This is a genomic window from Sorangium sp. So ce406, from assembly GCF_051474675.1.
Classification (GTDB): Bacteria; Myxococcota_A; Polyangia; order Polyangiales; family Polyangiaceae; genus Sorangium; species Sorangium cellulosum_G.
In genome coordinates this window covers 1-461,373 of sequence record NZ_CP150340.1, presented here as the reverse complement: position 1 = coordinate 461,373, position 461,373 = coordinate 1, and the positions used below count along the sequence as shown (strand labels likewise).

Here is a 461,373-nt window from a genome sequence, read left to right as displayed (position 1 = left end):
CGTCCGCTCCAGGCGCGCGATCGTGTGCAGGGCGTCGAGCCGGTCCTCGTCCTTCCGGTAGTCGAGCGCCGCGCGGTAGAGCTCGATGCGCTCGGCGTGGCGGCCCTCCTTGATGAGGAGCCGGTCGATCGCGTCGAACAGCTCGCGCGAGTCCGGCTCGAACTCGTGCGCGCGCCGGTACCACTTCAGCGCGTCGGTCACGTCGCCGAGCTCGGCGTAGAGCTCGCCGGTGCGCCGGCTGAGCTTCGCGCTCGACGCGTCGTCCGAGGTGAGCTCGCCGAGCTCCGCCGCGTAGATCTCCGCGAGCCGGCGCTCGGCGCTCGCGACCTTCGCGAGCCGCTCGAGCTCCGCCCAGACGCCCTCGTCCGTGAGGTCCTCGTGGAGGAGCTTCGCCACGGTCTCCAGGGCGGCGCGGTAGTCCTCGAGCTGCTCCTCGTGCAGCGTCGCGAGGCGCTGCAGGAGGTCGCGGCGCTCGACCGGGTCCTGGCTCGCGGCGAGGCGCGCCTCGAGCGCGATCTTCACCCGGTTCCAGTCCGCCCGGCGCAGGTACACCGGCTCGAGCATCTCGCCCGCGCGCGCCCGGTGCTCGGCCTCGGCCGAGCCCTCGAGGATCGCCTCGAGCAGCGAGACGGCGCCCTCGTGCGCCGGATCGATGAGCAGCGCCTCGGAGAGCTCGTCGAACGCCCTCTGCAGGTCGCCCGTGTGCCGGTGCGCGACCAGCGCGATCTTGACGTGCAGCTCGGCGAGGTCGCCGGCGCGCACGTCGAGCTGCCGCTCGTAGAGCCGGATGAGGTCCTCGAAGCGCCCGGCCTCGCGGTAGAGGCTGTCCAGCGCCGCGATGGCGTCCGGGTGGAGCGCGATGTCGAGGATCGTCTCGTACGTCGCGATCGCCGCGGCCGGGTCCGCGAGCGGGCCCCGCTCGAGCTCGGCGATCCGGAACAGGAGCCCCGTCTTCTCCTCGTCGCCCTCGGCGTTCTCGACCCGGAGCTTCAGGATCTCGAGCAGCCGGCCCGCGTCGTTCGCCTCGCCGTAGAGCTCCTCGAGGGCGATCATCGCCCGCCGGTCATCGCCGCGGGCCTCGAGCGCCTTCTTGTACTGCTCGACCGCGAGCTCGCGGTCGCCGAGCTTGTGCCGCGCGAGCTCGCCGACCCGGAGCCGGACGTTCTGCTGCACGTCGCCGTCGAGGATGTCCGGCGCGATGCGCTGGAACAGCTCGCACACCTCGGACCACCGCCCGGTGGCCTCGCCGAGCCGCTCGACCGTCGAGATCCAGGTGGTCACGTCGGGCTCGCCGGCCGCCTCGCGCACGCCGCGGAGCGCGTAGCCGAACGCCCGCGACGTGTCGCCGAGCGGCCCCTCCGCGGTGCGGAGCGCCTTCTGCAGCGTGTCGAGCCGCTCGCTCGGGAGGTCCGACGTCTCGACCTTGATCTCGAGCACCCGGAGGAGGCGCTCGGCGTCGCCGTCCGCCTCGTAGAGCGGCTCGAGCGTCTCGGCCGCGTCGCGCCGCGCGTCCTCGCGCTCGAGCATCGCCTCGAGGGCCGCGCGGCAGCGCGCGTTCGACGGGTCGAGCGAGAGCGCCTGGCGGTACGCCTCCAGCGCCCCCGTCGCGTCGGCCTGGTGCAGCCGCCGCACGTCGCCGAGCCGCGCCAGGAGGTCGAGCCGGGCGGGCGTCTCCACCGCGAGGGAGAGGTCCGTCTCCAGCGTCTCGGCGAGGTCGACCCAGCGCTCGTCGAGCTCGTAGAGCTCCTCGAGGGCCGCGAGGGTCGGGCGCTCCGGGCCGAACTCGTCGAGCACCGCGCGCCAGGCGTTGATCGCCTCGGGCACGTCCGCGAGCTTCTGCGCGAGCGTCTCGGCCGCCTTCGTCATGGCGCGCCGCCGCTCCTCCCCGTCCGCGGTCGACTGCTCCCGCGCCCGGAGCACGCCGACGAGCTCGCGCCACTGCGACGTCCGCTCGTAGAGCCGCTCGAGCGCCGCGAGCGCCGCCACGTCGGCGCTGTCGTCGCCGAGCCGCGCCTGCCACGCCTCGATCGCCTTGGCCGGGTCGTCGAGCACCGTCTCGTACAGGGTGCCGATGCGCTCGTAGAGCGACCGCCGCGTCTCGGCGTCCTCCTCGAGGCGCACCTCGATCGCGAGCACGCCCGCGAGCGCCTGGTGCTGCTCCTTCGCCGCGTAGATCCGGCCGAGCGCCTGCGCCGCCGGGATGACCAGCGCCGGATCGGTCGGGTCGATGGCGAGCACGCGCCGGTAGACCTTCTCGGCCCGGTCGGCGTCGCCGAGCAGGTCCTCGCAGATCCTCGCGACTTCCATCAGGATTTCGCCGCGGATCGAGGGCGTCCCGCACGCGTCCGCGGCCGCCGTGAGCACCTCGGCGACCTGCTCGTGCTCGCCGAGGCGGCGGCCGATCTCGATGAGCCGCTCGCGCGCCGCGAGGTCCTCCGGCTCGAGCGGCAGGAGCTCCGACAGGCTGGCGAACGCGCCGGCGTCGTCCTTGAGCCGCTCGTCCTGGAGCACGCTGACCCGGCGGAGCAGCTCGCGCCGCTCCGACTCGGTCTCCGCCCCCTCGCGCCGGATCTCGAGGACCCGCACGAGCTGCCGGATCTCATCGCGCGCCTCGTACACCGCCTCGAGCACGCGCGCCGCCCGGAGCCGGAGCGCCCCGATGTCGAGCAGCCGCTCGACCAGCTCGCGCGCCTTCGGGTCGTTCTGCCGGATCCGGAGCACGTCCTCGAGGTGGCCGAGCGCCCCCTCGGGCTCGTGGAGCCGGTCGAGGTAGATGCTGCCGAGCGACAGCTTCATCTCCACGCTCTCCGACTCGGTCGCCGTCTTCAGGCGCTGCTCGAGGAGCGCCGCGAGGTCGCGGAAGCGCCCCTCGCGCTCGTAGAGCTTCTCGAGCGAGTCGAGCGCCGCCGTGTAGAACGGGTCGAGCTCGAGGATGCGCTCGTAGTAGCCGATGGCCTTGGCCGCGTCGCCGATGATCTCCTCGGCGATCAGCGCCACCTCGTTGAGCAGCTCGATGCGCTCGGCCTGGTCGGTCGTGCCCTTCGCGGCGCGGTCGTAGAGCTCCTCGAGCTCGCCCCAGCGCTCCGCCGCGGTCAGGATCTGCTTCAGCCGCTCGAAGGCGCGGTGGTTGTTCGGGTCGAGGTTCAGCACCCGCTCGAGGTACGGCCGCGCGCCCTCGGGGTCGCCGAGCTGCTCGTCGTGCAGGCTCGCCGCGCGCTCGCAGAGCTCGACCTCCACGGCGCTCCCGAGCACCTTGTCGCCCTCGGTGCGCCCCGCGACGAGGTGCACCCGGTAGGCCTCCGCCAGATCGGTCGGCCGGCCCGCGCGCCGCGACAGCTCCGCGGCGCGGTCCCAGAGCTCGAGGTCGTCCGAGAACTCGTGCAGCGCCCGGAGCAGCGCGTCGAACGCCGTCCCTGCCGCGTGCAGCTTCGTCTCCTCGACGTTCGCGAGCGTGACGTAGAGCTCGCGCCGCCGCGCCGGATCGCGCTCCGCCTCGAGGATCACCCGCAGGGCCATGGCCTCGCGCCGGTGGTTGCCGGTCTCGGCGTACTCGATCGCGAGCACCCGGGCCGCGCGCACGCGGGTCTCCGGGCGCTCGACGAGCCGCGAGAGGACGGCGATCGCGTCCGGGTCGTGCGCCGTCAGGTCGAGCGCGCGCACCGCGGCCTCGAAGGCGTCCGCCGGCCGGTCCAGCCGGTCCAGGTAGAGCCCCGCGAGCTCGATCTCGCGCCGCGCCCGCTCGTCGCCGTCGCTGACGTCGCGGTGCGTGGCCACGATCTCGGCCGCCGCCTCGTACTCGCCCGCGGCGATGAGCAGGCGCGAGAGCACCCGCAGCGCGTCGACGCGCCCGGGCGTGAGCGCGATGACCTTGCGCAGCAGCTCGATCGCCTTCGCCGGGTCGCCGAAGACCTCCTCCTCGAGCGTCGCCCACTCCTCGAGGATCTCGGCGCGCTCCTCGCCCTCGACCTGGCTCGCCCGGAGGTCGAAGAGCCACCGCAGGTCCTCCTGCCGCTCGTTCGCGCGGAGGAGCGCGTCGAGCGCCCGCACCGTGCTGTCGTCGGACGGGTCGTCCTGGACGAGGCCGCGGTAGACGGTCACCGCCTCGTCGAGCTTGCCCATCTCGCGCGCGTACACCTCGGCGAGCTTCAGCCGGAGCGTGCGCTGCACGTCGGTCGGGAGGAACGTCGCCGTCCGGAGCCGGCCCTCGACCGCCTCGACGAACGGCGCCCAGGAGCCCGCCGCCCGCGACCAGGCCTCGAGCAGGTCGAGCCCCTCCTCGTCCGGCCTGAGCTCGTAGGCGCGGCGCGCGTACCCGAGCGCGCTCGGCTTGTCCGAGAGCGGGCCGCCCGTCACCGCCGCGAGCTTGCGCAGCATGCCGACCTGCGCCTCGGCGTCGTCCGTCGCGTCGAGGAGGATCTCGTAGAGCGCCGGCAGCCGGGCCCACTTCTCCTCCTCCTCGTAGATCGGCACGAGCGCCGCCGCGGCGCGCGAGTCCTTCGGCGACACGCTGAGCACGCGCTCGTACGAGCGCGCCGCGCGCTCGGGCGCCTTGAGCTGCTCCTCGAAGATCCGCGCCGCGCGGAACGAGATGTCGAGCTTCGTGGCCGGATCGGTCGCCTTGTCCGCCGCGCCCGAGAGGAAGTCGACGAGGCCCTCCCAGTCGTTCTGCGAGGCGTAGAGCTCCTCGAGCCCGTCCCAGTCGCCCGCGGCGAAGTACGCGTCGCGCAGGACGCGGAGCGCGCGCGCGTGCCCCGGCGAGAGCGTGAGCACGCGCCGCCACGTCCGCGCCGCCGCGGCCGGATCCTTGAGGCGCTCGGCGTACACCGCCCCGAGCTTCTGCAGCGAGACGAGCCGCGCCGCGTCGTCGGCCGCGAGGTCGACGCGCCGCTCCAGCACCTCGGCGACCGTGGCGAAGTCCTTCTCGCGCTCGGCCTGCTTCTCCAGCGCGTCGAGCACGCCGGGGGCGCTCGGATCGAGCTCGAGGATCCGCTTCTGCAGCGCGATCGCGTCCGCGCCGCGGTCGAGCCGCTCGGCGGCGAGCTTGGCCATCTCGCCGAGCAGCTCGATCTTGGCGGCGCCCTCGGCGCTCTCGAGCTTGCGCTCGTAGAGCGAGTAGAGCTGCGGCCAGGCGCGCCGCTTGAGGTAGAGCTCGCGGAGCTTCTGCTGCGCCTCCTCGTCGATCGGCTCGACCGTGAGCAGCGCCTCGTACGCGGCGATGGCGTTCTGCACGTTCGAGAACTGGTCGAACCAGCGCCGCGCGACCGCGCGGTAGAGCCCCGCCTTCTCGGCGCGGCTCTCGGTCAGCTCGGCGAGGCGCTGCTGGTACGAGAGCAGGTCGCGCCAGCGCCCGAGCGCCTCGTAGATGCGGGTGAGCTCCCGCACGGCGTCGACGTCCTTGTCGTCGAGCTGGACGATCTGGGTGAGCACCGTGACGAGCGCCGCGTCGTTCTTGGCGCGGTCGCGGTAGATCCCGGCGATGTCGCGGAGCACCGCGACCCGGCCGGCGACGTCGTCGGCCGGCGTGCGCTCGAGGTCCTGCCGGTGGAGCTCGACGAGGGCGTTGTACCCCTCGGTCTGGAGGTAGAGGCGCTTCAGGGCGTCGCGCGCCTGGCGGTTCTCCGGGTCGGTCCGGAGCACCGACTTGTACTGCTCGATCGCCTTGGCGGCGTTCTCCTGCGACTCGGCGAGGCGCGCGAGCTCGGTGGCGATGGCGCGCTTCTCGGCGCCGTCGGGCAGGGCGCGCTGCGCGTCGGTCAGGATCGTCGTGAGCCGCGGCTTGTCGCCGCGCTGCTCCAGGACCTCGCGGTAGAAGTTGAGCATGCCGGCGTGCGCGGGCTCGGCGCGGCGCACGCGGTCGAAGTACGGCTCCGCCGCCTGAGGCTGGCCGCGCATGCGCCAGTGGACCATGGCGATCTGCACGAGCATGCCGAGCTCCTCGCCGGGCTTGACGCCGCCGCTGCGGAGCTGGTCCTCGTAGAGGGCGACGAGGCGATCCCAGTCGCCCGCGGCGGAGTACGCCTCGGCGAGGAACGAGAGCGCCTCGGGCTGGCCGGGCGAGAGGTCGAGCACCTCCTCGTAGGCCGCGACCGAGCGCGCCGGGTCGCTCAGGTGGGTCCGGATGGTGCGCGCCGCGCGGAGGCCCGCGGCGATGCGGTCCTCCTTGAGCTGGGCCTCGGCCTTGACGAGCGTCTGGACGCGGACCACCGCCTCGTAGTCGCCCGCGGCGGAGAAGGCGATCTCCGCGAGGCTCGCGGCGCGGCGGTTCCTGGGGTCGAGCTCGAGGGCGAGCTGGAGGAGCTCGGCGATCCTCTCGCCGAGCTCGGCGCGGCCGTAGCGGTAGCCGATGTCGGCGGCGCTCGTGAACAGCGCGCTCTTGAAGGCGCCGTCGGTCGCGCCCTCGGCCTCGGCCACGTACCGGTCGACGAGGTCGCGCCACCGCTCGCGCTTCGAGGCGTCGGTCTCGAGCGCCTCGGCGGCGGCGTCGTCGTCGGGGCGCAGCTCGAGCAGCCGCTTGTAGGCGGCCGCGGCGCGGTCCACGTCGATGAGCTCCTCGTGGTAGACGCGGGCGAGCTCCGCCTGCATCGCGCCCTCGACGGCGCTCCCGGCGGCGAGGGCGATCTCCAGCTCGAGGAGCCGGGCGACGGCTTGCCACTCGTGCCGCTGCTCGTGCCGCGCGCGCGCCGCGCCGAGCAGGCGCTCGACGTCCCCGGCGCCCGCGCCGTTGCTCGGAGCGGTCACGGCCTCCGCGAGCTCGTTCCAGGCCGCCTCGTTTTCAGGCTCATCCTGCAGGCGCCCAAGGGCCATCCGAATCGTCTCAACGCTCATCGTCTCTCCGCGGACCTCGCGAATTCGGTCCGGTCCGTTCACGGGCCGGCCGAAGATAGCCGGGCGGACGACACGGTTTCAAGGATCCTCGCCCCCGCGGGTCGGGAAGCGCGGGCGAAGCTTTCGCGCGCTTCTGCGCCGGGGACGTCCGCCGGCCGCGGGGCGCCGGATCGGCGGGATCGGCGGTTCACCGCGCTCGCGGCTTCGGCTATCAACCGCGGCCATGGAAGCTACGACGATCAAGCGCTTCGGGGTGATCGGCGCGGGCCAGATGGGGCGAGGCATCGCCCAGGTCGCCGCGGCCGCGGGCCTCGAGGTGGTCCTGTGCGACGTCTCTAGGTCGCTGGCCGAGTCGGGCAAGGCCCAGATCGCCGCGATCCTCGCGAAGCAGGTGGAGAAGGGCAAGATGGCCGCGGAGGCGCGGGAGGCGCTCCTCGGCCGCGTCGCGGTGGCCGACGGCATCGCGGGGCTGTCGGAGGTCGACCTGGCGGTCGAGGCGGTGACCGAGAGCTTCGACGTCAAGAGCGGCATTTTCAAGCTCGCCGACGCGGCGATGCCGAAGGGGGCGATCCTGGCGTCGAACACGTCGTCGATCTCGATCACGCGGCTCGCGGCGGTGACCAGCCGGCCTGAGCTGGTCATCGGCATGCACTTCATGAACCCGGTGCCCCTGATGAAGCTGGTCGAGCTCGTCCGCGGGGTGCAGACGTCGGACGCGACGTACGAGGCCGTCCGGGCGCTCGCGGTGGGGCTCGGCAAGACGGTGATCACGTCGAAGGACCAGCCGGGGTTCATCGTGAACCGGATGCTGATCCCGTTCCTCAACGAGGCGTGCTTCGCGCTCCAGGAGGGGCTGTCGACGCCGGAGGACATCGACGCGGGGGCGCGGCTCGGGCTGAACCACCCGATGGGGCCGCTCGAGCTGGCGGACCTGATCGGGCTCGACACGGTGCTGTCGATCGCGGAGGTGCTGCACCGGGAGTTCGGGGACTCGAAGTACCGGGCGCCCACGCTGCTGCGGAACCTGGTGGCGGCGGGGTGGTACGGGAAGAAGAGCGGGCGGGGGTTCTACGTGTACGACGACAAGGGGCAGAAGACGGGGCGGGCGGTGTAGGATCCTGCAGCGGAGCCAGCGGGGGAGGGGGTGCCGCGCGGGGGGCCGGCGGGGGCCCCTCCCACAAACTCGCGCCTTTTGGGGGGCTATTGCCGTGGGAAAGGGTGGGTCGGTCCGGGAGGGCGTCGCACGGAGCGGGCCGGCGCTCGGGTTTGTGGGGCCCTACCCCGCCGGCCCCCCGCGCGGCACCCCCTCCCCCGCTGGCTCTCTCTGAGGAGCGGTGGGGGGTTGGGGGTTGGCAATAACTGCCTCGGCCACCCCAGATCAGCGGATGACGCGGTCGGGGAAGATCTGTGGCCGAGATTCGAGCGATCCCAGCAGAGATGGCAGTACCGCAGAATGGTTGACGGGCCCCCTCCTGCCAAAAAACAAGGGCCTTCCGCGCGCCAGGACTCGTGTCCTCGGAGCGATGAGCAGCGGTACCAGGCCCGCCGGCTCGCTCGCTCGTCGCGTCAGCCACGGTCCTCAGCATAGCAGCCCCGGGCGGGCACATCACGGCGCCTCCCGCGGCGCTCGGCCGCGCTTCCCCCCGGCGCGGCGCGCTGCTAACCACCGGTCATGACCGCTCAAGAACAGCAGCCGGGGGTCCCTGCTCGCGGTGCCCTCCAGTTCGTCGCCGTCGAGCGCGCGGGGCACGTCGCCACCGTGACGATCCAGCGGCCCGACAAGCTCAACGCCCTGAACCCCGCCGTGCTCGGCGACCTCACCGCCGCCTTCCAGGAGCTCCTCGCGCCCGCCGAGGGCGGCGAGGTCCGCGCGGCCGTGCTCACCGGCGCCGGCAAGGCGTTCGTCGCGGGCGCCGATATCGCCGAGATGGCGTCCATGAACAGCATCGCCGCGAAGCGGTTCGCCGACGCGGGACACCGGCTCGCCGACCTCATCGAAACGGCGCCGTTCCCGGTGATCGCCGCCGTGAACGGCTTCGCGCTGGGCGGCGGGTGCGAGCTCGCCCTCGCGTGCGACTTCATCTACGCGGCGGAAGGCGCCAGGCTCGGGCAGCCCGAGGTGAACCTGGGCGTCATCCCGGGGTTCGGCGGGACCCAGCGATTGCTGCGCCGGGTCGGCGTCGGCCGCGCCCGCGAGCTCGTCTATTCAGGAGACATGATCACCGCCGAACAGGGGCTCGCCATCGGGCTCGTCAACGCCGTCTTCCCGGCCGCCGAGCTCCTCGCGCGCGCCCGCGAGACCGCCCTCAAGATCGCCTCGCGCGGGCCGCTCGCCGTCGCCGCCGCCAAGCGCGTCCTCCTGCGCGGCGAGAGCCTCGACCTGGCCGCCGCCAACGAGCTGGAAGCCCAGGCGTTCGCCGCCCTCTTCGGCAGCGAGGACCAGAAAATCGGAATGAAAGCGTTCCTGTCGAAATCGCAGGCCGCATTCACCGGGAAGTGATGAACAGCGCATAAAAAAAGACCGCGCATCATGCCGGAGGGGGGAACCCAACATGAGCGCGGCGGGTAACCGCGCCGGGACACCAACCGTCCGCCGCGGTGCGCAAGAAAGACCGCATGCGCTCCGGGCTGGGGGGCTGCGCCGGCGCGCATGCGGTGATCGGAGTGTGGCACCCGAGAGCCCGCTGTCGATAACAAAGTGCAAGGCGTGCGCGCCGATGCGCGAATCGCTCACGCCACGAAGGCAGCCAGGCGACCGCGCCGACGCGCTCACGCCCGAATTCATGGAATGCACGTCCGAGCCGGGCATACCCATCCACACGAGACAGCATTCGACGTGACGAGCTCTTCGGGTCCCGAGAAAAGAGGACACCAAAGCCCGCTCGCCTCGTCAATCCGTGCTCAGCACGACGCAGCACGGCAGGCGCTGGACGTCGGCTCATGTAAGTAAAGAGCCAGGACGAACCAAGCGCGCTGCGACGAGAAACGTACCGGCGGCCACGACCGAACCCGCAAGAAACCGCCTGTGAACGCATTCCCAGGCGGGCGCCGGGCGAGCAGCGTCCAGGCGCGGCGAAAGTAAAGTGTGTTTACCACGGAAGCACGAAGGCCAGAAACTGACCAATCGGGCTCCGGTCGTGCGTCTCGGTCAATTTCGCGGCCTCCAGCAATGCGTCGATGGTTAAGGAGAAGCTCGCTCCCTGATGCCGCCTGGCCGCTCGGCGGGCGGAACATCGCGCGCGCGGCGCACGACGGCGGCACCGGACCGTCCGCTCGCGGGCGCGTGAGGCGCGACGCGGGAGGCGAGCGCGGCGAGCGCGGCGAGCACGGCGAAGCGCGCCGGCCCCTCGGACGAGGGCGCGGACGGCACAGGGCGGGCTGGACGGCGAGGGCGCGGCGCGACCTCCTTGACGCCGGGCGCGAAACGGGACTACCGAGCATCCATCTGACAATCTGTTTCCTCGGGTGCCCTCAGGGGCATAACAGGGAAGCCGGTGCGAATCCGGCGCGGTCCCGCCACCGTGAATGGGGAGCTGCATCCGAAGACCACTGGGCCTCCTGAAGAGACCCGGGAAGGTGGACGCAGCGCCGGGAGCTCGAACAGCTCCCCGAACCCATGAGCCGGGAGACCTACCCGAGTCCCACGAGGTGCAGCTTGCGCACGTCTTCGTGGCGTCCGGGTGCGGACTTCACCCGGAGCGCCAACATCGGTCTTCCCGGCCGCCCCGCCGTCATCTTTACCGCGTTCCTGGCCGCATCGCTCGCCGCGAGGCCCGCGGCCGCGATGCACCTCGCGGAGGGCGTCCTGCCGCTCGGGTGGTGCGCGGTCTGGAACGCGCTCGCCCTGCCCTTCGTCGCGATCGCCCTCCACCTGCTCCGGCAGCGCACCCAGCAGGACGCCTTCTACAAGCCGTTCGTCGGCCTCGTCGCCGCCGCCGTCTTCGCGATCTCGTGCATGCCCGTGCCGGTGCCGACCGCGGGGACGTGCTCCCACCCGTGCGGCACCGGGCTCGCCGCGGTGCTCATCGGGCCCTGGATGACTGTCCTCGTCACCGTGGTGGCGCTCCTCATCCAGGCCCTCTTCCTCGCGCACGGCGGGCTCACCACGCTCGGCGCCGACGTCGCGTCGATGGGCATCGCGGGCGCCTTCACCGGGTACCTCGCCTTCCGGCTCGCGCGGCGCTGCGGCGCGAACCTGTGGGTCGCGGGGTTCCTCGCCGGCGTGACGTCGGACTGGGCGACGTACGCGACGACGGCGCTCGAGCTCGCCCTCGGGCTCGCCGGCGAGGGGTCGGTGACGTCCATGTTCACGGCCGTCGCGCTCGCCTTCGTCCCCACCCAGCTCCCGCTCGGCCTCCTCGAGGGCGCCATGACCGCCGGGGCCCTCGTCTTCCTGCGCTCCCGGCGGCCCGACATCCTGGAGCGGCTCCGGGTCGTCCCGCTCGCCGCGGGGGCGTCGTGACCCGGCCGCCGATGCCGCGCCGGTCGGCCGCGGCGCCCTGGCGCGCCGCGCTGCCGCTCGCCGCGGCGCTCCGGCTCACCGCCGCGCTGCCGCTCGCCGCGCTGCCGCTCGCCGCGGCGCTCTGGCTCACCGGGTGCGGCAACGCATCCTGGGACGGCGTCGACGAGGCCGTCGTCCGCCGCGTCGCCGAGGACGCGGGGCGCCACGACACGGGGCCGCTCTTCGCTGGCCTGGAGGGCGACCTCCTCCTCTTCGCGTTCCTCTGGGCAGGGCTCCTCGCCGGCTTCGCCCTCGGCTACTTCTCGCGCGTGCTCTTCGTGGAGCGCGCCGACCAGCCCGCCGCCAGGGCCGGCGGCGACGAGCTCCGTGCGGAGTGACCTGCCCGCGCCGCCCCGCGGCCGGCTCCGCGACGTGGACGCCCGGCTCCGCCTCGGGGCCGCCGTGGCGGCGTGCTGCGTCGCCGCGGGCGCGCGCTCGCCCTGGACGCCGGCCGCGCTGCTCGTCCTCGCGTGCACGGCCCTCCGGCTCCAGGGCCTGACCGCGGGCGCCATCCTCCGCGCCTTCGCGCCCGCCGCGTGGATCGGCGGCGTCGCGGCGGCGCTCGCGCTCGCGCTCACCCCGGGCGAGCCGCTGCTCGCCGGCGCGGCGTTCCCGCTCGACGCGGTCACGCGCGAGGGCGCCCGCCGCGCCGCGGCGATCGGCGCGCGCGTCCTCGCGGCGGCCGCGGTGCTCAAGTGGCTCTCCCGCGCGGCCGCCCCCGCCGAGATCGACGCGGCCCTGGCCGGGCTCGGCGCGCCCGCGGCGCTCGTCGAGCTGCTCGCGCTGGCGCGGCGCTTCGCCGGCGTGCTGCAGCGCGCCGCCGACAGCGCGTGGAGCGCCGCCGGCCTCCGCGGCGGGTTCACGCGGCCGGCCGCCGCCGCGCGCTCGGCCGGCGCGGTCGCGGGTGTCGTGGCGCTCCGGACGCTGGAGCGCTCCGAGCACGCCGCCGTCGCGATGCAGCTCCGCGGCTACCGGGGGAAGCTCCCGGTCGCCGACCGCCGCGCGAGCGCGCCCGCAGCGAACCTCGCGTTCGCCGCCGCCGCCGCCCTGGCGCTGACGCTCTGCGTGGCCGCGGGAGGCGCGGGGTGAGCGCGATCGCGCTGCGCGCCCCGGCGATCGGCTACCGCGGCGGCGCGGCCGTGCTGCGCGACGTGCGCCTCGACGTCGCCGAGGGCGAGTCCGTGGCGGTGCTCGGCGGCAACGGCGCCGGCAAGACCGCGCTGCTCCGCGCGCTCGTCGGGCTCCTCCCCGCGCCCGGCGGCGGCGTCGAGATCGCGGGCCGCCGCGTGGGCTCGCCGTCGGACGCTGTCGCCGCGGGCGCCGCGCTCGTGCTCCAGGACCCGGACGACCAGCTGCTCGGCGCGACGCTCCTCGACGACGTCCTGTTCGGCCCGCGGAACCTCGGCCTGCCCGCGCCCGAGGCGCGGCGCCGCGCGGAGGCGGCGCTCTCCGCCGTGCAGATCGCGCACCTCGCCGATCGCGCGATCGAGGCGCTGAGCTTCGGCGAGCGCAAGCGCGCGTGCATCGCCGGGATGCTCGCGATGCAGCCGCGCGTGCTGCTGCTCGACGAGCCGACAGCGGGGCTCGACCCCGAGGGCGAGCTCGCCCTGTGCCGGACGCTGCGCGCGCTCTCGGAGCAGCAAGGGACCACGCTCGTGACCGCGACGCACGCGGTCGACCTCGTGCCGCTCTTCGCCACGCGCGCGGTCCTGCTCGGCGACGGGCAGGTGCTCGCGGACGGGCCGCCGCGGGAGGTGTTCGCGCGGGGGGAGCTCCTCGCGCGCGCGCGGCTCAGGCGGCCGTGGGTCGCGGAGCTCTGGACCCGGATGACCCCGGCCGAGCCGCGCGGCCGCGAAGGACTCCCACTCACCCTGGAGGAGGCGCTCGCATGCATGACGAAGGGCTCCTGCTGATCGGCCACGGCAGCCGCGACGCCGCGTCGAACGCCGAGTTCGAGGCGCTCGTGGCCGAGCACCGCGCGGCGCGGCCCGGCATCGTCGTGCAGCACGGGTACATCGAGCTCGCGACGCCGCACCTCGCCGACGCGCTCGCGGCGCTCGCGGCGCAGGTGTCCCGGGTGGCCGTCGTGCCGCTCTTCCTGTTCGCGGCGGGGCACGTGAAGAACGACATCCCGATCGCGCTCGAGCAGGCGCGGACCGCCTTCCCGGGCGTGCGCTTCTCCGCGGCGCGGCCCCTCGGCGTGCACCCGGCGCTCGCGGAGATCGCCTTCGAGCGGGCGGCGTCCGTGCTGCCGGAGGATCCGGCGGCGCGCGCCCGCACGGCGCTCGTCGTGGTGGGGCGCGGGGCCAGCGACCCGGACGCGAACGGCGACTTCTGCAAGATGGCGCGGCTCATCGGCGAGGGCCGGGGGCTCCAGCTCGTCGAGCCGACCTTCATCGGCATCACCCGGCCCTCGGTCGAGGAGACGCTGGAGCGCGTCGCGCGCCAGCGGCCCGAGCGCGTCGTGGTCGTCCCCTACTTCCTCTTCGCCGGGCGGCTGATGACCAAGCTCGCCGAGCAGGTCGATCGCTTCTCGGCGACGTACCCGTGGATCCGCGCGTCGCTCGCGCCGCACCTCGGCCGGTCGAGCGCGCTGTCCGGGCTCATCGACGAGCGCGCGCGCCAGGCGCTCGCCGGCGAGGCGCCCCTGCCCTGCGACACCTGCATGTACCGCACCGCCCTGCCGGGGCTCGCGCGGGAGGTCGGCGGGCTGAAGGCGATGCTCTACAGCGTGCGCCACACGCTGACGCACACGCAGGCGTCGAACCACCCGCACGCGCACCGCTCGCTGCGCAAGCACGTGCTCGTCTGCGGCAACGCCGACTGCGTGGACCGCGGCAGCCTGGCGCTGCTCGAGGCGCTGCGCCGGCGCCTGAAGCAGGCGGGCCAGCAGCAGCAGATCCGCGTGACGAGGACGTCGTGCATGGGGCGCTGCGGCGAGGGGCCGACGGTGGCCGTCTACCCGGATGGCGTCTGGTACCGGGGCGTCCGCGAGGAGGACGCGAAGGACCTCGTGGAAGAACACCTGCTCGGCGACCGGCTGGTGGCGCGGCTCGTCGACGACATCATGCAGTGAGGCGCGGCGGCCTGGAGCCGCGCTCGAGCAAGGATCTCTGACGCCAGGAGCTGGTCCTCGACGTCGCTGTCGACGAGGGCCCCCGGAGCGGCTCGCCCGCGGCGTCGACGCATGGCGCGCCACGTCTCACGCCAGGGTCGACCGATTTGACTCATTTGGCCATTCGAGTCATATGAGTTCTGTGCCCGTTCGTCGCCCCGACAAACCCCGCGACCCCGCGCGGCGCGCCCGGATCCTCGAGGCCGCCAAGCGCCAGTTCGTCGAACGCGGCTTCAAGGGCACCAACCTCGACGCCGTCGCCGCCGAGGCCGGCTGCGCTAAGGGGGCCCTCTACCTCGAGTTCGCCGACAAGGAGGCCCTCCTGCGCGAGGTGGTCGAGCAATCGTTCGCCACCATCCGCGCGCGCTTCGCCGCCGAGGTGCTCGGCCTGGAATCCCCGCTCGATCGGCTCGTCGCCACCCTCCGCTTCGCCCACCGCCAGCAGGCCGCCGAGCCGCTCTTCGGCAAGCTCCTCCGCGAGGACCCTGACCTCCGCGCGCTCCGCCTGCTCGACGACGCCGCGAGCGCCGCCGCCGCGAAGGCGCAGATCGCCCAGATCAACGGCTGGGTCGACGAGGGCATCGCGCGCGGCGAGATCCGGCCCGACGTCGATCGCGGCGCGATCCCCTTCGTCCTCGGCGTGCTGCGCTTCGCGCCCCAGCACCTCGGGCTGATCACGTCGTTCGGCGCCTTCGCCGGCGAGCGCACGCTCGACGCGATCGCCGACATCTTCCGCGCCGGCCTGGCCGCGCGCCCCGCGGCGACCTCCACGGAGACGACCTCCACGAACACGAATCCCACGGACACGAATCCCACGGACACGACCCCCCCGGACACGAATCCCACGAAGCAGCGCGCGACCGCGTCGCGCGCGAGGAGCAAGCGATGAACCAGGCGATCGAGGTGAACGCGCTCGGCAAGCGCTTCGGGAAGGTCACGGCCGTCGACGGCGTGAGCTTCACCGTGGCGGCCGGCGAGATCTTCGGCTTCATGGGGCATAACGGCGCCGGCAAGACCACGACGTTGCGCATGCTCCTCGGCCTGACCCGGCCCACCGCGGGCGCCGCGCGCGTGCTCGGGCGCGACGTCGTCCACGAGACGCTCGAGGTCCGTCGGAACGCGGGTTACCTGCCCGCGTCGTACTCGCTGCCCCCCGACATGACGGCGCGCGGCTTCCTCCACTACATCGCCGCGATGTTCGCGCTGCCCCGCGACGTCGCGACCGCGCGCGCCGACGCCCTCCTGCGCCGCTTCGGGCTCGAGCGCGAGGCCGACCGCCCGCTGCGCGGCTTCTCCACCGGCATGGCCCAGAAGGTCGGCATCGCCCAGGCGCTGATCAACGAGCCCGCGGTGCTCCTGCTCGACGAGCCGACCTCGGGCCTCGATCCCCTCGGCCGCCACGAGCTCCTCGAGGTGCTCCGCGCGCTCGCGCGCGAGCGCGGCGTCACCATCGTGTTCTCGTCGCACATCCTCTCCGACGTCGAGGCCCTCTGCCGGCGCGTCGCGGTGATGCACCGCTCGCGCCTCGTCGCCTGCGATGAAGTCGAGCGCCTCAAGGACGCGCACGGCGCGCGCACCATGGACGATCTCTACCTCGCGCTCGTGCGCAAGGAGGCCGCGTGATCCGCCTCCTCTGGCTCGACTACCTCACGACGCTCCGCGAGCGGAAGACGTGGCTCTGCGCCGCGATGCTCGCCTACGCCCTGGTCGCGATCCCCGTCGTGCTCGCGCGGCCGCCCGATCACGTGCGCGCCGCGATCGCCGCCTGGTTCGGCGACGCCGCGCCGTTCCAGGTCTTCATGTACGTGTGGATCGACCTGACGATGAACAAGGCGATCGCGTTCCTCCCCGTGGTGCTCGCCAGCGGCGTCGTGCTCCGCGAGCGCGACACCGGCGTGCTGCCGCTCCTCGCCAGCAAGCCGCTCTCGATCCCTCGCTACTTCGTGCTCCGCGCGCTGAGCGCGTGCGCGGTGATGGTGACCCTGCACGTCGCGACCCAGCTCGCCGGCGCCGCCTACTTCGCGGCGCGCGTCCCCGGCTTCCGCCCCGGCCCCTTCCTCGGCGCGATGTCGCTCCACGCCTTCGCGGCGCTCTTCGCGACCGCGCTCTGCGCCGCGATCGCCGCGTGGGTGAGCCACCGCGCCGCCTCGGCGCTGATCGGGTTCGCCACGCTCGGGGGCCTCGTGGGCCTCTCGCTCATCGGCTTCTACCAGCCCGCCTGGCGGAGCCTCACCCTCGCGAACCCGATCACCCTCGGCGCGCTCGGCCTCGGGAGCCTCGACCACCTCGGCCCCGCCGTTCTCGGCCCCCCGATGCTCGCGCTCGCCGCGCTCACCGCCCTCACCATCGCGGTGGGCGCCGCGGGCGTCCGGAGGATGGAAGCATGACCTCCACGACCGCCCCCGCCGCGGGCTCCCTCCGCGGCTACTTCGCCCTCGAAGCTCGCCACGCCCCGCTCCGCACCTCGCTCGTCGCGGCGATCGCCGGCGTGCTCGTGGTGCTCGGCAGCCACGCGCTCATCGTGCGGCTGCCGGCGCAGGTCATCCGCTTCATGGAGCAGGCCTTCCGCGTCGAGGGGATGGCCGCCGTGCTCCTGCTCAACGATCTGCTCGCCACGTATTTCACCGCGTACTTCGTCGCCCTGGCGGGCATCGTCGACGCGACGGTCACGGCGCGAGAGGAGCACCGGCTCGAGCTCCTGCTCGCCAAGCCGATCCGCGCGCGCGTCCTCCTCGCCGCGCGCACGGCGCCCTCGCTGCTCGCCGGGGCCGGGGCGGGCGTGGTGGTCGCGGTCGCCACCGCGGTCGCCGTCGCGCCGTACGTCGAGGCGCGCGACAAGATCAGCGCGGCGGGCGCGCTCGGCGCGGGCCTCTTCCTCGTCGCGATCGCGATCGCGATCCTCTCGGCGCTCCTGCCGCTCCTCGTGCGGATGCGAGACGGCTTCCTCGCGCTCCTGGTCGCGTCGGGCGCGTGGATCGCGCCGCTGATGCCCACGGCGGCGTTCATCTACCGGCCCGACGCGTTCGAGGCGCACGAGGGGCTCAGGGGGGCGATCGTGCTCGCGTCGCTGCTCTGGAGCGACGCGACCTCGGCCTGGCTCGGCCCGGCCGCGCTGGCGATCGCGATCCCGCTCGCCGCGATCTCCATCGCCGCTTCTGGCGTGCTCCTCGAGCGCACCGACGCGCGCTGAGCCCGCCTCGCTACTGCTCGGCCAGGACGATGATCCTGTCGCCTTTCGCGAGCGTCAGCTTCGCGCGCTTCCTCGGGTTCACCTTCACGCCGTAGGCCTGCGCCGCGTCGTCGGCCTGCGCCGCGAGCCGGACGCCGACCGCGACCTCGCCGCGCCGCCGCGCCGCCTCGACGACCGTGGCGAAGCTCACCGGGCGGGCGAGGCGCACGTAGTCGCCCGCGGGCTTCAGGTAGAGCTCGGACCCCTCCGGATCGAACAGGTCCTCGAAGACCGCGGCGAGATCCCGGTTCTCGGAGATCTGCGCGAGCATCAGGCTGATCAGCTTGTCGCTCACGATGAAGTCGTCCGCCTGCGCGACCTCGGCGAGCTCGCGGTTCCTGACGTCGAGCATCTCGCTCACGATGCTGAAGCTCTGGCCGCGCTTCGCCTCGATGTCGCGCAGGTGGAGCAGCGTGACCAGGGTGCGCGCGTCGGCCTCCTGCGGATCGAGCGCGTCGGAGTAGCTCAGCGTCACGACGTGATCGAAGGCGCCGACGACGCGATCGAGCGTGCGCCGGTCGGTCGTGTCGCCCGGCTCGAACGTGACGGTGAGGTTCTCGAGCTCGCCGCGCTCGGCCTCGAGCTGCGCCGCGGCGTCGGGGACGTCGGCCACGACGGTGACCGAGGAGCCCTCCGCGACGTAGTGATCGAGCTCGTGGATGAACGCCGCCGCGCGGCGGTTCCAGCCGAGCAGGAGCGTGCGCTCGGGCCTCGGCGCGGCCGGCTTGCCGTCGCGGATCGCCCGCTCGTCGACGGACGGCGCGCGCTTCAAGGGCGCGCCGATCGCGCTGTCGTCCTCGGCGATGAGGATGACGGCGTCGCCACGCTCGATCCGCGCGTCCATCGGCGGGTTGAGGCGCACCTCGCCAGAGCGGAGCCGCAGCCCGATGACCGCGCAGTCGTCGTACGCGAACAGGGCCTCGCCGAACGACCGGCCCGCGAGCGCGGGCTCCTCGCGGGTGTAGATCTCGTGGCCCTTGAAGTCGAGCAGCTCGCTGTAGACCACGCTGAGGCCCTCGCTGCGGCAGGTCTGCACGGTGATGCGCGTGAGCACGTCCTCCGTGGGGATGAGCGCCGCCTCGTCGCGCGCCACGAGCCGCGCGGCGTCGAGGTTCCGCCGGTCGCGGATCTGCGTGACGATGGGGTAGCGGCCCTCCTTACGCCCCGCCTTGTTGGTGAGCGCCAGGATCGACTTGATCACCTGCGAGTCCGGGTTCCCCGCCTCGGGGGAGAGGAGGATGATCGACCGCGCGGCGTCCGGGTTCACGATGGCGATGTCCGCGGGATCGCTCGGGTTTCCGGTGCGGCAGACGACGCGCGTCCTGCCCGTCGACCCGACGCGCGCGCGGATCTCGTCCTCCATCTCGACCTTGTCCTTGTCGGCGAGCACGGCGATCGCCGCGCGGGGGCGGCTCTCGTTCGCGATCGCGAGCTCCTGGATCATCGAGAAGATCTGCGGCGACCAGCCGAGGATGACGGTGTGCCCCTCCTCGCACACGAGCGAGCGGCCCTTGCGGAGCTCGCCGACGCGGGCCTCGATCCCGCTCGTGATGATGCCGATGAGGATGCTCACCATGAAGATGCCGCCGAGCGTGACCGCGAACATCGCGGCGAGGTAGCCGCGGCTGCCGGTGTCGCCGGCGACGGTGCCGGCGTCGAGCGCGCGCATCAGCGTGATCCAGAGGGCGGACGGGAACGACACCGGCGAGCCGTCCTCCGCGGCCGGGGCGAGCCCGAGGGCCACGACGACCGCCGCGAACACGACGACCATCGCGGTCGAGAGCGCGAACAGCCACGCGATGAGCGCGGGCGCGCCCTTCGCCATGGTGAGATCGAAGCGATAGTGGAGGCGATCGACGAGGGTGATCTTCTGCATGGGGCGCGCGGGCGCCGCGCGCTCCGGGGGCGCGGCGGGGGGCCCACCTAGCATGGACCGAGCGCCCGTCGAACCGCGCGCTCGGGCCCGCGCGCCGCTCCTCCCGCCTGCGCCTTCCCGCCCTCTGCTCTAGCTGGTAGGGAGCCCCCCATGGCCTGTCACGAGATCGCCGCGCTCCGCCTTGGGCTCATGAACATCCTCGGCATCGACGACCCCGGCGAGCGCGCGCACGAGCTCGCCGAGCTCGGCCCCGCGGCGGCCGAGCCGGGGCCGGTCTCGGCGATGCTGCGCGCCGGAGATCTGAGGAACCTCGCGCGCCTGTTCGAGGGGTCGCTCGCCGAGCTCCAGGAGAAGGTCGCGAAGACCCCGGCGGGGGACGCGAAGCTGCCTTACCTGCGCTCGCTGCTCATCCTCACGAAGCAGGTCGAGCTCGACCTGCGCGCCCAGGTCGACGGGCTCGGCCGGCTCTACCGGGAGCTCGAGGAGATGCACGACTTCGTTCACGAGATCTACCCGGCAGAGCAATCCGAGGAAGCAGAGCAGGCCAAGCAGGCCGAGTGAGCCGAGGAGACGGAGTCGACCCATGGCCCAGGGCAGCGCGAAGATCAGGATCGCCCACGCAGAGCCGATCGGGCAGGGCGCCCGGCTGCTGCGCGTCGAGCGCGTCGACGGCGCGGAGCTCGGCTTCGCCGGCGGGCAGTACGTGATCATCAACACCGGGGTCACCCTGCCCGGCGGCAAGCTCGCGAAGCGCGCCTACTCGATGCTCTCGAGCGACGCCGAGCAGCGCGCCGTCGAGATCGCGGTCAAGCGCATCGGCGCCGGGCCGGGGTCGAACGTGCTCAACGACATCGCCGTCGGCGCGGAGCTCGAGTGGAGCGGCCCCTGGGGCAAGCTGCGGCTCCCGCCCGGCTTCTCCGGCCGAGCGCTCGTGGTCGCCACCGACACCGGGATCACCGCGGCGCTCGGGATCGCGCGGAGCGCGGCCGCCGCCGGCGCCGCGCAGCTCGACCTGCTCTGGCTCCTCGAGGACGGCGACTATTTCGTCTCCGAGGCGTTCGTCCGCGAGCGCCTCCCCGCCGCCGTCCGCCTGACGGTCGCCGGCGGCTTCCCCCCTGTCGGCCACCCCGAGCGGCCGGCGCGCGCGTGCGCGCTCGTCGGCGACCACGTCGCCGACGGGCCCCGCGACGCCGTGCTCTGCGCGGGCGACGGCGCCGTCATCTACCCGATCCGCGACCGGCTCGCCTCGCTCGGCGCGCCGGAGGGCAGCGTGCTCCTCGAGAGCTTCTTCAACAACCCGCTGAAGAAGTCGTCGTAATCGTTCAGGATTCTGGATGGCAGAGCTCCGGCCGAGGGACCCGAAAGGGCAGCGCGAGGGGTTCACGACGGGCGCGTGCGCGGCCGCCGCGGCCAAGGCGGCGGCGCGCGTGCTCGCGCGCGGCGCGGCGGTCGACGCCATCGAGACGACGCTGCCGAACGGGCAGCGGGTGACCTTCCCGCTGAAGCGCTGCGACCGCGACGGGCCGCGCGCCACGTGCAGCGTCATCAAGGACGCCGGCGACGACCCGGACTGCACCCACGGCGCCGAGCTCGTCGCCGAGGTCGAGCTGCGCCGCGAGCCGGGCGTCGAGATCCGCGGCGGCGACGGGGTCGCCGTGGTCACCAAGCCGGGGCTCGGGCTGCCTGTCGGCGCGCCGGCCGTGAACCCCGTGCCGCGCCGGAACATCACCGAGATGGTCCTCGAGGAGCTCGAGGGCTCGGGCTTCGCCGGGGCCACGGTCACGATCAGCGTCCCCCAGGGCGAGGAGATGGCGAAGCAGACCATCAACGCGCGCCTCGGGCTGATCGGCGGGATCTCGATCCTCGGGACGAGCGGGATCGTGAAGCCGTACTCGACCGCCGCCTTCCGCGCGAGCGTGGTGCAGGCGATCGACGTCGCCGCCGAGCGCGGCATCGCGACGCTGGCGCTGACCACCGGCGGCAAGTCCGAGGCGTACGCGATGAAGCTCTACCCGGAGCTTCCGGAGGAGGCGTTCATCCAGGTGGGCGACTTCATCGGCACCGGGGTGCGCCACGCCGCGCGGCGGCGGATCGCCCGCGCGATCATCGTCGGCATGATCGGCAAGCTCTCGAAGATGGCCGACGGCAAGATGATGACGCACGCCGCCGGCTCGGAGGTGAGCATGGAGCTGCTCGCGCAGATCGCCGAGGAGCTCGGCGCGCGGCCCGAGATCGCGGCGGAGATCCGGCAGGCGAACACCGCGCGGCACGTGCTCGAGCTGTGCCAGCGCGAGGGGCTCACCGGCGTGCCCGGGGGGATCTGCCGGCGCGTCGTCGAGCACACCTCGCGGCACGCGGGCGGCGCCCTCGAGGTGCACGCGTGCCTCGTCGATTTCAACGGGGCGCTGCTCGGCCGGTACCCGGCCGTCGGCGCCAGCGAAGACAGAGCGGAGGATCCATGAGCGGTGCCACGATCGGTGAGGACGGGCGCGCGGCGAACGACATGCGGCAGATGACCGCGCTCGGCCGGCGCATCGAGGACAGGAGCTTCGCGATCATCGACGAGGAGGTCGGCGACCACGGGTTCCCGGACGCGGAGTGGCAGGTCGTCCGCCGCGTGATCCACGCGACGGCGGACTTCGAGTTCTCGTCGCTCATGCGGCTCCACCCCGAGGCGATCGCGCGGGGCATCGCGGCGCTCAAGGGCGGCGCGCCGGTCCTCGTCGACGTGAAGATGATCGGCGTCGGCCTGAACGAGCAGCGGCTCGCCTCCTACGGCTGCAAGATCCACTGCTTCATCTCGGACGACGACGTCATCCAGGCCGCGTCGGCGGCCGGCTCGACCCGCGCGATCGAGTCGATGCGCAAGGCGCACCGGCTCGGGCTGCTCGACGGGGCGATCGTGGCGATCGGCAACGCGCCGACGGCGCTGCTCGAGGTCGTGCGCCTCGCCCGCGAGGAGGGCGCGCGGCCGGCGCTCGTGATCGGCGTGCCGGTCGGGTTCGTGTCGGCGGCGGAGTCGAAGGAGGCGCTGATCGAGTCGGGGCTCCCCTCCATCGTGGCGCGCGGGCGCAAGGGCGGGAGCCCGATCGCCGTCGCGATCGTCCACGCGCTGCTGCTCCTCTCGGCGGAATCGACGCAACCGGCGCAGGCGGCGCAGGCGACTGGCGCCCCGGGGCCGGCGCAGGTGGCGCGATGAGCGCGCGCCGCGCCGTGACCGTCGTCGGCATCGGCGACGACGGGTGCGCGAGCCTGTCGAGCCGCGCCGCGAACGCCGTCGCGCGGGCCGAGGTGCTCGTGGGGGGCGAGCGGCACCTCGAGTTCTTCCCGCAGTTCCGCGGCGAGAAGATCGCCCTCAAGGGCGGGCTGTCCGCGGCGCTCGAGCGGGTCGAGGCGCTGTCGGCCGAGCAGAACGTGTGCATCCTCGCCTCGGGCGATCCGCTGTTCTTCGGGATCGGCGCGCTCGTCGTCCGGAAGCTCGGCGGCGAGCACGTCGAGATCATCCCGAGCCTGAGCTCGGTCCAGTGGGCGTTCGCGCGCACCGGCATCGCCTGGGACGACGCGGCGTTCGTCTCGGTCCACGGGCGCTCGCCCGAGGGGTTCGCGACGCGCCTGCGCCGGCTCTCGAAGGTCGCGGTGCTGACCGACGGCGAGAGCTCCCCGGCCCGCCTCGCGGCGCGGCTGATCGAGCACGGCGACACGGGCTGGAAGGCGTGGGTCTGCGAGAGCCTCGCGGGCGCGGGCGAGCGCGTGCGCGCGTTCGAGCTCGCCGCGCTCGCGTCGTGCGAGGACATCGGGCCGCTCAACGTGCTCCTGCTCCTCCGGAGCGATCCGGCGTGGCGGCCGCCGCCGGCCGTCCCGTACCTGCACGAGGACGCGTTCGCGAAGCGGATGCCGAAGAACGGCCTGATCACGAAGCGCGAGGTGCGCCTGCTCTCGATCGCGTCGATGGCGATCCGCCCCGACGCGGTGGTCTGGGACATCGGCGCCGGCTCGGGGTCGGTCTCGATCGAGGCGGCGATGCTCTGCCCCCTCGGGCGCGTCTACGCGATCGAGGTCGACCCGGAGGGCGTGGAGATCTGCCGGGACAACGTCCGCACGCACGGGGTCGACAACGTGCGGGTCATCGCGGGCCGCGCGCCCGAGGCGCTCGGGGCGCTCGAGGACCCGGACGCGGTGTTCGTCGGCGGGAGCAAGGGGAGCATGGAGGAGATCATCACGGCGGCGCTCGATCGGCTGCGGCCCGGCGGCCGGCTCGTGGTCAACGCGATCACGATGGAGAACGTGGCCGAGGCGTACCGCGCGCTGCGGGCGCGGGGGCTCGACCCCGAGGTCACGCTGCTCTCGGTCTCGCGCGGCGTCCCGCTCGCGCGCTACATGCGCTACGAGGCGCTGAACCCGATCCACGTCTTCGCCGCGACCAAGCCGGCGAAGGCGCAGGGAGCGGCGCCGCTGTCCCCCGCGGAGGCGTCATGAGCGCCCTCGGCAAGCTCCACGGCGTGGGCGTCGGCCCGGGCGCGCCGGATCTGCTCACGCTGCGGGCCGTGCGCGTGCTGGAGGGCGCGGACGTGCTCGCGCTCCCCCGCAGCTCGGATTTCGGCGCCTCGATGGCCTACCGGATCCTCGCGCCGGTCGTCGGCAAGCGGCAGGACCAGGAGCGGCTGCTCCTCACCTTCCCGATGAGCAAGGACCCGGATCGCGTCCGCCCGTACGTCGACGCGGCGGTCGAGAAGATCTGCGACCGGCTCTCGCGCGGCCTCTCCGTCGCGTTCGCGACCGAGGGGGATCCGTCGCTCTTCAGCACGTTCGTCTATGTCCGCCGCGAGGCGCTCCGCCGCCTCCCCGGGCTCGAGGTCGAGGTCGTCCCCGGCGTCACCTCGGTCACCGCGGTCCCGGCCGTGAGCGGGCTCTCGCTCGCCGACGGGCAGGAGCGGATCGCCATCCTCCCCGCCACGTACGGCGTCGACGACCTCACCGACGTCCTCCAGCGCTTCGACACCGTGGTCCTCATGAAGATCGGCTCGGAGATGCCGAAGGTGACCGAGGCGCTCACGCGGGCGGGCCTGCTCGATCGGGCCGTGTTCGTGTCCAAGGCGACGATGCCCGAGCAGCGGATCGTCCGCGACCTCCGCGCCGCGGAGGGCGAGCGGGGCGACTGCTTCGCCATGATCGTCGTCACGCGCGGCGAGCGCAGCGGGCTGCTCGTCGGGGAGTCCGAGGCGTCGCTTCCGGGCAGCTTCGACAAGGCTCTTCACGAACCGGAGGCGTCATGATCGCCGCGCGCAAGCCGTACGCCGTCTATGCGATCACCCGCCACGGGATCGAGATCGCGAAGAAGCTCGCCCCGGGGCTCCCGGGCGCGGATCTCTACGTGTCGCAGAAGCTCTTCGACGGGGCGCCGGAGGGCGCGAAGCCGCTCCCGCTGCCGATGGGGCCGCTGCTCAACGAGGCGTTCACCGCCTACGACTGCCACGTGTTCGTGATCAGCGTGGGCGCCGTGGTGCGGATGATCGCGCCGCTGCTCAAGAACAAGAAGGTCGATCCGGCGGTCGTGTGCGTCGACGACACGGCGCGGTTCTCGATCTGCGTGCTCTCCGGGCACGTCGGGCGGGGCAACGCGTTCACCGAGAAGGTGGCGGCGCTGCTCGGCGCGCAGCCGGTGGTGACCACGGCGTCCGACGCGCTCGGAACGCTGACGGTCGACATCCTCGGCCGGGAGCTCGGCTGGACGCTCGACGACCCCGACCGCAACGTGACGCGCGGCTGCGCCGCCGTCGTGAACGCCGCGCCCGTGCTGTTCGTCCAGGAGGCGGGCGAGCCCTCGTTCTGGCCCGAGGACAGGCCGCTCCCGCCCGGCGTGCGCTACGCGACGTCGCTCGACGGCGTGGACCCCGACGCGTGGGAGATCCTCCTCGTCGCGAGCGACCGCGACCTCGCCCGCTCGCACCCCGCGATCGTCGAGCGCGCCGTGATCTACCGCCCGAAGAGCCTCGTGCTCGGCGTCGGCTGCGACCGCGGCGCGCCGCTCGACATGGTGGAGCGCGGGGTCGACCGGCTGCTCGAGGAGCAGGGGCTCTCGGCGGCGTCGGTGAAGGCGCTCGCGACGATCGACAAGAAGGCCGACGAGGAGGCGCTGCTCGCGCTGTCCGCGCGGCGGGGGTGGCCGCTCGTCACGTTCACGGCCGAGGAGCTCGACGCGACCGAGGGCATCGAGAACCCGTCGGAGACCGTGAAGAAGCACGTCGGCGCCCGAGGCGTCGCCGAGCCGGCCGCCCTGCGCGCGGCCGGGGCGGCGCGGCTGCTCGTGCCGAAGCGCGCGTACACCGAGCCCGGCGTGGGCCGGTCCATGACGCTCGCGGTGGCGCGCGTCCCCTTCCCCAAGCGCAATGTCGAGGAGAGCCATGGGTGACAGAGGAGTCCTGTCGATCGTCGGGATCGGCCCCGGGGCCGAGGAGCACGCGTCGCGCGCCGCCCTCGAGGCGATCGCCGCGTCGGACCTCATCGTGGGGTACACGACCTACATCCGGCTGGTGAAGCACCTCATCGAGGGCAAGGAGATCATCAAGACCGGCATGACCGAGGAGATCGGCCGGGCGCGCGCCGCGGTGGAGCGGGCGCGGGACGGCGCGCGGGTCGCGATCATCTCGTCGGGCGACGCGGGCGTGTACGGCATGGCCGGGCTCGTCTTCCAGGTGCTGGAGGAGATCGGCTGGAAGCGGGGCGAGTCGCCGGAGCTCCGCATCGTCCCCGGGATGACGGCGCTCAACGCGTGCGCGTCGCTCGTCGGCGCGCCGCTCGGACACGACTTCTGCGCCATCTCCCTGTCCGACCTCCTGACGCCGTGGCCGGTCATCGAGCGGCGGCTCGAGGCGGCCGCCGCGGCCGACTTCGTCATCGGCCTTTACAATCCGGCGAGCGGGCGGCGCACGCGCCAGATCGTGCGGGCGCAGGAGATCATCCGTCAGCACCGCGCGGGCACGACGCCTGTCGCGCTGGTGAAGAGCGCTTACCGCAAGCTGGAGAGCGCCGTGCTCACCGACGTCGATCACTTCCTCGACTACGAGATCGGGATGCTGACCACGGTGCTCGTCGGCTCGACCAACACCTTCATGTTCGAGGGATACATGGTCACGCCGCGCGGATATACCAACAAGTACACATGGGATGGGGCGGCGATCCCGGGCCAGACGCCGGGGCGCTCGCTCGTGCTCTCGGACGAGAGCCTCACGTCGGAGGAGGTCTAGATGGCACGCGTAGGAAGGCTGGGCGGCGCGATCCTCGCCGAGACCCAGGGAGCGTATTACCTCGTCGGCAACACCAAGGCCCCTGTCGACTTCCGCGAGGCGGGCTTCGAGCCGCCGGACGAGGTCGATCTCGTGAAGGGGGCCTATCTCCGGCTCAAGCCGCTGCGCGCGGTCAAGGTGGCGGCGCCGGTGCTGCTGCTCGACGTCGAGGGCGAGGAGCTCGCGAAGAAGCTGGTGCAGCGCTTCGTGATCGACCGGAACGGCTCGGTGAGCGAGCGGCTCTGGCGGCTCGTCTACAGCCCCGACGACCCGCTCGACGACGCCGAGGCGCCCGTGGAGCGGGACGCGCGCTGGCTGGGGGACATCCCGGAGACGATCTGGCAGCTCGTGCGCGACAACGTGCTGCGCTGCCTGTAGGCGCGGCTTCGGATCTTCAAGAACAACCGGGCGGGGGCGGGAACCAGCAGGGTCCACGTCGCGGGCGCCACGTGCGCGGGGTGCCTTCCCCTCACGGTGCTAGAGTCAGGCCATGCCCGCCGCGACCGAGAAGGACAGACGAGACGATCTGCACCGCCTGGTGGACGAGCTACCGGAGGACGAGGTTCAGGCTGCGCGCCGGTTCCTCGTCTACCTGCGGGACGTAGGACGGGGCGAGCCCGTCCGAAACGACAGCGGGCCCCCGAAGGGAAAGCTGCTCGACCTCAAAGGGCTCGGCCGAGAAATCTGGCACGGGGAGGACGCTCAAACGTACGTGGACGCGATGCGGGACGAGTGGGATCGATGATTGCCAAGCTCGCCGGTGCCTCGCGCATCGCCATCGATACCGCCACGTTCATCTATTTCCTCGAAGAGCACCCCACATTCGGGCCGATCGTGGAGCCTCTGTTCGTGTCCCTCGATGAAGGGCGCATGGAGGGCGTCTCGTCCGAGCTCACCTCGCTTGAAGTATTGGTGCGCCCCCTGGCCGAAGGGCGTGAGGATCTCGCGAGCGCCTACCGCCGCCTGCTGCTTGGCAGCGAATCGTTGCGCCTCCACCCCATCGACCGAGCGGTGCTCGAAGAGGCCGCTCGGATCCGGGCGCGCTACCGGTTCCGTTCCCCCGATGCTATCCAGCTCGCAACGGCCCGCCTCGCCGGCGCGGACGCGTTCGTCACGAACGACGCTCGGCTGCGTTCGTTCGCGGATGTTCCGGTGATCGTCTTGGCCGACGCCGTACAGACATCTGGCACGTAGACTCCGGTTCATTGCGCGGCCGGGCGGCACCGGGACGTGCGGCTGCATGTGCCGCGGCCAGCGTACAAGAGGCCTCGATCCGCCCCGCCCCTGGAGCGCTCAGAGGTTCTCGCGATCGGGCGCTCGTGCGACCGGCTCCGCTGCGCTGAAGGCCGCGACCGCCTGGAGGCTCGGCGCCGGCTCGGCGGCTCCCGCGGAGGCGCGCCGGGTGCGCCGCTTCTCCTGCACCATGTGCACGATCTGGTCGAGGATGACGGCGACGAGGATCACGGCGCCGATGATGATGAACGTCCAGTTCGGGTCCAGGCGCCAGATGCGTTGTATGCGGTCAGCGTCCTCGTACGGCAGCTGGAACATGTTGATGCCGTTGTCGATGACGCGCATCACCGCGGAGCCGATGATGATGCCGAGCACCGTGCCTTCACCGCCGCGAAGCGAGCAGCCACCGAGCACGGCCGCGGCGATCGCGTACATCTCGTACGCGATGCCGACCTGCTGCGACATCTGCCCGATATACGACGCGTAACAGACGCCAGCCACGCCGCCGAGGCCCGCCGAGATCACGTAGGTGGACGCCTCCACCCGCTTCACGCTGATGCCGGAGTACTCCGCTGCGTCGCGATTGCCGCCGATCGCATAGACGTAACGCCCGAACACCGTGAAGTGAAGCGCGTACGTCGAAAGGCCGATCACCGCGAGGAAGATCAGGAACGGATACGGGATGAGCGCGTCGCCGCCGACGTCGAGCAGCCCGCCGTTGGCGAGGCGGAGCAGCGGTGAGCCCCCGAGGCTCAGGGTGCCGCCCTCGGCGATGGTCTGCGAGACCCCGCGCAAGAACAACATGCCGCCGAGCGTCACGATGAACGGCTGCAGCTTGAGCCGCGTGATCAAGAGCCCCTGGGCGAGGCCGATCAGCAGCGCCACGCCGAGCGCCACCGGAATGCCGATCCACAACGAGTAGCCCAGGCCGCCGACCTGGGTCGACGAGAGCTTCGCGATCAGGACGCCCGTCAGGCCGATCACGGAGCCGATCGACAGGTCGATGCCGCCGGTGATGATGACGAAGCCGATGCCGATCGCGAAGATCCCGAGCATCGAGATCTGCCGCAGGGTGTTGATCGAGTTCGACTGCCCGAGGAAATCGGGGTTCGAGAGGTAGAGACCCAGACACATCACGAAGAGCGCGATGGTCATGCCAAGCTCGCGCCTCACGACAGAGCCTCCTCGTCGGCGCGGCCCGTCATCAACGTCGCGATCCGCTCCTGGCTGAGCCGCTCCCGCGGCAATACCCCCTTGATGCGCCTCTCGTGCATGACGGCAACGCGATCGCTCATTCCGATGATCTCTCCCATGTCCGAGCTGACCATCAAGATCGTGATGCCTCCCTCCGCGAGGGAGGCCATGTGGCGGTAGATCTCGGCCTTGGCGCCGACGTCGATCCCGCGCGTCGGCTCGTCCACGATGAGCACGCGCGGGTTCATGGCCAGCCACTTTCCGAGCACCACCTTCTGCTGGTTTCCGCCGGAGAGGTTCACGACGCGCTGGAGAACGCCAGGCGTCTTCGTCCGCAAGCGCTTCACCTCCGACTCGGCGACGCGGCGCTCCCTCTTCCTGTCCAGGAAACCCCAGCGATTGTAGTTGCCGATGTCAGGCAGGGAGGTGTTCTCCGCGACGCTGAGCGGCAGCACGAGGCCGTGCCGCTTGCGATCCTCCGGCGCCAGGTAGACGCCGCGGTCGATGGCGTCCCTCGGTCTCCGCGGAGCGAACGCCTTGCCCTCGAGCGTCATGCGTCCGCCGAGCGCAGGAGTGACCCCGAAGATCGTCTGCATGAGCTCCGTGCGGCCCGAGCCGACCAGGCCGGCGAAGCCGAGGATCTCCCCGCGCTCGGCGGAGAAGGAGACCGGCGCGGGCGCGCCGGGCACGACGATGCCCTCGACCACCAGCACGGGGTCGGCCGACCTCCGCGGCCGTTTCTCCGGGAAATAATGCGCGCTCAGCTCGCGACCCACCATCATGGAGACGATCTTCTCGTGCGTCGCCTCGGCGCGCGTGAGGTCCCCGACGTAGCGGCCGTCGCGCAGGACCGTCACCCGGTCCGCCAGCGCCATGACCTCTTCCATCCGGTGCGAGATGTAGACGATGCCGATGCCGTCCGACCGGAGCTTGCGGATGATCTGGAAGAGGTGCTCCGACTCCCCGCTCGTGAGCGAGGAGGTCGGCTCGTCCATGATGAGGATACGCGCGTTGAGAGAGAGCGCCTTGGCGATCTCGACCATCTGCATCTGACCGGCCGTCAAGGAGGACACCGGGGTCGAGGGCGAGAGCGTCAAGCCCACGCGCTGGAGCAGCTCCCTGGCGCGGGCGTACAGGTCACCCTTCGGCAGCGGGCGGAGGAGCGCCCCGGTCCCGCCGCCTTCGTTACCGAGGAAGATGTTGGCCGCGATGTCCAGGTTCGGGGCCAGCATCAGCTCCTGGTGGATGAGCGCGATGCCGAGGCGCTTGGCCGCGCGCACGCTCTCGAGGGTGACCTTCTTCCCGTCGATCCGGATCTCGCCCTCGTCGGGCTGCTGGGCGCCCCCGAGGATCTTCATCAGCGTGCTCTTACCGGCGCCGTTCTCGCCCATCAGGGCGAGCACCTCCCCCGGCTTCAGCGAGAGAGAGACGCCCTGCAGCGCGACAACGCCGGGAAACCGCTTGTTGATCGCGCTCATCGCGAGCAGGCTCGGCAGAGACGCTGTCACGCTCACTTCTTCATCTCGGCGAGCTTCTGCTTGAACTCGGCCACATTGGCCTTCTCGATCACCTCGATACCGGTGTCGATGCCCTTGCTCGCCGGGATCTGCGCCATCGCCGCGTCGGGCTTCGTCGCGAGCTCGTGCGCCCACTTGCTCGACAGGTAGCCGAACTGGAACGGCTTCTGGACGACCGTGGCCGAGATCGTGCCGTTCTCGATCGCCGTGAGCGTCCCCTCCTCCTCGTCGAACACGGCCGCGAGGACCTTGCCCTTCTTCCCGAGCGCCTCGATGGCCGCCGCGATGGCAGGACCGTTGTAGGACCACAGGCCCGCGACGAGCTTCAGGTCCGGGTGCGCGTTGATGATGTCCTCCACGTTGGAGCGCGCCTTCGCGCGGTCCGTGTTGTCCTCGCGCTTGTCGACGATCTCGATGTTCTTGCCGGCGATCGCGTCCTCGATGCCCTGGAGCCGCTGCTTCGCGTTGTCCGCGGACAGCATACCGACGAACACGGCCATCTTGCCGCCGCTCGGGAGGAGCTTCACGATCTGGGCGCCGAGCGCCTTGCCGGCCTCGTGGTTGTTGGTGCCAATGTAGAGCAGTCGGTTCGACTTCGGCGCGTCCGAGTCGAACGTGATGAGCTTGCTCTTCTCGGCCGTCTTGTTGAGCACCGGGACCTGATCGCCCGGCGCGATGGCGCTCACCGCGATCGCGTCGTAGCCCTGACTCGCGAGGTTCTCGAGGATCTGGTTCTGCTCCTCCGTGGTGCCGTTGGGCGGCATCTTCACGTCGACCTGGACCTTGCTCTCTTGCTCGTATTTCTTGACGCCCGCCTGGGCGATCTTCCAGAACTCGCTCGCGTTGTTGGTGACGAACGCGAGCTTCACCATCTTCGGCTTCGGGTCGTTCCCCGCGGCGGGCGCGGCGCCCGTCCCCTCGCTCTTCTTGTCGCACCCCGTGATCGCGAGCAGCGCCAGCAGGAAAAGCGCTGCGACCCCCCGACCGTTGCCCCAGGACTTCGTCTCTTTCACGGCAGATCTCCTTGCTGATTCACTTTTGAGCGCGTGGACGCCATGCGCGGCGTCCACGACCCGACAACGCCGATTGCCCTGGAGCGCGCGCGTGACGTCACGCGCAACCCCGCCCGTACCGGTGACAGCGAAGCAGAGCATGGCCGCCTCCCTCACTCCGCCGTGAACCGGTGAACCATCGTGTGTTTGTAGACCTGTCCCGGCTTGAGGATCGGCTGCTCTCGCCAGGCCGGCACGTTGATCGCGTTCGGAAACTTCTGGGTCTCCAGGCAAAGCGCCGCGTGCTGCACGTACGTGGCGCCCTTCCCCTGCTTCGAGCCGTCCATGAAATTCCCGGTGTAGAACTGCACGCCGGGCTGATCCCCCTCCAGCGTCATCACGCGGCCGGACTTCGGATCCTTGAGCCGCGCCACCGGCCGCAGGGCGGCCGGGTCCCCGTTGACGACGAAGTTGTGATCGTACCCGACAGGATCTCCGCCCGTGGCCTTCAAGTCCCTGCCGATGGGCTTGGGCGTCGTGAAGTCGAACGGCGTACCTTTGACGGGCTTCACGGCGCCGGTCGGGATGCCCGGATCACCGGGCGTGTAGCTGTCCGCATGGAGCGTGAGCTCGTGATCGAGGACCGTGCCGGAGCCGTGGCCGCCGAGGTTCCAGTACGAGTGGTGCGCCATGCTGACGAGCGTCGCCTTGTCCGTGACCGCCTCCATCTCGACGCGGAGCTCGTTCCGGTTCGTGAGCGTATAGACGGTCTTCGCAGACACGGTGCCCGGATACCCCTCTTCTCCGTCCTTCGACACGTACGTGAGGCGGATGCTCGGACCGTCGGGCGTCTCGGCGGCGGAGGCGCTCCACACCACCTTGTCCCAGCCCTTGACGCCGCCGTGCAGGTGGTGCGGCTTGGCGTTCGGGGCCAGGGTGTACTCCTTGCCCTCGAGCTTGAACTTCGCGTTGCGGATGCGGTTGGCGACGCGGCCGACCGTCGCGCCGAAGAACTGGTTGCCGGTGAGATAGCCGTCCAGGTTCTCGAAACCGACGACGACGTCGGCGAGCTTCCCGGCCCTGTCAGGCACGTGCAGCTCGGTGATGATCGCGCCGTACGTCATCACCTTGAGCACGAGGCCGTTCGCGTTCGTGAGAGTGTAAATGTCCACGGCTTGTGCGTCGATCTCCCCGTGACGTGCCTTGGTGATGGCGGGCGGCTTCGCGGGCGCGGGCGCCACCTCGGGCACGGGCGGCGGCACGCTCGGGGTCGCCGCCGGCGCGGCGGCAGGCGCCGAGGGCTCCGCGACGGGAGGAGGCTGCGTCCCCGAGCAGCCGAGCGTGAGCAGCAACACCAGGGCGGTGCTCGCCCGGCGTTGGCTGACCCAGGCCCGGATGGCTCGTCCAGATCTGCTGCACCGATCTCGCCGTTCGAGAAAACTCGCATTCCGCATGGAACATCTCCTCCGTTCCGGTGCTCTCCTGCACGCCAGCGGCGCGCTCGTACCGCGTTGCGCCCCCGCGGCGGCGCCGCAAACCCACAGCCGTGACGACCGAACGAGCGGAATCGGCGCCGAGATCCCTCGGGACGACGAAGGTCTCGGTGCGCAGGGAAGCACAAGGATGCCCGCCCGAGAACACTGTGAACGTTCACAATTTCTGTGTCAACTCCCATCTCGACGCTGGAGGCGGCCGGCGCCGAGATACCGCCTCTTGTGCGCGGCGACTCGAGCCATGCGATCCGATCCCCCTGGAAACCGACGCTGCACCAGCAATTTACGGGATCAACGGGCCGCCTTCGGCCTGCCCGAAGCGGAGGTGGAGGCGGGCCCGTCGATCGAGTTGACACCGGGTCATGTGACCGTTCACAATCCGCGCCCCGCAGACCTGCACCGGGCCGCTCACCCACCTTGACGTGGGCAGCTCGGAGGCGGGATACCGGCTGGCGAACAGCACGAGGCGGCGAGCGAGGGGCGACGAGATGAGTGATGCAAAGTGTGTTCTGGTCACCGGGGCGGCGGGGAAAGTCGGCCAGGCCTTCATCCGCAGGTTCCTCTCGGACCCCAGGTTCGAGGGATGGAAGGTTCGTGCGCTGTGCCACAACCGCATGCTGACGCCGACGGCGCGCCTCGACGTGGTGCGTGGGTCGATCGAGCACAGCACCGTGGCCCGCGAGGCGGTGGAGGGCGTGAGCCACGTGCTGCACCTCGCGACCAGCAAAGAGACGCCCGAGAGCATCATGGACGTGGCCATCAAGGGCATGTTCTGGCTGCTCGAGGCCTGCCGCGTCAGCCCTGCGTTCGAGCAGTTCATCCTCGTCGGGGGCGACGCCGGGATGGGCCACTTCTTCTATCCTCACCCCGTCCCCGTCACGGAGGCGCAGAAGCACAGCGCCTACCCGGGTTGTTACGCGCTGTCCAAGGTGCTCGAGGAGGTCATGCTCGAGCAGTACTACATCCAGTATGATCTGAACGGCTGCTGCCTGCGCGCGCCGTGGATCATGGAGAAGGACGACTTCAAGGCCCAGCTGTCGTTCGGCGACGACGTGTTCGGAGGGCCGAGGTGGCGCGATCTGGTCGGAGCCGAGGCGGCAGAGAAGTACGTCCGCTCGGGCGCCGTCCCGGTGATGCTCGATCCTGACGGCAAGCCGGTGAAGCGGAACTTCGTGCATGTGGAGGATCTCGTCAGCGCGATCCTCCTGGCGATCGGCCATGAGAAAGCCCGCCAGCAGACCTTCAACGTCTGCATGGATGAGCCGGTGGACTACGGCGAGCTGGCGTCTTACCTGGAGACGACCCGTGGCCTGCCGAGCGTGAGGGTGAAGACGCCCTACCGTTCGACGTGGCTGGACAACACGAAGGCCAAGTTCCTGCTCGGCTGGCGGCCGCAGTACAACCTGGCGCGACTCGCGGATGCCGCCTTCGACCACGTGCGCGCGCCCGATGATCCGCGCATCACGTGGTACCCCGGTTGACGAGCGTCCCCCTCGACCGAGGCCGACTCCCGTGAGACGGCCGGCGGCGCCGCCCGCGAGCGCGACGCCGCCGCTACAGCGACGGTCAGCGCGCGGCTGCCGAGCGTGCGGGGGCCTCCGCTCGCCCCAGGGGCGCCGCACTTCCCGGAGAGGCCGGGCCGCGCCGGCGCGACCCGAGGCTCCACGATGCACCCTGGCGTTCGCCTCGCGTTCGCTCTAGCTTCGCGCGCCCGTCGCCCCCGGCGGGATTCGTCGGCGCACGAAACGAGGAGAGAACCCCCATGCGCGTCTACATCATCGGCGCGGGCCCGGGCGACCCCGGGCTCATCACGGTCCGCGGCGCCGAGCTCGTCGCCCGCTGCCCCGTCGTCATGTACACGGGCTCCCTCGTCCCGCGGGAGATCGTCGCCTCCGCGCGGCCGGACGCCCGCGTCATCGACTCGTCCGGCATGACCCTCGATCAGATCGTGGAGGTCTTCGTCGAGGCCAGGGAGGCGGGGCACGACGTGGCGCGCGTGCACACGGGCGATCCGGTCCTGTTCGGGTCGACCGCCGAGCAGATGCGCCGGATGGATGAGCTCGGGATCGCCTACGAGATCATCCCCGGCGTCTCGTCGTTCACCGCGGCGGCGGCGGCGCTCGGGCGCGAGCTCACGCTGCCCGAGCTCTCGCAGACCGTGATCCTGACGCGCGCCGAGGGGCGCACGCCGGTGCCGCCGGCCGAGCGGCTCGAGGAGCTCGCGCGCCACCAGGCCACGCTCTGCCTGTTCCTGAGCATCACCCTGCTCAAGGACGTGACCGCGGCGCTCATCCCGGCCTACGGCGCCGACTGCCCCGTCGCGGTGGTGCACAAGGCGAGCTGCCCGGATCAGAAGATCGTGACTGGCACGCTCGCCGACATCCGGGAGAAGGTGCGGGCCGAGGGGATCAAGAGCCAGTCGATGATCCTCGTCGGCCGGGTGCTCACGTCCACGGATTTCGCCGACTCGCGGCTCTATGATCCGGAGTTCAGCCACCGGTTCCGCAAGGCCGAGAAGAAGCCCCGCGATCCGCGCCCGGCGGAGGAGGGCTCGTGAGCGCGGAGGCGACGGCAGGTCGAAAGGGGCTCGTCATCGTCTATACGGGCCACGGCAAGGGCAAGACGACGGCGGCGCTCGGGATGGTGTTCCGGGCGCTCGGCCGGGGCATGCGCGTCGCCGTGGTGCAGTTCATCAAGGGGAAGTGGAAGACGGGAGAGCGCCTGTTCGCCGAGACGCTCCCCGGCCTCACGTTCCTCGTGATGGGGCGCGGCTTCACCTGGGAGAGCGACGACCTCTCGCGCGACAAGGCGGCGGCGCGCGCGGCGTTCCAGGAGGCCGCGGCGCTCATGGGGAGCGGCGAGCAGGACATCGTGGTGCTCGACGAGATCACGTATGCGCTGCATTACGGCTTCGTCGCGGAGGAAGAGCTCCTCGACGCGCTGCGCGCGAGGCCCGCGCACGTTCATGTGGTGATCACCGGCAGGAACGCCCCGGACGCGCTCGTCGCGCTCGCCGATCTGGTGACGGAGATGAAGTCGGTGAAGCACCCGTTCGAGCAGGGCGCGAAGGCGCAGATCGGGGTCGATTTCTGATGGGCCCCGCCATCCCCCGGCTCGTCGTCGCCGGCACGGCGAGCGGCGTCGGGAAGACGACCACCACGGTGGCGATCGCGCGCGCGCTCCGCGCCCGCGGGCTGCGGGTCGCGCTGTTCAAGTGCGGGCCCGACTACCTGGATCCGACGTACCACGGGCGCGCCGTCGCCGGGACGTCGCACAACCTCGACGGCTGGATGATGGGCCGGGACGCGGTGCTGTCGACGTTCGCGGCGGAGGCCGCGGGCGCCGACGTGGCGCTGATCGAGGGGGTGATGGGGCTGTTCGACGGCGCGAGCCCCACCGGAGAAGAGGGCTCGACGGCCGAGATCGCGAAGTGGCTCGAGGCGCCGGTCGCGCTCGTCGTCGACGCGTCCGGGATGGCCCGCAGCGTCGCGGCGCTGGTGCAGGGGTTCGCGGGCTTCGATCCGGGGGTGCGCGTGGCCGCGGTGGTCTGCAACCAGGTCGGCAGCCGGGGGCACCTCGACATCCTCCGCCAGGCCCAGGCGCAGGCGAACCGGTCGACGCCGGTGATCGGCGGGCTGCCGCGGGACGAGGCGCAGAGCTTCCCCGAGCGCCACCTCGGCCTGCGCACGGCCGACGAGGCCGCGCTCCCGGAGGCGCGCTTCGACCACTGGGGCGCGCAGGCCGAGGCGTGGATCGGGCTCGACGCGCTGCTCGAGATCGCGCGCAGCGCGCCGGCGTTGCCGCAGGCGGCGGAGGCGACCGCGCCGGCGGCGGGCGGCGCCGTGATCGCGGCGAGCGGCGGGGCGCAGCAGCGCCGGGCGCGCCTCGGCGTGGCGTTCGACGAGGCCTTCCACTTCTACTACGCGGACAACCTGCGCCGCCTCGAGGCCGCGGGGGCCGAGCTCGTGCGGTTCTCGCCGATCCGCGACGCGCGCCTGCCCGAGGTCGACGCGCTCTACCTCGGCGGCGGCTACCCCGAGGCGCACGCGGAGCGGCTGGCCGAGAACGCCGGCCTGCGCGCGGAGATCCGCGCGTTCGCCGGCCGCGGGGGGCCGATCTACGCCGAGTGCGGCGGGCTCATGTACCTGACCGAGGCGATCCGCACGCTCGACGGGCGCGCGCACCCCATGGTCGGGCTCGTGCCCGCGGAGGCCGTGATGTGCGAGAAGCTGCAGGCGCTCGGCTACGTGGAGGTCGAGACGCAGGCGCGCACGATCCTGGGCGGCGCCGGGCTCCGCTTCCGCGGGCACCAGTTCCGCTACTCCGAGCTCCGCCCCGCGCAGCCGGCCTCGCCGGAGCCGCCGCCCGCGCAGGCGCCGCCGCCATCGCCGGCCGCGCAGGCGCCCCTGCCGATCGAGCACGCCTACTCGGTGCGCCGCCGGCGCGGCGGCCAGGTCGCGCGCGAGGGGTACTGGGCGCAGCGCGTCCTCGCCTCCTACGTGCACGCGCACTGGGCCTCGAACCCGCTCGTCCCCGAGGGGCTCGTGGCGAGCGCCGCCGCGCACCGGAAGGAGCTGGGGCGATGAGCGGCGAGCGCGCGGCGCCGCGGCGGATCGCCCTCGTGGGCGGCGGGGTGCGCTCCGGCAAGAGCGCCTTCGCGCTCGCGCTCGGGCGCTCGCTGGGGGCGCGCCGCGCGTTCATCGCGACCGCCGAGCCGTTCGACGACGAGATGCGGGCGCGCATCGCCGCGCACGCCCGCGAGCGGGGCGACGAGTTCGCCACCGTCGAGGAGCCGGTCGCGCTCCCCGAGCGCATCGCCGCGCTCTCCGGCGTCGACGTCGTCGTCGTCGACTGCCTCACCCTCTGGCTGTCGAACCTGCTGCTCCGCGACCAGACCGAGGGCCGCGAGCTCGATCGCATCGAGGCGCGCATCGAGGATCTCGCCGCCGCCGTGGAGTCCGCGGCGCCCCACGTCGTCCTCGTCTCGAACGAGGTGGGCATGGGCGTCGTGCCCGAGAGCCGGCTCGGCCGGGCCTTCCGCGACCTCGCCGGGCGCGCGCACCAGCGGCTCAACCGGTCGGCCAGCGAGCTCTACGTGGCCGTGATGGGCGCCGTCCTGCGCCTGCGCCCCGGCCCTGTCGCGCTCGTCGGTGACGAGGACGCGCGATGACCGCCGCCGCCGCGCTGCTCGTCGCTGTCGCGCTCGACCTCGCCTGCGGCGAGCCCCCGGCCGCCGTCCACCCGGTCGTGTGGATGGGCTCCGCGATCCAGGCGCTGAAGCGCCGCGCGCCGCGGTCCGGCCGCGTGGCCGAGCTCCTCTTCGGCGCGCTCATGGCCCTCGCCGTCCCCTGCCTGTTCGCGGCCCTGGGCGCCGGGCTCGCCGCGCTGATCGCCCCGCACCCGGTGGTCTGCTTCGCTTTGTCAGCTCTCTTTCTGAAGCCGACCTTCGCGCTGCGCGCGCTCCGCGACGCGGCCTTCGGCGTGCGCGACGCGCTCGCGGCCGGCGACGTCCCCGCGGCGCGCGGCGCCCTGCGGAGCCTCTGCAGCCGCGACCCGTCGGAGCTCGACGAGCCCGCGCTCGTGGCCGCGTCGATCGAGTCGGTCGCGGAGAACGCGTCGGACAGCTTCGTCGCGCCGCTCTTCTACTTCGCCCTGTTCGGGCTGCCGGGCGCGCTCTTCTACCGGGCGGTGAACACCCTCGACGCCATGGTGGGCTACCACGGCCGCTACGAGTACCTCGGCAAGGCGTCGGCGCGGCTCGACGACGCGCTGAACTTCGTGCCAGCGCGGCTCACGGCGCTGCTGCTGATCGCCGCCGGGTGGCTGCGCGGCGCCGACGCCCGCCGCGGCCTCGCCGTGCTCCTCCGCGACGGCGGGCGCACCGAGAGCCCGAACGCGGGGCGGCCGATGGCGGCGATGGCCGGGCTGCTCCGCGTCGAGCTCGAGAAGCGCGGCCACTACCGCCTCGGCGACCCGATCGAGCCGCTCCGGCGGGGGCTCATCGACGAGGCGTGCCGGATCGTGGTGCTCGCGGCGCTGATCTTCGCCGCGCTCGCGGCGGCCGCGCTCGCGGCGCGTTCCCTGGGAGAGGGCCTCGTTCGATGACAGCGCTCACGGTGATGGTGCAGGGCACCGCGTCCTCGGTCGGCAAGAGCCTGCTCTGCACGGCGCTCTGCCGGATGTTCCAGCGGCGGGGCCTCCGGGTCGCGCCGTTCAAGTCGCAGAACATGGCGCTGAACTCGTTCGCGACCCCGGACGGCGGCGAGATCGGCCGGGCGCAGGCGGTGCAGGCCGAGGCGGCGCGGGTCGCGCCGACCGTCGACATGAACCCGATCCTGCTCAAGCCGGAGGGCGACTCGCGCTCTCAGGTGGTCGTCCTCGGCAAGCCGATCGGGAGCCTCCACGCGCGCGACTACTTCGCCTACCGCGGCGAGCTGAAGGACATCATCGCCCGCTCGCTCGGGCGGCTCCGCGAGGCGCACGACGTCGTGGTGATCGAGGGGGCGGGCAGCCCCGCGGAGATCAACCTGAAGGACCGCGACATCGTGAACATGCACGTCGCGCGCGTCGCCGACGCGCCGGTGCTCCTCGCCGGCGACATCGACCGCGGCGGGGTGTTCGCGGCGCTGGTCGGGACGATGACGCTGCTCGATCCCGACGAGCGGGCGCGCGTGGCCGCGTTCGTGATCAACAAGTTCCGCGGCGACATCAAGCTGCTCGAGCCGGGGCTCGAGATGCTGACGGCGCGGACGGGCGTGCCGGTGCTCGGCGTGGTGCCGTACGTGAAGCAGCTCCGGATCGCGGACGAGGACTCGGTGGCCCTCGAGAACCGGCGGCGGCGGGGGCCGGCGGGGCCCGGGGAGCTCGACATCGCAGTGGTGAGGCTGCCGCGGATATCCAACTACGACGACGTGGAGCCGCTGGAGCACGAGCGGGGCGTGGCGGTGCGGTTCATCGAGCGGCCGGACGAGATCGGCGGGGCCGACCTCGTGGTGCTCCCCGGGACGAAGAGCACGATGGCCGACCTCGCGTGGCTGCGCGCGAGCGGCCTCGCCGAGGCGGTGGCGGCGCGCGCCCGGCAGGGCGGGTGGACGCTCGGGATCTGCGGCGGCTGCCAGATGCTCGGCGGGGCGATCGAGGATCCGGAGGGCGTCGAGTCGGCCGAGCCGTCGGCGCGGGGGCTCGGGCTACTCGACGTGTGGACGCGGTTCGAGCGGACCAAGACGACGGCGCAGGTGCGGGCGCGGATCGCCGGCGACTCGTTCCTGGGGGCGGCGGGCGCGGCGGGCGCGGGGGAAGCAGAGCTGACCGGCTACGAGATCCACATGGGCCAGGTCGAGCGGGCGAGCGGCGCGCGCGCGGCGTTCGCGATCGCGTCGAGGAGCGGACGGGCCGAGGCGGCGCTCGACGGGGCGGTGTCGGCGGACGGCGTCGTGGTGGGGACGATGATCCACGGGATCTTCGAGAACGACGGGCTCCGGCGCGCGCTGCTCGCGGCCCTGCGCGCGCGGCGAGGGCTCGCCGCGCCCGCGGGCGAGCCGGCGATCCCGAGCCGGCACGACGAGTACGACCGGCTCGCCACCGCGGTGGAGGCGAGCCTCGATCGGGCGCTGCTCGACCGCATCGTGGGGCTGGACGCGCGGGTCCAGGGCGCCGCCGAGGCGCGATGAGCCGCGCGGCGGGCTGACCGCAGGCCCGCTCGAGCCCCCGGCGAGCCGAGGAGGCTCGTCTGGAGCGCGCGGCGAGCGCGGCGCGCACTCCGCACCTCCGGCGCGGGGCCATTCACCCGAGGACGAACTCCGCACCTCGCGCGCGCCCTTCACCCGACGAGACAGGTGACGTGATGTCAAGCCCGGCCTCTCGCCGGGATCGACGTCAACCGGGCGTCTTCCGCGATGGCCCAGCGCTGCGGGATTCGTGCTTCCCCGCGGAGGTGCTTCACGTCACATGCGGCCCGTGCATACTACATGTGCGGGGGTTGGAGAGCGCATCAACGGCTTGCGCGTCCCCCTGCCGGGAGGAAGAGGACACATGAGAGCACTGAAGTGCGGCGCGCTGGTTCTTGGGCTGCTTGCCGGGGCATGCAACGGATCGCCTGCGCCCGAGTCCGGTGAAGAGGGCGAGGTCGGACGGATCCGCGTGGCGCTCTCCACGCCAGGGCCCACGTACGACGTCTCCGCGATCAACATCAGGGTCGTGAACGCATACGATAGCTGTTATTACGGGGAGGCTGTCGCCGAGGCGACGGTGCGCCTGGAAGAGGAAGCGCTCCCGGCGGATCTGAGCCCGTCCGGCGGCGAGAATCACCCCTTCGCGGATGCGTTGTTCGTGCTCCCGCCCGGAGACTACTGGGTCTGCGCCGCGCCAGAGGCCGAGCCCGGCGTCCCCTCGTCGTATTGCTCCACGGCCGAGGGCTATGCCTCGGTGTTCGGCGGCGCGACCGTCGAAACGACGCTCGTGTCATACTGCACCGGCCAGCCCAACGGCGGTCTGGACGTGATCGCGGCGCTCAACTCTCCGCCGCAGATCACCGATCTCGACATCGCAGAGAGCAAGTTCATCACCACGTGCGAGGAGGCGACCATCACGGTCAGCGCCAGCGATCCGGACGGGGACGAGGTGAGCTACTTCTGGTACCAGGTCTCCGGGCCGGCCTATGCGGCGCTCTCGCCGAGCGGCGCGACGGCGACGTTCAGCACGACCGTGGCCGGCAACTACGAGCTGGGTGTCATCGCCTACGATCCGTGGGGCTACGGCACCTCGCTCAACTTCCCGATCCACGTCTCGCAGGAGGAGGATTGTGACGGCGGCGGCGGCGGCGGCGGCGGCGGGGAGGTCTGTCGGACAGGGGAAGATATCGGGACGGGCTCGCCCTGGGTGGTGTGCGCCGCGGACGAGGACACCGCGTGGGTCTCGGCCAACGCCGAGGGGTATTTCCACCTCGATCTCATCTGCCAGGAGCTCGGCTACGCGGCCGCCGGGGCCATCGGCGGTACCTGCGGCAACGTGTGCGGCTACTGCGAAGATCCCACCTCGTGCGATAACCCGGGACAGCGGTTCTTCGACGGCGGCGGGGAGTGCGGCACCGACGAGCTCGGGCGGCTGATCTGCTTCACGGTCCAGTGGGAGTGCGTGAACTGACCAGCGCCCGACGCGCGGCCGCCTCCTCCGGCAGTCACGTACCTGTCGCACACGCGGAACGTGGGCGGGCCGCGCCCGCTTCCGTGTTTCTCACTACACGATTGTGCGGGTGTCTATTCTGATCCTCGCTGTCCATCACCATCCCTCGTTGACACGTTCGTCCTGGATGTGATGTCGTCTCCAGGGTTGAGTATGCGCCCTGGAATCCTCGCCACGCCGCGTCGCCTTCATCGAACCGGCATGGGGTCCGGCCCTCGCGGACGACGCACGCGGCGCCTGCGGACCGGGGCGCTCCTCGGGCTTGCGTCCCTGCTCTCGGCTTCCTGCGCGTCGACGGCGCCCGGTCCCCCGGAGGACGCGATCATCGTCGGGGGCGTCCTCCCCTTCTCCGGCAACGAGGCGGCCATCGGCCGCAACCTCGAGCAAGCGATGCTGCTCGCGGTCGAGGATCTGAACGCGGCGGGCGGGCTCGACGGGAGGCAGTTCGACATCCTGACCCGAGATAGCCACTCGGACCCGGAGCGTGGGTTCGACGCGCTGCTCGAGCTGCTCTACGTGGATCAGGTCCATTACCTCGTCGGTCCCGAAGAGAACGATCTCGGCCGTGATATCGCGCCGGACGTGAAGGCGCGCGACGTGCTCCACATGTTGCCGGGGTATGCGGCGCCCTCCATCGCGCGCAGCGAGGCGAAGGGAGGCTGGCTGCGGCTCGCGCCCTCCTCGTTTGCCGTCGGCTGCGCGCTGGCGAAATATGCCCTCGGCGAGGGCATCAAGACAGTGAACACCCTCGCCGGACGGGACGACTACAACGCCAACGTCGGCAGCCAGTTCACGAGCAACTTCGCGGCGCTCGGGGGCAGGATCCTCCCCTCGGTGACGTTCACGTCGGGCGAGCAGACGTACACGAACAAGATCGCGTCTGCCTTCGCGTCGAACGCCGGCCGCACGCTCCTGGCCGCCTACCCCGCCACCGCCTCGACCATCGTCACCGAGTGGACCCTCTCCGGGCGCCCCGGCACCTGGCTCCTCGGCCCGGCGCTGCACACCGATGTGTTCCTCGCCAACATCCCGACAGGATCTCTCGACGGGTACATCGGGGTATCGCCGTCGCTCAGCCTGCGGAGCGAGTGCCATGTCACGGACGACGCCGAGGGGTCGGTCGACTGCACGACCGGGAACGCCGCCGCCTTCGCCGAGCGCTTCTCCCGCCGGTGGAACGGCGAAGCGCCGTTCCCCGCAGCCCATTTTTACTACGATGGCATCGTCCTCATCGCGATGGGCCTCGCGTACGCCCAGGCGACGACCGGGGCGATCCCGGAATCCGGGCGCGCGCTGCAGAGGATCATCCGCCAGCTCAACCGCCCGGAGAACGAAGCGGCCTCGTGGCGGGATCTGAGGGCGGCGATGACCGGGGTTCGTGCGGGGATGCCTCTCCGGTACGTCGGGGCAGCCGCCGAGTACGAGTTCGACGGCTACGGGGAGAACAAGCAGCATGTCATGCAGCGGTGGACCGTCGAGGGCAACGCCTTCGTCGATCTCGCCCCCGTCTCCGTCACGTGCGAGGTCGCGAACTGAAACCGCGGTGAGCGCGATGAGACGAGGGATCGGGGGGCGCGCCGCGCCCTACCAGCGGGCGCTGTAGCAGGCGCCGCTCGCGGCCGCCGCGTCGCTGGCGCCGTCGCCGTCGACGCCCGTGGCGCTGCTGTCCTCTGCGGCCGCGCCGACGACGAGCGTGGTGGCCGAGAGGGCGAGCCGCGCCCCGAACGCGTCCGACGCGCCCGTGTTCGACGCCTTGATGTACGAGGCCTGCACCCAGGCGCCGCCGGAGCGCTCGAACAGGTACGCTGCCCCGCTCTCGGGAGCGCCGTTATCGGACTCGACGCCGCCCCACCCCGCGGCGCTGCTGTCCTCGCCGGACGCGCCCACGGCGAGGAAGTCCTCGTCGATAGAGACAGCGGCCCCGAACACGTCGCCGGTCTCGGCGTTCGACGCCTTGAGGTAGGCCTGCTGCGTCCACGCGGCCCCGCTGCGCGTGAACACGTACGCGGCGCCGCTCCCGGGAGCCGCGTTGTCGTCCTGCGCGCCGTTCACGCCCGTGGCGCTGCTCGCCTCGCCCGTCGCCCCCACGACCAGGGTGTCTCGATCGATCGCGACGCTCGCGCCGAACACGTCGTTCGCGCCGGTGTTCGACGCCTTGAGGTAGGCCTGCTGGGTCCACGCGGCCCCGCTGCGCGTGAACACGTACACGGCGCCGCTGCCGGCAGCGCCGTTGTCCGCCTGGGCGCCGTTCACGCCCGTGGCGCTGCTCGCCTCGCCCGTCGCGCCCACGGCGAGGGTGTCCCGGTAAAGCGCGACGCTCGCGCCGAACCGGTCGCCCGATCCGGTGTTCGACGCCTTGAGGTACGCCTGCTGGGTCCACGCCGTGCCGCTGCGCGTGAACACGTAGGCGGCGCCCGCCTGCGACGCCCCGTTGTTGGCCTGCGCGCCGTTCACGCCGGTGGCGGAGCTGTCCTCGTTGGGCGCGCCCACGACGAGCGTGTCGCCGTCGAGCGTCACCGCGTTGCCGAACTGGTCCTGCGCGTCCGTGTTGGACGCCTTGAGGTAGGCCTGCTGGGACCATGTCGCGCCGCTGCGCGTGAAGATATAGACAGCGCCGGCGTTCGGCGCGGTGTTGCTCGCCTGGTCGCCGTTCACGCCGACGGCGCTGCTGTCCTCCCCCGGCGCGGCGACCGCCAGGGTGTCGCCCGAGAGCGCGAGGCCATGACCGAAGTTGTCGCTCCGATCCGAGGTGGAGGGCTTCAGGTACGCCTGCTGGACCCAGTCGACGCCGTGGCGCGCGAACACGTACACGGCGCCGCAGCTCTTCGAGTTGTCGGTCTGGTCTCCGTCGACCCCCGTCGCGGCGCTGGCCTCGAGGAGCGCGGACACGGCGAGCGTGTCGCCGTCGAGCGCGACCGCGTAGCCGAACTGGTCGCCGGCGTCCGTGTTGGAGGCCTTGAGGTACGAAGAGGCGATCCCGCCGCGGAGGACGACCACGCCATAGGTCGTCGCGTCCCCGCTCGGCGCGGTGACCTCGACGGTGATCGCCGTGGCGCCGCCCTCGGTGAGCGTGATCGGCGGCGAGGCGCTCCCCGAGGCGACAGCGGCCCCGTTGACCGTGATGGAGGCGCCCGGGGCCGACGCGGTCGGCGTGACGGTGATCGACGCGATGTGATCCTCGACGGACACGACATACAGCGCCGCGGCAGGGTCGAAGTCCGGGCTCAGGGTCCCGCTCGAGACCGAGAGGCCGGAGAGGCTCGCGTCCGTGCTCGCGCAGGCGCCGGCCACGCACGCCTCGCCCGCGCTGCAGGTCGCGCCGGCGCTGGCCCCGGCGCAGTCGCCGGTCGCGCCGCAGTAGGTCTCGTCGGTCGAGGGGTCGACGCAGGCGCCGCCGCAGGCGACGAGGGGCAGCGCGCACGAGGCCTCGCACGCGCCCTCGCGGCAGATCTCGCCCGCGCCGCAGGCCGCGCCCGCGTCGCTGCCGCGGCAGTCGCCTGTCGCGCCGCAATGGTCGCGGTCGGTGTCGGGGTCGACGCACGTACCGTCGCACGCCACGAGCCCGCGCTGGCACGACAGCTCGCACTGGCCGGCGCCGTTGCAGATCTCCCCAGCCGGGCACGCGACGCCAGCGCTGTCTCCGCGGCAGTCGCCTGTCGCGCCGCAATGGTCGCGGTCGGTGTCGGGGTCGATGCAGGTGCCGTCGCACGCCACGAGCCCGCTCTGGCACGACAGCTCGCACGCCCCCGCACCGTTGCAGATCTCCCCGGCCGAGCACGCGACGCCAGCGCTGTCCCCGCGGCAATCACCTGTCGCGCCGCAGTGGTCGCGGTCGGTGTCGGGGTCGATGCAGGTGCCGCCGCACGCCACGAGCCCGCGCTGGCACGACAGCTCGCACTCGCCGGCGCCATTGCAGATCTCTCCAGCCGAGCATGCGACGCCAACGCTGTCCCCGCGGCAATCGCCGGTCGCGCCGCAGTGGTCGCGGTCGGTGTCGGGGTCGATGCAGGTGCCGCCGCACGCCACGAGCCCGCTCTGGCACGACAGCTCGCACGCCCCGGCGCCATTGCAGATCTCTCCCGCCGGGCACGCGACGCCGGCGCTGTCTCCGCGGCAGTCGCCGGTCGCGCCGCAGTGGTCGCGGTCGGTGTCGGGGTCGATGCAGGTGCCGCCGCACGCCACGAGCCCGCTCTGGCACGACAGCTCGCACTCCCCTGCCCCGTTGCAGATCTGCCCGGCCGCGCACGCGACCCCCGCGTCGTCCCCGCGGCAATCGCCTGTCGCGCCGCAGTGGTCGCGGTCGGTGTCGGGATCGATGCACGTGCCGTCGCACGCCACGAGCCCGCTCTGGCACGACAGCTCGCACGCCCCTGCCCCGTTGCAGATCTCTCCCGACGGGCACGCGACGCCGGCGCTGTCCCCGCGGCAATCGCCCGTCGCGCCGCAGTGGTGGCGGTCGGTGTCGGGGTCGACGCACGTGCCGTCGCACGCGATCAGCCCGCTCTGGCACGACAGCTCGCACGCCCCGGACCCATTGCAGATCTCCCCGGCCGCGCACGCGACCCCCGCGTTGTCGCCGCGGCAATCGTCCGTCGCGCCGCAGTGGTGGCGATCGGTGTCGGGGTCGATGCACGTGCCGTCGCACGCGACCAGCCCGCTCTGGCACGACAGCGCGCACTCCCCGGAGCCATCGCAGATCTCTCCGGCCGGACACGCGACGCCGGCGCTGTCCCCGCGGCAATCGCCCGTCGCGCCGCAATGGTCGCGATCCGTCCCCGGATCGACGCACGTGCCGTCGCAGGCGAGCCGCCCCGCCGCGCACGTCACCGCGCACTCGCCCGCCCCGTTGCAGAGCTCACCCGCGGCGCAGGCGACGTCGCAGGCCCCGCAATGCGCTGCATCCGTGGCGAGATCCACGCACACATCGCCGCACAGGACCTGGGCTGCCCCGCACTGAGGTGCCCCGCCGCTCGTCGCGCCGGGGGAATCGCTCGAGCAGGCCGCGATCAGCAAGGCGAAGCCGAGGAGAAAGAAGAAGCGCAGGTGGGGCATGGTCAACCTCGATGTAGGGCCATGGGGCGGACGACGACGGGTGACTGCAGGGATGGCTGGCGATGCGCTCCGGGCTGCGAGCGAACATCGGGCGAGGCGCGGCCGCGTCGCGCAGCGCGCGCGCCACGGGAGATCGGCTGTCGAGCGTAAACGATCCGCGCGCCGCGGGGTCAACAGGAACGACACCAGGTCGCCCGGAACACCTACCGGGCCTGGCCGGCGGCCTTGTCAGCCGTGGGCCGGATCCGCGGGCGCGGCCCGCGCAACCTGGGACCGCGCCCGGAGCTGCGTGGCTCGCCGGCGGTCCGGGTGAAGCACGATGTCAGGCGCGCCCGCGTCGCCGGGTCGCTCCTGCGGAGCGGCGCGGCCGCGGCGCGCGCAGTTCCCGGCGAGGGCATGAGCGCTTCGCGAACGGCGTGCCGGAGCACGGCGATCACCACCGAGGGCGCAAAGCAGGTGATGAGCCCTCGCATGAGGTGCATGACGAGCAGCCACCTCCCGTAAACCGCCGTGTCGTACGCGGATACCTCCGCGAGCTTTCTGTTGTACCACCGCATCGCCCCGAACCAGAACGGCCGCTCTCCCTCCGCCTCCGGGAACAGCAGGTCCTCCGTCGTGGCCAGCCGCCACGGTAGATCCGTCGACGAGGAGAGCGCGCGCTGGAAACGCCTGGCGAGCCCGCGCACATCTCCGCTCGGCTGGTCGCAGAGGCAGCGCGCCAGCACGCCCGCTCCGAGGCACGCCACGGTCATTCCCTGCCCGAAGAGCGGGTCGAACGCGCAGGCGGCGTCGCCGAGGACCACGAAGCCGTCCGGCTGGCGTTGCATGCGCTCGAAATGGCGCCTGCGATCCGCAGGGAACCGGTAGAGCGTCGGGGAGGTCAACGGCTCGGCGTCCTTGATGAGCTCGTGAATCTCGGGCCGCGCGATGGTCCGCGAGAACTCGACAAACCCCGCGTCGTCGAGCGGCGGATGCTCGCCGAAATAGCCGCAGAGGGACACGTACCACCGGTCCCCTTCGACGCTGCACATGAAACCCGCGCGCTTCCCCGCCGGCGGACGCGGGGCGATGAGGATGAGCACCGGCCTGTGCCGGTAGCGCTCGGGGGGCCTGTAGACCCTCGACACATAGGCGATGTCAATCTCGACCTCGCTCTCCGGCGGCCTCGCGTAGCCGGCGGCCTCCAGCCACTGCGGCGCCCGCGAGCCGCGCCCGCTGGCGTCCGCGACGAGCTCCGCGGTGAGCTCGTCGGGCCCGCCCCCCGGCCGCTCGATGGTCACGCCGGTGACCCGGGCGCGGTCCGCGCTCAGGCGCAGGCCGGACACGGTCGTCTCGTCCAGGATCTCGACGTTCGGGAGCGAGCGCACGCGCTGGCGGACGTGGTGCTCGAGGAACGCGCGGCTGCACTGGAGGAGCGGGATGCCGCTCGCGAACTGCACCTTCCAGACGCCGCCATGGTACCAGGCGATCCGCTCGCCGAAGTCGCCCACGAGGGCGCCGTCGGCGGTCAGCTCCTCCAGGATGCCCGGGAACATGCCGCCGAGGGTGTCGAGGCCGGCGCCGAGCAGGACGTGAACGTGGCGCCCCTGCGGCACGCACCTGCGGACGTCCGGCGAGCCGGGGAGACGGTCGCGGTCCACGAGGGTGACCCGCGCGAAATGCTCCGACAGGACGCGGGCCGTGACGAGCCCGGCCATGCTGGCCCCGATCACGACGGCATGCGCGCCCCTGGAGCCGCCCGCGCCGCGCTGGCGGCCCGCGCTCGGTACCTCGATCATGACTGCCCCCCCTTCCAGCCATCATGGCTGGCTCCGCGCGACCGCTCCGCCGCCGCCCGTTGGGGGAGCGCCAGGCTGGCGCTCTCCTGTCCGAGCCAAGGAGGATCATGGGACACGCCGCGCGCCGCGTCAGGTCAGCGATCGGGATCCTCACCGCGTTCCGCGCGAGCGACCTGGGCAGCATGGAGTAAAATCGCTTGAGGCCCGATGCCTGCGGGTCGAGGACGACACACCCTGTCGACATGATTCGACTCGGCCACGTCTGTCAGTCGCTCGGGATGCCGGAGCCCTCGCTGAAGACCGCCCAGCTCGGTCGCTACCTCAAGGGCCTGGTCGATCTCACGCCGATCTACAGGTACAACGCCGAGTACGTCCGGCGATCTCTCGTGTACTCGACCGGCCTCGGCCTGGCGGCGCACCGCATCTCCAGCGACCTCTTCCCGCTGCTCGATATCGCGCCGGGCGCGCGCATGCTGGTGCCGGACCTGCGATCCGTCCGCCGCGCAGCGGAGCGGGGCGATGTGCACCTGTCGAATCATCCGAGCCAGTTCGTTGTGCTCTCCTCGCCGCGCGAGGAGGTGCTGATCAACTCGCTTGCGGTCATGAACGATCAGGGCTGGGTGATGGATCTCATCGGCGCGCGGGGCTCGATCACCCTGCACGGCGGCGGTGTTCACGGCGATCGCGAGAGCACCGCCTCGCGGCTCCGCGAGGGGATCGCGCGGCTCGCGCCGCCGGCGCGGGATCGGCTCGCGCTGGAGAACGACGAGCGCTGCTGGACGGTGCCGGAGCTGCTCGAGGCCACCGGGGGTGAGGTGCCCATCGTGTTCGACAACCTGCACTGGTCGGCGAACCCGCGGAGCGCGCCGTACGAGGTGGAGCTCGAGGCCGCGCTCCGCTCCTGGCCGGCGGACCGGCTACCCGAGCTCCATTACAGCGAGCAGTGGAAAGGCAAGCCGGCGGGGGCGCACGCCGAACACATCACCGGCCGCGGGCTGCTCCGCTACTGCGAGCAGGTCGAGGAGGTTTCGGGGGGCCGCGAGGTGGTGGTGATCGTGGAGGCGAAGCAGAAGGATCTCGCGATCGTCCGCGCCCTCGGCGAGCTGACGGGCCGGCAGCGCGCGCGGTTCGAGGCGCTCGTCCCGGGCCTCGCCGCGGCCTCGCCCCGTGGCCGCGCGATGAGCGCCCCGCGCCTCGGCTCCCCCGCGTGAAGGCCGCCGGCGCACGGAGACCCGGAGAGCACAGACCGGCAGTCCTCGTCCCCTGAGGGCTTCGCCGTGGCCCCGGCGATCGACGTACCCGGCATTCCGTTCGTGATCACCGCCCTGGCGGGAGGGCAAGCAGCCGGCCGCCCCTTTCCTTCTTCTCCCCACCGCCTTTTGGCTCCATCGTGCTCCGCGAGGATGAACAGCACCCGAGCGAGCCACGGCCGCCCCGCGCGGCGTCTCCCCTCCGCGATCGCGGCGCTCCCGGCGCTGCTCGCCGCCCTCGCGGGCTGCGGGGACCGGCAGCGCCCCCCGGACGGCCTCGCGGGCAGCGCCACCGCCGCGCAGCCGCCGCTCGACGCGACACCGCCGACGCCGCCCGCGCCCCCGGCCGCGACCGCCGCGGCCTCGACGACCGCCTCCTCGTTCGCCGCCGCCTCCGCGCACCCGGCCGTGCCCACCGCGCTGCCGAGCGCGTCGAGCGACGTCGTCGCGGGCGCCTCGCAGCGTTACGAGGCCGGCCCCTCGGTGATCGCGTCCGACAGCATCGACGGCGCCGCCCTCCGGAAGCGGCACGTCGCGCGGATCAAGGCCGACGACTCGCCGGTCACCGTGCTGCGCGGCCAGGGCCCCCTGGAGCTCGGCAAGCGCCTCTGCGAGGCGGTCGTGCCGCGGCGGCCCGAGGCGACTCCCGTGCTCCTCAAGCCGAACGTCTGCGGGTTCGACAGCGTGAAGGACCCGGCGAAGCACAAGGGCGACGACGGCGTGACCGGCCGGATCACTCAGCCTGAGTTCGTACGCGGCGTCGTGCAATGCCTCAAGGGGCGCGGGCACACGAAGATCACGATCGCCGAGGGGTGCGGACACTCGCACAAGTTCTGGAAGGACCTCGTGCAGCGGACCGGCTACGAGGCGATGGCCGCGGAGGAGGGCGTCGCGCTCGTCGCCATGGACGACGACGGGGTCTACGACGTCGCCGGGGACAGGCCCGGACAGCCGCTCGCCATCCGCGGAATCCAGGCGAGCCACGTGCCGACGCTGCTCATGCCCAGGGTGCTCGCCGAGCACCTCGATCGCGGGCTGTTCCTGTCGCTCCCCCGGATCAAGATGCACCGGTATTCGGTCATCTCGGCCGGCATCAAGGGCATGCAGGGGACGGTGATGCTGTCGGACAGCGCGCCCGCCTACAAGCAGAAGTGGCGGATGCACCGGGAGCTCAAGCCCTACCTCGACACGAAGTCCGCCGGGCAGGAGGACCGCGCGCTGTACCTCTCGTCGCTCCGCGTCTTCGCCGAGCGCATGGTCGACGTGCTCGAGATCTCGACGCCGGACGCGGTGCTCGGCGACGGCGCGCCGGGGATGGGCGGAGACGGCTTCCAGGTCCTGCGCCCCACCGCGGAGATGGTGGCGATCGGCGGCACGAACCCGGTGCGCGTCGACCGCGTGGTGGCGGAGTTCATGGGGGTCTGGAACAGCCCCGCGCTCGCGCGCGAGCTCGGCGGCCACCGGACATCGCCGCTCATCGAGGCCGCGGCGAAGCGCTTCGGGCTGGACCTCAAGGCGACGGCGATCACGGGAGACGGCGCAGACCTGCTGAAGAGCCCGAGGCCCGTGCACTACAAGGCGATGGCGCCCTTCCGGCTCGACTGGGATCCCGGCCAGGCGCCCCCGCCCGGGGGGCCCGCGAAGGAGCCCGATCCCGCGCCGCCGCCCGCGCCGGAGGCGCCCGCCGGCCCGCAGGACGCCGGGGCGGGCGCGGCGCCCGCGAAGCCGGAGGCGCGCGCGTCGCGGCTCTTGCCGGGCGAGGAGATCGCGGTCGACGGGAAGGCCGACGACGCGGCCTGGAGCCGCGCGAAGGCCGTGCAGTGGGACACCGATTACGCCGGCAAGAGCACCGGGATCCTGACGCGGGCGCGGTTCCTCTGGTCGAAGGACGGGCTCTATGCGCTCTTCGAGCTCTCGGGCGCCGGGCTCAACACCGATCGATCGAAGCCGGTCGGCGTGGAGCGGAAGGGGCTTTACACGGAGGACTGCGTCGAGCTCTTCCTGACGCCGGCGCCCGCCTCGCCGGAGCGGTACTTCGAGGTGGAGATCGGGCCTTTCGGGCATTTCTTCGACATCGCGGTCGATCGCGGCGCGCGCCAGGAAGACACGGCGTGGTCGAGCGGCGCCACGATCGCGACGAGCCGGCGCGCCGCGGCGCGCACGGCCGTGATCGAGGTGCTGCTCACGGCGCCGGGCATCGTGCAGGCGCTCGCCCCGAAGGAGCGGCTGCCCATGAACCTGTACCGCATGGAGGGGAAGGCCCCGCGCAACTACCTCGCGTGGAGCCCACCGAGGACGAAGAAGCCGAACTTCCACCTGCCCGAGGCGTTCGGCGCGCTCGTCATCGAGCCCTGAGCCGGGCAGGCAGCGCACGCGGTCTCACGGGGTCGTTCCACGTCCTCGCGCGTCCTCGCCACGTCCTCGCCCGGACGCCGCGCGACCCGGAGCGCGCGATGGCGTAGGATGGCGCGCGTTGGCCCGCCCGAGACGCCCGCAGTCAAGCCCGCACCCGCTCGAGCTGCCGGGCGACGTCATGCGCGAGATGGTCGAGCTCGCGATGGACCGCATCGTGCCGCACATCGAGAGCCTGCCGGAGCAGCCGATGCACGCGACGCGGGGAGGCAAGCGGCTTGCGCGCTCGCTCCGCGAGCCGCTGCCCGAGCGCGGCGTGCCTTACGAGAAGCTCCTCCGGAGGCTCTTCGGCAAGCTCATCCCGATGAGCCTGAACACCGCGTCACCCGGTTACATGGGGTATATCCCGGGCGGCGGGCTCTTTCACGCGGCGGTGGCCGATCTGATCGCCGACGCGGTGAACCGGTATGTGGGCGTCTTCCAGGCCGCCCCCCTGCTCGTGCAGATCGAGGTCAATGTGATCGCCTGGTTCTGCGCCATGCTCGGCCTGCCCGAGGGCTCCGGGGGGATCCTCACGACGGGCGGCTCGCTCGCGAACCTCGTCGCGGTGATCACCGCGCGCCGCGAGCGCCTCCCGCCGGACTTCCTGCGGGGGACCCTCTATGCCTCGGAGGAAGCGCACCACTCGGTGAAGAAGGCCGCGCTCCTCGCCGGCTTTCCGCCGGAGGCCGTGCGCGAGATCCCGGTGGACGGGCGCTTCCGCATGCGCCCCGACGCGGCGGCGGAGGCGGTGGCGCGCGACAGGGCGCGCGGCCTCTCGCCGTTCCTGCTCGTCGCCTCTGCGGGCACCACGAGCACCGGCGCCGTGGACGATCTGCCCGCCCTCGCCGACCTCGCCGAGGCCGAGCGCCTCTGGCTGCACGTCGACGCGGCGTACGGCGGCTTCTTCGCGCTCACCGAGCGAGGGCGCGCGGCGATGCGAGGCATCGAGCGCGCCGATTCGGTGACGCTGGACCCGCACAAGAGCCTCTTCTTGCCGTACGGGACGGGCTGCCTCGCGGTGCGCGATCGCGAGGCGCTGCGGCGCGCGCACGCGCTCTCCGCGTCGTACATGCCGCCGATGCAGGCAGAGGACGATCTCGTGGATTTCTGCGAGATCAGCCCCGAGCTGTCGCGCGACGCGCGCGGGCTGCGGGTGTGGCTGCCGCTGAAGATGCACGGGGCCTCCGTCTTCCGGGCCGAGCTCGACGAGAAGCTCACGCTCGCGCGCGGCGCGGCCGACGCGCTCCGGCGGATGGCGCACATCGAGGTCGTGGCGGAGCCCGAGCTGTCGCTCCTCGCGTTCAGGGCGCGCCCGCCCGGCGTCGACGACGGGCCGGCGCTCGACGCGTTGAATCGGCGCCTCCTCGCGCGGGTGAACGCGAAGCAGCGGGTGCTGCTCACGGGGGTGGTGGCCGGGGGGCGGTTCCTGCTGCGGATGTGTATCCTGAGCTTCCGGACGCACGCGAACCGGGTGGACGCGGCGCTCGCCGACGTCGCGTCGAGCCTCGCGGAGGTGCTGGAAGAGCTCCGCGACAGCTAGGCCAGGACGCCGAACAGGTTGAAACCCCCGAGAAAACGAACCACAGAGGCACAGAGGGCACAGAGGAAGAGAAAAGAAAGACAATTTATTTTCTCTTCTTCCTCTGTGCCCTCTGTGCCTCTGTGGTTCAAATCTCTTCATTCCTGGGTGTTTCAAGCTGATCGGCGCTCTGGTCTAGGCGAGCGCGGCGCCGAGGCCCGACGCGACGTGGTGCGGCGCGGGCGGCGCGGACAGGAGCGCCTCGGCGCACGGCCCGATGACCTCGCGGATGGCGTCGAGATGGCAGCGCGCCCGCTCCGCCTCGGTGAGGCGGCCGTGGTCGCGCCACGAGGCGGCGTCGACCCCGGCGCGCTCCAGGCCGCGCGCGGCGCGCGCCCCGGCGAGCGCCTCGTCGAACGCGCGCGCGACCGCCGCGCGCACCGGCTCGCCGCCGCGCGCGATGGCCCAGCGCACGAACGCCCAGGCGAGCTCGGCGTGGGCGGCCTCGTCGGCGGCGATCCGGTCGAGGGCGCGCCGGACCTCGGGGTCGCGCGCGCGGTCCCGCTGCGCGGCGGCCTGCAGCGCGGCGAGCGTCTCCCCCACGCAGCCCTCGCGCACCGCGCTGGCGGCGGCGCTGGCGAGCGTTGGCGCGTCGATCGCGCCGTCCATGGCGAGCGCCCCCGGGCCGAGCGGCCGGCCGGCGTAGCGGCTCGCGAGCGTGAAGCAGTCCCGCGCGTGCTGGAGCTCGTCGGCGAGGGCGCGCTGCGCGGCGTCGATCAGGCCGGGCGGCGCGCCGAGCGCGAGCAGGTCGAGCGCGAAGCGCGCGAAGGAGGCGATCGACGCGTGCTCGAGGCGCGCGTCGGCGAGCCACGCCTCCGCGAGGGCGGCGCGCGTCACGGGATCGAGCGCGAGCGGCCCGTCCGCCGCTGCGTCGAGCGCCCAGTCGGCCCGCGCCTCGACGCCGGCCAGGCGCGGCGCGCCGCCAACGAGGAAGGGGCGGCCACACCCGCCGACGCCTGTATCGAAGTTGTCGTAGCAGCACTGGCCGTCCTCCAGCACGCCGTTCTCGTAATGCATGCAGTACTCCGGCGGCTGCAGGAACTCGCTCGGGCACGCCTCGGCGGGCCTGTCCTCCCCGCCGACTCCGAGGGTCCCACCGCCCCCTTCGCTCACCGGGCTCCGACCGGCGTACTCCCAGGCATCTTCAGGCGAGAAGCACCGCCGCTCGTAGAGGCTACCGCCGGCGCCGCCTTGACCGCCGGCGCCGCCCTGGCCGCCGGCGCCGCCCTGACCGCCGGCGCCGCCTTGGCCGCCGGCGCCGCCGGCTCCTCCTGTGCCTGTTGCCGTGCCGCCGCCGCTATTGCTCTGGCAGCCGACCGCCACTGACAGACCGGCGAACATGCCGGCCCCCAGAATCCTCATGATGCGCGCGCGCAATTCCCTGCTCATGATCGTCATCGCCCTCCGAGCGGTGCGTCGCGGTTCAGCAGCGAGCATGCCAGTTCGCGCTCCGGCGCTACGGCTCCTCCCACGCGCGCAAACGGTCGAGGTGTCTCGCCGTCTCGATTCCTCTCTGATCTCGCAGACATCATCGGCCGAGCGCCGGCCGGCAACCCCCCCTCGAGCACCCACCGGCGCCCCCCGTCGCCCGCGGGACCGTTCCCCGACCGCGAGGCGCTCGCTTGCCGTCCTGCGCCGCATTGCGCCAGAATGTCCAGCGCTCTCGCCTGCGCTCGTCCCCTGTCCTGGCGCACGACCGCGGCGGCGCCTCTTCCGCTGGCTCCCACCGCCCGGTGCTTGCGGCGCGCGCGGTCCGCGCCATCGTGCCCCCCGCATGCCGATCATCACGGGGATCGTCCCCTCGCCCGACAGGCCCGGCCACGTCGTCATCCTCGTCGACGGGGTGCCCTTTGCCACCGTCCCCGAGGAGCGCGCCGCGGGCCTCGCGCCGGGGCAGACCAGCCCGGGGATCCCGGCGGAGCCGCTCCGGTCGCCCGGCGAGGGCGCGCAGAAGACGTACGAGCGGGCGCTGCGGCTGCTGTCGTTCCGGGCGCGATCGGCCAGAGAGCTCGAGAAGCGCCTGATCGAGAAGGGCGAGCCCCGCGAGCACGTGACGACCGTGATCGAGCGGCTCTGCGCGAACGGGCTCCTCGACGACGCGCGCTTCGCCGAGGCGAAGGCGCGCGCCGGCATCGTGGGCAGGCCGCGCTCGCGCCGCCGCATCGAGCAGGATCTCGCCCGCAAGGGCGTCGCCCGCGACGTGGCCGACGCGGCGATCCGGCAGGTGATGGCCGACGAGGGTACCGACGAGCTCGCCGTGGCCGAGCGGGCGGCGCGCAAGAAGCTACGCTCCCTGGCGCGCCTCGTGCCCATGGAGCGACGGCAGAAGCTCTATGCCTTCCTCGCGCGGCAGGGCTACGCGCCCGACGTGGTGCGCCGGGCGATGCGCGCGGTGAGCGACGCGCTCGACGCGACCGACGCGACCGACATCATCGAGGCGACGGACCCGCCGCCAGACGACGACGGGGCATAACGCCACACCCCGTTTGCGCCCCGCCGGGGCCGGCGATTCACCCGAGGCGCACCGGCGTTGGGCGCTTCTCCGGCCCTCTTCACCACGGTACAAGGAGCCATGTCGTTCACGTCGAAGGGTACGCCGTCGGACCGCGCGGACGCTCGGGCCGTCCTCGCCGGAGGGGGCGAGATGGGCGAGCGCATGCGCGCGCTCGACTGGTCGAAGACCCCGCTCGGCCCGGTCTCGTCCTGGCCGCAGAGCCTCAAGACGTGCCTGCGCATCATCCTGACCTCGCGCCAGCCGATGTTCGTCTGGTGGGGTGACGCGCTCATCAACCTCTACAACGACGCGTACAAGTCGATTGTCGGCGGCAAGCACCCCGAGGCGCTCGGGCAGCCCGCGTCCGTCGTCTGGCGCGAGATCTGGGATCAGGTCGGGCCGCGCGCGGCGTCGGCGATGCGCCGCGACGAGGGCACCTACGACGAGGCGCTCCTCCTCATCATGGAGCGGCACGGCTACGAGGAGGAGACGTATTATACGTTCTCCTACAGCCCGGTGCCGAACGATCAGGGCGGGACAGGCGGGATCATCTGCGCCAACACCGATGACACGCGGCGCATCATCGGAGAGCGGCAGCTCGCGCTCCTGCGCGATCTCGCGGCGCGGACAGCGAACGCGCGCACGTTGGAGGAAGTCTGCACCCAGAGCACGCTCGCGCTCGAGACCAACCCGAAGGATCTCCCGTTCGCGCTCCTCTACGTCCTCGACGCGGACCGGCGGCGCATGCAGCTCGCCGGGACCACGGGCATCGCGCGCGGGCACGCCGCGGCCCCGGAGACGATCGAGATCACGGACGAGCCTCCCTGGCCGGTCGCCGAGATCGCGCGCGGGCACGAGCCCTCCCGCGTGATCGAGCTGTCACCCGAGCTGCGCGACCTCCCGACCGGCGCGTGGCCAAAGCCGCCTTCGCGGGCCGCCGCGCTCTCGATCGCCCCCTCGGGCGAGACGGGGCGCGCGGGGGTCCTGATCGTCGGGCTGAATCCATTCCGCCTCTTCGACGAAGACTACCGCGGCTTCCTGCACCTCGCCGCCGGGCAGATCGCGGCGAGCATCGCCAACGCGCAGGCCTACGAGGAAGAGAGGCGGAGGGCGGAGGCGCTCGCCGAGCTCGATCGCGCGAAGACCCACTTCTTCAGCAACGTGAGCCACGAGTTCCGCACGCCGCTCACGCTGATGCTCGGGCCGCTCGAGGACGCGCTCGCGTCGTCGAAGCGGAGCCTGTCCGGCGCCGATCTCGAAACCGCCTACCGCAACGCGATCCGCCTGCTCAAGCTGGTCAACGCCCTGCTCGATTTCTCGCGCATCGAGGCGGGCCGGATCCAGTCGTCCTACGAGCCGACCGATCTCTCCGCGCTCACCGCGGACCTCGCGAGCGCCTTCCGCTCCGCGATGGAGCGCGCCGGCCTCACGTTCGAGGTCGATTGCCCGCCGCTGCCCGAGCCCACCTACGTCGATCACGACATGTGGGAGAAGATCGTCCTCAATCTCCTCTCGAACGCGCTCAAGTTCACGTTCGAGGGGACGATCGCGGTCGCGCTCCGCCCGCACGACGATCGCGTCGAGCTCACCGTGCGGGACACGGGGACGGGCATCCCGGAGCACGAGCTCGCGCACCTGTTCCGGCGGTTCCACCGCGTCCAGGGCGCGCGGTCCCGCACCCACGAGGGGTCCGGGATCGGGCTCGCGCTGGTCCACGAGCTCGTCCGGCTCCACGGCGGGACAATCCACGTCGCGAGCAAGGTCTCCGAGGGGACGACGTTCACGATCTCCATCCCCCGCGGGACAGCGCACCTCCCCCAGGACCGCGTGAACGCCAGACGGGCGCTGGTGTCGACGGCGACAGGCGCGACGCCCTACGTGCAGGAGGCGCTCCGCTGGTTGCCCGGGTCGGAGCCCGGCGAGCACGTCGGCCAGCTCGCGCCGGCGCTGACCTCGCCCGCGGACGCCCCGATCGAGGCGGGGCCGTCGGCGCGCATCCTCCTCGCGGACGACAACGCCGACATGCGCGAGTACGTCGGCCGCGTGCTCCGCGAGCGCTGGACGGTCGAGGCGGTCGCCGACGGCGCCGCAGCGCTCGAGTCCGCGCGCGCGCGCCCGCCGGATCTCGTGCTCACCGACGTGATGATGCCGAACCTCGACGGCTTCGGCCTGCTCCGCGCCCTGCGCGACGACGAGCGCACGAGAGGCCTCCCGATCATCATGCTCTCCGCGCGCGCGGGCGATGAGTCGCGCGTCGAGGGGCTCGAGGCGGGCGCGGACGATTACCTCGCGAAGCCGTTCTCCGCGCGCGAGCTCGTCGCCCGGGTCGCCACCCACCTCCAGATCGCGCGCCTGCGCGCGGCGGCCGAGCGGGAGCGCGAGAAGCTGTACGACCTCTTCATGCAGGCGCCGGTCCCCATCGCTGTGTTCGCCGGCCCCGAGCACCGCTACGAGGTCGCGAACCCGCCGTACTGCGAGATGGTCGGCCGGCCGGTGCTCGTCGGGAAGAACGTGCGCGAGGCGTTCCCGGAGCTCGGCGAGCACGAGGTGATCGCGACCCTCGACCGCGCGCTGACGAGCGGCCGGCCGCTGCACGTGACCGAGCTGAACGTCCCGATCGAGCGCGGCGGCGTGGCGAGCGACGCCTTCTTCAACTACGTCGCGCAGCCCATCCGCGACCCGTCCGGCGCCGTCACGGGCGTCATGGTGGTCGCGTTCGAGATCACCGCGCAGGTGCTCGCGCGGCGCCACATCGAGCAGCTCAGCCAGCACCGCGAGGAGCTCATCGAGGCGCTCGCGAAGACGAACCAGGAGCTCGACCAGTTCGCCTACGTGGCCTCGCACGACCTCAAGGCGCCCCTCCGGGGGATCGCGAACCTGTCGGAGTGGATCGAGGAGTCGCTCACGGGGAAGATGGACGGCGAGACGCAGGAGCACCTCCACCTCCTGCGCGGGCGCGTGCGCCGCCTCGAGACGCTCATCGACGGCATCCTCCACTACTCGCGGGCGGGGCGCGTGCGCGGCGACGTGGTCAGCGTCGACACAGGCCAGCTGCTCGCCGAGGTCGTCGAGCTGCTCTCGCCGCCCCCCGAGGCCCGGGTCGAGATCGCGCCCGGGATGCCGACGCTCGTCACGGAGCGCGTCCCGCTGCAGCAGGTGTTCCAGAACCTCATCAGCAACGCCCTGAAGCACGCGCGCCGCAGCGACCCGCGCGTCGAGGTGACCTGCACGGACGCCGGCGACTTCCACGAGTTCGCCGTCAGGGACAACGGGCCTGGCATCGCGCCCGAGTACCACGATCGCATCTGGGGGCTCTTCCAGACCCTCGAGTCGCGCGACAAGGTGGAGGGCACCGGGATCGGGCTGTCCGTCGTGAAGAAGATCGTGCAGAGCCGCGGCGGCAGCGTGTGGGTCACGTCGCACCCCGGCGCAGGCGCGACGTTCTTCGTGCGCTGGCCGAAGCGTGTGAAAGAGGAGGCGTGAGTGCGCTAGAGCTCGCGTGAGGACGCACACGTCCGGACACCTTCTCCTCGAAAGTTTGCGAGTTCATTTTTCTCCTTGGCGTGAAGCCACGCTGTCCGCATACTCGCGATCTATCTCTCAGGGTGGCAGCACACTCGTTCACTCCATGACGAGCGTGCTCCGCCCGACACAGCGGCATCTCGGCAGCAGCGCTCATCGCGCGGGCCGCGGACGCGCCGGAGCCAGGGGGACACAGCGCCTCGCGGGGATCGAGAGGCGACCTACCCCGGCTCGGGGGCGCGGCGCGCTCATCGGCTGCGTCCCACGCCAGCGCTGCGGCGAGGGACGGCGCGCGTGACGCGCCGCGCCTCGGCGCGACAGCGCGGCTCGCCGGCGGATTCACCACATCAGGAGGGAACATGCTCAAACGGCTCGCTCGGATCTCTCGTCTTCTGGCGCTACCCCTCACCGCGGCCTCGCTGGCCGCCGTCGGCCTCGCGGGCTGTAGCACCGCCGGCCCCGCCGACGCGGCGATCGAGGAGGCGGACGCCTCGAACGTGCTCATCGACGCCCGGAGCGTCGGGCGCCTCGCCCCCGGCGAGCGGCTGTCGGTCGACCTGCGCGCGCGCGACGTGGTGGCGCACGTCGCGTTCGATGGACTCGACTTCAGCCGGGTCGATCTCGCCTTTGGCGACGAGGGCAAGGCGCCGCTGGCAGAGGTGATGGCGCCCCTGTTCTCCCACCCGTACAGCCCCCTCGAGGCCGCGGACGGGCGCTTCGTGATCACCGCGGATCCCGCGAACATCCCCGAGCTCACCGCGGACGACATCGCGGCCCTCGAGGCGGAGCGGATGATCGCGCGCGAGCACGGGAGCCGCGCGCCCACGGCGCAGCCTCAGTCGATCGACGACTGCGTCGAGCAGACGATCTACTTCTATGTGGACATCGTGATCAACGACACGGTGCAATCGGTCCTGTGCGCGCACACCATCGTCGTCTGCGGCTCGACGACGTGCGACATGCAGACGCACAACGGGCACAATTACCTGTTCTGTGACGGACAGGAGTCGTGGACCGACGCCAAGGCGAGCTGCGCGAGCCAGGGCATGAGCCTGGTCACGCTCAACGACGCGGAGGAGGAGGCCTGGGTCAACCGCCTCGCCTCGACGTACTCGACGCAGAAGTGGTGGATGGGCATGAACGACAGGGCCTCCGAGGGCACGTTCGCCTGGGACAGCGGCGACGCCGTGTCGTACACGAACTGGTACCCTGGCGAGCCGAACAACGTCGGCAACGAGGACTGCGGCCAGCTCAACCGGTTCTACCCGGAGCCCGGCTGGAACGACGAGCCCTGCTCTCTTCACCTGCGCTACATCTGCGAGTCCGACTGACGACCCCGCCGGGGCCTCGCGGTTGACGCGGGCGCCGCGCCGGTCGAGGGTGCGGGCCCATGAACGCGCGCCGAGAGTCGCTGGAGCCGTGGCTGCGGAGCTTCGTCGCTGACAACGGGGGCATCGCCGGCACCGTGCACCTCGTCGAGGGGGACGCGCTCGCGCTGGCCGCGGCCGTGAACATCCCCGAGAAGGTGCAGGAGATCACGCGCCGCGTCCCGCGCGGCAAGGGCATGGCCGGGCTCGCCTGGGAGCGCGGCCAGCCCGTCCAGACGTGCAACCTGCAGACGGACACGTCCGGCGACGTCCGCCCGGGGGCCAGGGCGGTCGCGGCGCAGGCCGCCGTCGCCCTGCCGGTGCGCGACGCCTCGGCCAGCGTGCGCGCGGTCGTGGGGATCGCCTTCGCCGGCGAGCGCGAGCTCGGCGAGGGAGAGCTCGCCAGGCTCGCCGAGGGCGCGGGCGCGCTGCCGGCCTGACACCGTCGCTCGGGCGCCGGCCCTTGTCTTTCGCGGCGCCGATGCGACGATGGGCGCCCTCCATGGAGACGAACGGCGGCAGCGCGCCGCAAGCATCCCCCGACGATCCGCTGGAGCCGGGCGCCCGGCCGCACGTCCGCCTCGAGGACCTCGTGCGGGCGGGCGAGCCGCTCACGGCGAAGCTCGCCCGCCGCACCGTGCCCGGCGCGCTCTACGAGCGAGGGCCGGAGGAGGGGTATCTCCGGTGCACCGCGTGCGCGCACCGGTGCGTCCTCGCGCCGGGGCGCGCGGGCGCGTGCGGGATCCGCTTCGAGCAGGACGGCGAGCTCCGCGTCCCGTTCGGGTACGTGGCGCGCCATTACGTGCGATCGGTCGAGACCAATACGATCTTCCACGTGCGCCCCGGCGCTCGGTCGCTCACGTTCGGGATGTTCGGGTGCGATCTGCGCTGTCCTTATTGCCAGAACTGGAAGGTCTCACAGGCCCTGCGCGAGCCCGGGAGCGACGGTGAGCCGATCGATATCAGCGCCGCGGACCTTGTCGAGGTGGCCGTCCAGGCGGGCTGCGAGGTGCTCGCGAGCGCCTACAACGAGCCGATGATCACGGCGGAGTGGGCGCGCGCGGTCTTCACCGAGGCGCGGCGGAGGGGGCTCGTGACGGCGCTGATCTCGGACGGCAACACCACGCCCGAGGCGCTCGAGTACATGCGCCCGGTCGCGGACGTGTTCCGCGTCGACCTGAAGGGGTGGAGCGCCGACCAGTACCGGACCCTCGGCGGCCGCGTGGAGCCCGTCCTCGCCGCGATCGGCGAGGCCCGGCGCCTCGGTTACTGGGTCGAGGTCGTGACGCTGGTCGTCCCCGGCTTCAACGACAAGCCAGACGGCCTCCGCGCCCTCGGCGCCGAGATCGCCCGGGTCGACCCGGACATCCCCTGGCACCTCAACGCCTTCTACCCGCGTTACAAGATGAGCGACCGCGCGACGACCGACCCGGCGTTCCTCGTGGACGTCGCCGGCGTCGCCTATGCCCGCGGAATGAAATACGTCTACGTCAGCAACGTGGCCGACCGGGTGCGCGAGCTCTCGCATACCCGCTGCCCGGCTTGCTACGAGGTCGTGGTGCGGCGGTTCAACTACGAGACGCAGGAGGTCCTCCTCTCCGGCGGTGCGTGCCCCTCGTGCGGGACGCGCGTGCCCGGCCTGTGGGGACCGTCCGCCGCATAACGTCACCCGGCCGAGCGGCCCTCACCTGCCGAGTGCGCGCTCTCCGCGCCGCCCAGGACGTGTTTCCGCGAGGCATCTGCCTCATTTCAACGAGATACGCGCGCGCCGGTCCCACGGACCGACTGGCCGGCTGACCGACTGGCAGGTGGCGACCAGTCAACTGGCCTGCTGGCCTGCTGGCCGGCCACCTCAACTGGCCTGCTGGCCGGCCAGGCCGGCCATTTCAGCCCGCCATTGGCTCGGCAGAAATTCGACCATGGATGCTCGCCCCGGAGCCGCATGTGGTAATTTGGGGGCATGTCGCCGTCGGAACGTCTTGCTCAGGTTCTCACGGAAGGCCGGTTCGTCGCGATTCGCGAGCTCGGCGAAGAGAGCGCGGCCGAGCTCCACACGCACGCCAAGGAGAGGTATCTCGCGCTCGAGGAGTCGATACCCCGGTTCCGGAGCAGCATGGATCGCAAGCTCTTCGAGCTCGGCCCGCCCGCGCTCGCGATCTACCTGGCGCTCCACCACGACCTCGGCGTCGACCGGGGGCCGGCGCTGCGCATGACCGAGGACATGCTGCTCGCGTTTCATCGCAAGCAGCGGAGCCGGAACCCGCTCCTCGGCGCCGCCAGAGACATCGTGCTCCGGCTGAGCCCCGCGCGGAGCCCGCTCCTGAAGAGCATGCTCACGCGCGAGCCGGGCGGCTTCCGCTTCGACAGGGCCCGCGACGCCGGCGCCCTCCGCGACGTCGACGTGCGCGCGTGCCCGCTCGTGGCGTTCGCGCGGCGACACGGCGCGCCGGAGGTCGTCCCGATGATCTGCCGGCTCGACGACCTCCAGGCGCAAGAGCTCCGCGACGCCGAGCTCCAGCGCGCGGGCGCCCTCGGCATGGGCGCCGAGCGGCGCGACCTCCGCTACGTGACGGCGAAGAAGTAAGCCTCGCGCCGGGAGGCCGGCGGCGCGTCCGCGGGACGGCGCGGTGACGTGGTCGGCTCCTCGACATGGGCGCTGATTCGACGATCGAAGAGAGCGTGATCGTGTTAATTGGTCGATCATCGGCCGATCCCCGGCTCGCTCCCTGACATCGCACCTCGACGAGGCCCCATGAAACCACCGTTCGCCCTGCGGAGGGTTGCCGCAGGACTCCTGTTCGCCGCGGTGTCCGCTGCTGTCCTCGCGGGCACCGCCCCGGCGCTGGCCGGCTCTTCTTACACGCTCTTCGAGAGCGGGCAGGTCCGCCCGCTCGCGCTCTCTCCCAGCGGGAACCTGCTGTTCGCGCTCAACACGCCGGATGGCCGCCTCGAGGTCTTCCGCGTCCGCGACGGCGCGCTCGTCCACCGGGGCTCGATCCCGGTCGGGCTCGAGCCCGTCGCCGTGGCGGCGCGGAGCGAGACCGAGGTGTGGGTCGTCAACCACCTGTCCGACAGCGTGAGCGTCGTCCGCGTCTCGGCGGGCGGCGCCGGCGGCCACGTCGAGCGCACGCTGCTCGTCGGCGACGAGCCGCGAGACATCGTGTTCGCGGGCCCCGGGCGGCGCCGCGCCTTCATCACGGCCGCGCACCGCGGCCAGAACAACCCGAACGATCCGCAGCTCACCACGCCGGGCGTGGGCCGGGCCGACGTCTGGGTGTTCGACGCGAACCACCTGGGCGCGACGCTCGGCGGCGCCCCGCTCACGATCCTCACCCTCTTCACGGACACGCCGCGCGCGCTCGCCGCCACGCCCGACGGCACCCGCGTTTACGCCGCCGGCTTCCACTCCGGCAACCAGACCACCGTCGTGACCGAGCTGCTCGTGCCCGACGGCGGCGAGGCGAACGGCGGCTCGCCGGGCCCGACCACCAACGCGGACGGCGATCCGGCGCCCGAGGTCAGCCTCATCGTCAAGTTCGACGGCGCGCACTGGGTGGACGAGCTAGGCCGGTGGTGGGACAGCCAGGTGAAGCTCTCGCTGCCCGACAAGGACGTGTTCGCCATCGACGCGATGGCGACCCCGCCCAAGCCCGTCGCCGGGCCGTCAGGCCACTTCGCCGGCGTCGGGACGATCCTCTTCAACATGGTCGTCAACCCGGTGAACGGGAAGGTCTACGTCTCCAACACCGACGCGCGGAACGAGCGGCGGTTCGAGGGCCCCGGCATCTTCGCCGGGCAGAGCGTGCGGGGCCACCTGCACGAGAGCCGCGTGACGGTGCTCGGCGCGGGCAACGCGGCGCCGCGCGTCGCCCCGCGGCACCTCAACAAGCACATCGACTACGCGACCTGCTGCGCCCCGACGCCGAACGCGGAGAGCGAGGCCAGCCTGGCCCAGCCGGTCGACATGGCGGTGACGAGCGACGGAGCGACGCTCTATGTCGCCGCGCTCGGCTCGAGCAAGGTCGGCGTGTTCAGCACGGCCGCGCTCGAGGACGACACGTTCGTCCCCGACGCGGCCGACCACATCGAGGTGAGCGGCGGCGGCCCGTCGGGGCTCGCGCTCGACGAGGCGCGAGGCCAGCTCTTCGTGCTGACCCGCTTCGACAACGCGATCTCGATCATCGACACAGCGACCGGGGTCGAGGCGGCGCACGTCCCGATGTACAACCCCGAGCCGCCGAGCGTCACGGCCGGGCGGAGCTTCCTCTACGACGCGCGGTCGAGCTCGGCGCACGGCGACTCGTCGTGCGCGAGCTGCCATATCTTCGGCGACTTCGACAGCCTCGGGTGGGACCTCGGCAATCCGGACGCACAGGTCCTGAACAACCCGGGCCCGTTCGTCGGCCCGCTGCTCAACCTGTTCACGCAGCAGCCGATGGCGCAGGAGTTCCACCCGATGAAGGGCCCGACCACGACCCAGAGCCTGCGGGGCATGGCGAACCACGGCCCCATGCACTGGCGCGGCGACCGCACCGGCGGCAACGACGCGCCGAACGCGCAGCCGGACAGCGGCTCGCTCGATGAGCGCGCCGGCTTCATGAAGTTCCAGGACGGCTTCACCGACCTCCTCGGCCGGAGCAGCCAACTCGCCCCCGCCGACATGGAGGCGTTCGCGGACTTCATCCTCCAGGTGACCTATCCGCCCAACCCGATCCGCAGCCTGGACAGCTCGCTCACGCCGGATCAGCAGGCCGGGCGCGACACCTTCTTCAACAGCAACCTGGACGGGACGGCCATCTGCAACGGGTGCCACGTCCTCGACCCGGACAGCAACCCTGGCACCGACAAGCCCGGCTTCTTCGGCACGAACGGCAACATGACGTTCGACTTCCAGCCGCAGCTCATCAAGACGCCGCACCTGCGCAACATGTACCAGAAGGTCGGGATGTTCGGGATGGCCGCCCCGATGTTCGGCATCCTGCCGGGCGACAACGATCACAAGGGAGATCAGGTGCGCGGGTTCGGCTTCCTGCACGACGGGAGCTTCGACACGCTGTTCCGGTTCTTCCGCGGGATGGGCTTCTCGCCGTTCACCGGCTTCACCAACCAGTTCGGCACGTTCCCCGACAACCCGGACGGCCTCCCGGACTCGTCGGCGGGCGACCTTGTCCGCCGCCAGCTCGAGGCGTTCGTCCTCGCCTTCGACTCGAACGTCGCGCCGATCGTCGGCCAGCAGGTGACGCTGCGCTCTGGGAACCAGGCCGTCGCGGGCCCGCGCGTCGATCTGCTGATCGCCCGGGCCGAGGCGGGCGAGTGCGACCTCGTCGCCAAGAGCCACCTGGGCTCTCGGGAGCTCGGCTTCCTCTACACCGGAGGAGGGCACTTCGCCGTCGACCGGATGGCGATCCCGCCCGTCTCCGACGCGCTCCTCCGCCAGGCCGCCGTCACGACGGGGCGCGCGCTGACCTACACGTGCGCGCCGCCCGGCTCGGGCTACCGCGTCGGCGTCGACCGCGACGAGGACGGCTTCCTCGACGGCGACGAGCGGGCCGCCGGCAGCGACCCGGCGGACGGCTCCGACACGCCCTGATCTCCGTCGCGCGAGCAGCCCCGCGGGGCCGCGCCCGCGGGCCGTCACCGCGCCGTCTTCACCTCTCCTTCGCCGTTCACCCGCCCTTCACCCTCACCCCTCCTTCACCGGTACGACCACCACTCCGGCGCGTCGTCGTCGAGCGCGCAGTCCGGGTCGGCCGGCTGCACGCAGGCCAGCGCGCACACGCCGTCTGCGGCGCAGTGGTGCTCGGCGCAATCCGGGTCGACGACGTCGGGGCCGACATCGCACGACGCGTCGCAGAGGCCATCCGCGCGGCACGGGTTGTCCGCCTCGAACTCGTCGATGGTCGGCTGGATGAACCGGGCGAGCTGGAGGTGATCCGTGCGCGCCTGCACCCCGTCGAGCGTGCAGGGGTCGTCGCCGAACGATGTCACGCCGGCGTGGCGCTCGACGCCCCACCGCACGAGGAACGCCGGACCTCCGGAGTCGCCGGCGCACGTGTTCATGGCCGGGACCTGGTAATAGAACTGGGTCTCGGTGATCGTCCCCGGCGTGCCGCCCACCTGGGCGGGCCCGACCGCCAGGATGGGGAACGTCGCGACGCGGCGCGTGCCGAACCCCGTCCCGGCGACGCCGTCGGATACCCCATAACCGACGAAGGTGTAGTCCGGCCCGACGTACCAGCGGTTGTTCTCCATCGACTCGCGCAGGAGCGGCGCGGGCTGCACGGGCGCGTCGCTCTCCAGCTTGAGGAGGGTGATGTCGTTCTCGAGGGTGCCCGGGTCAAACCCGGGGTGCCTCCTCGACTCCTCGACCCGCACTCTCGCCGAGCGCCGCCCGAGGCTCGTGCCGAAATAGACCCGCGTGGCCCCGCCGTAGCAGTGCCCCGCCGTGATCACGGTGCGCCGCGAGATGACCGTGCCGGTGCAGTACGCCCGGACCCGGTTGCCCACGCCCACGACATAGGCGTGCGCTGTATCCACGGCGCCGCCGACGATGCGCTGTCGGGACGTGAGCACGGGTTGCTCGCCGTCGTCCCCGGCCACCGTATCCGCGCAGCCGGGCGCGCCGAGGCAGAGGAGTGCGATCAGGAGAGCATTCTTCATACTGCCACCTTTCCGTCTAGAAATGATGTCTAGAGCGGCCATTGCGTGAGGGTGCGCACACCGTTGCGCGACTCGGGTCCTCCGCTGGGCGGAGGGCATATCAAGCGTGGTGCCAGCGCCCTGCTCGGCGAGACCGCGAGTCGACTCCGGCGCGGAGCGGGGGTCCTGGAAGGGCGCGCGAGCGGGAGTCCTGGAATCGGGCGCGAGCGGGGTGGATCTCGCCGGGCCGCAGGAAAGCCCGCCGGGACGGCGGGGACGTTCACGAGGGGCGCGGGCGCGGCGCCGCGCGAGGCGTCAGGACGTCGGCGTCGCTCGCTCGACCAGGGCGCTGCGCTCGGCCATGGTCTCGATGTAGGCGCGGTTGAGCTCGCGGCATGCGGGCTCGCGGACGCCGATCGCGACCTCGATCCCGCCGCTCTGGAGCAGGGCGACGCCCCTGCCGGAGACGAGGGGGTTCGGGTCGATCATCCCGATCACGACGCGACGGACGCCGGAGCGGAGGAGCGCGTCGGTGCAGGGGGGCGTGCGGCCGTGGTGGCAGCACGGCTCGAGGTTGACGTAGAGCGTGGCCCCCTCGGCGCGGCCGGCGAGCTTGCGGAGCGCGTCGACCTCGGCGTGGGCCAGCCCGGCTCGCTCGTGGAACCCCTCGGCGAGGAGCTCGTCGCCGCGCACGATGACCGAGCCGACCATCGGGTTCGGCGCGGTGCGCCCGGCGGCGAGCGCCGCCAGCTCCAGGCAGCGCTCCATCCAGCGAAGGTCGACGTCGTTCATGCGAGCCTCGGGCCGCGGCGGTCCAGGTAGGGGCGGCTGGCCTGTCTCGCCGCAACGTCGCACAGCATGCCGCGCCAGTATAGCGGAGGACCGTCGGGAGGCAGCGGCCGAGCGGCGCGGCTCCCGCTCGCCAGCGCGGCGCCTCGCACGCCCCTCCCTCGCGGCACCTCGCCAGCCCGCCGCCAGGCGCCGCGCCTCGCCTCGCCCGCCCGGCGCCGCGCCTCAGGCTTCTCCGGCGGCCGCGAGGACGTGCTGTTTCAGCGCGGCTGATGTGGAAACCTTGACGACTGAGCGCGTCCATCCACGATCGGACCTCGCCAAGGTGCCCTGACGTTTCCCCTCGAGCAGGACGACGAGGGTCCCCGTCATCCGCAGCCCGGGTCGCCGGCCCACCTTTCTGCCGTCAACCTCGTCGATGAGCAACAGCGACGCGCTCCTCTCGATCGCCAGCGCGATGGCCGCAGCCTCTCCGGGGTCGAGCTGAACGAGGAGCTGCCGCAGAAACGGCCCATCGAGTGGCGCGGCCACGACCAACGCATTGGCACCTGGCACCTGGCGCCTCACGCCAAGCGCCGAGGACTTGCTGGCCGAGATCGAGTTCGTCGACCACCTGGGCTGGAACGAGCACGCGCCCGAACAGAAGCCCGAGCAACGGAAGCTGTCCGATCCGGAGGAGATGCGACACGGGCGCGTTGTTCGTCAGCACCAGCGGCGTCGTCATGGGGGCCCGCCACTGCCCGCGGCTCGCCGGGACGCAGCGAGGTCGGCGAGATCCTCATCGAAGTCCTCGACCGTGAGCCGTGACGGGACCCCGCGCTGCCCGAGGAGCTCGTCGAAGGCAACCCGATCCATCCCCGACAGCCGTCGAGCAGCAGCCTTGGGCAAGAGCTCGCGAGCGTACAGTTGCACGGCCAGCTCCCGCTTGAGCACGGCCTCCCGCTCGGCTGGCGGAATGCGTGCCTCGTCGAGGATGTCGTCCGAGATTTCGAGGTTGAACGATCCCATGCTGCGTCACGCCCTGCCGGTGCACCCCGAGGATCCCACCGACGCCGCGGCCCGCAAGACCGAGATGCTCCGCGCCCTACACTGCCCGCGGTGGACGGCCGGACGAACGCTCACGTGATCCGGGGTCCACTCCACGCGAACCTCGCGTCGACGCAGCTCACTCATCGTCGGTGGGATCGTCGTTGGGCGCGATGTGCGTCGGGATGGCGCGCTCGCCCGCATTCTTCAGAGCGGACCACGTGGGCGGCTTCTCGATGGCCGCACCGAGGCGGAGCATGTCCTCCTCGAAGCAGGGCACCTTACAGGCACAGCGGCTGGTCCAGCTTGGCGACGAAGGCGTCGTGCCAGCCGTAGCGGGCCGGCGCGACGGAGTAGCCTCCGGCGCCGTCGAGGGTCAAGGCGATCGAGCCCGCGCAGGGCACCTCGAGCGTGCCTGCAGAGCGCTTCACGTGATGACGGTACGCGTAGGTCACCTCTCCCGTGCGCGCCAGGCCTTGCGCCAGGCGCTCTTCAGGCCGCTCGTGGCACCTCGGCGTGAGCTGGGTGCAGAGGACGCGGCACGATCCAGCGCGATGCGCTGCGCGGGCGTGGTCCTCGAACGGATGGCCCCATCGGTTGTTCGTCCCCACCGAGAAGACGGAGAGCTCGGCCTCCACGCGCTCGTACAGGTCGCTGAAATCGTCATCTCCGCTGCGGATCTCGCCGCCGTGATGGGGCGTGCGGACGACTCTGGCCTTCACCAGCCCATCGTCCAGCCGCGACCAGGACGAGAGCGGCGCGTCGCCCCCGATGAGAACCGCGATCCCTCCGCAGGTCACGCGCAGCACGGCGGAGCACTCGTTGGGCTGCTCGCCGTCGACGATCGCCTTGAGCTGCTTCCCATAGTACGGGAGCACCACGTCCACGCTCCAGCCGGCGCCGCTGCATACGATCTTGGGCTTCGATTCGCGGGTGGGCGAGCAGAGCACGAGCTTATCGTCTCTCTCCCACGCGAACGCCTTGTCGAGGAGGGCCGTGCACGTCTCCTTCAGTCGTTCGTCCGGGTCGCCGTCCATGCCGATGTAGAGCTCATCGACCTTGCCCCCGCGGGCCAAAAACCCTTCCAGGAAGGGGAGAACGCCGCGGATGTGATCGATGTCGAGGTGGGAGACAACGGCTGCGGAGAGGTGGGTGATGCCGTGATCGACGACGAAGCGCTCCGCGACATGGGCGTCGTTGCAGTCGAAGAGGACAGCGCTGCCGCCGCCCGGGGGCACGACGAACGAGCAGTCGCCCTGTCCGACGTCCAGGAAGTAGACGCCGAGCGAGCTACTCATGAGAAGGCTCGGCCTCGCCGAGTCGCTTGCGCCACTCGGCCCAGAGCCGGTCCGGATCGCGACCCAGCGGCTTGTCGAGCTCGACGACGGGGCCGACGGGCTCGCCGGCGGGGCCCGTGCGGACACAGACGAGCCGGGGATGGGTGTCGGGCACGAGCGACGGATCGAGGGCGTCAGCAACGCCGAGCGCGAAGGTGCGGGCGCTCGATCCCACCTCGCGGACGATCATCGATCCGTCCTGATCGGCGATGACTTTCCCGAGAATCCAGGTGGTCTCCGGGACCTCTCCGAGGAGCCGCGAGGCCACGATGTCGACGCTGCCAAGGAGGCGTTGCTTCTGGGCGCGGGCGGCGGGATCCAGCGTATGGGTCAGCGCGCGACGGAAGCGATCGGTCTCCTCGCGCAGCTTCCTGACGGCGGCGGCGAGGGCGGCGAGGGGGGTATCGGCGCGGGCGGAGACGTAGAGCTCCTCCAGCGTGCAAGAAAATCCCTTGCCTGTACGGGCAATGGTGACCTTGATCTCGCGATGGAGGTGCACGACAGGGACGTCCGGCGCTTCCAGCAGGGCGGCGACGAATCCCCGGGAGAGAGCGTCATAGAGCTCCTCCTCGGCCTCCTCCTCGCTGTGGTCCCTCGCTTCGTAGTGCTCCCAGACGTGGAGCGCGTCGACGACGTGCGGCGGGTCGAATCGCAAGAGGTGCTGCACGGTGCGGCAGCGGAGGTACCACTCCTTGCGCCTGTGCGCCGGCACCTTCTCCCTCGCCTCTTTCAGGGTCGACAGGGCGCGGCCGCGCTCCCCCTGGAGGAACTGCGTGAGCGCGAGCCGGGACCAGAAGAGCGCGTTTTCGGGCCACCGCTCGACGGAGGCGCGATACCCCACCTCCGTCTTGGAGACGGGCTCCACCAGGGCCGGTTTGGCCTTGTAGCGGTTATAGTGGAGGTAGTGCTTGGCATAGGCCCACGCCCGGGGACCGATCCGGTGCTCGGGCAGGTTGAGGATGCTCTCGTAGATGGCCGCGGCGGCACCATATTCGCTTTGCTGGAAGCGGCCCATGCGGGAGCGCTGGCGGGCGAGGTCGAGCAGGAGCGCCACGCCGTAGCGTGCGAAGACGAGGGCTCGGTCGGGCTGCCCAGCGGCAGCGTAGTGCCGCTCGGCTTCGATGAAGGACGCGGCCTTCGACCAACCATTGGGCTCGTCGCCCCGCAGCTCGCCGGCGAACGCGGCGGCGAGGCAGAGGTGGGCGTGGACCCGCTCCTCGGGAGAGAGGCGCGCCTCTGCGAAGCGCCGCGCCGGCCCCTCGATCCAGAGAGAGCGTCCGTCACTGCCGATGATTGCCGTCAGGGAGCGGACCTGGGAGATCACCGACGGGGAGAGCGGGGAAGGGAGGGCCTGCCAGACTTCGTCCGGCAGCGGACGGCCATGGATTGCGAGGAGCCCGAGTACCTCGCGCTGCGAGCCGGGCAAGGCCGCCCAGATGGCTTCGAGGAGTCGGTCCTCGCGACCGAGCCGAGCGTCGGGCGGCGATTGTTCGATCTGCGCCAGGGCCATCGCCAGGCGGAAGCGACCGAGATCCCCTCCGACGCTCTTCCAGACGGGCATGACGTCGTGCTCGACGTCGTTCACGAGCCGGAGGGGCGGGGCCTCGGGCGGCGGGAGCGCCAAGGTCCGAAGGCCCAGCCGATCGAAGCCGGCCTCGCTCGAACAGAGGGAGGCGCGCTCGACGAGCCAGGCGTCGAGGGCCTCGCGGCGCTCCCTGACGACCCCGTCGAGGTCCATGTCTCCAGCGCTCGGCGCCAGGCAGTCGATGTCGTCGACGACGAGCAACCGCCCTCGGGAGTGCCGGTGAAGCACGTTCAGCGCCGGATCGAGCCGGTCCACGTGATCGTGCAGCGCGGCGTCGACCTCGCGCAGCGCCTGGTCTCCCAGGCCGGTCGCCGCCTGGATGACGACGGCCTCGACCTGGTCGAGCCCAGACGGCACCCTGACGAGCAGGGCCTGCTCGCCGAGGCGCCTCGTCACGTCCAGGAGGACGTCGGTCTTCCCGCGCCCGTCCGGGCCGGTCACGACCACCCTGCGTCCCTCCTGGACCTCCTTCGTCAGGCGGTCCACCTGCTCCGCGCGAACCTCGGTTTTCTCGACTCTCCAGACCACGGCTGGCTCCTCAAGGCGGCGGGCGGGACACCTCCGGGCATTTGCTCGCACTCGGGCCGGGCCGTCAAGTCGTCCAGCCCGGCCGAACCTCCGCGTGCGTGACCGGCACGATGCGCCGCGCCCGTGCCAGGCGGCGCCTTCTCTCCTGCCTGGCGCTCCTTGACACAGCTCCCGCCTTATCCAATGTCCTGCCGTTCTGTCGCGGGTGCGTAGCGACCGCCGGCAGCGAAGGCTGGTTCGACGGGTCTCTCAAGTTTCATCGGCTTCGTAGCTCGGCCGAGAAGAAGCGTTCCGCCATTGCCATTACGTCTTTTGAGCCTGTCGCGCGACATGCTCCGGCGATGGCAGTGATCGTCGGCCAGCCGTACTTGGGCGTATCGGCGACCCATGCAGCTGTACGCCCTGCCCAGGCAGCCTCCCTGGGTGAGCTATAGATTCGCCGATCATTCCTGCCTTGCGAGAAGCCCGCGCACCCGCCTAGACGTTATCATCCTCGAGCGGGAAGATTGCATACACGAGATGAAGGCGACCGCGCCGGTCAGGGTGCCAGCCGTGGTTGCAAAGCGGCCTCGTGCGCCACCGAACATGGTTGGGGAGTGCTTCAAGAAGCTCGCGTATCGCCACGCGTCCCCCGAGGACGTCCCGCTCACACAGCTGTTTGTATCGGTCGTCCTCCTCGGAGAACGCTCCGACCAGCCCGATGCGTGCCGCTCCTTCAGCAGCAGCTGCGGTTCGGACGACAGGCTTGAATCCCCGCAGACGCTCGATGTCGGCCTTCATCTCAATAGCCTTAGTGTCCTTCCAGAGGAGCTTGAACTCTGCGGCGACGAAGAGCTTACGATCCGGCGAGCATGCGAGCACATCGTAGCGCTGTCCAGCTCGGCCCTCGGTGTGGACCTCGCCGAAGACAGCAAACCCGGAATTTATGAAGGCGCAGGCGACGTGCAAAGACAGGTTTCGCTCGTGCGCGCCCGTATTCCCGTAGGTAGGCCAATAGATCCCGAACGCTCCCTGCAACGATTTGGCTGCCTGGGCCATTATGTCATCAACACGGCCGACCACCTCTTCCATGCATCGCAGCCTACCACAAGTCGCCCGCAGTGTATTGCTGCGCGCACCTGCGTCACGTCGCTCTGAAGTTCGCGTGGCATTCACGCTCACCTGCACGCCCAACGCCGCAATCATCTATGACGCACCGCCTGTCTGCACATCCCGGCATGTAGGCCGCGAGCCACCGCGGCCTGCGATCCGTATTCCCACGGATGGGGCGGAGCTCCCCGCGGCTCACGTCCGTATTCCCGTGGATAGGCCGTGACCTGCTGCGTCCTGTCAGCGCATCTCCATGGATAGGCTGCGGCATGAGCACGTACTCCGGCCGTTCGGCCGCCGGCGCCCCGGTCCGTCGAGCCGCACGGATTGCACCCAGAACACGGCGCCCGTGCGGCCGGAACCAGGGCGAAGCTTGCGTGAGCATGCTCAAGCGACGAGGTGGCGGGGATCTCGCGCGTGCTAGCGTACGCAGCGTAACCGTTGAAGCCAAGCAGCTCGCGGGCCTCCGCCTGGTAGCTTCGAGTGGTCCAATGCCGGCGGCCTCGACCGTCCCCGCGCCAGCGCCGTCCCGCCCGGCGCGGCGGCGGGTTTCCTCCCCCTCCGTTCTGCTTCACACTCCCCCTCCGCCGGCCTGCACCGCCGTGCAGCGGCCTCCCCCGGCCCCTCCGGCCTCTGCCCCTTCCGCCTCCGCGACCTCGTGCCCCACGCCCTCATCACCTCACCCAGCGCCGCCGCCCGCCTCGATCGGGCCGTGGGCTGGCTGCGCCGCCGGCGCCCCGCCGATCGCGTGCTCCTCGTCGGCGCCTCGGTCGAGGCCGTGAGCGAGCTCGCCCGCGCGTCGATCCGCGGCCACCGCGCCACCTTCGGCTGGCACCGGCTCACGCTGGGGCGCCTCGCGGCCGCGCTCGCGATGCCGGCGCTCGCCGCGCGCGGCCTCGTCCCCGCCAGCCCGCTCGCGATCGAGGCCCTGTGCGCGCGCGCGATCGACGGGCTCGCCCAGGACGGGCTGCTCGGGCGCTTCGCCCGCGTCGCGGATCGGCCCGGGCTGCCGCGCGCCGTGGCCCGGACGCTCGACGAGGCGCGGCTCGCCGGCGTCGCGCCGGACGCGCTCGCGCCGGCCGACCTCGACCGCATCGCCCGCGCCTTCGACGCCGCCCTCGACGAGGCGGGCCTCGCCGATCGCGCGCTCGTCCTGCGCCTCGCGGCCGAGCGCGCGCGGGCCGACGACGGCGGCGACCCGCGCGTGAGGCACCCGCTGCTCGGGCTGCCGATGCTCCTGCTCGACCTGCCGGTGCGGTTCGCGCTCGAGCGCGAGCTCCTCGAGGCCGTGGCCGCGCGCTCGCCCGACGCGCTCGCCACCGTGCCCGCGGGCGACGCCGCGTCGCTGCGCCACCTCGAGGCGGCGCTCCGGTCGCCGCCGCGCCGCGTCTCGCTGACCGCGGTCTCGGCCGCGCACGACGGCGCCGGCGCGGGCGACGGCGCTGCCGACGGCGCCGCCGACGACAACGGCGACGGCGCGGGTTACGAGCCGCCGGGCGCGCCCAGCACCTCGCTGGCACGCCTGCAGGAGCACCTGTTCGACCCGCTCACCGACGACGCCCCCGGGCTCGGCGACGAGGTCGAGATCCTCTCCGCGCCCGGAGAGAGCCGCGAGTGCGTGGAGATCGCGCGCATCGCGCTGCGCGAGGCCGGCGCCGGCGTGCCGTTCGAGCGGATGGCGATCCTCCTGCGCGCGCCCGATCAGTACCGCGCGCACCTCGTCGAGGCGCTGCGCCGGGCCGGGATCCCCGCGTACTTCGCGCAGGGCTCGGTCCAGCCCGATCCCGCGGGGCGCGCGCTCCTCGCGCTGCTCGCGTGCGCGGCCGAGCACCTCTCGGCGTCGCGCTTCGCCGAGTACCTCTCGCTCGGGCAGGTGCCCGACCCGACCCCCGCGGGCGAGCCGCCGCCGGCCGCGTCCGAGGCCGACCGCTGGGTGCCGCCGGACGACGACCTCTTCCCCGAGCTGCTGCGCGGCGGGCTCGACGACGGGGCGCCGGCGGACGACGACGAGGCACCGGCGGACGCGCCCTCCTCGGCGGGCGCGCTGGCCACCCCTGCGGGCGCGCTGGCCACCGCTGCGGGCGCGCTGGCCACCGCTGCGGGCGCGCTGGCCACCCCTGCGGGGGCGCCGGCGCCGCGGGGCGCAGACCCCGACGCGCCGGTGCAGGACGGCACCCTGCGCGCCCCGCGGCGCTGGGAGCGGATCCTCGTCGACGCGGCGGTGATCGGCGGGCTCGATCGGTGGAAGGCGCGGCTCTCGGGGTTCGAGCGGGAGCTCCGGCTCGAGCTCGCGCGCGCGTCCGAAGAGCGCGACACCGCGCGCGTCTCGCGGACGCTCGCGGACCTCGCGGCGCTCCGCGACTTCGCGCTGCCGCTGCTCGCGGCGCTGCCGAGCCCGGGCGAGCGCATGACCTGGGGCGCGTGGCGCGACCGGCTCTCCGCGCTCGCGACGCGCGCGCTCCGGCGGCCCGAGCGGGTGCTCGCCGTCCTCGCGGAGCTCGCGCCGATGGCCGACGTCGGCCCGGTGGACCTCGGCGAGGTGCGCCTCTGCCTCGCGCACCGCCTCACCGATCTCGTGCTGCCCCCGGCCGCCCGCCGCGACGGGCGCCTGTTCGTGGCGCCCATCGAGGCCGCCCGCGGGCGCTCGTTCGACGTGGTCTTCGTGCCCGGCCTCGCCGAGCGGATCTTCCCGCAGAAGGTCACCGAGGACCCGATCCTCCGCGACGCGCTCCGCCGGGCGGTCGCCGGGGGCGCCTCGGGACTCGACACGAGCGACGACCGCGTGGCGCGCGAGCGCCTCGCGCTCCGGCTCGCGGTCGGCGCGGCCCGGCGCAAGCTCGTCGTGTCGTACCCGCGCGTCGACATGGACCAGTCGCGGCCGCGGGTGCCGTCGTTCTACGGGCTCGAGCTCCTGCGCGCCGCCGAGGGCCGGCTGCCCGGCTTCGGCGAGCTCGAGCGCCGCGCCGAGCAGGGCGGCGCCGCGCGTATCGGCTGGCCCGCGCCCGCGCGGCCCGAGGACGCCATCGACGCGGCCGAGCACGACCTCGCGCTCCTGGAGACGCTCTTCAGCCTGCCGGAGGAGCAGACCATCGGCACCGCGCGCTACCTGCTCGGCGCGAACCCGCACCTGGCGCGGGCGCTCCGCTTCCGGGCGCGGCGCTGGATCCCGGCCTGGACGAGCGCCGACGGGCTGTACAAGCCTGTCGCGGAGGCGCGCGAGGCGCTCGCGAAGCACGCGTTCGCGCGCCGCTCGTTCTCCCCGACAGCGCTCCAGCACTTCGCCGCGTGCCCCTACCGGTTCTTCCTCTACGCCGTGCACAAGCTCGCGCCGCGCCCGGCCCCGGAGGCGATCGAGGAGCTCGACCCGCTCCAGCGCGGCCGGCTCGTGCACGACGTGCTCTACGAGGTGCTCGTCGCCCTGCGCGACGCGGGCAAGCTGCCGGTGAGCGCGCCTTCGCTCGACGACGCGCGGGCCGAGCTCGACCGTACGCTCGACCGCGTGGCCGCGCGCTACGCGGACGAGCTCGCGCCGGCGATCCAGCGCGTGTGGGACGACGGCATCGCGTCGGTGCGGGCCGATCTCCGGGAGTGGCTGCGGCGCGCCGCGGAGGACCGCGACTGGGAGCCGATCCACTTCGAGCTGTCGTTCGGGCTGCCGCGCCGCCTCGCGACCCGCGACCCGGGGAGCTCGGACCAGCCGGTGGAGCTCGACTGCGGCGTGCGGCTCCGCGGGTCGATCGACCTCGTCGAGCGGAGCGTGTGGGGCGCGATGCGCGCGACCGACTACAAGACGGGCAAGGCCCGGGCGCCGCGCGACGCGGTCGTGAGCGGCGGCGGGACGCTCCAGCCGGTGCTCTACGCGCTCGCGCTGGAGAAGCTGATGCCCCCCGGGACGCAGGTCGAGTCGGGGCGGCTCTATTACTGCACCTCCGCCGGCGGGTTCACGGAGGTGCCGATCTACCTGGACGCGCGGGCGCGCGAGGCGGCCGCGCAGGTGTCGGGGATCATCGGCGACGCGATCGACAGGGCGGCGCTCCTGCCGATGCCCGCCGAGGGCGCGTGCGCGCAGTGCGATTACCGGCCGGTGTGCGGGCCCTACGAGGAGCTCAGGACCGGCAAGATCAAGCGGCGCGACATCGATCAACGGCGGCGGCTGGAGCAGCTCCGCAGGCTGGCGTGAGCGCGGGCGGCGCGTCCAGGGGGGCGCGGGCGCGCGCGGCGCGGGTGCCAGTCACCCGGGATCGACGGGATTCGCTGGCGCGCTCGCTCCGCCGGTCACCCACGGCGGGTCTTCCACGTGCTGCGCCGTGCCCGCGAGGGCGGGCAGCCAGCGCTCGCGGCGCTTGATCCAGAGCTCGTAGGTCGGCGCGAGATCCATGGGCGCCTCGTCCAGACATCCCAGCTTGATCTCGGCCTCACCCTCCTCTTCGCGCAGCGAGAACAGCCGTGATCCGCACGTCGGGCAGAAGCTGCGCCCTTCCCAGCACCTCGTCTCGCCCGTGAACTCGAAGCTCGCCCACGGCCATATCGCGAACGCCAGGAAGACGCTGCCCGTCACCTTCCTGCAGTCCGCGCAGTGGCACAGCCCCACGCGGATCGGCTCGCCCCGAAGGCGAAAGCGCACCGCGCCGCAGGAGCATCCGCCGCTCCGGACGCGCTCGGATCCAGCTTGCATATCACCTCCACGAAAAGGTCTGGGCCCATCGTAGCCGGCGCTGCGCGCGCGTTCTATACACTCCCTCATGTACAGCAAGTTCGCTTTGCCCTGCGCCCTGATCGCGCTCGCGACGGCGGGCACCGGATGCAATCTCATCTTCGGCATCGAGCCTGGCACCGAGGCGACCACCTCCCCGTCCTCGACGACGGCGAGCACGGCGTCGGGCGACGGAGGCTCGACCATGGTGACGTCGGGCTCCGGCGGCCCCGGCGGTGAGGGCGGCGCGGGCGGCGCGGGCGGCGCGGGCGGCGGCCCCCCCTCGTGTGCCCCGTCGCGCTGCACCGCGGGCCAGTGCCCGGTGACGCAGATGGCAGCAGGGTTCGGGATGAACCCGAAGGGCATGGTCGTCACCGAGGACGCCGTGCTCATGGCGAACGGCGAGGCCATCGCCACCATCCCGAAGGACGGCGGGGCGGCGCGCACGCTCCCCGGCACCCTCGGGTTCGGGGACGCGTCCTGGGTCACCTACTCGGGGGGACAGCTCTCGTGGCTCAACTGGAGCAACGGGGACGTGCTCGGGATCTCCATCGATCCGCCGAGCACGAGCCCGATCCAGATCGCGGAGGTCCCCCCGCCGGAGGAGGGGGCGGTAAACCCCGCCTACGGCCGGATCGCCTCGTTCGGTGACAGCGTCTACTGGGTGACCCAGGTGCCTCAAGCCGTCTGGCGGGCCAAGGCCGACGGCAGCCAGAGGTTCGCCGAGCAGGTCGCCTCCGGCGGCACCCCGATCGGCATCGCCGTCGACGCGACGCACGTCTACTGGTCGGACATCCTCGGGCGCCAGATCCTGCGCACGACGACAGACCCGCTCGGCACCACCGCCGAGGTGTTCGCAGAGACGAACGGCGGACCGACCGAGGTCCTCCTCGCCAACGGGGTCGTCTACTGGGTGACGGAAGACAACGGCGCGGTCCAGTCCAAGGCGACGGACGCCCCGCTCGACGCCCCGCCCTTCACGTACACGGTCGACAGTCGGGCCATCTCCAAGTCGATCGCGGTGGACGACGAGTTCGTCTACTGGACCGTTTACACGAACAGCGAGGGTCAAGGCGAGGTGCGGAGGGCGCGCATCGGCATGGGCAACCCGATCACCCTCGCGACGGGGCAGCCGTACTTCTTCGAGATCGGCGTCGACTGCGGGTCGATCTACTGGAACGTCAACAACCTCGAGGGGGACGAGGAAGCGATGGTGCTCACGATGCCGAAGCCCTCGAACTGAGCGCAGCGACGGCGCGCCGCCGCGATCCGCGGTCCTGATACGAGGACCGGAGCCCCGCCACGCGCCGACCGCGCTCGCTGCGCGGCCCCGCGCGGACGAGCAACGCTCGCCGCAGCGCCTGCACGACGCCACGCGTACGCCCCGGGCAACCGACAGCGCTGACGGAAACGTACAGGTTCTCGTGGAGCGCCCCGCGGGAGCCCGCACGACTACATTTGTAGTTGACAGCCTGTGGCCGTTGAACGACACTTGTAGTCGTGGGAACGGGAACTCTGACGGATCTGCAGCTCGCGGTGATGAAGGCGCTCTGGGAGATCGGTGAAGGCACCGTCAGCGACGTCCTCTCGGCGATGACGAAGGACGGGAGGGCGCTCGCGCCCACGACGGTGGCGACCTTGCTGCAGCGGCTCAGCAAGCAGGGCTGGGTCGAGCATCGCCGGCGCGGCAGGCAGCTCGTGTACCGCGCGCTGGTGAGCCAGAAGGAGGCCGCCAGGGGTGTGCTCCACCGCGTGGTGTCTTCCTTCTTTGGCGGCAAGGTCTCCGCCGTCGCGGCGCAGCTCCTGGAGTCGGAGCAGCTCAGCCCCGAAGAGATCGAGGAGATGCGGCGGCTGCTCGAGGAGAAAGGGGCCTGATCGTGGCGCTCCACCTGCTGATAGGGCCGGGCAGCGAGCCCGGCATGGCGTCCTCCCTTCTCGCGCTGCTGCTCACCTGCTCGCTCCACGCCGTGGTGTGGGCCGGGGCGGCGGCGCTGCTGGCTCGCCGGATATCCCTCTCGTCCTCGACGCGCCATCTGCTCTGGAAGATGGCGCTGTTCGGCCCGCTCGCGACCACGTTGCTCGGGGCAACGGCGCCATGGGGACCCGAGCGCGCGCCCGGGGAGCCGTCGTATTTCCAGGAGCTCTCCGTTCTGTCATTCGGTGACGCGCCCGAGCCCGCGGCCCCTGTCGCGGCGCCGCGAGGCGGGCCGTCGAACCGCGCGAGCGCTGGCGCCGAGGTACCGGCGTCCGGCGTGCGGGCGAGCCTGTGGTGGACCTTGCTCACCGCGTGCGGAGCCGGGGCGGCGGCGCTGGGGGCGCTGCGGTTCGCCGGCTCGGCGCTGCTGCTGTGGCGCAGCCTTCGCGGTCGCACAGAGGTGCACGACGCGCGGTTGCTCCAGCGCCTGGAGCGGATGCGCAGCCGGATCGGGCTGCGTCGGGTCGCGCTGACGGAGAGCGCCAGCGTGGGCAGCCCCCTGGTCATCGGGGCCTCCGAGGTGTGCATCCCGCAGGCGAAGCTCTCCGCCCTCACCGACGCAGAGGTCGACGCCGTGTTCGCTCACGAGCTCGCCCATATCGAGCGTCGCGATGGACTCTGGTTTCCTGTCGTCGGCCTCGTGCAGTCGGTCCTGTGGGTGCAGCCGGTCACCCGCTGGGTCTCGTCTCGCTTTCGTCAGACCGCCGAGCTGGCCTGCGACGATCGGGCCGTCGAGCTCACGGGCGATCCTCGGGGCCTGGCGCGCGCGCTGGTCCAGGTGGCCGAAGGCGCGCGGCTCACCCCCCGGCGAGCGATGGTCCCGACGATGGCACGCTCGACGAGCGCGCTCCTCCCGCGCGTGAGGCGCCTCGTGGACGCGTCGCGTCGAGCGGAGCTCCGGGCGAGCCCGCGGGGACGGCGGTGGGCGATCGCCGGCCTCGCGGCGTCCGGGATCGCCGCGGCTGGCCTGAGCGTCCAGGTGGCGCGAGCACGGCCGTCGCAGCCCGCAGCCGACGCGGGCGCCGCGATGGCGCGGAGCCCCGATGCTGCGCCCGACGCGACGGCAGCATCGCCCCCCGACGCAGCGGCGATGAGTGAACAGGTGGCCGAGCTCGCGCGGCGTGAGCAAGAGCTCGAGACACGGCTCGAAGACGCGCTGAGCCTGCCCGGCGCGCACCAGGAGGACACACCAGCCTCGGTGCTGGTGCTCGAGCTGCGCCAGGAGCTGAGGCACGCGCGCGCCGCGAAGGCATGGACCGAGGAGCGCTTCGTCGACGAATCGGCAGCGTGGGAGAGGCGCCGGGGCGCCTCCAGCAGCGCGCCTCGATAGCGCGCGTCGCCCGCAGGGCGAATCCACCCAGAACAGGAGCAGAGATGTCGTTCATGAACAGGCTAGCGAGCGCGCGACACACCAGAGCGAACGGGCCGCGGGCCGGAGCGACCGCCCTGGCGGGCATCGGCGCGCTGTGCGCAGCTGCGATGATCGGGCCGACGTCCGTGGGCTGCGCGCGCGCAGAGGTCGTCACGCTCGAGCGCCAGGGCGAGTCCCTGACCGTCCGCAGGCCGGCGCTGTATCCGGAGACCATCGAGTACGACAGCAGGAGCGACAGATTCCTGGTGAGCTCGTTCAGGGAAGGCGCGATCTACGAGGTCGACGGTGAGGGCGGCGTCTCGCTCGTCGTCGACGACGAGCGTCTCTGCTCGGTGCTCGGCATCGCCGTGGACGCCGAGCGGGGCCGGCTCTGGGCGGTGAACTCCGACCTCGGCGCGAGCGTCAAGCCGTCTGCCCAGGGCCCCAGGCACCTGGCTGCCGTGGGCCTCTACGACCTCGCGACGGGCGCGGCCCTCCACTACGTGGACCTCGCGCCCCTGTCCCCGGGCGATCACCTGCTGAACGGCATCGCCCTGGACTCGGCCGGCAACGCTTACGTCACCGACAGCTTTTCTCCCGCCATCTACAAGGTCGATCCGCAGGGAAACGCGGCCGTGTTCCTGCAAGACGATCGATTCGCCGGTGACGGGATCAACCTGAACGGGGTGGTCGTTCACCCCGATGGCTACCTGCTGGTCGTCAAGAAGAGCGATGGCAGCTTGTTCAAGGTGCCCCTCGCGAGCCCTTCTCGGTTCTCGCGGGTCGACATCGCCAGGACGTTTGTGGGCGGCGACGGGTTGATCCTGGTGGGGAAGAAGGACCTGGTGCTCATCGCGAACCAGGCAGCCGGCGTCGCGTCGAACGCCGCGTTCTCGCTGTCGAGCGAGGACGGCTGGGTCACCGCGGAGCTGCGCGCGGTTCAGCAGCTCGGCGACGTCTATCCGACGACAGGCGTGCTCCGGGACGGGAAGATCTACGTCATCTCCAGCAAGCTGAACGAGCTGCTCCAGTCGGCGCCAGAGCAGCAAGACCGGCTGCGGGAGCAGGCGACCATCCAGCAGATCGGAAGAGCCGCGCTCTGATGCCGAGACCCGCGTCATGAGCGCTGGCGAGCCAGGCGCTCGCGGCGGCTCCCCGCGCCCCCCGACGCCTCAAGCCGCCCCCTGCGCCCCTTCCCGCTTCGGCCACGTGAACCGGAACGTCGCGCCGCTCTTGCCGTCCGACTCCACCCACGCCCGCCCGCCGCGGCTCTCCACGATCTTGCGCACGATGGCGAGCCCGATCCCGGTGCTCTCCACCTTGTCCCGCGCCTGCAGCGTCTGGAACATCCCCCACACCTTCTCGTGGAACGCGGGCGCGATGCCAGGACCGTTGTCCGACACCGAGAACTCGACCCTGTCGCCCTCCTCGCGGGCGACGACGGACACCCGCGCGTCCTCGCGACCCGCGTGCTTCAGCGCGTTCGTGATCAGGTTCATCAGCACCTGCTGGAGCGGCACCTTGTACGTCCGCAGGATGGCGGGCGGCACGTCGAGCGTGACCTGCGCAGGCGGCTTCGGCGCGATGAGCTCGACGGCATCCTTCGCGAGCTTCTCGATGTTCACGCTCTCCGGCTTCTCGCGGAACCTCGTCGCGCGCGAGTAGGCCAGGATCCCCTCGATCAGCGCCTCCATGCGCTGCACGCGCCCGCGCAGCAGCTCCATCTGGTGGCGCGTGTCGGCGGTGAGCTTGTCCGACAGGTCCTCCTCGATCCACTGGGCCAGGCTCGCGATGCCGCGGAGCGGCGCCTTCAGGTCGTGGCTCGTCACGTACGCGAACTGGTCGAGCTCGGCGTTGGTCCGCTCCAGCGCCCGGATGAGCACCTGCGCCTCCCGGAACAGCCGGGCGTTGTCCATCGCCACCGCGGCCTGCGCGGCGAGGCCTACCGCGATGCGCTCGGAGCGCTCGGTGAACACCCCCGGCTCCGGGTGGCCGAAGAACATGCCGCCGATGACCTTGCCGCTCCGGGAGACGACCGGAACGGCCATGTAGCTCGCGACCGGGAGGTGGCCTTCCGGCGTACCCTGGTACGGAGTGTTCTTGCCATAGCGCGGATCCCTGGTCACGTCGTCGAGGCGAATCACGCCCTCGCCGCTGAACGTCGGCGCGAACACCGCCGTGTTCCGCGGCATCGGGAAGCGCGAGAACTCCTCTCTCGGCACCCCCGAGAGCGAATAGAGCATGTAACTGCCGCCCTGCGGGTCGTTCACGTTGTAGAAGAACGCGCCGAACGCCGCGCCGGAGAGCTTCGTCCCGGCGTCGGTGACCGACTGGACGAGCGCGTCGAGCTCGAGCTCCGCCGAAAGCGCCTGCCCGACCTCGTGGAGCGTCTCGAGCACCTCGGCGTGCTCCCGCGTGAGCCGCTCGGCCTCGCGTTGCTGGCTGATATCGATGTTGCAGCCCACGTACTCGCGGACGCTGCCGTCCGTCGCGCGGACGGGCACCGCGCGCGCCGCGGTGACGGCGTACGTGCCGTTCCTGCGGCGGAGCCTGTACTCGGCCTCGTACATGGCCCCGCGCGCCACGGCGTCCGCCCAGGCCCGCATCACCGCCCCCCGATCGTCGGGGTGGATCGCCTCCAGGAAGCCGCCGTTCAGGTACTCGGCCTCCGTCTGGCCGGTGAACTCGAGCCAGCTCGGCGAGATCTCGACGACCTCTCCCTTGTCCGTGGCCGTCCACACGATGGCCGTCGTCGCCTGCACCAGCGTGCGCAGGCGCGCCTCGCTCGTGGCGAGCTCGATCGCGAGCTGCTCGACGTGGCGGCGCGCCTGCACCTGATCGGTCACCTCGAAGGCGAACGCCATCACGCCCTCGGTGCTGCCGTCGGGCGCGCGCATCGCCTGGTACACGAAGTTGAAGAACCGCTCCTCCTCCGGGCCGGCGGCGCCGCGCCGGAGGCGGAGGGGCACGGACGTGCCGACGTAGGGCTGCCCGCTCCGGTAGACCGCATCCAGGAGCTCGAAGATGCCCTGGCCCTGCAGCTCGGGCAGCGCCTCGCGGATGGGCCTGCCCATCACCTCGCGACCGCCGAGGATGTCCGCGTACGCCGGGTTCACCAGCTCGAAGACGTGCCCGGGGCCGCGCATGATGCAGATGCCGGCGGGCGCCTGGTTGAACAGGCCCGCGAGGCGCTCGCGCGACGCGTCGACCTGCTGGAACAGCCGCGCGTTGTCGATCAGCAGCGCCACGCGGTTCGCGAGCTCCTCGGCGAGCGCGACGTCCGCCTCGCTGAAGCGGCGGCCCGACTCCGCGTGGACGAGCGTGAGCGCGCCGATGGTCCGCTCGCGCCCCCGGAGCGGGACGACGACGTAGGACCTCAGCCCGAGCGACCGGATCAGGCGCAGGTGTTCGGGGTCCATCGCGGCGGCCTCGAGGACCGCGTCCGGGATGTCCAGCACCCACTCGGGGCGGCCGGTGCGGATGACCGCGGGCACGCCCGTCGGGGCGTCGAGCCGGGGCGGCGACATCGCCCGCAGGCGCTCGGACAGCTCGAGCTTCGCCGGATCCATGTGGTGAACGGCCACGCGCTCGATGGTGTCGCCGTTCACCATGTCGACCGCGCACCAGTCCGCCAGCGTGGGGACCGCCAGGTGCGTCAGGTGCGCGAGCCGCGACGCGTAGTCGAGCGAGTTGGAGAGCACGGCGCCCGCCTCGCTCAGGAGGCGCAGCGTCGCCTGCTGCCGCGCGAGCTCGGCCGCGAGCGTCTCCGCGCGCGCCCGGGCGCTGCGCTCCTGCTCGAGCAGGCGCGCCCTGTCCAGCGCCGACGCGCACTGCGCCGCCACGCTGAGCAAGAACTCGCGATCTTCGGCGCTCCACGACCGCTCCCGCGCGAACGAGAACGAGAGCCCGCCGAGCAGCGTGCCGTGGGCGACGATCGGCAGGACGGCGAGCGCCTGGATGTCGTCGCGCGCCGGCCTGAGCGCCGCGAGCTCCGGATACGCATCATGCAAGTCCTGCATCGTCGCCACCCAGCACGGGCGGCGCTCCCGGAGCGCCTCGGAGAGCGGCAGTCGGGCGTCGAGGCGCACGGTCGCGTAACGGCTCGTGCGCTGCTCCTCCAGCCCGCTGTGGCCGACGAGCGTCGCGACCCCGGCCGCCTCGTCCGCCGTGTACATCATCGTCGTCGACGCCCCGATCACGCGGTGGATGTCGCGGACGACGGCCGTGGCCATCTCGTCGAGCGTCACCGCGCCGCTCAGCGCCGCGCTGACCGCGAGCAGCGCCTGCGTGAGCTGCGCGCTGCGATGGAGCTCCTCGACGCGCTTCTCGAGCTGCGCCGCGAGCTCCACGCGCTCCGCCTCGACCTGCTTGAGGTGCGAGATGTCGGCGAACACCGAGATCCCGCCCTCGATCTCGCCGTCGGGCCCGAGGATGGGCGCGGCGCTCCCGAGGACCATGGCGCGCGTCCCGTCGAAGCGCTGGATCGGGGTCTCCTCGCTCTCGATGACCTGCCGCTGGGCCATCGCGCGCGCCATCGCCCAGTCCGCGGCCTCGTACGGGCGGCCGTCGTGGTGGAAGGCGCGATAGAGCGTCCAGTCGCGCATCGACTCGGTCGAGGCGCTGCCGGCCCAGATGCGCTCCGCCGCCCGGTTGTGCAGGATGAGCTTCCCGGACGCGTCGCAGAGGATGACGCCGTGCGGGCTGTGCTCGAGCACCGCGTTGAGCCACCCGCGATCGCGGGAGGCAACGACGCGGAGCCGCTCGATCTCGCGCTTCAGGGCCTCGATATCCATCGCGTCAGCGCGGACCGGGGCCCGGCGCCGCGAGGCGGGCGATCGGGCCCGGGAGCTCCCATGAAGTGATCTCGGCCAGGAGGTCGGAGCAGGGCCGAAGCGTCGCTCGTCCGGACATCGCGCGGAGCTTACGCTCATCGGCGGCGCAGCGAAAGGCGGCGCGGTGCGCCGCGCCGCGGCCTCGTCTCGCCGATCGCCGCGCTCGCGGCGGCGACGCTCAGGCAGCGCCCGCGGCGGCCGTGACGGCGGCGGCCGGCTCCCACGCCCGCATGCGCCGCGCCGCGATCGCGGCGGCCGCGACCGCGACGATCGTCGTGACGAGGAGCGGCGCGGCGCCGTCGCCGGACAGGTGCGCGCGGGAGACGTTGTCGAGGTGGATGCCGAGGTGCGCCGCGATCGCCACCAGCACGCTGCCGCCAGACCGGATGTGCAGCGCCGTCATCAGCACGCTGAGCGACGTGATGAACAGCGGGCCGAGCACCCACGACCACCACGGGACGCCCGGCAGGCACATCGTGGGGAGATGCCAGAGGGTCCACCCGGCGCCGACGAGGAGGCTGGCGGGGACGGGCCCGCGCGCCAGAAGGAGGCGCCGGAGCGCGTATCCGCGAAAGCCGAGCTCCTCGCCGAGCGGCGCGAGAAAGGCGATGCCGCGCTGCTCCGGGGTGACGGGGGCGTAGAGGAGCGTCGCGGGCATGCTCCCGCCCGCGAGCGCCAGCAGCGCCAGGCCGGCGAGGTGCAGCATCGCCGGCATGCACAGCGCGAGCGGCGCCCAGGCCCAGCCGGAGGGGGCGCGGCGCGGCGAGAGGAGCCCCGAAAGCCCGCCGCGGCCGCCTTCCTTCCAGGCGCACACCGCCGCGGCCACCGAGGGTCCGATGGCGCCGAGCACGAGCGGCGCCGTCGCGACGTCGACCGGAATGGGCGCGCCCCACTGCTGCAGCACGAACGGGAGCTGAAAGGGCCAGGTGATGGCGCAGGCGAGGACGAAGAACCGGGCGACGGAAGGGGGCATGGTCGATTGCGACAGCCGCGCTCGCGGGATGGTTCCCGCCGGCGTGACGCGGGCCCGGCGCGCAGGTCCTCGGCGCCAGGACGGCTGCCCGGCTGTCCGAGCAGACGCGTGCCCGGGCGAGGCGGGCGGGCGCGAACGCGCGAGGAGGTCGACCGATGGCGCCGCTCCCCGGGCAGGCGGGTGCGCGAGCAGGTCAATTGCGAGGGGGCGTCGCCGCGCCGGCCGCCGCGCGACGGCCAGGGTCGACGCTGCGCGCGACATCGATTCTCGCGCCGATCCCGGCCCGGCCGCGGGGCGCTCGGGGAAATGACGATGCAGGCTTCGGGCTCTACCTCGCTCACCAACCCCGAAGCGGGAACCCAGATGTTGGGGGCCCGATAACCGGCAGGTGAGCGCGACAGCGCGCCGATATCGAGCAAGGAGCAAGCAAGATGTTGCGCAATCGTTCAGGTCGCCTCGTGGCGATCATGTTCGCAGGGAGCATTGTACTCGCGGGGGCTAGCGGGTGCATCGCCGGCGCCGACGAGGCCGAGGCGGACCGCGAGGCGACGGCCGGCGGGGATCGCGGCGGCCGTGACAACACGGGCGCCGACGGCCAGAGCGGCGCGCGGAGAGGCGAAGATCGCCAGAGCCGCGCCGGCGGCAGGGGGCGCGGCGGCGAGCAGGCCGGCCGCCAGGGCGGCCAGCAGGGCGGCCACCGGGGCGGCGGACAGGCCGGCTACCAGGGCGGCCACCGGGGCGGCGGCGGACAGCGAGCGGGCGCGGAGCAACGGTGCGGCGAGCAAGCCGGCTACCAGGGGGGCCACCAGCAGGGGGGCCACCAGGGCGGCCGCGGACAGCCCGGCGGCCACAGCGCGATGCGGCAGGTGTCGGATCAGGAGCTCGCGACGCTGGTCTCGCTCATCAACCAGCAGGAGGTAAAGCTGTCGGAGATCGCGCTGAGAAAGGCCGAGTCCCCGGAGGTGCAGCGCTACGCCGAGGAGATGATCGACGAGCACTCTCGGGCTGAGCAGCACGGGGTCCGGCTGTCGAGGGGCGCCACCACCAGCATCGAGGCCTGCCCGCAGTGCCAGCAGCTCCAGGCGGACGAGGTCGTGACCAGCGAGTCGCTGCAAGAGCAGGAAGGCGCAGAGTTCGACGTCGCGTTCATCTGGGCCCAGGTCTCCCTGCACCGCCGCGCCCTCGAGATCCTCGACCAGCCGATCGCCGAGCACACGAAGAGCGCGAGCCTCCGGTCCCACGTCGTGAAGATGCGCTCGGACATCGAGCAGCACCTCAGAAAGGCGGAGCAGCTCTTCTGCACGCTGCTGCAGGCGCGACAGCAGCAATCCGGCCAGCAGCAGGGCGCCCAGCAGTCGCGCCCGCAGAAGGGCTACCACCAGCAAGGTCCGCAGTCCGCCCAGCAGCAAGGCCCGCAGTCCGCCCAGCAGCAAGGCCCGCAGTCCGCCCAGCAGCAGCGCGGTCAGCAGCAAGGCGACAGGTTCCAGGGCCAGCAGCAGCGCGGTCAGCAGCAAGGCGCCCAGTTCCAGGGCCAGCAACAGCGCGGTCAGCAGCAAGGCGCCCGGTTCGGCCAGCAGTCCGCCCAGCAGCAAGGCCCGCAGTCCGCCCAGCAGCAAGGCCCGCAGTCCGCCCAGCAGCAGCGCGGCCAGCACCAGTTGCAAGGCTAGCAGTCCGCCGCCCAGCAGGGCCCGCAGCGCTGAGCGCAGCGGCACGGGGCACCGCAGAAGCCGCGGCGAGCGGCGCCGCGCCCTCACCTACCGACGAACGGATCATCGATCCGCGGCCGCCCTCCTCGCCCGCCACGCGCATGCGCCTCGACGTGGCGCTCGCGCGCGCTCGAGCTGTATCCTCGCCCGCATGCCGCTGACGCCTCCGTCCGACCCTTCCCCGTCCTTCCCCGGCCGCGGCGGGGGTCGAGCGCGAGGAGCCCGCATGATCCCCCGCCGCCGCCTGCACCGCGCCGTCTTCGCCCTCGCCGCCCTCTACAACGCGTGCTGGGGCCTCTACGCGGCGCTCGACCCGCAATGGCTCTTTCGCTTCGCGGGCATGCCGCCCCTCAACCACCCTGCGATCTTCGCCTGTCTCGGGATGGTGGTCGGCGTCTACGCCATTCTTTATGCGGAGGTCGCGCGCGCCCCCGAGCGCGGCTTTCTCCTCGCGGCGGTCGGCCTGCTCGGCAAGGTCCTCGGGCCGATCGGCCTCGCGGCGCTGCTCGTGACCGGGGAGTGGCCGCCGCGCTCCGCCGTGCTCTGCTTGACGAACGATCTCGTCTGGTGGATCCCCTTCGGCCTGTATCTCCGCGACGCGTGGCCCTTCCATGTGCGTGCGTGGAGGGCTCCAGCGGGAGACGAGCGCTCGCCTGAGGTGCTGGCGAAGGCCGCGGGCCCCGGAGGAGGGTAACCTGCCGGCGCTCGCCGGGCGCGAGGCCTGGCAGGAGGAGATCGATTCATGAGCTCGAAGAGGGTAGCGGTCGTCGTCGGCGTCGGTCCCGGCCTCGGCGCGGCGGTGTCCAGGCGCTTCGCGCGCGAGGGGTTCTCCGTCGGGCTCGTCGCCCGCACGGCCGCCACGTGCGAGGCCGTGCAGCGGGAGATCGAGCAGGACGGGGGACGCGCCCTGAGCGCCCCCGCGGACGCCACCGACCCGGCCTCGGTCGCGGCCGCCTTCGCGCGGGTGAAGGAGTCGCTCGGCCCGGCGGAGGTGCTGATCTACAACGCCAGCGACTTCCGGGTGGCCGGCGCCCTGGAGCTCACGCCGCGGGAGCTCGAGGCGTCCTGGAAGGTCAACTGCCTCGGCGGCTTGCTGTGCGCGCAGGCCGCGCTGCCCGACATGCTCGAGCGCGGTCGGGGCACGCTCCTCTTCACCGGCGCGACGGCGTCGCTCCGCGGCGGCCCGCGCTTCGCGGCCCTGGCCGTGGGCAAGTTCGGCCTCCGGGCCCTCGCCCAGTCGCTCGCGCGCGAGCTCGGCCCGCGCGGCATCCACGTGGCCCACGTGATCATCGACGGGCTGATCGACACCCCGCGCGTGCGCGCCATGGTGCCCGGGCGGGGCGCCGCCACGCTGCTCGCGCCGGAGGCGCTCGCGGAGACCTACTACCAGCTCCACGCCCAGCCGCCGAGCGCCTGGACCCACGAGATCGACGTGCGCCCGTCGGTAGAGAGGTTCTGAGCCGGCGCGCGGCGCCCTGGGCGCGGTTGGCGCGCAGGAGCAAAACTTTGGCTTCCAGGGGAAAGCGCGCCAGCGCCGATCACCGCATCTTCTCCCTCGTCTTCGGGGCCCAGCGCCCCGCAACGAAGCCGAGAGAGGAGATCCCCATGTCGAAGCTCATCCGCGCCGCCGCCGTCGCCTCGCTCGCGGCCCTCGCCGCCGCCTGCACCCCGGAAGAGACCGCAGAGCACCCCGCCGAGGCGCCGGCGAGGCTCGGCACCTTCACGTCGGACACCGCCGGGTTCGACACCCACTCGTTCTATTACGACACCGGGCGCGAGGTCGTCGTGTTCGACGCCCAGTTCACCGGGGCGCACGCGCGGAGCGCCATCGCGCAGATCCGCGGCGAGACGCAGAGCCCGATAACGTACGTGGTGATCACGCACCCGAACCCGGACAAGTTCAACGGCGCCTCCGAGTTCCAGAAGATCGGCGCGAAGGTCGTCGCGAGCCGCGCCACCGCGAGCGCGATCGGCGCGGTGCACGCCTACAAGAAGCCGTATTTCATCGGCGTGGGCATGTTCACCGAGGAGACCTACCCGCCAGAGGCCACCGTCGACGTGACGTTCGAGGGCGCGTACGACCTCCCGCTCGAGGCCGGCGCGGTCGCGCTGCGCGAGCTCGATCACGCCGGCGTGACGACCACGCAGACCGTCGCGATCGTCCCCTCGGCCGGGGCGCTCGTCGTCGGCGATCTCGTGCATTACAGGGCGCACGCGTGGCTCGAGGGCGGCCTCCGCGACGGCCAGCCCTCGCCGGACCTCGCCTCGTGGCGCGCGGCGCTCGACGAGCTCCTCGAGTTCGACGGGCTCACCGTTCACGGCGGCCGGGGCGCGGCTGCCCCGGTGCGCGCCGCCGTCGAGGAGCAGAAGGCCTATCTCACCGGGATGGAAGCCCTCGTCGAGCGCTACGTCGCGTCGCTCGGCGAGCGGAAGAGCGAGCTCGCGGGGCCCGAGGCACCGAGCCACCACAAGAAGCTCGCGGAGCTCGCGAGCGCCGAGTTCCCCGACCACGAGCTCGCGTACCTCGTCGAGTACGGCGTCTACGGCCTCGCGAACGCGGTCGCGAACAGGTAGGGGCCCGGCGCTCAGGCGCGCCGCGCGTCACGGATCGATCCAGTTCCAGGGAAAGTCGACCTCGACGAGCGTGTCCGCGTCGCCGTACACGTCGACGGACTCGACGCGCACGATGTCGCTCCTCTGGAAGCCGTCGAAGTCCACGAGCCAGGTCTCGACGTCGTAGTAGCCCCCGGGGAGATCGAAGATGGTGAGGCCGAGCTCATCGCAGTCCGCGGACGCCTCGGTCACGAAGCCCGCCTCGTCCTCGACGCTGACGACGATCCCATCCACGTCGTGGTCGAAGCACTGGAATGGATCAGCGCGCCCCTCGATCGTCAGCGCCACCGTGAGCGAGCCGTACCCGGAGTGGGAATGGTCGTCGTTGTCGACGATGATGCACCCCGCGAGCGAGGCCGAGGCGAGAATGCAGCTGGCGAGACCGGAGAGCACCTTCGAGAGTTTCATGGGTCGTCTTCCTTGATTGGAGTCTGGCGCTGTCGCGCCGATGACCCACGATTCAGCAAGGGCCATACCACCAGCAGCCGCGCTGCCTGGCGCTGATGGCGGCGCCCCGGCGCCGCCGGCTGGCATCGCGATTGCTCTCCTGAGGCCCCATGAAACACAACTCGCCTGACCTCCAGAGCTCATCCCCCAGAACCACGGCGGTTTCCCCGCACCGCAGCAGGCTCGCCGCGCTCGCGGTCCTCGGCGCGCTCGCGGTCCTCGGCGCGACCGGGTGCGCCGCCGAGGTCCACACGAGGACCGTCGCCCCCGCGCCCGTGGTCGTCACGCACCGGGAGTTCGCGGTGGTCGAGGAGCCGGTCGTTCACATCGCGGCGGCGCCGGCCTACGTCGAGACCTACCCCCGCGTCTACTACCGGGGGACCTACGTCTATTACGTGGACGGCCGCTGGTACTATCCGACGCGCCACGGCTGGGTCTACTACCGCGAGGAGCCGCGCGCCCTGGTCAGCTACCGCGTCGAGTTCGACAGGACCCGCGTCCACCACCACCATCAGCCTCACCACCACCACGGCTACCGCACCACGACGCGCAGGCCGGCGGCGGAGCCGCGCGTGGAGCACCGCCAGCACCGCGTCGAGCACACGCGGCCCAGGCGAGCCCCCTGACCGAGCGATCACGGCGGGCGTGACGTCCCGGGGACGCTCCCGCCCGCCCGCGCCCGCGCCCGGTAGTCCTTCGGCCGCTCGCCCGTGAACGCGGCGAACGCCCGGGTGAACGCGCCGAGGCTGTCGAACCCGACGGCGACCGCGACGTCGGTGACGCGGGCGCCCCCTCCAGCGAGCAGCTCCATCGCGCGCAGCATCCGGGCGGTGCTCAGGTACTCGCTCCACGTCGTCCGGGCCTCCTCGGCGAACCGCCGCGAGAGCGTGCGCACCGAGGTGCGCGCCGCGCGCGCGGCGTCGTCGAGCCCGGGGCGCTCGCCGAGGCGCTCGTGCGCGAACCGCATTGCGCGCTCGAGCTCGACGGAGCGCGCGACCGGCAGCCTGAACGGCAGCGGCTCGGCGGCCCACTCCCGGCACAGCGCGCCGAGCGTCCTGAAGAAGATCGACGCCACGGCGTCGCGGCCGCCGTGGTCCGGCCCCCACCGCATGGCGTGGAGGATCATCTCGCGCGCGAGCGGCGTCACCGCGAATACGCGGCAGTCGACCCGCGCCTCGCCCGGCGCGTCGCCGCCGGGCAGCGGGGCGCGGGTGAGCCGCGGCGACAGGTACACGGTGCGCAGCGCGACCGGCCCCGTGGCGTACGCGCGGTGCGCGGCGCGGGCCGCGATGAACGCCGCGCGCTGCGGCGGCAACACCCAGTGCGCGCCGCCGACCTCGAGGTGCAGCACGCCCGCGTCCGCGTAGAGGATCTGGTGCTTGCGGTGCGCGTGGACGTCGCCGCGGAACGGCGTCACGTCGTCGGCGAGGCCGAACGCGGGCACGTCGAGGGCGTCGACGTCGACCCGCGCGCGAGGCGGGGGGCGCGGGACCATGGGCGCGCCGATGCTACCGCGCTGGCCGTCGCGCCGCGCGGCCTACAGCGCGCCGCGGAGCTGGAGCAGCGCGCCGCGGGCCACCGGCGCGACGTCGACCGACGGCGCGGCGGGCGGGCCCGGCGCGACGTTGACCGACGCTGCGGGGCGGAGCCAGAAGAGGATCCCCGCGGAGAGCGCGGCCCCGACGCCGGCCGCGAGCGCGAGGTCGGCGACGAGGAGCCGGGTCCGCACGGGCTGCACCTGCGCGTCGTCGCAGAACGGCGCGCAGCTCGCCTGGAGCGACGCGCGCTCGGCCAGGCCGGCCGCGCCGAACCCGGCGAACAGCCCGGTGGCCACGAGCGCCGATCCGCCGAGCACGTAGACGGCGAGCGGCACGGGGCGCGGCCCCTCCGGCGGCGGGGGCGCGGGGAGCGCGGGGGGCGCAGGGCGCGCCGCGCGCTCGCCGAAGAACACGGACACCGGCCTGCCCCGCTCGCGCTCGCGGATGAGGAGCGTCCTCTCGATCGGCGCGTGCGGCGGCAGCTCGAACCGGAACACGCGCTTGCCGGGGTCGACCTCGATCTCCTTGCCGTCGAGCGCCTCCGCCGCGAGCTGGCCGTCGATCAGCACGCGGGCGTCCGGCTCGTCGCCGCGCTGCGACTCCGCGGAGAGCACGACCGACGGGATCTCCTGGATCAGCGCGGACAGCCAGCCCGCGCAGTCGGAGCGGAGGAGCGACGGGCATGTCGAACGCGCGCACGCGAGCAGCGCGCCGCGCGCGTCCCGGAGCCTGCCCTGCTGCCGCGCGACCTGCGCCTCCTCGTGCTTCGCGAGGCACGCGGCCTTCTCGTCGGCCTGCTGGCCCAGCGCGGGCGCGCCGGCGAGGAGCGCGGCGGCGGTCAAGAACGCTCCCGCCCCGAGGCGCGCCCTGCTCAGGCCGGGCGCGCGGCGCTCACAGGCACGCCGGCTTGAACTTCTTGATCCCATGCTCGTTGAAGTAATAGGGCGGGTTGCAGTCCGCCTCGGGCGGCGGCGCCGCGGGCTCCGCCGTGGGGGCGCGCTTCACGACGCGCGCCGGCGCCGGCGCCGTCGGCGCGTCCCGCTTCTCCTGCTCGAGGACGAGATCGAGGTCCACGTTCCTGTCGAGGACGATCTCCGCGCGCGCGCTCGCGTAGCCCGGGGCCTCTGCGCGGACCTCGTGCGCCGCGCCGCTCTTCTCCATCCGCGCCTTGAAGGGGTTCGTCGCGAGCGGCTCGCCGTCGAGGAACAGCGCCGCGTGGCGGGGCGAGGCCGCGATGCGGACGCGGACGGTCGCCGGGCGGGCAGGCTGCTCCATCGCGGGGCCGGGGGCGGCCTGCGCGGCGCTCGCCCCGGAGGCGGCGGGCGCGGGCGTGGCCGGGTCGCCGCGCGGGCCCGGCGCGAGCCTCCACGCGAGGAGCGGGACCGCCACGGCGACGCACGCGACGCCGACGAGCGCGGCGCGCCGCCTCCGGCCCGGGGCCGGCACCTCGGTGGTGCTGTTGCGGACCGCGCGGATCCCCGTCTCGGAGCGCGCCTCTCGGTCCGTCCCCTCCGCCTCGGCCCACGACAGCGACGCCACCTTCACGAGCTGCGCCTCGACCGACTTCTTCATCGCGGCGCGCTCGTTCTCGAACAGCGTCGAGACGAACTTGCCGATCGCGCCGTTGGTCACGCGCGTGCCGAGCGCATCGATGACGGCCTCGAGGTCGGCCGCGAGCTGCGCCGCGGTCGCGTACCGGTCGTCGCGCTCCGGGGCCAGCGCCTTCATGATCACGCGCTCGAGGTCGACGGGGACGCTCGGATTGACGCTCCGCGGGGCGGCGACCTCTCCGTTGAGCACGAGGTTCATGAGCAGCGGATCGGGCGTCTCCTTCCACATCCGCTCGCCCGTGGCCGCTTCCCACAGCATGACCCCGACGGCGTAGAGATCCGCGCGGCGGTCGATCTTCTCGCCCATCATCTGCTCCGGCGACATGTACCGGATCTTGCCCTTGATGACGCCGGTCTCGGTCTGGTAGTCGGACCCTCGATCGAGCTTCGCGATGCCGAAGTCGAGGATCTTCACCTGCCCGTCGTAGGTGACGAAGATGTTGTGCGGCGTCATGTCGCGGTGCACGACGTTGAGCTTCTGGCCGTCGAAATCCTCCAGCTCGTGGGCGTGGTGGAGGCCGCACAGGGCGTGGACGATGATCTGGAGGTGCATGGCGAGCGGCAGGGCGCCGCGGCCGATCGTGAGCACGCTCGAGAGGGGCTGCCCGTCGAGGAACTCCATCACGAGGACGGGGCTCCCGTCCTCCTCGATCACCTCGTTGGTCTGGACGATGTTGGCGTGGTTGAGCCGCGCGGAGAGGCGCGCCTCGTTCAGGAACATCCGCCGGAACTCGGGATCGAGCGCGTGCGCCTTCTTCGGCGTCTTGAGCACGACGAGCTTGCTGAAGCCGCTCGGGCCGTGGGCGACAGCGAGCAGCGCGCGGGCGGTCCCCCCCTGCCCGAGCTCGAGCAGGACACGGTACTTTCCGTGCGTCTCGCTCGCGCTGTCCACGATCCGCTCGACCAGCCCCGCCACGGGATCCGAGAGTACACGGCGCCCTGGTGAAGAGAAAGCGCACGCGCGGGAGAGGCGGTGCGCGCCTGGCACGATGGAGGTCGACGTGGCGCGCTGTGGGCGTTGACCGGTCGTATGGCGACACGCACCCTGGGAGCTCGAACAGCGGTCCTGCGTGGGGCCCCCCACGAACGAGAGCGAGAGCGAGAACGAGAGCGAGAGCGAGAGCGGCCCACGCCGCGGCCATGATACGGCGCATCAAAGCGCGTCATGGAAGCACGGGACTCGACGGAAGCGTGCTGATTCCTGCGGCCGGCGAGGCCGCGCGACCGTGGGTCTCGTCGAGATCGATCTTGGCGCGAGAGGAGTCCTCCGTTACACTTGAGGATGTTCGATTCCAGGCGCCCAGCGGACAGGTGAGGCGACACGCTCAGTGGACATTCAGCGTACATCCTGAGGTTCAGATGTCGGCTACCAGACGCGATTCGCTCTACCCGGAAATGCTCGACGGTCCCAGGAGCGCGCCTTCTACCCCCGCAGGGCACACGATCCCACCGGAGAGCGAGCAGCGTGTATCCCACCGGTGCGTCGATTGCAGTACGCCGGCGCCGAAGACGGAGACGAACTACACGCTGATCAGCTCGCGGTACGGGTGGAGGCTGACGCGGACCGTCGACGCGAACGGGCGCCGGATGATGGAGTGGCGCTGCCCGAGCTGCTACACGCGGCACCGGGCGAAGCGGCCGCTCTGAGCGCGATCCTGAGGGCGCCGGCCCCCGGCGAGGGGCCATGGCAGGAGCGTCGCTCTTTGTTGTGACATCGGATGGGGGGACATCACGCGGGCGGCGGTCACGAGGAGCATCGGCACGAGCCGCGGATGCACGTGGGGAAGCCGACCTCGCAGGTGCACGGGGTGTTGCAGAAGCCGCAGTGATCAAGGCTGGTGTTCGTGTTGGTCTCGCACCCGTTCCTCAGGTCGCCATCACAGCTCTCGTACTCGGTGCCCGGGATGCACCTGCTCAGGACACACTGGCCTTCCGCGCTCGATGGGTCGCAGACCGCGTCCGCCTGCATCAGGGTGCACGGCGCGCACCGGTCCGGGGTACACCCGTAGTCAGGATCCATGATCGACACGCAGCTTCCGTAACAGGATTTCTGTCCGCTCGGGCACGAGACGCCGTCCTGGAGCGGATCGAGGTCGACGGTCACGCTGCACGACGCCGCGGCGGCGAAGGACAGGATCGCCGCGATCGACGCGGCAAGATCGCGCCGGCGAGCGCCCCGCAGCGCGCGCCACAGCCGAGAGACGGAGGGACCTCGCGCACACCCCCTCTGCCCGACATCGAGTAAGGAATCGCTCATTTCACACCGTACTTTCCGCATGTTCCCGGCGCGCGGATCGTACACGGAGCGGCGCCTGACCGGAAGTTGGACCAGCGGCCGTGACTCGCCCCATGAGCTCATGCGCGGCGGCTCCTGAGAGGCTCACCCCGGGGCGCTCGAGCTTGACGCCGCACGCGGGTCGAGAGAATGTAATATCACGCCGCGCTCTGGTCCTCGACGGACATGGGCTCACAGCACGCTGGTGGCGAGCGGCGGGGCGACAGGAGAGGACGGGAGGCTGACATGAAGGGTACCTTCGTGACGGTGCTGCGTTGTGCCGGGGTCCTGACGCTCGCCGCGCTCGGCGCGACGGGGTGCGGGGGCGGCGACCCGGAGGGCGGCGACGCGACGGTCGAGGTCTTCAGCTGGTGGGCGAGCCCGAGCGAGACCAGGGCGCTCCAGGCGCTCATCGACGTCCACAAGCGCGCTCACCCGGAGGTGGAGGTCATCAACAACAGCGCCGGGGTCGAGCGCGCCGTCCTGGAGCGACGCCTGGACGAGCGCATGGCCGAGGGGCTGCCCCCGGACGTGTTCCAGGTCCACGGCGGGGTCCGGTTGATGGACTGGGTCAAGTACAACGGCCTGGAGGGCGAGAACAAGCTGGAGCCGCTCGACGACATCGCAGCGTCGAGCCGGTGGCGCTCCACCGTGCCTGCATCCGTCGTCGAGACGGTGACGCACAGGGGCCACGTGTACGCCGTGCCGGTGAACGTCCACCGCGTGAACTGCCTGTTCTACAACAAGCGGCTCTTCGCCGAGAACGAGCTCACGCCGCCGACGACGCTCGACGAGCTCTACGCCGTCAACGAGGCGCTCGCCGCGAAGGGCATCACGCCGCTGGCCCTGGCCGCGAAGGACCCGGGGACGCCGGCCGGCCTCATGTGGGAGCACATCTTCGTCATGTCCGCCGGGGCGCAGTACTATGACGACCTGTTCAAGGGTCGCCTGAAGAGCCCCGATACGCCCGAGGTGAGGGCCGCCCTGGAAGCGGCGCTGGAGGCCCTGAAGTACGTCGACGCGGACGCCGCCGAGGAGCTCCTCTGGGTGGATGGCGTCGAGCTCGTCGGGCAAGGCAAGGCCGCGATGGTCATGGACGGGGACTGGGTCAAGGCCGAGTTCCAGGCGCGCGGGTACGCGCTCGACGAGGATTTCGGCATGGTCACCGTGGGCGAGGACGCCTTCGTCTACGTGGTCGACACCTTCGCCCTCCCGAGAGGGGCGCTCCACCGAGGCGCCGCCCTCGACCTGCTCGCGACCATGGGATCGGTGGAGGGGCAGGACGCGCTCAACCCGCTCAAGGGGTCGATCCCGTCGAGGACCGACACCGACCTCGGCATCTACGACCCCCTGTCGCGGAAGGCGATGGAGGACGCGAGGAGCCCGGAGACCCGCTTCGTCCCGGCGCGCAACCTCAGCGTCCCCCGCCCCTTCTTCGACCCCATCGACAGGGCCTTCTGGGAGTTCGTGAAGGACAGGAACACCGACAAGATGATCCTGGCGATGGAGGCGCATTACTACATCATCCAGGACCACCACGATCAGCCATGAGCTTCGCTCGTCCGGCGGCGTTCTTCGTGAAGGTGCTGCGCCTCGCCGGCGCCGTGACGCTGGCGACGTCCGGCGCGGCGGGGTGCGGGGGCGTCGGAGAGATCGGCCCGAGCGGCGGAGACGCGAGGATCGAGCTCTTCAGCTGGTGGAGCAGCCCGAGCGAGAGCAGGGCGCTTCAGGCGCTCATCGACGTCCACCGGCGCGATCACCCAGGCGTGGAGGTCATCAACGCCGCCGCGGCTGCGGCGAACGCCTCGGAGAGGCGCCTGGATGAGCGCATGGTCGAGGGCCTCCCGCCGGACTTGTTCCAGTCCTACAGCGGCGCCCGGATGATGAGCTGGGTCAGGTACAACGGCCGGGAGGGGGCGAACAAGCTGGAGGCGATCGACGACGTCGTGGCGTCGAGCGGTTGGCTCTCCAGCGCGCCCGCGTCGATCGTCGAGTCCGTGTCGTACGACGGTCATGTCTACGCCGTGCCGGTGAACATCCACCGCACGAACTGCCTCTTCTACAACAGGAAGATCTTCGCGGAGAACGACCTGCTTCCCCCGACGACGCTCGACGAGCTCCTCGCCGTCAACGAGGCGCTCGCCGCGAAGAGCGTCGTGCCGCTGGCGGTGGCGGCGAGGGATCCGTCGATGCCGGCCAGCCTCATGTGGGAGCACATCTTCATCCTGTCGGCCGGCGCGACGTACTACGACGACCTGTTCAAGGGTCGCCTGAAGAGCCCCGACACGCGGAAGGTGAGGGCCGCGCTGACGGCGGGCCTCAAGGCCATGAAGTACATGAACGCGAACGCCGAGGAGCTGCGCTGGTACGATGCCGTCGAGCTCGTCGGGCGAGGCGAGGCCGCGATGCTCATGGACGGGGACTGGGCCAAGGCCGAGTTCCAGGCGCGCGGGTACGCGCTCGGCGAGGATTTCGGCATGGTGACGGTGGGCGAGGGCGCGTTCGTCTACGTGGTCGACAGCTTCGTCGTCCCGAGAGGGGCAGCGCACCGGGACGCCGCGCTCGACCTGCTCGCGACCATGGGCTCGGTGGAGGGGCAGGACGCGCTGAACCCGCTCAAGGGGTCGATCCCGTCGAGGACCGACATCGACATCAGCCTCTACGATTCGCTGTCGCAGAGGGCGATGGAGGACGCGAACGACCCGGAGACGCTCTTCATCCCCTCGCGCCACCTCAGCGTCCCCCGCCCCTTCTTGGACCCTGTCGACAAGGCCTTCTGGGAGTTCGTGAAGGACAGGAACGTCGACAGGATGATCTCGGCGATGGAGGCGCATTACTACATCCTCCAGGACTACCACGCTGGACTACCACGCTGACCGAGCGCTGAGGTGCCCCCGCCGGGGCGCCTCGCGCGCGCTCGCTGGACGCTCGCGGGCTCACCACCGCACGAGGAAGGTGCACGACTCCCCACCCCGCCTGCGGGTGGGCTGGGTCTCATCGAGAGTGACCTCGGCGGCCGGCTTGAACCGGCGGGCCATGCCGGTGATGAGCCCGCGCTCGAGCTCGGAGGAATAGGGCGTGGCGCAGACGACGGCGATGCTCTGGTCGCCGCCGGGGCGACAGCGGTAGTGGCCGATCCCCTCCTTCATCGCGCCGGTCCGCAGATCGAACATCGGCTCGCCGTCCATGCGGTGATTGAGGTGATAGGCGACGTCGATCGACGCGAGCGCCGCCTCGACGGTGTCGATGCCCGTCGGCCAGGCGACCACCTCGGGAGCCTTCTTGCCCAGCGCGAAGAGCGTGTGCTCTCCGATCGTGTCCGCGATCTCCCGCTGGGCGTCGAGCCAGAGCTGCATGGGGAGCCAGTCGATGGCCATGAGCTGGTGGAGGCCGTGCTTGATCATGATCTTCATGATCATCGGGGCATAGGCGCGCCCCGGCGCCTCGAAGAAGCTCTGGAGGTTGGCCGCGCGCACCTCGATGCCAGCCCGGAACGCGACGTACTGTGCCACCTTCGCCCCTCTCTGTTCTTGAGCGCGCATGTACGGCGCTCGTTCGAGCCCGACCCGCTCGGCGCTCTCGATCGCCTCTACTTCCCCTTCGCGGCGTCGGCGAACGATTTCCACGTCGCCTCGGCCGCGCCCACGCAGGCGCGCTGGCCGTCGCGCACGATCGGCGTGCGGAGCAGGAGCGGATCCTCCGCGAGGAGCTCGGCGATGCGCGCGTCGCTCGGGCCGAGGTGCTGCAGGCCGCGCTCCTTCACCCGCGCGCCCTCGGCGTCGTAGAGCGCGCGCACGCCGCCCACCGCGCGCGCCACGCTCGCGAGCTCCCCCTTCGAGAGGCCCTTCTCGCGCACCTCGACGAACTGGACCTTGATGCCGCGGTCCGCGAAGAACCGCTGCGCCGCCCGCGTCGCCTTGCATTTGGCCGTGCCGAAGACCTGGATCATGCGCGTCGTCGCTCCCCGGTGGAGTGGCTCACGGCGCCCCCCGTGGGGCGCGCGGGGGTGAAGCATAGGTGCGGGCGCGGCGGTCTACCAGGCCGGCGGCAGGCCGAGCGCTGCGCGCCCGGGTGGCCGGCGCGCCGGAGGAGGAGTCCACCGCGGCCCGCGGAGCGAGCGGCGCGGCCCGCGGAGCGAGCGGGCGCGGGCGCGGGCGGCCATCACCCGCCGGGCGCGGTCTCGAGCGCTGCGCCGCAGCGCTGAACCGTGTAATCGCCGCTCGCCCGACCTTCCATGCCGGTGTCACGCAGCTTCACGAAGAGGGAGGTCTCGTCGGTGCTGATGATCTCGAGCGTGCCTCTGTAGCCGAGGAAGCCTTCCCCGCCGAACAAACCGCAACCGTTGGCGTTCTCGGACAGCGCTTCTTGAAAACGGATCCGGTCATCCGACAGGTCGATCAGCCCGGGTGTGTCGAGCTCGGGCGGCAGGGCGAGGATGAGCTGCCAGATGGGTGCATTGTCGCACGTCGGCTCGATCACGGTCGGAGGGCACTCCTGGACATCGCTGTTGAAAACCAGGATGAACGTGTCGGGATCCTCCCCCTTCCGGAAGTTGAAATCGGGCGGCAGATCGCCGGCCCTCATCGCGATGGCGCTCGGCACCGGAGGGTCGTCGTCGGGAGGCGGGGGGGAGTCCGGATCGGACGGGTGCTCCCCGCCCAGAACGGGTATGAACACGATCTCTTCGCACCCGGTGCTCACGATCGCCATCACGCCGATGGCCATGAGGAAGCTCTTCATTGGATTGACCTCCAGAACAGGTTCTCGGGTGAAGTCCCCCGAGGGCGCGAGGACGGCTCATCAGAACCAGCCGAGATCGATGCCGGCAGAAGAGAGCAGGATCGGTCGACCCCATGTCGCGATCTCGCGCCCGGCGATCTGGATCGAGACCCCCTCGACGACCACGCTGACGAGGACGTCGGCGCGGAGGCGGAACGTGGGTGTCACGGCGAAGGCGAGGCCGAGGCGCGTGAAGGGAGCGACTGTCATCGTGGAGGGCTCGCCGTTGCTGAAGCTCGAGCTGACGACCATGCGCGTGCTCTGGAGCGAGACCACCGCCAGGCCGAGATCCGCCGAGGGAGCCCACCGGCCCGCGCGGGTGGTGAAGCGGGCGCCGCCGCCGGTGAGCTGGACCGAGAGGTCGACGTCGAGGTTCGCTCGCTCGATCCGCGCGCTGGTCAACGGGATCGCCGCGAACGCGACGGCGCCGACGTGCTCGCTCGGCATCCAGACGACGCCGAGGTCGACGCTGGCCGCCGCGCCGAGGCCGCCGGGGCTCAGCAGCGCGCCGGGAGCGAGCGCGACGCGGAGCGCGGGCGACGGCGGCGGCGAGGGCGACGGCGGCGGCGAGGGCGGGTCGGCGAGCGCGGCCGGCGCGGGGACGCGCAGCTTCTCGCGGATCTCGGGGGTCGCGGGCAGCTCTCCGGGCGGCGGCGCGGGCAGGGCGGCCTCGAGGAGGCTGGCGCGCAGGAGCTCGACGACGCGGAGCGCGAGCGCGGCGTCGCTGTCGGGCGCGCCGGCGTCGCCCGCCATCTCGCGGAGGACGGTCTTGCCGGTGACCCGATCGGCGATCCACACCTCGACGCCGCGGCCGGAGGGGACGGCGCGGATCGCGGCGATCGCGCCGGCGTCGCGCGCGGAGGCCTCGAGGGAGGCGCGCGACGCCGGCGCGTCGGCCGCGGGGTCGAGGATCGCCGCCCGGAAGCCGAGCGACTCGAGCTCGGCGACGACCCGCAGGCCGAAGCGATCGCCGGGGGCGCACACGACGGCGATGGTCGAGGAGGCGTCCTCGCGGGCCTCGTCGGCGCGCGCGCTCGCGGCGAGCGAGGACCCCGCCGCGAGCGCGGCGAGGGCGAGGAGGAGGGGCGCCGGGGAGCGGCGTGTCACGGCGCGGGAGGGTCGCCGGGGGCGGCGTCCGGCGTGGCGGACCCGGGCGCGGAGGGGGTCGGGGCCGGCGCGCGCGCGAGCAGGCGCCGCGCGTAGGGGGCATGGGAGCCGTTCGGGTACGCGGCGAGGTAGCGCTCGGCCGCGCGGCGGGCGCCCGCCTCGTCGCCGCGCCTGTCCTCCGCCTCGACGAGGCGCCCCGCAGCGTCGGCGGCAAAGGCGCCCCCCGGAAGCTCGCTCAGGTACCGGGTGAACCAGCGCGCGGCGCCCGCGGGGTCGTTGCTCTGGTCCTGAGCGTTCCGTCCGAGGAGAAACGCTGCGGACGCGGCCTCGGGCGTGCCGGGGAACCGCCGGCGGAGGGCGGTGAAGGCCTGGATGGCGCGGGCCGAGCTGCCGCCGAGCCGGGCCGCGTCGCCGAGGGCGTGGAGGTCGCCGGCGCTCGCGGCGGCGCAGAGGGCGTCGAAGCCTTCGCGCTCGGCGGCGGCGAGGGCATCCTTGTACCGCGCATCGAGGGCGAGGGCCCGCCAGCGAGGCGTCTCCGGGGCGGTCGGCAGGGGGGTCTCGGCGCCAGCGTGGCCGGGCGGGTGGGTGGACCCGACCGAGGTTGACCCGACCGGGGTTGAGCCCGAGGCCGGGGTTGAGCCTGGCCCGACCGAGGTTGAGCCCGGCCCGACCGAGGTTGAGCCTGGCCCGACCGAGGTTGAGGTTGACCCGACCGAGCCTGGCCCGACCGAGGTTGAGCCTGGCCCGACCGGGGTTGAGCCCGAGGCCGGGGTTGAGCCTGGCCCGACCGAGGTTGAGCCTGGCCCTACCGAGGTTGAGCCTGGCCCGACCGAGGTTGAGCCTGGCCCGACGGGGGTTGAGCCCGCCCCCAACGTGGTTGCGCCGGTTGCGCCGGTTGCACCGATCGGCGCCACCTCGATCGTATTCGTCCCGGGCGAAACCGTCACCCGCTCCCCGGCGCGCACCGCCCGCGCCTCCCCCACGACCGGCCCCGACACGGTGATCGCCCCCTCGATCAGAGCCACCTCGAACCGCTCGGTCACCGGGTCCCACCGGGTCTCGAAGCGCGTCCCGGTCACGTGCACCTGGAACGGCCCCACCCGCACCCGCCAGCGCGTCCCCCCGCGGTGGACCACCGCGACATCCAGCGCGCCCCGCTCCAGCGCGATCTCCGCGCCGTTCGCGTCCACCGACGCCACGCGCGCGCGCCCGCCCGGCGCCAGGCGGAGCAGCGACCCGTCCGAGAACCGGATCGGCAGCTCCGCCCCCGCCGGCGCGGCGATCCACGCCCCGACGACCCCCACCTCGGTCGTCCCGAGCTCGAACCGCATCGGCGCTCCCGGTCGCGCCACGATCACCACCGCGACCGCCGACAGCACCAGCGCCGCCGCCGCCATCCAGGCGGCGACCCGCCCCCCGCCCCACCTCCCCGGCGCCCGCAGCCGCGCCCCGCTCACCGTCCCCTCCCCGCCTCCCCTGCCGCCCCCCCGCCGGCCCGGCAGCTCCGCCGCCATCAGCCGCGCGCGCCCCCGCTCCAGGTCGAGCCGCGCCCCGGGCGCCCGGTCCTGCAGCGCGGCCACGCGCCGCCCGAGGGCGGTCAGCGATCGCTCGGATTGCCCCACCGGGTACCTCCCTCGAGCCACGCCTCGAGCACGGGTTGCTTGCGCGCCTCGGCCCCGAAGCGGGCCGAGGCGCGCGCGAGCCGCCGCTTGATGGTCGCGAGCGACGTCTCGCACGCCGCGGCCACCTCGGTCAGCTCCATGCCGTCGATGAACCGCAGGGCGAACGCGATGCGCTCGTCCACCGGGAGCGCGTCGAGCACCGCGTAGGTCGCCCGCAGCGCGTCCAGCACCTCGCCCGACGCCGCGCCGGACTCGACCTCGGGCAGCTCCTCGCTCGGCAAGAACCAGAGCCAGCGCCGCCGCCGCGCGCGGGTGATCGACGAGCGCGCCACGTGCACCGCGATCATCGTGAGCCACCCCTTGAGCGCGCTCGGGTCCTCGAGGTTCGGCAGCGATCCGAGCGCGCGCACGAAGACGTCGTGGTGCAGGTCCGCGAGGTCGGGGTGGAAGCCGAGCAGCCGGTAGAGCACCCGGTGGACGTGCACGGCGTACCGGTCGTACAGGGCGGCGCGCGCCCTGCGGTCGCCCCGCCGGAACCCGGCCACGAGCGCCGCGTCATCCCCGGAAAAAGCGTCCTTCGCGAGCGGCGGCAGCGGTCGGACGAGCGTCAGGGGGCGGGACAAGCGAGGCTCCTCCCCCTCAAGTCCCCGGAGGTCCGCCCCGCGGCTCAGGCGGGCGCACGATCGTCGCCGCCCGCCGCCCGCCGCCCGCCGCGGGCGCGGGGCGAGCTCCGCGGCGCCCGAGATCGCCGCTCCCATCTGGCCTCCCATCTGGCGGTGCGCGGCCTCCCGCCCGAGGCTGCCGCGCGGGAGGCAGCGTTCGGAAGGGCCGCGATGAACCAGGGGATCCTCGCTCCGAGGACGGTGTTCCAGGGTCGTTACGAAATCCTGTCCCTGCTCCGGGAGAGCAGGCGCGCGGCCGTCTACGAGGGGCGGCTGCTCGCGAGCGGGCAGCCGATCGTCCTCAAGCTCCTGCGCCTCGCCAGGGACGAGGCCCCCGCCGACCCGACGCGAGGGCGCCGGGCGCGGTCCCTGCAGCGGTTCCTCCAGGAGATGCGCCGCTGCGCGCGGCTCGACCACCCCTGCATCGTCCGGCCCATCGAGGCGGGGCAAGCGGGCGACGGGCAGGTCTTCGCCGTCTTCGCGCGCGTGCCCGGCCAGAGCCTGGCCGAGCTGCTGTCGACCCGCGGCGCGCTCGATCCCCCGGAGGCGCGGCACCTCCTCCGGCAGGTCCTCGACGCGCTCGGCTTCGCGCACCGGCACGGCGTCGTCCACGGCGACCTCAGGCCGGCCCAGGTGCTGGTCACACCCTCGGGCGCCCTGGTGCTCGGCTTCGGCTTCGGCGCCGACGCCGCCGCCGCGCGGGCGGAGCAGGAGGAAGCGCCCGTCTCCGGCCGCGAGATCGTGGGCTCGCAGGCCTACGCGGCGCCCGAGCTGCGCCGGGGGTTCTCGCCGACCGCGCGCTCGGACCTGTACGCCTGGGGCCTCGTCTTCCTCGAGTGCCTCACCGGCCGGCGCGCGGGCCGCGGCGAGCCGACCGGCGGGTCCGCTCTCCCGGGCGCCGGCCGCGAGCCGGCGCGGCTCCCTCCCGCGCTCCTCGCGCACCCGCTCGGCGCCCTCCTGCGCCAGGCCACGCTCGAGGACGTCGCGGCGCGGACCGCCACGGCCGACGGCCTGCTCCGCGAGCTCGACGCCTGCGCGCTCGACGGGCTCCGCCGGGAAGACCTCATGACGCCCGACCCGCCCGCGGCCGGGCCAGCGGCGGCGCCGGGAGAGCGCACCGAGCGCGCCGCGCCCCCCGGGGACGAGGCGGCCGCGGCGCCCGCGAGGGACGTCACGCTCCTCGAATCCAGCGATTTCGTCAACGATTACGAGATCATCCGCAAGCTGGGCCAGGGCGGCATGGGCATCGTGTACCTGGCGCGCGACACGAAGCTCGGCCGCCTCGTCGCGATCAAGTTCCTCCTCAGCTACACCGGCCGCGGGATCGAGCGCATCCTCGACGAGGCGCGGGCCACAGCGCGCTGCAGGCACGAGAACATCGTCGTCATCCACGAGGTCGACGAGATCCATGGATGTCCCTACCTCGTGCTCGAGTACATCAAGGGTCGCTCGCTGCGCGAGTGGCTGACCCAGCGCGAGCGCCCCGGCGCGTCCGGGTGGCCGCCCCTCGCCGCGCCGCCCGGCTCGATGTCGCCCCGCCACGCCATCGAGCTCATGATCCCGGTGGTCCGCGCGCTGCTCTGCGCGCACGAGGTCGGGATCGTGCACCGCGATCTCAAGCCGGAGAACATCCGCCTCGACGACGCCGGACGCATCAAGGTGCTCGATTTCGGCCTCGCCAAGCGGATCGACGCGGGCCTGGCCTCGGCGATCACGGGCGCCGGGGCGGCGCTCGCCGGGGACGCCGACGCGCGCCGCAAGAGCGCGATCGCCGGCACGCCTCACTACATGGCGCCCGAGCAATTGCTGGGCAGCGACATGGACGGCCGCACCGACCTCTGGGCCGTGGGCATCATCCTGCACGAGCTGCTCACGGGGGCGCACCCGCTCGATCCGTTCTCGCGCGCGCGCCTCTCGGAGGTCGTGGACCTCGACGTCCCGATGCCCAGCCTGTGCGCGCGCCGCCCGGAGCTGGGCGCGCTCGGCGCCCTCGTCGATCGCTGCCTCGAGAAGCGCAAGGCCGCGCGCGTCGGCTCGGCCGGCGAGCTCCTCGCCGAGCTCGAGGCGCTCCTGCCCGATCGGAGGTCGCTCGACCTGAGCGAGGGCGAGAGCCCCTTCGCGGGCCTGTTCTCGTTCCAGGAGGCGGACGCCGCGCGCTTCTTCGGCCGCGATCGCGACATCACCGCCATCGCGGTGAGGCTGCGCAGCCAGCAGCTCCTCGTCATCGCCGGCCCCTCCGGGGCGGGCAAGTCGTCGCTCGGGCGCGCGGGGATCATCCCGGCCTTGAAGCGCTCCAACGACCGCTGGGAGTCCTTCGTCCTGCGGCCGGGGCGCCGCCCGCTGTCCGCGCTCGCCGACGTGCTCGCGCAGGTCGTCGAGGCGCCGCCCGCGAGGGCGTCGGAGGGCGCGGCGGCGAGCTCGCCCGAGCCCGCCGATCACGACGGGCTGGTCGCCACCTTGCGCACCCAGCCGGGCTGCCTCGGGGCGCGGCTGCGCGCGCGCTGCCGCCGCGACGGGCCGAGGCGCCGCGCGCTGCTCTTCGTCGACCAGCTCGAGGAGCTGTACACGCTCGGCGCCGCCCCCGAGGAGCGCGCGGCGTTCATCGCCTGCCTGGAGGGCGTGGCCGACGACGCCTCGTCCCCCCTGCGCGTCCTGCTCGCCGTCCGCTCCGACTTCCTCGATCGCCTCGCCGAGCACCGCGACTTCATGATCGGCGTGACCCGAGGGCTCTGGTTCTTGCCGCCGATGGGCCGCGACGACCTGCGCGAGGCCCTGACGCGGCCGCTCGGGGCCGCCGGCTACCGCTTCGAGACGGCGGAGATGGTCGAGCACATGCTGGGCACGCTCGAGAGCACGCGGAGCCCCCTGCCGCTCCTGCAATTCACGGCCGGCAAGCTCTGGGACGCGCGGGATCGCGCGCGCCGGCTCCTCACGCAGGCCAGCTACGAGCAGCTCGGCGGCGTCGCCGGCGCCCTGTCGGCCCACGCGGACGCGGTGCTCTCCGCGCTCCCGCCGCGCGAGCAGCGGCTGGTCCGGGCGGTGCTCCTGCGCCTCGTCACGCCCGAGCGCACGCGCGCGGTGGTGAGCCTGGACGAGCTCCAGGAGCTCGCGCCGGGCGGCGAGGGCGACGGCGCCGAGGCGATCGCGCAGGTGGTCCAGCACCTGGCCGGCGCGCGGCTCCTGCTCCTCGGCGCCGGCGGCGAGGCCGGCGGCGAGTTCGGCGGGCCGACCGTGGAGCTGGTCCACGAGTCCCTGATCGAGCGGTGGCCGAAGCTCGGGCAGTGGCTCGCCGAGAGCGAGCGCGACGCGCAGCTCGTGGCCCGGCTCCGCGTCGCCGCGCAGCAGTGGGCGGCGAGCGGCGAGGACGAGGGGCTGCTCTGGCGCGACCGCGCCGCGGGCGAGGCCAGGGCGTGGTACGAGCGCCGCCGCGCCGAGCAGGGCGCCGCCTCCCGCGTCGAGCTGGGCAAGCGCGAGGAGCGCTACCTCCGGGCCGTCGCGGCGCTCGCCGAGCGCGCGCGGCGCCTGCGCCTGCGCCAGCGGTTCGGGACGGCCGTGCTCGTCGCGATCGGCGCGGTCGCGACCGTCGTGCTGCTGCTCGCGATGAAGGCCCATCAGGAGAAGGCGCGCGCCAATCAGGAAGCGACGCGCGCCAATCAGGAAGCAGCGCGCGCCAATCAGGAAGCGGCGCACGCCAACCGGCAAGCCGCGCGCGTGCAGGACGAAGCCCGGCAGGCGCGCAACGCGACCCGCATGGTCGCGGCGCGCAAGCTGCAAGCCGATCCCACGACGGTGCTGGCGATCTTGCGCGAGCTCGAGCCGCCCCACGTACCGCGTGGGTGGGACGACCTCGCGCGGAGGGCGCTGCACAGCTTCGTTGCGCGCGCGGTTCTCAGCCATCCGGATCTCGTCCTGCATGCGAGCCATGACCGTGACGGGACGCGCATCGTCACGGCCTGCGCGGACAAGGTCGTGCGGGTGTGGAACGCCGACGGCTCCGGCGAGCCGGTGGAGCTTCGCGGTCACCAGGATTATGTCTCCTCGGCGGCGTTCAGCCGTGACGGCAAGCGCATCGTCACCGCATCCAACGACCAGACCGTGCGCGTCTGGAACGCCGACGGCACGGGCCAGGCCGTGGAGCTCCGCGGCCACAAGGGTGGAGTCACCTCGGCGGCCTTCAGCCCCGACGGCAAGCGCGTCGTCTCCGCGTCCCGTGACGGGACGGTGCGGGTCTGGAACGCCGATGGCACCGGCAAGCCCATGCTCCTCGAGAGGAATGGGGGCGTGGTCTACTCGGCGGCGTTCAGCCCTGACGGGAGGCGCATCGTCACCGCGTCCAGCGACGGGATCGCGCGCGTCTGGAACGCCGATGGCTCGGGCAGGCCCCTGCTCCTTCGAGGCCACAAGGCCAGACTCTATTCAGCGGCCTTCAGCCCCGATGGCCAGCGCATCGTCACGGCGTCCCAGGACAGGACCGCGCGGGTCTGGAGCGCGAACGGCACCGGCAAGCCCATCACCCTTCTCGGTCACAAGGGAGAGCTCTACTCGGCGGCGTTCAGCCCGGATGGCCAGCGCATCGTCACGGCGTCCCAGGACAGGACCGCACGGGTCTGGAACGCGAACGGCACCGGCGAGCCCATCACCCTTCTCGGTCATGAGATCTGGGTCACCTCGGCGGCGTTCAGCCCCGATGGCAAGCATGTCGTCACCGGGTCCTACGACAGGACCGCGCGGGTCTGGAGCGTCGACAGCGCGAACGAGTTCAGCATCCTCCGCGGCCACGAGGATCGGGTCTGCTCGGCGGCGTTCAGCCCCGACGGCAAGCGCATCGTCACCGGGTCCTACGACAGGACTGCGCGGGTCTGGAACGCCGACGGCACCGGCAAGCCCACCTTCCTTCGCGGCCACGGGAATTCGGTCTGTTCGGCGGCGTTCAGCCCCGACGGCGAGCGCATCGTCACCGCGTCCCATGACGGGACGGCGCGGGTCTGGAGCGCCACCGGCACGGGCAAGCCCATCACCCTTCGCGGTCACGGGGATGCAGTCCATTCCGCGGCGTTCAGCCCGGATGGCACGCGCATCGTCACCGCGTCAGGAGACAGGACCGCGCGGGTCTGGAACGCCGACGGCTCCGGCGAGCCCATCGTCCTTCGTGGTCACGAGGACGGGGTGTCTTCAGCGGCGTTCAGCCCGGATGGCAAGCGCATCGTCACCGCATCAGGGGACAGGACTGCGCGGGTCTGGAACGCCGACGGCTCCGGCGAGCCCATCGTCCTTCGCGGTCATGCGATCTGGGTCACCTCAGCGGCGTTCAGCCCCGACGGCAAGAGCATCGTCACCGCGTCCTGGGACAGGACCGCGTGCGTGTGGAGCGCCGACGGCTCCGGCGAGCCCATCGTCCTTCGCGGTCACGAGAACTGGGTCAGCTCGGCGGCGTTCAGCCGGGATGGCAAGCGCGTCGTCACCGCGTCCCAGGACATGACGACGCGGGTCTGGAATGCGGATGGCACGGGAGAGCCCATGATCCTCCGGGCCTCCGACGCCGCGGTCAACGCGGCGGCGTTCAGCGCGGATGGCAGGAGCATCGTCACCGCGTGCGACGACAAGATCGCGCGGGTGTGGACCGATCTCGAGCCGCTCCGGGGCGTCGGCGACGCGAAGCTGTGGGCCGCGACCACCTACTGCATGCCCGTCGAGCAGAGGAGGGAGCTCTTTGGCGTGTCCGAAGCCACCGCCTGGAACAACCTGGAGGCCTGCCAGCGCCGCGTCGACGAGGCCCGCGCAGCGTCCCGGGAGCAGCGGTGAGCTGAAGGGTGAAGGCGCGCTCGACCCCGGCGAGGCGTGCGACGACGGCGACCTCGATTCCGCGGCGCTCTGGCACGCCGATCCAGCGAGCCCGCGCGCGACCGGGGCAATCAACATCCTCGGTCCAGCTCCGCAGCCGCCAGCGCCGCCACGTGCAGGTCGATGGCGGGTGAGTCGCCGTCCTCCAGGAACCAGGCCGCCGAGAGGCCGGTCCACGCGAGGATCCAGCGCAGCAGGCGCGTCCGTTCGAGGCCGGCCGCGTCGACCACGATCTCCAGCCGTCGGGAGAAGCGGCCGGGCTCGGTCGCGACCGGACGGCTGGGTTCGGCCAGGTCCGGGTTGGTGAAGAGGTTGGCAAAGTCGAAGCTGCGCTCGCGGCGCCGTCGCCGCCCCACCAGTCCATCAGCGCGCCGCCGAGGCGCTCCTCCTCGTGCAGGGCCAGCTTGAGCATGGCGGGCTCGCCGGCGCGCCGGACCGGCAGCAGGCGCCCGCTCCTCGTGACGATCGGCTCGCCGTCGGGGAGGAGGCCCCATCGGCGCACGTGCGTGTCGAACATGCTCCTCCGCGTGCGTCGGGTCGGGCCACCTCTGTATCCCGTTCTTCCAGGCAAGGCACGGGCGGACCTGGTGAACATCACATCGGGTGTGCGGTCGACCGAAGCTGGCGGATTCTTCTGATGGTGGTCACGCCGGGTCGCCCGCAGGTTGCCCGGACGGGCGCGATGCCGAAGGTCCCCTCCGGGCTCGGCGCCACACGAAGGAGAGAGGACCGTGAAGAACGAGATCGCTGGCATCCGCATCCCTGACAGCCACCTGGCCGTGGAAGCGACCGAGCTCGCGCGGGAGGCGTCGGCGCCCTTCCTCTTCAACCACGTCATGCGCACGTACCTCTTCGGCGCGCTGCTCGCGAAGCGGCGCGGGCTCGAGCTCGATCTCGAGCTGTTCTACCTCGGGGCGGCGCTCCATGACCTCGGCCTGGCCGAGAGGTTCCGGGGCACGGAGCGGTACGAGATCGAAGGCGCCAACGCGGCGAGCGAGTTCCTGAACCAGCGCGGCGTGCCCGAGGAGGAGATCGGCGTCGTGTGGGACGCAATTGCGCTGCACACCGTGAGGGGGATACCGCCATACAAGCGGCCCGAGATCGCGCTGCTTCACGTCGGAACCATCATGGACATCGTTGGCATGGACTTGAAGGAGCTCTCTGCGGACGAGGTGGATGAGGTGCTCCAGGCGTACCCGCGTCTCGACTTCAAGCGCGCGTTTCCGCGGGCGATCGCTGACATGCTCACCAGCAAGCCGGAGACCGCCTTCTACAACTTCACGGCCGACATCGCCGAGCGCCTGATCCCGGGCTTCCATGCCCCCAATTTCCACGACGTCATCCTGGCGGCGCCGTTCAAGGAGTGACCGCCCCCACGCGTCGAGAGCGGTGGCCAGCCAATCACAGCGAGGCTCGCCGCGGGACAGGGCTGCTGCCGGTGCTCGGGCAGGCCGTGATCGCTGTCGCTTCGCTCACCGAGACGCTCCCCCTCGTCGTCGCCCTCGGGGATAACGCGGCGGCCCGTCCCTGGTACCGGAACGGAACCGCCAGAGGATGGGCGAGGCGAAGCGGGCAGCCCGCCCCGGGTACACCGCGCGCGCCGGAGGTCGTCAGAATTCTGACGGGCTCGTGATCAAGGCGCCGCCGCGCGGGAATTCAAGGGGTCGCTGTCCGACGTTCGGCGCTGCTGGCCCGGAGAGACACAATGCTTCCGGCGTGGGTACAGTTTTCGAGGCGTGAGTCGCCCCACAGGCTGTGGAGTGAAGGCGGCCCCTTCGATGCATGGATGAATTGAGCGGTGCGCGCAGCGCGCGGACGCCACGAAATAGGACAAAATCGACTTGAAGACGACCGACAAAGTGGGGAATAACCGCGGCGGCCCGCGCGGGCCGGCCCCTCGGCGGCCATCCCATCGCCCGACCCCGGCGGGCTCCTGCCTCACGACCCCCTCACGAGGAACGCTCGACATGCGCCTACGCACTGCACGTCCCACGATCTCTTTGGCCTTGTTCGCAGCGCTGCCCTTGGCGCTCGCCGCCTGCGGCACCGAAGGCGAACCGGATCCTGGCGGTTCAGGAGGAAGCCTTCCAGTCGGCACGGGGAGCGTCAGCGGCAGCGGCACCGGAGGGGCGCCGGCGGTCACTGGTGGAGCGTCCTCTTCGGGCGGTACCCCGACCGGGACGGGCGGCGACCTGGCGACGAGCGTGGCCAGCACCGGTGGTGGGGGCCCGGACGGAACGGGCGGAGCGACGGGGACCGGTGGTACCGACGGCAGCGGCGCCGGCGGCAACGCCGCGAGCGCCGAGTGGGGCCAGGTGGAAGACCCTGGAGCCGGGTGCACCGTCGGACCGATGCCGAGCGCCGCTTCGCTCACGGCGAGCGCGAAGCTGCCGGACCCCTTCAAGAAGATGGACGGCAACCGCATCACCGACAAGGGCGAGTGGGCCTGCCGGCGCGAAGAGATCCTCCAGCAAGCCTACAAGTTCATCTACGGCGACAAGCCCGTCCCGGGAGAGGGAGCCGTGTCCGGTACCGTGAGCGACAGCAGGATCACGGTCCAGGTCAACGATGGCGGCGGCAGCGCCTCGTTCAACCTCACCGTGAACATGAACGGGGCGACGGCGCCCGCGCCGGCGATCATCGGTTACGGCGGCCTGAGCGGCATGCCAGTTCCGAGAGGCGTCGCGACGATCACCTTCACCGCGGTCGAGTCGACGGGCGGCAGCGGCGCGAAGAACGGGCCGTTCTACAGCGCGTACGGGTCGGACCATCCCGCGGGTTACCTCACGGCACAGGCCTGGCAGATCAGCCGCGTCCTCGACGTTCTGGAGCAGAACCCCGGCGTCATCGATCCGCGCCGGGTGGGTGTGACGGGGTGCTCGCGCTGGGGCAAGGGGGCCTTCGTCGCCGGCGCGCTCGACAACCGCATCGCCTTGACCATCCCGGTGGAGTCGGGTCTCGGGGGCACGGTCGGCCTGCGCCTCGTCGAGGTGCTCGATAGCTACAGCGGCGCGGAATGGCCCTATCATAGCATCAGCTACGTCCGCTGGCTCTCGGAGGTGGCGCTCGGTCAGTTCACCACGGGCAACAACGCCGGGGCCGACAACACGAACAAGCTGCCCGTCGACATGCACGAGATGATGGGCCTCATCGCTCCACGCGGCCTCTATATCGTGGACAACCCGAGCACCATGTACAACGGGCTCGATCGGAACTCGGCGTGGGTCACCGCCAACGTCGGCAAGATGATCTTCGAGGCGCTCGGCGTCGGAGACCACATGGCCTACACGGGCGCAGGTGGGGGCCACTGCAGCTGGCGCTCGCAGTACACGGCATCCCTCAACGCCATGGTCGACAAGTTCCTGCTGGGCAACGACGCCACGGCGACGGGCACTTTCGCCACGGACCTGCCCAACAAGCCCAACCACCTGGACCACATCGACTGGGCACCGCCGACGCTCACCGGCGAGCTTTGATCCAGCGCGGAGGTAGCACATGAATCATCACTCGTTCCGCTCTCTCGGGCTCGCCCTAGCCCTGACGCTGGGCGCTTGCGGCCCTGGCGAAGACGGTGACGCCACGGGCGGCGCCGGAAGTGGTGGCGCCACGGGCGGCGCGGTGGGCTCGGGCGGCCAGAGCCCCGCGGGAGGCGGCGGCGCGCCGCAAGAGACCGGCAGCGCCTCATCGGGCGGCGCCAGCGGCGGCGCGACGTCGACCGGCGGGGCGGGGCCGAGCGGCGGCACCGGCGGCGGCACCGGAGCGGCCACCGGCGGAGCGTCGGGGTCGGGCGGCGCTCCGGGTGGCGCCTGCACGCGCGAGCTCCTGGATGGCCTCCTGGACGACTACTTCGCCGCCCTCGCCGCCGGGGATCCTTCCAGCCTACCCCTGGCAGAAGGCGTGAAGTTCACCGAGAACGCCGTGCAGGCCGAGATCGGCACGACGGACTTCTGGAGGAACGCTGGCGAGGTGAAGCATTCGCAGCGTGCCCTGGATACCGAGGCGTGCAGCGCGGGCGCTCAGGCGGTGATTTCGGAAGGCGGGAGGGATCTCCCCGTCGCCCTCCGCATCAAGGTGGAAGGCTCGGAGATGACGGAGATCGAGACGATCGTCGTCCGCCCGGGCGACTACACGGCATCGTTCGCGGTCGACTCGGATCCTGCCGCGATCATCGCCATCTCGGACGACATCGGTTGGCACGACGAGGTCCCGGAGGCCGAGCGGGCCACCCGGGAAGAGCTGACGAGCTGGATCGACAAGTACTTCCGCGCGTTCCCCTCCGGCGTCTGCAACGTCACGGGAGCCTGCAAGCGCCTGGAGAACGGGGGCGGCAACTTCTCTTGCCGCACCGGAGCATCCTGCAGCGCCGGCGATCCTGGGTCAGGCGGCACCTTCATCCCGCGCGTCATCCTGGCCGACGAGATGCGCGGCATCGCCATCGGTCTCACCCTGTTCGACTTCATGACGGACGGGCATCTGGACATGCATATGATCAAGATGTCTGGCGGTGAGGTGCACGCCGTCCACGCCATCCTGCGCGACACGAACGGCGTCTCCGGCTGGGAGTGACGGCGACCTCCCTCGCCGCTCGCGTCGAACCCCCGCCCAGCTGACGCTCAGCAGAATACAGCGATACGGTAGGACGCCCTCCGCTTGGCGCTATGCCGCGGAAATGTCAGGCGTTTCAGGCGCGGAAGGCCTCCCCCGCCCCGTCGAGAGACCGCGCATCGTCTTGACACTAGCATGCTAGCATCCTAGCGTGGTTGCACATGGCGGACGACGTGAAGCAGTTCAACGTGTATCTGCCGACCGAGCTGATTCGCGAGGTCAAGCATCACGCGGTCGAGGCCGAGCAGTCGCTGTCGGCGATCGTGGCCGCCGCGCTGCGCGCGTACCTCGACGAGCACCGACGCAAGCGGAGGAACCATGGAGACTGACGGCATCGAGGGCCTGCTCATCGAGACGCACAACTGGGGCAAGACCGTCGCGTTCTGGCAGGGCCTTGGCTACAAGCTCGAGTTCGAGACCGATCACCACTCGGGCCGCCTGCGCCATCCCCGCGGCGGGCCCTACCTCTTCGTCGCCGAGCGGCCGCACGACCGCGCGCTGCAGCTCGTGCCGGTGATCGCCGCCGGCGACGCCGCGCGGTTCTCGCCGCCGGGCGCCGGCACCGTCCTTCGCCCGTTCGAACCGCAGCACTGGCCCGTGCTCGAGATGCTGCTCGCCGATCCCGACGGTCGGCCCCTCAGCGTGCAAGCGCCGCTGCGAGCGACGGAGTCGACGAAAGGAACGCCATGACGGAGAAGCGAATGACGGAGGCAGATCCCACGGCGGTGCGTGTGGCCCTGTGGCGAGCCATGCACGTCGAGCTCGACGCGCCGCCGCACGTCCTCGAAGACGACGTCGGCCTGAGGTTGGCGGCCCCGGACGACGGCTGGCGCCAGCGTCCGGACATGGACCCGCACGCCACGCGCCGCTTCCGGGCATCCATCGTGGCCCGCGCTCGGTTCATCGAGGATCTCGTCGCGGAGCAGGCTGGCCACGGCGTCCGCCAGTACGTCATCCTCGGAGCCGGTCTGGACACGTTCGCCCAGCGCCGGCCGGAGATCGCCGCTCGCCTCCGGGTCTTCGAGGTCGACCGGCCTGGCCCTCAGGACTGGAAGCGGAGGCGCCTTGTCGAGCTCGGCTTCGACATCCCGGACTGGCTGCGGCTCGTGCCGGTCGACTTCGAGGCGGGCGCCTCCCTGTGGGAGCAGCTGACGGGCGCAGGCTTCGACGCGACCCAGCCGGCGGTCGTGGCGTCCACGGGCGTCAGCATGTACCTCACCAGGGAGGCGAACCTCGCCACGCTGCACCCGATCGCGGCGCTCGCGCCGGGCTCCACGCTGGCCATGACGTTCATGCTGCCCATCGAGCTCGTCGAGCCCGAGGTGCGCCCCGCGACCGAGTGGGCGCACAAGGGAGCGCGCGCAGCCGGCACGCCCTTTCTCAGCCTCTTCACGCCGCCGGAGATCCTGGCGCTCGCGCGCGGCGCTGGCTTCAAGGACGCGCAGCACGTATCGGCTGCCGCCCTCGCCCAGCGCTACTTCGCGGGAAGGACCGACGGCCTTCGGCCCGTGAACGGGGAAGAGCTGCTCGTCGCGACAACGTAGGATCGGATCCCCCGGCCGAGCTCTCGCCCCCCAGGGTCGTCGAGATGGGCGTCGCGCCGTCGACGCCGTCAGCGCCGGCCGCGGGCTCGCCGCCCCGCGCGCTCCGCCTCTTCCTCGCCGAGCGCCTCGGACTCGGCGTCGTCCGCGTCGAGCGGCGCGATCCGCTGCCTGCGCGCCGCGTCTTCCGACGGCGCCGGCCCCGGCGGAACGCTGCCGCGGATCTCCTGCGCGATCCGCGAGAGCACCGTCGCCACGCCCTCCTCGACGGCGTGCCCGAAGTCCTCGGCGCTCCGCTCGAGGCGCTGCTTGCGCTCGATGCTCTCGGCCCTGCGCTGCTCCTTGAGCCGCCGGAGCTCCTCCCGACGCGCCCGCTCGGCGCTGCGCTCGATCTCCCGCCGGATCCGCCGCGGGGACACGTCGCTGGAGAGCGCGGCGCGCGCGTGGAAGGCGAGCCCCAGCCCCCACCCGAGCAGCGGCCAGAAGAACCACCACGGCCCGGGCGTGAGCGCGTTGATCGCGAAGAGGAACGCGTTCACCGCGACGAACGAGAACAGGTGCGACCGGAAGCCCTTGCGCCGGCGCGCGACGATCGCCGCGCGCGCGTCTTCCTCGCCCCGGACCAGCTCGATGTCGCGCGACGCGGCCTCGATCGCGGCCCGCGAGATGCCGATCTCCTCGGCCGCCGCGACCAGCTCGTCGTGGCCGACGTCACGCGTCTGCGCGCCCCGGAGGGCGCGCTCCAGGATGGCCCGCACCTCGGCCTCGGTGTACTGGCGCCCGCTCTGCTTGTCCGGCTTCGCCATCGCTCTCCTGCTCCTCGCGTGCGCGGAGCATACGCCCGAGCGCGCGCGGGCGCCGCTTCCATGAGCGCGAGGCCCCCCACGAGCCGCGACAGCGCTGCGCGCGGTGCCTGCACACGAGCGCGCATCGACGGCGGAGGGGCGCTCTGCTGAGGGCTCGAGCTCGGGGCAGGAGGGAGGAGCTCACGAGACCACGCATCTCGATCGGCCAGCGCCCCGCGCGATCTGCCCTGCAGCGAGCGACCACGCTGACCCATGACGGCACGCCCGCGGGTCGACGAGGCCCTACATGCAGATGCGGGTGACGGAGACGGTGCCCGACGCGCGAAATGACTGGAACCCGCTCTCGTCCTTGCCGACCCAGAAGGTCTTGGCTTCGCCGAGCCCCCACGCTCCGTCGTAGGGGTTCATCGTCAGATCGATGGTCTGCTCCCTCTGCCCGATCACGACGGCGTTGGTACGCTTGACAACATTCGCTGGACCGGGGCACGTCGGGCCGTTACCCACGTAAAGGCTGAGCGTGGCGGCCGAGGTGAACGCCGAGTTGTCCGCCTTGCGGACATGCACCCGCAGCGACGTCGGGGACAACATCTCCGCCGACGCCTGGAGCATCATCGTCCCGTCGCCCGAGCAGCCCGGCGGTCCCCAGCTCGGGTACACGTGGTCGGAGATGGTGAACTGACCTTCGTTGCCCGGGTCGCACCCGCACGTCCCGCCATTGCATCGATACGGGCCATCGCAGCGATCTCCAGCGCAGCATGCCTGGCCGGAGCCCCCGCATGCGCAGGCGCCGCAGTCCTGCGGGCAGGTGGAGCACGCCTCGCCTCCGTCGCACCGTCCATCAGGGCACGTCGACGGACAGCCGCCGCAGTCCTGCGGGCAGGTGGAGCACGTCTCGTCCTCGTCGCACCGCCCGTCGGGGCATCCAGATGGCTCATCGCACGCGCCACAATCCGCCGGGCACGTCGCGCAGGACTCTGTGCGCGTCCTGTCCTCACACACGCCGTCGCCGCAGCAATGGTCGTTCACGCCCTGCGTCTCCACCACGCAAGCGGCGGGACAGCTCGGCTCGGCGGCGATCTCGCCGTCGCGGCAGAGGACGATGTCCCCCCGCCCGGCATAGCTCCCCAGCGCCTGGTTCTCCGCGCAGTAATACCCGCTGGCGAGCCCCTGACAGGGCGACGCTGGCGTGCGCGGCACGCACACGCCGGAGACGCACGTCAGGCCAGGATCAGAGCACCAGGACCAGGCACGATCGAGCGAAGAGCAGCAGCTATCCCCTTCGAGATAGCATCCGTGACACCAATCCGCGGTCGGGAAGAACACGAGGAGGTCGTCCAGGTCGAGCCCGGGCACGCCGCAGTCTGCGACCTTCAGCGTCGCCATCTCCTCCGCGGAGACGCCGGCGGGAAGGCGGAGCTGATCGATCTCGTAGAGCGTCTGGTTGTTGCAAACCCCCTCGGCGATATAGCCCTCCGGCACCCCCGGAAGCACGTTCGGCGTCTCGTGGCGCCCATCCGGGAAGCAGGTGTCGATGACGCCGCTATACGTCCGCTCCGGGACAACACCGGTGCAGACATGACGGGCCTCGGCATCGTCGATGAACTGGGAGACGCGGGTCCCGAACGGTTGCGGCAGGTCGATCGCAGATTCCGTGATCGCGACCACGAAGGCGCCGCCGTCGCGCATGATGTAACCGTTCGCGACGACGCCGGCGCTGTGCTCTGCGTCGCTGAGCTCAGGCAAGCTGTCGAATTGCTCCACGTAATTGCCGATCCATTGAGCCAGGTCGCCGGCCCTCTGGGCCCATCCGACCGGGTTCGCATACACCTGATAGGAGAGGAACGACATGCCCGTTCGGTCGTGGTCGGTCAGGTACGTTCCGAGCCTGACGCGCTCGCTGTCCGGTAGCCACGAAGCGCGCTGAAGCGCCTCGCTGGACTTCCCAGGCGGGGACGCCGGCTCGACGTACCGCCCGGCGAGCCGGGCGAGGGCGACGAGGCGCCGATGCTCCTCCTCGCGCCCCGACCACTCTCCAGCGGCGGCCTCGAGGGCCCCCACGGACGCGGCGAAGAGCCGGAGCGCGTCGTTCATCGCGGCAGCCTCGATCTCCGTGCCCGGCGACGTGGCGGGCCACGCTCCCGCCGCGTCCGTCTCTGCAAGAGACGCAGCGATGCGCCTTCCGGTCGAGTCGAAGGCCGCGGCGGAGACCATCGGGCCCGACGTCGCCGGTCTGGCCCACGTCACCGCCGTCACCGAGACATCGCCGAGCGCCAGCTCCGCTTCGGACCCATCGGGCGTCAGATGAACCGCGACCGAGGGCCGGGCCGGACCAGGGTCGGGCGAGCACCCGCCGAGAACCGCCCCGATCAGCAGGGAGCTGTGAATCATCCTGCTCATGGAATCCATCGTATCCTCCGCGTGACGCATTCCGTCCTCCTTGACTCTCCAGACCTCGTCGATGGAGGTCCAGCTCCTCCTGAACGCACGTCCGCAGGCGTGGCCGGCGGTCGTGAACATGTAGGACGTGGCCCGCTGCTCACCGTTATCTTTCAATGAAGGGCGCTGGCCGGCGCCTGCCGCGTCGCGGCGCGCATGGTAAGAGGCGCCCATGGAAGCGATGCTGGAGCAGGCGCCGACGACCAAGTACCAGGCCATGACCTCGCTCTTCTGGATGCTCGCGCGTCACGCTTGCGTCGACCCGCCGCTCACCCAGCTATCGAGAGCGCTCCAGCGAGCCGATTCGTTCGCGCACGGGGTGCTGCTTCAGCTCACCGACCGCCGCGCCCACCCCCACGGCCGCAGGTCGGCGCAGGGCGTCGACTTCCGCCCGGTGCTGCAGTGGTTCCACCCTGGCGGCCCCGGCAGAGCGCGTGACGCGCTCGACCGCTTCCGGCAGCGCTCCTCGACGCTCTCGACGCCTGTCGAGGCGTTCGAGGGATTCGTGTGCTTCCATATCGCGATGGCGTCGAGCGACGCGCCTGGCCGGATGTCCCTCGTCGAGGAGGTGTTCGCGCGCGTGGCCGAAGCGCCGGAGGGGTCGGACAGACGACGATGGCTGAAGGCGCTCCTCCAGCACGCGATGACGGACTTCTCGCTGAGCCTCCACGAGGAGCTGCTCTCACCGGCCGTGGCGGCGTGTTACGAGCCGGCGGACTACCTGTTCACGGTGGCCACGGGGCTCGTGGCTTCGCGTGCGCCGCTCGACCCGCTCCGGCCTCGCCTCCGCTCATTGCGAGAGGCGTCCGTCGCGCAGTTCGTCCTCGCCGTGTTCCAGCTCGTCGTCAGGCTCGGCGCGCTGCCCGGACTGGCCCATGACGCCCGATGGCTGCTCGACCTGGCGGAGCGAGAGCACGCGGACGTGCTGCGCCGCATCCCGGCGCAAGCATGCGCCGAGTACGCCATGCCGTGGGACTATGGGGCCGATCTGGCCGAGCGTCTGCGCTTGCGCGGCGAGGAGCACCTCGACGTGCTCCCTCTCTTCAGGTGGGCGCTGAGCCTGGTCAGCGGGGGCAAGGTGCGGCGGCGCCGCGGCGCCGAGATGGGCGTCTGGACGGTGGACGACGCGCGCGCCGCGTCGAGGCGATTCACCGCCTGGGGTCTGGCCCATGAGTGCTGTCGGCTGATGGCGCCGACGTTCGACGTGCGCAACGAGCGATGCGAGCTGGCCAGCGACATCGCGAAGCTCGCGCAGGTGATGTCGCGCACGCCGCTCACGTACGCCATCGGGGACGTCGTGCTGAATGAGCTCTTCCCGATGCCCCTCGCCTTTCAGCATCGCTGAGCCGAGCATCGCGACCTCCCCGCGCCCCCTCCGAGGCCGCCCGGCTCGGCCTCGACCCAGCTCGCCCCCTGGCGAGGGTGCTCCGCCACGTCGCGCCCCCCTCCGTTCCCGCCTCGCCTCTCGCAACCCCGACGCCTGGGCGCTCCCCGCGCCCACGCGCCTGTCAGGCTGGCCGCGCCGCCATGCGTCCGTCACACGGCGCGCAGCAGGCGCGCCGACACCGGACGAGGCGCGGAGATCGCTCTACAGAAGAAGCAATGAGGCAGCGAGGCTGGCTGCCCGAGCGCCGGGCCGGCCACCTCGTCGAGCTCTCCTGCAGGCGCGGGGCGGGCTCGACCGACGGGATCGCCAGGTGGACGGCGTCGAGCCGTGATGCGGGCGTTCCGGCGGAAGCTGCCGCGCGAGCCGGCTGCGACCGGAGGGGCCATGACGAAACAGGAGACCCTCGCTCCAAGGACGGTGTTCCAGGGCCGCTACGAGATCCTCTCTTCGCCCGAGGAGACCGCCCTCGCCGCGGTCTACCACGGGCGGCAGATCGCGAGCGGGCAGCCGGTCGTCCTCGAGGTCGTGCGCCTCCTGCCAGAGGGGGTCTCCGAGGACGTCGCGCGACGCCGCCGCGCGCACTTCCTGCGGGAGATGCGCCGCTATGCGCGGCTCGGCCACCCCTGCATCGCCCGGTTGATCGACGCGGGGCAGACGGACGAGGGGCAGCTCTATGCGATCTTCGAGCACGTCCCCGGGCAGAGCCTGGCCGAGCTGCTGTCGGCGCAGGGCGCGCTCGAGCCGCAGGAGGCGCGGCGCCTGATGAGGCAGGTCCTCGACGCGCTCGCCTGCGCTCATCGGCAAGGCATGGTCCACGGGGACGTCAGGCCGGCCCACGTGATGGTCGTGCCCTCTCGGGCAGAGCGGAGCGCGATGCTGTTCGGCTTCGGCTTCGGCCTGGTCGCCGCCTCGGGAGCGCGCGTCGGCGAGGGCGGCACGCACGTCTCCGGCACCGGGATCGTCGGCTCGCAGGCGTACGCGGCGCCCGAGCAGCGCCGGGGATTCCCGCCCACCGCGCGCTCGGACCTGTACGCCTGGGGCCTCGTGTTCCTCGAGTGCCTCACGGGCAGCCGGCGCGGCTGCGGCATGTCCCCGGAGAGAGACGCTCTCCATCCGGAGAGCGATGAGCCGGTCCGGATCCCTCGCGCGCTCCTCGATCACCCCCTCGGCGCCATCTTGCGGTCGGCGACGACCGAGGACTTCGCGGCGCGGGACGTCACGGCCGACGGCCTGCTGTGCGAGCTCGACGCGTGCTCGGTCGACGGGCTCCGCCGGGAGGATCTGATCCTGAAGGACGCCCCGGTCGGCGCCGAAGGGACGAGAAGAGAGGAGGCCGCGGGCGGCGCCCTGACCGCCCCGACGCGAGGCGCGGCGACCCGTCCTGGCGAACCGGGCGCGCCCGAGATCTCCAGCGAGGAGGCCCCGCTCACGCTCACGCTGCCGGAGGTCCCGGCCAGCCCGGCCCCCGGCGGGCGAACGCACGGTACCGCGGCTCCCCGGACGGGTGATGCGCGGACGCCAGCGGAGCCCGTTGCAGCCCCCGTGCACCCGAGGGCCGGCGACGTCATCAAGCATTACGAGATCATCCGCAAGCTGGGCCAGGGCGGCATGGGGGTCGTGTACCTGGCGCGCGACACGACGCTCGGCCGCCTGGTCGCGATCAAGTTCCTCCTCGGCTACGCCGGGCAGAACGCCGAGCGCTCGCTGGACGAGGCGCAGGCCACGGCGCGCTGCAGGCACGAGAACATCGTGGTCATCCACGAGATCGACGAGATCCATGGATGTCCCTACCTCGTGCTCGAGTACATCAAGGGTCGCTCGCTGCGCGAATGGATGGCCCAGGGCGAGCGCCCCAGCGCGTCCGGGTCGCCGTCCGCCCCCGCGCCGCCTGGCCCGAGGCCGGCCGGCGTCGTCATCGAGATCATGATCCCTGTCGTTCGCGCGCTGGTCTGCGCGCACGATCTCGGGATCGTGCACCGCGATCTCAAGCCGGAGAACGTCCGCGTGGACGACGCCGGATGCGTCAAGGTGCTCGATTTCGGCCTCGCCAAGCGGATCGACCCGAGCATCGTCCCGTCGAGCGCGAGCGCGCGGGCGGCGCTCGCCGGAGGCGCCGGCCGGCGCCGGAGGAGCACGCTCACCGGCACGCCGGCCTACATGGCGCCCGAGCAGCTGCTGGGCAGCGACGTCGATGGTCGCACCGACCTCTGGGCCGTGGGCATCCTCCTGCACGAGATGCTGACGGGCGAGCATCCGCTGTGCCCGTTCTCGCTCGCGCGGCTCTCGGAGGTCGTGAACCTCAAGCTCCCCATGCCCAGCGTGAGCGAGCGGCATCCGGAGCTGGGCGCGCTCGGCGCCCTCGTCGATCGCTGCCTCAAGAAGCGCAAGGCCGAGCGCATCGGCTCGGCCAGGGAGCTCCTCGCCGAGCTCGAGGCGCTCGTGCCTGGCCGGAGGGCGCTCCGGCTGGACGAGGACGAGAGCCCGTTCCCCGGCCTGTCCGCCTTCCAGGAGGCGGACGCCGCGCGCTTCTTCGGCCGCGATCGCGAGATCACCGCTGCGGCGGCGCGGCTGCGCGGCGAGCAGCTCCTGGTCATCGCCGGGCCCTCGGGGGCGGGCAAGTCGTCGTTCGTGCGCGCGGGCGTGCTCCCCGCCTTGAAGGGGGCCGGGGACCGCTGGGAGGCGTTCGTCCTGCGGCCCGGGCGCCGGCCGCTGTCTGCCCTCGCCGATGTGCTCACGCAGGTCGCCGAGGCGGAGCGCGCGAGCGGGGCGACGGCGCGCAGCGACGCGACGGCGGGCTCGCCCGAGCTCCTCGATCACGACGAGCTGGTCGCCACCTTGCGCGCCCAGCCGGGATACCTGGGCGCACGGCTGCGCGCGCGCTGTCGGCGTGAGGGGGCGGGTCGCCGTATCCTGCTCTTCGTCGACCAGTTCGAGGAGCTCTATACCCTCGGCGCCCCCGAGGAGCTGGCGGTGTTCATCTCCTGTCTGGAGGGCGCGGCCGACGACGCCTCGTCGCCCCTGCGCGTCCTGCTCGCCGTCCGCTCGGACTTCCTCGAGCGTATCGCCGAGGATCACGGCTTCATCGGCGACGTGACCCGTGGGCTCTGGTTCCTGCCGCCGATGGGGCGCGCTGGCCTGCGCGAAGCCTTGATGACGCCGCTCGAGGCGGCCGGGGTTCGCTTCGAGACCGCCGAGATGGTCGAGCACATGCTGGGCACGCTCGAAGGCACGCGGAGCCCGCTGCCGCTCTTGCAATTCACGGCGGCGAAGCTCTGGGAGCGGCGCGATCGCGCGCGCCGGCTGCTGACGCGAGACAGCTACGAGCAGCTCGGCGGCGTCGCCGGTGCCCTCTCCGCCCATGCGGACGCGGTGCTCCTGGCGATGTCCTTGCGCGAGCAGCGGCTGGCCCGGGCCGTGCTCCTGCGCCTTGTCACGCCCGAGCGGACGCGCGCGGTGGTGAGCCTGGGCGAGCTCCGCGAAGCGGCGCAGGGCGGCGAAGGGAGCGCCGGCGACGCGGTCGCGCAGGTGATCCAGCGCCTGGCCGGCGCGCGGCTCCTGCTCATCGAAGCGGGCGACGAGGAGATCGCCTGCGCGCGCGATCGCACGAAGGTGGAGCTGGTCCACGAGTCGCTGATCGACAGGTGGCCCAGGCTCGGGCAGTGGCTCGCCGAGAGCGAGCGAGACGCGCAGTTCCTGGCCCGGCTGCGGGCGGCGGCCCAGCAATGGGAGGCGAGCGGCGAGGCCGCGGGTCTGCTCTGGCGCGATCGCGCCGCGGAGGATGCCCGGCAATGGCGTGAGCGCCGGCGCGCCGAGCACGGCGCCGCCTTTCGTGTCGGGCTCGGCGACCGCGAGGAGCGGTACATGCTGGCCGTCGTGGCCCTCCACGAGCGAGCGCGGCGCCTGCGGCGGCGGCTCACCGCGGGCGTCATCGCCGCGCTCTGCGCTGTGGCGCTCGTCGTGTCGGGTCTGGGGGTCCGCGCCAGCCAGCAGGCCACGCGCGCCGGTCAGCAGGCCACGCGCGCCGACGAGCAAGCGACGCGCGCCCAGGCCGAGGCCCGGGAGGCGCGCAACGCCACCCGCATGGCCACGGCCCGCGAGATGCAAGCCGATCCCACGACCGTGCTGGCGATCGTGCGCGAGGTCGAGCCGCCCAACCTGCCGCGAGGGTGGGCTCCCCTGGCGCGGTCGGCGCTGAACAGCGGTGTTTCGCGCGCTGTGCTCAGCCATCCCGATGTCGTCATGCAGGCGGGCTATGGCCCCGACGGCAAGCGCATCGTCACGGCGTGCGCGGACGCGACCGCGCGGGTGTGGAACGCCGACGGCACGGGCGAGCCGGTGGTCCTTCGCGGCCATGAAAATCGGGTCACTTCAGCCGCCTTCAGCCCTGACGGAAAGCGCATCGTCACCGCGTCCCACGACATGACCGCGCGGGTGTGGAACGCCGATGGCACCGGCCAGCCCGTGGTCCTCCGCGGCCACGAGGGCGCGGTCCGCTGGGCGGCGTTCAGCCCGGATGGCAAGCGCATCGTCACGGCGTCCAATGACAGGACCGCGCGGGTCTGGAACGCCGATGGCACCGGCCAGCCCGTGGTCCTCCGCGGCCACAAGGAGGCGCCCTACTCGGCGGCGTTCAGCCCGGATGGCAAGCACATCGTCACCGCGTCCTGGGACAAGACCGCGCGGATCTGGAACGCCGACGGCACGGGTGAGCCCATGATCCTTCGCGGTCATGAGCAGGGCGTGAGCTCGGCGGCGTTCAGCCCGGATGGCAAGCACATCGTCACCGCGTCCTGGGACAAGACCGCCCGCATCTGGGACGCCGACGGTGCCGGCAAGCCCGTGGTCCTCCGCGGCCACGAGGAGGGGCTGACCTGGGCAGCGTTCAGCCCGGATGGCCAGCGCGTCGCCACGGCGTCATGGGACCGGACCGCGCGGGTCTGGAACGCCGACGGCACGGGTGAGCCGCTGATCCTCCGCGGTCACGAGGACGGCGTGCATGCGTCGGGGTTCAGCCCGGATGGCAAGCACATCGTCACCGCGTCCTGGGACAAGACCGCGCGGACCTGGGACCTCGATGTCTCGGACGAGCCCATGAGGCTTCGAGGTCACAAGGACATGGTGTATTCGGCGGCGTTCAGCCCCGATGGCACGCGTATCGTCTCCGCGTCACCCGACAGGACGGCGCGCATCTGGAGCGCCGACGGCGCGGGTGAGCCCCTGGTCCTCCGCGGTCATGGGGATGGGGTCCCTTCAGCGGAGTTCAGCCCGGATGGCCAGCGCATCGTCACCGCGTCCTGGGACCGGACCGCGCGCGTATGGAACGCCGATGGCAAGGGCAGGCCACTGGTCCTCCGCGGTCACGAGGAGGGTCTCTACTCGGCGGCGTTCAGCCCGGATGGCCAGCGCATCGCCACGGCGTCCGTGGACAAGACCGTGCGGGTCTGGAACGCCAATGGCAAGGGCAAGCCCCTCGTCCTTCGCGGTCACGAGAATGGGGTCGAGTCAGCGGCGTTCAGCCCCGACGGCAAGCGCATCGTCACCGCGTCACGGGACAATACGGCGCGGGTCTGGAACGCCGACGGCACCGGCGAGCCCCTGGTCCTCCGGGGTCACCAGCTCGGCGTGAGTTCGGCGGCGTTCAGCCCCGACGGCAAGCGCATCGTCACTGCATCCCAGGACATGACGGCGCGGGTCTGGAACGCCGACGGCACCGGCGAGCCCCTGGTCCTCCGGGGTCACCAGCACGGCGTGAATTCGGCGGCGTTCAGCCCCGACGGCAAGCACATCGTCACCGCGTCCAAGGACAAGACGATACGGGTATGGAACGCCGATGGTACGGGGGAGCCCCTGGTGCTCCGCGGCTCCGATTCCCCGGTCAATGACGCGGCGTTCAGCCCCGATGGCAAGCGCATCGTCACCGCTTCCGACGACAAGGTCGTGCGGGTGTGGTCCGACCTCGAACCGCTCCACGGCGCCGACGACCCGAAGCTGTGGACCGCGACCACCTACTGCATGCCCATCGATCAAAGGATCGACCTGTTCCGCGTGCCCGACGCCATGGCCCGCGCGAACCGGGAAGCCTGCCTGCGCCACGTCGAGGCGGCCCGCGCGGCTGCCCGGGAGCAGCGGTGAGCTGAAGGACGGGAGAGGGCACAAGACGAGACCAGCGCCACGCTCCGCCGTGTGCGGCCGGCTGTGTCCAAGGCGCCCTCTGCCCACGTGCGCCAGTCAGGCCGGTCATGCCGCCAGGCTCGTCCAGAAGCAGCGCGCCACGCCGTGCATGAACAGCGCTCCACATGGGGCTCTGCGGGCGCGCCGGTGCCAGACGAGGAGCGGAGATCGCTCTATAGAAGCAGCGACGGGACAGCGAGGCTCGCTGCCCGACGACGGACCAGTCACATCGTCGAGCTCTCCCCGGGGCGCGGGACGGACTCGACCGGCAGGATCGCCGCGCGGACGGTGTCAAGCCATGATGCGGGCGTTCCGGCAGAAGCTGCCGCGCGAGCCGGCTGCGACCGGAGGGGCCATGACGAAACAGGAGACCCTCGCTCCAAGGACGGTGTTCCAGGGCCGCTACGAGATCCTCTCTTCGCCCCAGGAGACCGCCCTGGCTGCGGTCTACCACGGGCGGCAGATCCCGAGCGGGCAGCCGGTCGTCCTCGAGGTCGTGCGCCTCCTGCCAGAGGGGGTCTCCGAGGACGTCGCGCGACGCCGCCGCGCGCACTTCCTGCGGGAGATGCGCCGCTATGCGCGGCTCTCCCATCCCAGCATCGCCCGGCTGATCGACGCGGGGCAGACGGACGAGGGGCAGCTCTATGCGATCTTCGAGCGCGTCCCCGGGCAGAGCCTGGCCGAGCTGCTGTCGGCGCAGGGCGCGCTCGAGCCGCAGGAGGCGCGGCGCCTGATGAGGCAGGTCCTCGACGCGCTCGCCTGCGCGCACCGGCAGGGCATGGTCCACGGGGACGTCAGGCCGGCCCACGTGATGATCGTGCCCTCGCCGGAAGGGCGGAGCGCGCTGCTGTTCGGCTTCGGCTTCGGGAAGGTCGACGCGGGAGCGCGCCTCGGCGAGGGCGAGGCGCACGTCTCCGGCACCGGGATCGTCGGCTCGCAGGCCTACGCGGCGCCCGAGCAGCGCCGGGGATTCCCGCCGACCGCGCGCTCGGACCTGTACGCCTGGGGCCTCGTGTTCCTCGAGTGCCTCACGGGCAGCCGGCGCGGCTGCGGCATGTCCCCGGAGAGAGACGCTCTCCCTCCGGAGAGCGACGAGCCCGTCCGGATCCCCCGCGCGCTCCTCGCCCACCCGCTCGGCGCCCTCTTGCGACGGGCGACCACCCTGGACGTCGCGGCGCGGGACGTCACGGCCGACGGCCTGCTGTGTGAGCTCGATGACTGCGGGGTCGACGGGCTCCGCCGGGAGGACTTGATCCTGAAAGACGCCCCGAGCGGCGACGAAGCGAAGGCACGAGAGGAGGCCGCCGGCCGCGCCCTGGCGGGCTCGGGGCGAGACGCGGCGACCGGTCATGACGAGCCGAGCGCGCCCGAGCCCTCCAGCGCGGAGCGCTCGCTCACGCTCGCCGAGGTCCCGGCCAGCCTGCCCTCCGGCGGGCGAGCGCGTGGCGCCGTCTCTCGCCGGACCGGTGCGGGGGTGCCAGCGGAGCCCGCCGCGATCCGCGTGCACTGGAAGCCCGGCGACGTGATCAAGCATTACGAGATCATCCGCAAGCTGGGCCAGGGCGGCATGGGGGTCGTGTACCTGGCGCGCGACATGAGGCTAGGCCGTCTCGTCGCGATCAAGTTCCTCCTCAGCTACACCGGGCAGAAGGGCGAGCGCTTCCTGGACGAGGCGCGGGCCACGGCGCGCTGCGGGCACGAGAACATCGTCGTCATCCACGAGGTCGACGAGATCCATGGATGTCCCTACCTCGTGCTCGAGTACATCAAGGGTCGCTCGCTGCGCGAATGGATGGTCCAGGGCGAGCGAGCCAGCACGCCCGGGCCGCCGGCCGCCCCTGCGCCGCCGGCCGCCCCTGCGCCGCCGGGTCCGAGGGCGGCCGGCGCCGTCATCGAGCTCATCATCCCCGTCGTTCGCGCCCTGGTGTGCACGCACGAGCTCGGGATCGTGCACCGCGATCTCAAGCCGGAGAACATCCGGCTGGACGACGCCGGATGCATCAAGGTGCTCGATTTCGGCCTCGCCAAGCGGATCGACGCGGGCGTGCTCCCGTCGAGCACGAGCGCGCAGGCGGCGCGCGCCGGAGCCGCCGGCCGGCGTCGGACGAGCGCGCTCACCGGCACGCCTGCCTACATGGCGCCCGAGCAATTGCTGGGCAGCGACATCGACGGTCGCACCGACCTCTGGGCCGTCGGCATCGTCCTGTACGAGCTGCTCACAGGCGACCACCCGCTGCGCCCGTTCTCGCTCGCGCGGCTCTCGGAGGTCGTGAACCTCGATCTCCCGATGCCCAGCCTGAGCGAGCGGCAGCCGGAGCTGGGCGCGCTCGGCGCCCTCGTCGACCGCTGCCTCAAGAAGCGCAGGGCCGAGCGCATCGGCTCCGCCAGCGAGCTCCTCGCCGAGCTCGAGGCGCTCGTGCCCGGCCGAAGGCCCCTGCGGCTGGGCGAGGACGAGAGCCCGTTCGCCGGCCTGTCCGCCTTCCAGGAGCCGGACGCCGCGCGCTTCTTCGGCCGCGATCGCGAGATCACCGCTGCGGCGGCGCGGCTGCGCAAGGAGCAGCTCCTGGTCGTCGCCGGGCCCTCGGGGGCGGGCAAGTCGTCGTTCGTGCGCGCTGGCGTGATCCCCGCCCTGAAACGGTCGGCAGACCGCTGGGAGGCGTTCGTGCTGCGGCCCGGACGCCGGCCGCTGTCCGCCCTCGCCGATGTGCTCACGCAGGTGGCCGAGGCGGACCACGCGAGCGGGGCGACGGCGCGAAGCGACGCGATGGCGAGCTCGCCCGAGCTCCCCGATCACGACGGCCTGGTCGCCACCTTGCGCGCCCAGCCCGGGTACCTGGGCGCACGGCTGCGGGCGCGCTGCCGGCGAGACGGGTCACGTCGCCATATCCTGCTCTTCGTCGACCAGTTCGAGGAGCTCTATACGCTCGGCGCCTCCACCGAGGAGCTGGCGGTGTTCATCTCCTGCCTGGAGGGCGCGGCCGACGACGCCTCGTCGCCCCTGCGCGTCCTGCTCGCCGTCCGCTCGGACTTCCTCGAGCGTATCGCCGAGGATCACGGCTTCATCAGCGACGTGACCCGCGGGCTCTGGTTCCTGCCGCCGATGGGGCGCGCTGGCCTGCGCGAAGCCTTGATGACGCCGCTCGAGGCGGCCGGGGTTCGCTTCGAGACCGCCGAGATGGTCGAGCACATGCTGGGCACGCTCGAAGGCACGCGGAGCCCGCTGCCGCTCTTGCAATTCACGGCAGCGAAGCTCTGGGAGCGGCGCGATCGCGCGCGCCGGCTGCTGACGCGAGACAGCTACGAGCAGCTCGGCGGCGTCGCCGGTGCCCTCTCCGCCCACGCGGACGCGGTGCTCCTGGCGATGTCCTTGCGCGAGCAGCGGCTGGCCCGGGCGGTGCTCCTGCGCCTCGTCACGCCCGAGCGCACGCGCGCGGTGGTGAGCCTGGGCGAGCTCCGCGAGGCCGCGCAGGGCGGCGAAGGGAGCGCCGGCGACGCGGTCGCGCAGGTGATCCAGCGCCTGGCCGGCGCGCGGCTCCTGCTCCTCGAAGCGGGCGACGAGGAGGCCGGCTGCGCGCGCGATCGCACGAAGGTGGAGCTGGTCCACGAATCGTTGATCGACAGGTGGCCCAGGCTCGGGCAGTGGATCGCGGAGAGCGAGCGAGACGCGCAGTTCCTGGCCCGGCTGCGGGCCGCAGCCCTGCAATGGGAGGCGAGCGGCGAGGCCGCGGGTCTGCTCTGGCGCGATCGCGCCGCGGAGGATGCCCGGCAATGGCGTGAGCGCCGGCGCGCCGAGCACGGCGCCGACTGGCGAGTCGGGCTCGGCGACCGCGAGGAGCGGTACATGCTGGCCGTCGTGGCGCTCCACGAGCGAGCGCGGCGCCTGCGGCGGCGCCTCACGGCGGGCGTCATCGCCGCGCTCGGCGCGGTCGCGCTCGTCGTGTCGTACTCGGCAGCCCGCGCGCACGACGAGGCGACGCGCGCGCAGGCCGAAGCCCGGGAGGCGCGCAACGCCACGCGCATGGCCACGGCCCGCGAGATGGAGGCCGATCCCACGGCCGCGCTGGCGATCGTGCGCGAGGTCGAGCCGCCCAACCTGCCGCGAGGGTGGGCCAGCCTCGCGCGGTCGGCGCTGAACAGCAGGGTCTCGCGCGCCGTGCTCAGCCATCCGGATCTCGTCGTCCAGGCGAGCTATAGCCCGGACGGCAAGCGCATCGTCACGGCGTGCGCGGACGCGACCGCGCGGGTCTGGAACGCCGATGGCACGGGCGAGCCCGTGGTCCTTCGTGGCCCCGGGAGTCGGGTCAACACAGCGTCCTTCAGCCCTGACGGCAAGCACATCGTCGCCGCGTCCCAGGACGGGACCGCGCGGATCTGGAACGCCGATGGCACGGGTGAGCCCATCATCCTTCGCGGTCACGAGGACGCGGTCCGCGGGGCGGCGTTCAGCCCCGACGGCAAGCGCGTCGTCACGGCGTCCAACGACAGGACCGCCCGGGTCTGGAGCGCCGATGGCACCGGCCGGCCCGTGGTCCTCCGCGGCCACAAGGACGTGGCTTACAGCGCGGCGTTCAGCCCCGATGGCAAGCGCATCGTCACGGGATCCTATGACAGGACCGCGCGGGTCTGGAACGCCGACGGCACGGGCGAGCCCATCATCCTTCGCGGTCACAAGGAAGCGATCCATTCAGCGGCGTTCAGCCCCGATGGCAAGCGCGTCGTCACCGCGTCCTGGGACAAGACCGCGCGCGTCTGGAACGCCGACGGCGTCGGCAAGCCCGTGGTCCTCCGTGGCCACGAGGAGGGGCTCACCTGGGCGGCGTTCAGCCCCGATGGCAAGCGCGTCGTCACCGCGTCCTGGGACAAGACCGCGCGCGTCTGGAACGCCGACGGCGTCGGCAAGCCCGTGGTCCTCCGTGGCCACGAGGAGGGGCTCACCTGGGCGGCGTTCAGCCCCGATGGCAAGCGCGTCGTCACCGCGTCCTGGGACAAGACCGCGCGGACCTGGGACATCGATGACGCGGAGGACCTCCTGAGCCTTCGAGGTCACAAGGATATCGTGTATTCGGCAGCGTTCAGCCCCGATGGCAAGCGCATCGTCACGGCGTCGCGGGACCATACGGCGCGCATCTGGAATGCCGATGGCACGGGTGAGCCCTTGGTCCTCCTCGGTCATGCGGATACGGTCCCTTCCGCGGAGTTCAGCCCCGATGGCAAGCGCGTCGTCACCGCGTCCTTTGACGGGACCGCGCGCGTATGGAACGCCGATGGCAAGGGCGCGCCCCTGATCTTCCGCGGTCACGAGGAGGAGCTCTCTTCGGCGGCGTTCAGCCCGGATGGCCAGCGCATCGTCACCGCGTCCCAGGACAGGACCGTCCGGGTCTGGAACATCGATGGCAAGGGCACGCCCCTGGTCCTTCGGGGTCACGAGGACAAGGTCAACTCGGCGGCATTCAGCCCCGACGGCAAGCGCATCGTCACCGCGTCACCCGACCAGACGGCGCGGGTCTGGAACGCCGATGGAACCGGCGAGCCCCTGGTCCTCCGTGGACACGAGAGCTGGGTATCTTCGGCGGCGTTCAGTCCCGATGGCAAGCGCATCGTCACCGCGTCCTTTGACAGGACCGCCCGGGTCTGGAACGCCGACGGAACCGGCGAGCCCCTGGTCCTCCGGGGGCACGCGTACGGCGTCGTGGCGGCCGTGTTCAGCCCCGACGGCAAGCGCATCGTCACCGCGTCCCAGGACAAGACGATACGGGTATGGAACGCCGATGGGACGGGAGAGCCCCTGGTCCTCCGCGTCTCCGACTCCCCGGTCAGCGATGCGGCGTTCAGCCCCGATGGCAAGCGCATCGTCACCGCGTCCGACGACAAGGTCGTGCGGGTGTGGTCCGACCTCGAACCGCTCCGCGGCGCCGACGATCCGAAGCTGTGGACCGCGACCACCTACTGCATGCCCATCGCTCAAAGGATCGACCTGTTCCGCGTGCCCGAAGCCATGGCCCGCGCGAACCGGGAATCCTGCCTGCGCCATGTCGAGCTGTCGGCCGTCAGCCCGCCCGGAGCGCCTCGTCGAGGTCGGCCCAGAGGTCGTCGACCGACTCGAGGCCGATCGAGAGCCGCAGCAGGTTCGGCGGCGCCAGCGTCCCCGGGCCCTCGACGGTCGCCCGGTGCTCGATCAGGCTCTCGACGCCGCCGAGCGACGTCGCGCGGAGGAAGACCTTCACGCGGCCCGCGACGCGGAGCGCGTCCTCGGCGCCGCCCTGCACGAGCAGCGAGAGCATCGACCCGAAGCCGCCCTTCATCTGCCGCGCCGCGATCGGGTGACCGGGATGCGACTCGAGCCCCGGATACAGCACCCGCTCGACGCGCGCGTGGCCCGCGAGGCGCCGGGCCAGCTCCAGCGCGGTGGCGCTCGCCCGCTCCACGCGCACGAAGAGCGTCCGCATGCCGCGCAGCAGGAGCCACGCCTCGAACGGGCCGGGGACGGCGCCCTGCATACGGCGGACGCGGCGGACGCGCTGCCACGCCTCGTCGTCGCGCGCGGTCGCGAGCGCGCCGGCGAGCACGTCGCTGTGGCCGTTCAGCGCCTTGGTCGCCGCGTGCATCACCAGGTCGGCGCCGAGGGCGAGCGGCCGCGTGTGCACGGGCGTGGCGACGGTCGAGTCGACGGCGAGCCGCGCGCCGCCCGCGCGCGCGATCTCCGCCGCGGCCGCGATGTCGACCACGTCCCACGTGGGGTTCGCGGGCGTCTCGATCCAGACGAGGGACGTCGGGCCGCGCTGGACGGCCGCGCGGAGCGCGTCGAGGTCCGTCGCGTCGACGAGCTCGAGGTCGACATTCCACGTCGCGCACCACTCGGTCATCCAGAGGCGGAGGCCGCTGTACATCGCCCGCGAGGCGACGAGCCGCGCGCCCGGCCGCGCGAGCGCCTGCACCGCGGCGGTCGCGGCCGCCATGCCCGACGCGAACAGGCGCGCGTCGGCGCCGCCCTCGAGGGCCGCGAGGAGCTCCTCGGGCGCGCGGAACGTCGGGTTGTCGTCGCGCGCGTACTCGTGCGCTGCGGGCAGGCGGTACCCCTCGTCGCGCGCGTACGTCGTGCTCGCGTGGAGCGGCGGCACGACCGCGCCGGTCGCGTCGTCGATGGAGTGGCGTGCCTGCGCGGCGATCGTCTCGGGAGAGGTCATGGACGCGATGCTAGCGCGGACCCCGGCGCGCGCCGTCGCCGGCGATGCGCGGCGTCATCCGCCGCGCCGCGCTCGTCCGGGTGCGCTCGGGGCGCCCTCGTCGTCCCGGCCCCTCATTTGGCCAGCATGCGCACCGAGGGCGGCGACCCCTCGGCGCGGGCCGTCGTCCAGTAGATGGCGCGGCAGTCCTGCGCGACGCCCAGCGCGTACGTGCTGTCGGCGAGCAGCTCCGGCGCGCCGCCCGAGAGGCGCACGCGCCGGAGCTGCTCGCCGCCGGCGCCGAAGTAGTAAACGAAGGCCGAGTCGGCCAGGATCCTGCTGGGGTAACCCGCCGCGGCGAGCACCCCTGCGCCGGATCCGTCCTTGTTCGCGGCGTAGATATCGCCGGCGGCGACCCAGTAGACGCGATCGCCCACCGTGATGTCCCCCGGCCTCTCGTCGCTGCCGACGCGGATCGACGCGACGAGCTCGGGCGCGCTGGGCTCGCCGAGCGCCATGCGCTGCACGGAGATCTGCGTCGCGCCGAGCTCCATCTCACTCCAGTAGAGATGGGTGGAGTCCAGCGCGAGGCCTCCCACGTAGGCGTCCTTGTCGAGCACCGGCAGGCCATTCTGGTCGGCCTGATCGGCCCGCGCCGCCCAGATACGGTGTGGGGCGTCCGGCGCGTCGGGCGCCTCGTCCTCGTGGGGTGCCTCGGTGACCCAGTAGACCCACCCGTCGCTGGCCACGGGCTGCCAGCCGCGCGCGGCCCCTTCCGCGCTCGCGACCGTCGGGACCGTGATGTTCCCTTGAAGCGGCACCCGACGCACGTCCGACAAGCCCCAGTCGGTGATGAACAGCGAGCTCCCGTCGCGCGCGAGCATGGTGACCGAGGAGTCCAGGACCACCAGCGGCTCGGTCAAGCCGCTGGCCGCCTTCTCGGTCGCGAAGACCGTGCCTCCATAGCCGCTGCCCCAGAGCACGCGCGCGCCGTCCCCTTCCCCCTCGACGGCGATGCCGATCGTCTCGTGCTCCTCGGGGACCGTTGTCGTGAGGATGACTTGCGCGCACTTACCCCCATCGCACTTGCCGCCGAGGCAGCTCCTGCCGGGGACACAGCAGTTCTCCCCATCGGAGAGGTAATCGTGGTCGCCGTCGGCCGCATGGCACCCTTCCGGCGCGCGCGCGGTGAACGGCTCCGGCGGGCACCACGCCGACGGGTCTCCCCCGCCCTCGCCATTCCCGGCGGCGCCACCGGTACCCCCGGCGGCCCCGCTGCCGCCGGCCCCTCCGGCGCCGGTCAGCGCGGGGTCCACGGAGGGTTTTCCGTCGGGGATCCCCCAGATCGCGTTGCAGCCCAGCGCTGTGCTCAAGGCAGCGCACACCGCGAGGATCATCGGGTCGCTCGATCGCATCGCGGTACTCTACCGCCGCGCGCCTCCGGACAGACGAGCCGGTAGCACGCCGCTGGATTTCGCTGGCACGAGAATCATCCACTGCGACGCGACCCATCACCCGACCCGGGTTGGCCCCCGACGCGACCCATCACCCGACCCGGGTTGGCATCGACAGGCAACGGGGTTCGTCTGCCGGTGTGGCGCTCTGGGTACGGCGCTCTGGTGGAGGCTTGCAAAAAGGACGTGCCAGCGACGTCTCGCCTGTCAAGAAGCGTGGATGCTCCAGCCAGCCCTTGACGGACATCGCTTGCCGGTCCGCCATTCCTCCTGGAGAGCAGCGTGAGCTCAAGAATCGATCGGCGATCTGAAGAGCTCGCCCTCACACATCGCCCCTGCGGGAGCTCATCCGGACCGGGCGCGCGGATTGCTACCCTCCTGGCGCTCGTGATGGCGATCTCGTGCAACAGCGTGCGACCCCAGGAAGGCCGACGCGGCGAGCCCGCGGCGGCCGCGAGCAGCCAGCCTGCGCCGGCCGAGCTGGCCGCCGAGCGCGGCGCTCCGCCAGCGCCATCGGCACCTGGCGGGCCTCCGGGCCTCGCGTCTCCCCCGGGCGCCGCTGCGGGGCGCGCCACGGCCGAGGCGATCGCGGCGTCCGCGGGCGCCTTCCTGGAGGGTCTCGATCAAGGGTCGCGCGGCCTCGCGCAGCTCGCGTTCGAGAGCAGCGAGCGCGAGGACTGGCACTACGTCCCGCGCCGCCGCGCCGGCCTGGCGCTCGGGGACATGGACGACCGCGAGCGCGGCGCCGCGCACGCGCTGCTCCGGGCGGGGCTGAGCCCGGAGGGGTATCGCAAGCTGGAGGGCGTCCTGTTGCTCGAGGGCATCCTCGGCGGCATCGAGGGCAACCCGGCGTTCCGCGACCCGGGTCGCTATCACGTCGCCGTCTTCGGTCAGCCCGGGCGCCAGGACCCCTGGGGTCTTCGCTTCGAGGGTCATCACATCTCGCTCAACTTCACGTCTGCGGGACATGCCGTGGCCACGACACCGGCGTTCCTGGGCGCCAACCCGGCCGAGGTGCCCTCGGGTCCCCGGAAGGGCCTGCGTGTGCTCGCGGTCGAGGAGGATCTCGGCCGCGCCTTCCTGGCCTCGCTCACCCCCGCGCAGCGTCAGCGCGCCGTGATCGCCCCGACGGCGCCGCTCGACCTCGTCACCGAGGCCTCCCGCCGCGCCGCGCTGCCGGGCTTCGACGGCCTGCCCGCCGCCGAGATGACCCCGGCCCAGCGCGCCGCGCTGATACGCCTCCTGGAGGTCTACGCCCGCAACTTCCCGGCCGACGTCGCCCAGGGGCACCTCCACCGCATCGAGCGCGCCGGCGTGGAGCGGCTGCACTTCGCCTGGGCGGGCAGCGCCGCGCCGAAGCAGTCGCACTACTACCGGATCCACGGCCCCACGCACCTGATCGAGTATGACAACCGCGGCGGCGATCACATCCACACGGTGTTCCGCGATCTGCAGGACGACTTCGGCGACAGCCTCCTCGCGCGGCACCTCCAGGAGGGCCACGGCGCTCCCGCCGGCCGGCGGCCCTGATACGGCGCCCTCGCGGTGCGTCGCTGGTTCCGTGATGGGGGAGAGATTGAACCACAGAGGCACAGAGGGCACAGAGGGCACAGAGGAGAGAGGGAGAGATAGAGAGGGAGATGAGAAATCCCACTCTCTTTCTCTCCTCTGTGCCCTCTGTGCCTCTGTGGTTCAAATTCTCATGAACCAGGAACGAGCGTGAGCAACCCGGAGCTAGGCCGCGCGAGCGCCAGCAGATCAGCTTCCTCGCCGCGCGAGCGCTGCCGTGTCAGCGCTCGGTCAGGCAGTCGTCGAGCGTGGGCGACGTGAGGACGCGCTCGGTCCACCCTTCGATCTGGCCTGCATCGGCGGTGCGGACGCGCGTCACGACCGGCTCGGGCAGTTCGCCGAAGCGCATCCGGAGCTGCTTGAGCAGCGTGCTTCGCTGCCCTTCCAGGCGGCCCTCCCGCTCGCCCGCCAGCCGGCCCTCCCGCTCGCCCGCCAGCCGGCCTTCCCGCTCGCCCGCCAGCCGGCCCTGCTCGCGAAGGTAGTCTGCGATGGTCACGATCTCCTCCTCGGCTTCCGGCCCGGCCGCCACGAGCAGCCGCTGCAGCAGCTCCCTTGGCTGGGCCGGGTCCGCGATGTTCAAGATATACCGCCACACGCGCGACAGCGCAGCCCCACCGCCGGGCGCGCCGCGCACCTCCCGGACCAGCTCGTACCAGCCGGACAGGCGCGCCACCAGCTCGTCCGGGCGGCGGGCATGCCGGAAGCACCAGAGCACCAGCCGCCCCAGCGCCGTCATCGCCCGCGCCCGCAGCGCCTCGTCCGTCTCCTTGCTGATGTCGTCCAGCACGAACCGGAAGTGCGGCACATGCTCGGCCATCAGCCGCAGCACCTCCGGCGGCAGGTCGATCACGTCCTGGAACGCGACCGCCGCGGTCCAGCCGGTATCGCTGTGGTGCAGCACCACCGGCAAGATCGCCGGAAGGCGCGTCGACCTGGGGTGGCGCCCGAGGTGGCCCTTCCAGATGCGGACCATGTACTCGAGCAGCCGGAAGGCCATGAGCGGGTGCGTCGTGCTCTGGTGCTCGAAGAGCACGTAGATGAATAGCGGCGCTTCCGCGAGCCTGGCGGAGAAGAGCAGGTCGCTCTGGCTGGCGGCGAGCTCTTCGTCGATGAAGCTGCCGGACTGCAGCGCCAGCGACGCGAAGTCGATGCGGGCGGCCAGGGCAGCGGGCAGCACCTGACGGAGCGCCGCGGCGGCGTGCTCCGGCTGGCTGAAGGTGGCCTTGAACAGGGCGTCATGAGGGGTCGGCGTCATGGGGATGGCACGCAGCGGGCGCCGCGCGCGCCGCGCGGCGGCGGGGCTCCACATAGGAGTTACGGGGAGGGCTGCCGCGTGATTTGGGTTTCAGGCGCCCCGCATCCCCCTGTCTCGCTGCCCGCGCTCCAGGGCCGAACCTCCGCTGCGCGCGTCCGCACCGCCGCCGCCCTCCGACAGCGGTATCCGCCTGCGCTTCAGTCCACGCGGACGACGGCGACCTGCGAGATCCGGCCGGGAGGCTCGACGTCGACGGTGACGAAATGGCGCCCGATGCCGTCGAGCCGCTCGGGGATGGCGCCGCCGCCGCCCGAGATGTACGCGGGGATCCCCGCGTTCTCGAACGCGTAGAACGAGTGGATGTGGCCGTAGAACGTGAGATCCACGCGCCCGTCAGCGAGCATCGTGAGCAGCTTGTTCGCCTCGGCCCGGCTCGCGAAGGCGCCGTTGCGGGAGCCCACCGGATCGAGCGGCGCGAGGTGCATCGTGACCACGTGCAATAGATCCCGCCCCTCGGTGAGCCAGCCGGAGAGCCACCCGTAGGCGAGCGGATCGATCGTCGCGCTCGCCGAGTCCAGCATCGTGAAGTGCACGCCCCGGAACACGAAGCGGAAGTTCCCGCGGCCAAACCACTCGTGATACAGATCGTCCCGCGTGCCGAGCTCGTGGTTGCCGAGCGTCGCATAGCAGGGGAACGCGAGGGTCTTCATCTCGCGCTGGAACCGCTCGAGCTGCTCGGGCGAGCCCCGCGAGGTGAGATCGCCGCTGATGAGCGCGAAGCGCACCCCCTCCGTCTCGTTCATCTTCGCGTAGATGTCCTGCACGCGGTCGATGTCCTCCTGGACATCGGCGAAGACCGCGAACCGCCACGGCTCGAGCCGCGCCGCGTCCGGCGGGCGCAGCGAGAGCGTGGCCTCGGCGCCCTGCGGCAGGGCGAACCGGAACGTGCGCTGGGTCGGAAAGGGCGCCTCGACGAGCTCCACGGGCACGCGCTCGCCGCCGACGTCGGCCGAGAGCTCCGCGTCGGCGAGCATGTTCTCGATCGTGACCGTCCACGGCCCGCCCGCAGCGTCGGCGAGGCGGACCGAGAGCACAGGCGCGCTCGCCCAGAGCGAGAGCTCGCCCGGCGCGAGGCGGCGGATCGCCGCGAGCCCCTCGTCCACGACGATGCGCGCCTCGCCCAGGGAGGCCTTCCCCACCTCCAGATCGCGCCGCGCGCGGCCCTCGGCCACGTCGAGGCAGGAGAGCGCGAGCGGCGCGGCGAGGGCGAGGAGCACGAGGAGCGGGCCTCTCATGATCATGGCGATCCTCCGGGGCGCAGGAGCAGCGACAGGCGCCCGACGTACGCGGAGCCCGCCTGGACCTCGGCGAGCACGCCCCAGCGGGGCGAGGCATAGACCCGGCCGTGAAGGCCGAGGTGACCCGGCACGCCGCTGCCGAGGCCGGTGATCTTGGCGCCGGCCGCATACCCGTCGTGCCGGTGCTCGTAAACCACCTTGGCCTCGCCGCGAGGATACCCCTCGTGCCCAAGGTACATCCCGAAGGCGAAATGCGGGGTCAAGAGCTCGTTCCCCTCGAGCGGCCGGCGGCCGTTGCGATAGGCCTCCCCCCCGATCCCCCAGCCCATCTCCGCGAACGAGCCCCGCAGCGTCGGGCCGATGTGGGCGAGATCGAGCCGGCCCTGGAGCGTGACCTCGCCGGTCGTGATCGAGAAGCCGTCGGAGGTGTAGCGGTGGTGTGTGAGCGCGGCCTCGAGCTCGAGGAACGAGCCGTCCGCCGCGCGCGGGCCGTCCGGCGTGCCGGGGCCGAGGAAGCGATAGGCGGTCTCGACGCGCAGGCGCGCGTTGTCGTCGTTCAGGGCAAACCAGCCGGCGCCGGAGAGCCGGAGTGAGCGCAGGCGCAGATCCATGCCCGGCACCACGAAGGTTCGGTAAGCGAACGTGGGGTCGTCGACGTAGGCCAGGCCGAGCTGCGTCTCGACCCAGGGCAGCGCGGAAGGAGCGCTGCCCGTGCCGCCCTCCGGGGCGAGCACGCCATAGAGGTCCGCGAGGAGCGTGATCCCGAACAGGCCCGCGCCCGTCACCGTGGTGAGCACGATCGGAGCGATGACGCGCCGCGAAGCCCCGGTGACGGCCGCGCCCGCGAGCCCACCGATCATGAGCCCGGTCCCCGCGCCGCCGAGCGCCAGGAGGGACAGGCCCGTGCGCCCCTCGCCCAGGAGAAAGTGCCCGCTGCCGTGCACGAGGAGCCCGGGGATCACCGCGCCGGTCGCGGCGAGGGCGCGCCGCCCGGGGGAGATCGCTCGCCCCTCCGGCGCCACGCTCGCCGGCGCCACGCTCGCCGTCGCCGCGCTCGCCGTCGCCACGCTCGACGCGACAGCGGGCGCGGCCATGGCTGGCGAGACCGGGGCGTCGTTGCCTTCGTCGGCCTGGGCCGGCGCGGCCGAGAGGAGCGCGAGCAGGGCGATAACGTGGCCTGTCGTACGCGGGGGCCTCAGCATCGAGCTCTTCGTGGAAGGCGCCTACCGTGGCACGGCCGTGCGGACTTTGCACGCCTCGCGTGGGCCTCTCGCGCGACGCGACCAGCGCACGCCGGGCCGATCCCGCGCTCTTGTGGGGCAGACACCTCGCGACAGGAGGCGCCGCTCAGGCGCTGGTTCCGATCACTGCTCCGAGGGCGACGGGGCCTTCACCGGCTCCGGCGGGTCGATTGGAGGCTTCTTGATGCTCTGGCTCATCCCGGGCCGCTGGTCCCGCTGGAAGGGGGGAATCGCCTCGGCCCTCCCGCTCGCGGCCGAGTCCTGGATCGCGAGCATCACCCGCACGTCCGCGAACCCTTCGAGCCCCGAGGGCTCAGGCTCCCTGTCCTCGAGGATGCACCGCGAGAAATAGACGAGCTCCGGGGCGAACTGGTCGCGGCCCTTGAAGGTCTTCTCCTCGGTCTTCCCCCCGACCGTCAGGTAGTGCTTGATATCGGACGAGTAATCGAAGGCCGGCTCCACGCGGAGCTCGCCCTCGGTGCCCGCGATGCGGAACGACGACACGCTCGCGAGCCCCTGGCTCACGGTGAACTGGGCGACGGCGCCGCTCGGGAAGCGCAGGATGGCCGAGGTGGTCTCGTCGACGTCCTCGGCGCGCCGCGCGTCGAGCCGCAGGCTGACGGCGAGCGCCTCGCTCGGCTCCTCGCGGAAGAGGTAGCGGGCGGCGTTGACGCAGTAGACACCCAGGTCGAACAGCGCGCCGCCTCCCTGCGCGCTCCGGGTGCGGATGTCGCCGGGGCGCACCACGTGCGCGAACAGGGAGGTGAAGGCGCGCACCTCGCCGAGCTTGCCCGAGCGGGCGATCTCGACGGCCTTCAGGTTCCCCTCCTCGAAGTGCAGGCGGTAGGCGATCATCAGCTTCACGCCGCGGTCCTTCGTGGCGCGGATCATCGCCTCGCAGTCCTCCTCGGTCATGGCCATGGGCTTCTCGCAGAGCACGTGGACCCCCATCGCCGCGGCGCGCTCGGTGTACTCGCGGTGCATCGTGTTCGGCAGGGCGATGTACACCGCGTCGACCCGCGCGCGCTTCAGGACGTCCTCGAGCTCGTCGTAGCCGCCGAGCTCCGCGACGCCGTAGCGCTCGCCGAGCGCCGCGCGCTTCTCGGCGTCGCCCGAGACGATCGCGACGAGCTCGGAGTTCTCGGCGGCGTTCTTGAAGGCCGGCAGCACGGCGACCTGCGCGATGTTGCCCGCCCCCACGACGGCATAGCGGATCTTCCTGGTCTCGTTCGACGCTGTCCTGGCCATGGCTCCTCCGTACGCGGGCAACCCACGTTCCCGGGAAGCATGGAGAGATGCCCCCTCGCGTCAACCGGCGCGGCCGCCGTACCGCCACGCGCCCCCGCGCGCTGGTCACCGCGTCCCCTCACGCTCCGCCAGCCCCAGTACGCGCTCGCCGTGCGACCAGGACCATGGCCGTCGGGTCGCCGAGGGGCTCGGCATCGGGGCCGGCCCAGGGGCAGCTGCGCGCTGGCCCCGGGCCGGCCTCCGGCATCGGACCTAGGCCCGCCGGCGCCGCCGCGCGAGCGCGAGGCCGGCGATCGCCGCGAACGCGGCGACGCCGCCGCCCGGGCCCGCCGAGCCGCCGGCGCTGCACCCGGCCGCAGCCGACGCGCCGCCGCCGGCGAGGTCGGTCGTCTCGTCGAGGCCCGACAGGTCCGGCAGCGCGTCGGGCTCGAGGCGATCCGGCCGCGCCGGGCCCTCGAGCTCCTCCCCGGCGATCGGCGCGATCACGACCTCCTGAACCTCGCCCAGGCTCGTCGGGCCGGCGCGCAGCGCCTCGCCGGGAAGATCGATGACCTCGGCCCCCTCGCGCGCGACCCGGAACAGCGTGTCGCCGATCGTCACATGCCAGCCGTCCTCGAACCAGCGCGCGTGCCCGAGATCGCTGCCGACCTCCGCGGGCGCCTCGCCCGGGACGCCGATGTAGCGCCTGCCGCCGTGGAGGAACACCACCTCGCCGCTGTCGCTGATGCCGTCGTGGCCGATCCGGAGCTTCTGCTGGTCGAACTGGCTCGACGTCTCGAAGCTGCTGATCTGGTGCTGCTCGCCGTCCGAGGTCCGCAGCCACACCTGGTTGACCTCTCCGTCGCTCCTCAGGAACGCGGCGTGCCCCGCGTGCAGGAGCAGCCCGGCGGAGTTGCCCGAGATCGAGTCGCCGAGGAACACCTCCTCGCCGTCCGCTGTGTACAGGTAGCTGGAGCTCGTTCTCCCGTTCCACCACCGCCCGGCGATGTTCGTCCCGTCGGTGATCGGCCGCTGGAGGTTGCCGGGGTGATTGCCGATCCGCCTCACGAGCAGCTGGCGAATCCACGGCTCCTCGTACGTGGCGTAGTACACGTCGCCGGAGGCCGTGATGTCGGCCTGGAACGGCGTCTTGCCGCCCGGCCTGTTCCAGAGGCTCTGGTTGAGCCCCGTCGACAGCGTGTGCAGGTACGCCCTGTCCTCGGCCTGCGCGGTCCACACGAGCAGATCGCCGTTCACCGCGTCGAGCCGCCCCCGCGTGATCCTGGTCACCACGCCGTCGACCCACGTGAAGATGCGGGTCGTCGCCGACTGGACCACGAAGCCCGAGGGCGTGAGCGCGCCGTAGCTCGGGCTGCTCCCGGCCGGATCCGGCGGGAGCGGCATGATCAAGCTCGCCTCTTCCGTGGCGCGGTCGACGATGCCGACCCGATGATACCGATCGAGGAAGAGGATCCGCGTGGCGTCGACATCGAGAATGGCGCCCGGGGCACGCTGAACCGCGGCCAGCCTCGGGCTCCGCTCGATGTAAATGGGCCCGGAGGTCGTCGTGAAATCAGCGCCGACACCGGTGTTGCCCGTGAGCGTGACGGTGAGCTCCTCCCCGGACTCGAACGCCGGGAACGGGCGTGTCTTGAGCATCAACGTCCCCGGCGGCGAGCTCTCCGTGCGATGGCTGCAGGCGCTCGCCGTGTGCGTCCGGCCCCGGACCTCGACGCAGAGGCGCTGGCACTCGAGGGGCGGCGTCGCGAAGCACCTCGCGTCGAGCGGCACGTTCCCGGAGACGACGCTGTACGGCCGCGGGGTCGATAGCCAGGGGATCGGCGTCACCGGGTCGCCGGACCGCTCCATGGTCCGCTCCACCGTCGAGCCGTCGCCGAACAGGTCGTACGCGCGGATCGTGAGCACGTGAGGACCGTAGGCGAGCTCGCTGATGTCGAACCTCCCCTCGTAGCGGTCGTCGCCCATCGGCAATAACTGCACCGTCACCCCCTCGAGCTCCGCGTCGACCCGGTAGACGCCCTCGTTCGAGGTCGCGTGGACGCGCACGACCAGCCTGTCGCCCGCCACGATCAGATCGCCCCGGGGCACGCTCGCGCCGTCCGACGCCTGGACATCTTCGATCGTCACCTCTGCCTGGGCCACCGCGGCCGAGAGGGACACCAGCGATGCGAGCGCAATGCTGATCAACGTACGAGAATCACGCATGAGTCCTCCAGTGGTGGCAGCTTGGAAGCGGCGACAGGCCGCCGTATTCACGTCGACCCCGGCCACGGCTCTGCGCGATGTCCTGGAGCAACGCGAGCACAACCGGAAGCCGGGCCCGCCGTACAATCGCGAACCCCGCAATCACGTTATCCCGCTTACCACAGACCCGAACCCGACGGCTCCCCGTGCGCGCCGCGAACTCCGGGTTCAGCGACGGATAACGCGGCTCCTGCCGCGCTGCCGCAGCGCGAACCGTCGACGTGGATTAACGCTCTCACTGTAAAAGCCGCATTTTTCCTTCTGCATGAATGTCGTGCAGTCGTGTGGCACCGCTGGGTCGGGAAGACCCTTCAAGGGTGGGGGAGCACGGATTCGACAGGGAACGCGGCGGGCCGGCGCCGGACGCGGGCAGCCGAGCGAACCGACGTACGGCGCGAAGGGCCGTGTTACGCTCGCCCCGCGCTCACCCGGATCGGGTCGAGCAGCGCGAGGGGCCGAGTGAACAGCGACGACAGACGGCGTGGAGCCGGACGGGGCGGACCGTCCATGCGCGGGCGGCGCGGCGCTGCGCCGGGCGACGCGCTGGCCCGCGCCGTGGCCGACGCGTCGCTGGCCCTCTCGCGCGCCGGCGAGGACGCGGGCGCGCTGCGGAGGGCGATCGCGGCGGCGGCGGCGCGCGCCCTCCGCGTCGAGATCGCGTGTCTCTTCGACGTCTTGCAGGAGCCGCGCGCGCTCGCGCTCGTCGCCGCCGAGGGCGACCAGGGCGCCGCGATGAGCGCGCTCCAGCGCCTGCCGCTGGACGCCGAGTGCCTCGCGGCGGCGGCCGCGCGCAGGGGGGCCGTGCAGGTCGCGCCCGAGGGCGACGGCGCCGCGGCGCTCCTCGACGTGGCTCACCTCCGCGCGCACCGCGGCTGCTCGCACGCGCTCGCGATCCCGCTCGCCTTCGCGGGCGACCTGCGCGCGGTGCTGCTCTGCGCCGCGGCGCAGCCGGCCCTGCCGCAGGCCGAGGCGCTCGAGATCGCCGGCGCCCTGTCGGTCCTCTTCGGCATGGCGCTCGCCGCCGCCGCGGCGCGCGCGCTGGGCGCGCGGGTCGGGGAGCTCGAGCGGGAGACGACGGCGCTCGAGCGCTCGCGCGAGCAGCTCGACGCGACGCTCGCGGAGGCCCGACGGACCGAGGAGGCGCTCCGGCTCAGGGGGGAGAGCTTCGCCCGCGCGCAGAAGATCGCCAGGCTGGCCAACTGGGACTGGCGCATCGTGAGGAACGAGCTGGTCTGGTCGGAAGAGAGCTATCGCATGCTGGGGCTAGCCGGCGACTCCGGCCCGATCACGTACGAGGCGTTCCTCGAGCGCGTCCACCCGGACGACCGCGCCGGGCTCATGCGCGCCGTCGATCTCACGCTGCACGGGGCCGAGCCGTACCGCGTCGATTACCGGATCATCCGCCCGGACGGCGAGGAGCGCTTCATCCACACCGTGGCCGACGTGCAGCGCGACGAGGACGGAACCCCGATCCGGATGATCGGCACGGCCCTCGACGTGACCGAGCAGCGGCGGGCGGAGGACGCCCTCCGGCTCAGCGAGGCGCGCCTGCGGCTCATCGCGGAGCACGCGAGCGACGTCATCTTCCGCATGCGGCTCGGCCCCGAGGGAGGCTACGAGTACATCAACCCCGCCGTCGTCGAGCACACCGGCTATCCGCCCGAGGCCTGGTACGAGGACCCCCGGCTCTTCCTCTCGCTGGTCCACCCCGAGGACACCGGGCTTTATCACGACTTCGTCGAGCGCATGGCCGCCGCCGGCGGGCGGATCACGTTCCGGATCATCGACCGGAGCGGCCGGGTCCGATGGGTCGCGACCCACGTCACGATCGAGCGCGACGAGAGCGGAAAGCCGCTCACCGCGATCGGGATCTCGCGCGACGTCACCGCGGAGAAGCTCGCCGACGAGGAGCGAGAGCGGCTCCTCGAGCAGCTCGCGGCCGAGCGGACGTGGCTCAACACGGTCATCGAGCGCACGCCGGTCGGCATCGTCCTGCTCGACCCGACCGGCCAGCAGATCACCTGGAACCACCGCGCCCAGGAGCTCGCCCGGGCGACCTCGCCGGACGAGCTGGGCGGCGCGTCGTGCCTGTGCCTCTCGGACGGACAGCCGCTCTCCCCCGAGGAGTGCCCGGCGATGCGCGCGCTGCGGGGCGAGGTCACGACCGCGAGGGAGCTCTCGCTGCGGCGCGCCCACGGCAGCGCCCTGGCGGTGCTCATGAGCGCCGGGCCGATCGTCGACGCCAACGGGAGGCTGCTCGGCGCCGTCCTCGCGTTCGAGGACATCACGCGGCAGAAGGAGCTCGAGCGGCTCAAGGAGGAGTGGACGTCGGTCGTCGCGCACGATCTGAAGCAGCCCGTGACCACGATCATCGGCTATGCGGCGCAGATCGAGCGGAGGCCCCAGCTCGCCGACGCGGCGAAGGTCAGGGCAGGCCACATCCTGGCGAGCGCGAGGCGGCTCGGGCGGATGGTCTCCGATCTCACGGACATCTCCCGCATCGAGTCGCGGCGGCTCGCGATCGAGCGCGGCCCCGTCGACCTGCCGGCGCTCGTGCAGGCCGTCGTGGAGCGGACGGCGAGCGAGACCGACGGGCACCCGGTCGACATCGAGGTCCGGGGCGAGATCCCGGTCGTGGCCGCGGACGCGGGGCGCATGGAGCAGGTCCTCAGCAACCTCCTCTCGAACGCGGCGAAGTACGGAGATCCGGAGACGCCGATCCAGGTGCGGCTGGAGCGGCGCGGCGACGCGGTGGTCACGTCGATCTGGAACAGGGGCCGCGGGATCCCGCCCGACGAGCTGCCGTTCCTGTTCGAGCGGTTCTTCCGGGGCAAGGCGAGGGAGGCGCGCGTCATCGGCCTCGGCCTCGGCCTGTACATCGCGAAGGGCCTCATCGAGGCGCACGGCGGCCAGATCTGGGCCGAGAGCCCTGGCGACGGCCACACCGCGTTCCATTTCACGCTGCCGCTCGTGGGGGGTGCCGCGGACAGCGCGTGATCGAGGGCTGCCCGGCCCCCGGAGAGCGGAGCGTCATGCGCGGGATGGGCTCGGGACGCCTCCCGGGACGGGGTAGGACGGCTCGGGCACGTTCTCCCGGTCGCCCGCGGGCACGGCGTGGCTCCGGCCGGTGATGCGCTCGAACTCCACGACATCGTGGGAGCACACGAGGGTCACGTCGTGGCCGCTCTCCTGTCGCAGCGCGCGCAGCCGGCGCTGGTTCTCGAGCCGCGCGGCGCGGTCCTTCTCCATCATGACTTGATAGAAGCGCAGGCCCGGCGTGCAGCGCGGGCGCACCGGGTCCATCTCGCGATGATAGAAGTAGGCGTCGCCGGCGAGGAGCAGCCAGCCGCCGTCGCGCCGGACGGCCACGCCGGCGTGTCCGAGGGTGTGACCGACGAGCGGGACGAACAGCACCTCTTCCTTCAGGCCGCCCACCGCGCGCGCGCCCTCGAAGCCGAACCATCGCTCACCGCCGCCCGAGGGATAGGCGATCCAGCTCGCCTGCGTCGACCACTGGGCGGGCCGGTAACGCATGCGGTCGAGGAGCGTCCGCCGCGCGAACGCGGCGTCGCGCTCGTCCGCGAGCAGGTGGACCTCGGCCGAGGGGAAGTCGTCGAGGCCGCCGGCGTGGTCGAAATCGAGGTGGGTGAGCACGATGTGGCGGACGTCCTCGGGTCGGAAGCCGAGCCGCTGGATCTGGCGGTACGCCGTCATCTCGGCCCGGAACTCCGGCCGTACGAGGAACAGGAAGAACCGGCTCAACCGCTTTCTGGCCATCGAGACGTCCAGCAAGCCGAGCCCGGTGTCCACGAGGACGAGGCCGCTGTCCGTCTCGAGGAGCAGGCAGTGGCACGTCAGCCTCCCTCGGAGTCCGAGCGTCTGCCCATCCATCAGCGCGCCGCCGATCGGGCAGGTCGAGATGCAGTTGAGATGATGGATTCGCATGCGCTCCTCTCGTGCCGCCCGGCCTGGGGCAGCCGCTGGACGGACTCGCGCCGGGACGGGCGCACCGCGTATCCCGCGCTCCCCGGCCTCGGGGATCGCAGGGAGTGCACATCGCATGCCTGTTGTGGGGCCACGCCCGCTGAGCAGCGGGTCGAAGAGCGCCACGAGCGAAGACGACGCTCCTGCCACACCGAGGCGCTTTGCGACACGGCGAGCGGAAGGCGAGCTGTTCTGTTCCCGGCGTCCTGGCGGCTTCTACTGCCCTGTTCCGTCTCTAGGGGTGGAGCCCTGCCGCCGTCGGCCTGGCCGCGCGGGGCACGGAGTAGATCGGCGCCGCAGCGAACGTCACCGGTAGCCTCGTGAGCCCGCGCAGGATCGACGACGGCTTCCACGTCAGGGACGCACGCGGCACGGCGAGCCGCAGGCCCGGAAGATCCCGGACGATCGCGGCGAACGCGACCTGCGCCTCGAGCCGCGCGAGCGGGGCGCCGAGGCAATAGTGCACGCCGCTGCCGAAGGCGAGGTGCCGGTTGGGCTCCCGATCGAGCGTCAGCCGCTCGGGGCTCTCGAAGACCTGCTCGTCGTGGTTGGCCGAGCCGAGCACCGGGAACACCCGCTGTCCCCGCGGGATCACGTGCTCGCCGAACGCGACATCCTCCGTCGTGTACCGCTCGGTCGCGAGGTCGACCGGGGTCGTGAAGCGCAGGAGCTCCTCGACCGCCGGCTTGATCAGCTCGGGCTCGCGCCGCAGGCGGTCGAGCGACCCCGGATCGTCGAGCAGGGCCAGCGTCCCGCTGGCGATCAGGTTCACCGTCGTCTCGTGCCCCGCCGCGACGAGGAGCAGGATCATCGCGAGCAGCTCCTCCTCGTTGAGCCGACTGCCCTCCTCCTCGGCCCGGACGAGCGCCGCGACGAGGTCATCCCCCCCCGTGCGGCGGCGCTCCTCGACGAGCGCGCGCAGGTAGCGCATCATCATGTAAAGCGACGGTATCGCGCGGACCATGTCGAGCGGCGTGCGGAGCTCGACCAGGCGGTTCGTCCAGGCGCGGAAGCGCGGCCAGTCGGCCTCCGGGATCCCGAGCAGCTCGCAGATCACCGTGATCGGCAACGGCAGCGCGACCTCCTCCAGGAGGTCGATCGCGCCGCGCGCCCGGGCCCGCGCCACGAGGCCCTCGGTGATCGTCGCGATGCGCCCGCGCAGGTCCTCCACCCGCCGGGGCGTGAAGACCTGGTGTACCAGGGCGCGAAGCCGGGTGTGATCCGGAGGGTCCTTGTCGAGCATGCTGTTCGTGAGCGGGCGGAGGAACGACGGCATCCACGGCGTCTGTTCGGCCCGCTCCTTCGCGCTCAGGGCGCGGAACGGGTCCTTGCCGAGGCGCGGATCCTTGAGCGCGGGGGCCACGTCGGCGTAGCGCGTCAAGAGCCACGCGGGCTTCCGGTCGCTGTACACGACGCGCACGACCGGCGCCTCGGCGCGCAGCCGCGCGTACAGCGGATGGGGGTTCGCCTTGTGCTGAGCGCTGGAGATGTCGGGAATGGACTTCATGTTCGACCGCCTTTCCTGGGAGCGCGCGGCCGCGCGGGCCCGCGCCCCGCGCCCGCTTCCGGCTGCGCGAGCGCGAGGAGCGCGTCGCGCAGCGCCTGCGACTGCCCCTCCGTGAGCGCCGCCGTCCCGAGCGCCTCGGAGAGCCAGAAACCGTCGAGGGCGAACTGGATCGCGATGGCGCGCCCCTCGGAGATGTCCTCGGCCACGTCGCGCGCGAAGGCCTCGGCGTTCAGCTTGCCGATGTGGCGCGCCATCTCGGGCTGGGCGCCGACCGCCTCGATGAGCGCCAGGAGCAAGGCGCGCGGCGCGGCGGTCTCGCCCTTCTCAGCATCGAAGGCGAGCGCGATCTGCGCCCGCAGCCGGGCGCCGCGGGGCTCCGGGTCCCGCGCGGCGCGCTCTTCGGCGTCGGCGGTCATGCGCTTGCTCAGCCGGTCGATGATCGCCGTCAGGAGCGCGTCCTTCGTCGCGAAGTGGTGAAAGAAGCCCCCTTTGCTGATCTGCGCCTCGGTGATCACCGCCTCGATGGTCAGCGAGTTCACCCCGCGCGAGACGACGAGCCGCTCGGCCGCGTCGAGGATGCGATCGCGCGCGCTGGGATAGGTCCGGGCCGGCATGAGCAAACCATACCGACCGGTCGGTCTGTATGCAAGGCGTTCCGAGGTTCAGGGCAGGATCGGGGCTCCGGGGGTGGGCGCCTTGACTTTCGGATCGCGCCTGGACAGTTCCTACGCCCCCCGAGCGCCCGCATGTCCCTCTCCGCCTCCGTCCGCGCCACCGCGCTCCACCCCGAGTTCCGCCGCGGCGCGCGCGACATGCTGCAGGTGTCGTTCGGCGTCGCCGCCTGGGGCCTCGTGACCGGCGTCGCGATGGTCAAGAGCGGGCTCGCGCCGCCGCTCGCTGCGCTGATGTCGCTCCTGGTCTTCGCCGGCAGCGCGCAGCTCGCGACGATGCCGCTGATCGCGTCGGGCGCGCCCATGTGGGTCATCTGGGCCACCGCCACGTGCGTGAACCTGCGCTTCGTGATCTTCAGCGCGATGTGGCGGCCCTATTTCGCGCGCCTCCCGCGCTGGCGCCGGTGCCTGATCGGCTACTTCAGCGGCGACCTCAACTACGTGATCTTCATGAAGCGCTTCCCCGACCCCACCCCGTCGCCCGCGCACGAGCCGTACTACTGGGGCGGCGTCGCGACGAACTGGTCCTCGTGGCACGGCTCGTCGCTCGGCGGCATCGCGCTGGCCAACGTGATCCCGGTCGAGTGGGGGCTCGGCTTCGCCGGCGTGCTCGCGCTGCTGGGCATCGCGTGCTCGCTGCTGCAGGACAGGGCCACCTGGCTCGCGGGCGGCACCGCCGCCTCGGCCGCGGTGGCGGCCTACGCGCTCCCGCTGAAGCTCAACATCCTTGTCGCGATCGCCGCCGCCGTCGCGGTCGGCCTCGGGATCGAGGCCGCCGAGGGGGCGCAGCGACGCGCCCGCGAGCGCGCCGAGGAGGCCCGGCGATGAGCGCCTGGGAGACCGTCGTCATCATCGTCGGCCTGGCGCTGATCACGCTGTTCACCCGCAGCTTCTTCCTGTTCCCCGACGAGGACCTGCCGATGCCCGGCTGGCTCAGGCGCGGGCTGCGCTACGCGCCGCTGGCGGCGCTGGCCGCGGTGATCGTGCCCGAGGTCCTGATGACGCAGGGGCACCTGACCGCGACCTTCCAGGACGCGCGGCTGCCCGCGAGCGTCGCGGCCAGCGTCTACTACTTCTCGCGCCGCGATATCCTGGGCACCATCGTGACCGGAATGGCGGTGTTCCTGCCGCTGCGCATCGGGCTCGGCTGGTAGGCGCGCGCACCGCAGGTTCTCCTGGCGGACCGGGGCTGGTACTCTGACGACATGTCGGATGAGGGTGCCCACCGACCGGCCGATCCCACGGTGTCATGCGCCGCCGGGAGCGGCCCGTCCGAGGCCGTGAGCCGCCTCGGCCCGGGGGATGTGGTCGGCGAGCGCTGGCGGATCGAGGAGCTCCTCCGGAAAGGCGGCATGGGCCGGGTCTTCCGGGCGACCGACCTTCGCCTCGGCGGGCCGGCGGCGCTCAAGCTGATCAACCCGGCGATCGTCGGGACCGAGCGGGCGCGCGCCCGCTTCCTCCTCGAGGCGCAGACCGCGGCGGCGCTGCGGGGCACGAACGTGGTGCAGGTCCTCGACTTCAACGTCGATGCGGCCACGCAGGTGCCTTACATCGCCATGGAGCTCCTCCGCGGCGAGGACCTGGCCGAGCGGCTGTCCCGAGGGCCCCTGTCGTACGACGAGACGGCGGCGGTCCTCGCCGACGTCTGCAGCGCGATCGGCAAGGCGCACCGCATGGGCATCGTCCACCGCGACCTCAAGCCGGCCAACATCTTCCTCGTCGAGGACGACGATCGCCCGCTCTGCAAGGTCCTCGACTTCGGCATCGTCAAGCTCGAGGACCTCGGGCTCGACCGCCGGGGGGCGCCGCAGACCGACGCGGGCTCCACGCTGGGCACGGTGAGCTACATGAGCCCGGAGCAGATCGCCAACGCCACCGGGGTCGATCACCGCGCGGACCTCTGGTCGATCGGCGTGATCGCCTACGAGTGCATGACCGGACGCCGGCCCTTCCGCGGCGATTCGCTCTTCGAGCTGGTCCACAAGATCTGCTTCGACGTCCCGGTCGCGCCGTCACGGCTCGCCGACGTTCCGGGCGGCTTCGACGGCTGGTTCGCCCGGGCGACGCACCGCGACCGCGACCGCCGGTTCGCCTCCGCCCGCGACCTCCTCGACGCGCTCCGCGCCCTGCCCGGCCGCCCTCCGGAGCCGGCGGCAAAGCGGCGCCCCGAGGGCGAGCGCGACGCCGGGCACCAGCAGAGCTGGGCCTCGGACGCCAACCAGATCGACATCGGCGCTCTCAAGGAGCTGACCTTCAAGAACGCCGTGGTCCGCGAGTTCCTCGACAGCGCGAACAAGCACTTCGTCTCGGGGAGCAAGGGGCTCGGCAAGACCCTCCTGCTCACCTACAAGCGGTCGGTCCTCAGCGAGATCTACCTGGCGACCGGCCGCGAGCGCCGTCAGTCGGCCGTACAGTTCATCCCGGAAGGGCGGCCGTACCTCGACCTGATGGGCGACCTGCCCAGCGTCGACCAGACCCGGATCGACCTCATGTCCGGGCTCCACGAGTGCAAGCGGCTCTGGAGCTTCAGCTTCCGCCTGTCGATCGTCTCGTGTCAGTCCGCCCTCGCCGGCGCCGGCGATCCCGAGGACCTGGACCCGCTCCCCCGGAGCCTGCGCGGACTGCTCACGGGCCGTCCTGTCGAGCCGACGGTGGTGGTGAAGGAGCTCCTGTCGCTGACCGTCCGCCAGATCAACCAGGTGATCGACGCGATGGAGGGCCCGCTCGAGCGGCGGCTCCGCTCGCTCCACAGCGGCGTCTACCTCTTCATCGACAAGCTCGATCAGGCGCTCCGGCGGCTGCCCCGGGCGGCCTGGATCCACATGCAGGCGGGGATGATCGAGGCCGCGTGGGACCTGATGAACGCCAACCGGCACGTGAAGATCTTCGCCACGATCCGCGAGGAGGCGTTCTCCGCCTACGAGTCCGACATCAAGACCAACCTCTACGGCGCGACCTCGACGCTCCGCTACGCAAAGCACGAGCTCTTCGAGCTGCTCGAGAAGCTCACCTATTATTACGAGCGGCTGCCGCTCCGCGAGTTCATCCACCTCGACATGGTGAGCACGGGGCGCTCGGCTCGCGGCGAGGGGACGTTCGACTTCCTCTATCGCCACACCCTCGGGCGGCCGCGCGATCTCGTGATCCTCGCCTCGGAGATCTCGCGCAACCGCCGGGCCCTCGACGAGCAGACCTTCACGCAGATCGTGCAGGACAAGAGCGCCGGCCTCCTGGTCGCCAACATCTTCGACGAGATGCGGGTGTTCCTCGAGGTGCTCTGTCACCGCGACAAGCGGGCCGAGTTCCTCGGCCTGCTCCCCTGCGACGTCCTCACCCACGACGAGATGGTCGATGTCTGGTGCCGCTTTCACGGGGTCGATCGCGCGTATTTCGACGCCCACGGCCGGACCGCCGACGACGTCTATCACCCGTTCCGCGAGCTCTTCGAGTGCGGCGTCCTCGGGGTCCTCGTCGCCGATCCCGCGTCCGAGCGCCAGGCACAGCGCTTCCGCCAGCCGCACGACGCCGTGGTCGGCTCGCGCCACGAGCTGCCGCGTTCGCGGTATTACCTCCTCCACCCCTCGCTCCGCGCGCTGATCGAGTCGCTCCCCGGGGGCGGCCGGTTCCACGCGGTCCGCAACGTCGTCATCGGCCACGGGGAGCCCTGGCCCCGCCACTGGGACCTCGTGGTCGACGTCCAGCGCGAGCTCTTCCGCCGCCCGGACGCCCCCGAGGAGATCGGCGAGGCGGTGTTCGCGCTGCTCGATCGCCTCACGGCCGACGTCGCGGGCGGCGAGACCGCCGACGCCGCGCGGCGGGCGATCGCCGCCTCCCCCACCTTCGCCCGCCTCAGCGCCCGCCTCGATCGGATCCACTGGGACGATCTGCACCTCGCGCTCGTCGAGCTCTTCCCGGCCGAGCGGCGGGAGGAGGCGGAGCCGACCGACAGGGTCGAGGTGGCGATGCTCCTCATCGATATCGTCCGCTCAACCCACATGCTCCAGGACATCGGCGACACCCGCTTCGTCGACCACCTCAACCAGCTCCGCCGGGCGCTCCGCGGGTCGACGAGCCCCCGCCTCCTGAAGGGGACCGGCGACGGGTACCTGGCGGTCTATTCCACGATGACCGGCGCCCTCGAGGCGGCCAGCGTGCTCCGTCGCGCGGTCGACGATCCTGCCCAGCTCCGCCTCGTCGCGCACTGGGGCCCGGTGCGGATGAGCGATCATGACGTCATCGGCGCGGAGGTCCACCGGCTCTTCCGGATCGAGGCGATCACCGAGGAGGATCGCGCGGAGGAGCCGGGCGCCGATCGCGAGCGCGTCGCCCTGCCGCGCCCCGGCCGGGTGACCCTCTCGCGATCGGCGGTCGCCGCGCTCCCCGAGGCCGCGCGCGCGGGCTTCCGCCGTGCGGGCGCCTTCCGGCTCAAGGGGTTCGACGAGCCCGAGCCGATCTGGGTGGAGGCCGGCGCGGGCCCGTGAGCGCGCTCGCGCCCGGGAAGCGGGCGCGCGGCTGCGTATGGTAGGCTGCCGGCGCCATGACCGAGCTGCTGGGCCTGATATTCTCGCCGTGGACCGAGAAGGCGCGCTGGGCGCTCGACGTCCGGCGCGTTCCGTACACGTTCCGGCACTACCAGCCGCTGATCGGCGAGCCGGCGCTCCGCGCGAAGCTCCGCCGGCTCACCGGCCGGGTCAGCGTGCCGGTGCTGACCACCGACGATGGGCGCGTGATCGCCGACTCGGCCGACATCGCGCGCTGGGCCGACGGGCGGGGCGACGGTCCGACGCTGTTCCCGGCCGAGCACCAGGCCGAGATCGCGCGGTTCATCGATCTCTCGGAGCGCGCGCTCGACGCCGGGCGGGCCCTCTCGCTGGCTCGCATGCTGGCCGACGACGAGGCGCTCGCCGACATGACGCCCGGGCCGATCCGCCGCGCGCTCGGTCCCCTCGCCTCGCGGATCGGGGCGCTGGGCGTCCGCCGCACCCTCCGTAAGTACGACGGCCACACGGCCGACGGCGCGGCGCACCGGCGCGCGCTGGTCGACGCGCTCGACGAGATCCGCGCGACGCTCGCGCGCAAGACGCTGCCCGCGACGGCGCCGAAGACGCTGCTGGACCGCTTCACGTTCGCCGACATCACGGTGAGCCAGGCGCTCGTGAGCGTGATGCCGCCGGCCCAGCTGAAGCTCAGCCCCGCCGGCCGGCGGTGCTTCGCCGACCCCGAGCTGCGCGACCGCTACGCCGACCTGATCGCGTGGCGCGACGAGCTGTACCGCGCCTTCCGGACGAGCTGACCGACCGCGCCGTCGCGCCACCCTCACCAGCGCGCGCTCACCAGCGCGCCTGGGCCTGCTCCGCTGCCCGCATGGCCTCGGCGACGGCCGGCGCGGCCATGCCGCGCATCTGCTCGACCAGCGCCGCGGGCGCGGACTCGGGCGTGCCCGCCTGGAACGGCGGGTCGGGGGCGTACTCCATGATGAGCTGCGCCCTCTGCGCCACCTCGTCTCCCTGCATCCTGGCGGCGATCCGGAGGCCGAAATCGATGCCTGACGTCACGCCGCCCCCCGTGATGCGGTTCTTGTCCTCGACATAGCGCGCGTCGACGCGCTCGGCCCCGAGGAGCGGCAGCACCTCGCGGAAGGCCCAGTGCGTCGTCGCGCGGTGACCGCGGAGCAGCCCGGCCGCGCCGAGCACGAGCGCCCCCGTGCAGACGCTCGTCACGTAGCCCGCCTGCCCCGCCCTCGACGCGAGGAAGTCGAGGACCTCGGCGTCTTTCATCACGGCGATCGTGCCGTCCACGCCGCCTGGAACGAAGAGGACCGCGACCTCTTCAGGGCACGTCGCGAAGCTCGCGGTCGGAAGGAGCGTGATGCCCATGTCCGTCGTCACGGGGTCGAGCGTCTTCCACACGAGGTGTATCTGCACGTCGTCGAGGAAGCCGAAGGCGGTCTGGGGACCGATGAGGTCGAGCGCGGTGAAGCCGGGGTAAACGAGCATGGCGATGTGCTGCATCGTGGAGTCCTCTCCTCGAGGTGTCGTGGGGGATGGCCCGGGCTCGCCGTCGTCCTGCGCGCACCCGCCGAGCGTTTGCAGGGCGGCGACCGCGGCGCTCACGGCGGCGAGATCCAGTATCTGTCGTCGTCTCATGACGCGGGATCTAGACGCTGCAACGCCGCGCGACGATGTGACACGTTGTCCTGCGTCGCGATGTCGCATCGGGCGCTCCGCCACCCCGGAGGCGCCTCCGAGGATGCTCGGTTGGGGACGAGGAGAGCTATCGGCGCACGATCGCGACGCGCGGTCGCTTCACGCGCGGCGGCGCGGCCGCGCGGCTGGCGCGGCGGACGGCGCGGCGGCGAGCCATCGATCGAGCTCGCCGGCGACATGGTGGAAGTCGAACCCTCCGGCGTGGACCCCGAGCTGGGTCATCGCGCCGATGACGAAGGACGTGACCACGCGGGCGGCGGCGCGCGGGTCCAGATCGGAGCGGAGCTGTCCGCCGCGGACGCCGTGCCGCACGATCTGCTCCACCGCGAGGTTCCACGCCTCGTGGACCTCGCGCAGCGCGGTCTGCGCCGCCGGATCGCGCTGCGCGCGCGCGGAGAGCTCTTGCAGGACGGCCGCGAGGTGCGGGTTGTCCTGGAAGGTGCGCCATGCGCCCTCGAGGTGCGCTCTCAGGGTCGCGCGCGCGTCCATCGGGCCTGCGGCGCCCGCGCCTTCCGGCCGGCGCTGCGCCTCGACGAATTTGCCCGTCACATGCGCGACGATGGCGGCGAGGAGCGCGTCCTTCGTCCCGAAGTAGTAGTGCAGCGTCGAGATGTTGACGCCCGCGCGCGCCGCGATGTCGCGCGTCCTCAGCCCCTCGAGCCCCTTCTCGGCGATGAGCGAATACGCCGCCTCGAGCAGGTCGCGCCGCCGCGCTGCACCGAGCTCCGTGGCCGAGGTCATGCCGGCCGCCGCGACGCCTCTCGTCTTCGCCAAGCCCGCGGAACGCTACTGATTTTCTCCCCTTCCAGCAAGCGCCCGCCGCGCTCGCCTTGACCGCCCGCCCGCCGTCGCGTACGTTTCAATCAACTGATTGATTGAACCTCATGGCAGGGAGAAAACGCATGATGTCGATGATGTCTCCGGAGCTCACCGCTGTTCCGTTCTCCGCCCTTCCGTTCTCCGCGCGTGTCCAGCGGAGGGCGATCGGCGCGGGGATGCGCCTGTTCTTCGCCTGGTCGCACCTCGTGTACCGCCTGAGCCCCCCGTGGGGCGGCAAGCTGCGCGCGGTCGATCACATCACGGTGCCGTGCTCGGATCTGCGGGTGGCCGAGCGGTTCTACGTCGGGCTGCTCGGCGCGCGCGTGATGATGCGAGTCGACGCCGAGTTCCTCGCGCGGATGGGGCGCCCTGCGGACGAGATCGCGCGCGGCGTTCACCTGTCGATCGTGTTCGCTGGCGGGCCGCGACTCGACCTCTTCGAGTCGTCGATCGGTCAGCCGCCCCGCGCGGCGTCGCACCCGCACTGCGCGCTCGGGGTCGCGCCGGGCAAGCTCCTCGCCTGGAAGAAGCGCCTGAACGACGCCGGCGTGCCGACGTACGGCCCCACGCGGCTCGGACCGCCGGGCCACGCGTCGCTCTACTTCAACGATCCGTTCGGAAACCGGCTCGAGCTCGTCACGCTCGGCTTCACCGCGGAGATACCGGTCGGGGCGCCGGACGTCGCCGCGCTCGAGTACACCTGGTCGGGCGCGTGAGAGAGCGCGTCCGGGGGAGCACGGGTCCGCTCGCCGGAGCCTCGCGATCCGGCCGCGTCACGCCGTCGTCACGTTATCAGAGGCGAGCGTCGCGTCCTGCGGCCTCTCGTCCCTGATTGCGGACGATGGACTTGGGCAGTATGGGTGCGTATCCGAACGGCTGCCCGGCCGGGCCCTGCCCAGCCTGGCTCTCTGCCACGAAAGGAGCTCTCCGATGCCTGTCGACGTGAAGTACACGACCCAAGCCACTGCCAATGGAGGCCGGGATGGCCGCGCCACCACCGCGGACGGCACCCTCGACGTGAAGCTCTCGACGCCGAAGGAGCTCGGCGGCGCCGGCGGTGACGGGAACAACCCCGAGCAGCTCTTCGCCGCGGGTTATGCGGCCTGCTTCCTGGGTGCCCTGAAGTTCGTGGCCGGGCAGGAGAAGGCCCGGATCCCCGCCGACAGCACCGTGACCGCGTCCGTCGGCATCGGCCCCCGCTCCGAGGGTGGTTTCGGCATCGACGTCGGCCTCCGGATCTCGCTTCCGGGCCTGGAGCGCGCGCAGGCCGAGCAGCTCGTCGAGAAGGCGCACCAGGTTTGCCCGTACTCCAACGCCACGCGCAACAACGTCCCCGTCCGCCTCGAGGTCGTCTGACCTCCTGATCCCCCCTCGCGCCGCCTCCGACCGCGGCGCGCTCTCCCCCGCTCGCGATCGACCGCAGGCCCCCGGCGGGGGCCGATCCATCAAGCCTCCGCGAGGCTCTCCCCGTCCCCCGCGAGCTCCCGATGGAGCGCCGCGAACACCCCCCCGCGCGCGAGCAGCTCCGCGTGCGTCCCCTGCTCGACGACCCGCCCGTGGTCGAGCACGACGACCCGATCCGCGTGCCGGATCGTGCTCAGCCGGTGGGCCACCACGAAGCTCGTGCGCCCCTCCAGGAGCCTCCCGAGCGCCGCCTGCAGCCGGGCCTCCGTGAGCGCGTCCACCGAGCTCGTCGCCTCGTCGAGCAGCACGATCCGCGGCCGGGCGACCACGGCGCGCAGGAAACACACGATCTGCCGCTGCCCCAGCGACAGCCCCGTCCCTCGCTCGCCGACCTCGGTGCGCAGGCCGTCCGGGAGCGCCTCGAGCACGTCGAGCACATCCAGGCTCCGCGCCGCCTCGCGGATCTCCTCGTCCGTCGCCGCCGGGTTCCCCAGGCGCACGTTGTCGAGCACCGTCCCGCTGAACAGGAAGTTGCTCTGCAGCACCAGCCCGAGCTGCGCGCGCAGCGACGCGGACGACGTCCGCGCGAGATCGTGCCCGTCGATCGTGATGACCCCCGCCGTCGGCCGGTAGAGCTTCGCGAGCAGGTTCAGGATCGACGTCTTGCCGCTGCCCGTGTGCCCGACGAGCGCGATCATCTGGCCCGGCTCGGCGACGAGATCCACCCCGTGGAGCACCGGCTTGCCCGGCTCGTACGCGAAGTGCACCCCCTCGAAGACCACCCGCCCGCGCGCCGGGGGCAGCGCCGGATAGCCGCGCTCGTCGGGCCAGTCGGGCTCCGTGTCGAGCACGCGAAACAGCCGCTCCGCGCCCGCCATCGCCGTGAGCGCCTGGTTGTACTGATTGCCGAGCACGGGGATCGGGTTGAACAGGAGGTTCGTCAGGAAGAAGAACTGCACGAGCACGCTCAGCTCGATCGCGCCGCCCAGCGCCTGATAGCCGCCGATCACGACGAGGACCGCCAGGAAGAGCTGCCCGTTGAACTCGAGCAGCGGCAGGAAGACCGCCGAGTGGCGCGCCGCATCCATGTTGTAGCGGGAATGGTCGAAGATCAGCGCGCGGAAGAGCCCTCCGTTGATGTCCTGCCGCACGAACCCCTGCGTCACGCGGACCCCGGTGACCGACTCGGCGAGCGTGGCCGTGACGCGGCTGAAGCTCTCCTGCGCGCGCTGGTGCGCGGCGCCGAGGCGCTTGTGGAAATAGACGATCAGCCCCCAGAAGACGGGGACCATCGCCAGGACCACGAGGAAGAGGGTGAAATGGGAGTACGCCATCAGCCCCATGGCGACGGCCATCGTGCCGAGCTGCACGGTGCTCACGAACACAACGTCCTGCACGGCCACCCGGATCGCGTCGATATCGGACGTCATGCGGCCGATGAGGCGCCCCACCTTCGTCTTCACGAAGAAGCTCATGGGCATGCGCAGCAGGTGCCGCTCCAGCCGGTCGCGCAGGTCGAACACCACCGCTTCCCCGAGCTCGAGGGCGAAGCGCGCCCGGAAGTGGAAGACGAGCGCGGTGACCAGGGCGAACAGCGCGAAGCCGAGGACGGAGAGCAGCGTCGCGCGCGCGTCGCGGCCGGCGACCGGGCCGCTGATGATCGCGCCGACCGCCCACGTCAGGAGCGGGAGCTGGATCGACCGCACGACGACCAGCAGAAAGAGCAGGTCGCGCTTCCTCGCGTACGGGCGGGTGAAGCCGAACAGCCGCCGCACGAGCCCGAGGTCGAGCCGCCGGTGGTCGGGCTCCCGCTCGTCGTCGAGCGCGGCGCGCGCGAGCCCGAGCCGCACGTCGATGGCCGGCGCCCCGGCGGCGGGGCGCGCCTCCCCCGGCGCGTCCGCGGCGCGGCGCGGCGAATCGGACGTCTGACGCGTCTCACGCGTCTGGCGCGTCTCGCGCCCCTCGCGCGCGCCGCTCACGCCGGGTCCTCCGCCGGGGCCGGCCGCGCCGGGCGGCCACCCGGCCGGCTCGCGGGGGCGGCCTCGGCGCGCGCGGCGCCGACGTGGGCGTCGTGCAGCGCGAGCGCGCTCGCGTAGTGGCCGCGCCGGCCGAGGAGCTCCTCGTGGGTCCCCCGCTCGGCGATGCGGCCGCGGTCGAGCACGATCACCTGGTGCGCGCGGCGGAGCAGGTGGGCCCGGTGCGTGGCCATGATCGTCGTCCGCCCCCGGGTGGCGCTGAGGATGGCGTCGAGGATCTCGCGCTCGGTGCTCGCGTCCACCGCGGCGGTCGGGTCGTCGAGCAGGAGCAGCGGCGGGTCGAGCAGCACGGCGCGGGCGATGGCGAGCCGCTGCCGCTGCCCGCCCGAGAGGTTGACCGCCGACTCGCCGAGCTCGGTGTCGTAGCCCTCGGGCAGCTCCCGGATGAACTCGTGCGCGCACGCGATCACCGCGGCGCGCTCGATCTGCTCCCGCGTCGCGTGCGGCGCGCCGAACGCGATGTTCGCCGCCACCGTGTTGCTGAAGAGGAAGTTGTCCTGGAAGACGACCCCCATCCGCCGGCGGATGAAGTCCAGGTCGTGGCGCCGGAGGTCGACGCCGTCGAGCACGACGCGCCCGGCGGTCGGATCGTAGAAGCGCGGGATCAGGCTGAGCAGGGTGCTCTTGCCCGCGCCGGTGGGGCCGACCACGGCGACGAACTGCCCGGGCGCGATGTCGAGCTCGATGTCGTGCAGGACGGGCCTCGCCGCGTCGTAGCCGAACGTGACGCGCTCGAACACGAGGCGCCCCGCCACCTCGGCGGGCCGCGCGGGCGCCTCGGGGCTCGTGATCTCCACGGGGGTGTCGAGCACCTCGAACACGCGCCGCGCGCCGATGAAGCTCTGCTGCGCCGTGTTGACGATCGTGGCCATGCTCGCGATCTGCCCGGAGAACTGCTGCAGGATGCCGGCGAACACCACGAGCTGCCCGAGCGTCATCCGGTCGCGCGCCACGAGCAGCCCGCCCATGCCGAGCAGGACGACCTGGTTCACCTGCCCGAGCAGCTCGATGGTCGGGCTGAGCACGCTGACCTTCCGGAACGTGTCCTGCTGCTGCTCGCGCACCTCGCGGTTGCGCTCGTCGAAGCGGCGGTGGGCCTCGCGCTCCCGCCCGAGCCCCTTGATGACCTGGATCCCCTGCAGCCCCTCGGTGAAGCTCAGCACCATCCGGTCCACGAGCTCCCGGTTGCGCAGGTAGGCGGGCCGCGCCCACCGGGCGAAGAGCGTGCTCGCGATCCAGATGAGCGGCGTCGGCGCGAGGCACGCGATCGTCAGGAGGACGTGCGCGCGCAGCATGTACGCGACGTACACGCCGAGCGACAGGACCATGATGACGCTCTGGAGCAGCACGCCGTCGACGAACGAGCGCACGAGCTGCACGTCGCTGGTGATGCGGTTGATCAGCGAGCCGCTCTTGTTCGCGTCGAAGAACCGGAAGCTCAGCCGCTGGAGCTTGTCGTACACCCTCGCCCGGAGATCCGGGACGATCTCCATGTGGACGAGGTGGCCCACGGAGAGCGCGTACCCGTAGTTGAGCACCGCGCGCGCCGCCGCCATGGCGAGGATGGCGCCGCCGATCGCGCCGACCGCGACCATCGGCTCCCGCTCGACGTCGACCAGCCGGCCGAGGCCGAGCGGCAGCGCGGGCGCGCGGACCGATGGATCGAGCCGGTGGCGGAGGATGTCGATGGCGAGCCCCGTCAGGCCGAGCCCCGCGAGCCCCAGCGAGAGCAGGACGATCTGGTAGCCGAGGACGCGGGTGACGCGCCCGCGGTACGCCCACGCCAGCTCGAGCAGCCGCGCGAGGAGCGAGCGCCCGGCGCGGGGGCGCGCGGTCGTGGGGGCCGAGGGGGAGCCGAGGCCGAGACGTGAACCGGACAACATCGAAGCGAGGAACCTGGCAGGCCGGCCACGCCGGGGGGCCGTAACCTACCGGTTCGCGCGGCGTTGGCCAGCGGCCGTGACGCGCTCGCCGCTCCAGCGCTGGCGCACCCCGCGCGACCGCGCTCCTCGCTAGTACATCAGGTTACCCTTGCCGAGCCGGTACGTGATGTTCGAGCCGAACTGATCGCGCGCGTTCTGGACGCGCGCGATCGCCGCCGAGAGGCGGGCCAGGCGCAGCGACCAGCGCGTCGCCTCGACGCCCGCCGCGATCTCGGCCTTCGCCAGGCGGAGGCGATCGATCGCGACCGGGTGCAGCGGCGCGGTGGGGATGGACATGACCTTCACCGCGTCGTCGATCTCGACCTCGGCCAGCTCCATCAGGCGCCGCTGGACGTCGGCCTGCGTGTCGCGGAACCGGAGGGCGAGCACCTGGGCGGCGTCCAGGCGCTGCCGCGCGAGGTCGAGGTTGAACGCGGCGTTCAGGACGCGGAGGAAGCGCCCGATCTTGATGATGTCGGAGTCGGGGAACGCGATCGGGCTGCCGAACCGCTTCTCCAGCTCCTTGCCGGCCGGCGAGTTCTTGAAGAAGCTCAGGGTGTAGTAATGGACCGCGCCCTCGATGTCGGGCCCGAACGCGTTCGAGTGGAAGAACGGCGGCGTGTCCACGGCCTCGATGATGGGCGGGACGTTGAACGTGCCGTCGCCGTACCCGTTCAGGAACTTGAGGTCGAGGACGTCGAAGTCGGGCTCGGCCTTCCCCTTGCCGCCGTACCCGCCGTCGAACACCCCGAAGGCGTCGTTGGTCCCCGGGGCCGTCCGGGTCCCCGTGTCCAGGTTGCGGTTGCGCCCCGTGTCCATGTGGTTCGCGCCGGCGTTGCTGTGGCACACGTTGCAGCGGCCGCGGTTCGGGTCGAGGAACGCGAGCCGCCCCTCGTTCGCCTCGGGGTCGGCCAGCTTGATCTTCGTCAGGTCGAGCTCGTTCGTCCTCCCCAGGCTCATCTGGTAGGCCAGCACGAGGTCGAGCTCCTGCTCGGTCGGGAGCCGGAACGCGACCCCGGGCTCGCGCCCGAGATCCTTCGGGAGGTGCTGCGTGATCCCGCCGGTGAGGAACTGGCGCAGCGAGCCGTCGCCCGGGGCGCCGTCGCCCGACCAGCCCGTGCGCTGCCGCGGCACGTCCGTCGTCCCGTTCGCCGGGTCCGGCGCGATGGTCGTCGCCAGCGACAGCGTGTGCTGGACTCCGCGCATCACGTACTTGCGATCGAGATCCTCGAAGCCGTCGACGTTCTCGCGGACAAGGGCGTTCGCCTTCAGCTCGAACGTCTCGAGATCGGTCAGCTCCGGTTCCTGCTCGAAGATGAAGAGCGGGTCGAGAGGGTTGCTGTCGAGGAGAGCGTCGATGAACGGGACGTCAAGCGTGAAGTTGTTTTCGACAGGATGGCAGGACCCGCAGGTCCGGCCATTGCCCTCGAACGTCTCGCGAAAGAAGATATCAGCACCTGCGCAAATTTCCCTCGTGACGAGCCCGGCGACCACCCGGGGATCCCGTTCGCACGCCTTGAGCCGATCCCGGACGGAGAGCGCGCTCGACGCGGCGTTGTGGTGTTCGCCCTCCGGCGACGGCGCGCAGGAGGCGAGGAGGGCGACAGCGGTGAGCGGAGCGAGGATCAACGAACTCAATTTGCGACTTGGCATGGCGCTCTCATTCCTGTGACCGTTGTTCCGTACAGTTGCCGAAGCGCGCCGCTCATGGACGCGGCGCGCGCGCTCCGCGGGCATCACCCGCCGAAACGCGGAGGAAACGGGCCCGCGGCAGGCGAACCAGCTCGAACCGAGCTCAGCAGCCGCCCCCTGGGGGCGAGATGGCGAGTTCAGGCCATCCGGCATCCAGGCGCTCCGAAGGCCCACGTTCCGCGCCCGTGCGAGCTCATGTGAGCTCGTGTGAGCTGGGGCTCTCTGGCCGCTCCGCCCTGAAGCGGGCCGCGCGGGGGCTCGCTTTCAGGGCGATCTCAGGAGGCGGACTACTTAGCGGACCAGACCAGGAGCATCAATCTTCACCGGGCTCACAGCACAATTCCGACTGCTGCATGGTTCTTTACCTGAAGACGACCACGTGACGACATGCACCGCCTGCACGCGCCACACCCTGGTGCGATCGCGGGCGGCGCGGCCGCCAGGAGGAGCCGCAAGCGCGGCTCCGCGGGCGTGCTCTGACGATCGAAGCGAGACATGGGCGCGGCGGCCGGCGGCATCCCTCGCCTCCCCAGGCGGTCCATCCTGCCGGCTCAGTGAGGATCCTCTAGGGCGTCCCATGGCGCGCCTCCAACTCATTAGTAGCATGGGCCACATGCATCCCGTGCATCTTGCCTCGATTGACCTGAACCTGCTCGTCGTGTTCGACGCCCTGCTGGCGGAGGGGAGCGTCACGCGCGCGGCGGCCCGCGTCGGGCTGAGCCAGTCGGCGATGAGCCACGCGCTCGGGCGCCTCCGCGCCCTGATCGACGACCCCGTCCTGGTGCGCACGCCGAGGGGGATGATCCCGACCCCGCGCGCCCAGGAGCTCGCCGGCCCCATCCGCGAGGCCCTCGCCAAGATCGAGACGACGGTCGCGCGCAGCCCGCGCTTCGATCCCGCGACGGCGCGCCGCTCGTTCTCCGTCGCCACCGTGGATTACGTCGAGCTCATCCTGCTGCCGCGCCTCGTGCACAAGCTCTTCGCCGAGGCGCCCTTCGTCGACCTGATCGCGCGGCCCTACGACAGCGACATGTGGAGCTCCATGGAGACCGGCAAGGTCGATCTGGCGATCGGCCTGCTCCCGACCGTGCCCGCGGGGTTTTACCGGCAGAGGCTCATCGAGGAGCACTACATGTGCGTCGTGCGGAGGGACCACCCCGTGGTGCGCAGCAAGCTCACGCTCAAGATGTACGCGAGCCTGCCGCACGCGCTCATCAGCCCGCGCGGCGACGGCGGCGGCCGGGTGGACGAGGTCCTGGCCCAGCAGGGGCTCTCGCGCCGCGTGGCGCTGCAGATCCCGCACTTCCTCGTGGCGGCCCACATCGTCGCGCAGACCGATCTCGTGCTCACCGTGCCGGCGCGCATCGCGCGCGTGTTCGCCGACATGGAAGCGCTGCGCGTCATGAGGCCGCCCGTGGAGCTCGGCGGGTTCTCCCTGGACCAGGTGTGGCACGAGCGGCAGGCGAAGGACCCGGCGCACATGTGGCTGCGCGGCATCTTCGCGGAGATCGCCCGCGACTCCTGACCTGCCCCGCGGCGCCGCGTCGCTCGACCGGCGCCCGCGGGACGACGCGATGGTGAACCGGTTGGTATCGCCTCACCTCGCCGGGTCCGCGGCCCTCCCCCTGGCCTACCGATCAGCCTGGAAGCCCGGAGATCAACGCAAAGGCGCAAAGGCGCAAAGACGCAAAGACGCAACTAAATCTTCTCTCTTGCGCCTTTGCGCCTTTGCGCCTTTGCGTTGAATTCTCGCTCTTTCTCCGCCTTCTCAACCCGTTTGTCGCTCTAGCCCTGACCGCCGCCCGGCGCGATGATCTCGACGCCCTCGCTCTCGGCGAGCCGCCGGTGCAGCGCGGTCAGGCGGGCGGTGACCGGGCCGCGCTCCCCGCCGCCGATCGTGCGCCCGTCGAGGCTCCGCATCGCGATCACGCCGGCGCCGGTGCCCGTCAGGAACGCCTCGTCGGCGGCGAAGAAGTCGAGCCGCCCGAGCGAGCGCTCGACGACGGTGAGCCCGATGCTGCGCGCGATGTCCATCACGGCCGCGCGGTTGATGCCCTCGAGGCACCCGTCGGTGGGCGGCGGCGTCGCGAGCACGTCGCCCCGGAGCGCGAACACGTTGGCCACCGAGGCCTCGGCGACGTGGCCGCGCGTGTTCAGCAGGAGCGCGTCGTCGGCGCCGCGCTGCCTGGCCTCGAGCTTCGCGAGCGCGGAGCCCAGGTAGTTCAGGCTCTTGATCCGCATGTCGAGCGCGTCCGCGTCCGGACGCCGGTGGCTCGACGTGATGAGATCGAGGCCCCGCCGCCGCTGCTCCTCGCTGAAGAGGCGGATCGACCCCACGATGCAGAACAGCCCGGGCCGCTCGCAGGTCGTCGGGTCGACGCCGAGCGGGCCGACGCCGCGCGTCACCACGAGGCGGACGTAGGCCTCGCGATCGCCGTGCGCGCGCGCCGTCTCCTCGACGATCGCGCGGAGCTCGTCGGTCGAGCGCGGCAGCGCGACGCCGAGCGCCTTCGCGCCGACCGCGAGCCGCGCGAGGTGGCGGTCGATCCGGAAGACCCGGCCCGCCGCGACGCGCATGCCCTCGAAGACGCCGTCGCCGTAGAGCAGCCCGTGGTCGGTCACGTTCACGGTCGCCTCTGTCACGTCGACGACCCGCCCATCGATCCATGTCTTCATGCCGTTCACCTCCTGCCTTCACCCTGGAGCGCGCGCGCGACGCGCTCCGCGACCTCGCGCGTGTGGCGCACCGCGGCGTCGTGCCGATCGCCGCGCAGGCTCTGGGCCGCGGCGGCGCAGGCGATGCAGCCGTGCAGGCTGCCGCGCGCGAGCACCGGGGCCGCGATGACCGTGAGCCCGTCGATCCACTCCCCCTCGTTGACGTCGTAGCCGCGCCGCGCGGCGCGCTGCGCGGCGGGGCCCGCGGCCGGGGCGCCCACGAGCTCGGGCGCGAGCGCGAGGTAGAGCCGGCCGCTCGCGGTGACGTCGACAGGGACCTCGGCCCCGACGGTGGGCGCCGCGCGCAGCAGCCCGGTGCCCTCCGCCTTGTCGAGCACGACGAGCCGCCCCGCGCGCGCCGCGACGAGGAAGAACGTCTCGCCGAACGCGCGCGCCGCCCGCTCCAGCTCCGGCCTGGCCACGCGCGCGACGGGGTCGAGCCCCTGCGCCCCGAGCCCGAGGCGGATGAGGCCGACGCCGAGCCGGTAGCGCCCCTCGCCGTCCTGCTCGACCAGCGCGTGCGCCGCGAGCGACGCGAGCAGCCGGTGCAGGGTCGCCTTCGGCATGCCGAGGCGCGCCGCGAGCTCCGCGAGCGACGCGCTGCCGCCGCTCTCCCGCAGCGCCTCGAGGGCGCGCACCGCCTTGTCGACCGTTCCCGAGCGTTCCATTATTCGGAATTACGTTCCGATATATGGTGTACCCCGGCGTCGGGCTGCCGTCCAGGGCGCGCCCGGATCGCGACGTCGTTCCCGCGCGTTTCGATGCGCGCGCCGCGGTCCGAGGTGCGCGGGCGCGGGCCCGGAGCGCCGGCGAAGCGCGCGCTGGTGCCGATCGAGGGGGTCGGTTAGCGTCGCGGTCGTCCCACGCGCGCCGCAGATCGCGCGCGCGCCGCGAAGGCGAGGAGCCCATGAGCGCAATCCCCTCGGTCGTACTCGTCCATGGCGCCTGGCACCGGCCGGCGTGCTGGTCTCAGGTCGCGTGCAGGCTGCTCGGCAGCGGGATCGACGTGCGCGTGCCGGAGCTGCCGAGCGCCGGGGCGGAGCCGGGCCGGCGCGGGGACCTCGCGGCGGACGCGGCCGCGGTCCGCGCGGCGATCGCCGAGGTGCCCGGCGAGGCGATCGTCGTCGCGCACTCCTACGGGGGGCTGCCGGTGACCGAGGTGGCGGCCCGGACGGGCAAGGTCGCCCACATCGTCTACCTGTGCGCGTTCATGCTCGGCCCGGGGGACTCGCTGCTCTCGGCGATCGGCGGACAGCCCCCGCCGTGGTGGATCACCTCCGCCGACGGCGCGGCGGTGACGCCCGCCGATCCGCGCAGCGTCTTCTACAACGACTGCGCCGAGGAGGTGGCGGCCGCCGCCGAGGCGGCCCTGGTGCCCCAGGCCATGGCGGCGTTCACGCAGCCGCTGAGCGCCGCCGCCTGGCAGGAGCTGCCGTCGACGTACGTGATCTGCGAGCGCGACAACGCGATCCCGGTGTTCGCGCAGGAGGCGATGTCGCAGCGCGCGCGGAAGGTCCTGCGCCTCGACGCGAGCCACTCTCCGTTCCTGTCGCGGCCGGACGAGGTGGCCGCGATCGTACGCGGCGTCCTCGCGGCGCCCCTCGGCGACGCCGGCTGAGCCGTCGTGGCGCCGCCCGGCCCCGGCGCGAACGGGTGATGCCCTCGCCGGACCTCGCGACGACCTCCGGGGCGTCGACGTTTCTGGACACCGTCCGAGTGAACCAGGCATTACAGCCCTTGTTCACCATTCCACATCCCTCTTGACAGCTCGAACCTGCGTGTGGTCCGTTTATCGTGGACGACGCGTGTGCTGCATGGAAGCTGGACCGGTTGTGGGACTCGCGTACCTGCTCTCGGTATCGTGCTCACCTACAGCGCCGGTCACCCCGACGCTGCGATCGTCCTCGGGCGCCTCTTGCCCTTCGAGGAGCAGAGTCTTCCCCGGTGACGTTCACGTCGGGCGCACAGACGAGGAGGGCTCTCATGCTGACGATCGGACGATGGGGGATCACGGCTCTCGGGCTCACGCTGATGACGGCGGCATGCGGTTCGAGCGGTTCCCCCGGCGAGGGTGAGCGAGTCGCGCCCATCCAGCGAGCGCCGACCCTCGCGAGCGAGTTCACGCCCGCCGAGCTCGAGGAGACGGTCGACAACCTCGTCGCCGAGATCAACAAGAACGCGACCCAGCCGATGCAGATGGCGGTCCTGCTGAAGGAAGCCAGCGGCTTCTGGTCGACGGTGTTCAGGGCCGCGAACCGGGCCATGGGTGAGCTCGACGTCACGGGGAGCGTGCTCGGGCCCATCGAGCCGAAGGGCGATGACGCGGAAAAGGTCGAGTTCCAGAATCTACAGCTCGAGCAGGTGGTGGCGGACGGCGCGGAGGGGATCGGCATCGCTCCCTTTGGCAACGACCAGACAACCGCCGTCGACGAGGCTGTCGCGAACGGCGTCGCCGTGGTGACGCTCGACACCGACGTGCCGACCACGAAGCGCTCGCTCCATGTCGGGACGCTCGACAGGGCTGCCGGCGCCACGGCCGCGAAGACCTTGCTCGCGATGCTCCCCCCGGGGCCGGGTACGGTGGTCATCCACGGCTACGAGGACACGGGCTGGGTCAACGGAGTCGAGCGGACGCAGAGCGCTGCGGACGTGTTCGAGGCCGCCGGTTACGAGGTCGTGGTGCGCGAGGCCAGCTGGGAGGAGGCGGGCGAGACCGAGGACGTCGACTGGATGAAGACCCAGATCGAGACCGCGGATCCGCCCGTCGTGGGGATGATGGGCCTGTTCAACATCTCGTACCGGTGCGCCATGGCCGCGGAGGCCGCGGGCGAAGACGACATCCCCATCGTCGCCTTCGACTTCGACCCGAAGACCGTCGACTACATGCGCGAGGGGCGCATCAAGGCCACCCACATCCAGCGGCAGTACTACCAGGGTTACCTGGTGCCCTACATCCTCTACGGCATCAAGAGCATCGGCCTCGACGCAACCAGGGAGATCCTCGCCCCGCAGATGGTCGATGACAGCCGGGTCAACACCGGCCTCGACGTGGTTCGAGCGGACAAGATCGACGCCTACAACGACTTCCTCGACCTGATCGGCTCGAACCAGTAGCGGCGTCGGGCGCGCCGGCGATGCGCCGGAGCGGCGAGGGCTATCCGTCGTCCGGCAGGTACAGCTTCACGTCGTCGAACTCGGCGGTGCCCTCGTAGTAGTTGATGTGCGGATCGCCGAAGAAGAAGTGATCCGGATACGCCGACCCCGCCGGCCAGGTCTCGAACGTCCCGCCGTGGTCGACCGTCTCGTTGTGCACGGGAGGCTCGTACTCCTCGGGGCGCTGGTTGTAATGCCACGTCACCGGCGGCTCCCGGAAGCCCCTCCGGGCCGCGTACGTCGCGCGGCCGCCGTGATGGAACCTGCCCGCCGCGGACATCGCGTAACCCTCGCCGTCGCGCTCGACGGTGAACACGTACGCCTCCCTGTCGAGGTACTTGTCCGCGAAGACCGGGCCGTCCTTCCACCCGCCCGGCGTGTACGACGTGAAGCCGTTGCCGTTCCAGGGGCTCCCGAACGCGTCGCCGCGGAGCCACAGCAGGCTCACGTAGCGCGAGCCGTCCTGCTCGGCCCGGCCGGTCAACGGGTTCCAGACCGACGACCAGGGGCCGCCCTCGCCGAAGTTGTTGTCGGTGTCCATCACGACCTTCCGGTGATGATGGATGAAGACGTTGTTGTGCGGCGCCGGACGCGCGTAATCGGTGATGCAGAGAAAGTAAACACCGTTACCGAAGGTCGCCGACAGCGGTGTCGTGCTCCGATCGCTGAACCGCCAGGGGTCGGCCGCCTCGTCGCCGTCATAGCCGTTGACCTTGCCCCCGTGCGTCCAGCTCCCCTCGTTCATGCCGCCGAAGGCGATGTTCGAGACGGTCACCTCGACGCGGTACCGCGCCGGCAAGGGCGCGGTCGAGCGGAGGATCGCGCCGTCGTAATGGCGGGTCGAGACGAGCCGCGCCCGGCCGCCCACCGCCTCGAAGCGGCCGCCCGTCTCGGGGACGCCGTCGCGGTCGCTGTCGCGGCCGTACAGCTCGACCGTGAGCCAGCCCCCTTCCCCGTACGTGAAGGACTTCCGGAACGAGCGGAACTTCCTCAGCCCCTCGCGGAACACCTCACCGCCGCGCGCGAGGAAGAACGCGCCGTCTTCATCGAAGGAATCGACGTGATAGGGGCTCCCGTCACCATAGGAGTCCTCGGTCCACGCCGCGGGCTCCCGGAACGGCGCGTCGAAGGTCTCGTGGTGCACGAGCCTCCACCGCGTGTCGACGTCCCGCGCGTCCCGCGCGACATGCGCGTCCCGCGCCGCCGGCGCCGCCGGCTGCGGCGCGCCGGCGCTCGTCCCGGGTGCCTCGCGCGCCGGCGCGCGGGAGCACGCCGGGAGCGACAGGGCGAGCAGGACGAGCAGCCGGGTCATGCGTCTCGCGCGGGTGGGTCTCACGCCATGAGCAGCGCGCGGGCGGCGCGGCCGCCCCTCAGCGGTTCGGCTGGGGGGTGAGGCGCAGGTACGGACGAACGGCGTTGTAGCCCTTCGGGAACTTCTGCGCGAGGACCGCGGGATCCTGGAGCGAAGGGACGATCACGACGTCGTCGCCGTCCTTCCAGTTGGCCGGCGTCGCCACGGAGTGGCTGTCCGTGAGCTGGAGCGAGTCGATGAGGCGCAGGAGCTCGTCGAAGTTGCGCCCCGTGCTCGCCGGGTACGTGAACGTCGCGCGGACCTTCTTGTTCGGGTCGATGACGAACACCGAGCGGACCGTGAGCGTGTCGTTCGCCTGCGGGTGGATCATCCCGTAGAGGCTCGACACCTTGCGGTCGACGTCGGCCAGGATCGGGTAGTTCAGCTTCGTGCGCTGCGTCTCCTCGATATCCACGGTCCAGCGCTTGTGCGAGTCGACGTCGTCGACGCTGAGGGCGATCGGCTTGACGCCGCGCTTGTCGAACTCCGCCTTGAGGTTCGCGACCGCGCCGAGCTCGGTCGTGCAGACCGGGGTGAAGTCCTTCGGGTGCGAGAACAGGATCACCCATGAATTCCCGGCCCACTCGTGGAACCGGATGGTCCCGTGCGTGGACTCTTGCTCGAAATCGGGCGCGATGCTTCCGAGTTGTAGGCTCATGACAGTCCCTCCTGGCCGCGGCCAAATGTCCGCTATGGCGGAGGAATGTCTGCCAAGCTGCTCATGGTGTCAAGCCGGTCGCTGCGGTCTTTGTTCACCCGGCGCCGCTCCCCCGGCGTCGCTCACCCGGCGCCGCGCCGGCCCGCCGGGCAGCGCGGGACCGGCGGCCCTCCGGCGCCCGCGGCAGGCCCGCGGTCGCCTCAGAGGGCGCCGATCTCGCGCCGGAGGCCGTCCCAGCGGATCTCGCGCGGCGGCGCCGGGCGCCGCTCGCCCGCCCCGACCCGCTGCGCGGGGCTCGAGCACTCCCCGCGCTCCAGGAGGTGCAGCGCCTCCGCGAGGCCCGTCTCGTCCGGGTCGCCCAGCTCCGCGTCGAGCGTGTCGTCGGCGGGGCAGTCCGGGGCGAAGCCGTCGAAGTAATCGCCCTCTTCCTTGGCGTTGAGCACCCGGAACGAGATCGGGTTGAGGAGCTTGTCGCAGTAGTCCCAGCCGTGCATGCCGACGGGCTTGCCGTGCGTTGTCGAGCCGACGAGCTTGACGTCGATGTACGGACGGAGGCTGTTGATCAGCGTCTCGCTGGCGGAGGCCGTGCTGCTGGAGGTGATGACGACGACACGCGACAGGGGCAGCGCCGGCTCGTCGAGCTCCTCGAACGAGGCGCGCTTGTCCCAGTCGCCGTGCCTGTCGTTGTGCGCGGTGATGTCGAGCAGCGCGCCGGCCGTCGCCGGCCGGTGGATCAGGCTCGCGAGGTGCCGCTCGACGGCGAGGCGCCCCCCGCCGTTGTAGCGAAGGTCGAGGACCAGCTCGTTCACCTGGCTCTCCCGGAACGTCGCGAACGCGCGATCGAGCTCTCCCGCCGAGGGCTCGATGAAGGTGGTGAGCATGAGGTAACCGACCGTCGACGAGCCGACCTGGAGGACGCGCGGGTTCAGCACCGTGGAGACGGCATACCAGGCCTTCCGGACGGTGACCGTGGAGACCTCCTCGCCCGGGCGCTCGATCGTCAGCGAGATCTCGTGTCCTTCCTCGTCGGGACCCGTCACCTCGGCCCAGCGGTCGTCGCGGGTGATCTCCTCGACGTCGATGTCGTTGACGGCCAGCACCCGATCGCCCCGGCGGAGGCCCGCGGCGCCCGCGGGCGAGGCGGGGTGGACCAGGGCGAACCGGAGGCTGCCCTCCTCGTCGAAGCTCCACCGGAAGCCGAGCCCCAGGGTCTGTCCTTCACGGAAGTACGCCTCGTAGTCGCTCTTGAGCGTGACATAGCTCCAGCGGTCCCGGGTCTTGTCGACGAGGTCCTCGAGCAGCGCCTCGGGCGACGGGTAGCTCCGGTAGTCCACGTCGGGCACGCCGTCGTACCAGAGATAGACATCCTTCATCAGGTTGAACAGAAACTCGTTCTGCCCGGCCGTGGAGCAGTCCGCCGCCTGCGCCACCGTCTCGTCGGACGGGGTACAGCCTGTTGTGACGGCGACGGCCAGCGCGAGGGCACACGGGGAGAGGACCGCGACAAGCTTCGAAGCGACCATGGCCTCAGCTCACCACGAAACGGAAACCGCGAGCAACGCCGATCTGGGGCGGGGTCGTGCCCGACGCCGCCCCGGGCGCCGGCGGGGGATGAAGGGAGCGGGGGGCACGGGGTGCGCTCGAGGCCGCGGGGGTCGCGACAGAAAGCCCCGCCAACCGGATCGAAACCCCCGCCCTGCCGAGGCTGCACGGAGGGTGATACGCCTCTGCTGAAGGCGGTCCGGGCGACCGTCCGCCAAGGAGAAGGCGTGATGAAGACGGACGAGCACGGGAAACACACAGCGAACTTCGGGCGCGAGCGAGCATTGGTCTACGACGACCAGGTGCGCCGCTTCTGGCCGGGTTACGGCGTCATGCAGCAGGTCATCGCCGAGGTGATGGTCGCTGCGCTCCCCGACAAGGAGGCCGCGTCGCTGCTGATCGTCGGCGTCGGGACCGGGAGCGAGGTGACGCCGTTCGCGCGCTACGCGGGGGCCGGCGTTCGTTTCACGGGCGTCGACCCGTCGCCGGAGATGCTCGCCGTCGCGAGGGAGAGGCTCGCGGCGGAAGGCCTCCTCGAGCGGACGAGCCTGCATGCCTGCGAGCTGCGCGATCTCGCGCGCGGGCCCTTGTTCGACGGCGCCCAGATGATCGGCGTCCTGCACCACGTCCCGGGGGATGAGGCGCGCCTCGCGCTTTTGCGGGAGATCGCCGGGCGCCTGAAGCCGGGGGCGCCCTTCGTGATCGGCTGTCGGACCGGAGACGATCCGCTGCTGAGGGCCGTCGAGGACCGGCGGGCCCTCGCGGAGGGGATGCCGCCCGAGGCGGCGGAGCAACGACGGAAGGCCCTGGCGTCGTTGAAGATGCCGGCCTCGGAAGCCGAGGTCCTCGCGCTCCTGGCCCAGGCAGGCTTCATCGCGCCTCGCCTGATCTTCTGCGAGCTGCAAATCAAGACCTGGGTGACGCGCTACGAGCCCTCCACGCTCGGCGCGTGACGCGGCGACGCGCGGGGCCGCGGCTCCGCCCGCCGGTGGGCGCCGCCGGCGCGACGCGAGGGCGACGTGCGTCGCGGGGTGACCGAGCACACCTCAGCAGTACTTGCCGACCCCGAGCAGAACTTGCTTTCGCGCCGCGATCCGGCCGAGCAAAGCTTGCGTTGATCGATCCGTGACGCCCTGAGCGCGCGCCGTCCAGCGCAGCCGGCGCCGTGGCGCGGCGCTTGCTCTTGCTGTCATCGAGCGTCGCTCGTCACAGAGGCTGTGACGGCCCGACGCTCGACGGCCGACCGTCGACGCCAGCCGGGGGGGTCTTCATGAACCTCCCTGGATCAGGCGCGATCTGCGTGAGCGCTCACGCGGGTCGGGGCATTCACATCAACAACCTATCAGGAGGAACACATGGGTTCTCGCAGGACTGAGCTCCGCCGCGCGGAGGGCGCCCTCATGGGCATCGATCTCGACGCGGCCGGGGATATGGAGCTGGCGCAGCCGGACGCCACGTCCGACCGCATCAAGCAGTTCCTGAACACGTGCTCGGAGGCGGAGATCGCGCAGCTGCTCGATCTGAACGCCTAGCCGGGTGATCCGGCGGAGGAGGTCGACGCGCGCGCCGGCCTCCTCCGCCGCTCTCTCGTCGCTCGCCGCCGGCTCGCGCGCATCGAGCAGACCGGATGGCGTCCTGCCGCCTGGAACGACAGGCGAGCTCAACGTCAGCTCTCTGCGAGGCATTCCCATGGACGTACTCACGCGCAGCGCCACACCTCGGACCGCCGTCTCCCCCGCGCCCGCGGACACGGCGCTGATCAGCATGCCGTTCGGTCCCATCTCGATGCCGTCGATCGGGCTCGGGCTCCTCTCGGCCGGGCTCGCGAGCAAGGAGATCAGGTCGAGGACGCTGTACTTCAACCTGAAGTTCGCCGGTCGCCTGGGCACCGAGCGCTACATCAGGATCTCCCGCTATCACCCGCCGTACGACCAGATCGGGGACTGGATCTTCAGCGCGGCGCTCTTCGGGGACGACGCCGAGGCGACGCAGCGTTACATCGACGAGATCCTCAAGGGGCGCACGACGGCGTTCCGCGAGGGCCACTACACGAACCGGCCTTACCCCGACGAGCACATCGAGATGCTCCTGGAGGCGCGGCGCCAGGCGCCGGCGTTCCTCGAGGAGTGCGCGGCCGAGGTGCTGGCCACGAGGCCCCGCATCGTCGGCTTCACGACGACGTTCGAGCAGAACGTCGCGTCGCTCAGCCTGGCCCGGCTCATCAAGGAGGCGGCGCCAGAGACCCTGATCGTCTTCGGCGGCGCGAACTGCGAAGGATCGATGGGTCAGGCGCTGGTCCGGCACTTCCCGTTCGTCGACGTCGCGGTGTCCGGCGAGGGCGACACGGCGTTTCCGCTCCTCGCCGAGCAGTTCCTGCGCGACGGGACGATCCCCCTGCTCAAGAGCGTGTCGTGTCAGGAGGCCCGTCGGAGGCGCTCGCGCCAGCTCATGGCGCAGCCGGCGCCGCCGGTCGTGATGGACTCGCTGCCGTTCTGCGATTACGACGATTTCTTCGAGCAGGTCGAGCGGTACGGCGTCGACGCCGGGGAGGTGCACTGGATCCCCTTCGAGACGTCGCGCGGCTGCTGGTGGGGCGAGAAGCACCATTGCACCTTCTGCGGGCTCAACGGCGCGGTCATGACCTACCGCAGCAAGTCGGATCAGCGCGCATTCGACGAGCTACTCTACCTCACGGATCGCTACCCGAACCGGGCGGTCCAGGTGGTCGACAACATCCTCGACACCCGGTACTTCAAGACGCTGCTGCCCAGGCTCGCGGAGCTGGATCAGGAGTTCGAGCTCTTCTACGAGGTGAAGGCGAACCTCAAGAAGGAGCAGCTCCGGCTCATGAAGCGGGTCGGGATCACGTCGATCCAGCCTGGCATCGAGAGCCTGAGCTCCGAGGTCCTGGCGCTCATGCGCAAGGGCATCTCGGGGATCCAGAACGTCCAGCTGCTCAAGTGGTCGAAGGAGCTCGGCATCGACGTGCAGTGGAACATCCTGTGGGGCTTCCCCGGCGAGACGGCCGAGGAGTACGCGGAGACGGCGAGGCTGATGCCCCTCCTGGTCCACCTCCAGCCGCCGGCCTCGGTCCCGCCGATCCGCCTGGATCGGTTCAGCCCCAACTTCGATCAGGCCGAGCAGATGGGGTTCCGCGACGTCGCGCCCTACCCGGCGGCGCTGCTGACCTATCACGCGCTGCCGCCCGAGGCCGTGTTCGATCTCTCCTACTACTTCATCTATGATCAGGCGCACTGGGACACGGCGCTCGGGTACACCCGCCCCGTCGCGGAGCAATGGAGCCGCTGGCAGCGGCTCCACCCCGCTGCCGACCTGTTCTTCGTCGACAAGGGCTCGTCCTTGCTGCTCTGGGATCTGCGCGACGACGCGCCGGATCATCGGCCGGTGACGGTGCTCGACGGCGCGCGGCGCCTGGTCTACCTCGGGTGCGACGCGATCCGGACCGCGGCGAGCCTCTCGCGCGACCTCGGGCTCGAGGAGGGGGCGGTGCAGGCCGCGCTGGACGACCTGACCCGCCGCGGGCTGATGATGCGCGAGGGGAGCTCGTACCTGAGCCTGGCCATCCCCACGGGCGTTTACCAGCCGAACGCGCGCGTGCTCCGCCGGGTGGAGCAGCACCTGCAGCGGGTCGGCGTGGCGGCGTGACGCGCGGCGCGCGCCCCCGGAGGCGCCATTGAGGAGGCAAGTCATGGATGGAACAAGGGACGTCACGGGCGCCGCGCCGGCGCTCCTCGATGACTGGGACCGCTTCATCGAGACCACCTGGGAGCGCCGCCCTGCTGTGCTGCGCATGCCGGAGGGGAGGCCCTTGATCGAGCTGCCCGAGCTCCTCGAGGCGATGCGCGCCGCCGCGGACGAGTGGCGCGCGGGCGGCCGGCGCACGTTCAGCATGTGGGCGGATGGGACGCTGCTGCGCTCGTACGACGCGTGCCTCCCGCTGGCGTCCGACGCGACGCTGCCCGGCTATCTCGAGCGGGTGATGGGCAGTTCGGCGGGGATGAAGGAGTTCGCGTTCTCGCAGAACAACCTGCACCTGCACCACCCCGCCATCTGGCGGAAGGCGCGCGCCTTCGTCCGCGGCCTGATCGAGCGCGTGGGCGTGCCCACCGATGGGGTGGACTGCGACACCTTCCTCGGCGCTTACCGCGCGACGCCGCTCGGGGTCCACTCCGACGGCGCGAGCACCTTCATGATGGTCCTGCACGGGCGAAAGACGATGGCCGTCTGGCCCGGCCATCACTTCATCGACAAGGGGGTGCGGATCGTCGGCTCGGGCCTGCGGCGGACGATCGTCGAGCACGACCCCACGGACGCGCTGCGCGACGCGGTGATCCTCAGCGGCGAGCCGGGGGACGTGCTGTACTGGCCGTCGACCTACTGGCACACGGCGATCTCCGGCGACCCGCCGCCGGCGACGGCCGTGTTCAACATCGGGCTCTTCTTCGGCGCGCCGGAGTCGTCGCTCCTCAGCGAGGTCGTCGGGAAGGCGCTGAAGCGCGCGCTGGCTGGGTTCGAGGACCTCCACACGTACCCTCTCGACCTCGCCGGGGCGGACGCGCCGCCCGCGCCGGAGCGCGAGCGCGACGCGCTCCGGCTGTTCCGCGGCATCGTGCTCAGCGAGCACGTCGACGCGGCGTTGCAGGAGTGGTGGTGCAAGCGGGTGAGCGCCGTCGGCTTCCGCGAGGTGCCGCCGCCGCGCGCCGCGACGCTCGCCGACGGGGCGGCGCGGCTCGACCCGGGCTGCGTGCTGCTCTGGCGGGCCGCGGGGCAGCACGTCAAGGTGTTCGCCAACGGCCACGCGCTCAGCGTGCCGCGCACACCCGCGCTCCTGGAGCTCTTGCCGGCGCTCCGGGCGGGCGTGAGCGTCCCCCTCGGGGCGGGCGCCGCGGCCGGGTCGAGCCTCGCGCGCCTGGTCGACGACGCGTCGGCGCGCGCCGCGCTGGAGCACCTCCACGCGCTGGACGCGCTGATCGCGGGCGAGGAGCGCTGAGGCAAAGGTCACCGCCGCCCTGGCTGCCCGTCGGGTCGCGGCGCTCACTTCCGGAGGAGGTCTCGAATCATGCCGTATCACACGCTCGAACGCAGCGCGACGACCGCCGAGGCGATAGACAGGGTGCAGCAGGAGATCTCCCGTCTCGGGCTCCGGCCGCGCGTCACCTGGTATGGCGACGGACTGCGCACGTACGAATGCTCCCTGCGCGATGACGAGGGGCGCGAGGTCGCCGTCGGGAACGGCAAGGGGACAGGCGAGCAATCGCTCGCCAGCGCCCTGTTCGAGGCGGTCGAGCACTACTTCACCGATCCGCGCCGCATCGCCGGGCCGTGCGAGCCTGTCGCGGTCGCCGAGCTGTCGGCGTGCCCGCGGCTCGCGTCCGAGCCCGTCTTCGAGCAGCTGGCGCGGACCCAGCCCGGGGCGCGGCTGCCGTGCCGCACCTACACGACGCGGAGCGGAGACGACGCGCTCCGCTACCCGCTGGTGCTCTCCATGCCCGATTACATCGACGCGCGCTTCGCGGGCGACACGTTCGATTACGCGCTCCTGATCAAGTACGCGACCAACAATGGAACGGCGATCGGCCTGACGCAGGAGGAGGCGCTGATCCACGGCGTGTGCGAGCTCCTGGAGCGCGACGCTGTCTCGACCTTCCTGCTGGAGACGTTCGTGGCGCCCGCGGGCGCGCCGCTCCGGATCATCGCGCGGCGGAGCCTGCCCGCCGGGCTGCGCGAGCTGCTCGCGGCCAGCGAGGCGCTGATCGGGCGCCCGATCACGCTCCTCGACATCCGCAACGACTTCGGCCTGCCGGCGTGCATGGCGCTCGCCGCCGGGAGCGCGCAGGACGTCCCGCTCGCCGGCTCGGGGGCGTCGCTCTCGTGGCCTTACGCGATCGAGCGGGCGGTGCTCGAGACCGTGCAGCTATGGCACCTGTGCGACGCGGCGACGGCGGCGGAGCACCGCGCGATCGTGCGGCGCTTCGCGGGGTTGCCGCGCTACCAGCGCTGCGTGGAGCTCGACATCGGCGCGCACCTCGCGGAGGGCAACCTCCGTGACGTGGCCGTGGCCGAGCCGCCGGAAGAGCCGGTCGCGCAGGGCGACCTCGGCGGCTACCTCGACCGCCTGGAGGCGATGGTCGCGGCCCGCGGCCACCGGATCTACTTCGCGCAGAACCGTGTCACGGCGGGCGGCATCGCCTGCGTTCACTGCCTGATCCCGGGGCTGGAGCGCTTTCACCTCGTGCGCAGCGGCCAGGCCGTCTTGCCGTCGCCGCGGGGCCTCGGGCTCATCGGCCGCGCGCTGTCTGACGAGAACGACAGAACGGGAGGAGCTGAATGACCATGATCGCACTCCACGACATCGGCCATGACTACGTCACCTACCGCAAGATGCAGGGGCTGCGCGGGTCGCTCCGGGACTTCTTCCGGCGCGAGGCCGAGCGCGCCGTCGCGCTCGCGGAGGTGACGCTCCGCGTGGGCGCGGGCGAGATCGTCGGCCTGCTGGGGCCGAACGGGGCCGGCAAGACGACGCTGATGAAGATCCTCTCCGGCCTGGTCCACCCGTCGCGCGGCCAGGTCGAGGTCCTCGGCGAGGCGCCGTACCGGAAGTCTGCGCGGTTCCTGCGCCAGATCGGCCTGGTGCTGGGCCAGAAGAGCCAGCTCACGTGGGATCTGCCGCCGACCGAGACGCTGGCGGTGCTGCAGGCCATCTACCGCATCGAGGACAGCGAGTACCGGCGCCGGCTCGGCGCGCTGGTGGAGATGCTCGACGTCGGGGCCCAGCTCCACACGCCGGTGCGCAAGCTCTCGCTCGGCGAGCGGATGAAGTTCGAGCTGATCGCGGCGCTGATCCACCAGCCGCGCCTGCTCTTGCTCGATGAGCCCACCATCGGCCTCGACATCGCGAGCCAGCGGGCGATCCGCGCGTTCCTGCGGGACGCGCGCGAGCGCTTCCGGACCACGATCGTGGTGACCAGCCACTACGCGCGCGACATCGAGGTGCTGGCGGACCGGCTCGTGATCCTGAAGCACGGCCGCGTCCACTACGACGGCTCGCTCGCCGATCTCCTGACGTCCCACCGCGCGACGAGGACCCTGCGGATCGAGGCCGACTCCGTGCCTGCCGGCTACCCGCTCGCGCTCTCGCCCGTGTCGAGGGGCGTGTGGGAGTGCGAGGTGGCCGAGGGCGAGCTCTGCCAGGCGCTCGCGATGGTGGCGCGGGATCTCGCCGTCCGCCAGATCTCGACGCAGGACAGGCCGCTCGAGGACGTGCTTTACGCGCTGTTCGCCCAGCCATCGACCGAGGAGCAGAGGGAGGAGCCATGTGGCCGTACTATCGAGTCTTCGCCAACCGGGTTGCCGTCGGGCTCGCCTATCGCTGGAGCGTCGTGACGGGGGTCATCACCCGCCTCCTGCAGCTCGCCGTGACCCTCTTCGTCTGGCGCAGCATCTTCGCGACGAGCCCGGAGATCCAGGGCTACACGGTCGACGAGATGTCGGCGTACCTGGTGCTGACGGCGCTGATGTCGATCCTGTTCTCGTCGTCGCACTTCTTCCGCCTCTCGGACCTGGTGCGCAAGGGCACCTTGAGCGCCTACCTCGTCCGCCCGTACAGCTTCCTCGGCGACAGCCTCGCTGTCTTCCTCGGCAGCAAGGTGGTCGAGGTGTTCGTGATCGCCGGCGCGCTCCTCTTGCTCCGCGCCTCCGGGGCGCCGGTCCTGGAGCACGCCTCGCCGGCCGTGCTGGCGCTCCTCTGCAGCAACCTGCTGCTCAGCTTCCTTGTCGGCTCCGTCGTCGGCGCGCTCAGCTTCTGGCTCGTCGAGATGTGGCCGATCAAGCCGCTGTACGCCTCGCTCATGGCGCTCCTCGGCGGCACCACGTTCCCGCTGGACCTGCTGCCGCCGGCCATCGGCCACGTCGTCCAGGCCACCCCCTTCGCGCTGTTCGGCTTCGTCAACACGCGGGCGCTGCAGGGGGCGCTCTCGTCGCGCGAGATCGCCGCGTACCTCGCCGTGTCGGTCCTCTGGAACGCCGCGTGCGCGGCCCTGTATCAGCTTCTGTGGCGGCGCGGCCTGAAGCGCTACGAGGCCGTCAATGGATGACGCGATGTCGTCCTGGCCGAGGCTCTTCCGGCTGCTCGGACAGCATAGCCTGGCGCAGATGCTGAGCTACCGCCTGTCGGCGGCGTTCGTGGTGGTGTTCGGGACGCTCTTCGCTGTCGGCGAGCTGGCGAGCCTCCTGATCTACTACCAGTTCACCGACTCGATCGCCGGCTGGGGGCTGCACGCGTCCCTGGCGCTCGTCGCCACGTTCGGCCTGATCCAGCACACGTACCAGTTCTTCTTCGTCGTCTCGCACGAGGCATTGATGGACAAGATCATCCATGGCGAGCTGGACTATGACCTCGTTCGCCCGGTGGACTCGCAGCTGCTCTGCAGCCTGAAGAGCCTGGATTTCCCCAGCCTGATCAACATGATCATCCCGGCGGGGATCCTGGTCTATGCGTGGCCCCACCTCGACGCGCCGGCGAGCGTGACCACCCTGGGCGCCTATCTCCTGCTGGTCCTGTGCGGCGTGGTGTTTTATTACCTGCTGAACCAGCTGTTCGTCGGGCTGAGCTTCTGGATCGAGCGGCCGCAGCAGCTGGCCGGGGTGCCCGAGTACCTGCTGGAGTTCGCGACCCGCCCGCGGACGATCTACCCGCGCTGGATCCAGTTCGCGCTGGCGGTCGTGCTCCCCGTGCTGACGGCCACGAACACGCCGGTGGATCTGCTGCGCGGCGAGCTCGAGCTCTCCGCGGTCCTGCCGCTGCTCGCGGCGATCGCGCTCCTGGCCGTCGCCGCGCGCTGGCAGTGGCGGCGCGGCGTCCGGCGCTATGTCAGCGCGAGCTAGTCGCGCATCATCCAGCGGCGGCCACGGAGCAGGGGGCGCAGCGCGGCCTCGGGGGGACGGGTCGGCGTGACGCCCGTCCAGGCAGCGAGGACGTCGAGGGCCAGCGCCTGATCGGCGGGGGCGAGCGCGAGGATGACGGCGCCGTGGGTGCCGCCGGGCGCGATGAAACGGTGGGAGTCCCGGGCAGCCCCGACGTCGAAGGCAGCGGCGGTGTACGGGTCGTTCTCGCCGTAGATGAACAGGAAACGCTCGCCCTCGGCGGTGAGCCAGCCGGAGACGTCCTGCATCGCCCCGGGATCGAAGACAGGCGTCTTGTCGGGACCGAGCTCGACGAACGTGGTGGGCACGTTCGCGCCAGGATACAGGAGGAGATCGGCGAGGTGCGCCTCCGCGAAGCCGGGATAGCCGAGCTCTGCCGCAGCCTGCCAGTGGTACGGCTCGACGCCCAGGAGATAGGAGTCGGACCAAAGATAAGGAGCGTTCGCCTCGTCGAGGAAGGCCCAGACGTCGCCGTCGTCCGACGCCGCGGTCGGGACGCGCTGGCAAAAGCTCGAGTCCCGGTACTGCCAGAGCGAGAAGACAGACTCGATGACGGCGACGTCCAGCGCCCGGTCCACGCCGAGGTGGTCATAGGTGACGCCGCGCTCCTGCGCGTCGGCCTCCATCGCTTCCACCATGGCAGGGCGACGCAGCAGCACCTCGCGCTGGAAGCGCTGGAGGGCCTCGCGGCACGCGGCGTCGCCGCGCTCGGCCACGAAGTCGATGTAGCGCGGGTCGGAGACGCCAGCGCTGTGCGGCGCCACGTACGCCACGGTGCCGTCCACGTCGGCGGGATAGAAGCGGCGATGATAGACCGAGGTCATGCCGCCCTTGCTGGTGCCGGTGGAGATCCATCGTCCCTCGTAGAGCGGCCGGATCGCCGCGATCACGCGGTGAACGTCCTCGGCGGCCTGCTCGATGGTGAGCAGCGACCAGTCCCCGGGCTCAGGGCGGGAGGGGGTGAAGAAGCGATGCTCGACCCGGATCTGGTTGGCGGCGAGCAGCTCGGTCGGCTCCTCGAGCCACTGAACCTCAGGGTAGATCGCGTACCCCTCGGTGACGAGCACCACGGGCGCCGCGCGATCCCGGTGGTGCAGCACCACGCGCTGCTGGAAGCGCACGCCGTCGGGATCGGCGTGATCCGCGGGCTGGTCGAGCTCCATGACGAAGTAGCGATATCCAGGAATGCTCGACTCCTCCTCCGAGACCGTGAAGCCTTCGAGGTCCTCGAGCTGCTCGAGGACCTCGCGCGGGCCCGCGCCGCCGCCGCCGCCCGCGCTTCCGCCTGCATCGCCGCCGCCGCCGCCGCCGTCGCTCGCGCCGGCGCCGCCGGCCCCCGCGCCGCCCTCGCCGCCGGTGCCCCCGGAGGGCAGGCCGCTGCCGGCGTCGTCGCCACAGGCGACGGCCGCCAGGGCGAACAGGGTGAAGGCGAACCAGGAGACGGAACGAGTGCGCATGTCGGACGCACGTACAGGAGCCGCAGCTCGGCTGATCCGGAATCGACCAGGAAAAACCCGCGGCTGTGCGCTGCCGAACGCGATCTTTCGTTGATGGCGAAAGGGGGGAATGTCCACCAACCGGTATGACATTGCTTCGCGCCAGGTCTGTCTTCACGGCAACGCTCGTCGCGCTCTTGCTCGCGGCTTGCGGCGGACGCAGCGAGGATCCGGGTCGCGCCGTCGGCGAGCGCGACGCGCGCGGCACCTTCGACGGCCACCCTGCCGCGCTGTCCGCCGAGGCCGGGTTCATCGAGGTCCCGGGATCGAAGACGCTCGGCCCGGGCTGGCCATCACAGATGTTCTATTCCTTCCTGCCCGCCGAGGAGCGCCCGGAGCGCGCGCCGCTCATCCTGTTCTTCAACGGCGGCCCCGGCGCCGCGACGACCAGCATCCTGCTGCCCTACGGGACCGGACCCCACACGCTGGATCCGACGGCGCCCCCGGGCGCCCCGCCGATCGTGAACCAGGCGTCGTATACGCGCTTCGCGAACCTGCTGTACGTGGACGCGCGCAGCACGGGGTTCTCGTACGAGCGCGCGAGCCCCCGCCCGTCGGACTGCCACGGTCGAGAGCAGCTCTACATCGCCGACGCCGCCGACTTCATCCACGTGCTGCTCGAGTTCCTCGACGCGCACGAGGCGCTCCGCGACAACCCGGTCGTCGTCGCCGGAGAGAGCTATGGCGGCACGCGCGCGGCGGTGATGCTCTACATGATGCAGCACTACGCGCTCCGCCGGGACGGGCTCGAGGTGATGGGGCTCGCGCCTCCCTGGCTGAAGGACAGGATGCAGGCGCACCTCGACGCGGCCTTCCCGGCGCGCGCCGGGGTCCGCCACGAGCCGTCGCAGGTGGCCGAGCAGTTCGGGTGGCAGGTGCTGATCCAGCCCAACCTCTTCGGGCTGCAGCAGGCGATGTACGAGGAGCCGCTCGCGCGGACAGACCCGGACCTCGCCGAGCACTTCGCGGCGCCGGGGGCGCGGGACCGCTTCGACGTGCGCAGGACGGTCGAGGAAGGCGAGCGCGTCGCGGAGCACGCCGCCAGGTCGATGCGCAACCCGGAGCACCTCGAGACGCTCCTCGGCGTGGACCTGGCCGGGATCGCCGGGCTCACGCCGCCGGAGCGGTGGCCCTCCTCGCGGTACTTCTGGAGCGGCGGCGAGGCGGTGGGGGCGGCGGCGAGCGAGGGCGCGCTCCGCGCGGAGCTCGGCAGGCTCGGCGCGGACGACGCGTACTGGCTGCCCGAGGGGCTACCGTGCCAGGGCTACCTCGGCGACCACGGCTCGCTGCGCGCGTTCGGCGAGATCCTGCCGCACACGGCGACGTTCATCACCAACGCCCGGTACGACGCGGCCGTCTACACGGAGGCCTTGCCGGTCTTCTTCGCGGAGCGCTCGAGCTACGAGGTCGAGATCGACATGTCGCTGCCCGCGGGCGCCGCCCGGCCCGGCGTCGTTCGCCTCACGAGCGACGACGCCGTCATCGCGCTCCGGTTCCCGACGTACGCGTCGGGGCACGCCGTCTCGGTGAGCGCCCCGCGCGAGCTCGCCGAGGACGTCGCGGCGTGGCTCGCCGAGACCGGCGCGTCGGATCGGAGGTGAGCCACGCCGGCAGCCGAGGGCTCGGCCGTTATTTGTGATACAAATTACTTTTCTGCCTCAACCAGATCCCGACCGTGGTTGAGGTTCGCCGCCGACCAGATCCCGACCGTGGTTGAGGTTCGCCGACCGTGGTTGAGGTCCGCCGCCGTCATTTGTGATGCGAATTACTCTGCCGCCTCGACCAGATCCCGACCGTGGTTGAGGTTCGCCGGCCGCGGCAGGCCGTAGCGGTCGCGCAGCGTCCTGCCCTCGTACTGTGTACGGAACAGGCCACGCTTTTGCAGGATCGGCACCACGTGGTCGACGAACGCCGCGAGGCCTGACGGCAGCACCGGCGGCATCACGTTGAAGCCGTCGGCGGCGCCCTGCTCCCACCAGTGCTGGATCGCGTCCGCCACCTGCTCGGGCGTGCCCGCGAACGTCCGGTGCCCGCGGCCGCCGCCGAGGCGGCCGATGAGCTGGCGCACCGTCAGCCGCTCCCGCCGGGCCAGCGTCACGATCAGCGTGTAGCGGCTCTTCGCGCCCTCGATCTGGTCCTCGCTCGGCAGGTCCTTCGGCAGCTCGGCGTCGAGGTCGAGGTCCTCCGGCTTCACGCGCAGCGTCTGCGCGAGCTGCCGCTTCGCGTACTCCGGCTTGATGAGCCGGTCGAGCTCCGCGTCGAGCGCCTGCGCCTCGGCCTCCGTCGCCCCGATGACGGGCACGATCCCCGGCAGGATCTTGATCCCCTCCGGATCGCGCCCCAGCGCGCGCACCCGCGCCTTCAGGTCGCCGTAGAACTGCTGCGCGTCCGCCAGCGTCTGCTGCGCCGTGAACACGGCCTCGGCGTAGCGCGCCGCCAGCTCCTTGCCGTCCTCCGACGAGCCGGCCTGCACGAGCAGCGGGTAGCCCTGCGGCGGGCGCGGCACGTTGAGCGCCCCCTCGACCTTGAAGTACCGGCCCACGTGCCGCGGCGGGTGGATCTTGCGATCGTCGCCCCAGACGCCGCTCTCCTTGTCGCCGAGCGCGGCGTCGTCGTCCCAGCTATCCCAGAGCTTCAGCGACACGTCGATGAACTCGGCCGCCCGCGCGTACCGGTCGCTGTGCACCGGCAGCTCGTCGAGGTTGAAGTTGCGCGCCGCGTCCACGCCGGCCGTCGTGACGATGTTCCAGCCGGCCCGGCCCCCGCTGATGTGATCCAGCGACGCGAACCTCCGCGCCAGGTTGAACGGCTCGTTGTACGTGGTCGAGGCCGTGGCGATCAGCCCGATGTGCTCGGTCACCCCGGCCAGCGCCGCCAGCAGCACCGTCGGCTCGAGCGTCCCGGCGGGCCGGCGGCCCACGTTGTTCCAGAGCACCGGGCTGTCGGCCAGAAACAGCGAGTCGAGCTTCCCCCGCTCCGCGATGCGCGCCAGGTTCTTGAAATGCTCGACGCTCGTGTTCGCGAACGGATCGCTCTCGGGCAAGCGCCACGAGGCCTCGTGGTGGCCGACGCTCATGAGAAACGCGTTGAGATGCAGTTGTCCAGGCCGATGGGTCACAAGGCACTTCCTTCCACGTCAGATTCCACGTCAGTTTCCACGTCAGTTTCCACGCGAGGTTCCACGTCAGCTTCCAGCTCAGGATTCCAGCTCAGGGCCCGACGCGACGTCCCCGGCGACGGCGGCGCCCGGCGCGACGCCGAGCGCGGCCAGCAGCGACTCGCGGTGCGCGAGGAAGCGGGGGTGGCGCAGCGGGCGCGGCGCCGGCAGATCGATCCGCCGCTCCTCGGCGATGCGGCCCTCGACGAGCACGAGCACCCGGTCGGCGAGCGTGATCGCCTCGTCCACGTCGTGGGTGACCAGCAGCACGGCGGGGCGGTGCCGCGCGCACAGCTCGCGCAAAAGGTCGTGCATGCGCATGCGGGTCAGGGCGTCGAGCGCGCCGAACGGCTCGTCGGCCAGCACGAGCTCCGGCTCGCGCACCAGCGATCGCGCCAGCGCGACCCGCTGCTGCTCGCCGCCCGACAGCTCGACAGGCCACGCGCGCTCGCGCCCGGCCAGCCCGACCTCCGCGAGCGCGGCCAGGCCGCGCGCCCGCGCCGAGGGCTCGTCGAGCCCCAGGATCACGTTGTCGAGCACCCGCGCCCACGGCAAAAGCCGCGTGTCCTGGAACACGACCGCGCGGTTCTCCGGCGCCTTCAGCTCGCCCGAGCCGGTCACGTCGTGATCGAGCTCGGCGATCGCCCGCAGCAGGGTGCTCTTGCCCGAGCCGCTGCGGCCGAGCAGCGCGACGAACTCGCCCTTCTGGATGTCGAGGTCGACGCTGTCGAGGATCGTGCGGGCGCCGAAGCGGCGGACGAGGCCGCGGATCCGCACCGTGGGCGGGGCCGCGGTCAGCCGGCCAGGATGCGTCGCCATGACAGGGTCTTTCTCTCGATGAGCCGGACGGCCGAGTCCGAGGCCAGGCCGAACAGCCCATACACGACGAGGCCGAGGAGGATGATCTCCGTCTGGCCGTACGAGCGCGCCAGCGACATCATGTGACCGATGCCGCTCGTGGCGTTGATCTGCTCGACCACGACGAGCGCAAGCCACGCGCCGGTGACCGCCAGCCGGACGCCCATCAGGAAGCCCGGCAGCGCCCCCGGCAAGGCCACCTTCCGGACGAACTGCCACCGCGACAGCCGCACCGTCTCGGCCAGCTCCACGTAGCGCGCGTCGATGGTGCGCAGCGCGGCGTGGGTGTGGACGTAGACCGGGATGACGACGCCGAGGGCGATCGTGAGCACCTTCATCTGCTCGCCGATGCCGAACCAGAGGATCAGCAGCGGGATGAGCGCGAGCGTCGGGATCGCGCGCTTGATCTGCACCGGCCCGTCGACGAGCGCCTCGCCGACGCGGGTCAGCCCGGAGAGCAGGGCCAAGACGGTGCCGAGCCCCACCCCGAGCGCGAGCCCGAGGAAGGCCCGCTGCGCCGACGTGAGCAGGTTCGACAGGAGCCGCCCGTCGGCGATCAGGTCGCGGGCCGTGGCGACCACGGTCCACGGCGCGGAGAGCACGCGCGCGTCGAGCGCGCCGGTCGCCGACGCGACCACCCAGCCGGCGAGCAGCAGCGCCGGGCCGATCGCCATGCCGTACGGGAGGCGCCGGCCCGGGCCCAGGCGGCGCCGCGGGCGGCGGCCGGACAGGGCGCGGGCGGGCGGGCCGCTCGCCGACGCCGCGCGCGCGGGCGCGAGCGCGCGCGCGGCGTCGGCGAGCGGCGCGGGGATGTCGGCCGTCGCGGAGAGGGCCGGGAGGCTGGCGAGCCGCGGCGAGGCGGCCCTCGTGGGCAGTGCGGTCGTCATGGCGTGCTCCTTTCGGCCGTCGCCGGCCGGTCCGTCGGCGCGGCGCCCTGCGCGGCGCCGGCCACCTCCGCTCCGATCGTCTGGAATCGAAGGTCGAAGATCGTCCTGGCCTCGAAGCGCTTCTGGCCGGAGGCCTCGGCGAGCAGGTCGACGGTCTCCTGGGTCAGCGCGATCGCCTCGGCCCAGTCGCCCGGGTACAGCGGCTTGCCGGCGCTCTCGATGAGGAAGCGCCCCTCCGTGGCCGTCAGGCCCTGGTCCTTCACGTAGTACGCCTCGATCCACGCGTCCGGGTGCGCGTGGGCCCAGAGCTGGGCCCGGGTCCGCCATTTCACGTACTCGCGCAGCGCCGCCGCCTTGTGGGCGTCCTCGAGCACCGACGCGCGCACGTGGAGGAAGCCGAGGTTGTCGCGGACCCCGTGCGCGAACGACGAGGCGCCCTCGGCGCCGTACTCGTTGAGGTAGCGCCGCAGGATGGTGCCGGACAGCGGCGCGACGTCGACCTGGCGGCTGGTGAGCGCCTCCTTGAACTCGGGGCTGGCGAGCTGGACGAGCGTGACGTCCTGCGGCGACAGCCGCGCCGCCCTGAGCGCGCGCTGGACGAGCGCGCCCTGCGCCTGCCCCGGCGAATAGGCGATCTTCTTGCCGCGGAGATCGTGAATCGACGACAGGCGCACGCCCGGCGCCGTGGCCAGCTCGTAGATCGGCTTTTCCCGGACGTACACCGTGACGATCTTCACGTCGAGCCCGGTGAAGGTGGCGTGGATGGGCGGCGTGTCGCCGACCGCGCCAGCGTCGAGGACGCCGGCGCGGAACGCCTCGATGGTCTGCGGTCCGCCGCTGATGTTCTGCCAGTCCACGACGAACGGCAGCCTGTCGATGTCGCCGGAGAGCTGGAGTTGCTTCTGCACGGTCGGATCACCGATGCTGAGCCGCGTCTCGCGCGGGAACGCGTCCGGGATCGGGGCGTCCGGGGCGAGCCGGGGGGCGGCGCTCGCCGCGTCCTCGCGCTTGCAGCCGGTCAGGGCGACGAGCGCCGCGAGCACCAGAAGAAAGCGTTTCCTGTCGATGAACGTGCGCAGATGGACCTCGGTGCGCGGCTGGAAGCGGGGCTGTTGCTCGGACCCGAGGCGCCGCCCCGCCGCCGGGCCGGCGACGGAGAGGAGCCCTGGAGACGCGGAGATGGGCTTGGGCAAGTCGGCGTTCGCGACCGGCTTTGCCGGTGGCGCCGCGCCTTGAGCCGCAGATTCAGCAACACCCATGCCGCCGCGCGACTCGCCTCTTGGCGGCGTCCGTCCATGGGCCCGCGCCCGCCGCCGCGCGGCGCCCGGCAGCGACGTCGCCGCCGGGCGCCGCGCGACGGCGGGCGACCCTGCGGGCGCGCTGCTTCCCCAGAAGCAGCCGGTGGTGATCCGCTGCTCCGGCGCGAGCACGGCCGGCTCCGTCCGGAGGGCGAAGCGCCGGCCCGCGGCTACGCGCGGCGCCCGCGCACGCCGAAGCTGTCGAGCAGGTAGTCGCGGAAGGCGCGGATCTTCGGCGGCAGGAAGCGCGTCCCGGGGTGGACGAGGTAGAGGGGGGCGCCGCCGTCGATCGTGTGGTCCTTCAGCACGGGGACGAGCCGCTTCGCCTCGACGTCGCCCCGCACGTTGACCTCGGGGACGAGCGCGATCCCGGCCCCGGCGAGGGCGACCTCGCGGCAGAACGAGTAATCCGAGGCCGAGACCGCCGCGCGCACGCGGAGCTCCGCGCGGTCGCCGCCGTCGCGCGGCTGCAGGGCGATCGTCGCGTGGCCGCGCGTGGTCTGGGCCATCAGCAGCCGGTGCCCCTTCAGGTCCTCGGGCCTGCGCACGGGCCGGTGCTTGCGGAGGTAGGCCGGCGCGGCGAAGAGGCCGACCTCGAGGTGCAGCAGCTTGTGGGCGATGAGCGACGAGTCCGGCAGGCTCGAGGTCGCGCGCAGGGCGACGTCGATCTGGTGGGCGTCGAAGTCGAGGAGCGCCTCCGTGAGCAGCATCTCCAGCGAGATCTCGGGGAAGCGCTCCGCGAAGCCCGCCGAGAGCGGCGCGAGGATGCTCAGGCCGAGATCGAACGGCGCCGTCACGCGCAGGTGCCCGCTCGGCTTCGCGCGCGCCTGCTGCACCGCCACGTTCGCGTCCTCCAGCAGCTCGAGCGCCCGGCCGACCCGCATCCGGTAGGCGAGGCCGTCGTCGGTGGCCTGCACGCGCCGCGGGCTTCGCCGGAGCAGCTCCACCCCGAGCGCCTGCTCGAGCCGGGTGATGCGCCGGCTGACGCTGCCCTTCGTCTCGCCCAGCGTCTTCGCCGCCGCCGTGATCGATCCGAGATCGACGACCAGGCAGAAGGCCCGCAGATCGGCCAGATCGGCGTCGATGGTTTCCCGTTTCGCAACCTCACGTTTCATTTTGCGGAGATTGTACCATTCCTGGAAACATCCTAGGGTCGGAATCATGGATCGCCGCGCTGCTCTCAGGTTCCTGCTCGCCGCGGGCGGGGCCGTGCCCTTCGCGGGCGCATGCCGGCCTTCGACGTCCACCGAGAGAGGCACCATGTCCGATACCCAGCAACAGGCGCGCGAGGGGCGCATGCCGGCCATCTTCCTCGCGCACGGCTCTCCCTTCCTGCTCGACGACCGCGCGTGGGTGGCCGAGCTCGGCGCGTGGGCGCAGGCGATGCCGCGCCCGCGATCCATCCTGATGCTCTCGGCCCACTGGGTCGACGCGCCGGTCACGGTCGGCGCCACCGAGACCGTGCCGCTCGTCTATGACTTCTACAACTTCCCCGAGAAGTACTACCAGGTGACGTACCCCGCGCCGGGCGCCCCCGCGCTCGCGCGGCGCGTGCGGGAGCTGCTCGGTCCCCTCGGGCCGGTCGCGGAGGCGCCGCGCCGCGGCCTCGATCACGGCGCCTACGTTCCGCTGATCTGCATGTACCCGGGCGCGGACATTCCTGTGCTCCAGGTCTCGTTGCCCACTCTCTCTCCAGGTCCGCTCCTCGAGATGGGGAGAGCGCTCGCGCCGCTGCGCGACGAGGGGGTGCTCGTCGTGGGCAGCGGTTTCTTGACCCATAACCTCCGCGCGGCAGACTGGCGCGGCGATGCGGTCACGCAGCCCTGGGCCACCGAGTTCGATGCCTGGTGCGCCGATGTCCTGGCGCGCCGGGACGTGGACGCGCTGCTCGATTACCGCGCGCGCGCGCCGGGGGTGCGGATGGCGCTCCCGACGCATGAGCATTTCGTGCCGGTCGTCGCCGCCGTCGGCGCGTCGGTCGACGTGGGCGAGCCCGTGGCGTTCCCCATCACGGGGCTCACCTACGGCTCGTTCACGAAGCGCTCTGTGCAGTTTGGCTGACCAAGAAGGAGAATGTCTCTCATGATCATGTCCCGCATCGCTCGCATCGCGCTCCCCGCGGCTCTCCTGCTCTCGCTCGCGGGCTGCGAGGATCCGACCAAGGACAAGCCGAAGGCGACCATCTCGTCCGCCGCGCCGGCGCAGCCGCAGGCGGCCGCGCCGTCGGCCCCCACCGAGGCGCTCCCCATCGACGCGACGGCCTCCACGATCGGCTTCGTCGGCTCCAAGGTCACGGGCAAGCACGAGGGGAAATTCGAGAAGATCTCGGGCTCCATCACGCTCGCCGGCGGCAAGGCCGAGGGCGGCAAGCTCAGCATCGAGGCCGACACCTCGTCGGTGAAGACGGACGCGGAGAAGCTCGACGGTCACCTCAAGTCGAAGGACTTCTTCGACGTGGAGCAGTTCCCGAAGGCGACGTTCACCTCGACGCAGATCAAGGCCGGCGGCGAGAACGGCGCGACGCACACCGTCACGGGCGAGCTCGATCTGCACGGGGTGAAGAAGACCATCTCCTTCCCCGCGACGATCACCGAGGGCGCCGACAGCGTGTCGGGCAACGCCGAGTTCGTGATCAACCGGAAGGATTTCGGGATCGTCTACCCGGGCAAGCAGGACGACCTGATCCGCGACGACGTGCTGCTCAAGCTGTCGCTCAAGGCGCCGCGCAAGCAGGGCTGAGCGCCGGCCGATCCGCGAGCTCCGCGCGGATCCGGGCTCGCAGCCGGAGGAAGTCGCGCCGCAGCTCTGCCGTCGCGAGCTCGCAGCCCAGCACCGCGAGCGCCCGGGAGCAGGGCGGAAGCGGCGCATCGGGAGCGGGGACGAGGGCCGCTGCGCGCGCGACGATCTCCGGGCGGAGCTCGGGGTGCGCGCCCGCGAGCGCGCGGAGGCCGAGCAGCGCGGCGCCCGCGCTCCAGTCGTCCACCCCGGCGAGGAGCGAGCCGAGGCGCGCCATGCGCTCGTCGCGCGGCGCGGCGCCGTGGGCCGCGAGGAGCGCGGCGGCGACCTGGAAGCCGTGGACCCAGAGCACCGGATCGGCGTCGCGCGACGGGGGCTCGGGCGGGTGCGCCATCGCGTCGAGCAGCCGCGCGGCCTCGCACGGGTCGAGCGTCGTGCAGAGCGCTGCGGCCCGCGCGCACCACGCATCCCACCGGAACGGGACCGACGACAGCGCGCGGACACACCCCAGCACAGCGTCCGGAGGCCGGGGGACCGCCGGGAGCGGCTCGCCGGCGTCCGCCGTCCAGAGCGGGCCCCGCCTCGGCGCGCCGCCCTCGTGCTCCACCACGAGCGCGCCCTTGCCGCCGCCGAGGGAGAGGATGAGCCGGAAAGCAGCGTGCGCGGACGGCGCGAGCGGTCGGTCTGCCCGCACGCGGAGGCGGAGCGCCGCGGACGACCTCGCCGCCTGGGCGGCGGCGCTCCGCAGGACGCCCGCGATCGGGTCGATCGGGTCGCCGAGGCGCGTCGTCCAGGCCGAGAGGTCCGCGTCCAGCGAGCGCGCCAGGGCCAGCTCGGGCGGCGACTGCGCGTGCGCCGCGAGGTCGTCGCAGGCGAGCGCGCCCGGCAGCAGCGAGCGCGCGTAGGCGGCTGTGATCGCGGCCCACCGGGACGCTGGCTCGAGCTCCAGGGCGCGCTCATGGGCCCTCACCGCCTCGTCGACGCGGCCGCTGGTCAGGTAGGCCTCGCCGAGGTCGAGCCAGGTGGCCGGCTCCGTGCGCCGCAGGTCGCAGGCCCGCTCGAGCCACCGCGCCCGGGCGTCGAGGTCCCCGCGCTCCTCGTGGAGAGAGGCCCACTCGACGGCGACCTCCCAGCCCGGGCTCTCCCCCGCGGCGGCGAGGCGCGCCGCCGCGTCCTCGCCGCGGCCGAGCGCGCGCAGCACGCGCGACTGCGCGACGAGCAGGCCCTCGCTCGCGCCGTGCGCCGCCTGGATCCGCTCTGCGATGACGAGCGCGGCGTCGAGGTTCGACCGCGCCCCCTCGGAGAGCGGCCGGCCTCGCAGCGACTCGACGAGCGCGAGGACGGCGCTCGCGGCCGTGGCGGGCGCGACGCGGCGAGCCTGCCTCGTCGTCGCGACCCAGGACAGCGCCCAGGGAGCGAAGGGCGTATCCGGGCTGAACGCCACCGCCTGAAACAGGGTGTGGACGGCCTGGTCGAGGCGCTGGAGCCGCGCGAGCGCCCTCGCGCGCGCGGCGACGAGGCCGAAGAAGGCGCCCTCCGCGGGCAGCGCGAGCAGCTCGAGCGGCGCCCGCGCCTTCGCGATCACCTGATCGAGCAGCCGGAGATGAGGCTCGTGGAGCGGGCGCACCGCCACCGCCGCGGACGCTTGCTGGAGGGCGAGCCGGAAGTCCTTGTTCTGGAGGGCCCAGCGCGCCGCGACGGCGTAATCGGCGTCCGTCGGGTCCTCGATGAACCCCTCGGGCTCGAGGTGCTTGATCGGGGGCAACAGGCCACCATGGATACCACGGGCGAGCTCGGTGTCGGAGGCAGCGGCGCCCCCGGCGCGCAGGCGGCCCTGCGCGGGCGCGGGCGTCGGTGCAGGCGCGGGCGCGCTCGCCACCAGAGGGTCTCCGATTGGCTGTTCGCTGTCCGGGCGTCCGGCCCTACCATCGGCGCATGCACGAGCTCGTCGCCAGCCTCGAGGAGCTGGAGCGCTTCCTCGCCCTCCCGCGCGAGGATCGCCTGCGGCTCGGCCCCGCCGTCGCCGAGGCCCTCGGCGACGCGTGGGAGGCGGCGCCCCGCCTCGCCGGCGACAAGGGTCTCTGCGTCATGCGACATCGGCCGACCGGGATCGAGCTCGTCGCGGTGCCGGGCGGCTCGTTCGAGATGGGCCTCCGCGACGACGATCTCGAGGAGCTCTCGGAGCACGTGGACTGGACCTCGCACGTCGCGCGCGCGGTGCGCGAGCTCGAGGCGCGGTGCCGGCCGGTCCACGCGGTGCGCGTGCGCCCCTTTCTCTGCGCGGAGCGGCCGCTGTCGTCGGAGCAAGCCCGGCGGCTGAGCCACGGCCGCGAGGTCTCGGACACGCTGCCCGCCGGCCGCGCCGCGCGCTTCGTCGAGGACCTGGGTTTCCGGCTGCCGTCGGAGGCCGAGCTGGAGTGGCTCGCCCGCGAGGGCGGAGGCCTGCACTTCACGTGCGACATCGCGGCGGCGACGGGCGGCCGGCGCGGCGCGGTCGACGTCAACGGCTTCGGGGTGGTCGACCTCCTCGGGGGAGAGTGGGCCGCGGATGGCTGGCACCCGAGCTACGACGGCGCGCCCGCCACCTCCGCGCCCTGGAGCGGCGGCGACCCGCGCGGCGTCTTCCGCGGCGGGCTCCCGCTCGGCCTCGAGGAGCGCAGCGAGCTGCTCCTCGGGCTCGCCGCGTTCCGCTCGCCGGGCGCGTCCCCCGGCGAGCCGGACGACGACGAGCGGTTCATGCTCGTGCGCCCGGCCACCTGGCTCAGGCTCTGACGACGGCTGCCTTCGCGTCCGCGATGCCCAGCGCGACCTCCGGGTGAGCCCGGCCGATCTCCTCCAGGGAGGCGAGGCACGCGTCGGCCGTCTCCTTGCCGAAGGTGCGCCGCAGCTCCGCCCCGAGCGCGCGCCGCGCGAGCTCGGCGGCGAGGCGCCGCGCCGGGATCTGGGGGAGGATCTCGATGCCCCACTGCAAGGCGTCGCGGCTGTCTTCCGGATCCCGGCTCAGCGCCTTCAGGACCAGGGGCTCCGAGCGTTCTGCCGGGAGCCGGCTGTAGACCTCGTCGAACAGCGGGAGGACGTCGTCCCACCGCGGGTCGAGCTCGACGTTCGCGTTGAGCAGCGGATCGAAGACGACGACCTGCACCTCGTAGGGCGGCGCGTCCCCCTTGCGCTCCGGCTCGCTCCCCCGCGCGTACAGCGCGGCGATCTCGTCCGCTTTGGCCTTCGCCCAGGGGACCGCGCGCTCGCCGGCCTCGGCGACCGCGGGGCCGAGGTACTGCTCGTAGAACCACCGGTTGGCGTGCTCGCAGATCCGGTAGCCGCCCAGCCAGCACTCCACGATGACGTCCAGCCGCTCCACGGGCGACAGCGCGCCCCAGACGAGCGCAGGCGGCCAGTCGCCCTCGGGCTGGGTGATCTTCCGCCACCCGTACCAGAGGGGGACGCTGCCCACGCCGGGGACCTCCAGCGCCTTCTCCAGCGGGCCCGGCGGGCTCACGCCGAGCCACCGGCGCCGATCGCGCGCCGACGGGGGCACGCCCCACCCGAGGCCCTTCAGCCCGTCGCGCTGCGCGAGCGCCTGCGCGATCGCGCGCTGGGGACCGGACAGCTCCTCCGGCAGGGCGACGTCCTTCTCGCCCCAGCGCTCGGTGAACCCGGCGACGCCCAGCAGCGCGACGGCCGCGCGCCCGGCGCCCGTCGCGCCCGCCGATCCGACGGCGGCGAGCAGCGCTTCGCGCACGAGCTCTTCGCCGGCGCGCGCGCCGCGCGCCAGCGCGGGGACCAGGGCTTCCAGCTTCCCGCCGGCCCACGGGAACGTCTCGACGTCGACGTCCGCGCCGAGCCCCTCCTCGAGGACGCCCGCGAGCCCGGCGCCCGCAGGCCGCCCCGCGAGCATCGCCCCGAGGGCCGCCGTGAGGCGCACCAGCGGGCTCGCCTCGCCCTGGAGCGACGCCTCGATCGCCTCCGCGCGGCCCGCGCCCTGGCGCGCGAGGCACGCGAGCGCGAGGGCCATCCCCGCCCTCACCGGCGGCTCGGGCTCGGACCCGAGCCGCCGCTGCAGCGCGGCCAGGGCGGCGTCGCCCGGGATGAACGCCAGCGCCAGCGCCGCGGCCGCGCGGACCGCCGGATCGGCCGCGTCGAGGTGGGGCGTCACCGCCTCGACGCCGTCCTGCGCCGCGCGCCGGGTGGCCGCCGCGAGGTCGTTCGCCGGCGCGGGCAGCCCCGCCGAGAGCGCCGCGACGTGCTCGCCCGCGATCACGTCCGCGAGCAGCCGCAGCAGGATCGCGGTCTGCGCCGTGCCCCGCGCCGCCGCCTCGATGAGCAGCGCGACGAGCGGCGCGCTGACCTCGAACCAGGCGCCCGGCTGCACGCACGTGTCGCGCAGCGCCTCCTGCGCCTCGAACCGCGCGTTCTCTCCGCCGGTGGCCAGGGCCTCCACCTGGGCGGGCACGCGCGTCGCCGGCCCATGGGCGTGGCGTACCTTCTTCCAGTTCACATCCTTCATCGGCCGATCACCCTCATTCCAGCTCGCCAACCTCGCCCGTGAGATCTCGATACGCCTGTCGGGCGGCGTTGGAGTCTTCGTAAACGTACCCCAGCGGCCGGGTCTCTCGGTTGACTTCCCGGCGGCCGCTCACCATGGCCGGATTGTCGGAGCGCTCGTCCTGGCGCATGCGGTACGCGTCGCGGAGCCGCTCCCCTTGCGGACCGCTGAACTGCGGCTCGGACGAGCCGCTGTAGCGGGCGCTGTTCGTGGTGCCCGCCGGGTGCTCCCAGTCGTACTGGATGTTCATGTTGTGCTGCTGCGCGAACGCCCGCATGGCCCGATGGCAGTTCGGGCATGGCGGGTACTGACCTCGCACGCGGACGTTTGCCCCCTCCAGGCTCTGTCCGCTGTTCGCGATCTGCTGCAGGTCGTGGAGCATCCTGCGCTCGCTGTGCGCGCGAGCCTGGCTCCTCAGGTAGTCCGGCATGCCCGCGTAGCCCGACGGGTAGTTCTGCCCCATGCCCGGCAGCGGTCGGCGTTGACCGCCACGGCGAGCCGGCGGCAGCGTGGCCTCCACCACCGTGAGGTGGTGGGTCCAGCCCATCGGATCGAACCATCCGATCGGGTTCGGGCCGTACTGGTAGAGGTTCAGCCCCCCTTCCACGCCGATCGGATCGGGGCTGATGTAACGGCCCGTCATGGGGTCGTAATACCGGCAGCGGTTGTAGTGGAGCCCGGTCTCCTCGTCCGCGTACTGTCCGGGGAAGCGAAACGGCGTGGAGGCGCGCGATCCCTGGGCAGGGATCGCCGCGCCGAACGTCCATCGCCGCATCCGGCCGACCCGGCGGCCTGCGCCGTCGACGAGATCCTCGGGCGTCTCGTTGATGTCGCCCACGTAATACGTCCAGCCCGGCGGGCTCGTCGTCTCCCGCTGCGCGATCGGCAGGTCGCGATCGTGATCCTCGTAGAGGTACGTGACCGTCTGCGGCTCCTCGGCGCCAGGCCTCCTGTGGATCTCGTGCACAGGGCCGAGCCGGTCCCAGACCCAGTGCGTCACCGAGCTCACCTTGCCCTGCTCGACGACGCGCTTGGCGACCCGGCGCGCGAACGCGTCATACGTGAACTCGACCCGGCGCCCGTCCGGCAGCTCGACGGCCGTGAGCATCCGCCACGGACCCCACGTGTATCTCCAGCGCTGGACGGCGCCGTGAACGTGCCGGCGCTTCTCGATCAGGAAACCCTGGCTGTCGTACACGAACTCCATGTCGCCGCGGCGCGCGATCCGATCTCCGGACTCGTACGCGCGGACCGGGGCGTCCGGCCCGCTCTCATGATAGTTCGACGTCGCGTCCACCGCCCAGCGCTCCTCGCGCCCCTGGGCGTCTCTCTTGCTCACGAGCCGCCGCCGCACGTCATAAGAGAACTCGACCGTGCCATCCTCCGGCGACGTGACGGCGGCGATCTCGTCGACCGCCGTGTACTCGTACAGGCGCTCGACGTTCGCCTTCGGCGGCGCTCCCACCCAGGGGGCTCGCGGGTCCTCTTGCTGGGATCCCGGCCCGAGCACCCTTCGCTGGCGCAGCCGCCCGAGCGGATCGAGCGCGTCGACGATGGCTCCGCCCTCCGGCAGCCTCCTCGCGGTCACGCGGCCCATCGCGTCCCGATCGAAGGCGACCGCTGGCTCGCCGCCCGCGCGCAGCTCGCGCACGGCGCCCGCCGCGTCGCGGCGGACCTCCACCTTGTGGCCGAGCGACGTCTCGTACGCGACGCGCGCGCCGCTCGCGTCGCGCACCGAGCTCACCGAGTACGTGGCGCCGTCGAACCGCAGCGCCTCGCCGCGCACGTTGCCAGCGGCGTCGAGGCTCCACTCCATCTCGACCTCGGGGGATCGGACCGCGACGAGCTCGCCGCGCACGTCGTATTCGTACTCGCGCGCCGATCCGTCGGGCGCGATGTCCTTGATCACCTGGCCCACCTGGTTGCGCAGGATCTCGCGCTTCCCGTCGCCCTCGTCGACCCAGGCGAGGCGCCCCATGGGGTCGTATCCGAAGCGGAGCGTGCGCCCGTTGAACGTGCGCTCCTCCGTGAGCTGCCCCGCGCCGTTGTACGCCCAGGTATGGAGTTCCCCGCGCTCGTTGCGGAGCTCGAGGGGCCAGCCCTCGCGGTTGTAGCGCCGGGTCGTGGAGGTGCCGTCGGGGTGCACGATCCCGCACAGCCACCCGAGCCCACCCCAGACGTACCGGGTCGTGCCGCCGTCCGGGCCCGTCATCGCGACAATGTTCTTCAGCCCATCGTACTGGTACGTCCGCGTGCGGCCGCTCGGATCGGTGACCGACGTCACGAGCCCCGAGTTCGCCGTCCTGAAGACCGTGACCTCGCCGTTCGCGCCGATCGTGCGGACCCGGCGCCCCCAGAAATCGTACTCGGTGCGGATCGTCGCGCCGCCGGGGAGCGTCTGCGCGACGAGGTTGCCGTGGCCGTCGTACTCGAAGCGGGTCACCCCGCCGTTCGGCGCGATGTACTCGACCGGGAGCCCGCGCTGGTTGGAGCGATACTGATGGGTGCTCCCGCGCTGATCGGTCATCCACGCGAGGTTGCCGAACGGGTCGCGCTGCATGACGATCCGGCCCCCGGCCGGGTCGATCACCTCGACGGGGCGCCCCTCGCCGTCTCGCTTCCACTCGACCGTGCGCCCCTCCGCGTCGGTCTCCCGCGCGACGTGACCGGCGTCATCGTATTCCCACCGCGTCGTCGCCTGGAGCGCGTCGGTGTGGGACGTGACCCGCCCGTGATCGTCGAAGGTGCGGCTCGTGACGCCGCCGGTACCGCTCACCGTCCTGGCGAGCGCCCCGCCCGGTCCGGCGAAGAAGCGCTGCAGCCGCGTCGAGTCGACCACCTCGGCGTATCCGTTCCCGTCGCGCTCCATCGCGCAGTGGAGGATCCCCTTCGCCCTGGTGCGGCCGTCGGCGAGCGTGTCGGCGAGACCGTCGGCGAGCGCGGGATCGACCTGCCCCGGGTACTCTCCCCAGGTCTCGACGCAGCGGCCCTGCTCGTCATACCGGTAGAAGAACGTCAGCCCGGTGGGGAGCTGGAGGCGCGTCAGCCGGTGCTCGTCGTCGTAAGCGTAGTGCCAGGCGTGGCCGTCCGCGTCGCGCGCCTCGACGAGGTGTCCTGCCGCGTCGTACGCGTACGTCGCGAACACGCGCGCGTGGCCGCGTAGGTCGGGCACGAGGAGCGAGCTGATCCGGCCAGCGGCGCCCCGCCGCAGGAGGATGACACGCCCGGCCGTGTCGACGATCCGCGCGAGCTTGCCTTGCTCGTACTGGAACGAGAGGTGCCCGCGGTTGCGGTAGGCGACGCGCGAGAGGACGTAGTCACCGCGACGCGTGGGCCGGAAGTAGTGGAAGAACTCGTTTCCTGGGCGCAGGACGAACCCGTCCTGCACCCGCAAGAGGGCCCAGTGGCCCCACGCGGCCTGATCTCCGTCCTTGGCCAGGTACGGGAACGTCATGCCGTGACCGGAGCCGCTCTGCACCTCGATCGCGCCGCGCCTCACCTCGAACTGCCAGTCGATGTTGAACGACCAGCCCAGCCCGAGCCCCGTATCTCGCTCGCGCTGGCTCGTGCTGTAGCTCCGGAAGATCTCGAGATCGAAGAAGCCCGGCAGATAGAGATCGGTCTTCGGTGTCGTGAAGACTTCGCCCGTGATGACGTCCACGGGATCTCCCGCGGAGAACGTGTTGGAGCAGTTCGTGCACGAGCCCGTGCTGCCCTGACCGCAGGCCCCGGACCCGTTGCCGCCGCCCTGCGCGTCGTTGCCCCCGTTCTGCCCGTCCCCGCCCTGGCCGTCGCCGCGGCCGTTGCCGCCCTTGCCGCCCTTGCCCCCTCCCGCGCCTCCACCCCCCATGACGAAGACGCCGGGGTTCATTCCGGGGATGGCAGGGATATTCGGAACAGGGGCTGTACGTGCCATACGAAGTACTCCCTGTCCGCATACTAGACGACATGGATCGCGAGAGTCAACGGCGCGCCGCCGCGCTCCGGAGCGACCGGCGCTCGCCCGCGCGGGGGCGCCCGGCGCTGAGCTCCCGCCGAAGCCGCCCCGCCTCATCTCGCGATCATCGCTGGAACAGGCACACGACAACTGTGCAGCTTCGCGAGCGCCGGCGGCCGCCCATTCCACGACGAATCATGGCAATGAAAGGATGCGCGGCGGCGGCGCCCTCGAGTGAGGCGCTTTTGCGCCGAGCAGCGCTCACTGAGGCGCTTTTGCGCCACACGACGCTCGTCGGCCAGGCGCGGCGGCGCGCAGGAGCGCTGGTACGCTGACTGCACCGACATTCAATCGATTCTTCCGCTGGCGACGCGCTTATCCAGACATACCGGCGCAAGATCTCTCGAAAATTTTCCTTCACACGATCATGCAATGAAATGCGTTGCGCCGCGGGTCGAGCATGATAGGAAGCAGGCTCACCGGCGTAGCCGCGCGATCACCGTCGATCGTCGAGATCCGTCGCGAGCCAGATCGGACGAGATCTATGCCGACATGGCGCCTCAGCCGCGCCTGGGGCTTGCCGTTCGGCGAGCACAACGGGTTACGAACATGGATGGAGCGATATGAAGACAGCTCGGAGACAACGGTACTGGATGACCGGAGCGGCCACGCTGGCGCTCTTCCCTGCCGGCTGCATCGATGAATCCGGCGGGGATACCGAGGCGATCAGCGCCGACGACGCGCCGCTCGTGGCGACCGGCACGGTGAGGGGCGTCGGGTCCGGGCGATGCCTGGACGTGAAAGGGAGGAGCACCGCGACCGGCACCGCGGTGCAAATCTACGACTGTAATGGAGGGGAGAACCAGTCCTTCACGTTCACGGAAGCCGGCGAGATCAGGGTCTATGGCGGCACCAGGTGCGTCGAGGCGGCGGGCCGCGGGACCACCAACGGGACCAAGCTCGTGATCGGCAATTGCACCGGACAGCCTCACCAGAAATGGCGGACGAACGCGGACGGTTCCATCGTCGGCCAGCAGTCCGGGCTGTGCATGGACGTCGAGGGGCGGCGGACGGCCAACAGCACCCCCGTCCAGCTCTATGGCTGTCACGGCGGGACGAACCAGCGATGGTCGTTGCCCGCGGAAGAAGAGACAGACACCGCGCCGCCGACGCCCCCTTCCAACCTGAGCGCCAGCAATGTGACGTGCAGCTCGGCGACGCTGTCCTGGTCGGCGTCGACCGACGACTCGGGCGTCGCGTCCTATGACATCTACCACGACGGCCAGCTCATGACGTCGGTCAGCGGCTCCACGCTGTCGACGAGCATCACCGTGTCGCCGGGGGTGAGCTGGGGGGTCTACGTCAATGCGGTCGACGCCGCGGGGAACGTCTCCCAGGCGAGCGAGACGCTGCGGCTCAGCACGCCGCACTGCGAGGTCGATGAGCAGGCTCCGACGGCGCCGACCAACCTGACCGGCAGCGCGTCCGGGACCAGCGTGACGCTCCGGTGGAGCGCGTCGACCGACAACATCGCGGTCGCGGCGTACGACGTGTACCGCAATGGCGCGAGGGTCGGCACGGTCACCGGCTCTGGCGCGACCCCGCCTGCGACGTCCTTCGTCGACAGCGGCCTGACAGCGGCGACGGCCTACACGTACCACGTGATCGCGCGCGACGCGCAGAACAACGCGTCGCCCGCGAGCGGCACCACCTCGGTGACCACGGGGAGCGCCTGCAGCTCGGCGATCTGCGAGGTCGTCCAGGTCGCCACCGACAACGATCTCCCGTGGGGCCTTGTCTCGCTGCCGGACGGCACGATCCTCTACAGCCGGAGGGACGCGGACGATATCGTCCACCTCGACCCGAGCACCGGCGCGAAGACCTCGATCGGCACGGTGCCGAACGTCGCGGGCACGGACGGCGAAGGCGGCCTGATGGGGCTGGCCATCGCGCCGACGTTCACGACCGACCGATGGCTGTACATCATGCACACGTCGCCCTCGGACAACCGGATCGTGCGGATCAAGGTCATCGGAGACGGGTCCGCCGCCAGGCTCGACACGTCCACCGAGCAGGTGCTCGTCTCGGGGATCGCCCGCAACAAGTACCACAACGGCGGCCGGCTGCGGTGGGGGCCGGACGGCAAGCTCTACGCCTCCACGGGTGACGCGCAGAACGCGAGCTCCGCGCAGGACACCAGCAGCTTGAGCGGCAAGATCCTGCGGATGGAGCCTGACGGCAGGGTCCCGTCGGACAACCCGTTCGGGAACCACGTGTGGAGCTATGGACATCGGAATCCGCAGGGGCTGGCGTTCGATTCCGAGGGCCGGCTCTGGGAGCAGGAGTTCGGCAATACCGTGATGGACGAGACCAACCTCATCCAGAAGGGCGGGAACTACGGCTGGCCGAACTGCGAGGGCACCGTCTCGCAAGGCGGCAGCGGCTGCAGCACGGCGGGCTACATCGCGCCCAAGCGCACGTACCCGACCTCCGAGGGGTCGTGCAGCGGGATCGCGATCGTGAACAACGTCTTTTACACCGCATGCCAGCGGGGGACGCGGATGTACCGCGCGGTCATCAGCGGGAGCAGCCTGACGAACGTTCAGCAGCTCCTGGTGGGTACCTACGGTCGCCTCCGCACCGTCGAGCCCACCCTCGACGGCAACCTCTGGCTGACCACGACCAACACCGGGGGCACGGACAGCGTCCCCAACAACAGCAACGAGAAGATCTTCCGCGTCATCCTGGGCAGGTGAGCGCGAAGTCCACCCCGACAGGCGTTCGCTCCAGCGACGAGCAGCCCTCTGCGCTCGAGCGAACGCCCTGCTCACGTGCGGTCGTACTCACGACGATGGACTTCATGGGTGCGCGGATCAGAACGGCGCGTCGCCGTCCTCCGGCACGATGATCGACTTCAGCGCCCCGTCCTGGCAGTCCGCCTGCAGGCGGAAGCCCTCGGCGGCGTCCGACAGGTCGAAGCGGTGGGTGACGATCGAATCGACGTCCACCGCCCCCTCGGAGACCAGGCGGATGGCCCGCGGGTACACGTGGCCCATGCGCCGGGAGAACTTGACCTTCAGCCCCTTGCGGCGGCACAGCGCCGCCGGCAGCGCGTAGCCGTCGCCCTCGGGGATGCCCGCCAGCAGGACGCGCCCGCCGATGCGCGCGGCCTCGGCGGCGTGGTGGAAGCCCACGGGCGCGTTGGTCGCCTCGAGAACGAGGTCGACGCCCCGGCCGCCCGTCCACTCGGCGACGGCCGCGAACGTCGGCGCGGCGTCGTGCGCGCCCAGCCGGCGCGCGGCCTCCGCCCGGTACGCGACCGGGTCGACCGCGAAGACGCGGTCGGCGCCGGCCAGGCGCGCGAGCTGGACGAGGCACAGGCCGATCGGCCCGCAGCCCAGCACCACCACCGTCTCCTGCAGGCGCGGCCGCGCCAGGTCGACGGCGTGGACCGCGACGCCGAGCGGCTCGAGCATCACCGCCCGGCGCACCGAGAAGTCGCGGGGCACCGGCACGATCTGATCGGGGTGCACGGCCATCTGCTCCACCATGCCGCCGTGGAGCGGCGGCGCGCCCAGGAACGCCACGAAGGGGCACAGGTTCACGTGGCCGCGGTGGCACCACTCGCAGCGGCCGCAGGCGCGCGCGGGGTCGACGGCGACGAGCTGCCCCCGGGACAGGCCCAGCTCCGGGTAGTCCTGGGCGACCCAGCCGGCGAGCTCGTGCCCCGGCACGAAGGGGCTGTGGATCTGCGCGGCGCCGATCCCGCCCTCCAGGTAGTAGTGCAGGTCGCTGCCGCAGATCCCGCAGCCCGCGACCCGGATCATCACCATGCCGTCGCGCGGCTGCGGGGGCTCGACGTCGCCGAGCCGGACGTCGCGGATGCCGTGGATGATGGTTGCTCGCACCGCTTCACGCTCCTCTTTCGCCGCCGGGCGGGTAGCCCGGCCGCGCCGTGGTGAATTGTGTCGGCGCGACGCGCACTGTAGTCTGCCCCGGTGATCGCCTGTCAACCTCACCTTCCGGGCTGCTGACAGGCGCGATGCGGGCCGACCTCGTCCTCGGCATCGACCTGAGCACCACGGCCGCGAAGGCGGCCGCCTTCGACGCGCAGGGCCGCTTGCTGGCCCTCGGCCGGGCGCCGCTCTCGCTGGCGCGGCCGGCGCCCGACCGGTTCGAGCAGGATCCGCGGGACTGGTGGGGCGCCCTGCGCCAGGCGGTCGCGGAGGTCACCGCCGCGGTCGACCCGGGCCGCGTCGCGGGCCTCGCGATCGCGCACCAGCGCGAGACCTTCGCCTGCCTCGACGCGGACGGTGAGCCGCTGCGCCCTGCCATGCTGTGGCTGGACGGGCGCGCGCGCGGGCACCTCGGCGCCCTGGTCCGCCGCATCGGGGAAGGCCGGCTCAGGGCGCTGTCCGGGAAGGCCCCGGACTTCGGCCCGGCGCTGCCGAAGATCGCCTGGCTGGCCGAGGAGGAGCCGGAGACCCACCGCCGCACCGCCCTCTTCTGCGACGTGCAGGGCTACCTCGTGCGGGCGCTGACCGGGCGCGCCCGCACGAGCTGGGCGAGCGCCGATCCGCTCGCGCTCTTCGACATCGGCGCGCGCCGCTGGTCGGAGGAGCTCTGCGGCGCGGTCGGCGTCACGCCCGACCGGCTGCCGGAGGCGCTGCCCCCGGGCGCGCCGCTCGGCGTGGTGTCGGAGACCGCGGCGGCGGCCACCGGGCTGCGCGCGGGCACGCCGGTGCTGGCCGGCGGCGGCGACGGCCAGGTGGCCGGGCTCGGCGTCGACGCGCTGGACCCGCGGCGCGCGTACCTGAACCTCGGTACGGCGGTGGTGTTCGGCGTCTTTTGCCCGGAGGCGCGGCAGGACCCTGCCTGGCGCACGATGACCAGCGCCTCCGGCCGCGGCTACGTGCTGGAGAGCAGCCTGCGCAGCGGGGCGTTGCTCTCGGACTGGTTCCTGCGCCGCCTGCTGGGCGTCGATCCGCGCGACGGGGCCGCGATGGCCGCGATCGAGGCGGAGGCGGCGTCGCTGCCGCCCGGCAGCGACGGCCTGCTGCTCTTGCCCTACTGGGAGGGCGCCATGAACCCCCACTGGGACGTCGACGCCCGCGGCGCGATCCTGGGCCTGACGGACGCGCACGGGCGCGGGCACGTGTACCGCGCGCTGATCGAGGGCGTGGCGCTGGAGCAGGCGCTGGTGCTGGACCTGATGCGCGGCGCGGCGGGGATCGAGGTCGCGGAGTTCGCCGCGGTCGGCGGCGTCGCCGCCAGCGACCTCTGGTGTGGCGTCATGGCCGACGCGACGGGCGTGGCCCTGGAGCGATCCGAGACGGTCGAGGCGGCGTGCCTGGGCGCCGCCATGTGCGCGGCCGCCGGGGCCGGGCTGGCCGGGAGCATCGAGGCGGCCGCGAAGACGATGCGCGGGAGGGCCATCGCGACGTTCCAGCCCGATGCGGAGCGCCGGCGGCGGTATGCGGCGCTGCTGGGGATCTACAGGGACATGTATCCGCAGCTCTCCGGGCTGCTGCGCCGCCTGTCGGCGTTCGCCAGGTAGCGGGCGCGGCCCTCGCCGCAGCATGCTTCAGCCAGTTTCGAGATCGCGAGATCGACGGAGAGGATGTCTCAGACGCCGTCCTGACTATCCAGGGAACTGCAACGAGCAGGGGGCCGCAGGCCACGGCGGCGAGCCGGCGCTACCGAGAGACTTCTCCTGGCCGGGGTCGCTCAGCTCAGCGGGTCGAGGACCTCGGCGAGTGACGTGGCGACGATGGCCCGCTCGAGCCACCGTTCCAGGGTCTCGGGATCCTTCTCGGCCAGGATGCGCTCCCGCGCGGCGTCGGGCACGGCGATGCCGCGAACCCGGAGCGTGGTCAGCACGGCACGAGCCCCCTCCTCGGCGCGGCCCTCCTTGAGCCCCTCCTTGAGCCCCTCCTTGAGCCCCTCGCTGAGGCCCTCCTTGCGGCCCTCGCTGAGGCCCTCCTTGCGGCCCTCGCTGAGGCCCTCCTTGCGCCCTTCGTCGCGGCCTTCCCTGAGGCCCTCCTTCCGCGCCTCGGCCCGAAGCTTCTGCTGACACTCCTCGAACCACGCCCGGATCTCTGCACTCACGTCGTCCTCCTCGTCGGTCGTCGGCTCCTGCCTTGCGAGCCGGAAGTGTACCAGCAGCGGCGTGGCGATGCTCCTCTCCCAGGCATCGTCCGGCAGCGCCACCAGATCCGCCACCGCCTCGCGCAGGAGGCGGCCTGAGCCGAGCAGCCGCAGCATCAGCGTCGCACGCGTCCGGGGCAGCTCCGCGAGCACCACCACGCGCATCGCCAGGCCCGGCACGGCATGGTAGACGCCTGCTTGCACTGGTTCGCAGCGGTAGGCGCCAAGCACCGTCTCAGGACGCCCCGGGCTGATGACGACCAGCGCAGGGAAGTCCACCGCCTGCTGCGGCGGCGCGTCAGCGTCCTCGTCCGGCACGACGGCGCCGGCTGCAGCGCGGGCGCGGCGTTCGAGCTCGTGATGCCAGGTGAGCTGCTTGCGCAAGCACTGCCGGACCTGACGAAGGCTCGGCGTGCTGTGGAATGGCTCGAACAGGCTCGGCTCCGCCGCGAGCTCGCCGAGCAGACCCATGGCGGCGCGCTCGGCCTCCCGTGCGGGATCAGGCACGCTGTAGACGTCGATCTTCTGTGTCGCCGCCAGCACCTCGACCTCGGTCTCCGCCGCCGAGACGAGGCTCAGGCCGTCGCGCAGCAAGTTCTTCGCGAACTGGTCAGAGCGGTTGTGCATCGGTGCGCGACTCTAATGCATCAGGACGATATGGGCCACCATGGTTTGACACATAAAATCGAATTCTAAATCCGTAAATCAGCCACGATCATCGAGCTGTGCCCGTAACGCCTCATCGGACCCAAAGCACTTACGGACCGGGGTCGCCAGTCGTGCGGGAATCGTTGTCGATGGTCGACGGCGGCGGTCGTCGACATCGGTCGAGCACCGCCCTCCCCTGCTCCGCCGGCCGCGCGTCGGATCCGGGCTGCGGCGTTGCTCTCCCCCTCGACCCGGGTTCTCTTCCGCCGGATGAGCTCAATTCGAACGGGAGGGTGGCCTGGGGTGGCTGCGGTGGTGGGGCTTGGCCGCGGAGTGCGGCTCTTCCTCGCCGCCGTGCTCGGTGCGTTTGTGTTCCTGTTCACAGCATCGAGCGCGCTCGCGGCGCCGGCTGTGACGATCGAGGCCGCGGTGAACGACCACGCGGGCGTGCTCACGCAGGCGGAGCGCGACGAACTCACACGGAAGCTCCTCGCGCACCGCGAGAGGACCGGCGTGCAGATCGCCGTGCTGCTCGTGAGGACCACGGGCGGCGTGCCCATCGAGGAGTACTCGCTGGAGATCGCCGAGGCCTGGGGCGGGGGCACGAAGAAGCAAGACAACGGGGTCCTGTACACGCTCGCCATCGACGATCGGCGGATGCGCATCGAGGTGGGCTATGGCCTGGAGGACATCCTGACCGACGGCGTCTGCCGGACGGTCCTCGACGACTCCCGCGACGACCTCCGGCGCTCGCAATATGGCAGCGCCGCGCTCTTCGTGGTGGGCAGGTTGGTCGCCATCACGGCGGAAGAGAAGATGGGGCCGGGTGGGGCGATGGCGGTGCTCGGGTCGCCGTCGGACCACGTCCTGGGGCGTTACGTCGCCCATTATACGCTGGGTGTGCTGTCCGGCCTCCTGCTCGGCTTCGTGGTCCGTCGCGCGCCGCGCTCCCCTGCGCGGCTTGGCGATCTCCTGCAGCACATGGCGGCCCAGCGAGGGAAGCTGCTCAGCGCCACCACGGCCATCCTCACCTTCCTCATCATCCCAGGGCTCGCGGCGTTCGCGTCGGCCTGGGCTTACCGGGCGCGCTCCGAGGCTGCCGCCTCGACCTACCTGAGGACGCAGGCAGGCCCCCTCCTCGGCGTGATGCTCATCGCGACGCTGATGGGCCTGGTCGCCGGACGGAGCCTCTTCCTGAAGAGAGCCTCGGAGGAACCCGAGATACGCCGCCTGAGGTTCTTCGGCATCGCGATCGCCATTGTCGTCCCGTTCGCCGCTGGTCTGTTCGGGTTCACCGCCACCGACCCGTCGCTCTTCATGGCGCTCTTCATGTGCTTCCTGTTCGGCATGATCCCGGCCATGACCCTCCTGCCCGCCAGCGGCTCGGCAGCGTCCTCGGGCTCGTCCTCCGCCTCGAGCTCGACCTCCTCGTCGTCGTCCTCGTACTCCTCGCCCTCGTACTCCTCGTCGTCCTCCTCATCGTCCTCGAGCAGCGGTTACGGCGGCGGTGGCGGCTCGTTCGGGGGCGGCGGGGCGAGCTCGAGCTGGTAGGAGGAACGTCGATGAAGCAGCGCAAGTGTCGGTCGTGACGCGCGGCCTCCGTCGTTGTATGGAGGCCACATGGAACGTGGCGAGACCCCTGAGACACGGCGCCTGCGCACATGCGGTGGCACATTCAATCGCTTCGTCGCCCTGGGGCCGCTCGCGGTTGCCCTTGTTTCGGGCGCGCTGGCGTGTAGCTCCGGGAGACCTGTCCCCCCGCCGGAGTTGCCGAAGCCGTCGACTGCCGCGCCGGACCAGACAGCCAGCAGCACCATCGCGGAACCTGGCCCGGCCCCGGCCCCCAGCGCTGGCGCGCCCGTATCCTCGGCGACGGCGGCCCAACCTCCGCTCCGCGGGCGCCTCCCGCCGGAGACGATTCGAGCCGTGGTTCGCGATAACTTCACGTCGTTCCGCGCGTGCTACGAGAAGGCTCTGGCCAAGGACCCGAAGCTCGAGGGCCGCGTCGCCGTCCGCTTCCTGATCGACCGCGACGGCTCGGTTGCGTACGCTGGAGACGCCGACGCTCCGATCCAGCTCGCGCCTGGAACGGACGTGTCAATCGACGAGAAGTTACGTCAAGACCAGGAGTTCGAGCGCTTCGCGCGCGACACGGCGGCGAGTCCGCCGGGCAAGCCAATGCCCAACAAGGATGTCGTGCGCTGCGTGGTCGCCGGCTTCAGAGAGCTCAAATTTCCAGTACCCGAGGGCGGGCGCGTCACTGTCGTGTATCCGATCGTGTTCGCGCCGAGCGACTGAGCGCGGCCCCGCCGGGTTGCGCAAGCCAGGGCCTCCCGGGTGCGCGTCGCGTCGGCAGGGTCCGCGCCGCGAGAGCCATACCCCGCTCAGCGGGCGGCGCCCTCATCGAGCGCCGCGGCGAGGGCCGCGAACTCTTCCTGGCACTCGCCGCAGATGGCCAGGTGCTCCTCGACCAGGCGCAGCGCTTCGGGCGTGGGCAGCCCTGCCAGATGCACCTCGGCATAGGCAGCCACCCGATCGAGACAGGTGTCGCAGCCGATTTCCTGCTCACGCGTGACGAGCGTGGCCTGCACGAGCATTTTCAGTTCTGACGGCTTCAAGAGCATGAGACTTTCCCCTCGACCGATCATTCGAAGGCCCAACGCACGGTCTCTGCGGAGTAGCCCGCCTGCTCGAGCGCTCGTTGCAAGCTACGACGTGCGTCGTGGCACAGCTTGTAAATGGCGTTGCGATTGCTTCCGAGCTGGGCTGCGATCTCTTCCTGCGGCATGCCCCGCAGCTCGGCCAGCACGACCTGACGCTGCCGGTCGGTGAGCGTCTCTGCCACGCAGCGCTGCAACAGCGTCACGATCTCGCGCCTCGCGATCGCCTGCTCCGGCGTCGGGGCGCTGTCTTCGAAGGGCTCCGACATGCCGGATGTGCTGGGAGCTTCGATGGGGGACCCGGCGGTGAGCGCATCGAGCGGCACGTCCCGCCAGTACCGGCGTCGCAAGGCGCTGAAGGAGACCCGTAAGGCGATCGCGATGGCCCAGGTCGAAAAGCGGCTCTCTTCTCGAAATGAATCGAGCTTGGCCAGGATGCGCAACATGCTCTCTTGCGCGAGGTCCTCGATCAGAGCGCTGGCCTCCGGCCGCCGCGCGAGCCCCCGGTGCAGCGCCCGCACGATGAGCTCGCGCAGCTCGCGCTGGGCCAGCGCACCCTTGGGCCCTGGATCCCGCAGATCGAGCAGCCACGCGGCGTCAGTTCTTTCGAGAGCGGTCATGCAGTCTCCCGGGTGAGTCTAGCGGATCGTGACCGAGCCTTTCGCCTTTTCGCTCGAGGCGGTTTGTGCGCCGCGGCGGTCCGGTAGCTCGCCGCCGGCGTTCAGGATGCAGCTCGGGCCTGCCGATACGCCGCCAGGGCTTCGGCAGCGCTGAGCAGGGCTGCGCCGAGCAAGAACACATCCTTCAGCACGAAGGCGCCGAGCTCGTTCGGCACGCGCAGCGCAAAGCCAGGCACGTCCACCCAGATGCCCGGCGTGGTGAACAGAAAGCTCAACGTCATGACGAATGTCGGCACCGCCGCCAGACTGCCGATCGCGCAGGCTCTGGCCGACCAGGGGCGCAGCGCGATCGACGACGCGATGAGGATCTCGGTCACACCTATCACGCTGGAGACCCCTTGCACACCCATGAACGCATAGGTCCAGCCGAGCAGCGGGCTCGGCGCGATTAAGGGTTCGATGGCGCGGGCCTCGGCCTCCGTGAACTTGAAGGCGCCGTAATACAGCAGGATCAGGATGAGCCCGTACCGGAGCGTCAAGAGCGCCGCGCGGCCGAGCCACGCGTCGATCGCCGTTCGTTCCTCGGAACCCAGAGCTCGCAGCAGCGACGCTGCGGCCGTGGAATGGTTGCCGTTCATGCTGGCCTCCTCGACAGGTCGAAAGCGGCACTGGCGCCGCGTCCATGAGACGCCGCCAGGTCCTCGGCTCTTACCCTCGACGTGAAGCCGTGGGATCGCTGGGGCGGGATCCGTCCCGCACGTACCTGCGCGCTACCTCGGCGCGTGACGCTGCGGAGCCAGGGATGACGTCGTGCGCGACAGCGCGCCCGCAGACGGCGCCACACGGGCGCAGAGGAGGTCAGCTTCGATGCTGAACGTCGAGATGTCCCCCGGATGTCTTGTGAGCCTGAACGTCGAGATGTCCCGATGTTTTGATAGAAATTTGGATCGTCGAACGCCACAAAATGAGATCGCCTCCGGGAGACGGCATTGCCGTTCATCATGCCGACATGAGATGATGATTGACGCGAGGAGCAGCGGCTCGATCGGCCTTCCCGTGCTGGTCGCAAAAACCGCCCTCGCTGCTTCTTGTCTAGGTTCTCTGAGCTGGACACAACACCTGAGGTGAGCGCCATGTACACCTGGAGGAGCGGCGTCATCGCCGCCGCGACGTTCGCGGCTGGCTGTGTGGGTTCGGTCGGGGACGACCACGGCCCGGCCGACACGGGGCCGGGCGGGGAGAGTCCCGCCGGAGGCGCGGACGGCAAGCCGGGATCGCCGGGCTCTCCGAACGGGGGCACGGAGTGCAAGCCCGGAATCGCGCCGACCTCTCAGATCCGGCGCCTGACGAACGCGCAGTACGACAGGACGGTCCGCGATCTCCTGGGCGTCACGGCGCTCGCCGCGTCGGGCAACGTGGCGCCGTCGACGCTGCTGGCGACGGACCAGGCAGGCAGCCTCACGGATCTGGGCTGGAGCGCCTACATGTCCGTGGCCGAGATGATCGCCGCGCAGGTGATGGCCGACCCCGCGCTCAAGAAAAACTTCCTGAAGTGCACGCCCAGCGGCGACGGCGCGGCGTGCTTGCACGACACGATCGTCGAGTTCGGGCGGCGCGCTTTCCGCCGGCCGCTGACGCAGGCGGAGGTGGCGAGGTTCGACGCGATCGCGGCGAAAGGCCCCCAGATCACCGAGAACGGGACCCCGGAGGAGGTCGCCGAGGCGCTGCTGTACATGTTCCTGATCTCCCCCTCGTTCATCCAGCGCGCGGAGATCACGGAGGCGCCCGGCGACGCCGGGAGCTTCGCGCTGTCGAGCCACGAGGTCGCGTCCCGTCTCTCGTACATGCTCTGGGGGACGATCCCGGACGACGCGCTGAACCAGGCCGCCGATCAGGGACAGCTATCGACCCCGGCGCAGATCCTGGCGCAGGCCCAGCGGATGCTGCAAGACCCCAGGGCCCGGCAGATGGTGGCCAGCTTCCATCGATACTACCTCGAGCTCGGGCCGAACACGCGCTGGGACTCGGCGCAGCGCGACACGACGATGTTCCCCGCGTTCGATCGCTCGCTCATCCCGATCATGGCGGAAGAGACGGAGCGTTTCTTCGATCATGTGGCCTTCACGCGCGGCGAAGGGTTCCAGGAGCTCTTCCTCAGCCCGATCGCCTTCGTGAACGCGGCGACGGCGCCGCTCTACGAGCTCGACCCCGCCAATTTCGGGCCCGAGCTCCAGGAGGTCACGCTCGACCCGATCCAGCGGCCGGGGTTCCTGACGCGCGTCGGCTTTCTCAATGCGTACTCGTCGTACAACCGCACCTCGCCGATCCTCCGCGGCGTGTTCATCACCAAGGACGTGCTCGGCATCGACCCGGGCACCCCGCCCCCCGGCGCGCTCGAGACGCCGCTGCCGGAAGGGGCCGATCTCGACACGAACCGCAAGCGCGTGGACGCGCAGACGGCGGGCGCCGCGTGCGCCGCGTGCCATCACAGCTTCATCAACCCGCCGGGCTTCGTGATGGAGGCGTACAACGCCGTCGGGGCGTGGCAGACGCATGAAGCGCTCACCGGCGCGCCCATCGACACGGTCGCGGACGTGCGCATCGACGGGGAGCCCGTCGAGGTCGCGAGCCCGGCCGATCTGATGGCGAAGCTCGCGGCCTCCCGGAACGCGCAGCGCCAGTACGCGCAGAAGTGGGTCTCGTATGCCTACGAGCGCGATGGTCACCCGCTGGACGAGTGCACGGTGAACGATCTGACCGCGAAGATCACCGCCGGAGGCTACACGATCCTCGATCTCGTGACGGACCTCACGCAGTCTCCGTCGTTCCGGACCCGAGCCATTGAGCTGGAGTAGGCCCATGAAGCGCAGAGTCTTTCTGAAGGGTGTTGCAGGCGCCGCGCTCGCGGCGCCGTTCCTGAGCTCGCTCCACGAGAAGGAGGTCAAGGCGCAGCCCGCCGCGTCGTCGGCGCCCAGGCGCATGGTGATTTTCTACACCCACAATGGATGTCTCACCAACCGCTGGTTCCCGACCATCGAGAACGGCCCCCTCACGGCCGAGCACCTCGCGGGCACCACGCTGGCCGGGCTGACGCCGTTCGCGTCGAAGCTGCTGTTCCCGCGCGGCCTGAAGATGTTCAACTCCTACGCGGAGATCCAGACCATCGACCCGCACGATCAGGCGATGGGCTCGAAGCTCACCTGCGCGCTCATCAACGACGACAAGACGCGGTATGCGACGTCCCACTCGCTGGACCACGAGATCGCCAGGCAGATCAACCCGGGCGGGGCGAGCCCGCTGGTGCTGTCGGTGGGGCCGTCGAGCACCAGCATCAAGGAGGTGCTGTCCTTCTCGGCGCCGAACACCGCCTTCCCGGCCGTGGTCAACCCCAAGACGGTGTACAACCAGCTCACCGGGCTGTTCGGAGGCGGGGCGATGACCGAGGGCGACTACCGCGTGCGGCGCGGGGAGAGCGCCATCGATCTCGTCCGCGAAGACCTCCGGAGCTACCAGTCGCTCAACATGAGCAAGGCCGACCAGCGCCGGGTCAGCGACTGGCTCGATCTGCTCCGCAGCACGGAGCAGCAGCTCACCCCCGCGGCGTGCACCGACGCGACCGCGACCACGATCGGCGTCACGGCCAGCGCGGTCAACGACGCCAGCTCGGGCGGCGGGTTCGGCGGCGGCCTCACGACCTCGTTCACGGCCGGCGGGGACATGATGATGAACCTCATCGCCCTGAGCATGATCTGCGACATGAACCGGTCGATCATCCTCGTGTATCCCGGCTACGTGACCTTCGGCTGGGACGGCATCCAGCACGACGCCGACCACCACGGCCTCTCGCACCGGAACGGTTCGTTCCAGGTGGGCGGGACCTGCAAGAACGGCGTGCTCGACATGATCGCGGAGATCGACGCCTGGTACGCGAAGAAGTATGTGCGGCTCGTCACCCTGCTCGACAGCATCGTGGAGGGCGACGGCAAGCTGCTCGACAACACCGCCACGATGTGGCTCCCGGAGCTGGCCGACGGAAACGCCCACAACACGAACAACCTGCCGATCGTGATCGCCGGCAGCGCGGGGGGTTATCTCAAGCAGGGCCAGGTCGTGAACCTCGAGGGCAGGACGCTCGGCACCGGCAACAGCGAGGCGGACTGCACGGGCGACGACACCAGCGTCGGCTTCGGTACGGGCTCGAACACCGGCAACGTCCCCATCAACAGGCTCTATGTGACGCTGATGAACGCCGTCGGGTGCAAGGCCCCGGGCGGCGGGCCCGTCGAGACATGGGGGCAGTTCGACAGCAGGAACGCGGACGCCGGCATCACGAAGCCGGGGGAGTTCACCGAGCTGAAGGCCTGAGCGCGCTCACGGATCCCGGCGAGACGCGCGGCCCAGCGCGTCGAGGGGCCCGCTCAGGCCGGGATCCTTCCCCTGGTCGGCGCCGCGCGCCGGCTCGAGCGGCCGCTGCCCGCGGATCCACTGGGCGGCGAGCGATTCCGGCCCGGTCAGGAGCAGGTGCACGGCCGCGGTCAACTCGAGAGGGCGCATGTCGAGGCGGAAGAGCTCGGAGAGGCCGAGCTGCAGACCGGCGCTGATGGCCTGGAAGGCGCGGATCGGCTCCATGAACGAGCGGCCGCCCTGCCCGCTCGCCAGGAACGCGGCGCGCGCCTCCGGGTCCCGCAGCCGGGTCGCGCACTCTCCCGCATCGAGCGAGTTCATTCCTCGGCAAGAGAGCGGTCGAACCTCGTAGATCGAGCACCGGCCCGACTCCAGGAAAGGGCACGGGTGGTCCGGCGAGAACCGCTCCGACGACGGCAGTTCGCGCGTCCTCTCGTGACAGTCGGACACGCGCCGCGCCACGCGCTCGAGGGCTGCGTCCGACAGGGCCCTCTTCAGGTGGTCGACGATCGCGAGCGCCTCCGGCGGCGTGACCCCGACCGCCTGATGGCAGCAGTGATCGCAGCCCGCCCTGCACGCCACCGCGCCGCCGGGCGCGCGCGCCAGGAGCCCCGCCGCGAGCCGCGACGTGGCCGCCATCGCGTTCCGCGCCAGCTCGATCGCGCCGTCCACGCTCGGATCCCCGCGCAGGACGGCATAGGCCGTGTTCGCCGCGGCCGTCGCGACGTCGTTCTGCCACGCCTCCTGGAACACCGGGCTCCTGAGCGCAACGCGCTCCTGCCCGCTCGCGGGGTCGCGATGGACCGTGAGGTGCACGCGGCCCGCGGCGTCCTTGTGGGCGTCGCGCCGGCCCTTCTTTGCGGCCTCGGGGCGGGCGGGGCGCGCCTTGCTGTTCCTCTGCTTCATGGTCGCCGGCTCCTGGAGAGTGGCTGCGGCCCGACCGATCGACGAGGCGACAGCGTATCAGAAGGGCGAACCGTCCACCATACCTCGAGGGCCGCGCGCGGTCTCCAGCCTGGAGGAAGCGGGAGAGCATCCATGACGGGATACGCTGTCGCTCTGTCGAGCACCGCCCTCACCTCCCCGCCGGCCGCGCGTCGGATCCGGGCTGCGGAGTTGCTCTCCCCCTCGACCCGGGTTCTCTTCCGCCGGATGAGCTCAATTCGAACGGGAGGGTGGCCTGGGGTGGTGGCGGTGGTGGGGCTTGGCCGCGGAGTGCGGCTCTTCCTCGCCGCCGCGTTCGGTATGCTCGTGATGCTGTTCACAGCATCACCCGCGCTCGCGGCGCCGGCTGTGACGATCGAGGCCGCGGTGAACGACCACGCCGGCGTGCTGACGCGGGAGGAGCGCGACGACCTCACCCGGAAGCTCCTCGCGCACCGCGAGAGGACCGGAGTGCAGATCGCCGTGCTGCTCGTGAGGACCACGGGCGGCGTACCCATCGAGGATTACTCGCTGGAGATCGCCGAGGCCTGGGGCGGGGGCACGAAGAAGCAGGACAACGGGGTCCTGTACACGCTCGCCATCGACGATCGGCGGATGCGCATCGAGGTGGGCTATGGCCTGGAGGACATCCTGACCGACGGCGTCTGCCGGACGGTCCTCGACGACTCCCGCGACGACCTCCGGCGCTCGCAATATGGCAGCGCCGCGCGCCTGGTGGTGGGCAGGCTGGTCGCCCTCACGGCGACCCACAGAGCGGGGGCCGGGGGGGCGCTGGCGGTGCTCGGGTCGCCGTCGGAGCATGTCCTGGGGCGTTACGTCGCTCATCACATGCTGGGTGCGCTGTTCGGCCTCTTGCTCGGCCTCGTGGTCCGGCGCGCGCCGCGCGCTCCTGCCACGCTGGACGACCTCGAGGGGCACATGGCCGCCCGGCGCGGGAAATGGCGCGTGGCCGGCATGGCCCTCGTCGCCATCATCGTCGTTCCGGGGCTCGCGACGCTCGCGCCGGCATGGGCCTACGGGGCGCGCTCCGAGGCCGCCGCCTCGACCTACCTCGCGAAGCAGGCAGGCTCGTTCCTCGGCGTGACGCTCCTCGCGACGCTTGTCGGATTGCTCGGCGGACTGAGCCTCTTTCGAAAGAGAGAGGCGGAGGAGCTCTGGATAGGGTTCCTGAGGGCCATCGGCGTCGCGATCGCCGTCGCCCTGCCCCTCGCCGGTGGCATGATCGCGCTGGACGCCATGAACGCGTCGCTCTCCGATGCGCTCTTCATGGGCCTCATCGGCGGCTCGATGGCCGTGGGAGGGTTCCTCGGCCCCTACAACTCGGCCACGTCGTCTGGTTCGTCGTGGAGCTCGTCCTCCGCGTCGAGCTCAACCTCGTCCTCGTCCTACTCGTCCTCGTCGTACTCCTCCTCGTCCTCCTCAGGCAGCGATTACAGCGGTGGCGGCGGCTCCTTCGGGGGCGGCGGGGCGAGCTCGAGCTGGTAGGAGGAACGTCGATGAAGACGCGCGCGACGGAGCGGGAAGCAGAGCCGTCCGAGAAGATCGATTACGAGGACGTCGACGAGGTGATCGCGCTCGCCGCGCGCCTCGCCGAGGCGGACAAGGATCGGCTCCGCATCGAGGATCTCGAGCGCGTCGGCGCCGAGCTCGAGATACCGCCGCACCACGTGCGCCGGGCGGTGGAGGAGCTCGCGGCGCGGCGGCAGCGCGAGGCGGCGCAGCAGCTCGCGGCGCGGCGGCGGCTCCGCTGGGCGGGCGCTGCCCTCGCGGGGATCGTCCTCGTGCTCGGCGGCATCACCCTCTCGGCGCGCGCCTCGCTGGCGCAGGCGCGCGCCGAGGTGCAGCGCAGGAGGGCGCAGGTCGAGAACGTGGTCGAGCGGCGGGAGCGCACCCGCGCGCGCCACGAGGGCGCGGCGCCCTCGCCCGAGCGCGACGCGGAGCTCGCCGGCGCGGACAACCGGGTGAGCATCGAGCGGCGGCGCTACGACGAGGACGCCAGCGCGTACAACGCGCTCGCCTCGGGGCTCTCCGAGCAGCTCGCCGCGCGCCTCTTCCGCCTGCCGGCGCGCGTGCCGCTCTCGAACGAGATCGACGCCTGGTAAACGCCAGGCAGCGCCGGTCGGGTCAACGCACCGACCGCGCCGGCGCTGCCGTCGATCGACGACGCCCCTTTGCACCGGGTGCTCGCTCCAGCCCGGCCCCTCGACGAGGCGTACTACCAGGATGGCGGTCGCACGGCGGCAGGGGGCGCGGCGCGCGCGGTCGCCCGTCAGGGAATGAGGCCGTTCGCGCGGAACATCCGCTCGTAGATCGCGCGAATTACCGGCTCCTTGTGTCTGTTGTAGTCCATCACCGAGCCGCTCCCTGCCGAGATCTCGGATGCGGCCGCGAGCTTCGCCCGGCGGTAGAGCTCGAGGTCCTCCGGATGATCGAGGAGCCACCGGCGGAACATCCGGTGGCGAATCACCTCCGGACAGTCGGGGCCGAAGACATGTACGTTGCTGTCCGGATCGGCGAGCTTGAGGCACCGATGCTCGTGCCACTCTGGTTCGCGAATGACCAGCGTGAATCCAGCGAGAGAAAGAGCGGGGACGTACGAGAGCTCGTCGGCGGGATCGGCGACCGTGAGGTCGACGTCGATCGTCGGCTTGGCGGCCAGCCCCCGCACCGAGGTCGATCCGACGTGCTCGACCGCGAGCGCGGCGTCGCCGAGGGCGGCGCGGATCTTCTGCGCGACCACATCGAAAAACCGCGGCCAGCGCTCGTCGTGGTCGACGACGACGATCGGCGCCGGCTCCGGTGGGCCGTTCACCCACGGGCTCCGATCGGGCGCCGGCTCGTGGTGCTTCGTGATCTCCTCGGCGGTGGGCACGACGCAAGTATAGGCAGGCCGCGCGCTGCGTCGCGCGGAAAGAGGTGCGACGCCGAGACAGCGATCAGCGGCGGCGCGGCACGGCGGTGAGGTAGGCGAGCAGCTCGTCCTCGCTGTCGCTGATCATGCGATCGATGCCATCCTCGCGGGAATGGCGCCGGACCTGGAGCGCCCCGGCGGAGGTCCCCACGAGGACGGCCACGCGGCGGAAGCCGCGCACCGCGGCGGTCCGCAGCCGCAGCGTCGCTTCCTCGAACGTCGGATCGTTTCGCCCCGGGGCCGCCCGGATGTCGAGGAACAGCGACATCGCGCTCCGGTCCACCATGGCGAGCGCGTCGGTGACCGCCAGGCACTGCTGCTGGATCTGCTCGATGGAATCGAACGGCTCGGCGCTGCGCGTGACCCTCACGATCTTCGTCGTGCGATCGACGATCACGATGAAATGAGCGTTGCGCAGGAGCTCGACCATGAGCGCTCCGCCAGTCTAGCGTGGAACCCCTCCCGGGCCGAGCGGCGGCGCGCGGCCGAACGCGCCACCGCGCCGGCGCAACCCGGCCCGCAAGGCTGGCGGCTGTAGCCTCCAGCACACGGAGGCCAGCGCCGGCACCGCGCACCGCAGGGCCCCGGAGAAAAGCGCCTTTCGCGGGTGGCACACAGGGTGCTCGGACCCCGGCGCGGGCGCGACGGCGCCCTGCGTCCGAGGAGACATCCAATGCAGCAGAAATCAGTCGACGTGGTACGAAAGCTGGGTCAGGCGTGGAACCAGCACGACCTGGACACTGTATATGGCCTCTTGCACGAGGACTATCGCGAGCACTGGAACGGGAAGCTGGTCAAGGAGGGCCGCGACGCCACGAGGAAGGCGGATCAAGCGATCTACGACCTCGTGCCCGACTACCGGCGCGAGGTGGACCAGCTCTTCGGAGAGGGAGAGTCGGCGGCGTCGCTCTGGCGGTTCCTCGGCACGGGACCCGCTGGGCCCTTCGAGCTGCCCCTCGCGTGCTTCTACAAGGTCCGTGACGGCCTCATCGTGGAGTGCTGGATCCAGGTTGATGCGGGGGATGTGGCCCGGGCGCTGGGCCCGACGGGGTAGAGTCGGGGCTACTACTCGGTGTGCAGTCGGGCGCCGAGCTCGGATCGGCCACCCACGCCGCGAGGCGCTGCGTTCCGGCGTCGCCCCACGCGTCGCGGGCGAGCTGATTCAGCCGGCACCACTCGTGACGCGTCTGTTGGGTCGCGAGCGACTTCGCGGCCAGGTGCTGCGCCGTGCGACCAGCCAATGAGGTCTTGTCCTTGCTGAGCTCGTCGTGGGTCATCGCGACCGGGCGCGGACAGTAGTCGCCCGCCTCGTAGTCCACCGTACCCGAGACGAGCCCAGGGGCGGTCGTCCGCCGGTCGCGGACCGTCACGACCGCGTACTCCGGGTACGGGGCGTCGTCGTCGCGAACCAAGGCCATTCCCTTCGGCTTGGCGCCCTGCACGACGACGAAGCCTGTCGACGGGATCACGGAGTACGGCCTGAGCGCAGGGAACGCGGTGAGCGACTGGTCCACGAGGACGTCGCCGCCGAGCTCGACCCAGTTCGTGTGCGCGTAGAAGTCCTGTACCGCGTGAAGCGAATTGGAGAAGGCCAGCATGGCCAGCGCATCTCCGTCCAGCAGCGCTATGCCCGGGCCCAGCGCCCGCACGGCCTCGGCTTGCTTCGCGGCGACGAAGGCGGCACCTCCGCTGAAGTTGCAGTCATCGAAGTGGGCAGTGTTGGCGAAGTGGAACTCGACGTCTGTGGCCACATTGCCGATCGTCAAGGCGTCGAGCACGGCAGGCTTCAGGAATGCCAGCGCGGTGCGGGTGATCTCCTCGTGATTCGGCTCGCCCGGCGTGGTCGAGAATTCATGGGCGCTCTCCTCGAGCGCCTCGGCGGTTCCAGCTTCGCCGACGCAGCCGAGCGTCAGCGCGAGACCCATGATCCCCAATCCGAGCATCGCTTGTTGTTGGTGCATGTTCCGCCTGACTGCAAAGCGTGATCCAGGCGCACGAGCTCAACGTTGGTTGGAAGGATAACAATCAAAGAGCTCGCGTGAATGCGCTGGAGTCCGATGACGGCACCTCATCAGCCGTCGACACCACCCACGCGCGGGCTGCACATCTGCCCCATTGCGGCATTTCGCCACGCGCTCGCGCAGGAAGCGCGTCGCCCAAGCCGCCATCCAGCGCAGTCCGGCCGACGCTCCGGCGTGATGGCGAGCGAGATTTCCCCGGATCGAGGCTTGATGTCAGTGCGCACTCGCGCGCACCTGGGGAGTCGATGTCCGATCCGGTGCTCGCCGGTCGCGCAGCGGCGAGGCCTTCCGCTCGACCTCGGCGCCGGACCGCGGAGCCGCGCCGGGAGCTTCATGTGCTCACAGGGTGGGATGCGCACCGTCAAGCACGCGCACGTCGGGAACAGTGGCGCAGCAGGTCGCCCTGCCTTACCATCGAGGTCGTGCCCACCCGTTTGCGGCAGCGAGAGCGTCGATGATCGAAATTGGGTATGCCACCAGCGCGGAGCAGATAGCGCAGGTCCGCGCGTTGTTCCTCGAGTACCAGGCCTCGCTCGATGTCGACCTGTGCTTCCAGGGCTTCGCCGGCGAGCTCGCGCGCCTGCCCGGGTCCTACGCCCCGCCGTCGGGTCGACTCCTGCTCTGTACCGTCGAGCAGGTCCCGCGCGGCTGCGTCGCGCTGCAGGCCATCACCGCCGAGGACTGCGAGATGAAGCGGCTGTATGTACAGCCGGGGCAGCGCGGCCTCGGACTCGGTCAGCGGCTCGTCGCTCGGGTGCTCGACGAGGCGCGCGCGATCGGGTACCGGCGTATCTACCTCGACACGCTCCCGTCGATGGCTCGAGCGATGGCGATGTACGAGGCGCTCGGGTTCAAGGACGTCGCTCCCTACCGGCACAACCCGGTGGCCGGCACGCGCTACATGGCCCTTACCTTGTGAAGCCGACGCTCGCGACGGCATGTCCGTGGATCGATCGTGGGGTGGGCGGCGCATGAACACGACCTTCCGGCCCGCCAATTACCGCGATGTGGGCGAAGCCCTCGGGCTCTGGTTCGACGTTTCGCCGATCCCTGCTGGCCGGCTGCTCCGCGGCGGGCGACTCGACCTCATGACGACCGCCGGCGATCTCGGTTCACCCGGTACGATACTGAACCTGCGGCGCGGCCCCGACCCTGGTCATCTCACCGGAGTCACGTATGTACATGTCGCCGCGGACGATGACGTCGAGAACTACGACACGCGGCAGCGCCGGGTGAGGAGCTGGCTCGGCAAGGCCCTCTCCGTGCTCGTGGCCCCCGGGCTCGCCTGGCCGGTTTACGTGCACTGCACGTCGGGGAGAGACCGCACCGGGGTTGTCATTGCGGCGGCTCTGCTCGCGATCGACGTTCCACGGCAGGTCGTCGCGGAGGAGTACATGCTCAGCGACGGCGCCGACCCCAGCGCAATCGAGCGGGCCATCGACGGCGTCCTGGAGTGGCTCCCGACCGCCGGTGTCGACGTGACAAGGTTGCGGGCAGCGCTCACCTGCGAATGCTAGACCCCGCCCCGTGACCTCACCGCTGCTCTCTCCCTTTTCCTTCCCGAACGGCCTCACCGCCAGGAACCGCGTCTGGCTCGCCCCGCTCACGAACCGGCAAAGCCACGACGACGGTTCGCTGGGCGACGACGAGCTGCGCTGGCTCTCCTGCCGCGCGCAGGGCGGCTTCGGCGTCGTCGAGACCTGCGCCGCCCACGTCGCCGAGGACGGCCAGGCCTGGCAAGGCGAGCTCGGCATCTCCTCCGACCGGCTGCTGCCCGGCCTGCGCCGGCTCGCGACCGCGATCGCCGCCCCGGGCGCCCTGGGGCTCGTCCAGCTCTTCCACGGCGGCCTCCGGGCCGATCCCAGGCTCTCCGGCGTGCCCACGTGGAGCGCCAGCGCCGTCGCCGAGCCGGACCTGCCCGTCCCCCGCGCCGCCACCGAGCAGGACATCCTCCTCGCCATCGACCGCTTCCGCGACGCCGCGGCGCGCGCGCTCGCCGCCGGCTTCGCGGGCGTCGAGCTGCACGGCGCCCACGGCTACCTCCTCGGCCAGTTCCTGTCCGCCACCCAGAACCAGCGCGCCGATCGCTGGGGCGGCGCGTGGGAGAACCGGGCTCGCCTCCTGCGCGAGACCCTCCGGGCGGTCCGCGCCGCCGTGCCTGCGTCCTTCGTGGTCGGCGTGCGCCTGTCGCCCGAGGACTGGGGCCAGGCCAAGGGGCTCGATCTCGACGAGAACCTGACGCTCGCCCGCTGGCTGGCCGAGGACGGCGCCGACTTCCTCCACCTCTCGCTGTGGGACTCGAGCAAGCCCTCGCAGAAGCGCCCGGACGCGCACCCGCTGCCGCTGTTCCGCGAGGCGGTGGGGCCGAGCCTGCCGCTCGTCGTCGCCGGCGGCGTCTGGACGCGCGCCGAGGCCGAGGCGCTCCTCGACAGGGGCGCCACCGCGGTCGCGCTCGGGCGCGCCGCCATCACCAACCCCGACTGGCCGGAGCGGATCGCCGACCCCGCGTGGCAACCGCGGCGGCCGCCGCTCACGCGCGCCGAGCTGTACGAGCGGGGCGTCTCCGAGACGTTCGCCGGCTACCTGCGGAGATGGAAAGGATTCGTGGCCGACTGACGGCCACCCTTGGCGGAGCGTGAGCATCGCTGGACACGCCGTCACGGCGGCGAGCGGTGCTGCCTGAAATGGCCCCCTGCGGAGGGCGCACCGCCGCGCGGAGCGGCGGTGTCCACCGTCCGGCAGCGGGGCAGCGCTACGGCAAGCCGAACGCGAACAGCGTATTGCCCGGCGTGCCGATGCCGAAGCTCTCGTAGCCGCTCCCCCAGTACACCGTGCCGTCCACCACCGCCGGCCCGGCGGTGACGGAGCCGTCGGCCGGATGGCTCCAGAGAACGGCGCCCGTCGCGGCGTTCAGCGCGTGCACGTTGCCGCTCATCGAGCCGGCGTAGAGCACGCCGTTCGCGACCGTCAGCGGCCCCCTGTCCTGCGCGCCCGGCGTGGGATCGGGCGTCTGCCACAGGATGTCGCCCGTCGCCTTGTCGAGCGCGCTCCACGATCCCCACGAGACGACCTGCCCGGAGGGCTCCAGCGTGTACTCGACCTGGCCGTTGTTGCCGATCGGCACGTAGATCCTGCTCTCGTCCACGGCGACTCCCCACATGATGCCGCCGAGCTCCCCGCCGGGGCCGACCAGCGTGCTCCACACCACGCTCCCGTCGTCCCTGTCGAGCGCCCAGAAGATACCGCTCTTCTGGCCGGCGCCGACCAGATCGCGGCGCTCCGCCCCCGCGCCGGCCGAGAACAGCGTGGCGCCCGTGCCGAAGTCGTAATCCGGGCCCGCCGGATCAGGGCACCAGTCGCCGCCGAAGAAGCACGCGCCGGTCCAGGCGTCGAAGCCCTGGAGCCGCCGCGCCCACTTCAGCGCGCCGGTGTCGAGGTCGAGCGCGAGGACGGCATCGATGTAGTTGTCCTCCGGGAGGCAGGCCTCGACGGCGAGGGCGTCGTCGCCGGCGGCCTCCACGCACGCGGAGACGTCCGGCGGCACGGTGTAGTTGTTGCCGGTGGTCACGTACAGCGTGCGGCGCCCGAGGTCGATCGCGGGCGCGCCGCCCCAGACGGCGCCGCCGGTGTAGCCGGCGGGGACCAGGTAGCGCTGCCAGAGCAGCTCTCCGGTCACCGCGTCGAGCGCGACCACGCTGCCGCGGAACGAGCAGCACGGGTACGCGTTGTCCGCCGCGAAGAGCTCCTCGCGCGAGGAGACGCCCACGTACACGCGGCCGCCGTGCACGACGGGAGACTGCGTGATGATCGCCGCGGGGTGCGCGTCGAGCTGCGTCTTCCACAGGAGATCGCCGGTGCGGCTGTCCACCGCCATCATGTGGGCGCCGGCCTGGGTGCCGACGTACAGCATGTGGCCGTGGAGCGCGGGGCTCGTGCGCGAGACGGCGCCGGCCGTGCCGGAGAGGTCGGCGATCGCGCGCGTCCAGATCGGGACCCCCGTGTCGGCGTCGAGCTTGTACAGGTTGCCGCCCCCGTCCGGAAAGTAGACCGCGTGGCCGTCGACGACGGGCGTCGCGGGGACGTTGCCGGTCGTGGTGAAGGCCCACTTCACGGAGAGCGACGAGACGTTCGCTGGCCCGATGTCGTTCTCGGCGGGCGCGTTGTGCGTGTTGGCGAGGTCCTTGCCGTAGACGGTCCAGCGCGCGGACCCCGTGCCCGGGGCCGCACGGCCCTGGACGACTTGAAAGACGGCGAGACAGGCCGCGGCCACGATCGCGGGCCGCACCCAGAAGATGCGCTTCATGATGATCCTCCTGGGGCACCGCGATCAGCGGCCCGACACGTCAGTTCTGTCGCCTCTGCTGCACGAGACCCCGAGAATAGATCGCGCGAAACCGAGCTGCGCGTCAACGGGATAGAGGAACCGTCGAAGCGCTCTCCGCCGGCTTCACGGGCGTCGCGCTACACGGCGCCCGCGGCTACCGCCTCGGCCAGCTCCTCACCCAGAGTCACCTACCTGCGGAGACAGAAGGCCTTCGTGGGCGACGGATGGCCCGCCCGGACGAGCTCTGCCGTGATAAAGTCGTTCGGCGCATGGATGGGTGAGGCGCGATGGGCTGTGACATCCACATGTTCGCCGAGTTCGGGGAAGGTCGCGGGCCGTTCACGGCGCCGGCCACCCATGGGTACATCGCCCACCCTGACTGGCACTCCGCGAGCTGGCTCGCTGTCCACGAGCTCCGGCTGGCGCTCGAGCATGCGCAGTTCAGCCTCGATGCGGCGTCGGACGAATTCGTGCTTCTGTTTCAGTACGTCAGCGCGGTCGCGGCGAAGAAGGGACCGTCGACACGTGTGGTCTTCTGGTTCGACAACTGACGCCTGCCGGGCGGCGGGTGAAGCGCCTCTCCGTCACTCCCGCGGCTTCTGCCCGCGCCCGGTCTTCGCCTGCAGCTCGTCGATGCGCTTCGACGCCTCCGCCTTGGTCAGGCTCGCGTCGAAGTCCACGCCCGCCTCCTGGGAGAGCGTCTGGAGATACGAGGCCTGCGCGCCCGTCATCGGCTCGTCGCCCGTCTTCCACTGCTCGGGGTCCTTGCGCGTGTTCTCGACGCCGGCAGCTCCCCCCGCGCCGCCGGAGACGCCCGCGGCGCCCCGCAGCTCGTCGATCTTCTCGGACGCCTCCGCCTTGGTCAGGTCGTCGGGGACCTCTTCGCCCTGCTGCTCCGCGAGCGTGTGCAGGTAGGAGGCCTGCGCGCCCGTCATCGGCTCGTCGCCCGTCTTCCAGTCGCGCGGATCCTTCTGGACGTTCGACGGCCGCTGTTCCCCTGCTTGCCCCGCGGCCCTGGGATCGGCGGTCTGCTGGTCTTTTTTCGTGCTCATCTCCCGTTTCCTAATCCCGGGAGACCACGTGGCAAGCCCGCGAGGGCGCCGCGCGACCCGCCGTCACGTCCCGCAGAACGTGTGCTGCACGCGCTCTTCCACCTGCGGGGGCTCGCTCAGATACGCGAGCTCCGGCTGATCCTCGTACGGTCGCTCGAGCACCCGCACGAGCGCCTCGAAGGGCTCGAAGTCGTCACGGAGGACGGCCGCCTGGATGAGCGCCTCGATCCGGTGATTGCGCGGGATGAACGCCGGGTTGACGAGCCGCATCGCGCTCGCGCGCGCGCTGTCGTCGACGCCCGCGACGTCCTCCCTGGCGAGCCGCTGGCGCCACGCCTCCGCCCAGGGGCGGAAGGCGCCGGGGTCCGCGAACAGCGAGGCCACCTGCGCGTCGGCGGCCGGGTCGGCCGCGGCAGCGCAGAGCCGGCGAAAGAAGACCGTGTAGTCGACGCCGTTCGACGCGAGCAGATCCAGCAGATCGGCGGCGAGCGCCAGGTCCTCGTCCTCCTCGCGCGCGAGGCCCAGCTTGGCGCGCAAGACGCGCTCGTGCGCCGCGATGAACAGGCCGGTGAAGCCCTGCACGCGCTCGGTCGCCACGCGGACGGCCTCCTCCTTGTCGTCGGCCAGCAGCGGCAACAGCGCCTCGGCGAGCCGCGCCATGTTCCACTGGGCGATGCGCGGCTGGTTCCCGAAGGCGTAGCGGCCGCCCCGATCGATCGAGCTGAACTTCTTCTCGGGGTTGTACTCGTCGAGGAACGCGCACGGCCCGTAGTCGATCGTCTCGCCGGCGATCGACGTGTTGTCGGTGTTCATCACGCCGTGGATGAAGCCGACGCCGAGCCAGCGCGCGACCAGGTTCGCCTGCGCCTCGATGACGCGGTCGAGCAGCGCGAGCGCGTCGTTGCCGCTGCCCGCCGCGTCGGGGTAGTGCCGGGAGAGCGCGTACGAGGCGAGCGTGGCCAGCGCCTCCCGGTCGCCCCGCGCGGCGAAGAACTGGAACGTGCCCACGCGGATGTGGCTCGCCGCCACGCGCGTGAGCACCGCGCCGGGGAGCACCTCCTCGCGATAGACCGGCTCGCCCGTCGTCACGGCGGCGAGCGTGCGCGTCGTCGGCACGCCGAGCGCCGCCATCGCCTCGCTCACGACGTACTCGCGCAGCACGGGCCCGAGCGCGGCGCGCCCGTCGCCGCCGCGCGAGAACGGCGTCCGCCCTGCGCCCTTGAGCTGGAGGTCGCGCCGCTTGCCGTCCTTGCCGACGACCTCGCCGAGCAGGATCGCACGGCCGTCCCCGAGCTGCCCCACGAAGCTGCCGAACTGGTGCCCCGCGTACGCGAGCGCGATCGGCTCCGCGCCCTCGGGCAGCGCGTTGCCCGCGAGCACCTGGGCTCCCTCGGCCGAGGCGAGCTCGTCCGCGTCGAGCCCGAGCACCTCCGCGAGCGCGCGGTTGACCTTCACGACGCGCGGCTCGCGGACCTTGGCCGGGGAGACGCGCGCGTAAAAGCGGTCCGGGAGACGGGCGTAGGTGTTGTCGAACGCGACCTTCATCAGCGAACCTCGTGGCGCGTGGGGTCCTGCAGCGTCATGTGGGCCGTCGTTCTACCTCAATCCGCGCGCCCGCGCCGCTCGGGGGACGAGCCCGGCAGCTCCCCACCGTCGCGCCTGCCCATGCGCCCCGATCACTCGTACCAGGTCGGCACGATCGCCCTCACCTCGGGCAGCGCGGCGATGCGGCACAGCGTGTCCCACGCCGCGTCCTCGAGCGCGCCGTGGGGCGCGACGCACTCGGCGTCTCCCGTGGGGAAGAAGTACAGCGTCTCCGCGGGCACATCGCAGCTGGCGCGCCCTCTCGACGAGCCCGCCTGGATCGTGGGCGCGATGCCCCGCACGCGGGCGAGGAGCGCCTCGTCGCCCGTCGGCAGGCAGAACTCCACGGATCCATCGTTCAAGCACCCGGTGTCCTTGGTGAACGCGAGCTCATGGCTTGGACACGAGGTCGCGGGGGACAGCGGCCCCTCGACGTCGCCCTCCCCCGGCGTGGACGGCGGCGCGGCCGTACAGCTCGACAGGCACGCACTCAGCAAGCTGGAGATGGCGAATCGTCGCATGGAGCTCCCTCGGAAGCTCGAGCATGCCACGCCCGCGCGCGCGGCGCCCGCGGCCCCCGCGGCGTGTCTCCTTGCCTGCCATGAGCGCGCGGCGCGGGCGGCCCCTGAACCACCTCGCGCGCGCGCCGCCTCGGGCCGCGCGCAGGACGCGCCCGGCGGGCGGCTCGGAGGGGCTCGCCGGCGCGTCGGTCGTCACCCGTCGCCGGCTCTGATAGGGTGCGCGCAGAGGTACACGTGCTCAAGCTGCCGAAAGATCTCGTCGCCGATCCGCGCCATGACGCGGTGTCCGCTCTCCTCACGAAGCACGCAGGGCTGCTGTGGGAGAGCGGTAGAAACCAGGTGGCGACTCTCCCGATGACCGAGGCGCTGGCCGCCGAGCTCCGCGGCGCGCTCGCGGCCGAGCATGCCTGCCACGGCCTCGAGCTCATCACCGACAGGCTCGCCGGCGAGCAAAAGGGGCTGGACGCCATGGCCCGCAAGGCCCCGGAGAGCCCGCAGAACGCCCGCGCGTCTCGCCTCCTTTTCCTCGCGAACGACGGCAGCACCCGCTTCTATCGCGACTGCGACGCGCTCCTCTCCCGCTACCCGCAGCGCCTGCTGGCGTGCCGTCTCGAGATCACGGGCGACGCGCTGGGCGAGAAGCTCACGGGAAAGGCGAAGCTGATCCGGAGCGTGCTTGTCTTCGACAAGAAGGTCGCTGCCAGAGCGCTGCTCGCCCTGCTGCCGCCCGACTGAGCGCCAGCGTCGTCGCTCGGCCGCGTCGGCGGCCGGCCCTTCTCCTGTCGCGCGCGGACATCGAGCCGGTAATTGCCTTCTCCTGTCGACCGCGCTGAGGTAGATCCCCTGCTCGAGGAGCAGCAGGCCCCAGGTGTTCTCGATCCTTTCATGGCCGACGTGGGCGCGCCGGGCGCCGGCGGTGCTCTTCACGATCGCGCTCTTCTATTTCGGCTGCGCGAACATCGGCCTGCCGAGGACGCCGGAGGTGCCGCTCGACAAGATCACCCATTTCGCGGCCTTCCTGGGGCTCGAATGGCTGATCGAGCTCGCGCTCGTCGGGACGGCGGCCGCGGCGCGGCGCCGGGCGGCGGTCGCGATGAGCGCCGGCGCCGGCGGGCTGCTCGAGCTGGTGCAGGCCGCGCTGCCCTACCGCTCGGCGGAATGGCTGGATCTGCTGGCCGACGCCCTGGGCGCGCTGGCGGGCGCGGGGCTCTTGATGCTGCTCGCCCGCCCCCGCTCGCCGCGCGCCGCCGACGCCTCGCGGCAGGCGCCGTGAAAGAGGCGGAGGTCAGAGCAGCTTTTCCAGACAGACGCTCAGGGGGGAGTCGACGTACTCGCCGAACGGAGGGATCCGGCGGAAGCCCGCCCGCGTATACAGCGCCAGCGCCTCCGGCTGGCGCTCGCCTGTCTCGAGCACCAGGCGCGTGACGCCAAGGCGGCGCGCCTCCGCCTCCAGCGCGGCCAGCACGGCGCGGGCGACGCCGCGCCCTCGCGCCTCGGGCGGGACGTACATCCGCTTGATCTCGGCCGTCTCTGCGTCGAGCCGGCGGAGGGCGCCGCACCCGAGAGGCCGCCCATCCCCGTCGCGCGCCACGAGGAACGCCCCGCGGTCCTCCGCGACCTCGCCTTCCTCCAGCGCGAAGTGGTTGGCGCCCTCCTCCGGATAACGACTCGAGAGCTCCGCGTTCAGCGCCTCGATCAGCGCCTGGGCGGCGGGAGAGGCGATGCTCGCCCGCCGGATCTCGATGTTCGCGGTCGGCTCGCGGTCGTCCACGGCTCCTCCTTCGCGGCGCTGCGCCCGGGCGCGAGCGGCGATGTTGGCCACGTGCCGCCTCAGCACCTCCACGCTGATGGGCTTGACCAGGTGCTCGTCGAACCCGGCCTCCTGCGTCGAGCGCCGATCTGCCTCCTGGCCGTAGCCGGTCATCGCGAACAGCGATAGCCCGGCGAGGCCTGGAATGCCCCGCAGCGCGCGCGCGACCTCATGGCCTGTCATGCCGGGCATGCCGATGTCGAGCAGCACGAGATCCGGCTTTAGCCGCGTCGCGAGCTCGAGCGCTGAGGGACCGTCGAACACGGCATGCGCCTCGTGGCCCATGCGCTGCAGCAGCATGGCCATGCTCTCGGCCGAGTCCTGGTTGTCGTCGACGACGAGGACGCGCAGCCTGTCCGCGGTCCGCTCCGGGATCCGCCCCGCGGGCGCGCCCCGCGCGGCCTGCGCGACAGGGCGCGCCGCCCGCGGGAGCTGCACGACGAGCTCGCTGCCGCGACCGGGGCCCTCGCTGAGCGCGCGGACCGTCCCGCCGTGCAGCTCGATGATCCGGCGCACGACCGTCAAGCCGATGCCCAGCCCGCCCTCCGCGCGGTCGAGGCTGCGATCCCCCTGCGTGAACAGATCGAACACCTGCGGCAGCAGCCGCGGCGAGATGCCGACGCCGTTGTCGCGGACGCGGAGCGTCGCGCGCGCGTCGTCCCCCTCGAGCGCGACCAGGATCGAGCCGCGCACCGGCGTGAACTTCGCGGCGTTGTGCAGCAGGTTGGTGACCACCTGCGTGAGCCGCGCCAGGTCCCCCTCGACGGAGAGCGGCCCTTCGGGCAGCCGCACCTCCAGGACCTGCTCGCGCGCGTCGATCCAGGCCCGGGACGCCTCGACCGCGCGCTTCACGATGTCGGCGAGGTCGACGCTCTTGCGCTCCAGGGCGATCTTGCCTCGCGTGATGCGGCTCACGTCGAGCAGATCGTCGACGAGCCGCACGAGCAGGCCGACCTGCCGCTCCATCACGCCGACCGCCCAGGCGATCTCGGGGCAGGCCTTGCTCTCGCTCTCGAGGACGATGGTCGCGTTGGATATCGACGCCAGCGGATTGCGCAGCTCGTGCGCCAGCATCGCCACGAACTCCTCCATCTGACGCGCGTTGGATTCGATCTGCTCGAAGCGCTTGCGCTCGGTCAGATCGCGCGTGATCTTCGAGAAGCCGCGCAGCTCGCCCCGGGGGCCGCGAATGGCCGTGACGACGACGCTCGCCCAGAACGTCGAGCCGTCCTTGCGCACGCGCCAGCCTTCGTCCTCGAAGCGGCCGTCGCGCCGCGCGGCGGCGAGCACCGCCGCTGGCCACCCGCGCTCGCGCGCGTCGGCCGGATAGAAGCGCGAGAAGTGCGTGCCGATCACCTCTTCCGCGGAATATCCCTTGATCTGCTGCGCGCCGGCGTTCCACGTGGCCACGTGGCCGTCGGGGTCGAGCATGAAGATGGCGTAGTCCTTCACGCCCTCGACCAGCGTGCGGAAGCGCTCCTCGCTCTGCCGCAGCGACTCCTCCTGGCGCTTGCGCTCGGTCAGGTCGCGCGTGATCTTCGAGAAGCCGCGCAGCTCGCCATCCGGGTCGCGGAGCGCCGTGATGATGACGTTCGCCCAGAACATCGAGCCGTCCTTGCGCACGCGCCAGCCTTCGTCCTCGAAGCGGCCCAGGCGCCGCGCCTCGACGAGCTCTGTCTGTGGCCACTCGCGCGCGAGCGCCTCGGCCGGATAGAAGCGCGAGAAGTGCGTGCCGATCACCTCGTCCGCGGAATATCCGTTGATATGCTCCGCGCCGGCGTTCCACGTGATCACGCGGCCCTCGGTGTCGAGCATGAAGATGGCGTAATCCTTCACGCCGTCGATCAGCATGCGGAAATGTACGTCGGCCCCTAGCTCGGTTGGACCCATGCCACGGAGCTTACCGCAGAACGCGCGTCGATCCCGGCTCGGTCGTGGCCCATCGCGGGCCGTATGGCACGGGCCTCGCGCTCGCTTCGTTTCAGCACCAACGAGCGACCCTTCCAGCGCATGAGGCCGCCACGGGGGCGCGGCGGGGCGGTCGGCGAGACGCGCAGCGCGCTCGCCGTCGCGGGGGCGGCCCCGTCAGGAGGAAGGCGATGAGCGCCGCGGTCCCTGGTCTGATCTTCCAGCCTTGCCGGCCTCGACGGAAGCTTCGACCGTCGCCCGGTCGCGCCCCGCGCCTCCGCCCGCGCGGAGCCGGTGTCAAACCTGTCCTTCGGGGGTATGCCCGCGGGGCCAGCGCTGTAGAGTCCGGCCCCGGAGATCACCGCCGTGCTCAACACCTGGAGAGGATCATGCTGACGAAGCTCAACGAGAACGAGGCCGTCGCGTCCTGCGAGCGCTGCTGGGAGAAGGAGATCGTCCCCGCGCTGCACGAGTACATCCGCATCCCCAACAAGTCGCCCGCCTTCGACCCTGCCTGGCGCGAGAACGGCCACATGGACAAGGCAGCGGCGCTCATCGAGGCCTGGTGCAAGGAGCAGCCGATCCCCGGGCTCAAGGTCGAGGTGGTGCGCATCGGGAGCCGCACGCCGGTCCTCCTGATGGAGGTGCCGGGCAGGACCGACGACACGGTGCTGCTCTACGGGCACCTCGACAAGCAGCCCGAGATGGTGGGCTGGCGCCAGGGGCTCGGCCCGTGGGAGCCGGTGCGGGAGGGCGATCGGCTGTACGGCCGCGGCGGCGCCGACGACGGCTACTCGGCGTTCGCGTCGCTCGCCGCCCTGCGCCTGCTGCACGAGCAAGGGGTCCCGCACGCGCGCTGCGTCGTGCTCATCGAGGGCTGCGAGGAGAGCGGCAGCCCGGACCTGCCGGCCTACATCGACGCGCTCGAGGCCCGCATCGGCAAGCCGAGCCTCGTCGTGTGCCTCGACTCCGGCTGCGGCAACTACGACCAGCTCTGGACCACGACGTCGCTGCGCGGGCTGCTCCAGGGCACGCTCGAGGTGAGCATCCTGCGCGAGGGCGTGCACTCGGGCGTGGGCAGCGGCGTGGTGCCGTCGAGCTTCCGGATCCTGCGGCAGCTCCTGTCGCGCATCGAGGACGAGCGCACCGGGCGCGTCCTCGTGGACGCGCTGCACGTGGACATCCCGAAGGAGCGCGTGGCGCAGGCGCGGGCGGCCGCCGAGGTGCTCGGGAACACGGTCGTGAGCGAGCTGCCGTGGGTGCAGGGCGCGCGCCCGGTGACGGGCGAGGTGGCCGAGCTCCTGCTGAACCGCACCTGGCGGCCCGCGCTCTCGGTGACCGGCGCCGAGGGCCTCCCGCCCATCGCCAGCGCGGGCAACGTGCTGCGGCCGTTCACGAGGGCGAAGCTGTCGATGCGCATCCCGCCGCGCGTCGACCCGAAGGCCGCGGCGGCGGCCCTGAAGGAGGCGCTGGAGAAGGACCCGCCGTACGGCGCGGAGGTCCGCTTCCACGTGAGCGAGCCGTCGCCCGGGTGGGACGCGCCCCCGACGGCGCCGTGGCTGCAGGAGGCGGCGAACAAGGCGTCGCAGGCGTTCTTCGGCCGGCCGGCGATGGGGATCGGCGAGGGCGGGACGATCCCGTTCATGGCGATGCTGGGGCAGAAGTTCCCGGAGGCGCAGTTCCTCATCACCGGCGTGCTCGGGCCGCAGTCGAACGCGCACGGGCCGAACGAGTTCCTGCACCTCGGCATGGGGAAGAAGCTGACCTGCTGCGTGGCGAGCGTGATCGCGGACCACGCCGCGCGGGCGCGCTGAGCGGGGCCGCGCGCGGCGGCGCGCTCAGCGGGCGGGGGCTGCCCCGTCGAGGGCCGCGGCGGCCGGGCCCGCCCCGTCGAGGGCCGCCGCAGCCGGGCCCGCCCCGTCGAGGGCCGCCGCCGACGCTGCCGCGAACGTGAGGACGACCCGGGCCCCGCGCTCGCGCCCGTCCTCGATCCGGATGGATCCGCCGAAGGTCTTCATCCGGTTCGCGGAGAAATGCAGGCCGATGCCGCTCGCGCCCTCCCGGGTCGTGAACCCGTACTGAAACACCTGCACCCGCGCAGCCTCGGGGACGCCGGGCCCGTTGTCCTCCACGGCGCAGCACACCCCTGCCCCGTCCTGCCATGTCGCGATCGCGATCCAGGGCTCGCGCGGGCCGTCGTCGACCGCGGCGCGCGCGTTGTCGAGCAGGTTGTAGAGGATCGTCAGCAGGTCGTGGCGGTTCGCCACGATGTCGTCGATCGGCCGCAGATCGAGCCGGACGGCGACGCGCGCGTTCGCGAGCGCCGCGCCGTGCACGCGCAGCGACTCCTGGATGACCTCGTTCACCGAGAGCCGCTCCGTGCGGTACGCGTTCCTGTACGCGTACCTCTCCTGCGCGCGGAGGGCGTCGCGGAGGACGTCGAGCTGCGCGCGCATGCGCTCGAGGTCGTCCGCCGTCTCCTGCTGCTCCTGCTCCACGGCGACGAGCGCCAGCTCGACGTAACGGCGCAGGCTCTCGCCGCGCGACGCGTCGGCCGGCTCGACGGCGCCCGCATCGCCCCCCACGAGCTCGGCGAGCGCCCGCTTCAGGCGCGGGAGCCGCGACCGCGCGATCCGATCGCGCGCCAGATCGACCGCGATCCCGGCGCTGTTCAGCGTGTTGCCCGCGCTGTGGAGGACGTCCATCGCGACCTGGGCCATCCCCGAGTGGCGCGCGATCTCGGCCTGCTCCGCGCCGAGCTGCCGGTAGGACTCGTGGAGCCGCACCATCGATCGCACGCGCGCCAGGAGCTCCCTCGGGGAGAACGGCTTCACCAGGTACTCGTCGGCGCCCCCGTCGAGCCCCGACGCGACCGCCTCGTCGTCGGCGCGGGCGGTGACGAGGACGATCGGGATGTGGCGCAGCACGGGGTGGGCCTTCAGCCAGGCGGTGAGCTCGATGCCCGACATCTGCGGCATCATCACGTCCGACACGACGACGTGCGGCGGGGACCGCTCGATCAGCCGCTGCGCCTCGAGGCCGTTCGCCGCCTCCATCAGGCGGTAGCCCGGGGACAGCAGCGAGCGCATGAACTGCCGCATGTCGGGGTTGTCGTCGACGAGGAGCAGCAGCGGCCTGTCCGCGCGCGCGGGCGGCGCGGCGCCCGGCGGCCCGGGCGGGCGGCTCGACAGCGCCCCGGCGCCCCGGCCGCCGGCGTCGGGCTCGATCTGCTGGGCCGCGAGGCCGTCGGGCGACGCCTCCGAGGGGGGCAGCGAGCTGAGCCAGCGCCGCGTCTGCGCCGTGCTGGGCGCGCTGGTCAGGTCCGGGCCGGCGTGGCGCTCCGCGGGGTCTCCCGCGCTCGCCGCGTGCTCCCGCGCGGCGCCCGGGGCCGACCGCGGCAGGCGCACGCGGACGGCCGTGCCCTCTCCGAGCTCGCTCTCGATCGAGACCGAGCCGCGCAGGAGCTCCGCGAACTGCTTGACCAGCGAGAGCCCGAGCCCCGTGCCCTCGTACCGCCGCTTCACCGAGCCGTCGACCTGGGTGAACTTCGAGAACAGCTTGCCGAGGTCGTCCCCGGAGATGCCGATGCCCTCGTCGCGCACGCACAGCTCGAACGAGGCGTCGTCGAGCGCGCGAAGCGCGACCTCGATGCGCCCCCCCGGGTGGGAGAACTTCAGCGCATTGCTGATGAGGTTGAGCAGGATGCGCTCGTATTTGTAGCGATCCAGCGAGACGGCGCCGAGCGCATCGCCGGTCATGGCGAGGGTGCGGCCCCGGGCCGTCGCGCTCGGCCGGATGTCGTCGAGCATCTGCGCGGTGAACCGGTTAACTTCGACGGGCTCCCAGTCGACCTCCATCCGCGCCGCCTCGGCCTTGGAGAAGTGGAGGAGGTCGCTCACGACGTTGAGGAGGCGCGCCGTGTTGCGGCGGATGAGCTCGAGCTCGTCGCGCACGTCGCGCGGCAGCGCGCCGTGCTGCGCGTCGAGGAGGCGCTCGAGGGGCGACAGGATGAGGGTGAGGGGCGTGCGCAGCTCGTGGCTCACCGTGGCGAGGAAGTCGCTCTTGGCGCGGTTGGCGCGCTCCGCCTCGTCCTTGGCGCGCTCGAGCGCGAGCTCGGTGAGCTTGCGGTCGGTGATGTCGGTCCACGCGCCGAGGATGCCGAACACCTCGCCGTCCTCGTCCTTGAGCGGCACCTTGCACGTGAGCAGGTACCGCTGGCTGCCGTCGGCCTGGCGCTGCGTCTCCTCGATGTTCAGCAGCGGCTCGCCCGAGGCCATGACGGCCTTGTCGACGCGGATGTAGTGCTCCGCCTCCTCCGCCGTCCAGGGCAGGTCGTGGTCGGTGAGGCCGATGATGTCCTCCGGGCGGCTCAGCCCCGCGCCGCGGGCGTTCAGCTCGTTCGTGCCGATGTAGACGCAGTCTCGGTCCTTCCACCAGATGCTGTAAGGAAACGTCGAGACGATGTAGCGTAAGAGCTGCTCTTTCTGGGACTCTCTCAGCTTCGGCGGAGTGCGCTTTCGCGTTTTCAAGTCCGACATAAGCAAGCCACGACGCGAGCGAATCCTGACGTGACGGCCAGCACGACGTTCCTGGCCAGCGACCCCAGCACGCCCCCCGTGCAGTCCGGCGCCGCGGAGGGCCGCGGGCGCACCTGGGATGCATCGGGCATCGTATCGCACCGGGCGGCTCGCGCGCAACCTGCCGAGGCCGCGGCCCCGCCGCGCGCGTGGTGAGGCGGGCGCGCGGCGGGGCCGGTGTCGCGGAGCGCCCGCCGGGTGGTCGGCGCGCCGTGCGGTGCGGGGCGTGTGATGGGTCGGTCCGCGAGATCGGGTCGGCGGGCCGCGATGAACGCCGGGCGGAGTGGGCCAGGGTCAAAGCTGGGATCGTTCAGCCGGGACAACCCGAGCTGCCGTGAGGCTCCCCGGTGCTCGACACCGGGAAAGGTCGATTCACACCGTGACGCGCGTGCCGTCGAACCGGGTAAACGTGAATCCCTCGAACGGCTCGCGGAAGGTCCGGCGCTCGTCCCGGAGCAGGCTGATCGCGACCTCCTCGCCGAGCGCCAGCGACGCCGCGGCGTCGGTGCGCCAGTGGATGCCCGCCCAGTTGCGTCCGAAGGCGTAGTTGGTCGCCAGCTTGTTCAGCTCACCGCCGACGGTGAGGGGCGGACCGCTGTAGGGGACCAGCCGGGTGGGATCGGCCGGATCGGGGACGAACGGGTCCTCGATCACGTGGTCCTCGTCGAAGAACGCCTTCAGGAGCGTCGTGTTGACGCCCGCGATGGCGGCCGCCCCGCCCGGATAGGACCCGTGGAGCGGAGCGCCCTCGGGGAAGGCCTGCGGCAGCAGGTAGCTGCCGAACACGTCGAACGTCAGCTCGACCGCCCGTGAGCTCAGGATGTCGCGGTGCAGCGGGTACTCCCGCGCATCGTTCGCGAGGCGGTGGTGGACCAGCCCGCCATACGCCTCGGGGCGGATGCTGCGGTGCACGAACCACTTCTGCCAGTAGGCCGCGCGGATCGCACGCGAGGTGCCGAAGGGGAGCAGGCCTTGCAGGTACGCGAGCGCGAAGGTCGCCGCCGCGGAGGCCTGCGTCTCCGACGTGAGGTAGGGGTTCGTGGGGCTCAGCGGGGCCGCGACGCCCCCCGGAACGCCCGCGTTCGCGCTGCGCGCCGCGCCGAGGAGCAGCGCCGCGCCCCAGAAGAGCGCCCCGCCGCCGTGCACGTACTCCGCCAGATCGCGGCCTGTCGAGATGTAGCGGCGGACCGGGTCGTACGCGATGGACCGGGTCGGCGCGAGCCCGTTCTGCACGGCGAGCCACTCGTCGTACTCGGTCTGGAAATCGTTGCCCGGCAGCGCGGTGCGGATCGCGCCGCCGAGGAGCTGCGGGCCATACGGGATGTCTCGCAGGAGGAACTGCGAGATGTAAGGGCCGTCGAGCACGCCGGGAGGGACCACGTGTCTGGCCGTCTTGCCCGAGCGGTCCCGGGTGTCGGCGTAGGTGACGCTGCCGCGGAACAGCGTCTCCAGCGTCACGCGGCCGCCGGCGCGCGGGCCCGTGTAGCCCGAGAGGCGGTCGATGTCGTCGATCGCGTCCGCGACATCGCTGCTGTCCGCGTAGCTCTCGAACGGGATGTCCCGCAGCAGCGCCTTCCAGTAGACCTCGACCGCCTCGGCGGCCTTCTGGGCGCTCGCCAGCGCGGGCGCCGGGGGCACGCCGATCTGGGGCGGGGTGGTGCCGATCAGGCTGACGGCGAGCGTGCCGACCGGATTGACCAGCTTGCGCGTCCCGCCGAGCGGGATGGCCTCGAAATCGTCCCATTCGCGCGAGGCGTGGGCCCTCGAGGCGATGCGGTAGGCGGCGAGGTCGACCTCGCCGCGGTCGTCGTGCGGCAGGCCGCGCGTGTCGGTCCCGATCTTGTTCCGATAGCGCTCCTCGTCGCCGTTGTCCGGGTGCGGCGCGATGGGCGCCTCGAAGTTGTCGACCGCCGCCTCCACGCGCACCCGCAGGGCGCGCAGGCGGAGCTCGTGGTCGAGCGGCGAGGCGCGCGGGTCGCGGCGCAGCGACTCGAGGCCGCTGAGCAGATCCTCGGCGCTCGGGCCCCGCGCCGCGCTCGCGACGCCGGGGCTGCCGGCGACGAGGCCTCCCGCCGCGAGCGAGCCCGCCACGCCCAGAAAGGCGCGCCGGCCTGTCGCCTTGTCGGCCCCCGGTCGCTTCGAGGCAGCCTCGGGGCTCGCGGGCTCCTGGACGCCAGGGGTCGATGCAGCGCTCCGGCGATCGATGTCGTGAGAATCGATGGTCATGGCGTAGAACTCCGTGGTTGCGTGGACCTTCGCGTCCGCCCGGCCGCCGCGTTCGCGGTCGAGCACCGATGAAAGCTCGGCCCATGAGCTCAGGCGGCGGCGTCCCATCCCGGAAGCGGACGGCGGTGACGACGCGCTTCCGGCGGCGCGCGCTACAGGCGGTGACGGGTCCGAGAGAACGACAGAACGATGAAGACGAGCACACCGGGCATTCCCGGGCGCATCCGTTTTATAGGATGAACGTCTACTATAACGGATAGACACAAGCAAGGACTTTGTTTTGCGGCCCACGGGCGGCGCTTCTGTCGTCCGCGGCCCGGTGGTATCGGGCGACAGGTGCGACAGAGAGGTGATGAGCAGGCGGGCGCCGTGATGGCGGACGGGATCCTCCGCGAAGCGCGGGCCGAAGACCTCGTAGGGATCCTGGAGCTCTATCGCGACCTCCACCCCGCGGACGCGCCGTTCCCTCCCGAGCCCGAGCTGTCGGCGCTCTGGGCGCGCATGCTCGCGCAGCCTGGGCTTCGCCTCTTCGTGCTGGAGGGCGGAGCGGCCCTCGTGGCCAGCTGCACGCTCGTCGTCGTCCCGAACCTCACGCGCGGGGGCCGGCCGTATGCGCTGGTCGAGAACGTCGTGACCCACCGCGAGCACCGGCGGAGGGGGTTCGGGGCGCGCGTCGTGCGCCATGCGCTGGCGGAGGCCTGGGAGGCGGGGTGTTACAAGGCCATGCTGCTGACGGGCTCGCAGCGGCCCGAGGTGCACCGCTTCTACGAGGCGTGCGGCTTCCGCGCGGGCGACAAGACCGGCTTCGTGGCGCGCCCCGGAGCGGCCGGCTAGCTCCGCCCGCCAGCAGTCCGGCCCGGCGGGCAGCAGTCCGGCCCCGGCGGGCCGAGCTTCTGGACGGCGGTCCTCCTCGTCGTCGCGCGTGCGCCCGAGCGCCTCGGGGCCTCGAGTGTGCTGCCTCTGCATTTCTATCACGGCCTGATACTAAACCACTTTTACTAATCAACCCTTACTAACTAAACCGGTCTACCTAACGCTTCCCGCCTATTTACAGCCACATTTGTGCCGTTCCTGGATTTATATCGACATTATGTCGCTCACATTTCGTTGATTAACTGAACCGGTTCATTTAGACTTCTGTTTGCAACGACCGCGCGGCGAACCGCAGCCATCCCGCCGTCGCTTCCGCCCACACGTCGTGATGGAGGACAGCGTGGCCTTTGCGCTTGGCGTCAATGTCTTGTGCCGCACAAGGAGTCGACATGAACTTGGGAGTGAGCCGACCGAGACAGAAGCCATGGGTCGGAATCGCGAGCCTGTGGGTCGCAATGCTGCTTCCTGGATGTATGGGACAGCTTGGTGGCGGGGACGGCGGCGGCGGCCAGGACTCCGAGGTCCCGCCGCTCTCGAACGACCCGTCCGTGATCGCCGCCGCCTGTGAGGCGGATAACGGTGCTCTTCACGTGGGCCTGACCAGGCTCCGCCGCCTCACGCGCGAACAGCTGAACAACGCCCTTCGCGATCTGCTCGGCGTCGAGGGGCGCCCCGCCGACGCGCTCGCGCCGGACGAGCGCATGGGGCCGTTTCACAGCAACGCCATCGCTCCGATCACGGATCTCCTCGTCCAGCAGGCCGCGGAGCTCGCGGCACAGGTGGCCTCGGAGGCCGAGGGGCGCATGGACCAGATCGCGCCGTGCAGCCTCGCGGACGACGATGGTACCTCGTGCGCGACCGAGCTCGTCGAGCGGCTCGGGCAGCGCGCGTACCGCCGCCCGCTGGAAGGGGACGAGATCCAGGGGCTCGTCTCGCTGTACGAGCTCGGCCGACGGTCGGGCGGGCCGGCGCGCGGCTTTCGCCTGGTGATCGAGGGACTGCTGCAGTCGCCGTCGTTCCTGTACCACGCCGATGTCGGCGAGTCCGGCCTCCCCTCTGCGGCCCCCGAGCCGATGGATGGCCACGGCCTCGCCTCGCGGCTCTCGTTCTTCCTGTGGAACTCGATACCCGACGACGAGCTGGTCGATCTCGCCACCGACAGCAGCCTGCTCGAGCGCGACGTGCTCGAGGGGCAGGTCGACCGCATGCTGCAGGACCCGAGGGCGGGCGCCACGATCGCGCTGTTCCACCGCCAGTGGCTCGGGCTCTCGGAGCTGCCCAGCGCGCAGAAGGACCACGAGCTGTTCCCGGCGTTCAACGAGGAGATGGCGAACGCCATGCTGAACGAGAGCGCCCGCTTCACGGATCACGTCGTGCGGCGGGGCGATGGCCTGCTCCGCACGCTGCTCAGCGCGGACTACACGTTCCCGGAGGGCCCCCTGTTCGACGTGTACGATATCGAGCCGCCGGACGGGTTCACGCCGGGAGACAAGGTGTCGCTCGATCCGGGCCGCCGCGCCGGGATCCTGACGCAGGCGGCGTTCCTCGCGCGCTGGTCTCACCACAACCAGACCTCCCCCATCCACCGCGGCATCGTCGTCCGTGAGAATCTCATGTGCCAGCCGCTCAGTCCCCCGCCGGCGAACGTCAACAACGTCCCCCCGCCGGTGGACGACGTGACCTCCACGCGCGAGCGCTTCGCCCAGCACGTGGCCGACCCCGGCTGCGCGGGCTGCCACCAGTTCATCGATCCGATCGGCCTCGGCTTCGAGCATTACGACGCCATCGGCAAGTACCGCGCTACCGACGGCCTCGGCGAGGTGAACGCGGCGGGCGAGATCACGAGCGCACGCGAGGACCTCGCCGGCCCGTACTACGGCGGCGTGGAGCTCGCGAAGAAGCTCGCGGGGAGCTCGGAGGTGGCCGACTGCGTCGCGAATCAGTGGTTTCGCTTCGCCCTGGGCCGGATCGAGAGCACGGACGACGCTTGCTCGATCCAGACCATCCACGAGGAGTTCAAGGCGTCGGGTGGGAACATCCGGACCCTGTTGTCTCAGGTGGCGCTGAGCGACGCCTTCCGCCACGTGCGGCTCACCGCCAGCGAGGAGTGACCGTCATGAACCGTCGAATGCACATCGGAACGTCACGCCGCCGCATGCTGCAGGCCCTCGGCCTCGGCGCCGGGGCGGCGGCGATGGGATCGCTGCTTCCGCTGATGAACGCCTCCGGGCAGGAGAACGTGCGCCCCAGGCGCCTCCTGCTCATCTTCGAGCCCGACGGCGCGCCGGCGCGGGACTGGAACAACGTGATCGACTGGAGGCCGCAGGGGTCGGAGCGCAGCTTCTCGCTGCACGCCATTCACGCGCCGCTCGAACCCTGGAAGTCGAAGCTGGTGATCCCGTGGGGGCTCAAGATGACGGCCGGCGGGGCCGGCGAGGCCCACGCCTTCGGCATGGCGGGGCTCTGGACGGCATCGACGCTGAACGGTCCGTCCTCCGGCGCGAACTTCGACGGCGGCAACGGAAACCGCACGGGCTGGGGGAGCGGCGCGTCCATCGACCAGATCATCGCCGGCGCCCACGGCAGCGGCCTGCCGTACGAGCGCGCTCCGGACGACCCGATGCAGGAGACGCCGTACCGCACCGTCGAGCTCGGTGTGCAGTGCCAGAGTCCGAACAGCCTGAACCGCATGATCTACGCCGGAGAGAACTCTCCGATTCACCCCGAGACGAACCCCAGGGCCGCGTTCAATCGGCTGTTCGCCGGGGTGACGTCGACGGGCGAGGCGCCCGCGAGCGATGAGGGGGCGGAGCGGGAGCGGACGGAGCGCAAGGCGATCGTCGACCTGCTCAAGAACGACCTCACCAGGATCCGCAGGCGGGTGGGCAAGGAGGACTACCACAAGCTCGACGCGCACCTCGAGGGACTCCTGGCCATGGAGCGCAGGCTGAACCAGACGGCGGGGCCCGCCGACCCGGCGCTGAGCTGCACGGTCCCGGAGGAGCCGGCGGAGACCCGCGGCCGCGGCTCGGAGTATCCGGCGGAGGTCAAGAGCATGATGGACATCGCGGTGGCCGCGTTCTCCTGCGACATCACGCGCGTCATGAGCCTCCAGCTCAGCTACGCCTTCAGCCATATCCTGCACTCGTGGCTCGGACACACCAGCGATCACCACACCATGTCCCACGACGGGCAGGACCGACGCCGGGAGCTCCAGGAGATCGACGCCTGGTACTCGGAGCAGATCGCGTACCTGCTCGGGAGGCTCGACGCCGTGAGCGAGGGCGACGGCACGCTGCTCGACAACACGCTCGTCGTGGTGGGCAGGGAGCTCGGCAGCACGGCGCACCGCATGGAGCGCGTCCCTTTCGTGATGGCGGGAGGCGCGCGCGGCGCCCTGAAGACAGGACGCTACCTCGATCACGACGGGGAGGACCACGCCAAGCTCCTGGTCTCGATCGCCCATCTCATGGGCCTCGAGACCAACAGCATCGGGAACCGCAAGCGCGATTCCGGCCCGCTCTCCGGCCTCCTGTGATCCGCCGGACGCGCGCCCGCACAGGTCCTCTGCTGTCGGCAGCATCGCTGCTCTCGGCAGCGGCGCTCGCCCTGGTCTTCCTGACTCGCCGGTCGCGCTCGTGACCTGACGTGGCCAATCACGGCACCGCGTGGCCGTCGACCCGGAGCTGGAACAGGAAATACGGCGGGATGCAGGCGCCCTCGCCCGAGCTCGTCCTGGCGCACACGTAGTCCTCGCGACAGGGATCCTCGGTCGAGCAGCGGCGCAGGCCGGCGGGCGCCACGTGGCGGCTCAGGCACTCGGTGAACAGCGTCCCGCGGGCGAGGCAGCGGTTGAACGGGTCGAGCACGGCGATGGCGCCGCAGACGCCCTCCTCCGGGAGCGCGCCGCAGCTCCCGGTGCACATGCCGCCCGGGAACCCGACAGGGCTCGTGTTGCACACCGCGGCCGGCGGGCACGCCCCCGCCCGCGCCGCCGCAGCGCGATCGCGGTGCGGATCGGCGTGCGGGACGACGGCGCCCACCTGGCAGGGATCGCCGATCTCCGGCGCCGCCGGCAAGCAGACGCCGACCGAGGTCCGGTCCTCCTGCGGCGCGTCGTACGCGGAGCACACGAGCCCTTCGGCGCAGGTCCAGCCCGCGAAGCTCGGATCGCCGAGCCCGCAGCGAGCGCCGTACCCGCCCCGCGCGCCGTCGCCCCGCTCGGGATACGGCACCTCGTCGTCCGGCGCGGCGCCGCGCGCGATCGCCTCGACCACCGCCCGCCGGCGCGGGAGATCGCCTGTCAGGTGCGCGGACTCGAAGGTGTGGAGCGCGTCGTGGGCCCGGGCAGGGTCCTCCTCGCCGAGCAGGTGGAAGCCGGCCACGGACCCGCTCTGGTGGCACCCGGGGCAGGTCATCTGGTCGAGCCGCCTGATCAGCCCCTCCGGCGAGCGGACGCGCGAGAGCCCGCCGAAGTCGACGCCGCCGAAGTCGCGGGGCTCGAACAGGACGCGGAAAGGCCGGTTGACCCGGCGCGCGAGCCCGTGCGGCGTCGCCGACAGCGCCTTCGTGGCGAGGAACTCGTCGGGCAGGAGCGCCGTCCCGCGGTCGAGGCGCGCGAGGTTCTCGGGGGCTGACAGCCATGCGCGCAGCCGCTCGCGCTGCCTCGGGTCGCGCGAGAGGCGGGCGACGTCGGGGGTGTTCTCGAGGGCGAGCGGCGCGTAGCGCCCCGCGCGGCCGTCCCAGCGGAAGGCGCGGAGCACGTACTCGGCGTGGCCGCCGAGGTCCGGGCGCACGGTGGACGGCCAGCGGACGCTCTGCAGGTTCACCACGAGCCGCGAGAGGTTTGCGCGGTCGACGGCGGGGCGGGCGAGCGGGCCCTCGGGCGAGGTGAGAGAGCGGGCGAGATCCGGCCCGGAGAGCGCGCCGGCGCGCGACCAGGCCTCGGCGAGCCGGCGGCACGAGCGCGCGTCATCTGCGGGCGCGGGCGCGAGCAGCTCGAACGCCGCGGTCATCGGCAAGCGCGAGCGCGCGCCGGCCGGGGACTTCGCGGCGTAGGCGAGCCGGTACACGAGGCGGGTCTCGCCGCAGCCGGAGGCGTGGAACGGACGCCTGTCCATGCGGTTCATGACGCCGATGAGCTCGAAGCGCGCGCTCTCCGCGGAGAGCCAGCGCTCGTCGAAGAGGCGGTGGGCGTGGCGGGCGACGCTGGTCCCGCTCCTCGGATCGGCGCGCTGGACCTGCCGCAGATCCTCCGAGAGCACGCGGGCCACCGAGGCGAGCTCCGCGGTGCGCGACAGCGCGGCGAGGGAGGCTGGCGCGCGCGGCGCCCCCGTGAGCACCGAGCCGAAGTCGAGCCCCGCGGCCTCGAGCGCGGCGAGCGCCGCGCGGTCCGTGATCCGCAGCAGGGGCTGCGCCGGAGGCGCGGGCTCCTGCGGCGCCGCGCCGGCCGCGGGTGCGCCCGCGGCCGCGCTGGAGGCGGGGGGCGGGCGGAACGGGCCGGAGGGCCGCTGCGCGGCGTCCCCTGCCCCGGCGACGTCCTGGCGCGGCGCGGAGGGGCGCTCGGAGGGCCACCGCGAGCACCCGGCGAGGCCGGCGCCGGCGAGCGCGGCGAGGACGAGGGCGAGGCGGAGCCGGCGGGGAGGCATGATGTCGACGCTACACCGGGCTGCGCGGCCGCGCGCAGCGTCTTCGCCGCCGCGCTGCGAGCGGGGCGGCTCGCGCGGTGCGGGCGGCCCGCAGCGGTCCTCGCCGGGAGTTTGCCGCAAGGCCGCCGAGGTGAATGTCCACCCGATCGCGGGCAACACACCGCGGCGGAGGCAAGGAGGATGAAACGTTCGATGGGGAGGCTCGGGACCGCCGTCTTCTGCGGGCTCATCATGCTGCGCGCGGGCGCCGCCTGGGCGGCCGGCGCGCCGTCCTGGGAGAGCTTGCCGCCGATGATCACCCCGCGCGGCGAGCACACGGCCACGGTGCTCCAGGACGGCCGGGTGCTCGTCGCCGGTGGGTATCCGGAGCTGGACGCGTTTCCGTACACGGACACCGAGGCGCTGAGCCTCCAGCAGGTCGAGATCTACGACCCGGCGACAAGGACCTGGTCGCCCGCGGCGCCGCTCGGTCGGCGGCGCGCCGGACACGCGGCCATCCTCCTGCCGAACGGCCACGTCCTCGTGGCAGGCGGCAGGCAGATCAACAAGCAGTACCCCGGGTCAGAGCTGTCCTCGGCGGAGACCTACGACCCGGCGAGCAACACCTGGACGGCTGCGGGGCCGTTGCCGCTGCCCCACCCCGAACCCTCGATGATGCTGGTAGGCGGCAGACCGCTGCTGATCGGCCTGGCCTGGAACGCGGCCCTGGTGCTCGACATGCTCAACGCGGCCGATTACGACCCGGACACGCGCACCTGGACGGCCCTGCCCACCTGCGACAACGGGCCCAGGCTCTTTCCCGTGAGCGCGACGCTGCTGCACGACGGCCGCGCGATGACGGTCGGACCCGGCTGCAGCCTCTATGACCCGGAGGCCCGGCTCTGGACCTGGGAGCACGGGGCCGTGCTCTCGACGGACCTGTACAGGTATCCTGTCGCCACGACGCTGCCGGGTGGCAGTGTGCTGGTCGTGGGAGGCACGCACGCCGGCCCGGACCCGGAGGTCCGCGCCTTCGCGCAGGTCTACCTGCCCGAAGAAGGGCGCTGGGAGCCCACGTCCGGGCCGTATGCGCCGGCCTCGTCGCCGTGCTCGCCGACGAGCGAGTCGCACATCAGCGGCATGCGCACATCGCTGCTCCCGAGCGGAAAGGCGCTGTTGACCGGAGGCGTGCAGCCCTGTTGGCACAGGGACAGGACGGGACAAGTCGCTCCCTTTCATGCGACCATCGCGCTCTTCGACGAGGCGACCCGCTCCTTTTCGCCCCTCGATCTGGAGCCGCCGGTCACCATGGCGCGCGCGTACCATTCCGTGACGCCGCTCCGGGACGGCAGCGTGCTGATCGCGGGGGGGTACGTCGATGGCAAGACCGCGACGGCCTCCGCCGTGCTCTTCCACGAGCGTTCGCCACGCGGCGTGGGCTGCGCGGCGGACAGCGATTGCGGGAGCGGCTTCTGCGCGGATTCGGTCTGCTGCGATTCAGCCTGCGCCGGCCCTTGCGACGCGTGCGCGGCCGCCGCCGGAGCGTCGCAGGACGGCGTCTGTACGCCGCTCGACGGCGGCGCCTGCGACGACGCGGATGCGTGCATCGCCGGGGGCGTCTGCGAGGCGGGCGCGTGCGTCGGCGGCGAGGCGGCGCCGGACGGGACGCCGTGCAGCGCCGGCGACGTGTGCTCGACGGCGAGCGTCTGCGAGGCGGGCGCCTGCGTGGGTTCGAGCATCGCCGTGTGCTTGCCGGCGGATGCGTGCCACGAGGCGCCGGCGTGCGACCCCGCCGCCGGCTGCGCGGCGCCCGGGCCCGCGAAGCCTGACGGCGCGCCTTGCGACTTCCCGGGCACCGAAGAGGGGTGGCGCGCGACGGGGCGGATAGGCAGGTCCCTCGACAACTACGCTCCGCACACCACCGTACTCCTGGACGGCACGGTCCTCGTGATCGGCCGCGGCGTGCTCGACAATCCGAGCAAGAGCGAGGCGTTCTGGGTTCGCTATGATCCGAGCACGGGCGCATGGCAGCCCGCCGCGGCGATCGGCGACCCGTCGGAGGCGCACACACACACGTTGCTCCAGGACGGGACGGTCCTGGGGATCGGCGCGGGCTCTCGTGCGACGGGGTTCTCGTCGACGAAGCGGTTCGATCCGGCGACGGGCGTGTGGACGCCGGCCGCGCCCACGACCGCGCCGCGCTCGAGGCACACCGCCACGCGGCTCGCGGACGGCCGGGTGCTCGTCGCCGGCGCCGACGGAAGCTCCAGCGATGGCGGGAACAGCGCCGAGATCTACGATCCGGTCGCCGACGCGTGGACCGCGGCAGCGCCCATGAACGCTCCGCGACGGAACCACACGGCGACGCTGCTGCAGGACGGCTCGGTCCTCGTGGCGGGCGGAGTCGATCGGTCCTCCCCCCTGACGAGCGCGGAGGTGTACGATCCGGCGACCGACACGTGGACGCCCGTCGGCTCGATGGGCTGGGCTCGCAGGGACCACACGGCGACGCTGCTCGCGGACGGCCGGGTGTTCGTCGTCGGGAGCTCGAACGACGAGAGCGTCAAGGCAGCCGAGATCTACGATCCTGCGACGGGCACGTGGAGCTCGACGGGGGACATGGCCGCGGCGCGAAGGTCCCCTGGTGCGGCGCTCCTCGAGGACGGCAGGGTCCTGGTGACGGGCGAGGCGTTCGGCTCCGACGACGGAGCATTGGCCGCCGAGCTCTATGATCCGGGTAGCGGCACATGGGCGCTCGCGCCGGCGCTGGACGTCATGATCGGCCGTCACGCGGCGGCGCGGCTCCACGACGGCCGTGTCCTGATCGCCGGCGGCCGCATCGGTATGGCGAATGTGTATCAGACGATCGACAATGCGTGGCTGTACGAGCCGGCGCAGCCCGCGTCGCGCGGGAGTTGCCAGACGGGCGCGTGCGTGCCGGGGGGCGGCGGAAGCGGCGGAGACGGAGGAGGTGGGAGCGGAGAAGGCGGCGCCGGCGGAAGCAGCGGCAGCGTTGGCGGCGGCACGGGCGGAGACGGAGGGGGCGACGACGGCGGCGGTGCGAGCGGCGGCGGCGGTGCGGGCGGCATGGCGACGGGCGGCCATGGCGGAGACGCGAGCGGCGGCGGAGGCGGCAACGCGAGCAGCGGCGGTGACGCGAGCAGCGGCGGTGACGCCGGCAGCGGCGGCGACGCGGGCAGCGGCGGCAACGCGGGCAGCGGCGGCAACGCAAGTGCGAGCGGCGGCGGGGGCGCTGACGGCGAAGGCGGCACGGGCGGCGCTGGCACAGGCGGCCACGGCGGCGTTGCCACAGGCGGCCACGGCGGTGATGCCACAGACGGCCACGGCGGTGATGCCACAGGCGGCCACGGCGGTGATGCCGGCGCCACGGGCGACGCCACATCCAGCGCGACCGGCGCTGGCAACGATGCCACCTCGAGCAACAGCGCCGGCGCGACCAGCGCACAGAGCAGCGGCGGCGGCGATCTCCCGCTCCCCAGCGCAGGAGGGGGCGGCGGATGCAGCATGACGCCGCGCAACCAGGGCGAGCCGGCCTGGCTGTTCGCCCTCGGGGCGCTCGCCAGCACGCGCCTTCGCCGGCGCCGCGCGAGGAACAGCCGGCGAACGTGAACAAAACGCCTGCCCCGGACAGGGACGGCACACGGCCCTGCTGACATCCCGATCAGCGAGGGGAGCATTGAAATTGGCATCTCGGGTGGTCGCCATCCTGGGTCGGATCGGCCCGCCCGGGTCGCCCGCGCTCGATAGCGCTTCTGCGCCCGTCGCCGCGCGCCACCCCCCCATGGTATGACCCCGTCCCCATGGCGAGCCGCTTCTACGTCACGACGCCCATCTACTACATCAACGACGTCCCGCACCTCGGCACCGCCTACACGACGATCGCCGCGGACGTGCTCTGCCGCTACCACCGGCTGCGCGGCCACGAGAGCCGCATGCTCACCGGCACGGACGAGCACGGCCTCAAGATCCAGCGCGCCGCCGAGGCGCGCGGCATCGCCCCGGGCGCCCACGCCGACGAGATCGCCGCCGCCTTCCGGGCCACGTGGCCGAAGCTCGGCTGCGCTCCGGACGACTTCATTCGCACCAGCGAGGCCCGCCACAAGAAGGGCGTGCAGGAGCTCTGGCGCCGCATCCAGGCGCGCGGGGACATCTACCTCGGCCATTACGAGGGGCTCTACTGCGTCGGGTGCGAGGCCTACTACACCGAGAAGGACCTCCAGCAGCCCGGCAACATCTGCCCGCTGCACAACAGGCCCGCCGAGAGCGTCAAGGAAGAGAGCTACTTCTTCCGCCTCTCCCGCTACGCAGACGCGCTGCTCGACTTCTACAAGCGCAACCCCACCTTCGTGCAGCCTGCCAGCCGCCTCAACGAGGTAACGAGCTTCGTGCGCGAGGGGCTCCAGGATCTCTCCGTCTCCCGCACCACGTTCCAGTGGGGAATCCCCGTCCCCGACGACCCGAAGCACGTCATGTACGTCTGGTTCGACGCGCTGGCGAACTACATGACCGCCCTCAGGGAGCCGGAGGACAACACGCGCTTCTGGCCCGCGAACGTTCACCTCGTGGGCAAGGACATCCTCCGCTTCCACGCCGTCTACTGGCCCGCGTTCCTGCTCTCCGCCGGTCACAGCGAGGCGGAGCTCCCGCGGCAGGTCTTCGCCCACGGGTTCCTCACCTACAGCGGCCAGAAGATGTCGAAGACGCTCCGCAACACCATCAGCCCCGTCGAGGTCGCGGACGCCATCTCCGAGGCGGCCGCGGCGGCCCTGCCCGGCGGCCCGGCCGCGGCCGCCGGCGCGCCGCCCGTCGGGGTGGACGTGGTGCGCTATTGCCTCATGCGCGCGATCTCCTTCGGTCAGGACGGCGACTTCGGCCTCCAGGACGTCCTTTCGCGGTACGCCTCGGAGCTCGGCAATGCGCTCGGCAACCTGCTGAACCGGGTGCTGCCGTTCGCCGAGGAGGTCCCCGAGAAGGGGGAGCCCGGCCCGCTCGAGGCGGAGCTCGCCGGCGCGCATCGACAGGCCTCGTCGGCCGCGACCGCCGCGTTCGACGCGAACCAGCCGACGCGCGCGCTCGACGCGATCTGGGCGGCGATCGCCGCGGCGAACCTCTATGTCGACAAGGCCGCTCCGTGGGCGGCCAAGAAGACGGACCCGCGCCGCCTCGGCACCATCATCGCGACCTTGATCGAGCAGCTCGAGGCGATCAGCGTGATGATCTCCCCCGTGCTGCCGGTCGTGGCCGACAGGATGCGCGATCAGCTCGGGCTGCCGCCGATCGCGCCCGCGGTGGGCCACGATCAGTGGCCGCTCGACCCTCCTGCCCGGAAGCCTGGCGGGAAGCTCCGCCGGGGCTCGCCTATCTTCCCGCGCTTCGAGAAGGCGAAAGAGGCCGAGCTGCTCGCCCGGTTCGCCCCGCCCCCGGCCGACGCCGCCCCGCCGCAGCCCGACGCCGGCGCGAAGGCGGCTCCCGCCGCAAACGCTGCTCCCGCCGCAAACGCTGCTCCGGCGGCGGGGGGCGGCGCCGGAGCGCCCGCCCCTCCGGCGGGGCAGAGCAAGGCCCCCGTGGCGTTCGACGACTTCGCCAAGCTGGACCTCCGGATCGGCCTGGTCACGAGCGCCGAGCGCGTGAAGAAGAAGGACCGGCTGCTCGATCTGCGGGTCGACACCGGCGACGGCGCGCCCCGGCGCATCATCTCGGGGATCGCGGCGAGCTACGCCCCGGAAGAGCTGGTCGGCAAGCGGGTCGTCGTCATCTGCAACCTGCTGCCGCGCGACTTCGGCAAAGGGCTCGTGTCCGAGGGCATGTTGCTGACCGCAGAGGTCGAAGGGCGCGTCCGCACCATCACGGTCGAGGACGCCGCGCCGGGCACCCCCGTTCTCTGATGATACCCGTCTTCATGTAACAAAAATTACGATTGCGCGACATCGAAGCTCAAGGACGCCCCGAGCAAGCTCGAGTCTTCGAACGGCGACGTGAAGCTCCGATACCCGGGGTGAGGGGAGATCGCGGGCAGCACCCTCGCTGAGGGCGCGGCGGGCGCCGATGGCGCGGTGAGCGCCGAAAGACAGCGCACATCGGCGCCGGCCTGGCGAGGGCGCGGCGTCGCGATCGTGCTCCACGCGGAGTGGACGACGGCCCTCCCGGGTCGGGCGGCGCGCGTGCCCGGGGGCGTGCTAGAAATCTTCAATGCGCAATCGCCTTGGATCGAGGAGGCGGTGAGCATCTCGCTGAGGAAACGCGATGCCGTGGCGCTGTCCATGGCGATCGCGGCGCACCTCGCGCTCCTCGCGGCGCCGACGCGCGAGCGGCTCCCCGACCCACCTGCCGGGCCCCCCGCGCTCGTCGACGGCATCGACGTCGAGCTCGAGGAGCCGGGCTCGCAGGCCGCGGCGCAGCCGGCCGGAGCCGCGCCGGGCGCGAGCGAGCCCGAGCGCGCGGACGAGATCGGCAAGGCCGCCCCGGTGGAGAAGACGCAGGCGCCCGCGCCCGGCGCAGCGGCCGCCAAGGTGGCCTCCGTCGAGCGCGCGAGGCCCGCGCCGGCCGCCCCCGAGGCGCCCGCCGCCGAGCCGAGGAGCGCGCCGGAGCCCGCGCCGCCGGAGGCACCTGCCCCCGCGGCCGAAGCACCCCCGCCCGCCGTCGAGACGCCCCCTTCCGGGGCCGAGCCCCCCGCGCCCGTCGCCGAGGCGCCCGGACCCGCGCCGACAGCGCCGCCCGGCGACGAGTACGGCGGGCCGCCGTCTGCGGCGCCCCCCGCGGCGGGCGAGGCGATCGCGCTCGCGCCCGGGCTCGGGGCACCGCTCTGGACCGTGCCCGGCGCGCTCGCCGCCCCCGAGGCGCCGCGGGCCGCCCCGACCGCCGCCCCGCTCGCTCGCCCCGTCGATCCGGCCATCGCGGGCAAGGTCCTGAGCGACACGCTGCACAGCAAGGACAAGAGCGTGGGCATCAGCGTCCCGGCCGCCGGCGTGGTGGCGAGCACGCTGGCGGACACGGTGCGCTCCTCGGCCGCGCCCCTCGACGCCCGCGCGACGTTCGAGGTCAAGCTCGGCGCCGACGGCAAGGTCCTCGGCGTCCGGCTGGTGAGCGCGACGGCCGGCGACGGCCCCACGTGGGAGCGCATCGTGGGCGAGGCGAAGGGCGCGCTCGCCGGCAGCGCGCTTCAGATGGGGCCTGACCGGGCGCCGGTGACCGTGACCGTCAAGGTCCAGTCCAAGGTGCAATATCCCTCCGGCAGCAAGAAGAAGCCCAAGGCGGAGCTCGTGTGCGCCGAGGAGGTGCTCGAGAAGCTGCAGCAGGCCGTGGAGAACCCGAACCAGCTCGGCGAGGTGCGCGGGCGCGGCGACGGGCCGCCGCCGGCGGCCGATATGGATGATGAAGAGCGAAAGAGGGTCTTCTGCATCCCCGTCGGCCTCCGCGCCAAGGGCGATCTGTCCGACGTCGGGGCGCACAGGGTCAACGTGGTCTCGGCGTCCTTCGCGGTGAAGCGCGAGGGCGAGCGCGCGCTGCCGCACGAGGACATCCTGCCGGTCGACACGCGCGTGCCGTGGGCGCCCAAGGACCCGAAGAAGATGAAGCTTCCGCCGCGCCCCAAGAAGAAGTGGAAGAAGAAGCAGCAGCAGCCCTGAGGCCGCGTCTACCGACAACGGGGCGGCAGCTCCGGCGACGCCGGACGCGCGCGAGCGTCGGAGCGCCGGCGCGGGTCGCGCGCCTCTGCCGCGAGCCGTTCCAGCTTGGTATGCTCGGCGCATGCGCGCGGCGTCCCTTGCTCTGAGCTCCGGCCCGTCCGACCGTGCCACCGTCGAGGACTGGCTCGCCATTGCGGAGAGCGAGCGCGCCGAGCTGATCCACGGCGCGCTCGTCTACCACGCCTTCCCCGGCCCGCAGCACGGCTTCACCCAGGGAGGCATCTTCGTGAAGCTGTGGCCCTACAACCGGAAGGGGTCCGGAGGGGGCGGCCCTGGAGGCTGGTGGATCTCGCAGGAAGTCGACATGCTGCTCGGCGGCATCGGCTGCCGTCCGGACGTGGTCGGCTGGCGGAGGGACAAGCACGAGCGGGCGCCCGCGCCGGACGACCGAGGCGTCGTCACCGCTGTGCCCGACTTCATCTGCGAGGTGCTCTCTTCCTCGACGGCCCGCTACGACCAAGGTCCGAAGCGCGACGCCTATTTCCAGGCGGGCGTGCCGCACTACTGGCTGGTGGACCCGACCTACGAGACGCTGACCGTCCTTGAGCGGGCAGAGCGTGGTTATGTGATCCTGCTCGTCGCGAGCCCCGGTGATACGGTGCGCGCCGCGCCGTTCGACGACGTCGAGATCCCCGCGGCAGAGCTGTTTCTCGACCGCGGTGAGCCCGGGGCGTGACGGGCCGCTCCCCGCGACGCCGATCCCGGCCCCATCGCCCGGTCCCGCGTCCCTCGCCCATCGCGCGCCGCTCCTGTGTCACCCCGCGGCGGCGCTGCGCCTGCCCGGCTCGAAGCAGATCGGCAGGCGCGCGGGGCCAAGCACGTTGAGCGCCCTGCGCGGCTCCCACGGCTCCTCGCTCGCGAGCTCGAGGCCCCGCAGCCGCGAGAGGAGATCCGACAGCGCGATCCTCGCCTCCAGGCGCGCGAGCGGCGCCCCGAGGCAGAAGTGGATACCCTGCCCGAACGCGACGTGCGGGTTGGGATCGCGCCCGATGTCGAAGCGGCCAGAGTCGCGAAATTGCTGGGGATCTCGGTTCGCGGAGCCGATCACCGGCACGACCAGCTTCCCGGCCGGGATCACCTGGCCGTGCACCTCGACGTCGCGCCGCGCCTCGCGGAAGATCATCTGCACCGGCGAGCGGTAGCGCAGGACCTCCTCGATCGCCGACGGCAGGAGGTCGGGCGACCCGCGCAAGCGCGCGAGATCCGCCGGGCGCTCGACGAGGCACAGGATCGCGTTGTCGATCAGGTTCGTCGTCGTCTCGGTGCCCGCCGCGAGCAGGACCTGGAAGAAGCCCAGGATCTCGTCGTCGGTCAGCCGCTCGCCGTCCACCTCGGCCTCGACGAGGCGGGTCAAGAGGTCGTCCTTCGGCGCCCTCCGCCGCGCCCCGAGCACCTCCGCGAGGTAGCCCTCCATCTCCGCCTTCGCCGCGGCGTGCTCGCGCATCATCCGCTCCGCCTCGGCGCCGCCCGAGATCGCGTAGCTGAGGTTCACGATCGCCTCGCTCCAGCGCATGAAACGCGCCCGGTCCTCGAGCGGAATGCCGAGCATCTCCGCGATCACCATCATGGGCAGCGGGGCGGCGTAGTCCGCCGCGAGGTCCATCGCCCCCCGCTCGATCTGCTGATCCAGGAGCTCGCGCGACAGCTCCCGGATCCGCGGCTCGAGGCCCGCGACCGATCGCGCGGTGAAGGCCCGCAGGATGATGGCGCGGAGCTTCGTGTGGCGCGGCGGGTCCGCGAAGAGGAGCCAGTCAGGGGCCTTGCCGGTCACGGGCGTCACGACCGAGCTGAACGCCTCGTGATCGGTCAACGCCCGTTTCACGCCCTCGTAATCGAGGATCATCCAGAGATCGAGCGGCGCGACGTGGAGCACGGGAGAGCTGCTCCGCAGCTGCTCGTACATGGGATAGGGATCGCGCCGCGCCTCGTCCGGTAAAAGGTTCATCGCCAGGACCTCCGTCGTCGTGAACGGCCGGGAGCCGCCTCCGGCAGGAAGACGATGCTAGGCCATGCGGCAGGGGAAGGCACCGGCTCGCGCGCGCCGCGCCTCACCCGGTCCAGGCCGCCCAGACGTCGTCGCGCTCCACGCGCGGCGCGCGCTCGGTGACCAGCCTGGCGAACACCGTCGGGTGCGGGACGCTATCGAGGCCCACCGTCTTCCAGGGAAACACGGTCTGGCCCCGGAAGAAGGCGACTCGGCCCGACTGCAAGCGCACGAGAGACAGAGCGCTCCAGGCCACGTGGTGTCCGCGGATCGCGATCCCCTGCCCGTCGAGGCGCACCGGACCGAACGTCAGGGCCTCGCCCTCCGTGATCGCGCGCCGCGCGTCGTCCATCAGGGGACGAGAGCAGCACAGGAGTATCCGGCGGGCCACCTCCTGGCCGTCCGCGACCTCGACAGGCACGGAGCGCTGCGCGCCGGAGTGCTCCACGAGGCGGACGCCGCGGAGGAACACGAAGCTCCCGAACGGCGTCGAGCTGCGGTCGAGGTCGAACCATACCTCGTCCACGTCGTCGAACACCACGACCTCGCGCCCATCCCGGCGCGCCACGACGACGCCGTGATCGTGGAGCTCGATCCGCAGCCCGCGGTGGCGCAGCGCAGCGGACGCGAGCACGGCGAAGCCCGCGAGCCCGAACGGAAGCGAAAGGAAGAAGCCCTGCCAGCCGGCGATGACGGCGCCGATCACGCTCGTGAACACGAGGAGCAGCGCGCCCCGCGCGACCTGGAACAGCGCGAAGTTCCGGCGCTGCGCGTGAACCGAGCGGAGCTCGCCGAGGCGCTGATCCTCGGGAGGCGCCGTCGGGCGCTCCGCCGGCTGGCGGAAGGGGTGCGGCTGCACAGAGACGCCGTAGCACGGGCCCGGCCGCGGCCGCGAGTTCTGCGCGGGAGCGCCATTGCGGCATCTCCTCGATCGCGTCGCCGTCGCGCCATGACGCTCGCGGCGCGGCCGGCTGCGCCATGACGCTCGATGAAGACGAGGACCCACAGAGGGCCCGATGCTCCCGCGCCGCAGCGCTGATGTCTGCAGACCTCAATCGACCCGCCGCGGAGCCGCGCTGAACGGCAAAGTCGCCGCGCGCGCCGGCGTCGACGCCGCGCGCGTGCGTGCACACGGCTTGCATGGGCAGCGCTGCGAAGCCCGGATCGCAGCGCGCGCCGTCTGTCGAGGCCGCCTGGATTTCGGTCGACCGCCGTTCGAAAAGTCCACCGGCGGCATCCAGCGACGTCCTATAAGACGGCCGGGATTCGAGGCAGCGTGCCGTTCCTCCGCCGGAGGGAGCGGCGTTTCCCACAACTCGCCTGCGCGCCGGAGCAGTCCACGGCCGCTCGCCCCCATGCACTCAAAAGGTGATTCTGCGCATGAGAGCCCATTCTCCCCCTCGATGGATCTGCGGCGCCGCCGCGCTAGCCGCGGCGGCGTGGGCCGCGCCAGCGTCCGCTCAGGAGGCGGACGCGGAGCGCGGCCTCGCCCTCGACCGCTTCAGCCCAGCGCCCGCCGGCGATCGGATGTTCAGCGTGCCGTCGCCCTACGCGGCCTCGCCCAGGCAGGACGGCAGCCCGGCGCTCCACCTGATGCTGCTCGGCGACTACGCGCACAACCCGCTCGTGCTCACGCGCCTGGGGCAGGATGAGCCGATCGACTCCATCGTGGAGCACCAGCTCTTCCTGCACCTGAACGGCTCGCTCACGCTCTGGGACCGGCTCCACGTCAACGTCGACGTGCCGCTCGCCGTGCTGCAGGAGGGCGGAAACCCGAGCGCGGAGGGGCTCTCCTTCCCGTCGCCGAGCGGCGCGGAGATCGGCGATCTCCGGCTCGGGCTGCGGCTGCGGCTGCTGGGCGAGTACTTCGACCCGTTCCAGCTCGCCGTCGGCGGGTACATGTGGCTGCCGACCGGCAACGGCGAGCGCGGCTCGTACGTCGGCGAGGGGACGGTGCGCGGCATGCCCCAGATCATCGCCGGCGGCAGGGTCCCGCACCTCACGTGGTCGGTCGCGGCCGGCGTCGACCTGCGCCCCGCGCAGACGTTCGCGCAGGTGCGGCAAGGGCTGATGTTCAACGGCGGCGCGGGCGTCGGCCTGCTGCTGCTGCCCGAGGAGCAGCTCCAGATCGGGCCCGAGGTGACCGTGTCGACGGTGCTGGAGGATCCGGACGCGCGCAACACGAACGTCGAGGCGCTGCTCGGCGTGCGCTACCGCTTCGCGCCCGCGGTCCGCGACTTCGAGATCGGCGTCGCCGCCGGCCCTGGCTTCACCTCGGGCATCGGCACCCCGGACTTCCGCGCGGTCGCGATGCTCGCGTACTCGCCCGAGGTCCGGCGCGCCGACCCCGACCGCGACAAGGACGGCATCCCCAACGAGCAGGACGCCTGCCCGGACACGCCCGGCGTGGGCGACGCCGATCCGAAGAAGAACGGCTGCCCGCCCTCCGATCGCGACGAGGACGGCATCCTCGACCGCATCGACGCGTGCCCGGACACGCCCGGCATCGCGAACGACGATCCGAAGAAGCACGGCTGCCCGCCGCCCGGGGACCGCGACAAGGACGGCATCACCGACGACGTCGACGCGTGCCCGGACGAGGCCGGCCCGAGCAACGAGGACCCGAAGAAGCACGGCTGCCCGCCGCCGCCGGACAAGGACGGCGACGGCGTGATCGACGCGGAGGACGCCTGCCCCGATATCCCCGGTCTCCGCACCTCGGATCCGGCGACGAACGGCTGCCCCGGCGATCGCGACGGCGACACGGTGCGCGACGACAAGGACGCCTGCCCCGACGAGAAGGGCAAGCCCGATCCGGATCCGGGCAAGAACGGCTGCCCCGTCGCGGTGCGCGTGACCGAGCAGGAGATCGTCATCCTCCAGCAGGTGCAGTTCGACACCGGCAAGGCGACGATCAAGAAGGCGAGCGACGAGCTCCTCGACGAGGTCGCGGGTGTGCTGAAGGAGCACCCGGAGATCACCAAGATCGAGGTGCAGGGGCACACCGATCCGCGCGGCGGACGCGCGTACAATGTCAAGCTCAGCCAGGCGAGGGCGGAGTCGGTCACGAAGGCGCTGGTCCAGCGCGGCGTCGAGGCCGAGCGGCTCGCGTCGAAGGGCTACGGGCCTGACGTCCCGATCGCGGAGAACGACACCGACGAGGGACGCCAGAAGAACCGCCGCGTGCAGTTCAAGATCCTCGAGAAGAAGCCGAAGCAGCAGCAGGAGGCGCCGTGAAGAGACGTTGGGTCATAGGTAGTCTTGTCGGGCTCGCCTGCGTGGGCGGGCAGAGCGGCACCGCGCACGCCGCGCCCGCGCTGCGCGTGCAGGTCGATCAGCGGGGAGACTTCCTCCTCATCGGCAACACGCTCGGCCACGAGTGCGGCAGGGACGACATCGAGTCGCCCGTGCTGGGCGACATCGGCCCGTGCGGGACCAACACCGGCGACAGCGCGCCCGACATCTTCTGGCGCGCCGACTCGCCCGCGGAGGGCGGGGCGGAGGCGAGCGCCAGCATCACCGCGGCGCAGGCGCGCACCACCGCGGTGCTAGCGGTGCCGGCCGGCGCGAGGGTCACCCACGCGTACCTGTACTGGGGTGCGCACCTCGGCACCACCGGGAGCGCGGACGAGGCCGTCACCCTGGAGCGGCCCGGCGCGAGCGGCTTCTCCGAGGAGGTGACCGCCATCGACAGCGTCGAGAAGATCAGCTCGGGGCGCGTCTACTACCAGTCGGTCGCGGACATCACCGCCGTCGTGCAGGCGCAAGGGTCCGGCGCGTACCGGGTGAGCGGCGTCAACACCGCGAGCTTCACGAACAACAACTTCGACAACCACTTCGCCGGGTGGTGGCTGGTCGTCTTCTACGAGCTCGCCTCCGAGCCGCCGCGCAACCTCGCGCTCTTCGACGGGCTCGACACGGTGGCCAGCGGGTCGACCCAGAGCGCCACCCTGTCGGGGTTCGTGGTGCCGAACGCGGGTTACGACGCGAAGCTCGGCATCGTCGCGTTCGAGGGCGACGTGGCCTTTGATGGAGATCAGTTCTTCTTCAACGGAGGGGCCGCGCTCGGCGACGCTCTGAACCCGGCCGGCAACTTCTTCAACGGCACGCGGTCCTATCTCAGCATGCCGGTGTCGAACGTCGGGGACCTGCCGCAGCTCGCAGGGACCGCGGGGAGCATGGCCGGCATGGACATCGACGTCCTCGACATCACCACCAAGGTGACCCCTGGGCAGACCTCGGCGCCCATCCAGGCATCGAGCAACAACGACCTGTACTTCCTCGCCGGCTTCATCACGTCGATCTCGACCTTCAAGCCGGACTTCACGTCCTCCACGAAGACGGTCGAAGACGTGAACGGCGGGCTGCTGCTCCCGGGCGACGTGCTCCAGTACACGATCGCCGTCACCAACACCGGCAACGACGCGTCGACCAACACCGTGCTTACCGATCCGCTGCCCCCGGGCGTAACGTACGTGCCGGGCTCGCTCTCGGTCACAGCCGGCGCCAACATGGGCGCGAAGACGGACGCGGCCGGCGACGACCAGGGCGAGTACGACGCCGGGTCGCGCACGGTCCGCGTGCGGCTCGGCACCGGCGCGAACGCGACGGCGGGGGGCTCGCTCCCCGCTGCCACCGGCTCGTCGAGCGTCACCTTCCGGGTGACGGTCGACGCCGGCGCCTCGGGCCTCATCGCCAACCAGGCGGTCGTCAACGCCGCCGGACAGCAGGGCGCGCCGGCCGAGGACACGCCGACCGACGGCAACGGCCCGGCGGGCGGCGTGCCGCCGACGGAGGTCGTCGTCGACGCGTGCGAGACCGACGCGCAGTGCGCCGCGCCGACGCCGCACTGCGAGACGGCGGGGACGCCCAACACGTGCGTCGAGTGCCTCACCGACGCGCACTGCGGGCCGCTCACCCCGACGTGCGATCCCGACGGCAACACCTGCGAGTGCGTGCCCGCGGCGGCCGAGGTCTGCGGCGACGCGATCGACAACGACTGCGACGGGATCATCGGCAACGGCTGCGACTCGGACGGCGACGGCATCGACGATCCCACCGAGATCGCCGCCGGCACCGACCCGAACGACGCGGACAGCGACGACGACGGGGTGACCGACGGCGAGGAGCCGAGCTTCAGCGTGGACTCGGATGGGGACGGCCTCATCAACGCGCTCGACCCCGACAGCGACAACGACGGGCTCTACGACGGCACCGAGCTCGGCTCGCTCTGCGACAACCCGGCGACCGCGATCGGCGCGGGCCACTGCCGGGTCGACGGCGACGCCGGGGCGACGAAGACCGACCCGCTCGACGCCGACTCCGACGACGGCGGCGTGCCGGACGGGCAGGAGGACGTGGACCTCGACGGCGTCGTCGACGAGGGCGAGACCGATCCGAACGACGGCGACGACGACGTGCCGCCGGTGGACACCGACGGTGACGGGCTGAGCGACGACTTCGAGGAGACGATCGGGAGCGATCCGAACGACGCCGACACCGACGACGACGGGGCGCTCGACGGGCAGGAGCCGAACCCGGCCGACGACACCGACGGCGACGGGCTCATCAATGTGCGCGACGTCGACAGCGACAACGACGGGCTCTTCGACGGCACCGAGCTCGGCCTGGGCTGCGACAACGAGGCGACCGACGCCGACGCGGGCCACTGCCGCGCCGACGCGGACGCGGGGGCGACCAAGACCTCGCCGGTCGACGCGGACACCGACGACGGCGGCGTGCCCGACGGCCAGGAGGACATCAACCTCGACGGCGCGATCGACGAGGGCGAGCTCGATCCGAACGACGGCTCCGACGACGCGCCGATCGTCGACACGGACGGCGACGGGCTGGCCGACGAGCTCGAGGAGCTGATCGGCACCGACCCGAACGACGCGGACAGCGACGACGACGGCGTGATCGACGGGCGGGAGCCGAACTTCAGCGACGATCACGACGGCGACGGCCTCATCAACGCGCTCGACCCCGACAGCGACGACGACGGGCTGTTCGACGGCACCGAGCTCGGGCTGCCCTGCAGCAACGAGGCCACGGACGCGGGCGCCGGCACCTGCATCCCCGATGCAGATAACGGCGAGACGGTCACCTCGCCGCTCGATCCGGACACGGACGACGGCAGCGTGAGCGACGGCGTCGAGGACGCGAACCACAACGGCAGGGTCGACGAGGGCGAGACCGATCCGAACAACGCCGCCGACGACGCGGTGCCGGACGATCGCGACGGCGACGGGCTGAGCGACGCGGTCGAGGAGATGATCGGGAGCGATCCGGACGACGCCGACTCCGACGACGACGGCGCGCTCGACGGGCAGGAGGTGAACCCGGGCGACGACACCGACGGCGATGGGCTGATCAACGTGCTCGACGTCGACAGCGACAACGACGGGCTCTACGACGGCACCGAGCTCGGGCTGCCCTGCGACCAGGAGGGCACCGACGCTGAGGCGGGCCACTGCCGCGCCGACGCCGACGAGGGGGCGACCAAGACCTCGCCGGTGGACGCGGACACCGACGACGGCGGCGTGAGCGACGGCGACGAGGACATCAACCTCGACGGCGCCATCAACGCGGACGAGACCGACCCGAACAACGGCGAGGACGACGTGACGCCGGAGGACACCGACGGCGACGGGCTGAGCGACGCGCTCGAGGGCGAGATCGGCACGGATCCGGAGGACGGCGACAGCGACGACGACGGCGTGCTCGACGGGCGGGAGCCGAACTTCAGCGACGATCACGACGGCGACGGCCTCATCAACGCGCTCGATCCCGACAGCGACGGGGACGGGCTGTTCGACGGGACCGAGCTCGGCCAGGGCTGCGATCTCGAGGCCACCGACGCGGCGGCGGGCACCTGCATCGCGGACGCGGACCCCGAGACGACCACGAACCCGCTCGATGCGGACACGGACGACGGCAGCGTGAGCGACGGCGCCGAGGACGCGAACCACAACGGCAGGGTCGACGAGGGCGAGACCGATCCGAACAACGCCGCCGACGATGTGCCCACCGGCGAGACGTGCCGGCAGGACAGCGACTGCGGCGATGCGTCGAGCGGGATGATCTGCGTCGACGAGCAGTGCGAGGAAGGTTGCCGCGGTGAAAGCGGCAACGGCTGCCCGTCGGGCGAGGTGTGCAGCTCGACCGACAGCACGCCGGGCACCTGCGGGCCCGACTCCGGCGAGCCGAACGATCCGACCGGCATCTTCGCCGAGGGCAACGGCCTCTGCGCCGCGCGGCCCACGCCGGCCGGCAGCGGTCCGGGCGCGGCTGCGCTGCTGCCCCTGCTCGGCGCCCTCGCCGGCCTCGCGCTGCGCCGGCGGCGCCGCGCCTAGCGCAAGACAGCGGACCCACGGCCGCGCGTCCCCCGCCTGAGCTGGCGGGGCGACGCTCCCACGAGCGGCCGTGGGCGCCCCGCCTGCGCATCCTCCCCTGAAGATCATCACATCACCGGCGCGATCCGCTCGTCACAGCGGCTCGCCGCGAGCCAGCGGCTCACCGCCAGAGAGCGGCAGTGAGCGCCGCGGGTGGGGCGCTCCCACGACAGCCACGGTGGCTTGACAGCGGCGTCGGCGAGGGGCTCTCATCGATCGCGGACTCATGGCGACGAGCAGCCCGCCGCGTGCCAGCGTGACGCCCCTCGGAGCTGCGACCGCCGCCGCCGTGACATGGCGGTTCAAGGGCGAGCTCCGGGTGACCGCGATCGTGAAGGCCACGTTCGCGTTCGCCAGCGACACGGTGATGCCGCGCGTCGCGCCGCAGGAGATCATCCGGGCGGAGGTCCATCACGGCGCCAGGCCGTCGCGGAGCGTCCGGTTCACGACCGACCTGGTCCCTCGCCTGCTCCAGGCCGATGTGCTCTGGACCGGCCACGCGCACGCGCCGCAAGGCCGCCCTGTCGAGACGTTGCCTGTCCGGCTCGGGCTCTTCTCGTCGACCGGATGGACGCTGCTGGACAAGACGCTGATGGTCCGGAAGCGGGGCGGCTTCGTGCGGCTCCCTGTCGATCTCGAGCACGCGTACGGCGGGATCGGCTTCCCGGGGAACCCGTTCGGGGTCGGCTACGCGGAGGGCTCGGGCGAGCCGAACATCCTCGATCCGCGCGACGCGAGGCGCGTGGCCGGCTTCGGCCCGATCTCCCAGGCCATGCCTGTCCGCAGGCGGCTCCTCGGCGCGACCCCGCGCGCCCTGCTCGAGCGCGAGATCGCCGAGATCCCCGACGATCTCTCCTGGGAGTACTTCCAGGCGGCGCCGCCCGACCAGCGCGCGCCCTTGCTGCGCGGCGACGAGTGGATCGTGATGGACGGCCTGCACCCGAGCGCCCCGCGCGTGAGCATGCGCCTGCCCGGCGCGCGCGGCTTCGCGCGCGTTCACGGCCTCTCGGACCTCGGCGTGGAGGAGCGCGAGGCGCTCCCGCTCAGCGCCGACGTGCTGCGCATCGACGGCGACGAGCAGCGCTGCACGGTGACGTGGCGCGGCAGCTTTCCCGTGCCCGCCGAGGGCGCGCTCTCGCGGATGCGCATCCTGGCCGGCGTCGAGCTCCCGGGCGAGCCGATCGCGTGGCCCGCCCCGGGCGCCGCGATCCACAGCGCCGCGGCGGCGGGCCCGGGGCTCGCGCCCCGATCCGGCGCGGACGACGGGGACGACGCCGCCCTGGAGTCGACCCTCGCGATTTCCCCCGAGGCGAGCCAGACGGCGAGCGCGCGGCTCGACGGGACGGTCGACCTCCCGGAGAGGGCGGTCGCGCTGCTGCCGGCAGCGTCGACGCTGCCGTTTCGACCGGCGCCCGCCGGCGCCTCGCCGCAGGCGCAGCCCGCGCCGCTGCCGCTCGAGGCGCCGGTCGGCAGGTCGGGGACGGTGTCTCTGCCGAAGGAAGTCCTCGACTTCGCAGCGAGCCTGCCGGCGACCCCCTTCACGGCCGCGCCGCCCCCGGCCCTGCCGGCCGCGCCGCCCCCGGCCCCGCCGGCCGCGCCGCCCCCGGCCCTGCCGGCCGCGCCGCCCCCGGCCCTGCCGGCCGCGCCGCCCCCCGCCCCGCCGGCCGCGGCCGCGCCGCCCCCCGCCCTGCCGGCCGCGCCGGCCGCGGCCGCGCCGGCCGCGGGGCGCGCCTTCACCTGGTCCACACCGCCTCCCGAGCCGCCGCCCCCCGGGCCGTCCGCCGGGCCGCCGAAGCCCCCCGCGAAGCTCGACGTGAACGCCCTCCTGTACGGCATCGGCAAGAAGCGGAGTTGACGCACCGATGCGCGCGAGGACCGGGAATGGACCCCAGCAGAGCAGGAGCCCCTCGCGGGTGTGGAGGTTGACCCCGCGCCCTCGGCGCCAACTCACACCGCCGCCTGCGCGGCGCTTGTACCGGATCGGCCCTCCAGGCCCGACCTGCAGTGAAACGGAGGACGAGCGATGAACGAAGCCTCGGGGACGCTGGACGTTCGCATCGAGTCGGAGCGGGGGTCGTGGGACCACGTCCGGGTCCGCGAGCTCTCCGGGCGAGAGGCGATCTCGCAGCTCTTCTCGTTCGATCTCGACATCGTGATCGACGAGGGCCACGAGCTCCCGGCCGACGCCGCGCCCGGCGCCGAGGTCAGCCTCGTCTTCGAGTCCGAAGGCGAGGAGATCCGCCGCGTCTCGGGCATGCTCGGCCCCATCCGGGACCGCCTCGAGCCGCTGGCCGAGCGCCCCACCTGTCGCCTGCGGCTCGTGCCGCGCGCGTTCCGGCTCACCCTCGTCGAGACGCAGGAGATCTTCATGGACCGCAGCGTTCCGGACATCCTCCGGAGCAAGCTCGAGCGGCACGGCCTCGGCGCCGAGGACGTCGAGCTGCGGCTGCTCGAGAGCTACCCGGAGCGCGAGTTCGTCGTGCAGTACGGCGAGAGCGACCTCGCGTTCATCAGCCGCCTGGCCGAGCACGTCGGGATCAGCTTCTTCTTCGAGCACGAGGACGGCCGCGACAGGCTGGTCTTCACCGATCATCCGTCCGGCTTCCGCCCCGCCGCGGGCGCGGCGACGGTGCCGTTCCGCGCCCGCGGCGAGGCCGCGGGCGTCTTCGCCCTCGAGGTGACGACCGATCTGGTGCCCACCAACTACGTCGTGCAGGACTACAACTACCGCGCTCCGCAGCTCGACCTGACGGCCTACGCCGGCCTGGACTCGGGCGACGGCGGCGGCGTCGTCGAGTACGGCAGCCACGTCAAGACGCCCGAGGAGGCCCGGAGGCTCGCGCAGATCCGGGCCGAGGAGCGGCTCTCGCGGCAGCGCGTGTACGAGGGCAAGGCCAGCCGCGCGGCGCTGTCCGCCGGGCGGCGCATGACGCTGATCGAACACCCGCGCCTCCCGGGGCCCGAGGAGCTGCTGCTCGTCGAGGTGGAGCACGAGGCGCGCCTCCCCGCGTTCAAGGACGCCGGCGAGCAGAGCCCCTTTTACAGGAACGCCTTCCGCGCGATCCCGGCCAGCGTCGCCTACCGGCCGCCGCGACGGACGCCGAGGCCGCGCATCTCCGGCGTTGTCACCGGGGTCGTGCAGCCGGGGCCCGGGGGAAAGACGAACGGGATCGCGCAGCTCGACGCCGAGGGGCGCTACACGGTCCAGATCCATTTCGACACGGCGCAGCCGGGCGAGCAGAAGGCCTCGCGCCCGATCCGGATGGCGCAGCCCTTCAGCGGCATGGGGCACGGGATGCACTTCCCCCTGCGGCCGGGCACCGAGGTCCTCGTGGGGTTCGCCAACGGCGACCCGGATCGCCCGGTGATCCTCGGGGCCATGTTCCACCCGCTCGCGCCCTCGCCCGTGGCGGCGCGCAACGCCAACCAGAACCGCATCACCACGGCCTCGGGCGCCATGCTCGAGATCTCGGAGAAGCAATGACGAAGCCCACGACGGTCGGGGTTCACTTCCGCTCCGAGGCCGCCCCGGCCGGGGGGTTCACCGTGCTGGGGCTCCGCGGCGAGGAGGCGCTGTCGCGCCCGTACCGCTTCGAGATCGATCTCGCGTCGCCCGATCCCGCGCTGCCGCTCGACGACATGGCCGGCGCGGCCGGCGAGCTCGACCTCGCCGGCCGCGCGATCCCGGGGGTCGTGGCCGAGGTGGAGCAAGGCGGCGCGCTCGGCGCCGGCCGGTACGCCTACCGGGTCGCGCTCGTGCCGCGCCTCGCGCTGCTCGGCCTCGCGCGGCAGACGCGGATCTACCAGCGGCTCAGCGTGCCCGACCTGGTGGAGGCGGTGATCGCCGAGAGCGGCCTCGCGATCGAGGTGGAGCGGCGGCTCGAGGGCGCGTACCCGCCGCGCGAGCACGCCGTGCAGTATCAGGAGAGCGCGCTCGACTTCGTCTCGCGCCAGCTCGAGCAGGCGGGCATCAGCTATTTCATCGAGCCGCGAGGCGGGGCGGAGCGGCTCGTCCTCTGCGACCACCCGGGCGGCTTCCGGGGCGCGGTCGAGGCCTCCATGGGCGAGGGGGAGGCCGCCCAGGTGCGCGCGCTGCGCTGCCGGCGCCGGCTGTCGCCGCGCGCGCTCGTGCTGCTCGACTACAACGAGCGCACGCCGGAGGTGCCGCTCCAGGCCGAGGCCGAGGTCGACGGCCGCGGCTTCGGGCTGCTCATCGACGAGGGCGGCCCGTTCGCGACGCCCGAGGAGGGCGCCGCGCTCGCCGCCGCGCGCGCCGAGGAGCTGCGCTGCCGCGCGGCCGTGTACGACGGCGCGATCGGCGCGCCGCTCGCCGCGGGCGCGCGCCTCGGGCTCTCCGGCCACTTCCGGGCCGACTGGAACCGCGATTACCTGGTGACGCGCGCCGTGCACCACGCCGAGGCGGGCGACGGGCCGCGCTACGCCTGCGAGTTCGAGGCCATCCCGGCCTCGACGCGCTATCGCCCGCCGCGCACCACGCCGAGGCCGCGCCTCGAGGGCGCGATGGTCGCGCACGTCGACGCGCGCGGCCCGGAGGGCACCGCGGCGGTCGACGCCGAGGGCCGCTACCGCGTGGTGATGCCGTTCGACCTGAGCGGCGCGGCCGAGGCGCAGGCCTCGGTGCCGATGCGCCTGGCGACGCCCTACGGCGGCGCCGACGAGGGCATGCACTTCACGCTGCGCAAGGGCGCCGAGGTGCTGTGGACCGGCGTCGGCGGGGACCCCGAGCGGCCGGTGATCACCGGGGTCGTGCCCAACGCGAAGAGCCGCGTGGTGACGAGCGCCGACGAGGGACGCGGCCGCATCCGGATGCCGAACGGGGCCATGGTCGAGATGGGCGGCGGCTCCGGGCGCCCGCGCGCCCGAGGCGCCGACGGCGCGCCGGCGGCCTCGCGGGCCGGCGCCGACGACGCGCCGGCGGCCTCGCGGGCCGGCGCCGACGACGCGCCGGCGGCCTCTCGGAGCGGCGCCGACGGCGCGCTGCCGCTGGAGCAGCAGCTCGGCCAGGACGACATCACGACGACCGCGAGCGCCGCGGAGGACTGGATCCGCATCGCGGTACCGCACAGCAACGGGAAGTACAGCTACCTGCGGTACGGCGAGCACGCGACCGCGGCGGCCGGCAATTTCACCGAGTCCACGCGGCTCGATCCGGCGGACGGGTTCGGCGACGGCGGCTGGACGTGGTCGAGCCTCGATACCGGCTACGACATCAGCTCGGCCGAGCGCGACAAGGGGAGCGCCGCGCACTTCGGCTGGGCCGCGAGCGACGGGGTCTACGATCACACGGACATGAACCGCACGGTGGTGACCGAGGGGGACTACCAGTCCGTCACCGTGGGCAACCGCACCGACGTCGTCCTCGGGAACTACCGGCTCGTGATCCCCAGCCGGACGTTCGGCATGTACGACGCCGACTTCTACTCGATGACGTTCAGCAACGACTGGCAGGGCTGGCGCAAGACCCAGCGCAGCCACGTCTCGTCGGTCAACCTCACGTACGGCGACAACTCGAGCTTCTTCACCGGCATCAACTTCGGGATGAGCCTCGGCGGGAGCTACAACATCGCGGCGGGCGTGAACGGCAACGTCTTCCTCGGGCTCAACACCGGGATCACGGCCGGGATGACCTGCAACATCGCGTACGGCCCGGTGCTGGAGTTCGGCAGCACGAAGAAGCTCACCACGGCCGACGAGCAGGACATCAAGGCGCGCTCCAAGGTGCACCTGCGCGTGCGGGCCACCGACCAGCCGGCGATCGAGGCCGCGAAGCCGTGGGTGGCCGCGGTCGCGGCGGGCGCCGCGGGCGCGGTGTTCGGCGCGGGCGGCGCGGCCGCGGGCAAGGACGACCTCGACAAGGGCGGCGGGCTCACGGGCATGACGTGGGGCATCGCGACGCTCGGGGCGCTCGTCGGGTCGTACCTGGTCCACAAGCTCGCGCACGCGAACCCGCTGAACGACGCCGAGCTGATCATCGAGCCGACCCAGATCCTGCTGCGCTGCGGCGGACTGGCCGGCGCGACGATCAAGATCGAGCCCGCCGCGATCGAGCTCGCCTGTGGCCCCACCAAGCTCAAGCTCGACGCCCTCACCGGCATCAAGATGGAGACCGGGCCCGCCGTCCTGGAGATGCACAGTCAGGGCGCCTCCCTGCAGTTCGGCAACAACAACTTCACGGCAGATGCCGTAGGAGCCCTCATCCAGGGCCAGCAGCTGCAGTTCTTCTAGGAGATGCCCGCGCTGCAGGCGGGAGCGCGGCCCCGCGCGCGTCGAGAGCCGTCATGAAGATCGTCAACCCCACCCCCACGACGTTCGCCGCCATCTCCTGGCAGCTCCGGCCCCCGCAGTGGGCCCTGTGCCTCATCGCGAAGGGCACCTACCGCCTCTCGCCCGGCGAGCCGGCGATCCCGGCGGACGCCCCGGAGCCGCTGCTCGGCGACGTGTACGACGAGGACGACCCGCGCCGGGCCCTCCGCCGCGCGTCCGATTTCGCGCCCTTCAAGCCGAAGGCGGACCTCCTGCTGTCGGGGAAGGCGCACGCCCCCGGCCGCCGGCCCGTCACGTCGCTGCCGGTCAGCTTCGCCGTCGGCAAGACCTCGCTCGCGCTGCTGGTGACCGGCGACCGCCACTGGACCGATCCGGCCGCCGGCAAGCGCGCCGATCCGCAGCCGTTCGTCGAGATGCCGCTCGGCTTCGATCGCGCCTTCGGCGGCCCCGGCTTCGCGGCCAACCCCGTCGGCCGCGGCGTCTTCGACCCGGGCGAGCGCGACCCGCGGCGGCGGCCGCTGCCGAACGTCGAGGATCCGCGCGCGCCGGTCGACTCGCCCGCGGCGAGGCCGCCGCCCGCGGGCTTCGGGCCGCTCTCCGCGGCGTGGGCGACGCGCGCGAGCAAGCTCGGCACCTACGACGCGCGCTGGCTGAAGCAGCGCTGGCCGTTCTTCCCCGAGGACTTCGACTGGAGCCACTTCAACGCGGCCGTGCCGGCGCTCCAGGCCGAGTACCTGCGCGGCGACGAGGAGATCGTCTGCCTCAACCTGCACCGCGAGCGGCGCGAGTACCGCGCGCGGCTCCCCTGCGTCCGGATCCGCTGCTTCCTCGACGAGCTCGCGGGCGGCGCGGAGCGCCTCCGCGAGGTCCAGATGAACCTCGACACGGTCCACGTCGACCTGGAGGCCGGGTCGCTGTCCCTCGTGTGGCGCGGCCACGCGCCCGTGTCCGCCGAGGACCACCCCGAGGTGCGGCACGTGCTCCTCGCGAGCGAGCCGCTCGGCGAGGGCCGCCTCGCCGCCGCGCACTACCGCGAGCGGCTCGCGCTCGCGCTGCTGGAGGCGCGCTCCGCCGCCGCGCCCGCCGCGGGGGCGCCCGCCGCGGGGGCGCCCGCCGCGGGGGCCGCCGTCGCGCCGCCCGGCAACGACAACGACGGCGCGCCTCCCCTGGCCGGCGTCGACGACGCCGAGCTCCTCTCGCACATCCGCGCGACGCTCGAGAAGGGCGGCGCCCCGGCGGCGCTCGTCGCCGCCCTCGGCACGCCCGACGGCGACGCGGCGATCGAGGCGTGGCTCGGCGCGCTCGCCGGAGATCCGGCGCAGCTCGAGGAGGTCCAGCGCAAGACGCGCGAGCAGGTGAAGAAGGCGCTCGAGGCGCAGGGGCACGACCCGGCGCAGCTCGACGGGCTCGAGGAGCTCGACCGCGCGGACGCGGCCCGGGTCGAGGCGGCCCGTGCGGCCGCGGCGCCGTGGACACGCGAGCGCGTGGAGCTCTGCCTGTCGATCCAGGAGAGCATGGCCGGCGCCGACCTCTCGGGGCTCGACCTGTCGAAGCTCGACTTCGGCGAGGCGCGGCTCGCGCGCGCCCTGCTCGTGGGCGCCGACCTGACCGGCGCCCGCTTCGACGCCGTCGACCTCGAGGGGGCGACCCTCGCGCGCGCCAGGATGGCGGGCGCGCGGCTCCCGTCGGCCAGGCTGAGCGACGCGGACCTCTCCGGGGCCGACCTCACGGGCGCCGACCTGACCGGCGCGACCCTCGACAAGGCGCGCCTGGACGGCGCGGCGCTGCGCGGGGCGGACCTGACCGGCGCCGGCGCGGCCGGCGCCTCGTTCCTCGAGGCCGACCTCACCGGGGCGCGGCTCGACGGCGCGCAGCTCGCCGGCGCCCGCCTCGCGCGCGCGGCGCTCGACCGCGCCTCGCTCCGCGGCGCGGCGCTCGAGGGCGCGAGCCTCGAGGGGGCGCACGGCGAGGCGGTCGACCTGCGCGGCGCCGACCTGCGCGGGCTGCGGGCCTCGGAGCAGACCCGCCTGCCGCGCGCCCAGGCGCGCGGCGTCCGGGCCGACGGCTCGCGCTGGATGCACGCCGACCTGACCGGCGCCGACCTCGCGCTGGCGAGCCTGCGCCGCGCGGATCTCGGCCGGGCCGAGCTCGGCGGCGCCGACCTCCGCGGCGCCGACATGGCGGGCGCGGACCTGACGCGGGCGCGGCTCGGAGGCGCCCGCCTCGAGCGGGCGAACCTGCACGGCGCCCGCCTCGAGGCCGCCGACCTGCGCGGCGCCGATCTGCGCGGCGCGGGGCTCTACGAGGCCGCCCTGTGGCAGGCGCGGCTCGACGGCGCCGACCTGCGGGGCGCGCAGCTCGCGGCCACCTTGCTCACCAGCGATCGGGGCGCGACATGACCGGGGCCGCCGCCGCCGGGTTCGCGCGCGACAGGGACGATCTCCTGGCGCGCCTCGACGCCGGGCCGCTCGACCCGCCGATGGTCGTCGGCCTCGACCTGCGCGGCGTCGACCTCTCGGGCCGCGATCTCTCGGGCGTGCTCTTCAACGGCGTCGATCTGAGCGACGCCCGCCTCGCCGGGGCGAGGCTCACCGGCGCCGTCTTCCTCGCCGTCGCGCTCCGCGGCGCCGATCTGTCGGGCGCGCGCCTCGACGGCGCGGTGCTCGCGCGCAACGCGCAGCTCACCCGCGACGCCGCGGCCGCGGCGCTGCCGCTCGAGGCCGACCGCGACCTCGGCCCCGAGGTCGTCGATGCCCTGCGCGCCGCGGGATACGCGGGGTACCGGGCCGGGGCCACGTCGCTCGCCGGCGCCTCGCTCCGCGGCGCCGATCTGTCGCGCGCGCGGCTCGAGGGCGTCGATCTCACCGGCGCCGATCTCTCGGCCGCCACGCTGGCCGGCGCCGGGCTCGCGGAGTGCGCCCTCGACGGCGCCCGCCTCGACCGCGCGACGCTCGGCGAGGCCGAGCTCGACCGCTGCACGCTCGCGGGGGCGAGCTTCGTCGACGCCGAGCTCGCCGCGGTGACGCTCATCGGGGTCGAGCTCGCCGCGCTCGATCTGTCCCGCGCCCGCGTCGTCCGCGGGCTGCGCGCCCCGAACCAGGATCTGCGCCGCGCGGCGCTCCCGCGCGACCTCGCGGGCGGCGACCTCACGGGCGCGAACCTCGCCGGCAAGGACCTGTCCGGCTTCAACCTGCGCGGCTGCAAGCTCGACGCGGCCGATCTCGACGGCGCCCAGCTCCCGTCCGCCGATCTCGGCGGCGCCTCGCTGCGCGGCGCCTCGCTGCGCGGCGCGCGCCTCGCCGGCGCCGTGCTGAGCGGGGCTGACCTCGAGGGCGCCGCGCTCGAGCGCGCGAACCTCGACGGCGCCCGGCTCGACGGCGCCGGCCTGGAGCGGGCCGACCTGACCGGCGCGAACCTGTCCGGCTGCGATCTCTCCCGCGCCCGCCTGCGCGACGCCCGCCTGCGCGGCGCGCTGCTCGCCGCCGCCACGCTGCGCGGGACCGAGCTGACGGGCGCCGATCTCGCCGAGGCGTCGCTGCTCGACGCCACGCTCGACGGGGCGGAGCTGCGCCGCGCGGACCTCTCGGGCGCCCGCCTCGCCCGCGCCGCGCTCGTCGGCGTCGATCTCTCGCACGCCGTCCTCGCGGGCGCCGATCTCGCCGGGGCGCGCGTCGCGGGCGCGCGCCTCCGCGGCGCGGACCTGTCCGGCGCGAGCCTCCGCGGCGCGGCGCTCCAGCGCGCGCAGCTCGCCGGCGCCACCGTCGCCGGCGCGGACCTCTCCGGGGCCTCGATCGAGCAGACCTCGCTGCTCGGCCTCGACCTGCGGGGCGTGCGCCTGGCCGGCGCGCGGCTCGCCGGGAGCTCGCTCGTCGAGGCGCGGCTCGCCGGGATGGATCTCTCGAACGCAGCGCTGCGCGACTGCGATCTGTCGCGCGCGGAGCTCCGCGATGCGAAGCTCGACGGGGCCGATCTGACGCAGGCGAGCCTCGCCGGCGCCGACCTGGGCGGCGCCTCGCTCGTCTCGGCGCGCCTCGGGGTCGCGAACCTGGCGGGCGCCAGCCTCAGGGGCGCGCGGCTCACGGGCGCGGACCTCTCCCGGGCGTGCCTCGACGGGGCCGCGCTCGCGCGCGCCGATCTCGGCGGCGCGCGGCTCGACGAGGCGATGGTGCGCAAGGCGGATCTGAGCGGCGCGCTGCTCGAAGGCGCCTCGCTCGTCCACGCCGATCTGTCGCACGCCGACCTGTCCGGCGCCGACCTGTCCGGCGCCGACTGCCGCGCCGCGAACCTGCACCGCGCGATCACCGCGCGCGCGCGCTGGGACGGCGCCAAGCTCGAGGGCGCCCGCGCGACCGACCCGGAGCGCGCCCGCGCCGAGGACTGGCGCCCGCCCACCTCGCTATGAGCCGCCGACCACTGCTGCGAAGCCCCGACCCGAGGACCACCGCCATGCCCACCGCCGCCCTCCCTTCCCTCCCCGCCGAGCCCCCGCCCCCCGAGGCGCGCCGCGACGGCGCTCCGCCGGGCGAGCCCCCGCTGCGCATCGTGGCGCGCGCCGGCGCCTCGGCGTCGATCGTCGAGCGCGACGGCCACGAGGTCGTCGCGGTGCACGACCCGGCCGGCCGGCTGCTCTTCGAGTATGACGCGGAGACCGGCCGGGGCAGCCTCGTCGCGGCGGGCGGCCTGTCGCTCGCGGCGCCGGGGGGCGACATCGATCTCGTGGCGGGCGGCTCCATCCGCTGCTGGGCGGCCGGCGAGGTCGCGATCTCGAGCAGGAGCGGCGCGACCCTGGGCGCGCGCGCCGGGGGGCGGGGGGCGACGGTGCGGGTCGCGCCCGAGCGCGTCACCGTGGCCGGGGCGGCGCTCGCCGCCGTGGCCGAGCGCGGCGAGGTGCGCATCGACGAGGCGCGCTACGAGGGGCGAGCGCTCACCGCCGTGCTGGAGCGCGCGCACACCACGGTGGGCAAGCTCGAGTCGATCGCAGGGCGGGTGATCGCGCGCGCGGAGGACCTCTTCCAGGAGGTGCGCGAGCTGCACCAGCTCCGCGCCGGGCGGCTGCGCGCGCTGGTGGAGGACGTCATCGAGCTGCGCGGGCGCGAGGTGTCGGTGGACGCGCGCGAGGACGTGAGCCTCGATGGCCAGCGGATCAACCTCGGATAGGAGGGGCGGCGATGTTCCCTGTGACCACGATGCAGGCCGGGACCTGCCAGGCGATGCCGGACACGTGCAAGACCCCGGCGCCGCCTGGCCCGCCGGTGCCGCTGCCGTACCCGAACGTGGCGATGTGCAACCAGGCCGTGCCGAGCACCTGCTCGCTGAAGGTGCTGCTGGCGGGCAAGCCGGTGCTCACGAAGCAGAGCGAGATCCCGATGTCGACCGGCGACGAGCCGGGCTCTGCCGGCGGGGTCGTGAGCGGCAAGATCAAGGGGGAGGCGATGTACCGCACGTTCTCGATGAAGGTGAAGGCCGAGGGTAACCCCATCGTGTTCCACACCTGCTCGGTGGCGCAGAACGGCAAGAGCCCGAACATGCCGATGGGGGTGCAGGTCGCGCCGTCGCAGACGAAGGTCGTGGTGAGCGGCTGAGGAGCCGGGGGGCCGAGGGGCTGGCCGGGCGGGGCGCCGCCCTGGCGGGGTGTCGTCACCGCGTGGTGCACCGCAGCCGGTACGAGCTCGGGGCGGCGGGCGCTGTCGGGTGCCGGCTGGAGGTACACCTCACCCCGCGCGCGCTGCCCCACCAGGCCGTCGAGTTTCACCAGCTCGTGGTGCGGCCCTTGCCGTCCTCGCGGCGGATCGAGGAGGACGCCTTCGGCAACCGCTGCGCGCGCGTCGAGCTCGGGGGGCGCTTTGGCGCCGTCGAGGTGACGGCGCTCAGCGTGGTGCGCCTGGGCGAGGAGGAGGCGGCCGGCGACGGAGATCTCGGGCACGACTGGCGGGCGGCGGCGGCGCGCACCGCGGCCGCCGCGTCGGAGGATCCAGCGCTGCGCGCGTTCGTCGAGGGCACGGCGCGCGCGCCGCGGAGCGCCGCGATGGTCGAGTACGCGCGGGAGAGCTTCCACGAGGGCCGCCCGCTCGGCGCGGCGCTGGAGGACCTGGTCGCCCGGATCCGGCGGGATTTCGCCTTCGATCCTGGGGCCACCGCCGCGGACACCAGCCTCGCTGCCTTCTGCGAGCTCCGGCGCGGTGTCTGCCAGGACTTCGCGCACCTGGCCGTGGCGTGCCTGCGATCGATGGGCCTCGCGGCGCGTTACGTGAGCGGCTACGTGGCCGGCTCCGCCGCGGCGCCGTCGCGCGCCTCGCATGCGTGGGCGTCGGCGTGGTTGCCGTCGGGCGCCTGGTACGACCTCGATCCGACGGTGGGGCGCCTGGGCGCGACCGGTCACATCGTGCTCGGCTACGGGCGCGACTACGAGGACGTCGCGCCGATCCGGGGTACGGCCGAGGGGGCGCGCGGCGCGCGGCTGCGGACGGCGATCCTGGTGGCGCCAGAGGAGAGCGATTGAAGCCTCCCCGCTCCCCCTCACGCTCCAGACATCGGCCCGTCCCCCTCCGCGCGACGAACACCCTCTCTGCAGGGCTATCACATCGAGCTCAAGCGCATTGCCACAAGGCGCCTCTCGCTCCGCCCATCCCCCTCCGCGCGACGAACACCCTCTCTGCAGGGCTATCACGTCGAGCTCAAGCGCCTTGCCACAAGACGCCTCTCGCTCCGACCATCCACCCTCCGGCCGGCAACCCCCTCTCCGATCAAGCGCGTTGCTCCCGGGAACACCGTTTGGATCGCGCGCAACGGCTCTCAGCCTACCCGGCGGGGACTCGCGCGCCTTTCTGTTCCCCCGGGAATGAGCTTCGCTCCGCGGGCGTACGGCAGCCTGCATGAAAGACCACCCTCGCTCGTCACGCCGCGGCTTCCTCGGTGGAGCCGCCTCCCTCCTTCTCCTCGGCTGTGGAGGAGCACAGCGACCGCAGCCCGCCGAGACCCCGGGCGCGACCTCGACGAACGCGTCCCCGGCGGCGGCTCCCACCGCCTCTTTGCCAGCGGCCTCACCCGAGCGGCACGCGCAGGCCGCGCCGGCGCTCGCGCGCATCGAGGCGCAGCTCGGCGGCCGCCTCGGCGTGGCCGCCCTCGACACGGCGACCGGCGCCCGCATCGGTCACCGCGCCGCCGAGCGCTTCGCGATGTGCTCCACCTTCAAGGCGCTCCTCGCGGCGAACATCCTCGCGCGCGTCGACCAGGGCCAGCTCGCGCTCGAGCACCGCGTCCCGTACCGCCAAGCCGATCTCCTCGAGCACGCACCGGTGACGCGCGCCCGCATCGCCGAGGGCAGCCTGACCGTCGAGGAGCTCTGCGCCGCCGCCGTCGAGACCAGCGACAACACGGCCGCCAACCTCCTCCTCGCGCAGATCGGCGGCCCCGCCGGCCTCACCGCCTACCTCCGCGGCCTCGGCGACCAGGTGACCCGCCTCGATCGCGACGAGCCGGCCCTCAACTCGAGCCTCCCCGGCGACCCCCGCGACACGACGACCCCCGACGCCATGACCGACACGTGCCGAGCCATCCTGGTCGACGAGCGCGCCCTCCGCCAGGCGTCGCGCGCACGCCTCACGGCGTGGATGGTCCGGTCGACCACCGGCCTCGCCCGCCTCCGGGCCGGCCTGCCGAGCGACTGGACCGTCGGCGACAAGACCGGGACCGGCGCCAACGGCGCCGCGAACGACGTCGCGGTCGCCTGGCCTCCGTCGCGCGCCCCGATCGTCATCGCCTGCTTCGTCAACGCGCCCGCGGCGAGCGCCGAGGCGCGGAACGCCGCGCACGCGGAGGTCGCCCGGCTCGTCGCCGCGACGTTCGGCTGAGCCGGCGACCCGCCTCGCGTCAGTTCACGGTGGGCACGAACTCCGTACAAGCCTCTTCGATCGCCGTGAGCGCGTTCGTCAGGCCGTCCTCGAGACGCCCCTCGCACAGATCCCAGAAGAAGCCACGCTCGTCGGCAGCGAACGTGTCCACGAGACGCTGCAGGTTGTCGGCCTCATCCGCGCTGCCATAAGCACCGTCGCAGTCCGTCCTCCCGCCGATGCCGAGGAACACGACGTTCTTTGCCTCGCCCTTCGCGGCGACGAGCCGATCGTGGATCTGTTGCGGCCGCTGGGACGGAACGGGCTGCTCGTCCTCGTCGGTGATCGCCACCACCACGAGCAGCGCATCGTCGCGGAGGAACCCCGCGTTCTCGGCGGTCGAGAACGGCGGCTCCAGCGCGGCGGCGACGGCGGACGCGGGCTGCTCGTCGTCGCTGTCGCCGGTGCACTCGACGTCCTCCGCATAGAGATCTGCGGCGCACTGGAACTCGCTCGTGAGCTCGGAGCTCGTGCTCTCCATCCACGCCTTCTGGCTCTGGAACGAGCACTCGCCCGCGGCGCCGCGCGTGTGGAAGTTCGCGGGGAGGGGGCAGGCGTCCATCACGGCCGCGCGAAAGTCCTTGATGCCGCCGATCTGGAGCAGCGCCTGCGCGAAGGCCGGGAACACGACGTCGCGCATCGACGCCTTTTCCTCATCCATGCTGGAGGAGTTGTCGAGCGCGAACACGACATCGACGTGCTGGCAACCCGAGGAGTTCCCGTTGCCGCCCACCCCGCCGTTGGACCCGCCGTCCCCGTTGCCGAAAGGATCACCCCCCTGCCCGAAGGGGTCACCCCCCTGACCACCGAAGATGTCGCCCCCCTGCCCCTGGCCTCCTCCGGCGGTCCCGCTGCCCGGACCCGAGGCGCCCGCGCCGCTGTTCTGGTTCTGGCCCGAGCTATCGCCGCACCCCATGAGACCCACGATTCCTGCGCAGAGCGCCGCGTACCATGCCCTGAGCTCCATTCCTCACTCCTTCTCCTTCGGGGCGTCCTGCCCTACCTCTTCGTAACACGGTCCCATGCGACGTCTATCGCCGGAACGCTGATGGTATCATGCGCGTAGCGCTGGCTCCAGCGAATTGGCCGCGGGCGAGGCTGACCAGCGTCGCCGTCCCTACTGGGCCTTTGCGCAGACGAAGAGGGAACCTGGTCACCCTCAGTGCCGATGAGCCCGAAGGCACCTGAGCGAAACAGTCGCGTGCAATGGCGAGGCACCATCGCGGTGGAAGATTCCTCTCCCGCGTACGCCCTGACGTCCGCCTCCCCGGCACATGCCTGATCCGCGCCGACGCGGCGATCGCGAAGGCATCCTCGGCGCTCCGGCGCTGCGCCGCGACGGATGTCCACCAAAGAACGTACCGACCGGCGGCAGACCACTACGCGGCACTCGGGCGCGCACGCATGCGCCAGGGATGACGCGAGAGGCGGGGCCCCCTCGTCTCGCATTCCGGGGCCACCGGTGCTACACCTGCCGTTTCGCGAGGCTTCTCGCCCGGAGGAAGGGCGATGTCTCGAGCCCGCGCCCTGGATAGATCCACACCGCACCAGCGATGTAGAGAGACGGCAAAATGCCATGAGCAAGCCGTCTCCGACCGGCGCCTGGCTCTCCGCGCGATCTCGCTCACCTGCTCGCCCTCAACCACGATGATGAGCCCGGTACGCTCCCGGCGTGCGCCAGAGCAGCCCGCAGGAGGGCGCGCGCCGCGATCGGCCCGTCGGGAACGACTGCACCCTTTTTCAGCGGACAACGTAGGTCAGCGGGGCCCAGGGCGGTGTCCCTGGTATCCTGAGCGCAGACGTGTGCCACCGTATGCGGTTTCGGCAGGATCTGCGGGCACTGGCGAGCTGTGGGGCGCGGGCGGTGAATTCGGGCGAGCGGCAGACTCGACGGCTGGTCTGAAGTTGCTCGCTTCGCGGGAAGGGTACCGATGTAGGTTTCTTGCCCCCCTGTAGCGGTCCTCCGTAGCGTACCGCGCCGAGGAGAAACACCATGGAGATGCTGCTCGCCAGCGAGCGCCGCGTCACGCGCCGCGCCGCGATCGTGGAGTGCCAGGCCGTGCGCGAGCGGGGCTTCCGGCTGCTCGGGACCCGGGCGATCGACCTGTCCATCGACGGGATGCTCGTGCTGACGAGCGCCCGCGCGCTCACGGGCGAGCCGGTGATCGTCTCGTTCCGGCTCCCGGACACGGACCTCTGGATCGACGCGACGGCGACGATCGCGCGCACCGTCCACGGCCGGCGCGAGGGCGACCCGGGGCGCGCCGTGGGCCTGCGCTTCGACCCGCTCGACAGCGCGTCGGCCCGGCGCCTCCGCGCGGCGCTCGAGCGCTTCCCGCCGACCTACCCGTACCGCGCGCCGCGCGTCGATTACGCGGCGACGGCGGCGATGATCGCGCTGAGCTGACCGGCGCGCCTCACGGCCCGTATTGATCGCCCCGGCGCGGCTCGCCCCTCGAGCGACCGCCGCGCGACGTGTCCGTCCTGTCCACAGGCGCGCCGTCGCCAACGTTCATCCCCGAGGATGCATGGCGGGAGAGCGGCAGTCGCCTCCGGCGGAAGCATTGGCTCGCTGGAGAGCACAGCCTGCCAGCACATCCATGATCACCGCGCGCCGCTGCGGCCCTGCTCGTCCGTGCGACGAGCAGCCCAGCTCTCGCGCGTGACGAGCTCGGCCACGCGCGCGCGGACCTCGTCGCGGATCTCGCGCACGCGCTCCGCCGGCTTGCCCTTGGGATCCTCGAGGGGCCAGTCTTCGCGGCGGAGCCCTGGAACCACGGGACATACCTCCCCGCATCCCATGGTGACGAGCAACGTCGCCTGGCTCGCCAGCGCGTCGGTGAGCCGCTGGGGCTTCACGGCCGAGAGGTCGATCCCCTCCTCCGCCATCGCGGCGAGCACTTCGGGGTGGACGCGCGGGCCGGGCTCGGTGCCGGCCGACATGGCGCGCGCCCTGGAAGGGTCGGACAGCGCGTTGAACCACGCTGCGGCCATCTGGGAGCGGCCCGCGTTGTGGACGCAGGCAAAGAGCACTGTCGTCATGGAGCATCCTCAGGAAGCGCTCGATCGGACGGGACGCAGCACGCAGGCGCACAGCACGCGGCATCGTTCTTCGCGGCATCGTTCTTCGCGGGCATCGCGGGCTGGCTCCCCATCACGGCCGCTTCACCCTTGACGACGAACACCTCCCACGAGTTGCCGTCCGGATCCTCGACCCAGACCTTGTCCTGCACGGCATAGCAACAGGCCGTGTCCTCCTCCGTGAAGGTCTTGAGCCCCGCGGCCTCGAAGCGGCGCCTGGCCTCGATCACGTCTTCCGTGCTCGCGACCTGGACACCGAAGTGGCTCGCGTTGACCCCCGTGCGCGGCGCCTCCTGCATCGTGAGGTTCAACGACGGCAGCGCGAGGTCGAACTTCGCATAGCCGGGACGACGCTTGGTGGCGCCCACGCCGAAGGCCTTCTCGTAGAACGCGACCGAGGCGTCGATGTTCGAGACATTGAGAGAGATATGGGGCTTGAGGATGTTCATCGCGCACCTTTCTTCCAGAAACATCGAATTAGAGAAGAAAAAAAATTAGCAGCACGCCTTGCCGCGCTTGCAGCAGTCCTCCCACAGATACTCCGTGAGGGCGCGAAGCTCGTCGTAGGCAGCGCTGTAGTAGTGAAACGTCCCTTCCCCGCGTGTCCTCAGGATACCCGCGTCGACGAGCCGCTTCAGGTGATGGCTCAACGTCGAGGCCGGCAGCCCGACGTGCGCCTGGATGTCGCCGGCCGGAGCGCCCTCGGCGCCGGCCTGCACCACGAAGCGCAGGACAGCGAGCCGCACGGGGTGACCCAGCGCGGCGAGCTGTTCGGCGTGGCGGTCGAGCTTCGGCGGCACGCGCTACTTCTAACAATGTCGAAGCATGAGCGCCAGCGTCTATTTCGAAAAAATACGAAGTAGCCGGCCTCGTCCTGCTGTACGGGCGCAGGCCCCCGGTTCGAGCCAGTGCGAGCTGGAAGCTGAACGTGTAACCTCGCAGCGACAGGAGGGCTCGATGGCGATGATCGAAGTTGCTGGGCCGAACGCCGACCAGATCCAGTACTGGAACGAGGTCGGCGGACCGAAGTGGGTGGCGCTCCACGACATCATCTCGGCGCAGATCCGGCCGCTGGGCGCCCTCGCCATGGATCGCGCCGGGATCGCCGCGGGCGAGCGCGTCCTCGACGTCGGCTGCGGGCTCGGCGAGACCACGCTGGAGCTCGGCCGGCGCGTCGGGCCGGGCGGCTCCGTGGTGGGCGTCGACATCTCTGCGCCCATGCTGGAGCGGGCGCGCGCGGCGGCGCGGGCCGCGGGCGCCGCGAACGTCGCCTTCGAGAACGCGGACGCGCAGACCACGGCGCTGCCCGGGCCGTTCGACGTCCTCTACTCCCGCTTCGGCGTCATGTTCTTCGCCGAGCCCGAGGCGGCCTTCGCGAACCTCCGGGGGGCGCTGCGGAGCGGAGCGCGGCTCGCGTTCGTCTGCTGGCGATCGATCCAGGAGAACCCCTGGTTGCTCGTGCCGGCCATGACGGCGGCGAGGCACCTCTCGACGCCTCAGCCCGACCCGCACGCGCCCGGCCCGTTCGCGTTCGCCGACGCCGCGCGCGTGCGAGACATCCTCTCGCGCGCGGGGTTCGCCCACGTGCAGCACGAGCCCGTCGACCGGGAGCTGTCGGTGGCAGGCGGGCGATCGCTCGACGAGACCGTCGATTTCCTCCTGCAGATGGGCCCGGCCTCCGCGGCGCTGCGCCAGGCGCAGGCCGGGCCGGAGCTCGTCGAGCGCGTGCGCGCCGATCTGCGCGAGGCGATCGCGCCGTTCGACGGACCCGAGGGCGTGCGCATGGGCGGCGCCGTGTGGATCGTGACGGCGAGGGCGACATGAACGGGAAGGTCTGCATCGTCACCGGCGGCAACACGGGCATCGGCAAGGAGACGGCGCGCGGGCTGGCGCAGCGCGGCGCGACGGTGGTGCTGGCGTGCCGCGACACGGGGAAGGGCGAGGCCGCGCGCGAGGACATCGCGCGCACCACCGGCAACAAGGACGTGGAGGTGATGGCGCTGGATCTCGCGAGCAAGGCGAGCATCCTCTCCTTCGGAGAGCGGTTCCGCGCGACGCGCGATCGCCTCGACCTCCTGGTGAACAACGCGGGGGTGTGGTCGCGCTCGCGCAGCACGACCAGGGACGGGATCGAGGCGACGTTCGGCGTGAACCACGTCGGGACGTGGCTGCTCACGAAGGAGCTCCTCCCGCTGCTGAAGCAGAGCGCGCCGTCGCGGATCGTGATCCTGTCGTCGAAGCTGCATTACCGCGGGACGATGGTCTGGGAAGATCTGCAGTTCGAGCGGCGGACGTACAGCTCGGGGGCGGCATACAACCAGTCGAAGCTCGCGAACGTGCTCTTCACGAAGGCGCTGGCGCGGCGGCTCCAGGGCACCGGCGTCACGGTCAACGCCGTCCACCCAGGCGTGGTCGCGACGGAGCTCACGCGCGATTATCCGAAGATGCTGGTGAAGCTCTTCCAGCTGTTCCTGCTCACACCCGAGCAGGGCGCAGCGTGCTCGCTGCACGTCGCGACGGCGCCGGAGCTCGAGGGGGTGACCGGGGAGTACTTCGACGAGAGCCGCACCAGGCCCGCGGCGACGGCGGCGCTCGACGAGGCCGCGCAGGAGCGGCTCTGGGAGCTCACCGAGGCGCTGGCGTCGTAGTCCTCGCCGCGCGCCGGCCAGGCACGAACGCGAGGAGAGAATCGAGCGGCCAGGACGCCAGGAGAGAGAAGAGCTCGAGGAGGCCGGCTCTCCAATGCTCGCGTGGCGCCGGCGTCCCTGACTCCATTGTCGCGAAACCATTGTCGCGAAGCCGTAACAGGTGTCGCGGAGCCGTAACGGGCTGCGGCGTGCTCCCCATGATATCGAGCGGAACAGGATGCATGAGCCCGCTCTATCCAGCGACGCCGTGACGGCGCTCCCCGGGACGACCGCGACCGCCATGGCGTGGCGCACGGCCCGGGGGCAGCTTCACCTCACCGCGATCGTCAAGGCGACCTTCGCCTTCGCTCCGGATTCGGAGATGCCGGTCGTCGAGCCGCAGCCCATCTTTCGCGGGGAGGTGCACCACGGCAACAACCCGATCCGGGGCATCCGCTTCGCGAGCGACCTCGCGCCTTACCTCGGTCGCGCCGATGTGATGTTCACGGGGCACGCGTATGCGCCGCGCGGGACGAGGGCGCAATCGATGCACGTGCGGCTCGCGGTCGCCGACAGCAGCCGTATCCTCCTGGACAGGCAGCTCCTCGTCCGCGATCGCGACGGCTTCGAGCGGATGCCGTTGACCTGCGACCGCGCCGCGAGCGGCGTGGACGGGCAGGAGAACCCGTTCGGGAGGGGCCCTGACCCCGCCGCGGCGAACATCGTCGATCCGAGAGATCCGAGCCGCCCGGCGGGGTTCGGCCCGATCGCGCGGGCGCTGCCGGCGCGCAGGCGGCGGCTCGGCGCGACGCCGCGAAAGGCGCTGGAGGCGCCCGTCGTCGAGATCCCCGACGGCTTCGACTGGGGCTATTTCCAGGCGGCGCCGGAGGGACAGCAGATCGATCACCTGCGCGGCGACGAGTGGATCCTGCTCGAGGGGCTCCACCCGAGCTTGCCGCGGCTCGCCATGCGCCTGCCCGGCGCGCGCGGCACGGCGCGGATTCACGGCCTCGGCGGCTTCGGCGTGGCGGAGGGGATGCGCCTCGATCTCGTCGCCGACACGCTGCACATCGACGGGGAGGACCAGCGGTGCACGGTCGTCTGGCGGCGGAGCTTCCCGCTCCCGCACGCGGGCGCGCTCGCGGCGGTGCGCGTCGTGGCGGGCATCGAGCTCGCGGGCACCCCCGTCGCGTGGGCGCCGCCGCAGCGCGCGACGCGCGCCGAGGCCGCGGCGCCGGTGTCGTCGCAGCGCGGGCGGGCCGGCACCGTCGTCATCGTGGAAGAAGAGCCCGCGAGCGGGGCGCGCCCCACCGAGACGGCCTTCCTGCAGCCCGACGAGGCGGAGGCGGCCAGTTGCCGCACGGTGATCCCGTTCAAGGTGGCGCCAGCCCCGCATGCGGCCACGGTGGCGCTCGGACCGGACGAGGACGCAGCGGCGAGCGTGAGACACGCGCTGCCGTTCGAGCGCGCCCAGGCGTCGTGCGCCACGCCGCGCGCGAGGCTCGCGCCCTCCACGGACACGGCGCCGGCCGAGGCGGCGCCGCTGTCCATGGCCACGCCGCCCGCCGTCATGGCGCCGCTCTCCGCCGCCGCGCCGCTCTCCACGTTCGCATTGTCCCCTGACGACGACGCCCGCGCGTCTGCGTCCGCAGCGCTGCCATTTCCGGCGATCCAGACGACCATGGAGGAGCGACCCCCGGCGAGGCCTGCCCCCATTCTCGGCGCGACGTGGTCGACGGAGAGCGCGCCGCCCCCGCCGAGCGCTGCGCCCGCCTCGAGCGCGCTACCCGCGCCCTCCTCGTCGCCCCTCAGCGCCCCGCTGGCGAAGGCGCCACCCGCCCCGCCGGAGGACACGGCGGACATCGGCGTGGAGCGCTACGCGACCATTGCAGCGCAGCTCTCCGAGCGGCGCGCTTCCCGGGCCGACGTGCTGGGCGCACACGGGTTATCCGAGGCGCGCTTCGCCGAGATCGAGCGGCGCTGGACCGCCGCGATGGATGACGAGGACAGGCGCGGCGGGCACGCGCTCCGCGACGCCCACGACGCCGCGTACGTCAAGGAATGGGAGGCGCACCGCCGGCCCTTCGAGCTCGCCGACTATGCGCGGCTCACCGTGGCGGCCGAGCGCGGCCACCTCGCCGCCGCGCTCGATTCGCTCGGCATCCGCCGCACCCTGTGGGTGCGGCTGAAGCGGGTCTGGGCAAGGCGCCTCGCCGAGAGCCGGAGCCTCGCCGGCGGGCTCCAGCGCGAGCTCGCGCGGCAACGCGAGCTGCGGAGCACAGACGCGCACCGCGCGGCCCCGAACCGCATGCGCGCCCCCGGGTCCTGAGAACGACGCTCGTGCCGAGGTGCCGAGATCACGGGACACGCGGTGTTTCAGGCAGGGTAGAGGTGAGTTCGTCCCAGGCGAGCACCGCCTCGGGGCGCAGCGATCTCATGCGCGTCACGGTTCGACCGGATAGCCTGCGCTCGAACACCAGCGCCGCGTCGCCCGCGTACAACGTGCCGATGGAGTCGCTGGCCTCTTCGACCTCGTTCAGGGCGAGCGCCCGGGCGAGCTCACGGCCAAGCGGCGACAGCGCGAGCTGGGTCGGGGCTTCTCTGGGGTGGCCCCACAGCGCGAGCCGGGAGACGAACGTGCGCACGGAATCGCTCGTGCGCTCCCACTCGTCCCAGCTGAAATCGTAGCCCCACATGCTGCCGTCCTCCGTCATGCACGCGAGCGTATCGCGGTTGTCGAGGTCGTCCTGGCTCAGGAGGATCGCAGGGCCGCCGGGAGTCTGCTGAACGGGCCACTCCGCGGCGCTCCCTTCGGCGACGGCTCGCTCGAGCATCTGGATTCCGCCGAAGCGCTGGATCCGGTCGACGCTGCGCAGCCCGCCAAACGAGCTCTCGGCGTCCTCAGCCGCCCTGGCGAGCGCTTCGCTCCCACCGTTCTCCAGCACCCACGAGGCCAGCCGCGAGGGATCTCCTGGATCGTGCAGCCGGCAGAGCCAGCGCGACGCCGCCTCTCTCGCTCGGGGTGACAGCGGAAGGGTCATCGACGCTGGATCGACCGTCGCACAGAGAAACCCAACCACGCTTTGTCGAAACCGATCCCCCGGTGCTTCGAGCGGGAGATCGAGATGCCAGGCTTCGCCGTCCAGAGCCGCACGCCCGGTCGCATCGACGTAGTCGTCGCGAAAGTCGATCCAGGCAGACCCAGGCGCGCCAGGTGGCTCTCCCGCTGCTCGAAGCACCGGAAAGACGCACTGTAGCCGCAGCGCCGCGCACTCTTCGAGCCAGGGCCGCAGGCTGGCTGCCGTGGGCCCCAGCACCCGCAAGAACACGTCGTCCCGCAGAGCGAGCACCCCATCGCAGACATGCCACACGAAGCCGTGCTGGCGAGACGATTGGCTCGCTTCGCCGATCCGGCCAGCAACGCCCTTGACGAGGGCGCTCGTCTTGTCGAGCGCGGTGACCGGTCCCGTCTCCGGATAGAGGTTACCCAGACCGACGCGCACGCGAAGCTCGCACTTCGGAGCACGCCACGGCTCGAGCCTTTCGGCCACCTCGTTCAATTCCGAGGCGGAGACCTTGAGCTGTTTCGTTCCACAGAGAGACCGGAGCTCGGGGCCGAACATGCCCATCGCCGTGGTTCCGAGGAAGGGATGGCTGAATCGATTCTTCACGTCGGACCCCAGTCGTTGTTCTCGCCGGTACCTCCGAAGACGCCCGGCGTCATTCCGGCCACACGATTGCTGCGGCGCTGGATCTCCGCATCGGAGAGGTTATTGCGCCCTGCTGCCCGATCGGCCTCGAGCTGCTGTTGATACCGCGTCGCGTTGGCCCGACGAGCGTCATCGAGAGCTGCCGTGTTCCCCTGAGCGGCCTGCTGCGGCGTGCGGTCCAGCGGCGACCCCGCGCCTGCTGGCCTGAAGTTGAGGGGCGGTCCGCCTCTCGGGGGGGACGCGGGAATCACCTCGGGCTGCTGGCCCCACGCGAGCGCGGTCTCCGTGATGACACGCACCCTGCGGCGGCGGAGCTCGATGACGCGCCAGCCGAGCGAGTGGTTCCATCCATGGCCGAGGCCGTAGTCGCGGTCGCGCTGCGCGGAGCTGTAGGCGCGCTCGATCACGAGCGGGAACGCTCCCGGCAGCGCCATGTCGGTGACGGCGACGGTGTAGACGCGACCGGTGACCGGGTCCATGGGGTGCCCCGCCTGCGTTCCTCCCGCGCCGCCGTGCGCCGGGTTGGGGCAGCCGCCGCCGCTGCCCTGGCCGCAGCTCCCGGCGTTGCGTCCGCCGCCTTGGGCGCCGTTGCCGCCGTTCTTGCCCCCGGCGCCCTGGTCTCCGCCGGCCCCGTTGCCGCCCCGCCCGCCGCGGCCTCCGCCGCTACCGCCGCCGCCGAGGATGAAGACGCCGGGGTTCATTCCCGGAATGGCGGGGATGTTCGGAACCGGAGCTGTACGTGCCATGACGCGATGGTCGCGGAATGAGCCACGATGTCAATGCCAGCGGGCATGAGGAATGTTGCTCGGGCGGTGAAGCACGCGAGGTGGCGCCATCCTGCGGATAGCGCGCGGTGGGCAGCGGATTTCAGCACGCGCGCAACGCTGCATGACGGCCGCGGCGTTCTGTGGCGCTTCTGGGCGGCGCCCGCCGCGGGGATCGCGCGGAGGCTCGCCGGCGGTGTTCGAAGCCCGCAGAATGGCCCGCTGGTCTGTCCTCAGTCCCCCGGCTCGGCCGCAGCCTCGTGGAGCTCGCGGACGTCGAGCCGGGCGCCGATGGACGCGAGGTGCGCGACGTCGCCCTCGCGCGCAACGGCGGATGTGAAGCAGCCGCCTCCGTCGCGCGTCCAGACCTCCACGCTGCGCTCCCGGTGCGACACGAGCACGTACTGGCGCAACGAGGCGAGGCTCTTGTAGTGCTCGAACTTGTCGCCTCTGTCGTGCTCCTCGGAGCTGCGGCTCAGCACCTCGACGATGAGCGTCGGGTTCGTCACGGCTTGCTCGTCCTGGGCGTCGCGCTCGATCGGCCCACACACGACCGTGACGTCGGGGTAGGTGGCGAGTCCGGTCGAGGGCACGCGCACGCGAAGGTCGGAATCGTAAGCCCCATAGCGACCTCTGCGGAGCTCGGGAAAGAGGAGGCCGATGACCGCCGCGGCGAGCGCGGCGTGCTCCGGCGTGCCTCCCGCCATCCGTAGATCTGACCGTCGAGGTACTCGTGCTTGACGTTGCTGGACGCCTCGAGGGCCAGGTACTCGGCGTACGTGTGATGGATGCGATGGGCAGGGGCCACGATGGGCACGCAGTATGGCACAGCGAGCCGCGTCCGCCTCGCGCAGCGGGCGCGCGGGCGCGGCCGAGCGGCGGTGCGGCATGGCTGCATCCACGCCGCCCTCGACTGCGGCGGATCCGAGGATCTCGCGAGGCGAACGGAGAAGCATCGACGCCCCGGAACCGTCAGCTTGACCGCTCCGGGGGCGCCCTCGCGGCGCCAGCTGTGGAGCGTGCGCGCGCCATGCAGTAGGCTCACCACCATGACCGCCCGGCAGCTCCTGGTTCAACAGCTCGCTGATCTCTCCGATGAGGACGTTCATGCGCTCCTTCCCATCGTCGAGCGCCTCCGGGCCAAGCACATCGCCCTCGCGAACGCACCCGCGACGCAGGACACACCACCGCTGACGCCGTCACACCGGCGTCACCCCGAGCGGTTTGGACGGCTCGCCGGCTCCGCTCGGTTCGTTGATGATCTCGAGTCTCCCGTCGAGAACGCCGACGCGTGGACATGCGACGAGGAGAACCTGAAACCGTGATCGTGCTGGATACCCACGCCTGGTTCTGACTGGTCGCGTCTCCAGATCGCCTCTCCGAGCAAGCAACGATCGCCATTGATGGAGCAGACAGGCTTGGAGTCTCGGCAATGAGCTGCTGGGAGATCGCGATGCTCGCCGAGAAAGGGAGGCTCGAGCTCGACCGACCGGCACACCGATGGCTCGAAGACGCGCTCGCCAGCAGCGGAACGCTCCTCTTGCCGATCGATCCGGCCGTCGCAGCGCTCGCCGCACAGCTCCCCTTGCACGGAGATCCGGCAGACCGGCTCATTGTCGCGACGACGATCAAGGCCGATGCAGAGCTCATCACGAAGGATCATCAGATACGGACCTCCCGCCTCGTCGTGACCATCTGGTGATGATCTTCCGTACAGCGCCCTGAGCGAGTTACGCCCCTCGCGCGAGCCTCTCGCCGGCTGAGCCGCTGCTCGCCTCTTGGCACGACATCCGCATAGCCGGGCTGCCGCTGATCGCCACAGCCGTGGCCGGGGGAACGGCGCGGAGGAGACCCATGAGCCAGAGACCATCCGATCAATCCGTCCAGGTGAAGCCGCTCGCAGGGCACATCGGCGCCGAGATCCACGGCGCCGACATCTCGAAGCCGCTGCCCGACGAGGCCGTGGCCGCCATCCGCGCGGCGCTGCTGAAGTGGAAGGTCGTCTTCTTCAGGGACCAGCAGCTCGGCCACGCCGAGCAGATCGCCTTCGCGGCGCGCTTCGGCGAGGTGACGTACGCCCACCCGCACGAGGACGAGCCGTTCGACGAGCACCCGGAGATCCTCGCCATCGACAGCCGCCGCTACGACAAGCGCTACGGCAGGCGGTTCAGCTACGAGAACCGCTGGCACACCGACGTCACCGCGGCCGTGAACCCGCCGGCGGCGTCGATCCTGCGGGCGCACATCCTGCCGCCCTACGGCGGCGACACCACCTGGACCAACCTCGTGGCCGCCTACGAGGGGCTGTCCGCGCCGGTGCGCGCGCTCGTCGACGGGCTGCGCGCCGAGCACCGCTTCGGGCTGCGGTTCGCCCCGCAGGACCAGGACAGCCCGTACCTGCGCAAGGTGCGCGAGAACCCGCTGATCTCGGTCCACCCCGTGGTGCGCGTCCACCCCGAGACCGGCGAGCGCGCGCTGTTCGTCAGCCCCGGCTTCACCAGCCACATCGTGGGGCTGTCACCGCGCGAGAGCAGCGCGATCCTCGACCTGCTCTTCGAGCAGATCAGCCGGCCGTCGTACACTGTACGGTTCCGGTGGGAGCCGGGCAGCGTCGCGTTCTGGGACAACCGGGCGACGGCGCACCTCGGGCCGCAGGACCTCGGGCACCTCGACGTGGAGCGCGTCCTTTACCGCGTGACGCTGACCGGGGACATCCCGGTGGGGGTCGACGGGGTGCGCTCGGAGATCGTGGCCGGCGAGCCGTTCGGCAAGCGGCCCCCGAGCAAGCTGAAGGCCGCCCGCAAGGACAAGGCGCCCGAGGCGGAGGTGCAGGCGTGACGGCCGCGGGCGCGGGCGTCGAGAGGACGTCGTTCCTCGGTCCCCGGGGGACGGTGGAGGCGGTGCAGGTGCGCCCCGCGACGGGCGGGCGCTCGCCGACGGCGGCGGTGCTGATCCTGCACGAGGGGCTGGGGCTCACCGCCCACACGATCGAGCTGGCCAGGCGCTTCGCGCAGGAGGGATACCTGGCGTTCGCGCCGAACCTGTACTCGCACGACCCGGCCCACCGGACGTTCACCGAGGCGGAGGTGGCCCGCGGCGTGGGGCTGCTGCGCGCGGCGGATCGCGACGAGGTGGTCGCGCGGCTGCCGGCGGAGGAGCAGGAGCGGCTGAAGAAGGTGTTCGCGTGGTTCAGCGGCCGCGATACGTCGACGTACCTGCCCGACGCGAGGGCCGCGGTGGCGCACCTGGCCGACCGGGCCGACGTGCGCCCGGGGGGGATCGCCGCCGTCGGGTTCTCGCTGGGCGGGGGGCTCGTCGGGCAGCTCGCGGTGGGGGGCGTGGAGCTCGCGGCGGGCGCGGTCTTCTACGGGCAGGCGCCGCCGCTGGAGCAGGTGAAGAGCGCGCGCTTTCCGCTGCAGGTGCACTACGCGGAGGACGATCCGGCGATCACGCCGAGGGCGCCCGCGGTGGAGGAGGCGTTCCGGGCGGCGGGGCGGGAGCTGATCGGGTTCGTGTACCCGGGGACGCGCCACGGGTTCTTCAACGAGACGCGGCCGGTGTACCACGCCGAGGCGGCGCAGCTCGCGTGGCGGCGCACGCGGGAGTTCTTCGCCGAGCGCACCGGGAGCGCGGCGCAGCCGCGGCCGCAGGCGGTCGCCGGAGAGGGCGCGCGCGCGGCGGGGTAGGCGGCGGCTCAACCCGGGTCGGCCGGCTCAACCTGGGTCGGCCGCCTCAACCTGGGTCGGCCGCCTCAACCTGGGTCGGCCGCCTCAACCTGGGTCGGCCGCCTCAACCTGGGTCGGCCGCCTCAACCTGGGTCGGCCGCCTCAACCCGGGTCGGTCACCTCAACCCGGGTCGGCCGCCTGGCCGGTCGCCTCGTCCGTGGCATGAAGCCTGCCCGTCGGCCGGCCATGACCGCCTCCCCCCCCATCGCCGAGAGCAACGCTCCGAAGCCCATCCACACCGATGACGACGGCCTCGTCGCCGGCGCCGTCACCGTCCCCGCGCCGGCCGGCGACCTCCCCGGCTACCGCGCCCACCCCGCCTCCGGCGGCCCCTTTCCCCTGGTGCTGGTGATCCAGGAAATCTTCGGCGTCCACGAGCACATCCGCGACGTCGTCCGCCGCCTCGCGAAGCGCGGCTACTACGCCCTCGCCCCGGACCTGTTCGTCCGCCAGGGCGACCCGAGCCGCCTCGGCACCATCGACGAGTTCCGCGCCCTCGCGGGCCGCGTGCCCGACCAGCAGGTGCTCTCCGACCTCGACGCGAGCGTGGCCTTCGCCGGCGCCTCCGGGAAGGCGGACGTCGACAAGGCGGCCGCGCTGGGCTTCTGCTGGGGCGGGCGCATCACGTGGCTGTACGCCGCGCACAACCCGTCGCTGAAGGCCGCCGTGGCCTGGTACGGCCGCCTCACCGGCGATCGCACCGAGGCGCACCCGAAGCACCCGATCGACGTCGCCAGCGCCCTCCAGGTGCCCGTCCTGGGCCTCTACGCCGGCCAGGACCAGGGCATCCCCCTGCCGACCGTCACCGAGCTGCAGGACGCCCTCCGCGCCGCCTCCGCGCCCGGCGCGGCGCGCTCGGCGATCCACGTCTACCCGGACGCCCCGCACGCCTTCTACGCCGACTACCGGCCGAGCTACCGCCCCGAGGCCGCCGCCGACGCGTGGCAACGTCAGCTCGACTGGCTCGCCCAGCACGGCGTCGCCTGACCGCGACGGGCCCGCCCCCCCGCCCCGGCGGCCGCTGCTGCCCCGGCAGCAAGCTGCGCCTCCGCTGCTACTCCGCGCGCACCCGCGCGCTCCCTCGAGACGCCCCCCTCGCCCCCCGGCTCCCCTGATCGAGTAGCCTCGCGCGATGCGCGCGAAGCTCCGGGACACCGAGATCTACTTCGACATCGACGGCATGGGCCTCGTCCCCGACGGCCCCGAGATGCGCGAGAAGCCGGTGATGTTCGTCGTGCACGGCGGGCCGGGCGCCGACCACTCCTCCCACAAGGCCGGGATGACGCCGCTCGCCGACCGGGCGCAGCTCGTCTATTTCGATCATCGCGGACAGGGCCGCTCGGCGCGCGGGCCGAAGGACACCTATACCCTCGAGAACAACGTCGAGGACATGGAGGCGCTGCGCCTGCACCTCGGCCTCGATCGCATCGCGGTCATGGGCACCTCCTATGGAGGCATGGTGGCCATGGCCTATGCGCTCGAATACCAGCAGCACATCTCTCACCTCATCCTGGTGGCCACGGCGGCCAGCCACCGCCTCATCGACCGGGCGAAGCAGATCGTCGCCGAGCGCGGCACGGAGCGGCAGAGCGCGGCGTGCGAGCGCCTCTGGGCCGGCGCGCTCGAGAGCGACGCGCAGTTCGCCGAGTTCCTCGAGATCATGGGGCCGCTCTACTCGACCACCTTCGATCCGCAGAAGGCGGCCGAGTCGAGCGCGCGCACCATCTACAACGTCGAGGCATGGAACGTCGCCCTGGAGCGGTTCATGCGCACGTTCGACTTCACGCCGCGCCTCCCCGAGATCGAGGTGCCCACCCTCGTCATCGCCGGCCGGCACGACTGGATCTGCCCGCCCGATCTCTCGGAGGAGATCGCGCGCCTCATCCCCGGCGCCGATCTCCGCATCTTCGAGCGCAGCAGCCACTCGGTGCGCGCCGACGAGCCGCGGGCGCTCCTCGACGCCATCGCCGGCTTCCTGGTCTACAAGCGGTAGCGCGGACAGCCACCCTCGCGCGGCGTGCCAGGCGCGCGCTACTGGACCCCCGCCTTCCGCATCGCCGCGGGCATTCGCTGGACGATGACCGCCCCGACCTTCTTCCCCACCTCCCCGCTGATCTCGGGGAGCAGCTTCGCGGCCTTCTTCCCGACAGGCGTGTTGTAGAACTTGATGAGCTCCTTCAGCTCATCGGCGGTGAACTTCCCCGCATAGATCTCGACGTTCCACTGGACGAGCTCGTCGTACGGCAGCACCTCGGCGACGACCGCCTTCAGCTTCCCGGCGTCGCTCGCGGAGACCTTCGCGCCCGCCTGCTGCATCGAGGCCCCCATGTTGGACATGAGCTGATCGAGGAGCGCGTTGTAGACCTCCTTCGGCATGACGAGGTGCGTGAGCTCCCGCGCGAGCTTCTTCTCTGCCTCTCCGGCCTGTGCGCTGCCGAGCGACACGAGCGAGAGCGCGATCACGACGGAGAGCGAGACGATCCAGGAACGAAGCGCATGCTTTCTCATGCTCCTCCTTTACCACGGATGCCCCGCCGCCCGCCTCGGGCTCGATCCTCGGGGGCGCCGCGCGCTCACGCACACGCGCGCACGCGCGCCGTCGGCGCCTGTTCACGCCAGCGTCACCTCGTCGCCGACGCGCAGCGCGCCGGATTTCGTCTCGTGGATGTAGTTCTGACCGAAGTTGAGGTCGCCGCGCTTCTCCGGGTCGCGCCGGTAGGTGGCGAGCGTGCGGAGCGGCTCCGGGCCGCGCTCCGCGGTGCGCTGATCGGTCGTCGTGACCACGCAGCGGGCGCACGGGCCGCCGGCGCGGAGCACGACGTCCCCGATGCGGACGCGGCCCCACCGGTCCTCGTCGAAGGCGGCGCACCCGCTCACGACGAGGTTGGGCCGGAAGCGATCCATCGGCACCGGCGCGGCGCCGCTCTCCTCGAGGTGCGCGTTCAGATCGGCGAGGGAGGCCTCGGAGATGACGAGCAGCGGGAACTCGTCGGCGAACGTCACGACGTCCTCCGGGCGCGCCACCGAGGGCCGGAGGACGGGCCGGCGGAACGCCTCGCCGATGCGCACGAGCCGCGCCGGCTGCTCCAGGGTCTCGCTGAGCCACGCGGCGGCCTCGTCGCCGCAGTCCTCGGCCTGGAGGCCGGTGCTGTTCCAGACCTCGACGGTGAGCAGCCGCGCGCCCTGCGCCGCGCGCGGCACGGAGACCGGCGCGCGGCCGGCGGTGTGGAGCGTGAGCGAGCTCGGGGAGAGCTGCGTCTCGATGAGCGCCATGCGCGGCAGCGGGCGCTGCGTGAGCGGCTTGCCGTCGGGGTCGGCGATCATGAACCGCCGATCGCCGGCGAGGCCGAGCTCGTCGAGGGACGCCGCGTCGAGCGCGATGCCCCGGCAGCCCTTGACGGGATAGATGTGGATGGCCGAGATACGCATTGCGGCGCTTATACCACGCTCCGCTCCGCGCCGACGGCGCCCTCGTGGGGACATCGATAAGGCGGGGCGACGGGCGCCTCGCTCAGGCGCCGCGCAGGCGCCCCTCTCGCATCCGCCCGGCCCGATGTTCGAGCGGCAGTGGAGACATGGAAGTGCGACGGGGACGAGGGGAATCGATGGCCAGCGGGTCGGTGCGCGAAGAAGAGCTCTCAGGGTGAGCACCTGGACAGCCGGAAGCGCTGTAAAGGGGCCAACGGCGCGGGAGAGCTGCGCAGGGGCACGGCCCCTGGGAACAAGGCTTCCCCGGCTGGCGCATCGCAATGCGCCACCAGCAGTGGGCGGCAGCCACGCGTGCTGTCCACCGAGGCTGCCGCGCCCCCCTCACGCCTTCACGCCACGTCCTGCCCCTCCGCGATGCCGAGCACCTTCCGCAGGTCCATCCCCGCGACGATCTCGGCGTTCTGCTGCACCCACTCGACGAGCACGGGGCGCAGCGCACGCGCGATCTCTTCCTTGACCAGCCCCTCGACCGCGCTCGGCCCGAGGCGCTGCGGGTCGAGCGCGACGCCGCCGCCGGCCGCCAGCGCCCCGAACAGGCGCACGAGCGACTCGACCCCCGCCGCCTGGCCGGCCGCGCCGAGCGGCTCCACCCGCTCGACCGCGATGTCCCCGCCGCGATGCACGACGAAGCGGCGCAGATCCGCCTGGTCGGATCCGTTCTTGCGGAGCACCGCGGAGGAACAGTCGACCTCGATGCGCCGCACACGCGGCGCCGTCTCGATCTGTTCCCGGGTTCCCTCGACATCGACGCTCGCGGCGATCGTCGCGCCGGCCGGGATGCAGAACCCGTCCGGACCCACCGCGCCCGCGAGCTCCTGGCGCAGCGTCAGCCGCGCGGAGAGGCGCGCGCCGCGGACGGGGGGACCGCCGCCGCCGGACTCGAGGTTCGAGAGCACCTGACGCACCGTGAGCACGAGATCGCGATCGCTCGTCGGGTCGTATGGGGGCATGGCCATGGGCGTCGAGGTGACGAGATCGCGCATGAACGCGCGGGCCTCGTCCTCGGCCGAACCCTTCCCCACCCGGACGAGGCCCCCCGTGTAGAACACGTTGGGGGCCATGGCGCCCGTGCGGAAGTCGTACTCGACCTGCTGAAGCCCCATGTCGCCGAGCGGCGGCGGCAGGTCGATGACGAGGTACGGCTCGAACGCGACGCGCAGGAGCGTCGGCGCGAGCGTCAGGCGGAGCGCCGTGGCGCTCGACGTCGCGAGGGCGGCCACCCCGGTGCGCTTCAGGATGGTGCGCGCGGGGAGCTCGAACGAGATCGAGACCGACTCGAGTTCGATCCACGAGGGCAGGAAGCTCCAGGCCATCCCGGGATCGTACACCCTCCCCTCGCCCGCGGAAGGGCCGCCTATTGACCCGCCGCCCGGGGCGCACCCATCATGTCCCACATGAATGCAGAGGAATTCCTCGACGAGCTCGATCGCAAGGTCGGCGAGCGCCTCGCCCACATCGGCGCCGCGGCCGGCGCGGCCGAGCCCCGGAGCGGCATCGGCGTCCCGGAGCTGCTCGCGACCGCGCTCAAGAAGGAGCTCGAGGCGACCGAGGAGGCCGCGCTCTGGCTCACCACCGAGACCGACGTCGAGGTGAAGCTCGCCCTCGCCCGGCAGTGCGGCGACGAGGCGCGGCATTACCGGCTCATCGCCGACCGCCTGCGCGCGCTCGGCGTCGACCCGGCGGCCCTGCCGGCCAGGTTCGGGTCGCCCACGCCGATGTACGCGTACCTGAAGGGGCTCGGCTCCACGGTCGAACGCGTCGCCGCGGGCCAGTTCACGCGCGAGGCGCTCGCGAAGGTGCACAACCAGGCCTTCATCGAGTACTGCGAGGCGCAGGGCGACGCCGAGACCGCGCGGCTCTACCGCGACGTCATCCAGCCCGACGAGGGCCACCACCACGAGATGGGCCGGCGGCTGCTCGCGCGCCTCGCCGTCACCGACGAGGCCCAGGCCCTCGCGCGCGCCGCCGCGCTGCGCACGCTCGAGATCGCCGAGGAGCTCCAGGAGATCGCGCGCATCAAGATGGGTGTCTGCCGGGCGCCCGGGTGCTGACGCGGCGTCACCCAGGTGCGAGAGCTCTTTCGATCCGTGTGGTCCGAACCACGAGCACCGCACGCACCTCGACGCGTCCGGATGGACTGGGTCCTCCTGGCGGCGTTCGCCGTGGTCGGGCTCCTCGAGGCCACGTTCCGATCCGATCTCCCATGGCGCGCCGCTTCGCTGGTCGTCGGCGTCGGGCTCTCGCCGACGCTGCTGTGGCGGAGGACCAGGCCGCTGCAGATGGTCGCGATCGCGTTTGGCCTCGTCACGGCCATGAAGCTCGCGGCCCTGGCTGCCGGCAGCGAGCCGCCAGGGCTGCACACGATGGCGTACATGCTGCTGCTTCCCTATTCACTGTTCCGGTGGGGGACGGGCCGTGAAGCGATCATCGGATTGTTGATCATGGCGGCCGCGGCGTCGTTCGATCTGATCTCCACCCGGGCCGAGATCGGTGACATCATCGGGGGATCCGCCGTCCTGAGCTCGACCATGGCGCTGGGCGCGGCCGTGCGCTACCGGGATCGCGTGCGCCTGCGAGAGCTCGACGAAGCCAAGCTGGCCGAGCGAGAGCGCCTTGCCCGCGACCTGCACGACACCGTCGCCCACCACGTATCGGCGATCGCGATCCGCGCGCAAGCTGGCCTGGCAGCCGCGTCGGCGCGCCCCGAGGCGCCCGTGGACGCGCTCCGCGTGATCGCGGACGAGGCGTCTCGCGCGCTCGGGGAGATGCGCACGATGGTCCGGTTCCTCCGCCGGGACGAGCCGGCCGAGCTCGCTCCGAGCCCGCGGATCGCCGACATCGAGCGGCTCGCGAGCCCGTCCGCCGCAGGACCGTCCGTCGAGGTCAAGCTGACCGGGAGCTTCGACGGGCTGCCGTCCTCGGTCTCTGCCGCGATCTTTCGTATAGCGCAAGAGTCGATCACCAACGCCCGCCGGCACGCTCGCCACGCGACCCGCATTGACGTCGACGTCACGACCGACGACGCCTCCGTGCGTTTGCGGGTCACCGACGATGGTCATGCGGTCCCTGCTCGCCATGCCGCGTCGAGGGGGTACGGTCTGGTCGGCATGATCGAGCGGGCGGAGCTGCTCGGCGGCACGTGCCACGCGGGCCCGGGCCCACAGCGCGGCTGGACGGTGACGGCTGTGCTGCCCCGGAATGGACGGTCCACATGAGCATTCGAGTCCTCGTCGCCGACGATCAGGAGATCATCCGCACCGGGCTCAGCATGATCCTCGACGCCCAGCCCGACATCGAGGTCGTGGGCGTCGCCGCCGACGGACACCAGGCCGTGAAGCTGGCGCTCGCCCTGCGCCCCGACGTGTGCCTGTTCGACGTTCGCATGCCCGGGATCGACGGCATCGAGGCCACGCGACGGCTCGCCGGCCCCACGGTCGACCGGCCGCTCGCGGTCGTCGTGATCACCACCTTCGATCACGACGACTACGTGTATGGCGCCCTCAAGGCCGGCGCCCGCGGCTTCTTGCTGAAGGACGCCGGTCCCGACCTGCTCGCGCAGGCGATCCGCGCCGCGGCCAACGGCGACGCCTTGATCGCTCCGAGCGTCACCGCCCGCCTCCTCTCCGCGTTCGCCGCCTCTCAGCCCAACCGGCCACGAGCGCAGCCCGGCGAGGCCCTCACCGCCCGCGAGGAGGAGGTGCTCCTGACGGTGGCCCGCGGGCGAACCAACGCCGAGATCGCGGACGAGCTCCACATCAGCCTCAGCACCGTCAAGGCTCACATCGCCAGCCTCATGACGAAGCTCGGCGCGCGCAACCGCGTCGAGATCGCCCTCTGGGCCCACGAGACGGGTCGCGTTCGGGACTGACCCGTCGGACCGGCGCCGGGGGGTGCACCTGGCCGAAAGTAGGACCTCCCCATCGGACTCCTGGTCGACCGAGCTCTGGCCTTAGCGCCAATTGTGCCGCACCTGGGGCGGTGGCTAGGTTCGCTTCATGACGAACAAGAGCACCACGACCCCCTCGGCGAGGCGAGACTGGCTCGTGCCCGCGTCTCTGATCGGCCTCAGCGCGGTCCCGGTAGCTGCCGGTGCGTTTCGCATGATCGAGCTGAGCGCCGGCGGCGAGGTCACCCCTGACAACGCGCGCTTCTTCGCCGCGCCCCTGCCCATCGTGCTGCACATCCTCAGCGTCAGCGTGTTTGCGGTCCTGGGCGCGCTCCAGTTCTCCTCCGGCTTCCGCCGCCGGAGACCTCGCTGGCACCGCGCGGCGGGGTGGGTCGTGGTCCCGTCAGGGATCGTCGCTGCGGCTTCCGGTCTATGGATGCAGGCGCGTTACGAGCTCCCCGAGGGCGACGGCGACGCTCTTGCCGTCCTCCGGCTGCTCTTCGGCTCGGCCATGTTGACGTCGCTCCTCCTCGGCGTTGTCTCCCTCTGGCGGCGCGACTTCGTCCGCCACGGCGCCTGGATGCTGCGCGGCTATGCCATCGGTCTGGGCGCAGGGACTCAGGTGCTGACCCACCTGCCCTGGGTGTTGCTCGCTGGACAGCCGAACGAGGGCGTAAGGGCGCTCCTCATGGGCGCCGGCTGGGTGATCAACGTGGCCGTCGCAGAGTGGATCATCCACAGGGGCCACAGGGGATCGATGACTCCACCGGCACCCGCCAGGGCCGTCGTCCAGCTCCCGCACGGGCCCTCTCAGGTCGCGTGACAGGGCAGGTGAACGAGGCGCCATGAGAGCGCTCGTTCATGCTCGGCAGGGGCCTCTCGCTCGCCGCGCCCGCTCACTCGACGGGGAACACGGTCCAGCCCTCGAAATCCTCGCACGTCGCGCCGCAGGCGCCGACGAAGCGCGCGGCCGGATCGAAGAAGCCGTCCTCCGGCGGCGCCGCGGCGCCGCTCAGCGCCGGCGAGCCCGGCGCGAGCGACAGGTCGAGCGAACGCCACGAGGCGCCCCGGATGCCGGCGGCGGATGAGTCGTCCATCTCTCGGTTCATCCATACCGGATCCATGATCCACGGGTCCTCATCGTAATCTGTCGAAGAGTCGCTCTCCTCGAAGTTCTCTTCGTTGGCGAAGATGGAGTGCGTCACCTCGATCCGCTTCCGACGGGCGTTCACGGCGGTCCGATCATCGACGATCTCGATGCCCGACTCGATGAAATCGGCCACGAGCACGTTGTGCAGGCGCGCTCGTGTGCCGGTGTCGAGCTCGATGCCGGCCCACCCCTGGTCGGCGGCGGGGTTGCCGAGGAGCGTGACGTTGTACAGCTCGGGGTTCGACGCCAGCGAGTCGCTGCTGCCGTCGTCGCTCCCCTCGATCCCGCTCTCGTGAGCGGGCGAGTCCGTCCTCAGCCCGGCGAGGAATTGCCCCTTGCCGCGCCAGCCGTACTCCCAGTCGAAGCTGTCATCCTCCCCGCCGACCACGAGGACGTGCTTCATCCCCACGGCGCCACCGACGACGTAGACGCCGTCGTCCATGAACTGGACCACTTCCACGTGGTCGATCACGGTGCCGCGCCCGACGCCGATGAGCTCGAGCCCGGCCATGTACTCGTCCCCGAAGAAAGCGCGACCGGCGAACTCGATCCGCGTGTAGCGCAGAGTGCCGCTGTCCTCCTCGTCGTCCTCTCCGCCGCAGATCAGAAAGAGAGCGCGGGGCGGCGCGCGGGGCGCCCACGTCCCGTCGGGCTGGTTGATGCGGGCTTTGCCGCAGATCAGCAGCCCGCCCCAGTCGCCGGGGCGCCGCCGCGCGTGCGCGCTCGTGAACACGACCGGCGCCTCGCGGGTGCCATTCGCCAGGATCCGCGCCCCGGGCTTGATCACAAGGAGGCTTTCGTCGTCGGCGAGGACGGTCGTGCCGGCCTCGACGGTGAGCGTCGCGCCGGCCTCCACGACGACGGGGCCGCGCAGCCGCGGAGGCCGGCGGGGCGTCCATGTGGTGTCGGCGTCGATGCTGCCCGCGACCTCGAGCTCGCCACCACCGCCGTCTCCCCCGCTGCCCTCCCCGGACGGCCGTGGTTGTCCAGGTCGGATGCCGAAGACCACGTCGCACCCCGCCGCGCCGAGGAGGGCTGCGGCGCCCACGAGCGCGCGCACCGCGCCAGCAGAGCGCATCAGAACCGTCCTCCGAGCGAGAAGCCGGTCGGCCCGAGGCCGACGTGGAGCATCGGCCGCGCCCCGGCGCTGGCGCCGGGCGACCCGGAGGTGAACCAGAGGACGCCGGCCGCGGCCACGGCTGCAGCCCCCGCGATGAACACGACGGTGCCGGCCCGCGCGACGTCCAGGGCCTGGTTGCGGATCATGAGCCCCTCCGGGTCGCAGAGATCGCCGTCGCAGTACGCGCCCGAGTCCTCCTGCCGCGCGCGCGCCGCGAAGCCCAGGCCGGCGGACACGCCCATGCCGACCACGCCGATGCTGGCCACGACGAGGGCGACGCGCCGCTGCGCGGGCATGCCGGCCGCGGCCGGGGGCGCCGGCGGCGCAGCCGGCGGGACGCGCGCGGCCGCGGGCGCGGCGCTCGCGGCCGGCGCGCTCGCGGGCGCCGCGGGCGGCGCGCTCGGCGCCGGCGGCGCCTCCGAGAGCGGCGGCACGGCCACGGTCACGGTGCCGCCGGACGGCTCGACCGTGACCGCGCCCGACCACGGGAGCCTGCCCGGCGCGCTCGCTTCGACCGTGTAGGTCCCGGGGTTGACCGGCACCGGCGTCCCCCAGAGCACGGGGCTGACCTCCTGGCCGTTGCGCCGCACGGAGAGCCCCGGCGCGGCGCTCGCCGCGGGGACCTCGACGAGCAGGCGCGAGAGCCGCGCCTCCAGCGCCGCCGCGGCCTCGCGGGCCTTCTGCTCGCGGTCGGGCTGGCCGTTGCGGCGGGCCGCGTCCGCCGCCTCGCGGTAGGTGGCCCAGGCGCTCGCGCTCTGGCCGAGCTTCTCGTAGCAGGCGGCGAGGTACAGCAGCGTCCCGACGCCGGCATCGAGCCGCTGGCTCTCCGCGAGCCGCGGGCACGCCTCATCGTACTTGCCCTGCTTCATGAGCTCGATCGCCTGCTGGAAGAGGAGCTCCGCGGTCGCCGCATCGGCCCCCGCCTGCGCGCGCGACAGCCCAGGGACGGCGGTGAGCAGGGCGGCGCCCGCGAGCGCGACGGCGCCGCGCCGGGCAGCGAGGCGCCAGCTCATTTTCGCGATCCGTAATCAGGGACAGGGGCGTCCTGGGGCGCGCCGCCCGCGGAGGCGGACGCAGCCGGCACGGGAGCGGCGGCGCGCGCATCGGGCTGCGGCGCTCCGACGCGCGGGGAGGCGCCGCGGGGCGGCGGGGCGGCCGCGCGGGGGCGCCCTGCCGAGGCGACGGGAGGAGCGGCGGGCTCCGCGGGCTCGGCGGCGCGCGCCGCCGCGGGGTCGCGCTGGGCCGGGAGCGGCTCGGACGCACGCGGCGCCGCGTGCGGCTCGGGCGCCGTCTGTTCCCGGAGACCCTCGGGCGCAGACGGCGCCGGGGGCGGTTCGGACACAGGCCGCCCCGAGGGCCGGTCGGGCGCGGCCAGCGCCGCAGGCGAAGAGGGCACGGCCGTCGGCGTGTCCCCGGTCTCGGCGGCCGGGTCCCGGCGCTCCGGGAGCAGCAGCGCCACCGCGGCCAGCCCCGCCAGCGCCGCGGCGCCGCCGGCGAGCCGCAGCCCTCGGGGGCGCCCCCGAGGCGCCGGCGGCTGGCTGCCCGACCACGGCGCGGCCGTCTGCGTCATGGTCGGCGCGAGCGCGAGCGTCGCGCCAGGAGCAGCCGCCGGATGGGGCGCGTCGCGACCCCAGACCGGCAGGCCGGCGTCCGCTGCCTGCGTGTCGCCGACGGGCGCCGCCGGCACGGTGGTGGAGTTGGCCGGCGTGCTTGCGGAGCGGACGGGGGCAGGCGCGGTGGTGGACATCGGCAGGCTGCTCGCAGCGCCGGCCGGGGCGGCCTCCGGCGCCTGCGGCGCAGAGGGAAGCGAGCCGCGCCCGCTCGCCGCGGCGAGCGTCGCCTGGGCGCGCTCCACCAGAGGCCGGCACCGCGCCGGGGCGAACGGCGCGAGCGCCGCCGCGAGCTGCGCGACGTCCTGCCACCGGTCCTCCGGCCTGCGCTCCAGGCACCGCATGATCGACCGGCTCAGCGCTTCGGGCAACCCCGCGCGCAGGGAGGCCAGCGGCGCAGGGAGCTCCTGCGTCACGAGGAGGATCAGCGCCCCGAACGTCTCGGCCTCGAACGGCAGCTTGCCGGAGAGCGCCTGGTAGAGCGCGACGCCGAGCGACCAGATGTCGCTGCGCATGTCCACCGCGCGGGACGAGCGCATCTGCTCGGGCGACATGTAGAGCGGAGAGCCCACCAGGGCATTCTGGCTCGTCAAGCTGTCCGCGCTGATCTCGTCCGCCGGCGCCACGAGCTTGGCGATACCGAAGTCCAGCACCTTGACGAGCGGGCTGCCGTCCGCGCGGCGCACGACGAAGAGGTTCCCTGGCTTGATGTCCCGGTGCACGATCCCGCGCGCGTGGGCCTCGGACAGCCCCTCGCAGATCTGCACGCCCATCTCGCACGCCTCCTCGATCGGAAGCGGCCCCTCGGCCCGGAGCCGCGCCGAGAGGTCCGTTCCCTCGAGGAGGTCCATCACCAGGTAAGGGAGGCCTCCGTCGAGCGTGTCGACGTCGAGCACCCGGGCCACGTGCTCGCTCCGCAGGCTGCTCGCCGCGCGCGCCTCCCGCAGGAAGCGCGGTACGCTCCCGTCGCGCTTCGCCGCCTCGGGCAGCACGAGCTTGATCGCGACGCGCTGGTCGAGGACGAGGTGGTGCGCCTCCAGGACGGCGCCCATGCCGCCCGCGCCGATCACCCGGACGATACGGTACTTCCCCCTCAGGACGTCGCCTGGCTGAAGCGGAAGATCATCCGGCATGCTCATGCGCTGCCTTGTCGGCGATGGCCCCGGCCGGCGAGATTATCGGCGCGATCGCGGGGGCGCAAGCGAAAGGCTCTCGGCGTTCAGCTGCCGGGATCTTGCCGGGATCTGCCGTGGATCGCGGACCGGCGGCGAGGACGGGAATGGCGAGGGCACCTGGTCGGCGTCCCCCTGCGCCGTCTGCGCGCCCTCGAGGCGTCCAGGGGCTACCTCCTCGACGCGGCGGCGCTCGAGCGCGAGCTCTTCCGAGGCGGTCGCCGCGTCGGCGCGGTCGACGTGGCTAGGCGGGCTTCCGGGCCCATGCGCCGAAGACCATGTCGCTGATGTACGTGGCGTTCGCCTTCGTCCGCTCCTCCATGAGGCGCTCTTCGAGCGTGTCGACGTCGATCTCGGCCTCGGTGGCGACGCCCCGCTGCACGATGCGGGGCAGCATCGCACGGACGATCGCGACGGTGCGGTAGCGTGTCCGGGGCGTCTGCACGACCGCCTCCGCGCGCACGCGCACGACGTCGAGGCCCGCCTGCTCCAGCACGGCCGCGAGGTGGAAGCCCATGTGAATGTCGGCGCCCTCTCGCTCCACCGTGCGCCAGATCCAGTGAGACACGCGCTCGTGGAGCGGGAGCGGCGCGACGCTCGCCGGCACCATCGTGGCGTCGTGCTCCTGAAACACCACCACACCTCCGGGGCGCAGGGCGCGGGAGAGGCTGCGCACGGCCGCCACGCCGTCGGGCTGGTACATCAGCACGCGCCTGCCGACGACGGCGTCGAAGTGGCCGTGCTCGGGCGCCAGCGCGCCCAGGTCGCCCTCGGCGAAGGTCATGTTCGAGAGACCGAGCTCGCGCGCCCGCTCCCGCGCCGCCGCGATCGAAGGCGCGTCGCGGTCGACGCCCACCACCTGCCCTTGCGCCCCGACGAGCTGCGCGATCATCCGCGAGACATCCCCGCGACCGCAGCCAGCGTCGACGACGCGCATTCCGGCGCCGATGCCCGCGTCGGCCAGCAGCCGTCCCGTCATCTCGTCCACCACGTCAATCAGCATCACCACGACGTAGCGCGCGCGGCGCCTCCGCGGGAGGGCGCTGTTTCATGCCGGATTGGCGGATCTTTCGGTCGCTCGTACCGCCGGCCCGCCGCCTGGTCCTCCCCGCGACGATGACCGTGTCCACGCCGCTGCGCATCGCGTGATCAGGGACGAGCTTCCGGGACGCGGCGCCAGCCGGCGCGCGCCCGCGCCAGCGGCCCGGCGCTAGGTGGGCGCGTAGATGACCAGGTTGCCGTCGCACTGGACCACCAGGAACGCTCCCCGGTGTCCCTGGGTGTTCGACGACCACTTCGGCTGGCCCGCGTAGTCATAGAGCACGAGGTTGCCGTCCGCCTGCAGGATCGCATGCTTGATGGCCTGCCCGGCGGTGCCGGTGGACCACAGCGCCTGCGCCGGCACCCGGTACAGCACGAGGTTGCCGTCGTCCTGCATGATGAGGTGGTACTTGCGGTTCGCGGAGTACACCCCGTAACCACGGTTCAGGTAGTCGCCGGCGAGGAGCTTGGTCTGCGGATCGCAGTGCTCGCTGGACTGGAACGTGTTGCTGGCCCACACGGGCTTCACGGCCTGGGCCCGCGCGTCTCCAGCCTGCATCAGGGCGACGCCGAGGCACGCCGCGGGCAGCAGCGCCCGCCGAACGAACTGCACAGCTCCGATCATCACAATCCTCCTTCCGATGGCCTTGCTTCCGATGGCCTCGCTCTTCTTTCCTGCCTTCTGCGGAGATCCGGGTTGACGCGCCCACGCCAGGGACAAGCACGCTCGCGCGCCGTCCGGTGGGCTCACGGATCTTCCTGTCGTGTCGAATCGATCGCGCAAGGCAAGAGGCAGACCGCAAGGACAATGCGCCGACAGAGCTCCCCCAGGCGAACGGCGTGAGCGCCTCGCGCGGCGCGGACCGGAGCCGCAGCGCGCTGTCGCTTCCCATCGCATGATCGCCAGCCGCACACCCGGCCGCGCCGCCCCGACCGGCCCCCGCCGCGACCGGAAGCGCGCGTGAGCCGCCTCGACCGGCAGCGCGCGTGAATGGTCGCTCCGGATCGATCGCCTGGAGTGCGGCCGCGGAGACGGCGCCTCCGAGCTCGACCTCGCCGGGCGGCTCCCCGAGGGGCACGGGACGGTCGAAGCGCCGCGCCGCCCGAGCGACCAGGGCGGGAGCGGCCGCTCCGATCGGGTGAACGCGCGCCTGCCCGGCCGCCCCGGCGGTCGCGCGGCGCGTTCAGGACACCAGGGCTCGGCGCGTCAATCCCTGTTCCGAGGCCCATATGCGGGACGGCCCGACGTGCGAAGGTCGCTCAATCCATTCAACCTCTGGATACCAAGGTTGCCTCTTTGTCGCGAGATGCCCCGCGGCGAGGAGCAGACCGGTTGACCGAAGGGGGGTTCTCATGAGCAGATTTCCGGGGGACAGATCGTTCCGGGAGGTGGCCCGGTTCACCCAGGATTGCGGGGCGATCTGCACCCATGCAAGCCAGTATTGCCTCGAGATGGGCGGCGCTCACGCCGACGCGACGCACGTACGGTTGCTCCAGGACTGCGCCGACATCTGCGAGGCGGCCTCCAAGCTCCTCCTGCGCAGCTCGCCGCAGCGCGCCCAGATCACGAGCGCGTGCGCGGCCCTCTGCGATCTGTGCGCGGCGAGCTGCGACAAGCTCACCGGCGATGTCCAGATGAAGACGTGCGCCGACGAGTGCCGCCGCTGCGCGGCCGCGTGCCGGCAGATCTGACCCGGCGGGGAAGCGGCGTCTCTCTCCTTGACCGTCCGGCCTCGGACGGGCGCGGCCGGCGCCATGCTTGGGACTGGAAGGTGGGACGACCATCTCATCGAGCTTCCTCAACCTCGCCTGAAGTGACCTGCGCTTGAAGCGCCGAGACGCGAACAGCAGAAGCAGCTCCTCGCGTCGCGGCCGCTCCTTCCCTTGGATTGACCCATCCCCTGGCTTTCCCCACCTCCTGCAGGCCGCCTTCCACCTCGACCGCTGCGCCAGCCGAGCCGCGCCGGCGCGCGCCGCTGGCGCTGTCATGGTGGCTGCCGGCGTCCATTCGCTGTCTCGAGGGTAGCGAGCTGCGATGCGCTCGTGATGGAAGGGCGCGCCGCGCGACCTTTCATGCAGATCCGTCGACGCGCGCCGTGACGGGGAGCTCGCCTGGGGCGTGATGATCTCCTTGACAGCGGCAGGGGGCATGCCGTCTGCTGGGCCGCGCTGAAGACAGGAGGTCTCCGATGATCACGCTCTATGGCTTTCCGTTGAGCAATTATTACAACAAGGTGAAGCTCTCCCTGCTCGAGAAGGGGGTCCCCTTCGTGGAGGAGGTGGCGCCGCCGTCCCAGGACGCGGCGTACCTGGAGAAGAGCCCGCTGGGCAGGATCCCGTTCATCGCGAGGTCGGGATCGGCTGGCTGTCTCATCGAGTCCCAGGCGATCATCGAGTACATCGAGGCCATCGGACCGAAGGAGAGCCGCCTGCTGCCCGCCGACCCCTGGGAGGCGGCGCAGTGTCGCGCGATCATGTCCGTCATCGACTCCAGCATCGACACCCCGGTTCGCCCGGTGCTGCCCGCGGTGCTCTTCGGCCAGAGCGCGGCGCCGGATCAGGTGGCCCGCGCGGAGCAGGGCGTCCTGCGCGGCATCGGCGCCCTCCAGCGCATGGCGAAGTTCAGCCCCTATATCGCCGGCGCGGAGCTCACCTACGCGGATCTCGCCGCGATCACGGTCATGCCGATCGCCAGCGTGGTGCTCAAGGCGCTCACCGGCAAGGACCCTTACGACGACTGGCCGCAGCTCCAGAGCCTCTTCGCGCTGCTGCGGCAGCGCCCCCACGTCCAGAAGGTCGAGGCCGAAGCCGCCAGGGCGTTCCAGGACTTCATCGCCAGGCGCAAGTGACGCGCTCGATGTAGTGAGATCTGCGCCCGCCGCCGACCAGCGCGTCGATGCGACCCCGAGCGCGACGGGCCGCAGGGACACGCGCCCACGGACCGTGGTATCGTGCTCATGCAATCCTGCGTGACACACGCGTCCGCCGGAAGTCCTCGCCGTCTCGGGGGTCTCGCGCCCGACATCATCGTGATCCCGGGGTCTGCGGCCCACGCGCGGCGGTGAAAGGAGAGCTATGCACAGGCCCTTTGCATTCGTGCTCGCTGGCACATTGCTTCTTGGCTTCTCGTCGACGGCTCACGCGAAGCGCTCCATCCTCGTCGAGGGCGCGCGGCTGCACGGCGCCAACGGGATGAACGTTGGACCGGATGGCAAGCTGTACGTCGCGAGCTTCCTCGGAAACGAGATCGCCGTCGTCAACCGCAAGAGCGGCGCCGTCGTGCGCCGGCTCGACGGGTCGGACGGGGTCGATGGCCCCGATGACCTCACGTTCGGACCGGGCGGCTCGCTCTACTGGACCTCGCTCATGACGGGGAACGTCGTGCGGCGCTCGCCGTCGGGCGACATCACCCAGCAGTTCGTCGCGCCCGGGGTCAACCCCATCACCTTCTCCGACACGGGGCGGCTCTTCGTGGCCCTCGATTTCCTCGGTGACGCGCTCTACGAGGTCGATCCCGCGCTGTCCGATCCGCCGCGCCTCATCACGCGCAACCTCGGCTTCCTGAACGGCATGGACTGGGGCCCCGACGGCCGGCTGTACGGGCCGATCTGGACGCAGGGCCGGGTGGTCAGCATCGATGTGGACTCCTGCACCGACGCGGTCGACCCGGAGCTGGAGTGCGATGTCCAGACGGTCGCGGACGGCTTCTTCATCCCCGCGGCGGTCAAGTTCGACGGGCTCGGCCGGCTCCACGCGGTCGATCAGAACGGCGAGGTGGTGCGGATCGACGTCGCGACCGGCGACACGGAGGTCCTCGCGGTGCTCCCCGCCGGCCTCGACAACCTGGCCATCGACGCGCAGAACAAGCTCTATGTCTCGAGCGCCGCCGACGGCTTCGTCGTCCGGATCGAGCCGAACGGGCAGGCGCGCACGCTGCTCCCGGGCGGCATGATCCTGCCCGGCGGCGTGGCCGTGGTGAGCCAGGGAGGCGCCGAGTCGGTCTATGTCGCAGACCTGGCGTCGCTGCGCGAGTTCGACGGCGACACGGGCGCTCCGCTCGACGTGACGAAGTCGTTCCTGGGCGTCACGGAGTTCCACGCGCCCGCCACGGTGTACGCGGACGGCGCGTCGCTGATCCTCAGCGCGTGGTTCGCGGGCGTCGTTCAGGTCTACGACCCGGCGACGGAGACGGTCCTCGAGACCCACACCGATTTCGCCTCGCCGCTCAACGCGGTCCGGCTCCAGGGAGATCTCGTGGTGGCCGAGCTCGGCGCGGCGCCGGGCGCGGCGCGCGTCGTCCGCAAGACCAGCGGCGGACTCGAGACGCTCGCTCCGATGACCGTGCCCTCGGGCCTCGCCGTGTCGGGCGGCGATCTCTGGGCCGCCGACTGGGCCACGGGCGCGGTCCTCCAGCTCGTGTCCGGCGGCGTGACGCTCTCCCCGCCGTTCGAGGTGGCCGCCGGCCTCGACCAGCCGGAGGGGATGGCCGTCGATCTCGACGGCACCCTGCTCGTCGTGGAGAGCGGCAGGCGCCGGCTCCTGCGCATCGATCCGTCGACCGGGCACACCACGGTCGTGGCGAAGCGCCTCGAGGTGGGGCTCGACGCGATCACCGCGACCGTGCCGACCTTCGCGATGAGCAGCGTCGCCGTGGGCCCGTCGGGCGCGATCTACGTCTCCGGCGACGAGGGCAACGTCCTCTATCGATTCTGAGGGGGATCACCCGCGCCCCCACGTCATCGATAAGAAGTGTGAAGCGAACCCGGTCACCGGCGGCGAGGGCTGCCGGATCAGCGGCCTCGCTCAACGGCCCTCCGGTGCCCCGGGGCGGGCGTCGTGAATCGACCTTGACATTCGCACATCGTTTTGGTTCTCCCTCCTCCTTCGCGGTGAGGCTGCGGAGATCGGGCACTTCGGGCTCACAAGGAGGCAACCGTGGCGGATCGTCAGTTCATCCAGGTTCGCGGCGCGCGCGAGAACAACCTCAAGGACGTCTCGCTCGACATCCCCAAGCAGAAGATCACGGTGTTCACCGGCGTGTCTGGATCCGGCAAATCCTCGCTGGTCTTCGACACCATCGCGGCCGAGGCGCAGCGCCAGCTCAACGAGACCTTCACCGCCTTCGTGCAGGGCTTCCTGCCGCATTACGGTCAGCCCGACGTCGACCGCATCGAGCACCTGAACGCGCCGATCATCATCGATCAGAAGCGGGTCGGGGGCGGCTCGCGCTCGACGGCGGGCACCTACACGGACATCGCCGCCCTGCTGCGGCTGCTGTTCTCGCGCATCGGCCAGCCCCATGCCGGGGCGGCCTTCGCCTTCTCGTTCAACACCCCGCAGGGGATGTGCCCGGAGTGCGAGGGCATCGGCAAGACCGTTCAGCTCGATCTGGACAGGCTCCTCGATCGCAGCAAGTCCCTGAACGGCGGTGCGATCCTCCACCCGGATTTCAAGGTCGGCAAGTGGATGTGGAAGATGTACCCGCTCTCGGGCCTCTTCGACAGCGACAAGCCGATCGAGGACTACACCGCCGAGGAGCTCCACGCCCTCCTCCACGGCGCGGACGTGAAGGTCTCCTTCGGCGAGTTCGGCTCGAAGTACGAGGGCCTCGTCGAGCGCTTCACCCGCATGTACCTCAAGAAGGACGCGGCGGCGATGTCCGAGCGAAACCGCGCGGTCTTCGAGCAATTCACCACCTCGCAGACGTGCCCGGTGTGCCGCGGCGCGCGGCTCAACCAGGCCGCCCTCGAGTGCAGGATCGACGGCCGGAACATCGCCGAGCTCTCCGACCTCGACGCGACGGAGCTCATCAGGTTCCTCCAAGGCCTGACCGATCCGGTCGCCGTGCGGCTGAGCGCCAGGCTCATCGAGCGCTTGCAGCACCTCGTGGACATCGGGCTCGGTTATCTGAGCCTCGGCCGGGAGACCTCCACCCTGTCCGGCGGCGAGTCGCAGCGCGTGAAGATGATCCGGCACCTCGGCAACAGCCTGACCGAGATGCTGTACATCCTCGACGAGCCCAGCGTGGGCCTGCACGCGCGCGACGTCGCCCGCCTGAACAGCCTGCTCCAGAAGCTGCGCGACAAGGGCAACACCGTGCTTGTCGTCGAGCACGATCCGGACGTGATGGCGATCGCGGACCACGTGGTCGACATCGGCCCGAAGGCAGGGGTGCACGGCGGCCGGGTGGTCTTCGAGGGGAGCCATGAGGCCCTCAAGGAAGCTGACACGCTGACAGGCAAGTTCCTGAAGCAGCACCTGCCGATCAAGCAGCAGGTGCGTCAGCCCACCGGACAGATGGTCATCAAGGACGCCACCCTGCACAACCTGAAGAACGTCACCGTGGGCATTCCCACCGGCGTGCTCACGGTCGTCACCGGGGTCGCCGGCTCCGGCAAGAGCACGTTGATCAACGATGTCTTCCTGGCGCAGCACCCGGAGGCGATCGTGATCGACCAGTCCCGCGTGACGGCGAACAGCCGCTCGGCCCCTGCCACGTACACCGGGATCATGGACGACATCCGGCAGGCGTTCGCGAAGGCCAGCAAGGTCAGCGCGTCGCTCTTCAGCTTCAACTCGGAAGGGAGCTGCGAGAGCTGCAAGGGTCTCGGGGTGGTGTACACCGATCTGGCGTTCATGGAGGGCATCGTCTCCACCTGCGAGATCTGCGAGGGCAAGCGCTTCAAGGCCGAGGTGCTGGCGTACACGCTGCGCGGCAAGACGATCAGCGACGTGCTCGACATGACCGTGGAGGAAGCTCTGGCCTTCTTCTCTGAGAAGAAGATCAAGGCCGTGGTCAAGGCGATGAGCGACGTGGGGCTCGGGTACCTGAAGCTGGGCCAGCCGCTCAGCACCATGTCGGGCGGAGAAGGGCAGCGGCTGAAGCTCGCCACCGAGCTCCACAAGCAGGGCAGCGTCTACGTGATGGACGAGCCCACCACCGGGCTGCACCTCTCCGACATCGGCCTGTTGATGGGCATCATCGACCGGCTGGTGGACGCCAGGAACACCGTCGTCCTGATCGAGCATCACCTCGACGTGATCCGGCAGGCCGACTGGATCATCGATCTCGGCCCGGAAGGGGGCAGCGCCGGCGGCGAGGTGCTGTTCGAGGGGCCGCCGCAGGAGCTGAAGCGCTGCGAGCGGAGCATCACGGCGCGGTTCATCTGAGGTGACCGCACGGGGGGCGAGGCGCTCGGCGTCCCCGGGCGGAGGGTCCTCCGCGCGTTCATGATCTTCCGCCGGCCGAGCCGCTCAGGCGGTCAGCGTCCGGTGTAGGAAAAAGTCTTTACTATCGTGACCTCCTCGGTCTATGACGTCGCCTCGCCCCGAGCGGCGCCGCAGAGAGGACATCTCGGCGGCGGCGCCCCCCTTGCACCACGCGCCGAGCCCCGGACGTGCCGTGTGCGAGAGCCGCGAGCGGTGTGGTCTGCCAGCTCGATGACACGAGCTCGGATCACCAGGGCACGACGCGTGGCACGCCTGCAGGAGCGATGCTACGTTGCCGGTTTTGATAGCCGTCCTGCACATCCGGAGCGGCGTGCTGCAATGTCAGGCGCTCTCCGTACATGCGCATAGGGGCAATGCTTATCAGCGCAGCGTGAGGGCGGCGCACAGGGCGTGTAGAGCACGGCCTCGCGAGAGGCCCTGAAGGAGATCCTTGCGATGAGGCGAATGACCGGCGTGGCATTCCTTTTATCCGCTGCTGCATGCAGCGTCGCCCACGATGGCGCGGGGCTGGACGAGCCGACGGCGGAGGGGCGAATCAACCTCGAGATCAGCGGGCGCTACTCGGTGTCGATCCGCGTGGATGATCGGGGGATGTCCCACGTCACCGCAGGGGACGAGGTGGCCGGTTACGGCGGCCTTTGCTACGCGATGGCGCGCGACCGGCTCTTCCAGATGGACGAGCTGCGCCGGAGCGCGCAGGGGCGACTCGCGGAGATCTACGGGCCCGGCGACGACAACAGCGTCCTCGATCAGGACCTCCTCGCTCGCGCGCAGAACCTGTCCGCGTTCGCCGCAGCGCGCTACGCGGCGGCCGCCTCGCGGACGAAGCGCATCCTGCAGGGGTGCGCCGCGGGCGTGAACCAGTACATCGCCGACGCGAAGGCCTCCAGCGGCGGGCTGCCGATCGAGTTCCAGACGCTCGGATATCAGCCGGATCCGTGGACCCCCGAGGACAGCGTCCTCGCCTACATCTACGTGGGAGTCACCTTCGACACCCTGACGTGGTTCACCAAGCTCGAACGTGCGGCCGTCGCGGCCATCGCCGGGACGGAGGTCGCGACGACGCTGATCAAGGAGGCCCCGGACACCGTGTCGATGTTCGACGCGGCGGGCAACCTGAACCCGATCTCCCAGTTCCTCGTCCCGCCCGGCGCGAGCGCGCCGACGGCGACCATCGTCAACCCGCCGCCGCCGTCTTGCCTGGCGGAGGCGCGCCGGACCGTCGGGCAGGCCCCGCGCATGGCGCTCGCCAGCGGGCGCGCGAGCAACGCGTGGGCCGTCGACGGACACCTCACCTCGACCGGCAAGCCGCTCCTCGCGACCGACCCGCACTTCCCCCACACCACCCCGTCCGCCGTCTATGTGGCTCAGCTCAAGGTGACCGGGCAATACGACGTGGCAGGGTGGATGGTGCCCGGGTTCCCCGGGTTCCTCAGCGGACACACCGAGCGCATCGCCTGGGTGCCGACCTACTCGCTCTTCGACAGCGTCGACCTCTACGTGGAGACGCTCCGCGCGGCGTCCGGAGGAGGCCAGGAGGTGCTCGTGGGCGGCCAGTGGAAGCCCGTCACCCGGCGCGTGGAGACGATCCGCGTGAAGGGGCAGCCGAACGTGCAGCGGACGTTCCGCGTGACGCCCCACGGGCCTGTCCTCAACGACGGTCTGGAGGGGCTGGAGTCGTTCGGCACCCTCGCGCTCAAGTCGACGGCGGGCCAGCCGGCGTGGAAGGTCGACGGCTTCTTCGAGATGCCGGCGGCGCTGAACTGGACGCAGTTCAAGGCGGCGGCGCTGAAGCAGAGCATCGGCTGGAACTTCATCTTCGCCGACTACGAGGGCACCCACGGCCACATCGGCTACCAGAACTCGGGCCTCGCGCCGCAGCGCCAGAGCCCGCTGAACGCGCTGTATCCGGTGCCGGGGACGGGAGGACACGAGTGGACCGGGTACGCCACGAACGCCGAGCTGCCCTCGGTCTACGATCCGCCCTCGCACCTGCTGGTGACGGCGAACCACCGGATCGTCCCGCGGGGCTATGCGCCGCAGGGGCGCCCGGTCCACCTCGCCAACTACTGGGACATGCCCTGGCGCGCCCAGCGGATCACCACGCGGCTGACCTCCGCGACGGCGCCGCTCACGCCGCAGGACATGGCGTCGATCCAGCTCGACACGCAGACCACGATCGGTCTGCCGCTGCGCGACAGCTACGTGGCCGCGCTCGGGCGCGTCGGGCTGCCGGCGGACGATCCGAGCGCCGCCGCGGCGGTGGCGGCCCTGCAAGCGTGGAACGGGAGCGCGGCGGCGAGCAGCCAGGGCGCGGCCGTTTACGAGATGCTCACGTTGATCCTGCTGCGCAACCTGGTGAGCGACGTGATCGGCCCCGACGAATACGCGTCCTTCGCGCCCAGCGTGTTCCTCACGAACCAGCTCGCCGGCTTGATGGACGCCCTCGAGAACCCGCGCGCGCCGTACTTCGGCATCACCGCGGGCGTCGATCCGGGGGCGGCGCGGGACCAGGCCGTCCGCGCGGCCCTGGGCCAGGCAGACGCGATGCTCCGCGACGCCCTGGGCTCGGACGTGAGCGCCTGGACCTGGGGCGGGATCCACACGCTGACCTACAACCACCCGCTCGCGGGCGACGACGCGCGCTTCGCCATCGGCAGCTTCCCCGCGGAGGGCGACGTCGCGACGGTGAACATCGGCGGGTGGTTCGGGAACATCGGTGTCCTGGGGCTCCCGCCCGGCGAGTTCGAGGGTGCAGGCGGGGTGTTGGCCGCGCTCGATCAGGACTCGCTCAGCGCGACGCGGATGATCTGGAACCTCGCCCCGCTCGACGGCTCGCTCGGGGTGATGAGCACCGGCATCAGCGGGGATCCGCGCACGTGCCACTACGCGGATCACGCCGAGGCGTGGAGGTCGGGTCAGATCTTCACGGTGCCGTTCACGTCCGCGGCGATCCCCTGAGTCGACGAGGGCCGGAAACCAGGCACTACGGCTTCGCGCGGAAGGTCGGGGCGCCACGCACGGCGATCTTCTCCTCGTCGATGGGCAGCTCCTTCCAGGGCTTCACTTCCTGCAGGAGGCCGAAGTCGAAGGACCAGAAGTGCGGTGCGCTCCCGGGCTCGAGCAGGGTGCAGCAGTAGTCGGTCACGGACCCGAACCATTCCACCGTGATCGCCTCGCTGCACGAGAGAGAAATATCGTCCTCCACCACGCGCCAGGGCACGACATCCATGGATTGCAGCCGACGCGCCCTGGACTCGGCTGCGGGGGCGAACCGGAGCTCATGCTTCAACCGCCGCCGATTCGCCCCGGATGCACCTGCGCGAACGAACCGGGTATTGCCGAGATGCCCCCACTTGTTGAAGCTGAACTCCAGCTCCAGACATGGCCACACGGGCAGACGATAGAACATCCTCGTGGTCCAGAACTCGGAGTCCTCCACCGGCGCCGGCGCGATGCGCCGGGGCGCCCCGAGGAATCGAGGGATCACGTCGGCTTCACGCAGGCCCCCGTCGTTCCCTTCGCGGAAGCTCAGGCCCACGTCCGCGACCATCGCGTTCGCCGCGTCGACCTCCGATGGATCGACGCCCAAGAGCTTCAGGCCCTTCGCCCTGCCCGCTCTGTTTCGCATCTGCGACATGAGATGAACCTGATATGCAACGACAGGCCTCATGGCCACACCCCCGTCTCATCACATGAGAATCCGCACGTCTCGACCACGCGTCGACGTCCGCCGACCGCCCCTGCCGGCCCCTTCCGGCGAGCGCCGCCCGCGCGGGCGGGACCGGACGCCCCGGGCGACGCGCTACCCGGCCAGCAGCTTGTCGCGAAAGAGCTGAAGGACCCGGTCGAGCGCGGCGCGCGTCGGCTCGCCAGGAGCGTCGATGAGCCCGCCGGTCAGCACCGAATGGTGCTTCTTGAGGGGCCCCTCCGGGTGCCCGTCGGCTTGCTCCAGCTCCACGGCGACGAACCCTTCCCCGAGGCGCTCGCGGAGGAGCTGAAATCGCTCCCCCGGCACCAGGGGATCGCCCTTGAAGCGCAGCCCGATCACCCGGAGACCCTCCCGGTCGCAGCGCTGCGCCACCGCGTCGAGGGTCGCGGCGTCACAATCGATGGTCCGCCGCCCACCCTTCGTGAGCGCGACAGGGAGCGACGGCTGCGACATCACGGGCGCCAGCACCCGCGCGTCCGCCGCCATCGCGAGCGCGAACCCGCCGGTGAAGCACATCCCCACGACGCCCACGCCCGGCCCGCCGCAGCGCTGGTGCTCCGACGCGGCGAGGGCCCGGAGCCAGTCGACGACAGGCGACGAGCGCCCCGTCGCGAACACGGTGAACTCCTTGCTGATGCAGGCCCTCACCATCGACGAGAGGGCGTAGAGCGCGCCCGTGACGCCCGGTCCCAGCGGGTCGCGTCCAGGGGTGCCGAAGAGGCTCGGCAGCACGGCCGTGCAGCCGAGCGCCACGACCCTGTCGGCGAACCCGAGCACCTGGGGAGAGATCCCGGGCATCTCGGTCAGCACGAGGACGGCAGGCCCCTTCCCTTTACGATAGACGTCATGCGCGACGCCTTCATGCGTGAAGCGCTCGCGCTCGAAGGTGGCTAGATCGCCCTCCGGCGCCTTGGGTTTGCTCGGTGCGATCACGAGAACACTGCATCACACCACGTGCGCGCGGTAAAGCCCCTCTCCAGCGGAGCTCCAATCCGTCCACGGTCGAGCGCCCATGGAGGAGCCATGGATACGGCGTCGCGAGTTGGCATCGCTCCTCCAGCGGCAGGAGCGGCTCCGGCTACACCTCGGCGGAGCGCTTCCCGGCATCGCCGGCCTCCGCAGGCGGCGCCGCCGGCGGGAGCGGGGTCGCCCCGCCGATCCACGCGAGCGCCCTCCGCAGCCGCTCCTTCGCGTCGCCCTCGACCACATCGCCGTGGGCGACGACGACGCGTTCGAAGTCCCATGCGAGGATATCGGCGACGCTCCGCGCGGCCGCGGCGCGGTCCCTCATGAGCAGGCGCCACACGTGGTCCTGCGCGGTCTTCTTCCAGGCGCCGCCGAGCCAGAGGAAGACCTTCATGCCGAAGTTGCGGACCTCGTGCACATTGAAGAGGAGATCCGTCACGACGAGCGTCCGCGACCGCGCGTGCAGGAACACGTGCTCCGTGATGTACGGCACGCCCTCCACGAGGCGCACGCCGAGATCGTCGCCGATCTCCGGCGCCACGCCGGACCGGGGGAGCGGGGTGAAGCGAAGGCCGGAGAGCTTCTTCTCGAGCCCGGGCGCCCCGAGCACGCTCGCGCGCGGCCAGCGCTCGGAAGCGGCCTTCAGGAAGAGGTGGTGGAGGCGGCTCGGGGCGACGAGGGCGCGCACCTCGCCGAGCGCGTCGATCGCGGCGGCGGCGGCGTCGTCGAACGCGAGCGGCGAGTGGATCACGATGCCTCCGTCGGCCCGCCTCACGACGGTCGTCCGCGACGGCAGATGGCCGAACGGCATCCTGAGGTCCTTCTCGTACGCCCACACGTCCTCGGCGATCGCTCGGAGCACGCCGACATGCAACGCGCGCCCGGCCGCTCCGTCAAGGCACCTCGACGCGCCTCGGAAGCGGGCTTCTTGCTCGACGACAGCCCGAGCGAGGCGCGGCGAGGGGCGGTGTTGCTGATGATGTAGCGCGCGAGCTCGGCGTGCTGGATCTGGGACCAGCCCCCGAGATCACGCTGGATCTCGAGGGCCTGATTTCACATCCACATCCGCGCCACCACGCCGTACGTCCCGGGCCCCGGGGACATGCCGACGTCGCCGCCGCCGAGGAGGATCTGATGCCCGGAGATCACCCGCACCGTGTGCAGCACCCCGAACTCGCCGAGGTCGACGGGGAGCACGCCGCCGTCGCCGAACGCCGGGTCGAGCGCGCCGCCGCACGTGTACCGCGCGAGCAGCGGCGTGGCCGCGTCGCCGCCGTTGCCCGCGACGACGACGGCGCCGCCCGGGAGCAGGACCATGTCCTCGGCCAGATCGTCGCCGCCGGTGGTCGGCCACGCCGCCACGCCGGCCTCGCCGAACGCGAGGTCGGGCGCGCCGTCCGGGAGGAAGCGGCGGACCTGGAAGTCGCGGGCCCCCGCGGCCCCCGCGTCGCCGGCCACCACGACGGCGCCGCCAGGCGAAAGCGCGACCGCGACCGCGCGCTCGTCGATCCCGGGGTCGCCGGCGACGATCACGCCCCGGTCGCCGAAGGAGCCGTCGAGCGCGCCGTCCGGGAGGAGGCGCACCACGACCATGTCGCGCTGGCCGTCCCGCTCGGCGGAGCCCACCACGACGAGGCGACCGCGGAGATCGATCGCGACCGCCTCGGCGACCGAGGAGGGCCCCAGCGCCACGCTCCGGTAGCCGTGCGGTCGCGCGAACGACGTGTCGAGGGCGCCGTCCGCGGTGGCGCGCGCGATCAGCAGGCGCCCGTCGCGCTGGCCCACGGCCACGATCCGGTCGTCGCGCGCGACGAGGCCGGCCCGGATCACCTCGTCTCCGCCGAGGTCGAGCAGGCGCTTGCCGCCGTCGCCGAAGCTCGGGTCGAGCGACCCGTCCTTCGCGTACCGCGCCAGCGCCACGTCCGCCGAGCCGCCCCCGAACCGATCGCGCCAGCCGACGGCGACGATCGCGCCGCCGCGCTGGTCCCCGACGCCGGCCAGGTACACGTAGTCGCCGGTCGAGGCGGCCCACGAGGTCATCACCATGCCGCCGTCTCCGAACCCGGGGTCGCGCGCGCCGTCCCCGGTCAGGCGGGCGACGCGGAAGCGGACCCCGCCGAGCCCGCCCTGGCCCCAGCCGCCGGCGACGATCTCGCCGCCCGCGACGTCGAGCCTGAAGAAGCCGCCGTCGTCGTCGGCGCCGAAGCGCACCCGCGCCATCCCGGTCCCCTCTCCCCCGAACGAGGGGTCGAGCTGACCGGCGAGCGCGCTCGGCTCCGCACCCGCGCAGCGGAGGGCTGCGCCGGCGGGCGGCGCGCTCGCGGCGGGCTCCTCGGCGAGGAGGTGACTCGGGACGAGCAGCACGACCATGGCAAGAAGAGATCTCATGAGACGATCTGTTGGGCGCGCAGCGGGTGGTGTCAAACGCGGCCGACAGCGGCCACTTCGCGGTTCCGCCCCGGCACGCCGGAGCCCTCGGGACGCCGGCTCAGGAGCACGCTGACGCCTCGAACGGATGCTCCGCCCCCCTCGCGCTCACGCGCCGTGTCGCCCTCCCCCACCCAGCCGAGCATGACACGAGGTCCACGCTCGGCGCGCCCGGCAGCCACGGTCGTGCCCGCCGCCGCAGCGATCCTCCGCCCGGCGCCGCGGCGGCGCGTGGCATCCTCCGTGCACTTGCCGCAGCCGTCGCGCCGGCGCTCGTCGCAGCGCGCATCGAGGGCATGTATGCCGCTGCAGATCGAGGAGTACGCGCTGATCGGCGACACACAGACGGCGTCGCTCGTCGGGCGCAATGGCTCGATCGACTGGCTCTGCCTGCCGCGCTTCGATTCGGCCGCCTGCTTCGCCGCCCTGCTCGGGGCGCCGGAGCACGGCCGCTTCAGGATCTCGCCGAAGGACCCGGCGCCCCGCGTCGAGCGCCGGTACCGCGAGGGCACGCTCGTCCTCGAGACCGAGTTCACCACGGCCGAAGGCGCGGTGCGGGTCGTGGACTGCATGCCGCCGCGCGGGAGGGCGCCGGACGTCGTGCGCCTCGTCGAGGGCGTGCGCGGCCGGGTGCCCGTCTCGCTCGAGCTCGTCATCCGCTTCGACTACGGCTCGATCGTGCCCTGGGTGCGCTCGGTCGGCGGGGCGCTGCGCGCGGTGGCCGGGCCCGACGCGCTCATCCTGCGCGCGGGGGTGCCGCTGCGCGGCCAGGGGCTCACCACGGTGGCCGACTTCGACGTCCACGAGGGCGAGCGCGTCCCCTTCGTGCTCACGTGGCACCCGTCGCACGAGCCGCCGCCCGAGCCGCTCGACGCCGAGCGCGAGGTCGAGAACGCCGAGGCGTGGTGGCGCGCCTGGTCGAGCCGCTGCACGTACGCCGGCCCGCGGCGCGAGGCGGTCGTCTCGTCGCTCATCGCGCTCAAGGCGCTCACGCACGCGCCCACCGGCGGCCTCGTCGCCGCGCCGACGACCTCGCTCCCCGAGCGCATCGGCGGCGTTCGCAACTGGGATTACCGCTACTGCTGGCTGCGCGACGCGACGCTCACGCTCTACGCCCTGCTGCTCGGCGGCTACAGCGACGAGGCCGCGGCCTGGCGCGACTGGCTCCTGCGCGCCATCGCGGGCGACCCCGCGAAGCTCCAGATCCTCTACGGCGTCGCGGGCGAGCGCCGGCTGCGCGAGATCGAGCTCCCCTGGCTGCCGGGCTACGAGGGGTCGAGGCCGGTGCGCGCCGGCAACGCCGCTGTCGCGCAGCTCCAGCTCGATGTCTACGGCGAGGTGATGGACACGATGCACCAGGCGCGCCGCTCCGGCCTGGCCCCGGAGCCCGAGGCCTGGCGCCTCCAGCGCCGCCTGATGGATTTCCTCGAGTCGAGCTGGCGCCGGCCCGACGAGGGCATCTGGGAGGTGCGGGGCGGGCCGCGCGCCTTCACCTACTCGCGGGTGATGGCCTGGGTCGCGTTCGATCGCGCCGTGAAGAGCGTCGAGCAGCTCGGGCTGGAGGGCCCAATCGAGCGCTGGCGCGCGCTGCGCGGCGCGGTGCACGCCGAGGTGTGCGAGAAGGGCTTCGACCGGGGCCGCGGCACGTTCACCCAGTCGTACGGCAGCCAGGAGCTCGACGCGAGCACGCTGCTCATCCCGCTCGTGGGCTTCCTGCCGCCGGACGATCCGCGCGTCGTGGGCACGGTGCGCGCGATCGAGCGCGATCTCCTGCGCGGGGGCCTCGTGCTCCGTTACCCGACCGGCCCCGGGGGGACGGCCGACGGCCTGCCAGGCGACGAGGGGGTGTTCCTCGCGTGCAGCTTCTGGCTCGCGGACTGCTATGCGCTCATGGGCCGCGCCGCCGAGGCGAGCGCGCTGTTCGATCGGCTGCTCGCGCTGCGCAACGACGTCGGTCTGCTCTCGGAGGAGTACGATCCCGCGAGCGAGCGGCTGCTCGGGAATTTCCCCCAGGCGTTCAGCCACCTCGCGCTGGTCGGCACCGCGTTCAACCTGTCCTCCGACCGGACCGGTCCCGCTGACCAACGATCCCGTTGAGGGCCGGGCGAGCGGGGCAGCTCTGTCGGACGCCGGGCCCGGCGCGCTACCGGATGATCGGCTCGCAGTTCGTGTACTCGAGCGTCGTGAACATGAGCTGTGATCCGGGGCTCCGGCGCTCGGCGAAGAAGATGTCGATCGGGTACTCGCCCCCTTCCTCGAGGCCGTCCCGGTTGGCCAGCTTGTCGAGATCGAGGGTCGACGAGGTGGGCACGTGGACCCCGCCCTGATCGATCGCCAGCTTCCTGTTGACGAACACCCAGATATCGTCGTCGCCGCCGAAGATGAACACGTCCCCGCGCCTGTACCTGAACGTCATGTGGAGCTCGAACGTGAAGCTGTAGTTGTGCTCCTCCCCCTGATTGCCCCAGCTCCGGTCGTCGTCGTCGATGGGGAAGAATGCCTCATCGAAGAAGATCCGCAGATCGTTCTCGGTCACGTCGATGGGGACGGTGTACTTGATCGACCGGTTCACCCCCGGGACGTCCCGGAACCACTGGGCGAACTCCTCGGGTCCGGTCGTGTACCTCGTCGGTCCGGCAGCGGCATAGACGGGCTTGTCGTCCTCGCCGAGCGACGACTTGACCATGCGCCTCAGCGTATCTTCCCCGGTGAAGCTCTCGAAATCCGGGTGTCCGCCGGGCTTGTCGGCCGACTTGAAGTCGCGCACGACCCCCTCGAGCCGCGGCTTGCAGCCGGCTTGCCCGCCGCTGCCCGACGAGGCGCCCTCGCGCGGGCCGCCGCCGGCCCCCGGAAACTCGCCGGTCCCCGAGGAGGAGAGATCGCTCCGCCTGGCGATGTTCTCCGGGGTGGCGTTACACCCCGTGACAGGGAGCACCAGCGCGGCGGCGAGGAGGAGGCGACGGTCGAGCATCTGCACGCGCGCGTCATCGTGTCGCGCGCCCGCTCCCGTGACAAGCGGCGCCGGCCGCCGCGACGGGCGCTTTGCTGACACGCGCACACGCGCATGACACGCGCACACGCGCACGCGACACGCGCGCGTCGCTATCCCCCGAGCAGCGCCCGCGTCCGCTGCTCGGCGCGGCGCCCCTCGGCGGTGAGCTGGTCGATGAACCGCTCGATGATCGGACTCCGCCGGAAGTTCTCGCGCGTCATCAGCTCGACAGGCAGCGGCTCCACCTCGGCGATCTCCACGTCGAGCCGCGAGCGCGCCACCTCGGTCAGCGCCAGCGCCGGCGCGAGGCCGATGCCGAGCCCGCCCGAGACGTACGACACGAGCAGCGACACGCTCGACACGTCGATCGTCGAGATCGGCCGGATCCGCTCGCGATCCAGGTACGCGTCGAGCATCCGCCGCCCCACGCTGCCGGGCGCGAGCCGGAGCAGCGGCTCGTGCCGGAGCCGCTCGCGCAGCGCCGGCGGCTTGCCCTTGAGCCGCGGCCCCACCCAGAGGAACGGCTGCACGAACAGCGGCTGCTTCACGAGGTCGCCGCCGGCCGACGACGCCGACGCGAGGCCGAGGTCCACCTCCCCGCGCTCCACCCACCGCGCGGCGTCCACCGAGTTCGCCGTCGTGATCGCGAACCGCACCGGCGCGCGCTGCTCGAGCATCTGGCGGATCACCGGCACGAGCAGCCCCTTGCCGAGGTAGTCGCTCGCCGCGAGCCGCAGCGTCGTCGACGACTCCCCCGAGAGCTCCGACAGCAGCTCGAACACCCCCTCCGCCTGGTCGAACAGCCGCGTGATCGCTCCGAGCGCCGCCTCGCCCGCCGGGCTCAGGCGCACGCCGCGCCCGTCGCGCTCGAACAGCGCCACCCCGAAGTGCTCCTCCACCCGGCGCACCTGCTGGCTCACCGCCGACGGCGTCTTGTGCAGCCGCCGCGCCGCCTCGGCGACCGAGCCCGACCGGGCCACCAGCAGCACATCCTCGAGCGCGGGGAGGAGCGACGCGTCCATGTAGCCTTACTTAACCCATCGTGAAAAAAGTTTCATTCGACTTAATCCTCCCGTTCCCGCATAGTCCTCCCGCCAGCCTGACGCTGCGCGCGACGTCAGAGCGCCCCGGCTGCCTCCCCGCGGAGGCCGCCTGCGCGCGACGCCAGCGCGACGGCGCCCGGGCCGGTCCGCTTCGCACGCCGTCCCCTTCAGCCGCGTTCAGCCGCGCCCCGAGAGGCCATCATGGGCAAGAGTCTCTATGACAAGGTTTGGGACCTCCACAAAGTTCGCACGTTGCCGAACGGCGAGGACCAGCTCTTCATCGGCCTTCACCTGATCCACGAGGTGACGAGCCCCCAGGCGTTCGGGATGCTCCGCGACCTGAACCTGCGCGTGCGCATGCCCGAGCGGACGTTCGCGACGCTCGATCACATCGTCCCCACCGACAACCGCAAGCGGCCGTTCAAGGACTCGCTCGCCGAGGGGATGGTCGACGCGCTCAAGAAGGCGTGCACCGAGCAGGGCGTCACCTTCTTCGACCTCGAGTCCGGGCGGCAGGGCATCGTGCACATCATCGGCCCCGAGCTCGGCCTCACGCAGCCCGGCATGACGATCGCGTGCGGCGACTCGCACACGTCGACGCACGGCGCGTTCGGCGCGATCGCGTTCGGCATCGGGACGACGCAGGTGCGCGACGTGCTCGCCACGCAGACGCTGAGCCTCCAGCGGCTCAAGGTCCGGCGCATCCAGGTCGAGGGCAAGCTCGGCCCGGGCGTCTACGCGAAGGACATCATCCTCGAGATCATCCGCCGGCTCGGCGTCTCCGGCGGCACGGGCTACGCGTACGAGTACGGCGGCTCGACCATCGAGGGCTTCTCGATGGAGGAGCGCATGACCCTGTGCAACATGTCGATCGAGGGCGGCGCCCGGGTCGGGTACGTCAACCCGGACAAGACGACGTTCGATTACATCAAGGGTCGCCCCTACGCCCCGGCGGGCGAGGCGTGGGACAGGGCGCTCGAGTACTGGCGCTCGATCGCGTCGGACGATGACGCGCGCTACGACGATGTCGTCCGGATCGACGCGAGCGAGATCGCGCCGACGGTCACCTGGGGCATCACGCCGGGCCAGGCGATCTCGGTGAAGGAGAACGTCCCTGCGGCCGAGGACGTGGCGAACGAGTCCGAGCGGGCGCTGATCCGCGAGGCGCTCGAGTACATGCGGCTCGAGGGCGGCAAGCCGATCGAGGGGACGAAGATCAACGTCGCCTTCATCGGCAGCTGCACGAACGGCCGGCTCTCGGACTTCCGGGAGGTCGCGCGGCGCATCCAGGGGCACAAGGTCGCGCCGCACGTGCGCGCGCTCGCCGTCCCCGGGTCGATGGATGTCGCGCGCGCGGCCGAGGCCGAGGGGCTCGACAAGGTCTTCCGCGAGGCCGGCTTCGAGTGGCGCGAGCCGGGCTGCTCGATGTGCCTGGCGATGAACCCCGACAAGCTCATCGGCGACGAGCTGTGCGCGTCCTCGTCCAACCGCAACTTCAAGGGCCGGCAGGGCAGCCCCACCGGCCGCACCGTGCTGATGAGCCCCGTGATGGTCGCCGCCGCCGCCGTGCGCGGCGAGATCGCCGACGCCCGTGACGTGTTCGGAATCTGACGACGCTCGCACCCGAGGGAGATCCCAATGGCACTCGACTTGATCCAATCCGTCACCGGCCGCGCCGTTCACGTTCCGGGCGACGACATCGACACGGACCGCATCATCCCCGCGCGCTTCCTCAAGTGCGTCACGTTCGACGGCATCGGCGAGCACCTGTTCCGCGACGTCCGCTTCGACGAGCGCGGCCAGCAGCGGGAGCACCCGCTGAACGACCCGCGCTTCGCCGGCGCCACGATCCTCATCGCCGACCGCAACTTCGGCTGCGGCTCGTCGCGCGAGCACGCGCCGCAGTCGATCGCCAAGGCCGGCTTCAAGGCCGTGATCGCCGAGAGCTTCGCCGAGATCTTCTTCGGCAACTCGACGACGCTCGGCATCCCCTGCGTCTCGGTGACCCGCGAGCACCGCGCCGCGCTCGTGGCCCGCGTGAACGCGGACCCGTCGACGCCCGTCACGGTCGACCTGCAGGAGCAGGTCGTCCGGGCCGGCGACCTCGCGGTCCCCTTCACCATCAAGCCCGGCGCGCGCGAGTCGCTGATCCGGGGCACCTGGGACCCGATCGCCCAGCTCCTCGAGGGGGCCGACGAGGTCCAGAAGGTGGCCGCGCGGCTGCCCTACATCCAGCAGCGCGCCGCCGCCCAGTAGGCGCAGCCTCCCGCGCCGCTGGCGCAACGTGACACGGAGCCACCGCTCCCGCGCAGCGACACCCCTCCACACGCCTCACCTGACACGGCCTGGCGCAGGGCCGCCCGGCACCGCCACCCTCCCCTGCGCTGGCCCCACTTCCCGCTGTCCATTCCGCCCGTTGTGAGCCGGCACGCCCCCGCGGCGCACCTGGCTCAACGTGGCACGTTACCGACGCTCGCCGTCACACGGCGGCCCTGGCGCGCGCCGCTTCTGCCCGCGGCGGAGGTCGCGCGCGGCCCCGGACGCGGCCGGAAAGCGCCGAGATCGTCCGCCACCGGCGCGCGGCGTGGCGGCCGGACGGACGTGGCATGTCGGGTGCTTTATCTCCGGACGAGCTCTCCGAGTCGGCGCTGAGAAGCCGCGGAGCAGCAGCGCTCCGCATGCCGCGGCGCAGAGCCATCGTTGCTTGATCGCGTGTCTGCCACAGACACGCAGGACGGAGTACACCCATGCGATTCGCGATCTTCTCCTCTCTTCTCTCGCGCTCGTCGACCGCGCGCTCCTCGCTTCAGGGGCTCATCGCGCTCTCTGCGCTCGTGGTGCTCACCGGCGCCAAGGGGCAGGGCTGCGGGGGCGTGGAGGAGCCGCAGCCGCCGCCCGATCCCGACTGCGGGCCTGGCTTCCACTGGGAGACGGTCTGTTCGCCGTGCGACGTCGGCGAGATGTGCGAAGCGCAGTGTGTACCTGACGACCGCTGTCCTCCGGGATGGCTCGAGCAGACCTCCTGCGGCGGCGGCGTCACCACCACCACGGGCCAGGGCGGCTCGGCCGGCGGCGTCGGCATGCCGACCCCGGTCGATCCGGGGTGCTGGACCGAGTGCGTGCCGCCGCCTCCGATGTGCCCGCCGGGCACCTACGAGCAGGTCGTGTGCGGCGGCAGCTCGACCAGCAGCACCACCGGCGGCGGCGGCTGGGGCAGCGCCAGCGCGAGCGGCGGCGGCTGGGGCATGGGCGGCTCTCCCGGCGACGCCGGCGCGGCGCCGCCTCCCGACATGTGCTGGACCGAGTGCGTGCCCATGGAGCCCTGGTGCCCGCCGGGCACGACGGCGCATACCGTCTGCGAGGAAAGCACCAGCGTCAGCGTCGGCGTCGGCGGCACGGGCGGCGCTGACAGCAGCGGCGTCGGCGGCTCCGGCGCGTGGGACGGCGGCGGCGGCGCCGGCGGGGACACGGCCCGGCCGGCCCCCCCCATCGGCGGTTGCTGGACCGAGTGCCTCCCGGTGGAGCCCACCTGCCCGCCGGGCACGCGGGAGGAGACCGTGTGCGACGGCGGCAGCAGCGTCACCGTCGGCGTCGGCGGCACGGGCGGCGGCTCGGGCGCCAGCGAGTGGGGCGGTTGCTGGACCCAGTGCGTGCCGGTGGAGCCCACCTGCCCGCCGGGCACGAGGGAGCAGACCACCTGCGACGACGTCATGGTCGCCACCGCGGGCAGCACCGGCACCGGCTACGGCGGCAGCGGCGGCAGCGGCGGCGCGTACCCCGGCGGCGGCTGCTGGACCGATTGCGTCCCGGTGGAGCCCTTCTGCCCGCCGGACACCATCCCCGCGACGGTCTGCGAGGACCCCATGCCCGGCACGTCCGGCAGCAGCGGCTCCGGCTACGGCGACGGCGACTTCGCGTACCCCACGCCCGGCACGAGCGGCAGCAGCGGCACCGGCTACGGCGGCAGCGGCGGCTCGTATCCCGGCGGCGGCTGCTGGACCGAGTGCATCCCGGTGGAGCCCTACTGCCCGCCGGGCATGATCGAGCAGCAGGTCTGCTCCGGTTACGGCAGCACCGGCACCGGCACGGGCGGCATGGGCGGGTACCCCGGCGAGTGCTGGACCGAGTGCGTGGACGCGCCCGCCTGCCCCCCCGAGGCGATCGTGCGGACCATCTGCGAGGAGCCGAGCGGCGGCGGCGCCTCCGGCCCGGTCTGCCGGACCGAGTGCGTCCTGATGCTGCCGTGACGCGGCGGACGCGAGCGGCGCGAGCGGCGCGAGCGACCCCTCCCGCCCGCGGGAGGATCGCTCACCGCTCCGGGTGAAGAGACAGACACGGAGAGCGCCAGAGGGGATTCCAACCCTCTGGCGCTTTTCGCGTACCAGCGGTCAGCGACGGCGCCGGGGCGTCCCTCCGCGGCCCGCTCCGCGCCGACGCGATACGCCCGTACGATTTTGCGAAGGACGACCGGGCCCGACCGCATCCAGGGGCAGGAGGCGGTCCCATGAGCCTGGCCCACCCATCAGCATCCCTCTGCCGGGGCTTCAGGCGACCCCTGTCCCTGCTGATCCTCGCGTGCGCGGCGCTCCCCCTCGCGGGGTGCCCCCTCCAGGACGCCACGATCGCGCGCGCGGACGACGAGCCGTCGCCTTCCGGGACGCCCGCCCCTCCCCCCCGGGACGAGCTCACGCACGTCGAGGACCCGGAGAACGCCGGTGGGGGGACGCCCGGCGCGGGCGGCGGCAGCAGCCATGTCGGTGAGGGCGAAGCCCCCGCCGACGAGGACGCCGGCAACAGCGCCGACGGAGACGCTCCCGGCAGTTCCAATGCGGTCCTGTGCACGGCGAGCTTTCCCATGGTCGTGCGGGACTTCCCCAAGAAGCACCCGGATTTCGGGCCCTCCCAGACCACGAACGGGAGGAACGTCGAGGCCAAGAGCGAGCTCGAGAACGGCAAGCCTGTCGACGCGAACCCGCCCGCCGACGGCATCAATCAGGACGACAGCTTCGACGAATGGTTCAAGGACGAGCCGGGCGTCAACATGACGTTCAACCGGGTCATCCACCTCGACCTCTGGAGCACCGGCGGCCACCTGGGCGGCAGAGACTTCTACTTCCTCGACGGCGCCGGCTTCGGCAACGAGGGCGAGGCGCACAACTTCGGCTTCACGGTGGAGTTCGAGCTGCCGTTCACCTACCGGGTGGGGGCCTTCTTCTCCTTCGACGCGAGCGACGATGTCTGGATATCGATCGACGACACCATCGTGGTCAGCCACTCCGTGCGCGACGGGGTGAACGGGACGACCGTCCGCCTCGACGACGAGGCCGCGAGGCTCCGCATGAAGCCCGGGTCGAAGCACAGGCTCAAGGTCTTCTACGCCGAGCGAGACGGCCGCTCCTCGGTGTTCCGGCTGAACACCGCGCTCGACGTCCCCTGCGAGCCGACCGTCGAGTGATCCGCCCGCGGGGCGGGGAGGAGCGCCCCGGCGTCAGCCCGCCCGCGGCGCGGCGCGCGCCGCCTTCGCGTACCTGAAGTCGAAGGCCCACGCCGGGAACACCGTGGCCGCGAAGCCCGCGCCGAGCCCGTAGAGGACCTCGTCGAGCGGGACGCCGAGGAGCGCCCTCCCCGGCAGCAGCACGCTGGGCCGCCAGGTGCGCGCGAACACGCCGGGCACGAGCGCGGCGAAGACGAGGCACAGGCCGAGGTACAGGGCCGCCGACAGGAGCGCTCCGAGCAGGCTCGGCACGAGCAGGTCGCCGCGCGCCGCGAGGAGGGCCGCGGCGACCGCCGCCATCGCCGCCACGGCGGCGTAGAGGATCGGCACCCCGGCCGCGAGCAGCGCCCCGGCCAGCGCGAGCACGAGCGCGATGGCCGCGGCCGCCCTCAACCCCGGTCGGGCCGCCCTCCACCACGTCGGGGCCGACGGGGACGCCGGCGGGGCGCAGGGCACCGGCGTCCGGCGGAAGACCACGGCATAGGCGGTGGAGGAAAACGCGCTGAGCCCCACCAGGAACAGGACGTCCTCGACGCCGAACCCGATCCGGTCGGCCAGGTCGAACAGGAACTTCGGGGTCCAGTACGCCGGATAGAACAGCCGCTCGGTCGCCGCGAACGGCAGCGAGGCGAGCGCCGTCCGCCGCATCAGGGCGCGCAGATCCGGGCGCGCGAGCCAGATGGCGCCCGCCGGCACGAGGAAGAGCACCGAGAGCAGCAGGAACTCGTGGGTCATCGCGCCGCCCTCCTCAGCGCGCGGCGTTCGCCAGCCACGCCGTGACGGCGACCAGCGACAGCGTCGCCGCGCCCGCGGCCCCCACCCGGACCAGCAGGAGCCGCGAGCCGGGCGGCGCCGGCCGCGCCAGCAGCACGACGAGCGCCGCCGCCGCCGGGATCAGCAGGCCCGCGCCAGGGCGCAGGCCCGCGGCGCCCAGGCCGACCGGCGCGAGCAGGAGCGACAGCGCGTTCAGGAGCGCCACGCGCCGCGCGGCCCGCTCCCCGCCCAGGCGCACGGGCAGCGTCCGCTTGCCGCTCTCGCGGTCCGAGGGCTCGTCGGGGAGCGCCGTCGCGATCGCGCAGGCGAGGTGGCCCGGCAGCAGGCACGCGAGCAGCGCGACGGGGAAGCGATCGAGGGCGCCCCCCTGCGCGACGTAGCCGTAGAGCGGCAGGACCGCGCCGACGCCCACCATCTGGAGCAGCTCCCCGCCGCCGCGGTACGAGAGGCGGAGCGGCGGGTAGCTGTAGGCCCAGAGCAAGAGGAGCGCCGCGATCGCGAGGGGCACGAGGAGCGGCGCCGCGGGGGTCGACACGGTGACGGCGAGCCAGGCCGAGACGGCCACGAGCGCCGCGGCGCAGCCGGCGGCCGCGGCGCCGAGCGCGCGCGGCGAGAGGCGCCCCTCGACCAGCACGCGCGAGCCGCCCGAGAACGGCGTGGCGGTGCGGTTGCGGCGGTCGGTCTCCTGGTCGGCGACGTCGTTGGCGTAGACGATGAAGAGCTGGTCGAGCAGGCCGAAGAGGTGGACCGCCGCGAGCGTCCCGAGGTCGAGCGGGCGGCCGGCGGCCCGCGCGCCGAGCACCTGCCCGAGCAGCAGCGGGAGCGCGATGGTCGGCTGCGAGGCCAGCCGCGACGCGCGGATCCAGGCCCCGAGCGCCCCCGGCCTGGCGCTCATCGCCGATCGGCCCTCGACAGGCCGAGGCGCTCGGCCAGCTTGGCGCGCAGCTCGGTGAACGGCAGGTCCCAGCGGCGCTCGCCGTCGAGGCGCCACGCCTTGAGCGGGATGAGGTCGACCTGGGCGAGCAGGTGGTGGAGCTGCGACTCCTCGCGCGGCTCGCGGATGAACGAGAAGGGGTTGCGGAACTCCCGCCCGTTGAGCTGCGAGTACTTGCGGTCGTTGCTGGCCACGAGCTCGACGAGCGCCTGCTGCCGGCCGTCGAGGTAGTCGAAGAACGCGAGGTCGAACGGCCCGACGCCCGCGCGCTCGTCCGGCTTGCGCATCACCCAGCGGGCCCAGTCGTAGCCGTAGAGGAAGTCGTGCGCGTAGCGGAAGCGCAGCTTCGACTTGTTGCCGAAGCCGAGGCAGAGCGCCACCACGCGCCGGGAGAAGTCGCCGATCGCGGGCGCGCTCCCGGCCTGCCACATGCAGCAGGCGAGGTAGTCGAGGTCCCAGAAGATGTTGTCGGGGAAGTTGTCGGCGACCGCGCAGATCACCTCGCCGAGCGCGCGGACGAAGGCGCGCGCGCGCTCGGCGTCCGCGCTGCCGTCCACGACCTGCTCGACCAGCGCGACGGGGGTGGGCGCGCACGGCCGGCCCGGGGCGACCGAGGCGCGCGCGCCGAGCAGCGGGGTGAGGCGCGCGAGCTCGTCGCGCGCGTCGTCGGGGAGGACCGGGATCCCGGTCACGCCGGCACCCCGCCGGCGCGGAGCCCGGCGGCGAGCACCGCCGCCGACAGCGCGGCCGTCCCCCCCCAGATCGCGCGGTGGAGCTCGCGCTTGTAGGCCGCCTGGGCGGCGAAGGCGTTGGTCACCGCCGCCGGGCTCCTCGCGACGAGCCGCGCCCCGAAGTAGAGCGCGACGGCCGCCGCGGGCGCGACCGACCACGGCGGCGGGGCGGCGTCGTCGAGGAGCGACGCCGCGGGCCAGAGGGCCGCGCCGAGGCCGAGCAGGGCCTCGGTCGCGCGGCGCGTCGCCGCGTTGCCGAGGAGCGTGGCCACGGTGCGCTTGCCGCCGGCGCGGTCGCTCTGCTCGTCGGACAGGCCGCTGGCCAGGGCGCTCGCGAGGGCGCAGAGGAGCAGGCCCGGCAGGAGCGCGGCGAGCCACGCCGGCGCCCACGCGCCGCACTGCGCGTAGGCGTGCAGCAGCGGGAGGACGCCGCCGACGCCGGCCATCTCGAGGAGCTCGCCGCCGCCGCGGTAGTTGAGCCGGAGCGGCGGCAGCGTGTAGGCGCCGAAGACGAGCAGCCCGAGCGCGGCCAGCGGGAGCAGGAGCGGGCGATCGAGCGCGGCGCCCGCGCCCCAGGCCACGAGCAGCGCGGCGCCGCCCGCCCCGAGGCCGGCGAGGAGGAGCGCGTGGGCCGGGAGGATGCCGTCCGGGATGGTCTTGGGCGAGCAGCCGTCCGGGAACATGCGCCGCTTGAGGGCGTCGACCTCGCGGTCGCCCCAGTCGTTCAGGAGCACGACGAAGGCGACGTCGGCGACCATCCACAGCGCGCCGAAGGCGAGCGCGCCCGCGTCGATCCGTCCGGCGACGGCGGCCCCCACGGCCTGCCCGCACAGGGCGGGGACGAGCACCTTGGGCCAGCTCGCGGGCTTGAGCGCGTACCACCACCGCGCTCCACGGCTCATCGACTCGACGCGCATGGATCAGGTCCTCCTGCTGCTAGCACAAGAACCTCCGCGCTTTGCGGCCCACATGAGGTCGCTCCGCGAGGGGAGCGGCCTCCGCCGGGCGCGGGCGCCCGCGACGGCGCGCCCCGGGTCGAGCCCGGCGGCGCGTCGGTGCGGCGTTTCCTTCGCCGCCGATCTGGGCCACCTTATCCCCCCGACAGCCTCGACACGCGACCTCGTGCGCCACGCCCTCCCCCCCTCCCTGATCCCGGCCGGCGCGCCCCTGCGCCGCGGCCCCGAGCAGCGCCTCGGCCCCGCGCCCGCGCGGAGGCGCTCGTGAGCGCCGACGCGGCCCGGGGGCGCGGCGCGCGGGAGCTCGCGGACGAGCCCGCCCGACGCCGCATCCGCGAGGACCTCCGGACGACGCTCGTCGTCGAGGCCGCCGCGGGGACGGGCAAGACGACAGCGCTCGTGTCGCGGATCGTCGCCGTGCTGCGGAAGGCGCCCGAGGAGGGCGGCGGCACGCTCGACCGCATCGTCGCGGTCACCTTCACGGAGAAGGCGGCGGGCGAGATGAAGCTGCGCCTCCGCGCCGAGATCGAGCGGGCGCGCGGCGACGCGAGGTCCGGGCCGGCGGAGCGCGCGCGGCTCGACGAGGCGCTCGCGCACCTGGAGGCGGCCCGCATCGGGACGATCCACTCCTTCTGCGCCGACCTCCTGCGCGAGTGGCCGGTCGAGGCGCGCGTCGACCCGCTGTTCCAGGTGGCGGCCGCGGACCAGGCCGAGGCGCTCTTCGATCAGGCGTTCGACGCCTGGTTCCAGCGCACCCTGAACGACCCGCCCGAGGGCGTGCGCCGCGCCCTGCGCCGGCGCCCGCGCGACGGCGCGCAGGGCCCGCGCGATCTGCTCCGGGGCGCGGCGTGGAAGCTCGCCGAGCACCGCGACTTCACGCGCCCCTGGCGCCGCGATCCGTTCGACCGCGAGCGCGCCATCGACGAGCTCATCGATCGCCTCGCGGCGCTCGCGGATCTCGGCGCCGAGGCCGACCGGGACGGCGACTACCTCGCCCAGAGCCTCAGGAACCTCGACCGGTACCTCGCGGAGCTCCGCCGCCGCGAGGAGGTGACCGGCGGGCGTGACCACGACGGGCTGGAGGCCGAGCTCGGCGAGCTCGCGCGCTGGAAGGAGTGGCGCTGGAGGGGCTCGGGCAAGGCGTTCGGCGCGGATCTCTCGCGCGCCGAGGTGCTCGCGCAGCGCGACCGGGTGAAGGTCGAGCTCGACGCCGTGCTCACGGCCGCGAGCGCCGACCTCGCGGCGTGCCTCTCGCGCGAGCTCCGGCCGCCGATCGAGGCGTACGACGCGCTCAAGGCGCGCGCCGGCAAGCTCGACTTCCTCGACCTCCTCCTCTGCGCCAGGAACCTCCTCCGCTCGAGCCGCGCCGTCCGCGAGGAGCTGAACCTCCGCTTCTCGCACCTCTTCGTCGACGAGTTCCAGGACACCGACCCGCTGCAGGCGGAGATCCTGCTCCTGCTCGCGGCCGACGACCCGGCCGAGTCCGACTGGACGCGGGCGCGCCCGGTGCCCGGGAAGCTCTTCGTCGTCGGCGATCCGAAGCAGTCGATCTACCGCTTCCGCCGCGCCGAGGTCGCGCTCTACGAGGCGACGAAGGCGCGGCTCGTCGCGTGCGGCGCCAGCGTGCTCTACCTGTCGACGAGCTTCCGCAGCGCCCCGTCGATCCAGGAGGCGGTCAACGCCGCGTTCGCGCCGCTCATGCAGGGGGGCGAGGGCGACGGCGCGGCGAGCCAGGCGCGGTACGTCGCGCTCGAGCGGTTCCGGGACGACCCGGTGGGACAGCCGACGGTGATCGCGCTGCCGGTGCCGCGGCCTTACGGCGACTACGGGAAGATCTCGGATTTCCGGGTGCGGCAATCGATCCCGGACGCGGTGGGGGCGTTCGTGCACCACCTCATCCACGGCGGCCGGGGCCCGGGCGAGCGGCGCTGGACGGTGACCGAGCGCGAGCGCCCGAACCAGCGCGTGGCGCTCGAGGCGCGGCACATCTGCCTCCTGTTCAAGCGTTTCCAGACGTTCGGGGAGGACGCGACGCGCGCGTACGTGCGGGCGCTCGAGGCGCGGCGGATCCCGCACGTGCTCGTGGGCGGCCGGTCGTTCCACGATCGCGAGGAGGTGATGGCGGTGCGGAGCGCGCTGCTCGCGATCGAGTGGCCGGACGACGAGCTCAGCGTGTACGCGACGCTGCGCGGGCCGCTGTTCGCGCTGACGGACGACGTGCTCCTCCTGTACCGCGACCGGTTCCAGCGGCTGCACCCGCTGTTCGAGGCGGACGAGGCGGCGCTGGATCTCGCGGTGGAGGGCGGGGCGCGGCCGCTGCGGGAGGTCGCGGAGGCGCTGGCGGTGCTCGGGCGGCTGCACCGCGAGCGCAACCGGCGGCCGATCGCGGACACGATCGGCGGGCTGCTCGACGAGACGCGCGCGCACGCGGGCATCGCGATCTGGCCCACGGGGGAGCAGGCGCTCGCGAACGTGCTGCGGGTGATGGATCTCGGGCGGCGGTTCGAGGTGGGCGGGGCGACGTCGTTCCGGGCGTTCGTCGAGCGGCTCGAGGCGGACGCCGAGCGGGGCGAGGTGGCGGAGGCGCCGGTCGTCGAGGAGGGGACGGAGGGGGTGCGGATCATGACGGTGCACCGGGCGAAGGGGCTCGAGTTCCCGGTGGTGATCCTGGCGGATCCCGCGTCGCCGGCGGTGCATCAGAACCCGTCGCGGCACGTGGATCCGGCGCTCGGCCTGTGGGCGGAGCCGATCGCGGGCTGCGTGCCCGCGGAGCTGGTCGAGCGCCGCGACGAGGTGCTGCGCCGCGATCGCGAGGAGGCGGTGCGGCTCGCGTACGTGGCGGCGACGCGGGCGCGCGAGCTGCTCGTGGTGCCCGCGGTGGGCGACGCGCGCCCCGGGGACGGCTCGAGCGACGGCTGGCTCGACGTGCTGCACCCGGTGCTCTACCCGGCGGCGCGCGCGCGGCGGGACGCGCGGCGCTGCGAGGACCTCGGTTGTCCGCCGTTCGGGACCGACACGGTGCTGGAGCGCCCGGCGCGGTGCGAGGCCGACGAGCGGGACGCGGTGGCGCCCGGCGAGCACACGCCGATGGCGGGGTCGCACCGCGTCGTGTGGTGGGATCCGAGCGCGCTCGACCTGGATCGCGAGCCGGAGGCGGGGCTGCGGCAGCAGCGGATCTTGCAGGCGGACGCGGGCGCCGCGGCGGCGGCAGGGGGCGCGCTGGGCGGAGAGCTCGGGCAGCGCGGGCACGAGGTGTGGCAGGAGGCGCGGCAGCGGGCGATCCGGGACGGCTCGGTGGCGGCGGTCCGCGTGAAGACGGCGACGGAGATCAGCCACGAGGCGACGCTGGCGGCGGCCGAGGAGGCGGCGGCGGGCGCGGGCGCGCGGCAGACGAGCGGCGGGGCGGAGCGGGGGAAGCGGGCGGACGCGCTGCCGGTGATCTCGTTCGAGCAGACGGCGATCGCGCGCGAGGGCCGGCCGTACGGCAAGCGGTTCGGGACGCTGGTGCACGCGGTGCTGGCGGAGGTCGATCTCCGGGCGGGCGAGGACGAGGTGCGCGTGGTGGCCGCGGCGCAGGCGCGGCTGCTCGGCGCGCCGTCCGAGGAGCTCGACGCGGCGGTCGCCGCGGCGGTCGCGGCGCTCGAGCACCCGCTGCTCCGGCGCGCGGCGGAGAGCGCGGCGCGCGGCGCGTGCGAGCGGGAGACGCCGCTGCTCCTGCGGCTCGAGGACGGGACGATCGCCGAGGGCGTCGTCGACCTCTCGTTCCGGGAGAGCGTGGGCGACGTGGGCGTCTGGACCGTTGTCGATTTCAAGACCGGCTCCGACGCGGGCACCGCGCACGCCGCGCAGGAGGCGCAGGTGCGGCTCTACGTGCAGGCGATCGCCGAGGCGACGGGCGAGAGGGCGAGGGGGGTGGTGCTCCGGGTGTGAGGGGCGCGGGCGCGCGTCGGCGGGGCGCCGCGGGTGGTATGCTCGTGTCATGGGTTCGAGGGCGACCGCGGAGCTCCTCCAGCCTGAGCTGATGACGCTCGAGCAGTGGGCCGACCTGGACGAGGACGAGCCCGGCGAGCTGATGGATGGCCGTCTCGTGGAGGAAGAGGCGCCGACGACGCTGCACGAGGCCGTGGTGAGCTGGCTGATCGAGGTGCTGCGCGCATGGGCTCGGCCGCGGGGCGGCTGGGTGTTCGGATCGGAGCACAAGCTCGCCGTATCGGCGCAACGCGGACGCAAGCCCGACGTGTGCATGTACGCCCCGGGCACGCGCCTTCGAGGCCGGGACGCGCTCTCCCGGATCCCCCCGGTGGTGGCGATCGAGGTGCTCTCGCAGCGGCCGCGCGACGTGCGGCGCGACCGGATGGAAAAAGCGCTCGAGTATGCGCGGTTCGGGGTGCGCTGGTACTGGCTGGTGGATCCGAACGCGCAGCTCGTCGAGCTGTACGAGCTCGGGTCCGATGGGCATTACGTGCACGTGCTGCCCGCCTCGCAGGGGAAGGTGTCCGTGGAGGGCCTTGAGGGGCTGGAGCTCGACCTCGACGCGCTGTGGGCCGAGGTGGCGCCGCTCATGGATGACGAGGAGACGGGGGCCGAGCGCGGCGACGCGTGAACGGGAGCCCGTCAGGCCGGCGCAGGCGCTGCCGCGGGCGCGTCGGCCGGCTTCGCGTCGGCTGGCTTCGCGTCGGCCGGCTTTGCGTCGGCCGGCTTCGCGTCGGCTGGCTTCGCGTCGGCCGGCTTTGCGTCGGCCGGCTTTGCGTTGGCCGGCTTCGCGTCGCCCGGCTTCACGTCAGCCGGCTTCGCGTCGGCCGGCTTCGCCCTGGGGCGCCGCTTCTTCGGAGCCTGCACAGCGCCCAGCGGCGCAAACAGGGCCTTGTAGGTCCCCTCGTCCTCGTCCCAGGCGGCCGCGGCGTGCTTCTTCAGCTTCCGGAGCGCCTTGATCCATGCGGGGAGCAGGGCGTCACGGTCCGCGAGCGCCTTCGCCAGCGCGGCCTGCGGCCTGGTGAGCCTGGTGAGCGCCTCCTCGAGCGCCGCGGTGTCCTTGACGAGCTTCGCCGCGGCCCTGGCCACATCGCTCGGCGGCTTTTTCCTGAGGAGCGCGGCGACGAGCTCGCGGGCGGCCCTGGGCTCGGCGGCGTAGGGGAGCGACGTGAGCTGGCTGGGAGAGCGCGTGGAGTAACCGGCGAACGGGTTCTGCCGCTTGCCGAGGCCGGCACCCACGGTCTTGTCGGCGAGCGTGCCCACGCTCTCGTCGAACGTGTCGTCGGCGGCGCCCACCGCGTCGAGCGCGGCGTCGCGCTTGTCGCGCGCGGCGTCGGCGCGCGCCGCGGCCGCCTCGTACTCGGCGTGCGCCTGCTTGAAGGCGGCGAGGTGCGGCCTGACCGGCGCAGGGACGGCGACGTCGCCGAACCGATCGAGGACGGCGGCGCCGTAGCTGCGGTTCTCTCCGATATTTGTGTTGCCCATGCGAGTGCTCCTTCGCGAGAGGGTGTTGGGTTGACGGAGCCTGGAATCGTTGCGACGACAGAGCGCGTCGCAAGCGGCTCAGCAAGGTCCCGACGAGGCCGGATGACGCCACCCGCGGGCTCGATCGGCGAAACCGGGGCCGGGTGACGCCACCCGCGGGCTCGAACGGCGAAACCGGGGCCGGGTGACGCCACCCGCGGGCTCGAACGGTGAAACCGGGGCCGGGTGACGCCACCCGCGGGCTCGAACGGCGAAACCGGGGCCGGGTGGGGGCGGAGAGCGGTCCCGAATGGCAGAACCGGAGCCGCGTGGCGGCAAGCGCGGCGCAGAACGCCGCGACCGGGGGGTAGTCGGGCCGAGCGGCTGCCCGGGAAGCGATCTCCCACGTGCCGCAGAGCAAGCCGTCGATCGCAATTCCAGATCACGGCGCTGACATCCCCGGAACTCAGAGATGGAGCCTCGCCGCCGCGCCGCGCGGCGCCCGCTGCGTGCCATCCCCATGACGCCGACCCCTCATGACGCCCTGTTCAAGTCCACGTTCAGCCAGCCGGAGCACGCCGCCGCGGCGCTCCGTCAGGTATTGCCCGCTGCCCTGGCCGCCCGCATCGACTTCGCGTCGCTGGCGCTGCAGTCCGGCAGCTTCATCGACGAAGAGCTCGCCGCCAGCCAGAGCGACCTGCTCTTCTCCGCCAGGCTCGCGGAAGCGCCGCTGTTCATCTACGTGCTCTTCGAGCACCAGAGCACGACGCACCCGCTCATGGCCTTCCGGCTGCTCGAGTACATGGTCCGCATCTGGAAGGGCCACCTCGGGCGCCACCCCAGGTCGACGCGCCTTCCGGCGATCTTGCCGGTGGTGCTGCACCACAGCGACACAGGCTGGACCGCGGCGGTCACGTTCCAGGACGTGGTCGACCTTCCGCCGGAGGTGCTGCGGCTGATCGCCGCATATATCCCGCACTTCCGGTTCGTGCTGGACGACATCAGCAAGGAGACCGACGAGGCGCTGCGGGCGCGGGCGATGACGGCGCTCGGGCGGCTGGTGCTCTGGTGCTTCCGGCACGCGCGTCGCCCGGACGAGCTGGTGGCGCGTTTGTCGGGCTGGTACGAGCTGGTCCGGGAGGTGCGCGGCGCGCCCGGCGGTGGGGCTGCGCTGTCGCGCGTGTGGCGGTATATCTTGAACATCGCCGACCCGGCCCAGCCAAGGGAGCTGCTGCAGCGGCTGCTCGTGGCGGCGGGGCCGGAGGCCGAGGAGGAGATCGTGACCATCGCAGACTACCTTCGCGAGCAGGGCCGCCTGGCGGGCGAGCGGGAGGGCCGCCTGGCGGGGCAGCGAAGCACGCTGCTCAAGCAGCTCCGGCTGCGCTTCGGCGAGCTGCCCGAGCCGGTCGTGGCGCGCGTCCGCGCCGCCGATGCCGCGCAGATCGAAGGGTGGACCGAGCGCGTCCTCTCCTCGCCCACGCTCGACGACTGCCTGACCGAGCGTTGACGCAGCTCCTCCGGCTCCGCTCGGTACGTCGCGATGCTCCCCCATCAGCTCGTCGCTGTTGCCATTGCCTGAAGGAGCTCACTCCCCAGCCCCGTGATCCAGCGCGCTCGCCGTAAGATCCCGTAGGCTCCCGTGTTTCATGCCCATGAACGCGCCTGCCTTGCTCCGCTGCTCTCTGCTGCTCCTCTCGATGGGCTGCGCCGCCAGCGAGCCGGCCCCCGTGGGTCCCCCTGGCCCGGGCGCCGACGACCCCTGCGCGCCGGGTGGAACGCTGCGGCCCACCCGCCGCAACATCGTGGCCACCACCGTCACGCCGGACGGGCAGGTCGTCGACTGGATCCCGATCGCCTCCCAGACGCCCGACGGCAAGATCGCTTCCCCTCCCCCGCCTCGCACACCTCCCCCGCCGGCGGCGAGCCCGGGCGGCGCCGCGCCGCCGCGCTCTCCCACCGAGCCCTCGCTCCAGCTCGGGCCGAGAGGGCCGGCCGGAACGGTGCCGGTGCTCCGCCCTCGGCGACCGCAGTGCGATTGCCTGCCCGGCTACGTCCAGCAAGCCGATGGCTCGTGCGCGGAGCTCGCCTCGCGCTGCTCGGGGGAAGGCGCGATGGCGTCCGGCAAATCGTTCACCGTCTGCTGCCCGGGGCTCGCGCGCGTCCCCGCGATGGCTCGCGTCGACGGCCAGTGCGTGGTCACGGCGCCCGACGCGCACCTCTGCGCGAAGTGCGGCGACGGCGCCTGCGGCGCGGGCGAGAACGACTGCAACTGTCCGGGCGACTGCCACGCAACCAGCCCGGGCCCTGGCGGCGGTACCGACTGATCCCCCAGCGCCACGCCGACCCCGACGGACGCTCCGCGACCCCGACGGACGCCCCGCGCCAGGAGCGCTTGTCTCCCTCGACAGGACCACCGTTCTCCATTACCAGCATCGCATCGCCCTCGGCTGTCATGGCAGAGACGCACCTCCCCTCCCCCGAGCCCACCGCCCTCCGCGCACGCCCGCCGCGAGGCGCTGCCGCGGAGGCGCGCTCCCCGGAGTCCACGACACGGCCCGTCCGCCCATGAGCGCCCTCCTCGCCACCCTCGAGCGGTTCTACGACGCCGTCCCTCGACGGCACGCGGACGCCGAGGACCACGGACCGCTGACCCTCTTCACCCGCCGCGGCGACGGCTGGCCCTACTATGCCCGCCCCACCCTCGGCCGCCGCGGCCCCGTGTCGGCCGAGGACGTGGCCGCGGTGCGCGCGCGTCAGCGCGAGCTCTCGGTCCCGGAAGCGTTCGAGTGGGTGCAGGAGACCACCCCGGGGCTCGACGCCGCGGCCGAGGCCGCCGGCCTGTACGTCCGTCGCTGCCCGCTGCTCGTGCTCTCCGGCGAGCCCGTCCAGGTGCCTTTGCCGGCAGACATCTCGCTGTCGATCGTCACCGCCGAGGATCCGGATCTCGCCGCCATTCAGGCCGTCGCGCTCGTCGCTTTCGGCGCGCTCAGCACCGCAACGGGCCCCGCGGGACCGGCGGAGCGCGACGCCACCGCGGCCGCGCTCCCGGCCGGACACGCGGCCTCGTGGCGCGCGTCGCTGGTCGAGCGGACGCTGGTGCACGCCGCCGCCCGCGGTCGCCACGGCGCCCTCACCGGTCCGCTCTGCGCGGGCAGCTACCAGCACGCGGAGGGCGTGGCCGAGATCGTCGGCGTGGGCACGCTGCCGGCGGCCCGCCGGCAAGGGCTCGCCGCCGCGGTCACCGCCATCCTGGCCCGCCACGCCCTCGACGCCGGCCATCGCACGGTGTTCCTGTCCGCCCAGAACGACGATGTCGCCCGCGTCTACGAGCGCGTCGGCTTCGAGCGCGTGGCCACCGCGTGCATCGCCGAGCCGCCGGAGCAGCCGTAGCGCAGCGCTCCGCCGCGACCTGCGTCAGCCAGGGGCAGCGTGGTAGTCCGGCCCCTCTTCCCCGCGCAGGATCTCGGTCTCGACGACCGACGCGTCCCGCAGGTGCGCCACCGCCCCGAGCTCGCCGTCTCGACGATACGCCGAGAAGGCCTGTTCGTCAGGGAAGGTGACGATGTGAACCTCCTTCAAGCGGAGCCCAGCGCTGTCGGGCGCTGTCACCACGGTCCGCTCGATCGCGCCGCCATACCGGGCCATCACGGCCGCCGCCTTCCTCTCGTAGGCGCGGAACGCGTCGAGCGCCTCGCACCGCACCGTGAGGATCACGACCAGCGTCATCGGAACACCCATGCTCGCGCGACACCGCCGCACGGGCACAAAAAAAAGAGCGCCCATTCGACGGAGGGGGGGGAAACCGTCACGGGCGCTCTGCCCCACGTGATTAGCAGGATGCGGGCCAGGGAACGACACCTGGTTTTCCGCGCGTTTTTTCCTGGGAGCTCGACGTACCCCTTTCGTTCCTGAAATCGAGGCGTGCAATCCTGAGCTCTCCCGGGAGAGCCGGTATCCAGAGCGCCTGTCCTTCCCCACCCCGCGCGCACCGTGGAGGACACGCCTCGAGAGCGGCCGGCTCCGGAGCGCCGGCCCAGCTCCCGCGGCCGCCGCGCTCGACTCGGCGCGACAGCGGCGCGCGCCCGCGTGCGTCGTTGACATCGCCGCCAGGATTGCTCCAATGCGTGCGCCCGCTCCACGCGTGTCCGGACGAGGAGGCATCCGATGCGGCACTTTCTGACCACGATGGACTATACCCGCGCCGAGATCGAGGGCCTCCTCGAGCGCGCGCAGCGCTTCAAGCGGCGGCCGATCGAGCCGCGCCTCCAGGATCGCACCATCGCGCTCGTCTTCTTCAACCCGTCGCTGCGCACGCGCACCTCCTTCGATGTCGGCATCCGGCAGCTCGGCGGCCACGCTGTCGTGCTGGAGCCCGGCCGGGGCGCGTGGCCCATCGAGTTCGAGGACGGCGCCGTGATGGACGGCGAGCCCGAGGAGCACGTGGCGGAGGTCGCCCGCGTGCTCTCGCGCTATGCCGACCTCATCGGCGTGCGCGCGTTCCCCAGGTTCCAGCGCTGGGAAGAGGATCGCCAGGACAAGGTGCTCCAGAGCTTCGCCCGCCACGCGACCGTGCCCGTCATCAACCTGGAGACCATCACCCACCCCTGCCAGGAGCTCGCGCTCGCGCTCGCCATGAAGGAGCGCCTCGGCCGCCTCGACGGCAAGAAGTTCGTCCTCACCTGGACGTACCACCCGCGCCCGCTCAACACCGCAGTCGCCAACTCCGCCGTCCTCATCGCCTCCAAGCTCGGCATGGACGTCACCCTGCTCTGCCCCGGCGAGGAGTACCACCTCGACGACCGCTACCTCGACGCCGCAAGGAAGAGCGCGGCGGACAACGGGCGGAAGCTCACCATCACCTACGACATCGAGTCCGCCTACCGCGGCGCCCACGTCGTGTACGCGAAGAGCTGGGGCGCGATTCCGTACTTCGGGCGCTGGGAGCAGGAGAAGCCCATCCGCGACAAGCACAAACACTTCATCGTCGACGAGCAGAAGATGGCGCTCACCGCCGGCGGGCTCTTCTCCCACTGCCTCCCGGCCCGGCGCAACGTCAAGGTCACGGACGCGGTGATCGACTCGCCCGCTTCCATGGTCATCGATGAAGCCGAGAATCGGCTGCACGTCCAGAAGGCCGTGATGGACCTGCTGGCGAACGGGTGGTGACCACGATGGGCTCGACGCAAGACGTCATCGTCCGCCTGCTCAGGAACCTCGGCAGCCGCAAGGAGGTCGAGCAGTACCTGAAGCAGTACGCGGCGGTCGATCAGCAGAAGTTCGCCGTCATCAAGGTGGGCGGCGCCATCCTCGATGAGGACCTCGAGGCGCTCGCGACCTCGCTCGTGTTCCTGAACCAGGTCGGCCTGTACCCGATCGTCATCCACGGCGCCGGGCCGCAGCTCGACAGGGCGCTCGCCGAGGCGGGCATCCCGACCGAGCGCGTCGACGGGCTGCGCGTCACGACGCCGCGCATCCTGGAGGTCGCCCGCCGCGTCTTCCTCCGCGAGAACCTGCGGCTCGTCGAGGCGCTCGAGGAGATGGGCACGCGCACGCGGCCGATCACGGCGGGCGTCTTCGAGGCCTCGCTGCTGGACGAGGGGCGCCTCGGCCTTGTCGGCAGGGTGGAGCGCGTCCATGTCGACGCGGTGCGGTCCAGCCTCCGCGCGGGGCACCTGCCGATCCTCGCCTGCCTCGGCGAGACGCCGGGCGGGCAGATCGTCAACATCAACGCGGACGTGGCCGCGCGCGAGCTCGCGCTCGCGACGCAGCCGTTCAAGATGATCTTCCTCACGAGCGCGGGCGGCCTCCTCGACGAGCACGGGCGCATCATCTCGGCCGTCAACCTCCAGGAGGACTACGCGGGCCTCATCGCCCAGCCCTGGCTGACCGACGGCATGCGGCTCAAGCTGCAGGAGATCAAGCTCCTGCTCGACGGCCTGCCGGCGACCTCGTCGGTCTCGATCACCGCGCCCGATCACCTGGCGAAGGAGCTCTTCACGCACACGGGATCTGGCACGCTCGTCCGCCGCGGCGAGCGGATCCTGCGGCACGACACGCTGAACGGCATCGACCGCGGCCGGCTGCGCGATCTGCTCGAGGCGTGCTTCGAGCGGAAGCTCGACGAGCACTACTTCGACAAGAAGCCGTTCTACCGCATCTACCTGTCCGACTCGTACCGGGCGACGGCGATCCTCACGCTCGACGCGAAGGACAAGGCGCCGTCGACCCCGTACCTCGACAAGTTCGCGGTGACGACGGAGGCGCAGGGCGTGGGGATCGGCGGCTCGCTCTGGACGCGGATGAAGAGCGAGAACCCGCGGCTGTTCTGGCGCGCGCGGAACGGCAACGAGATCAACCCCTGGTATTTCCAGCAGGCCGAGGGCAGCTACCGCAACGAGAACTGGACGGTGTTCTGGTACGGCCTCTCGAGCTTCGACGACATCCGCGCCTGCATCGATCACGCGCTGTCGCTGCCCGCGACCCTGCGCCAGCACGGCACGGTCGAGCTCTGAGGGCGCGCCCCCCGGCGCGGCGCGGTCGTCGCGCCGCGCTCGGGCTCAGGACGACGCGCCGCCGTCGCGCTCCGGCACAGGGCGGATCAGCCTCGTTGTCGTCGCGCCCGCCTCGGCGGGGGGCTCGCGCGTCGCGCCGGCCGGCGCGTCCGACCGGGATGTTTCCGGCGGCTGCGACGGCGGGGGGCCCGACCTCTTGTCGGCGCCGCGCCCCTTCGCAGGCCGCCTGGACGATCGCTTCGGCTTCGCGGGCGCGCCGAGCTCCTCCGGGGGGCGCGGCTTCTTGAGCGCGCGCGGCGGCAGGAGCTCGGAGTCGACGGCGACCTTCTTCGCCATGAAGATCGCGGCGTCGAGCCGGTAGAAGCTGCGCTTTCGATAGAACCTGAGCGCGCCGATGTTGTTCTCGGCCACCTCGAGCACGAGGTGGGTGCACCCGTGGATGCGCGCGAGGTGCTCGAGCTGCTCGAGCATGAAGGCGCCGACGCCGCGGCCCTGGTACTCGGGGTGGACCGCGAGCTCCTCGACGAAGAGCGGCCGCATGTCGTGCTTCGTGAAGTACCGCTCGTTCATCCAGTTGTCGGTCCCGGTGATCTCGAACGCGCACTCGGCGTAGCCGACGATCTCCTGGACTTCCCCTTGACGGACCTCGAAGAGGAGCTGCTCGACGCCTTCTTCCTCGTAGACCTCCAGGAACCGCTTCTTCGAGCGTGGCCGCTGGTACTCGACCGTCTCCCGGTTCACGTCGCGGAACACCTTCTTGAGAAACTCCCAAACGCGGTTCAGGTCGCGTCGGTGGATCCGGCGTACGTGGATGAGGCTCTCCTCCCCGGTGCCGGGGGAGCTCGGTGGGGCCTTGCTCATTGTCGCGTGCAGTCTACAGGAGCCAGGCGGCAAGGGCACATCGCGACGAGCGCCAGGCTTGGGGGGAGTCGAGGAGAGGTCTTGCCGAGCTGCCCGGCCCGGTGGGGCGGCGGGGACGCGTGCCCCCGCCGTGTGACCAGGCCTACTGGTGGCCGCTGACCTGCTGGAGGCGCGCGTTGATGACGTCCCAGTTCAGGCCGGAGAGCACGTTGGCCACGTAGTCCGCCTTCTTGGTCTGGTAGTCCGCGAAGTAAGCGTGCTCCCAGGCGTCGATGGCGACCATGATATGCGTGTTCGCGAACAGACCCACGTCGTGCTCGGTCCGGACGAGGTTATTCAGGAGCTTCTTCTCCTGATAGTCGTACACGAGCACCGTCCAGCCGTGGGCGCTCAGGAGCGACGCCTTCGCGTCGGCCAGCCAGTTATCGAAGCTGCCGAACGACGACTCGATGAGCTGCTTCGCCTGGGCGCTCGGCTGCGTCGAGCCGTTGCCGATGTTCTCGAAGTAGAGCTCGTGCAGCACCGTGCCGTTGAAGGCGACAGGCTCGCGGCGCTTGAGCTCGCTGTACGCGTTGTACGAGTAGTTCGGCGCGCTGCGGTCCGCCTTGCCGAGCTGCTCCCAGATCTCGTTCAGCTTCTTCACGTAGCCCTGGTACAGGGTGAAATGCGCCTTGAGCTGCAGATCACTCAAGCCCTTGGCGTTGCCGCCGAGGAGATGGTCGAAGTTCTTCGGTTCGCGGGCCATGGGTGCCTCCTGACGAGTGCCGCGAGCAACGCGTGCCGCGGGGTTGGGTGGCCGCTCTACCGCTGCTGCTGTCCGGTAGCAACCCTGCCGTGCGCGTGACTCGCGGCCACCTCGCGGCGCCGGTCCGCCCGAGATCCATGCGGGAAATCCGTACGGCGCCGAGCCCCTCCCCGCGAAACGTTGAACGCCGCGCCCGTTTCGGTCGATACTCCCGGGACTTGCTGTTCCTTCACGCAAGGAGGCGACCTCGTCCCATGCCGGCTCGTACACAGGGAACCCATCCGACGGCCGCGCTCGCGGCGGCGCTGTGCCTGCTCGGCGCAGCGGCGCGCGCAGAGGCGCAGGAACCCGCGAGACCCGAGGGGTTCGCGCTCGACAGGTTCCAGCCCGCGCCTGCCGGCGACAGGATGTTCGGAGTCCCGTCCGCCTACACAGCAGGAGACACATCACCGCACATCATGATCCTCGGCGATTATGCCCAGGATCCGCTGGTGTTGCGGCGGGAGTCGGGAAACGAGGAGTTCGACGCCGGCAAGGTCGTCGGCAGCCAGCTCCTGCTCCACCTGAACGCCTCGCTCTCCCTCTGGAAGCACCTCACGGTGAACGTCGATCTGCCGCTCGCGCTCCAGTCCGGCGACGGCGGGGCCGCCTCGGGGGCGCTGCTCCCGCAGCCGTCCAGCAGCGCGCTCGGCGACCTCCGGCTCGGCGCGCGCGCGACGCTCTTCGGCGGCTACTTCGACCCGTTCCAGATCGCCATCGCCGGCCACGTGTTTCTGCCGACCGGCAGCCCCGAGGCGTACTCCGGTGACGGCAGCGTGCGCGGCGGGCCCCAGCTCATCCTCGGCGGCCACCTCGATCGCGCGGTGTGGTCGCTCGCCGCGGGGCCGGAGTTCCGGTCCACCCGGCAGTTCGCCAACGTCGAGCAGGGGATGATGGTGCACTGGGGCGCCGGCGTCGGGCTGCTGCTCGACGACGAGCGGCGCCTGCAGATCGGGCCGGAGATCACCGGCTCGGTCACGGTCTCCGACGTCCAGCAGCGCACCACCAACCTCGAGGCCCTGCTCGGCGGGCGCTACCGCTTCGCCGACGACTTCGAGGCCGGGCTCGGCGTGGGCCCCGGCCTCACCGCGGGCGTCGGCACGCCGTCGTTCCGCGCGGCGGCCCTCATCGCCTACTCGCCCGAGGTGAAGCCGCCCGTGAAGGACCGCGACGGCGACGGCATCCCCGACGCGGACGACGCCTGCCCGGACGTCGCGGGCGTCGGCAGCGCGGATCGCGCGAAGCACGGCTGTCCGCCGCCGAAGGACGCGGACCACGACGGCATCCTCGACGCCGTCGACGCCTGCCCCGCGGTGGCCGGCGTCGCCTCGCCGGACCCGAAGAAGAACGGCTGCCCGCCGCCCGGGGATCGCGACAAGGACGGCGTCCTCGACGACGTCGACGCGTGCCCGGATCAGGCCGGCCCGGCGAGCGACGACCCGAAGGCGAACGGCTGCCCGCCGCCGCCCGATCGCGACAGCGACAAGATCCCCGATCCCTCGGACGCGTGCCCGGAGATCCCCGGCGTCGCCACGACCGATCCGGCCACGAACGGCTGCCCGGGCGACACCGACGGCGACGGCATCCGCGACGACAAGGACGCCTGCCCGAACGAGAAGGGCAAGGCCGACGAGGACCCGAAGCAGAACGGGTGCCCGGTCGCGGTCCGCGTGACCGAGACCGAGATCGTCATCCTCCAGCAGGTGCAGTTCGACACCGGCAAGGCGACCATCCGGCCGGTGAGCGACGAGCTGCTCGACGAGGTCGCCGGCGTGCTCAAGGACCACCCCGAGATCCTCAAGATCGAGGTCCAGGGCCACACCGACGACCGCGGCACGCGCCAGTTCAACACGAAGCTGAGCCAGGCCCGCGCCGAGTCGGTGCAGCGGGCGCTCGTCGAGCGCGGCATCGCGGCCGATCGCCTGCAGGCCAAGGGGTACGGGCCTGACGTCCCGATCGCGGAGAACAAGACCGAGGCGGGGCGCCAGAAGAACCGGCGCGTCCAGTTCAACATCGTCGAGAAGGCAAAGAAGCAGCAATAGGGCTGGAGGCTTCGATGGCAAAGCGATTGGCATACACGGGGCTCACCAGCGCCGCGCTGCTCGGGGCGCTCTCGGGGACCGCGAGCGCGGATCCCGTCAACCGGGTCCAGGTGGCGCAGCGGGGCGACTTCGTCCTCATCGGCAACACGCTCGCGCACGACTGCGCCTCGACCACGCCGGCGCCGACGCTGGGGACGGTCGGGGCGTGCGGCGCGAGCGCGACGCTCAGCGACTCGGCGCCCGACATCTACTGGCGGTCCGACAGCCCCCTCGCAGGGCAGGCCGAGGCGAACAACACGATATCTCCCTCGGCGGCCCGCAGCACCGCGGTGCTCAGCCTCCCGGCGGGCGCGCGGGTGACGCACGCCTACCTCTACTGGGCGGTGAGCCGCTCCTCGGGCACGGCGGATCTCACCGTGACCCTGGATCGGCCCGGCACCTTCGCCTCCGACGTGACGGGCACCCTGTCGGGCGAGGCGCTCACCGGCCTCACGCACTCGCAGGCGGTCGCCGACGTCACCTCGATCGTGCAGACGCGCGGCGCGGGGGCCTATCGCCTGAGCGGCATCCTGAACGCGGCCGCCCTCAACGGCGTGACCCAGGCGTTCACGTTCGCCGGCTGGTGGATGGTCGTGCTCTACGAGCAGACGACCGCGCCCGCGCGGAACCTCGCCATCTTCGACGGGCTGGATCCGGTGATCGACGGCGCGACCGTGGGCTGGACGATCTCGGGGTTCGTCGTCCCCTCGGGCGCGGGCCCGGCGAAGCTCGGCGTCATCGGCTACGACGGCGACAGCTCGACCGGCGACGCGCTCGAGTGGAACGGGACGGCGCTGTTCGACGCGCAGAACCCGGCGAACAATTTCTTCAACAGCTCCCGCTCCTTCCTCGGCGCGCCGGCGTCCACGGCGGGCGACCTGCCGCGGCTCACCGGCGGGCCGCTGAGCATGAGCGGCATCGACATCGACGTCGTCCAGGTCCCGCCCGATCTGCTCAGGGCCGGCGACACCGACGCGCAGATCGGCGCGGTCGTCTCGGGCGCCGACAGCTACCTGCTCGGCGGCATCGTCACGTCGGTGCCGACGCTCCTGCCGGATCTCTCCACCTCGAGCAAGTCGGTCCTGGACCTCGACGGCGGCGGCGTCTCGCCCGGCGACACGCTCGAATACACGATCATCGTCGCGAACACCGGGGACGACGAGGCCGCGGGGGTCGTGCTGAACGACCCGCTGCCCGCCGGGGTCACGTACGTGGCGGGCTCGCTCGAGATCGCGACGGGCCCGAACGCGGGCGGCGTGACCGACGCGGCCGGCGACGACGAGGGCGAGTACATCGCCGGCTCCCGGAGGATCCGCGTCCGGCTCGGGAGCGGCGCCAGCGCGGCCAGCGGCGGCTCGCTCGGCGTCGGCGAGACCACGACGGTGCGGTTCCGCGTCACCATCGACGCGGGCACGAACGACGAGATCGTGAACCAGGCGCTCGTCACCGGGCAGAGCCCCGAGGGCGGGGCCGCCCAGGAGTACCCCACGGACAGCGACGGCGCCGCGCCGGGCGCGCAGCCCACGGCGATCCTCGTCGACAGCGACAGCGACGGCCTCAGCGACGGCGACGAGATCGACGCCGGCACCGATCCGAACGACGCCGACTCGGACGACGACGGCATCGCCGACGGCGACGAGCAGCTCTGGGACCGCGACACGGACGGCGACGGCCTCGTGAACGCGCTCGACGTCGACAGCGACAACGACGGCCTCTTCGACGCGACGGAGATCGGCCTGACGGACTGCAACGGGCCGGGCACCAACGCGCTGGCGGGGCACTGCGTGCCCGACGGCGACGGCGGGGCGACGACGACCGAGCCGCTGGACGCGGACACCGACAACGGCGGCGTCCCCGACGGCTCGGAGGACGCGAACCTGAACGGCGTGCTCGACCCCGGCGAGACGGATCCGACGGCCGGGCACGGCAGCGACGACACCCAGAACGCCGACTCGGACGGCGACGGGCTCAGCGACGCCCTCGAGGAGTACCTCGGCACGTCGCCGACCGACGCCGACTCCGACGACGACGGCGTGCGCGACGGCGACGAGCCGAACCCGACCGACGACAACGACGGCGACGGGCTGATCAACGCCCTCGACATCGACAGCGACAACGACGGCCTCTTCGACGGCACCGAGCTCGGCCTCGGCTGCGCCGGGCCGGGCACCGACGCGGCGGCGGGCCACTGCAGGCCGGACGGCGACGCCGGCGCGACCAAGACGTCGCCGCTCCGGGCCGACACCGACCGCGGCGGCGTGACCGACGGCTCGGAGGACACGGATCTCGACGGCATGGTCGACGCGGGCGAGACCGACCCTCGCGCCGGCCAGCACGCCGACGACCGGCTGATCACGGACAGCGACAGCGACGGGCTGAGCGACGCCCTCGAGGCCGCGCTCGGCACGGACCCGAACGACGCCGACACGGACGGCGACGGCGTGCGCGACGGCGCCGAGCCGAACCCGACGGACGACACGGACGGCGACGGGCTGATCAACCCGCTCGACGTCGACAGCGACAACGACGGCCTCTTCGACGGCACCGAGCTCGGCCTGGGCTGCGACGGGCCCGGCACCGCGCCGTCGAGGCGCTGCGTCGCCGACGCGGACGCGGGCGCCACGAGGACGTCGCCGCTCGACGCGGACTCGGACAACGGCGGCGCGAGCGACGGCTCGGAGGACGCCAACCTGAACGGCGTGGCGGACAACGGCGAGACCAACCCGACCCGCGGCCACGGCGACGACGACGGCGGCAACGACGACGCGGACGAGGACGGGCTGAGCGACGATCTCGAGGAGACGCTGGGCACCGATCCGGGCGACGCCGACACCGACGACGACGGCGTGCAGGACGGGCAGGAGCCGAACCCCAGCGACGACACGGACGGCGACGGCCTCGTCAACGCGCGCGACGTGGACAGCGACGACGACGGCCTCTTCGACGGCACGGAGATGGGCCTCGGCTGCGACGGCCCGGGCACCGACGAGGCGGCCGGCCACTGCACGGCGGACGCCGACAGCTCGGTCACGACGTCGGCGGTGAACCGCGACAGCGATCGGGGCGGCGCGACCGACGGCTCGGAGGACGCGAACCTGAACGGCGCGATCGAGGCGGGCGAGACCGATCCGAGCGCGGGCCACGGCGGCGACGACGCGCAGAACGGCGACGGCGACGGCGACGGGCTGAGCGACGATCTCGAGGTGTTCCTCGGATCGGATCCGGCGGATCGCGACACCGACAACGACGGCCTGCTCGACGGCGACGAGCCGAACCCGAGCGACGACGGCGACGGCGACGATCTCGTGGACGTCCTCGACGCGGACAGCGACGGGGACGGGCTCTTCGACGGCACCGAGGCGGGGAAGGACTGCGCCGACACGGACACCGACCCCGAGGCGGCGAGCTGCACGCCGGACGCGGACGGCGGGCTCTCGACCACGAGCGCGGTGGATCCCGACACCGATCGCGGCGGCGTCGTCGACGGCGAGGAGGACCTGAACCACAACGGCGCGGTCGACGAGGGCAGCGCCGAGACCGATCCGAACAACGCCGGCGACGATCGCGGCGATCGCGACGGCGACGGGCTCTCGAACAGCGAGGAGACGGCGCTCGGCACCGATCCGGACGACGCCGACACCGACGACGACGGGGTGATCGACGGCGAGGAGATCGAGCCCGGCGCCGACACGGACGGGGACGGGAAGATCAACGCGCGCGATCCCGACAGCGACGGCGACGGGCTCTTCGACGGCACCGAGATGGGCAAGGACTGCTCGCACGAGGACACCAACCTCGACGTGAAGACGTGCGTGCCCGACGGCGACGGCGGGGAGACCACGACCGATCCGACGGTGGCCGACACGGACGGCGGCGGGGCGATCGACGGCGAGGAGGACGCGGACCACGACGGCGTTGTCGACGCGGGCGAGCGGGATCCGAACGACCCTTCGGACGACGTGCCCCCGGTGTGCGAGGAGGACAGCGATTGCGGCCCCGGGATGGTGTGCGACCAGGCCACGAAGGAGTGCGTCGCGGGTTGCCGCGCTCCGGACGGGTCGATCGGCCCGTGCCCCACGGCGCCGCCCGGCGAGGGCGTCGTGGTGCAAGGCGGCGGCTGCGCCTGCACGGTCGGCGCGGACGACGACGGCGGCCGCTCGGCGCCGTGGGCCCTGCTGGCGATCGGCGCCTGCGCGGCCGCGCTGCACCGGCGCCGCCGGAGCTGAGCGCGCCTCCTCGACGGCGCCCCCGACGCGGAGCCGGCGGGGGCGCCGGTGTTGCAAGTCAACGGGAACACTGAACTATTCGAGAACCTTGCACGCGAGGGCGAGCCCATCCGAGGTTGCGCCTGGCCCCAACCACGTTGCGCCCGGCCCTCGCTGCCCCGCCCGACGGGCGCGGCCCCCACGAACCCCCGGCCCGATGCGCCGCGGGTTGCCATCCGCCGTCCGTGGTCTAACGATAATTTTTCACGGGAGAGTGCATCTTGCTCCGACCTTCTGATTCCGTCGTTCGCGCCATCACGATCGATGGCGCCTTTCGCGTCATCACCGCGCTGACCACCGAGACGGTGCGCGGGGCCATCGCGGTGCAATCGGCCTCCGGCAAGACCGCGCAGCGGCTCGGAGAGCTCATCACCGGCGCCATCCTCGTGCGCGAGGCGATGGCGCCGAACCTGCGGGTGCAGGCGATCATCAAGGGCGCGTCCGGCAACGGGACGCTCGTGGCCGACTCGCACCCCGACGGCACGAGCCGCGGCCTCGTCAACCTGGGCAAGGGCGCCGCCGACGGGAGCGCCGTCGAGGTCGGCGCAGGGTCGCTGCTGCAGGTCATGCGCACGCTGCCGAGCGGCATGCTCCACCAGGGGGTCGTCGAGGTCCCGGCCGAGGGCGGCATCTCCGGCGGCCTCATGGCGTACATGCAGGAGTCCGAGCAGGTCGTCTCGATGATCGCCGTGGCGACGCTCCTCGGCGAGGACGGCGTCGGCGCCTCCGGCGGGTACCTCGTGCAGCTCCTGCCCGAGGTCGAGCGCGGCCCGCTCATGGTGATGACCGAGCGGCTGAAGGACTTCGAGCGCCTCGACGACGTGCTCGCGCACGAGGGCGCCTCGGCGGACGTGCTGCTCGAGGAGCTGCTCCACGGCATGCCGTTCTCGCGGCTCGACGACTCGCCGCTCAGCTTCAGCTGTCGCTGCAGCGAGCTCCGGGTCATGACCACGCTGGCGAGCCTGCCGAGGAGCGACATCGAGGAGATGGTCGAGGACGGCAAGATCCTCGACATCCGCTGCGACTACTGCGGCAAGGACTACCAGGTCTCGCCGTCGCAGCTCCGCTCGCTGCTGACGACGAGCTGACCGCCGGGCGGCCAGCGCGCCCGCGCGCGCCCGCCGGCGCGGCGCTCGTCACGCCGGCTGGCGGGGCGAGAGGCCGCGCATCACGAAGCCGATGACCCGCTCCACCTCGACCTCGTCGTCCCACGCCGCGTCGGGGGCGACGAAGACGCGGTGGAGGATGTACCCCGCGAACGTCGAGGCGACGCACCGGAGGACGAGGGGCGGCGGCCAGTCGACGATCTGCCCCTCGCGCTGGAAGCGCTCGATCAGCGCGAGCCCCTTCGCGAGGAACGGCGCGTACACCCGGCTCATGACGCCGACCCGCAGCTCCGCGTCGAACGGCAGCTCCTGCGCGAGGATGCGCACGAGCCGCGGGTGCTCGCGCACGAAGGCGATGCGCTCGGCGAGGAGCGCCCGCAGGAACGCCTCGAAGCTCGGGTACGTCGCGTTGAAGAGCGGGTCCATGGACCGCGCCATCGCGGGCCCCACGAGCTGCTCGATGGCGGGGCCGAGCACGCCGAGCAGGAGATCCCTCTTGCTGGGGAAGTACTTGAAGATCGTCGCCTCCGCGACCCCCGCGCGCCGCGCGATGTCCCGGGTCGCTGTCCCGTGGAAGCCCTGCTCCGCGAACGCGGTCACCGCGGCCTCGACGATCTTCTTCTGGGCCTCGGTCAACGTGTCGCTCGAGCGCGCGCGTCGGCTCATCGGCGTCCTCTCTGCTCAGCGCTGCGCGGCGCCGGCCCTGCGGGTGAAGATCCGGTCGAGCGCCCGCCCGAGCGCGCGCTCGTCGAGCGGATCGCTGCGCACGCCGATGTAGCCGTCCGGCCGGACGAGCACGGCGGCCTCCGTGTCGACGCCGTACGCCGCGTGGGCGTGCCCGTCGGGGTCTGCGTACCCTCCGCCGTCCGCGCGCGCGCCGATGACCAGGACCTTCACGTCCGGCCCGCTGCGCTGCGCTGCGAGCTGCCGCGCGCGCTCGCGCGCCGCGCCGTCTGCCGGCTGCCGGCCGGTGAAGAGCAGCAGCGTCGATCCGAGGCCGCGCATCGCGTCGAAGAGGTGGACCTGCTCGCCTGCCTCGTCGCGCAGCACGGCGTCCGGCGCGCGGTCGCCGGCGCGCGGGCCGCGCGCGGGCGCGGTCCCGATCTGCACCGACAGGGGGCTCTTCCGGTAACGGATCTTGAGCTGGGAGACGAACCCCACGATCCGGCGCTGCACGGCGGCGATGCCGAAGGCGCGGGACACGAGGCGCGGCGCGACAGCGCGCAGCGTCCGGCCCACCGGGCCGTGGCCGGCCAGGGCCCCGAAGAGTCGGTCGGTGAAGGCGACCAGCCGGCGGGCCACGGGCAGCCGCTCCACCTCGTAGGTGTCGAGCACCCACGCGGGCATGCGGCCCTGCTCGACGGCCGCGAGCTTCCACGCGAGGTTGTAGGCGTCCTGGATCCCGGTGTTCATCCCCTGCCCGCCGGCCGGGCTGTGGATGTGCGCCGCGTCTCCGGCGAGGAACACGCGCCCGTCGCGCAGCCGCGTGGCCACGCGGTGATGCAGCCGGTAGCGCGAGAGGACGATCGCCTTCTGTACCTGGAAGGGCACCGGGATCATCTCGCGCATCATGCCCTCGAACTCCTCGAGCGAGGGCGGGGCGCCGTGCGCAGGCGGCGCTTCCGGCCGGATGAGGATGATCCGGAACCGATGGCTGCCGGGCACGGGAAAGGCTGCTGCGACGCCCCGGCGCGACGGGCTGAGGTAGATCTCGCCGTCCGGCAGCGGCCAGTCCATGACGAGGTCGCCGAGCGCGCAGTGGTCGTCGTAGGTGTCGCCCTCGAAGCCGATGTCCGCGCCCTTGCGGACGGCGCTGCGCGCGCCGTCGCAGCCGAGGAGCCACTTCGCGCGCACCTCTTCGGCGCTCCCGTCGGCCCGGCGGAGCGTGCAGGTGACGCCGTCGCTGTCCTGCGCGTAGGAGGCGAGCTCGACGCCGCGCTCGAGCTTCACGCCGAGCCCGGGGAGCCGCGACGCCAGGACGCTCTCGGTGTCGAACTGCTGGATGACGAAGACGCCGGGCACGGGCGTGGCCAGCTCCGGAAAATCGAAGATGGGCAGCCGCGCGCGCCGTCCGCCCGCGAGCAGCACGTTGAGCCCCTCGACGCGACGGGCGTGCGCGAGGGCTGCGTCGAGGAGCCCCATGGCGCCGAAGAGCTCCATCGTGCGCGTCTGCACGGCGAGCGCGCGCGAGTGATCCGGCGGCGGCGTCGTTGCCTTGTCGACGATCCGCACGGTGAGCCCCCGCCTGGCGAGCTCCCCGGCCATGGTGAGCCCCGTCGGCCCTCCGCCGACCACGAGCGCGTCCAACGCTTCCGTCATGGCGTACCTCCCCTATAGTGAGTGAGTGCTCACTCACTATAGGAATGCGGGCGTGGTTGGCAAGGCCACGCCGTCTCCCGCGGCCGTGCCCGCTCGGGGCGATTCATGCGAACGTCGCCGCATGGAAGAGGTCCGCGTGAACGTCTACATCCACGCCCCGGTCGAGCGCGTCTTCGACGCGGTGGCCGACCACGAGAGCTTCCTCCGCTCCGGGTCCAGCACCCACACCAAGGTCATCCGCCCGGGCCTCACCGAGCGCAACGGCCTCGGCGCCCTCCGCGAGGTGCGCGCCGGCAAGCGGATCCGCTACGTCGAGGAGATCACCGCCTTCGAGCGCCCCGCCTCCTTCGACTACCAGATCCTCGAGAGCACCCAGCCCCTCCGCCACCACGGCTCCCGCCTCCGCTTCACCCCGCGCGGCGACGGCACCGAGGTCGACTGGACCTCGCGCTTCGAGATCCCGCTCCCGCTCGTCGGCCGCGTGCTCGGGCCGCTCTCCCGGCAGATCTTCATCGCCGTCTTCACCGAGCTGCTGCTCGCCGAGAAGGCGCGGCTCGAGGCCTCGCCCCCCGGCAGCGCCGCCTGACGCCGCCCGTCCCGCCGCCCCGCCGCCCCGCCCGGCCGCCCTGCTCAGCCCCGCCCGGCCGCCCTGCTCAGCCCCGCCCGGCCGGCTGCCGTCCGGACCTCGCGATCGCGTCGATCGTCACCGCCGCGAGGAGCGCCGCGCCGGTGACCATGAACTTCACCGACGACGGCAGCGCCAGCAGGTCCATCCCGTTCGAGATCGATCCGATCAGCAGCGCCCCGGTCAGCGCCGACCACACGGTGCCTCGCCCCCCGAACAGGCTCGTCCCCCCGATCACGGCCGCCGCGATCGCGTTGAGCAGCACGTCGCCGCCCCCGGACGACTGGTTGACCGCGAGCAGCCGCGACGTGGCCAGGATGCCCCCCGCGGCCGCCAGCGCCCCGCACAGCGTGAACACGGCGACGCGGATCGCGTCCACGCGGATCCCCGCGCGCCGCGCCGCCTCCGCGTTGCCGCCCACCGCGAGGATGTGCCGCCCGAACCGGGTCCGCCGGAGCAGCAGGTCGAACCCGATCACGAAGCCGAGCAGCAGCAGCAGCGCGAGCGGCACCCCCCGGTCCGCGTTGAGCAGGCCGACAACGGCCGGCACGAGCGCGAGCACCCCCGCGACGCGCGCCGCCATGGCGCCCCTCGACAGCGGCGGGAGCCCGGCCCTGACCCGGCGCCGCAAGGTCATCGCCTGGCCGACGATCACCATCCCGACGCACACAGCGCCGAGCGCCCACCCGAGCGCGGGAGACAGGAACGTCCCCGCCAGCCCCGAGATGAGCGGATCATAGACGTTCACGGTGCCCGTCGTGCCGAGCACCCACAGCAAGGCGCCCTGCCACGCGAGGAGCCCCGCGAGCGTGACGACGAACGACGGCACCCGGAACCGCGTGAACCAGAGCCCCTGCGCGAGCCCGATCGCCGCGCCGGTCGCCACCCCGGCGAGCAGCGACAGCGCCGGGCTCACCCCGTGCTGCACGTTCAGGATCGCCATCACCGCGGCGCTCATCCCGCTCACCGCGCCGACCGAGAGGTCGATCTCGCCGAGCAGCAGGACCAGCACGATCCCCACGGAGATCGTCCCCATCGCGGCGATCTGCAGCACCAGGTTCGTGAGGTTGCGCGCCGAGAGGAAGTTCTCGTTCTGGGAAGCGAAGATGCCCCAGATGAGGACGAGCCCGAGGAGCACCGGCAGCGAGCTCGCGTCCCCCTGGCGCAGGCGCCGGGCGATCGCCGAGAGGCTGCCCGCCTCCGGCGGGGCGGGGGCCGCCATCTCGCCGGTCTGTCCCGAAACACCCATCACCCTGCCCTCCGTGGCTCCGCGACGTCTGCGCCCGTGATCCTGCCGACGACCTGCTCGCGCGAGGCGGCGCTCGTGGCAAACACGCCGGCGAGCTGGCCGAGGCGGAGCACGACGATGCGGTCCGAGACCTGGAAGACGTCGGCGAGGTTGTGGCTGATGACGAGGACGCCCAGCCCCTGCTGCTTGAGGCGCGTGATGAGCTCGAGGACCTGCCGGGTCTGGGCGACGCCGAGGGCGGCGGTGGGCTCATCGAGCATGACGAGCTTGGCCTCCCCCATGACCGCGCGCGCCACGGCCACGGACTGCCGCTGTCCGCCCGACAGCGCGGCGATCGGCGCGCGGACGACAGGGATGTTCACGTTGAGCGTCCTCAGCACCTGGAGCGCGCGCTGCTCCATGTGCTCTTCGTTCATGGTCCGCGAGACGGGGTCGATCTCCTCCCTGCCCAGGAACAGGTTCGCGACCACATCGAGGTTGTCGCACAGCGCGAGATCCTGATACACGGTCGCGATCCCGAGCCGCGAAGCGTCCTTGGGCCCTCGCAGCGCGACGGGCTGCCCGGCGAACCGCATCTCGCCGCCGTCGGGCGGGAAGATGCCCGCGATGGTCTTGATCAGGGTCGATTTGCCGGCCCCGTTGTCCCCGACGAGTGCCACGACCTCGCCCGGGAAGACCTCGAGGTCGACCCCCGAGAGGGCCTGGACCGCGCCGAACCGCTTCCTGATGCCGCGCAGTTCGAGGATCGGAGTTCGCTGCGCGGTGCTCATGGGCGCCCCGGGGAGCTCCGGACCTAGAGGATGCCCGCCGCCTTGCAGGCCTCGGCGTACTGGTTCGTGCAGATCTGCTCGCTCGACCAGAAGGCGTCGGCGATGACCGTGTCCTTCAGGTTCTCCCTGGTGACCGCGAGCGGCACGAGGAGCACCGAGGGGACCTCCTTCTTCCCGTTGTCGACCGTCTTGCCGCCGGTGATGTCGGTGGGCACGGGCTTGCCCGTGGCGAGGTGGTACGCGATCACCGCCGCGGCCTCCGCCTGCGGCTTGATCGCCTTGTACACTGTCATGTACTGCTCCCCGAGGAGGATCCGCTGGACGGCGGCGAGCTCGGCGTCCTGGCCCGTCACGGGCGGAAGGGGCTTGATGCCGGCGGCCTTCATCGCGGCGATCGCCCCGCCCGCGGTCCCGTCGTTGGCCGCGTACACGCCGTCGACCTGGTTGTTCAGCGCGGTGAGCGCCTGGGTCATCTGGTCCTGCGCCTTGTCGGGGCTCCAGTCCGGCGTGTCGTACTCCTTGACGATCTGGGCCTTGCCGTCGAGCGCGCTGTGCGCCCCCTTCTTGAACAGCATCCCGTTGTTGTCGGTCGCCGCCCCGTTGATCATCACCACGCGCGCGGTCGGCTTGTTGCCGAGCGCGGTGAGCAGCGACTCGCCCTGGAGCCTGCCCACGGACTCGTTGTCGAACGAGACGTAGTAGTCGATGGCGTCCGTCCCGGGGACGAGGCGGTCGTAGGCGATGACAGGCACCTTCTGGGCCTTGGCCTTGGTCGCGATCACGGCCGCCGAGGCGCTGTCGACCGCGTCGAGGACGAGCACGCGGGCGCCGTTGGTGAGCGCCGCCTCGGCCTGGGCCTGCTGCTGCGACGCGTCCTGGTTCGCGTTGCTCGCGAGGATCTGGCAGTCCGGACAGAGGGCCTTGATCTTGGCCTCGAAGAAGGGGCGGTCCTTGGACTCGTAACGCGCCGTCTTCGACTCCGGGAGGAGGAGGGCAATCTTGATCTCGGCCGGCTTGCTGGCCTTGTCGCCCGCGGCTGCGCCCTTGTCGCCCGCGGCTGCGCCCTTGTCGCCCGCGCCCTCTTGTTTCTGAGAGCACGAGGTCAAGACGAGGGCACTCAGGGCCCACGCGCCCAGTCGACCGCTGATCGCATTGGTCTTCATGAACTTTTCCCCTGAACGTGAACTGCCGCGGGCCCGACCTATACCCTCACTGGAGCTTGCCGTCCATAGCGGGGTGCCCGTGGAGGCATGACGCGTGCTGTCACCGCGGGTGTCGCCGGCGTCAGCGTCGGCGACATCGCCCCCGTCGACCCGAGAAATTTCTCGGCGTCGGCGCTACCGTACGGCGAGCTTCCGGGCGGCGGACTTCCCCGGTGAAAGAAGGGTGAATGGCCTCGATGCGAGAACCGAACTTCCAAGCGCACCATCTCCGGACCGTCTCGCGCCTCGTCGAGCGCTTGAGCGCGGACCCGTGCTCCGTGGCGATCATCATCGGCGGTTCGCAGGCGAAGGGCCTGGGGAAAGAGACGTCCGACGTCGACTTCTGCTGGGTTGTCACCGACGAGGAGCACGAGCGGCGTCGGGCGACCGGCGCGCTGGTCTACTGCGCCAGCGACGAAGGCCTCGTGGACTATCCAGGCGGGTACGTGGACGGCAAGATCGTCACCCACGACTTCCTCCGGAAGGTCCGTGACCGCGGCAGCGAGCCGGCGCGCGCGGCGTTCCTGGGCGCGATGGTCGCGTGGTCGCGGCGCCCGGAGATCGACAGGGTGGACGAGCTGGTGCGCGCGATCGCGACGTACCCGGAGCACGAGCGCGCTCACAAGATGCAGGGCTTCATCGCCCAGCTCGAGGCGATGCGCTATTACGTCGAGTCAGCCGAGCAGCACGACAACCGCTATCTCCTGAACTGGGCCGCGTGTCGCGCGGTCCTCTTCGGATACCGGCTGATCCTGGCGCACAACCGCATCCTGTATCCGTACCACAAGTGGGTGAGGGCCTTCGTGACGGACGCGCCCGAGAAGCCCGAGGATCTCCTCCGCCTCGCCGACGCGCTGATCGAGGCGCCGGGCAAGCGCACGGGCGAGGCGTTCTTCCAGGCGGTGCTCTCGTTTCGCGACTGGGATAGACCCGCCCAGTGGCAGACGCGCTTCATGGATGACTCCGAGCTCAACTGGCTCCACGCGCCGCCTCCGCTGGAAGACGCGTGAGGCGGACTCAGCGGACACCAGAGAGGGAGAAGCTCTCGATGTCGCCGGCAACGTCCGCGTAGCGCGAAACACACGCAAACTCGCGCCGAACTCAGGTGGCAAAGCGTTCTGGTACCAGCAGAAAGTTCCTACGCAAACCCCTTGCTGGTGCCAAGTGGATCTGGCTAAACTGCCGGTCTCAACTTCTTTCCGTTCGACCTTCGGACCTGGTCGGGCGCTCGCAGGAGTAATCAAGATGCGACCGATGCCGAGGTGTGCGTCTCTGCTCGGCCCTACGACGTCCATCACGCTCTCTGCCGTCTCCCTCCTGGTGCTCGCGGCGTGCGCCGAAGGCCAGAATCTGGAGGGCGAGAGCGCGGGTGGCGGGAACGTCGCCAGCTCCAGCTCGGTGGGGGTGACTTCCTCCAGCTCGGTGGGGGTGACCTCCTCCAGCTCGGGTAGCGCGGGCTCCACGGTGTCGACGACGAGCAGCTCCGCGACGAGCAGCTCCGCGAGCACCGGCGGCGACGGTGGGGCCGGGGGACTCGGCGGCGCCGGCGGGGCTGGAGGCGACGGCGGTGCCGATGTCACCAGCACCACGGCGAGCAGCTCGGTCAGCACCACGGCGAGCAGCTCGGTCAGCTCCACCACGGCGAGCAGCTCGGTCAGCTCCACCACGGCGAGCAGCTCGGTCAGCTCCACCACGGCGAGCAGCTCGGTCAGCTCCACCACGAGCGCGTCCAGCGGCGGCGGCGGTAGCGCCACGAGCACCACCACGAGCGCCTCCACCGGCGGCGGCCCCACGGGCGAGCTCGAGGTGCAGTATGCCGTCCGGGAGACCGCCGCCAGGGTCCAGGGCCTGTCGTTCAGGGTCCAGGTCAGGAACACCGGAGACGAGGCCATCGCCCTCAGCGACGTGACGATCCGCTACTGGTTCACGGCGGACGGCGCCACATCGGCGTTCGTGGGCGAATGTGATTTCACGCCGATCCCCGGCGGGTGCGCCGGCATCACCCCGACGTTCGCCACGACGTCTGGCACCGAGGCCGATCGCTACCTCGAGCTCAGCTTCTCCTCGGCCGCCGGCAACCTCGCCCCGGGCGCCACGTCAGGAGAGGTGCAGATCCGCATCCACAGCGCGACCTACGAAACCATGACGCAGACCAACGACTACTCCTTCGACGCGACGCTGACCGCCTTCGCGCCCTGGGAGCAGATGACCGCCTACCGCGACGGCGAGCTCGCCTGGGGCACAGAGCCGTAGCCCCCGCACCTGTCAGGCCGGGAACCGCTCGGCACGTCCCCGACGTTCGCCTCCCCGTTCTGACGTTCTCCTCCCCGGATCTCCTGGAATCTGGCCGCGCGCGCCTCCTCCACCGCGAGGGGGGCTGTCGTCGGGTTCGGCCGTATGGCCCACATCTCGCTTACCCGGTCGCCAGGCGTCGAAGCGCTGCGAGCTCCGGACAGGGAGTTCAGGGCCTATCCCTGGCCCGCCCGACCATGACATCTGGTTTTCCAGGGCGTGTCACGCGCCCGGCGCGCCCCCGCGCGCCCGGCGGTGCCCCGTGGCAGGCTGTCACGGCGCGCGCTCGCGCCACACCCTGCACACGCCCTCGCCCGTCCGAGGTCGCGGCCGTGTAACCAATTTTCCAGGCAATTACGTCCTGCCGTCGTTCACGAGGTCGTCCGCTCCGTCTGGAGACGGACAGCGCAGACGGCACCATCCTTGAATGGGATCCGCTCGGATCCCGATTTATGAACGCCACCGCGCTCGCATTCAATTCCCCTCCATCGTCCCACACCCGGCCATCGCCGGCCCCGACACCGAGCGAACCGCCGCGGAGCGGACCGCGGTTCGGCCTCGACGGGTTCGAGATGCTGAAGCGGCGGGCCGCCGACACGCCTGGCCTCATCAGCTTCGCCGGCGGGCTGCCCGCGCCGGGGGAGTTCCCGCGCTCGAAGCTCGCGGCTTCGTTCGTCCGCGCGCTCCAGACCCCGAGCTGCCCGGCGCTCCAGTACGGCTGGCCCGAGGGGGACGAGGACCTGCGCTCGTGGATCGCCGGGCAGCTCCGCCGGCGCGGCGCCAACGTCGCCCGGGACGACATCATCGTGACGAGCGGCGCGCAGCAGGCCGTGTCCCTCGCGGCGCAGATGGTCCGCGGGCCAGGCGCCAGGATCGGCGTCGACGCCGAGAGCTACCCCGGCGCGATCGATCTGTTCCAGGCGCTCGGCATGAACGTCGTCGACGACAGGAGCCACGCGGACGCCTATTACCTCATGCCCGCGATCTCGAACCCGCGCGGACGCAGGCTGTCGGCTCACGAGCGCGCAAAGGTCCTCTCGACGCTCCGCCCCATCATCGAGGACGACGCCTACGCCGATCTCTGCTTCGACGGCGCCGCCCCGCGCCCGCTCCTGGCCGAGGCGCCCGATCGCGTGTTCCACGTGGGGACCTTCTCGAAGACGCTGTGCCCCGGGCTGCGCGTCGGCTGGCTGGTGCCGCCGCGCGCGCTCCGGGCCGATGTCCTCAAGCTGAAGCAGGCCGCCGATCTGCAAGCCGCCAGCCTGCCGCAGGCCATCCTCGAGGACTACCTCCGCAACGAGGACTTCGATCAGCGGCTCGTGCGCCTGCGGGAGTTCTATGCACGCCGGGCCGCCCGCATGGAGCAGGCGCTCCGCCGGTACCTGCCCGGCTGGCGGTTCGAGGCGCCGGCCGGCGGATTCGCGATCTGGGTCGAGCCCGACGCCGAGCCGAACGAGGCGTTCTTCCTGGCCGCCGCCATCGAGCACGGCGTCGCCTTCGACCCGGGCTCGCTGTTCCGGGCGAGCGGCGCGGTCCGGCCGTTCGCCCTGCGCCTGTGCTTCTCGTCCGTGTCGCGCGACGAGGAGCTGGACGAGGGCGTGCGCCGCCTGGCGAGGTGCTGGGCCGAGGTGGCTTGACCTCCTCTCGGCGTCTTCCGTTTCTTCCCGGCCAATAAGCGTCCTCCGCGCGGGCGCCGCTCGGCCGGCGTGGACAACGCGGTCGCTCGCCCCAGAGATCGCCGGGGGACATGAGCACCGCACACCGCCGCTCGACGCTGGTCGGGAGGACCGCGCGACGCGCGCGGCTCGCGTGGATCACCCCGCTCCTCGCGGCGCTGGCGGCGCTCCTCGCGTCCGCGTCCCGCGCGCGCGCACGGGAGATCTTCTTCGATTACGGAGATCACGCGCGCGCCGAGGAGGCGCTCGAGTTCTCCGATATCCACCCTTCTCGCATCGTATATTCCGAGCTCGGTTGTCCGAGCCGCCCTGTGTGGCTCGAATTCGAGGCCGCGCGGGGAGATTCGCTGCTCGTGCAGCTCGGCACGCCGGCGATCGCCGCGCTCCGCCGCGAGCGCCCGTCGCTCGCGCTGCTCGGCCCCGGATTGCCGCGGGCGGCGGCGCTGCCCTTCGAGGCGCCCGCGGGCCGCGGCGCGCGGATCTTCACGACCGCGAGCGTGGGCGCCCCGACGGTGGTCCGCGATCCCTTGACCGAGGCCCGCTCCTGGCTCCTCCTCGAGCGGCGGATCGAGGTGCCGGAGAGCGGGCGCTATCACCTGGTCGCGTGGAGCCCCGAGGAGCGCCGCGTGCGGCTCTGGATCGCCGTCGGCGAGGAGCCGAGCGACGACACGAGCAACGTCGACGACCCCGTGGAGCGCGTGGCGGCGTTCCACCAGGGCTGGACGGCGCCCGACCTCGGCGCGCCGTGCGCGGCCACGAGCCTCCCGGCCCGCGCGAGGCCTCCTGCGCCCGCGGGCGGCGCCTCGACGGCGTCCTGCGCGCACGCCGCCGCCCCCGCGCGCGGCGCGCTGCCCGCCCTCGCGGCGGCGCTCGCCCTCGCGGCGGCGCGGCGTGCGCGGCGCCGCGGCCCGTCACGGCGGTGACCGGGCTGCCCGGGGGGCATCGCCGCGGGGGCGCTCGCTGGCCGCGGGGACGCTCACTGCTCGAGCGCGCCGCCCGGCTTGTGCGGGACGGGCGGGCGGCGCTCGAGCAGCTCCCGCGCCGCGGCGCGGACGACGGCGGGCACGTCCGGCGCCGCCACGAGCTGCATGAGCTCGGGCCGCAGCAGCAGACGCACCATGGGCACCGCGATCTCCGGCGGCGCGCCCGGGTTCTGCACGATCGCCATGCGCACCCGCGAGCGCTGGGGCCACTCCGGGTGCCGCGCGATCTCGGTCACGACCTCCGGGATCGCCGGGCGCCGCGCCGCGAGGCGGACGACGTCGTCCTCGGTGAGGCGCGGGTTCCCGAGCAGGTTGCGGATGACGAGCGGGTGCGGGTCCCGGAGCAGGGCGTCGAACGCGGCGCGCGTCGGCCGCCGCGCGAGCGCGCGCCGCTCGCCGAGCGTGAGCGCGCGGCCGGCGCCCGACGCGGCGACGTGGCGCTCGTCGGGCGCCGGCGACGTCGACTGCGCCTCGTGCCGCCGCGGCTTGCGGCGCAGGAGCCGCGACAGCGACAGGAGCGCGCCCGAGGCGGCGAGCTCGCGGAGCTGCTCGACGCGCTCGGAGAGCGCCGGATCGGCGAGGACCGGCACGGCGGCGCCGAGCACGTCGCGCGCGACGGGACTGGCCTGCTCCGCGTCGCGACAGAGGTCGTCGAGCGCGCGGGCGATGGAGGGGAGGTCGTCGCGCAGCAGCTCGCTCCGCACGTAGGCGACCCGCAGCCGGAGCTCCTTCAGGGAAGAGACGGCTCGCCTCCATCGCTCCGCCAGCGGATCCACGCGGTCAATCTAGCTCGCCGGCGCGCCGGCGAGGAGCGCGCCCGGCAGATCGCGGTGCGCGATGTTGGGGGGACGGTTATCCTGCGCCGCGCCAGAGGGGATGGTGTAAGCCGGATCCCCGATCGTTCACAGGGAGCGGCGCGCGCCGGTCCCGCCTGAAAGGGAGGAGTCGCATGTCCGAGAAGGTTTCATTCCCCGCGAAGAACGGGTCCTCGGCGACCGGCGAGATCGTCTGGCCGAAGCAGGCCGGCAAGGCGCCCGCCGTCGTCCTGATCCAGGAGTGGTGGGGCCTGAACGACCACATCCGCTCGCTGCTCGACCGCCTCGGCGCCGCGGGGTTCATCGCCCTCGCGCCCGACCTCTACCACGGCAAGATCACCAGCGACCCGGCCGAGGCCAACCGGCTCATGACCGAGCTCGACAAGCCCCGCGCCCTCGAGGAGATCGCCGGCGCGGCGCGCTTCCTCGCGGCGCACGAGCGGTCGAACGGCAAGGTGGGCGTCATCGGGTTCTGCATGGGCGGCGCGCTGAGCTTCGCCGCCGCGGCGACCGTCCCCGAGCTCGCGGCCGTGGTCCCCTTTTACGGCGTCCCGAGCCCTGCCCCCGACTACGCGCGCGTCAAGGCGCCGATCCTCGCCCATTTCGCCGCGCGCGACGCGTGGGCGACGCCGGCCGCCGCCGAGGCGATCCGGAAGGAGCTCACCGCGCGGGGCCAGTCCATGGAGCTCCACGTCTACGACGCCGACCACGCGTTCGCGAACGACACGCGCCCCGAGGTGTACAACCCCGACGCGGCCAAGATCGCCTGGGAACGGAGCATCGAGTTCCTGAAGCAGCAGCTCGGCTGAGCGCGCCGGCGCGGCCCTCGCCGGCTGGGCGCGCGCGGACGCCTCGCCGCCATTGCCTCCCCGGCTCGGCGCGCCGGGCCGGCGCCGCGCCGCCGCATCGGCCTTCTTTGCCGTCGCGCAACGAACCCTGATATACACGCTTACATGGCCCTCCCCCCGGTGCTCCCGGGCTCAACGCAGCAGGCGGAGTCGCCGATCGACCGAGCGCTCTCGCTCGCGCTCGCAGGAGAGCGCGACGCGGCGCTCCGATGGGCCGCGGCGCTGGTCCGCCACGATCCGACCATGCCGTCGGCGCTCTGCCTCTGCGGGCGCCTCCTCGGCGAGCTGAACCGGCACGAGACCGCGCGCGAGGCGTGCTCCACCGCGGTCGTCCGCGCGATCGACCTCGAGAACCTGCCGCTCGCCGTCGCGGCCGCGCGCGAGAGCGAGCGCTTCGGCGGCGATCCAGGGCCCGGGCTCGACCTCATCGCCGCGTCGTTCTGCAAGGACTCGCCGCGGCTCGGCGAGGGCGCGCCGCCGCCGCCGCCCCTGCCCACCGCGGAGGCGTTCCAGCCGCTCCCCGCCGTGCTCACCGGGGCGCTCCTGCTCAACAAGGCGACCGAGATCATCCACGACGCGACCCGCAGGCTCGCCGCCCAGGCCGACCACCCCGGCATCGCGCCCCAGCCGGTCTTCTCGGCCGTCGGGCGCGACGCGCTCCGCGCGCTCTGCGCGGCGTTCACGCCGGTCTGGGTGGCGGCGGGGACGACCGTCATCGAGCAGGGCGCGGCGCGCAGCGAGGCCTACTTCGTGGCGCGCGGCGAGCTCGAGGCGCGCCGCCGCCGCGGGAGCGAGGAGATCGTCCTCGCCCGGCTCACGAACGGCGCGATGTTCGGCGAGATGGCGCTCCTGTCGCGCGCCCCGCGCACCGGGAGCGTCGTCGCCACGCGGCCGTCCATCGTGCTCGAGGTGAAGCGCGACGCGATCGACGATATCGCGCAGCGCGAGCCCGAGGTCAGCGCCGAGCTCGCCGACTACTGCCGCGACCGCATGGTGGAGAACCTCGTCCGCATGAGCGACGTGCTCCGCGTCGTCCCGGAGGCCGACAGGCCCGTGCTCGTGAAGCGGTTCCGCACGCGGACGTTCGAGAAGAACGAGCGCCTGCTCGTCCAGGATGAGCGGCCCCCCGGCCTGTTCCTCATCGCCTCCGGCGAGGTCGCCGTGGTCCGGCGCGACGCCGCCGACGGCCCCCGCGGCGAGCCGCTCGTGCTCTCGACCCTCGGCCCCGGCGACGTCGCCGGCGAGATCGCCATGGTCCTGCGACGCGCGGCGAACGCGGACGTCATCGCCGTCCACCCCACCGTGGCGCTCTACCTGCCGTCCACCGAGTTCATGGGTCTGGTCGAGGATCACCCGGCCGTGCTGGCGCAACTCTACAAGCTCGCCGTCCAGCGCGACGACGAGACCACGAGCATCATGGCCGAGGAGGTCTCCGTGGCCGAGGACTTCGTGTTGATATAGAGTACCGCCCGGCCCGAAAGACCAGAAATGAACGACGGTTGCGCAGAGTTTTTGTTGTTGTTCCCCCTGTGCCGCTGTGGTTCAAACTCTCTCCTGCACGGCGTTTCAACCTGTTCGGTGCTCTAGCAGCGTCCTGAGAGCACGCGGCGCGTGGGCCGATTGACGCCTCGCGCTATACCTCGTAGACTTTCAGTCTATCTGTCGTTGTTGTTGAACAGCACTGAACAATCACCAGCGTAGGGTAGGCCACGCGCGCACACAGGTCCTGCGACAATGACGACGAACGCGTTCGGGCTGGAGGGGCAGGTGCTGGTCGGCCGGTATCGGCTGATCCGCCCTCTCAGCTCGGGCAGCATGGGCACCGTCTGGCGCGCGGACGATCTCACGCTCGGGTCGCCTGTCGCGATCAAGATGCTCGGCCCGCTGTACGCGAAGGACGAGGCGGTCCGCGCGCGCTTCTACCAGGAGGCGCAGGCGGCGGCGGTGCTCCGCAGCCCGAACGTCGTGCAGATCCTCGATCACGGCGTCGACAACGACGTCCCGTTCATCGCGATGGAGCTCCTCGAGGGCGAGGATCTCTCGCACCGGATCGAGCGCGTCGGCCCGCTCTCCCCGGCCGACACGGCGCGCATCTTCGCCGACGTCGCGCGCGCGGTGCGCAAGGCCCACGACGCCGGCATCGTCCACCGCGACCTCAAGCCCGAGAACATCTTCCTCGCCCGCGACGACGACCGCGAGGTGGCCAAGGTCCTCGATTTCGGCGTCGCGAAGACGCCCCTGTACGGCAACGAGGGCATGGGCACGCAGGCGGGCGTGCTGATCGGGACGCTCCCGTACATGAGCCCCGAGCAGGCCCAGGGCGCGTCCGTCGATTACCGGTCGGACCTGTGGGCGCTCGGCGTCATCGCCTTCGAATGCGTGTGCGGCCGGGCCGCGATCACGGCCGAGGCGCCTGGCGCGATGATCCTCGAGATATGCAGTGAGCCGCTGCCCGTCCCCTCGCGGGTCGCGCCCGGGCCCGTGCCGCCGGCGTTCGACGAGTGGTTCCTGCAGGCGTGCAGCCGCGATCCGGGCGCGCGCTTCCCGTCGGCCACCGCGATGGCCGACGCCCTGCGCGCCGCGCTCCTGCCGGGCGAGGCGCAGGAGGTCGGCAGGGCCTCGCTGGCGTCCGGCGTGCTCGCCGGGCCGGTCTCGGTCCCGCCCGCCTCGGCGCCGCCGGTCTCCGGCCCGCCGAGCGGCGACGCGGCCCCGCAGCCGAGCCTCGTCCTCGAGGAGGCCGAGGTCGACTGGAGGCCCCGCCGCACCGCGCCGGTCGCCGTCGCGCTCGGCCTCGCGGCCTCGGTCGTCGGCGTGTGGCTCTTCGTGGGCCGGGGCGCGCCGGACAGCGGCCGGGCCGCGCCCGAGCAGCCGCCCCGCGCGGAGTCGCCGCCGGTGGCGATCAACGCGCCGACGCCCGCCGCGCCGACGCCCGCGGCGCAGACGAATGACGGCCCCTCGGCCGAGGCGGCTCCCGCCAGGGAGGCGCCCGAGGTCGCGCGCTCCCCGGAGCCGAGCGGCGCGACCGCCGTGACGCCCGCGCGCGAGGAGGGCTCCGCGCGCGCTCGCGGCGCCCCCGCCCCCGATCCGGCCGCGACGTGGACGTCGCGCGCGCTGTCCGGCGCTTCAGCGCCCGCGCGGCAGGGCAAGGCTGCCTCCTCCGCGCAGCGGACCAGGACGCAGGGCGCGCCCGCGGGCTCGCCGCCGGCCGCCGGCACGGCGGCCTCCGCGGACAAGCGTCTCGGCTTCTGAGAAAGCGAATGAACGGTCGATCGAGGGCCCTTGGGACCGCAATCATCGCGCTCGCGCTCGCGCTCGCGGCGCCTTCGCGGGCCGCCGACGTCGACCCCGCCACCGTGAACGCCGCCCGGGCCCTCGCGGAAGAGGGCCTCGCCCTCTTCGACAAGGGCGACTACGCGGCGGCGCTCGACAAGCTGGGGCGCGCCGACGAGCTGATCCAGGCGCCCACCATCGGCCTGTATGCGGCGCGCTGCCTCGAGCGGCTCGGGCGGCTCATCGAGGCCTCCGAGCGCTACCTGCAGGTGAGCCGCATGCAGCTCGACGCCTCGGCCAGCGACGTGTTCAGGACGGCGGTCGCCGACGCCGAGAAGGCGTACAACGATCTCAAGCCGCGGATCCCGAAGCTCGCTGTCGGGGTGCGCGGCGCCCCGGAGCGCGAGGTGCAGATCACCATCGACGGCAAGGTGGTGCCGCCCGCGCTCGTGGGGGTCAGCCGGCCCGTCGATCCGGGCAAGCACGTCGTCGAGGGCGCGTGGGCTGGCCGCGTCGTCCGGCAGGAGATCGCGCTGCCCGAGCGCAACGAGTCGGCGGTCACGCTCGAGTTCCCCGGCGTCCCCCCGAAGCCCCCTGCTGTCGTCCCGCGGCCCGCCCGCGCCGCGCCGGACACCGCGCAGCGCGTGTTCGGCTGGACCGCTGTCGGCGCGGGCGCGGCCGGGCTCGTCGTCGGGGGCATCACGTTCGGCGTCGCCAGCGCGCTGCGGGGCGATCTGATCGATCTCGGATGCTCCCGGCGGGTCGAGTGCCCTGACACGCCGCAGACGCGCGACAAGCTGGACTCGTACAACAGCGTGCGCCTCGTCCCCGCGCCGTCGCTCATCGTGGGCGGCGTGCTCGCCGCGGGCGGCGTCGCGCTGCTCCTCACCGTGCCGTCCGCGTCCTCGGCGCCGAAGCCCGGCGGCGCGGCGGCCCGTGCGTGGATATCGCCGTGGGGCGCGGGGATCGCGGGGGTCTTCTGATGGAACGCAGCGGTTTGCTGATCGTTTGCGGCGCGCTCGGCGCGGCGGGCGCGCTGGTCGGGTGCTTCGACAAGGGCGTCCTCCTGGCGAACACCGGCGGCGGAGGCACCGCCGCGCAAGGCGGCGGGGGCGGCGCGGGCGGCGCGGGCGGCGCAGGCGCCGAGGGCGGCGCGGGCGGCGTCGGCGGCCAGGGCGGCGCGCCGTCGACCTCGTCCGAGGGCGGCGGGGGCTGCGAGCCCTGCTATGAGGGCCCGGCCGGGACCGAGGGAGTCGGCGCGTGCAAGGGCGGCTGTCGACAGGGCGGCACGTGCGAGCGTCAGGTGGTCCCCGGGGCCGAGGACTGCGCGACGCCGGAGGACGAGACGTGCGACGGCGGCAGCGGCACGTGCGACGGAGCGCCCACGTGGAGCGTCCAGATCGGAGGCAGCGGCGAGCAGCGCGGCCTCGACGTCACGTTCGACGGCGGGGGGAACATCCTTGTCGCCGGCAGCTTCTCCGGGCGGACGGACTTCGCCAATAGCCTCGGCTCGACCGACGGCTTCGTCGTGAAGCTCACGCCCGAGCGCGGCCAGAGGGACTGGCCCATGGTGTTCGGCGGGTCGGGCACGGATCTCTGCAGCGCGGTGGCGCGCGACCGGAACGACAACGTGATCGTGGCCGGTCATTTCGAGGGCACCGTCAACTTCGACGGGACGACGTTCACCAGCCAGGGCAGCGACGTGTTCGTGGCGAAGCTCGACCCGGGCGGCACCCTGCTCTGGATCAAGCGCATCAGCGGCCCGAACTCCGATAACGCGTACGGGGTCGCGGTGGACTCGGAGAACAACATCTTCGTCGCGGGTATGTTCTCCAACTCGGCGAACGTGCTGGATGAGACGACGATGAGCGGCGGCGGCGGAGAGGACATCTTCGTCGTGAAGATCGACGCGGAGGGCCACCACGTCTGGAACAGCCATTTCGGCGACACGAGCCCTCAGGCCGCGCTCGACGTGGCCGTCACGCCCGACGACAACGTGGTCGTGGCCGGCCGTGTGGCCGGCACGGTGCGGTTCGGACAGGACGTCTATGTCGCGACGAGCCACGACGCCTTCGTGGCGAAGCTCGACGGGACGACGGGCGTGCCGCTGTGGTCCAGGGGCTTCGGCGATACAATGGATCAGGAGTTCACGAGCGTCGCGGTGGGCAAGGACGGGAACATCGCCGTCGCGGGAAACACGAAGGGGGAGATCCGCGTCGGCGGATTGCCCCTGCCCTACGGCGGAGAGACCGACGTGGTCGTCGCGGCCTTCAGGGGCGACGGCACGCACCTCTGGAGCCATACCTACGGCGACGGGGAGGATCAGCGAGCGCTCGGGGTGGCGGTCGACCAGGCGGGCAACGTCCTCCTGGTCGGAGACTTCGAGAGCAGGATCGATTTCAAGAAGCGGCTCCTCACGTCGAACGGCGGCTTCGACGCCTTCGTGGCGAAGCTCGCGCCGGCCGACGGCGAGACGCTCTGGGCGACGTCGTTCGGCGACGGAGGGGAGCAGCGCGCCGCGGCCGTCGCCGTGGACCCGCTGGGGAACATCGCGTTGACCGGCAACTTCAGCGGCAGCATCGATCTCGGGGGCGATCCCCTGACGAGCGTCACGGGCCAGGACGCGCTCGTCGCCAGGCTGCAGCCCTGACGTCCACGCCGCGCCGAGCGCGCCGCGCCGGCCCGCGATCGCGCCCGGATGTCGCGCGCGCGGCTGCCGAGCGGCTCGCCGCTGCGACGCACACGCGGGCCAGGTGCGATAGAAGGTTCAGCTAGGAAAACGCCATCAGGCCAATCCCGAACAATCATTGTGCTGCTGTCCGAGAGAGGCTTTCGCGTGAAGCGATGACCCGGCTCGGAGGCGATGCGCTGAGAGAGATGCATTGTGCCTCATCGAGCATCAGCGGATCTCCATCGCTGTTCGGTCAACAGGCACAGTGGATCAATACGCCGAGCAGGGGCAGGACATCGGTTGGACCAGGGGAACACAACGCAGTCCGGGTGAGCGCTCCGTGTACCAGCACGATTGATCCACCCGGATCAACCGCGACTCGCTCCCTCCACCGCGGCTCGCCGCTCGAGCGCCGCAAACGCCGCGCCCCGACGCTGCGCTCGCTCGCCGGAGCGTGAACGTTCACGAATGGCGGGTTCGTCGCACCTGGCACCACACTTGCCTCGCGAGGGGTCGCTCACGGAGGAAGAGGAGGAGGTCTCGCGCGATGATCAACAACCAAGACGGCCCGGGAGCGCGTTACTACCAACATGCGCCCCCCAGCATCGCGCCGGTGGCGGCGAGCGTGCCGCCCATGTCGATGACGGGGGACCTGGATCGCGAGCTCGAGGCGCTCGCCCAGGGGGTGCGGCAGAAGCGGCGGAATCGGCTCGTGTTCGGGATGGGGCTGATCATGGCGGCCGCGGCGGCGGTGGCGGTCACCACCTTCGCGGGCAAGGTCCAGCAGGCCGAGGCCGCCCAGGCCGAGGCGGTGGCCGCCCGCATCGCCGAGCAGGACCGGATCGCGCAGCTCAACCTCGATATCGAGGAGCGCAACAAGAAGATCTCCGAGCTGACCCTCGCGCTCGAGACCGCCAAGAGCGACGCGGAGAAGGCGCAGAAGGCGTTCGCCGCGTACAAGGCCGCGGAGGAGGCGAAGGCCGCCGGCGGGGATGAGGAGCAGGAGGTCGACGCGAAGGCGTCGAAGCTCCCGCTCCCGGCGAAGGCCGTCGGGGTCAAGCGCGGCCGGGCGGCGATGGCGGCGGCCACGCGGGGCGCCCGCGCAGGGGCGTCGGCGAAGAAGGCCGGCAAGTGCGTGTGCAAGCAGGGCGACCCGCTCTGCGGCTGCCTGTGAGCCCTGGCTCGCGGCTCATCCTCTCCAGACGAAACTGACAGGACGGAGGCGCCGGCGAGGCCCGCGCGGCGAGGGCCGCGCGGCCGGACCGGGGAAGCGGCGCGCGGCCGAGGCGCGCCGCGCGGGGAGCGCGGCGCCTCGGCCGAGGCTCACGGCACGTTCGCCGCGCCGGGCGTCATGGTCGCGGAGAAGGCCCAGTCCGAGGCGGCCTCGTTCGTGTCCGTCCCGTTGGGCAGGCGGCAGAGAGAGCCGGGCATGGCAGCCGAGTTGCTGTCCGCCACCGAAACCGGCAGGAAGGTGCCCTCGACGAGGCTCACGGTGGTGCCCTCGATCGCGACAGCGGTGATGGCCCCCTCGTAGGAGAGCGCGTCGATCAGGCTCCCCGTGGCGGTGTTCATGAGCGCGATCCCGTCGGGGGCCCCGTTCTGCACCCGGTCGGTCTGCCCGCCGTCGAAATCGATCTTCAGCGCGCCTTCCGGCACCGCGACGGCCGTGCTGCCGACGACGAGGTACTGGCCCGCCGCGAGCGTCCCGGCAGGGCCCAGGTCGAACGTCTCGTAGACGGCGTTGCCGTTCCCGTTGACCAGCACGAGCGCGTGACCGGCGAGGTCCACCGGCGCGCCGGTGCCGTTGTAGATCTCGATGAACTCGGCCCCGTCGGTCATCGCCTGATCGTAGTCGACCTCGTTGATCACGAGCCCTCCCGTGGCCGTCACGGTCCCGACCGTGGCGGTGAGCGAGCTCGATCCGAGCGTCGCGGTCACCGTGGCGCCGGCCGCCGAGCCGCCGTCCACGTAGTCGAACGTGGCGCTCTGCTGCCCGCCCGGGACCGTGACCGATGCAGGGAGGGTGCCAGCGTCCGCCGGGTCGAGCGCGAGCTCCACGAGGGTGCCCCCCGGCGGCGCCGGGATGTCGAGCGTCACGGTGAACGACACCGTGCCGCCGGGCGCCACCTCGGCCGAGGCAGGCTCGAGCGAGGCCAGCGCCGGCTCCTCGGCCGGGTCGAGGACGCGCACCGTCGCGGTCAGGCTCCCGTCGCCGAGCGTGGCCGTGAGCGTCACCGCCTCGGCCGCCGCCACGCCGTCGAGCAGCACGGGGGCGCTCACGGCGCCCGCGGGCACGGTCACGCCGCCGCCCACCACCACGAGCGCCGGATCCTCCGACGCCACCGCCACGAACGTGTCGGCCGGCGCAGGCCAGGAGAGCGTCACCGCGAGCGGCTCCGGCAGAGCCGGCGCGGCGGCCTGTCCGACGTACGCGAACGACGCCGCCGGCCCGAACGCCGCGAGACGTGGAGGGCCCAAGACCAGGTCCTCGGCGCCGCGCGGCTCCACCTTCGAGTTGTCGTTGCGGAACGTGAGAATGCCGCGGATCCGCGCGAATTCGTGGCCGACAGCGGGGAACGGCGCCGCCCTGTACAGGAGGTCGTCCACGCGCAGATCGCCCGCGACGATGAACTCGTAGTACATGGCGTCGAGCCCGATCACGGCGACGTCCTCCACCTCGACCAGGACCCCCTCGAGCTCGGCCGCGCGCGGGCCGCCGGTGGCGATGTCCGCCGGCGCGACGCGCTCGGGCGCCGGCGGCGCCTCCCCGAGCGACGCGACCACCTCGGTCACCGCGGAGCCGAGCTGGATCTGGCCGTAGAAGGTCGAGACCACCGCGCTCGTGATCCGCACGCGATCGCCCACCTTCACGGCGTTCTCCGGGCTGTACACGTAGACGCCCGAGTAAGCCGCCGCCGTGTAGCCCGGATCGCCCGGCTTCACCTGCACGAAGAAGCCGCTGCCGTGCCGCCCGGTCACGAGGGCGTTCTGCAGGGCCACCGTCGCGCCCTCGGCGACCGTGCCGTTCTTGATGTCGTAGATCGACACCGTGCAGCCCCGCGCCCCCGGGTTCGCCTCCGCCGGGCAGGCGTCGCACGGGTCGCCCTTGCCGTCGCCGTCCATGTCGGCCTGCTCGGCGTTCTGGCGGCCAGGGCAGTTGTCCGCCTCGTTCAGCACGCCGTCGTTGTCGCTGTCGTCCGGGTTCAGCTCCGAGCAGACCTCGCTGCCCGCGTCGAGCGGGCACGCGTCGCAGGCGTCGCCCTCGCCGTCGCCGTCGAAGTCGGCCTGGGCCCCGTCGTCGAGCGGCCGGACGGGGTTGAAGACGCCGGGGCAGTTGTCCGCGTCGTTGGCGATGCCGTCGCCGTCGCGATCGTCGTCCGTCGGCTCCCCGGTGTACACGGTCGAGCCGTTCACCGAGGCGTTCACGGGCGCGGTCGCGGCCCGGGACGGCGTGCACAGCGGCTCGCGCTCGGGCTCGCCGCAGAAGAAGGCCGGGTAGATCTCGCCCGCCGCCTCCTCGAGCTCCGCCAGCGTCATCCCGATCTCGTCCTGCAGGCAGACCTGCTTGGAGGCGCCGCACACATCGAGCGCGTCGCACGCCTCCTCGCCCCTGACCGCGGACACGACGGCCGCGTCGCCGTAGAGGACCTTCCCGCCGCGCATCACGAGGACGACGTCCTGCGGCTCGGCCGCGACGATCGCGCGGTGGCCGTCGCGCTCTGCGCCGTCGAAGATCGCGATGTCCGCGACCTTTCCCGCGGCGAGCGCGCCGATCGCGTCGTCCGTGGCGGTGATCGCGGCGGCGTTCCCGGTCACCATCGTCCACAGCTCCTCGTCGGTGAAGAAGCCGTCGTAGTACGTCTCGTTGAGCGACGCCGCGCACCGGAGCTCGCGCAGGAGGTTCATCGAGCCGGTCGCGATCCAGTCGGTGCCCAGCGCGATCTGCACCCCGAGGCGGGAGGCCGCGGTGACGACCGCGGTGTCGCCGTAGAGGGTGATGTTGGAGCGCGGAGACCAGATGAGCGCCGTGCCGTTCACCGCCATGGCCGCGTAATCGAGCGCGGTCAGGCCGATGCCGTGGATGTACGCGCTCTGCGGCAGCAGCACGTCGTTCGGCGCGGTCTGCAGACAGACGAACTCGTTGCGCGCCGACGCCTCGATCCCCTCGGCGACGTGCGGGCAATAGGCGTCCTCTCCCGCGATGTCCTCCCGCGTCACCATGCCGCCCGAGTACCCGCAGCCGCTCGCGAGCTCGCGGCCGCTCGAGTCGTCGAGCGGGAAGGTGTCGAAGTTGACCGGCTTCTGTCCCAGGCCTTCCTGGTCGGCCCGGTCCAGGTTCCGGAGCAGCCCGGTCGCGCTCCCGGCGCCGACGATCGACGTGGCGCCGCCCATCAGGAAGCGGAGCTCGCCCCACCGGATCTGCGCCTGGTTGGCCGAGCCGGGGGTGTCGATCGACGTGTGCTCGTTGTTGCCGGTGCGCCAGTCGTGCCGGTGCTCGTAGCGCTCCTCGGTCGGCGTATACGGGCTGTTCTGCGTGAACGTGATGTGGTCGTGCGTGTTGATCAGCGCCGGGGAGACGACGCCGCTCGGACACGTGATCTCCGTCGCGCCCGCCGCCTCGCAGTCGCAGCCGACGCACGCGATCTCCCCTCGCTCGTCGACGAGCACCCGCCCGCCGCGGAGCACCGTGCCCGGCGTGAGCACGACGCCCCGGATCAGCGTGGCGCCCGCGCCGGGGACGACCTCGCACGTCCCCTCCCCGAGCGGCGCCAGCTCCTCGCACACGATCTCCCGGGGCGGCGTCTTCGTGCAGTCGCCCTCGCAGCCGTCCCCCCCCGCCACGTTCCCGTCGTCGCATTGCTCGCCCGGGTCGAGCGCGCCGTCGCCGCAGCGCGGGGGCACCTCGATCTGGCACTCCGCCGAGCAGCCGTCGCCGTCCGCCGTGTTGTCGTCGTCGCATTGCTCGCCCGGGTCGAGCGCGCCGTCGCCGCAGCCGAACTTCGGCGACTCCTCGAGCTGGCATGTCGGCGAGCAGCCGTCGCCGTCCGCCGTATTGCCGTCGTCGCACACCTCCCCCGCGTCGACCACGCCGTCGCCGCATATACCGGAAGGGTATTGCCCCCCGCCGTCGTCCCCGCAGCCATTGAAGAACAAAAGGCCCACGAGCACGGCCATCAGCCGCGCGAAGCGCACCGACGTGTGAGGCATGCCGTTAATGTAGGCGATGCCAGCGCCCGCCGCTGTTTCCGTTACGTGACGAGCCCGTCAGATCCGCCGTGAGCGCCTGCATCGGAGGGCGAGCCCACCGACGCCAAACAACGCGAGCCAGCCCACATCCGTCTGCCCTCCGAGGCCGCCGGGCGCGCCGGCGGCGAGGCTGCACGCGCTTTCCCGCCGCTTTCCATCGATCGGCCGCCCCCCGGTGCCGTTGCCGACGGGTTGCACCGGGGAGCCGCTCACGCCGCCGCTCGACCCGTTGCCCCCGTTACCGCTGCCGCCCCCCGGCGCCTCACCTTCCCCGGGCTCGCAGCCGTTGGCCGACGCGCGGAGCGCGGCGAGCGCGAGCTTGGCGGCGCCGGTCTCGTCCACGAGGCCAAAGGACGCGTCGTCGCTCACCGCGTCCTGGAAGCCGGCCCAGACCACGCCGGCGATGTCCTTCCGCGCCGACAGGAGATCGAAGGCTGCGGTCAGGTTCGCCGCCTGGCGCTCCTCGCCGACGAGCCCCGTCGCCCACGCCATCCCTGTCACGACGCCCGCGCTCTCGTCCCCCGCCTGCACGGCGACGTCGCGCACCTCGTCCAGATAGCCGGTGATCGCGGCGGGATCGATCTCGCCGAACTGGCTCACGAACATCTGATGACCGACGTAGGTCCACGGATACCGCTCGCCGTAGGTCGCCTCGAGGTCGTCCCAAACGCGCTGGTCGTAGAGCTCGCGCAGGTAATCGACCGGTGGAGACGGCACCTGGGCGTCGTCCGAGACGAGCAGGCCGCCCGTGATCAGCGAGAGCTCGCCGGCGTTGAAGAGCGCCTCGTTGCGGACGCGGATCTGGGCGAGGATCTGCGCGAGCACGCGCGGCAGGACGTAGGTGCAGCCGGCGTTCGCTGGGTCGGCCGCGGCGTCGCGGTTCACCGCGCAGTTCGGCTGACTCCAGATCTCCCAGCGGACGACGTCTCCGGCGAACCGCGTCATGAGCGCCTCTGCCGTGTCGGCGAACTCTTCCACATAGCGGTTGTTGCCGTCCCCGTCGCGGTCGTCGTTCCAGCGGTCCTGTCCTCCCCGGACCGCGCGGTGGGAGAGCAGCCCGAGCGGCTCGAGGCCCGCGTCGAGCACGGCGTCGATGACGGCCTCGTACTCGTCGAGCTTGTCGTCGTCCCACGCGTCGTCACCGTCGAGCTGGAACTCGACGCGCACGGCGCCCGCGCCCGCGCGCGCGAGCTGCTCCACGCGGTCCTCGTCGAGGATCACCTTCCCCGCCTTGACGGCCGCGCCGGGGTCGACGCCATAGAAGCTGCACGGGACGCCCTGCGCTCCCAGCGCGGGCGGCGCGACGAAGAGCGCGGAGGAGGCGGTAAGAGCGACAATGGCTGTACGCATGTTTCGAGGATAGCTGGCGCGCGCACCTCGACCAAGAAACGACCCCGGCAAGAAGCGTCCATGCTAGGGAAACGCGTCGCATGGCTTCCCTGGAACAAGAGATCGAACAAGGGCGGGGACCCGGGCTGGAACTGGACGACGAGCGCGGGCGCGTCGACGTCGCCCCTCCGGACGGCGAGGTGGACGAGGCGGGCGGCGGCGAGCGAGAGGCGCCTCCCGCCCGCAGCTTGCGCGAATGGCTGAGCGGCGCGCCGCTCTCCGGCCGCCTGCACCTCGCGATCGGCCTCGTGCTGCCGGCCGTCCTCCTCGTCGCGAACATGGTGCGGGTGCGCTCGTTCACGATCGACGACGCGTACATTTCGTACCGCTACGCGCGCAATTTCGCCCGGGGCCTCGGGCTCGTCTACAACGCCGGCGAGCGCATCGAGGGGTACACGAACTTCCTCTGGACCGTGCTGCTCGCGGCCGGCATCAAGGTCGGCCTCGACCCCGACGTCCTCGCGAAGGTGCTCGGCGGGCTCGCCGCCTGCGGCTCGCTCGGCGCGCTCTACCTGCTCGCGAACCGGCTGCGCCCGCTCGGCGCGATCCCGTGCATCGCCACGTGGCTGTTCGCGAGCTCGATCGTGCAGAGCGGATATGCCGTCTTCGGCCTGGAGACGCCGCTCTTCGTGCTGCTCGTCCTCGCCGGCACAGAGATGATGTTCCGCGAGCGCGACCGGGGGACCGGCTTCCCGTATTCGGGCCTCGTCTTCGGGCTGGCCGGCCTGACGCGCCCCGAGGCGCCGATGTTCCTCGGCATCCCGATGCTCTTCCTCGGCCTGCGCTTCTTCGGGCGGCAGAACATCCTGCGCGGCGTCGTCTTCGCCGCGCCCATCGCGCTCCACATGCTCTGGCGGCACAGCTACTACGGCACGTGGCTGCCGAACACGCTGAGCGCCAAGACCGGGAGCCTCGCCCAGCAGCTCGCCGGCGGGCGGCACTACATCGGCGAGTACGTCGAGCACACGTGGCCGGTGCTCCTGCTCGCGCTCTTCGGCCTCTGTGTGGCGATCGTCTCGCGGCACCGCGACGCGCTGTGCGTCGGGGCCCTCGCGCTCGCGGTGGCCGGCTACGTGCTCCTCGTCGGCGGCGACTGGATGCCGTTCTACCGCTTCATGAGCCCGTTCGAGCCGTTCTGCTTCCTCCTCGCGGGCCTCGGCGCGCGCTCGCTGCTCGAGCCGATGCTCCCCGCGCTCGCGGCCCGCGCGCAACCGGGACACGCGCGCGCGGGCGCCGGCCTCGCCCTCGCCGCGGGCGCCGGGCTGCTCGTGGCCGGCTGCATCGTCGCGCTGGGCGCCTTCCGGGCGCAGCGGATCGACCGCGCGCAGCACCGGATCCTCGACGACGACAAGCGGTTCTGGGACAGCGCCGCCGGCGGCGCGGCCGCGTGGTTCCTGCAGCACGGCCAGCCCGGCGAGGTCGCGGTGGGCGACATCGGGTACATCGGGTACGCGACCGACTATCCGGTGCTCGACCTGCTCGGGCTGGTCGACCCGGTGATCTCCAAGCTCCCGGGCGGTTACACGCACAAGACCGGCCCTGGCTACGTGCAGCGCGTGTTCGACAAGGCGCCGCGCTACTTCGTGTTCGTCGGCGGCGCCGACACGTGCGACAAGCTCCCGTTCCCGGCGCAGGAGAAGCTCCGCAAGGACCGGCGCTTCCGGGGCGTCTACGACGTCGCCGGCATGGTGCGTCACAGCAAGGACGGCTACTGGTGCATCTTCGAGCGGCGCGCCGATGCGCCGCCGCCCCCCGCGGCCGCCGCCCCCTGAGCGCGGCCGCCCCCCGCGGCGGCCGCGCCCCGAGCGCCGCCGCCGCCCCGCCGGTGCGCGCGACCCCACCATCGCGCCACGCGACCCCACCATCGCGCCACGCGACCCCACCGTCGGTGCGTGAGGTTTGCTAGCATCGCCGCCCCATGCCCTGGCTCTGGTACGTAGGTCCCCTCGCGTTGCTCGTCGTCTGGTACCTGACCGGCTTGCGCGGTCGGCACGAGTCGCGGCGCGACGCCGAGCTCGTGCGGTGGCGCGCGCTGATGACCCCGAAGCCGACCGAGCGCCGGTCCGGGGCGCACGGCCGGAAGACGACCGCCGAGGTCGCCGGCCCGCGTCCGGTGCGCTCCGCGCCGTCCAGCCTCGAGCGGATGCTGCAGGAGACGGGCGGCGGCGGCGTCATCGCCCGGTACGAGCTCGTCCCGAAGCTCGCCTATGTCGCCGTCGTCGGGCCGGACGCGAAGAACGGCAGCGAGTACCAGGTCGTCCTCGCCAAGCTCGCCAAGCCCGCGCCCCGGCTCACCGTGTGCCCGCTGCCCGTCGTCGACGGCAGCCGCGCCCCGAACACGGGCATCCAGTTCAAGAAGGACCCGGAGTTCATGGAGCAGTTCCTCGTCGAGGGGGCCGAGGCGAAGGCCATCGGCCGGTGGCTCTCGACCCGCGCCCGCGATGCGCTGCGCGACTTCCCGGACGCGTGGCTGTTCGTGCAGGACCGCGTCATGGCGCTCGCGGCGTACGGCCCGGTCGACGCGGAGCGCCTGGAGGAGCTCGTGATCGCCGCCGACGCGATCTTCGCGGAGCACGGCAGCGATGGCGCTCCTTCCCTGCTCTTCGAGGGCGACAGCGAGGACGAGGACGACGCTGACGAGGAGGATGACGAAGACGAGGGCGACGAGGACGACGACAGCGACGAGGACGAGGCGCCTGCGTCGGCCCCCGCCGGCTCCGCCAAGCAGGGGGCGCCCGCGTCCGGATCGAGCCGGCCTGCCCCGCGCAGGTCGTAGCGCGCCTCCCCGCGCCGGCCGTCCTCCGGGCGCGCGCGCCGCCCGCAGCGCGCCACGACATCTCCCTTCATCCCCCGCGCACCTCGGCCGATATGCCATCTCGCGGCCGCGGACGGCGCCGTTCGGCGGCCACAGAAGCGCCGAGGCGTGTTAGTCATCGCAGCCGGGCCTGATTGAACGCGAAACCGCTGCTCTCCTCCGCCGTCCTGCTCTCGCTGTGGCTCGCGGCGCCGTCGGCCGCCCCGGCAGAGAAGAACGGTTGGGTCCAATCCCAGGGCTCCCGCGCGGAGCTCGAGCTCGACGTCCTGAGCAAGTCGGCCGACTGGTCCATGGACGACGTCGACGCCGAGGTGAGCACCTTCGGCCTGAGCTTCGCGCTCATCGGCCAGCTCGCGTGGCGCGGCCGGCTCCACCTCGACGCGGAGCTCCCGCTCGCCTACGGCAGCGTCTCCGCCTCGTTCCGGTCGACGCGGCTCGGCGTCGACGAGAGCAGCAGCGCCGGCAGCCTCCTCTTCGGCAACCCCACGCTCGGCGCCCACTACGCGCGCGACCTCTCGCGCAAGCTCGCCGTCTTCCTCGGCGGCTCGCTCTCGCTCCCCGTCCTCAGCGACCCCAACGCCGACGCGCGCGCCACGCTCCAGGCGACGCTCCCGGCGCGCGCCTTCTTCGACCTGCACCGGCTCATCCCCCAGCACTTTCCCATGAGGGTCCGCGGCGGCATCGAGACCGAGCTCGCCACGCGGCTCGTCTACCGCGCGGACGCCGCGGTGATGCTCGCCCTCCCGACCAGCGGGGGCGACACCGAGCTCGTGCTCGAGCAATCGAACGAGCTCGAGCTGCGCACGCAGGGCGCCTTCGGCGGCGGCCTGCGGCTGCAGACGGCGCTGACGCTCACCCAGGAGGACCTCGCGCAGGTCGCGCTGGAGCCGTTCGTCGTCTACGCGCCGGCGAAATCCGCCCTCTACGGCCGGGCCGGGCTGCTCGTCGCGCTCGACCCGTCGCTCGGCTTCGGCCTCGCCGAGGACAAGATCGCCACGCTGCGGCTCGCCGTCGGCCACAGGTTCTGAGCGCGCCCCCCGCCGCCCGTCGTAGGCTGCGCGGACAGGGAGCGCGCGGGCGAAAGGCGGGTGGGGCGGCGATGGGCGAGCATCAGGTCTCCGAGCAGGTGAACGAGGAGCAGCTTCAGGCCTTCATGCGGGCGCTGCTCGACGACGTGGAGGCGCTCGAGCAGCTCCTCCGCGACGACCGCATCGAGTCGGGCGTGCGCCGCATCGGCGCCGAGCAGGAGATGTTCCTGGTCGACCGCGCGCTCCGGCCCGCGCCGCTCGCGCCCGAGGTGCTCGATCGGGCGGCCGACGCCCGGCTCACCACCGAGCTCGCCCGCTTCAACCTGGAGGCGAACCTCTGCCCCTTGCCGTTCGGCGGCGACTGCCTCCGGCGGCTCGAGGCCGAGCTCTCCGACGTCGTCGGCCGGGCCGCCGAGGCCGCGCGGGCCGTCGGCGCCGACGTCCTGCTCGCGGGCATCCTCCCCACGCTGCGCGCCGGCGATCTCCGCCTCGAGAACCTCACGCCGTCGCCGCGCTACCACGAGCTCAACCGCGCGCTCCTCCAGCTCCGCCAGGGCGACTTCCGCGTGTCGATCCACGGGCTCGACGAGCTCGAGATGACGCACGACAACATCCTGCTCGAGGCGTGCAACACGAGCTTCCAGGTCCACCTCCAGGTCGGCGCGCGGGAGTTCGCGCCGCTCTACAACCTGGCCCAGGTGGTGACCGCCCCCGTCCTCGCCGCCGCCGTCAACTCGCCGCTGCTCCTCGGGCAGCGGCTCTGGCACGAGACGCGGATCGCCCTCTTCGAGAGCTCGATCGACACGCGCCCGACCGATCGCGACGTCCGGCAGCACCGGCCGCGCGTGCACTTCGGCGACGGCTGGGTGAGCGAGGGCGCGCTCGAGCTCTTCCGCGAGGACATCGCCCGGTTCCGCGTGATCATGACCGCCGAGACCGGCGAGCCCCCCGCGGCCGTTCTCGCGCGCGGCGAGGTGCCGGACCTCAAGGCCCTGCGCGTCCACAACGGCACGGTCTATCGCTGGAACCGCCCCTGCTACGGCGTCGCGGACGGGGTCGCGCACCTGCGCGTCGAGAGCCGCGCGCTGCCCGCGGGCCCCACGGTCCTCGACGAGGTCGCGAACGCCGCCTTCTTCTTCGGCCTCATGTCCGGCCTCGCCCCCGAGCACCCGCGCGTCGACCTCGAGATGCCGTTCGAGGACGCCAAGGCGAACTTCTTCGCGGCGGCGCGCCACGGCCTCAAGGCGCAGCTCACCTGGTTCGGGCAGAGCCTGCCCGCCGCGGAGCTCGTCCTCTCGCGCCTCCTCCCGGCCGCCCGCGCGGGCCTCTCGGCCGCCGGCATCGACGCGGCGGACGTCGACCGCTACCTCGGCGTCATCGAGGAGCGCGTGCGCCGCGGCCAGACCGGCGCCCAGTGGGCGCTCGGCTCGCTCGCGTCCATGGCCGGGCGCGGCACCCCGGAGATGCAGCACCGCGCGCTCTGCGCCGCGATGCTCGCCCGCCAGCAGGAGGAGGCCCGCGGCGGCGGCGCGGCACGCCCGGTGCACACCTGGGAGCCCGCCGCGCTCGAGCCCGACCTCGACCTCCTGCGCGAGAGCTACCGGACGGTCGGCCAGTTCATGTCGACCGATCTCTTCACGGTGCGCCCCACGGACATCGTCGACTTCGCCGCGAGCGTCATGGACTGGCGCCACGTGCGCCACGTGCCGGTCGAGGACGACCAGGGCCGCCTCGTCGGCGTCGTCTCGCACCGCGCCCTGCTCCGCCTCATCACCCGCGGCGCCGCGGCGCCGAACGGCGCTGCCCCGCCCACGGTCGCGTCCATCATGCGCCCCGATCCGGTGACGATCGCGCCCGAGACGCCGACCCTGGAGGCGATGCGGATCATGCGCGAGCAGCGCGTCGGCTGCCTCCCGGTCGTCGCCGGCGAGCGGCTCGTCGGCATCGTGACCGAGCGCGATCTCCTCGACGTCTCGGCGAGGCTGCTCGAGGCGTTCCTGCGCGATGGATGAGCGGCCGCGCGTGGCGGCGGAGTGAAGAAATCGCGGCGGAGTGAAGAAGGAAACGCAAAGGCGCAAAGGCGCAAAGGCGCAAAGGCGCAAAGACGCAAAGACGCAAAGGCGCAAAGGCGCCATAAGAAGCCGAGACAAGATCTTCTCGAGGTCTTCTACGTCTCTTTACGTCTCTTTACGTCTCTTTACGTCTTTTTGCGCCTTTGCGCCTTCGCGCCTTTGCGTTCTGACTCTTCACTCGCGACCGACCGCTATCCAGAACCGACGCGCGGAGCAGCGCTCCGCGCGCGGCTCACAGGTCGCTGACCTCGGTGCAGGTCATCGCGTCGCCGCGCGCCTGGCAGTCGAGGAGCGTGCCGGTGGTCTTGAAGAAGCCCTGCTTCGAGCGCGTGATCTGGTAGTGCGTCCCGTCGATCTGCCGGATGCTCGTGTAGGCCCCCTGACAGCCGACCGCGCCGAGGCTCGCGAGCATCACCCCGAGAATCAGAGTCTTCTTCATTCGCCAGCCTCCGTGATCTCGACCTCGCTGCACTCCGCCTTGCCCGGCGCATCAGGGCACATCCAGATCGCAGGCATGTTGTTCTTGTGCCCCGTGACATACACGTAGCCCGGGCCGGCCGGCGCCGAGCCCGTGGCCCACGTCGCACACCCGGCCATCGCCGAGGCGCTGCAGACCAGCAAACCGAATTGAATGAATTTCCGCATGGCCCAACACACTATTGAGGTGCGCCGGTGTAGGCCAAATTCACGACAGCGATCGTCCGGCCGTCCTACCTGCATCCTCACGACGCGTGTTCCCCCTCGCGTGTTTCCCGCCGCGCGACGTGCGTTGTCCACGTCGCGCCCCTCCCCGGGCGAGGTTGACACGTCGCGTTAGCCCACCTAAGGGATCTCCGCCCGACCGGCGTGCTCTGGCGAGCCGGGATCCGGGGGACTGCGCGGGGGCGCGCGGGGCAGGCCCGCGGCGGGCTCTCCGGCAGCGGAGGAGTCGGCATGGCTTCAGGCAAGAAGGGCAAGGGCGGCGGCAAGAGCGGGGGGGCGAGCGACGGCAAGGGCGAGGGGGACCGCGTGGCGGTCGTCGCCGGGCTGCGCACGCCGTTCACCAAGGCGGGGACGTCGCTCAAGGCGCTGCGCACCGTCGATCTCGCCACCACGGTGGTCAAGGAGCTCATCCAGCGCAGCGAGGTGAGCCCGCGCGACGTCACGCTGGTCGTCTACGGCCAGGTGGTGCCGACGCTCGACTGGCTCAACATCGCGCGCGAGGTCGTGCTGCGCACGGGCCTGCCCAGGGACATCGACGCTTACAGCGTCTCGCGCGCCTGCGCCACGTCGCTCCAGGCCATGACGAGCGCCGCCGAGGCGATGCTCTCCGGCCAGCACGACGTCGCGATCGTCGGCGGCGCCGACAGCATGAGCGACGTCCCGCTCGGCGTCTCCCGCAAGCTCGCCGGCGCGCTGACCGAGCTCCAGAAGGCCCGGACGCTCGGCGCCCGGCTGCAGATCCTCTCCCGCCTCTCGCTGAAGGACATCGTGCCGCCGGTCCCCGGCTTCTCGCGCGAGCCGACCACGGGCGAGCAGATGGGCGAGGCCGCCGAGAAGATGGCGAAGCAGAACGGCATCTCGCGCGCGGAGCAGGACGCGATCGCGCACCGCTCGCACACGAACGCCGCGCGCGCGTGGCGCGACGGCACGTACGCGGCCGAGGTCATGCACGTGATCCCCCCGCCCTACGACAGGCCTGTCGAGCGCGACAACGTGGTCCGGGACGACTCGACCCTCGAGGCGTACGCGAAGCTGTCGCCGGCGTTCGACAGGCGCCACGGCACCATCACCGCGGGCAACGCGTCGCCGCTCACCGACGGCGCGAGCGCGCTGCTCCTGATGCGCGAGTCCAGGGCCAAGGCGCTCGGCTACCAGCCGCTCGGGTACGTCAAATCGTGGTCCTACGCCGCGGTCGACCCGGGCTGGCAGCTCCTGATGGCGCCGGTCTTCGCCGTGCCGCGGGCGCTCGACAGCGCGGGCCTCTCGCTCGCCGACATGGATCTCGTCGACATGCACGAGGCGTTCGCCGCCCAGGTCGCGTCCAACCTGAAGGCGCTCGCGTCGCCGTCGTTCGCCGCCGACAAGCTCGGCCGGTCCGAGGCCGTCGGCGAGGTCGACCCGGAGAAGCTCAACGTGAACGGCGGCTCGATCGCGCTCGGCCACCCCTTCGCGGCGACGGGGGGGCGCATGGTGCTCTCCACGCTCCGCGAGCTCAAGAAGCGCGGCGGTCAGCACGCGCTCCTCACCGTGTGCGCGGCGGGCGGCCTCGGCGCCGCCGTGGTCCTGGAGGCAGCATGACGACGACGTTCAACCACGCGACGCAGGCGCCCGCGGAGCGCGGCCCGCTCTCCCTCGACGTCCGCGCCGACGGCGTGGCGGTCATCACCTACGATGTCCCGGGCGAGGCGGTCAACACGCTGAAGCCCACGTTCGCCGGCGATCTCGAGCAGATCACGGCCCGGATCGCGGGCGACCCGCTCATCAAGGCGGCCATCCTCGTGTCCGGCAAGGCCGACACATGGATCGCGGGCGCCGACATCGACATGCTGAAGAGCGTCACCACGGCCGCGCAGGCCGAGGCGATCTGCCGCGCGGGCCACGAGGCGGTGCTGCGGATCGTGCGCTCGCCGAAGCCGATCGTCGCAGCGATCCACGGCGCCGCGCTCGGCGGCGGCCTCGAGGTCGCGCTCGCCTGCCACGCCCGCGTGCTGAGCGACGACAGGAAGACGCTGCTCGGCCTGCCCGAGGTGCAGCTCGGCCTGCTCCCCGGCATCAACGGCCTGCAGCGGCTGGCGGAGCGCGCCGGGCTGCAGGCGGCGCTCGACCACGGCCTCACCGGCAAGAACATGCGCCCCTCGAAGGCGCGGCAGCTCGGCGTCGCCGACGACGTGGTCCCCGCGGCGATCCTGCAGGAGACGGCCGCGGCGCTCGCGCTGAAGCTCGCTGCGGCCGGCCCGCCGTTCCGCCCGGCGCCCGCCGCGAAGAAGGGGCCCAAGCTCGACCCCGCCGCGCTCACCCGGGTTGCCCTCGAGCAGAATCCGATCGGTCGGTCTGTACTTTTCCAGCAAGCACAGAAGAAGACGCGGGAGAAAACCGGCGGGCATTATCCGGCGCCCGAGCGGATCATCGAGGTGCTGCGGACCTATGCGGAGCGGGGCTTCGAGGCGTCGAAGGACGTCGAGGCCCGGGCGTTCGGGGAGCTGGTCGTCTCGAGCACGGCGCACCGGCTGATGGAGATCTTCTTCGCGACGACGGCGATGAAGAAGGACACCGGCGTGGACGACCCGTCCGTGCAGCCGAGGAAGGTCGAGAAGATCGCGATGCTCGGCGCCGGCCTGATGGGCGCTGGCATCGCCTATGTCAGCCTGAACGCCGGCATCGCGGTGCGCCTGAAGGACCGCGACGACGTCTCGCTCGGCCGCGGGCTCAAGTACGTGACCGACATCCTCGGCGAGCGGGTGAAGAAGAAGCAGATCACGGCGCTCGAGCGCGATCAGAAGCTCGCGCTGCTCACGACAACGACCGACACCTCGGGCCTGCGGGGCGCCGACCTCGTGATCGAGGCGGTGTTCGAGGATCTGGCGGTGAAGCACGCCGTCGTGCGCGAGGTCGAGGCGAGCGGCAAGGACGACGTCATCTTCGCGTCGAACACGTCGTCGATCCCGATCGCGCGGATCGCGGCCGCGTCGCGGCGTCCGGAGAACGTGGTCGGGATGCATTACTTCAGCCCGGTGCACAAGATGCCGCTGCTCGAGGTCATCCGTACGGACAGGACCTCTCCCGAGGTCGTCGCGACCGCGGTGGCGGTCGGCAAGCGGCAGGGCAAGACGGTGATCGTCGTGAACGATGGAGTCGGCTTCTACACGAGCCGCATCCTCGGTCCATACATGAACGAGGCGAGCTGGCTCCTGGCCGAGGGGGTCGCGATCGAGCAGGTCGACCGTGCGCTCGTCGCGTGGGGCTGGCCGGTGGGCCCGCTGGCGTTGCTCGACGAGGTGGGCATCGACGTGGCCGCGCACGTCGGCCCGATCATGATCGAAGCGTTCGGCGAGCGGCTCGCGCCGCCTCCCACGATGGCCAAGCTGGTCTCCGACGACCGGAAGGGCCGCAAGAACGAGCGCGGGATGTACCTGTACGGCGCGGCGGCGAAGAAGCGGGGCAAGGGGAAGCACGCGGACGAGAGCGTGTACGCCGTGCTCGGCCTGCCGGTGCCGCAGGCGAAGGGCAAGCCGCCGGTGCCAGTCGAGGAGATCCAGATGCGGTGCTCTCTCCAGCTCGTGAACGAGGCGCTGCATTGCCTCGGCGAGGGCATCCTGCGCAGCCCGCGCGACGGCGACATTGGCGCGATCTTCGGCCTCGGCTTCCCGCCTTTCCGCGGCGGCCCGTTCCGTTACGTCGACACCCTCGGCGCCGCGGAGGTGCTCCGCCGCATCGAGGTCTACGAGCGCCGCTTCGGCAAGCGCTGGACGCCCGCCCCGGCGCTCGTCGAGGCGGCCAGGACCGGTAAGCCCTTCTACAACTGAAGAGAGAGAAAGATTTAACGCAAAGGCGCAAAGGCGCAAAGGCGCAAGGAAGAGACAGAGAATTTCTTCCCCTTGCGTCTTTGCGCCTTTGCGTTTCAAATTCTTCATTCTTTCACCACGCGCCGTTGCTCTCGACAACAGCGGCCACGTCGCTGGAGCTCCCGTGGCCCGCGCATTGCTCATCTCCCCGGCGAGGGCAAACCGCGCGGGAGGGGGCCAGTCATGCGGAAGTGCGTTCGCGACGCCGTGGTCGTCATCACCGGGGCGTCCTCGGGTATCGGCAGGGGAGCGGCGATCGCGTTCGCGCGGCGCGGCGCGCGGGTGGTCATCGCCGCACGGAACGCGGCGGCGCTCGAGGAGGTCGCCGCCGAATGCGCGAGCGTCGGCGCGCGGGCGCTCGTCGTGCCCACGGACGTGCGGGACGAGTGCGCCGTCAGGGACCTCGCCCGCGCCGCGTGTGAGGCGTTCGGCCGGATCGACGTCTGGGTGAACAACGCCGCCGTGTTCCTCTACGCGCGCGCGGACGAGGCGCCCTACGAGACCTACCGCCAGGTCATCGAGACGAACCTGCTCGGCTACGTGCACGGGGCGCGCGCCGCGCTGCCCTATTTCCGCAGGCAGGGCGCCGGGGTGCTCATCAACAACGTCTCTGCCCTCGGAAAATTCGGAGCGCCGACCATGAGCGCCTACGTGGCCTCCAAGTTCGGTATCCTCGGCCTCACCTCCTCCCTTCGACAGGAGCTCTCCGGCGCCCCGGACATCCACGTCTGCTCGCTCCTGCCCTCGGCGGTCGACACCCCGATCTACCAGCACGCCGGCAATTACACCGGCCGGGCCGTCCAGCCGATCCCGCCGGTGCTGCGCCCCGAGCAGGTCGTGAAGGCGATGGTCTCGCTCGCCGAGCGGCCGAGGCCCGAGGTGTACGTCGGCGGCGCGGGCCGCTTCACCGCCACGGCGCTCGCCCTCTTCCCGGGGCTCACCGAGCCGGTGATCGCCGCGTACGTGACGAGGGCGACCTTCCTCGACCGCGCGGCGCCCCACACCGACGGCAACATCTTCGAGCCCATGAAGCACTGGAACGGGATCAGCGGCGGATGGCGCTCGACCTCGGGGATCGCCGCGCTCCTCGACGCCGCCCGCGCGGCCGGCCGGCTCGCGCTCGCGGCCTCGTCCGCGGTGATCGAGCGCGTCAGGCCACGATGACATCGCCGCGCTGGCACCTTCCGTACGCGATTCCCCAGCCGTCCTGACGCGTCGCCGTCCCCGGCGTGTCTCCCAACCTCGGGACTCCTGTGACGTGTTCTCCACGGACTACCGGCATGCTGCGCCCACCGAACGATTCAATCGAGATAAGGAGGCGCAACGATGAGCCGTTATGTGGCGCGCACGCTCCGAAGCGATGACTTTTCGACGCTGATGGACCTGGAAGCGGCGCTCTTCGGAGGCGCGGGCGAGGGCGAGCTCGGGCGGTATTACATCCGTCTCTGCTGCGACTTCTTCAGGGACTCCTGCTTCCTGGTCGAGGCCGCGGGCAAGCCCGCCGGCTACCTGCTCTCCTTCGCACGCGGCAAGGAGGTCTATTGCACGACCCTCGCCGTCCTGCCCGAGTACCAGGGCTCGCGCGCGACGCACACGCTGCTCCGCGCGTTCGTCGGGTCGATCCTCGGATGGGCCGAGTCGTGCTGGTTCACCGTCGAGGAGGACAACCACGCCGCGCGGGCGCTCCACGCCATGCTCGGCGCCAAGGAGATCGAGGTCCGCCCCGATTTCTACGGCACCGGACACCCGCGCATCATCTCGCGCATCGATCGCGACGCGTTCCTGGCCCTCAGGGGCCGCTTCGAGCGCGTGGGGCTCATGGATCGCGCCGAGGCGCGCGAGCCGCGCCCGGCGGAGAGCGGCGGGATCGCCGCGGTGGCCTGAGGCGGACCGACCATGACGACCACCGCTCCGCTGGACGACGTCCGCCGCCCCGGGCCGGGCGACCGGCTTTGGACCGAGGCGCTGTCCGTCGCCAGCCGGGTCTCCGGCGTGATGGGCCTCGCGCTCGACACCGCGGTCCGGACCAGCCTTTTGCCCGAGCTGCCCGCCCTGCGCCATCGAGAGAGAGCCCGCCTCCTGCACGGGACCGCGAGGGAGCTCTGCGCGCTCCATGCCCTGCGCGTCCACGTCACCGGCGCCCTCCCCGCGCCGCCCTTCGTGATCGTGGCGAACCACGTCAGCTACCTCGATCCGATCCTCCTCGCCTCGCTCACCCCCTGCACCGCCATCGCGAAGCAGGAGATCGGCGGCTGGCCGATCATCGGCGATCGCGCCCGCGAGCTCGGCGTGCTGCTCGTCGACCGCCGGCGGCCGGAGAGCGGGGCGCGCGTGCTCCGGAGCGCGCTCCGCGCCCTGCGCCACGGCGTCCCGGTGCTGAATTTCCCGGAGGGCTCCACCACCCGGGGAGAGGAGGTCCTCCCCTTCCGCAAAGGCATCTTCGGTGTCGCCCGGATCGCGGGTGTCCCCGTCGTGCCCGCGGCCATCACCTACGACGCGCCCGAGCTCTGCTGGGCCGGCGACGACACCTTCCTTCCTCATTACCTCCGCTTCTCCAGGCGCCGCGAGGCGCGCGCCTGCATCACCTTCGGCCCGCCGCTCGGCGAGCACGGCGGCGCGGCGGACGTCGCGGCGCGCGCCCGCGCGGTGATCCTGGACCTCTTGAATCTGTAGGAGATCTCATGTCGCAACAACGAGCAGCCGCCTACCTGAGGCACGGGCAGACGCCGTTCTTCCGCCTCCCGACCGCGGCTTTCCAGGAGTCCGGCGCCTCGGCCTACGCCGGCGCCGACGCGGTAATCCTCGGGGTCCCGTGGGATGGGAGCGTCACGTACCGTCCGGGCACGCGGTTCGCCCCCTACGAGCTGCGCCGCGTGAGCGCGCTCGTGCAGTCGTATCACCCCGGCCACCGCGTCGACGTGTTCCGCACGCTCACCGTGCTCGACGGCGGCAACGTGCCTTTCCCCCCGTTTCACGCCGACTCCGTGCGCGAGCAAGTCCAGGCCTCGGTCGACGAGGTGCTCTCCGCCGGCGCGATCCCGTTCGTCGTCGGCGGCGATCACTCCATCGCGCTCCCGGTGCTCCGCGCGCTCTCTCGCCGCCACGGCCCGGTCGCGGTCGTCCACGTGGACGCGCACCTCGACACAAGCACCTCGGAGGTGTGGGGAGAGCCGTTCCACCACGGCACCCCGTTCCGCAATGCGATCGATGAGGGGCTGATCGGCCGGGGCGATCTCCATCAGGTCGGCGTGCGCGCGACGTGGGGCCACCCGGAGGAGGGCGCCTTCGCGGCGCACGCCGGGGCGACCCTCTACAGCATGGACCGGATCGACTGGGACGGCGCTCCCGCGGTCGCGGCCGCCATCAAGGCTGCTGTCGGCGAGGCGCCCGTCCACGTGTCCTTCGACATCGACGGGATCGACCCGGCCTACGCCCCGGGCACCGGCACGCCCGTGCCCGGCGGGCTCAGCGCACGCGAGGCGATCCAGCTCCTCCGCGGCCTCGCGGGGATCAACCTGGTGGGCATGGATCTCGTCGAGGTGTGCCCCGCGCTCGACCACGCCGACATCACCCTTCATCTCGGCGCGCACCTCCTGTTCGAGGGCCTCGCCCTCGCCGCGATGAAGAAGGGCAATCTGAGCGTCGGGCAGAGCGTCAGGCAGAGCGCTCAGGGCCAGGGCGGCCAGAACGCGAGCCAGAGCGCGAGCCCGAGCGCGCTCAGCGCTCGTCGGACCTGAAGCGCATGACCTGAATCTCACGAAGCCGACGATGGCGGCCAAGCTGACGAGGACGACGGCGAGGAGGACGAGAACGAAGGCGACGAGAGGGAGAACAGAACCGCCCCGAAGCGCAGCGCGGCGGCTCAATGCGCTGGCGCCAGTCGCCACTCCGGTGTCACATCAGAGACACTGGAATGACACGATCGCCCGCTCTCTCCGGCCGCTATGCCGAGCTTCTGCACCTGGACGACGCCTGGACGCGCCTCGCGCGCGCTCACGGCGGACGGGAGATGACGGTCGGGACGTCCGCCGATGGGAAGCCGCTGCGGCGGTTCGATTTCGGCGATCCGCTGGGCCCGACGTTCCTGCTGACGTCGCTCATGCACGGGATCGAGGTGATCGGCGGGCTCGCGCTGCTCGATGCGGTCCGGTCGATCCTGGCGAGCGGAAGGGCGGGCGCCGCGGCGCGCGCGCGGCTCGTCGTGTTGCCGGTGGTCAACCCCGACGCGTTCGCCGAGAACCTGGATCGCCTCCGCGGCGAGCGGCTGGCGTCGCAGCGGTGCAATGCCCGCGGCGTGGACCTGAACCGGAACTTCGCGCCGCTGTCCCCGTCGCGGCCGCTGCACCCGTTCGCGGGCTCGCGGCTCCGGTGGTCGCCGCACTACACAGGTCCCCACGCGTTCTCGGAGCCCGAGTCGCGCGCCGTGCGCGACGTCGCGCTGGAGACGAGGCCCGCGCTCGCGCTCGGCTTTCATAGCTGCGGCAACCTCCTGCTCTATCCCTGGGCGCACACCGACGCGCCCAACCCGCGCGGGCCGCTCTACCGGGCGCTCGGCGACGCCTTCTGCCGCGCGCTGCCGCGCGATCGGTACGAGGTGCGGCAGGCGGCGCACTGGTACCCGACGATCGGCGACATGGACGACTGGCTGGACGCCAACCTGGGCACCCTCGCCCTCACGGTGGAGGTCAGCCGTCCCGCCCGCTCCTTCCGCGATCTCCCCCGGCTGCTCAACCCGTTCTGGTGGCTGAACCCGCGCGAGGCCGACGAGGCGATCGACAACGTGGTCCCCGGCGTGGGCGCGCTCCTCTGCGACGCGCTCGACCGCGGCGTGGGCAGGGCGGCCCCGCAGCCCGACGCGGCGCCGGCGGAGCTCCTGGCAGACGCCGCGGAGTGACGCGCCCGGCGCGCGCTCCCGCGGTCCACCGTGCGCCGGAGAGCGCGCAGTCCGGCACATCCGCGCGCGCTCTCCGGGGCGCGGTGGACCGCCGCCCCGCGCTGGCCGGAGGGGAGCCGACGGCGATCGCTGTCGAATAGTGCCAGTCCCGCGCGTGGCATCCACTATCCTTCCGGGTGTGAGCGCCGCCTCATCCCGCATGCCGACGACCCTCCGGGTCAGCCCGAGCGCGGCGGAAGGACCGGCCAGCGCGGACGAGTCCGACATCTGGCAGCACGTCGCGGGGGAGGTCGTCGACGGCAAGTACCGGCTCCTCCGGCCGCTCGGGCGCGGGGGCATGGCCGAGGTCTGGCTCGCCGTCCACGTCACGCTCAAGACCGAGCTCGCCATCAAGTTCCTCAGCCTCGCGCTCACCGGCGACCCGGATCGGTGCCGCACCGTGCTCGAGCGGTTCCGCTTCGAGGCGCAGATCTCGGCCCGCCTGGGCGCGCGCACGCGGCACATCGTCGCCGTGCACGACGCCGGCATCCACGACGACGTCCCCTACCTGGTGATGGAGTACATCCGGGGGCGGACGCTGTTCGCCGAGCTGAACGAGAAGGGGCCGATCGATCCGGGCCGCTTCGCGGACGTGCTCGATCAGATCGCTGACGCGCTCACGGTCGCGCACGACATGGGCATCGTCCACCGCGACCTCAAGCCGTCCAACGTGATGCTCCTCGACGAGCCCGGCGCGGCGCTCACCGTGAAGGTCGCGGATTTCGGCATCGCCAAGGCGCTGCACGGCAACCTCGGCCTCGATCGGCCGCGCGAGACGGACGCCGACGTGATGCTGGGCTCGCCGAACTACATGAGCCCGGAGCAGCTCGCCACGCCGCTCTCGGTCGACGCGCGGGCCGACATCTGGGCGCTCGGCGTGCTCGCCTACGAGGTGCTGACGGACTGGCCGCCCTTCCAGGGCAACACGATCGCCGAGCTCATCGTCGCGGTGAGCACGCGCGATTTCGAGCCCGTCACCAAGGTCCGGCGGTCGCTCCCTCAGGGGCTCGACGGCTGGTTCACGCGCGCCCTCGCGAAGGATGCGGCGCAGCGGTTCGCCTCGATCCGCGAGATGGTCCAGGCCTACCGCGCCGCGCTCTCGGCGCCGCCGCCGCCGCCGCCCGAGCCGCCCGCGGAGGTCCCGCTGGCGCGGCGGCCGGCGGCGATGGTCGCGGTGGCGGTGGCGTGCCTCGGCACGCTCGTGGGCGCGACCGCGCTCGCGTGGAGCCTGCTCGACCCGCCGCGCGCGGATCGCCCTGCGCGGCGCCTGTCCCCCGCCCTGCGCGGCGCGCTCCAGGAGGTCGCGCTGCGCCCGCCGCCGCCGCGACCGCCGCAGCAGCCGCCTGGCGCGGCGGGGCAGCCTGCCGAGGCTCCGACCGAGGAGTCCGCTCCGCCCGCCCCGGCGGCCGCGCCTGGGCAGCCGCGCGGGGCCCAGCCCCGTCCCGCCGGTGGCGGGGCAGCTCCCCGCGCGACGGCGACGGCCGCGCCCTCGTCGCCGCCCCCGCCCCCCGCGTCCCGGCGCCGCAAGGAGATCGACAAGAGTGAGATCCTTTGAGCGACAGCTCCTCACGCTCTGCACCGCCGCCCTGCTCGCGGCGGCGCCGGCGCCTGCGCTCGCCGCCGGGGCCGAGGAGGACGCGAAGACGCTGTTCGCCCGCGGCCGCGAGCTGCGGGGCGCCGGCCAGTGCGAGCAGGCGATCATCGCCTTCCGGAGCGCGCTGGAGATCTACCCCGAGGGGCTCGGCGCCCTGCGGAACATCGCCGAGTGCGAGGAGGCGCTCGGCCTCTATGCCTCGGCGCGGCGCGACTGGTGGGATCTCCGGCGCGCCGCGCTCCAGTCCACCGAGGCGAAGTACGCGGGGTGGAGCGAGGACGCCGAGCTCCGCTACCGGGCGCTCGGCAGCAAGGTCGGGACGTTGACCCTGAAGGTGCAGGGCGCCGAGGGGCGGCAGGTCCAGGTGGCGCTGGACGGCAAGCCCCTCGACCCAAGGCTCCTCGGCGTCGAGCTCGAGCGCGATCTCGGCGCGCACACGGTCGAGCTGTTCTACGGCGGCGCCGCGCCGCTCACGGAGCGGGTCGAGCTCACGCCGGGCGCCCAGCGGGTCGTCACGCTCACCGTGCCCCCGCCGATCACGGCGCGCGACGCGCCCGCCGCCCCGGGCGCGCCCGCCCCGCCGCCGTCTTCCAGCGCCGTGCGCACGGGCGGCTACGTCGCGCTCGGCGTCGGCGGCGCGGGCGCGATCGCGACCGTGGTCGCGCTGGCGGTGCGCGCCGGCGCGGTGTCCGCGGTCGAGGAAGGCTGCTCCCCGGCCGGCGACGGCGCGTACGTGTGCCCGCCGTCGCTCCAGGGGGACTACGACACGGGCAGGACCGCCTCGACGCTCGCCGGCGTCTTCGCCGGCGTCGGGCTCGTCGGCATCGGCGCCGGCGTGACGCTGCTCCTGCTGAGCCCTCCCGGCCCCGCGTCGGCGGCGCAAGGCGCGCCCGCGTCCGCGGCGCGAGGCGCGCTGCAGTCGGCCGAGCTCTCGCTCGCGCCGTGGCCGGGCGGCCTCGGCTCGCGCCTGCGCGTGAGGTTCTGACGTCGTCGCGCGAGCGCGCGCAGCGCCCCGGCGCGGCGGGCCGAGCGCCCTCGACGCGCGCGCGGCGCGTCCACGCCGCGCGCGCGCAGCGGCGTCCGTGACGCGCGGGTCGGGCGCGGGCCTTGCCTCGTCCTGCCGCGAACAGGAGCTGACGTCTGCGCGTGCACAGGGCGCACTGCCCTCTCGAGCCGCGCCCTGACGAGGTCGCGCGCCGCGCGGCGGCGTGAGGCAGCGCTCGCCGGCGGCGGAGGAGCTCGTCGGCCCTCGCAGGCGGGCTGACCCAGTGTCCGGAGGGGAGGAGTGGTGCCATGACGATGCTCGAACCGATCTCCGAGGTGCCGCCGCTGGCCGAGCGAGCCCGGCCCGGCAAGACCAGAGGACCGGCGCAGCGCTGGCTCTCCACGCTCGGCGGCAGCGCCCTCGTGGCGTACGGGCTCGCGCGCCGCAGCGTGCCCGGCCTGCTGCTCGCGCTCGCGGGCGGCGCGCTGATCCAGCGCGGCGTCTCGAGCGGCGAGAGGCCGGCCCGCTCGCCCGACGATCGCGCCGCGCCGCGCGCGCCGCTGCTCCGCGTCGGCCAGCGCGCCGGCCGCCTGATCGGCGCGCTGGCGCCCGCGACGACGCGCGTCTCGCGCTCGGTGACCATCGCGCGGCCCGCGGACGAGCTCTACCAATTCTGGCGTAATTTCGAGAACTTGCCGCGCTTCATGGAGCACCTCACGCGCGTGGAGGTCATCGACGGCAGGCGCTCCCTGTGGACGGCGAGGGCCCCCGGCGGCGGGTCGGTGTCCTGGCAGGCGGAGATCATCGACGTCCGGGAGAACCAGCTCATCGCGTGGCGGTCCCGCGAGCCGGCGGACATCCACAACGCGGGCTCGGTGCGGTTCATCCCGGCGCCTGGCGGCCGCGGCACCGAGGTCCACGTGACGATCGACTACGCGGCGCCGGCCGGCGCGCTCGGCCGGGCGGTCGCGAAGATCTTCGGCGAGGAGCCGGATCAGCAGCTCCGGGACGACCTCCGCCATTTCAAGCAGCTCATGGAGGCGGGCGAGATCCCGACGATCGAGGGGCAGCCCAGCGGCCGCAGGTCGGCCGTGCTGAGGGGGTGAGGCGTATGCGCGCGCTCTGCTGGAACGGGGTGAACGATCTCCGCGTCGAGACGGTGCCGGATCCGCGGATCCTCGCGCCGCACGACGCCATCGTCCGCGTCCGCATGTCGTCCGTGTGCGGCTCCGATCTGCACCTGCTCGACGGGTATGTGCCCACGATGAAGAAGGGGGACATCCTCGGCCACGAGTTCATCGGCGAGGTCGTCGACGTCGGCCCCGACGTGAGCAAGCTGAAGAGGGGTGATCGCGTGGTCGTCTGCTCGATCGTCGGCTGCGGGCGCTGCTTCTACTGCGAGCACGAGCTCTGGTCGCTCTGCGACAACTCGAACCCGGGCCACGCCGTGCTCGACGAGGCCTACGGCGACACGACCGCGGCGATCTTCGGCTACAGCCACGCGTTCGGCGGCATCGCCGGCAGCCACGCCGAGTACGTCCGCGTCCCGTTCGCCGACCAGGGCGCCTTCAAGGTCCCCGACGGGGTCCCGGACGAGCGCGCGCTGTTCGTGTCCGACGCCTTGCCGACGGGCTACATGGGCGCGGACCTGTGCGGGATCCGCCCCGGCGACGTGATCGCGGTCTGGGGCGCCGGCGCCGTCGGGCTGATGGCGATCCTCAGCGCCTACCTGCTCGGCGCGGAGCGGGTGATCGCCATCGACCGGATCCCCGAGCGCCTCCGGCTGGCCAGGGAGCGCGGCCGCGCGGAGGTGCTCGACTGCGACGAGGTCGACGTGCACGAGGCGCTCCGCGACATGACGGGGGGCCGCGGCCCTGACGCGTGCATCGACGCGGTCGGGATGGAGGCGCACGGGAGCGGCCTCGAGTACGCCTACGACCGCGCCAAGCAGGCGATGCGGCTCGAGACGGATCGTCCGATCGCGCTGCGCCAGGCGATCATGGCGTGCCGCAAGGGGGGCACGGTGTCGATCGTCGGCGCCTATGGCGGCTTCATCGACAAGTTCCCGCTCGGCGCGGCCATGAACAAGGGCCTCGTCTTCCGGATGGGGCAGCAGCACGGGCAGCGCTACATGCCGCGCCTGCTCGAGCACATCGAGCGCGGCGAGATCGATCCCTCGTTCCTCGTGACGCACCCGATGCGCCTCGAGGACGGCCCGCGCGGATACCAGCTCTTCAAGAAGAAGCAGGACGGCTGCGTGCGCGTCGTCTTCACGCCGGCGGCCACGGCGAGCGCCTGATCCGGCGCGGCAGCGCGACGATCGGCGCCGCGCGCCGTGACACGCCGCCTCTGCCGCACTCGGACGAGCTCATCGTCACGCCGGTGCGCGGGGACGGATCTCGCCCGCGCGCGGCGCCCGCTGGCGCGCGGCGCTGAGCTTGTCTTTCCGCCCCGGGGCGCTACCCCTTCTCGAGGCGAAAACGCGCGAGACGCAGAGGTCGAGATGAGCTCACGACGAAACAAGATCCTTGGTTCGGTTGCAGGGAGCGGCGCGGTCGCCGTGCGCGGGGCGGCAGAGGCGCTGTTCTCGACGGCGGGCAAGGGGCTCCTCGACGAGGGCGCGCGGGAAGGCCTGCGGCGCGCGATGGTCGAGAACACCACGGCGGTCGTGGACGCGTTCGCGCCGGGGCTCTCGCTGGGCTCGCAGGCGACGGCGGCGGCGAAGATCATCGTCGATCAGGGCGGCAAGCAGGCGGGCGCGCTCGTCGTCCACGAGGCGGCGCGGCAGGCCGGCCAGGCGGCGCTCGCCGACGGCGCGTCCGCTGCGGCGGCCAAGGCGCTCGCCCGCGAGGCGATGAAGACCGCCGGCCGGGAGGTCCTGAAGGGCGCGGGCAAGGCGGCCGGGATCGGGTTCGTCATCGAGGGCGCCTTCGGCGCGTACGAGGGGATCACGGCCTACCAGCGAGGCCAGATGACCAGGAAGGAAGCGCTCGCGCACGCGGCCCAGGAGGCCTCGACGGGCGCGGTCGCGACCGGCGCCGGCGTGCTGCTCGCGGCGGGCCTCGTCGCGGTGACGGGCGGCGCGGCGGCGCCCCTCGTGTTCGCCGTGGGGGCGGGCGGGGCGATCGGCGCGAAGCAGATCCTGCGCCGGCTCATCGGCCGCGCATCCGCGAAGGTCCAGGTCCCCGCCGGTTCCGACGGATCCCAGGCCGGGTGAGGCCAGGAGGGTCGCGTGAGCTCCCGACAGGCGCTCTCGCGACGCGACAGGCCCGCTGACCTCCTCTGCTTCCGCGCCAGCGCAGGACGAGCCTCGTGACGCGCGGGGTCGACGGCTTTCGCCGGACCGCTCGCTGACATACATAATCCTCATGCGACGACGCGTCCCGAGGCGATCGTTCCTGCGCTTCGGCGGGGCGGCGGTCGCGACGCTGGCCCTGCCGTTCTCCCTGATCTTCTCGCGAAGGACGCGGTCCCGGGCGGTCGGCCGGTTCGGGCCGCTCGAGCGCGATCCCGCGGGCATCCTCGATCTTCCGCCGGGCTTCACTTACCGGATTCTCGAGCGCGCCGGCGCCGACATGGACGACGGCTATCGGGTGCCCGGCCGACCGGACGGAATGGGGTGCTTTCCTGGACCCGACAGCACCGTCGTCCTGCTCAGGAATCACGAGAACGGGCCGGCGGACAGGGCGATCGGCCCTTACAAATCGGGCCAGAGCGCGCCGGCGGAGGCGTACGACGCCGCCAGCATGGGCGGCGTCACGCGGCTCGTGCTCGACGCGGCGACGTTCGAGCGCCGCTCGAGCAACCTCGTGCTCGCCGGCACCAACCGGAACTGCGCGGGCGGCCTGAGCCCCTGGGGCTGGCTCACCTGCGAGGAGAACGTCGACGCGCGCCACGGCTACGTCTTCGTGTGCCCGGCGACCGCGTCGCGGGTGGCGCCGCCGCAGCGCCTGACGGGCTACGGCCGCTTTTACCACGAGGCGGCGGTCGTCGATCCTGCGACGAGCGTCGCGTACCTGACCGAGGATCGCACGGACGGCTGCTTTTACCGCTTCAAGCCTGCGGACCCCGCGGCGCCGTTCCAGGGCAAGCTCCAGGCGCTCGGCGTCGTCGGGGAGCGCGGCGTCGACACCTCGGACTGGGCTCCGAGGGATCCGCGCGCGATCGCGTGGGTGGACATCGACGATCCCGATCCGAAGGACGACACGGTCCGGAAGCAGGCCCGGGCCAAGGGGGCCGCCGTCTTCCGGCGCGGCGAGGGCATCTGCCTCTCGCAAGGCGCCGTGTACTTCAGCGCGACGACCGGCGGCCCGGCCGGCGCCGGGCAGATCTTCCAGGTGGTCCCCGAGGGAGACGGCGGCACGATCGAGCTCCTCGCGCACGCGACCGATCGGGACGCGCTGGACATGCCCGACAACATCACCGTCGCTCCCTGGGGCGAGCTCTTCCTCGTGGAGGACGGCCCGCTCGGGAACTTCGTCCGAGGCCTGACCGTGGACGGGCAGGTCTTCGACTTCGCGCACAACGCGCGGAGCCTCGGCGAGCTCGCCGGCGTGTGCTTCTCGCCCGACGGCAGGGCGCTGTTCCTGAACATGCAGGAAGACGGCCTCACGCTCGCCGTGACGGGCCCGTTCCCCGGCGTCGCCGCCGGTCCCGGCGGCCCGCCCGCGCCGGGCGCCGGCTAGCGCGCCAGGGCGGCGCCCGCGCCGGGCTCCGGCCAGCGCGTCAGGGCGGCGCCCCTCAGAACGGCGGCGGCGCCGGGTCGCCCGCCGGCAGCGGCCCCGGCTCCGGCGCGTGCTCCGACTCGGCGGGCGTCGGCGGCGCTGTCGCCGCTCCCGGCGCTGCCGTGGCCGGCTGTGGCCCCTCGCCCGGCGCCGGCACGACGCCCTGCAGATCTTCCGGAGCGCCGCCGTCCGGGGCCTCCGCGCCCGCGTCCGCCTCGGGGATCGGCGCCTCCTCGGCCGGCTCCGTGCCGGCGACGAACACCTCCTCGATCGCGTCTTCCTGCCCTTCGCGCGCGAGGAGCCCCGTCGCCGGATCGATCTTCACGCGCACCACGCCGCTCGGCACCGGGAAGTCGGCCGCCGGGCGCTTCGCGTGCGCCTGCTTCATGAAATCGACGAATGCCGGCAGCGCCGACGTGGCGCCCGCCTCGCCCTTGCCGAGCGGCGCCGCGTCGTCGTAGCCGGTCCACACCGCGCAGGCGATGTCGGTCGAGTAGCCGACGAACCACGTGTCCTTCGACTGGTTCGTCGTCCCCGTCTTGCCGGCGATCGGCCGCCCGAGCGAGCGCGCCTGCCTCGCGGTCCCGGTCTGCACGACCGACGTCAGCAGGCTCGTGAGCACGTACGCCTCGGCCTCCTCCATCACGCGGTGCGCCGGCGGGCGCGGCGGCAGCGGGATCTCCACGCCTCCGGGCCCGACGATCTTCGTGATGAGGACCGGCTGCTCCTGGACGCCGCCCGCGGCGATGCTCGCGTACGCGGCCGCCATCTCGCGCGGCGTCACCTCGTACGCGCCGAGCGCGAGCGACAGGTCCGCGCCGAGCTTCGACTGGACGCCGAGCGCGCCCGCGAAGGCGACCACGTTCGAGGCGCCGACGCGCGACAGCGCCGACACCGCGGCCACGTTCACGCTCTGCGCGAGCGCCTCGCGCAGCCGCGCGGGCGACTTCCCCTCGCTCTCGTCGTGGTTCTGCGGGTTGTACCCGGAGACGACCGACGGGTTGGTCTCCAGGATCGTCGCCGGCGTCAGCGTGCGCGCGTGGATCCCGTAGCCGTACACGAACGCCTTGAACGTCGACCCTGGCTGCCGCCGCGCGAACGTCGCGCGGTCGAGCCCGCCGCGCACCGCCTCGTAGCTGCCGACGAGCGCGACGATCTCGCGCGTCCGCACGTCGATCGCGACGAGCGCCCCCTCCGGCCCGAGCTCGAGCCGCATCGGCACCGGCGCCGCGGGCTTCGCCGCGCTGCCCCCGGGCGCGGCGCGGTTCGCCTCGCCGGCGGCGGCGTCCTCGTCGTCCCCCTCGGCCGGCGCGGCGGCCGCGACGACCGGCTCCGGCGCCGGGCCGATCAGGCTGACGCGCACCACCTTGTCGACCTCGGCGAACTTGCTCGGCACGAGCCCGTTCGGGTTGTACCGCTGCGCGCCGCGGAGCGAGACCGTGCCCTCGACGGTGCCTACCCGCACGGACAGCGTCCCTCGAGCGTCGTCGGCGCCCGTGACGATCCCCCGGAAGACCTTGTGGCCGGAGGGCGTCCCCTCGAACGGCGCCGGCTCCTTCTTGGCCCGCGCGAGCGGCCCGAACAGCTTGTGCCGCTTCGCGTACGCGTCGAGGTTCTTGCGGACCGCCGCGCGCGCCGCCGCCTGCATCGCCGGATCGATCGTCGTCGTGATCGTGTAGCCGCCCTGCTGCGCGGCGGGCCCCGCGACCTCGCGCAGCACGCGCTGCGCCTCGGAGACCACCTCGGGCGCGAGCTCCGCGAGCGACTCGGTCTCGATGGCGAGCACCACCGGCTCACGCTTCGCCTGCTCGACCAGGATCTCGTCCGCGAAGCCCTTGCGCTGCATCTGATCGAGCACGAAGTCGCGCCGCCCCACGGCGCGCTCGAGGTTCACGCGGGGCGAGTACACCGACGGCCCCTTCACGACGGCGACGAGCAGCGCGGCCTCGGCGAGCGTCACGTCGCGCACGCCCTTGCCGAAGTAGTACCGGCTCGCCTCCTCGACCCCGTAGCGGCCGTGGCCGAAGTAGATCTTGTTGAGGTAGAGCTCCAGGATCTCGTCCTTCGTGAGCTCCTGCTCGATCCTGCGGGCCAGGATGATCTCGCGCGCCTTGCGGCCGTAGGTCCGGTCCGGCGTGAGCAGGACGTTCTTGACGACCTGCTGGGTGATCGTGCTCGCGCCCTGCCTCGTCTGGGTCGAGCGGAGGTTCACCGCGAGCGCGCGGAGCATGCCGAGGTAGTTCAGCCCTGCGTGCTCGTAGAAGCCGGCGTCCTCGGCGGCGAGCGCGGCGAGCTTCACCTGGTTCGGGATCTCGCCGATGCGCACCACGGTGCGTCGCTCGGTGAAGAGCTCGCCGAGGCGCGTCCCGTCGCGCGCGAGGATGCGCGTCACCTGCGGGGGCCGGTAGTCCTTGAGCTCGCGGGTCGAGGGCAGGTCAGCCTCGTAGTGCTGGACGACGAGCACGACCGCGACGCCGGCGAGGACGAGCAGCGCCGCGAGCGCGATCCCGATGCGCTTCGCCCAGGTCGCGAGCCGGGCGTTCCTGTCCTGCGCGGCCGCCCCGTCCGGCGGGAGCGGCGCGCCCTCGAGGTGCGGCGCGCTGATCGGCCGCGCCCCCGCGCTGATCCGCTGCGGCGGCTCGCTCCCTCGCCCCGGCGCCCCGGACCTCCGCGCCGGCGGCTCCGACGCTACCCGCGGCGGCTCGGACGCCCGCCGCGGCGCCTCCGACGCCCGCCACGCCGGCTCCGACCCATGCCGTGGCGGCTCCGACCCGCGCCACGCCGGCTCCGACCCATGCCGTGGCGGCTCCGACCCGCGCCACGCCGGCTCCGACGCGCGCCGCGGCGGCTCCGATGTCCTCCGCGGCGGCTCCGAGGCGCGCCGCGGCGGATCGGCCTTGCCGATCGGATCGTTCCCGTTTCCCCCAGGGTTCCCTGATTGCTCCGAGGCCATGACGCCGTCCCCGTGAACGCTGGCGCATGCGATGCGCATCCAGAGCGCCCGGCGCGCCGGCGCGGCGACGCTAGCACGCCCGCGCGGGATCGCCTCGATCCTGGGGCGCAGCGGCCGCGGATCAGCCCTGGAACAGCCGCATGGCCACGATGGTGATCAGGATGCCGGCGATCAGGCACCCCGCCGCGATGCCGACGAGCAGCAGCGGCTTCGCCTCGGCCCTGGCCGGCGTATCGGCCTTGGTCGGCGTCTTGGCCAGGGGCGCGGGCGCCGGCTTGGCGGCCGGCGCCGGCGGCTGCTGCATCATCTTCACCGTCTTCGCCGGCGACTTGAACGTCGACGCAGGCGCCTTGTTCGCCTGGAGCGCGGCGGCGTGCTGCTTCGCCGCCTGATCGAGCACCGCGTTCGCGTTCTTCGGCATCATCGCCGTGTAGCCCTTGCCCGCGCCGCCCGCGAACGGCTTGAGCGCGTCGGCGAACTCCGCGGCCGACTCGAACCGGTCCTCGGGCCGCTTCTCGAGCGCCTTGCCGAGCACCGCCGCGAGCCCGTGCGGGAACTGCTTCCCGGGGACGCGCTCGTCGAGCGGGATCGGGTTCTTGGTCACGTGGTGCTGGATGTACTCCATCGGCGTGCGCGCCTCGAACGGCAGCTTGCCCGTGAGCACCTCGTAGAGGATGGTCGCCAGCGAGTAGATGTCGCTGCGCGCGTCGAGCACCTTGCCCTGCGCCTGCTCGGGCGACATGAACTCCGGCGTCCCGAAGACCATGCCCTCCTGCGTGAGCATCACCGACCCCGGCCTGAGCTCGCGCTCCGTCACCTTCGCGAGCCCGAAGTCGAGCACCTTCGGGTAGTCCTTCAGCCCGCCGTTGGTCGACAGGAAGATGTTCTCGGGCTTCAGGTCGCGGTGCACGATCCCCTGGATGTGCGCTTCCTGCAGGGCGCCGCAGACCTGGATGAGGATCGGGATCGCGCGCTCGACGGGCAGCGGCCCTTCCTTCCGGACCACCTGGTTCAGGTTCTTGCCCTCCAGGTACTCCATGACGATGTACAGCGAGCCGTCCTCGAGCTCGCCGTAGAGCAGCACCTTCACCGTGTTCGGGTGCGTGAGATGACTCATCGCCCGCGCCTCGCGGCGGAAGCGAGAGACGAGATCTTTTCGGTTCGCGAGCTTGGGGTGGAGGATCTTCACCGCCACCATCCGGTTCATCGCCGGTTGTGCGGCCTTGTAGACCGACCCCATGCCGCCGGAGCCGATCTTCTGAAGAATCTGGAACTGCCCCCCGAGCAGATCTCGACCGATGTTCGGGTCCGGACCGGCGGCCATGCGTGGAGCGGGAAAATACCACGCAACCCACCCGTATCGTCTATGACCGAAGCAGCCGACGCGTCGATCGCGCCGTGACAGGACAAATGACCGCAAAACTGGACGCCCCCGGGGCGGCCGAGGCGCTCGGGAGCCCGCTCCTCGCCGCCGCCGGCTTCTCGCACGCCTTCTTCACCCGGCGCGGCGGGGTCAGCGCCCCCCCGTGGGACACCCTGAGCTTCGCCGTCGCGCTGGGCGACGATCCCGCCGCCGTGCGCGAGAACCTGGAGCGCGCCGCGCGCCGCCTCGGGATCCCTGCGGCGCGGCTCTACTACCTCAGCCAGGTCCACGGCGTCGCGGCGCGCGTGCTCACCGGCGACGAGGATCGCGACGACGTCGTCCGCGAGGTGGGCGACGTCACCCTCTCGCGCGTGGCCGGGGTCGGCTGCGGCGTCCGCAGCGCCGACTGCGCGCCGATCCTCCTGGCCGACCGCCGGAGCGGCGCCGTCGCCGCGGTCCACAGCGGCTGGCGCGGCACCGTGCTCCGCGTCGTCGTGGAGGCCGTCCGCGCGCTGAGATCGCTCGCCGGCCTCGACGCCGATCTCGTCGCCGCGATCGGCCCGCACATCGAGGCGTGCTGCTTCGAGGTCGGCGACGACGTCGCCGCCGAACTCGCCGCCTGCTCCGCCGCCGGCGGATCCGCCGTCGTCCGCGGCGCCTCCGCCGCGCGCCCGCACGTCGACGTCCGGAGCATCCTCAAGGCCCAGCTCGCCGAGGTCGGGCTCGACGCGGCGCGGATCGACGACGTCAGCGGGTGCACCGCGTGTGACCCCGCCCGCTTCTTCTCCTACCGGCGCGACGGACAGCGGAGCGGCCGGCTGCTTTCCGCGATCGTCGCCGGCCGTACCATCATCGGCTAGAACGGTCCCATGGTCTCGCTCGCGCGCGACTCGTCGCCGATCGTCCTCGCCATGGTGGGCCTGCCCGCCCGGGGCAAGACATCCATCGCCCGCAAGATCGCGCGGTACCTCTCGTGGCTCGGCCACCCCACGCGGCTCTTCAACGTCGGCAACTACCGCCGCGCGCACCTCGGCACCGCGCAGCCGCACCAGTTCTTCGACCCCGACAACACCTCGGGCCGCCAGGCGCTGCTCGGCATGGCGATGACGGCGCTCGACGACCTCATCGGCTGGCTCAGCTCCGGCGGCGAGGTGGCGATCTACGACGCCACGAACAGCACCCGCGCGCGCCGGAACCTCGTCACCGAGCGCTGCCAGGCGCACGGCTTCCCGGTCGTCTTCATCGAGTCGATCTGCAACGACGAGTCGATCATCGAGACCAACGTCCGCGAGACGAAGCTCCGCTCCCCGGACTACCAGGGCGTCGATCCCGAGGCGGCGCTGCGCGATTTCCGCGCGCGCATCGCGCACTACGCCCGCGCGTACGAGCCGCTGGGCGAGCCCGAGAAGAGCTACATCAAGATCATCGACGTCGGCCGCCAGGTCGTGCTGAACCGCATCCACGGCTACCTGCCGGCGCGGCTCGTCCCGCTCTTGATGAACATGCACCTGACGCCGCACCCGATCTGGCTGACCCGCCACGGCGAGAGCGTGTTCAACGAGAAGGGCCTGCTCGGCGGCGACTCGGATCTCAGCGCGCGCGGCGACGAGTACGCGAAGAACCTCTCCGTCTTCATCCGCGAGCGGGCCGGCGACGAGCACGTCAACGTCTGGACGAGCACCCTGCGCCGCACCATCCAGACCGCGCGCCCGATCACGCAGAACCACGTCGCCTGGCGCGCCCTCGATGAGATCGACGCGGGCGTCTGCGAGGGCATGACCTACGAGGAGATCCGGCAGCAGATGCCCGAGGTCTTCAACGCGCGCGCGGCCGACAAGTTCCGCTACCGCTACCCGCGCGGCGAGTCGTACGAGGACGTCATCCAGCGCCTCGACCCGCTGATCATCCAGCTCGAGCGCCAGCGCTCGCCCGTGCTCGTGATCGGCCACCAGGCGGTGCTGCGCGCGCTGTACGCGTACCTCGTGGATCGCCCGGCGCCCTCGTGCCCGACGCTGCCGATCCCGCTGCACACCGTCATCGAGCTGACCCCCACCGCGTACGCCTGCGAGGAGCGCCGCTTCCAGCTCGCGCCCGCGGTCCAGGGCGGCGACTCGAGCACCGCGCACCCCTGACGCGCGGCGCGGCCGCGCCGCGGCCCCGCGCGCGCTCGCCCTGGATCAGCGCTCCCGGCTGATCAGCTTGCGGAGGAGCTCCAGCGGGTGGAACGGCAGCATCGCGGCCATGTCGCTGTCGGTGCCGGCGCGCTCGAGCACCGCCCGCACCGCGGGCGCCACGATCCCCATCGGATCGATCCGCTCCGCGATCGCGCGGAGGGCGCTGAGCGCCGCGCGCCCCGCGTCGATCCCGAGCGGGATGGCGAGGGCGGCGGGCACCGGCGCGAGGATCACGTCGCGCACCGCCACCGCCCGGGCCCAGGCGCCCGGGCTCGGGTCGACCTCGAGCTTCCGGATGGTCTCCGCCTCCGCGAAGCAGCCGAGCGACAGCTCCCCCGCCCGCTCCTCGATGGCGCGCGAGAGGTGCCGGTAGTCGCGGCGCCAGTCGCCGGCGAGCAGGCCCATGTCCTTCCGCACCTCGTCCGGCCCGAGGATCAGGTTGATCCCCCGCGCGTCGCGGCGCATCGCGACGCTCGTCCACAGCTCCCCGCCCTCGAACAGGCCGATCACCATCGTCTTGCCGACCCCGGCGAGCGACTCCAGCGTGCCCCGCACGACGCCCGGCGACGGCATCGGCACGCCGCGCAGCCGCGCCGGCCAGACGTCGATCCTCCCGGCGAGGACCTCTTCGCGCGCGAGCTGCAGCAGGAGGAGCGACTGCGCGATGAGGTCGTCGCCGCGCCGCATGCGCGCTCCGAACCGCTCCACGATCGCCTCGAGGGCGCCCGCCTCGATCACGGCGGCCCAGCTCGCGTGGTGGCGCGCGGCGAGCTCCTCCGCGGTGCGCGGCGGGGCGCGCTGCGCGTCGTCGATGCGGAGCCGGCCGGCGTCCGTGTGCATGAGCTTCCTGAGCCTGCCGCCCGCGTGGACCGCGACGACGCCGCCGCGCGGCCGGTCGGCCTCGCGCGTGTCGCTGCCCGCGCGCCGCGGCCTGAACAACGACAGCACGCGGACCCAGTCGGTCGCGGTGAACCCCTCGAAGCGCACGTCGGACGACAGCACGGGGCGAGCCTACCCCCGGCGAGCGCCGCGCGCGAGCGTCAGCCCGGCGCGGCGGGCTACGCCCCCCACCAGAGCATCTCGTGCGCCTGGGTCTCGCCGCGGACGGGCACGATCACCCGGATCTTCTGGCCCTCGACCTGGACCACGTGCGCGGGGAAGCTGTCGGCCGGGTAGTACGCGGACTTCACGAAGCCGCTCGCGTCGAGCCAGAACAGGTGCACCCCTTCCGCGGTCGCCCCGTGCATGAGGAGCATCCGCCCGCCGCCGAGCAGCGCGAACTCCATGCTCTTGAACCCCATCTCCTCGAACCGCTCGGGGGACGGGAAATCCTCGCCGACCGACCTGAGCTCCGGCAGGTGCGCGCGCAGGTGCTTGTAGAGCGTGTCGTACCGCACCTTCGCGAGCTTCGGGATCCGCCGGTCGCCCGCGGCGATGATCGGGAGCTGCTCGGCGTCGAAGGTCGGCACCTCCACGTGGGTGCGGTAGCGATCCACGAGCCTCCCGCGGCCGATCTCCTCGTCGCTGAGCGCCTTGAGCCACCACTGGAAGATCGCGAGATCGCCCGTCCCTGCCCGCGACTCGAGCCGGACCAGCGACTCCCACAGCGGCCTCCGGACCAGCCATTTTCCGCCGTGGTTCCTGGCGACGCACGCCCCGACGTAGAGCGCCCCGTGCGTCACCAGGGTGACAATCATGGGCGGCTCCCCCGCCCCGCTCCTCGTCGGCGCGCCGTCAGCGTCCCGCGCGCCGTCAGCGTCCCCCGCGCCCTTTGCCGGCGCGAGCCAGGCGTCGCGCCGCTCGCGCGTCAGCGCCGCGCCCAGGCGGTGGACCGAGGCGTCGGAGAAATCGAGCCCGAGGTCGGGCGCGCCGAACGCCCCGGGCGCGAGCCGGGCGAACACCTCCGCCGCGTGCTCGATCTGCGCCAGGATCGACGGGTTTCCGGCGGGGTTCGCGTCGGTCGAGCGCGCGCTCGCCAGGTCGGCGAGCGCGTCGGGCGGGTAGTGCGGCGCGAAGAAGCGCTCGAACAGCTGTGCGGCCGTGATCGGATCGGCGGGCATGGCAGGATGGCCGGGCGGGCGGCCCGGCGCGGCTCAGAACATCTTCTTGCGCTTCGACGAGCTCAGGATGCCGAGCATCTCGCGGTACTTGGCCACGGTGCGGCGGGCGATCTTGATGCCGTCCGTCTCCTCGAGGATCTTGACGATCGCCTGGTCGCTGTACGGGTTCGACTTGTCCTCGGCCAGGATGATCTTCTTGATCGCCTGCTTGACGCTCTCCGAGGCGATGTCCTCGTCCGCCACCCGGTGGATGGATGAGTTGAAGAAGTACTTGAGCTCGAAGAGCCCCTGGGGCGTGTGCACGTACTTGTTCGACGTCACGCGGGAGATGGTCGACTCGTGCATGCCCACCGACTCGGCGACGTCCCTGAGGATCATGGGCTTCAGGTAGCCCACGCCGCGCTCCAGGAACTCGCGCTGCTTCTCGACGATGCACTCGGTCACCTTGATGATCGTGCGCCGCCGCTGCTCGATGGCCCGGATCAGCCACTGCGCGCTCCGGAGCTTCTCGCTGATGAACTCCTTCGCCTTCGGATCCTTGAGCATCCGCTGGGCGAGGTTCTCGTTGATGTAGAGCCGCTGGAGCCCCTTGTCGTTGTCGGTGACGACGAACTGATCGCCGTCCTTGATGACGTACACGTCGGGGGTGATGGCGATGGTCTTCTCGTCGACCTCGGCGAAGTTGCGCGCCGGCACGCTCTCCAGCTTCTGGATCTCCTGGACGGCGTCGTAGACGTCCTCCAGCGGGATCTTCAGCGCCTTCGCGATCGCGGGGAAGTTGCGCCGCTCCACGTTGTGGAGGTGGTCCTTGATGATCGCCATCTCGATCGCGTCGAAGCCGAGCACCTCCGCCTGGACCCGCAGGCACTCCGACAGATCGCGCGCGGCGACCCCGACCGGGTCGAAGCGCTGGATCATCGCCAGCACCTCCTCCGCGTCCTCCGGGTGCAGCTCCGCCTCCCGCGCCAGGTCCGCGAGGCAGAGGTCGGGCCCCTTCGTCCCGTCCGGACGTTCGCCCCCCTTGAGGTCGAGGTACCCCTTCTCGTCGAGGTTGCCGATGACGAGCAGCGCGAACTGCCGCTCGTTCTCGACGAAATCGCTCATCTGGAGCTGCCAGAGCAGGTGGTCGCGCAGGTTCGACGGCTTCGTCAGGTTCTGATCGATCGGCGGCAGCTCCTCGAAGCCGCCCCGGTGCGCCGGCATTGCCTGCTGGAGCTGGCGGTTTTCCAGGAATTGCTCCCAGTCCACCTCCTTCACCCGCTTTTCCGTCTCGCGCGCCGCGATGTCGGTGTCGCGGTCGAACCGCTCCCCGTTCTCGAGCCGCTGCTCCGTCGGCAGGTCGGCGTTCCTCCCCCTCTGATCCCCCTTCTCCCCGTCCCGCGCCTTCGGGTCGGTCATGTCGTCCGCGAGGACCGGGTTGCCGTCCAGCTCCTTCCTGATCTCGTCGACCAGCTCGAGCCGCGAGAGCTGCAGCAGCCGGATGGCCTGCACCAGCTGCGGGGTCATCACAAGCTGCTGGGACAGCTTGAACTGGAGCTTCATCTCCATGCCCATGAGGAGCTCCTTCTCTCAGTTCGCCGCCAGCGCCACCCGCCGAAGGGGGGCCGGGGCATTGCGCGAGGTTCGTGCCATCGAGTGTTTCATTGGTGGCCTCACCCCCAACGTAGCATCGAACGGGGCAGCGGCCCGGGTCTTGCTTTCACGTCTGCACCAAAAAATAGCGCAGGGCCTGGGTCCTGCACGGCTGAACACAGTGTCAGCCTCTGGACCACGGCAGGATTTTTTCACCCTGCCTGGGAGCTCGCTCGCAACCTGTTTGGATTGGCCCCCGTCAACGGATCGTTGCACTATCGCCGGCCGATCGGGAGGCTTGAAATCCCGAAAGGTTGGGCGAAGGCGCGATGGAACGGCCGAAGGTGCGCGGACCTACGCTGGGGGACGAGGCGGTGCGCGGCGACGTCTCGCTGGACGCCGACAAGGAGCGGATCCTGTCGCGCTCACCGTTCGCCCGCCTGACGTCGCCGAGCCGGCATGCGCTGCTCGAGATCGGCAGGTTCGAGCGGCTCGCGCGCAGGCAGAGCATCGTCCAGCAGGGCGCGCCGGCGCGGCACCTGGTCCTGCTCGGGGCGGGGCGCGTGAAGGTCGAGCGCGTCGCCGACGGGCAGGTCTTTCCGCTCGGGCACCGCGGGCCCGGCGACCTCGTGGGCGAGAGCGCGCTCGCGGGCGCGACGGTCGCGTCCGAGAGCGCGACGGTGCTCGACGAGGGGGACGCGCTCCTCGTGCCGCTCGCCGGGCTCGATCGGCTCGTCGCGGCCGACCCGGCGATCCGCGCCGCGCTCGCGGCGGCGCTCGTGGCGCGCCAGCTCGAGACCGAGGCGCGCCTCGGCTCGCTGCTCCTCTGTACGGTCGAGGCGCGCCTGCTCGAGTTCCTCCGCGCCGCCGCCAGGCGGTGGGGGCAGCCTCACGCCGCCGGCGAGCTGGTGTCGGCCCCCTTCACGCACGCCGACATCGCGCTGCTCATCGGCTCCACCCGCGAGACGATCACCCTGCTGCTCGGCAAGCTGAAGCGCGCCGGTCTGATCTCGTTCGACCGGCGGCGGATCGTCATCCGGGATGGCGAGCACCTCGAGGCGCGCGCCGCGTCGACCTGACCGTCCGCCCGGAGGGGCCGCTGCGCGTCCTGCGCTGGAGCCGGACCACGGCGCCGCCGCGCGCCTCGACGGACGCGCCGCTGCGCGCCTCGACGGAGGCCCCGCGCTGTGCGACCGGAGGGACCGCCGCGTCGAGGGCCACCCCGCCGGCGGCGCGCACGCCTCGCTCGCCCGGCCCGCTCCGCTCCGCCTTGCCGAGGTCGCCGCGGACGAGCCGGAGGCGGGGAAAGACCCCGGACTTCGTGGAGGGCGGGGCGCCGAGGTCGACGAAGATCGTGCTGAGGAGCCGGCCGAACGCGTACGGCTTGAGCAGCACCTCGCTCACGTCGTCCGCGCCGTCGCACGAGACCGGCTCGTCGGCGCAGAAGACGACCCGCCGCGGCATCGTGCCCTCGCGCCGCAGGCGGCCCAGGATCTCGCGGGCGCTCTTCGTCCCGGGGGCGAGATCGATCAGCGCGACGTCGTAGACGCGCTCGCGCGAGAGGGAGATCGCGTCGTCCAGGGTCGCGGCCGGGCTGACGAGGGCGCCGCGGTTGCAGAGGAGGAGCGCCGTGGCCCTCCGGAGGACGTGGTCCTGATCGAGGAGGAGAACGTTCGGTTGGTACGTCATCGGTATCCCTGCGGCTTGCAGTCGAATTGCGCCGCATCGACGAGGACGGCCACCAGCGCGCTCCCCGTCGTTCAGCGGCAGCATCCGCGTCCGCGGACGGTGCCCCCTCTTCGCAACGCACGTGCCGACGCCGGGCCGCCGCCGCCGCCCGGCCCTCGTCGGCCCCGGATCTCGGCGTCAAACGCGGCCCTTCGCGCGACGCCGCGGGTGGGGCTGCCCCGCGGCCCCCTCGACCGTCGCTGTGCCCGTTTCGCGCTCCTCGCGCGGCGCACCTCCGCCCCCGGCAACGACCGCGACCCCATGCTGTCGGCTCGCCCACCGCGCGCCTCCTGGCCGGTGCGCGGTTCGTGCGCACGGGCCAGCCCAGGTTTGCGGCCCCTCCAGGGCGGCGCCGTCCGCCGATCCGCCGGATGCTCCAGGTTCGACCCCGGCGCGAATCTCACGTCCCGGCTGCTCGAGCATCCCCGCCCTGACGCGATCGGCGCACCGCGGCAATCTCATTTTCCCGCTTGATGAGGCTGGCGTGGGGTGCCACAAGCGTGCGCGCGCACGAGTGGCGGAATCGGTATACGCACCGGGTTTAGGTTCCGGCGCCGCGAGGCTTGGGGGTTCGAGTCCCCCCTCGTGCACCACGGCATGAACTCGACCGCCTCGGGCCACGGCGCGCCGTAGCTCTTCCTTCAGCAGGGGCGGCACCCCGGGGCGGTTCGGGCCGCGCGTGGGACCGGCTGGGCACGTGGGAGCTGGTGCGCGTCCACGCGACCCGCGCGCCCCGACATGCCGGCGATCGGCGGCGCCCTGGCGGTGGAGCGGCGGTCGGATCGCCGCGGCGGCGTTGTCGACGGCGCGCGCGGTCCCGGAATTGCGCGGCGCCCGCGGCGCGACTACGTTCGCGTTCCTCGGCCGGACCCTTTCCTCCCACCTGACCGCCGCGGAGCCAAGGCACGTAAAGATGTTCACTTGGGCGATGAAGAAGATTTTCGGCACCTCGCACGAGCGTGCCATCCGCCGCATGCGACCCCGGGTCGAGGTGATCAACAGGATGGAGCCGGAGCTGCAGAAGCTCTCGGACGCCGAGCTTCGGGCGAAGACCGCGGAGTTCAAGGAGAAGCTCTCCAACGGGGCGACGCTGGACGACATCCTGGTCCCGGCGTTCGCTGTCTGCCGCGAGGCGTCGAGGCGCGCGCTCAAGATGCGCCATTACGACGTGCAGCTCATCGGCGGCATGGTGCTCCACAACGGCAGCATCGCCGAGATGCGCACCGGCGAGGGCAAGACGCTGGTCGCGACGCTCCCCTGCTACCTGAACGCCCTCGAGGGCAAGGGCGTCCACGTCGTCACGGTGAACGATTACCTGGCGCGGCGCGACGCCGAGTGGATGGGCAAGCTCTACGGCTTCCTCGGCCTGTCGACGGGCGTGGTCGTCAACCAGCAAGGCGACGCGGAGAAGCGCCAGGCCTACCGCTGCGACATCACGTACGGCCAGAACAACGAGTTCGGCTTCGACTACCTGCGCGACAACATGAAGTTCTCGGCGCTCGAGTACGCGCAGCGCCCGCTCCATTACGCGATCGTCGACGAGGTCGACTCCATCCTCATCGACGAGGCGCGGACTCCGCTCATCATCAGCGGCCAGGGGGAGCGCTCGAGCGACAAGTACCGCACGATCAACGAGGTCATCCCCCAGCTCCGGAACGAGGAGCATTACGCCGTCGACGAGAAGGCGCACTCGGTGACGCTGACCGACGAAGGGGTGGAGACGGCGGAGCGGCTGCTCTCGGCGCTCAAGGTGCTCAAGGGCACGAACCTCTATGATCCGGTGAACCTCGAGACGCTGCACATCCTGAACCAGTGCCTGCGCGCGCACACGCTCTACAAGCGCGACGTCAACTACATGGTGCGCGAGGGCAAGGTGCTCATCATCGACGAGTTCACCGGCCGCGTCCTCGCGGGCCGCCGGTGGTCGGACGGCCTGCACCAGGCGGTCGAGGCGAAGGAGAACGTCCGGATCCAGGAGGAGAGCCGGACGATGGCGACGATCACCTTCCAGAACCTCTTCCGGCTCTACAAGAAGCTCTCCGGGATGACGGGCACCGCGGACACGGAAGCCTCGGAGTTCCACAGCACGTACAAGCTCGACGTCGTCATCATCCCGACGAACAAGCCGGTGGTCCGCGTCGACTACGAGGATCTCGTCTACAAGACCGAGAAGGAGAAGTTCACGGCGGTCATCAACGAGATCCTCGAGAAGCACGAGCTCGGCCAGCCGATCCTGGTGGGCACGACGAGCGTCGAGAAGAGCACCGCGATCAGCCGGATCCTCACGAAGCGGGGCGTGAAGCACAACGTGCTGAACGCCAAGCACCACGAGAACGAGGCCTACGTGGTCGCGCAGGCGGGCCGCAAGGGCGCGATCACGGTCTCGACCAACATGGCGGGTCGCGGGACGGACATCATCCTGGGCGGCAACGCGGAGATGCTCGCGAAGCTCAAGTTCAAGGAGCAGAACCGCCAGCCCGAGGCGGAGCCGGAGGCGTTCGAGGCCCTGGTCGAGGAGCTCAAGAAGGAGTGCACCGCGGAGGGCAACGAGATCCGCGAGATCGGCGGTCTGTACATCCTCGGCACCGAGCGGCACGAGTCGCGCCGCATCGACAACCAGCTCCGCGGCCGCGCCGGCCGCCAGGGCGACCCCGGGACGTCGAAGTTCTACCTGTCCCTCGAGGACGACCTCATGCGCATCTTCGCCGGCGATCGGGTGAAGAACCTGATGGAGCGGATGGGCATGCCGGACGACGAGCCCATCGAGCACCCGTGGGTGACGAAGAGCGTCGAGAACGCGCAGAAGAAGGTCGAGGAGCGCAACTTCGACATCCGCAAGAACCTGCTCGAGTACGACGACGTGATGAGCGCGCAGCGCAAGACGATCTACGACATGCGCCAGTCGCTGCTCGTCGGCCGCTACTCCCCCGAGATCCTCGACGAGGAGGGCAAGCCGACGGGCGAGAAGCGCGCCATCAAGCCGCTCGCGTCCATCACCGAGCTGGTCCGGCCGGACGTCGGCTACCTGCTCGGGATGTTCGCGAACGACCCGGTGATGCCGCTCGACGCCGACGGCAACCGCCGCGAGATCGTGCGGAAGGACTTCGAAGCGACGGAGCGGTTCGTCGAGCTCGAGAACCTGCAGCGCGAGATCTACACGCGCTGGGGCGTGAAGGTCGACCTCGAGCCGCGCGCCGACAAGGTCCTCGAGATCTACGACGAGTGCGCCGAGCTCGTGCCGCTGGCGCTCACCGAGCAGCGGGAGCGGCTGCTCGATCTGATGGACCGCATCATCGGCGCCATGGTCGAGGAGTCGTGCCCGCCGCGCAAGCCGCCGGAGGACTGGGACTGGGGCGGCATCTTCCAGGGCTTCCGCGAGCACTTCGGCGTCGATCTGCCGGACGACGTCTCGCACATCGGCGACCAGGAGACGCTGGCGCGGGACCTCTACGAGCGCGCCGAGAAGGCCTACGAGAAGCGCGAGGAGGAGATCGGGGTCGAGCTGTCGCTGCGCATCTTCCGGCACCTCTACCTGGAGGAGCTCGACAAGGCCTGGGTCGATCACCTGACCGACATGGACCACCTCCGCGACGGCATCGGCCTGCGCGGCTACGGGCAGAAGGACCCGAAGCAGGAGTACAAGAAGGAGGGCTACAACATGTTCGTCAACATGGTGGCCCGCGTCTCCTCGAACGTGGTCACGAAGCTCTTCAGCGTGAACGTCCGGCGCGCCGAGCAGGAAGAGGCGCAGATCGAGGCGGCCGATCGGCGGCGGCACGAGGCCGCGCTGCTCGACGCTGTCGCGCAGCACGAGGAGTCCCTCCCGATCGGCGCGAACCCCGCGCCGGCGCTCGCGCAGCCCGCGGTCACGCAGGAGCAGGAGTGCCCCTGCGGCAGCGGCAAGCCCTTCAACACGTGCCACGGCGCCGAGGACGAGGCGACGGTCTGAGCCGACCCTCCTGCCTGCCCGCCTGACAGGACGCGATCTGGGTGCGAGGGCCTTCACCAGGCCCTTGCTCCCGCGTCCGACCCCCGCATGAACACCGGCGGAGGGCCGGTTCACCGGCCCGGGGAGGCAGGGCCATGAAGATCTTCATCGATTCGGGGGACATCGCGGAAATCAAGGAAGCGCAGTCGATGGGGGTCATCGACGGCGTGACCACGAACCCGTCGCTCCTCGCCAAGGGAGGCAGGCCGACGCGGCAGGTGATCGCCGAGATCTGCGAGGTCGTCGACGGCCCCATCTCGGCCGAGGTGGTGGCGGTCGAGAAGGACGCGATCCTCCGGGAGGGCCGCGAGCTCGCGAAGATTCACCGGAACGTGGTGGTCAAGGTCCCGCTCATCGACGAGGGGCTCAAGGCCGTCCGGATCCTCGCCGCCGAGGGCATCAAGACGAACGTCACCCTCTGCTTCTCGGCTGCGCAGGCGCTCCTCGCGGCCAAGGCGGGGGCCACGTACATCTCGCCGTTCGTCGGGCGCGTCGATGACGCGGCGGGCGACGGGATGGACCTCGTCCTGCAGGTCGTGACCATCTACCGGAACTACGGCTTCCCGACGCAGGTGCTCACCGCGAGCGTGCGGCACCCCGTCCACTTCGTGCAGGCCGCCATGATCGGCTCGCACGCCGCGACGATGCCGCTCAAGGTCATCAAGCAGCTCACGAAGCACCCGCTGACCGACGTCGGGCTCGCGCAGTTCCTGGCGGATGCGAAGAAGATACCGGAGCTGGTATAGCGATCCCGTGACCGAGAAGCGCAAGGAGAGCTCTGGGACGAAGCGGGGCGGGAGCCGCCCGGCGGCCCCCGCGGTCGTGTCGATCACGACGCAGGGCGGGCCGTTCAAGGGGGTGTCGACGGCGGTCGTGCGCCGGCGAGCGAGCAAGATGCTCGACCACCTCGCGCTGAAGGGCGTGGAGCTCTCGGTTGCCCTCGTGAACGACGAGGCCATCCACGAGCTGAATCGCACGTACCGGCACAAGGACAAGCCGACGGACGTGCTCGCCTTCCCCCTGATCGAGCAGCACGGCGCCGCTTCCCGTCGGCGCGGCCGGCGCGGTCCCGTCGATCCGTCGGCGTGGAGCGGGCTGCTCGGCGACGTGATCGTCTCGGTCGATACAGCCGCGCGGCAGGCCGCTGAGCGCGGTCGTCCGTTGCTCGACGAGATCACGATGCTGCTCGGGCACGGCCTGCTCCACCTGCTCGGCTACGACCACAAGACCGACGCGGAGGAGCGGGAGATGACGGCCTTGACCCAGGAGCTCGAGGCCGTCGCGGCGTCACGGGGCAGCAGTCCTACTGGAATCCGGCCTCGCACCGGCGTCGCGAGGCTGAATAAGTCAGGGGCACACTGACTTATCCCTTGCGATGCGAAACATCGCTTGTTAAACGGACGCCCCCTTTCGACTTGGAGGAAACATGCCCGGTTCGAACAAGCTGACCAAGGCCCAGATGATCGTTGGTCTTGCCGAGGCCACCAACCTCGACAAGAAGTCCGTGGCCAGCGTGCTCGATGCGCTCGGCGAGCTGGTGAAGAAGGAGCTTGGTCCGGACGGACCGGGCGAGGTCACGGTTCCGGGCCTCGTGAAGATCAAGGCGAAGGAGACCCCGGCCACGCAGGACCGGGAGGGCATCAATCCGTTCACGAAGCAGCCGATGACCATCAAGGGCAAGCCCGCGAGCCGCAAGCTCCGCGCGGCGCCCGTCAAGGCGCTCAAGGACGGCTGAGCGGCACGTCGGCTGCAGCTTGCGTGGCCTCATCGGGCGACGCGAGCTCCGGCGCCGCTTCGGTCGGGCGCGCAGCCGAGGTGATGTCCCGAGCTTCGGGCGAGGCTTTCGCCGGGGAGCGTCGTGCCCTGAGCGCGCACGCGATCACCGCGAGGACGATCAGCGACGCGAGCGGGGCATCACCCAGGCGGGTGTAGAGCGTCAGCGGCGTGTCCCTGATCGTCGGGCTCGCGAACGTGATCTCCGGCGCAGCGCCCTCGCTGCGGCTGCGCACCACGCCGCTCGCGTCGATCCAGGACGTGACGCCCAGGTTCACGGCGCGCACGAGATCGCGGCGCAGCTCGATGGCGCGCATCACCGCGAGCCTCGCGTGCAGCTCGGGCTCGGCGCTCCCGGTGAACCAGGCGTCGTTCGTGATGTTGACGAGGAGGTTCGGGGTGAGCGTCGCGGTGATCCGCCGCCCCACCCCGGAGAGCGTATCCTCGTAGCAGTTGAGCACGCCGATCCGGAGCGAGGGCCCCGGCTCTCGCGGGAGCGTCAGGGCGCGCGGCTCCGCGCCCGGGATGAGCCCGCCGCTCTTCTGGAAGATGCGCCTCAGCCAGGGCAGGTAAGCGCCGCCCGGGACCGTCTCGCCGAACCAGAGGAGCTGCAGCTTGTCCTGCGTCGGCTGCATGCTCCCGTCCGGGAGCACCAGGGTCGCGGAGTTGTAGCTGTTCCGCTCCTCGACGCCGTCGGCTGCCTTCATGGGGGCCGCCTGCGTGATGAGCCCGGCGAGGATCGGGCCGCGGACGCCCGGCCCCAGGATCGCGCGACCGCCGCGCGGCGCCTGCCGGGCGCTGTGCGGGAGGGGGTAGGGATACGCGGCCTCGGGCCAGAGGGTGAGCTCGGCGCCGGCGGCCTGGGCCTCCCGGGTGAGCTCGTGCAGCGTGCGCAAGATCCGAGGGTGGTTCTTCGGCTGCCACCGCTCGTGGGGCCCGACGGCCTGGTTGACGAGCGCGACCCGCGCCGTCGGCAGGCCGGCGCTCGCGCGCTCCACCGCGGCCATCCGCAGCGCGCCGTGGACCGCGAGCAGGCCGAACAGCCCGGCGCTCGCGAGCGCCGGGTAGACGACCGCTCGGGACAGGTGGGGGCGGGCGGACCGCGGCTCCTGCGTCGATACGCCCGCGAGCGGGCGCCCGCCCGGCGCTCTCCCGAAGGCCGCGAGCCCCGCGCGGGTGAGCAGGGCCGCCCCCACGGCGAACAGCACGGAGACGCCCCGCTCGCCGATGAGATCCGCGAGCTGGACGAGCGCCGGCCAGGGGCTCATGAGACCGGCCGGCGTCCAGCCGAACACGGTCGGGAGCGCCACGGCGGCGAACACGCCGACCGCGAAGGCGAGCTCGAGCGGGGCGCGCAGCCGCCGGAGCAGGACGCTCGTGATGCCACCGCACACGGCCCAGACCAGCGACTGGGCAGCCGCGAGCAGGACCAGCGCGAGGTACGAGGCAGCCGCGCCGAGCGGCGTGAAGCGCTGGATGACCTCGGGCACGAAGCGCAGGCCCACGATGCCCGCGGCCGTTCCCCAGGCGGCGCCGCGGCCGAAGGCGCGCCAGAACGTCGGCGCGTCGTGGACGGCGGCCGCCAGCAAGGCGAGGCCGGCGATGACAGCGGGATAGAGATCCGTGGGCGGGGCGGTAAGGGCGAACGTCGCGCCGCCAGCGACGGAAAGGAGCAGCGGGGCGCGGCCGCGGAGCGCGCGTAGGGTCGGGGCCGTGGGCACGACGCGGCGTTATACCGCGTGGAGAGGGCCCGGACCGCGAAGGCGGGATGGAGGGGAGAGAAACCGAAGCGAGCCGCGCCCGGTCAAGGCGGGGAGGAGGCTACGACGCGCAGTTCACCAGTAAACGCTGAGCCCACCACGGAAGAGGCCCCCGCCCGACGTATCGGTCGTGCGGCCGGTGTCGCGATCCCTGAACTCGGGAATGCGCCCGTCGTCCGTGCGGCCGCGCACGAAGCCGAGCGCGTCGATGTTCAGGGCGAGACGGGGGGAGAGCCGGAACTCGAGGCCGATGCCGCCGTGCGCGCCGAAGTAGTCGTACTCCGTGTTCGGGACGAACTCCTCGCCGCTGACCGCCTGGCCCGTGCGCTGCTCGACCTCGGCGTGCGACATGTTGAGGCCGCCCGTGAAGTAGAACTGCGTGCGGCTGCGCGGGTTGACGAACAGCATGCCGCTCAGCGAGAGCGGCATCTCGCTCCGCGGGTTGCCGTTGTAGTCGATGCCCGCGAGGAAGTCGGCGCCGAGATCGAGCGCGAACGCGGGGACGGGCCGGTAACGCAGGCTGATCCCGACGCCGCCCATCCCGGCTTCGTCGGCCCCGCCGTGCTCGCGGCCCATCATCAGGCCCTCCAGGCGGAAGTTGACGCCCCACTGGCGCCGCCAGCGCTTCTTCGGCGGCGGAGGCGGCGCTGGCGGGGTCGTGCGGCGCACGATCACGCGGGGCGGAGGAGCGGTCCCGGGCGCCACCACGATGACCTGCGGGGGCTGGCCCGAGGGCGAGGTCTGGTAGACGACGACCGGCGGCGGGGCCGGGCGGGTCGCGCGCCTGCCCGGCGGCGGGGGCGGGGCGGGCGGCGGTGGGGGCAGCGCCTCGGCGGGCGCGGCCTCGGCGGCGGGCGGCTCCGCAGCGGCATCGGGGGGCGGCTCCACTTCCTCGCAGAACCACGCGCCAGGAGGACAGTTGTTGTTCTCCTGCGCGAGCGCGCTCATCGGCGCGGTCATCGCCACCGCAACAAGGGCATGGGTCAAGCAACGGCGCATCGGGCGACTCCTCTTCGGTGCAGGGAAGTTAGCAACCGGGATGCCATCGACCATCTCGCTGGACTGTCGTCACCATGGCCGCGAAGCACGCCGGCGTGCATCGGCCGCCACGGCGCGCTGTGGCGGAAGGTTCACACGCGCGCCGTCCCGCAGGGTACTAGCTCGAACGGCAAACGTCACGGCGCGGCCGCCCCCGTCGGCAGCCCTGCCAACATCGAGAGCAATCGGATTCATCATGCCTACGGTTACGTTGAAGCAGGGTCATGTTCGACCTGTGTGGTCGGGGCATCCCTGGGTGTTCGCTCAGGCGATCGCGCGCATCGAGGGCGGCGCCGTGGCCGGCGACGAGGTCGTGGTCACCGACCCCTACGGCAGCGTGCTCGGCCGCGGGCTCTACACCCCGCGCTCGGCCATCCCGGTGCGCATGTACACGCGCGAGGACAGGCCGATCGACGCGGCGCTGTTCCGGCACCGGATCGAGCGCGCCATCGCCCACCGCCGCGAGCTCGGCCTGCCCGCGCGCGCGCCAGGCCACGAGACCGACGCCTTCCGGCTGGTCCACGCGGAGGGGGACGGCCTGCCGGGGCTGATCGTCGACCTGTTCGGCGACGTGGCGGTCGTGCAGCTCGGGACCATCGGGGTCAAGCGCCGCGAAGGGGTGATCTTCGACGCCCTCCAGGCGGCGCTCTCGCCCCGCGCGATCGTGGACAGGACCCCTGAATCGCTCGCGAAGCTCGAGGGGTTCACCGCCGACGCCGGCGTGGTGCGCGGCGATCCCGGCCTCGACCAGCTCCGGTTCGTCGAGCGAGGGCTGCGCTACACGATCCCGCTCGCCCTCGGTCACAAGACCGGCTTCTACCTGGACCAGCGGACGCTGCGGACCCGCGTCGAGCAGCTCGCCCACAACCGGCGCGTGCTCGACGCCTTCTGCTTCGTCGGCACGTTCGCCATGGCGGCGGCCCGCGGCGGGGCGAGCGAGGTGCTCGCGATCGACGAGAGCGCGACGGCGCTCGAGGTCGGGGCGGAGTGCGCGCGGGAGAACGGGCTGCTCGAGCGGATCACCTTCACGCGCGACGACGCCCGCAAGGCGCTGCAGAACGCGTCGAGGCAGGGCGGCTTCGACCTCGTCATCTGCGACCCTCCGAAGCTGGCGGGCACGCGCGCGTCGAAGGACGCCGCGCTCACCGCGTACCGGCGCCTCGCGGCCGGGGCGTGCCGCGCCACGCGGCCGGGGGGCGTCCTCGTCCTGTGCTCCTGCTCCAGCGCCGTGAGCCTCGACGACCTGACCCGGGTGCTCGCGCTCGGGGCGCGCGACGCGCGCATGCAGGCCGCGGTGTTCGACCGGCACTTCCAGGGCGGGGACCACCCCGTCCCGTCCGCCTTCCCCGAAGGCCTCTACCTGAAGAGCCTCATCGCGCGCGTCGACGCGCTCTGACGACCGCCCGATGGAACCCCTCTCCCTGCTGACCCCCGACGCCGCCCGCGCCCTCGCGGGGGTGATCTTCGACCTCGACGACACCGTGCTGGACCACGGCGCCCTCACCGAGGCCGCGTACGGAGCGCTCTTTCGTCTGCGCGAGGCCGGCCTGACGCTGATCGCCTGCACCGGCCGGCCCGCCGGATGGGGCGAGGTGATCCAGCGGCAATGGCCGATCGACGCGACCATCGCCGAGAACGGGGCCATCGCGCTGGTGCGCGGGCAGGCCGGTCCCTCCGCCAGCGCCGGCCGCCAGGGAGGGCTCGCCCGGAGCGCCGACGGCGGCCGCGTCGCCCTGCTCGACGGGATGAACCGCGAAGCCCGGCGAGCCCAACGGGCCGAGCTCGTCGCGCTCGCCGATGACGTGGTGCGTCGTTTTCCTGCGGCGGCGCTCGCGGACGACAACGATCAGAGGGTGACCGACGTTACCATCGACATCGGAGAGCACCGGCAGGTCCCGCCGGAGGACGTGCAGAAGATGCGCGCGGAGCTGCGCGAGCGCGGGGTGAGGACGCTGCTTTCCAGCGTCCACCTCCACCTCACCCGTGACCCGTCCGACAAGGCCACGGGGGTCGTGCGCCTGCTCTCGACGCGGTTCGGCGAGGATCCCACCCGGGCGCGGTACCGTTACGCCTTCGTGGGCGACAGCGGCAACGATGGCGTCGCTTTCGCCGCATTTGCGTTGACCTTCGGGGTCGCCAACGTCCGCGCCCACCTCGGCAAGCTGTCGGTGCCGCCGCGGTTCGTGGCCTCGCTTCCCATGGGGCGCGGGTTCGCAGAAATCGCACACCGGATCACCGAACTGCGGAAGAATGCACCCGCGCCGTGATCCCCGCGCGCGCGAATGTGCCGCGCGCTGCGATCCGCCCCACACATGGAGCACGTACCCTAGCCGCGAAACGCACCGAAGGAATAGGATCGAGCTTTCGGGAGGAGCATGCCTCCCAACCCTTTACAGGGGCGCGTGTTCTCGGGGACCATGACCTTGGTCCCTCGCCCGCCAGCGGCAGCAGATGGCGTTTCGACCCCCGACCCCCGGCCTCCTCGTCGACAACAAGTACCGCCTCGCGGAGCGCATCGGCGGGGGCGGCATGGGCGACGTGTTCCGGGCGGAGCACGTGCTCGCAGGTCGCGCCGTTGCGATCAAATTCCTTCACCCCGAGCTGGCGGACAACTCGGAGCTCTCCCACCGGTTCTTCCAGGAAGCGCAGGCGGTCAACCGGATCCGCCACCCGAACATCGTCGACGTGATCGACGCGGGCGTCGGCGAGCTCGGTCCGTACATCGTGATGGAGCACCTCGACGGCGAGTCGCTCGGCATGGCGCTCGCGCGCTTCGGCCGCCTCGACATGGAGGCCGCCGTCGGGGTCGCGATCCCGGTGCTGGAGGCGCTCGACGCCGCGCACCGCGCGGGGATCATCCACCGCGATCTCAAGCCCGAGAACATCTTCATCGCCTTCGATCCCAGCCGCGGCTCGGCCGTCGTCCGGCTGCTCGACTTCGGCATCGCCAAGGTCCTCGACTCCGACGGGCCGTCGCCGCGGACGCGCACGGGCGTGGTGTTCGGCACGCCGGACTACCTGTCGCCGGAGCAGGCCACGGGCGATTCGCCGCTCGACGGGCGGAGCGATCTCTTCTCGGTCGGCGTCCTGCTCTACGAGGTGCTCACCGGCACGCGGCCGTTCCGCGCGCCGACCGCGGTGGCGACCGCGTTCCGCGTCGTGCACGCGGAGGTGCCGACGCTCGCCTCGGCGGGCGTGACCGTCGACCCGCGGCTCGAGGCGATCGTGCAGCGGCTCTTGCAGAAGGATCCGGCGAAGCGCTTCCAGACGGCCGGCGACGTCGTCCGCGAGCTCGAGCGCGTCGCGGCGGACGCCGCCCGGCGGACGGCGGCGCTCGGCAGGCTGATCAACGTGCAGCGGCGGATGGCCCTGAGCCTGGGGAACGCGCCGGAGAACGAGCGCGATCGCCTCTCCTCCTCGCGCGACCGCTCGCGCGTGGGCACGCCGTTCGACGTGAGCACCGCGCCGCCGATGCGCATCTCGCCGCCGCTCGTGTCCGGCGGCCGCGTCACCGAGGCGCCGCCGGGCATGCGGCCGTCGTCCGAGCCGGCGAAGCCAGCGCCCGGCGCGACGCTCTCGAACGCGCTGCGGAACCGGGGCTCAGAGCCCACCCTGCTCTCGCAGCGCGGCGAGTCGTTGCCCACGGTGCGCAGCGCCGATCTTGGCCTCCGCGCCGAGCCGACCGTGCGCAGCGCCGACTTCGGCAACCTGATCAACCGGCAGCGCGACACGCGGCGGCCCAACGTGACCCCGGTCCGACCGCTGCCGGCGCGCTTCGCGGGCCAGTACCATGTGCGCGGCCCCGTGCTGCGGAGCGTCGACCGCACCATCGTCGACGAGTACGGCAGGAGCGCGCGCGACGAGGTCGTCGCGCAGATGCCGCTCCGCTACGCCGACGACTTCCGGCACGACTCGATCAACGCGCTCGTCGGGTACGATCTCGAGGCGCTCGATGCCTACATGGAGCTCGCGACGTCGCTCGTCCTGCGCGATCTCGAGCGCTGGCGCGACATCGGCAGGCTCGGCGTCGGCGGCGAGCTGCACAGCCTCGTGCGCACGCTGTTCGCGCGCCCGCTGACCGACATCGCGTCGCTCATGCGCCGCGGGACGTCGATCTGGTCGCGGCTCTTCACGTTCGGCTCGTGGCGCGTGGCGACCGGCCCGACCGGTCGGGTCACGCTGCACATCGGCGACTTCGACCCGGCCTCGCTGCCGCTCCGGCTGTGGGTCGTGGGGATGGTCGAGGAGACGGCGCGGCGCGCGTCCGGCGGCGGCGTGAAGGTCACGATCACGCTCGGCGAGCTCGGCTTCACCTCCGAGCTCGCCTGCGAGATCAGCCTGTAGCTCGGCGCGTCGGTCGCGCCGCTCGCCGGCCGCGCCGCGCGCCAGGGACCCTGCTGGGTGTGCCCGCCGCTCCTCGGCGGGACGCGCGGGACGCGCGCGGCGCCGCGTCTGTTTCGGGCGTCTTCAGGAAGGCTTGCGGGCGCGGTAGCACGCCTGGCAGAACACGTCGCGCCCCTCGACCGGCTTGAACGGGACCTCGCCCTCGGAGCCGCACGACTTGCACGTGATCGAGAAGGTCGGACGGTTGCGCGGCGCGCGGGGCTGCTGCGCCGCGCTGCGGGTCGGCGCCGCCGCGCGACGCTCGCCGGCGAACGACGGCGCGCGGTAGTTGCCGTCGTCGCGGGCAGGCGCGCCGCCGCGCGGGCGCTGAGGGTAGTGGCTCGGCACCGTCCAGGCGGGCGTCAGCCCGGAGTACGCGTCCTGCATCGGGCTCCGGTACTCGTTGACGTCGCCCGTGTAGCGAGGCTTTCGAGGCTGTCCGCCGCCGCGCGGAGCGCCGCGGTATCCACCGGCGCTCCGGGCCGCTCCGGGGCGCTGGTGCTGCGCCGCGCGCGTCGTCGACGCGCTCTCGTGCTCCCCTCGATTGTCCTTGCGCGCGCGGCGGCAGGTCCGGCACCGCTTGGGCGGGGCCGCGAGCTTCCGTTCGGCGTAGACGGCCGCTTCCGCAGCCGAGAATAGGAACGACGTGCCGCAGCTCGCGCAGACAATATGCTCGTCTCGATGCTGTTCCATGATTCCTCTTTCATCAGGCCGACGGGCCTCGCAGGCTCACGGGCTCGGGTGACTCGCGTGACTGGAGCGCCCGGGAGCTGCCCCCGCTGCGCTGGAGAAGCGCACTTTACGCGGGGGATCTGGATGATACTGGTGGGATCGCCCTCTTGATGGGGCACGGGAGCGCCTACGGTGACATGCTTGTCAGGGCGGTCAAGCGTGCCGCCTCCACGCATCGCCGGGATCGATCGCGCGGCGTCGAGGCTTTGATTTCGACGCTCCTCACGATACCATCCGCGCGACTTTCACCGAGGAGCACAGCTCCTCCCGTACTCCTCCTCCTCCCGTGACGGACCACGGGCATCACCCGCCCACGCAGCGCCTCGCAGCCAGTCGAAGCAATGAGCCATCCCTCCCTGCACCTCACCGCTCGTGACTTCGACGCGTACGCCGCCGAAAAGGCGACCTCGAAGGCCTACTCGCGCCCTCGCCTCGAGGTGAAGCAGCGCGCGCTCGCCTGGGCGCGCGGCGTGGTCGCCCGCCTGGCCGAGCTCGGCATCTCCGTCGACGTCCACGGCTCGGACGAGCACCCCTCGATCCGCAACAAGCACCGAGCCGACTGTCAGTGGGTCTTCTTCTGGCGCGACCAGGCCGCGCGCGACGAGCTCGATCGCCTGCTCGATCGCGGCCGCTCGATCTCCGAGGCGATCGACGATCCGAGCCCCTACACGCGGCACGCGTTCCTCGCCTTGCGCATCTCCGAGGGCGAGGTGCAGGTGTGCTTCGCGGTCCACCCCGACGCGAAGGTCGACGTCGACAACCTCCGGGCCCGCGTCTCGGCGACCGAGGACGCGACCGGCGAGCCGGCGTCGCCGCTCGCCGCGGAGCTCACGAGCGCGCTGCACGCGCTCCCGGAGCAGTTCTCGTTCGGCGCCGGCGGGGGCGAGCGCGTCGCCTGCAGCGCGGCCACGCCCGACGCGATCGCGGAGATGCTCCGCCGCGCCGCCGACGGGCAGGTGCCGCTCTGGATCGGCTGGGCCGTCCCGCGGGAGACGGCGGAGGAGCACGCCGACATCCTCGACGAGCAGCTCGAGGACGCGCTCGTCGCGCTCGCCCCCATCTACCGGCTGGTCGCGTGGTCGCGCGAGAACGACCGCATCGCGCTCGACCACAAGCTCGAGGGCATCGAGCAGGAGCGGGCGCGGGCCCACGCCGAGCTCGAGGCCGAGAACGAGCGGTGGCGCTCCGAGCAGGCCCGCGCGCGCGAGCGATCGATGGAGCAGGCGCGGGCGCGCGGCGACGAGCGCGTCGAGGCCGCCCTCCCCGCCCGCCGGCCGACCCTGGCGACGCTGTTCAAGTCGACGAGCGGCGCCGGCGCCGGTCGCGGCGAGCAGCGCCCCGCGCCGAAGCACGGCGGAGAGGGCGCCGCTCCGGCCCGGCGATCGCAGCACGCCGAGACGGAGCAGCAGGCGAAGGCCGAAGCGCCCCGGAGGCCGTCGGCCGAGCAGGCGCCGCGAGCGCAGCGCGCGGCGCCCGGCGAGCCGGACGCCGCGGCGAGGATCACGCCGGAGCCCGCGAAGGCCGGCGTGCTCGAGAAGGGCAGCCGGGTCCGCGTGCTGCGAGGGCCCTTTGGCGACAAGATCGGCGTGGTGAGCGAGCTCGACGGGCGCGGAGGGGCGCGTGTCCTGCTCGGCCTGCTCTCGACGAGGCTCGAGATTGACGACCTCGAGCTCGTCGTGGAGGGCAGAGAGCGCCCCGCCCTCTCCACGTCGCACCGCAAGCCGCTCGCCCCGACGCCGCGCAAGGCGCGCTGAGCGTCGCCCGCGCGGCTCTCCCCGAAATGATCAAGCGCGATCCTTCAACCTACCCCGTCGGCCTCGGCGCCCAGTTCCGCGACAAGCTCCCGCTCTACCTGGCCGGCGCAGCGCTGCTCGCGACGCAGCAGCTCCTCATGGCCAAGCGGGACTTTCTCGTCAGGGACGCCGTCGACGCGGCCGTGAACCTCCAGTCGACCGAGGCCTCGCGGGCGGCGCTCATCATGCTCGGCGTGAGCGTGGGCGCGGCGGTCATGCGCGTGTTCTCGCGGGTCACCGTCTTCACCGCGGGCCGCAACGTCGAGTACGAGCTCCGTGCCGTCCTGCTCGCGCGCCTGCACAAGCTCGGGCCGGCGTTCTTCCGCAAGATGCCGACCGGCGACATCATGAGCCGGGCGACGAACGACCTGACGCAGGTGCGGCTGCTCCTCGGCTTCGGCCTGCTGAACGTCGTGGGCTCGCTCTTCGCCTTCGCGAGCGCCCTGTACGTGATGCTCAACATCTCGAAGAAGCTCACGCTGGCGGCGCTCGTGACGATGCCCGCGCTGATGCTCGTCACCCGCTCGTTCTCGACGAAGCTCTTCATCCGCACCCGCGACAACCAGGAGGCGATCGGCGCCATGAGCGACCGCGTCCTCGCGAGCCTCGCGGGCGTCAGGGTCGTCCGCTCCTTCGCGCTCGAGGCGTCCGAGATGGCCGCGTTCTCCAACACGAACCAGGCCTACCTCGAGAAGAGCCTCTCCCTCGCCAAGCTGCGCGGGTCCATGGGGCCGCTCATGGGGGCCATCAGCTCGGTCGGCGTGCTCATCGTCTTCTGGTACGGCGGGCAGCTCGTGCTCGACGGGCAGATGACGAGGGGCGACTTCGTCTCCTTCTGGCTGGCGCTGCTGCGGCTCACCTGGCCGGTGCTCGCCCTCGGCTTCGTCGCGGCGATCGTCCAGCGCGGCCGCGCCGGCTACGCGCGCCTCAAGGCCATCTTCGATGCCGTCCCCGAGGTCGTGAGCGGCCCGACGCCCGCCCCCGAGGCCGTCCGCGGCGCGATCGCCGTCAAGGATCTGACGTTCTCCCACGGCGCCAGGAAGGTGGTCGACGGGGTGAGCTTCGAGATCGAGGCGGGCAGGTCGCTGGCCATCGTGGGCCGCACCGGGTCGGGCAAGAGCACCATCGCCACGCTGCTCGCCCGGCTCATGCCCACGCCGCGCGGCACGGTGTTCCTGGACGGCATCGACATCTGCGATCTGCCCCTGGAGACAGTGCGCGCGAGCGTCGGCTACGCGCAGCAGGACGCCTTCCTCTTCTCGACCACCGTGGCGCGCAACATCGGCTACTCGCTCGACGATCCGGACTCGCCCGCCTCGTTCGAGGTCATCCGCGCGGCCGCGGCCGAGGCCGAGGTGCTGAACGAGGTGCTCTCGCTGCCGGACGGCTTCGACACGGTGGTCGGCGAGCGCGGCGTGCAGCTCTCCGGCGGGCAGCGCCAGCGCGTGGCGCTCGCGCGCGCGCTCGTGCGCGAGCCGAACGTCCTCGTCCTCGACGACCCGCTCTCCGCCGTGGACGCGAAGACCGAGCAGGCCATCCTCGCGGCGATCGAGCGGCAGGCCGCGCGGCGGACCGTCATCCTGATCACGCACAGGGTCGCGGCCGCGCGGCGGTGCGACGCGATCGTGGTGCTGGAGCAGGGCCAGGTCATCGAGCGCGGCACGCACGACGAGCTCGTCCGCGCGGGCGGGCTGTACGCGTCGTTCGCGGAGGAGCAGCAGCTCGAGGAAGATCTGGCGACCTTCGAGGCGCCGGCCTCGCAGCCGGTGGGGCTCTCATGACACAGCCGGGACCGGAAGAGGGCGCGACGATGCGGGCCCGATCGAGCGGCGGCTCGGCCGCGGGAGAGGCCGGCGCGCCCCCGCGGCGGTCGGCGCAGGCGGCGACGGACAGGGCCCGCGGGGCGAAGAAGGCGAGCCGCACCGAGGACGTGCTGAGCCGCTTCCACGAGGAGACGCAGCTCGGCGAGGCGTACGACGCGCGCATGCTGCTGCGGCTGTGGCCGTTCGTGCGCCCGCAGGGCAAGCACCTCGCGCTCTCGCTGGCGCTGCTCATCGTCACCGCCTCGCTGGCGCTGCTGCGTCCGCTCATCATGCGCGACGCGCTCGACGCCTTCGACGCGCCCGGCGGGCTCGATCACCTCACGCGCGCCGGCATCCTGCTCACGGGCATCATGCTCGTGGAGCAGTCGCTCGCGTTCCCGCAGCTCTACCTGATGCAGCTCGCCGGCGCGCGCGCGATGGCCGACCTGCGCATGCGCGTCTTCGGCTTCCTTCACACGCGCCGCCTCGGGTTCTTCGATCGCACGCCGGTCGGCCGGCTCGTCACCCGCGTGACGAACGACGTGGACGCGATCGGCGAGATGTTCGCGTCCGGCGCGCTCAACGCGTTCGGAGATCTGATCCGGCTCGCCGTGATCGTCGTCGTGATGCTGTCGCTCGACTGGCGCATGTCGTTGCTCGCCTTCGCGGCGGTGCCCCCCGTCGCCCTCGGCGTCAACTGGACCCGGCGGCGGATCCGCGACGCCTTCCGCGAGGTGCGGTCGAAGACCGCCAGGATGAACGCGTACCTCAACGAGCAGGTGTCCGGGATGGCCGTCGTGCAGGCCTACGCCCGCGAAGAGCGCTCGGCCGAGGAGTTCGACGAGATCAACGCGGCCTACCGCAGCGCCAACAACCGATCGATCGTGCTCGACGCCACGCTCGACGCCGCCATCGAGATGGTATCGAGCGTCTGCATCGCCGCGGTGCTCTGGTACGCCGGCGTGAAGAGCCTGAAGGAGCAGGTCTCGTTCGGGACGCTGTTCGCCTTCGTCGCGTACATCGACATGTTCTTCGTCCCGATCCGCGATCTCTCGGCCAGGTACACGCTGCTCCAGTCGGCGATGTCCGGCGCGGAGCGTATCTTCGAGCTGCTCGACAACAAGGACGAGGACGCGACGGCGATGGCGGCGAGCCGTACCGGCGCGGCAGTGGCCGCGGACGAGGGCGTCGCGTTCGAGCTCGATAACGTCGTCTTCGGCTACAAGCCGGGCGTGCCCGTGCTGCGGCAGGTCTCGATCGCGGCGAGGAGCGGCGAGAAGATCGCGCTGGTCGGCGCGACCGGCGCCGGCAAGAGCACGGTCGCCTCGCTGCTGCTCCGCCTCTACGACGTCGAGGACGGCGCGGTGCGGGTCTTCGGCCGCGACGTCAGCGCGTACCCTCGCGACGAGCTGCGCCGCAAGTTCGCCGTCGTCCCCCAGGACGTGTTCCTGTTCCCCGGCACGGTGCTCACCAACATCGCGGCAGGCGACGCGATCCCGGATCGCGCGAAGGTGGTGAGCGCGCTGAACCGGATCGGCGCCCTCGATCTGTTCGAGCGCCGTGAGGGCGGCCTCGACGGCGTCGTGCTCGAGCGCGGCAGCAACTTCAGCGCCGGCGAGCGCCAGCTCATCGCCTTCGCCCGCGCCCTCTACCGCGACCCGCCGATCCTCATCCTGGACGAGGCCACGGCCAACGTCGACAGCGACACCGAGGCGCGCCTGCAGCGCGCGCTCGAGGGAGCCATGGAGGGGCGCACCGCGCTGATCATCGCGCACCGCCTCTCGACGATCCGCGCCGTCGATCGGATCGTCGTGTTCCACAAGGGCAGCGTCGTCGAGCAGGGCACGCACGAGGACCTGCTCGCCGCCGGCGGCGTCTACAGCAAGCTGTACCGGCTTCAGTTCGCTCGTCAGGCGGCGGCGCACGCGTAGGCTCGCCGCGGGAGGCGCGGCCAGGGCTCGCGAGACGAACGCCGCGAGCGCTGACGAGCACCGCGCTCTCCCTGACCCTGCGGCTGCGCGCTCGCTCAGCCGGGATCGCCGACGTAGCACCGCGCGCCAGCAGCGCCGCCGCCCGCGCCCGTCGCGCCTTCGTCGGCGCCCTCCGCGCCGCCGGCGGTCCCGGTCGCGCCGTCCTCGGCGCCGCTCTCGCCGTCCGCGCCCTCTGCGCCGCCAGCGACCACCCGAAGCCAGTACTCGGAGCAGCTACCGTTCATGACGACCAGGTGCTGATCGTCGACGCAGATCACCTCGGCCTGGTTACCCGCCGCGTGCGCCAGCGTCCCGCCGCTCCTCGTGCCGTCGCGCTCGAACGACAGGTACACCTGCCACCACCGCGGCCGCTTCCCGAGGTGATGCTTGAGCGCATACCGCATGCCCCCCGGAAAATGGAGGAGCTCGCCGTCCGGCGCCGAGGTCTCGTAGACGCCTCCCTCGGGCACGGCCTCGGTGAACTCGATCGGCTGGTTCTCGCTCTCGGAACGATCGCACCTGTTCGGCGAGCACCCCGCCGCGAGCGCGGCCGACGCCCCCACCGCGCACACGGCGGCCCACGTCGAACGTCGCGCCGCACCCCCGCGCTGCATGGCTCAGCCGAGCCAGCGCGCGGCGTCGAGCGCGTGGTAGGTGAGGATGAAGTCCGCCCCGGCGCGCCGGATCGACGTGAGCAGCTCGAGCACCGCCCGCTTCTCGTCGATCATCCCGCGCTCCGCGGCCGCCTTGATCATCGCGTACTCGCCGCTGACGTTGTACGCGCCGAGCGGCAGCGTCGTCACCTCGCGCACGCGCGCGATGACGTCGAGGTACGCGAGCGCGGGCTTCACCATGAGCATGTCGGCCCCCTCCTCCTCGTCGAGCGCCGCCTCGCGCAGCCCCTCGCGCGCGTTGCCGGGGTCCATCTGGTAGCCCGCCCTGTCGCCGAACTTGGGCGCGCAGTCGGCCGCCTCGCGGAACGGCCCGTAGAAGCCGGACGCATACTTCACGGCGTAGGAGAGGATCGCCGTCCCCGTCAGCGACTCGGCGTCGAGCGCGCGCCGGATCGCGGCGACGCGGCCGTCCATCATGTCGCTCGGCGCGACCACGTCGGCGCCCGCCTTGGCGTGGACCACCGCCGCCCGCGCGAGCACCTCGAGCGTCGCGTCGTTGTCGACGTCGACCGCCCCGGACGCGTCCTGCCGCAGCAGCCCGCAGTGGCCGTGGTCGGTGTACTCGTCCACGCACACGTCGGTCATCACGAGGAGCTCCGGCGCCGCGTCCTTCATCGCCTTGACCGCGCGCGGGACCGGGCCGTCCGCGTCGTAGGCGCTCGTGCCCGACGCGTCCTTGGTGCGCGGGAGCCCGAACAGGATCGTCCCGCCGATGCCGAGCTCCTTGCAGAGCCGCGCCTGCGCGGCCGCGGCGCTCACCGGGAGCTGCGAGACGCCGGGCATCGTCCCCACCGGGCGAGGCGCGTCGAGCACCTCGTTGAAGAAGAGCGGGAGGATGAAATCTCCCGGGTCGAGGGACGTCTCCCGCACCAGGGCGCGGAGGGCGGCAGAGCGACGGAGCCGGCGCGGTCTCTTCGTGGGGAACACGGCGGCGGAGCATAGCAGCCCTTCGCCCGCGAGGACCGCTCCGGTCGCGGCGCGCGCGATCCGCGGATCGCGGAAGCCGGGCGAATCGGCTAGTGTTCGCCCGAAACCGCCCGCATGAGACAGGCCCCCTACTCCCCTTCGTCCGGCCGCGCTCGACCTGCCGCGCGCGGCGCGCGTTCCCGGCGCCGGACGGGCGCGGGCATCGCTCAGCGGTGCGCCGCTCCAGGGCGCGCGGCCGGGCGCGTCGCTGTCCCGGCCCGCGGCGAGCTCCTCTCTCCCGACAGCGGGACGGTGTCGTCGTCGTCCGCCGCAAACTCGTCGTCCGGCTGCACCGCGGGCGTCGCCGCGTCGGCGACCGTGACCATTGCGATGTCGGACAGCGGACACCACACGGTCCACGCCTCATTGCGGACGAAGCTATCGAGCGGGACCACTCCGCTCTCGATACCTCGCGCGAGCTGGTCGAGGTTGACCGGCCCGACCGATTGCTCCCCGTTGCTGACGTACCATCGGTCCGTAAAGCCGCGCTCTGAGCCCCGCAGCTCCTCGAACAGTTTCACAGATCTCATCGAATGGACTCCAGAAACCGCCGGACGTTGAATCGAACGGGTGCGATTCTATACCCTTAACGCACCGAGTCAACATCACTGCAGAATCGATAGGACAATCAACGTCTGCCATGAATGAGCGACAGAACGATGAGAGTTTGACGGCGCTTTCCGGGCGTCACGGAGCCTCCGAGGAGGGTCAAGGCGTGGGGGCCGCGCGCGGGGGGCCGGGCGCGGCCAGGCCAGGCGTCGTGTACCTCGTCGGCGCCGGCCCGGGCGATCCGGGGCTCTTCACGCTTCGCGGCGCCGAGCTCCTCGCCACGGCCGACGTCGTGCTGCACGACGAGCTCGTCCACCCCGCGTTGCTGGACGGCGTGCGGGAGGACGCCGAGGTGCGCTCGGTCGGCAAGCGCGGCGGCGACCGGGTGCTGAAGGACGCAAAGCAGGCGGAGATCGACGCGGAGCTCGTCGCGCTCGGGCTCGCGGGCCGCAGCGTCGTCCGGCTGAAGGGCGGCGATCCGTTCCTCTTCGGGCGGGGCTCCGAGGAGGCGGAGGCGCTCGCGCGGGCCGGGGTGCCGTTCGAGGTGGTGCCGGGCGTCTGCTCTCCGCTCGGCGCGACGGCCTACGCCGGCATCTCGCTGACCCACCGGAACATCGCCTCCAGCGTGATGATCGTCAGCGGCGTCACCCGGGCGGGCAAGGCCTTCGACTGGAGCGAGCTCGCCTCGGTCCGCGGGACCATCTGCGTCCTGATGGGCATGCAGGCCCTCGACGCCGTGGTCGCGGGGCTGACAGGGCCGGGGCGCCGCGATCCCGCGACGCCGGCGGCCGCCATCCAGTGGGGCACGCGGGCCGACCAGCGCGTGGTCTCCAGCCGCCTCGACGAGCTGCCCCGGCGCGCCAGGGAGGCAGGGCTCCAGAGCCCCGCGGTCATCGTCGTCGGCGCCGTCACCGGCCTGCGCGACGCGCTGCGCTGGTTCGACCGGAAGCCGCTGTTCGGCAAGCGGGTGCTCGTGACCCGGCCGCGCCACCAGGCGCGCTCGACGTCCAGGCTCATCCGCCTCCGCGGCGGCGAGGCGGTGGAGCTCGCGACCATCGAGATCCACCCACCGCCCGACCCCGCGCGCGTCACCGAGGCCGTCCGCGGGCTCTCCGGCTACGACGCCGTCGTCTTCACCAGCGAGAACGGCGTGGCCTGCTTCTTCCGGGAGATGGAGCGGCTCGGCCTGGACGCGCGCGCCTTCGGCTCGGCGCGCCTCGCCGCGATCGGCGCCGGGACGGCCGCCGCGCTCGCCGCGCGCGGCGTCCGCCCTGACATCATCCCGGGGGAATTTCGCGGCGAGGAGCTCGCGCAGGCCCTCCTCGCCGACCCGGCGCTGGCCGAGCGCCTGTCGGTGCGCCCTGCGTCCCGGGTCCGGGTCCTCATTCCCCGCGCGCTCGTCGCCCGTGAAGTGCTCCCCGAGCGCCTCTGCGCCGCGGGCTGCGAGGTCGACGTCGTGCCCGTCTACGAGACCCGCCCCGCGTCGGCCGGGCGCCGCGAAGAGCTGCTCCGAGCACTCTCGGCGGGCGAGATCGACGTCGTGATGCTGACCTCGAGCAGCACCGTCGACAGCCTGTGCGAGCTCCTCGGCGAGGGCGCCGCGGCGCAGCTCGACCGGGTGCTCCTTGCGAGCATCGGGCCGATCACGACCGCGACCGCCGAGAAACGGGGGCTCCGGATCGGCGTGACCGCCGAGGTGAGCACCACGGCGGGTCTCCTGGACGCGCTGGATCGATACTTCGCCGCGCTCCAGGCTGCCCCTGCAAGCGCAGACCGGTGACGTGCTGGTCGCGCGTGTGCGGCCAGCGCCACCGCAGAAAAGAAAAGAGCGTCGCAGCGGACCTGGGGGGGGAAGGTCTCCGCCGCGACGCTCGGCATCCCTTTCAGCATGAGGCGTGCCTGCACCTTCCCGTAATGAATTCAGCCACTTAGAATGTACCAACAGGAGATTCCTTTCGCTCCTGCGCGTTCATGGCGACAGGCATGCTAGGAATTTCCTTACGCAGCAATACGACGCTGCGCGCACAACAGCACGCCTCGAACCCGAGCAAACGTACAGGGCCACAGACGGACAGCGCCTGTGGGCCGAGCTCCTTCAGGAGCCGCTCTGTCACTCGAACGTCGCGCGAACGACGAGAAACTTGTTGTTGAGCTCGAGAGAGGTGAGCTTCTCGAAGAAACGAGGGTTACCGAGCTCGTTCGAGAGCGAGCTGGTGCGCCCGTGCTCGGTGACGAAGTAGAAGGTCCTCACACCCTTCTTCTTCTGTTCATTGATGTAGTCCTGGAACTTCTTCCCGCTCGACACGAATGCCGGCAGCTTGTTGCCCGCATAGAAGTTCTCGCCCTTCCAGTTCAACTGGTAGGCGACGAGCGGCCCAGGGATCTCCTGGCTCGCGCGCATGTAGGCGAGCAAGGTCTCGCGCTGTCCCCAGTGCGGCGACGTGCGCACGAAGTAGACGTCGAGCCCCCACGCCGTGAACGCGACGGCGAGCGAGAGCAGCGCATAGAGGACGTGGCGGCGAAAGCGCGCGACCATCAGCAGCAAGCACAGGACCGCCGCGGCGATGGTGAACGCCCACAGGGTCGCGGAGAAGTCGAGCGACTGCGGCCAGGGACGCTTGTAGTTGTACGTGAACAGGTGCAGCAACCTGGCCTGGCTCGGCTGCCCCTCGCGGGCCATCGCGAGGTCGCGCCCGACGAAGAAGACCAGGATCGCAGCGCCGACGGCGACCGCGCCGAGCATCGCGCGCTCGTAGACGACCACGGCGCTGGAGCGCGCCGACGGCGGCGCCGACGAAGCGTCGCTCCAGCCACGCGCGAGCCCGCGCGCGCCGCCCTGGAGGCGCAGCATGTCGTCGAGCAGGATCCCCGTGAGCATCGCCGCCGGCGGGACGGCCGGCAGGATGTAGTGGTGGAACTTCGTCAGCATCAGCGAGAAGAGCGCGAAGCCGAAGATGAACCACATCGCCAGGAACACCGAGGCGTCGCTCTGGCGGACGTCGGCCGAGGCGGGCTCACCTGAAGATCCCCCCTCCCCGGCCGCTGCCCCTTCGCGCCGCCTGAGCCACCACACGAGCGACGCGGGCACGAGCCCCGTCCACGGGAACATCGCGTAGCCGAGCTGCCACACGTAGTAGCGGAAGCTCACGTCGTCGCCCTCGTTGGTGTCGTGGACGTGCGTGAACGCGCGCTTGAACATGTCGTGGAACAGCAGCCTGTCGGTGAACGGCTGCCCGTGCCGCGCGTACATCGCGACGAACCAGGGCAAGGCGACGCACGCGAGCACGAGCAGCCCGATGGGGATCTCCATCTTGAGCAGGTCGCGGTACCGCCGCGAGACGACGACGTAGCCGAGCGCGCAGAGCACCGGGAGGCCGAAGCCCGCCGGCCCCTTGGCCATCGTGGACAGGGCGGCGAAGAACCACGCCGACAGGAAGAGGAGCCGCTGGACGCGCCGCTCGCCCCAGCTCGCGTACAGGACGATGCCGAGCGTCTGCGCCCAGATGAGCGCCTGGAGCGCGGGCTGCAGGCCGGGGAGCACGGGCAGCACCGACCGGCAGGCCTCGTTGCCGGGGAGCCCGCAGTTGCCAGGGGAGCCCGAGCTGAAGACGTCGCCGTGGAGGCGCACGCCGAACGGCGCCGGCTGGATCTCGACGTGCCGCGAGAGCAGGTAGAGGATCTGCGGCAGCGCGCAGGCGATGATCGCGCCGAGCACGAGGTGGTAGCCGGAGACGCCCACCTTGAGCACGCCGAGGTCGACCTCGTAGACGCGCGCCTCGCGCGCCTCGTCGGTGTGGATGCCGAGCAGGAGCAGGGCCATCGCCGCGGCCATCGTCGCGACGAAGGGCATGTCCGTCATCGTCTGGTGCGAGACCAGGAACCACTGCGGCATCGTCGCGAGGACGACCCCCGCGAGCAGCCCCGCGCGTCGGCTGAAGATCGTCGCGATGGCCTTGTAGAGGAGGTAAACGGCGACGAGCGTCAGCGCGAAGATGGGCAGCCTCACCGCCCACTCGGGCCACGGCGTGCGCCCTTCGGCGACGGCCGAGAGCATCTCCCCCGATCGGTAGCGGACGCCGAGGGCCGCCATGGCGAGCGCCTGCATCCAGAAGTCGAGCACCGGCTTCGACCAGAACCAGCCGTCCTGCGCCCACCAGAGGGAGATCCAGTCGTTCCGCGCCAGGATCTCGCGCGCGACCTCGCCGTAGTGCGTCTCCCACGGATCGGTGAGCGAGTGGCTCCCGAGCATGGGCAGGTAGAGCAGCGTGACGAGGGCGACGAGCCAGAAGCCATGCCGCCGGAGCAGCGGGCGCGGCGCGCCCGTCTCGTCGAGGCGACCGGGGCCGAGGCGCTCGCCGATCCGGAAGGCGCCCACCACCGCCGTGAGGAACGCGGCAGGGATCGCGATCGCGGGTACCGCCAGCGAGATCAGCGCGGGCGCGCCGTCCCGCGAGAGGGAGAGCGGCGAGAAGTAGCCCGCCACGGTGAGCGTGATCAGCGCGAAGGACGCGGCGAGCCCGCCCCCGAGCAGCGCGAGCGGTCCGAGGAGATCGCGGATCCCGACGCGCGCGGCGACGCGCTCGGGCGGGTCGTCGAACGTGCCGAGCAGGTCGAGCAGGCCGAGCGTCGCGACGCCGACCCCGAGCGCGCCGAGCGGGACCCCCCAGCGAAACTGGGGCGCGAGCGCCATCACGACGAACGCGAGGAGCGAGCCCGCGGCGAGCACGGCCGCCCCGCGAAAGCGGAGCGGGTTGCCCTGGAAAACGAGGCGCTCCTCGTCGGCGTCAGGATCGACGTCGTCCGTACCGGCTCCGCCGTCGTCCTCTGCCGCCTCGCCCTCCGGAGAAGGAGCGCGCAGCGGAGAGGCGACGCGCGGCTCGGCGGCGCCGGAGCTCTCCGCGTCACCTGCGGCCGCCTGGTCGCCCGCGGTCATGTCGTCGCGGGCGTCCGCGATCGCGCCGCTGCTCTTGTCGTGCGTGTCGTTCATGGCTGCGCCGGACGCGGAACGAGGCGCGGGCCTGGCGTAGCAACTCCACGTCCCCGGGCAAAGCAGCGGCCGCGTGCTCGCGCGCGACGGACCGCCGCGAGCAGCGCGCGGCTACTTCGTCAGGCGCGCGATCTCTTCCTTGATGATCGTCTCGGCGAGGACCGGCACGACCTCCCAGACGACGCGCTCCACGACGTCGCGGGACAGCGCCATCACGGCCTCCACCTGATCGGCGGAGAGGCCGAGCCCCTCGAGCTTGCCCGCCATCTGGCCGTTGACCTGCGCGGAGGCGGAGGCCGCGACCGCTGCGGGCCCGGACGCCGTCTTCGGCACGCCGGAGACCGGCGTCGGCGAGAAGGCCATCGTCGTCTGCGGCAGGCCCGACGGCGCGCCGCCCGGCGCCGCCGCCTTGACCGAGGCCTGCGCCGGCGCGGCGCTGGTGGTGGCCGGCGCGTTCGGCGTGTAGATGAGCGTCTTCGCGCGCTGGAGCGGGCTCGCGGCGGCGCCGGCGGGCTGCGCTGCAGCGGCCGCGGGCTGCGCGGCGGCCGCAGGCTGCGCGGCGGCAGCGGGAGAGCGCGCGGGCGCGGACGCCGCCGCGGCAGCGGGAGCCGCGGCAGCAGCAGCCGCGGCCGGCTTCGCCTCGCCGCGCGACGCCAGCAGCTTCTTGACCTTGTCGATCATCTGCTGCGTGTCGAACGGCTTGTCCATGTGGTCGTCGGCTTGCGCGCTCGAGCCCTTCGCAGGGTCGAACGGGTTCTGCTTGGACGACAGGATCAGGACGGGCGTCGCCGGGGATGCCTGCTTGATCGCCTTGCACAGCTCGTAGCCGTTCTTCGGCTCGAGCGTGACGTCGGCGATCACCAGGTCGGGTTTATCGCTCTTGAGCTTCTGCAGCGCAGCGTCGGCGCTGCTCGCCGTCACGACGCGGAAATCCTGACCCGCAAAGGTGATTTCGAGCACTTTGCGCATGGTCACGCTGTCGTCTACGGCGAGAAGGGTGCTGGCCACGAACGGGTCTCCTCTCAGATGGCGAGAAAGCGATGACGGCTCTGGATATCTTCGGCTCCGGTCGCGCGATGTGTCAACATTCGCGGTGTATTTCGCCCCGCGGCCCCGCGGATGAGCGTTTTTTCACGCCGGTAGAGCCCGGCCCCACGCTGGTGGCGGGGCCGAGGCGCCCCCTCACGAGCCTCTCATGCGCCCGCCCCGACCCGCCCCTCCCCCGCCCCAGGATCACGCCGAACCGACCGCCGCCGACCCGACCGGGCCGGTCCGACCCCCGCAGGACGGCCGCTGGACGGTTCCGGCAGCGCTGGACCGACGGCCGCTCGACGGCGCGATCCGGGCGCTCGCCTCGGTCTCGTGGTCCGACGCGCGCCGGCTGATCGAGACCGGCAAGGTGCTCGTCGGGAACGTCGTGGCGACGAGCGCCCGGCGCCGCGTGCTCAGCGGCGAGCGGATCGAGGTCCGCCTGAGCGCGCCGCGGCCCGAGACCGTGCGCCGGCGCAAGCTCGAGGTCGAGCTCGTGGTCTACGCGGACGCGAGCGTCGTCGTCGTGAACAAACCCGCCGGTGTGAGCACCATCCCGTACGGCGACGAGGACCCCGCGGAGCAGGCCGCGACGCTCGACGCGCTGGTGCGGGAGGTGCTGGCCCGCCGCGACCGCCTGCGCGGGCGGGCGCCGCTCGGCGTGGTGCAGCGCCTCGACAAGGGGACGAGCGGGCTGCTCGTCTTCGCGCGGACGCTCGCCGCGAAGAAGCACCTCGCGCAGCAGCTCCGCGTCCGCTCGATGCACCGGCAGTACCTCGCGCTCGCGCACGGCGCGGTCCCGCGCGGCACCCACCGCAGCTACCTCGTCGAGGACCGCGGCGACGGGCTGCGCGGCTCCGCGAGGGAAGGCCGGCGCGAGGGGCAGCTCGCGGTGACGCACGTCGAGCCGATCGAGACGCTCCGGGGGCTGGACGAGGCCGGGGCCGCGGGCGTGACGCTGGTCGCCTGCCGCCTCGAGACGGGGCGCACGCACCAGATCCGCATCCACCTCGCGGAGGCCGGGCACCCGCTCGTCGGCGAGACGGTCTACGTGCGCGACCACCGCGGGCCAAGGATCCCCGCCCCGCGGTTGATGCTCCACGCGGCCGAGCTCGGCTTCAGCCACCCGTCCGACGACCGGCCGATGCGGTTCCAGGCGCCGCCGCCCGCCGACTTCGACGAGGTGCTCGAGCGGCTCCGCCAGCCGCGGCAGAAGGGCGCTACTTGACCTTGCCGCGCGCCTCGCTCATCGCCGCGGCGGTCGCGTCGACGAGCGGCATCACCTTCGCGTAGTCCATCCGCGTCGGGCCGAGCACGCCCACGGTCCCGGCCACACGCCCGTTCTCCATGTACGGCGCGGCGACGAGGCTGAGCTGACCTCCGCCAAGATCGCCCGCCTCGCTGCCGACGAAGACGGTGACCTCGCCCGCGCCCGCGGCGAGGGTCCGGTCGAGCAGATCGACGAGCTCCTCGCGCTCCTCGAGCGCCTTCATCAGCTTCTTGAGGCGGTCGACGTCGGCGTACTCCGGCAGGTCGATGAGGCGGTTCTGCCCCTCGATGACGACCTCGCTCCGCCGCGTCACGTCGGCCGTCGCCTTGCTGCCGAGCTCGAAGGCGCGGCGCCTCAGCGCGTCGATCTGGAGGCGCTCATCCGCGAGGCGGCGGGCGAAGAGATCCCGGATCTCGCCCAGCGTGCGCCCCTCGATGACGTCGGCGAGCAGGTTGTGGATCCGGGTGAGCTCCCCCTCGTTGATCGCCTCGCCGACCGAGATGAAGCGGTTCTCGACCGAGCCGTCGGCGAAGACGAGCACGGCGAGGAGCTGCCCGGGCTTCGTCGGGATGAAGCGAAGCTGGGCGAGGGCGCGGATCTCCGCCCGCGGCGCCGCGACGACCGCCGCGGCGCCCGACAGCTCCGAGAGGTAGCGCCCCGTCTCGCGGAGCGGGTCGCTCGCCACCGTGTAGATCTCGGTGAACCGGGCGGTGAGCTCGACCTGCTGCTCGGGGGAGAGCGACCGGAGCTCGACGAGCGCGTCGATGAACAACCGGAGCGCGCGATCGGTCGGGATGCGCCCCGCGGAGGTGTGCGGCTGGTGGAGGTAGCCGGCCTCCTCGAGATCCGCGAGCACGTTGCGGATCGAGGCGGCCGAGAGATCGAGCCCGTACTTCCGCGCAAGCGTCCTGCTGCCCACGGGGTCACCGGTCGCGATGAACTCGGTGACCGCGGCGAAGAGGATCTTTCGAGCGCGATTGGAGAGATCTCCCATGTCAACTGCGTGCGGCGCGTACGCGCGCTGCGGCGGCTACCTGGACCAGGGACTGCCCGGACCGGGAAGCCATGCGGACCGGGCCTTCGCTCCCATACGTCAAGACGCGCGGGCGGGCGCTGGGCCCACGGATGCGCATGGGGTCTATTTTGAGGCGATCGCGCGGCCCGGTCAAATAGCGCGGTAGGATGGGCGCGGCCGCCGCGCCGGAGGCCGCGGTTCCCGCGGTTCCGGAGATTCCTGGTCGCCCGAGGTTCGCCTGGTGAACCTGGGCTCCCCAGGAGCGCGACGCGCGGCGAGGCCACGCCAGCAACGATGCCGTCCGCACGCCACGCCGCCATCGCCTGCGCGCTCGCCCTCGCGCTCGGCCCGCTCACGACGCTGCCGACCGCGCAGGGCAAGCCGAAGGTGAAGTTCCATCAGGACTGGGCCAGGCACCCGTCGGCGCGCTACGCGGCGATGAGCGCGGAGCAGTGTCGGGAGGCGCTCGCGCGGCGGAAGATCGCGTTCGAGCCGGTGCGGCGCGCGCCGGGCGTGCTCGCGCCGGTGCGTCTCATGCAGGGGGTCGGCGGCGTCCTGTACCGGACGGCGGAGCCGGCCCACCGGCGCGCGGACAACCCGAACGACGTCTTCGACTGCCGCCTCGCGCTCGCGCTCTCGGACTTCAGCCGGATCCTGCGCGTGCACGACGTCACCGAGGTGCTGATGTACTCGGCGTGGCGGCCTCCGTCGGCGATGTGGCCCGAGGGCAAGCTGGCGACGAGGCACCCCGGGGGGCTCGCCATCGACGCCTACCGGTTCATCAAGCGGCGCGTCGGCGACGCGTTCGCGGAGGAGTGGCTCGACGTCGAGCGCGACTTCGTCGGCAGGCGCGGCGCGCCGGTGTGCGGCGAGGGCGCAGGGAAGCCGGCGACCCGCGGCGCGGCCGGCAAGGGGACGCGCGGCCTTCCAGCGGACGCGGCGGCGCGCGAGCTGCGCTCCATCGTGTGCGAGGCCGCGGATCAGCACGTCTTCACGTCGATCCTCACGCCCAACTACGACCGGGCGCACAAAAATCACCTGCATCTCGAGGTGACCCCCGGCGTCCAATGGCAGCTCGTGCGCTGATCCGGGAGGGGCGGCCCCCCCGGGCGCAAACCCGCTCTCGCTCCGAGGTCGACCCGCTATGTTAGCCCGCGTGACCGCACGAAGACCCCCGCCCCCCCGCGCCTCTGCCGCGTCCGCCGCCCTGGCGCTCGCCGCCATGGTGCTGTCGTTCACGTTCGTGGGCTGCCCGTGCCTCAGCGGCCCCGTGAACGCGAGCCCAGGCCTGCGGTGGTTCCTCTTCTCGAACTTCGGCGCCAGCAAGATCTGCCCCGAGATGCTGAAGAGCGGGGTCGCGCTGCGCCTGCAGGACAGGTCGTCGTCCATCGGGCGGTTCTTCCCGATGCAGTGCTCGTACGACGTCAACGACGCAGCGCAGACGGTGACCGTGCACATCGCCGGCACGGGGTACGGCTACATGCAGCCGGCGAAGCGGGTGGGCTTCTCGCTCACGACCTCCGTCGAGTACCGGCCCGACTTCCAGATCGCGGGCGACGACATCTACGTGTGGGGACGGCTGAACCGGATCGTGCAGGGCCCGAGCTTCCAGCTCGGCTACGTCGAGAACCCCGTCATCGACGTGATGGCGAACGTCCCGCCGTTCGGGGGGCTCGCCAACCTGCTCGGCAACCAGATCGTGGCGGGCGAGATGACCCGCGGGTTCACCGTGGTCTACAACGAGGAGACCGGGAAGGACTTCACGCTCGGGATCCTGATGCCGCCGCAGCGGCCGCACCACCCGTTCGAGGTGGAGGACGACGAGCGGTACACGTTCGCGAACGAGGTCATCGAGGTGCACGCGCACCAGCGCGACTACCTCGGGCCGTTCGAGGTCGCCGACGTGGACCAGGCGCTCTACCTGAAGGTGAGCGTGCAGGGCGCGCCCGTGGACATCATGATCGTCGACAAGCCGACGGGCGACGCATGGCGCGAGGCCTACCAGACCGGCAAGCCGCTCGGCCCCCCGCCCGGCCCGGTGCAGGCGGGTGGCCCTCTCCAGCCCGGGATCATCGAGACGCGGCGCTACGCGCTGCGCCCCGGTCTCTACTACGTCGTCATCGACAACACGTCGGCGGCTGGGCTCGTCGCGCCCCCCGTCACGCTGCTCAGCCCCCTCGGAGGGTCGGCCGCGCAGGTCAGCTACATGGCGCAGGTCGGCGAGTGACGCCGGAGCCGGCGAAAGGGTAACGCCGTCAGGGGATCAGGGAAGGCGCGGCGCGCCGAGCAGCGTGGCCGCCGGCCTTGACGCGGTTCGCCGCGAACGGGATAAACTCGCCATGGCCGTCATCGCGAGAGAGGGGGACAGCGTGACCCACGTCGACAAAGTTGCCCTCGACCGGCTGCGCGCTCGCCTCCAGGCGTACATGGCCAAGAAGGGGCTGAGATCGACGGCGCAGCGCCGGTTGATCGTCGACACGTTCTTCTCGGGCGCCCCCCACATGACCATCGAGGATCTGCTCACGGAGGTGCGCGCGCGGGACCGGGGCATCGGGTACGCGACCGTGTACCGGACGCTCAAGCTGCTCGCGGAGTGCGGCGTGGCCTCCGAGCGCCGCTTCGGGGACGGCCTCAGCCGCTACGAGCTGGCCGACGACGCCAGCACGCACCACGACCACCTGATCTGCCTGAGCTGCGGGAAGATCATCGAGTTCGAGGAGCCGCGGATCGAGGCGCTCCAGGACGAGATCGCCGCGAAGTACGGCTTCGAGGTGACCTGGCACAAGCACGAGATGTACGGCGTCTGCCTGGAGTGCCGCGAGGGCGACGCCAAGGACGACGCGGACCCGGACGTCTCGTAGCCCGCCGCGCGGCGAGGCCCCGGAGGCGGGCCCGCGCGCGGCGCTCAGCTCTTCGCGTCGAGCGCGCGGGCGTGGACGACGGCCATGACGCCGCCGAGCAGCGAGGCGATGGGCGCGTAGGCCGGCGGGAGCACGAACGCGGAGATGACCGCGGCGCCGACGAGCGCCGGGGCGACGCTCAGCGCGAGGCCGACGCGCGCCTCCAGGCGCGTGCGGTGCGCGAGCGCCAGGGACAGCGCGGCGTCGCGGACGTCGTCCGAGGCGAGGACCACGGAGAAGTCGGCCGGCGCGGAGCCGGCGGCGCCGAGGGCCACGGAGACGTCCGCGGCGCCGAGCGCGGCGTCATCGACGCCCGCGTGGCCGAGCACAGCGACGCTCGTGCCCGCGTCGATCAGGCGGCGCACCTCGGCGCCGCGATCCGCGGGGAGGATCTCGGGGCGGATGTGGTCGATGTCGAGCGAGCGGCCGATCGCCTCGCACGTCTCGCGCGCGTCGCCCGACATCAGCACGGGCTCGATCTGCGCGTCGAGCAGGTGCTGGATGGCGGCCCGCGCCCCGGGGCGGAGCCCGTCCTGCAGGCCGATGACGCCGACGAGGCGAGCGCCCACCGCGACGAGCACGACCGTGCGCCCCAGCGCCTCGAGCTCGGCGACGCGGCTCTCGGCCGCGGCGATCGAGATCCGCTGCTCGAGCATGAGCGCGCGGTTGCCGACGCAGAGCTCCTCGCCCGACGAGGTGACGGCCGTCACGCCGAGGCCGGGGTGGAAGTTGGGGTTGCGCACGCCGTCGGGCCGCAGGCCGCGGGCGCGGGCGGCGCGCACGATCGCCGTCGCGACGGGGTGCTCCTCGGTGCGCTCCGCGCCGGCCGCGAGCGCGAGCACGTCGCTCGGCGTGAGCTTCTGGCCGGTCGCCTCGAGCTCCGCGAGCTCGGGCTCGCCGAGCAGCAGCGTGCCGCGGGCGCAGAACACGGCGACAGAGACCCGACCGGCGCGGTCCCAGGCGTCGGCGCTCTTGTAGACGATGCCCCGGCGCAGCCCGAGCAGGATGCCCCGCGCGACGTGGACCGAGGCGATCGAGGCCGTGATCGCCGTGGCGAGCGCGGCGAGCACGGCGGTCGCCGTCATCGCGATCTCGACGGGCGCCCGCCCGGCGACGAAGGCGGAGAGCGCGGCGATCGCCGCGGCGCCGAGCGCCCAGCGCTCGGTCAGGGCGCGGGAGGCTTGCGCGATCGGCGCGAGGGCGTCCGCGCGCCGGCGGGCGTCGAGCAGCACGCGCGCGACCGCGCGATCGCCGCCCGAGAAGGTGCAGGCGCCGACGAGGCGGCCCCGGACCACGGTGGCCCCCGCGATGATCGGGTCGCCGTCGCGGCGACGGGCGGGCGTGGCGGCGCCGATCCAGGGGAGCACCTCGACGTCACCGCCCGTGACCACGAGGTCCACGGGGACGACCTCCCCGGCGTCGACCTGGACGCTCTCGCCGGGCCGCAGCTCGTAAAAGAGCGCGTCGCCGGCCTCCTCGGCGGCAGCGTCATCGCCGCCACGGGGAAGAGCCCGGTCGGCAGGCGCCGGGCTCTGCGCCCACGCGCCCGGCGGACGGCGCGCCGGCGTGGAGAGCACCGACCCGATCCAGGCCCGCTCCGCGAACACCCGGTGACGCGCGCTCTCGATGAGCCAGGCGCTGATCGCGCTGGCGGTGGCGATGACGCCCGCGAGCGACGCCGCCTCGGCCGCGAGCGCGCGGTCCTGGCCGAAGAGGGCCCAGACGGCGGCCACGAGCCCCCCGAGGACGGGGGCGATCATCGGCGCCGGGTGCGGATCCGTGCCGTCGCGCGCGGTCGTGGCGGCGCGGCCGAGGAGCATCCCCGCGCTCACCGTGGCGAGCACGATGCGCGCGCCGATGACGAGCTTGGCGTCGCCGGCGAGCGTGAGCGCGACGGCGAGCGTCCCCGCGATGATCGCGAGCACGAGCAGGAGCGCGCCGATGTCCCGCGCCTCGATCGACTCGTAGCGCGGCGGCTCGTCGCTCAGGATGGTGTTCCCGATCGGCTCGAGCAGCGCGCGGTCGTCGTCGAGTACCGGCAGCTCCGGGAGGCGCTCGTCGAGCGACACGGGCGGGAAGGCGTCGACGATCGGCGCGTCGAGATCGGCGGCGCGCGAGGGGCCGTCGTCGGCGCCTGCCCGCGGGGGCTCGGCGCGCGGCGCGGCGGCGTGAGGCCCCGCGACGCCGGGCAGCGCCCCCGACGAGAGCCCTCGGGCAGGAGCGCCGGGGATGGGCACGCCCGATCCCGCGAAGCCGGCGGGCCGGCCGTCGCCCGGCGCGGGCGTCGCCTCCCCGAGGAAGGCGTGGCGGCACCGGGCGTTGCAGAAATAATGGAAGCGCTGATCGAAGATCGCGACGTGCCCGGCGCGGAGCGGATCGATCAGCTTGCTGCAGCCCGAGCACGGGAGGGGCGCGACGGCGGGCCCGGCTGCGCGCGAAGAGACCACCTCAACCCGCAGCCGGCATCTCGGAGAGCGCGGCCTCGACCTCGGCCAGGGCCTCGTCGATCTGGGCCTCGCTCACGACGAGGGGCGGCGTGAACCGGAGCACGTTGCTGCCCGCGACCGTGAGCAGCACGCCCCGGTCGCGCGCGCGGCCGAGCGCCACGCGCGTGTCGACGCCCGGCGCGAGGATGAGCCCGCGGAGCAAGCCCCGCCCGCGCTCGCCGACGCACACGTGCGGCAGCTTCGCCGCGATGGCGGCGAGGCCGCGGCCGAGCTGCTCGCCGCGCTTCACGGCGGCCTCGCAGAGCTTCTCTTCCTCGATCACCGCGAGCACCGTGCGCGCCGTGGCAGAAGCGAGCGCGTTGCCGCCGTAGGTCGAGCCGTGCGAGCCCGGGGGCAGCGCGCTGTTGAGCCGCTCCCGCAGCACCAGCGCGCCGATCGGGAAGCCGCCGCCGAGCCCCTTCGCGAGCGCCGCCGCGTCGCCCTGGACGCCGTCGTACGTCGCGCCGAGCCAGTGCCCCGTGCGCCCGATGCCGGTCTGCACCTCGTCGAGGAGCAGCAGCGCGCCGTGCTCGTCCGCGATGCGCCGCAGCTCGGTCAGGAAACCGGGCGGCGCGGGCAGGACGCCGCCCTCCCCCTGCACCGGCTCCACGAGGATCCCCGCGACGTCCGGGCCCATGGCGGCGCGCACCGCGGCGACGTCCCCATAAGGCACGTGCGTGACGCCCTCGAGCGAGGGGCCGAAGCCCTCGCGGTACTTCGGCGTCCCGGTCAGGGCGACCGCGCCGAGCGTGCGGCCGTGGAACGCGTTCTCGAACGCGATGATGCGGTAGCGCTCCGCCTGCCCCTGGTTGAAGAAGTGGCGGCGCGCGAGCTTGAGCATCGCCTCGTTCGCCTCTGTCCCCGAGTTGCAGAAGAAGGCGCGGTCGAAGCCGGTCTTCGCGCAGAGCTCCTCGGCGAGGCGGAGGTTCTCGGCGTTGTAGAAGTAGTTGGAGACGTGCATGAGGCGGCCCGCCTGCTCGGCGATGGTCGCCACGAGCCGCGGATGAGCATGGCCGAGCGACGCCACCGCCACCCCGGCGTACATGTCGAGGTACCGGCGCCCCTCCGTGTCGAAGAGCTCGCAGCCCCTGCCGCGATCGAGGACGAACGGCGGCTGGCGGTAGTTGCCGAGGAGGTGCTTCTGCGCCGCGAGGAGCGGCGAGGTGGCGGGCGTCGAGGCGTTCGCCGGAGGCGGTTCGCCGGCGGGGCTGGTGGCGATGCTCATGGGGCCCGATCTAACGCCGGGCAGGGGGTCGGAGCAAACGGTCGATGCACGCCGGCCGCGGATCGCGGAGACCCGGGCAAAAACTGCCTGAAACGCGCTTCGGGAGCGCGTCCGGAGCGCCCGTGCGCCGGCCCCCGGGCGTCCCCGGCCGATCCGGGAGGCGCCGCCGATCGAGCGCGCCGGCGCTCGCCGCCGGTCGCCGCCGGTCGCCGCCGGTCGCCGCCGGTCGCTGGCAATCCCTGGGCCTGCCGATTGCCAGCGGATCGCGGCTGGTTATAGTGCCGCCGTCCTATGAGCGATTCGGAACAAATTGGGTCGAGCCAGAACACCGAGGAGCAGGCGGAGGCGCAGGCGGAGCGCGCAGAGCCCGCAGAGCAGCGAGCCCCCACGCCCGAAGACAAGCTCGGCGAGGTGCAGGCCGAGGCCGCGCGGATGCGCGAGCAGCTCCTGCGCACCGCCGCCGACTTCGACAACTTCCGTAAGCGCTCCCGGCGCGAGGTCGAAGAGGCGCAGCGCCGCGGCCGCGAGTCGATCCTGAAGGAGCTGCTCCCGGTCTTCGACAACCTCGAGCGCGCCGCCAGCCACGCGGAGAGCGCGCCCGACGTGAAGTCGGTCGCCGAGGGCGTGCGGATCGTGGCGAAGCAGTTCGTGGACACGCTCGATCGTATGGGCATCAAGCGCATCGCCGCGGTCGGCAAGCCGTTCGACCCGAGCGTGCACGAGGCCATCCAGCAGATCGAGTCGACCGAGCACCCGGCCGGCGTCGTCATCGCGGAGGTCCAGCCGGGGTACATGCTCGGCGATTACCTGATCCGCGCGGCGATGGTCGTCGTCTCGAAGGGCTCGCCCGGCGCGTCGTCGACGTCCGAAGCGAACTGAGGCGCGTCGCCGCGCGGCGGCTCCATCGGCGCACACCTCCCGCGCCGCGCGCATCATGGCGGTGCGCCTCTCCGTGATCTGCTGTGCCCCGCCACCTCACCGCACGATCTCCCCAAATATCGCGGGCGCCAAGATCGTCTCCCCACCCGGCGAGCATCGAGGCCTGTAGTATCTTTCGCCGCATATGGGGAAGGTGATCGGCATCGATCTCGGGACGACGAACTCGTGCGTGGCGGTCGTCGAAGGGGCAGGGGTCGGCTCGGCGAACGACGTGCGGGTCATCCCCAACGCCGAGGGCGCGCGCACGACCCCCTCGGTGGTCGGCTTCCCCGCGAGCGGCGAGCGCCTGGTCGGGCAGGTCGCGCGGCGCCAGGCGGTGACGAACCCGCAGAACACCATCTACGCGGTGAAGCGACTGATGGGCCGCAAGTTCAGCGCGCCCGAGGTCAGCAAGCAGATCTCGCTCGCCCCCTACAAGATCGTCGAGGCGCCGAACAGCGACGCGTGGGTCGAGGTCAAGGGGCGCAGCTACTCGCCCCCCGAGATCTCCGCGATGATCCTCGGCCAGATGAAGCAGGTCGCCGAGCGGTTCCTCGGCGAGCCGGTGACGGAGGCAGTGGTCACCGTCCCCGCCTACTTCGACGACGCGCAGCGACAGGCCACGAAGGACGCAGGGCGGATCGCCGGGCTCGACGTGCGCCGCATCATCAACGAGCCGACCGCCGCGGCGCTCGCGTACGGCCTCGACAAGGTCAAGGCCGAGACGATCGCGGTCTATGATCTCGGCGGCGGGACGTTCGACATCTCGATCCTCGAGATCGCGAGCGGGGTCTTCAGCGTCAAGGCGACCGGCGGCGACACCCACCTCGGCGGGGAGGACTTCGACCAGCGGCTCATCGACCTGCTCGCCGACGAGTTCGAGGGCAAAAACCGCATCGATCTGCGCCGCGACCGCATGGCGCTGCAGCGGCTCAAGGAGGCGGCGGAGAAGGCGAAGCACGAGCTCTCTTCGTCGCTCGAGACCGAGATCAACATCCCCTTCATCGCCGTCGGCCCGGGCGGCGGGCCGCTCCACCTCGAGCGGACGATGCGGCGCAACGAGCTCGAGATGCTCTGCGAGAGCCTCATCCGGCGCACCGTCGACGTCTGCCGCGCGACGCTCGCGGACGCCAAGCTGCCCGTCTCCGCCGTCAACACGGTCGTCCTCGTCGGGGGCATGACGCGGATGCCCGCCGTGCAGGCGGCGGTGCGCGAGTTCTTCGGCCGGGAGCCGAACAAGGGCGTGAACCCGGACGAGGTCGTCGCCGTCGGGGCGGCGCTGCAGGGCGCCGCGCTCTCGGGGCACGTGGACGAGGTGCTGCTCCTCGACGTGACGCCGCTGTCGCTCGGCGTCGAGACCGGCGGCGGCGTGATGTTCAAGCTCATCCCGCGGAACACCACGATCCCCACCGAGCGGAGCGAGATCTTCACGACGAGCGTCGACAACCAGAGCTTCGTCCCCGTGCACGTGCTCCAGGGCGAGCGCGAGATGGCCGCCGACTGCCGGAGCCTCGCCCGCTTCGAGCTCACCGGCATCCCGCCCGCGCCCCGCGGGCTGCCCAAGATCCAGGTCACCTTCCGTATCGACGAGAACGGGATCGTCCGCGTCGAGGCGCGCGATCTCGGGACGGGGCGGGTGCAGGAGGTCCGGGTGACCCCGACGAGCGGCCTCACCCCCGACGAGGTCGACCGGCTCGTCTCGGAGGGCGAGCGTTTCAAGGAGACCGACGCGCTCCGCCGCGAGCTCGCCGAGCTCCGCAACCAGGCGGAGACCCTCGTCTACACGACCGAGCAAGCCCTCGAGGGCTACGGGGATCTGCTCGACGCCGAGCTCCTCGGCGAGGTCCACGCCGAGTGCGCCGCGCTGCGGAAGCTGCTCGACGGCGGCGGCGACCTCGACGCGCTCCGGGCCGCGTACGCGCGCCTGGAGGGGGCGGCGTTCCGGATCGCGGAGTCGATGTATGGAGGGGACGATGACGCCGGCGCGAACAAGGCCGTTGAGACGTGACGCGCGGCCGGTCGACGCGGCCGGAGGGCGAGCGCCGGCTCGCGCGAAGGCCGCCGGTCGTCCCCTCCGGAGCGCCGCGCGCGCTCTAGGCGCAGGGCTCTGCGGGGCGCAGGCGGGACGATGCTGAACGAGACCTTCGGACGCTACCGCCTGCTCGAGCGCCTCGGCGAGGGCGGCATGGCCGAGGTCTTCAAGGCCAAGAGCTTCGGCGTCGAGGGGTTCGAGAAGGTCCTCGTCATCAAGCGCATCCTCCCCAAGCTGGCGGAGCAGGGGCGCTTCGTGGACATGTTCGTGCACGAGGCCAAGCTCGCCGTGCGCCTCTCGCACGCGAACATCGTCCAGGTGTTCGACCTCGGCCGCGTCGACCACCCGAACGGCGACCCGACCAGCTACTTCATCGCGATGGAGTACGTCCCCGGGCTCGACCTGGCGACGCTGCTCGCCCGCTGCCGCCGATCGAAGCGGCCGATCCCGCTCGGCATGGCCGTCTTCATGGCGGCCGAGATCGCGAAGGCGCTCGACCACGCCCACCGGCGGCGCGACGAGCAGTCGCGTCCCCTCGGCATCGTCCACCGCGACATCTCGCCCCAGAACATCCTGCTCTCCTGGGAGGGCGAGGTGAAGGTCACCGACTTCGGCATCGCGAAGGCGACGCAGTCGATGACCGAGGAGGAGGTCGGCGAGAAGCGCGCCGGACGCATCCGCGGGAAGCTCGCCTACATGAGCCCCGAGCAGTCGCGCGCGGGCGCGATCGACGGCAGGAGCGACCTCTTCTCGCTCGGGACGGTGCTCTACGAGATGCTCGCCGGCTCGAACCCGTTCACGGCGCCGACCGCGTTCGAGGTCATGCGGCGGCTCCAGGCGAGCGAGTATCCGCCGCTCGCGCTCGTGCGCCCCGACGTGCCGAGGCCGCTCGTCGACATCGTGAGCACCATGCTCGCGAGGAGCGTCGAGGATCGGTTCCCCGACGCCGGGCGGCTGCACGAGGCGCTGCTCGGGTTCTTCTACGCGACGGGCGAGCGGTTCGGGGCGAACGATCTCGCCGAGTTCCTCGCGCCGTTCCACGAGGAGAAGGGGGGCGCCGAGCTCGAGGCGAGCGCCGTGCTCGAGGAGGAGCCGATCGGCGCCAACGAGCGCACGCCCGTCGAGGTGCCGCACACGACGAGCACGCGCACCCGCACCGCGTCCGGGCTCCTCCAGCTCCTCGAGAAGGCCGACAGCAGCCCGGCCACGCGCGGGCTCGGCGAGCGACGCGAGGTCACGGCGCTCGTGCTCATCTTCACGGGGTCCGGGGAGGACGCGGCGCGGCGCATCGCCCGCGCGCGCGAGGTGCTGGCGCGCCACGGCGCGCTGCTCCTGGAGGAGGAGGCGTCCCAGCTCGTCGCCATCTTCGGGCTCGGCGACGCCGACGGCCGCGACACCGAGGCCGCTGTGCGCGCCGCGCTCGTGATCCTGCGCTCGCGCGGCGGGGGCGCGGCGGTCTCCGCCGGCATCCACCTGTCCCGCATCCTGGTCGACAGCGTCGGCGCCCCGATCCGCGACGAGCGGCTCACCTCGCTCATCGCCTCCGCGCAGGCGCTCGCCCGCGCGACCGAGTCTCAGGTCGCGGTGTCACACCTCACCGGGCGCGTCCTCCGCAACGCGTTCGCGACCGAGGAGCTGCCCGGCGCGGGCCGGACGGCGCCCGAGGGGGGGCGCGTGGTCACCTCCGCGCACCCGCCGGACGGCGCCTACGGCCGCTTCGTCGGACGCCGCGACGAGCTCAAGCAGCTCGGCGATATCCTCGCCGCCGCCACCAGGAAGCGCGCGCAGATCGCGGTCATCCAGGGCGAGCGCGGCATCGGAAAGACGCGGCTGCTCGCCGAGATGGAGCGGCGGCTCTCGAAGGGCGACTACAACGTCGGCGTCTACGTCGCGTCGTGCCCGCACAACGGCGCCGACGTCCCGTGGAGCGGCCTCACCGCGATGCTGCAGGTGCTCTGCGGCATCCAGGAGGGCGACGACGAGGAGCGCATCCGCGCGGTGCTGCCGCGGCTCCGGGCGCTCGGCCTGCGCGAGGACGAGTCCGCGGCCGTGCTCGGCCAGCTCGGCGCGTCGCTCGCCGACCAGCGCGCGCCGCAGGGGACGAGCGCGATCCTGCGCGCCGCCTTCCCGCGCATGGTGCAGAGCCTCTGCGAGGACCGGCTCCACTGCTTCGCCTGGGACGACGCGCAGGCGATGGACCAGCTCACCGCCGAGACGCTCCTCGCCACGGCCGGCCGCGCCGGCGGGCTCCGCGCCGTGCTGATCCTGGCGACGCGCAGCGACCCGCCGCCGCTGCTCGAGGCGCACCCTCACTTCTACCGGATGCAGATCGGGGAGCTCTCGGACAACGACGGCGCGCGCCTCATGTCGGCGCGCATCGGCGCGACGCTCCTGCCGCCCGATCTGCTCGCCTTCTGCCGCGAGCGCGCCGGCGGCCACCCGCTCTTCCTGGAGGAGCTCATCAAGGAGCTGAGCGACTCCGGCGCGCTCAGCGTCTCGGGCGGCGTCGTGAAGGCGCGGCTCGACGGCGCGTCGGCGGTGCCGCGCTCGCTGCGCACCCTCATCGCCACCCGCGTGCGGCGGCTCGACCCGAGCGACCGCGCCGTGCTCCAGGCCGCGGCGATCCTCGGCGATCCGGTGCCGACCGAGGTCCTCGCGGCGCTCCTCCAGCAGAAGCTCTCGGTCGTGAACCGGGCGATCTCCGGGCTCGCGACCCGCGACCTCTTGCGGCTCAAGGGCCCCGCGCAGGCGAGCTTCGCGTCGCCCATGCACGGAGAGATCGTCCTCGACGCGATCCCGCCGGAGCTCCGCCGGGAGCTGCACGCCGCGGCCGCGGCGGCGTACGTCGCCGTCGTCGGCGAGGACAGCGCCGAGCACGCCGAGCGCATCGGGCAGCATTTCTATCAGGCCGGCGACCGCGACCGCGCGGCCACGTTCTACGCGCGGGCGGCGCTCCACAAGATCCGCGCGAGCCAGCTCGACCCGGCGCTCCGGCTCATCTTCCAGGCGCTCGATCTCGGCGACCACGCCCGCCGCGCGCCGGCGGAGCTCTCGGCGTGGCTCGGCGCGCTCGCGGACGTCGTGGTGCGCGTGCGCTCCGCGCCCGATCTCGGCGACGTCGTGGCCCGCGCGCAGCGGCGCATCGACGAGGCCGGCACCCCGGAGCAGAAGCTCCGCGCGCGCGTCGACGTGGCGCGCGCCCTCGGCGCGGTCGACCTCTTCGCGGACGCCTACGCGAGGCTCGAGGAGGCGTACGCCCTCGCCGGCGACCGCGAGGACCTCCGCCGCAAGGCGCTCGCGTGCGAGACGGAGATCGGCGTCAGGACGGGCGACTACGCCCGCGCGGTCGGCGCCGTCGAGCAGCTCGAGGCGATGGGCGAGATCGACGACGCCAGGCTGCTGCTCGCGATCTCCCAGACGCGCGCGGCGATGGGCGACATCGAGGCGGCGCTGCGCGCGCTCGATCGGGCCGAGGCGCTCGCCGCGCCGGGCGATCTCGCGGCGGCGAGCGAGCGCGAGAAGCAGCGCGTCCTCGTGCACGTCTTCCTCCGCGACTTCGAGGCGGCGGTGAAGACGTCCGCCCGCGCCGTCGACCTCGCCCGGTCCGCGGGCATGCGCTTCGAGACCGCCGCCGCGCTGCACAACCTCGGCGACGCGAGCCGGCGGCTCGGCGATCTGCCGCGCGCCTACGCGGCGCTCACCAAGTCGAGGGAGCTCGCCGAGGAGAGCGGCCACGAGCGCCTCGTCTCGATCAACCGCGCGCACCTCGCCTACCTCGACGGCCTGAACGGCGCGGCCGGCGCCGTCGATCTGCTGCGCGAGCTCGCGCGCTACGCCGACGCGCGCTCGTACCGGACGGACGCCCTGGAGGGCCGTTACCTGCTCGGCGCCCTCCTGAAGCACAGGGGCCTCGCGCAGGAGGCGCGTCGCGAGCTCGCGGAGGTGCTCGAGCTCGCCTCCGCGTACGGCAACAAGCTCATCGCCGACGACGCGCGCGCCGCGCTCTCGGAGATCTGACGTCCCGGCGCCGTGTCGGCGCGCGGACGCGGGCCACGCATTGGGCGGGGCCCCGGAGGAGCCGCCCGCGCGCGGCCGGGGAGCGGCGGCAGGAGGGGGAGCAGGTACGGCGCGCGGCGCGCGCCGATCTCACTCGTCGGCGAGCTTCTTCTCGAGCGCCTCGAGGTGGGCGCGGACCTGCGGATCGGAGTCCCGCTGCGCCTCGATCTTGCGGACCGCGCTCATCACGGTCGTGTGATCGCGGTTGCCGAAGGCGCGCCCGATCTCCGGGAAGCTGCACTTCAGCCGCTGCTTGCAGAGGTACATCGCCACGTGGCGCGCGAAGGCCACGCTCTTGTGGCGGTCCTTCGAGGTGAGGTCGATCGAGCGCAGGTGGAAGTGGTGGCACACCGCGCGCTGGATGTCCTCGACGCTCATCATCTGCGCCCGCGGCGGCGACGTGGCCGTGATCTCGGCGCGCGCGAACGGAAGGTCCACCGGGCGGCCCGTGAGCGAGCTCTTGGCCGCCAGCCGGATCAGCGTCCCCTCGAGCTCGCGGACGTTCGAGCGGACCATCTGCGCGAGGTAGAGCGCCACGTCGTCCGTGAGCGCGATGCCCTCGAGCGCCGCCTTGTTCCGGACGATCGCGACGCGCGTCTCCAGCTCGGGCACCTGGATGTCGGCGACGAGCCCCCACGAGAACCGCGAGACGAGGCGCTCTTCCATGCGCTCGAGGTTCTGGGGGTACTTGTCGCTCGTCACCACGATCTGCCGGTCGAGCGTGTGAAGCGCGTTGAACGTGTGGAAGAACTCCTCCTGCGTCTGCTCGCGCCCGGCCAGGAACTGGATGTCGTCGACGAGCAGCACGTCGCAGTTCGACCTGTAGCGCGCGCGGAACTCGTCCATCCGGTGGTGCTGGATGGCCGTGATGAAGTCGTTCGTGAACTTCTCGGCCGAGACGTAGATGATCCGCGCGTCCGGCCTGCCCTCGAACACGCGGTGCGCGATCGCGTGCATGAGGTGGGTCTTGCCGAGCCCCGTGCCGCCGCAGATGAAGAGCGGGTTGTACCGGCGCCCCCCGCCGCCCGCGGCCGCGATCGCGGCCGCATGCGCGAGCTGGTTCGAGGGGCCCACGACGAAGCTCGCGAAGGTGTGCTTCGGGTTGAGGTCGTCGGGCAGCGACGAGACGCGCCGCAGCTGTGGCTCAGGGCGTGGCGCGGGCGCGGGCGCCGCGCTCGTCGGGCGCACCACGAGCGCCCGCGGACGCACGGGGGTGAGCTCCACGCGCCGGGCGACCGGCGAGTCAAGGTGCTGATCGACCGTCCACGCAACCTGGACCGACCAGCCCGTGAGCTCGCGGATCTTGTCCGTCAGCGCAGGCAGGAAGTTGTCCCTCACCCACTCGAGGACGAACTCGTTCTGCACGCGCAGCGTGAGCACGCCGTCGGTCAGATCATCGAACTGAACTCCGCCAAACCATTGATCAAAAGTTGCGGGAGAAAGCGCCCGCGTATGCTCGATCGCCCGATCGAAAATTTCGCGCGGCTCGTGTTTCGGAATCGTCAT

338 protein-coding genes, 1 tRNA gene, 6 pseudogenes and 1 riboswitch (1 of these 346 only partly in view) are annotated in these 461,373 nt (G+C 72.2%); of the genes and pseudogenes, 204 read left to right on the top strand and 141 right to left on the bottom strand.

Translation table 11 applies throughout. The features are described 5' to 3' along the window. Positions 1-6,804, bottom strand: partial view of a tetratricopeptide repeat protein gene (locus WME96_RS01725; protein ID WP_437288447.1) — the 5' portion only. 4,419 nt of this gene lie to the left of the window's left edge; only the first 6,804 of its 11,223 coding nucleotides appear in the window; its start codon is at positions 6,802-6,804; its stop codon lies off the left edge, out of view. Positions 6,805-7,048: 244 nt separating this feature from the next. Here WME96_RS01725 and WME96_RS01720 point away from each other — a divergent pair, with 244 nt between their 5' ends. The 11 genes from WME96_RS01720 (at position 7,049) to WME96_RS01670 (ending at position 17,631) form a co-directional block, all read left to right on the top strand. Further along, positions 7,049-7,939, top strand: a complete 891-nt coding sequence (locus WME96_RS01720; protein WP_061608627.1) for a 3-hydroxyacyl-CoA dehydrogenase family protein — start codon at positions 7,049-7,051, stop codon at positions 7,937-7,939. A 558-nt stretch (positions 7,940-8,497) separates the two neighbouring features. After that, the gene (locus WME96_RS01715; RefSeq protein ID WP_437288446.1) at positions 8,498-9,325 is read left to right on the top strand and encodes an enoyl-CoA hydratase/isomerase family protein; all 828 of its coding nucleotides are present in this window, start codon (positions 8,498-8,500) and stop codon (positions 9,323-9,325) included. Between the two features lie 946 nt (positions 9,326-10,271). Then, positions 10,272-10,477, top strand: a riboswitch (cobalamin riboswitch). Positions 10,478-10,609: 132 nt separating this feature from the next. After that, positions 10,610-11,287, top strand: a complete 678-nt coding sequence (locus tag WME96_RS01710) for an energy-coupling factor ABC transporter permease (protein WP_437292439.1) — start codon at positions 10,610-10,612, stop codon at positions 11,285-11,287. Between the two features lie 11 nt (positions 11,288-11,298). After that, positions 11,299-11,664 carry a hypothetical protein gene (locus WME96_RS01705; protein ID WP_437288445.1) on the top strand — a complete coding sequence of 122 codons (366 nt, stop codon included), beginning with the start codon at positions 11,299-11,301 and terminating at the stop codon, positions 11,662-11,664. After that, positions 11,654-12,415: a CbiQ family ECF transporter T component gene (locus tag WME96_RS01700; RefSeq protein ID WP_437288444.1), complete on the top strand. Its 762-nt coding sequence runs from the start codon at positions 11,654-11,656 to the stop codon at positions 12,413-12,415. The genes WME96_RS01705 and WME96_RS01700 overlap by 11 nt, the downstream gene beginning before the upstream one ends. Next, positions 12,412-13,239 (top strand): energy-coupling factor ABC transporter ATP-binding protein, encoded by an 828-nt coding sequence (locus WME96_RS01695; protein WP_437288443.1) that lies wholly within the window; start codon positions 12,412-12,414, stop codon positions 13,237-13,239. The genes WME96_RS01700 and WME96_RS01695 overlap by 4 nt, the downstream gene beginning before the upstream one ends. After that, positions 13,215-14,402, top strand: coding sequence for a CbiX/SirB N-terminal domain-containing protein (locus WME96_RS01690; RefSeq protein ID WP_437288442.1), 1,188 nt, complete (start codon positions 13,215-13,217; stop codon positions 14,400-14,402). Before WME96_RS01695 ends, WME96_RS01690 begins: the two co-directional genes overlap by 25 nt. 181 nt (positions 14,403-14,583) lie before the next feature. After that, complete coding sequence (locus WME96_RS01685) at positions 14,584-15,330, top strand: TetR family transcriptional regulator (RefSeq protein WP_437288441.1); 747 nt, start codon at positions 14,584-14,586, stop codon at positions 15,328-15,330. Further along, the gene (locus tag WME96_RS01680) at positions 15,327-16,064 is read left to right on the top strand and encodes an ABC transporter ATP-binding protein (protein ID WP_437288440.1); all 738 of its coding nucleotides are present in this window, start codon (positions 15,327-15,329) and stop codon (positions 16,062-16,064) included. The genes WME96_RS01685 and WME96_RS01680 overlap by 4 nt, the downstream gene beginning before the upstream one ends. Further along, a complete protein-coding gene (locus tag WME96_RS01675; protein WP_437288439.1) occupies positions 16,061-16,828 on the top strand; it encodes a hypothetical protein in 768 nt (255 codons plus the stop codon). The genes WME96_RS01680 and WME96_RS01675 overlap by 4 nt, the downstream gene beginning before the upstream one ends. Next, positions 16,825-17,631: a hypothetical protein gene (locus tag WME96_RS01670; RefSeq protein WP_437288438.1), complete on the top strand. Its 807-nt coding sequence runs from the start codon at positions 16,825-16,827 to the stop codon at positions 17,629-17,631. Before WME96_RS01675 ends, WME96_RS01670 begins: the two co-directional genes overlap by 4 nt. 10 nt (positions 17,632-17,641) lie before the next feature. Here WME96_RS01670 and WME96_RS01665 read toward each other — a convergent pair whose 3' ends face one another. Further along, positions 17,642-19,546 carry a CASTOR/POLLUX-related putative ion channel gene (locus tag WME96_RS01665; protein WP_437288437.1) on the bottom strand — a complete coding sequence of 635 codons (1,905 nt, stop codon included), beginning with the start codon at positions 19,544-19,546 and terminating at the stop codon, positions 17,642-17,644. Between the two features lie 150 nt (positions 19,547-19,696). On the opposite strand from WME96_RS01665, the gene WME96_RS01660 reads away from it, so the two are divergent. The 10 genes and pseudogenes from WME96_RS01660 to WME96_RS01615 all read left to right on the top strand — a co-directional run bounded on the left by WME96_RS01660 (position 19,697) and on the right by WME96_RS01615 (position 28,023). Next, a complete protein-coding gene (locus WME96_RS01660; RefSeq protein ID WP_437288436.1) occupies positions 19,697-20,107 on the top strand; it encodes a DUF3209 family protein in 411 nt (136 codons plus the stop codon). 22 nt (positions 20,108-20,129) lie between these two features. Continuing rightward, entirely contained in the window at positions 20,130-20,864 is a 735-nt protein-coding gene (locus WME96_RS01655; protein ID WP_437288435.1) for an FAD-dependent oxidoreductase, read from the top strand. A 16-nt stretch (positions 20,865-20,880) separates the two neighbouring features. After that, positions 20,881-22,008 (top strand): cobalt-precorrin-5B (C(1))-methyltransferase, encoded by a 1,128-nt coding sequence (locus tag WME96_RS01650; protein ID WP_437288434.1) that lies wholly within the window; start codon positions 20,881-20,883, stop codon positions 22,006-22,008. Further along, positions 22,005-22,745: a precorrin-8X methylmutase gene (locus WME96_RS01645; RefSeq protein ID WP_437288433.1), complete on the top strand. Its 741-nt coding sequence runs from the start codon at positions 22,005-22,007 to the stop codon at positions 22,743-22,745. The genes WME96_RS01650 and WME96_RS01645 overlap by 4 nt, the downstream gene beginning before the upstream one ends. Beyond that, entirely contained in the window at positions 22,742-24,022 is a 1,281-nt protein-coding gene (gene cbiE, locus WME96_RS01640; RefSeq protein WP_437288432.1) for a precorrin-6y C5,15-methyltransferase (decarboxylating) subunit CbiE, read from the top strand. The genes WME96_RS01645 and cbiE overlap by 4 nt, the downstream gene beginning before the upstream one ends. After that, entirely contained in the window at positions 24,019-24,819 is an 801-nt protein-coding gene (cobI, locus tag WME96_RS01635; RefSeq protein ID WP_437288431.1) for a precorrin-2 C(20)-methyltransferase, read from the top strand. The genes cbiE and cobI overlap by 4 nt, the downstream gene beginning before the upstream one ends. Continuing rightward, a complete protein-coding gene (locus tag WME96_RS01630; RefSeq protein WP_437288430.1) occupies positions 24,816-25,955 on the top strand; it encodes a cobalt-precorrin 5A hydrolase in 1,140 nt (379 codons plus the stop codon). Before cobI ends, WME96_RS01630 begins: the two co-directional genes overlap by 4 nt. After that, positions 25,948-27,207 (top strand): annotated as a pseudogene (gene cobJ / locus WME96_RS01625) (precorrin-3B C(17)-methyltransferase). The gene WME96_RS01630 and the pseudogene cobJ overlap by 8 nt, the downstream one beginning before the upstream one ends. 112 nt (positions 27,208-27,319) lie before the next feature. Beyond that, entirely contained in the window at positions 27,320-27,574 is a 255-nt protein-coding gene (locus WME96_RS01620) for a hypothetical protein (protein ID WP_437288429.1), read from the top strand. Beyond that, entirely contained in the window at positions 27,571-28,023 is a 453-nt protein-coding gene (locus tag WME96_RS01615; RefSeq protein ID WP_437288428.1) for a type II toxin-antitoxin system VapC family toxin, read from the top strand. Before WME96_RS01620 ends, WME96_RS01615 begins: the two co-directional genes overlap by 4 nt. Before the next feature lie 99 nt (positions 28,024-28,122). Here WME96_RS01615 and WME96_RS01610 read toward each other — a convergent pair whose 3' ends face one another. The 4 genes from WME96_RS01610 to WME96_RS01595 form a co-directional block, all read right to left on the bottom strand. Then, positions 28,123-29,235: an ABC transporter permease gene (locus WME96_RS01610; RefSeq protein ID WP_437288427.1), complete on the bottom strand. Its 1,113-nt coding sequence runs from the start codon at positions 29,233-29,235 to the stop codon at positions 28,123-28,125. Further along, a complete protein-coding gene (locus tag WME96_RS01605) occupies positions 29,232-30,734 on the bottom strand; it encodes a sugar ABC transporter ATP-binding protein (protein WP_437292438.1) in 1,503 nt (500 codons plus the stop codon). The genes WME96_RS01610 and WME96_RS01605 overlap by 4 nt, the downstream gene beginning before the upstream one ends. 32 nt (positions 30,735-30,766) lie before the next feature. After that, positions 30,767-31,786, bottom strand: coding sequence for a sugar-binding protein (locus WME96_RS01600; protein ID WP_437288426.1), 1,020 nt, complete (start codon positions 31,784-31,786; stop codon positions 30,767-30,769). A 152-nt stretch (positions 31,787-31,938) separates the two neighbouring features. Continuing rightward, positions 31,939-33,120, bottom strand: coding sequence for an aldose epimerase family protein (locus WME96_RS01595; protein WP_437288425.1), 1,182 nt, complete (start codon positions 33,118-33,120; stop codon positions 31,939-31,941). A gap of 626 nt (positions 33,121-33,746) precedes the next feature. Between WME96_RS01595 and WME96_RS01590 the strand changes: the two genes are divergently transcribed. The 9 genes from WME96_RS01590 (at position 33,747) to WME96_RS01550 (ending at position 43,974) form a co-directional block, all read left to right on the top strand. Further along, positions 33,747-34,739 carry an NAD-dependent epimerase/dehydratase family protein gene (locus WME96_RS01590; RefSeq protein ID WP_437288424.1) on the top strand — a complete coding sequence of 331 codons (993 nt, stop codon included), beginning with the start codon at positions 33,747-33,749 and terminating at the stop codon, positions 34,737-34,739. Positions 34,740-35,020: 281 nt separating this feature from the next. Beyond that, positions 35,021-35,815 (top strand): precorrin-4 C(11)-methyltransferase, encoded by a 795-nt coding sequence (cobM, locus tag WME96_RS01585; protein WP_437288423.1) that lies wholly within the window; start codon positions 35,021-35,023, stop codon positions 35,813-35,815. Then, positions 35,812-36,351 (top strand): cob(I)yrinic acid a,c-diamide adenosyltransferase, encoded by a 540-nt coding sequence (cobO, locus tag WME96_RS01580; protein ID WP_437288422.1) that lies wholly within the window; start codon positions 35,812-35,814, stop codon positions 36,349-36,351. The genes cobM and cobO overlap by 4 nt, the downstream gene beginning before the upstream one ends. After that, positions 36,351-37,844, top strand: a complete 1,494-nt coding sequence (locus WME96_RS01575) for a cobyrinate a,c-diamide synthase (protein ID WP_437288421.1) — start codon at positions 36,351-36,353, stop codon at positions 37,842-37,844. Before cobO ends, WME96_RS01575 begins: the two co-directional genes overlap by 1 nt. Then, complete coding sequence (gene cobU / locus WME96_RS01570) at positions 37,841-38,428, top strand: bifunctional adenosylcobinamide kinase/adenosylcobinamide-phosphate guanylyltransferase (protein ID WP_437288420.1); 588 nt, start codon at positions 37,841-37,843, stop codon at positions 38,426-38,428. Before WME96_RS01575 ends, cobU begins: the two co-directional genes overlap by 4 nt. Continuing rightward, positions 38,425-39,363: an adenosylcobinamide-phosphate synthase CbiB gene (gene cbiB / locus WME96_RS01565; protein ID WP_437288419.1), complete on the top strand. Its 939-nt coding sequence runs from the start codon at positions 38,425-38,427 to the stop codon at positions 39,361-39,363. Before cobU ends, cbiB begins: the two co-directional genes overlap by 4 nt. Continuing rightward, entirely contained in the window at positions 39,360-40,928 is a 1,569-nt protein-coding gene (locus WME96_RS01560; RefSeq protein WP_437288418.1) for a cobyric acid synthase, read from the top strand. The genes cbiB and WME96_RS01560 overlap by 4 nt, the downstream gene beginning before the upstream one ends. Before the next feature lie 361 nt (positions 40,929-41,289). Beyond that, positions 41,290-42,399 (top strand): hypothetical protein, encoded by a 1,110-nt coding sequence (locus WME96_RS01555; RefSeq protein ID WP_437288417.1) that lies wholly within the window; start codon positions 41,290-41,292, stop codon positions 42,397-42,399. 240 nt (positions 42,400-42,639) lie between these two features. Beyond that, the gene (locus tag WME96_RS01550; RefSeq protein ID WP_437288416.1) at positions 42,640-43,974 is read left to right on the top strand and encodes an ABC transporter substrate-binding protein; all 1,335 of its coding nucleotides are present in this window, start codon (positions 42,640-42,642) and stop codon (positions 43,972-43,974) included. A gap of 48 nt (positions 43,975-44,022) precedes the next feature. On the opposite strand, the gene WME96_RS01545 is transcribed toward WME96_RS01550, so the two are convergent. Both WME96_RS01545 and WME96_RS01540 read right to left on the bottom strand, forming a co-directional pair. Then, entirely contained in the window at positions 44,023-47,490 is a 3,468-nt protein-coding gene (locus tag WME96_RS01545; RefSeq protein WP_437288415.1) for a cadherin-like beta sandwich domain-containing protein, read from the bottom strand. Positions 47,491-47,693: 203 nt separating this feature from the next. After that, complete coding sequence (locus WME96_RS01540) at positions 47,694-49,268, bottom strand: FAD-dependent oxidoreductase (RefSeq protein WP_437288414.1); 1,575 nt, start codon at positions 49,266-49,268, stop codon at positions 47,694-47,696. A 242-nt stretch (positions 49,269-49,510) separates the two neighbouring features. Between WME96_RS01540 and WME96_RS01535 the strand changes: the two genes are divergently transcribed. From WME96_RS01535 to WME96_RS01525, 3 genes are all read left to right on the top strand, one after another. Continuing rightward, a complete protein-coding gene (locus WME96_RS01535; RefSeq protein ID WP_437288413.1) occupies positions 49,511-50,479 on the top strand; it encodes a hypothetical protein in 969 nt (322 codons plus the stop codon). A gap of 192 nt (positions 50,480-50,671) precedes the next feature. Next, a complete protein-coding gene (locus tag WME96_RS01530; RefSeq protein ID WP_437288412.1) occupies positions 50,672-52,873 on the top strand; it encodes a DUF362 domain-containing protein in 2,202 nt (733 codons plus the stop codon). A gap of 118 nt (positions 52,874-52,991) precedes the next feature. After that, positions 52,992-54,452, top strand: a complete 1,461-nt coding sequence (locus tag WME96_RS01525; RefSeq protein ID WP_437288411.1) for a pyridoxal phosphate-dependent decarboxylase family protein — start codon at positions 52,992-52,994, stop codon at positions 54,450-54,452. Positions 54,453-54,626: 174 nt separating this feature from the next. On the opposite strand, the gene WME96_RS01520 is transcribed toward WME96_RS01525, so the two are convergent. Then, entirely contained in the window at positions 54,627-55,832 is a 1,206-nt protein-coding gene (locus tag WME96_RS01520) for a ferritin-like domain-containing protein (protein WP_437288410.1), read from the bottom strand. 433 nt (positions 55,833-56,265) lie between these two features. Here WME96_RS01520 and WME96_RS01515 point away from each other — a divergent pair, with 433 nt between their 5' ends. The 7 genes from WME96_RS01515 (at position 56,266) to WME96_RS01485 (ending at position 67,464) form a co-directional block, all read left to right on the top strand. Then, entirely contained in the window at positions 56,266-56,964 is a 699-nt protein-coding gene (locus WME96_RS01515) for a regulatory protein RecX (RefSeq protein WP_437288409.1), read from the top strand. A 99-nt stretch (positions 56,965-57,063) separates the two neighbouring features. Further along, complete coding sequence (locus WME96_RS01510; protein ID WP_437288408.1) at positions 57,064-60,468, top strand: ATP-binding protein; 3,405 nt, start codon at positions 57,064-57,066, stop codon at positions 60,466-60,468. Between the two features lie 398 nt (positions 60,469-60,866). Next, complete coding sequence (locus tag WME96_RS01505) at positions 60,867-61,838, top strand: C-type lectin domain-containing protein (protein ID WP_437288407.1); 972 nt, start codon at positions 60,867-60,869, stop codon at positions 61,836-61,838. Between the two features lie 59 nt (positions 61,839-61,897). Beyond that, the gene (locus WME96_RS01500) at positions 61,898-62,314 is read left to right on the top strand and encodes a GAF domain-containing protein (protein WP_437288406.1); all 417 of its coding nucleotides are present in this window, start codon (positions 61,898-61,900) and stop codon (positions 62,312-62,314) included. 62 nt (positions 62,315-62,376) lie between these two features. After that, positions 62,377-63,537, top strand: a complete 1,161-nt coding sequence (locus tag WME96_RS01495) for a radical SAM protein (RefSeq protein ID WP_437288405.1) — start codon at positions 62,377-62,379, stop codon at positions 63,535-63,537. Positions 63,538-63,834: 297 nt separating this feature from the next. Next, complete coding sequence (locus WME96_RS01490) at positions 63,835-64,458, top strand: L-2-amino-thiazoline-4-carboxylic acid hydrolase (RefSeq protein WP_437288404.1); 624 nt, start codon at positions 63,835-63,837, stop codon at positions 64,456-64,458. Positions 64,459-64,626: 168 nt separating this feature from the next. After that, entirely contained in the window at positions 64,627-67,464 is a 2,838-nt protein-coding gene (locus WME96_RS01485; RefSeq protein ID WP_437288403.1) for a hypothetical protein, read from the top strand. A 104-nt stretch (positions 67,465-67,568) separates the two neighbouring features. On the opposite strand, the gene WME96_RS01480 is transcribed toward WME96_RS01485, so the two are convergent. The 7 genes from WME96_RS01480 to WME96_RS01450 form a co-directional block, all read right to left on the bottom strand. Next, positions 67,569-68,534, bottom strand: coding sequence for a S1 family peptidase (locus WME96_RS01480; protein WP_437288402.1), 966 nt, complete (start codon positions 68,532-68,534; stop codon positions 67,569-67,571). A 294-nt stretch (positions 68,535-68,828) separates the two neighbouring features. Further along, the gene (gene ribD, locus WME96_RS01475; protein ID WP_437288401.1) at positions 68,829-69,305 is read right to left on the bottom strand and encodes a bifunctional diaminohydroxyphosphoribosylaminopyrimidine deaminase/5-amino-6-(5-phosphoribosylamino)uracil reductase RibD; all 477 of its coding nucleotides are present in this window, start codon (positions 69,303-69,305) and stop codon (positions 68,829-68,831) included. 222 nt (positions 69,306-69,527) lie between these two features. After that, positions 69,528-69,833, bottom strand: a complete 306-nt coding sequence (locus WME96_RS01470; RefSeq protein ID WP_437288400.1) for a hypothetical protein — start codon at positions 69,831-69,833, stop codon at positions 69,528-69,530. A gap of 189 nt (positions 69,834-70,022) precedes the next feature. Further along, positions 70,023-70,310, bottom strand: a complete 288-nt coding sequence (locus tag WME96_RS01465; RefSeq protein WP_437288399.1) for a UPF0175 family protein — start codon at positions 70,308-70,310, stop codon at positions 70,023-70,025. A 299-nt stretch (positions 70,311-70,609) separates the two neighbouring features. Next, entirely contained in the window at positions 70,610-71,626 is a 1,017-nt protein-coding gene (locus tag WME96_RS01460; protein WP_437288398.1) for a ComEC/Rec2 family competence protein, read from the bottom strand. After that, entirely contained in the window at positions 71,619-73,778 is a 2,160-nt protein-coding gene (locus tag WME96_RS01455; protein ID WP_437288397.1) for a hypothetical protein, read from the bottom strand. The genes WME96_RS01460 and WME96_RS01455 overlap by 8 nt, the downstream gene beginning before the upstream one ends. Before the next feature lie 477 nt (positions 73,779-74,255). Further along, positions 74,256-74,849, bottom strand: a complete 594-nt coding sequence (locus WME96_RS01450) for a hypothetical protein (RefSeq protein ID WP_437288396.1) — start codon at positions 74,847-74,849, stop codon at positions 74,256-74,258. Positions 74,850-75,525: 676 nt separating this feature from the next. Here WME96_RS01450 and WME96_RS01445 point away from each other — a divergent pair. Further along, positions 75,526-79,047: a PD-(D/E)XK nuclease family protein gene (locus WME96_RS01445; protein ID WP_437288395.1), complete on the top strand. Its 3,522-nt coding sequence runs from the start codon at positions 75,526-75,528 to the stop codon at positions 79,045-79,047. 51 nt (positions 79,048-79,098) lie between these two features. On the opposite strand, the gene WME96_RS01440 is transcribed toward WME96_RS01445, so the two are convergent. Beyond that, the gene (locus tag WME96_RS01440) at positions 79,099-79,542 is read right to left on the bottom strand and encodes a GFA family protein (RefSeq protein WP_437288394.1); all 444 of its coding nucleotides are present in this window, start codon (positions 79,540-79,542) and stop codon (positions 79,099-79,101) included. A gap of 67 nt (positions 79,543-79,609) precedes the next feature. On the opposite strand from WME96_RS01440, the gene WME96_RS01435 reads away from it, so the two are divergent. The 4 genes from WME96_RS01435 (at position 79,610) to WME96_RS01420 (ending at position 83,989) form a co-directional block, all read left to right on the top strand. Beyond that, on the top strand, positions 79,610-80,803 hold the full coding sequence (locus WME96_RS01435; RefSeq protein WP_437288393.1) for an ABC transporter permease: 1,194 nt from the start codon (positions 79,610-79,612) through the stop codon (positions 80,801-80,803). Positions 80,804-81,060: 257 nt separating this feature from the next. After that, the gene (locus tag WME96_RS01430; protein WP_437288392.1) at positions 81,061-81,435 is read left to right on the top strand and encodes a BlaI/MecI/CopY family transcriptional regulator; all 375 of its coding nucleotides are present in this window, start codon (positions 81,061-81,063) and stop codon (positions 81,433-81,435) included. 44 nt (positions 81,436-81,479) lie between these two features. Beyond that, complete coding sequence (locus tag WME96_RS01425) at positions 81,480-82,865, top strand: M56 family metallopeptidase (protein WP_437288391.1); 1,386 nt, start codon at positions 81,480-81,482, stop codon at positions 82,863-82,865. Between the two features lie 149 nt (positions 82,866-83,014). Beyond that, positions 83,015-83,989, top strand: coding sequence for a hypothetical protein (locus WME96_RS01420; protein ID WP_437288390.1), 975 nt, complete (start codon positions 83,015-83,017; stop codon positions 83,987-83,989). 69 nt (positions 83,990-84,058) lie between these two features. Here the strand turns inward: WME96_RS01420 and WME96_RS01415 are convergent, their stop codons facing one another. Both WME96_RS01415 and WME96_RS01410 read right to left on the bottom strand, forming a co-directional pair. Beyond that, positions 84,059-87,679 carry a GAF domain-containing protein gene (locus WME96_RS01415; protein ID WP_437288389.1) on the bottom strand — a complete coding sequence of 1,207 codons (3,621 nt, stop codon included), beginning with the start codon at positions 87,677-87,679 and terminating at the stop codon, positions 84,059-84,061. 217 nt (positions 87,680-87,896) lie between these two features. After that, positions 87,897-88,691 carry a CPBP family intramembrane glutamic endopeptidase gene (locus WME96_RS01410; protein WP_437288388.1) on the bottom strand — a complete coding sequence of 265 codons (795 nt, stop codon included), beginning with the start codon at positions 88,689-88,691 and terminating at the stop codon, positions 87,897-87,899. Between the two features lie 431 nt (positions 88,692-89,122). Here WME96_RS01410 and WME96_RS01405 point away from each other — a divergent pair, with 431 nt between their 5' ends. The 4 genes from WME96_RS01405 to WME96_RS01390 all read left to right on the top strand — a co-directional run bounded on the left by WME96_RS01405 (position 89,123) and on the right by WME96_RS01390 (position 92,971). Further along, the gene (locus tag WME96_RS01405) at positions 89,123-90,358 is read left to right on the top strand and encodes a DUF4142 domain-containing protein (protein ID WP_437288387.1); all 1,236 of its coding nucleotides are present in this window, start codon (positions 89,123-89,125) and stop codon (positions 90,356-90,358) included. Between the two features lie 265 nt (positions 90,359-90,623). Beyond that, positions 90,624-91,091 carry a hypothetical protein gene (locus WME96_RS01400; protein ID WP_437288386.1) on the top strand — a complete coding sequence of 156 codons (468 nt, stop codon included), beginning with the start codon at positions 90,624-90,626 and terminating at the stop codon, positions 91,089-91,091. Positions 91,092-91,139: 48 nt separating this feature from the next. Continuing rightward, positions 91,140-91,856 carry an SDR family NAD(P)-dependent oxidoreductase gene (locus WME96_RS01395; RefSeq protein ID WP_437288385.1) on the top strand — a complete coding sequence of 239 codons (717 nt, stop codon included), beginning with the start codon at positions 91,140-91,142 and terminating at the stop codon, positions 91,854-91,856. 146 nt (positions 91,857-92,002) lie between these two features. Beyond that, complete coding sequence (locus WME96_RS01390) at positions 92,003-92,971, top strand: MBL fold metallo-hydrolase (protein ID WP_437288384.1); 969 nt, start codon at positions 92,003-92,005, stop codon at positions 92,969-92,971. 27 nt (positions 92,972-92,998) lie between these two features. On the opposite strand, the gene WME96_RS01385 is transcribed toward WME96_RS01390, so the two are convergent. Beyond that, on the bottom strand, positions 92,999-93,418 hold the full coding sequence (locus tag WME96_RS01385) for a hypothetical protein (protein ID WP_437288383.1): 420 nt from the start codon (positions 93,416-93,418) through the stop codon (positions 92,999-93,001). Between the two features lie 149 nt (positions 93,419-93,567). On the opposite strand from WME96_RS01385, the gene WME96_RS01380 reads away from it, so the two are divergent. Continuing rightward, positions 93,568-94,083, top strand: coding sequence for a hypothetical protein (locus WME96_RS01380; protein WP_437288382.1), 516 nt, complete (start codon positions 93,568-93,570; stop codon positions 94,081-94,083). Between the two features lie 8 nt (positions 94,084-94,091). Here the strand turns inward: WME96_RS01380 and WME96_RS01375 are convergent, their stop codons facing one another. Genes WME96_RS01375 through WME96_RS01365 form a run of 3 tightly spaced genes read right to left on the bottom strand, consistent with a single transcriptional unit; the run spans position 94,092 to position 97,521 of the window. Then, positions 94,092-94,952, bottom strand: coding sequence for a helix-turn-helix domain-containing protein (locus tag WME96_RS01375; RefSeq protein ID WP_437288381.1), 861 nt, complete (start codon positions 94,950-94,952; stop codon positions 94,092-94,094). A gap of 42 nt (positions 94,953-94,994) precedes the next feature. Beyond that, the gene (locus WME96_RS01370; protein WP_437288380.1) at positions 94,995-95,837 is read right to left on the bottom strand and encodes a hypothetical protein; all 843 of its coding nucleotides are present in this window, start codon (positions 95,835-95,837) and stop codon (positions 94,995-94,997) included. A gap of 49 nt (positions 95,838-95,886) precedes the next feature. Continuing rightward, on the bottom strand, positions 95,887-97,521 hold the full coding sequence (locus WME96_RS01365; RefSeq protein ID WP_437288379.1) for a serine/threonine protein kinase: 1,635 nt from the start codon (positions 97,519-97,521) through the stop codon (positions 95,887-95,889). Between the two features lie 443 nt (positions 97,522-97,964). Here WME96_RS01365 and WME96_RS01360 point away from each other — a divergent pair, with 443 nt between their 5' ends. Continuing rightward, the gene (locus WME96_RS01360; protein ID WP_437288378.1) at positions 97,965-98,252 is read left to right on the top strand and encodes a hypothetical protein; all 288 of its coding nucleotides are present in this window, start codon (positions 97,965-97,967) and stop codon (positions 98,250-98,252) included. 97 nt (positions 98,253-98,349) lie between these two features. Here WME96_RS01360 and WME96_RS01355 read toward each other — a convergent pair whose 3' ends face one another. Then, positions 98,350-98,862, bottom strand: coding sequence for a hypothetical protein (locus WME96_RS01355; RefSeq protein WP_437288377.1), 513 nt, complete (start codon positions 98,860-98,862; stop codon positions 98,350-98,352). A gap of 264 nt (positions 98,863-99,126) precedes the next feature. Between WME96_RS01355 and WME96_RS01350 the strand changes: the two genes are divergently transcribed. Then, on the top strand, positions 99,127-100,431 hold the full coding sequence (locus WME96_RS01350; protein WP_437288376.1) for an ABC transporter substrate-binding protein: 1,305 nt from the start codon (positions 99,127-99,129) through the stop codon (positions 100,429-100,431). After that, positions 100,428-101,756, top strand: a complete 1,329-nt coding sequence (locus WME96_RS01345) for an ABC transporter substrate-binding protein (protein ID WP_437288375.1) — start codon at positions 100,428-100,430, stop codon at positions 101,754-101,756. The genes WME96_RS01350 and WME96_RS01345 overlap by 4 nt, the downstream gene beginning before the upstream one ends. 60 nt (positions 101,757-101,816) lie before the next feature. Here the strand turns inward: WME96_RS01345 and WME96_RS01340 are convergent, their stop codons facing one another. From WME96_RS01340 to WME96_RS01315, 6 genes are all read right to left on the bottom strand, one after another. Further along, positions 101,817-102,392 carry a hypothetical protein gene (locus WME96_RS01340; protein ID WP_437288374.1) on the bottom strand — a complete coding sequence of 192 codons (576 nt, stop codon included), beginning with the start codon at positions 102,390-102,392 and terminating at the stop codon, positions 101,817-101,819. Between the two features lie 77 nt (positions 102,393-102,469). Continuing rightward, on the bottom strand, positions 102,470-102,829 hold the full coding sequence (locus WME96_RS01335; RefSeq protein ID WP_437288373.1) for an arsenate reductase family protein: 360 nt from the start codon (positions 102,827-102,829) through the stop codon (positions 102,470-102,472). A 212-nt stretch (positions 102,830-103,041) separates the two neighbouring features. Continuing rightward, positions 103,042-103,605, bottom strand: coding sequence for a hypothetical protein (locus WME96_RS01330; protein WP_437288372.1), 564 nt, complete (start codon positions 103,603-103,605; stop codon positions 103,042-103,044). 75 nt (positions 103,606-103,680) lie between these two features. Beyond that, positions 103,681-104,766: a hypothetical protein gene (locus WME96_RS01325; RefSeq protein ID WP_437288371.1), complete on the bottom strand. Its 1,086-nt coding sequence runs from the start codon at positions 104,764-104,766 to the stop codon at positions 103,681-103,683. Beyond that, positions 104,763-106,388, bottom strand: a complete 1,626-nt coding sequence (locus WME96_RS01320; RefSeq protein WP_437288370.1) for a FecR domain-containing protein — start codon at positions 106,386-106,388, stop codon at positions 104,763-104,765. Before WME96_RS01320 ends, WME96_RS01325 begins: the two co-directional genes overlap by 4 nt. Continuing rightward, entirely contained in the window at positions 106,364-107,011 is a 648-nt protein-coding gene (locus tag WME96_RS01315; RefSeq protein ID WP_437288369.1) for an RNA polymerase sigma factor, read from the bottom strand. Before WME96_RS01315 ends, WME96_RS01320 begins: the two co-directional genes overlap by 25 nt. Before the next feature lie 210 nt (positions 107,012-107,221). On the opposite strand from WME96_RS01315, the gene WME96_RS01310 reads away from it, so the two are divergent. Beyond that, entirely contained in the window at positions 107,222-112,852 is a 5,631-nt protein-coding gene (locus tag WME96_RS01310) for an nSTAND1 domain-containing NTPase (RefSeq protein ID WP_437288368.1), read from the top strand. Positions 112,853-112,962: 110 nt separating this feature from the next. Here the strand turns inward: WME96_RS01310 and WME96_RS01305 are convergent, their stop codons facing one another. Both WME96_RS01305 and WME96_RS01300 read right to left on the bottom strand, forming a co-directional pair. Then, positions 112,963-113,247: an aminoglycoside phosphotransferase family protein gene (locus WME96_RS01305; protein ID WP_437288367.1), complete on the bottom strand. Its 285-nt coding sequence runs from the start codon at positions 113,245-113,247 to the stop codon at positions 112,963-112,965. Positions 113,248-113,286: 39 nt separating this feature from the next. Next, positions 113,287-113,408, bottom strand: a pseudogene (locus tag WME96_RS01300) (APH(6) family putative aminoglycoside O-phosphotransferase); the annotation flags it as partial. Between the two features lie 214 nt (positions 113,409-113,622). Here WME96_RS01300 and WME96_RS01295 point away from each other — a divergent pair. From WME96_RS01295 to WME96_RS01270, 6 genes are all read left to right on the top strand, one after another. Further along, positions 113,623-114,258: an HD domain-containing protein gene (locus WME96_RS01295; protein WP_437288366.1), complete on the top strand. Its 636-nt coding sequence runs from the start codon at positions 113,623-113,625 to the stop codon at positions 114,256-114,258. Positions 114,259-115,095: 837 nt separating this feature from the next. Beyond that, entirely contained in the window at positions 115,096-116,367 is a 1,272-nt protein-coding gene (locus WME96_RS01290; RefSeq protein WP_437288365.1) for a glucuronyl esterase domain-containing protein, read from the top strand. A gap of 19 nt (positions 116,368-116,386) precedes the next feature. Next, positions 116,387-117,457, top strand: a complete 1,071-nt coding sequence (locus WME96_RS01285; protein ID WP_437288364.1) for a hypothetical protein — start codon at positions 116,387-116,389, stop codon at positions 117,455-117,457. A gap of 200 nt (positions 117,458-117,657) precedes the next feature. Further along, positions 117,658-117,825 (top strand): ribbon-helix-helix protein, CopG family, encoded by a 168-nt coding sequence (locus WME96_RS01280; protein ID WP_061617755.1) that lies wholly within the window; start codon positions 117,658-117,660, stop codon positions 117,823-117,825. Continuing rightward, a complete protein-coding gene (locus WME96_RS01275) occupies positions 117,815-118,186 on the top strand; it encodes a VOC family protein (protein WP_437288363.1) in 372 nt (123 codons plus the stop codon). The genes WME96_RS01280 and WME96_RS01275 overlap by 11 nt, the downstream gene beginning before the upstream one ends. Continuing rightward, complete coding sequence (locus tag WME96_RS01270; protein ID WP_437288362.1) at positions 118,183-119,040, top strand: class I SAM-dependent methyltransferase; 858 nt, start codon at positions 118,183-118,185, stop codon at positions 119,038-119,040. Before WME96_RS01275 ends, WME96_RS01270 begins: the two co-directional genes overlap by 4 nt. Positions 119,041-119,108: 68 nt before the next feature. Here WME96_RS01270 and WME96_RS01265 read toward each other — a convergent pair whose 3' ends face one another. Together WME96_RS01265 and WME96_RS01260 are read right to left on the bottom strand one after the other, a co-directional pair. Further along, on the bottom strand, positions 119,109-119,843 hold the full coding sequence (locus WME96_RS01265) for a 2TM domain-containing protein (RefSeq protein WP_437288361.1): 735 nt from the start codon (positions 119,841-119,843) through the stop codon (positions 119,109-119,111). A 282-nt stretch (positions 119,844-120,125) separates the two neighbouring features. Further along, positions 120,126-122,240, bottom strand: a complete 2,115-nt coding sequence (locus WME96_RS01260) for a hypothetical protein (protein WP_437288360.1) — start codon at positions 122,238-122,240, stop codon at positions 120,126-120,128. 211 nt (positions 122,241-122,451) lie between these two features. Here WME96_RS01260 and WME96_RS01255 point away from each other — a divergent pair, with 211 nt between their 5' ends. The 3 genes and pseudogenes from WME96_RS01255 to WME96_RS01245 all read left to right on the top strand — a co-directional run. After that, on the top strand, positions 122,452-123,624 hold the full coding sequence (locus WME96_RS01255) for a hypothetical protein (protein WP_437288359.1): 1,173 nt from the start codon (positions 122,452-122,454) through the stop codon (positions 123,622-123,624). Between the two features lie 426 nt (positions 123,625-124,050). Then, on the top strand, positions 124,051-129,798 hold the full coding sequence (locus tag WME96_RS01250; protein WP_437288358.1) for an nSTAND1 domain-containing NTPase: 5,748 nt from the start codon (positions 124,051-124,053) through the stop codon (positions 129,796-129,798). A gap of 394 nt (positions 129,799-130,192) precedes the next feature. After that, positions 130,193-135,898, top strand: a pseudogene (locus WME96_RS01245) (nSTAND1 domain-containing NTPase); the annotation flags it as partial. Here WME96_RS01245 and WME96_RS01240 read toward each other — a convergent pair. After that, positions 135,885-137,021 carry a trans-sulfuration enzyme family protein gene (locus WME96_RS01240; protein WP_437292437.1) on the bottom strand — a complete coding sequence of 379 codons (1,137 nt, stop codon included), beginning with the start codon at positions 137,019-137,021 and terminating at the stop codon, positions 135,885-135,887. The pseudogene WME96_RS01245 and the gene WME96_RS01240 sit on opposite strands and share 14 nt — an antisense overlap. Before the next feature lie 113 nt (positions 137,022-137,134). Continuing rightward, the gene (locus WME96_RS01235) at positions 137,135-138,415 is read right to left on the bottom strand and encodes a hypothetical protein (RefSeq protein ID WP_437288357.1); all 1,281 of its coding nucleotides are present in this window, start codon (positions 138,413-138,415) and stop codon (positions 137,135-137,137) included. 429 nt (positions 138,416-138,844) lie between these two features. On the opposite strand from WME96_RS01235, the gene WME96_RS01230 reads away from it, so the two are divergent. Continuing rightward, entirely contained in the window at positions 138,845-139,984 is a 1,140-nt protein-coding gene (locus tag WME96_RS01230) for a DUF3500 domain-containing protein (RefSeq protein WP_437292436.1), read from the top strand. A 259-nt stretch (positions 139,985-140,243) separates the two neighbouring features. Here WME96_RS01230 and WME96_RS01225 read toward each other — a convergent pair whose 3' ends face one another. The 5 genes from WME96_RS01225 to WME96_RS01205 all read right to left on the bottom strand — a co-directional run bounded on the left by WME96_RS01225 (position 140,244) and on the right by WME96_RS01205 (position 147,045). After that, entirely contained in the window at positions 140,244-141,278 is a 1,035-nt protein-coding gene (locus tag WME96_RS01225; RefSeq protein WP_437288356.1) for an Rpn family recombination-promoting nuclease/putative transposase, read from the bottom strand. 197 nt (positions 141,279-141,475) lie between these two features. Further along, entirely contained in the window at positions 141,476-142,579 is a 1,104-nt protein-coding gene (locus WME96_RS01220; RefSeq protein WP_437288355.1) for a metallophosphoesterase family protein, read from the bottom strand. Then, entirely contained in the window at positions 142,576-143,778 is a 1,203-nt protein-coding gene (locus tag WME96_RS01215; RefSeq protein WP_437288354.1) for a hypothetical protein, read from the bottom strand. Before WME96_RS01215 ends, WME96_RS01220 begins: the two co-directional genes overlap by 4 nt. Before the next feature lie 162 nt (positions 143,779-143,940). Beyond that, positions 143,941-145,065, bottom strand: coding sequence for a Gfo/Idh/MocA family protein (locus WME96_RS01210; RefSeq protein ID WP_437288353.1), 1,125 nt, complete (start codon positions 145,063-145,065; stop codon positions 143,941-143,943). Between the two features lie 252 nt (positions 145,066-145,317). Next, positions 145,318-147,045 carry a hypothetical protein gene (locus WME96_RS01205; protein WP_437288352.1) on the bottom strand — a complete coding sequence of 576 codons (1,728 nt, stop codon included), beginning with the start codon at positions 147,043-147,045 and terminating at the stop codon, positions 145,318-145,320. A gap of 771 nt (positions 147,046-147,816) precedes the next feature. Here WME96_RS01205 and WME96_RS01200 point away from each other — a divergent pair. Further along, positions 147,817-150,306: a PAS domain-containing protein gene (locus WME96_RS01200; RefSeq protein ID WP_437288351.1), complete on the top strand. Its 2,490-nt coding sequence runs from the start codon at positions 147,817-147,819 to the stop codon at positions 150,304-150,306. A 33-nt stretch (positions 150,307-150,339) separates the two neighbouring features. On the opposite strand, the gene WME96_RS01195 is transcribed toward WME96_RS01200, so the two are convergent. From WME96_RS01195 to WME96_RS01185, 3 genes are all read right to left on the bottom strand, one after another. After that, a complete protein-coding gene (locus tag WME96_RS01195) occupies positions 150,340-151,254 on the bottom strand; it encodes an MBL fold metallo-hydrolase (RefSeq protein ID WP_437288350.1) in 915 nt (304 codons plus the stop codon). A gap of 274 nt (positions 151,255-151,528) precedes the next feature. Beyond that, on the bottom strand, positions 151,529-152,800 hold the full coding sequence (locus WME96_RS01190; RefSeq protein ID WP_437288349.1) for a cytochrome P450 family protein: 1,272 nt from the start codon (positions 152,798-152,800) through the stop codon (positions 151,529-151,531). Beyond that, the gene (locus WME96_RS01185) at positions 152,797-153,414 is read right to left on the bottom strand and encodes a TetR/AcrR family transcriptional regulator (protein ID WP_437288348.1); all 618 of its coding nucleotides are present in this window, start codon (positions 153,412-153,414) and stop codon (positions 152,797-152,799) included. Before WME96_RS01185 ends, WME96_RS01190 begins: the two co-directional genes overlap by 4 nt. A gap of 132 nt (positions 153,415-153,546) precedes the next feature. Here WME96_RS01185 and WME96_RS01180 point away from each other — a divergent pair, with 132 nt between their 5' ends. Genes WME96_RS01180 through WME96_RS01165 form a run of 4 tightly spaced genes read left to right on the top strand, consistent with a single transcriptional unit; the run spans position 153,547 to position 158,764 of the window. Next, positions 153,547-154,299: an AzlC family ABC transporter permease gene (locus tag WME96_RS01180; protein ID WP_437288347.1), complete on the top strand. Its 753-nt coding sequence runs from the start codon at positions 153,547-153,549 to the stop codon at positions 154,297-154,299. Beyond that, positions 154,296-154,625 (top strand): AzlD domain-containing protein, encoded by a 330-nt coding sequence (locus WME96_RS01175; protein WP_437288346.1) that lies wholly within the window; start codon positions 154,296-154,298, stop codon positions 154,623-154,625. The genes WME96_RS01180 and WME96_RS01175 overlap by 4 nt, the downstream gene beginning before the upstream one ends. Before the next feature lie 51 nt (positions 154,626-154,676). After that, positions 154,677-157,952, top strand: a complete 3,276-nt coding sequence (locus WME96_RS01170) for a protein kinase domain-containing protein (RefSeq protein WP_437288345.1) — start codon at positions 154,677-154,679, stop codon at positions 157,950-157,952. A gap of 56 nt (positions 157,953-158,008) precedes the next feature. Next, positions 158,009-158,764, top strand: coding sequence for a glutathione S-transferase (locus WME96_RS01165; RefSeq protein ID WP_437288344.1), 756 nt, complete (start codon positions 158,009-158,011; stop codon positions 158,762-158,764). A 37-nt stretch (positions 158,765-158,801) separates the two neighbouring features. On the opposite strand, the gene WME96_RS01160 is transcribed toward WME96_RS01165, so the two are convergent. Together WME96_RS01160 and WME96_RS01155 are read right to left on the bottom strand one after the other, a co-directional pair. Further along, a complete protein-coding gene (locus WME96_RS01160; protein WP_437288343.1) occupies positions 158,802-159,617 on the bottom strand; it encodes a DJ-1/PfpI family protein in 816 nt (271 codons plus the stop codon). Between the two features lie 159 nt (positions 159,618-159,776). Next, the gene (locus tag WME96_RS01155; protein ID WP_437288342.1) at positions 159,777-160,451 is read right to left on the bottom strand and encodes a TetR/AcrR family transcriptional regulator; all 675 of its coding nucleotides are present in this window, start codon (positions 160,449-160,451) and stop codon (positions 159,777-159,779) included. 128 nt (positions 160,452-160,579) lie between these two features. Between WME96_RS01155 and WME96_RS01150 the strand changes: the two genes are divergently transcribed. After that, complete coding sequence (locus WME96_RS01150; RefSeq protein WP_437288341.1) at positions 160,580-161,212, top strand: VOC family protein; 633 nt, start codon at positions 160,580-160,582, stop codon at positions 161,210-161,212. 214 nt (positions 161,213-161,426) lie between these two features. Then, positions 161,427-161,852, top strand: a complete 426-nt coding sequence (locus tag WME96_RS01145; RefSeq protein ID WP_061620282.1) for an organic hydroperoxide resistance protein — start codon at positions 161,427-161,429, stop codon at positions 161,850-161,852. 89 nt (positions 161,853-161,941) lie between these two features. Here WME96_RS01145 and WME96_RS01140 read toward each other — a convergent pair whose 3' ends face one another. From WME96_RS01140 to WME96_RS01130, 3 genes are all read right to left on the bottom strand, one after another. Beyond that, the gene (locus WME96_RS01140; protein WP_437288340.1) at positions 161,942-163,879 is read right to left on the bottom strand and encodes an ABC transporter ATP-binding protein; all 1,938 of its coding nucleotides are present in this window, start codon (positions 163,877-163,879) and stop codon (positions 161,942-161,944) included. Next, on the bottom strand, positions 163,876-165,819 hold the full coding sequence (locus tag WME96_RS01135; RefSeq protein WP_437288339.1) for an ABC transporter ATP-binding protein: 1,944 nt from the start codon (positions 165,817-165,819) through the stop codon (positions 163,876-163,878). The genes WME96_RS01140 and WME96_RS01135 overlap by 4 nt, the downstream gene beginning before the upstream one ends. 129 nt (positions 165,820-165,948) lie before the next feature. Then, positions 165,949-167,511 (bottom strand): hypothetical protein, encoded by a 1,563-nt coding sequence (locus WME96_RS01130; protein ID WP_437288338.1) that lies wholly within the window; start codon positions 167,509-167,511, stop codon positions 165,949-165,951. Positions 167,512-168,163: 652 nt separating this feature from the next. Here WME96_RS01130 and WME96_RS01125 point away from each other — a divergent pair. Beyond that, positions 168,164-169,075, top strand: coding sequence for a LysR family transcriptional regulator (locus WME96_RS01125; RefSeq protein ID WP_437288337.1), 912 nt, complete (start codon positions 168,164-168,166; stop codon positions 169,073-169,075). Positions 169,076-169,335: 260 nt separating this feature from the next. On the opposite strand, the gene ilvE is transcribed toward WME96_RS01125, so the two are convergent. Both ilvE and WME96_RS01115 read right to left on the bottom strand, forming a co-directional pair. Further along, on the bottom strand, positions 169,336-170,226 hold the full coding sequence (ilvE, locus tag WME96_RS01120; protein WP_437288336.1) for a branched-chain-amino-acid transaminase: 891 nt from the start codon (positions 170,224-170,226) through the stop codon (positions 169,336-169,338). A gap of 5 nt (positions 170,227-170,231) precedes the next feature. Next, positions 170,232-170,933 (bottom strand): IclR family transcriptional regulator, encoded by a 702-nt coding sequence (locus WME96_RS01115; protein WP_437288335.1) that lies wholly within the window; start codon positions 170,931-170,933, stop codon positions 170,232-170,234. A 239-nt stretch (positions 170,934-171,172) separates the two neighbouring features. On the opposite strand from WME96_RS01115, the gene WME96_RS01110 reads away from it, so the two are divergent. Continuing rightward, on the top strand, positions 171,173-171,883 hold the full coding sequence (locus WME96_RS01110; RefSeq protein WP_437288334.1) for an alpha/beta hydrolase: 711 nt from the start codon (positions 171,173-171,175) through the stop codon (positions 171,881-171,883). 365 nt (positions 171,884-172,248) lie between these two features. After that, positions 172,249-173,379 (top strand): sugar ABC transporter substrate-binding protein, encoded by a 1,131-nt coding sequence (locus tag WME96_RS01105; protein ID WP_437288333.1) that lies wholly within the window; start codon positions 172,249-172,251, stop codon positions 173,377-173,379. A gap of 40 nt (positions 173,380-173,419) precedes the next feature. Here WME96_RS01105 and WME96_RS01100 read toward each other — a convergent pair whose 3' ends face one another. The 3 genes from WME96_RS01100 to WME96_RS01090 all read right to left on the bottom strand — a co-directional run bounded on the left by WME96_RS01100 (position 173,420) and on the right by WME96_RS01090 (position 176,950). Further along, positions 173,420-174,730, bottom strand: a complete 1,311-nt coding sequence (locus WME96_RS01100; protein WP_437288332.1) for a hypothetical protein — start codon at positions 174,728-174,730, stop codon at positions 173,420-173,422. A 58-nt stretch (positions 174,731-174,788) separates the two neighbouring features. Beyond that, positions 174,789-175,427 (bottom strand): peroxiredoxin, encoded by a 639-nt coding sequence (locus WME96_RS01095; RefSeq protein ID WP_433932745.1) that lies wholly within the window; start codon positions 175,425-175,427, stop codon positions 174,789-174,791. A gap of 200 nt (positions 175,428-175,627) precedes the next feature. Then, positions 175,628-176,950 (bottom strand): S41 family peptidase, encoded by a 1,323-nt coding sequence (locus tag WME96_RS01090; RefSeq protein WP_437288331.1) that lies wholly within the window; start codon positions 176,948-176,950, stop codon positions 175,628-175,630. A 249-nt stretch (positions 176,951-177,199) separates the two neighbouring features. Between WME96_RS01090 and WME96_RS01085 the strand changes: the two genes are divergently transcribed. The 8 genes from WME96_RS01085 (at position 177,200) to WME96_RS01050 (ending at position 185,873) form a co-directional block, all read left to right on the top strand. Further along, on the top strand, positions 177,200-177,922 hold the full coding sequence (locus WME96_RS01085) for an SAM-dependent methyltransferase (protein WP_437288330.1): 723 nt from the start codon (positions 177,200-177,202) through the stop codon (positions 177,920-177,922). Between the two features lie 402 nt (positions 177,923-178,324). Next, a complete protein-coding gene (locus tag WME96_RS01080) occupies positions 178,325-178,501 on the top strand; it encodes a hypothetical protein (RefSeq protein WP_437288329.1) in 177 nt (58 codons plus the stop codon). A gap of 157 nt (positions 178,502-178,658) precedes the next feature. Further along, a complete protein-coding gene (locus WME96_RS01075) occupies positions 178,659-180,635 on the top strand; it encodes a RiPP maturation radical SAM C-methyltransferase (RefSeq protein ID WP_437288328.1) in 1,977 nt (658 codons plus the stop codon). Between the two features lie 43 nt (positions 180,636-180,678). Next, entirely contained in the window at positions 180,679-181,980 is a 1,302-nt protein-coding gene (locus WME96_RS01070; protein WP_437288327.1) for a hypothetical protein, read from the top strand. 69 nt (positions 181,981-182,049) lie between these two features. Then, on the top strand, positions 182,050-183,321 hold the full coding sequence (locus tag WME96_RS01065; protein WP_437288326.1) for a YcaO-like family protein: 1,272 nt from the start codon (positions 182,050-182,052) through the stop codon (positions 183,319-183,321). After that, positions 183,318-184,373 (top strand): ABC transporter ATP-binding protein, encoded by a 1,056-nt coding sequence (locus WME96_RS01060; RefSeq protein ID WP_437288325.1) that lies wholly within the window; start codon positions 183,318-183,320, stop codon positions 184,371-184,373. The genes WME96_RS01065 and WME96_RS01060 overlap by 4 nt, the downstream gene beginning before the upstream one ends. Continuing rightward, positions 184,370-185,083: an ABC transporter permease gene (locus tag WME96_RS01055; RefSeq protein ID WP_437288324.1), complete on the top strand. Its 714-nt coding sequence runs from the start codon at positions 184,370-184,372 to the stop codon at positions 185,081-185,083. Before WME96_RS01060 ends, WME96_RS01055 begins: the two co-directional genes overlap by 4 nt. Continuing rightward, positions 185,076-185,873, top strand: coding sequence for an ABC transporter permease (locus WME96_RS01050; RefSeq protein ID WP_437288323.1), 798 nt, complete (start codon positions 185,076-185,078; stop codon positions 185,871-185,873). Before WME96_RS01055 ends, WME96_RS01050 begins: the two co-directional genes overlap by 8 nt. On the opposite strand, the gene WME96_RS01045 is transcribed toward WME96_RS01050, so the two are convergent. Then, positions 185,870-187,369: a S28 family serine protease gene (locus WME96_RS01045; RefSeq protein WP_437288322.1), complete on the bottom strand. Its 1,500-nt coding sequence runs from the start codon at positions 187,367-187,369 to the stop codon at positions 185,870-185,872. The two genes, WME96_RS01050 and WME96_RS01045, sit on opposite strands and share 4 nt — an antisense overlap. A 125-nt stretch (positions 187,370-187,494) precedes the next feature. Here WME96_RS01045 and WME96_RS01040 point away from each other — a divergent pair, with 125 nt between their 5' ends. Beyond that, positions 187,495-189,009, top strand: coding sequence for a S10 family serine carboxypeptidase-like protein (locus tag WME96_RS01040; RefSeq protein WP_437288321.1), 1,515 nt, complete (start codon positions 187,495-187,497; stop codon positions 189,007-189,009). A gap of 164 nt (positions 189,010-189,173) precedes the next feature. On the opposite strand, the gene WME96_RS01035 is transcribed toward WME96_RS01040, so the two are convergent. From WME96_RS01035 to WME96_RS01015, 5 genes are all read right to left on the bottom strand, one after another. Beyond that, a complete protein-coding gene (locus tag WME96_RS01035) occupies positions 189,174-190,526 on the bottom strand; it encodes an LLM class flavin-dependent oxidoreductase (protein WP_437288320.1) in 1,353 nt (450 codons plus the stop codon). A 78-nt stretch (positions 190,527-190,604) separates the two neighbouring features. Next, positions 190,605-191,384, bottom strand: coding sequence for an ABC transporter ATP-binding protein (locus WME96_RS01030; protein WP_437288319.1), 780 nt, complete (start codon positions 191,382-191,384; stop codon positions 190,605-190,607). After that, the gene (locus WME96_RS01025; protein WP_437288318.1) at positions 191,360-192,310 is read right to left on the bottom strand and encodes an ABC transporter permease; all 951 of its coding nucleotides are present in this window, start codon (positions 192,308-192,310) and stop codon (positions 191,360-191,362) included. Before WME96_RS01025 ends, WME96_RS01030 begins: the two co-directional genes overlap by 25 nt. Then, entirely contained in the window at positions 192,307-193,503 is a 1,197-nt protein-coding gene (locus WME96_RS01020) for an ABC transporter substrate-binding protein (RefSeq protein WP_437288317.1), read from the bottom strand. The genes WME96_RS01025 and WME96_RS01020 overlap by 4 nt, the downstream gene beginning before the upstream one ends. 275 nt (positions 193,504-193,778) lie before the next feature. Then, complete coding sequence (locus tag WME96_RS01015; protein ID WP_437288316.1) at positions 193,779-194,723, bottom strand: LysR family transcriptional regulator; 945 nt, start codon at positions 194,721-194,723, stop codon at positions 193,779-193,781. A gap of 145 nt (positions 194,724-194,868) precedes the next feature. On the opposite strand from WME96_RS01015, the gene WME96_RS01010 reads away from it, so the two are divergent. Both WME96_RS01010 and WME96_RS01005 read left to right on the top strand, forming a co-directional pair. Continuing rightward, a complete protein-coding gene (locus WME96_RS01010) occupies positions 194,869-195,669 on the top strand; it encodes a dioxygenase family protein (protein ID WP_437288315.1) in 801 nt (266 codons plus the stop codon). 27 nt (positions 195,670-195,696) lie between these two features. Continuing rightward, complete coding sequence (locus tag WME96_RS01005) at positions 195,697-196,347, top strand: YceI family protein (protein ID WP_437288314.1); 651 nt, start codon at positions 195,697-195,699, stop codon at positions 196,345-196,347. Here WME96_RS01005 and WME96_RS01000 read toward each other — a convergent pair. Beyond that, positions 196,322-198,109 (bottom strand): tetratricopeptide repeat protein, encoded by a 1,788-nt coding sequence (locus WME96_RS01000; RefSeq protein ID WP_437288313.1) that lies wholly within the window; start codon positions 198,107-198,109, stop codon positions 196,322-196,324. The two genes, WME96_RS01005 and WME96_RS01000, sit on opposite strands and share 26 nt — an antisense overlap. Positions 198,110-198,279: 170 nt before the next feature. Here WME96_RS01000 and WME96_RS00995 point away from each other — a divergent pair, with 170 nt between their 5' ends. Then, positions 198,280-199,116 (top strand): formylglycine-generating enzyme family protein, encoded by an 837-nt coding sequence (locus WME96_RS00995; RefSeq protein WP_437288312.1) that lies wholly within the window; start codon positions 198,280-198,282, stop codon positions 199,114-199,116. Here WME96_RS00995 and WME96_RS00990 read toward each other — a convergent pair. Both WME96_RS00990 and WME96_RS00985 read right to left on the bottom strand, forming a co-directional pair. After that, complete coding sequence (locus WME96_RS00990) at positions 199,106-200,848, bottom strand: HEAT repeat domain-containing protein (RefSeq protein ID WP_437288311.1); 1,743 nt, start codon at positions 200,846-200,848, stop codon at positions 199,106-199,108. The genes WME96_RS00995 and WME96_RS00990 overlap by 11 nt on opposite strands. 13 nt (positions 200,849-200,861) lie before the next feature. Further along, positions 200,862-204,758, bottom strand: a complete 3,897-nt coding sequence (locus WME96_RS00985) for an RHS repeat-associated core domain-containing protein (protein ID WP_437288310.1) — start codon at positions 204,756-204,758, stop codon at positions 200,862-200,864. A 689-nt stretch (positions 204,759-205,447) separates the two neighbouring features. Here WME96_RS00985 and WME96_RS00980 point away from each other — a divergent pair. Then, positions 205,448-207,580 carry a lectin gene (locus WME96_RS00980; protein ID WP_437288309.1) on the top strand — a complete coding sequence of 711 codons (2,133 nt, stop codon included), beginning with the start codon at positions 205,448-205,450 and terminating at the stop codon, positions 207,578-207,580. Between the two features lie 117 nt (positions 207,581-207,697). Here the strand turns inward: WME96_RS00980 and WME96_RS00975 are convergent, their stop codons facing one another. Further along, positions 207,698-208,732, bottom strand: a complete 1,035-nt coding sequence (locus tag WME96_RS00975; RefSeq protein WP_437288308.1) for a zinc-dependent alcohol dehydrogenase — start codon at positions 208,730-208,732, stop codon at positions 207,698-207,700. A 134-nt stretch (positions 208,733-208,866) separates the two neighbouring features. Here WME96_RS00975 and WME96_RS00970 point away from each other — a divergent pair, with 134 nt between their 5' ends. Continuing rightward, a complete protein-coding gene (locus WME96_RS00970) occupies positions 208,867-210,381 on the top strand; it encodes a xylulokinase (RefSeq protein WP_437288307.1) in 1,515 nt (504 codons plus the stop codon). 170 nt (positions 210,382-210,551) lie between these two features. Here WME96_RS00970 and WME96_RS00965 read toward each other — a convergent pair whose 3' ends face one another. Then, positions 210,552-211,598, bottom strand: a complete 1,047-nt coding sequence (locus WME96_RS00965) for a hypothetical protein (protein ID WP_437288306.1) — start codon at positions 211,596-211,598, stop codon at positions 210,552-210,554. Positions 211,599-211,973: 375 nt separating this feature from the next. Between WME96_RS00965 and WME96_RS00960 the strand changes: the two genes are divergently transcribed. After that, entirely contained in the window at positions 211,974-213,170 is a 1,197-nt protein-coding gene (locus WME96_RS00960; protein ID WP_437288305.1) for a TPM domain-containing protein, read from the top strand. Between the two features lie 69 nt (positions 213,171-213,239). Then, positions 213,240-213,917: an AgmX/PglI C-terminal domain-containing protein gene (locus WME96_RS00955; RefSeq protein WP_437288304.1), complete on the top strand. Its 678-nt coding sequence runs from the start codon at positions 213,240-213,242 to the stop codon at positions 213,915-213,917. An 86-nt stretch (positions 213,918-214,003) separates the two neighbouring features. Here WME96_RS00955 and WME96_RS00950 read toward each other — a convergent pair whose 3' ends face one another. The 3 genes from WME96_RS00950 to WME96_RS00940 form a co-directional block, all read right to left on the bottom strand. Then, a complete protein-coding gene (locus WME96_RS00950) occupies positions 214,004-214,243 on the bottom strand; it encodes a hypothetical protein (protein WP_437288303.1) in 240 nt (79 codons plus the stop codon). Positions 214,244-214,263: 20 nt separating this feature from the next. Continuing rightward, complete coding sequence (locus WME96_RS00945; RefSeq protein ID WP_437288302.1) at positions 214,264-214,899, bottom strand: RNA polymerase sigma factor; 636 nt, start codon at positions 214,897-214,899, stop codon at positions 214,264-214,266. Between the two features lie 101 nt (positions 214,900-215,000). Then, positions 215,001-215,537, bottom strand: a complete 537-nt coding sequence (locus WME96_RS00940) for a DUF417 family protein (RefSeq protein WP_437288301.1) — start codon at positions 215,535-215,537, stop codon at positions 215,001-215,003. A 495-nt stretch (positions 215,538-216,032) separates the two neighbouring features. Here WME96_RS00940 and WME96_RS00935 point away from each other — a divergent pair, with 495 nt between their 5' ends. Both WME96_RS00935 and WME96_RS00930 read left to right on the top strand, forming a co-directional pair. Beyond that, positions 216,033-217,754, top strand: a complete 1,722-nt coding sequence (locus WME96_RS00935) for a DUF1592 domain-containing protein (RefSeq protein ID WP_437288300.1) — start codon at positions 216,033-216,035, stop codon at positions 217,752-217,754. Positions 217,755-217,758: 4 nt separating this feature from the next. Next, positions 217,759-219,264, top strand: a complete 1,506-nt coding sequence (locus WME96_RS00930; RefSeq protein ID WP_437288299.1) for a DUF1552 domain-containing protein — start codon at positions 217,759-217,761, stop codon at positions 219,262-219,264. Between the two features lie 6 nt (positions 219,265-219,270). On the opposite strand, the gene WME96_RS00925 is transcribed toward WME96_RS00930, so the two are convergent. Beyond that, positions 219,271-220,209, bottom strand: coding sequence for a YkgJ family cysteine cluster protein (locus WME96_RS00925; protein ID WP_437288298.1), 939 nt, complete (start codon positions 220,207-220,209; stop codon positions 219,271-219,273). 246 nt (positions 220,210-220,455) lie between these two features. Here WME96_RS00925 and WME96_RS00920 point away from each other — a divergent pair, with 246 nt between their 5' ends. Both WME96_RS00920 and WME96_RS00915 read left to right on the top strand, forming a co-directional pair. Continuing rightward, complete coding sequence (locus WME96_RS00920) at positions 220,456-221,733, top strand: TPM domain-containing protein (protein WP_437288297.1); 1,278 nt, start codon at positions 220,456-220,458, stop codon at positions 221,731-221,733. Positions 221,734-221,744: 11 nt separating this feature from the next. Further along, positions 221,745-222,350, top strand: coding sequence for a hypothetical protein (locus WME96_RS00915; RefSeq protein WP_437288296.1), 606 nt, complete (start codon positions 221,745-221,747; stop codon positions 222,348-222,350). 167 nt (positions 222,351-222,517) lie between these two features. On the opposite strand, the gene WME96_RS00910 is transcribed toward WME96_RS00915, so the two are convergent. Together WME96_RS00910 and WME96_RS00905 are read right to left on the bottom strand one after the other, a co-directional pair. Next, positions 222,518-223,120, bottom strand: coding sequence for a GrpB family protein (locus WME96_RS00910; protein WP_437288295.1), 603 nt, complete (start codon positions 223,118-223,120; stop codon positions 222,518-222,520). A 64-nt stretch (positions 223,121-223,184) separates the two neighbouring features. Beyond that, positions 223,185-223,589, bottom strand: a complete 405-nt coding sequence (locus WME96_RS00905; RefSeq protein WP_437288294.1) for a hypothetical protein — start codon at positions 223,587-223,589, stop codon at positions 223,185-223,187. Between the two features lie 243 nt (positions 223,590-223,832). Between WME96_RS00905 and WME96_RS00900 the strand changes: the two genes are divergently transcribed. Next, positions 223,833-224,213 carry an ester cyclase gene (locus WME96_RS00900; protein WP_437288293.1) on the top strand — a complete coding sequence of 127 codons (381 nt, stop codon included), beginning with the start codon at positions 223,833-223,835 and terminating at the stop codon, positions 224,211-224,213. On the opposite strand, the gene WME96_RS00895 is transcribed toward WME96_RS00900, so the two are convergent. Further along, the gene (locus tag WME96_RS00895; RefSeq protein ID WP_437288292.1) at positions 224,146-225,120 is read right to left on the bottom strand and encodes a hypothetical protein; all 975 of its coding nucleotides are present in this window, start codon (positions 225,118-225,120) and stop codon (positions 224,146-224,148) included. The genes WME96_RS00900 and WME96_RS00895 overlap by 68 nt on opposite strands. A 514-nt stretch (positions 225,121-225,634) precedes the next feature. Between WME96_RS00895 and WME96_RS00890 the strand changes: the two genes are divergently transcribed. Genes WME96_RS00890 through WME96_RS00880 form a run of 3 tightly spaced genes read left to right on the top strand, consistent with a single transcriptional unit; the run spans position 225,635 to position 227,796 of the window. Next, positions 225,635-226,099, top strand: a complete 465-nt coding sequence (locus tag WME96_RS00890; RefSeq protein WP_437288291.1) for a GNAT family N-acetyltransferase — start codon at positions 225,635-225,637, stop codon at positions 226,097-226,099. A 52-nt stretch (positions 226,100-226,151) separates the two neighbouring features. Next, positions 226,152-226,697, top strand: a complete 546-nt coding sequence (locus tag WME96_RS00885) for a tyrosine-protein phosphatase (protein ID WP_437288290.1) — start codon at positions 226,152-226,154, stop codon at positions 226,695-226,697. A gap of 10 nt (positions 226,698-226,707) precedes the next feature. Beyond that, complete coding sequence (locus tag WME96_RS00880) at positions 226,708-227,796, top strand: HisA/HisF-related TIM barrel protein (protein ID WP_437288289.1); 1,089 nt, start codon at positions 226,708-226,710, stop codon at positions 227,794-227,796. Positions 227,797-227,932: 136 nt separating this feature from the next. Here WME96_RS00880 and WME96_RS00875 read toward each other — a convergent pair whose 3' ends face one another. Continuing rightward, the gene (locus WME96_RS00875) at positions 227,933-229,483 is read right to left on the bottom strand and encodes an outer membrane protein assembly factor BamB family protein (protein ID WP_437288288.1); all 1,551 of its coding nucleotides are present in this window, start codon (positions 229,481-229,483) and stop codon (positions 227,933-227,935) included. A gap of 326 nt (positions 229,484-229,809) precedes the next feature. Here WME96_RS00875 and WME96_RS00870 point away from each other — a divergent pair, with 326 nt between their 5' ends. Continuing rightward, a complete protein-coding gene (locus tag WME96_RS00870; protein WP_437288287.1) occupies positions 229,810-230,055 on the top strand; it encodes a hypothetical protein in 246 nt (81 codons plus the stop codon). Positions 230,056-230,088: 33 nt separating this feature from the next. Here the strand turns inward: WME96_RS00870 and WME96_RS00865 are convergent, their stop codons facing one another. From WME96_RS00865 to WME96_RS00850, 4 genes and pseudogenes are all read right to left on the bottom strand, one after another. After that, the gene (locus WME96_RS00865; protein ID WP_437292435.1) at positions 230,089-230,334 is read right to left on the bottom strand and encodes a DUF3072 domain-containing protein; all 246 of its coding nucleotides are present in this window, start codon (positions 230,332-230,334) and stop codon (positions 230,089-230,091) included. After that, positions 230,317-230,556: pseudogene (locus WME96_RS00860) on the bottom strand (DUF3072 domain-containing protein); the annotation flags it as partial. The gene WME96_RS00865 and the pseudogene WME96_RS00860, both read right to left, overlap by 18 nt. Positions 230,557-230,619: 63 nt before the next feature. Beyond that, the gene (locus WME96_RS00855; protein WP_437288286.1) at positions 230,620-232,101 is read right to left on the bottom strand and encodes a protein adenylyltransferase SelO; all 1,482 of its coding nucleotides are present in this window, start codon (positions 232,099-232,101) and stop codon (positions 230,620-230,622) included. Positions 232,102-232,232: 131 nt separating this feature from the next. Continuing rightward, complete coding sequence (locus WME96_RS00850) at positions 232,233-232,661, bottom strand: hypothetical protein (RefSeq protein ID WP_437288285.1); 429 nt, start codon at positions 232,659-232,661, stop codon at positions 232,233-232,235. Between the two features lie 234 nt (positions 232,662-232,895). Here WME96_RS00850 and WME96_RS00845 point away from each other — a divergent pair, with 234 nt between their 5' ends. Next, entirely contained in the window at positions 232,896-233,396 is a 501-nt protein-coding gene (locus tag WME96_RS00845) for a hypothetical protein (RefSeq protein WP_437288284.1), read from the top strand. A gap of 133 nt (positions 233,397-233,529) precedes the next feature. After that, the gene (locus WME96_RS00840) at positions 233,530-233,934 is read left to right on the top strand and encodes a VanZ family protein (protein ID WP_437288283.1); all 405 of its coding nucleotides are present in this window, start codon (positions 233,530-233,532) and stop codon (positions 233,932-233,934) included. Between the two features lie 12 nt (positions 233,935-233,946). Here the strand turns inward: WME96_RS00840 and WME96_RS00835 are convergent. Continuing rightward, positions 233,947-234,345: pseudogene (locus WME96_RS00835) on the bottom strand (GNAT family N-acetyltransferase); the annotation flags it as partial. A gap of 147 nt (positions 234,346-234,492) precedes the next feature. After that, positions 234,493-236,361 (bottom strand): annotated as a pseudogene (locus WME96_RS00830) (hybrid sensor histidine kinase/response regulator); the annotation flags it as partial. A 407-nt stretch (positions 236,362-236,768) separates the two neighbouring features. Here WME96_RS00830 and WME96_RS00825 point away from each other — a divergent pair. Further along, on the top strand, positions 236,769-238,193 hold the full coding sequence (locus WME96_RS00825; protein WP_437288282.1) for a M20 family metallopeptidase: 1,425 nt from the start codon (positions 236,769-236,771) through the stop codon (positions 238,191-238,193). A 24-nt stretch (positions 238,194-238,217) separates the two neighbouring features. Here the strand turns inward: WME96_RS00825 and WME96_RS00820 are convergent, their stop codons facing one another. Together WME96_RS00820 and WME96_RS00815 are read right to left on the bottom strand one after the other, a co-directional pair. Next, positions 238,218-240,917, bottom strand: coding sequence for an ATP-binding protein (locus WME96_RS00820; protein ID WP_437288281.1), 2,700 nt, complete (start codon positions 240,915-240,917; stop codon positions 238,218-238,220). 411 nt (positions 240,918-241,328) lie between these two features. Next, on the bottom strand, positions 241,329-243,182 hold the full coding sequence (locus WME96_RS00815; protein ID WP_437288280.1) for a vanadium-dependent haloperoxidase: 1,854 nt from the start codon (positions 243,180-243,182) through the stop codon (positions 241,329-241,331). Between the two features lie 372 nt (positions 243,183-243,554). On the opposite strand from WME96_RS00815, the gene WME96_RS00810 reads away from it, so the two are divergent. The 3 genes from WME96_RS00810 to WME96_RS00800 all read left to right on the top strand — a co-directional run bounded on the left by WME96_RS00810 (position 243,555) and on the right by WME96_RS00800 (position 247,593). Then, positions 243,555-244,016 (top strand): GNAT family N-acetyltransferase, encoded by a 462-nt coding sequence (locus tag WME96_RS00810; protein ID WP_437292434.1) that lies wholly within the window; start codon positions 243,555-243,557, stop codon positions 244,014-244,016. A 512-nt stretch (positions 244,017-244,528) separates the two neighbouring features. Further along, a complete protein-coding gene (locus tag WME96_RS00805) occupies positions 244,529-246,166 on the top strand; it encodes a DUF1592 domain-containing protein (protein ID WP_437288279.1) in 1,638 nt (545 codons plus the stop codon). Positions 246,167-246,171: 5 nt separating this feature from the next. Further along, complete coding sequence (locus WME96_RS00800) at positions 246,172-247,593, top strand: DUF1552 domain-containing protein (protein ID WP_437288278.1); 1,422 nt, start codon at positions 246,172-246,174, stop codon at positions 247,591-247,593. A gap of 118 nt (positions 247,594-247,711) precedes the next feature. Here the strand turns inward: WME96_RS00800 and WME96_RS00795 are convergent, their stop codons facing one another. Continuing rightward, entirely contained in the window at positions 247,712-249,703 is a 1,992-nt protein-coding gene (locus tag WME96_RS00795; RefSeq protein ID WP_437288277.1) for a hypothetical protein, read from the bottom strand. Between the two features lie 180 nt (positions 249,704-249,883). Between WME96_RS00795 and WME96_RS00790 the strand changes: the two genes are divergently transcribed. From WME96_RS00790 to WME96_RS00775, 4 genes are all read left to right on the top strand, one after another. Beyond that, on the top strand, positions 249,884-253,312 hold the full coding sequence (locus WME96_RS00790; RefSeq protein WP_437288276.1) for a Kelch repeat-containing protein: 3,429 nt from the start codon (positions 249,884-249,886) through the stop codon (positions 253,310-253,312). Between the two features lie 191 nt (positions 253,313-253,503). Continuing rightward, positions 253,504-255,588, top strand: a complete 2,085-nt coding sequence (gene metG / locus WME96_RS00785) for a methionine--tRNA ligase (protein ID WP_437288275.1) — start codon at positions 253,504-253,506, stop codon at positions 255,586-255,588. 333 nt (positions 255,589-255,921) lie between these two features. Then, positions 255,922-257,328 carry a hypothetical protein gene (locus WME96_RS00780; protein WP_437288274.1) on the top strand — a complete coding sequence of 469 codons (1,407 nt, stop codon included), beginning with the start codon at positions 255,922-255,924 and terminating at the stop codon, positions 257,326-257,328. 121 nt (positions 257,329-257,449) lie between these two features. Then, positions 257,450-258,064 (top strand): Uma2 family endonuclease, encoded by a 615-nt coding sequence (locus WME96_RS00775; RefSeq protein WP_437288273.1) that lies wholly within the window; start codon positions 257,450-257,452, stop codon positions 258,062-258,064. A gap of 78 nt (positions 258,065-258,142) precedes the next feature. Here WME96_RS00775 and WME96_RS00770 read toward each other — a convergent pair whose 3' ends face one another. Together WME96_RS00770 and WME96_RS00765 are read right to left on the bottom strand one after the other, a co-directional pair. Further along, positions 258,143-259,333, bottom strand: coding sequence for a cytochrome P450 (locus WME96_RS00770; protein ID WP_437288272.1), 1,191 nt, complete (start codon positions 259,331-259,333; stop codon positions 258,143-258,145). A 103-nt stretch (positions 259,334-259,436) separates the two neighbouring features. After that, complete coding sequence (locus WME96_RS00765) at positions 259,437-260,231, bottom strand: DUF6585 family protein (RefSeq protein WP_437288271.1); 795 nt, start codon at positions 260,229-260,231, stop codon at positions 259,437-259,439. 521 nt (positions 260,232-260,752) lie between these two features. Between WME96_RS00765 and WME96_RS00760 the strand changes: the two genes are divergently transcribed. The 11 genes from WME96_RS00760 to bla all read left to right on the top strand — a co-directional run bounded on the left by WME96_RS00760 (position 260,753) and on the right by bla (position 280,901). Further along, on the top strand, positions 260,753-262,609 hold the full coding sequence (locus WME96_RS00760) for an OmpA family protein (protein WP_437288270.1): 1,857 nt from the start codon (positions 260,753-260,755) through the stop codon (positions 262,607-262,609). A gap of 41 nt (positions 262,610-262,650) precedes the next feature. Beyond that, positions 262,651-266,727 carry an isopeptide-forming domain-containing fimbrial protein gene (locus tag WME96_RS00755; protein ID WP_437288269.1) on the top strand — a complete coding sequence of 1,359 codons (4,077 nt, stop codon included), beginning with the start codon at positions 262,651-262,653 and terminating at the stop codon, positions 266,725-266,727. A 295-nt stretch (positions 266,728-267,022) separates the two neighbouring features. Then, positions 267,023-268,621 carry a DUF2169 family type VI secretion system accessory protein gene (locus WME96_RS00750; RefSeq protein ID WP_437288268.1) on the top strand — a complete coding sequence of 533 codons (1,599 nt, stop codon included), beginning with the start codon at positions 267,023-267,025 and terminating at the stop codon, positions 268,619-268,621. Between the two features lie 168 nt (positions 268,622-268,789). Beyond that, positions 268,790-270,250 (top strand): type VI secretion system Vgr family protein, encoded by a 1,461-nt coding sequence (locus WME96_RS00745; protein ID WP_437288267.1) that lies wholly within the window; start codon positions 268,790-268,792, stop codon positions 270,248-270,250. After that, positions 270,247-273,012: a type VI secretion system Vgr family protein gene (locus tag WME96_RS00740; RefSeq protein WP_437288266.1), complete on the top strand. Its 2,766-nt coding sequence runs from the start codon at positions 270,247-270,249 to the stop codon at positions 273,010-273,012. The genes WME96_RS00745 and WME96_RS00740 overlap by 4 nt, the downstream gene beginning before the upstream one ends. A 53-nt stretch (positions 273,013-273,065) precedes the next feature. Continuing rightward, positions 273,066-275,450, top strand: a complete 2,385-nt coding sequence (locus WME96_RS00735) for a DUF2169 domain-containing protein (RefSeq protein ID WP_437288265.1) — start codon at positions 273,066-273,068, stop codon at positions 275,448-275,450. Beyond that, positions 275,447-277,453: a pentapeptide repeat-containing protein gene (locus WME96_RS00730; protein ID WP_437288264.1), complete on the top strand. Its 2,007-nt coding sequence runs from the start codon at positions 275,447-275,449 to the stop codon at positions 277,451-277,453. Before WME96_RS00735 ends, WME96_RS00730 begins: the two co-directional genes overlap by 4 nt. A gap of 44 nt (positions 277,454-277,497) precedes the next feature. Next, positions 277,498-278,208, top strand: a complete 711-nt coding sequence (locus tag WME96_RS00725) for a DUF3540 domain-containing protein (RefSeq protein ID WP_437288263.1) — start codon at positions 277,498-277,500, stop codon at positions 278,206-278,208. Positions 278,209-278,219: 11 nt separating this feature from the next. After that, a complete protein-coding gene (locus WME96_RS00720) occupies positions 278,220-278,633 on the top strand; it encodes a DUF4150 domain-containing protein (protein ID WP_061618556.1) in 414 nt (137 codons plus the stop codon). 62 nt (positions 278,634-278,695) lie between these two features. Next, positions 278,696-279,550, top strand: a complete 855-nt coding sequence (locus tag WME96_RS00715; protein ID WP_437288262.1) for a transglutaminase family protein — start codon at positions 278,696-278,698, stop codon at positions 279,548-279,550. 373 nt (positions 279,551-279,923) lie between these two features. Further along, on the top strand, positions 279,924-280,901 hold the full coding sequence (bla, locus tag WME96_RS00710) for a class A beta-lactamase (protein WP_437288261.1): 978 nt from the start codon (positions 279,924-279,926) through the stop codon (positions 280,899-280,901). Positions 280,902-280,920: 19 nt separating this feature from the next. On the opposite strand, the gene WME96_RS00705 is transcribed toward bla, so the two are convergent. Continuing rightward, a complete protein-coding gene (locus WME96_RS00705) occupies positions 280,921-281,907 on the bottom strand; it encodes a hypothetical protein (protein WP_437288260.1) in 987 nt (328 codons plus the stop codon). A 1,026-nt stretch (positions 281,908-282,933) separates the two neighbouring features. Between WME96_RS00705 and WME96_RS00700 the strand changes: the two genes are divergently transcribed. Beyond that, positions 282,934-283,347, top strand: a complete 414-nt coding sequence (locus tag WME96_RS00700; RefSeq protein WP_433932670.1) for a PilZ domain-containing protein — start codon at positions 282,934-282,936, stop codon at positions 283,345-283,347. Positions 283,348-283,544: 197 nt separating this feature from the next. On the opposite strand, the gene WME96_RS00695 is transcribed toward WME96_RS00700, so the two are convergent. The 3 genes from WME96_RS00695 to WME96_RS00685 are packed head-to-tail and all read right to left on the bottom strand — an operon-like array spanning position 283,545 to position 284,821. Beyond that, positions 283,545-283,982, bottom strand: a complete 438-nt coding sequence (locus tag WME96_RS00695) for an arsenate reductase ArsC (protein ID WP_437288259.1) — start codon at positions 283,980-283,982, stop codon at positions 283,545-283,547. Then, positions 283,979-284,470, bottom strand: a complete 492-nt coding sequence (locus WME96_RS00690) for an ArsI/CadI family heavy metal resistance metalloenzyme (RefSeq protein WP_437288258.1) — start codon at positions 284,468-284,470, stop codon at positions 283,979-283,981. Before WME96_RS00690 ends, WME96_RS00695 begins: the two co-directional genes overlap by 4 nt. A 45-nt stretch (positions 284,471-284,515) precedes the next feature. Further along, positions 284,516-284,821, bottom strand: coding sequence for an ArsR/SmtB family transcription factor (locus WME96_RS00685; protein WP_437288257.1), 306 nt, complete (start codon positions 284,819-284,821; stop codon positions 284,516-284,518). Positions 284,822-284,984: 163 nt separating this feature from the next. Here WME96_RS00685 and WME96_RS00680 point away from each other — a divergent pair, with 163 nt between their 5' ends. The 3 genes from WME96_RS00680 to WME96_RS00670 all read left to right on the top strand — a co-directional run bounded on the left by WME96_RS00680 (position 284,985) and on the right by WME96_RS00670 (position 288,977). Next, complete coding sequence (locus WME96_RS00680; protein ID WP_437288256.1) at positions 284,985-285,845, top strand: class I SAM-dependent methyltransferase; 861 nt, start codon at positions 284,985-284,987, stop codon at positions 285,843-285,845. Beyond that, positions 285,842-286,669: an SDR family oxidoreductase gene (locus tag WME96_RS00675; RefSeq protein WP_437288255.1), complete on the top strand. Its 828-nt coding sequence runs from the start codon at positions 285,842-285,844 to the stop codon at positions 286,667-286,669. The genes WME96_RS00680 and WME96_RS00675 overlap by 4 nt, the downstream gene beginning before the upstream one ends. Before the next feature lie 217 nt (positions 286,670-286,886). Continuing rightward, on the top strand, positions 286,887-288,977 hold the full coding sequence (locus tag WME96_RS00670) for a DUF2169 domain-containing protein (protein ID WP_437288254.1): 2,091 nt from the start codon (positions 286,887-286,889) through the stop codon (positions 288,975-288,977). A 28-nt stretch (positions 288,978-289,005) separates the two neighbouring features. On the opposite strand, the gene WME96_RS00665 is transcribed toward WME96_RS00670, so the two are convergent. The 3 genes from WME96_RS00665 to WME96_RS00655 all read right to left on the bottom strand — a co-directional run bounded on the left by WME96_RS00665 (position 289,006) and on the right by WME96_RS00655 (position 291,829). After that, positions 289,006-290,319, bottom strand: a complete 1,314-nt coding sequence (locus tag WME96_RS00665; RefSeq protein WP_437288253.1) for a hypothetical protein — start codon at positions 290,317-290,319, stop codon at positions 289,006-289,008. Further along, positions 290,316-291,104, bottom strand: coding sequence for a DUF6531 domain-containing protein (locus WME96_RS00660; RefSeq protein WP_437288252.1), 789 nt, complete (start codon positions 291,102-291,104; stop codon positions 290,316-290,318). The genes WME96_RS00665 and WME96_RS00660 overlap by 4 nt, the downstream gene beginning before the upstream one ends. Positions 291,105-291,355: 251 nt before the next feature. Then, positions 291,356-291,829, bottom strand: coding sequence for a Uma2 family endonuclease (locus tag WME96_RS00655; protein ID WP_437288251.1), 474 nt, complete (start codon positions 291,827-291,829; stop codon positions 291,356-291,358). Between the two features lie 342 nt (positions 291,830-292,171). On the opposite strand from WME96_RS00655, the gene WME96_RS00650 reads away from it, so the two are divergent. The 6 genes from WME96_RS00650 (at position 292,172) to WME96_RS00625 (ending at position 296,841) form a co-directional block, all read left to right on the top strand. Next, a complete protein-coding gene (locus WME96_RS00650; protein WP_437288250.1) occupies positions 292,172-292,447 on the top strand; it encodes a hypothetical protein in 276 nt (91 codons plus the stop codon). Between the two features lie 29 nt (positions 292,448-292,476). Beyond that, positions 292,477-292,824, top strand: a complete 348-nt coding sequence (locus WME96_RS00645; RefSeq protein ID WP_437292433.1) for a type II toxin-antitoxin system VapC family toxin — start codon at positions 292,477-292,479, stop codon at positions 292,822-292,824. 152 nt (positions 292,825-292,976) lie between these two features. Continuing rightward, positions 292,977-293,960 (top strand): TauD/TfdA dioxygenase family protein, encoded by a 984-nt coding sequence (locus tag WME96_RS00640; protein ID WP_437288249.1) that lies wholly within the window; start codon positions 292,977-292,979, stop codon positions 293,958-293,960. Beyond that, a complete protein-coding gene (locus tag WME96_RS00635) occupies positions 293,957-294,808 on the top strand; it encodes a dienelactone hydrolase family protein (protein ID WP_437288248.1) in 852 nt (283 codons plus the stop codon). The genes WME96_RS00640 and WME96_RS00635 overlap by 4 nt, the downstream gene beginning before the upstream one ends. A 226-nt stretch (positions 294,809-295,034) precedes the next feature. Continuing rightward, complete coding sequence (locus tag WME96_RS00630; protein ID WP_437288247.1) at positions 295,035-295,835, top strand: dienelactone hydrolase family protein; 801 nt, start codon at positions 295,035-295,037, stop codon at positions 295,833-295,835. A gap of 145 nt (positions 295,836-295,980) precedes the next feature. Beyond that, positions 295,981-296,841, top strand: a complete 861-nt coding sequence (locus tag WME96_RS00625) for an alpha/beta fold hydrolase (protein WP_437288246.1) — start codon at positions 295,981-295,983, stop codon at positions 296,839-296,841. 38 nt (positions 296,842-296,879) lie between these two features. Here the strand turns inward: WME96_RS00625 and WME96_RS00620 are convergent, their stop codons facing one another. The 3 genes from WME96_RS00620 to WME96_RS00610 all read right to left on the bottom strand — a co-directional run bounded on the left by WME96_RS00620 (position 296,880) and on the right by WME96_RS00610 (position 299,650). Next, the gene (locus WME96_RS00620) at positions 296,880-297,356 is read right to left on the bottom strand and encodes a DUF2059 domain-containing protein (RefSeq protein WP_437288245.1); all 477 of its coding nucleotides are present in this window, start codon (positions 297,354-297,356) and stop codon (positions 296,880-296,882) included. Positions 297,357-297,458: 102 nt separating this feature from the next. Then, positions 297,459-298,277, bottom strand: a complete 819-nt coding sequence (locus tag WME96_RS00615; RefSeq protein WP_437288244.1) for an MOSC domain-containing protein — start codon at positions 298,275-298,277, stop codon at positions 297,459-297,461. Positions 298,278-298,666: 389 nt separating this feature from the next. Continuing rightward, entirely contained in the window at positions 298,667-299,650 is a 984-nt protein-coding gene (locus tag WME96_RS00610) for a hypothetical protein (RefSeq protein ID WP_437288243.1), read from the bottom strand. 81 nt (positions 299,651-299,731) lie between these two features. On the opposite strand from WME96_RS00610, the gene WME96_RS00605 reads away from it, so the two are divergent. From WME96_RS00605 to WME96_RS00590, 4 genes are all read left to right on the top strand, one after another. Further along, on the top strand, positions 299,732-300,388 hold the full coding sequence (locus tag WME96_RS00605) for a ferritin-like domain-containing protein (RefSeq protein WP_437288242.1): 657 nt from the start codon (positions 299,732-299,734) through the stop codon (positions 300,386-300,388). A gap of 15 nt (positions 300,389-300,403) precedes the next feature. Then, positions 300,404-301,552, top strand: a complete 1,149-nt coding sequence (locus WME96_RS00600; RefSeq protein WP_437288241.1) for a sensor histidine kinase — start codon at positions 300,404-300,406, stop codon at positions 301,550-301,552. Continuing rightward, positions 301,549-302,205 (top strand): response regulator, encoded by a 657-nt coding sequence (locus WME96_RS00595; protein WP_437288240.1) that lies wholly within the window; start codon positions 301,549-301,551, stop codon positions 302,203-302,205. The genes WME96_RS00600 and WME96_RS00595 overlap by 4 nt, the downstream gene beginning before the upstream one ends. Before the next feature lie 127 nt (positions 302,206-302,332). Then, positions 302,333-303,046: a DUF2306 domain-containing protein gene (locus tag WME96_RS00590; protein WP_437288239.1), complete on the top strand. Its 714-nt coding sequence runs from the start codon at positions 302,333-302,335 to the stop codon at positions 303,044-303,046. 73 nt (positions 303,047-303,119) lie between these two features. On the opposite strand, the gene WME96_RS00585 is transcribed toward WME96_RS00590, so the two are convergent. The 5 genes from WME96_RS00585 to WME96_RS00565 all read right to left on the bottom strand — a co-directional run bounded on the left by WME96_RS00585 (position 303,120) and on the right by WME96_RS00565 (position 308,941). Next, positions 303,120-304,451, bottom strand: a complete 1,332-nt coding sequence (locus tag WME96_RS00585; protein WP_437288238.1) for a hypothetical protein — start codon at positions 304,449-304,451, stop codon at positions 303,120-303,122. Continuing rightward, positions 304,451-305,506, bottom strand: a complete 1,056-nt coding sequence (locus WME96_RS00580) for a hypothetical protein (RefSeq protein WP_437288237.1) — start codon at positions 305,504-305,506, stop codon at positions 304,451-304,453. Before WME96_RS00580 ends, WME96_RS00585 begins: the two co-directional genes overlap by 1 nt. Further along, on the bottom strand, positions 305,503-307,242 hold the full coding sequence (locus WME96_RS00575) for a serine/threonine-protein kinase (RefSeq protein WP_437288236.1): 1,740 nt from the start codon (positions 307,240-307,242) through the stop codon (positions 305,503-305,505). Before WME96_RS00575 ends, WME96_RS00580 begins: the two co-directional genes overlap by 4 nt. 277 nt (positions 307,243-307,519) lie before the next feature. Beyond that, positions 307,520-308,278 (bottom strand): class I SAM-dependent methyltransferase, encoded by a 759-nt coding sequence (locus WME96_RS00570; RefSeq protein ID WP_437288235.1) that lies wholly within the window; start codon positions 308,276-308,278, stop codon positions 307,520-307,522. A 207-nt stretch (positions 308,279-308,485) separates the two neighbouring features. Continuing rightward, the gene (locus WME96_RS00565; RefSeq protein ID WP_437288234.1) at positions 308,486-308,941 is read right to left on the bottom strand and encodes a hypothetical protein; all 456 of its coding nucleotides are present in this window, start codon (positions 308,939-308,941) and stop codon (positions 308,486-308,488) included. A gap of 728 nt (positions 308,942-309,669) precedes the next feature. Here WME96_RS00565 and WME96_RS00560 point away from each other — a divergent pair. From WME96_RS00560 to WME96_RS00540, 5 genes are all read left to right on the top strand, one after another. Beyond that, on the top strand, positions 309,670-310,008 hold the full coding sequence (locus tag WME96_RS00560) for a four-helix bundle copper-binding protein (RefSeq protein ID WP_061614817.1): 339 nt from the start codon (positions 309,670-309,672) through the stop codon (positions 310,006-310,008). 497 nt (positions 310,009-310,505) lie between these two features. Continuing rightward, entirely contained in the window at positions 310,506-311,165 is a 660-nt protein-coding gene (locus tag WME96_RS00555) for a glutathione S-transferase family protein (protein WP_437288233.1), read from the top strand. A 226-nt stretch (positions 311,166-311,391) separates the two neighbouring features. Continuing rightward, positions 311,392-313,029 carry a hypothetical protein gene (locus tag WME96_RS00550; protein WP_437288232.1) on the top strand — a complete coding sequence of 546 codons (1,638 nt, stop codon included), beginning with the start codon at positions 311,392-311,394 and terminating at the stop codon, positions 313,027-313,029. Between the two features lie 222 nt (positions 313,030-313,251). Continuing rightward, positions 313,252-315,486 carry an ATP-binding cassette domain-containing protein gene (locus WME96_RS00545; RefSeq protein WP_437288231.1) on the top strand — a complete coding sequence of 745 codons (2,235 nt, stop codon included), beginning with the start codon at positions 313,252-313,254 and terminating at the stop codon, positions 315,484-315,486. Positions 315,487-315,999: 513 nt separating this feature from the next. Then, the gene (locus WME96_RS00540) at positions 316,000-318,507 is read left to right on the top strand and encodes a penicillin acylase family protein (protein WP_437288230.1); all 2,508 of its coding nucleotides are present in this window, start codon (positions 316,000-316,002) and stop codon (positions 318,505-318,507) included. Between the two features lie 25 nt (positions 318,508-318,532). Here the strand turns inward: WME96_RS00540 and WME96_RS00535 are convergent, their stop codons facing one another. The 4 genes from WME96_RS00535 to WME96_RS00520 form a co-directional block, all read right to left on the bottom strand. Next, positions 318,533-319,186 (bottom strand): hypothetical protein, encoded by a 654-nt coding sequence (locus WME96_RS00535; RefSeq protein WP_437288229.1) that lies wholly within the window; start codon positions 319,184-319,186, stop codon positions 318,533-318,535. A gap of 165 nt (positions 319,187-319,351) precedes the next feature. Continuing rightward, positions 319,352-320,191, bottom strand: coding sequence for a dienelactone hydrolase family protein (locus tag WME96_RS00530; protein ID WP_437288228.1), 840 nt, complete (start codon positions 320,189-320,191; stop codon positions 319,352-319,354). 145 nt (positions 320,192-320,336) lie between these two features. Further along, a complete protein-coding gene (locus WME96_RS00525) occupies positions 320,337-321,086 on the bottom strand; it encodes a DUF4336 domain-containing protein (protein WP_437288227.1) in 750 nt (249 codons plus the stop codon). Positions 321,087-321,277: 191 nt separating this feature from the next. After that, positions 321,278-322,612, bottom strand: coding sequence for a hypothetical protein (locus tag WME96_RS00520; protein WP_437288226.1), 1,335 nt, complete (start codon positions 322,610-322,612; stop codon positions 321,278-321,280). 339 nt (positions 322,613-322,951) lie between these two features. Here WME96_RS00520 and WME96_RS00515 point away from each other — a divergent pair, with 339 nt between their 5' ends. Next, on the top strand, positions 322,952-324,748 hold the full coding sequence (locus WME96_RS00515) for a glycoside hydrolase family 15 protein (protein ID WP_437288225.1): 1,797 nt from the start codon (positions 322,952-322,954) through the stop codon (positions 324,746-324,748). Positions 324,749-324,794: 46 nt separating this feature from the next. Here the strand turns inward: WME96_RS00515 and WME96_RS00510 are convergent, their stop codons facing one another. Both WME96_RS00510 and WME96_RS00505 read right to left on the bottom strand, forming a co-directional pair. Continuing rightward, a complete protein-coding gene (locus WME96_RS00510; protein WP_437292432.1) occupies positions 324,795-325,622 on the bottom strand; it encodes a fibro-slime domain-containing protein in 828 nt (275 codons plus the stop codon). 131 nt (positions 325,623-325,753) lie between these two features. After that, complete coding sequence (locus tag WME96_RS00505) at positions 325,754-326,665, bottom strand: LysR family transcriptional regulator (RefSeq protein ID WP_437288224.1); 912 nt, start codon at positions 326,663-326,665, stop codon at positions 325,754-325,756. A gap of 222 nt (positions 326,666-326,887) precedes the next feature. On the opposite strand from WME96_RS00505, the gene leuC reads away from it, so the two are divergent. The 4 genes from leuC to WME96_RS00485 all read left to right on the top strand — a co-directional run bounded on the left by leuC (position 326,888) and on the right by WME96_RS00485 (position 332,141). Next, positions 326,888-328,297 carry a 3-isopropylmalate dehydratase large subunit gene (leuC, locus tag WME96_RS00500; protein WP_437288223.1) on the top strand — a complete coding sequence of 470 codons (1,410 nt, stop codon included), beginning with the start codon at positions 326,888-326,890 and terminating at the stop codon, positions 328,295-328,297. Positions 328,298-328,324: 27 nt separating this feature from the next. Further along, positions 328,325-328,942 carry a 3-isopropylmalate dehydratase small subunit gene (gene leuD, locus WME96_RS00495; protein WP_433932629.1) on the top strand — a complete coding sequence of 206 codons (618 nt, stop codon included), beginning with the start codon at positions 328,325-328,327 and terminating at the stop codon, positions 328,940-328,942. Between the two features lie 491 nt (positions 328,943-329,433). After that, positions 329,434-330,933 carry a hypothetical protein gene (locus WME96_RS00490; protein ID WP_437288222.1) on the top strand — a complete coding sequence of 500 codons (1,500 nt, stop codon included), beginning with the start codon at positions 329,434-329,436 and terminating at the stop codon, positions 330,931-330,933. Between the two features lie 257 nt (positions 330,934-331,190). Continuing rightward, positions 331,191-332,141: a fibro-slime domain-containing protein gene (locus WME96_RS00485; RefSeq protein ID WP_437288221.1), complete on the top strand. Its 951-nt coding sequence runs from the start codon at positions 331,191-331,193 to the stop codon at positions 332,139-332,141. A 33-nt stretch (positions 332,142-332,174) separates the two neighbouring features. On the opposite strand, the gene WME96_RS00480 is transcribed toward WME96_RS00485, so the two are convergent. The 4 genes from WME96_RS00480 to WME96_RS00465 are packed head-to-tail and all read right to left on the bottom strand — an operon-like array spanning position 332,175 to position 335,536. Next, a complete protein-coding gene (locus WME96_RS00480) occupies positions 332,175-332,915 on the bottom strand; it encodes a lycopene cyclase domain-containing protein (protein WP_437288220.1) in 741 nt (246 codons plus the stop codon). A 13-nt stretch (positions 332,916-332,928) separates the two neighbouring features. Continuing rightward, a complete protein-coding gene (locus WME96_RS00475) occupies positions 332,929-333,849 on the bottom strand; it encodes a prenyltransferase (protein WP_437288219.1) in 921 nt (306 codons plus the stop codon). Further along, on the bottom strand, positions 333,846-334,580 hold the full coding sequence (locus tag WME96_RS00470; protein WP_437288218.1) for a ferrochelatase: 735 nt from the start codon (positions 334,578-334,580) through the stop codon (positions 333,846-333,848). The genes WME96_RS00475 and WME96_RS00470 overlap by 4 nt, the downstream gene beginning before the upstream one ends. Beyond that, a complete protein-coding gene (locus tag WME96_RS00465; RefSeq protein WP_437288217.1) occupies positions 334,577-335,536 on the bottom strand; it encodes a prenyltransferase in 960 nt (319 codons plus the stop codon). The genes WME96_RS00470 and WME96_RS00465 overlap by 4 nt, the downstream gene beginning before the upstream one ends. 303 nt (positions 335,537-335,839) lie before the next feature. Between WME96_RS00465 and WME96_RS00460 the strand changes: the two genes are divergently transcribed. Next, positions 335,840-339,505 (top strand): UvrD-helicase domain-containing protein, encoded by a 3,666-nt coding sequence (locus WME96_RS00460; RefSeq protein ID WP_437288216.1) that lies wholly within the window; start codon positions 335,840-335,842, stop codon positions 339,503-339,505. Positions 339,506-339,554: 49 nt separating this feature from the next. Continuing rightward, entirely contained in the window at positions 339,555-340,178 is a 624-nt protein-coding gene (locus WME96_RS00455) for a Uma2 family endonuclease (RefSeq protein WP_437288215.1), read from the top strand. A gap of 11 nt (positions 340,179-340,189) precedes the next feature. Here the strand turns inward: WME96_RS00455 and WME96_RS00450 are convergent, their stop codons facing one another. After that, positions 340,190-341,032 (bottom strand): hypothetical protein, encoded by an 843-nt coding sequence (locus WME96_RS00450; RefSeq protein ID WP_437288214.1) that lies wholly within the window; start codon positions 341,030-341,032, stop codon positions 340,190-340,192. Between the two features lie 499 nt (positions 341,033-341,531). On the opposite strand from WME96_RS00450, the gene WME96_RS00445 reads away from it, so the two are divergent. From WME96_RS00445 to WME96_RS00435, 3 genes are all read left to right on the top strand, one after another. Continuing rightward, positions 341,532-342,518: an Rpn family recombination-promoting nuclease/putative transposase gene (locus WME96_RS00445; RefSeq protein WP_437288213.1), complete on the top strand. Its 987-nt coding sequence runs from the start codon at positions 341,532-341,534 to the stop codon at positions 342,516-342,518. Between the two features lie 139 nt (positions 342,519-342,657). Then, positions 342,658-343,335: a hypothetical protein gene (locus tag WME96_RS00440; protein ID WP_437288212.1), complete on the top strand. Its 678-nt coding sequence runs from the start codon at positions 342,658-342,660 to the stop codon at positions 343,333-343,335. Between the two features lie 241 nt (positions 343,336-343,576). Then, the gene (locus tag WME96_RS00435) at positions 343,577-344,401 is read left to right on the top strand and encodes a GNAT family N-acetyltransferase (RefSeq protein WP_437288211.1); all 825 of its coding nucleotides are present in this window, start codon (positions 343,577-343,579) and stop codon (positions 344,399-344,401) included. Positions 344,402-344,425: 24 nt separating this feature from the next. Here WME96_RS00435 and WME96_RS00430 read toward each other — a convergent pair whose 3' ends face one another. Further along, a complete protein-coding gene (locus WME96_RS00430) occupies positions 344,426-344,737 on the bottom strand; it encodes a hypothetical protein (protein WP_061614599.1) in 312 nt (103 codons plus the stop codon). Positions 344,738-345,175: 438 nt separating this feature from the next. Here WME96_RS00430 and WME96_RS00425 point away from each other — a divergent pair, with 438 nt between their 5' ends. Together WME96_RS00425 and WME96_RS00420 are read left to right on the top strand one after the other, a co-directional pair. Then, a complete protein-coding gene (locus WME96_RS00425) occupies positions 345,176-346,177 on the top strand; it encodes an N-acetylornithine carbamoyltransferase (RefSeq protein WP_433932615.1) in 1,002 nt (333 codons plus the stop codon). A gap of 5 nt (positions 346,178-346,182) precedes the next feature. Beyond that, on the top strand, positions 346,183-347,523 hold the full coding sequence (locus tag WME96_RS00420) for an acetylglutamate kinase (protein ID WP_437288210.1): 1,341 nt from the start codon (positions 346,183-346,185) through the stop codon (positions 347,521-347,523). 45 nt (positions 347,524-347,568) lie between these two features. Here WME96_RS00420 and WME96_RS00415 read toward each other — a convergent pair whose 3' ends face one another. Beyond that, entirely contained in the window at positions 347,569-348,384 is an 816-nt protein-coding gene (locus tag WME96_RS00415; RefSeq protein ID WP_437288209.1) for a GNAT family N-acetyltransferase, read from the bottom strand. Between the two features lie 142 nt (positions 348,385-348,526). Next, the gene (locus tag WME96_RS00410; protein WP_437288208.1) at positions 348,527-349,129 is read right to left on the bottom strand and encodes a superoxide dismutase; all 603 of its coding nucleotides are present in this window, start codon (positions 349,127-349,129) and stop codon (positions 348,527-348,529) included. Between the two features lie 254 nt (positions 349,130-349,383). Between WME96_RS00410 and WME96_RS00405 the strand changes: the two genes are divergently transcribed. The 3 genes from WME96_RS00405 (at position 349,384) to WME96_RS00395 (ending at position 356,602) form a co-directional block, all read left to right on the top strand. Continuing rightward, a complete protein-coding gene (locus WME96_RS00405; protein WP_437288207.1) occupies positions 349,384-351,210 on the top strand; it encodes an OmpA family protein in 1,827 nt (608 codons plus the stop codon). Between the two features lie 14 nt (positions 351,211-351,224). Continuing rightward, positions 351,225-355,475, top strand: coding sequence for a hypothetical protein (locus WME96_RS00400; protein WP_437288206.1), 4,251 nt, complete (start codon positions 351,225-351,227; stop codon positions 355,473-355,475). Positions 355,476-355,735: 260 nt separating this feature from the next. After that, the gene (locus WME96_RS00395) at positions 355,736-356,602 is read left to right on the top strand and encodes an Hsp33 family molecular chaperone HslO (protein ID WP_437288205.1); all 867 of its coding nucleotides are present in this window, start codon (positions 355,736-355,738) and stop codon (positions 356,600-356,602) included. A 48-nt stretch (positions 356,603-356,650) separates the two neighbouring features. Here the strand turns inward: WME96_RS00395 and WME96_RS00390 are convergent, their stop codons facing one another. Together WME96_RS00390 and WME96_RS00385 are read right to left on the bottom strand one after the other, a co-directional pair. Next, positions 356,651-357,286: a TetR/AcrR family transcriptional regulator gene (locus WME96_RS00390; RefSeq protein WP_437288204.1), complete on the bottom strand. Its 636-nt coding sequence runs from the start codon at positions 357,284-357,286 to the stop codon at positions 356,651-356,653. 15 nt (positions 357,287-357,301) lie between these two features. Continuing rightward, complete coding sequence (locus WME96_RS00385; RefSeq protein ID WP_437288203.1) at positions 357,302-358,939, bottom strand: FAD-dependent monooxygenase; 1,638 nt, start codon at positions 358,937-358,939, stop codon at positions 357,302-357,304. 121 nt (positions 358,940-359,060) lie between these two features. Here WME96_RS00385 and WME96_RS00380 point away from each other — a divergent pair, with 121 nt between their 5' ends. Then, positions 359,061-359,525 (top strand): SRPBCC family protein, encoded by a 465-nt coding sequence (locus WME96_RS00380; protein ID WP_437288202.1) that lies wholly within the window; start codon positions 359,061-359,063, stop codon positions 359,523-359,525. Positions 359,526-359,592: 67 nt separating this feature from the next. Here the strand turns inward: WME96_RS00380 and WME96_RS00375 are convergent, their stop codons facing one another. The 3 genes from WME96_RS00375 to WME96_RS00365 are packed head-to-tail and all read right to left on the bottom strand — an operon-like array spanning position 359,593 to position 362,746. After that, positions 359,593-360,813 carry a sugar ABC transporter permease gene (locus WME96_RS00375; protein ID WP_437288201.1) on the bottom strand — a complete coding sequence of 407 codons (1,221 nt, stop codon included), beginning with the start codon at positions 360,811-360,813 and terminating at the stop codon, positions 359,593-359,595. Then, positions 360,813-361,583, bottom strand: coding sequence for an ATP-binding cassette domain-containing protein (locus WME96_RS00370; protein WP_437288200.1), 771 nt, complete (start codon positions 361,581-361,583; stop codon positions 360,813-360,815). The genes WME96_RS00375 and WME96_RS00370 overlap by 1 nt, the downstream gene beginning before the upstream one ends. Positions 361,584-361,606: 23 nt before the next feature. After that, the gene (locus WME96_RS00365; RefSeq protein WP_437288199.1) at positions 361,607-362,746 is read right to left on the bottom strand and encodes a sugar ABC transporter substrate-binding protein; all 1,140 of its coding nucleotides are present in this window, start codon (positions 362,744-362,746) and stop codon (positions 361,607-361,609) included. Positions 362,747-362,973: 227 nt separating this feature from the next. On the opposite strand from WME96_RS00365, the gene WME96_RS00360 reads away from it, so the two are divergent. The 4 genes from WME96_RS00360 to WME96_RS00345 all read left to right on the top strand — a co-directional run bounded on the left by WME96_RS00360 (position 362,974) and on the right by WME96_RS00345 (position 367,676). Continuing rightward, positions 362,974-363,795, top strand: coding sequence for a nucleotidyltransferase domain-containing protein (locus WME96_RS00360; protein ID WP_437288198.1), 822 nt, complete (start codon positions 362,974-362,976; stop codon positions 363,793-363,795). Between the two features lie 244 nt (positions 363,796-364,039). Further along, the gene (locus WME96_RS00355) at positions 364,040-365,038 is read left to right on the top strand and encodes a cellulose binding domain-containing protein (protein ID WP_437288197.1); all 999 of its coding nucleotides are present in this window, start codon (positions 364,040-364,042) and stop codon (positions 365,036-365,038) included. A 611-nt stretch (positions 365,039-365,649) separates the two neighbouring features. Then, on the top strand, positions 365,650-366,714 hold the full coding sequence (locus WME96_RS00350; protein ID WP_437288196.1) for a PLP-dependent aminotransferase family protein: 1,065 nt from the start codon (positions 365,650-365,652) through the stop codon (positions 366,712-366,714). Positions 366,715-366,824: 110 nt separating this feature from the next. Next, on the top strand, positions 366,825-367,676 hold the full coding sequence (locus tag WME96_RS00345) for a hypothetical protein (RefSeq protein ID WP_437288195.1): 852 nt from the start codon (positions 366,825-366,827) through the stop codon (positions 367,674-367,676). Positions 367,677-367,729: 53 nt separating this feature from the next. Here WME96_RS00345 and WME96_RS00340 read toward each other — a convergent pair whose 3' ends face one another. Beyond that, positions 367,730-368,512: a hypothetical protein gene (locus WME96_RS00340; RefSeq protein ID WP_437288194.1), complete on the bottom strand. Its 783-nt coding sequence runs from the start codon at positions 368,510-368,512 to the stop codon at positions 367,730-367,732. A gap of 173 nt (positions 368,513-368,685) precedes the next feature. On the opposite strand from WME96_RS00340, the gene WME96_RS00335 reads away from it, so the two are divergent. The 6 genes from WME96_RS00335 to WME96_RS00310 all read left to right on the top strand — a co-directional run bounded on the left by WME96_RS00335 (position 368,686) and on the right by WME96_RS00310 (position 376,514). Further along, complete coding sequence (locus WME96_RS00335) at positions 368,686-369,360, top strand: dienelactone hydrolase family protein (RefSeq protein ID WP_437288193.1); 675 nt, start codon at positions 368,686-368,688, stop codon at positions 369,358-369,360. Positions 369,361-369,504: 144 nt separating this feature from the next. Then, positions 369,505-370,860: a cyclic nucleotide-binding domain-containing protein gene (locus WME96_RS00330; protein ID WP_437288192.1), complete on the top strand. Its 1,356-nt coding sequence runs from the start codon at positions 369,505-369,507 to the stop codon at positions 370,858-370,860. Positions 370,861-371,133: 273 nt separating this feature from the next. After that, complete coding sequence (locus tag WME96_RS00325) at positions 371,134-372,648, top strand: protein kinase domain-containing protein (protein ID WP_437288191.1); 1,515 nt, start codon at positions 371,134-371,136, stop codon at positions 372,646-372,648. Positions 372,649-372,656: 8 nt separating this feature from the next. After that, the gene (locus WME96_RS00320; RefSeq protein WP_437288190.1) at positions 372,657-373,652 is read left to right on the top strand and encodes a tetratricopeptide repeat protein; all 996 of its coding nucleotides are present in this window, start codon (positions 372,657-372,659) and stop codon (positions 373,650-373,652) included. Continuing rightward, positions 373,652-375,319: an SBBP repeat-containing protein gene (locus WME96_RS00315; protein WP_437288189.1), complete on the top strand. Its 1,668-nt coding sequence runs from the start codon at positions 373,652-373,654 to the stop codon at positions 375,317-375,319. The genes WME96_RS00320 and WME96_RS00315 overlap by 1 nt, the downstream gene beginning before the upstream one ends. Before the next feature lie 568 nt (positions 375,320-375,887). Next, the gene (locus WME96_RS00310; protein ID WP_437288188.1) at positions 375,888-376,514 is read left to right on the top strand and encodes a hypothetical protein; all 627 of its coding nucleotides are present in this window, start codon (positions 375,888-375,890) and stop codon (positions 376,512-376,514) included. 149 nt (positions 376,515-376,663) lie between these two features. Here WME96_RS00310 and WME96_RS00305 read toward each other — a convergent pair whose 3' ends face one another. Both WME96_RS00305 and WME96_RS00300 read right to left on the bottom strand, forming a co-directional pair. Continuing rightward, positions 376,664-380,428, bottom strand: coding sequence for a lamin tail domain-containing protein (locus WME96_RS00305; protein WP_437288187.1), 3,765 nt, complete (start codon positions 380,426-380,428; stop codon positions 376,664-376,666). 177 nt (positions 380,429-380,605) lie between these two features. Continuing rightward, a complete protein-coding gene (locus WME96_RS00300) occupies positions 380,606-381,937 on the bottom strand; it encodes a hypothetical protein (protein WP_437288186.1) in 1,332 nt (443 codons plus the stop codon). 80 nt (positions 381,938-382,017) lie between these two features. Between WME96_RS00300 and WME96_RS00295 the strand changes: the two genes are divergently transcribed. The 4 genes from WME96_RS00295 (at position 382,018) to WME96_RS00280 (ending at position 387,831) form a co-directional block, all read left to right on the top strand. Then, positions 382,018-383,748, top strand: coding sequence for a hypothetical protein (locus WME96_RS00295; RefSeq protein ID WP_437288185.1), 1,731 nt, complete (start codon positions 382,018-382,020; stop codon positions 383,746-383,748). Between the two features lie 146 nt (positions 383,749-383,894). Then, the gene (locus WME96_RS00290) at positions 383,895-384,752 is read left to right on the top strand and encodes a hypothetical protein (RefSeq protein ID WP_437288184.1); all 858 of its coding nucleotides are present in this window, start codon (positions 383,895-383,897) and stop codon (positions 384,750-384,752) included. 173 nt (positions 384,753-384,925) lie between these two features. Next, on the top strand, positions 384,926-385,819 hold the full coding sequence (locus WME96_RS00285) for a hypothetical protein (protein ID WP_437288183.1): 894 nt from the start codon (positions 384,926-384,928) through the stop codon (positions 385,817-385,819). Between the two features lie 71 nt (positions 385,820-385,890). Further along, positions 385,891-387,831: a CBS domain-containing protein gene (locus tag WME96_RS00280; protein WP_437288182.1), complete on the top strand. Its 1,941-nt coding sequence runs from the start codon at positions 385,891-385,893 to the stop codon at positions 387,829-387,831. Positions 387,832-388,123: 292 nt separating this feature from the next. Here the strand turns inward: WME96_RS00280 and WME96_RS00275 are convergent, their stop codons facing one another. Continuing rightward, a complete protein-coding gene (locus tag WME96_RS00275) occupies positions 388,124-388,330 on the bottom strand; it encodes a hypothetical protein (protein ID WP_437288181.1) in 207 nt (68 codons plus the stop codon). Further along, positions 388,327-388,536: a hypothetical protein gene (locus tag WME96_RS00270; protein WP_155798347.1), complete on the bottom strand. Its 210-nt coding sequence runs from the start codon at positions 388,534-388,536 to the stop codon at positions 388,327-388,329. The genes WME96_RS00275 and WME96_RS00270 overlap by 4 nt, the downstream gene beginning before the upstream one ends. A gap of 288 nt (positions 388,537-388,824) precedes the next feature. On the opposite strand from WME96_RS00270, the gene fadI reads away from it, so the two are divergent. The 13 genes from fadI to WME96_RS00205 all read left to right on the top strand — a co-directional run bounded on the left by fadI (position 388,825) and on the right by WME96_RS00205 (position 404,632). Then, the gene (gene fadI / locus WME96_RS00265; RefSeq protein ID WP_437288180.1) at positions 388,825-390,171 is read left to right on the top strand and encodes an acetyl-CoA C-acyltransferase FadI; all 1,347 of its coding nucleotides are present in this window, start codon (positions 388,825-388,827) and stop codon (positions 390,169-390,171) included. Beyond that, positions 390,168-392,396: a fatty acid oxidation complex subunit alpha FadJ gene (gene fadJ, locus WME96_RS00260; RefSeq protein WP_437288179.1), complete on the top strand. Its 2,229-nt coding sequence runs from the start codon at positions 390,168-390,170 to the stop codon at positions 392,394-392,396. Before fadI ends, fadJ begins: the two co-directional genes overlap by 4 nt. Positions 392,397-392,618: 222 nt before the next feature. Next, positions 392,619-393,599: an SDR family oxidoreductase gene (locus WME96_RS00255; RefSeq protein ID WP_437288178.1), complete on the top strand. Its 981-nt coding sequence runs from the start codon at positions 392,619-392,621 to the stop codon at positions 393,597-393,599. A 162-nt stretch (positions 393,600-393,761) separates the two neighbouring features. Further along, positions 393,762-394,319 (top strand): GNAT family N-acetyltransferase, encoded by a 558-nt coding sequence (locus tag WME96_RS00250; RefSeq protein WP_433932581.1) that lies wholly within the window; start codon positions 393,762-393,764, stop codon positions 394,317-394,319. 12 nt (positions 394,320-394,331) lie between these two features. Beyond that, on the top strand, positions 394,332-395,108 hold the full coding sequence (locus WME96_RS00245; RefSeq protein ID WP_437288177.1) for a lysophospholipid acyltransferase family protein: 777 nt from the start codon (positions 394,332-394,334) through the stop codon (positions 395,106-395,108). 8 nt (positions 395,109-395,116) lie between these two features. Beyond that, entirely contained in the window at positions 395,117-396,172 is a 1,056-nt protein-coding gene (speB, locus tag WME96_RS00240) for an agmatinase (protein WP_437288176.1), read from the top strand. A 176-nt stretch (positions 396,173-396,348) separates the two neighbouring features. Then, positions 396,349-397,329 carry a M14 family metallopeptidase gene (locus WME96_RS00235; protein WP_437288175.1) on the top strand — a complete coding sequence of 327 codons (981 nt, stop codon included), beginning with the start codon at positions 396,349-396,351 and terminating at the stop codon, positions 397,327-397,329. A 178-nt stretch (positions 397,330-397,507) separates the two neighbouring features. Then, positions 397,508-398,923, top strand: coding sequence for a serine/threonine-protein kinase (locus tag WME96_RS00230; protein ID WP_437288174.1), 1,416 nt, complete (start codon positions 397,508-397,510; stop codon positions 398,921-398,923). Further along, positions 398,910-399,947 carry a tetratricopeptide repeat protein gene (locus tag WME96_RS00225; protein ID WP_437288173.1) on the top strand — a complete coding sequence of 346 codons (1,038 nt, stop codon included), beginning with the start codon at positions 398,910-398,912 and terminating at the stop codon, positions 399,945-399,947. Before WME96_RS00230 ends, WME96_RS00225 begins: the two co-directional genes overlap by 14 nt. A 308-nt stretch (positions 399,948-400,255) precedes the next feature. Next, positions 400,256-401,053, top strand: coding sequence for an SRPBCC family protein (locus tag WME96_RS00220; RefSeq protein WP_437288172.1), 798 nt, complete (start codon positions 400,256-400,258; stop codon positions 401,051-401,053). A gap of 5 nt (positions 401,054-401,058) precedes the next feature. Then, a complete protein-coding gene (locus WME96_RS00215; protein WP_437288171.1) occupies positions 401,059-402,246 on the top strand; it encodes a zinc-dependent alcohol dehydrogenase in 1,188 nt (395 codons plus the stop codon). Positions 402,247-402,450: 204 nt separating this feature from the next. Beyond that, positions 402,451-403,164, top strand: coding sequence for a hypothetical protein (locus WME96_RS00210; protein ID WP_437288170.1), 714 nt, complete (start codon positions 402,451-402,453; stop codon positions 403,162-403,164). A 151-nt stretch (positions 403,165-403,315) separates the two neighbouring features. Then, positions 403,316-404,632, top strand: coding sequence for an alkaline phosphatase PhoX (locus WME96_RS00205; protein ID WP_437288169.1), 1,317 nt, complete (start codon positions 403,316-403,318; stop codon positions 404,630-404,632). Positions 404,633-404,687: 55 nt separating this feature from the next. On the opposite strand, the gene WME96_RS00200 is transcribed toward WME96_RS00205, so the two are convergent. Further along, positions 404,688-407,624, bottom strand: a complete 2,937-nt coding sequence (locus tag WME96_RS00200; RefSeq protein ID WP_437288168.1) for a PBP1A family penicillin-binding protein — start codon at positions 407,622-407,624, stop codon at positions 404,688-404,690. Positions 407,625-407,745: 121 nt separating this feature from the next. Further along, positions 407,746-408,948 (bottom strand): serine/threonine protein kinase, encoded by a 1,203-nt coding sequence (locus WME96_RS00195; RefSeq protein ID WP_437288167.1) that lies wholly within the window; start codon positions 408,946-408,948, stop codon positions 407,746-407,748. 86 nt (positions 408,949-409,034) lie between these two features. On the opposite strand from WME96_RS00195, the gene pgeF reads away from it, so the two are divergent. Beyond that, complete coding sequence (gene pgeF / locus WME96_RS00190; RefSeq protein ID WP_437288166.1) at positions 409,035-409,847, top strand: peptidoglycan editing factor PgeF; 813 nt, start codon at positions 409,035-409,037, stop codon at positions 409,845-409,847. 9 nt (positions 409,848-409,856) lie between these two features. Next, positions 409,857-411,119 (top strand): bifunctional nucleoside/nucleotide kinase/histidine phosphatase family protein, encoded by a 1,263-nt coding sequence (locus tag WME96_RS00185; RefSeq protein ID WP_061616977.1) that lies wholly within the window; start codon positions 409,857-409,859, stop codon positions 411,117-411,119. Positions 411,120-411,164: 45 nt separating this feature from the next. Here the strand turns inward: WME96_RS00185 and WME96_RS00180 are convergent, their stop codons facing one another. From WME96_RS00180 to rpoN, 3 genes are read right to left on the bottom strand one after another with little or no spacing between them, the layout of a single operon-like run. Beyond that, positions 411,165-412,163 (bottom strand): hypothetical protein, encoded by a 999-nt coding sequence (locus WME96_RS00180; protein ID WP_437288165.1) that lies wholly within the window; start codon positions 412,161-412,163, stop codon positions 411,165-411,167. 56 nt (positions 412,164-412,219) lie between these two features. Then, positions 412,220-413,221: a hypothetical protein gene (locus WME96_RS00175; protein ID WP_437288164.1), complete on the bottom strand. Its 1,002-nt coding sequence runs from the start codon at positions 413,219-413,221 to the stop codon at positions 412,220-412,222. Between the two features lie 33 nt (positions 413,222-413,254). Continuing rightward, on the bottom strand, positions 413,255-414,775 hold the full coding sequence (gene rpoN / locus WME96_RS00170) for an RNA polymerase factor sigma-54 (RefSeq protein WP_061617078.1): 1,521 nt from the start codon (positions 414,773-414,775) through the stop codon (positions 413,255-413,257). 347 nt (positions 414,776-415,122) lie between these two features. Between rpoN and WME96_RS00165 the strand changes: the two genes are divergently transcribed. Next, entirely contained in the window at positions 415,123-415,872 is a 750-nt protein-coding gene (locus tag WME96_RS00165) for a Crp/Fnr family transcriptional regulator (RefSeq protein WP_437288163.1), read from the top strand. On the opposite strand, the gene WME96_RS00160 is transcribed toward WME96_RS00165, so the two are convergent. Beyond that, entirely contained in the window at positions 415,826-416,482 is a 657-nt protein-coding gene (locus tag WME96_RS00160; protein ID WP_437288162.1) for a response regulator, read from the bottom strand. The two genes, WME96_RS00165 and WME96_RS00160, sit on opposite strands and share 47 nt — an antisense overlap. A gap of 547 nt (positions 416,483-417,029) precedes the next feature. Between WME96_RS00160 and WME96_RS00155 the strand changes: the two genes are divergently transcribed. The 5 genes from WME96_RS00155 to WME96_RS00135 all read left to right on the top strand — a co-directional run bounded on the left by WME96_RS00155 (position 417,030) and on the right by WME96_RS00135 (position 422,244). Then, positions 417,030-417,114 (top strand) — tRNA-Leu (locus WME96_RS00155). Positions 417,115-417,434: 320 nt separating this feature from the next. Next, on the top strand, positions 417,435-420,470 hold the full coding sequence (secA, locus tag WME96_RS00150; protein WP_437288161.1) for a preprotein translocase subunit SecA: 3,036 nt from the start codon (positions 417,435-417,437) through the stop codon (positions 420,468-420,470). A gap of 134 nt (positions 420,471-420,604) precedes the next feature. Next, positions 420,605-421,255 carry a fructose-6-phosphate aldolase gene (gene fsa, locus WME96_RS00145; RefSeq protein WP_433932563.1) on the top strand — a complete coding sequence of 217 codons (651 nt, stop codon included), beginning with the start codon at positions 420,605-420,607 and terminating at the stop codon, positions 421,253-421,255. A 7-nt stretch (positions 421,256-421,262) separates the two neighbouring features. Next, positions 421,263-421,871 (top strand): rRNA maturation RNase YbeY, encoded by a 609-nt coding sequence (gene ybeY / locus WME96_RS00140; protein WP_437288160.1) that lies wholly within the window; start codon positions 421,263-421,265, stop codon positions 421,869-421,871. 64 nt (positions 421,872-421,935) lie between these two features. After that, positions 421,936-422,244, top strand: coding sequence for an HU family DNA-binding protein (locus tag WME96_RS00135; RefSeq protein ID WP_433932561.1), 309 nt, complete (start codon positions 421,936-421,938; stop codon positions 422,242-422,244). Here WME96_RS00135 and lnt read toward each other — a convergent pair. Both lnt and WME96_RS00125 read right to left on the bottom strand, forming a co-directional pair. Further along, the gene (gene lnt / locus WME96_RS00130; RefSeq protein ID WP_437288159.1) at positions 422,231-424,003 is read right to left on the bottom strand and encodes an apolipoprotein N-acyltransferase; all 1,773 of its coding nucleotides are present in this window, start codon (positions 424,001-424,003) and stop codon (positions 422,231-422,233) included. The two genes, WME96_RS00135 and lnt, sit on opposite strands and share 14 nt — an antisense overlap. 114 nt (positions 424,004-424,117) lie before the next feature. Then, positions 424,118-425,041, bottom strand: coding sequence for a hypothetical protein (locus tag WME96_RS00125; RefSeq protein WP_437288158.1), 924 nt, complete (start codon positions 425,039-425,041; stop codon positions 424,118-424,120). 235 nt (positions 425,042-425,276) lie between these two features. On the opposite strand from WME96_RS00125, the gene WME96_RS00120 reads away from it, so the two are divergent. From WME96_RS00120 to WME96_RS00110, 3 genes are all read left to right on the top strand, one after another. Next, positions 425,277-426,476 carry a class I SAM-dependent rRNA methyltransferase gene (locus WME96_RS00120; RefSeq protein ID WP_437288157.1) on the top strand — a complete coding sequence of 400 codons (1,200 nt, stop codon included), beginning with the start codon at positions 425,277-425,279 and terminating at the stop codon, positions 426,474-426,476. 10 nt (positions 426,477-426,486) lie between these two features. Then, positions 426,487-427,347, top strand: coding sequence for an HAD hydrolase family protein (locus WME96_RS00115; protein ID WP_437288156.1), 861 nt, complete (start codon positions 426,487-426,489; stop codon positions 427,345-427,347). 184 nt (positions 427,348-427,531) lie between these two features. After that, positions 427,532-429,424, top strand: a complete 1,893-nt coding sequence (locus tag WME96_RS00110) for a serine/threonine-protein kinase (protein ID WP_437288155.1) — start codon at positions 427,532-427,534, stop codon at positions 429,422-429,424. Between the two features lie 123 nt (positions 429,425-429,547). On the opposite strand, the gene WME96_RS00105 is transcribed toward WME96_RS00110, so the two are convergent. After that, entirely contained in the window at positions 429,548-430,156 is a 609-nt protein-coding gene (locus tag WME96_RS00105; protein ID WP_061617593.1) for a zinc-ribbon domain containing protein, read from the bottom strand. Positions 430,157-430,536: 380 nt separating this feature from the next. Between WME96_RS00105 and WME96_RS00100 the strand changes: the two genes are divergently transcribed. Genes WME96_RS00100 through WME96_RS00090 form a run of 3 tightly spaced genes read left to right on the top strand, consistent with a single transcriptional unit; the run spans position 430,537 to position 435,721 of the window. After that, a complete protein-coding gene (locus WME96_RS00100) occupies positions 430,537-431,949 on the top strand; it encodes a hypothetical protein (RefSeq protein WP_437288154.1) in 1,413 nt (470 codons plus the stop codon). A 26-nt stretch (positions 431,950-431,975) separates the two neighbouring features. Continuing rightward, on the top strand, positions 431,976-433,769 hold the full coding sequence (locus tag WME96_RS00095; protein WP_437288153.1) for an ABC transporter ATP-binding protein: 1,794 nt from the start codon (positions 431,976-431,978) through the stop codon (positions 433,767-433,769). Positions 433,770-433,798: 29 nt separating this feature from the next. After that, on the top strand, positions 433,799-435,721 hold the full coding sequence (locus tag WME96_RS00090) for an ABC transporter ATP-binding protein (RefSeq protein WP_437288152.1): 1,923 nt from the start codon (positions 433,799-433,801) through the stop codon (positions 435,719-435,721). Between the two features lie 95 nt (positions 435,722-435,816). On the opposite strand, the gene WME96_RS00085 is transcribed toward WME96_RS00090, so the two are convergent. From WME96_RS00085 to WME96_RS00075, 3 genes are all read right to left on the bottom strand, one after another. Continuing rightward, entirely contained in the window at positions 435,817-436,374 is a 558-nt protein-coding gene (locus WME96_RS00085) for a hypothetical protein (RefSeq protein WP_437288151.1), read from the bottom strand. A 3-nt stretch (positions 436,375-436,377) separates the two neighbouring features. Continuing rightward, on the bottom strand, positions 436,378-437,361 hold the full coding sequence (hemB, locus tag WME96_RS00080) for a porphobilinogen synthase (protein WP_061619568.1): 984 nt from the start codon (positions 437,359-437,361) through the stop codon (positions 436,378-436,380). Positions 437,362-437,567: 206 nt separating this feature from the next. Further along, on the bottom strand, positions 437,568-437,930 hold the full coding sequence (locus tag WME96_RS00075) for a DUF4339 domain-containing protein (RefSeq protein WP_437288150.1): 363 nt from the start codon (positions 437,928-437,930) through the stop codon (positions 437,568-437,570). A 185-nt stretch (positions 437,931-438,115) separates the two neighbouring features. Here WME96_RS00075 and cobA point away from each other — a divergent pair, with 185 nt between their 5' ends. Next, entirely contained in the window at positions 438,116-439,729 is a 1,614-nt protein-coding gene (gene cobA, locus WME96_RS00070) for a uroporphyrinogen-III C-methyltransferase (protein ID WP_437288149.1), read from the top strand. Between the two features lie 330 nt (positions 439,730-440,059). On the opposite strand, the gene WME96_RS00065 is transcribed toward cobA, so the two are convergent. Together WME96_RS00065 and WME96_RS00060 are read right to left on the bottom strand one after the other, a co-directional pair. Next, entirely contained in the window at positions 440,060-442,936 is a 2,877-nt protein-coding gene (locus tag WME96_RS00065) for an ArnT family glycosyltransferase (protein WP_437288148.1), read from the bottom strand. Positions 442,937-443,047: 111 nt separating this feature from the next. Further along, the gene (locus WME96_RS00060; RefSeq protein WP_437288147.1) at positions 443,048-443,944 is read right to left on the bottom strand and encodes a response regulator transcription factor; all 897 of its coding nucleotides are present in this window, start codon (positions 443,942-443,944) and stop codon (positions 443,048-443,050) included. A 187-nt stretch (positions 443,945-444,131) separates the two neighbouring features. Here WME96_RS00060 and WME96_RS00055 point away from each other — a divergent pair, with 187 nt between their 5' ends. After that, a complete protein-coding gene (locus WME96_RS00055; RefSeq protein WP_437288146.1) occupies positions 444,132-445,193 on the top strand; it encodes an RluA family pseudouridine synthase in 1,062 nt (353 codons plus the stop codon). Here WME96_RS00055 and hrcA read toward each other — a convergent pair. Then, on the bottom strand, positions 445,186-446,229 hold the full coding sequence (gene hrcA / locus WME96_RS00050) for a heat-inducible transcriptional repressor HrcA (RefSeq protein ID WP_433932545.1): 1,044 nt from the start codon (positions 446,227-446,229) through the stop codon (positions 445,186-445,188). The two genes, WME96_RS00055 and hrcA, sit on opposite strands and share 8 nt — an antisense overlap. A gap of 315 nt (positions 446,230-446,544) precedes the next feature. Here hrcA and WME96_RS00045 point away from each other — a divergent pair, with 315 nt between their 5' ends. The 3 genes from WME96_RS00045 (at position 446,545) to WME96_RS00035 (ending at position 449,111) form a co-directional block, all read left to right on the top strand. After that, positions 446,545-447,336, top strand: coding sequence for an extensin family protein (locus tag WME96_RS00045; protein WP_437288145.1), 792 nt, complete (start codon positions 446,545-446,547; stop codon positions 447,334-447,336). Between the two features lie 70 nt (positions 447,337-447,406). Next, positions 447,407-448,477 carry a hypothetical protein gene (locus WME96_RS00040; RefSeq protein WP_437288144.1) on the top strand — a complete coding sequence of 357 codons (1,071 nt, stop codon included), beginning with the start codon at positions 447,407-447,409 and terminating at the stop codon, positions 448,475-448,477. A 112-nt stretch (positions 448,478-448,589) separates the two neighbouring features. Then, the gene (locus WME96_RS00035) at positions 448,590-449,111 is read left to right on the top strand and encodes a Fur family transcriptional regulator (protein ID WP_437288143.1); all 522 of its coding nucleotides are present in this window, start codon (positions 448,590-448,592) and stop codon (positions 449,109-449,111) included. Positions 449,112-449,155: 44 nt separating this feature from the next. Here WME96_RS00035 and WME96_RS00030 read toward each other — a convergent pair whose 3' ends face one another. Next, a complete protein-coding gene (locus WME96_RS00030; protein ID WP_437288142.1) occupies positions 449,156-451,597 on the bottom strand; it encodes an HAD-IC family P-type ATPase in 2,442 nt (813 codons plus the stop codon). A gap of 1 nt (position 451,598) precedes the next feature. Next, the gene (locus WME96_RS00025) at positions 451,599-452,861 is read right to left on the bottom strand and encodes an aspartate aminotransferase family protein (RefSeq protein ID WP_437288141.1); all 1,263 of its coding nucleotides are present in this window, start codon (positions 452,859-452,861) and stop codon (positions 451,599-451,601) included. A gap of 291 nt (positions 452,862-453,152) precedes the next feature. Here WME96_RS00025 and grpE point away from each other — a divergent pair, with 291 nt between their 5' ends. The 3 genes from grpE to WME96_RS00010 all read left to right on the top strand — a co-directional run bounded on the left by grpE (position 453,153) and on the right by WME96_RS00010 (position 459,828). After that, positions 453,153-453,740, top strand: a complete 588-nt coding sequence (grpE, locus tag WME96_RS00020; protein ID WP_437288140.1) for a nucleotide exchange factor GrpE — start codon at positions 453,153-453,155, stop codon at positions 453,738-453,740. A gap of 184 nt (positions 453,741-453,924) precedes the next feature. Then, complete coding sequence (gene dnaK / locus WME96_RS00015; RefSeq protein WP_437288139.1) at positions 453,925-455,787, top strand: molecular chaperone DnaK; 1,863 nt, start codon at positions 453,925-453,927, stop codon at positions 455,785-455,787. A gap of 120 nt (positions 455,788-455,907) precedes the next feature. Then, on the top strand, positions 455,908-459,828 hold the full coding sequence (locus WME96_RS00010; RefSeq protein ID WP_437288138.1) for a serine/threonine-protein kinase: 3,921 nt from the start codon (positions 455,908-455,910) through the stop codon (positions 459,826-459,828). A gap of 129 nt (positions 459,829-459,957) precedes the next feature. On the opposite strand, the gene dnaA is transcribed toward WME96_RS00010, so the two are convergent. Then, positions 459,958-461,373, bottom strand: a complete 1,416-nt coding sequence (dnaA, locus tag WME96_RS00005; protein WP_061618634.1) for a chromosomal replication initiator protein DnaA — start codon at positions 461,371-461,373, stop codon at positions 459,958-459,960.

Bases quoted from the DNA above. Each gene is read 5' to 3' on its own strand.
- WME96_RS00555 (WP_437288233.1), top strand. From the start codon at position 310,506: ATGATCACGCTCTATGGCTTTCCGTTGAGCAATTATTACAACAAGGTG.
- WME96_RS01450 (WP_437288396.1), bottom strand. From the start codon at position 74,849: ATGGAAGAGGTGGTCGGCCGTGTTGATGACATAATGGCCCAGGCAGCC.
- WME96_RS00355 (WP_437288197.1), top strand. From the start codon at position 364,040: ATGCCGAGGTGTGCGTCTCTGCTCGGCCCTACGACGTCCATCACGCTC.
- WME96_RS00125 (WP_437288158.1), bottom strand. From the start codon at position 425,041: ATGCGCCGTTGCTTGACCCATGCCCTTGTTGCGGTGGCGATGACCGCG.
- hrcA (WP_433932545.1), bottom strand. From the start codon at position 446,229: ATGGGAGATCTCTCCAATCGCGCTCGAAAGATCCTCTTCGCCGCGGTC.
- WME96_RS01355 (WP_437288377.1), bottom strand. From the start codon at position 98,862: ATGAGCGATTCCTTACTCGATGTCGGGCAGAGGGGGTGTGCGCGAGGT.
- WME96_RS01655 (WP_437288435.1), top strand. From the start codon at position 20,130: ATGGCCCAGGGCAGCGCGAAGATCAGGATCGCCCACGCAGAGCCGATC.
- WME96_RS00435 (WP_437288211.1), top strand. From the start codon at position 343,577: ATGAGCGCCCTCCTCGCCACCCTCGAGCGGTTCTACGACGCCGTCCCT.
- WME96_RS01440 (WP_437288394.1), bottom strand. From the start codon at position 79,542: ATGCAAGCTGGATCCGAGCGCGTCCGGAGCGGCGGATGCTCCTGCGGC.
- WME96_RS00660 (WP_437288252.1), bottom strand. From the start codon at position 291,104: ATGGCACGTACAGCTCCGGTTCCGAACATCCCCGCCATTCCGGGAATG.
- WME96_RS00740 (WP_437288266.1), top strand. From the start codon at position 270,247: ATGACGAAGCCCACGACGGTCGGGGTTCACTTCCGCTCCGAGGCCGCC.
- WME96_RS00930 (WP_437288299.1), top strand. From the start codon at position 217,759: ATGAAGCGCAGAGTCTTTCTGAAGGGTGTTGCAGGCGCCGCGCTCGCG.
- WME96_RS00455 (WP_437288215.1), top strand. From the start codon at position 339,555: ATGGGTTCGAGGGCGACCGCGGAGCTCCTCCAGCCTGAGCTGATGACG.
- WME96_RS00760 (WP_437288270.1), top strand. From the start codon at position 260,753: ATGAGAGCCCATTCTCCCCCTCGATGGATCTGCGGCGCCGCCGCGCTA.
- WME96_RS01110 (WP_437288334.1), top strand. From the start codon at position 171,173: ATGAGCGCAATCCCCTCGGTCGTACTCGTCCATGGCGCCTGGCACCGG.
- WME96_RS01240 (WP_437292437.1), bottom strand. From the start codon at position 137,021: ATGACCTCTCCCGAGACGATCGCCGCGCAGGCACGCCACTCCATCGAC.
- WME96_RS00095 (WP_437288153.1), top strand. From the start codon at position 431,976: ATGATCAAGCGCGATCCTTCAACCTACCCCGTCGGCCTCGGCGCCCAG.
- WME96_RS00855 (WP_437288286.1), bottom strand. From the start codon at position 232,101: ATGAAGGTCGCGTTCGACAACACCTACGCCCGTCTCCCGGACCGCTTT.
- WME96_RS00890 (WP_437288291.1), top strand. From the start codon at position 225,635: ATGATCGAAATTGGGTATGCCACCAGCGCGGAGCAGATAGCGCAGGTC.
- WME96_RS00160 (WP_437288162.1), bottom strand. From the start codon at position 416,482: ATGACGTACCAACCGAACGTTCTCCTCCTCGATCAGGACCACGTCCTC.
- WME96_RS00615 (WP_437288244.1), bottom strand. From the start codon at position 298,277: ATGCGTATCTCGGCCATCCACATCTATCCCGTCAAGGGCTGCCGGGGC.
- WME96_RS00995 (WP_437288312.1), top strand. From the start codon at position 198,280: ATGCACGAGCTCGTCGCCAGCCTCGAGGAGCTGGAGCGCTTCCTCGCC.
- WME96_RS00410 (WP_437288208.1), bottom strand. From the start codon at position 349,129: ATGGCCCGCGAACCGAAGAACTTCGACCATCTCCTCGGCGGCAACGCC.
- WME96_RS00940 (WP_437288301.1), bottom strand. From the start codon at position 215,537: ATGAACGGCAACCATTCCACGGCCGCAGCGTCGCTGCTGCGAGCTCTG.
- ribD (WP_437288401.1), bottom strand. From the start codon at position 69,305: ATGAACGACGTCGACCTTCGCTGGATGGAGCGCTGCCTGGAGCTGGCG.
- WME96_RS00045 (WP_437288145.1), top strand. From the start codon at position 446,545: ATGCCGTCCGCACGCCACGCCGCCATCGCCTGCGCGCTCGCCCTCGCG.
- WME96_RS00655 (WP_437288251.1), bottom strand. From the start codon at position 291,829: ATGGCGGGAGGCACGCCGGAGCACGCCGCGCTCGCCGCGGCGGTCATC.
- WME96_RS01705 (WP_437288445.1), top strand. From the start codon at position 11,299: ATGCCGCGCCGGTCGGCCGCGGCGCCCTGGCGCGCCGCGCTGCCGCTC.
- WME96_RS00920 (WP_437288297.1), top strand. From the start codon at position 220,456: ATGAGCTCAATTCGAACGGGAGGGTGGCCTGGGGTGGTGGCGGTGGTG.
- WME96_RS01075 (WP_437288328.1), top strand. From the start codon at position 178,659: ATGGACGTACTCACGCGCAGCGCCACACCTCGGACCGCCGTCTCCCCC.
- WME96_RS01050 (WP_437288323.1), top strand. From the start codon at position 185,076: ATGGATGACGCGATGTCGTCCTGGCCGAGGCTCTTCCGGCTGCTCGGA.
- WME96_RS00275 (WP_437288181.1), bottom strand. From the start codon at position 388,330: ATGAAGAAGACTCTGATTCTCGGGGTGATGCTCGCGAGCCTCGGCGCG.
- WME96_RS00135 (WP_433932561.1), top strand. From the start codon at position 421,936: ATGCCCGGTTCGAACAAGCTGACCAAGGCCCAGATGATCGTTGGTCTT.
- WME96_RS00065 (WP_437288148.1), bottom strand. From the start codon at position 442,936: ATGAACGACACGCACGACAAGAGCAGCGGCGCGATCGCGGACGCCCGC.
- WME96_RS00245 (WP_437288177.1), top strand. From the start codon at position 394,332: ATGACGACCACCGCTCCGCTGGACGACGTCCGCCGCCCCGGGCCGGGC.
- WME96_RS01670 (WP_437288438.1), top strand. From the start codon at position 16,825: ATGACCTCCACGACCGCCCCCGCCGCGGGCTCCCTCCGCGGCTACTTC.
- WME96_RS01350 (WP_437288376.1), top strand. From the start codon at position 99,127: ATGAAGGGTACCTTCGTGACGGTGCTGCGTTGTGCCGGGGTCCTGACG.
- cbiE (WP_437288432.1), top strand. From the start codon at position 22,742: ATGAGCGCGCGCCGCGCCGTGACCGTCGTCGGCATCGGCGACGACGGG.
- WME96_RS00595 (WP_437288240.1), top strand. From the start codon at position 301,549: ATGAGCATTCGAGTCCTCGTCGCCGACGATCAGGAGATCATCCGCACC.
- WME96_RS01130 (WP_437288338.1), bottom strand. From the start codon at position 167,511: ATGCCAAGTCGCAAATTGAGTTCGTTGATCCTCGCTCCGCTCACCGCT.
- fsa (WP_433932563.1), top strand. From the start codon at position 420,605: ATGAAGATCTTCATCGATTCGGGGGACATCGCGGAAATCAAGGAAGCG.
- WME96_RS01420 (WP_437288390.1), top strand. From the start codon at position 83,015: ATGATCGGGCCGACGTCCGTGGGCTGCGCGCGCGCAGAGGTCGTCACG.
- WME96_RS01630 (WP_437288430.1), top strand. From the start codon at position 24,816: ATGATCGCCGCGCGCAAGCCGTACGCCGTCTATGCGATCACCCGCCAC.
- WME96_RS00720 (WP_061618556.1), top strand. From the start codon at position 278,220: ATGTTCCCTGTGACCACGATGCAGGCCGGGACCTGCCAGGCGATGCCG.
- WME96_RS01540 (WP_437288414.1), bottom strand. From the start codon at position 49,268: ATGATCGAGGTACCGAGCGCGGGCCGCCAGCGCGGCGCGGGCGGCTCC.
- WME96_RS01620 (WP_437288429.1), top strand. From the start codon at position 27,320: ATGCCCGCCGCGACCGAGAAGGACAGACGAGACGATCTGCACCGCCTG.
- WME96_RS01425 (WP_437288391.1), top strand. From the start codon at position 81,480: ATGGCGTCCTCCCTTCTCGCGCTGCTGCTCACCTGCTCGCTCCACGCC.
- WME96_RS01465 (WP_437288399.1), bottom strand. From the start codon at position 70,310: ATGGGATCGTTCAACCTCGAAATCTCGGACGACATCCTCGACGAGGCA.
- WME96_RS01555 (WP_437288417.1), top strand. From the start codon at position 41,290: ATGAGAGCACTGAAGTGCGGCGCGCTGGTTCTTGGGCTGCTTGCCGGG.
- WME96_RS00350 (WP_437288196.1), top strand. From the start codon at position 365,650: ATGCTGAAGCGGCGGGCCGCCGACACGCCTGGCCTCATCAGCTTCGCC.
- WME96_RS01495 (WP_437288405.1), top strand. From the start codon at position 62,377: ATGGAGACGAACGGCGGCAGCGCGCCGCAAGCATCCCCCGACGATCCG.
- WME96_RS01575 (WP_437288421.1), top strand. From the start codon at position 36,351: ATGGGCCCCGCCATCCCCCGGCTCGTCGTCGCCGGCACGGCGAGCGGC.
- WME96_RS01180 (WP_437288347.1), top strand. From the start codon at position 153,547: ATGTCCCTCTCCGCCTCCGTCCGCGCCACCGCGCTCCACCCCGAGTTC.
- WME96_RS00565 (WP_437288234.1), bottom strand. From the start codon at position 308,941: ATGATCGGAGCTGTGCAGTTCGTTCGGCGGGCGCTGCTGCCCGCGGCG.
- WME96_RS01505 (WP_437288407.1), top strand. From the start codon at position 60,867: ATGCTCAAACGGCTCGCTCGGATCTCTCGTCTTCTGGCGCTACCCCTC.
- WME96_RS01085 (WP_437288330.1), top strand. From the start codon at position 177,200: ATGAAGACGGACGAGCACGGGAAACACACAGCGAACTTCGGGCGCGAG.
- WME96_RS00235 (WP_437288175.1), top strand. From the start codon at position 396,349: ATGACACGATCGCCCGCTCTCTCCGGCCGCTATGCCGAGCTTCTGCAC.
- WME96_RS00935 (WP_437288300.1), top strand. From the start codon at position 216,033: ATGTACACCTGGAGGAGCGGCGTCATCGCCGCCGCGACGTTCGCGGCT.
- WME96_RS01520 (WP_437288410.1), bottom strand. From the start codon at position 55,832: ATGTTCGCCGGTCTGTCAGTGGCGGTCGGCTGCCAGAGCAATAGCGGC.
- WME96_RS01260 (WP_437288360.1), bottom strand. From the start codon at position 122,240: ATGAGCAGGATGATTCACAGCTCCCTGCTGATCGGGGCGGTTCTCGGC.
- WME96_RS00925 (WP_437288298.1), bottom strand. From the start codon at position 220,209: ATGAAGCAGAGGAACAGCAAGGCGCGCCCCGCCCGCCCCGAGGCCGCA.
- WME96_RS00850 (WP_437288285.1), bottom strand. From the start codon at position 232,661: ATGCGACGATTCGCCATCTCCAGCTTGCTGAGTGCGTGCCTGTCGAGC.
- WME96_RS00695 (WP_437288259.1), bottom strand. From the start codon at position 283,982: ATGACGACAGTGCTCTTTGCCTGCGTCCACAACGCGGGCCGCTCCCAG.
- WME96_RS00670 (WP_437288254.1), top strand. From the start codon at position 286,887: ATGCATGAGCCCGCTCTATCCAGCGACGCCGTGACGGCGCTCCCCGGG.
- WME96_RS01160 (WP_437288343.1), bottom strand. From the start codon at position 159,617: ATGAGACGACGACAGATACTGGATCTCGCCGCCGTGAGCGCCGCGGTC.
- WME96_RS00165 (WP_437288163.1), top strand. From the start codon at position 415,123: ATGGAACGGCCGAAGGTGCGCGGACCTACGCTGGGGGACGAGGCGGTG.
- WME96_RS00790 (WP_437288276.1), top strand. From the start codon at position 249,884: ATGAAACGTTCGATGGGGAGGCTCGGGACCGCCGTCTTCTGCGGGCTC.
- WME96_RS00335 (WP_437288193.1), top strand. From the start codon at position 368,686: ATGTCCGAGAAGGTTTCATTCCCCGCGAAGAACGGGTCCTCGGCGACC.
- WME96_RS00970 (WP_437288307.1), top strand. From the start codon at position 208,867: ATGCGGGCCGACCTCGTCCTCGGCATCGACCTGAGCACCACGGCCGCG.
- WME96_RS00770 (WP_437288272.1), bottom strand. From the start codon at position 259,333: ATGAACCTTTTACCGGACGAGGCGCGGCGCGATCCCTATCCCATGTAC.
- WME96_RS01010 (WP_437288315.1), top strand. From the start codon at position 194,869: ATGTCCGATACCCAGCAACAGGCGCGCGAGGGGCGCATGCCGGCCATC.
- WME96_RS01535 (WP_437288413.1), top strand. From the start codon at position 49,511: ATGATTCGACTCGGCCACGTCTGTCAGTCGCTCGGGATGCCGGAGCCC.
- WME96_RS01680 (WP_437288440.1), top strand. From the start codon at position 15,327: ATGAACCAGGCGATCGAGGTGAACGCGCTCGGCAAGCGCTTCGGGAAG.
- WME96_RS00205 (WP_437288169.1), top strand. From the start codon at position 403,316: ATGCGACGACGCGTCCCGAGGCGATCGTTCCTGCGCTTCGGCGGGGCG.
- WME96_RS01230 (WP_437292436.1), top strand. From the start codon at position 138,845: ATGGCGATCTCGTGCAACAGCGTGCGACCCCAGGAAGGCCGACGCGGC.
- WME96_RS00700 (WP_433932670.1), top strand. From the start codon at position 282,934: ATGGAGATGCTGCTCGCCAGCGAGCGCCGCGTCACGCGCCGCGCCGCG.
- WME96_RS00590 (WP_437288239.1), top strand. From the start codon at position 302,333: ATGACGAACAAGAGCACCACGACCCCCTCGGCGAGGCGAGACTGGCTC.
- WME96_RS00985 (WP_437288310.1), bottom strand. From the start codon at position 204,758: ATGAACCCCGGCGTCTTCGTCATGGGGGGTGGAGGCGCGGGAGGGGGC.
- WME96_RS01460 (WP_437288398.1), bottom strand. From the start codon at position 71,626: ATGAGTAGCTCGCTCGGCGTCTACTTCCTGGACGTCGGACAGGGCGAC.
- WME96_RS00735 (WP_437288265.1), top strand. From the start codon at position 273,066: ATGAAGATCGTCAACCCCACCCCCACGACGTTCGCCGCCATCTCCTGG.
- WME96_RS01190 (WP_437288349.1), bottom strand. From the start codon at position 152,800: ATGAAGTCCATTCCCGACATCTCCAGCGCTCAGCACAAGGCGAACCCC.
- WME96_RS00480 (WP_437288220.1), bottom strand. From the start codon at position 332,915: ATGACCCACGAGTTCCTGCTGCTCTCGGTGCTCTTCCTCGTGCCGGCG.
- WME96_RS00570 (WP_437288235.1), bottom strand. From the start codon at position 308,278: ATGCTGATTGACGTGGTGGACGAGATGACGGGACGGCTGCTGGCCGAC.
- WME96_RS00620 (WP_437288245.1), bottom strand. From the start codon at position 297,356: ATGAGAAAGCATGCGCTTCGTTCCTGGATCGTCTCGCTCTCCGTCGTG.
- WME96_RS01175 (WP_437288346.1), top strand. From the start codon at position 154,296: ATGAGCGCCTGGGAGACCGTCGTCATCATCGTCGGCCTGGCGCTGATC.
- WME96_RS00815 (WP_437288280.1), bottom strand. From the start codon at position 243,182: ATGACCATCGATTCTCACGACATCGATCGCCGGAGCGCTGCATCGACC.
- WME96_RS01515 (WP_437288409.1), top strand. From the start codon at position 56,266: ATGCCGATCATCACGGGGATCGTCCCCTCGCCCGACAGGCCCGGCCAC.
- WME96_RS00535 (WP_437288229.1), bottom strand. From the start codon at position 319,186: ATGTCGCAGATGCGAAACAGAGCGGGCAGGGCGAAGGGCCTGAAGCTC.
- WME96_RS00900 (WP_437288293.1), top strand. From the start codon at position 223,833: ATGCAGCAGAAATCAGTCGACGTGGTACGAAAGCTGGGTCAGGCGTGG.
- WME96_RS00955 (WP_437288304.1), top strand. From the start codon at position 213,240: ATGGAACGTGGCGAGACCCCTGAGACACGGCGCCTGCGCACATGCGGT.
- WME96_RS01065 (WP_437288326.1), top strand. From the start codon at position 182,050: ATGCCGTATCACACGCTCGAACGCAGCGCGACGACCGCCGAGGCGATA.
- dnaK (WP_437288139.1), top strand. From the start codon at position 453,925: ATGGGGAAGGTGATCGGCATCGATCTCGGGACGACGAACTCGTGCGTG.
- WME96_RS01070 (WP_437288327.1), top strand. From the start codon at position 180,679: ATGGATGGAACAAGGGACGTCACGGGCGCCGCGCCGGCGCTCCTCGAT.
- WME96_RS00630 (WP_437288247.1), top strand. From the start codon at position 295,035: ATGACCGCCTCCCCCCCCATCGCCGAGAGCAACGCTCCGAAGCCCATC.
- WME96_RS00875 (WP_437288288.1), bottom strand. From the start codon at position 229,483: ATGAAGCGCATCTTCTGGGTGCGGCCCGCGATCGTGGCCGCGGCCTGT.
- WME96_RS01390 (WP_437288384.1), top strand. From the start codon at position 92,003: ATGTCGAAGCTCATCCGCGCCGCCGCCGTCGCCTCGCTCGCGGCCCTC.
- grpE (WP_437288140.1), top strand. From the start codon at position 453,153: ATGAGCGATTCGGAACAAATTGGGTCGAGCCAGAACACCGAGGAGCAG.
- WME96_RS00120 (WP_437288157.1), top strand. From the start codon at position 425,277: ATGCCTACGGTTACGTTGAAGCAGGGTCATGTTCGACCTGTGTGGTCG.
- WME96_RS01395 (WP_437288385.1), top strand. From the start codon at position 91,140: ATGAGCTCGAAGAGGGTAGCGGTCGTCGTCGGCGTCGGTCCCGGCCTC.
- WME96_RS00705 (WP_437288260.1), bottom strand. From the start codon at position 281,907: ATGGAGCTCAGGGCATGGTACGCGGCGCTCTGCGCAGGAATCGTGGGT.
- leuD (WP_433932629.1), top strand. From the start codon at position 328,325: ATGGCACTCGACTTGATCCAATCCGTCACCGGCCGCGCCGTTCACGTT.
- WME96_RS01500 (WP_437288406.1), top strand. From the start codon at position 61,898: ATGAACGCGCGCCGAGAGTCGCTGGAGCCGTGGCTGCGGAGCTTCGTC.
- WME96_RS00310 (WP_437288188.1), top strand. From the start codon at position 375,888: ATGATCAACAACCAAGACGGCCCGGGAGCGCGTTACTACCAACATGCG.
- WME96_RS01385 (WP_437288383.1), bottom strand. From the start codon at position 93,418: ATGAAACTCTCGAAGGTGCTCTCCGGTCTCGCCAGCTGCATTCTCGCC.
- WME96_RS01550 (WP_437288416.1), top strand. From the start codon at position 42,640: ATGGGGTCCGGCCCTCGCGGACGACGCACGCGGCGCCTGCGGACCGGG.
- WME96_RS00280 (WP_437288182.1), top strand. From the start codon at position 385,891: ATGGGCGAGCATCAGGTCTCCGAGCAGGTGAACGAGGAGCAGCTTCAG.
- WME96_RS00325 (WP_437288191.1), top strand. From the start codon at position 371,134: ATGACGACGAACGCGTTCGGGCTGGAGGGGCAGGTGCTGGTCGGCCGG.
- WME96_RS00640 (WP_437288249.1), top strand. From the start codon at position 292,977: ATGAGCCAGAGACCATCCGATCAATCCGTCCAGGTGAAGCCGCTCGCA.
- WME96_RS00345 (WP_437288195.1), top strand. From the start codon at position 366,825: ATGAGCACCGCACACCGCCGCTCGACGCTGGTCGGGAGGACCGCGCGA.
- WME96_RS01095 (WP_433932745.1), bottom strand. From the start codon at position 175,427: ATGAGCCTACAACTCGGAAGCATCGCGCCCGATTTCGAGCAAGAGTCC.
- WME96_RS01415 (WP_437288389.1), bottom strand. From the start codon at position 87,679: ATGGATATCGAGGCCCTGAAGCGCGAGATCGAGCGGCTCCGCGTCGTT.
- WME96_RS00290 (WP_437288184.1), top strand. From the start codon at position 383,895: ATGCCCTGGCTCTGGTACGTAGGTCCCCTCGCGTTGCTCGTCGTCTGG.
- WME96_RS00255 (WP_437288178.1), top strand. From the start codon at position 392,619: ATGCGGAAGTGCGTTCGCGACGCCGTGGTCGTCATCACCGGGGCGTCC.
- WME96_RS00820 (WP_437288281.1), bottom strand. From the start codon at position 240,917: ATGTCGGACTTGAAAACGCGAAAGCGCACTCCGCCGAAGCTGAGAGAG.
- WME96_RS01275 (WP_437288363.1), top strand. From the start codon at position 117,815: ATGGAGACTGACGGCATCGAGGGCCTGCTCATCGAGACGCACAACTGG.
- WME96_RS00295 (WP_437288185.1), top strand. From the start codon at position 382,018: ATGGCTTCCCTGGAACAAGAGATCGAACAAGGGCGGGGACCCGGGCTG.
- WME96_RS00315 (WP_437288189.1), top strand. From the start codon at position 373,652: ATGGAACGCAGCGGTTTGCTGATCGTTTGCGGCGCGCTCGGCGCGGCG.
- WME96_RS01400 (WP_437288386.1), top strand. From the start codon at position 90,624: ATGATCCCCCGCCGCCGCCTGCACCGCGCCGTCTTCGCCCTCGCCGCC.
- rpoN (WP_061617078.1), bottom strand. From the start codon at position 414,775: ATGGGCATGGAGATGAAGCTCCAGTTCAAGCTGTCCCAGCAGCTTGTG.
- WME96_RS00980 (WP_437288309.1), top strand. From the start codon at position 205,448: ATGAAGACAGCTCGGAGACAACGGTACTGGATGACCGGAGCGGCCACG.
- WME96_RS00465 (WP_437288217.1), bottom strand. From the start codon at position 335,536: ATGCGCGTCGAGTCGATGAGCCGTGGAGCGCGGTGGTGGTACGCGCTC.
- WME96_RS00365 (WP_437288199.1), bottom strand. From the start codon at position 362,746: ATGAAGACCAATGCGATCAGCGGTCGACTGGGCGCGTGGGCCCTGAGT.
- WME96_RS00420 (WP_437288210.1), top strand. From the start codon at position 346,183: ATGGGCTCGACGCAAGACGTCATCGTCCGCCTGCTCAGGAACCTCGGC.
- WME96_RS01125 (WP_437288337.1), top strand. From the start codon at position 168,164: ATGCATCCCGTGCATCTTGCCTCGATTGACCTGAACCTGCTCGTCGTG.
- WME96_RS00650 (WP_437288250.1), top strand. From the start codon at position 292,172: ATGACCGCCCGGCAGCTCCTGGTTCAACAGCTCGCTGATCTCTCCGAT.
- WME96_RS00300 (WP_437288186.1), bottom strand. From the start codon at position 381,937: ATGCGTACAGCCATTGTCGCTCTTACCGCCTCCTCCGCGCTCTTCGTC.
- WME96_RS01690 (WP_437288442.1), top strand. From the start codon at position 13,215: ATGCATGACGAAGGGCTCCTGCTGATCGGCCACGGCAGCCGCGACGCC.
- WME96_RS00905 (WP_437288294.1), bottom strand. From the start codon at position 223,589: ATGGTCGAGCTCCTGCGCAACGCTCATTTCATCGTGATCGTCGATCGC.
- WME96_RS00805 (WP_437288279.1), top strand. From the start codon at position 244,529: ATGGGACAGCTTGGTGGCGGGGACGGCGGCGGCGGCCAGGACTCCGAG.
- WME96_RS00520 (WP_437288226.1), bottom strand. From the start codon at position 322,612: ATGAGATCTCTTCTTGCCATGGTCGTGCTGCTCGTCCCGAGTCACCTC.
- cobM (WP_437288423.1), top strand. From the start codon at position 35,021: ATGCGCGTCTACATCATCGGCGCGGGCCCGGGCGACCCCGGGCTCATC.
- WME96_RS00385 (WP_437288203.1), bottom strand. From the start codon at position 358,939: ATGACGGAAGCGTTGGACGCGCTCGTGGTCGGCGGAGGGCCGACGGGG.
- WME96_RS00965 (WP_437288306.1), bottom strand. From the start codon at position 211,598: ATGCACAACCGCTCTGACCAGTTCGCGAAGAACTTGCTGCGCGACGGC.
- WME96_RS00100 (WP_437288154.1), top strand. From the start codon at position 430,537: ATGAGCCATCCCTCCCTGCACCTCACCGCTCGTGACTTCGACGCGTAC.
- WME96_RS01170 (WP_437288345.1), top strand. From the start codon at position 154,677: ATGTCGGATGAGGGTGCCCACCGACCGGCCGATCCCACGGTGTCATGC.
- WME96_RS00090 (WP_437288152.1), top strand. From the start codon at position 433,799: ATGCGGGCCCGATCGAGCGGCGGCTCGGCCGCGGGAGAGGCCGGCGCG.
- WME96_RS00885 (WP_437288290.1), top strand. From the start codon at position 226,152: ATGAACACGACCTTCCGGCCCGCCAATTACCGCGATGTGGGCGAAGCC.
- WME96_RS01225 (WP_437288356.1), bottom strand. From the start codon at position 141,278: ATGACGCCGACCCCTCATGACGCCCTGTTCAAGGCCACCTTCAGCCAG.
- WME96_RS00450 (WP_437288214.1), bottom strand. From the start codon at position 341,032: ATGGGCAACACAAATATCGGAGAGAACCGCAGCTACGGCGCCGCCGTC.
- WME96_RS00105 (WP_061617593.1), bottom strand. From the start codon at position 430,156: ATGGAACAGCATCGAGACGAGCATATTGTCTGCGCGAGCTGCGGCACG.
- WME96_RS00550 (WP_437288232.1), top strand. From the start codon at position 311,392: ATGCACAGGCCCTTTGCATTCGTGCTCGCTGGCACATTGCTTCTTGGC.
- cobU (WP_437288420.1), top strand. From the start codon at position 37,841: ATGAGCGGCGAGCGCGCGGCGCCGCGGCGGATCGCCCTCGTGGGCGGC.
- WME96_RS00175 (WP_437288164.1), bottom strand. From the start codon at position 413,221: ATGCCCGCCGATCCGATCACGGCCGCACAGCTGTTCGAGCGCTTCTTC.
- cobI (WP_437288431.1), top strand. From the start codon at position 24,019: ATGAGCGCCCTCGGCAAGCTCCACGGCGTGGGCGTCGGCCCGGGCGCG.
- WME96_RS01375 (WP_437288381.1), bottom strand. From the start codon at position 94,952: ATGGTCCCGCGCCCCCCGCCTCGCGCGCGGGTCGACGTCGACGCCCTC.
- WME96_RS01265 (WP_437288361.1), bottom strand. From the start codon at position 119,843: ATGGCGAAGCCGGACAAGCAGAGCGGGCGCCAGTACACCGAGGCCGAG.
- WME96_RS01145 (WP_061620282.1), top strand. From the start codon at position 161,427: ATGCCTGTCGACGTGAAGTACACGACCCAAGCCACTGCCAATGGAGGC.
- WME96_RS00575 (WP_437288236.1), bottom strand. From the start codon at position 307,242: ATGAGCATGCCGGATGATCTTCCGCTTCAGCCAGGCGACGTCCTGAGG.
- WME96_RS01150 (WP_437288341.1), top strand. From the start codon at position 160,580: ATGATGTCGATGATGTCTCCGGAGCTCACCGCTGTTCCGTTCTCCGCC.
- WME96_RS01165 (WP_437288344.1), top strand. From the start codon at position 158,009: ATGACCGAGCTGCTGGGCCTGATATTCTCGCCGTGGACCGAGAAGGCG.
- WME96_RS01660 (WP_437288436.1), top strand. From the start codon at position 19,697: ATGGCCTGTCACGAGATCGCCGCGCTCCGCCTTGGGCTCATGAACATC.
- WME96_RS01250 (WP_437288358.1), top strand. From the start codon at position 124,051: ATGACGAAACAGGAGACCCTCGCTCCAAGGACGGTGTTCCAGGGCCGC.
- WME96_RS00375 (WP_437288201.1), bottom strand. From the start codon at position 360,813: ATGGGTGTTTCGGGACAGACCGGCGAGATGGCGGCCCCCGCCCCGCCG.
- WME96_RS01100 (WP_437288332.1), bottom strand. From the start codon at position 174,730: ATGACCCGGCTGCTCGTCCTGCTCGCCCTGTCGCTCCCGGCGTGCTCC.
- WME96_RS00485 (WP_437288221.1), top strand. From the start codon at position 331,191: ATGAGCCTGGCCCACCCATCAGCATCCCTCTGCCGGGGCTTCAGGCGA.
- WME96_RS00220 (WP_437288172.1), top strand. From the start codon at position 400,256: ATGACGATGCTCGAACCGATCTCCGAGGTGCCGCCGCTGGCCGAGCGA.
- WME96_RS01545 (WP_437288415.1), bottom strand. From the start codon at position 47,490: ATGCCCCACCTGCGCTTCTTCTTTCTCCTCGGCTTCGCCTTGCTGATC.
- WME96_RS00405 (WP_437288207.1), top strand. From the start codon at position 349,384: ATGCCGGCTCGTACACAGGGAACCCATCCGACGGCCGCGCTCGCGGCG.
- WME96_RS01285 (WP_437288364.1), top strand. From the start codon at position 116,387: ATGAATCATCACTCGTTCCGCTCTCTCGGGCTCGCCCTAGCCCTGACG.
- speB (WP_437288176.1), top strand. From the start codon at position 395,117: ATGTCGCAACAACGAGCAGCCGCCTACCTGAGGCACGGGCAGACGCCG.
- WME96_RS00425 (WP_433932615.1), top strand. From the start codon at position 345,176: ATGCGGCACTTTCTGACCACGATGGACTATACCCGCGCCGAGATCGAG.
- WME96_RS01270 (WP_437288362.1), top strand. From the start codon at position 118,183: ATGACGGAGAAGCGAATGACGGAGGCAGATCCCACGGCGGTGCGTGTG.
- WME96_RS00515 (WP_437288225.1), top strand. From the start codon at position 322,952: ATGCCGCTGCAGATCGAGGAGTACGCGCTGATCGGCGACACACAGACG.
- WME96_RS01105 (WP_437288333.1), top strand. From the start codon at position 172,249: ATGCTGACGATCGGACGATGGGGGATCACGGCTCTCGGGCTCACGCTG.
- WME96_RS01015 (WP_437288316.1), bottom strand. From the start codon at position 194,723: ATGAAACGTGAGGTTGCGAAACGGGAAACCATCGACGCCGATCTGGCC.
- WME96_RS01530 (WP_437288412.1), top strand. From the start codon at position 50,672: ATGAACAGCACCCGAGCGAGCCACGGCCGCCCCGCGCGGCGTCTCCCC.
- WME96_RS00390 (WP_437288204.1), bottom strand. From the start codon at position 357,286: ATGAGCCGACGCGCGCGCTCGAGCGACACGTTGACCGAGGCCCAGAAG.
- WME96_RS01220 (WP_437288355.1), bottom strand. From the start codon at position 142,579: ATGATCATGAGAGGCCCGCTCCTCGTGCTCCTCGCCCTCGCCGCGCCG.
- WME96_RS01645 (WP_437288433.1), top strand. From the start codon at position 22,005: ATGAGCGGTGCCACGATCGGTGAGGACGGGCGCGCGGCGAACGACATG.
- WME96_RS00510 (WP_437292432.1), bottom strand. From the start codon at position 325,622: ATGCTCGACCGTCGCCTCCTCCTCGCCGCCGCGCTGGTGCTCCCTGTC.
- WME96_RS01235 (WP_437288357.1), bottom strand. From the start codon at position 138,415: ATGCGATCGAGCGACCCGATGATCCTCGCGGTGTGCGCTGCCTTGAGC.
- WME96_RS00025 (WP_437288141.1), bottom strand. From the start codon at position 452,861: ATGAGCATCGCCACCAGCCCCGCCGGCGAACCGCCTCCGGCGAACGCC.
- WME96_RS00360 (WP_437288198.1), top strand. From the start codon at position 362,974: ATGGCCTCGATGCGAGAACCGAACTTCCAAGCGCACCATCTCCGGACC.
- WME96_RS01045 (WP_437288322.1), bottom strand. From the start codon at position 187,369: ATGCGCACTCGTTCCGTCTCCTGGTTCGCCTTCACCCTGTTCGCCCTG.
- WME96_RS01135 (WP_437288339.1), bottom strand. From the start codon at position 165,819: ATGTTGTCCGGTTCACGTCTCGGCCTCGGCTCCCCCTCGGCCCCCACG.
- fadJ (WP_437288179.1), top strand. From the start codon at position 390,168: ATGACGACGACGTTCAACCACGCGACGCAGGCGCCCGCGGAGCGCGGC.
- WME96_RS00330 (WP_437288192.1), top strand. From the start codon at position 369,505: ATGGCCCTCCCCCCGGTGCTCCCGGGCTCAACGCAGCAGGCGGAGTCG.
- WME96_RS00690 (WP_437288258.1), bottom strand. From the start codon at position 284,470: ATGAACATCCTCAAGCCCCATATCTCTCTCAATGTCTCGAACATCGAC.
- WME96_RS00795 (WP_437288277.1), bottom strand. From the start codon at position 249,703: ATGCCTCCCCGCCGGCTCCGCCTCGCCCTCGTCCTCGCCGCGCTCGCC.
- WME96_RS00415 (WP_437288209.1), bottom strand. From the start codon at position 348,384: ATGAGCAAGGCCCCACCGAGCTCCCCCGGCACCGGGGAGGAGAGCCTC.
- fadI (WP_437288180.1), top strand. From the start codon at position 388,825: ATGGCTTCAGGCAAGAAGGGCAAGGGCGGCGGCAAGAGCGGGGGGGCG.
- WME96_RS01090 (WP_437288331.1), bottom strand. From the start codon at position 176,950: ATGGTCGCTTCGAAGCTTGTCGCGGTCCTCTCCCCGTGTGCCCTCGCG.
- WME96_RS00185 (WP_061616977.1), top strand. From the start codon at position 409,857: ATGGTCTCGCTCGCGCGCGACTCGTCGCCGATCGTCCTCGCCATGGTG.
- WME96_RS00200 (WP_437288168.1), bottom strand. From the start codon at position 407,624: ATGGCCTCGGAGCAATCAGGGAACCCTGGGGGAAACGGGAACGATCCG.
- WME96_RS01510 (WP_437288408.1), top strand. From the start codon at position 57,064: ATGTCGTTCACGTCGAAGGGTACGCCGTCGGACCGCGCGGACGCTCGG.
- cbiB (WP_437288419.1), top strand. From the start codon at position 38,425: ATGACCGCCGCCGCCGCGCTGCTCGTCGCTGTCGCGCTCGACCTCGCC.
- WME96_RS00430 (WP_061614599.1), bottom strand. From the start codon at position 344,737: ATGACGCTGGTCGTGATCCTCACGGTGCGGTGCGAGGCGCTCGACGCG.
- WME96_RS00490 (WP_437288222.1), top strand. From the start codon at position 329,434: ATGCGATTCGCGATCTTCTCCTCTCTTCTCTCGCGCTCGTCGACCGCG.
- WME96_RS01310 (WP_437288368.1), top strand. From the start codon at position 107,222: ATGAACCAGGGGATCCTCGCTCCGAGGACGGTGTTCCAGGGTCGTTAC.
- WME96_RS00475 (WP_437288219.1), bottom strand. From the start codon at position 333,849: ATGAGCGCCAGGCCGGGGGCGCTCGGGGCCTGGATCCGCGCGTCGCGG.
- WME96_RS01710 (WP_437292439.1), top strand. From the start codon at position 10,610: ATGCACCTCGCGGAGGGCGTCCTGCCGCTCGGGTGGTGCGCGGTCTGG.
- WME96_RS01185 (WP_437288348.1), bottom strand. From the start codon at position 153,414: ATGCCGGCCCGGACCTATCCCAGCGCGCGCGATCGCATCCTCGACGCG.
- WME96_RS01025 (WP_437288318.1), bottom strand. From the start codon at position 192,310: ATGACGACCGCACTGCCCACGAGGGCCGCCTCGCCGCGGCTCGCCAGC.
- WME96_RS00085 (WP_437288151.1), bottom strand. From the start codon at position 436,374: ATGCAGCGCGGGGGTGCGGCGCGACGTTCGACGTGGGCCGCCGTGTGC.
- WME96_RS00580 (WP_437288237.1), bottom strand. From the start codon at position 305,506: ATGAGCTGGCGCCTCGCTGCCCGGCGCGGCGCCGTCGCGCTCGCGGGC.
- WME96_RS00440 (WP_437288212.1), top strand. From the start codon at position 342,658: ATGCCCATGAACGCGCCTGCCTTGCTCCGCTGCTCTCTGCTGCTCCTC.
- WME96_RS00605 (WP_437288242.1), top strand. From the start codon at position 299,732: ATGAATGCAGAGGAATTCCTCGACGAGCTCGATCGCAAGGTCGGCGAG.
- WME96_RS00320 (WP_437288190.1), top strand. From the start codon at position 372,657: ATGAACGGTCGATCGAGGGCCCTTGGGACCGCAATCATCGCGCTCGCG.
- WME96_RS00915 (WP_437288296.1), top strand. From the start codon at position 221,745: ATGAAGACGCGCGCGACGGAGCGGGAAGCAGAGCCGTCCGAGAAGATC.
- WME96_RS00675 (WP_437288255.1), top strand. From the start codon at position 285,842: ATGAACGGGAAGGTCTGCATCGTCACCGGCGGCAACACGGGCATCGGC.
- WME96_RS01200 (WP_437288351.1), top strand. From the start codon at position 147,817: ATGCGCGGGCGGCGCGGCGCTGCGCCGGGCGACGCGCTGGCCCGCGCC.
- metG (WP_437288275.1), top strand. From the start codon at position 253,504: ATGGCGAGCCGCTTCTACGTCACGACGCCCATCTACTACATCAACGAC.
- secA (WP_437288161.1), top strand. From the start codon at position 417,435: ATGTTCACTTGGGCGATGAAGAAGATTTTCGGCACCTCGCACGAGCGT.
- WME96_RS01040 (WP_437288321.1), top strand. From the start codon at position 187,495: ATGACATTGCTTCGCGCCAGGTCTGTCTTCACGGCAACGCTCGTCGCG.
- WME96_RS00680 (WP_437288256.1), top strand. From the start codon at position 284,985: ATGATCGAAGTTGCTGGGCCGAACGCCGACCAGATCCAGTACTGGAAC.
- WME96_RS01080 (WP_437288329.1), top strand. From the start codon at position 178,325: ATGGGTTCTCGCAGGACTGAGCTCCGCCGCGCGGAGGGCGCCCTCATG.
- WME96_RS00585 (WP_437288238.1), bottom strand. From the start codon at position 304,451: ATGCGCTCTGCTGGCGCGGTGCGCGCGCTCGTGGGCGCCGCAGCCCTC.
- WME96_RS00115 (WP_437288156.1), top strand. From the start codon at position 426,487: ATGGAACCCCTCTCCCTGCTGACCCCCGACGCCGCCCGCGCCCTCGCG.
- WME96_RS01560 (WP_437288418.1), top strand. From the start codon at position 39,360: ATGACAGCGCTCACGGTGATGGTGCAGGGCACCGCGTCCTCGGTCGGC.
- WME96_RS01715 (WP_437288446.1), top strand. From the start codon at position 8,498: ATGACCGCTCAAGAACAGCAGCCGGGGGTCCCTGCTCGCGGTGCCCTC.
- WME96_RS01215 (WP_437288354.1), bottom strand. From the start codon at position 143,778: ATGCTGAGGCCCCCGCGTACGACAGGCCACGTTATCGCCCTGCTCGCG.
- WME96_RS00075 (WP_437288150.1), bottom strand. From the start codon at position 437,930: ATGAGATCTGTGAAACTGTTCGAGGAGCTGCGGGGCTCAGAGCGCGGC.
- WME96_RS00195 (WP_437288167.1), bottom strand. From the start codon at position 408,948: ATGGCCGCCGGTCCGGACCCGAACATCGGTCGAGATCTGCTCGGGGGG.
- WME96_RS01485 (WP_437288403.1), top strand. From the start codon at position 64,627: ATGAAACCACCGTTCGCCCTGCGGAGGGTTGCCGCAGGACTCCTGTTC.
- WME96_RS01590 (WP_437288424.1), top strand. From the start codon at position 33,747: ATGAGTGATGCAAAGTGTGTTCTGGTCACCGGGGCGGCGGGGAAAGTC.
- WME96_RS01280 (WP_061617755.1), top strand. From the start codon at position 117,658: ATGGCGGACGACGTGAAGCAGTTCAACGTGTATCTGCCGACCGAGCTG.
- WME96_RS00870 (WP_437288287.1), top strand. From the start codon at position 229,810: ATGTTCGCCGAGTTCGGGGAAGGTCGCGGGCCGTTCACGGCGCCGGCC.
- WME96_RS00270 (WP_155798347.1), bottom strand. From the start codon at position 388,536: ATGCGGAAATTCATTCAATTCGGTTTGCTGGTCTGCAGCGCCTCGGCG.
- WME96_RS00010 (WP_437288138.1), top strand. From the start codon at position 455,908: ATGCTGAACGAGACCTTCGGACGCTACCGCCTGCTCGAGCGCCTCGGC.
- WME96_RS01605 (WP_437292438.1), bottom strand. From the start codon at position 30,734: ATGAGCGCGATCAACAAGCGGTTTCCCGGCGTTGTCGCGCTGCAGGGC.
- WME96_RS01115 (WP_437288335.1), bottom strand. From the start codon at position 170,933: ATGGAACGCTCGGGAACGGTCGACAAGGCGGTGCGCGCCCTCGAGGCG.
- WME96_RS01405 (WP_437288387.1), top strand. From the start codon at position 89,123: ATGTTGCGCAATCGTTCAGGTCGCCTCGTGGCGATCATGTTCGCAGGG.
- WME96_RS01435 (WP_437288393.1), top strand. From the start codon at position 79,610: ATGTACAGCAAGTTCGCTTTGCCCTGCGCCCTGATCGCGCTCGCGACG.
- WME96_RS00560 (WP_061614817.1), top strand. From the start codon at position 309,670: ATGAGCAGATTTCCGGGGGACAGATCGTTCCGGGAGGTGGCCCGGTTC.
- WME96_RS01480 (WP_437288402.1), bottom strand. From the start codon at position 68,534: ATGAAGAATGCTCTCCTGATCGCACTCCTCTGCCTCGGCGCGCCCGGC.
- dnaA (WP_061618634.1), bottom strand. From the start codon at position 461,373: ATGACGATTCCGAAACACGAGCCGCGCGAAATTTTCGATCGGGCGATC.
- WME96_RS01665 (WP_437288437.1), bottom strand. From the start codon at position 19,546: ATGCAGAAGATCACCCTCGTCGATCGCCTCCACTATCGCTTCGATCTC.
- WME96_RS01650 (WP_437288434.1), top strand. From the start codon at position 20,881: ATGGCAGAGCTCCGGCCGAGGGACCCGAAAGGGCAGCGCGAGGGGTTC.
- WME96_RS01720 (WP_061608627.1), top strand. From the start codon at position 7,049: ATGGAAGCTACGACGATCAAGCGCTTCGGGGTGATCGGCGCGGGCCAG.
- WME96_RS01210 (WP_437288353.1), bottom strand. From the start codon at position 145,065: ATGGCCAGGACAGCGTCGAACGAGACCAGGAAGATCCGCTATGCCGTC.
- ilvE (WP_437288336.1), bottom strand. From the start codon at position 170,226: ATGAAGACATGGATCGATGGGCGGGTCGTCGACGTGACAGAGGCGACC.
- WME96_RS00945 (WP_437288302.1), bottom strand. From the start codon at position 214,899: ATGACCGCTCTCGAAAGAACTGACGCCGCGTGGCTGCTCGATCTGCGG.
- WME96_RS00110 (WP_437288155.1), top strand. From the start codon at position 427,532: ATGGCGTTTCGACCCCCGACCCCCGGCCTCCTCGTCGACAACAAGTAC.
- WME96_RS00215 (WP_437288171.1), top strand. From the start codon at position 401,059: ATGCGCGCGCTCTGCTGGAACGGGGTGAACGATCTCCGCGTCGAGACG.
- WME96_RS00370 (WP_437288200.1), bottom strand. From the start codon at position 361,583: ATGAGCACCGCGCAGCGAACTCCGATCCTCGAACTGCGCGGCATCAGG.
- WME96_RS00445 (WP_437288213.1), top strand. From the start codon at position 341,532: ATGACGCCGACCCCTCATGACGCCCTGTTCAAGTCCACGTTCAGCCAG.
- WME96_RS00745 (WP_437288267.1), top strand. From the start codon at position 268,790: ATGAACGAAGCCTCGGGGACGCTGGACGTTCGCATCGAGTCGGAGCGG.
- WME96_RS01195 (WP_437288350.1), bottom strand. From the start codon at position 151,254: ATGCGAATCCATCATCTCAACTGCATCTCGACCTGCCCGATCGGCGGC.
- WME96_RS01005 (WP_437288314.1), top strand. From the start codon at position 195,697: ATGTCCCGCATCGCTCGCATCGCGCTCCCCGCGGCTCTCCTGCTCTCG.
- WME96_RS01335 (WP_437288373.1), bottom strand. From the start codon at position 102,829: ATGATCCAGGTCTTCGGCACGGCCAAATGCAAGGCGACGCGGGCGGCG.
- WME96_RS01330 (WP_437288372.1), bottom strand. From the start codon at position 103,605: ATGGCCATCGGCGTGATGGCGATCGTGAGCACCGGGTGCGAAGAGATC.
- bla (WP_437288261.1), top strand. From the start codon at position 279,924: ATGAAAGACCACCCTCGCTCGTCACGCCGCGGCTTCCTCGGTGGAGCC.
- WME96_RS00210 (WP_437288170.1), top strand. From the start codon at position 402,451: ATGAGCTCACGACGAAACAAGATCCTTGGTTCGGTTGCAGGGAGCGGC.
- WME96_RS01255 (WP_437288359.1), top strand. From the start codon at position 122,452: ATGGAAGCGATGCTGGAGCAGGCGCCGACGACCAAGTACCAGGCCATG.
- WME96_RS01060 (WP_437288325.1), top strand. From the start codon at position 183,318: ATGACCATGATCGCACTCCACGACATCGGCCATGACTACGTCACCTAC.
- WME96_RS00725 (WP_437288263.1), top strand. From the start codon at position 277,498: ATGCCCACCGCCGCCCTCCCTTCCCTCCCCGCCGAGCCCCCGCCCCCC.
- WME96_RS00825 (WP_437288282.1), top strand. From the start codon at position 236,769: ATGCTGACGAAGCTCAACGAGAACGAGGCCGTCGCGTCCTGCGAGCGC.
- WME96_RS01615 (WP_437288428.1), top strand. From the start codon at position 27,571: ATGATTGCCAAGCTCGCCGGTGCCTCGCGCATCGCCATCGATACCGCC.
- WME96_RS00055 (WP_437288146.1), top strand. From the start codon at position 444,132: ATGCGCCCGCCCCGACCCGCCCCTCCCCCGCCCCAGGATCACGCCGAA.
- WME96_RS00895 (WP_437288292.1), bottom strand. From the start codon at position 225,120: ATGCACCAACAACAAGCGATGCTCGGATTGGGGATCATGGGTCTCGCG.
- WME96_RS00380 (WP_437288202.1), top strand. From the start codon at position 359,061: ATGGAAGAGGTCCGCGTGAACGTCTACATCCACGCCCCGGTCGAGCGC.
- WME96_RS00035 (WP_437288143.1), top strand. From the start codon at position 448,590: ATGGCCGTCATCGCGAGAGAGGGGGACAGCGTGACCCACGTCGACAAA.
- WME96_RS01360 (WP_437288378.1), top strand. From the start codon at position 97,965: ATGTCGGCTACCAGACGCGATTCGCTCTACCCGGAAATGCTCGACGGT.
- WME96_RS00950 (WP_437288303.1), bottom strand. From the start codon at position 214,243: ATGCTCTTGAAGCCGTCAGAACTGAAAATGCTCGTGCAGGCCACGCTC.
- leuC (WP_437288223.1), top strand. From the start codon at position 326,888: ATGGGCAAGAGTCTCTATGACAAGGTTTGGGACCTCCACAAAGTTCGC.
- WME96_RS00730 (WP_437288264.1), top strand. From the start codon at position 275,447: ATGACCGGGGCCGCCGCCGCCGGGTTCGCGCGCGACAGGGACGATCTC.
- pgeF (WP_437288166.1), top strand. From the start codon at position 409,035: ATGACCGCAAAACTGGACGCCCCCGGGGCGGCCGAGGCGCTCGGGAGC.
- WME96_RS01030 (WP_437288319.1), bottom strand. From the start codon at position 191,384: ATGGCGACGCATCCTGGCCGGCTGACCGCGGCCCCGCCCACGGTGCGG.
- WME96_RS00625 (WP_437288246.1), top strand. From the start codon at position 295,981: ATGCGCGCGAAGCTCCGGGACACCGAGATCTACTTCGACATCGACGGC.
- WME96_RS01380 (WP_437288382.1), top strand. From the start codon at position 93,568: ATGAAACACAACTCGCCTGACCTCCAGAGCTCATCCCCCAGAACCACG.
- WME96_RS01410 (WP_437288388.1), bottom strand. From the start codon at position 88,691: ATGCCCCCTTCCGTCGCCCGGTTCTTCGTCCTCGCCTGCGCCATCACC.
- WME96_RS00610 (WP_437288243.1), bottom strand. From the start codon at position 299,650: ATGGCCTGGAGCTTCCTGCCCTCGTGGATCGAACTCGAGTCGGTCTCG.
- WME96_RS00505 (WP_437288224.1), bottom strand. From the start codon at position 326,665: ATGGACGCGTCGCTCCTCCCCGCGCTCGAGGATGTGCTGCTGGTGGCC.
- WME96_RS00250 (WP_433932581.1), top strand. From the start codon at position 393,762: ATGAGCCGTTATGTGGCGCGCACGCTCCGAAGCGATGACTTTTCGACG.
- WME96_RS00400 (WP_437288206.1), top strand. From the start codon at position 351,225: ATGGCAAAGCGATTGGCATACACGGGGCTCACCAGCGCCGCGCTGCTC.
- WME96_RS00800 (WP_437288278.1), top strand. From the start codon at position 246,172: ATGAACCGTCGAATGCACATCGGAACGTCACGCCGCCGCATGCTGCAG.
- WME96_RS01490 (WP_437288404.1), top strand. From the start codon at position 63,835: ATGTCGCCGTCGGAACGTCTTGCTCAGGTTCTCACGGAAGGCCGGTTC.
- WME96_RS00990 (WP_437288311.1), bottom strand. From the start codon at position 200,848: ATGAAGGATGTGAACTGGAAGAAGGTACGCCACGCCCATGGGCCGGCG.
- WME96_RS00810 (WP_437292434.1), top strand. From the start codon at position 243,555: ATGGCGGACGGGATCCTCCGCGAAGCGCGGGCCGAAGACCTCGTAGGG.
- WME96_RS01345 (WP_437288375.1), top strand. From the start codon at position 100,428: ATGAGCTTCGCTCGTCCGGCGGCGTTCTTCGTGAAGGTGCTGCGCCTC.
- WME96_RS00775 (WP_437288273.1), top strand. From the start codon at position 257,450: ATGCGCGCGGCGTCCCTTGCTCTGAGCTCCGGCCCGTCCGACCGTGCC.